Raw genomic sequence first — 461373 nt, forward strand, 5'->3', positions numbered from 1 at the left:
TGCGGACGATCGCGCCGCTGGACACCGAGACGGTGCTGCGATCGCTCGCCAAGACCGGGCGGCTGGTCGTCGCGCACCAGGCGGTGGGCGAGTTCGGCGTCGGCGCGGAACTGGCCGCGGTGGCCGCCCGTGAGGGGTTCTGGACGCTGGACGCCCCGGTCATCCGGCTGGGCGCGGAGCGGACCCCGGCGCCGTACAGCCCGTCGCTGGAGCGCGTGTGGCTGCCTTCGAAGGACGCGATCGCCGCGGCGGTGCGGGAGGCTGCCGGCGCCTGAGCGGGCGTGGCCTCAGGCGGAGGAGCGGTCGCGGTAGTCCGCGAGCCGTTTCTCCAGCCCGGCCACGTCGTAGCCGCTGGTGCAGAACCCCGAGAAGAGCGTCGCGCAGTACTCGCGCGACAGGAACTCCGCGTCCCACTGGCCGCCACGATGCGCCCACTGGTAGGTGTGGTTGTGCAGGTTGAGGAACTGCAACATGGCCAGCCGGGGGTCGAGGCGGCGGAACGCGCCGGCCTCCATCGCCTCGGCCAGCAGATCCAGCACGATCTTCTCGAACTCCCGGCGCTGCCGCAGCAGGCGGGCCCGGTTGGCGCCGCGCAGGTGCCGGTAGTCGTGCTCGTAGACCCAGATGTGGTCGAGCCGGGCGAGGATGTTCCCGAGCAACGTCTCCGACAGCAGCCGCAGGCGCAGCACCGGGTCCTCGTCGAGCGCGGCGATCTGCCGGGCCGCGGTCAGCAGCGGCCCCAGGACCCGGTCCTGGATCTCGACGAGCAGGTTCTCCTTCGAGCCGATGTAGTAGTACAGCGCGCCCTTGGCGAGGCCGGCGACCTGCCCCAGCTCCGCGATGCCAGTGGCGGCGTAGCCGTGTTCGGCGAACAGTGCGGCGGCCTGGTCGATGATCTCCTGGCGCTTGATCTCGTAGCCGGGCCCGTGCCCCGGTGGTCTCGGCATCGTTCCCCTCCGTCGGTGACAGGTTGTTCACTTTAGGCGGGATCACCGAACCTCGCCTTGCCCGGTCCGTGCTGCAGGAACGATGCCATGCCCGTGTCCCGGTCGGTCGTCGCGAACAGACCGGCGATCAACGAGCGCTCCAGCGCCAGCCCGCCCGCGATGGGCAGGTCGATCCCCTGGTCGACCGCCTCCTTGATCGCCTGGATCGCGAATCGCGGCCCGGTTGCGAGCTCTCGGGCGAAGCGGAGCGCGGCCTCGTAGGGGTCCTCCGCGAGCCGGTCCACGATGCCCAGGTCCAAGGCTTCTCGCGCGGGCACCCGCCGCCCGGTCATCATCAGTTCCTTCGCCTTGCCTCGCCCGACCAGCCGGGTCAGGCGTTGCGTCCCGCCGGAGCCGGGAATGATCCCCAGCAGGACCTCGGGCAGCCCGAGGACGGCGTCTTCGGCGGCGATCCGGAAGTCGGCGGTGAGGGCGAGTTCCAGCCCGCCGCCCAGCGCGTAGCCGGTGACGGCCGCGACGACCGGCACCGGCAGGTCGGCGAACCGCGTGAACGTCCGCTGCAACCCCCGGTTCCAGCCGGTGATGTCCTCGAAGCCGAATGCCGCGAGCTGCTTGATGTCCGCGCCCGCGGCGAAGCACCGTGGACCGCCGTAGAGCACCACTGCGTGGACTCCGGGATCGGCCTCGAGCGTGGCGGCCGCATCGGCCAGCGCGCGCTGCATCGCAGTGTCGAACGCGTTCAGCGGTGGCGCGTCCAGGCGGACGGTCGCCACGCGGTCCGCGATCTCCAGCTGTACCGGTGCCGTCATCGCCGCAGCTCCTTTTCTCACCCGGTCCGGGCTTGTCAGGCCGCAGCCGGAGACCTACAGTGCTCACCATCACGGTTTCTTAGACCGATTGGTACACGAAACTCGGCAGCGGCACAACACACCGGAGTGATGGCCATGGATGCAGTCGAAACACCCGTCCCGGAGGGACTCGCGGTCACCCGGGAGGAAGTCACGGCGGACGAGCTGGCGGCGCTGGGTGTCGACCTCGAACGCGATTTCCCGGGTTCTTCAGCGGCCGACTTCCGCCGCTACCCCGTGCTGACCGAAGGCGGCTGGTTCACCGTCGTCAAGCACCAGAAGACGCTCGAATCGGTGAGCCGTGAACGCGGGCCGCTGCTCGGCCCGATCGTGCTGACCTCAGACGGCCTCGACGTCTACTGACCACCACTTGCGAAAGGCGGGTAGTTTCATGATCGGAGTAGACGTCGGAGGCACGTTCACGGACGTGGTGGCGATCGCGGACGGAGAGATCCGCACGATCAAGGTGTCCACGGACGTGCGCACGACCGAACGCGGTGTGCTGCGCGGCGCCGAGGAAATCGGGGTCGCGGATTCCGCGGTCTTCAACCACGCGAGCACGCACGGCTTGAACGCGATCATCACGCGCCGGCTGCCGAAGATCGCGTTCCTGACCACGTTGGGACACCGGGACATCCTCGACATCGGCCGCACGTGGCGACCGGTGGACGGCCTGATGAACCCGTCGTGGCGCCGCTCCTACGGCGACGCGAACCAACCTCTGGTGCCGCGTTATCTGCGTCGCGGGATCCGGGAGCGCCTCACCGCCGACGGCGGCATCCTGATCCAGCTCGACGAAGACCACGCTCGCGAGGAGCTGCGGATCCTGCGCGGCTGCAACGTCGAAGGCGTCGCGATCTGCTTGATCAACGCCTATGTCAACAACCACCACGAAGAACGCCTGCGCCAGCTCGTGCACGAAGTGCTGGGCGACATCCCGGTCTCCATCTCCAGCGAAGTTTCCCCGCTGGCCAAGGAGTTCGCCCGCGCATCGACCACCGTGGTCGACGTGTTCATGCGGCTGACCTACGACGAGTACACCCGCCGGCTCGACTCCGGTCTGCAGGATCTGGGCTTCACCGGCGACCTCAACTTCGCCGACTGCGCCGCGCAGCTGGTGCGCTCCGACGTCGCGATGGAACACCCCTTCCGCATCGTCTTCGCCGGCCCCGCGGCCGGCACCGTGTCCAGCGCCCACTTCGGCAGCCTGATCGGCGCGGGCAACCTGCTGTGCGCCGACGTCGGCGGAACCTCCTGCGACATCAGCATGGTCACCGAGGGCCGGCCGTTCGTGAACACGACGTTCGAGCTCGAGCACGACCTGATCGTGAACGCGTTGTCGAACGAGATCTCGAGCATCGGCGCCGGCGGCGGCAGTCTCGTCACGATCAACGCGGCGGGCGAGCTGAAAGTGGGCCCGGGCAGCGCCGGTGCCGACCCCGGCCCGGCCTGCTACGGACTCGGCGGGACCCAGCCCACGACCACCGACACCTGCCTGCTGATGGGCATCATCGACCCGGACGGCTTCGCCGGTGGCCGGATGAAGCTGAACCCGGACCTGTCCCGGCAGGCCTTCGACGCGCTGGACTCCAAGTTGTCGTTCGACCAGCGGGTCAGCTACGCGTTCAACATCGGTATCAACAACATCGCCGAGGGTGTCGTCAACATCGCCATCCAGCACGGCGTCGACCCGCGCGACTACAGCCTCGTCGCGTTCGGCGCGGCCGGACCGATGCTGCTGCCCGCGGTGCTCGACCTGGTGCACGCGGCCGAGGTCATCGTGCCCCCGCACCCCGGTCTGTTCTCCGCCCTCGGCCTGGTCAGCTCGGACCTGGTCTACGCCGACAGCCGCAGCGCCTACACACTGCTCACCGCCGAGGCGGCCGAACAGGTCGACAAGGTCTACCACTCGATGGAGGAGCGGCTCCGCGAAAGGCTGCAGGAGAAGGACCGCGGCAACGTCACCTTCGTCCGCAGCTTCGACGGCCGCCTCGCCGGCCAGACCTGGGAGACGCCGTTCGTCGGCGTGCCCGACGGCGAGATCGACGCCGACGCGATCGCGACGATGGTCGCCAACTTCCACGACGCCTACGCGGAACGCTCCGGCAACCGCTTCGAGGCGCTCCCCGTGCAGGGGGTCACCTACCGCGTCCAGGCGGTCGTGCAGGCCGACAAGGTCGAGTACCCGACGCTGCCCGAGCGCCCGGCCGGCGAGTCCGCCGAGCCGACCCGCACCCTGCCGATCCGCTACCTCACCGACGAGGTCCTCGACGCCGGTGAGTACCAGCGCAGCGACCTGCGGGCCGGTGACCGGGTCCCCGGCCCCGCGGTGATCCGCGAACCGCTGTCCACCACGTTCCTCGTCCCCGGTCAGGTCGCGACCGTCGGGGCCCACGGCGAGCTGCGCATCCGGAAGGCGTGAACCATGACTTCTCTCAAGGACCTCGACGACGCCCAGTTCGCCGAGCTCTACGGCTCCGACCGGTTCACCGCGTCGGTGCTGGCGAGCCGGATGCGGTACATCGTGCAGCACATGTGCACGGGCCTGCTGAACAACGCGTTCTCGCTCATCCTGCGCGACTGGTACGACTTCGCGGCCACGATCTCCGGCCCGCCGGAGCAGAACTACCCGATGTCGTCGGTGAGCAACAGCCTCGCGATGTTCCTCGGCACCATGTCCGAAGCCGTGCGCAACACCATCGAGGAGTACGGCCCGGAGAACCTCAACCCGGGTGACGTGGTGATCTGCAACGATCCGTACCGCGCGGGCAACCACGTCAACGACGTCTGCTTCATCCGCCCCGTCTTCCACGAGGACAAGCTGATCTCGTTCGTCACCCTGCGGGCCCACCAGCTCGACATGGGCGGCGTCGTGCCGGCCGGGTTCAGCGGAACGAAGCGCAATGTCTACGAGAACGGCCTCGTGATCGCGCCGACGCTGCTCTACCGCGACAACAAGCCGGTCAAGTCGGCGTTCAACCTGATCTTCGACAACGCCCGCTTCTGCGCGCTGCTGCTGCCGGACATCAAGACGATCTACCAGAACCTCCTGCTCGGCGAGCAGCTGATCCTGGAAAGCGTGGAGCGCTACGGCGTCGACGCCTACCTCGGCGCCGTCCGCTACGCCACCGACGTCTCGGCCGAGTCGATGCGGACCGCGCTGGCCGGCCTGCCCGACGGCGTCTACGAGGCCGAGGAAGGCATCGACTGCGACGGTGTCGACGACTCGATCGAGTACCGGATCCGCCTGAAGATCACCAAGGCCGCCGACCGGATGGAACTCGACTTCAGCGGCACCTCACCGCAGGCCCGCACCAGCATCAACGCGGGCATCCTCGACACCAAGACCGCGGTCGGTGTCGCGCTGAAGTTCCTCGTCGACCCGGTCACGCCGTTCACTTCCGGGGCGTACCGGCCGATCGACATCGTGCTGCCCGCCGGCACGTTCATCAGCGCCACGCCACCGGACGGCGCCGTGTTCCTGTACTGGGAGAGCACCGGCCCGGTGCTGCTGGCGGTGTTCCGCGCACTCGAGAAGGCGCTGGGCCGCAAGGCGGTCGGTGGCGACTACGGCTCGCTGAACATCCACAACGCCAACGGCGTCCTCGCCGACGGGACCCCGTGGGTCACCACCGCCCAGTGCGGCGGCGAGCACGGGCCGTGGGGCGCGACCGAGGCCGGAGACGCCGACAGCTACTCCGTCGTCTACCAGGCCAACAACCTCGACCCGGCGACGGAAGCCATCGAGTCCGAGGTGCCCGCCGTCGTGCTGCGCAAGGAGTACATGCCCGACAGCTCCGGCGCCGGGGAGAACCGTGGCGGCGCGGCCGTCCTCAAAGACACGCTGTACCTGACCGCGGCGGAGCACTGGTCGAGCCCGCTGCACACGAAGTCCGCCAGCGGCGTGGGCGTCTACGGCGGGCGGGCCGGTGCGCTCGGCGCGACGTGGGTGTTCGACCCGGACTACAAGAACGTGCCGAAGGAAAAGGACCTCATCGGCACCGATCCCGAGGTCTACGCCGGCTCGACGCCGGTGGCCGGGATGCTGGACCCGCGAACCAGGACGGTCGACCCCGATGGCGAGTACTTCTACTTCGCCAGCACCCCGGTCTGGCACACCAAGCCGAACGCGGTGTTCCGCTACCTCACCAACGGCGGCGGCGGCTGGGGCTCACCGCTGCAGCGCAGCCCCGAGCGCGTCTGCCGCGACGTGCGCGACGAGTACGTGACGATCGAAGGCGCCTACCGCGACTACGGCGTCGTCATCACCGGCGACCCGCACGGCGACCCCGAAGGCCTGAAGATCGATCACGACGCGACCGCCGAGCGCCGCGCCGAGATGGCCGTGAAGTAAGGAGGATCCGATGTCCGACAACGGAACAGATGTCGCCCGCCAGAACGCATTGCGCGACGCGTTCATCAAAGAGCGCGGCTATTGGAACCCCTTCTGGGAGGGGTTGCTGAGCCTCGATCCCGAATTCTTCGACGCCTACCGCGAGTTCTCGGCCGTGCCGTGGCGCAAGGGCGTTCTGGAACCGAAGATCAAGGAACTGATCTACACCGCGATCGACGCGTCCACGACCCACTTGTACGAGCCGGGGTTGCGCCAGCACATCCGCAACGCGCTCGGTTACGGCGCCACCAAGGAAGAGATCATGGAGGTGCTGGAACTGACGAGTGTGCTCGGCATCCACACCTGCACCCTCGGCGTGCCCGTGCTGATGGAGGAGCTGGCCGCTCACGAGCAGCAGAAGGCGACGTGACCCCCGGTGTTCTCGACCCGCGCGGCCCGGCCTCCCTGGCCGGGCAGCGCGCGGTCGTCACCGGGGCCGCGCGCGGGATCGGCAGCCGGATCGCCGTCGAACTCGCCCTCGCCGGAGCCCACGTCACGGCGCTGGACCGGCACGACCCGGCCGGCACTGTCGCCGAAATCACCGAGCTCGGTGGCAGCGCGGCCGGCCTGCGGGCCGACATCACCGATCGCGACGCCATCGCCACCGCGATGGCCGAGGCCGCCGGGCCACCGCGGCGGCTCGACGCGCTGGTGACCTGCGCCGCGGTCTACGGCGAGACCGTCGCGCTCGACGAGCTACCCGAGTCCGAAGTGGACCTCGTGCTCGGCGTGAACATCAAGGGAACACTTTGGTGCATCAGTGGTGCGCTGCCGTTCCTGCGAGGACACGACTCACGCGTGGTCTGCATCGGCTCGGTGGCGGGCAAGGCCGGGGGCGTGCTGGCCGGGCCGCACTACGTGGCCAGCAAGGGCGCCGTGCACGCGGTCGTGAAGTGGCTCGCCAAGACCGAAGCCGGCAACGGAGTCCTCGCCAACGCCGTCGCCCCCGGCGTCGTCGACACCGAGATGATCCGCGGCAAGGGGTATTCCGGCGACTACAACCCGCTGGGCAGGCTGGCCCGGCCCGAGGAGATCGCCCGGGTGGCGGCCTTCCTCGCCTCGCCGGCGGCCAGTTACATGACCGGCGCGGTCGTGGACGTCAACGGTGGCTATGCGATGGGCTGAGGCCCGAGAACAGGAGATCTGCAGTGGATACAGCGGGATGCGCGGTCGTCACCGGCGCGGGTTCCGGAATCGGCCGCGCCTGCGCCATGCGGCTCTCGGAGTCCGGACTCGCCCTCGCCCTGCTCGACGCCAACGGCGAAGCCGCGGAGAAGGCGGCGGCCGAATTGCCCGCCGCGGCCGCCTTCGGCGTCGACGTCACCGACGAAACCCAGGTCGCCGACGCGGTGCGCGAGGCCGCCCAGCGGTTCGGAGCGCCGAAGGTGCTCGTCAACGCAGCGGGGATCATCGTGCGCAAGACGCTGCTGGAGTCGAGCGTCGAGGAGTGGCGACGGGTGCTGGACGTCAACCTCACCGGCTACTTCATCCTCCTCCGGCAGGTGATCCCGCTGATGGCAGCCGGTGGTGGCGGAAGCATCGTCCAGATCGCCTCGATCGCCGGGCACACCGGCTACGGGTTCTCGTCCTACACCGCCGCGAAAGGCGGTGTGCTCGCCCTGACCCGCCAGCTCGCCGCGGAACTGGCGAAGGACGGCATCCGGATCAACTCCGTGAGCCCGGGCGTCGTCCACAGCGGACTCAACCGCGACACGCTGTCGAACAGCGCGATCCACGCGGCCACCGTGGCCAACACGCCGCTCGGCCGCATCGGCGAGCCCGACGACATCGCCCGTGCGGTCGCCTTCCTCGCGAGCCCCGACGCCGGCTACGTCACCGGCACCGACCTGGTCGCCGACGGCGGCATGATCAGCACGATCCACTGGGGGCCGGCCGGGGACGAGCTGCACAGCTTCCACACCCAGGAGCGCTGATGGCGAACTTCGCGACGATCCTCGACCACAACACCGGCCGCGACCCGGGCCGGATCGTGCTCAGGCAGGGCGAGCGCAAGCTCACCAACCGCGAGCTGCTCGACCGGGTCGACGCGGTCGCCGCCGGCCTCGCCGGACTGGGTGTCGGCCGCGGCGACGTCGTCGCCATCCTGCTCTACAACCACCTGGAGTTCCTCGAGACCGCGTTCGCGGTCAACCGGGTCGGTGCCGCGTTCCTGCCGCTGAACTATCGGCTCTCCCCGGAGGAGTGGCGCTACATCATCGACCACTCCGGCGCCGTGGCGCTGCTGACCGAGCCGGAGTTCCGGCCCGCGGTCGAGCAGCTCGCCTTGCCCGCCTTGAAGCACCGGCTGCTGCTGGACGGCGCTGCCGACGGGTGGACGGGCTACGCCGATCTGCTGGCGGCCAACGAAGGGAAGTCCGTCGCTGCCGTGCCGGTCGCCCCGGACGAGCTGCAGCGGCTGATGTACACCTCCGGGACGACGTCCCGCCCCAAGGGCGTGCGGATCACGCACGGCAATCTGGCGTGGAAGAACCTGGCGCACATCGTCGAGTTCGGCATCACCGCCGCCGACACGACGCTCGTGTGCGGGCCGCTTTACCACGTCGGCGGGTTCGATCTGCCCGGCGTCGGGACACTGCACGCCGGGGGTTCGCTCATCGTGCTCCGCAAGTTCGACGCGGAGGAGGTCGTGGCGACCATCGAACGCGAGCGCCCGACGAACATCTGGCTGGCCCCGGCGATGATGAACGCGATCCTGCAGCTGCCGGACCTGGCCGGGCGGGACACGTCCTCGATCCGGTTCATCATCGGTGGCGGTGAGAAGATGCCCGTCCCGCTGGTCGAACGGATCCTCGCCGCGTTTCCGAACGCGTGGTTCGCCGACGCCTACGGGCTCACCGAGACCGTCTCGGGCGACACGTTCAACGACTACGAGCACATGCTGGCCAAGGTCGGCTCCGTCGGGCGCCCCGTCGTCCACCTCGAAGTCCGCATCGTCGACGAGACCGGCACGCCCGTCGGACCGAACGAGCTGGGTGAGATCACTCTCCGCGGCCCCAAGGTCAGCACCGGGTACTGGCACGACGACGAGGCCACCGCCAAGGCCTTCCGCGACGGCTGGTTCCACACCGGTGACATCGGCCGCGTCGACGAGGACGGCTACCTCTACGTGGAAGACCGCAAGAAGGACATGATCGTCTCCGGCGGCGAGAACATCGCCACCCCCGAAGTCGAACGCGTCCTCTACGAGCACCCGGACGTCGTCGAGGCCGCCGTCGTCGGCATGGGACACCCGCGGTGGGGCGAAGTCCCGCAGGCGTTCGTGGTCCTGCGCCCCGGCGTCCCGGCCGATCGCACCGCGTTGATCGAGTTCTGCCGGGCCCGGCTCGCCAAGTTCAAAGTCCCCGCCGACCTGGTGTTCCTCGACGCGCTGCCCCGAACACCGTCCGGCAAGGTGCTGAAACGGAACCTGCGCTCATGACCGCGTTCGACCTCACCGGAAAAGTCGCCTGGATCACCGGCGCCGGCAAGGGCCTCGGCCGGGCCATCGCGGAAGCTCTCGCCGGGGCCGGCGCGACCCTCGCCGTCACTTCCCGCACCCGCGAGGACCTCGACCGGCTCGCCGCCGACCTCGGTTCGGCGTTGGTGCTGCCGGGGTCGGTGTCCGAGCCCGCCTTCGCCGACAGCTGTGTGGAGGCGATCGTCGGACGCTTCGGCCGGCTCGACGTCGCCGTCACCGCCGCGGGCATCAGCCCGTCGTTCCGGCGCAGCGAGGACAGCGCCGACCGCGACTGGGCCCAGGTACTCGACGTGAATCTCTCCGGCACCTACTACTGCGCGCGGGCCGCCGGACGTCGCATGCTCGAGCAAGGCTCCGGTTCCATCATCACCATCTCGTCGGTGCACGCACGAACCGGCTTCGACCGGATCGCCGCCTACGCCGCCAGCAAGGGCGGCGTCGAGGCGCTCAGCCGCGTCCTCGCCGTCGAATGGGCGCCTCGCGGCGTGCGGGTGAACGTGCTCGCCCCGGGTTACTTCCACACCGACCTGTCCGAAGGACTTGTGACGAGCAAGTGGGGCGAGCGGATCCTGGCCCACATCCCGCAGAACCGGGTCGCGAACCCGCCGGAGCTCGGCGGCGCCGCGGTCTACCTGGCCTCGGACGCCGCCGCCTACACCACCGGGAGCACTCTCACCGTCGATGGTGGCTGGACCGCCTGAGGAGTCGGCGAACGACGGCCTTCTCGGTCGCGTTGGACATCCGCCGGAAGCCGAAGTCGCCCGACGGTGCGACGACCTTCGACCACCTGGGCGCCCTGCGCTACCGGCTGGGCCGGATCCGGGAGCTCACGGACCTCGACCTGAATGACGTCGACAGCAGGTTCAACCTGCACGTGGCCACCAGGGCCGGGAAGGTGCTGGGCTCGGTGTGAACGGGGAGGGTCGGAGGCACGGGAGCTGCCTTCGACCTTGTTCTCCAGAGCCCGTTCTCGAAATAGGTTTCGCAGATCAGCCGGGGCGTAGGGCTCGGGTGTCGGCGAGGTCGCCGTGTTCGTCGACGCGGCCGAGGACGTTGGCGAATGCACTCGGCACGGGGGCGCGCCCAAGCAGGCGCGACCCCCGTGCCGCCGCAGTGCGTACCACCGGACATGCCCTGGCCGGCCCGGTTGCCCCCTGCTCCGCCGAGCCGGTCTCCTCGGCCCGGCGTGTGGGCCGACTTCGGCGGTGGCCCGGCCTTGGAGTTCATCACCGGGTTCGTCGTGGAGAAATCCCTGTCGGTGGACAACCTGTTCGTCTTCGTGCTGCTGCTCACCGCCTTCGCCGTTCCCGCGGCCGTGCAGCAGCGCGTGCTGCTGCTGGCCGCGGGCACGTGGGCGTTCCTCGTCTTCGGTGTGGTCCTTTTCGGCTCGGCGGTGAAGATCCTGCACGGCGCGGCGGCCGACGCCGATTCCGGACCGGACACCTCCCGGATGCGCTCGGTCCGCTTGCCGCGCAAGCTGATGCCGGTCACCGACGACTACCGCGGACCACGCTTGCTCGTCCGCGACCGCGGCCGGCGCGCGCTCACCCCACTGGCGGTCGTGGTGGTGGCGGTGTTCGCGACCAACGCGTTCGCGTTGCCCGGCCGGCGCGCCCGGTACTTCGTGCTGCACTCGGTAGTGGCCGAGCTGCGCCACCTCAACCACGGCCTGGCGATCATCCTGGCGTTCATCGGCGTGAAGCTGGTGCTGCACTGGGCACACGGATTCTGGCCGGGAGTACCCGCCGTGCCCACGCCGATTTCGCTCGCGGTGGTCGTCGCCGTCCTCGCCACCGTCACCCTGACCAGCCTCCGCGCCCCGCACACCGCGGCGGAACGTGGTGACGGCGCCGCCGTGGCACGGGACTGACGGCCATGCTCGCCGACCTGCTTCGCAACGCCCTCGTCGAACTGGGTCCCACCATGCTCATCGTGACCGCGCTGGGGATCACGTGCGGGGCGATGACCCCACCTCGCGGACCGAAATCCTGACAGCACAACGGAAACTCGGGCGGCACGCATCCGGGCGACGCCGTGCACCCACTCCCGGGTTCATCCCCGGGCGTCGGGATCGATCGCGTCACCGACAGCGCCAGTGGCGTCAAGCACGTCCGCCCCTTGTGCGCTCACCGCATCGACGACACCTTGCCCGGTTTCCGTGACCTCGGCGGCGGACTGGGCAACCTGGTCGGCCGCCTCGCCGATCGGCAAGTCGACACCGACCACCTCGCTGACCTTCTCGCTCGCTCCGCCCAGCAGCTCCGCGGCTTTGTCCTTGAACACGTCGAACAGGCTCATCAGGCGTCCTTCGCAGATCGACTCGAGGTACACCAAGTGATTCCTTGCTCACCGAGTGCGGCTATCCGGCCATCATACCGGCAAACCGGACCTATCGGACACGTGTGCCGACGGGCGGACGAGGTCGCGACCGTGTCCTCGCGGGGCTACTCCCCGGCTTCACCCTCCGCGCTGAGGAGCCGCGTGAGGTAGTCGAGGTCTTGCTGGAGCAGTGCGACGGCCCCGAGCGGAGTCGGCGCTTCCGGGGTGCGCCCGGCCTCCCTCATCACCATCTTCACCGCGTTGTCCGCGATCTGCTCGGCCACCGGCTCGGCCGGGTGCGCCGGGGACGGGTGGAACCACCAGGCCACCCAGTTGCACATGCCGATGATCGACAGCGCCGTGATGCGGGCGTCGACCGGGCGGAAGGACCCGGCCGTGACTCCTTCCTCGATGAGCGCGGTGATCTCGCGGAGAACGGCCCGCCGGCTCTGGAGGTGCTTCTTCGCGATCTCCGCCGGGAGTGCCTGGTCGCTGCGGTCGAGCGTGCGGAACTGCTCCGGCCGTTCGGCGCGGCGCAGGACCAGCGTGTGCACCAGCATGCGCAGCTTCTCGGCCGGTTCGAGGTCGGTGCGCTGCCGGACTTCCCGCAACGAGTTCGCCGCGCTCCGAGCTGTCGCCTCGACCATCGCGACGAGCAGCTCGTCCTTGCTCTTGACGTAGTTGTACAGGTTGGGGCGGCTCAGCCCGACCGCGTCCGCGACGTCCTGGAGGGTGGTCCCGTCGTAGCCGCGTTCGGCGAACAGCCGCATCGCCTGGTCGACGATCTCGCTCATGAGCAGCTTGCGCCGGGGCGTCGTGCCCCGGCGGGGCTCCGCGCGCCCACCGGATCGCCCCCGTGGTCCGGTGCCCTCCGCGGTCACCACGTCCACCCCTCGCCCATCACGCCGCACATCCTAGCCGCGGGCCGCGGGTACCCGGGTCGCGCACTCGGCCGCGAAGGCCAGCTGCCGCAGGTGCACCGCACGGGAGAGCCGGTGGTGGTCGAGGTTGTGACCGGCGCCCGCCTGGAGCCGGGCGTCCACCCACGGGGCGGCCTCGAAGTACCCGGCGAACGCCGCCACGCGGCTCTCGTCGACGACCCACAGGCCGTCGTGCTCGGCGAGCGTGTACTGCACCGGAACGGTCACCGCTGCGGCGAGCCGTGCCACCTCCTCCGGCCAGCCCCCGACGATTTCGAGCATCTCCGCCAGTGGAACCGCCTCCACCGACGCCTTCGCCGCCTCCACCGTGTCGGCGTCGACGGTTCCTTCCGGACCGTAGAGGAGAGCGCGTCGCTGTTCGGCCGGCAGTTCCACCGGCCCACCTGCCGGCAGGGTGTGCCACGCGTCGACGATGTGCGCGGGCGACCGGTCACCCACGCCGTGGATCGAGATGCCCAGCAACGGCCACCGCGGCCGGCGGGCGGCGACGTGCACCGCGATGGCCGAGCCGATGGAGTGACCGAACAGGACGACGCCCGGACGTCCCTCGCCGTGCTCCGTCCACAAAGCACCGATCGCGGCGTCGAGGGCTTCGGCGTGGCCGCCGAAACTCGTCGCACCACCGGGCAGCGGGTCGCTTCCCCCGTAGCCGGGACGGTCCACCGAGAACACCGGGAACCCGGTCGCCGCACCCCGGTCGAGCAGCGAGTGGCCGGGCACGTCGAAGTACCCGCGGTGGTAGCCGCCGCCGTGCAAGGCCACGACCAACGGAGCAGCTGCCACGCTGCCGCCGGCCCGGCTTCCGGCGATCTTCCGCCCGCCGACAGAGAGCTCGACGTCCGTCGTCATGTCCCCTCGCCTTCTCCGCAAAAGTCCTAACAGGAACGTCTTGATACTGACGACTCAGTAGTACTGCGTCAACTCCGCGGCACTTGTCGATACTGAAGCGTCAGAATATTGACGACTATGCCAACTCGGGCTTACGCTCGGTGCCACAGAGAGTTCGTCGCGAGAGGAGCACGGAGATGTCATCCCCGGAACGAGACCGGCCGGCGCACACGGTGCGAGGCGTCGACCACGCGGCGTTCCCCACGTTCGATCCGCAGGCCACCATCACCTTCTACCGGGACGTCCTCGGCTTCCCCGTCGTCCACGCGACCTGCGCGCTCGGCTGGGGACCCGGTGACCACCCGGACTTCATCCACTTCTTCTTCGACATCGGCAACGGCGACCGGCTGGCGTTCTTCTACTACTTCGGGGTGGCGCCCTACCGCGACGCCGGCCTCCCCGATCTGCTGCACCGCGCACGGCACCTCGCGATCCACGTGGACGGCGAGGAGGACCTCCTGGAGTACCGGCACCGGCTGGACGCGAGCGCCTGGCCGTGCGAGCTGCAGGTGCGGCACGAGACCGTCGAGTCGATCTACGTCACCGACCCCAACGGGTACCTGATGGAGATCACCCGCCCGCTGCGCGCGATCACCGCCGAAGACGACATCGACGCGAACGTGAGCGTCGACGCGCTCATGGAGGTGGCCGGCGAGCCCGAGCCGTCCCTGGAGAAGTTCTACGCGCGGAAGGCGAAGCTGATCGCCGAGCGCTACGAGGGCGAGCCGGAGCTGGTGACGTTCGGATGACCACGCTGTTCGTCCTCGACGTCGACGACTTCCGCCCGCTGGCCGAAGTCGCGGCCAAGGACCCGGACACGACGGTCCGCCGGCGTGGTCCCTACCTCGAAGTGTCCGCGCCCGGCGCGATCCGGGTCGAGCGCGACGCCACCGGGCGCCGCAACGCCCTCTGGTACAGCTCCGTCGCCGCCGTCCGGGACGGCCGGGTCAGCCGCTGGGACAAGTCGGAGCTGGTCGTCGTGCCCACCGGGACAGGCCGATGAGCCCGCCGGCGGTGGACCGGCTCGGTGCGGGCCGGGACGTGCACACCGAGCCGGCGCCGCCCGGCGTCACCGTGAGCACGCACCAGCTCACCACGTTCGACGGCGCCAAGGTCGAGGGCGTGCTGCACACCCTCGACGGCGCGACGACGGTGGTCACCCTCATGCATCCCCGTCAATCGGTGACGCACCACCCGGTGATCCCGCTCCTGCTGCGCGGCGGCGTCTCGGTGTGGACCCAGGGCACCCGCTCGCCGAACAACGACGTCGCGCTGGTCCACGAGCAGGCGCTGCTGGACGCGGCGGCCGGACACGTGTTCCTCCGGGACGCCGGGTTCGACGCGGTGCTGACGTTCGGCCACTCCGGCGGCGGAACGCTCTCGGCGTTCTACATCGAGCAAGCCTCGCTCGAGCCGGAACTGCGGTTGGACGTGACACCGGCCGGCCGGCCGATCGCGCTGGCGGGCGCGCGGATGCCGGTGCCGGACGGCGCGATCTTCCTCGCGCCGCACCCGGGGCAGGGGAAGGTGCTGCTGAACTGCATCGACCCCGCCGTCACCGACGAGTCGGACCCGATGTCGGTGGATCCCGCGCTCGACATGTACTCGCCGGGCAACGGGTTCGCGACGCCACCGGCACCCAGCCGCTACCGCCCCGACTTCCTCCGCTCCTACCGCGCGGCCCAGCGGGATCGCGTCGCCCGGATCGACGCCCGTGCCGTCGAGCTGGCCGCCGAGGCGTCGCAGGCCCGCGCCCGCTTCGCTCGCACCGGAGACCGCGACGATCGCCGGGCCGCACTGGCGCCGAGGATCATCACCACCTACCGCACCGACGCCGACCCCGCCTCCGTGGACCCGTCGATCGACCCGAACGACCGGCACTACGGCTCGTTGTTCGGCGGGCGCCCCGACCTGGTCAACTACGGTCTGGTGGGTTTCGGCCGGCTGACCACGCCCGACGCGTGGTTGTCGACCTGGTCGGCGAACCACTCCAACGCGGACTTCGCGCGATGCGCGCCCGGGGTACGGCTGCCGACGCTCTACCTGGAGTTCAGCGGTGACCAAGCCGCGCTCCCCGGTCGCAGCGCCCGGATGTTCGCGGCGCTGGCCGCCCGGGACAAGATCCGCCACGTCGTGCGGGGACAGCACTTCGGGCAACCGGTCGCCGACGGCGAGCCCACGGGGTACGCCGCCGCTGCCGTCCACGTCGAACACTGGCTGGCCGACCGGTTCGCCACCGCGGCACCACGGAAAACGAGGTGAAGGAAGTGGGCTCCATCGGAGTCGTCTACGACAGCGGCTACGGCCACACCGCCGCCCAAGCCAGGGCGGTGGGCGAAGGCGCCGCCTCGGTGCCGGGTGTCGACGTCGCGCTCTACTTCGCGGAGGAAGTCGCCGCCGACCCCCGGCAGCTCGACCCCTGCGACGCACTGGTCTTCGGCACCCCGACCTACATGGGCAGCGGCTCGGCGGTCTTCAAGACGTTCATGGAAAGCAGCGCGAAGATCTGGACCGGCCAGGGCTGGAAGGGCAAGCTCGCGGCGGGCTTCACCAACTCCAGCGGCCATTCCGGGGACAAGCTCAACACCCTCACCCAGCTCTGGCTCTTCGCCATGCAGCACGGAATGGTCTGGATCGGGCTCGGCCTGCTGGACGGCAACGGCCGCAGCACCGGCTCGGACGACGAGCTGAACCGGCTCGGCGCCTACGCCGGCGCCATGGCGCAGTCCAATGCGGACCAGGGACTGGAAGGCATGCGGGACAGCGATCTGCGCACGGCGTCGGCGTTGGGACAGCGCGTCGCCCGGCACGTCGCGCACTGGCAAGGAGGTGGGCGGTGACGTCCGGAAAGCCCGAGAAGATCCTCGTCGTGGGCGGCGGCCCGGCCGGACTGTTCTTCTCGATCATCGCCCGGCGGGCGGTCCCGTCCGCCGTGATCCACGTCCGGGAGCGGAACCCGCGAGGGGTGACCTACGGCTGGGGCGTGGCGTTCACCGAAAGCGCGGCCGACGCGCTCCGGCCGGCGGCGCCGGACGTGGTCGACGCGCTCACCACCAACACCCGCCACGACCGGATGGTCATCAGCCTGGACGGCGCCGGCGTGCCGGTCCAGGTGGGGCGCAGCCACCTGAACGCCCGCTGGGCCCTGCTGGCCACCCTGGAGAAGTTCGCGCTCGAGGCCGGGGTCACCGTCGAACACGACTGCGACACGACCGTGACCGAAGACGACCTGACCGGCTGGGACCTCGTCATCGGTGCCGACGGCGTCAACAGCACCACCCGCGAGCGCTTCGCCGAGCACTTCCGGCCCAGCGTCGAACTCGGGAGCAACTGGCTGGCCTGGTACGGCACCCCGAAGCCCTACCCGCCGTCGATCATCCTCCAGAACAGCGACCACGGGATCCTCATGGTCCACGCCTCGGGGTTCTCGCCTGAGATGAGCAACTTCACCGTCGAAGTCGGCCAGGAGACGTTCGACCGGCTCGGCTTCGCCGACATGACCGAGGACGAGTCCCGCGATCTGTGCGAGCGTCTCTTCGCCGGTTCACTGGACGGTGCGCCGCTGCACAGCGACCACTCTCCCTGGTTCCAGACGAAGTTCGTCCGCTGCGCGCACTGGACCCACCGCAATCTCGTGCTGATCGGGGACGCACTGCACACCGTCCACCCATCGATCGGGTCCGGTACCCGGTTCGCGATGCGGGACGCGGTCTACCTCACCGAAGCGCTGGTCAGCGCGGAGTGGGACGTCGAAGTGGGCCTCAGGGAGTTCGAGCGGGTGCGCAAGCCCGTCGCGGACGCCTTCCAGGCCGCCGCGAAACGCAGCATCGCCTGGTACGAGGGGCTTCCGTCGCGGACCATCACCCATCCCACGAAGTTCGCGCTCGAGTACTTGATGCGCACGGGCCGGGTCTCCTACCGGGACTTCCGGCGGGAGAACCGCGAAGTGGTCCTCGGCTACGAACGGGAGCTGCGTTGACCGCGAAGGAGAGACACGCAATGACGCTCGCTCCCGGGAGGCTCGTCCGCTATCCGGCCGAGGAGGAGGCTCGCTACGTCCGCGAAGGACTGTGGGAATCGCCCACGATCGCCGAGCACCTGCACGCCATCGCGCAGGAACACGGTGACCGGGATGCCGTGGTCTGCGGCGAAGCCCGGCTGACCTTCGCCGAGCTGGACCGCGTCACCGACCAGCGCGCGGCCGGCCTGCACCGGCTCGGGCTGGCGCCGGGCGGAGCCGTCCTGCTGCAGGTGCACAACACCGCCACCACCGTCATCGCGTGGTACGCCCTGCTCAAGGCCGGTCTGGTCCCCGTGTGCACGCTGCCGCTGCACCGCGGGCACGAGATCGGCGAGATCGCGCGGCAGACCCGCCCGGTGGCCCACCTCGTCGCCGCCCGCGATCCTCGCTTCGACCTCGTCGGCTTCGCCTTCCGGCAGGCCGAGGCGGCCGGGGTGGAGCGCACGGTCCTGGTCTCCGACGGGCGGGCGGACGACCCCCGGGCCGTCGAGCTGGACACCTTGGGGAACGACATCGACGCCGCCGAGGCCCGCGCGGTCGTCGAGGGCATCCAGGCCGGTCTCGGCCGGCAGTCGCTCGCGGTGTTCCAGCTCTCCGGCGGCACCACGGGAGTGCCCAAGGTCATCCCGTGCCTGCAAGCGCCCTACTGGCACTACGGAGCGAGCCTCGCCCGCGCCATGGGCTGGGCGCCGGGGGACCGGATCGCGTTCATGATGCCGATCGTGCACAACGCGGGCGTCATCATCGGCCTGCAGGGCCCGCACAGCGTGGGGGCGACCCTCGTACTGGGAGTTCCCGACGCCTCGGCCGCACTCGACCTCGTCGTCGGGACCGCGGCCACCGACGTGGTGCTCGGCCCGTTCGCCTTCGACCTGGCGCTCGATCCGGGCCTGGGCGCCGCCACCGCACTGCGGAGGGTGCTGTTCAGCGGGAAGAAGGTGCCCGGCAAGCACATGGAGACGCTGGCGGCGCGCGGGATCTGGGGCGGGCAGATCTTCGGCATGAGCGAAGGTCTCTGCCTCACCACCCCGCTCGACTTCCCGCCCGAGGCCCGCGCGACGAGCGTCGGCGTGCCGATCTCCCCGGCGGACGAGATCCGGCTGTACGAGCCGGGGACCGAGGTCGAGGTGGCCCCCGGCGAGGTCGGGGAGCTCTGCGCCCGCGGGCCGTACACCCTGCGCGGCTACTACGACGCCGCCGAGCACAATCGGCGCGCTTTCACGGCCGACGGGTTCTACCGGAGCGGCGACCTGATGGCGGAACGCACGATCGGCGGCGTCCGGTGCTACACCGTCGAAGGCCGGATCAAGAACATGATCAGCCGCGGCGGCGAGAAGATCAACACCGAAGAAGTCGAACTCCTCCTCGGCTGCCACGACGCGGTGGCCGAGGCGGCCCTGGTGGCGATGCCCGACCCGCGGCTGGGCGAGCGGGCGTGCGCCTTCGTCGTGACCCGGGACGGCCGGCCGCTCGACCTCGCCGAGGTCCGTGCCCACTTCGAACGCCTCGAAGTCGCGAAGTACAAGTGGCCGGAGCGGGTCGTCGTGCTGCCCGAGATGCCGCGGGTCAGCGAGGTCGGCAAGGTCGACCGCCGCCGGCTGCGGCAGATCGCGGAAACGCTCGGCGCCGAGGCACCCTGAGCACTCCCGCGCGAACGGAGGATCGCGATGCAGGCTCCGGTACCCCTGCACCGGTACACGAAGCTGCGGACCGCCGACGTCGAGGAGGCCCGGTCCGCGGCCGGGCGCGTGATGTCGTCGCACCGGCTTCGCGCAGCGCGGCCGCGGGAGTTCGGCGCCCGGCTGCACGCGGTCGACATCGGCTCGTCGACGCTGCTGTACGCCGTCTACCACGGCGAGGCCGAGGTGACCGCGCTCGCGCCGATGGAGTACTACACCCTCCAGCTGTTCCTGGCCGGGGCGGCGGACGTGGTCACGGACTTCGGCCGCCGCCGAGCCGGAGCCGGGCAGGCGTGCGTCATCTCGCCCGGCGAACGGCTCCGGCTGCGTTTCGCGCCGGGAACCGTGCAGGTCGCGGCGAAGCTGCCCCGTGACGTGGTCGATCGGGGGTGCTCCCGGCTCGGCGCCGAGCCCGCCGGTCCGCTCGAGTTCGACCTCGCCGTCCCCGACGGTGCACCGTGGCCCGCGCTGCTGAGGCTGGCCGTGGACACCGTGGACCGCTTCGACACGGGCATCCTGCCCCCGGGCACGGGTCTCGAGCTGGAGCGCGTGCTGGTCTCGGCGCTCCTGCTCGGCCACCCCCGCAACCTGCGGTTCCGCGGCGGCGGCGCCCGCGGATACCGCGCGGCGGGAGCCGCCGCCGAGGCCCTCAAGGCCGACCCCGCGACATCGGTGACGCCCGGGCAGCTGGCCCGCACGGCCGGGGTCAGCTTGCGCACGTTGCAGGAAGGGTTCCGCTCGCGGTTCGGCACGACGGTGACCGCCTACCACCGCGAGGTGCGGCTGGAGCGCGCGCACCGGCTGCTGTCCGCGGCCGGGGAACGCCGCACCGTCGCCGACATCGCCGTGGAGTGCGGGTTCCTCCACCTCGGCCGGTTCGCACGCGACTACCGGCTGCGCTACGGGATCACGCCGTCGGCCACGCTGCACGCCTCGCGCGCGGCGGACACCGCCGCGCCGACCGGATAGACCGCGGCGCCTCCGGGACGCAGACTTGGCGCAGCGTCAGCGCAGACGAAGGAGCGTTATGAGCCAAGCGATTCCCGCACTCGACCACCTCGACGGCGCACTGTCCACAGCGGACGTCCGGCGGACGCACACGGAAATGCGCGAAGCCTGCCCGGTGGTGCACAGCGACCGCCACGGCGGGTTCGACTTCCTGACCCGGTACGCCGACATCCGCGGGGCGCTGACCGACACCGCCGCGTTCTCCTCGGCCGCGGGCGTGCACATCCCGGCCGACCCGTCGCGGCCGCCGGTACCGGCCTTGGAGTTCGACGAGCCCGAGCACGCCGAGTGGCGCAAGGTCCTCGACGGCCCGCTGACCCCACGCGCCGTCCGCGCGTTCGAACCGGTCATCACCGAGGTCGCCGACCTCCTGATCGACGACTTCGCGGACGAGGGCGAGGCCGACCTGGCCAACCAGCTGACCGAACCGCTGCCGGCCATCGTGATCGGTCGGATGATCGGGCTGAGCCAACCGGAAGCGGTGCGGGCCCGCGGTCTCGCGGCGGCCTTGTTCGCCGCCACGGGTTCCGAGGACTTCCCGGCGCGGTTCGCGGAGTTCTCCGAGCACACCCGGCGCTGGCTGGCCGACCGCCGCGAGCATCCCCGTGACGACATGCTGACCGAGATGGCGAGCGGTGTCGTGCGGGGCAAGAAGATCGACGCGGCGGGGGCGACCGGGCTGCTGCTGGCCTACATCGTCGGCGGCCACCACTCGACGGGTTCGGCCCTCGGCGGGCTCATCCGGCACGTGCTGACCGTCCCCGGCCTGCGCGACGAACTCCTCACCGACCGCAGCGGGCTGCCGCGGGTGATCGAGGAAAGCCTGCGGCTGACCACCCCGCTGCAGTTGTTCGCGCGCACGCTCCGCTGCCCGGTCCGGGTCGGTGACGAGGAACTGGCCGGCGGCGGCCGGGTGCTGCTCGACCTCGCGGCCGCCAACCGGGATCCGCGGGAGTTCGACGCCCCGGAGGCGTTCGACCGCCACCGGACCCGCAACCGGCACCTCAGCTTCGGCGCGGGACCCCACGTCTGCCAAGGCCAGCACCTCGCCCGGGCGGAGCTCCGGATCACCGTCGGCCGCCTCCTGGACCGGCTGCCGGACCTGAGCCTGTCCGGGGAACCGGTCGAGAGCGGCCTGGTCGGCGGCTCCCTGATGACCCACTTCGCGTTGCCCGTGGCCTTCACGCCGGAGAAGGCCCCATGACCGGATCGCCACCGCTCCACCTCACCGTCGGACGGCGGCAGGCGATCGCGCGAGACGTGGTCGAGTTCGAGCTGCGCCCGCTCGACGGCGGCGACCTCCCGGCATGGCAGCCCGGCGCGCACATCGACGTCGTGGTCGGAGCCGGATCGGTTCGCCAGTACTCCCTGTGCGGCGACCCCGGCGATCGCACGAGCTACCGGATCGCCGTCCTGCGCCAGCCCGACGGCCGGGGCGGATCCGCATGGCTGCACGAGCGGCTCCACGAGGGTGGCCGGGTCGTGGTCCACGGTCCGCGCAACCACTTCCCGCTGGAACCGGCGCCGCACTACGTGTTCCTCGCGGGCGGGATCGGGATCACCCCGCTGCTGACCATGATCCGCCGGGTTTCCGGCGAGGGCGCCGACTGGTCGCTGCACTACGGCGGCCGCACCCTGACTTCCCTCGCCTACGCCGGCGAACTGCGGGAGATCGACGCGTGCAGGGTGCGTGTGGTGCCCTTCGACCAGTGCGGGCTGATCGACCTCGACGCCGCACTCGACGAAGCGGCGCCGGAGGCGCACGTCTACTGCTGCGGACCCGAGCCGATGATCGTCGCGGCCGAGGCGGCGTGCGCCCGTCGCGGATTGCGGCTGCGCACCGAACGCTTCGCACCGAAGGAAATCAGCTCCTCGCGAGCGGACACCCCGTTCGAGGTCCGGATCGCTTCGACCGGAGCCGAGCTGGCGGTACCCGCCGATCGATCCATTGTGGACATCCTGATCGAGGCGGGCGTGGACGTGCTCACCTCGTGCGAGGAAGGCACCTGCGGCACGTGCGAGACGGGCGTCCTCGACGGCCGCCCGGACCACCGCGACTCGGTGCTGACCGAGGAAGAACAGGCAGCGGGGGACCGCATCCTGCCGTGCGTCTCGCGGTCCCTCACCGCCAGGCTCGTGCTCGACCTGTGACCAGCCCGCCGCTCCGGCGAGGTGTAGCCGACACATCCCTTGGAGGACAACGATGTCCCGATCCGAATCCGCCCGCAGACCGGTTCCCCCTTGGCGCGTGGCCGTGGCCGGGCTCATCGGCACGACCATCGAATGGTACGACTTCTTCATCTACGCACTCGCCGCGACGCTCGTCTTCGCGCCCCAGTTCTTCCCCAGCACCTCCGCCGTGGCAAGCACTCTCGCGGCCCTCTCGACGTTCGCGATCGGTTTCGTCGCCCGGCCGATCGGCGGCGCCCTCATCGGTCACTTCGGGGACCGGGTCGGGCGCAAGCGCATGCTCGTGTTGTCCCTGCTCGTCATGGGCGTCGGCACGGCCCTCATCGGGGTACTGCCGACGTACGCCTCGATCGGTGTGGCGGCGCCGATCGCGCTCGTCCTGATTCGCGTCGCACAGGGGCTCGCCGTCGGTGGCGAGTGGGGCGGTGCGACGCTGCTCGCCCTCGAGCACGCGCGTACCCGCACCGAGCGCACCCTGCTCAGCTCCCTGCCCCAGGTCGGCCTGCCGCTGGGTGTCGTGCTGTCCAGCCTGGTCTTCCTGCTCGTCCGGCTCGGAGCCGGGAACGAGGGGTTCGCGAGCGGGGGATGGCGCATCCCGTTCCTGGCCAGCGCCGCGCTGGTCGTCGTCGGTCTCCTGATCCGGCTGAAACTGGCCGAGAGCCCGGAGTTCGAGCGCGTCCGGCGGCAGCACACGGTGCGCCGCGCGCCGATCGCGGACGTGCTCCGCGCCCCACGGATCTGGGTGCCCGCCTCCGGCATCACCATCGGCAGTTCCACACTCGGCAACCTGGTGCTGGCGTTCATGCTCGGCTACGCGGCGCAGGCGAAGCTGTTCAGCGCGTCGACGATGCTCACGGCCACGATCGTGGCGGCTCTCCTCTGGTGCGTGGTCCTTCCCGCTGCCGCCTTGCTCGCGGGACGCGTCGGCCGCAAGCGTGTCCTCATCGCCGGCACGGTGGGCACGATCGTCTGGGCACACCCGTACTTCGCGTTGGTCGAGTCCGGATCCCGTGCGGGTCTGTTCATCGGAACGATGGTCGCCGCGGCGTGCATCGCCGTGGCAACGGGACCGTACGGCGCGTACCTGACTGAAGCGTTCCCCGCCGAGATCAGGTACAGCGGCGCATCGATCGCGTACGGAATCGGCGGCGTCCTCGGCGGCGCGATCGCCCCGATCGCGGCCACGCTGCTCGTCACCTCGACCGGCGGTCTCGGCGCTGTCGCGGTGTACGTCGCAGGAGCGTCCTGCGTCAGCCTGATCGCCGTGCTCACCCTTCGCAGCCCGTACTCGTCTGCGCGCTTCGAGCTTGAAGACACGCGCGAGACGACGGACACGCGTAGCTTGCCCGGCCGCCGTACGTGAGAAGGATGAAGAGCTGCTTGCCGTTGCCACGCACGGCCAGGTCGCCGCCGTAGGCAGCGCACCACCACCGCATGCTTTCCAGGTCGTACCCGATAGCCGCGGGCTCCCGGCCCGAGCAGACCGCGACCGTCATCGGAGACGGTGATCGCGAGCTGGGCGCGGTCGCCCGTCATCCGCGCCTGCACGACCCTGGCACACGGGCCCAGCGGCAGCGTTCACACTCGCGGGGGAGCGGTCCAGGTGTAACCGGGCATGCGGACGCGGGCGGTGAGCTCGTCCGTAGCCGAGCCGGCTGCGTGCAGTGGACGGTCAACACCGCACTCGCCGGCACCGTCATCGCCTGGACCGTGACCATCGAGCACCCGCGCCAGGTGGTCGGCACGCCTCGGACAACCTGCTCGAGGTCGTCCAGCTCGCGCTGGGGTGTTCGTCGCGCCGGCGCTGCTGTGGTGGCCGCCGGTGGCGTTGCTGATGATCGTCCCGACGTTCGCGCTGCACCAGTGCGTCCAGCTCGACCAGTACAAGCTCGCCGCCCGCCCGACCAGCGCACCGGGCTGCTCAACGCCCCCACCTGGCACGAGCAGGCCCGCCATGCCCCGGGCGGGGTGGCGTCCTGATGATCGACCTGGACTGGTTCAAGTGCATCCATGACACGTACGGCCATCCCGTGGGCGACGACGTTCTCGCGCAGGTCGTCACCGTGCTCACCAAGGCGGTCCGTCAGGGTGACACCGTCGGCCGCCGAGGCCGCCGTCCCAGACGAAAGGGCCTTCACCGGGTCGCGGCCGGGCGCGAAGTACAGCTCGGGGTCGGTGATCGGGTGGTGGATCCGGCCGCCGACGACGCCGAACGGCACTGTCCACATCGCCACTTCGACCACGTCGTCGGAGTTGCCGCCGCGGGCCTTCCAGCGGCGTTGCGTCAGCCAGAGCGCGACCAGGATGCCGGCGATGATGCCCAGCGCGTAGGCCCGGATCGGGAGCGGCCCCAGGTGCCACGCGCCCTGTGACGGGCTCGGCGAAGACGCCAGGACCATCGCTGCCTCGTTCCTGCGAGACGTCGTCGACCTGGCCAAAGTACATCGGTCATCGAACTATCTGCCATCCGGACACTCACTCTGCTCCTGGCTGCGCGCCACCTGGGCCTGCAAAGTCTCGCAAAGTGGACATGGTTGCGCTGTGGCGAGCTTCATGATGCACCCCAAAGTTGTTCTGCCTTAGAATTACTTGCCGAGTGGTGAGGAGATCGGGTGGCGATGCTGGTGGAGCGGCCCCGGCCGCGGGTGGTGCGGGAGCATCCGCACGCGGGGTGGTTCGCGGTCGGCGCAGTGTGCTTCGGCGCGTTCATGGGCCAGCTCGACGCCAGCATCGTGACGTTGACCTTCCCGGCGTTGCAGCGCGAGTTCGCGCAGCCGCTGGCGGCGGTGCAGTGGGTGTCGCTGTCCTACCTGCTGACCCTGGTCGGCCTGCTCGCCGCGGTGGGCCGGGTCGCGGACGCGGTCGGGCGCAAGCTGACCTACGTCCACGGGTTCGCGGTGTTCACCGCCGCGTCGATCGCCTGCGGGCTGGCGCCCACTCTCGGGCTGCTGGTCGTGTTCCGGATCCTGCAGGCGGTGGGTGCCGCGATGTTGCAGGCCAACAGCGTCGCCCTGGTCGTCACCAGCGTGCCGAAGGCGAAGATGCGGTCGGCGCTGGGCGTGCAGGCCGCGGCCCAGGCCCTGGGGCTGGCTCTCGGCCCGGCGGTCGGGAGCGTGCTGGTGGGCACGGTCGGCTGGCGGTGGGTGTTCCTGGTCAACGTGCCCGTCGGGATCATCGGCCTGGTCGCCGGCCGGTACCTGCTGCCGCGCACCCGCGAGCGCAGTCCGCTGGGCCGCCGGTTCGACGGCGCGGGCGTGGCGTTGCTGGCCACGGCGTCCACCGCGGTGCTGCTGGCGTTGTCGGGTCTGTCCGGGTTGGGTGTCCCGGGGTGGTCGATCCCGGTGCTGGCGCTGCTCGGCGTGCTCGCGGCTGTGGGGTTCGTCGGGCGGGAACGTCGCGCGAGCAGCCCGATCGTGCGCCTGTCGGTGCTCCGCCCGCCCGCGGTGTCGCTGGGCCTGGTCGGGGCGCTGTGCGGCTACCTGGTGTTGTTCGGCCCCTTGACGCTGCTGCCGCAGGTGCTCGGCTCGCAGGGTGCGGCCGGGCTGGTGTTGACCAGCCTGCCCGCGGGGTTCGCGGTGGCCGCGGTCGCGGCCGAGCGGGTGCTCCCGGGGAGGTTCGGCACCCGGGCCCGGTCGGTGACCGGGGCGGCGGCCGGGGGGATCGGCTGCCTGGCGCTGCTCGCGGTCGGGGATTCGGTGCCGTGGACCGGTGTGTCGCTGTTCGTGGTGGGGCTGGGCCTGGGAATGTTCATCCCGGCGAACAACTCGGCCATCATGGGGGCCATCCCGGCCACGATGTCGGCGACCGGAGGAGGCCTGGTGAACATGGCCCGGGGACTGGGTACCGCGCTCGGCGTGGCGCTGGTGACGTTGTGCCTGCACGCGGGTGGCGAGGCGGGGGTGCCGCTGGCCCTGTCGGTGCTGGCGCTGGCCGGGGTCGTCGCCGCGGTGACGGGCCTGTCGGCCGGACAGGGACGGCAGGTGGGTTCCGATGGCTGAGCCGGCCGAGGTCGCGCTGGCGGAGGTCGTCGCGCGGCTGCGCCGGGCGATGCGCCGGGCGGCTCGCAACGCCGACCCGCACACCACGCTGTCGGTGGCGCAGCTGGAGTTGCTGTCGTGCCTGGCGGAGAACCCGGGTGCCCGGCCGGGCCGGCTGGCGCAGTTGCTCAAGCTCGCGCCGAACTCGGTCACCACGATGGTCAACGGCTTGCAGGCGAAGGAGCTGGTCACCCGGGCCAACAGTGGCAGTGGGGACCGGCGGGCTGTCGTGCTGGAGCTCACGGAAGCGGGCCGGGCGGCGGTGCATCGGTGGCAGGCCACCAACGCCGGCATCGTCGAGGCGGCGGTCGCGAACCTGCATCCGGCGTGGCAGCACCTGCTCACCGCCGCGTTGCCCGCGCTGCGCGAGCTCGTCGGTTCGATCGACGATCTCGCCGAGAGCAAGCCTTCCGGCTCGGCAGCGGGTTAGGCCGACGTGGACGCAGGACGCGAACAGGCAGCGGCGGTCGTGACTGAGTACTGCCGTCGCTGCGGGTCTGGTCGGCGTGCTCCTGCTCGTTCTGGCACACGGCGCGATCGCCGCCTACGTCGATGCGGCGGGCGCCCTCGAGGTCCTCGCTGCGGGCGTCCTCGCAGTCGTCGGCAGCCGCCGCGCGGCTCAGGTGCTTCGTCACCCACCCGGAGAGGTCCGGCCGACGGCGGGTTCGTTTCCCTGCTGAACCTCGTGCCGATTCTCGTCGTCGGTGCGGGCGTCGTCGCCGGTCGCCGACCCGATGTCTTAGGTCCCGTCGCATGGAGTCTCCTGGCACTGCCCGCCCCCGGGTGCCGACGGCGAGAGTGGGCTGATCGAGCAGGGCGGGGTGTGCTGCCCGGACGGAGGCGTGTCGTGCGGTTGGGTGTGGCGGGTGCTCTGGTCGGCGGCGCGTACCGGCGCGGCGATGTCGAGGTGGACCGGGACAGCGGTCTGGTGACCGCGGTCGGGGTGGCCGGTCCCGGTTCGGGGATCGCGGTTCCCGGGCTGGTCGATCTGCAGGTCAACGGATTCGGCGGCGTCGACTTCCTCAACGCCGACGTCGACGGCTACGCCCATGCGAGCGCGGCGCTGGTCCGCACGGGGGTGGTGGCCTACCAGCCCACGTTGATCACCAGCCGGCCCGAGCAGACCGTGGCCGCGATCGAGACCGCTGCCAAAGCACAGGCGGCGCCGGGCGGAGCGCGGATTCTCGGTGTGCACCTGGAGGGGCCGTTCCTGTCGCCGGTCCGGCCCGGGACCCATCCGGTCGAGCTGCTGCGGGCGCCGGACGTCGAATTGACGGAGAGGTTGCTCGCGGCCGGGCCGGTCACGCAGGTGACCTTGGCCCCGGAGCTGCCCGGCGCGCTGGAGGTGGTCCGGGCGTGCGTCCGGACCGGCGTGCTCGTGGCCTGCGGGCACAGCGACGCGACGGCGGCCGAGGCGCACGCCGCCTTCGACCTCGGGGCGCGGTCGGTGACGCACTTGTTCGACGCGATGCGCCCGTTCGCCCACCGCGATCCGGGTATCGCCGGTGCGGCGCTGACCCGCGACGACGTCTTCGTCGGGGTGATCGCCGATCCCAGTCACCTCGCCCCGGAAGCGGTCCGGCTGGCCTTCCAGGCCGCGCGGGGCCGGGTCGTGCTGGTCACCGACGCCTTGGCGGCCGGTGGCTGCCTGGATGGTCACTACCGCCTGGGTGACGTGGAGTTCGACGTGTCCGGTGGTACGGCCCGGCGTGCCGACGGCACGCTGGTCGGCACGACGATCACGTTGCTCGACGCGGTCCGCGACGCCTGCGCGGCCGGGATCTCCCTGGAAGTCGCGGTCAACGCGGCGACCCGCACCCCGGCCGAGCTGTTCCCGCGCGGTGACGTCGGGTTGCTGCGTCCGGGAAACCGCGCGGACGTCCTCGTGCTCGACGACTCGCTGGCACTGCACACGGTCCTGCAAGGGGCGCGCGAGCCGTGAGCCGCCACGTCGTCGCCGCGCGGGGGAGGGTGATGGTGAACGTGCTGCCCCCGCCCGGCTCCGAGGCCGCGGTGACGGTGCCGCCGTGGCTCGGGCTGCACACGTTCCACCGGCGACGGCTGGCCCGGGCGTTCGCCGCGTCTCCGACGTCGAAGGGGCCGGGGCCGGGGCGGAACCCTACGCGTGGGACGAGCCGACGTACCTGGGCGAGTTCGGCCGGCCCGTGCGCCACGGTGAGCCGCTGTACCCGCAGGTCATTTCCGTGCGTCCGCGCACTGGAACGATCCCGGCAAGACCCCGCCGGGCCGGTACGTGCTTCCCTTCACCTTGTCCCACGACTACGTGGGTGGTCCCGAGATCGGGTGGTGCCCCACCGACTTTCACGTGGCAGCAGGTGCGGCCACGGCTGCGCACCGACCCGACCGTGCAGACCGCGATGGCGGTGTCCGGGGCGGCGTTCGCGTCGGCGGGGGCGCCAACAGGATTCCCGCCAACCTGATCCTGGCGCTGACGAACGCTCGTCTGGGCATCTGGTTCGCCAACCCACGTCGCCTCCTCGAGGACGACGGGAGCTGGACGTACCCGCGCCCCGCCCGCCTGCGGCGGCTTCACTACCTGTTGCGGGAGATCTTCGCTCTGCACCCGTCGGAGCTTCCCCTGGTGTTCGTCAGCGACGGTGCCCACTACGAGAACCTCGGCCTGGTCGAGCTGCTGCGGCATCGCTGTGGGGAGATCTACTGCTTCGACGCCAGCAGTGACACCGAAACGTTCGCGACGTCGATCAGCAAGGCGATCATCCTCGCCTACGACGAGCTGGGCGTGCGCATCGAGCTGCACGATCCGGAGCTGGCCGATCCCCGGCCGGCGGACGCGACGTCCGGTCCCGACAAGCTCGATCTCCTGCACCGCTTGGCGAAGTCGCCGGTGATCACCGGCAAGATCACCTACCCGGGCCTCGACCCCGCCCACCGCGGACGGGAGGGGATCTTGGTCATCGGCCGCGCAGTACTCGATCCCGGTACGCCTGGGAGATCCGCCGGCATGCGGCCGCGCACCCGCTGTTCCCCTACGACGCGATCGGCGACCAGTTCTTCGACGACGAGAAGTTCGATGCCTACAGCGGTCTGGGAAGACATGCCGGGAAGCTCGCTCGCACGAGGATGGACACCATGCGCTTACGGAACCGCGCGTCTTCGGAGTGGGAACCCGGCCGCCGCTCACCCTGAGCGAGGGTGATCCCTGGCTGCGGTCCTGGCAACACGCCCCGCCGGGCGCCGGCGGGTCTTCGTGGGCAGCCGGACCAGCGGACGGCGAGTGCGGCGTATCCCGGTCGCCCAGCCGGACCAGTGCCTCCCGGCGATCGGACCTCCGGAAGTCGTCACGCCGCCGAGGTCCATCCACTGTGGAGTGTCCGAGCCGTGGCTCGCCGGACGCGATCCGCCGGGACCACCGTTCGCCCCACGTCCGAGGGACTTTGTGCCCTGTCCCGCCGGTGCGGTGCCGGTCACCATGGTGCGACAGCACGACCTGCCCGAGGCTCTTCGTCCGCTCTTGGGAGATCCGATGCGCTTGCTTCCGCTGTTCGCCGTCCCCACGGCCCTGTCGTGCGGGCTGCTGGCCTTCGCCCAGCCCACGCCCGGCGCGCCCCGCTCGCGGTCCACGACGCAGGATCAGGCCACGCTGGTGGCCGTCCGCGCTGCCCACCACGCGGATTTCGACCGCGTGGTATTCGAGTTCGACGGCCCACTTCCGGCCGAGCGGGACGTCCGCTATGTGCCGGAGGTGATCGGTGATCCGTCCGGCAACCCGGTTCCGCTGGTCGGCGACGCGTTCTTGAACGTCCGCATGGCCTTCGCCACCGGCCACGACGACAGCGGGGACACCACCTACGGCGCCCCGCGGCGCACGTATCCGCTGCCGAACGTCATCCAGGTCGTCAACGCCGGCGATTTCGAAGGGGTGCTGAACTTCGGCATCGGGGTCGCTCGCCAGTCGCCGGTCCGGCTGTCCGTGCTGACCGGTCCGAGCCGCGTCGTGATCGACATCGACACACCGTTCCGGACGGTGCCCGCCCAGGCCTTCTTCCTCGACGTCGCCAGGTTCGAAGCCGCGACCGAGCCCTACACGCGTGCCGTGTCCCGGCCGGTGATCCCGCCCGCGACCGCACATGGCGCTCTGCAACGGCTGTTCGCCGGGCCCACCGAGTCCGAGCTGGCTCAACGGCTGGCGTTCGTCGACTCCGACGCCACCGGGTTCACCGGCCTGGCGATCGTCGACTCGATCGCGCGGGTCCGGCTCACCGGAGGCTGCTCCAGCCACGGCTCGACCTTCAGCATCGCCGAGGAGATCACGCGCACGCTCAAACAGTTTCCGTCGGTGCACTGGGTCAAGATCTACGACCCCGCCGGTCACACCGAACGTCCGGACGGCGCTGTCGACTCCATCCCCGAATGCCTCGAGCCCTGAGCTCGAGTCGAGCGCGGATGTCCGTGGCTGGTGAATGTGGCCGAATCCTCCGTCAGCGTGCCGGCATCTCCCTACGCCGGGCCAAGAACCGACTGGGTGACGACTCAGTCGACCGTTCGACTCGTTTCACGCCGGCCTCGAGTGGCCGGACAGCAGCAGAGCGGGGGAGCGTCGACGTGACGAGGCCACTGACCGAATCGGCGCGCTTGGCGGCGCAGACCGCGGACTATCTAGCCGCCACCATCGTCGCCGCCCTGCATCCGGACGTCGCACTGGTAGCGGATCCGGCGCCGGCGGACTCGTTGCTGCGCGAGCATGCCCAGCGGCTCAGCGGGGTGCTGTTCGACCTGATCGTCCGGCTGGATCCCGGGTCGCACGGACTGCCCGGCGCGGCCGGCAAAGCCGCGCACATCGCCGACCAGATCACCCTGTCGCCGCAGCCGGCACTCGGCTGTGTGACCGGCACCGGGATCCACGACGCCCACGTGCCTCATGCTCCATAGCGCCTACTCGACCCGGGAGCTCCCGAAGCGGCCGGGGACGCCGCCCGTGCCATCAGCGCGTCCAACAGCCCGCTTCGTACTCCCTCGTGGGCAGTGTGGGACGGGCTGGTCTGCGGCTTCTCCGGCTTCGCGGAGACTTTTCGCGGGCGAGCAAACCCTTGCCGAGTGCGGCGAGCGTGTCGAGGAACGCCGGCACACCATGGCGGTCTACATCCGCCGCGAGGACTGGCAGACCGACTGGTACGACCTCGGCAACTACGACAGGTACGCCGGAACCATCTACTTGGGCGGCACCGAGATCCACTGCGCGTACATCTCCGGGTGGGTGAACATCGACGGAATGGTGTACGACGGCGACCTGCCTCCCGGCGGCAAAAGGGTCTGTTCCTGACCTCCCGCTCCTGGTGCGCCCGGGTCGCCGTCGACCGATGGAACGGGCCGCGGCCACCAGGAGCGACAGACTCGCCAGATGGGGCGTAGAGCAGGCAAGACGGACGGGGCGTCGTCGGAGCCGAATTGTTCGGCGGCCTTCGAGTACAGCTCGGTGGCTCGGTGTTCGATGGCATCGTGCCCGGCTGTGCGGTTGGCGTCTTCGGTAGCCCACCTGCGGGATCGGGCGTCTTCGCTCTCGCCGCGCTCGGCCTGGTCCTGGGCCTCGGAGCGCTCGGCGCGCTTCTGGCCGATGTCTATCTCTACCGACCCTGCGGCGCCGCATCGACGTGCTGCCGGTGATGATGTGGTGTACTGCGCACGCTGTGAGCGGCGAACTCCAGCGCTTCGCCCCCCCCGCCTTGTTCTTCTCGAGAACGGCGTGTTGCCGGCCGATGTCCACCCGCACTGGTCGTGGTTCGGGATGCCAGGCAGGTTGACCAGCCTGGCCGGCGCACCTTCGCCAAGTCCCGGGACACCGCTGGCCGGACGATGGCGGTCGCGTCGGCGAGCGGGGCGCAGTCGTCTTCGTCGCTGCTGGGCAGCCGCAGCATCCGCATCCGGGCAGGATCGGCCTCGCGCCCGGCGCCATTGCTCTTCTTCGAGAGGTGTCGATGGCTCCCAACTCGTCAACGAAAGCCAGGCAGGTTGTGCGAGCTGTGTTGGCCGGGCCTTCGGATCGCCGCGAGCCGTGATCAGTGGCGACTGGCGCTCTGTGTGTGACGCACCAGACTCGTATACCCCTCCAGGGTACTTGCGCGGCTGTTTCTGCGTCCCTATTCTCGGCCCATGTAATACCCCCTAGGGGTAACTTCCGAAGGGATGGTCGTCATGGTTGAGACCGACTCGAGACGATGGTGGGCCCTGGGCCTCATCGCATCGGCCCAGTTCATGGTCATCATGGACACGTCGATCATCGGGGTTGCGCTCCCCGAAATGCAGAAGGACCTCGGCTTCTCGCCCGGCGGTCTGTCGTGGGTGTTCAACGCCTACGTCATCGCGCTCGGTGGGCTCCTGCTGCTCGGCGGGCGGCTGTCCGACCTGTTCGGCGCGCGGCGGCTGTTCGCCGCGGGCTGGGTGATCACTCTTGGTGGCTCGGTGGTCGCGGCGCTGGCCGCGACCACTTGGGCAGAGCTACTGGGACGGGTGCTGCAGGGTGCGGGCGCCGCCCTCATCGCGCCGTCGGCGCTCACGCTGCTGATGGTGCTTTTCGGGTCGCGGCCGCGGGAGCTGACGAAGGCACTCGCGCTCTACGGCGCTGCCGCGCCTGCCGGTGGGACGGCCGGGGTCTTCCTCGGTGGCGTGATCACCGAGTGGCTTTCGTGGCCGTGGATCTTCTGGCTGTACGTGCCGATTTCGCTGGTCGCGATTCTGGCGACAGGCCGGGTGATGCCCACAGTGTCGGCCAGGCGGGGCTCGGTCGACGTCCTGGGTGCCGCGACCGTGACGGCGGGGCTCGCGGTGACGGTCTTCGCCGTGGTCCGCGCTCCGCAAGTGGGCTGGGGAGCGTTCGAGACGCTCGGGCCGCTGGTCGGTGGTCTGGTCCTGCTCGCGCTGTTCGTCGTACTTCAGCGCGTGCGGCAGGAGTCGCTGGTTCGGCTGGGGATCTTCCACACGCCGAACCTCGGTGGCGCGAACCTGGCGCAGTTCCTGCTCGGGGCCGCATGGATTCCGATGTGGTACTTCCTCAACCTGTACCTGCAGCAGGTGCTTGGTTACGGCGCCTTCGCGAGCGGCGCGGCCCTCCTGCCGATGACGGTGCTGATCGTTGTGCTCATGGTGGCGGTCGCACCGAAGCTGATCGCGAAGCTGGGTTCGAAGACGATGATCATCGGCGGGTTGTGGGCGCTGGCCGCCGGCCTTCTCTGGTTGTCCTTAGCCCGCCCCACCGGCACCTTCGTCGTCGACGTCCTGCCGGCTTCGCTGGTCGCCGCGCTCGGCCAAGCGCTGGCTTTCATCCCTTCGCTGGGTACGGCGATCTCCAGTGCGAGGCCCGAGGAAGGTGGCCTCGCGGCAGGGATCGTCAACACGGCCTACCAGGTCGGGTCCGCGCTGGGCTTGGCCGCGATGACTGCGGTCGGGTTGTCCTTCGGCGCCGACCGCCACGACGACCCGGTTGTCCTGACCGACGGCTTCTCGGCGGCGTTCCTGGGGGCCTCGGGCATCGCCCTGGCCGGCGGGTTCCTCGCCATGGTCACGCTGCGCGCAGACAAGCGCACAGCGGAAGCGCCGGCTGAGGCGGCAGCCACGCGATGAGTGCCCCTGTGCGAACTCGTCATCGTCACCCGGGGCGGCAGCGCGAACTCGCGCTGCCGCCCCGGGGGCCGTCGCGGTCTCCTGGCAGAGGCGACGCGCAACAACACCGGGTTCAAGACGACCGGCGGTCACGAGCCGCACGCGGCGTCAGTCACCGCCGTGTCCCTGCGGATCCGTGGGGCTCTCACGAACCGTCGGCAGTCCCGCTGCCTTGCAAGGTTGCCAGGCGGGTCCGGTATTCCGGTTCATCGATCTCGCCGCGTGCGAACCGTTCGGCCAGCAGCCGTTCGGGGGTAAGACGCGGTGTACCGGCCTTGCCGCGACGCTGCGAAGCCTGAGCGAGGTACCGGATCATCACGACGATGCCGAGTATCACCAAGCCCCAGAACAGCACCATGCTCACGGTCATGAGGACGTATCCCCACTCGTTCATCCCGTTGCCGTACCAGAACATCATCGCGAACTCCTCGTTTCCTTTGTGCACAAGGGATCAGGCATGGCCACATGTGGTTGTGTCGTTGTTCATGTCGCGCGTCATGAGCGCCATCATCACCGTGCGCGCCACCACGGCGATCAGGAAACCACCGCTGAGCACCCCGGTCGTGACCAGGACGGCCGCGAGGGCGAGCATCAAATCGCGGATCCGGTCGCGTGGTTCCTGCGCGGTCATGGGGACGTCCTCGGTTGCGCCGCTCTACTAACCACGATCGTTGGTGCGGTCCGGCGGCAGTAGGGACCTCATGCCCCGTGCGGGATGTCGAAGGTCCCTACCTCAGGAGGGTATGCGCGCGAACAGTGGACCCCTGCACCGATTGTGGAGGTGAGGAGCCGCGGGGGGCTCCATGCGGACAGGTCGCCCGCCGGTTGCCGGCCCTGGTCGTGATCGGCCGGTGCCGGTGCCGGTGCCGGTGCCGGTGCCGGTTTCGCTCGGCGCCGCGAGCGTCACACCGCTGCGGCCGCAGCAGTTCTGGACAAGCCTGATCCGAATCCCTTTCTGCAGCCGAGGAGTCGATCATGTCGGGTGTTGACGTCGTCGTCGTGGTGGGCGCCGCCGCGGCCGTCGCCGCGTTGGGGTGGTACTTCTTCGCTCCGCGGCGTGCACGCACCGCAGCAGTGAGCGGCGGGGTGCAGCGGCTCCAGGTGACCGTCCGGGGCGGCTACAGTCCGAGCGTTCTCCAGGTTCGCGCGGGCGTACCGGTAGAGATCGAGTTCGATCGGCAAGAAACAGGCGACTGCACGTCCCGCGTGGTCTTTCCCGACCTGCACCTGTCGGCCGCACTGCCCGCACGCACGCGGACGACGGTCCGATTCACCCCGCGAGACGCGGGGAAGTTCGGGTTCGCCTGCGGTATGAACATGGTCCACGGCACTCTCGTGGTCACCCCCGACGCACACAGCACCGCACCAGGTGAGCCCGAAGGCGCCACGTCTTCGGCAGGGCCCGCTCTCGCCACTGCTTCCGCCGTCGAGGCCGAAGCCACGCAAGCCGCCGAGCGGCGCGCCGAGCTCGCCGATCTCACCCGCCGGGTGGCCATCGGCGCCGTGCTGACCGCCCCGGTGCTGTTCGCGGTCATGGCCGGCGCGTTGTTCGGTGGGACCTGGGTGCCGGGCGTGCTGCTCAACCACTGGCTTCAGCTCGTGCTGATCACCCCGGTGATGGTCTACGCGGGATGGCCCATTCACCGCACCGGCTGGCTCGCGCTGGCGCACCGCAGCGCGGACATGAACAGCCTGATCACGCTCGGCACCGTCGCCGCCTACGGCTACAGCCTGCTGGTCACGCTCTTCCCGGAGCTGCTGCCCGCCGAGGTGCGCGAAGTGTACTTCGAGGCGGTCGGCGTGATCATCACCCTCATCATGCTGGGCCGGCTGCTCGAAGCCCGGGCCAAGGCCGGTACCGGTGAAGCGATCCGCGCGCTGCTCGGCCTGCAGGCGCGCACGGCCCGCGTACTGCGCGCCGGCGCGGAGACCGAAATCCCGGTCGACCAGGTCGTGGTCGGTGACGAAGTACTCATCCGGCCCGGCGAGAAGATCCCCGTGGACGCCACTGTCCTCTCCGGACAGTCCGCTGTGGACGAGTCGATGGTCACCGGCGAGCCGATGCCGGTGACCAAGCACGCCGGCGACGCGGTCATCGGCGCGACGGTCAACACGACCGGGTCCCTGCGGGTACGGGCGGCCAAGGTCGGCGCGGACACCGTGCTGGCGCAGATCGTCCGGATGGTGCAGGCAGCGCAGGCCTCGAAGGCGCCGATCCAGCGGCTGGCCGACGCGGCCTCGGCGTACTTCGTGCCGGCCGTGATCGCGGTGGCCGTCGCCACCTTCGCGGTCTGGTTCGTGGCCGGTCCGGTTCCTGCGCTGACGCAGGCGCTGGTGGCTGCCGTCGCGGTGCTGATCATCGCTTGCCCGTGCGCCCTCGGATTGGCGACTCCGCTGTCGATCATGGTCGGCACCGGGAAGGGGGCGAGGGCGGGCATCTTGATCCGCTCGGCCGAAGCGCTGGAGACCGCGCACAAGCTGGACACGATCGTGCTGGACAAGACCGGCACCATCACCGCCGGCAAGCCCGCGCTCACCGACGTCCACGTCGTCGGAGGCCTGGCCGAGACGGAACTGCTCACCTTGGTGGCCGCCGCCGAGGCTGACAGCGAACACCCGCTGGCCACCGCGATCGTAGCCGGAGCCGGCGACCGCGGGCATGCCGTCGCCGGTGCGGAAAGCTTCACCTCGATCACCGGCAAGGGGGTCCGCGCCGTCGTGGCCGGACGGACCGTCCTCGTCGGCACGGCCCGTCTGCTGACCGAGTCCGGAATCGACACCGGAGTCCTGGAACCGATCGCCACCGGACTGTCCGAGGAAGGGAAGACGCCGATCCTGGCCGCGGTCGACGGGCACCCGGCAGGGGTCCTCGCCGTCGCGGACACCCTCAAGGACGACTCGATCGCCGCGATCGCCGCGTTGCGCACGCTCGGCCTGCAGGTCGTGATGATCACCGGCGACAACGCGCGCACCGCCGAGGCCATCGCCCGCCAGGTCGGGGTGTCCAGTGTGCTGGCCGAGGTACTGCCCGAGCACAAAGCCGAGGAGATCCGCCACCTGCAGGGCGAAGGCCGCCGGGTCGGCATGGTCGGTGATGGCATCAACGACGCGCCGGCGCTGGCGCAGGCCGATGTCGGGCTCGCCATCGGCACCGGCACCGACGTCGCGATCGAAGCCGCCGACATCACGCTGATCTCCGGCTCCCTGGCCGGGGTCGTGACCGCCATCCGGCTGTCCCGGGCCACCATGCGCAACATCCGGCAGAACCTGTTCTTCGCGCTGATCTATAACGCTGTCGGCATTCCCCTCGCCGCTGGGACGCTCTACCCGCTGCTCGGGCTGCGGCTCTCGCCGATGATCGCCGCCGCTGCGATGGCCTTGTCGTCGTTGTCGGTGGTCGGCAACGCCAACCGCCTCCGCCACCGGGCTGAATCACTGCAGACGGCGGCGCCGCCCACGAGCCCAGGGCCGGTGGAGACCGGTGCCGGCGACCTCGAGCAGGCCACGCGATGACCATGTTCGACCGCCGTACCCTCCTTCGGGCCGAGCTCCTGGCGGCCGGTACGAGCGTGCTGTCCGCGTGCACCGGCGCCACCGAGACCCTGATCCAGCCCACCGACCCGCGTGTCGCCGACAGGGAAGCCCGACGCCGCGCCACGGGCCGGACGCAGACGTTCCGGCTGACCGCGACGCGGTGGAGGTCCGCGGAGCCGTAGCGGCGACGTGACGCCGTGACCTGTGCCGGCGCCAGCAGGCCCATCGACTCCCAGTGCCGCAGCACGTGCGTGGCCAGGCCGAATCACTGTGCGATCTCACCGATGCTCAGGTCCGCGTCGCTTGACTTCATGTCGACATCAAGGCGCAGCACGGTGGTCATGTCCAGCACTGTGACCGCGCGGCCCGACGATGGCACCGCGGCGCTGATCCGGTTGCTCGACGCCGTCGACACGCTGTCCGGCGCGGCCGACCTGCACGCGGCACGACTGTCGCACTCAGCGTTGCCGCGGCGTTGGCCCTTGCCACGCACCTGGTTTCGGCGGTGCAGCCCTGGCTGCCTGGCGCTGGGCGAGCGTGGGGCCGACATCCTCCTCGCACGGGTGACCTGAAGATCGTCGCCGTTACCGTGTTCGCCCGGCATCGGATTCGGGGGCGCGGCAGGGGCCTCGCCGCGCTCGCATCAGCGCGAGCTCACCGCGTAACACTGCCGGTAGGAGACCGGCGAGCGGACCCACCACGATTGACGCCGTAGCCGTGACGTAGGCCCTGTGTCGCGTCGCAACACCGGGGCGCCATCACGAGAGTGCGATGGCGCCCCGGTGTTGTCCTGCAGGTCAGGCCGTGGGGCGAGTCGCTCCGGCGTACTGGCTCTGCAGTGGGGAGATCTTGACGACGTCGCCGCTGGTCGGTGCGTGGACCATCTTGCCGTCGCCGATGTACATCCCGATGTGGGACACCGGCGAGTAGTACGCCACGAGGTCGCCGGGCTGGAGCTGGTCCCGTGGTACCGGAGTGCCGTACTGGGCTTGGGCTGCGGAGTTGCGCGGCAGGGTGATGCCGGCCTTCTTGTACGCCCACAGCAGAAGGCCCGAGCAGTCGAACGAGTCCGGCCCGGTCGCGCCCCAGACGTAAGGGCTGCCCAGCCTGCTCAGCGCCGCATCGACCGCGGTCTGCGCGGCCGCCGTCGGAGCCTTGACGTCGGGCGCCTTTCCGCCGGTGTCGCGTTGGGCGGCTTTGTCGGCAGCACTCAGGCTCTTGTCGGCGGACTTGACCTGCTCGATCTGGTCGTCGAGGGTCTTCTGCTTGGCCTTGATGTCCTCGGTCAGCTTGGCCGCGGCGTCGCGGGCGTCCTGAGCCCGCTTTGCAGCGTCCGAAGCCTTGGTGGTGGCGTCAGTGGCCTGCCGGACGGCACCGGTGAGGTTGTTCATCGCGGCGTTCTTGTCCGTGGCCAGCACCTCGAGCGCCGAGGACCGGTCGAGGAAGTCCTGAGCGGACGTGCCGGACAGCAGCGCGGAGAGCTTGTTCAGCTGGACGCCGCTGGTGAAGGATGCGCCGGCGAACTGGTCGACCTCGGCCTGGTACTTCTTCTGGTTCTCGGTGGCCGCGGCGCCTTGGTCCTTCGCGGCGTTGACGTCGGTGGTGGCCTTGTCGAGTTCGCCTTGCTTGGTCGTGAGGTCGTTCTGCGCCTCGAGCAGATCCTCGTTGAGCTTCTCGGCCTGTGCCGCGAGTTCGCGGTACTTGGCCAAGGCGTCCGAGGAACTCGGCGGAGCTTGCGGAGCGGGGACAGGGGCGGCGGTGGCCGAAGGCTGGGCGACGGTGATCACGAGGATCACCGAGGTCGCCGCAAGGATGCCTGAAACCACACGCCGGATGGGTTGCGACTGCACGGTCGCGCGGGTCTCCTTTGCTCGTCGCTCGCCGGCCGGAACCGCGGACGAGGAGGTGGGGCCTCCACTCGTCGTCCCCGCCGGGTATCAGGCCGCGCTGCTTCGGACGGCACGAGCTACGTCAGGTGAGGCGGTGCGGTGTGGTTCCGGTTTCCGGCTTTCCGAGAAAGCCGTTCCGGCGGCGATCCCGCGTCGCCGTCCGGTCGACGGCAGCTGCCGCGAGATCTCGGTCAGGCTACGAAAAGACTCCGGTGATGTCCACCTCTATCCCGAGGAAATCTTTACCTGGAGCCAAGTTACGCTGTGCTATCTCGCATAGTACTGTCTGCTATAGTGCATAGTAGCCTTGCCGGCGGACGCTGGAGCCGCCGGTCGGCCGGTCAGCGACAGGCGATGAAGCTGGTGACCAGCACCAGGAACACCGCGATCGCCGGCGGCGCGAGGAATGCGGCGAAGCCGCCGGCGACGGCCGTCAGCCGCGGTGGTGAAGACGAGTGGATGTCGAGCCGGTTCAGCCGGATGGCCGTGTCGCCGCCCGCCATCGCGAGGGCGCGTGGTGGCCCGTCCATCGCCCGGATCGCCATGAGCGCAGACCGGAGTGGTTCGCGTCCGCATTGAGCGGCCGCTGCCTGGTCGGCGGCCAGTTCCACGAGCAACCCCATCGCTCCGGGCAGCTCACGCATCAGCGGAATGAACCGCAACGTCCGGCCCAGTGTTTCCGCCCAGCCGGTGAGCAGATGGTGATGTCCGCGAACGTGGGCTCGTTCGTGCGCGAGCACGGCTCGCAGTTCGCGCTCCGTCAGTCGCGCGGCGAGCCCGTCGCTGGCGACCACCAGCGCCCGGCGGCCGCCGAGGCTGTACGCGATCGGCCGAGCCTCTGGCAACCACAACGTGGGCACCGGCCTGGTGTCGCGGGCGCCGACGAGCTGCAGCGCGGTCAAATGGCGCCGATGCAGGACGTGCCGCCGTCGCCGACGACGCAGCGAGGCCAGCACCAGCCGACCGAGCGCGGTGACCAGCACGGTGCCCGAGACAGCCCCGACGAGCGGGTCGAGGCCGGGAAGGTCGTCGTGGTTCGCCGCCGACCAGCAGTCGTGGAACAGCCGGATGACCGCGTCGGCCGGGCCATGACCCGGCAGGACGAGGAGCAGTACGCCGGCGACCGTTCCGGCGAGCACGCCGATTGCGGTCAGCAGCCAGCAGGCGATCGCCGTCCCGGGGGCGACCCTCGCGGCCAGCCTGCTCAACAGCCCCGGAGACCACCAGCCGACCACGATGGTTCCGAGCAGCAGGGCAGCCGCGAGGATCACCGCCGTCTCGGCTTCCGGCGCAGCGCCCTGCGGAGGATGTCCGACTCCTCGTCGGTCGCCGTGCTGACGAAGTGCAGCAGCACCGACTCGCGGTCGTCGACGGAGTCGAGCACCTGCCGCAGGCTCTGCGCGGTGGCTTCCTCGCGGGTGGTGACGGCGAGGTAGTGGTAGGCGCGATTCTCCAGGTCGCGGACGACCCAGCCCTTCCGGTGCAGGTTGTCCAGGACGGTCATCACCGTGGTGTACGCCAGGTCGCGATGCCGGTTGAGCTCGTCGAGCACCTGGCGGACACGCAGCGGTTCGGCCGCGTTCCAGAGCACGTCCATCACCGACGCTTCGAGCTCGCCCAGTCCCAGCATGACACCTCCACGGGCAAGGATACTTCCTGCGCTTGAGGCTGCCGATGATCGCCGGGGCGGCCGCCGCCCCGGCGATCGGTGATCAGCTCTGGGTGAGCAGCTCCTGCATCTCGGTGATCTCCGCCTCCTGGGCGTCGATGATCTTCTGAGCGAGCGCCTTCGCGTCGACGTTGCTGCCCGTGGAGAGTTCGGCCTTGGCCATGTCGACCGCACCCTGGTGGTGCCTGATCATCATGTCCAGCCACATCTTGTCGAACTCGGTGCCCTCGGCGCCCTCGAGCTTCGTCAAGTCGGTACCGGACATCATGCCGGGCATCGAGCCGTTCATGCCCGGCATACCGGGCATGTCGGCACCCCAGGCGGTCAGCCAGCTCTGCATCTGCCGGATTTCGGGGCCCTGGGCCCTTTCGATCCGGCTCGCGAGATCGATCACCTTCGGATTGGTGCTGCGCGACGGGACCAGTTTCGCCATGTCGAGGGCCTGGCTGTGGTGCGGGACCATCTGCTGGGCGAACGTGGCGTCTTCGGTGTTGTGATCGGCGGCGGCCAGCGCGGACGGAGACGGAGCAGGAGCCGGCGAACTGTGGTCCGTTCCGGGCGTCGAGTCGTTGCTACTGCATGCGCCGAGAAGCACGGCAGAGGTCAGGGCAATACCGCTGATGATGATGTTTTTGCGCACGACAAATCCTTCTCTGTGCTGTTGTACGTGAATCGACGGGACTGTGTGAGGCCGGGTCGATCACGTGCGCAGTACGCACAGAGAAGTCAGGATGCTTCGGCCGCATCCGTCGGGCGGACGTCCCCTCCGCGGCGAGCCGTGGAACTGGGGCGACCGGGGAAACCTCGTGGTGAACCACGAGAGACCCAGGAAAGCGACCAGTGCCAGGAGAAGCGCGCCGGCCGCGCACAGCACGGCCAGGCAGAGGTGCAGCATGTCCTGCATGCGGTTCGGCATGCCCGGATCGTGTTCGCCGGAGCCGCTCATCGGTGGAGCAGCCACCGCTTCCAGTCCCACTTCTGACATTGCCTGGGTCGCAGTCATCCCTGCGGCGCCGGGCCTGCCGACGGCCACGCTGAAGTGGTGCATCGCGACGACGCTCACGGCAAGCGCGCACAGCAGGATGAGCTGCTGTACCTTGCCGAGCCGGTTCACCGTCACGGCGCCACCGTATCAACCGCGCGTAGCTCCATGACGGACGTCGTTCTCCGCTCTTCCCGGTGGTCTGGGCTGGATTCGGGGACTGCTTTGCCACACGGACGCGCGTGCGGGCCGGTTCAGGACCGGAAGACCGGTACCCGACGTAGTTGTTAATCGTGCGCCGAGAAAGGTGATCGTGGTGGCAGGCGCGGATCTGTGAGATCCGCGCCTGCCGGCGCGCCGGCTCGAGGGGGAGGGGCCGGCGCGGGTGCGTGAGCGGCACCGTGCGATTGCCCTGCAGCGCGCTCCCGATACTATAGCAAATAGTAGATCGCCGCCCTTCGAGGGCGAGCAGGCCGTCGGCGGCCGTGGTGTTGGGAATTCACCGGCGTCAAGCCGGGATGTGGCGAGCATCGCCGTCGAGGTGGGGTTCCGCGGCGGCGGTCCGTGGACCATGATGTCGCGGGTCTGTGGTGGGGCCTTGGCAAAGGTGGTGAATACGCTGGTGTCGATCCGCCACGGTGACGGTCCGGCCGTCCCGGAGAACCAACCGGGGCGGAATCCCTCGGAGCCGGTGGTCATGAGCCCGTCGGCCGCGCTGGACGCCGCGCGGGGCGGTGACGACGACGCATTTCGCGTGCTGTACCGGGCCGTCCAACCGGGTTTGCTGCGGTACCTGCGAGTCCTGGTCCACGACGAAGCCGAGGACGTCGCGTCGGAGGCCTGGCTGCAGGTTGCGCGGGACCTGGGAAAGTTCCGCGGCGATCTGGACGGCTTCCGTGGCTGGGCGGCGACCATCGCCCGGCACCGGGCCCTCGATCACCTGCGAAACCAGCGCCGGCGCCCGGTGGGCGTGGAGCGGGTCGAAGAGCTTGCCGACGTGCCTGGACGCGAGGACACCGCCGGGTCGGCCGTCGACGCGATCGGCACCGACGCGGCACTCGCCTTGATCGCGAAACTGCCTCGTGATCAGGCCGAAGCGGTTCTCCTGCGGGTCGTGATGGGCCTCGACGCGCCCGCTGCGGCCAAGGTGCTGGGCAAACGTCCTGGCGCGGTGCGCACCGCGGCCTACCGGGGCCTGCGCACGCTGGCCGAGCGGTTGCCACCTCGAGAGGTGCGCCAAAGCCGCAGGTCCGAAGCCGGTGTGACAGAAACGAAGGCGTCGACGCTGAAGGAGGCGAGATGAGCATGAACCGTTCTCGACGACTCGACCGGCGGACCGCCGAGGAAATCCTCGACGGCGCACCGGGCGGGCGCGACCACGCGCTGAACGCTTTGCTCGCCGCCGCGGCCGGGGCGGCGAGTGAGGGTGGACTGCGTGGGGAACAGGCCGCGGTCGCGGCGTTCCGGGCCGCTCGTCTCGCCCCCGCCCCTCGACCCCGGAGACGTTCGATGATCAAGACCATGCTGGCGAAACTGATCGCGGCCAAGTTCGCGGTGGCGGCCGCCGCGGCCGCAGCCGTGACCGTCGGAGGTGTCGCCGCGGTCGCGGCGACCGGCAACCTGCCCGGTTCGCCGGACTCGCACTCGGCGAGTACGTCGGCAACGACTGCTGCGTCGGCCACGTCGAGTGTGTCGAGAATGGAGGCGGCCGAGTCCTCGCATGGCGGGGCGACGGGCAACGAGGCCGCGCCCAGCGGGTCCCCGACTCCCTCACTGATCGGGCTGTGTCACGCCTATACCGCCGGCGCCGGGTCGGATCACGGAAAAGCCTTGGAGAACCCCGCATTCACCGTGCTGATCACCACCGCGGGCGGCAAGGACAAGGTCGACGCCTACTGCACGAAGGTCCTTGCCGACACCGATCACGCCTCCCGGGGCGCCGTGACCACCCCGCCTCCGGCCGCGAACGACCACCCTGCGCAGCCCCATCCGACCGAGGGGCAGGGTGACACGCACAAGACCGTGCCGCCCGTCACCAAACCCACCCACCCCTGACGCGCCGAGGCCTGACCCGGTTCGCGGGCAGGCAGTCGGCGGGTGCGCGCGCCTTGTCGGGGTACGCCGCACCGTCGTGAGTGCAGAGTGCCGTGGGAGGCACACACTCCACTCACGACCTCGGTGACTCTTCCCTCCCCCGGAGAGTCACCGGCTGAGAAGCGGGTGGCGGTCTCCCGCCCCACCGGCGGGAGACCGCCACTCGCTTCCGAAGACCGTCCGGCCCCGGCTGGAAACGTCGCGACCGATTCCGACATACCGAACGACTGCCCTCGTGATCGATGTCGATCGCGAGGCGCTGGTCGTCCATTGCGGCGACATCGCCGTACCGATCCATCCTCCGGCGGTCACAGATTTCCGAGTGGATGACGAACGGTTGCCGGGAGGTAAGCAATCGGGTCGCTCGGCGGAATTCAAACGAAGTGCTCGGTGTGGTTCATTTTCGATTGCCGAAATTTCCCCGGAGAACCCTGCTTCGTTCGGTGGTTCCGGTCACGTGGCCGAGGCTTCAGGCTGGACCCGCCGTCCTGGGGGCGCATTACCCGGACCGACATGCCCGGTTGACTGCCGTCCGGCTGTTTCCTCTTCGCAGGACCGGGGTGCCGCGGCAAACCTCGGCATTATCCCGCGGATTGCTGTGTGAGGTCGGCGAAGGACCCGACGGTGCCGGGGTGTTGCTCGATGACCGCGAGGGCGTAGGTGAGCACGAGTTGAGCCGTCCGGGCCTGCTGTTTCGCGGTCTCGTCCGCTCCGTTGCAGGCAAGAGCAAGGTTCGCTTCCCGGCGCAGCCAGCGGTTTCGCTCTCGGCGGAGGGTGGCCACCTCGGGTCGTGGTGCGGCGGGTTCGGGAAAGGCCTTCGCTGACATCGGTGAGTCCCCTCGAAACGGCTTTGCGGCAATGGTAGCCGGACGAACGGTAATTCGCTGGTTCGTGACCGGAAAGAAATTTGAGATTCGTCAATACAGCGGTCATTTAGAGCGTGTCTTACGTGGTGATCGGGCGCTGGTAAGCGATGATCTTGGCTGTGGTGGATCGGTTGTCGCTGCGGTTGGTGCCGGACGAGCTGTGGGCGTTGGTGGAGCCGTTGATCCCGGTATTCGCGCCGCGTCCGCAGGGTGGTGGCACGGCGCCGGTGGACGCTCGCGCGGTGTTCACGGCGATTGTGTATGTGCTGACCAGTGGATGTGCGTGGCGGGATCTGCCGCCGTCGTTCGGGGTGCCGTTCCAAACCGCGCACCGCCGCTTCGGTCAGTGGACCAAAGCCGGGCTGTGGCGACGCTTGCATCATGCGCTATTGGACGAGCTCGGCAGCCAGGGCCTCATCGACTGGAGCCGCGCGATCGTGGACGGTGCCTGCGTGCGGGCCAAAAGGGGGGATCTCTGACCGGGCCCAGCCCAGTCGACCGCGGCAAGCCCGGCTCGAAGATCCATGCCCTGTCCGATCGCGCCGGGCTGCCGCTTGCCGTCGCCGTCTCCGCGGCCAACACCCACGACAGCCACGCCCTCAGACCGCTGGTGATGGCGATCCCGGCGATCAAGTCCCGTCGTGGTCCGCGGCGGCGCAAGCCGGCCAAGCTGCACGCCGACAAGGCCTACGACCAGCCCGGCCTGCGGCGCTGGGTCCGCGACCGCGGCATCAAGGTCCGCATCGCCCGCAAAGGCATCGAATCCAAGGACAAGCTCGGCCGGCACCGCTGGGTGATCGAACGAACGATGGCCTGGTTCACCGGATACCGGCGCCTCACGTTGCGCTACGAACGCAAAGCTGAGCACTTCCTTGCCTTCCTCATTCTCGGAGCCAGCCTCACGTGCTACAAGAGACTCCGCAAACTCACCACATGAGACAACCTCTTAGTTGCAGTGCGGCTTGAAAAAGGTGCCTGTCGGAAAATTGCAAGCCAGAACTGGTGAAGTGCCTGTGTGTTACGTCGGCGAGCGTGACCGCCGGCGGCCAGCATTATGCAGGCGGGCAGCTGGTGTGGCGCGTGCTGTGCGGCCACTCGCCAGCCGAGAACGCGCGGTGACGGGTTCGTCGAAGACGAAGAAGTGGTGCTCGTTCGGCCCTCGGCTGATGCCTGCCCGGCTCGCGCAGCCACACCGCGATCAACGAAGCCGAGCGCGCGGAGGACGGCGTCTCACGCTCGGAACTGCGTGACGAGAGCGACTGCCTCCGAGTACAGGGCGACGGATTCAGCAACCGGCCGCAGGGGCCTGATGGCATCGGTGCCGCTGTGAGGCCGTGGCGTCTTGGTTGCCACTTCGAGGGGAAGCACCCAGAACGCGTGGCGAGGCTACGGAAAGTGACACGCGTTCACGGTGAACGCGGCCCGCCCCGACGCGACGAAGTGTCCGGGTCGGTGGTCACCGGACTCGAGGACAAGCCGCACGGACGCCGCTGGGTGTGCGATCAGCTTGCGGACCCTTCGACGAGTCCGGTGGCGAGCAGAACGACGCCGAGCGAGCCGATCAGCGCGGTGATGGACGCGGCTCTGGCTGTGCCCGGCTGCCCTTTGGCCTGGGCGACGCCGTGGACGCTCGCGGCGGCCATGACCACCGCGAACAGCAGCAGCTTCGTGGCAAGCATCCGGCCGTAGCCGGGTTGCAGGAGCGAGGCCCAGGTGACGCCGTGCCGGCCGGCGAGCAGGATGCCGGTGGTGAGCTGGACTGGCAGGAACGTGGTGAACGTGATGATCGCGAACCGTTTGCCCACCGCGCGCAGCACGTCGGCCCGGTCGGCCGCGGCGAGTGCTCGGCGTACGGGCGGCAGCACGACGACGGTGATGGTCAGCTGGCCGCCGACCCAGACGATGGCGCCGAGGACGTGCAGGAACCGGAGGATGGTCCAGATGTCGATCACGGGTGCTCCGTGACGGTGATGCTGCCGTGGGCGCCGTTTTCGGCATGCCGCATGTCGTGGTCGACGAAGGGGTAGTGACCGGGTTCGGGGAAGGTGAGCTCGACGAAGCCGCCTTGCGCGGGTGCCAGGTCCAGCGCCTGGGCGCCGCCGGCGGTGTCGGTGGGGCGCAGCAGCCAGCCGCCTTCCTTGTAGAGGGTGTCGAACTGGGCGCCGACGACGTGGAACGAGGTGGTGTCACCGGGGCCCGCGTTGACCACCCAGATCCGCACCCGCTCCCGGGTGCGGGCGACGAGCGGGGCGTGGTCGTACTGGGCGGCCGTGCCGTTGAACATCCACCCGTCGGGTTGCCCGGCCCGGATCTTGGCGACCTGGGAATCGCTGCCGGGGTCGCCGAGGTAGAGCTGGGAACCGACCAGGACGTACTCGCGGTCCACGGCGGGGAGGCCGGGCGGGTCGATGATCACCGCGCCGTACATGCCGTTCGCGATGTGCTGGGACATCGGCATGGTGCTGCAGTGGTACAGCCAGGCCCCGGCCCGCTGCGCGGTGAATCGGTAGACCAGGCGTTCGCCGGGGGCGAGAGTGCGCATCGGCCCGTCCGGTGCGAGGGCGCCGGCGTGGAAGTCGATGCCGTGGCCCATGGCGGTGTCGTTGACCAGGGTGATCTCGAACCGGTCGCCCACCTTGCCGCGCAGGGTGGGGCCGGGGGTCGTGCCGCCGAAGGTCCAGCGGCGCTCCCGTCGCCCGGGCGCGACCTCCACGTCGCGTTCGCCGACGCGGAGCTCGATCCGGTGCACGGTGCCGGTCGAGGGAGCGAGCGTGGCGTCGCGGGGAACCCAGCCCGGTGAGGGGTCGGCGGCCAGATCGAGCCCGGGGACCGCGGCGGTGCCGTTCTCGCTGTCCGGGGTCGCCGGGGTGTGCTGGTGGCCGCCTTGGACGCGGATGCTCAGCTTCATCCCGGCGGCGCGGTGCCCAGCCACGTCGCACCAGGCCTGCCGGTCACCGCTCACCGGCCCGACGTCGAGCAACGCGGTTTCGCCCCGGGCGAGCCGGGGTGTGTGCTCCCCGGTGTCCAGGCGCAGGTCGTGCACCATCGCGTCCTGGTTGGTCACTCGGAGCACCAGGCGGGAGCCGGCCGGGACGTCGATGGTGCCGGGCAGGATCCGCATCCCGCCGAGCGTCACCTCGACGGTGTGCTCCGCGCCGGAGACCGTGGTGGGGGCGGGGGAGTTCCGGCCGCTGGTGGCCAGCGCCGTGGCGACCACGACGACGATCAGCCCGGCCAGGACCCCGGTGGTCGTGCCTCGAGGCGGCTGCGGGCCGGGTTCGAGGTCGAGCGCACCCCGCCGCGCGACGGGCACCGCCACGCGCAACGCCAAGGTGACGAAGGTGGCGGCGCTGAGCCCCGCGAGCGCCCAGCCGATCCGGGGCAGTGGTTCCGGCAAGCCGGCGGCGACCAGGGGGACGGCGACGTTGGCCGCGACGGTCCGCAGCTGCCAGCCGCGCGCCAGGATCCCGGCGACGGCTTTGTGTTCGGCCGGACCGCGGCCCAGCACGACCGGCAGCAGCTGGGTCAGCGCGCCGACGAGAACCTGGGCCGTGAAGCCGACGGCCAGGACCGGCATGACGGTGCCGACGATCTCGGGCAGCGCGTCGACCGATCCGGCCAGGACCAGCCGGGTCGCGTCGAGCAGCACCGCGATCGCGACCCACCCGGTCGCGGCGGCGAGCATCCACGCCGCCGGGCCGCTGATCCGGCCGGCGGGCCGCAGCGGAACGATCACGAGGACGGTTCCGGCGGCGTAGCAGGCCAACCCCGCCACGGTCACCCACACGTTCGCCGTCAGCATGCCGCCGACGGCGAGAAGCAGCCCAGCGGTCAGCGTGGGCAACGCTCGTCGCGCGGCCTTGAGGCCGCCGGCGGTGATCCGCGTGCCGGTGGTGGTCGGCCAGAGGGTGAACAGCGTGCCGAGCACGGACAACCCGATCCAGCCCAGGAGCGCGAGGTGCACGTGCGCCGCCCACAACCGGGCGTACCAGTCCGCGGCGCCGATCGCGAGTCCGGCACCGAGCACGGCGACGGCGACCAGCGCCGCGCTCGCGGCGGCGTAGAAGCCGATCAGGTAGCCGAACCGGCCCGGCAGTGAGGCTTTGCGCAGGCGCAGCAGGTGGACGGTGTGCACGGCGGCGATCGCCGCGACGCCGGTCCCGCCGACGCCGGCCAGCGCCGTGATGTCGATCGTCACCCCGACGATCGTGGTGACGACGAACAGGTTCAGCGCGGTCAGGCCGAGCGCGAGCCGCCGTGGCGGCGGGCCGGGCACCCGGCACAGCGTCACGACGAAGTGCTCCGACCAGATCACGATCGCGTTGGTCGCCGCTCCGAGCAGCAGGGCGTGCAGCGCCACCCAGCCCGGCAGGCCGAGCAGCTGGTGCGCGGCGAGCAGGCCGACGGCCACCGTCAGCCAGCCGAGCACCACGACGTTGGCCCACACGAACACCGGCCCCCGCGGACCCGGGCGACGACCGGCGCCTTCAGCCCGCGCCGGCGGCGGGGCGAGGTCGACGAACTGCGTCACCGGCCACCCCGGCTGTCGGTTACCCCGGTCTGGTTCACGCCGTTCAGGGAACCCGGCGGCCGGTGCACCCGGGTAGGGACGTTGGTCCTTTCGGGGAAAGGCCGTCGCCCCTATTTGCCTGCCGGCAGATCACCGACGCTGGGTGTGCTCGTCGCAGGAGCGGCGGCTGAATCCGACCGGGCCGACGACGAGCTGAGACGCCGATGACCTCGCCACACCGCACCCCCCGCCACGCGACGGACGCGACACCGACGCGACCGCAGGACTCCCCGCCACCCACACCGGGGGACGCACCGGTCACGACCGGGCGCCGGATGCTGATGCTGACGCTGGCCACGACCGGGTTCGCGATCAACTTCTGGGCGTGGGCGCTGCTGAGCCCCCTCGGTCCGCTGTTCAAGGACTCGCTGCAGCTGACGGCGTTCCAGCAGGCGCTGCTGGTCGCCGTGCCGGTGGTGGTCGGGTCGCTGGGCCGCATCCCGGTGGGCGCGCTGACCGACCGGTTCGGCGGGCGGGTGATGTTCCCGGCCATCTCGGCGCTGACGATCGTGCCGGTGCTGTTCCTCGGCCTGCTCGGGCACGGATCGCTGGCCGCGCTCCTGGCCGGCGGGTTCTTCCTGGGGCTGGGCGGGACCGCGTTCGCGGTCGGGGTCCCGTTCGTCAACGCGTGGTTCCCGCCGCAGCGGCGCGGGCTGGCGATCGGGATCTTCGGCGCCGGCATGGGCGGCACCGCCATCAGCGCGCTGACCACCGTGCCGTTGGTCAAGGGAAGCGGGGTGGCGACCCCGTTCGTCGTTACCGCGGCCGTCCTGGCGGTCTACGCGATCGTCGCGGCGTTGCTGCTGCGGGACGCGCCGGGCCGGGTGGTGCCCACCGAACCGCTGACCCGCCGCTTGGCCGACACCGCGCGGTTGCCGGTGACGTGGCAGGCGTCCTGGCTGTACGCGGTCGCGTTCGGCGGGTACGTCGCGTTCTCCGTCTACCTGCCCGCCTACCTCAAGACCGCGTACGGGCTCACCCAGGCCGACGCCGCGAACCGGATGGCCGGGTTCGTGCTGCTCGCGGTCCTGATGCGCCCGGCGGGCGGCTGGCTGTCCGACCGAATCGGCGCCATCCGCGTCCTGATCGCCGTGTTCGCCGTGGTGGCGGCCGGCGCCGCGGTGCAGGCGTTCGACCCGGCGCTGATGCCGCTGGGCACGATCGCGTTCCTGGCCATGGCCGCCGCGCTCGGCGCGGGCAGCGGAGCGGTGTTCGCGCTGGTCGCGCTCTTGGCGCCGGGGAACAAGGTCGGCTCGATCACCGGCGTCGTCGGCGCCGCGGGCGGGCTCGGCGGGTTCATCCCGCCGCTGGTCATGGGCGCCCTCTACGGCGCCTTCGGCTCCTACGCGCTCGGTCTGACGGCACTCGCCGTGGTCGCCGCGGCCACCCTCGCCTTCACCGCGACCATTGTGCGACGCTCGCTACGCGCCCACCAGCACGCCGAGGCAGGAGCCGACCATGTGTGAGTACTGCGGGTGCCAGTCCCTGACCGCGATCGCGGACCTGACCCGGGAACACGACGAGGTCGTGACGCTGATCAGCCACGTCCGCGCCGCGCACGCCGAGGGTGCCGTGGCGAAGATGGCGGAACTGGCCGGCCGGATCACGACGATCCTCGGCCCGCACACCGCCGTCGAGGAGCACGGGCTGTTCCCGGCGCTGGCCGCCGACTTTCCCGAGCACGTCGCCGAACTGACCAGCCAGCACCGCGTCATCGAAGCGGTGCTCGGCGAGGCGGCCGGCGGGGTGCCGGCCGACGCCACTTGGCCGGCCCGGCTGCTCGAGGCGCTGCACCTGCTGCGCGAGCACATCCTCGCCGAGCAGGACGGCGTCTTCCCCGCGGCCCTGAGTCACCTCGCCACGGCCGACTGGGAGGCGATCGACGAAGTCCGCCGCCGCGTCGGGACCGGGTTGGCCGAACACAGGCACTGACCGAAAGCAAGACCTGCGCCACCGAGCCCCGGGCCACTACGGTCGGGGAGTCCGGTTGATCGACCCGCCTCGCCCTGGCCAGGAGGTACGACACGGTGACCAGCGAAGCCGAGCCCCGCCCGCGCGAGACGGGCCTGGACTCCGAACTGACCGACGCCCTGGTCCGCACCCGCCGGTTCTTCACCCGCGCGGACGTGTCCGAGGACCTGCGGACGCTGCACAAGATCGGCGGCCGGCAGGCCGACGAGTTCTACCGGGACCGGTGGAGCCACGACAAGGTGGTGCGCTCGACCCACGGGGTGAACTGCACCGGGTCGTGTTCGTGGAAGGTCTACGTCAAGGACGGGATCATCACCTGGGAGGCCCAGCAGACCGACTACCCGTCGGTCGGCCCGGACCGGCCCGAGTACGAGCCCCGCGGGTGCCCGCGGGGAGCCGCGTTCTCCTGGTACACCTACTCGCCGACGCGGGTGCGCTACCCCTACGTCCGCGGGGTGCTGCTGGAGATGTACCGGGAGGCCAAGGCCCGTACCGGCGATCCGGTGGAAGCGTGGGCGGAGATCGTCGAGGACCCCGAGCGGGCGCGCCGGTACAAGGCGGCGCGCGGCAAGGGCGGGCTCGTGCGGGCGACCTGGGACGAGGCGACCGAGCTGGTCGCCGCCGCGCACGTGCACACGATCAAGCGCTACGGCCCGGACCGCGTCGCCGGGTTCTCGCCGATCCCGGCGATGTCGATGGTGTCCCACGCCTCCGGCGCACGGTTCGTGTCCCTGCTCGGCGGGTCGATGCTGTCCTTCTACGACTGGTACGCCGACCTGCCGGTGGCCTCGCCGCAGGTGTTCGGCGACCAGACCGACGTGCCGGAGTCCGGGGACTGGTGGGACGCCGGCTACCTGATCATGTGGGGTTCGAACCTGCCGGTGACGCGCACCCCGGACGCGCACTGGATGGCCGAAGCCCGCTACCGCGGCCAGAAGGTCGTCGCAGTCGCCCCGGACTACGCGGACAACGTCAAGTTCGCCGACGAGTGGCTGCCCGCCCGGCCCGGCACCGACGGCGCGCTGGCCATGGCGATGGGCCACGTGATCCTGCGCGAGTTCTTCGCCGAGAAGCAGGTGCCGTACTTCACCGACTACGTCCGCCGCTACACCGACCTGCCGTTCCTGGTCCGGCTGGAGGGCCGGGAAAACGGCTTCGTACCCGGCAAGTTCCTCACCGCGGCCGACCTGGACGGCCACGCCGAGGCGGAGAACGCGGCCTTCAAGACCGTACTGCTGGATTCGGCGACCGGGGAGCCGGTGGTGCCGAACGGCTCGCTGGGGCACCGCTTCGGCGAACAGGGGGCCGGCCGCTGGAACCTGGAGCTCGGCGACGTCGTCCCGGAGCTGTCCCTGCACGGCGGGGACGCGGTCGAGGTGGACCTGCCCCGGTTCGACGCGCCGGACGGCTCGGCCACGACCCTGCGCCGCGGCGTGCCGGTGCGGCGCGTCGGCGGGCACCTGGTCACCACGGTGTTCGACCTGCTGCTGGCCCAGTACGGCGTGCACCGCGACGGCCTGCCGGGCACCTGGCCGACCGGCTACGACGACGCAGAAGAGCCCTACACCCCGGCGTGGCAGGAAGCGCTGACCGGCGTCCCGGCCCAGGCCGCGGCGCGGATCGGCCGCGAGTTCGCCGCCAACGCCGAAGAATCCCGGGGCCGCTCGATGATCGTCATGGGGGCCGGGACCAACCACTGGTTCCACTCCGACACCATCTACCGGGCCTTCCTCACCCTCACCACGCTGACCGGCTGCCAGGGGGTCAACGGCGGCGGGTGGGCGCACTACGTCGGGCAGGAGAAGTGCCGGCCGGTCACCGGCTGGTCGCAGCTGGCGTTCGGGCTGGACTGGTCCCGCCCGCCCCGGCAGATGATCCAGACCGCCTACTGGTACCTGCACACCGACCAGTTCCGCTACGACGCCTTCGGCGCGGACACCCTGGCCGCGGCCACCGCCGGCGGGCAGCTGGCCGGCAAGACCACCGCCGACGTCATCGCGCAGGCAGCCCGGCTGGGCTGGATGCCGTCGTACCCGACGTTCGACCGCAACCCGCTGGACCTGGCCGACGACGCCGAGCGCGCCGGGAAACCGGCAGGCGAGCACGTGGTCGCGGAGCTGAAGGCCGGGAACCTGCGGTTCGCCTGCGAAGACCCGGACGCGCCGGAGAACTTCCCGCGCGTGCTGAGCATCTGGCGGGCGAACCTGCTCGGTTCGTCGGCCAAGGGCAACGAGTACTTCCTCAAGCACCTGCTGGGCACCGACTCCTCGGTCCGCGCGGCGGAAACCCCGCCCGGGGCCCGGCCGAAGGACGTGGTGTGGCACGAGGAGGCGCCGGCGGGGAAGCTGGACCTGCTGCTGACGCTGGACTTCCGGATGACCAGCACCACCGTCTTCTCCGACGTCGTGCTGCCCGCGGCGACCTGGTACGAGAAGCACGACCTCAACACCACCGACATGCACCCGTTCGTGCATTCGTTCAACCCGGCGATCGCGCCCCCGTGGCAGACCCGCACCGACTGGGCCGCGTTCCAGGCCATCGCCGACGTCTTCAGCCGGCTCGCCGAAACCCACCTCGGCGTGCGCAAGGACGTCGTCGCGGTGCCGCTGCTGCACGACACCCCCGACGAGCTGGCGACCCCGCACGGGCGGGTGCGCGACTGGAAGACCGGCGAGTGCGAACCGGTCCCCGGGGTCACCCTGCCGAAGCTCGTCGTGGTGGAACGCGACTACGGCGCGGTCGCGGCGAAGATGCGGGCCCTGGGACCGCTCGCGGAGGAACTCGGCGCCACCACCAAGGGGGTCACCTTCGACGTCGGCCGCGAGGTCGAGTACCTGCGGCACAAGAACGGCGCGATCCGCGGCGGCCCCGCCGACGGGCGTCCGTCGCTGGTGCGGGACGTGCACGCCTGCGAGGCGATCCTCGCGCTGTCCGGCACCACGAACGGGCACCTCGCGACGCAGGGCTTCCGCACCCTCGAACAACGCACGGGCACGCGGCTGGCGGACCTGGCCGCCGAGCACGAGGGCAAGCAGATCACCTTCGCCGACACCCAGTCCGCGCCGGTCCCGGTGATCACCTCGCCGGAGTGGTCCGGCAGCGAAACGGGCGGCCGCCGCTATTCGCCGTTCACCATCAACGTCGAACGCCGCAAACCGTGGCACACCCTCACCGGGCGGCAGCACTTCTACCTCGACCACGACTGGATGACCGAGCTGGGCGAAGGGCTGCCGGTGTTCCGGCCCCCGCTGGACATGACCGCCCTGTTCGGCGAGCCCCGCATCGGCGAACAGACCGAACTCGGCGTCACCGTCCGGTACCTCACCCCGCACAGCAAGTGGTCGATCCACTCCGAGTACCAGGACAACCTGTTCATGCTCAGCCTGTCCCGGGGCGGCCCCACGATCTGGATGTCCACCCAGGACGCCGGCAAGGCCGGGATCGCCGACAACGACTGGATCGAGGCGGTCAACCGCAACGGCGTCGTCGTCGCCCGGGCGATCGTGTCGCACCGGATGCCCGAGGGCACCGTCTACATGCACCACGCCCAGGACCGCCTGATCGACGTGCCCCGCGCGGAGACGTCCGGGAAACGCGGCGGCATCCACAACTCGCTGACCCGGCTGCTGATCAAGCCGTCGCACCTCATCGGCGGCTACGCGCAGCTGTCGTTCGCCTTCAACTACCTCGGCCCGACCGGCAACCAGCGCGACGAAGTGACGATCATCCGCCGCCGGAACCAGGAGGTGACCTACTGATGCGCGTCATGGCCCAGATGGCGATGGTGATGAACCTCGACAAGTGCATCGGCTGCCACACCTGCTCGGTCACCTGCAAACAGGCCTGGACCAACCGCTCCGGCGTCGAGTACGTCTGGTTCAACAACGTCGAAACCCGCCCCGGGCAGGGGTATCCGCGCACGTACGAGGACCAGGAACGCTGGCGCGGCGGCTGGACGCTCGGCCGCCGGGGCCGGTTGAAGCTCACGGGCGGGGGCCGGCTGCGCAAGCTGCTGACCATCTTCAGCAACCCCAAGCTGCCCTCGATCGACGACTACTACGAGCCCTGGACCTACGACTACGAGAACCTCACCACCGCACCGCGGCAGGAGCACACGCCGGTCGCCCGGCCGAAATCGCTGATCAGCGGCAAGGACATGAAGATCTCCTGGTCGGCCAACTGGGACGACGACCTCGGCGGCGCGCCCGAGCACGGCAGCAAGGACCCGCTGCTGAAGAACCTCGCCGACAAGGTGAAGTTCGAGTTCGAGCAGACGTTCATGTTCTACCTGCCGCGGATCTGCGAACACTGCCTCAACCCCTCCTGCGCCGCGTCCTGCCCCTCGGGGGCGATCTACAAGCGCAGCGAGGACGGCATCGTGCTGGTCGACCAGGACCGCTGCCGCGGCTGGCGGATGTGCGTGTCCGGCTGCCCGTACAAGAAGGTCTACTTCAACCACCGCACCGGCAAAGCCGAGAAGTGCACGTTCTGCTTTCCCCGCATCGAAGTGGGTCTGCCGACGGTCTGCGCCGAAACGTGCGTCGGCCGGCTGCGCTACATCGGCCTCGTGCTCTACGACGCCGACAAGGTTCTCGAAGCAGCGTCCACTCCGGACGAACACGACCTCTACGACGCCCAGTGCGACGTCCTGCTCGATCCGGAAGACCGGCAGGTGCAACACGAAGCCGAACGCGCGGGCATACCGCTGGACTGGATCGAGGCCGCGCGCCGGTCGCCGATCCACGCGCTCATCAACACCTACCGGGTGGCGTTGCCGCTGCACCCGGAATACCGCACCATGCCGATGGTCTGGTACATCCCGCCGCTGTCGCCAGTCGTCGACATCGTGCGCGACACCGGCCACGACGCCGAAGACCACGGCAACCTCTTCGCCGCGATCGACGCGCTGCGCATCCCGGTGGAATACCTCGCCGAGCTGTTCACCGCGGGCGACGTCGAGCCGGTCAACGCAGTGCTGCGACGGCTGGCCGCGATGCGCAGCTACATGCGCGACATCAACCTCGGCCGCGAACCCCAGGAGGCCATCGCCGAAAAGGTCGGCATGACCGGGGAACAGGTCTACGACATGTACCGGCTGCTGGCGCTGGCCAAGTACGACGAGCGCTACGTCATCCCGCCCGCGCACGCCGAGCAGGCCCACGGTCTCGAGGAACTCGCCACCGAGTGCAGCCTCGACTACGAAGGCGGTCCCGGCATGACCGGCTCCGGCCCGTTCGGCGAAAGCTCCGGCGGCCCGTCCCCGATCGCGGTGGAGAACTTCCGCATGCTGCGCGACCGCCAGACCACCGACACCCTCGCCGCGCCCGTGGACAAGGGCCGCCGGGTCAACCTCCTCAACTGGGACGGCAAGGGCCGCCCGGACGGCCTCTTCCCGCCCCGCGACCGGCCCGGCGGCGGCGATCCGGCGGGGGAGGTGGAGCCGAAACCATGACCGTCACCGACCGCCACCGCGCCACGGCCTGGCAAGTGCAGTCCGTGTTGCTGAGCTACCCCGACGAACTGCTGCTCGAACGCGTCCCGCTGCTGCGGGCCGCGACCGGGACGTTGCCGGCTTCGCTCGCCGGGCCGCTGGCGACGTTCCTCGGCCACGTGACCGCCACGCCGCTCGCCGGGCTCGCCGCCGACTACGTCGCGACGTTCGACCACCGGAAGCGGTTCAGCCCCTACCTCACGTACTTCGCCTACGGCGACACGCGCAAGCGGGGGATGGCACTGCTGCGGTTCAAGCACGCCTACCGCGCCGCCGGCCTGCGGCTCGACGACAGCGAACTGCCCGACCACCTCGCCGTCGTCCTCGAATTCGCCGCCGCCGGAAACGCCGAGACGGGCGTGCGGCTGCTCACCGAACACCGGGCCGGCCTCGAACTCATGCGGCTCGGCCTGCACGAGACCGGGTCGCCGTGGGCGGCCGTGCTGGACTCCGTCTCCGCCACCCTGCCGCCGCTGAACGGCCGTGACCACGACGCCGTCGCGCGGCTGGCCGCCGAAGGGCCGCCCGAGGAAGAAGTCGGCCTCGCCCCCTTCGCCCCGCCCGAGTACATGCCCGATCCCGAAGGAGCCCGTCGATGAGCACGCAGCTCCTCGCCGAAGCCGCCGAGACCCCGGTGAGCGCCCTGGACATCGTGCTGTGGGTCGCCGTGCCCTACATGTCCATCGCGGTCTTCGTGGTCGGGCACTACTGGCGCTACCGCTACGACAAGTTCGGCTGGACCACCCGCTCTTCCCAGCTCTACGAGAACCGGCTGCTGCGCATGGGCAGCCCGCTGTTCCACTTCGGCATCCTGCTCGTCGCGCTCGGCCACGTCGGCGGCCTGCTGATCCCGAAGTCCTGGACCGAAGCCCTTGGCATCAGCGAGACCGCCTACCACGTCATGGCCGTCACGCTCGGCGTGCTCGCCGGGTTCTGCACCCTCGCCGGCGCGGCCATCCTCGTTTACCGCCGCCGCACCGTCGGGCCCGTCTTCTCCGCCACCACCCGCAACGACAAGGTCATGTACGTCCTGCTGGTCGGCACCATCCTGCTCGGGCTCGGGACCACCGTGCTCGGCAACCTCACCGGTCACCCGCACGACTACCGCGAAACCGTCGCTCCCTGGTTCCGGTCGATCTTCGCCTTCCAGCCGCGGACGTCCCTGATGCTCGAAGCCCCCCTCGGGTTCCGGCTGCACGTCCTGGCCGCCTGGGCGCTGTTCGCGTTCTGGCCGTTCAGCCGCCTCGTGCACGTGTTCTCGATGCCGCTGGGTTACCTCACCCGGCCCTATATCGTCTACCGCAGCCGGGACATCCGGCTCGGTGCCCGCAAGCCCCGCCGCGGCTGGGAACGCGTCAACTGACGATCTCCCCCGTTCGCTGCACCGGGTGACTGGACATCCGGGCGGCGCCGGTGTCCGAATGAACTCTGGACCGAAGCAGGCGACACCGTCGATCGAGGGTGGTACGCGATGGTCGACACAACTCCGATCAGGCCCAGGCCGGTGCCGGGCTCGCTCCGCGAAGCGCGGTCCGGCCGCAAGGGCGCTCTGCTCGTCCGGGTGGCGCACACCACCGATCCGAAGCTGATCGGGATCATGTACACGGTGACGGCGTTCGCGTTCTTCCCGGCCGCGATCTCATGGCGCTGCTGATGCACGGGGAACTCGCCCGACCGGGGCTGCAGTCGCGGCGGTGAGGATCGGGAATGCCGGCAGGATGAGGATGGCGGTGAACAGGATGTTCCAGGTGAACAGCGGCATCCGCCACATCGTCATCCCGGGTGCGCGCAGGCAGACGATCGTGGTGATCATGTTGACCGCGCCGAGGATGGTGCCGAGCCCGGACACGATCAGGCCCATGATCCACAGGTCGCCGCCGACGCCTGGGGAGTGGATGGCGTTGGACAGCGGTGTGTAGGCCGTCCAGCCGAAGTCGGGCGCGCCGCCCGGGGTGAGGAACGAGCTGATCACGATCAGCCCGCCGAACAGGTAGAGCCAGTAGGCGAAGCCGTTGAGCCGCGGGAAGGCGACGTCGGGCGCGCCGATCTGCAGCGGCAGGATGTAGTTGGCGAACCCGAAGAGGTTCGGGGTGGCGTAGAGCAGCAGCATGATCGTGCCGTGCATGGTGAAAAGCTGGTTGTACTGCTCGGGCGAGAGGAACTGCAGGCCGGGGCGGGCCAGTTCGGTTGCCGCCGTCATCGATGCCTCGATTCGATGTGCGGGGGCGCGGCGGTGAGCCGATGTGACGTTTCGAGCAGCAGGGCGTGCACGAATGCCTGGGGCAGGTTGCCGCGCAGTTGTCGTTGCCGGACGTCGTACTCTTCGGCCAGCAGACCGGGTGGGCCGCAGGCGGCGCGGTTGCGTTCGAACCAGCGGAACGCCTCGACGTGGTGGCCTTGGTGCCATTCGGCCAGCGACATGACGAAGCCGCACAGGAGAAAGGCGCCTTCGGCGTCACCCAGGGGCCGGTCGTCCGGGGCGAAGCGGTAGGCGTAGCCGTCTTCGCACAGGTCGGACCGGACGGCCGCGAGGGTCGCGGTCGTGCGGGGGTCGTCGGCCGGCAGGGCTCCGCGGACCGGCGGCAGCAGGAGCGCGGCGTCGGTGCCGGGGAGGTTCGGGGTTCGCTCCCAGGCGCCGCGTCGGCCGATGCAGCGGCGGGTGGTTTCGGCGAGGAGCTTGTCGGCCAGGCCGGACAGTTCGGCGCCGCGGTGCGCGGTGTGGTGCGGGGCGATCGCGCGGAGTCCGGCGACGCAGGCGAGGCGGGAGTGGCTCCACCAGTCGTCGTGCAGCTCCCACACCCCGGCCTCGGGTTGGTCCCAGCGGCGGGTGATCAGATCGACGCAGAGGTCGATCGCGGGTTCGACGTCGGCGGTGAGGTGGTCGTGGCGGGCCGCGGCCGCGTAGAGCTGCAGCATTTCGCCGAGGGTGTCGAGCTGGAACTGGCCGTTGACGTGGTTGCCCACGACCGGGTTCCCGCCGGGGTAGCCGGGCAGGTGCAGGGTGGTTTCGTCGGGTGGCGGGGTGCCGTCGGGTCGGTAGGCGGGCAGCAGCTTGTCCCCGTGTTCGAGGACGCGGGCGGCGGTGAAGGCGACGGCGTCGTCGAGCAGCGGGTGTGCTTCGGCGATCGAGGCGGCGATTCCGGCGTAGCACTGATCGCGCAGCCACACGTAGCGGTAGTCGTAGTTGCGGCCGGCCTCGGCGCGTTCGGGCAGGCCCATCGTGGCGGCGGCGACCATGCCGCCGCCGTGGGTGGTCAGGCCGCGGAGTACGGCGTACGCGTGTCCGGCGTCTCGTGGCGCGACGGTGTCCTCGAGCCTGGGAACGGCCGTGTGCCAGGCGTGCTCGGTCGCGGCCCACAGCTTGCCGGCTTCGGGAGGGGGTGGCAGTCGCCGGTCGCTGATCTCCAGGACCAGGTCGTGCCGGGTACCGCCGGGCACGGTCAGCTCGAAGCCGAGCCGGCCCTGATCGTCGGGGCGGGCGGCCGCAGCGCCGGACCAGCGGATCCGCAGGTCACCGGTGCGGGCGGTCCAGGCGCCCTCGTCGAGGGCGAGTTCGCGCATCGATCGGCTGCCGAACGCGTCCCGCAGATCCAGCTGGACGTGCATCCGGACGTCTCGCTCGACGGCCTCGATGCGGCGGAGGAGCACAACGCGCCGGGGATCGGCGGGGTAGGCGAGCGCGTCGCGGCATTCCACCACGGTGTCCGTGCTGACCCATCGGCTGCGCCAGATCAGCGTGTCCGGCTCGTAGTAGCCACCCCAGACGCAGGTGGCCGCCGGGCTGACCGAGTAGGCGCCGCGGCCGCCGATCAAGGAGGAGAACACGGCGCTGTCGGACCAGCCGGGGGCGCAGAGCCACGCGATGTCACCGCGGGGGCCGCACAGTGCGCCGCGTTCGCCGTCGGCCAGCAACGCGTATTCGCGCAGGACGTGCGGTGGGAAGTCCTGCCAGGCACTCATGATCGGGTTCGCCGCCACAGGGCGAGTGCCGTCGCGGCGAGCGCGCTTCCGCCCGCGGCGAGCAGGCCGTGGTGCTGGCTGGCCCAAAGCTGGAGGCTGCGCGGCGAGGACTTGGCGTCGAACTCACCGTGGGCGCCGAAGTCGTGACCACGTGGACCGTCGGCGGGGTGCCACAGGTTCGCCGGCTGGTCGGCCGGCTTGGGGTGGGCGGTCTGCTGGGACCGCAGGCCGGTGTCGGCGAGGTAGCGGTCGAGGACGCCCGGGGCGACGGCGTTGGCGATCAGGGTGCCGACGGTGCTGCCACCGACCCAGTATTCGCGCCGGCGCGGGTGGTCGGCGGCGTACAGGACAGCACGGGCGGCGACCTCGGGCTGGTAGATCGGCGGGACGGGCTGGGCGTGGTGCGGCAGCCGGGAGAGCACCCAGGAGAACTGCGGGGTGTTGACCGCGGGCATCTGCACCATCGTGACGCGGACCTTGCTGCGTTCGGACAGCAGTTCGCAGCGCAGGGACTCGTGGAAGCCTTGGACCGCGTGCTTGGCACCGCAGTAGGCGGTCTGCAGCGGGATGCCGCGGTAGGCCAGCGCCGAGCCGACCTGCACGACCGTGCCGTGGTCGCGGGGTTTCATCCGGTCGAGTGCGGCCATGGTGCCGTAGACGTAGCCGAGGTAGCTGACCTCGGTGACGCGGCGGAACTCCTCGGGCCGGATGTCGGCGAAGCGGGCGAACACCGAGGTGAACGCGACGTTGACCCACACGTCGATCGGCCCGAGCTCCTCCTCGACCCGGTCGGCGGCGGCGTCGACCTGCTCGACGTCGGCGACGTCGGTGGGGAGGGCGAGCGCGGTACCGCCGGCGGCGCGGATGTCGTCGGCGGCCGCCTTCAGGCCTTTCTCGCCGCGCGCGAGGAGCGCGACGCGGGCGTGCCGGGCGCCGAACGCGCGGGCCACGGCGCGGCCGATCCCGCCGCTGGCGCCGGTCACGACGACCACTTGGTTCCGGGTGTCTGTCATAGGATTCCTCTCTACCGAGCGGTGCGGGCGGCGATCGCCCAGGTGGCGGCACCGGCGGCGCTCGTCAGGGCGAAGGTCCGCCATCGGGGTGCCGCGGCGGCCAGTCCGAGCATGCTCACGCCGTGCGCGGCGTCGATGGTCCACATCCACCGGGTGCTGTCCGGTTTCGCCAGCGTGACGGCCGCCTGGACCACGTGGCGCACGCCCAGCGCGGTCCCGACCTGTGCTTGCTCCCGTCGCTCCCGGAACACCGTCCGGGAAGCGGCCAGCAGGATGCCTCCCCACACCGCGCGCAGGGCGGCGACCTGCCGGGCCCTCATCGCGTCCTCCGCCGTGCGAGGCGACGCGCGGCGATCCCGGCGGCGGTGGCGCCGATCGCGAGGCCGGCGAGCAGCGCGCCACGCCGGGATGGCGCCGGGGGGACCGGGTCGTCGTCCAACCCGGTGGCGAGCAGTTCGGCGAGGTGGACGCCTTCGCGGTCGTTGCTGTCGAGCTGGTGGATCTGGGTGCGGCAGCTGAAGCCGTCGGCCAGGACGACCGTGTCGCCGTCGGCCTCACGCACGCGGGGGAGCAGAACGCGCTCGGCGCAGGCTTCGCTGACCTCGAGGTGGCCTTTCTCGAAGCCGAAGTTGCCGGCCAAGCCGCAGCACCCCGAGTCGAGGTGCTCGGCAACAACACCGGCGGACTTCAGCAATTGCCGGTCGGCGTCCCAGCCCATGATCGCGTGCTGGTGGCAGTGGACCTGCGCGATCGCCTTCGCGTCCAGCTGCGGCGGCCGGTAGCCGGGGGAGCGTTCGGTGAGCAGCTCGGCGAGGGTGACGGTCTGCTCGCGCAGCCGCCGGACGTCCTGGTCGCCGGGGAACAGGTCGAAGGCGTCGGAGCGGAAGACCGCGGTGCAGCTCGGTTCCAAGCCGACGATGAGCCCGCCGTCCCGCAAGTGCGGGGCCAGTTCCCGCACGGTGCGGGCGAGGATGTGCTTGGCGGTGCCGAGCTGGCCGGTGGAGATCCAGGTCAGGGCACAGCAGACCGGGTTCGCCGGCATGGTGACCCGCCACCCGGCGTCCTCCATGATCCGCACGGCCGCCTGGCCGACGTGCGGGTGGAAGGAATTGGTGAAGGTGTCCGGCCACAGCAGCACCGTGCCGCGCGCACCGGTGCCGCGGGGCGCGCGGCGGGAGAACCACTGCTGCAGCGTTTCTCCGGCGAACAGCGGGATCTCGCGATTCTCGACTCCCGCGGCCAACGTGGCGAGCCGGGCCGGCCCAGGGGTGTGCGTCAGCGCGTTGACCAGCTTCCCGGCGCGGAGCTTGCCGACGACCTGGGCGACGGCGGGCAGCCAGCCCATCGTGAAGTCCGAGCGCGGCCGTCGCCACGGACGGCCTTCGTAGTGGTGGGACAGGAACTCCGCCTTGTACGTCGCCATGTCCACATTGGCCGGACAGTCGGTCTTGCATCCCTTGCAGGACAGGCAGAGATCGAGAGCGTCGCGGACTTCGGTCGACCGCCAGCCATCGCCGACGGGGCTGTCGCCGTGCCCGTCGAGCATCTCGAACAGCAGCCGCGCCCGGCCGCGGGTGGAATGCTCTTCTTCGCCGGTGACCTGGTAGGAGGGGCACATGACCTCGCCGCCGCTGGTGGTGTGCTGCCGGCAGCGCCCGACCCCGACGCAGCGATTGGCGGCCTGGGCGAAGGAGCCTCCGTCGTCGGGGAACCGGAAGTGCAGGCCTTGCGGGTCGGCCGGCGCCCAGCTGCCGCCGAGGCGCAGGTTCTCGTCGAGGCGGTAGGGGGCGACGACCTTGCCGGGGTTCATCCGGTCGTCCGGGTCGAAGATCGCCTTCAGCCGCCCGAACGCCGTGACGATCTCGGTACCGAACATCTTCGGCAGAAGCTCGCCCCGGGACTGGCCGTCGCCGTGCTCGCCGGAGAAGGAACCGCCGAACTCGGCGACGAGGTCGGCCGCGCGTTCCATGAACCGGCGGTAGGTCGCGACGCCGTCGGCGCTGTAGAGGTCGAACGGGATGCGGGTGTGCACGCAGCCCTGTCCGAAGTGGCCGTAGAGGCTGGGCCCGGTGTCGCCGGCGTAGCCGAACTCCTCGTACAGCCGTGTGAGCCGCCGCAGGTAGTCCCCGAGCCGTTCCGGGGCGACGGCGGAATCCTCCCAGCCTTCGAAGGTGTCGCGTTTGCCGGGCAGGTGCGCGGTGGCGCCGAGCCCGGCTTCGCGGACCTGCCACAGCTCGTTCTCGCGAGCCGGGTCGTCGAGGAACTCGACGTCGGCCTCGTGCTCGGTGTCGTGCAGCGCCTCGAGCATCGTGTGTGCCTGCCGGTCGGCCTCGTCGTGCGTGGACGCGGCGAACTGGACCATCAGGAACGCGCGCCCCTGCGGCAGCTCGGAAAGCGCCTGCGGGTTCATGCCCTTGATCTGCTGGTCCCGGATCAGCTTGTGGTCGACGCCTTCGAGCGCGACCGGTTCGTGCGGGAGGATGGCCGGCACGGCGTCGGCGGCGGTCGCGATGTCCGGGTAGCCCAGCACGACGAGCGTGCGTTCGGGCAGCACCGGGACGAGCTTCAGCTCGGCGCGCAGCACGGTGACCAATGTGGATTCGGAGCCGACGAGCAGCCCGGCGACGTCGAACTGGTGTTCCGGCAGCAGGGAATCCAGGTTGTAGCCGGAGACGCGGCGCGGGATGTCGGGGAACCGGCGGCGGATCTCCTCGGCGTACTCGTCGCGCAGCCGGCGCAGCCGGCGGTAGATCGCGGCGCGCGGGTCGCCGTGGCGTTCGATCTCGGTGTACTCCTCGTCGGTGGTCTCGCCGCACCAGAACCGGGTGCCGTCGGCCAGGAGGACTTCCAGGCGGGCGATGTTGTCGACGACCTTGCCGGTGCGCTGGGCGGTGGCGCCGCAGGAGTTGTTGCCGATCATCCCGCCGAGGGTGCAGTTCATGTGCGTGGCCGGTTCCGGCCCGTAGCGCAGGCCGGTGTCGGCGAGCTGCCGGTTCAGCTCGTCGAGCACGATGCCCGGTTGCACGACGCAAGTGCGCGCTTCGGCGTCGACGGACTCCAGTGTCGTGCAGTACTTCGACCAGTCGAGCACCACGGCGGTGTTGGTGCACTGCCCGGCCAGGCTCGTCCCGCCGCCGCGGGACAGCACCGGCGCGCCGAAGTCGCGTGCGACGGCGAGCGCTTCGGCCGCGTCCTCGGGCGTGCGGGGCACGACGACGCCGAGGGGGACCTGCCGGAAGTTCGAGGCATCGGTCGAGTAGGCGGCACGGGAACCCGGATCGAACCGGACTTCACCCCGGACGCGATCCCGCAGCGCGCCGGTGAGGGCGGCGAGGTCGATGTCGGGACGTTCCGGGCGCCGGATCACCGGGGCGGGCAGCTCCACCTGGGTCACGGATTCCTCCTTCGGATCGAGTACTCGGCCGCGGCGTCGGCCCGGAAGGTGAGTCCGTGGCCGGGTGCGGACACCGAGGGGCTGACGGTGCCGCCGGTGGGGTCGAGGCAGCCGTCGAAGAACAGCCGCTCGATGCGGTCGTGGTCGGCGAACCATTCGATGTGCCGGAAGTTCTGCGTCGCGACGGCGGCGTGCGCGGAGAGGTTCGGCGCGCAGTGCGCGGAGACGTCCCGGTTGGCCGCGGCGGCGAGGGCGGTGGCGCGGCGCCATTCGGTGAACCCGCCGCAGCGGGTGACGTCGACCTGCAGGCAGTCGACGGCCGGGAGCATCCGCGCGAAGTAGGACAGGTCGTAGCCGTACTCCCCGGCGGCGACGTCGGGGCCGCCCGGGAAACGGACGGCCGCGAGCCCCGCGAGGTCGTCGCTGGAGACGGGTTCTTCGAACCAGGTGACGCCCCACTCCAGCAGGCGTTCGGCGACGCGGCGGGCCTGCCCGGCCGAATAGGCGCCGTTGGCGTCGACGAAGATCTCGACGTCGTCACCGACCTTGTCGCGGGTCAGCGCGACACGGTCGAGGTCGCGGCGCACCGTGCCGCCCCACGACTCGCCGATCTTGATCTTCACCCGCGGGATGCGCTGCCGGCGCACCCAATGATCCAGCTGGGCCACCAGCTCCCCGTCGGACATCGTGGTGAAGCCGCCGCTTCCGTAGACGTCGACGGCGTCGTGGACGCGCCCGAGCAGGCGGCACAGCGGCAGATCGAGCCACCGGGCCGCGGCGTCCCACAACGCGACGTCGACCGCGGACAGAGCGCACGACACCAGGCCGGGCCGGCCGAGGTTGCGGATGGCGCGCTGCATGGCCGCCCACGCGGCCGGCACGTCGGCCAGCGGCCGCCCGGTGATCGTGGCGGCGAGCGGGCCGGCGATCAGGGGCACGCACGAGGCGTCGGCGTAGGTCCAGCCGAGGCCGGCGACCGGTCCGGCGTCGACCCGGACGACGACGATCGTCGTGGCCTCCCACGCCAGCGTGCCGTCGCCCTCGGGTGCCGGGGTGGGCACCCGGTAGGCGTCCGCGCGGACCCGGTCGATGGCGGGGGACGGGCCGGGCATCAGTTCTTCCTGCCGGGCAGGAACTCCTGCAGCTTCGTCTTGACGCCCTGCACGACGAGGTGGAACGCGTCCGGATCGCCCTTGAGCACCGACTGGGCGGCCGACTTCATCTGCTCGAAGGTGGCGTGCGGCGGGATCGGCGGCACCTCGGGGTCGCAGCGGACGTCGAGCACGGCCGGCTTGCCCGCGGACAGCGCCGTGTCCCAGGCCGGGCCGAGCTGGTCCGGCTTGTCGACGGTGATCGCGGTGAGCCCGAGGGAGAGCGCGAAGCCGGCGTAGTCGACGTCGGGCAGGCTCTGGGACTCCTCGAACTTCGGCGCGCCGCCCATCGCGCGCAGCTCCCAGGTGACCTGGTTGAGGTCGTTGTTGTGGAAGACGCAGATCACGCAGGTCGGGTCGGTCCACAGGTGCTGGTAGCGGGCGATGGTGATCAGCTCGGCGAGGCCGTTCATCTGCATGGCGCCGTCGCCGACGAGGGCGATCACCGGCCGGTCCGGGTGGGCGAACTTCGCGCCGATGGCGTACGGTACACCCGGTCCCATGGTGGCCAGCGTCCCCGACAGCGACCCGCGGATGTCGCCGCGGATGCGCAGGTTGCGGGCGTACCAGTTGGTGGAGGATCCGGAGTCCGCGGTGACGATGGCGTTCTCCGGGATCCGGCGCGACAGTTCGGACACGATGGCCATCGGGTTCACCGGGTCGGCGTCCACCGCGGCTTCCCGCTCGACGGTGTCCCACCAGGAGGCGACGTTCTTCTCGATCGTCTCGCGCCACGAGCGGTCCGGTTTGCCCGTGAGCTTGGGCAGCAGCGCGCGCAGGGTGGCCGCGGCATCGCCGACGAGGTTGACCTCGGTCGGGTAGCGCATCCCGATGAGCCGGCCGTCCAGGTCGATCTGCACGGCGCGGGCCTGGCCGAAGTCCGGCAGGAACTGGCTGTAGGGGAAGTTCGAGCCGACGATCAGCAGGGTGTCGCAGTCGCGCATGAGCTCGTAGCTCGGCCGGGTGCCGAGCAGCCCGATCGCGCCGGTGACGTAGGGCAGCTCGTCGGACAGGACGTCCTTGCCCAGCAACGCCTTCGCCACCCCCGCGCCGGTGACCTCGGCGAGCTGCCGGACCTCTTCGGCCGCGCCGCGCGCGCCCTGCCCGACCAGGACGGCGACCTTTTCGCCGGCGTTGAGCACCGCTGCTGCGGCGTCGAGGTCGTGCTCGGGCGGCACCGGGGCCGACCAGGACGTGCCCGGCGGGCTGGAGGGCACCTGCTTGAAGGCGTGCTTCGGCGCTTCGTAGGGCTCTTCCTGCAGGTCGGCGGGGATGATCAGCGCGGTCGGGCAGCGGGACGCTTGCGCCGTGCGGATCGCCCGGTCGAGCGCGTTGGGCAGTTGCTCGGCGACGTTGACCTCGACGAGGTATTCGCTCGCGACGTCCTTGAAGAGCGCCTGCAGGTCGATCTCCTGCTGGTAGCTGCCGCCCATGGCGCTGCGGGCGGTCTGCCCGACGATCGCGACGACCGGGACGTGGTCGAGTTTCGCGTCGTAGAGCCCGTTGAGCAGGTGGATGGCGCCGGGACCGGAGGTGGCCATGCAGACGCCGACGCGTCCGCTGAACTTCGCGTACCCGACCGCTGCGAAGGCGGCCATCTCCTCGTGCCGTGCTTGGACGAAGCGTGGCTGGTTGTCCGCCTTGCCGAACGAGGCGACGAGGCCGTTGATCCCGTCGCCCGGGTAGGCGAAGACCTGCTCGACACCCCACTCGCGCAACCGCTGGAGCAGGTAGTCGCCGACCGTCTGAGTCATGGAAACTCCTCACCTGTACGTCGAAAGTGCTGGCGGATGCCCCGTGGCGGACCCGGTACTCCGCGGCCCGTCGAGCATCCCTATTCGGGGAACATGTCCGGTTCTGTTTTTCCGGTGGTCTGGCCGAGCGCGGTCAGGACCCGGCGGGCGACCACCGCCGGCTCCGGCCGTCCGAGTTCCGGCCACGCCGCGAGCACCAGGGGTGCTTCGCCACGCTCAGGCTCGAGCGCGAGGCACCACCCGGTCCCGTCGGTCCACTGGGCCATCAGCAATCTGCCCGGATGGCGAGGGCTCCGCTGGGACAGCGCGATGTAGGCGGTCGACGTGGTCCCGACCGCGCTCCACGACGCCGCCGGCTCGACCAGCAGCAGCCGGGCGACCGTTTCGACGTAGTCGCGCAGGGCTGCGGCCTCGGTGAACTCGGGATCCGGTTTCACGGTGACGCCTCCTTCCGCGGCGGCCGGCGGCTCGGGCCTGAAGTCGCTGTACCCGGTCCTGGCCCGTACTATGCTTGCGTGACGCAAATGAATGACGCGGATCACGGCGTCGATGCCGCGCTGGCGACCTTGCGGACGATGGTGGCGATCGCGGACGCGACCGTCGAGCGCGCTACCGAGTCGCTGACCTTGACGCAGTTCCACGCACTGCGGGTCGTCGGCGAGCGCACCCCGGTCACGATGAGCCGCGTCGCCGAGGAACTGGCGATGAACCCGTCGACCGTCACCCGCGCGTGTGAGCGCCTGACGAGCCTTGACCTGCTGCAGAAGGCCCAGAATCCACTCAACAGGCGGGAGACGCTCTTGGCGCCGACCGGCAAGGGGCGACAGCTGATCGAGCGGGTCGACGAGCATCGTCGACGCGCTCTGTCCGCCGTGCTCGACCGACTCGACGGCGACGTCCGAGCGAGTGTCACGACTGCTTTCGCCGACTTCGCCCGCGCCGCCGCGGTCGGGGATTCGACCCGACATTTACTTGCGTATGACAAATGAGAGTCGCTTTGCCCGGTTTCGATCAGGCCGACCGCTTCCGCCGGCAAGCCCGCCTCGCTCGACCGGTTCAAGCTTGCCGCCCGCCCGACCAGCGCACCGGGCTGCTCAACGCCCCCACCTGGCACGGGCAGGCCCGCCATGCCTCGCGCCAGGGAGGGGTGGGGTGGCGTCCTGATGATCGACCTGGACTGGTTCAAGTGCATCCATGACACGCACGGCCATCCCGTGGGCGACGACGTTCTCGCGCAGGTCGTCACCGTGCTCATCAAGGCGGTCCGTCAGGGTGACACCGTCGGCCGCGACGGCGGGGAAGAGTTCGCCGCCCTGCTGCCGGGCGTCGACGAGGGCGAAGCCCGCGCGATCGCCGAACGCTGATGGCGCGCGCGATGTCGGGGCGGAGAGCGGGAGCCGCTTCTGCCGGCTTCGCGAGCGCGAGCTGCGGAGCTGTCGGTGTCCGAGCCGGCAGTTCGGCGGTGTGGAACGTCCGGCATCGGCCATCCCGGTAGCGGAGCAGCAGGTCGTCGAGCGGATCGGGGAACCATCCGGGTGGGTGGGCGGATCGGAGTGATCGGTGGCCGGCCATGCCTCACTCGCCACCGTCGTCGGAGAGATCGCCGTCGGCGTGCAGCGCCGTGTCCGCCGGCATCGGTGCGCCGACGGGCACAGTGACCTCCCCGGCGCCTTGGCTCGGCTCGGACGCGCGCCACTCGACAGTGCAGGACCGCCGGTTCAGCGTTCGCGCGCCGCCTTGCCGGCCGCCGCCGTGCGTCTGGTGGTGGAACGTGAGACGACGGACATCGCGGTCACGGACATCACCGACGCGGCCGATGTCAGCCGCAAGCTCCTCTACCTGCACTTCACCGACCGCGAAGGGCTGCTCGCGGCGGCCGCGGCCGACCTGGTCGAGCGCGAACTGCTGCCGCGGGTCGACGAGTCGCCGGACGAACTGCGCGCACAGACACTGCTCCTGGCGCGCCACTTCGCCGAGCGGCGGGTGTTCTACCGCGCCGTGCTCACCGGCTCGTGCGCCTTCGCGATGGCCGGGACGCTCAACGCACTGTTCGGCTCCCTCAACCGCACCCTCGTGCGGGAGCTGTACCCAGACCTGGACGAGCCGACCGTCGCCGACCTCGCTGCCTTCTTCACCGGCGGGGCGAGCCTGCTGCTCGACACCTGGCTGATCGACGGCGCGGACCCGCTCCGGCCCGAAGACCTGGCGGACCGGCTCCTGCGGGTCGCCCCGGTCCTGACCCCCACCGGAGCCGACACCCCGGAAAGAGATCGTCTTCCATGAAACTCGCCAGCGTGCTCACCCAGCGCCTGCAGAAACTGCCCCCGCCGGTGACCCGCGACCTGGACATCCGGCGCGATCTGCCGGTGCCGCTCCGGGACGGCGTCACCCTGCTCGCCGACCGCTGGACCCCGAAATCGGACGAGGACAGGATATCCACCCCGGATGTCTTCCAGGTCGTGAAGAGACGCCTGCCATGGACGCGGCTGTGAAGCCGCGCAAGCCTTTTCCGGCCATCGCTTCCATGAGAATCGTTGACGCGATGAGCGGGACCTGCCGATGCCGGACGACCTTTCGCACCGTGAGGAGTTACAGCGCACGCGCTGTCAGGGCCGGCTGAAGAACGCGAGCCCGAGTGAGGTCTGCCCGGGGACGGCTATGCGGACCGGGCTGCCGATGTGGGGTTCGCCGAGGACGCGTAGTCGGCTGGTCTGCTCGATGTGGTGGGTGAGCGCGTCGTCGGTGGCGGTCAGCTTGAACGCGAATTCGGTGCCTTCCGGGGTGCGGGCCAGGCGCCACGGCTGGGCCGAGGCTGGGCCGACGACTTCGAGTTCCGTCCAGCTGCCGGGCAGGGGGCGACGGAATCGCACCGCGTCGATCATCGCCGCGACGACGCCGGATCCGGCCATGAACGCCATTGCGACGAACGGCGTTCGCCAGGGGCCGAGGGGCAGCAGGGCGATACCCGCCATCGTGACGGCGAGGGCCGCGGCGAGAAGGGCGGTTTGCCGCGCTCGGCGCGTGCGTCTCGCTGTCGCCGTGACCAGGACCGGGTCCTGGTCCGGCGGGAGGATCGGCGTTCCCGGGTCGTCGGGCAGTGGCCGGGGTGGTCGCCAGCGGTAGTGACCTCGTCGTCGGACTTCCCACAACCCGAAGGCGAGTGCGGCCGTGCATACGAACCAGCCGTAGCCGGCGAGTGTGTGGTCACCGGTGAACCAGATGATCGCGGCCACGCCGGCGCCGGCGAACGGCCAGAGGACGTTCTTCACCCACATTTCCCGCCCCCGGCCCCGGCGGCCCCCCAGTGAGAGCACGTCGTGAGCATAGCCGAAGCGGCCGATCCGCACCCCGCCGTCGGACGGCCGTGATTCCGGTGTGGGTCCGGACGTCGTTCGCGGAGACCACAGTGGATCAGGCCGGCGAGCGCGAACCGACGGGCGGCCGTTGGTGGGCTGACGCGTCGCCCGGATCTGTTTGAGCGGCGACGAAGTCCTGCTCGGTGACGAGTGCCGCGTGCGCGGGCTTGACGGACAACGCCGGCGTCGACGTCGGCTCGCTGGTCCCGGCGGTCCGACGGTTCCGGATCTGCCGACCGGTGTAGCGCGGGTTCGCCAAGATCACTGCGACGGTCCGAAGCGTCCGGGAGCCGCGGGTCCGACGGCGCTTGCGGTTCGGGTCGGCGCTGGACGGGCATGGGATGCCGCGGTATCGGCCGTGCTGGGTGGCTGTGCGTTGCTGCCAAAACCCGGTGCCGGGCGCAGAGGACCTGTCTCTGGGACTGGGCCGTCGGCAGCGGCAGAAGTGCTCGGTGGTCGCGGTTGCCGAGATCGACCAGGCCTCCTGTTTCAGGCAGCCACAACTGGATGCGTGCTGGGTGCACCAGGCGTACAGGGTGGCGAACCGGGCTCCGGTGAACGTGCGTTCGTACTCGCCGACCGCGATGGCGTCGATCGTTGACTTCGGACTGGCTACCTCGGCCATTTGTCGCTACCAATCCTGTGACGGCACGCGATCCTGATGGCATGTGGTGGAGGTGTGTCCGCAAGAGGCAAACCGCAACCCGCCACGGGCCTGCGGCGGTCATCCACTGCGCGAGCAAGTCCACCGTCTCTGTCGCTGACTCAGGAGTGGCCGAGGCCAGGGCGTCTCACGCTCCAGTCATTGGCGCTCATGGCTCGTGAACGCACCCGGTGTCTGATGTCGTCGACGGCGGTATCCGTCGGCTGGGTCAGGCGCCGAGGCGGCTGTAGATCCGGCTGGCCAGGGATGCGGCCAAGCGGTTCAACGCCCCCTGCGGGTCGTGCAGCGCGAACTGGCCGAGCAGTTCCGCCGCCGCGTAGGCCTCGGCCTCCGACAGCAACGCCACGCACCGCTCCCGCCGCCCCCTCGCCAGCAACCGTGTCAGGGCTTCGGCGTACTCGACCATGTCGCGTACTCCGGCCAGGCCGTACCGCTCGTCGAGCGGATCCTGCGTGACCTCGTCACTCACGGTTACGTCCTCTTCTCTCACTGTCGCACGGACATGCTCCAAAAAATCTATGCTGGCTGGAGTAGACATTCAACGACGGGTGTGTGTAGTGTTCTCCTCGTACCGAGAGAGACAACGTCAAGCAGGCGCGGGAGAGGACGTAACTACCCGCGAAGTGTGACAAGGCGGTCAGGCAGCACGGAGCCGATCAAGGGAACAAGGTTTCGGCTGGTGACCGGAAGCAGTACTCCAGGGCCGGGTCGTGAAGAAGGTTCGATCAGGTAGTGCCGGTCCTGGGGAGAAGTGGCAAGACGCGGGTGGAGCGTGTGTTCCCGCGAAGCTCGGCAGTACCAGTAGTGGGCAGTACCAGTAGTTGTTGTGTGCAAGTGCAGTGGCAGGACCGGTCAGGTGGCCGGGGCCGATCCATGAACGGGGCTCCGGGCAGTGACCAGCGGCGTCAGCGTGCTGGGACCGATCAGTGGAAGGGTTCCGGCAGTGACGTCCGCAGCAGGTGAAGTAGCAGTTGCGATACCGAGTAAGTGGAAAACACAGGAAAGAAGGGAACGGGAACATCATTGGATCGCCCGCAGCGGCCAGGTAGCGCCGCGCGGGTGCCGCAGTCCCATCGAGTTCGGAGGTGGTGCTCGGTCACGAGTAAGCGATCCCCGCGGAATCCGGTCTTCGGCCGGACGCGGGTGCAGGAAGCCGGCGGTCGCGCCGGTTGACAATGGTGAAGAATCCCTACCCTTGAGGACCCCGGGTGCCGCAGTGGCACCCGGGGTCCTTTGTGACGTGGAGGTGGAATGATCCCTGACCAACAAGGCCCGGCCACGCCCAGCGCGGCCGACAAGTTCGACGACGACCACTACCCCGCCTACACGATGGGCCGGGCCGCGGACATGCTCGGCACCACCCAAGGCTTCCTGCGCAGCCTGGACGAGGCCGGCCTGATCACGCCGCAACGCTCCGCCGGTGGGCACCGCCGCTACTCACGGCAGCAGTTGCGCCTGGCCGCCCGGGTGCGGGAACTGGTCGACCAGGGCACTGCGATCGATGCCGCGTGCCGCATCGTCTCCCTCGAGGACCAGCTGCACGAGGCGCAGCGCCGCAACACCGAGCTTCGCGCCGGCGACTGAATCCCGAGTCGGCACGCGGCCCGGTGCCGCGTGCCGATGTGCCGCCAAAGCCACGCCCCTTCGCGGCCATGGCAAGGACACCCAGTCACGGGCACCCTGCTGCTTCGCCGCCGCACCCGTTGATCCGCACTGCGCCGTGCCCGCCGGCAGCCGGCTCGGCCAACGGGATCGGGGAGGCTTTGTCCGTGTCGGCGGTCGACCGAACCGAGGCTCGGGCACGATGTCGGGTCGGCGACCGCCGCGGTCCGGTTGAGTCGGCAGCGGCCGGACGGGGTCCGGGTCACTCGCAAGCCCGCAGCGGCAAGCCGGCCAGTGACGCGCGACACTAGTCCTGGACTGAGTGCTTTCCGATCTTGAACTCGCCGCGGTCGGCGCGCTCGCGTACGCCGCGCCAGAATTCGAGTGCGGCGTACTCCATGCCCAGCCCGAGTTCCAGGGTGATCATGCGGCCGGCGACCTCTTCGATGTGACCGAAGCGGCGCTGCATCTCCTCGTACTCGGCGATCCGGCGCTCGTGCTGCTCGACCTGCCCCTTCGCGAGCTGCGCCACGTCGTCCGGTCCGGCCAGCTCGCTGAAGAAGAGCTTGATCTCCGCCACGTCGCGCAGCTCGAAGTGCTCGTTGACCGGCTCGGCCATCCAGTCGCGCAGCGCCTTCCGGCCGGCTTCGGTGATCGAGAACGTCTTGCGCCGGCGCCCCGAGTCCTCCTCGTCGAGTTCCAGCAGGCCGGCCTCCTCGAGCCGCTTGGGCTCCGAGTACAGCTGCGCGTGCGGGAAGTTCCAGAAGTACCCCACTGACCGGCCGATCGCGCGCTTGAGGTCGTACGACGTGGAAGGACCGCGCAGCGCGAGCATGCCGAGCACCACGTACGACGTCGTCGACAACCGAACCGTTGACATGCTCCGAATCGTATCGTAGGTTCGCAACCATCCGAAACAGATGGTCGAGATCATACCGTTCGCTACAGACGGTGAGTCGATCGCTGTCGCGATGAAGGGACGGACATGGATCTGGGAACGGTTCTGCGCTGGACGGCGGAGCGTTATCCCCGGCGCCGCGCGGTGGGCGGCGGAAGCTCCATGACCTACGCCGAGTGGGACGCGCACACCGATCGCCTGGCCCGGGCACTGACCGCGCTCGGCGTCCGGCCCGGCGAGCGCGTGGTGCTCTCGCTGGCCGGCGGGGAACCGCTGGCCAGCCTGCACCTGGCCGCGCAGAAGCTCGGTGCCGTCTCGGTGCCGCTGTCGTTCCGGTTCGCGCCACCCGAACTCGCCTACTGCGTCGCCGACGCCCAGCCCGCCCTGGTGGTCACCGACGCCTCGACCGCGGCCCTCGCGGACGAGGCGCTGGCCGGGCTGCCCCCGGTTCCCCGGATCGCCTCCGGGCCGCCGACCGAGGACACCATCGAGCGCCTGGCGCTGCGGCAGCCGAGCGGCGCCCCGGACGTCCGGGTGTCCGACCAGGACATCAGCGTGATGCTCTACACCTCCGGCACGACCGGCAAACCGAAGGGCGTGCCGCGCACGCACTCCGCCGAGCACCACGCGGCGATCGCCCATCTGATCCAAAGTGGACAGTCCCGCTTCGACGCCACGCTCGGCGTGATGCCGCTGTTCCACACCATGGGGCTGCGCACCCTGCTGGCGACCCTCGTCGGCGCGGGAACCTGGGTGCCGCAGGTGAAGTTCGACGCGGACGAGGCGCTCGAGCTGATCACCGCCGAGGGAATCGGCTCGTTGTACCTGGTGCCGACGATCTACTGGTCGCTGGTGCGCACCGGCCGGCTCGCCGAGGCGCGGACCGTGCGCAGGCTGGCCTACGCGGGCTCGTCGATGACCCCGGCGCTGGCCGAGCAGCTGGCCGGCGCGCTGGAACCGGAGTCCTTCGTCAACCACTTCGGCAGTACCGAGATCTACACCTTCACCGTCGGGCCGGACGTGCTCGCGAAGCCGGGGTCGGCAGGCCGCGCCGGCGTGTTCTCCCGCGTCCGGCTGGTGCACCCGGATCCCGCCGCGACGCCGGACGCCGAGGTGGGACCGGGGGAGCAGGGGCAGATCGCCGTCTCGATGGCCGGCCCCGAGGCGTTCGCCGGGTACTGGCACCGTCCCGACGCCGACGCCAAGTCCATCCGCGACGGCTGGTACTTCCCCGGCGACCTGGCGATCGCCGACGAGGACGGGGACCTCTGGGTCGCCGGCCGGGTCGACGACATGATCAACTCCGGTGGCGAGAACATCTACCCCGACGAGATCGAGGACGCGCTGATCCGCTGCGCGGCGGTGCGCGAGATAGCCGTGGTCGGCATGGCCGACGACCGGTGGGGCCAGGCCGCCACCGCGTTCTTCGTCCCCGCCGAAGGCATGACCCCGGAGCACGCGACGGCGGTGCTGGAGGCCTTCGCCGTCGAGCAGTCCGGACTGCCGTCGTTGAAGCGCCCCAAGCGATTCGTCGCCGTCGCGGCCATCCCGAAATCCGCGGTGGGCAAGATCCTGCGCCGCGAACTGAGCACTGGCAACTACCGCGCGCTGCCCGGCAGCGCCACCGAAGCAAGCAGGTGAGCCGAATGACCGCAGTCACCGACAAACCGGCCAGGACGACGGCGCGGATCGAGGACCCCGCGCTGCTCACCGGCCGCGGCCGGTTCCTCGACGACATGGACCCGTTGCCGGGCACGCTGACCGCGGCGGTGGTGCGCAGCCCGCACCCGCACGCCCGGATCCGCGGCGTCAACCTCGAGCGCGCCCGGCGGCATCCCGGGGTCGCCGCGGTGATCGGCCCCGAGGAAGTCAAGGCGACGCTGAGGCCGTTCCCGCTGGCGCTCAAGACCCCGATGCCGTACTACCCGACGGCGACGGACAAGGTGCGCTTCGTCGGCGAACCGGTCGCGGTCGTGGTCGCCGGCGACCGGTACCTGGCCGAGGACGCCGCGGAACTCGTCGAGATCGACTACGAGCCGCTGCCGCCGGTGGTCGACGTCGAGAAGGCGCTCCTGCCGGACGCGCCGCGGCTGCACGAGGACGCGGACGGCAACGTCGCGACCGACCGGACCTTCGCCTTCGGCGACGTGGACGAGGTGTTCGCCAAGGCGGATCACGTGGTGAAGGGCAAGTACGACTTCCCGCGCTACTCCTCCACCCCGATGGAGTGCTACTCGGTCGTCGCCGAGTGGCAGGACGAAGTGGACGGCCCGGCCATCCAGGCGTGGGCGAACTTCCACGGCCCGTTCTCGATGGTGGCGGTGCTGGCCGGCGCCTTCGGCCTGCCCGCGTCGCGGATCCGGCTGATGATCCCGGCCGACAACGGCGGCAGCTTCGGCATCAAGGCGGGGATCTATCCCTACGTCGCGCTGATGGCGCTGGCCAGCAAGCACGCGGGCCGGCCGGTGCGCTGGACCGAGGACCGCATCGAGCACATGCTGGCCAGCTCCGCCGGGTCCGACCGGGCCATGTGGTTCGAGGCCGCCGTCTCGGCCGACGGCACGGTGCAGGCGCTGCGGGCCGACCTGGTGGACAACGTGGGTGCCTACCTGCGCCCGCCGGAGCCCAGCACGCTCTACCGCTGCTTCGGCAACATCACCGGCGCCTACCGGATCGATGCCGTCCAGATCCGCTCGCGTGCCGTGGTCACGAACAAGACGCCCACCGGGCTCAACCGCGGCTTCGGCGGCCAGCAGCTGTACTTCGGCCTGGAACGGCTGATGGACAAGGTCGCCGAGACCTGCGGGCTGGACCCGGTCGAGCTGCGTATGCGGAACTTCGTGCGGCACGAGGACTTCCCGTACGCCACCCCGACCGGCGGCATCTACGACTCCGGCGACTACCACCGCGCGCTGGACATGGTCGTGAAGAACGCGAACTACCAGGCACTGCGCGAAAAGCAGCGGGAAGCGCGGGCGCGGGGCGAGTACTTCGGCCTCGGCGTGGCCACCATCGTCGACCCGTCGGCGACCAACATCGGCTACGTCGGCCTGGCCACCCCGGCCGAGCAGCGGGCGTCCGGGCGAGGGAAGTCCGGTTCCACCGAGCACGTCCGGATCAGCGTGGACCCCAGCGGGCTGGTCTCGGTGCTCCTGGGCACGGTGCCGCAGGGCCAGGGCCACGCCACCGTCGCGCAGCAGGTGGTCGCCGACCAGCTCGGGCTGCCGCGGGAACACGTGCGCCCGATCGTCGAGATGGACACCGCCACCACCCCGTGGACGATCAGCTCGGGCAGCTACTCCTCCCGCTTCGCGCCGCTGCTGACCAGCGCGCTGGTGGAGGCCGCGGAGAAGCTCGCGGAGACCGTCAAGATCGCCGGCGCCACCCTGCTCGGCGTCGCGGCCGAAACGGTGGAACTCGCCGAGGGCCAGGTCCGGCTGCGCGCCGAGCCGAGCCGGGCGGTCTCGTTCAGGCACGCGGCCGGATTGGTGCACTGGGATCCCGGCGCGCTGCCGGCCGGTACCTCCGCGCGGCTCTACGAGGAGGCCGCGTTCACGCCTCCGCAGTCGAAGGCGGCGAGCCGCTCCGACCAGATCAACTCGAGCCTGTGCTACGGCTTCGTCGCCGAACTGGCCGTCGTCCGGATCGACCCGGAGACCCGGGAGGTCAAGCTCGAGCAGGTGGTCACCGTGCACGACGCCGGCACGATCCTCAACCCGACCCTGCTCGAAGGCCAGGTGCACGGCGCGCTCGCCCACGCGCTGGGCGGCGCGCTGTTCGAGGAGATGCGCTACACCGAGGCCGGGCAGCCGACCGCCACCTTCATGGACTACCTGTGCCCGACCAGCGCCGAAGCCACCTTCGAGCTGAACAGTGACCACCTGGAAACGCCGTCCCCGCTGACCAGGCTCGGCGCGAAGGGCTGCGGGGAAGGCAGTTGCATGAGCCTGCCGGTCGCGATCGCGAACGCGGTCGCGGACGCGCTCGCCCCGGCCGGTGTGGACATCACCAGCCTGCCCCTGCACGGGAACGTGCTCCACGAGCTGCTGACCGGCAGCACCCCGGAAAACGAAAGGAACCACTGACGATGGCACTCACCGGAGGCGAGATCAGGCTCGACCGCGGCCACGACGGCCGGGTCGCCTACCTGACCCTCGATCACGGCAAGTACAACATCATCACCTGGGAGACCCGTCAGGTGATGGCCGACCGGTTCGCCGAGATCGACGCCGACGACGAGATCAAGGTCGTGGTCGTCCAGGGCGCGGGGGAGCACTTCTCCTCCGGCGGTGACATCGCCGGATTCATGGAGGTCGACCCGATCGACTTCACCGACCTGGGCCAGAACGTCACCGCCCCGGCGCGCAGCCCCAAGCCGGTGATCACCGCGGTCGACGGCTACTGCTTCGGCGTCGGGCTCGAACTCGCGCTGTCCACCGACATCCGGGTGGCCACCAAGCGCGCCGAGTTCGCGCTGCCGGAAATGCGGCTGGGCATGATCCCCGGCTCCGGTGGCACGCAGCGCCTCGCCCGGCTGATCGGCCTCTCCCGGGCGAAGTACCACGTGATGACCGCGTCCCGGATCAACGCGCAGCAGGCCGGGGACTGGGGCCTGGTGGCGAACGTGGTCGAGGACCGCGCCGCGCTGGACGCCGAGGTGGAGCGGATCGTGGGCGTGCTGCTCGGGTTCTCCCCGCTGGCCGCCCGCACCGCCAAGGAGGTGCTCGACAAGGGCGTGGACGCACCGCTGTACTCCGGGATCGAGCTGGAGCGCAAGGCGTACTCGATGCTGCGCTCCAGCAAGGACTTCGCCGAGGGCGTCGCCGCGTTCACCGGGAAGCGCGCGCCGAAGTTCCAGGGGCGGTGAGGTGAACCCATGAAGGCCGCACCGTTCGCTTACGTTCGGCCGTCGACTTTGCCCGACGCGATCGCCGAACTGGCGAGCACGGACGGCGGCGGCAAGGTCATCGCGGGTGGGCAGTCGCTGGTCCCGGTGCTGGCCATGCGGCTCGCCCGCCCCGAAACCCTGGTGGACATCAATTCCGTCGCGGAGCTCGACCGGATCGGCACCGCAGGCGGGTACTTGGAGATCGGTGCCACGGTGCGCCAGCGCCGGGTGGAGCGGGACCCGGTGAGTGCCGCGGTTCCCTTGCTGGGCATGGCACTGCCGTGGGTCGGGCACCGGGAACTGCGCAGCCGGGGAACCGTGTGCGGGAGCCTCGCCCACGCCGACCCGGCCGCCGAGCTGCCGGCCGTGGCGTGCTGCCTGAACGCGGAGCTGGTCGTGACCGGCACCGGCGGCGCCCGCCGGGTGCCGGCCCGGGAGTTCTTCTCCGGCGCGATGACCACCGCGCTCGGACCGTCGGACATCCTGACCGCGGCGCGGTTCCCGATCGCCGGGAGGGGCGAGGGTTTCGGGTTCGCCGAAATCGCGCGCAGGCACGGCGACTTCGCGCTCGCCGGGGTCGCCGCCCGGGTCCGGGTGCGCGGTGCGGAGACTGACGCGGAGCTGACCGGATTCGGCGTGTCCGACCGGCCGGTCACCTGCTCGGCCGGCGGCGAGCTCGCCACCGCGCTGAGCGAGTGCGGCGGCGACGTGAGCCGCCTGGCGAGCACCTTGTCCGGTCCGCTCACCGCGGTGGCGGAGGAGCTGGTCGACACCGACGGCGACGCCCACGCGTCGCGCGACTACCGTCGCCGGCTGTTCCGCACGCTGGCGAGCCGGGAACTGAGCAAGGCATACGAGCGCGCTCGCAGGAGCGCCGGTGAGGTGAACCCGTGACGACCGCCCCGGAAACGACCGACCCCTTGGCGCAGAAGGGAAAACCTCGTCCGATCAAGGCCGGGGTGGACGACCTCGTCGAGGTCAGGATGACCGTGAACGGCACGCCCGCCGTGCTCAGCCTGCCGGCGCGGGTCACGCTCGCCGACGCGCTGCGCGACCATCTCGGGCTCACGGGCACGCACGTGGGCTGCGAGCACGGCGTGTGCGGGATGTGCACGGTGCTCGTGGACGGGCAGGCGGCCCGGGCCTGCCTGCTGTTCGCGGTCCAGCTCGACGGGGCGGACATCGTCACCGTGGAGGGCCTCGGCCGGCCGGACGACCTGCACCCGCTGCAGGAGGCCTTCGGCCGCAATCACGCACTGCAGTGCGGTTTCTGCACACCGGGCTTCTTGATGAGCTCCTACGACCTGCTCAGCACCAAGCCCGAGGTGACCGAGGACGAACTGCCCGAGGAGCTGTCCGGGGTCATCTGCCGGTGCACCGGGTACCGCAACATCCTCACCGCGGTCCGGGAAACCCATGAGGCACACCCCGACGGCATCCCCGCCCCGGGCAACTGCGCACACCGCGCGCTCGTCGGCCGGGCCACCGGTCAGGGGGGCGGCAGCACCGACGGCCGCGAGGCCGGCGAGGACACCGCCGCCGAAGGCACCCGTCGGATCGACATCGTGCTGCCGGACGGGGATCCGACGATCGCGGTGGACATCGAGACCGAGATCGGCGTGCCGGTGGACGCGGTGTGGCGGGTGTTCGACGACGTGCACCTGCTCGCCCGCTGCCTGCCCGGCGCGGAGCTCACCGAAGACCTCGGCGAGGACCACTACGGCGGCCGCGCGCGCGTCTCGGTCGGCCCGATCAAGCTCTCGTTCAAGGGTGTCGCGCACGTCGTCGCGCACGACCGTGCCGGTCAGCGCCTGCGCGTGCTCGCGCAGGGGCAGGACACCGGTGGCGCGCAGACCCAGGCCGACATCGTGCTGCGCACCGAGGCCACGGCCACCGGTACCGCGATGCGGGCCGAGGCCAAGGTGTACCTCACCGGGCGCATCGCGCAGTTCGGCCGGGCGCTCGCCGGGGACGTGAGCCGGCGCATGTTCGAGCAGTTCGCGGACGCCCTGCGCGAAGCCGCGACCTCCGGGCAGGCGCCCAGCGGCCCGGTCAAGGCGCCGAGCGCACTGAAACTCTTGTTCGCCCCGCTGATCGACCGGATCCGGACAGCCCTGCGCCGCGGGCGCCGGACCGCCCGCTGATCCGGATTCCTGCCCTTTTCCTTGCCCTGTTTCGTCGCATGTGAGGGGAAACCTTGACAACCGATATCGCACCACGGTCAAAGTCGCCTCGTGCCGCGGTATTCGCTTCCGTCGCCGGCTGGTCCTTCGACCTGTTCGACCTGTTCCTGCTGCTCTACGTGGCCGGACCGATCAGCAAGAACATCTTCCCGAGCACCAGCCCGACCCTGGGCATCGCCGCGGTGTTCGGCTCGTTCGCGGTCACCGTCGTGATGCGCCCGGCGGGTGCCGCGATCTTCGGTGAGCTGGCGGATCGCAAGGGGCGCAAGGCGACCATGGTGCTCGTCATGGGCGGCGTCGGCGTCACCACGGCCGCGATGGGGTTGATCCCTTCCCACGCCTCGGTGGGCGTGCTCGCGCCGATCCTGTTCCTGGCGCTGCGCATCGCGCAGGGACTGTTCGTCGGCGGCGTCACCGCGACCACGCACACGCTCGGCACGGAGAGCATCGGCGCGCGCTGGCGCGGCCTGATGAGCGGGCTGATCGGGGCCGGGGGAGCGGGCCTCGGTGCGGCCCTGGCCAGCCTGGCCTACATCGTGGTCTCGGCGATCTTCCCCGGCCCGGCGTTCGACCAGTGGGGCTGGCGGGTGCTGTTCTTCTGCGGGCTGCTCAGCGCGCTGCTGAGCCTGTTCGTGCTGCGCAAGGTCGAGGAATCCCCGGAGTTCCAAGGGAAGCAGCGCGCGCCGGTGGCCTTCCGGGAGCTGGTTCGCGGCCGAGGCAAGAAGATCCTCGCGCTCAACATCGCGGTGGCCGCCGGTGGTGGTGCGCAGTACTACCTGACGTCCGGGTACCTGCCCACCCTGCTCAGCGAGGTGGTCGGGGTCCCGGCCGGCCGGCGCGGCACCATCCTGCTGGTCAGCAGCGTCTTGGTGATCGGGGCCGCGATCGGCGCGGGCCACCTGAGCGAACGGCTCGGGCGCCGCCGGACCATGCTCGGGTTCGGCCTGTGCAACCTTTTCGCGTTGCCATTGCTGACGTGGGGTATCGCCTCCGCCGGCGGTGATCGCGGCACGGTCGTGGCGTTGCTGTGCGTGGTCATGGTGATGCTGTCCAACGCCGCGTATTCGCCGCTGATGATCTTCCTCAACGAGCAGTACCCGACCGAACTGCGGGCCAGGGGCACCGCGGTGAGCTGGAACCTCGGCTTCATGCTCGGCGGGCTGATGCCGACCCTGGTGAGCCTGCTCAGCCCGGAGCTGTCGGATGTTCCCTCGCGGCTCGCGATCTTCCTGGTGGGCGCGACCCTGGTGTTCGTCATCGCGATCCTGGCCAGCCCGGAAACCCGGGGTGCGCTCGATCGCGAGCGCGGTGCCCGGACCGTCGCCGACGAAGCCACCTCCGCCTGACGGCGGCTGGGGCCGGGTGGGCCGAACGGCACGAGGGTGCAGAGAATCCTCTCTGCACCCTCGTGCGCGGACTTGCTCACGTCTTTCTCCGCGGCGATCGCGGATGTCATGCGGCGGCGAGGTGTTCACCGCGTACCGCGGGTTCCGGTTCCTCGGCAAGGACGTGCTCGGCGCGGGCGAGGTAGTCGTCGATCGCTCGCAGGCGGGCGGCGGTGCGCCGTTCGGCTGTCGTGGCGAGCCGCAGGATGCCCTCGGCGCGGGCGCGCGCGGCGGCGACGATGGTGTCGGCCTCGGCACGGGCGAGTTCGAGCATGCGCTGGACACGGTCGCCCACGGCCGCCGGGTCGGCCGGCGCGCGGACGACGCGGTCGAGGCGAGCGCGCAGGTCACCCGCCTCGGCGCGAGCGCTCTCGAGGAGCCGGGCCAGAGTTTCGGCTTCGGCGAGCGCGGCGTCGCGGTCGAGAGTCAGAAGCCGGATTTCGTCCTGCAGGTCGGCGAGGTGTTCGTCGACCTGCGCACGGTCGTATCCGCGTACGGCGAGGGCAAAACTGACCGGCAGCGGCAGAGCCGGGGAGGTCACGCCGTCCTCCTCTGGGAGAGGACGGCCTGCAGTTCGGTGAGAGTGCCGGCGGCGCGGATCGCGGGCGGGTCGAGGCGGCCGATGCGGTGATCGTCCTCGCGCAGCGCCGTCAAGAACCGGGTGATGTCCTCGGGTTCCGGGGTGACAGTGGTGCCGCCGAGATAACGAAGGACGATGAGGTCTTCGCCGGAGTGGGTCTCGATGGCGGCGGCCCAGCCGTGGACTTCGTCCCACAGCAGGGCGACGTCGCGACCCGGGTAGCCGGGCAGGTGTTCGTCGAGGGCGACGTAAGCGGAAACCGGGCTGTCGTGGTCGACGGTGCAGGACTCGAGACCGACGCCGACGGTGGTGGTCACGTCGGCGAGGTAGGCCTGCAGCGCGGTGAAGGCCGGGTGGGGGTGGCCGGTCGGGGTGTACAGCGATGCGGTCACGGGTGGAGATGCCTTTCTGGGACAGCGGGCCGACACAGGACCGGCTCGGGGTTGCCGGTCCTGCGTCGGCGGCGAGGCCGTCAGGCCTGGATTTCCTTCCGGTCGGTGGCGGCGCCGGTGATTTCGATGCGCCGGGGCTTGGCCTTCTCGGCGATCGGGATGCGCAGGGTCAGGACGCCGGCGTCGTAGTTCGCGGCGATGTGGTCGGTGTCGAGGGTGTCCCCGAGGAACAGCCGGCGGGAAAACACGCCCAGCGGCCGTTCGGAGACCTGCATCCGCACGTCGTCACCGCTCGGCGCGGGCCGTCGTTCTGCTTGGACGGTGAGGACGTTGCCTTCGACGTCGAGCTCGATGGCGTCGGGAGCGACGCCGGGCAGGTCGAAGCAGACGACGAACTCGTCACCGGCGCGGTAGGCGTCCAGGGGTATCGCGGCCGGCTTCGACCAGGTGCCGGGCGCGGGAGTGCCGAAGACCTGCTGCGCGAAGCGGTCCAGCTCGCGGAAGGGGTCAGTGCGCATCAACATCGGGTCCACCTCCGGATTTCGTTGCTCTCTGGTGTCAACACGCCCCACTGTTCTAACATGTCGTCCAAGTGATGACAAGAACGATGTCATCGAAGGGATGACACTAGAGGGTCGCCGGAGTGGTGCAGGGTGTCTACGACGTGGTGCCCGCAGCTCGATGTGGCATGCGCAGCCGTCCTCGCCGTCCTCGCCGCGTTGCGGTCGGTGCGGGATCAGCTCGCCGCATGGGAGCCGGAACTGATCGCGGCGGCCCGGGACAGTGGTACGAGCTGGCCGCGCTGGGTGTCGCGAGCCGCCAGGCTGCCGAGCGCGTGGTCGCGGACCGGGCGCGGTCGACGGCACCCTGCATCCGGCCCGCCGGCGGCGGTCTCTCCGGGACCGCCGTCCGGTTCACGGCGCAGGTCGCACCGGACGCCTGATCGACACCACGGTCCGGCGGTCGTCCTCGCCGCCCGAGCGATTTCCGTCCATCTCGATCTCGTCCTCGAGGCGCATCGGCGAGTGGTCGCGGTCGACCTCCTCGGGGTGGCGACCACGCGCCCGCGCGACCGAGTCGAGGCGGCGGCCGACGTCGCTCAGTGCGGAGCCCATCAGCCCCTGCATGCTGATCCCGAACGGTGCTCCCGGTCCGAACGGCGCCAGCATTTCGCCGATCATCTCGGTGGCGAGCGGCAGCAGTTCCTGCGTGCGTTGCAGGACGATCGCCCAGTTCTCGTCGTCGGCCGCGAGGTGGCGGCGGCACGTGAACGTGCCCCAGGCGACGTGCCGGCGCTCGTCGGCCGCGATGTGCTCGAGAATGCGGAGGAGGCCGGGGAGGATCCCGCGGTTTCGGCAGATCTGCGCCCCGGCGGTGTAGCACGTCAAGCCGAGGCAGCCTTCGAGGATGTGGTTGTGCGTCACCGCGGCCCGGATCTGGGCCGCGGGTGACTGGTCGTCGGTGAGCGCGTACAGCGACCAGGAAAGTTCTTCCAGGAAGCTACGACGGCGGACATCCCCGTTCTCGGTGAACCACGGCAGGGAGTCACTCATCCCGACCGCGTCGAACCACGTGCGGAGCGCCTGGGCGTGCTGGGCCTCCTCGAACACGAGCTGCGTCAGGTAGGTCTCGTCGTCCCGCCTGTTCTCGGTGGCCATCGCCGTCACGAACGGCTGCAGATCCTGGGGCGCCGACTCGCCGACCGCGATGAGGTTCGCCACGAACAGGCAGGTCAGGCGCCGCTCGCCGGGGGACAGCGTGGCGAAGTCGGCTTCGTCGCGGGTGAGGTCGATGTCGTCGGGGTTCCAGAACGCCGCGTTGCCGTCGCGGAGGAGCTGCCGGGGGACCGGGTCCGGCCGGTGCCCGGTGCGGGCTCCGCCGCCGAACCCGAGGTGGCGGCTGGGCTCGATATCGCGGGTGAGGGACATGGCCGCTCCAGGTGTCCGGTTGAACTGACCGCCAGGATCACCCGGCCGGCGCGGCGCGGTAATGGTCCGCGCGCGCCACGGCTGGCCCGCGCGGGCCAACTTCCGGCCCGCTCAATCCACCGGGATCTCGACCTCGGCGACCAGCCCGCCGCCGGGGCGGTTCCGGAAGCCGACCCGGCCGCCGAGGGCCTGCACGATCTGGTCGACGATCCAGAGGCCGAGGCCGGCCGTACCGCGGTTCGCCCCGGCCGCGGTGAACTTGCCGGTCAGCTTCGCGAGGTTGCCCGCGTCCACACCGGACCCGCCGTCGAGCACCCGCAGCAGGAGCCGGCCGGCGGTGACCTCGGCCTCGACGTCGACGGGCTTGCCTTCACCGTGACGGGCGGCGTTCTCGAGCAGGTTCGTGAGCACGCGGCGGAACCGCTGGGCGTCGATGGTGACCGTCAGCGTGTCGTCGAAGTGCACCCGCAGCCGCGGTGGCCGGAGCCCGGCCGCGTCCGCCGAGGCCAGCACCAAGGCCCGCAGCTCCACCGGCCGGGACCGGCCGGTGCCGAAGGCCGGGCGGCGGCTCGCCGCGACGTCGCCCAGGGCATCGAGCATGTCGGAGAGGTGGTTCGCGTGCTCGGCGATCAGCCTGCTGCCCGTTTCGCGGTCGGCCGGGGCGAGCGCGCCGTCCGCGGCGAGCCCCCGGGCCAGCGCACGGAGCGAGATCACGGGGGTGCGGAATTCGTGCAGCAGGACAGCGAGGCCGTCCTGCTGGGACTGGTACGACTCGAGGAGCCGCCGCCGCAGATCGCGTTCTTCCTCGGCCGCGGCGTGCCCGGCCATCGCCTCGACCCGGGCGGCGATCCCGGCTTCCCGCTCGCGCTCGACCAGCCGGGACAGGCTCGCGCCGAGCAGGCCGGTGAGCACCAGGTAACCCGTCCACCAGAGACCCTGGAGCCGGCGCTCCTGCCACGAGGTGAATCCCGGGTCGACCAGCAGCGCCACGGCCAGGTAGGCGACGCCGAGCCCGAGGGCGAGCGCCATGGTGGGACCGAGGGGCAGGCGGATGGCCGCGGCCGTGACGACGAGCACCAGGATCGCCACGGCCGGGCTGGTCGCCGCGCCGGTCATGGCGATCGTGAGCAGCGAGAAGGCCGAGTCGAGCGCGGTGAGCAGCCAGGCCGCCGGCGAGGCGTACAGCTCCCAGTGCGGGTTCGCCGCGACGACGACGGCGTAACCGGAGGCGAAGGAGAGGGTCACGACGACCCACGGAAGGTGCCGCCGGGCGTCGTCGCCGCCGGCGACCAGCAGCAGGACCACCGACAGCGCGACCGCGAGCCGCACGGCCACCATCACCCGGGCGACCGGCGGCGCGCCCGGCACGGTGCGCCCGTCGGCCGGCATGCCGGTCCTCCTCATGACTCGCTGTGACCGCCACGGTCGGCTTGGTGGCGGAACGTGCTGTCATACTAGGCCGGTGACTGATCGGCGCCTGGTGGTCGTGGTCGTGGACGACCACGAACTGTTCGCCAGAGGCCTGGCGCTGCTGCTGACGACCAATGCCGGCGACCGCTTCGAGGTGGGGGGCACCACCACCCACGTCGAGGAGGCACCCGCGCTGGTCGAGTCCTGCGCGGCCGATCTGGCGCTCGTCGACCTGGCCATGCCGCCGCTGGGCGGAGCGGCCGCGATCCGCCAGATCAAGCGGCGGCACCCGGCCACCCGCGTGCTCGCACTGTCCGGATCGGACGATCTGGAACTCGCCGAGCAGGCTCTGCGCGCCGGAGCGGACGGCTATCTCACCAAGTCGGCGGACCCGGAGGTCCTCGTCGCGCCGTTGCTGACCGTGGCCGCCGGCTTCCGGGTCCTCGAAGGCGAGCTGCTCGACGCGCTGCTGACCACGACCCGCAAGCCACCGGAAACGCTGCTGGACACGCTCGATTCCCAGGACCTGCGGCTGTGGGCGCTGCTCGCCCGCGGCCTCGAGACCCAGGACATCGCCGGCCGGATGCTGGTCTCCGAGCGCACGGCCAAGCGCATGGTCGCCTCGTTGCTGAACCGGATCGGCGCGGCCAACCGGGTCGAAGCCGCCGGCCTGGCCGGTGCCTACGGCCTGCTCGACCACGATCCCGCGGACCGTCCACAGTAGAGGTTCCGGCCCGGGCGTCGGTGACGCGCCGACAACGTTGACAGGCCACCGTGGACCTTGGGGCGCACCCACCCCAACGGGGCATCCTTTTGCCGCCAGGTGGTGATGCGCGCCCGGTTCCGCGCGCCGCATCATTACCGACCATCGCAGTCCCGCGACGCGGCCTGACCGGAAGCACGGTCACGCCCGGAGAAGGAGTTGGGTGGAATGGTGAGCCGATCACGAGCCGAACCGGTCGCCCGGTCCGGCACCCGGGTGACGATGTCCCGGGGAATCGACACCAAGGCGTGCGGCCGTGGTATCTGGCGTGGCTTCGTGATCCTGGTGATCGGTGCCCTGCTGCAGCCGATCGCCGCGGCCGTCGCGCCTCTGGTGGGTGCGAGTTTCCTGCTGATCACCGCCGTGGTGGCCTTCACCTTCGCCGGCTTTCGCACGGGGGACGCGCACCACCCGATCCTCCAGGGAGCCGTGACCGCGGTCGGCAGTTACGTTTTCGTGCTGCCACTGAGTTTCGTCGCCTCGGCGTCGGTCGAGCCGCAGCAGGTGCTGGCCACCGCGGCGGTCGCCGTCGCCACCGGTGGGCTGGCCGGCTTCGCTGGCCACGTCGTCCGCACTCGCGGGAAGCGAGGCGAAAAGGCGTGACCGCAACGAAACCCGCGCTCGCACGACGGTGGAGCGCCGGTGTGCAGCGGCCGCTGGTCGAAGCCGGCGAAATCGTCCACCTGCTCGGCCGGGTCCTCTGGCTCGCGATCCGCCACCCGTTCGGGTACTGGGGCGAAGTCCGCGACCTGATGTTCGAGACGTTGCGCCGGTGCTGGCTGCCGGTCATCATCTCCACGACCGCGCTCGGCTTCGCCGGCCCGGGCATGCAGGGCGGCAGCCTCTACAGCGTGCTCGGCATTCCCGACCGCCTCGGCTCCTTCCTGCTGATGGCCAGCGTCCGCGAATTCGCGCCGTGGATCGACGCGATGATCGTCGCCGGGGTGATGGGCACGGCCATCGCCGCCGACCTCGGCGCGCGGCGGATCCGCGAGGAGATCGACGCCATGCAAGTCCTCGGCGTCGATCCCGTCCGGACCCTCGTGCTGCCGAGGATCATCGCGGTCACCCTGATGACCGGCCTGCTCGAGGTGTTCGCGCTGGTGTGCGGCGTGATCGGCGGGTACATCGCCGCCGTGCCGATCTTCGGGGCCACCGGCGCCGCCTTCATCGGGAACTTCTGGTCCAACGCGACCACCACGGACATGTGGGGCAGCATCGTGAAGACCCTCGCGTTCGGACTGATCCTGTCGGTCGTCTGCTGCTACAAGGGGCTGAACGCGCAAGGCGGCCCGATCGGCGTCGGCCGCGCGGTCAACCAGGCGGTGGTCATCTCGTTCGCCTCGATCTGGATCTTCAACTACGTCTACACGTCCGCGCTCCTCGGACTGAACCCCGACATGCAGGTCTTCAAGTGAGGGATGCGGAATGACCGAAACGGCTCGGCACGAGCCCGGCGCGACACCGGCGGGCCGCACGAAGACACCTGACGTCGTCATCACGTTCGGCGGCATGGCGGGGAAGCTGCGGGACGCCGTCGCGGCCGGTGGCGACATCATGAAGTTCGCCGGCCGCACGGTGCGCAGCCTGCCGGATCTGCGCCACCACGTCACGGAAGTGTTCGCCCAGGCGGGAATCCTGATCCTGTCGAGCGGCATCATCGTCTGGCTGATGCAGTTCGTCGTCGGCACGATGTGCGCGACCGAGGCCAGCTACACCCTGAAGCAGGTCGGCGCACCGATCTATTCCGCGGTGTTCAACGACGTCTGCGGCCTGCGGGAGATGTCGGTCTACATGTGGGCCTACATCTTCGCGGCGAAGGTCGGGTGCGGGCTGGTCGCGGAAATCGGTTCGATGCGCATCGCCGAGGAGATCGACGCGCTGGAGGTGCTGGGCATCAAGTCGCGCAGCTACCTCGTCGGCACGCGGATCGCCGCCGCCTGGCTCTGCATGCCCTTCCTGTACATCGTCGGGCTCGGCCTGATGTTCATCTCGATGCACCTGGTCACGGTCTACCAGTTGGGCACCGTCTCCAGCGGCGGCTATTCCTTCGTCTTCTGGCTGTTCCAGAACCCCTACGACCTGATGGCCGCGATTTCGAAGATGATCGCGATGGGCACGATCATCATTTTCGTCGGTTGTTACTACGGGTACAACGCCTCGGGCGGCCCGGTCGGCGTCGGCAGGAACACCGCGAAATCGATGATGCTCAACATGGTGCTCATCCACGTCGTCGGGTTGCTCGGCACGTGGTTCTTCTGGGGCTCCTACCCGAACATGCCGATCGGCAACTGAACAAGGAGAACGCATGGTCACCGGGATGAACGGGACGGCCGTCGACCCGATCGGCGCACCGGAGCGGGTGCACACGATGGAGGTGCGGAACGTCCACAAGTCCTTCGGCAGCTTCGACGTGCTGAAGGGGCTCAACCTGGAATTCGCCGACAACGCGATCACCACCATCCTCGGCCCGTCCGGGACCGGCAAGAGCGTGCTCATCAAGCACCTCGTCGGCCTGCTCGAACCGGACCAGGGCGAGGTGATGATCTTCGGGCGCGACATCTGGAAGATCGACGAACGGGAACGCTACGAACTGCGCAAGCGGTTCGGCGTCCTGTTCCAGGACGGCGCGCTGTTCGGGTCGATGAACATCTTCGACAACACGGCGTTCCCGCTGCGCAAGCACACCGACATGGGCGAGGACGAGATCGAGGCGATCGTCAACCAGCGGCTCAAGGAAGTCGGCCTGGAGCGGTCGTCCTACAAGTACCCCAACGAGGTTTCCGGCGGCATGCGCAAGCGGGCCGGCTTCGCGCGGGCGCTGGTGATGAACCCCGACATCGTCCTGTTCGACGAGCCCGACTCGGGCCTCGACCCGGTCCGCACCAGCCTGCTCAACGACCTGATCCTCGACATGCACCAGGAGTACCGCGGGACCTACCTGCTGGTGACCCACGACATCCGCACCGCACGCAAGGTCAGCGACTACGTCGGGGTGATCTGGAAGGGCAAGGTCGTCCACTACGGACCGACCGAGGAGGCCTTCAACTCCCCGGACCCGTTCGTCCGCCAGTTCCTCTCCGGCGACTCCGCCGGACCGCTGGGAATGGACTGAATCGATGCGCAGAATTCCGCTCTTCGTACTGGGGGTGGCCGCGGTGGCCGCCGCCGCGCTGCTGATCGCCCCGGGCGACGACGAGTACCCGGCGAACGTGGTGCTGCCGTCGGCGACCGGCTTGATCGCCGGCAGCAAGGTCCTGGTGAACGGGTTCGACGCCGGGCAGGTCGACGACGTGTCCATCAAGGACGGACGGGCACAGGTCACCATGAGACTGACCAAGGACTTCGCGCCGCTGCACTCCGGCGCCTCGGCGGGCATCGTGTGGAAGGCCGTGCTGGGTGAGCGGCAGCTCGACGTCCGGGACGGCCCGAAGGCGAACCCGGTCATCCCGCCGGGCGGCACCCTGGACGGCAAGGTCTCCGACCCGGTCGAGATGGACAAGGTCCTGGCCGCGCTCGACCCCGCCACCCGCAGCCACCTCAGCTCCCTGGTGCAGGGACTCGACCACACCGTCGAAGGCAACGAGACCGACCTCCGGCAGACGCTGCAGAAAGCGGGGCCCACGGTGGAAGCGCTCGGCGGGGTGCTGCGCGCCGTCGGCTCGGACGGGCCGGCGATCAAGGAGCTGACCGGGCAGCTGAACGGCATGGTCACCACGCTGGTGAACCGTGACCAGCAGGTGCGCGCCATCGTTTCCGGGCTGTCCGGCGCGACCGAAGCGGCCGCGCAGCAACGTGAGCAGCTGCGCGCGGCGCTGCGGAAGCTGCCCGGCACCCTCGGGACCGCGGACCGGACGCTGGCCGACGTGCCCGGCACGGTCGACAAAGCGGTGCCGTTGCTGGACGACCTCCGCCCCGCGACCGACCGCCTGCCCGCCGTGGCCCGCACCCTGCGCCCGGTGCTCGCGGACCTCCGCCCGACCGTGGCGCAGCTGCGGCCGACCCTGGGGTCGCTCGGCACCCTGCTGCAGTTCACGCCGGGACTGCTCGACAGTGCCCACGGTGCCCTGCCCGGCACGAACTCGGCGGTGGCTTCGCTGACGCCCGCGCTGAGCTTCTTGCGGCCCTACACGCCCGAAGTGGTCGGGTGGTTGTCGAACTGGGGCTCCTCGGCCGCCAACTACGACAGCAACGGCCACTACATGCGCGTCAACATCCCGGCCGGCATCTCGAGTTTCGACAACAACCCCGGGGTCATGCCGCCCGGGATGGCCAGCGACCCGTTCCCGGCACCCGGCGCGATCGCCGGGCAGCCGTGGACCGACGCGTTCGGGGGTGGAGTCCGATGAGGACACGGCGGAAGATCCAGGCCGTGCTGGCCACGACCGCGGTCGCGGCGGCCGTGGCGGGCGCCGCGGTCACGAACACCGGCTCCGGCGAGCAGCCGGACAAGCTGACCATCGCCGCCGAGTTCGCCGACGCGAGCCCGCTGGTCGTCGGCAACGACGTGAAGGTCAAGGGCGTCACCGTCGGCGAGGTGGCCGACATGAGCGTCCACGACGCCAAGGCGATCGTCACCCTGAAGATCGACGGATCGGCGCTGCCGCTGCACAAGGACGCCCGGGCCACCGTGAAGCCGGTCAGCCTGCTGGGCGAGCGCTTTGTCGACCTCGACCGCGGCACCGCCTCCGCGCCGCTGCTGAACGACGGCGACGTGCTGCCGATCAAGCAGACCGGCCAGGCAACCGACCTCGACCAGGTGCTCAACACGATCGACGACCCGACCGGTCAGTCGCTCGCCGCGCTGGTCACGATGCTGGGCCAGGGCATGCAGGGCAACGGCGCCAACGCGCAGGCCTCGATCAAGGCGCTCGCGTCGTCCATGCAGGACACCGACGGGCTGGTGAAGCTGCTCGGTCAGCAGAACCAGCTGCTCACCGACCTCGTCGACCACGTGCAGCCGGTCGCCGGCGCACTGGCCGCCGACAACGGCAAGACCCTGGGCGGCCTGGTCGACTCCGCACGCCAGGTGCTCGGCGTCACGGCCAAGAACCAGGAGGGCCTGGCCGCCTCGTTCGCCGAACTGCCGGGAACGCTGGCCGCGGCGCGCGACACCCTCGCCGAGCTCACCGGCACGGCCAAGGCCACCACACCCGTGCTCGAGGGAATGCGGCCGACGACCGACAACCTCTCCGCCGTCAGCGACGAGCTGCGCCGGTTCAGCGAGTCGGCGGACCCGGCGCTGACGAGCGCGAAGCCCGTCCTCGAGCGCGCCGAGAAGCTGATGGACGCGGCACGCCCGGTCGTCGAAGAGCTCCGGAAGGCCGGCCCCGGCCTGCGGGGCACCGTCGCCGGGGCGAACCCGCTCACCGCGCAGCTGACCGGCAACATCGAAAACGTCCTGAACTTCTTCCGGTTCTGGGCGATGTCGACCAACGGCTGGGACGGGCTTTCGCACTACTTTCGCGGCCAGGCGATCATCCACCCCGAGGAGATCACCGGGTTGCTGCCGTCCCTGACCGGAACTCCACCGCCGCCCACGATCCCGGGCGCGGGCAAGCCGGCCACCCCGTCGCCGATCCCCGGGCTCCCCGGCGCGCTCGGTTCGTCGGGCCTGCTCGACACGAAGTCCCTCGTCGCCCCGGACGGCGGCGTGACCGGGCTCAGCGAGCGCCAGGAGAGCGGCGTTCTCCAGTTCCTGCTCGGAGGTTCCTGATGGCCAAGCGCCGGTCCCGCAAGTTCCGCTCGGTGTCCACGGGTGCCGTGGTGCTGGTGGTGTTCGCCCTCGCGCTGCAGCTCGCGCTCACGGCCGACAAGGGGTTGCCCGGGGCGACCTACACCCTCGTCGACGCCGACGTCTCGGACGTGGGCGCGCTCCGCCCCGGTGACGACGTCCGCGTCGCCAGCGTCCGGGTCGGCCGCGTCAAGGACGTCCGGCTGGTCGGCGGGGCCCCGCGGGTGACGCTCCAGCTCGACGGCACGCGGGAGATCTACCGGGACGCGGCCGCGGAGGCCAAGAGCGTCACGGTGGCCTCGCGGTCCGCGCTGGGGCAGAAGTACATCGCGCTGACCCCGGGCTCGCCCGGGACTGGGAAGCTCGGCCCGGCGGAGGTGATCCCGCCCAAGCGCACCGCGGGCTCCCAGGAACTGAGCGACCTGCTGGACGTGCTCGACGCGCCCACCCGGGACGCGCTCGGCTCGACCGTCCGGGAAGCAGGCGGCGGAGCCGGCGGGCACGCGGCGGACCTGCAGGACGCACTCAAGGCCGCGCCTCGGATGCTGCCCGACCTCGCGACCGTCTCGAAAGCCCTGTCCGCCAACGACGGTGCCGACCTGACCGCGCTGCTGACCACGGCCGACCGGCTGTCGGCCCGGTTCACCGGGCGCCAGGACCAGCTGTCGGAACTGCTCGGCCGGCTGGACACGACGATGCGAGCCGTCGCGGTGGACGACGGGAAACCGCTCGACGACGTCGTGCAGCGCGCGCCCGGCACGCTGCAGGCAGCGCGAGCCGGCCTGCAGTCGCTGCAGGCACCGCTCAAGGACCTGCACGCCGGCATGGCCCAGCTCGTGCCCGGGGCGCGGGCGCTCGGCCAGGCGACCCCCGACCTCCGGGGCGTGCTGCGGGAAGCGGTGCCGCCACTGGGAAAGGTGCCGGACGTCGGCAGGCAGGCCGAGCCCGCCCTGACCGACTTGACGAAGACCGTCGACGACGCGCGGCCGCTGGCCCCGCGGCTGACGCAGACGTTCGACAGTGCCGACCGGTTCCTGCGGGTGCTGGCGCCGTACGCGCCGGAAGTCAGCGGGTGGTTCACGAACTGGGCCGCCGCGCTCTCGCACGGGGACGCCAACGGCCACTTCCTGCGGTTGTACCTGCTGTTCAGCGAGGAGTCCGTGCTCGGGCAGGGCGGTCTGCGGGATCCGCTGGTCGCCAGGAACCCCTATCCCGCACCGGGTGAGGCGGCGCACGACGCCCGGAAGATCCCAGGAGGCAACCGGTGAAGGCGCTCGCCCTTCGTTCCCGCACCCGGCGCCGGCGGCCGGTGTCCGCGTTCAAGCTCGGCGTCGTCATCCTCGTGGTGACCTTGCTGGCCGGCTACGCGCTGCTCGAGAAGGACCGCGTCGCGACGGCGTTGCGGCCCGGTGACCTCGTCCGCGTCCAGTTCGCCCAGGACTACCACCTGCAACCGTTCGTCTCCCAGGTCAAGATCGCCGGGGTGCCGGTGGGCGTGGTGTCCGCGGTCGACCGGGCCGGCGACGGCTCGGCACTGGTCGAGCTGAAGGTCGACGACGGCGTCACCGGCAAGCTCGGCGCCGCACCGAGCGCCGCCCTGCGCCCGACCACGATCCTCGGCGGCAAGTACTACGTGGAGCTCGTCCCGGGCGGCGGCCGGAGCACCTTCGCCGGCACCATCCCGGTCGAGCGGACCAAGACCCCGGTGGAGCTGCAGCAGCTCGCGGACGCCCTGCAGCCCGACGCGGTGCAGGGCATCCGCTCCGCGACGCGGAACTTCGACGAGACCCTGCGCGCCGGCGGGAAGTCGGCGATCGAGGACCTGCTCGCCGACGCGCCGGACACGCTCGACGCGACGACGCCGGTCCTGCAGGGCCTGCAGGGCACGGACCCGCGCACCGACCTGCCGAACCTCGTGCACGGGTTCGAGTCGACCGCGCGCGTGCTGACCGAGCAGCCGGGGCAGCTCGACTCGATCGTGCGGGACCTGCAGCAGGTCACCTCGACGCTCGACAACCGGCGAGCCGACATCGCCACCGCCATCGCCGGCCTGCCCAGGACCCTGGACAACGCGGACGACGGGCTGACCCACCTCGGTGTCACGCTCGGCAAGCTGCGGGACACCGCGGACCCCGCACGTCCGGTCGCGCGCGAGCTCGACGCGTTCCTGGCGCACGCCGACCCGGTGCTCGCCAGGACCCGGCCCCTGCTGACCGACGTGCGCGGCCTGCTCACCGACGCGCAGCCGCTGGTCGAGCAGCTCGTCCCCACCGCGCAGGGCACCACGAAGGTCTTCGACGACGTCCGCGGGCCGGTGCTGGACCGCGTCAACGGCCCGATCATGACCATGGTGCTGTCGCCCTTCAAGGGCACCGGGATCTACGCCGGCGGCGGCTCCGACCAGCCGTTCTACAAAGAGGTCGGCTACATGTTCTCGACCATGGACCGCGCGTCCTCGCTCACCGACGCGAACGGCGTGGCCGTCGGCCTCCAGCCGGGGCTCGGCGGCGGCAGCATCGCCGGCACCCCGATCAACTTCGAGCAGCTGATGAACACGCTCGCCCACCTGCAGGGCGCCACCCCGGAGAACAGGAGCGGACGATGAACGCGCACCCGGGCCGGGTCCGGCGGACCTGGCAGCGGATCTCCAGCGAACCGCGGCTCAAGCGCAACGTCCTCGCCGTGGCCGCGCTCGTGACCGCGGGACTGGTGGCCGGTGGCTACATCCTGACGATGCAGCAGGTCCGCGTGCCGTGGGACGGCAAGTCCCACTTCTCGGTCACCTTCGAGTCCGCGCCGGCGATCAACCCGTCGAGCAGGCAGGAGGTGCGGATCGCGGGGGTGGCCGTCGGCGACATCCGCGGGGCGAGCGTCGACGACCGCGGGCACGCGCGGCTCGAGCTGGCGATCGACCAGGGACACAAGGTCTACGACAACGCCCGGGTCCTGCTGCGCCCGAAGAGCCCGCTGAACGAGATGTACGTCGAGCTGAACCCCGGTGGCCCACCGGGGAAGCCGCTGCCCGAGGACGGGGTGCTGCCCGTCGCCAACTCGGTGCGGCCGGTGCAGGTCGACGAAGCACTCGGGCACCTGGACACCAACACCCGGGAAGCGCTGACCACGCTGCTGTCCGAATCGGACGTCGCGCTGACCGGTGCGCCGGCCAACCTGCCGAAGGGGCTCGAGGCGACCGATCAGGTGGTGCGAGACCTGCGCCCCGTCGCGACCGCCCTGCAGACCCGCAAGGAGACGCTGCAGAAGCTCGTCACCTCGCTGGGGCAGATCGCGTCGGCGACCGGTGACGACGACCGGCGGCTCGGCGAGCTGGCCGGCTCCCTCCAGCAGACGCTGGCGACGGTGGGGCAGCGCAACGGCGACTTCGACGCCGCGCTCGCGCAGCTGCCGGACTTCACCCACCAGCTCGAGCAGGCCACCGGCAGCATCGGCGCGCTGAGCGCCCAGCTGGACCCGGTCCTGGACAAGCTGCGCGAGGCGAGCGGGAGCCTGCCCGGCTCGCTGGAGAAGTTCACCGGCACGGTCGACAAGCTCGGCCAGACGGTCGACACCGCCCGGCCGGTGGTCGACAAGGCGGTACCCGTCGTCCGCGACCTGCGTCCGTTCGTCGGCGACCTCAACGCCTCGCTCGGCGACCTGCACGACGTGACCGGCCGGCTGGGCCCGATCACCACCGCGGTGCTGCCGTACCTGAACGACCTGGCCGCGTTCGTCACGAACTCGCGGTCGATCACGAGCCTGCGCGACGGAACCGGTGGGGCGTACCGCGCCATCGCCCAGCTCTCGCCGGAGAGCGTCACGGGCCTGCTGCCGCTGCTGCCCGCCCTGCAAGCCGCCGCCGCGCGATAGGGAGTGACTGTCCGATGAGGATTCCCAGCGGGCTGGTCCCGCACATCCGGACCCTGGTGCTGGCCGTGTTCATCGCCGCCTGCGCCGGGCTGTTCGGCTACCTGTGGCTCAACTCCGGTGGCCGGCTGCCCGGGATCTCCCGGGCGGGCTACACCGCCGAGGTGCAGTTGCGCACCGCGTCGAACCTGGTCTACGACTCGGACATCACCATCGCCGGCGTCAAGGTCGGCAAGGTCGAGGCGCTGCGCACCGAAGGCGACGTCGCGCACGTCACGATGCGGCTCGACCGGAACGCGCCGCTGCACGAGGGGGCGACCGTCCAGGTCCGGAACAAGACCCTGATCGAGGAGACCTACCTCGAGATCACCGACGGCCACGGCCCGGCGCTGCCCAGCGGCACCGCGCTGCCACCGTCGGCGGGCAAGGAGGCCGTCGAACTCGACGACGTGCTCACGAGCCTCGACCGGCCGACGAAGGAGTCGCTGGGCACCCTGGTCCGCTCGCTCGGCGCCGGGACGAAAGACACCAAGCAAGGAGTTTCCGAGGCCCTGCAAGGACTCGGTGACCTCGGCCGGGAGGGACACGGCGCGCTGGCGGCCCTCGCGGCCCAGTCCGGAGACCTGCAGCAGCTGACCGGTAACACGGCGAAGCTGCTCGCGGCGCTCGACACCCGGCAGGGGCAGCTCGCCGACCTGGTGACCGACGCCGACAAGCTCACCCAGGCGACCGCGGGCAGTGACACCGAGCTCCGGGAGGTCCTGAGGCAGCTGCCCGGCCTGATGGACACCGCCAAGAACGCCAGCGGCGGGCTGAGCCGCCTTTCGCCCGCGCTGGGCCCGGTCGCCGGCGGCCTGAACGCGGCCGCCCCCGACCTCGACGCGGCGCTGCGGGAACTGCCGGCCACGTCGGCCGACCTGCGTGGCCTGCTGCCGTCGCTGAGCGGCGTGCTCGACGCGGCGCCCGGCACACTGCAGCGGGTGCCCGCGGTGTCCGCGGACGCGTCGAAGTTCCTGCCGACGCTGAACGTGGCCCTGGGCGACGTGAACCCCATGCTGTCCTACCTGGTCCCCTACGGCCGCGACGTCGCCGCGTTCTTCACCAACATCGGGCAGGTGACGGCGCGGGGTGACGCCAACGGCAACGCGATCCGGCTGTTCATGGTCTTCAACGAGCAGAGCGTGAAGGGCTTGCCGCTCAACGTCGACGTGGGTCCGCTGAAGAAGAACAACCCCTATCCCGCGCCTGGGCAGTCGGCGAACCCGGGACCGTTCACCGGGTCCTACCCGCGGGTCGAGCAGGACCCGCCGAAGTGAGGGGCGTCAAGCTGCGGCGGCCGTCCCGCAGGGTGCTGGCGATGACGGCGGCCCTCGTCGTCCTCGCCGGGTTCGTCGGCACCGGCCTGGCCAGGACCCGCATCGAGACCGGCGTCAGCTCGTTCCTGCCGGGCGACGATCCTGCGGTGGCGCGGTTCGACGAGCTGAGCCGGTCGTTCGGTGGTGACCCCGTCGTCGTGCTGCTCGAATCGGCGCGCCCCGGGCTGCTGCTCGACCAGCCGCACCTGCCGTCGCTGGTCAAGCTGGAGGGTGAATTCGCGAGGCTGCCCGACGTCGCCGCCGTTTACGGGCCCGGGACCGTCCTGAACCAGGCCGCCGGCCGGGCCCAGGACCTGATGGCCGAGCTCTCCGGCCGCCGGGACCGTCTGCGCGCGCAGGCGCAGGCCGAGGCCAAGCAGCGTGGGGCGTCCGACAAGGCGGCCGGCCAGGCCGCCGACAGCGCGGTGGCCGCGTTCGACCAGCGGTACGGCAAGCTGCTCGTCCAGGCCCTGCCGGCGGGCCTGCCGACGCTGAAGAACCAGGCGTTCGTCACCTCGGTCGTCTTCGGCGCGGACGGAAGTCCCCGGCCGCAGTGGCACTTCGTCGTGCCGTCGGCGAACGCGGTCGCGATCCTGGTCCGCCCGCGGCAGAACCTCGACCAGTCCGCCACCGAGCGGCTCGTCCGGGGCGTGCGGGGCGCGGTCGACGCGGCCGCCGTCGACGGGGCGAAGGTGACCGTGTCCGGCGTCCCCGCGATCGCGGGTGCCCTCGCCGACGAGGTCCGCGCGGAACTTCCCCTGCTCGGCGGCGCCGCGTTGGTCGCGGTGGCCCTTTGTTTCCTGCTGGTGCCGTGGCACCGCCGTCGGCACCGGCTGCTGCCGCTGGCCGGTTCGCTGGTGGCCACGGCGGTGACGGTCGCCCTGTTCGGCTGGCTCGGCCGTCCGCTGTCGCTCGGGGTGGTGGCTTTCCTGCCGGTGCTGCTCGGCGTCGGCAGCGACTTCCCGACCTACCTGGCGCGCCGGGCGGACCGGCGGGTCGTGTTCGCGGTCGCCGCCGCCACCGCGGCCGCGTTCGGCGCGCTGGCCTTCGCGCCGTTGCCGTTCGTGCGGGACCTCGGGATCGCACTCGGGATCGGGGTGCTGGTCGCCTTCGCCGTCGGCCTGCTGTTCCGGCCGGCCGTGGCGGAGCCCGCACCCGTGAAGGCTTACCGCCGACGCACGGCGAGCCTGCCCGCGCGGCTGGGAGCAGGACTGGCGGTGGCGGCGCTGGCGGCCGGCGGCTGGGCGACCCTGCCGGGGCTTTCCCTGCAGAGCGACGTCGAAAGCTTCGCGCACGGACTGCCCGCGTTCGACGACGCGAAGCACGTCGAGCAGGTCATCGGCTCCTCCGGCGAGGTCGACGCCGTCCTGCACGGCCCGGACGTCACTTCGCCGCAGGCACTGGCGTGGTTGCGCCAAGCCCAGGACGTGATCATCGCCCGGCACGGTGACCGGCTCCGTCCCGTCGTTTCGCTCCCGACGCTGCTGAACTTCCTCGGCTCCGTGCCCACGAAGGACGAGATCACCGCGGCCGTGCGCCTGTTGCCGCCCTACCTGACCGGGGCGGTGCTGCGCGCCGACGGACAGGAGTCCGTGCTCTCCTTCGGGGTCCGGCTCGACGACGTCGAGGGTTTGGTCGGCCTGCGTGACGACCTGCTGAACCAGCTCCCCCCGGCGCCGCCGGGGTACCACGCCGAGCTGACCGGGCTGCCGATCGTCGCGGCGCGCGGGTACGAGCTGGTCTCCGGCAACCGGTTCTGGACGAACGGGGTCGGCATCGCCGTGGCCGGGCTCGTGCTCGCCGTCGTGCTCGCGCGGCGGAAGGACGCGGTCCGAGCGGTCGCCACCGCCCTGGTGGCGACCGGGACGGGCCTGCTCGCCATCTGGCTGACCGGGATCTCGCTGACGCCGATCACCATGGCGCTCGGGTCCCTCATCGCCGCCGTCGGCTGCGAGTTCGCGGTGCTGCTGGCGGAAGCCGACCGCGGTCGCGATCACGCGTTGCGCAGATCCGTGCTGCTGGTCGGCGCGGTTTCGACCGTCGGCTACCTCGCACTGGCGCTTTCGCGGCTCGACGCCATCCGGCAGTTCGGCCTGCTGCTCGCCGCGGCCGTCGTGCTGTCGATGGCCGCCGCCCGGCTCGTCGTCTGGCTGGCGCCCGGCCGGCCCCGCTCCGCTCCGGAAACCAGCCCGGCCACCGACGCACTCGTGGGAGTCCCTTCATGAAGATCACCGCATGGCCCGGCAAGGTCCGGCTGCCGAGCAGCCGCCGTGGCCGGATCACGACCTTGCTCGTCCTCGTCGTGCTGCTCGGCGGAACCGGCCTCGCCTGGTGGTCGGCGCGCGCCGACGACCTGCCCGACGACGCGGTCTTCGCCTACGGCGGCCAGATCGAGACCGTCACCCAGCTGCAGGAGCGGATCCAGACCTTGAAGGCGCTCTACGGCGTGCAGCCACCGGACCAGCAGGACACCGCCAAGTCCGACGCGTTCCGCCGGGACACCGCGAAAGCGGTCGCCGTCGGGATGGTGCTCGACCACGCGGCGCACGACCGCGGCATCGTCATCGCCGACAAGGCGGCACGCGACGTGCTGACCCGGTTCATCTCCCAGCAGATCGGCGAAGGGCCGGACGCCCGGAGCAAGTTCGTCCAAGCGCTCGGCACCACCGGCACGTCCGAGGACGCGGTGCTGGACGAGATCAAGCGCCAGCTCGCGGTCTCGCAGCTGTTCGACTCGGTCACCGCGGGAAGCTCGGTCGGCGACGGCGACGGCGAGGTCGCGGACGCGTTCGCGAAGCGGAAGGCGCAGCTGGACACGCCGGAACGGCGGCAGCTCACCAACATCGTGGTGAAGACCGAGGAGGAGGCCGACCGGGTGCGCACCGACCTCGAGGCCGGGACGCCGTTCGAAACCGTGGTGGCCCAGCGGAGCCTGGACGGCGCGACGCGGGACAAGGGCGGCGACCTCGGCCAGGTGACGGCGGCGCAGCTCGAAGACGGCTACGCCAAGGCAGCGTTCGCGGCACCCACCGGCGGGCTGTTCGGTCCCGTGCAGACCGCGCACGGCTGGAACGTCGGCCGGGTCCGCCAGGTCCTGCCGCCGCAACCGGCGGTCTTCGACCAGGTCAAGGACCAGCTCAAGCAGCAGCTGACCCTGGAGAAGGCGCTCGCGACGTGGCGCGGGTGGCTCGGGACGCGGCTCGCGGAGGCGAACGTCCGGTACGCCGACGCCTACCGCCCGGCCGACCCGGCCGCGCCGCCGCAGGAGGCGCCGGGGTGGTCACCGGCTCCGGGCCAGGTGCCGGGACAGCCGGTGCCGAGTCCGGTACCCGGGCAGCCGGTGCCGAGTGAGGTGCCCGGGTCGCCGGTACCGGGCCAGGTGCCCGGGCAGCCCCGGCCGTCGCGGTGATCGCGGACTGTGCGGCGCTCGCGGTGGCGGGCGCCGCACTGCTGGCGATCGGACGGTGGGGCTGCCGCGCGGCGGCCGGGCGGGTCAGCCCGGCCCTGCCGGAACCCGAGCGCCTGCGGCGGATCGGGAAGCTGCGGGGGAGTGGACACGCGCTCCAGGTCGTGGGCGTCGTGTTCGCGCTCGCCGCGGTGTGGAGCCTCTGGTGAGGGTCAGGCGGACTCGGGGGTCGCCCGGCCCTGCTGGGTCCGCAGGAACAGCGAGACCGCTTCGGCCCGGTTCGCGGCGCCGAGCTTGCGCAGGATCTGCTTGACGTGGGACTTGGCCGTGTCCTCCGAAATCGTCAGCCGGGTGGCGATCGCGGCGTTGGTCCGGCCGTCGCCCATGAGCCGGAGCACCTCCAGCTGCCGCGGGGTCAGCGCCGACTCCACGAAGGACCGGACGGGCACGGGTCCAGGCGGAGGCACCACCGGATCGCCGACGACCGGGGCCGCCGGGTGGCCGGTGTCCAGGATCCGGTCCATGGCGTCGGCGAGGGTCATCGTGAACCGGCCGACCTCGGTCCGCAGCGAGTGCAGGCGCTCGACCAGCACGGTCCGCCGGAACGCGATGCCGAGTCCCTGGGCGAAGGCGCCGAACACCTCGCGGTCGAACTCGTCGACCTGCCGCCCCTGGACGTACCGGTCCGCGTGCACCAGCCCGAGCACGCCGTCGTCGCCGACCACGGGAGCGACCACATAGGACTCCAGCCGGGCGGCCTCGACCAGGCAGGGGAGCCCCCGCGCTTCGCGCTGCGCGTCCGTGACGAGCAAGGCGCGCCGCCGGCGGACGGCCTCGGTTTCGACGACGGTGCGGTCCAGGACCGGGGACTCGGCGCGGCCGATCCGCAGGATCTCCGCCGCCCAGGCGGGGTCACCCAGCACGGTGCACGACTGGGGCACCCACACCGACTCCCGGATCTCCGAAAACAGCGCGCGGTCGAAACCGAGCCGGCACACCGCTTCCGGCACGCACTCGGCGAGCCGGGCCACCGAGCGCGCGTCCTGCAGCCGGGTCAGCGCCTCCTGGACCTGGGTGTGGACGCGCACCCGGAGGTCGAGCCGGGCCTGGCGCAGCCGTTCGCGGACGTCGGAGACCTCGATGAACAGGTCGAGGACGGCGCCGGCGCGGCCGGCCGCGGCGAGTTCGCCGACCCGCTCGGCGAGCTCGGCCAGAGCCGCTTCCGCGGCCGGGAAGTCGTCGGGCACGTCCGGGTCCGGGTCGCCGCCGAGCACGGACCGGGCCCGGGTGGTGACCGCCCGGACCTCGCGCAGGACGACATGGGGAACGGGGTGCCCGCGGCCGTTCCGGGGCGGAGTCAACGTTGACTTCATGGTTTCCTCTCAAGCCGGGCGGAACGCGGGGCGCCGGACCCGCTCGTCGGAGGGGGTCCGGCGCTGCGCCCGGAGGATCAGGCGTCGGCGGAAACGGCGGTGGTGACGGCGAAACCCGCCACCCACTCGGGCACCGGCTCGTAGAACCGGTAGTTCATCACGTACTTCCCGCGGGCCGCCATCGCGGCGTACGCGGCGATCCAGGTCCGCACCTCGTGCGAGGAGTGGCCGGCCTGCTCGGCGAACCACTCGGTGCTCCAGGCGTCGACGAGCCGGAGTTCGCCCGCCGAAACCACATCGAGGAACTGCTGGTCCCAGTCGGGGTTGATCGGCTGCATCGACGACGTGCCCGCGGCCAGGTCGAGGCCGGACGCGATCACCCGGGCCTGGCGCCGGGCGCGCTCTTCGGGCGTCGGGTTGCGGCCGTCGATCAGCCGGGCGGCGACCTCCGCCGTGGCGGTTTCCAGCTGGGGCACCGGCGGGTCGTGGGAGAGCCCGCCGGAACCGAGGAACAGCACGCGCTGCTCGTCGAGGTGCGCGCTCGCGTGGCCGATCGCCGTGCCGAGCTGCCGGACGCGGCCGACGGGACAGAGCGGCGCGGCGACCGAGTTGATGAAGACGGGGACGACGGGAACGCGGTCCAGCCCGCCGAAGAGGAGCTGCAGGGGCTGGGAGAACCCGTGGTCGACGTACATCCGTTCGGACAGCGCGACGTCGATCCCGGCCGCCAGCACGTCCTTGGCCAGTGTCCGCGCCGATTTCGCGACCGAGAGCTCGCCGGCCGGGGTGTCGTAGTCCCCGAGCGCGGTGGCCCGCGTGCCGATGCAGAACGGCGGCATCATGTCGTAGAAGAAACCGTTGTAGTGGTCAGGCGCGAAGAGCACCACGAGGTCGGGGTCGAATCCGGCGATGAACCGCCGCGCGTGGTCGAAAGCCTTCTCGACCCGCTCTTCAACGGCTTTCGCCGGCTGGTTGAAACCGATCAATGGCGAATGGGACAGGGCGCACACGGCAACGGGCATCGACCCACCACCCTTTCTTCGTGGTCGTTCTTCCGGTAGAAAACATGCTAGAATCTTAGCATACCAGTCCTCGGTTTCGATGACGCGACGGAAAGGGACCTGGCATGACAGTGCCGATCGGGAATCGCAGCAAAGGCAGCCACCGGGCAGCACGCGGGAGGAGCGGGAAACGTCCCCGGGCCGGCACGACCGCCTACACCGCGGTCGTGCTGACGAGTGCGGTCGTCGTCGGAAGCGGGGTACTGCTGGTCGAACCCGTGGCCGACGGGCAGGCCTTTCCCGCCGCCGCGACGACCAGGTCGCCGGCGCCGGGGAGTCCGGTGTGGCCACCCGTGCCGGGAGCCGGGCTCCCGGCGACGCTGCCGGGCGTGCCGGTGCTGCCGCCGCTCGCGGCTCCGGTCGACCACCGGCTCGGTGCCGCCACCGGATCCGTTGCGGGCGCGGGCATTCCGGCCACGGTGCTCGACGCCTACCGCCGGGCCGAGGCCTCGCTCGGTCACACGAGCCCGGGGTGTCACCTGACCTGGGCATTGCTCGCGGGCATCGGCAAGATCGAGTCGAACCACGCCCGCCACGGCGACGTGGACGCGCGGGGAACGATGGTCCGGCCGGTCTACGGTCCCGCGTTGGACGGTTCGCCGGGCTTCGCCAGGATGGTCGACGCGCGGAGCGGGCAATTCGCACGTGCCGCCGGGCCGATGCAGTTCATCCCGTCGACCTGGCAGAAATGGGGCACGGACGGATCCGGTGACGGCCAGGCGGACGTGCAGAACGTCTACGATTCCGCGGAGTCGGCCGGCCGGTATCTCTGCGCCGCCGATCGCGATCTGAACACCGGGACCGGACTGCGGAGTGCCATTCTCGGTTACAACAACTCCGAGGATTACCTGAACAAGGTAATGGCGTGGATGCGAACCTATTCCGCGGGTTCGTTCGCCGTGCCGGACGAACCCGGGTACCCCGGCGAAGATCCGACCTACGACGAAAGTGTGGCGTCCGGTCCGGCCCGTCCGGCGGCGCCGCGCCCGCCGGTCACGGGGGGCGCACCGGTCGTGCCCGCACCGGGTCCCACGCCGGCCGCCCCACCCGCGCGGCCGGTGCCGGCACCGACACCGGCACCCGCACCAGCGCCTGCCCCGGTCGCCGGGCTGCCGATCAGCGTGCCCGCACCATTGGACGGCGTCGTCGCGACCGCCGGGCAGGCGGTGGGCGGGCTTCTCGGCTCGCTCGGCACACCCTGAACTCCCAGAGCGACTGATGGCGCCGCCCCGGCTGGCTGGGGCGGCGCCATCAGTTTCCCGCTGGCCCGGCCGTGCCACACACAAGCACGGTGCCGGGCGGGTCTCAGGAGTTCCGGTCACGGACTTCGCCGACGAGCCGGCGCCAGCGCCGCCCGTTCTCGCGCGCGCCCTCGGCGTAGGGGCCGGGAACGAGGTGGTACGGCGGGCGTGCGGGCCCGGCGGCGACATAACCGGCCTCGTCGAAGCGGAGCTTCTCGAGGGTGATGTTGTACTTGGAGAACTCGGGGAAGTTCGTCCTGGCGAGGAACGGTTCGTACGTCCACTCGATGCGCCGGGTGAGGTGCCGCGCCGTGCCGACGTCCCCGGCCCGGATCGCGTCACGCAGGGCGAGCACGGGCTCCGGGCCGCACAGGGCGCTGCTGCTCCAGCAGCCGAGCGCTGTTTCCGGGTGCAGCGTGTGCGCCGCGAGCCAGTCGCTTTCCAGCGGCAGCAACCGGAGCCGGCTGCCGACCGCCGCCATGTCCGCGCCGAACTTCGGCGTGATCGCGATGTACTTCGCGCCGATGATCTGGGGGACCTCGGACAGTGCGGCGTACGCGGCCGACGGGATCGGGCCCTTGAACGCCTCGGGGTTGTCGTAGAGGACGATCGCCATGTCCGGGAACAGGCCGGCGACGCCGCGGTAGAACGCGAGCAGCGTGTCGGCGCCGAGCTCGCTCCACATCGGACGGCCGAGGATGACGCCGCGCACGCCGAGGTCCCGCAGGAAGCGGATCCGGTCGACCGTGTCCCGCGTGTTGGGGGCGGTCGCGCCGACGAACAACGGGAGGTCCGGGGCCGTGTCCGAAACCGCGTCGGCGACGCACGCGGAGAAGTCCTGCCATTCGGCCAGCGTGAGAGTCGCCATCTCGCCGAGCGTCCCGTTGGTGATGATCCCGTCCACGCCGTCGGCGACGAGCGCGCGGATCATCCGATCGGATTCGCCGAGGTCCACGGTGTCCCGTGCGGTGAGCGCGGCCGCGCCGGGCAGTGCCGGGGTGGGCGTGACGGCGATGACGCCGCGCAGGTCGTCGACACCGAACTTCTGCACCGCGGGTCTCCTCGTGTTCACGGGAAATGGGCGGTCCGCCCGGCAGGTCAAGTGGGGGGCTGCCCTGCCTGCCGGGCGAACCGGCTTTCGGGGGACTTCAGGAAGCGTGGCCGAACGATTCGGGCGGCTGCAGGCCCCACGGGCTGAACGCCTTCGGGAAGTCGTCCCACACGACCGGGTCGTTGCGGCGCACCCGCGGCATCTCGGCCGACAGTTCGTAGCGGTTGCCCGCGGCCCAGAAGTAGGTGTAGACGTTGCCGCCCACGCCGTGCCGGCCCGGCCCGACCTCGATCGGGACGCCGTGCCGGCCGAGCTCGTCGGCGGCCAGCTTGAGGTGGTCGAACGACTCCATCCCGAGCGCGTAGTGGTGCAGCGACTTCCCGGCCTCGGGGGTGGAGATGATCGCGATGTCGTGGTGCAGCGTGCTGGCCCGGCACCAGGCCGCGCCGATCACCCCGGGGGCCGGGGCGAAGATGTCGGACACCTGGAAGTCCAGCAGCTCCACCAGGAAGTCGACCAGCGGCTTGGGGTCCTGGGCCTGCACGGTGATGTGGTCGAAGTCCAGCGCGCGGATCCCGCCGCGGTGAGGGGCTTTCGCCGGGTGGAGGTACTGCGGCCCGGTCGAGAGCACCGCGAGTTCCATGACGTGCCCGGACGGCGCCGCGAACTGCAGGGACCGGACGACGCCGGGGTGTTCGTCGGTGCGGGTCTCGGTCACGACACCGGCTTCGGCCAGCCGCTTCGCGTAGTGGTCGAGGTCGTCGACGTCGTCGACCCGCAGAGCGAACCTGCGGACCCCGGTCCCGCCGGCGGTCAGCACCAGGTCGCACCCGCCGTCGATGCCGACGGAAAGCCGCACCGCGCCGTCTGCGCGGCCGAGTTCCTGCATGCCCAGGACGTCGGTGTGGAAGCCGACGGCCTCAGCGAGGTCTGTGACGGCGAGTTCCGCGTGGGCCACCTGTGAAATACCCATCGGGGATCAGCTCCTGTCCATCTTGTCGTAGGGGATGTTCCCGGCGCTTTCCCGCCGGTTGATGCCGAGGGCGTCGAGCTGCCGCGAGTTCTCGACGAGGATCATGCGGACCGGCCCGGCGCCGTCGTTGTAGTGCCGGTGCCAGACCCACGGCGGGGTGTAGACGAAGTCCCCGGCCGACCACCGCAGCGTCCGCGGCCCGATCTCGGAGTAGCCGCTGCCCTCGAGCACGCAGTGCACGGACTCGTGCACGTGGCGCTGGAGGTCGGTCGCCGTCCCGGCCGGGATCTCCTGCAGGTAGAACTCCATCGACTTCGCCGGAACGTCCGCGAGGACGCCGACCCGGCTGGGGTTGCCGGTCACGTCCTCCTCGAGCCACCGGGCACTCGCCGAGCGGGTGACCAGGTCTTCCGGCACCGACCGCTCCGGGTCGTAGTCCTTCATCTCGTGGAGCTTGTGCATCCACTGGTCGAAATTCGTCACGCTTCTCCCGTCAGGTCGAGGTCATCCCGCCGTCGACGACGTGGGTCTGCCCGGTCTGGAACCCCGAGTACTCCGCACAGAGATGGGCCACGAGCTCGCCGATCTCCTCGGGGTGGCCCCACCGGCCGACGGGCAGTTCGCTCGCGAGCTGCCGTCGCTCCAGTTCCTCGGTCGGCACCCCCGCGGCGGCCGCGCGCGCCGCGGCGAGCGAACGCCGCCGGGGCGTGTCGATGTGCGCGGGGGCGATGACGTGCGTGGTGACGCCGTGCGGCGCCACCTCGGCCGCCAGCGACCGCGCGAGCGCGGCCACTCCCGCTCGCATCACGTTGGAAAGGTGCAACAGCGGCAACGGTTTCACCACGCCGACCGAGGTGACGTAGATCAGCCGGCCCCACCCGGCCGCGGACATCGCCGGCAACACCGTGCTGGTCAGCGAGATCGCGCTGTCCAGCACGAGCCGGTAGGCCGAATCCCAGTCGTGCGCCGAGAGTTCGGACGCTGTCGCCGCGCGGGTGCCGCCGGTGTTGGACACCAGGATGTCGATGTCCCCGAGCGTTTCGCGCGCGGCGGCGGCCGCCGCGGCCGCGGCGCCGGGCTGGGTGAAGTCCGCGATCGCCCAGCCCGCCGCGCCGATCTCCCGGGCCACCTCGCCGGTGTGCGGTCCGGTTCCCGTGATGAAGACTTCGGCGCCGCCGGACCGCAGCGACGTCGCGATCGCCGTGCCGAGCCCGCTCGACCCGGCGGTCACCAGCGCCCGGCGGCCATGCACCGTCATGCCGCCGCACCCTCCCCGGAACCGCCGGGCAGTACGCCGGATTCCCGGATCGAGGTGGCCAGCAGCCCGTCGATCAGGCCCAGCGGCTCGGTCCAGTCGTACTGGTTGAACTGGGTGTTGATGCGGAGGAACAGGGGATCGCCCGCGTAGAACCGCTCGTAGAGCTCGTGCCGGCCACCGAAGGCGGAGACCGCGAGATCGGCGGCGACCTTGTAGATCGCGATGCGGTCCAGGCTGTTCGTTTCCGGGCCCCGGTAGAACCGGGCGATGTCCGCGGCGATCGGCGAGTCGAACGCGCTCACGTCGGCCGGCTGGTACAGCAGGCCGCCCGCGAGGATCTGCTGCAGGATCTCGCGGACGCGCGGGTACCAGCGGTTCCCGGAGTTGCGGATCGCGTACAGCGGCCGCACGTCGGGGAACAGGATGCCTTCGTCGTTGCGCTGCGCGCCGGCTTCGGCGGCGAGGACGGCGGCCCTGGTCAGCTCGATGTAGGTGGTGATCTCGCCGAGCGCGTCGCGGACCTGGGGGAACTGGTCGGTCTTGACGATCTCGGTCGCCCGCTTGGCGATGCCCGCCACGAACTGGAGCTTCGCCAGCAGCCGGACCGAGGTCTGGACGCCGGTGAAGGCGTTGGAGTTGATCGCCCAGATGTTGTTGACGCGCTCGTAGTCCTGGTTGATGAACACGCGTTCCCACGGCACGAGCACGTCGTCGAACACGACCACGGCGTCCATCTCGTCGAACCGGCTGGAGAGCGGGTGGTCGAAGGCGTTTCCGCCGCCGAACGGTTCGCGGCAGATCAGCCGGACCCCCGGGGCGTCGGCCGGGATCGCGAACGCGATGGCGTAGGGCTTCTCCTCGGCCGCGTACTTCCGGAGCGAAAAGGGCCAGACGAGGATCTCGTCGGAGTAGGGCGCGGCCGTGGCGAGCATCTTCGCGCCGCTCACGATGATGCCGTCCGGGGTTTCCCGCTTGACGCCGAGGTAGGTGTAGGGGTCGGGCTGCTGCGACGGCGGCTTCGAACGGTCGACCGGCGGGTCCGCCAGGGCGTGGGACAGGAAGAGGTCGTTGTCCCGCACGTACTTGTAGTACGCGCGCACCCGGTCGGCGCCATCGCCGAAGAACTCGGCGTTGGCATTCCACGCCACCAGCATCGCGCTGACGAAGTCCGTGCTGCGCCCCATCATGCCGAGGCTGGAGTCCGCCCACTGCTTGTGCATGACGCGGCGGAGCTCGAGGTCCTCGGCCGTGCGCGGCATCAGGAACTGCACGCCTGCCTTGCCGTCGCCGTCTTCGGGCGAGAAGAGCATGCTGTCGTCTTTGGACTGCAGGTCGTAGAGGCGGGCGATTTCGGCCGCGGCGCCGGACGTCGCCTTGTGCCCGGCCACGTCGGTGATCTTCTCGGCCCCGACCCACAGCTCAGGGCTGTGGGTGCGCAGCCGGTCGAGGTACGCGGCGCCGTTTCGTGCGGTCATCACTTTCCTTTCAAGAACCTGATGTGGGTCTCGGTGAACTGGTCCGGCTTCTCCCACTGCGGCCAGTGGCCCGCGCCCTCGATGACTTCGAGGCGGCTTCCGGGGATCAGCTCCTTCAGCAGTGCGGCTTCTTCGACCGAAGCCGTCGGGTCGTGGTCGGTCCACAGCAGCAGGGTCGGCGCGACGATGCGGCTGCACCACTGCGACGACCAGACGTACGGACGCCGGTGTTCCCAGTCCTGCACCGCGAGGATGTTGCGCATCGCGGTCTCGAACCCCGGCTGGGTGTAGATCCGCAGCCGCAGGTCGACGAGTTCGTCGGTGACGAGGCTCTTGTCGTGGAAGAGCCACTCGACCCTGGTGCGCACGCTCTGCCGGCTCGCCTCGCGGACCGCCTTCATGCTCGATTCCTTGAGCCCGGCCATCACCTCCGGCTTGTTCGTGATGTTGCCCGGGGTGTTGAGCACCAGCCGGTCGACCCGGCCGGGGTGGTGCGCCGCGGCCCACGCCGCCACCCAGCCACCGAGCGACTCACCGGAGAGGTGCGCCTTTTCGATGTCCAGCGCGTCCAGGACGGCGATCAGGTGGTCGCTCAGGTAATCGATGGTGTAAGGCCGGTCGGGCTTGGCCGAATGCCCGTGCCCCGCCATGTCGTAGACGACGATCCGGAATTCTTTCGCCAGGTCGCGGATGTTGCGGGAATACGCCTCCAGGTGCCCGCCCGTCCCGTGCACCATGACCAGTGCCGGGCCGGTGCCCGCTTCCACCACCCGGGTGGCGATGCCGGCCGCGTCCACGGTCCGCTGGCGCAGCTCGACGCCCGCCAAATCGCCCCAGATGCTCACGTGCTGCTCCACAGCATTCCTTCCTGTCGCAACGTTGTCCCATGTTGGCATACTAGAATCTCAGGGGCAACCCGTGTTTGCGGGGAAGCTGCCGACACTCGATGCAGGAAAAGGAAAACGGGTGTCATGGCCGTCGGCATGACACCCGTTCAGGTGAATGTGGCTTACACTTCCACGAACTTCCAGAACCGCGAAACGTGCTCCTCCATGAGCCGGCCGGCCCGTTCCGCGTCCCGGCGCTCGATCGCCTCGGCGATCTCGGTGTGCTCGCTCTGCGCCTGCGCCAGGTCCGTGCTCAACCGGTTCTTCTGGAGGTAGAAGTCGTTGAGGTCCCACGTGTCCATGGCCAGTTCGGCCAGCCGCTGGTTGCCGGAGGCGGCCAGGACGGCGGAGTGGAAGTCCCGGTTGGCCCCGGCGAAGGCGAGTGCGTCGTCCCGCTTGGCCGGGCCGGTGCCGCGCACCAGCATGTCGTCGATCTCGGCCAGCTGGGCGTCGGTGGCGGTGAGTGCCGCGAGCCGCGCGCCCGCTCCCTCGAGGATGCCCGCCACGGCGAAGTGGTCGCGCACCTTGCGTTCGTCCGGGACCGCCACCTGGCAGCCGACCTGCGGAATGACCGAGATGAACCCGGCCGCGGCCAGCCGCATCACCGCGTCCATCACCGGCCTGCGGCTCACGCCGAACTCCGTCGCGAGGTCGTAGGTGCTGAGGATCTCGCCGAACTGGTGGCGCCCCTCGAGCAGCTGGGCGAGGAGCGCTTGGTAGATCTGGTCTGTTTTGGTGACTGACGCGATCATGGGCATGGACTATCCGGCCCTTCGGTGCGAGAAGGTCGGTGCTGGCGTACTGTCGATCACGCCGAGATTCTAGCGTGTCAGTGGCGGGAGGGGTGCGCCGAACCGGGATCCCGGGCGCGGTGGCCCGCATATTGGGCCGAGTGGAGCAGGGGGTTCGCGCCGTCCGGAGGCGGTGCCGAAGCCGGAGCGGATCTCCCGCTCCGGCTTCGGGTGGGCCGAGGCCGCCGCCCGCGCGTCGGTCAGTCCACCGACCAGTCGGTGTCGTCGATTTCGCCGAACATCTTCATGGCGGCTTCGAGGCCGGGCAGGTTGGCGAGCGCCACCGCCATCGAACCGCGGAACTTGACCTTCCGGGTGACCATCGCCTTGGCGGCGGGCAGTTCGCCTTCGCCGAGGCGCTGCCAGGTCTCCACCTTGGCCGTCAGCACGAAGTCCGGTTTCACGCCTTCGGCCGGCGCGCCGGCGCGCACGACTTCGCCGGCGTTGACCTCGATCTGGCCCGCGCGGCTCTCGTTCTCCGCGAGGCGGTACTCGACGACCATGCTCAGCTTCTTCAGGCCCTCGCGCGTCGCGTCCGTGGTGTTCCAGAGCTCGGCGTAGGACTTCATCCACTCCGGCGACAGGACGGGTGTTCCCATGGTGCGCTCTCCTTCGGTTCGCCTCCGCGGCGGACAACTGGGGTTTGACAACGAGGCTGAAGATACTAGTATCTTAGAAAGCCAGTCAAGCTGTAGCTGTGGTCCTGACCATTGCGGGACTGCGATTCTTCGGAGGAGACAAAGATGTCTGACGCCAAGGCGGTCACATGTTGAGGGATGAACTCCGGCAGATCCTCGAAAAGGGTTTGCGTGACGTAGAGGCCGACTGGACCGTTCCGGCGGCGATCATCAACGACCCGGAGATGCACGACGCCGAGCGCGAGCGCGTGTTCGGCCGTTCGTGGGTTTTCCTCGCCCACGAGAGCGAAATCCCGGAGCGCGGTGACTACGTCGTCCGATACATCTCGGAAGATCAATTCATCGTCTGCCGGGACGAAGACGGCGAAGTCCGCGGCCACCTGAACAGTTGCCGGCACCGCGGCATGCAGGTGTGCCGCGCCGAAATGGGAAACGCCTCCCACTTCCGCTGCCCGTACCACGGCTGGACCTACAACAACAAAGGCAGCCTCGTCGGCGTGCCGGCCGGGCGCGAGGCGTACGGCAACAAGCTGGACAAGTCCCTGTGGCAGCTCAAGCCGGTCCCGAAACTGGGCACCTACAAGGGGTTGGTCTTCGGCTGCCTCGACCCGGACGCCCCGTCCCTCGACGACTACCTCGGGGACATGAAGTTCTACCTCGACATCGTGCTGGACCGCAGTGACGCCGGCCTGCAGGTCGTCGGCGCCCCCCAGCGCTGGGTCGTCGACGCGAACTGGAAGCTCGGCGCCGACAACTTCATCGGCGACGCCTACCACACCATGATGACGCACCGGTCCATGGTGGAGCTCGGGCTCGCCCCGCCGGACCCCAAGTTCGCGCTCTACGGCGAGCACGTGCACACCGAGCACGGCCACGGGCTCGGCATCATCGGCCCGCCGCCGGGCATCCCGCTGCCCGAGTTCCTGGGTATGCCGGAGAACATCGTCGAGCAGTTGCAGCGCCGGCTTTCGCCGGAGCAGGTCGAGGTGTTCCGGCCGGTCGCCTTCATCCACGGCACCGTGTTCCCGAACCTGTCGATCGGCAACTTCCTGATGTCGAAGGACCACGTCTCGCCGCCGACGTCGTTCCTCACGCTCCGGCTGTGGCACCCGATCGGCCCGGACAAGATGGAGATCATGTCCTTCTTCCTGGTCGAGAAGGAAGCGCCGGACTGGTACAAGGAGGAGAGCTACCAGGCCTACGTGCGCACGTTCGGGATTTCCGGGGCGTTCGAGCAGGACGACGCCGAGAACTGGCGCAGCATCACCCGGGTGCTGGGCGCCCAGTACGCCAAGAAGATGGAGCTCAACTACCAGATGGGCCGGGGCGTCTACGAGCCCGACCCCGACTGGCCCGGTCCCGGCAAGGCGTTCCCGATGGACTACGCCGAGGCCAACCAGCGCAACTTCATGGAGTACTGGATGCAGCTGATGGTCACGGACCCGGCGTCGCACACCGGGAACGGCAAGGTCTCCGACGAGGCCGCGGCCGAAGCGCTGGCACGGGCGGAGGCCTGACGCGGATGACCACAGCAACGGAGATCACCGACGCCACGGTGCGAGAGGTCACCGAGTGGCTCTTCGGCGAGGCCGAACTGCTCGACACCGGCAAGTACCGCGAGTGGCTCGACCTGGTGGCCGAGGACCTGTCGTACGTCGTGCCGCTGCGGGTGACGCGCGAACGTGAGGCCGACACGGACATCGTCGAGGGGATGACCCTGATGGACGACGACTGGGACTCGATGGAAATGCGCGTCCTGCGGCTGGAAACCGAGTACGCGTGGGCGGAGGACCCGCCGTCGCGATCACGGCACTTCGTGACCAACATCCGGGTCGCCGCCGGCGAGGCGGAGGACGAGCTGGCCGTCAAGTCGAACCTGCTGCTGTACCGCACCCGCGGTGACGTCGCGACGTTCGACATCCTCTCCGGCGAGCGCCACGACGTGCTCCGCCGGGTGGCCGGCGGCTACCGGCTCGCCAAGCGGGTGGTCGTGCTCGACCAGACCACCGTCATGACGCACAACCTCGCCCTGATCATGTGACGGAGGCAGTTCGGTGACCATCATCCACAACGCGGGCCAGGACCCGATCATCCAGATCGCCAACGAGTTCACGGTGATCCAGGTCAGCTACGTCAGCACCGGCCAGCGTGAACGTCTCCTCGTCAGCTCGCCCCGGCTCGGGTTCCAGACCCTGCTCGACCCGCTGCAGCTGGAAAGCCTCACCTGGCAGCCGCCCGAAACGTATTCGAAGCTGCTCGACACCCCGTACGGCCCCGGCGCGGAGCTCAACGCGCGCCCGCTGTCGGCTCTGCTCGGAAAGGACTGATTCCCATGGGTTTCCTGGACGGGAAGGTCGCACTGGTCACAGGCGGGGGATCGGGCATCGGCCGGGCCGTGGTCGATCTTTACGTGCGAGAGGGCGCGAAGGTCGGGATCCTCGAGATCTCGCCGGAGAAAGCACGGGACCTGCGGGAGAAACTGCCTCCGCACGCCGTGGTCGTGACGGAGGGCGACGCGACTTCGATGTGGGACAACGAACGCGCCGTCGCGGACGTGACACGGGCGTTCGGCTCATTGACCACTGTGGTCTGCGCGGTCGGGGTGTTCGACTACTTCACCGAGCTCCCGCAGCTGCCGAAGGACAAGATCGGCGAGGCGTTCGACCAGCTCTTCGCCGTCAACGTGAAGAGCAACCTGCTGACCGTGAAGGCGGCGCTGGAGCAGCTGATCGAGAACCGCGGGCAGATCATCCTCACCATTTCCAACGCCGGGTTCTACCCCGGTGGCGGTGGTCCGCTCTACGTGTCGTCGAAGTTCGCCGTGCGCGGGCTGGTGACCGAGCTGGCGTACGAACTTTCGCCGCACGTAAGGGTCAACGGAGTGGCCCCCGGCGGCACGATCACGGACCTGCGGGGGATTCCCGCACTGGCCAACGAAGGTCAGTCGCTGAAGGACGTCCCGGACATCGAAGGCCTGATCAAGGGGATCAACCCCCTGGGCGTCGTCGCCCAGCCGGAGGACCATTCCTGGGCCTACGCGTTCCTCGCCGCGAAGGAACGCGCGCCCGCGGTCACCGGCACGATCATCCACAGCGACGGCGGGCTGGGCGTGCGCGGGATGACGCGCATGGCGGGGCTCGAACCCTGAGCCGGCACCGCGCAAAGCAGGGGGACGGCCTCGGAAACCCCGAGTTCCGGGGCCGTCTCCTTTCCACCCTCGAAAGGAGGCGTCGATGAAGACGCTGGTGGCTACCGAAGAAACCCAGGCCGATCCGGCCACCGCGCTCTGGATCTGTGATGTCTGCCAGGACGTGTACGACCCCCGCCTCGGCGACCCCGAAGGCGGGATCGAGCCCGGCACGTCGTTCGCCGACATCCCGGACGACTGGGTCTGCCCGGTGTGCGGGGCGCGCAAGAAGGAGTTCCGGATGCTCGCGCCGGGCGACGAGTACGACGTCGAGGACGACGCTTACGCGGGAGCGCAGGGGTGAGCACGCCGGGCCGCGTTCTCGTCTGCCTCAAGCAGGTCCCGGTGCCGGGCCGGGGCGCCTTCGACGAACGGACGAAACGGATCCGCCGCGACGACGACCAGGCCGTCACCAACCCGCCGGACCTGCACGCGCTGGCGCAGGCGCTGGACCTGCGGGCGGAGACCGGCTGGGAGGTGGTGGCCGTGACGATGGGGCCGCCCGCGGCCGCGGAGACGCTGCTCGACGCGCTGCGGCGGGGTGCCGACCGTGCCGTGCACCTGGTCGATCGCCGCTTCGCCGGTGCCGACACCTTGGCGACGGCCCGCGCGCTCACCCGGCTCGTCGAACGGGAGCGCCCGGACCTGGTGCTCACCGGCCGGTGGACGCTCGACGGCGGTACCGCCCAGGTCGGCCCGCAGGTCGCGGAGCTGGCCGGGCTCCCGCAGCTGACCCAGGCCACGAACCTGCGGATCGGCGACGGTGTGCTCGCCGCGGACGTCGAAACCGACGTCGGCCGGGAAGCCTGGACCGTCGCGTTGCCCGCGGTGGTCGCCGTCGGGCGCGGCACCGAACCGCCGTGGGTGACCGAGGCCGACCCGTCGGCCGTCGAAACGCTCACCGCCGAGGACCTCGGGGGAGGACCGCGGGACTTCGGCACCCGGGGGTCGCCGACCTTCGTGGCCGAGATCCGGCACGACGCCCGTGAACGCCGGGCCGAGTACGTCGGGGCCGGGTTCGACACCGCGAAACTGCTGGAGGCGGCGTTCGCGCCGCTCGAGCCCGAGGCCGAAGTCGTCGTGCCCACCCCGGCACGCGAGATCTGGACGGTGGCCGAGCCGCTGCCCGGCGGTGGCCTCCACCCGGCGAGTCTCGAAGCGCTGGCCTGCGCCCGCTCGGTCGCCGGCGACCTGCGGGCCACGATCGTGGCGGTGCTGCCGTGCGACCAGCCGCACGACCTCCCGCGCGTGCTCTACGCGCACGGGGCCGACCGGGTGCTGGTGCTGCGCGGCACCGAGCCGGCGGACTACCGCACGGACCTGGTCACCGACGCACTGAGCACGGCGATCGCCACCCATGCGCCGTTCGCCGTGATCGCGCCCTTCAGCGCCCGTGGCCGCGACTACGCCCCGCGCGTCGCCGCTCGGCTCGGGCTCGGCCTGACCGGGGACTTCACCGCCCTGGAAGTCCGTGACGCGGACACCGACGAGCCCGACCTGCTGTGGCTCAAACCGGCGCTGTCGGCGGACGTCGTCGCGCCGGTGATCGCGCACTCCACGCCGTCGATGGGCACGCTGCGGCCGGGTTCTTTCACGGCGCGAGCGGTTCGCGACCAGCGTGAGCCGAGCGTCGAGTTCGTCGGCGGTTCCGCGACCGGGACCGATTCGTGCACCGCGGTCGAGCGCCGGGTCGAGCGTCCGGACGGCCCACGGCTCGCCGCGGCGCGGCTGGTCATCGGGCTCGGGCCGGGCCTGGGCACCGGCGCCCGCCGCGTCGCCGAACGCGTCGCCGCGACACCGGGCATCGCGCTCGTCGCGACGTCGGCCGCGGTCGCCGCGGGCGAGATGCCCCCGCAGCTCGAGATCGGGCCGCTGGCCCGCAGCATCGCGCCCGCGGTCTACCTCGGGTTCGGGCGGCACGACCTCGGGACGCTGCAGGCGGTCAAGGCCGCCGGCCGGATCGTCGTCGTCGACCCGGGCGCCTGGCTCGATGCCTTCACCGGTCTTGCCGACACCGTCGTCACCGCGAACATCGAAGGGGTCCTGCTGGACCTGCTGCTGGCGACGGCCGGCGCGATCGCCAGTTGAAGATCTGATAACCCCAGGAGGATCATGAGTACCGCCGCGCCGGCGGCGAACGTCGACCCGCGGCGGTTTCGCGACGCCATGGGCCGGTTCGCCACCGGCATCACGATCATCAGCACGCCGACCCCGGCGGGACCGCACTGCATGACCGCCAACGGTTTCATGTCGGTGTCCCTCGTGCCCGCCCTCGTCGTGGTGTCCATCGCCCGACGCGCCAAGATGCACGACCTCCTCCTCGCCAGCGGCGTCTACGGCGTCAGCGTCCTCGCCGCGGACCAGGAACCCGTCAGCCAGCACTTCAGCGGCCGGCCGGACCCGGCCCTGCTCCCACGGTTCGACGACCACGCCGGGGTCCCCCTCGTGGCCGGGGCGCTGGCGCAGGTGGGTGCCGAGGTCGTCGACGCCCACCCCGCCGGCGACCACACGTTGTTCGTCGGCCAGGTCCGCCACCTCGCCGACGGCGCGGGCGAGCCACTGGTGTTCCACGCCGGCCGTTACCGGCACCTGCTCAGCCCCGCGGCGGACTCGGCGTACTCGGACGCCTGGTCCGGCTTCTGCCTGGACCCGTTCGGTCCCCCTGCCAGCGCCTGAACCCGGAGGTATCGCATGCCCGCCCGCCCGATCCGGTGGCTGCCGTGAGCACCGCCGTCCGCGAAGCCGCGGACCTGCTGCAGAACGCCGTCGACACCGGCAAGCCGTGTCCGCCGATCCGCGACCTGTTCACCTTCGGTGACATCGAGGCCGCCTATGCGGTGCAACGGCTGAACACCGAGCGCGCGCTGGCCGCGGGACGACGGCCGGCCGGCCGCAAGATCGGCCTGACCTCGCCGGCCGTGCAGCGCCAGCTGGCTGTCGCCCAGCCCGACTTCGGTGCCCTGTTCGCCGACATGGCCGTGCCCGACGGCGGCACCGTGCCCGCCGGCCGGCTGCTGCAGCCCAAGGTCGAGGCCGAGGTCGCGCTCGTGCTGACCGACGACCTGCCGGATCCGGACTGCACCGCGGCGGATCTGGTGCGGGCCACCGGTTTCGCGGTGCCCGCGCTGGAGATCGTGGACAGCCGGATCACCGACTGGGACATCTCCATCGTGGACACGGTCGCGGACAACGCGTCGTCCGGCCTGTTCGTGCTGGGCGGCACCCGGGTGCCGCTCGACCGAGTGGACCTGCGGACGGTTCGGATGACGTTGTCCCGCCACGGCACGGTGGTCTCGGAGGGCAGCGGTGCGGACTGCCTCGGCAGCCCGCTCGCCGCCGCGCTGTGGCTGGCGTCCACATTGGCCCGCCGGGGAGATCCTCTGCTGGCGGGGGACGTCGTGCTGACCGGCGCACTCGGGCCGATGGTCCCCGTCGCGCCGGGCGACGTCTTCCACGGCGAGATCTCCGGCCTCGGCTCGGTGCGGGCCGGCTTCGCGGCCGAAGGAGAATCGCGATGAGCAAAGCGAAAGTCGCCGTCATCGGGTCGGGCAACATCGGCACCGACCTGATGATCAAGGTGCTACGGCTGTCCGAAACCCTCGAAATCGCCGCGATGGCCGGGATCGACCCGGACTCCGACGGCCTCGCCCGGGCCCGCCGGCTGAAGGTCGCGACGACCCACGAAGGCGTCGACGGCCTCGTGCGGCTGGACGAGTTCGCCGATGTGCGCTACGTCTTCGACGCGACCTCGGCCGGCGCGCACCGCCACCACGACGAGGTGCTGCGCGCGCTCGGCCGGACCGTCATCGACCTCACCCCCGCCGCCCTGGGGCCCTACGTCGTCCCGCCGGTGAACCTCGACGCCCATCTCGACGCGCCGAACGTCAACATGGTGACCTGTGGCGGCCAGGCCACGATCCCCATCGTCGCGGCGGTCGCGGCGGTCACCCCGGTGCACTACGGCGAGATCGTCGCCTCGATCTCGTCGCGGTCCGCCGGGCCCGGCACCCGCGCCAACATCGACGAGTTCACCGAGACCACCGCCGCGGCGATCGAGCGGGTGGGTGGCGCGGCGCGCGGCAAGGCCATCATCGTGCTGAACCCCGCGGAGCCACCGCTGATCATGCGCGACACGGTGTACTGCCTGGTTTCGGACTCCGACACCGAGGCGATCACGGCGTCGGTCGAGCGGATGGTGGGCCGGGTGCAGGCCTACGTCCCCGGCTACCGCCTCAAGCAGAAGGTGCAGTTCGACGCGGTCGCGGCGGACGACCCCCTGCGTGCGCTGGTCCCCGCCGGGGGCGCTCCGGTGAAGGTTTCGGTCTTCCTCGAAGTCGAAGGCGCCGCACACTACCTGCCCGCGTACGCCGGGAACCTCGACATCATGACCTCGGCGGCGCTGGGCACCGCCGAACGCATCGCCGCCCGCCGCGCGGGCGAGGGGAGTGCCCGATGACCCGGCTGTACATCCAGGACGTGACCCTGCGGGACGGCATGCACGCCGTCCGGCACCGCTACACCGTCGAGCAGGCCAGGGCGATCGCGTCCGCATTGGACTCCGCCGGTGTCGCCGCGATCGAGGTCGCGCACGGCGACGGGCTGTCCGGCTCGAGCATCAACTACGGCGTGGGCACCCACACCGACTGGGAGTGGATCGAGGCCGTGTGCGACGTCGCGCGCCGGGCCGTGCCGACCACGTTGCTGCTGCCCGGTATCGGCACGCTGCACGACCTGCGGCAGGCCCACGCGCTGGGCGTCCGCTCGGTGCGGATCGCCACCCACTGCACCGAAGCCGACATCTCCGCCCAGCACATCGGTGCCGCCCGAGAACTGGGCATGGACGTCGCGGGCTTCCTGATGATGTCCCATCTGGCCGAACCGGCCGAGCTGGCCCGCCAGGCGAAACTGATGGAGTCCTACGGCGCGCACTGCGTGTACGTCACCGATTCCGGCGGGCGGCTGACCATGGACGGCGTGCGCGACCGCTTCCGCGCCTACCGCGACGTCCTGGACGCCGCCACGGAGCTGGGGATCCACGCCCACCACAACCTCGCGCTCGGCGTCGCGAACAGCGTGGTGGCGGTGGAGAACGGCGCGACCCGGGTGGACGCGTCCCTGGCCGGGCAGGGCGCGGGCGCCGGGAACTGTCCCCTCGAAGCCTTCATCGCGGTCGCCGATCTGCTGGGCCACGAGCACGGCTGCGACCTGTTCCCGCTGATGGACGCGGCCGACGACCTCGTGCGTCCGTTGCAGGACCGCGAGGTCCGCGTGGACCGGGAGACCCTCAGCCTGGGCTACGCCGGTGTCTACTCGAGTTTTCTTCGCCACGCGGAGGTGGCCGCGACGCGGTACGGGCTCGACACGCGGGCGATCCTCGTGGAAGTCGGCCGCCGCGGCATGGTCGGCGGCCAGGAGGACATGATCACCGACGTCGCTCTCGACCTCGCGGCCGGCCGTCGAGGGTGATCCGCCCGCCCGTCCCTCACCCGGTTTGCGTGGGGGATTCCCTTTCGGAGGACGTGCGGTCGTCCCGCCGGCGCTGGTTTCGTTCCTGCCGTTCCCGTTCGCGGCGGCTGTAGGTCGCCTTGCGGACGGTCTCCTCGTCCTCCAGGCTCGACCCGAGCGCACCGGCGACGATCCCCACCGAACTGCACAACCACACCAGGTTCAGGTACGAACCCACCCCGACCGGGTGGCCGAGGGCCTGCGCGAAATAGCCGCTGTCGATCACGACGGCCGCCGCGAGCAGCGCGACCACGTACAGGATCGCGTACATGCAGGCCACCCCGATCGCCAGCGTGGCCGCCGTGGACACGTTGTACAGCACGGCCTTGCGCCGCTCGACGGCCCCGGAAGGCCGGTCCCACAAGTGGTTGTACACCATCAACCACACCGCCATGATCACGACGGTGACCACCGTGATCCCCGTCAGCCGCAGCGGGGACAGCGCGTCCGCGAGCTTCCAGAACGAACTGGTGATCACGCCGTAGGCGGCGGTGCCGGCCGCCGCCGCGGTGGCGCCCGCCAGGTGCGGGACGAGCTGCCACGGACGGTTGTCCCGCACCATCCCGGCCAGCAGCCGCAGCCGGCCACGCAGCCCGACCAGAGCCAGGTGGGTCGCGGTCGACTGGTGTCCGCCGGACATCCGCTGCGTCGGGGCCAGCGCTTCACGCAGCCGGGCCACCGCTCCCCGCCGGCCGTGCTCCCCGTCGATCCCGAGCCGCGACATCAGCTGCCGCACCACGCGGACGAGCAACGTCCGTGCCCGGCGGCGCACCAGGACGGCGCCGAGCGCGGGCAGCGAGATCATCGCGACACCGTGCTCGACGTCGACTCCCGCGACGACGGGTTTCGTTCCCGCGCGCCGGGGCAGATCGGTGATCAGGACCACCAGGTCCCAGCCCCGGTCCTGCCGGTGCCGCTGCGACAACGCGCGCATCGGGATGTCACCGTCTTCGTCCAGCGGCAGCTGCGCCACCTCGTGCTCCACCCGCCACCGCGTCTTCCCGCTCACGCGGGCGGCGAAGATGCCGGGCAGATCGTCGGCGAGCGCCGTGATCACCTGCTCCGGTAGCCCTTCGTCCGCCAGCACCCCGACGGTCACCTGGTGCGGTGTGGTCATGTGTCACCTCGGTCGTCGGTTTCCCTGGGAGGTAACAGCCAAACCACCCGGCCGGCAGCGAGCTCGGCCACCGGGTCGGACAGCAGGTCAGAGCGGAAGAACCGGTCGTCGGGACGTCGCCACGCGGTAGGCCCGTACCGGTGGCGTGCCCCGCCGCTCCCGGCGTGCCCGCGAGACCAGCACCAGCAGCCACACCACGCCGATCGCCGCGATCAGGCCCTGGCCCACCCAGGTCAGCGTGGTGTACAGCCCGACCTGGGCGCCGGTCGGCGCGGCCGGCAGGCCGCGCACCAGCAGTTCGTACTGCCACGGCTGACCGGTCAGCAGCAGCGTGAGGTACAGGGAAATCGCGGACATCGAGTCCCACAGCGCGTGCAGGAGCGAAACGCCCAGGTAGGCCAGGGCGAGCCGGGCGGTGAGGACGAAGTGGGCGCGGGTGCTCCACGCGAACAGGAGCCCGCCGAGCACGGCGGTCCACAGCCCGTGCCCGACCGGGGCGAGGAGTCCGCGCAACAGCTCGGTCGTCACCAGGTCCGAGAGAGACAGTCCCTGCGGGGTGAACAGCGCGGTCAGCGCGTACCCGGCCGACTCGAAGGCGGCGAACCCGAACCCGACCGCGGCACCCAGGATCAGGCCGTCGCGCATGGACTTCACGGCCAGGTGCCGGGTCAGGAGGGCGAGCGCGGCCAGCTTGACCGCTTCCTCGATGAGCCCGACGCCGACGTACAGCCACGCCGACGGGTGCAGCAGGTACGTCTCCAGCACCGACGCGCCGAGCACGCCGAGGACACCGCCGACGATGAACGTGCGGAACACCAGCTCGGCGGTGATCTCGCCGGAGTCCCGGCGCTCGAACGCCCACGCCACGAAGGTCACCGGCACCAGGAAGCTGCCGAGCAGCACCAGGGTGGGGATGAGGTTGGGGTTCCCGGTCAGGTAGGTGACGACCGCGGACAGCACCCACAAGACCAGGCCGGCTCCGAACATCCGAAGCCACGCACGTCGTTTCGGTCGTTCGGTGGTGGCTCTCACCGGCGCTTCCCCCATCGCTCTCCGCGGCCGTGGGCGGCCGTGTCGATGAACGTCCGGTACCGGTCCGCGGATCCGGGCTCGGCGACGTCCTCGAGCCCTTGCGGGCAGCGCAGGGCCGACCACAGCGCGGCACGCGGTTCCGGGTCGTCGAGGACGGCCCGGTACCAGGAGAAGACCTCGCCCAGCAGCATGTCGTCCATCGCGTACAGCACGGGCGGCGCGAGCCCGGTCAGCTCGAGCAGGCCGCCCAGCGCCGTCAGCCTGTCCTCGACCCGGTGCACCAGTTCGAAGAGGCTGTCGTCCACCTGCGGGACCCGGGACAGATCGACCACCAGGTGCCGCGTGCCGGCGTGGAGCAGCCCGGCGAAGTGCGCGGCCAGCAGGCGGAGCGCCCGCGCGTCGATCGGCCCGTTGACCGTGACGACGGTGTGGTGGTCGCCGCGCAGTGTCGAGGTGACCGTGAAGTTTCCCGCGGTGCCGGCGAACGCGGCCGCGTACGCCGGCTGATCGAGGCTGAGGGAGAGTCCGTTGACCATGCCTGACGTCCTTTCAGAGGAGCAGTTCGAACATCCGGAAGACCTGGTCCCATTCGGCGGCGCCGGGATTCTTGACGCGCGGGTCGATGATCTTGAACGCCTGGGCGAGCGCCACGCTGAGACCGCCGGCGATGGCCGGGAGCCGTGCCTCGGTGTCTTCGGAGAGCGCGATCCCGAGCGGGGGACGCGTCAGGAGCTGCTCGAGCAGCGGCACCACTTCCAGGTCCTCGTCCAGCTTGAGGAACTCGTGCATGCGCTCCTGCAGCCCCTTGGTGATCGGCAGGTCTCTCGGCTCGATGACATCCCGCCCGTTGGCCTTGGCCGCGGCCTTGGCGACCACGAAGAGATCGTGGATCTTGCGGTCCAGGAACTCGTCGTACCGTTTCAGATCGCTCTTGTCGACATCCAGGCTCGCGGCCGTCCGGAAGAACCGTTCGAACCTCGCCGCACCCATGACCGGCATCAGACCTCCTGTGAGAGATGTTCGTGGACGAACCGGACGGCCATGGCGCCTTCCCCGACCGCCGAGGCCACCCGTTTGACCGAGCCGTGGCGTACGTCCCCCACCGCGAACACCCCTGGCCGGCTCGTCTCCAGCACCAGGGGCGCGCGATGCACCCCGCGCCACACGTCGGCGTCCCGGAACCCCTCGGCGTCCGCCCCGGTGAGCACGAACCCGTCCTCGTCGAGGGCGACCATCCCCGAAAGCCAGGCGGTGTGCGGGGAAGCTCCGATGAAGACGAACAACGCGCGGGCGTCGAGGACGCGGCGCTCGCCGGTGCGGTTGTTTTCGACGACCAGGGATTCGAGGCCGTCGCCCCCGAGGAGCTCACGGACTTCGGTGTGGCCGAGCACGCTGATCCGCGGATGCTGCTCGACCCGGTCGACGAGGTAGCGGGACATGTTCGCGGCGAGATCGCCGCCGCGCACCAGCAAATGGACCACCGGCGAACCTTCCGCGAGGAACACCGCCGCCTGGCCGGCCGAGTTGCCGCCACCGACCACGGCCACGGGGGTGGCCAGGCATCGACGCGCTTCGTGCAGAGTCGCGGCGTAGTAGACGCTGGTCGCTTCGAACGTCTCGATGCCGGGTACGACGAGCCGGCGGTAGCGGGCGCCGGTGGCGATCACGACGGTGCGGGAAACGATCTCGATGCCGTCGTCGAATCCGACGGCGTAGCGGCCGCCGCGTGGTTCGAGGGTGCACGCCTCGGCCGGGACGGCGACCCGGGCCCCGAACTTGGCCGCCTGGATCACCGATCGCTCGGCCAGCTCCGCCCCGGAGATCCCCGGCGGGAAGCCGAGGTAGTTCTCGATGCGGGACGTCGTCCCGGCCTGGCCGCCCGGGGCCAGGCCGTCGAACGCCGACAGCCGCAACCCGTCGGAAGCGCCGTAGACCACCGCGGCCAGACCGCCGGGCCCGGCGCCGACCACGAGCAGGTCCCGCACATCGCGTTCGGGTTCCGGCGGCCGCAGCCCGATTCTCCCGGCCAGCTCGGCGGTACTCGGGTTCCGCAGCACTTCGGTGCCGTTCAGCACGACCACCGGGGTGTCCGCGACGGCGACGCCGAAGCGCTCCAGGAGCGCTTCGGCCTGCTGGTCCTTGTCGACGTCGACCAGCCGGTACGGGAGGCGGTTGCGCGCCACGAACTCCAGCAGCCGCCTGGTGTCCGGGGAGTAGCAGGAGCCGACGATCCGCAATCCGGTGCCGGATCCGATGAGGAGTGTCCGCCGCACGAGGTAGGCACGCAGGATCAGGTCGCCGAGCACCGGATCGCCGAGCACCAGGCGCCGCACCGCGCTCACCGGGAGGGCGAGCACCTCGCCGGGTTCGGCGGCCACGGCGCCGACGAACGCGGGCTGCCCTTCGAGCAGCCCGAGTTCACCCAGGAACCGGCGAGGTCCGTGCACGCGGACGACCTTCGCGTCGCCCCCGGTTCCTTCGGTGACGGCGACCTTGCCGCTCAAGATCACGAAGAACTCGGACGGCCGCCCGCCCTGCGCGTACAGCACCTCGCCCGCCTGGACCGGACGTCGTTCGCCGCCCTCACCGAGCGTGCGGATCTGGTCGTCCGTGAGCCGGGGGAACGCGCCGCAGGAGTCCGGGGTCTCGGTCGGCGGCGCGCCGAGGTCGATCCCTGTCGAGGCGGTCATACGAATGTCTGGTCGACGTAGCACCAGCGCCAGGTCTCCCCGGGCTCGAACGAGCGCACGATCGGGTGCCTCATGGCGTGGGCGTGCTTGCTGGCGTGCTTCATCGGCGACGAGTCGCAGCAGCCGACGTGCCCGCACGTCAGGCACAGCCGTAAATGCAGCCACGGCGTGCCGGCGACCAGGCACTCCTCACAACCCTGCGGGGTTCGCGGCACCACGTCTCGGACGAGCGCGAGATGCCGGTCGACGACACTGGTCATCGCACGTCCCCTTCCTTGGTCGAGGTGTTCGCCGACCGCGCCAGCGCTTGATCGAGCCATTCGCGCAGCACGGGCACGGGCGCGGCGCCCGCTTGCCGCGCGACGACCTCGCCGCCGCGCAGCACCATGAGCGTCGGCACGGCCTTCACGTCGAACCGCTGGGACAGTCCGGGTGCCTTGTCGACGTCCACCTTCACGAGCTTGACCTTCCCGGCTCGCTCCCGCGCCAGCTGGGCCAGCGCGGGGCTGACCTGGCGGCAGGGCCCGCACCAGGTGGCCCAGAGGTCGACCAGCACCGGCATCGTGGCCCGCTCCGCGACTTCCGCGAAGTCGGGGTCGCCGGCGTCGACGATCCAGGGCAGTGGCTCGTGGCAGTGGCCGCAGGTCGGTTTGCCCGCGGCGGCCGCCGGGACGCGGTTCTTGTGCCCGCAGTGTTCGCAGACGACCGTGCCGGCGGTTCCGGTGTCGGTGCTCATGCCGCGGACCTCCCTTCGCCTCCGTTGTAGGTGACGACGAGCTCGCCGTCCTTGGCGTCGACGGTGATCACCAGTCCCTCGGTCGGGTCACCGCGCAGCAGCGTGCGGCCGATCTTGGTCTCGACCTCGTGGGAGATGTACCGGCGCAACGGCCGGGCGCCGTACACGGGGTCGAACCCGTGCCGCGCGATGAGTGTCCTCGCCTCCGCGGTCAGCTCGACCGAGATGCCCAGTTCGGCCAGCCGCCGGCGCAGCTCGTCGAACTGCAGGTCGACGATCCGCTCGATCTCGGCCGGCCCGAGCGGGGTGAACAGCACGATGTCGTCGACGCGGTTGAGGAACTCCGGCCGGAAGTGGTGCCGCAGCTCGGCCAGGACGGCGTCCCGGGCGTCCGGCTTGATTTCGCCGGTGGAGGTCACCCCGTCGAGCAGGTGCTGCGAGCCGATGTTGGAGGTCATGATGATCACCGTGTTGCGGAAGTCGACGGTCCGGCCCTGCGCGTCGGTGATCCGGCCGTCGTCGAGCACCTGGAGCAGGGTGTTGAACACGTCCGGGTGCGCCTTCTCGATCTCGTCGAACAGCACGACCGAGTAAGGCTTGCGCCGCACGGCTTCGGTGAGCTGCCCGCCCTCGTCGTAGCCGACGTAGCCCGGGGGAGCGCCCAGCAGCCTCGAGACGGTGTGCCGCTCCTGGTACTCGCTCATGTCGAGCCGGACCATGTTCTCCTCGCTGTCGAACAAGGCCGCCGCGAGGGTCTTGGCGAGTTCGGTCTTCCCGACGCCGGTCGGGCCGAGGAAGATGAACGACCCGATCGGCTTGCGCGGATCGCGGATACCCGACCGCGCCCGGATGACCGCGTCGGCGACCAGCCGGACGGCCTCGTCCTGGCCGATCACCCGCTCGTGCAGGATCTCGTCGAGCCGCAGCAGCTTTTCCCGCTCGCCTTCCTGCAGCCGGGAAACCGGGATCCCGGTCCAGGAGGCGACGATTTCGGCGATCTCGTCCTCGGTGACGACCTCGTGCAGCAGCCGCTTCCGGCCCTGCTTGCCCGCCAGCTGTTCCTCCTCCGCGGCGAGCCGGCGCTCGGCTTCGGTGATCTCGCCGTAGCGCAGCTCGGCCGCCCGGTTCAGGTCGTAGTTCCGTTCCGCTTCCTCGGCTTCGTGGCGCAGCCGTTCCAGTTCGGACCGCAGCTGCTGGACCCGCCGGATCGCCTGACGCTCGGCTTCCCACTGCGCCTTCTTCGAGTCCGCTTCGGCCCGAAGATCGGCGAGTTCCCGGTGGAGGTCCGCCAAGCGCGCCTTGCTGGCCTGGTCGGATTCCTTGGACAGCGCGGCTTCCTCGATCTCCAGGCGGGTGACGCGCCGGGTGAGCTCGTCGAGTTCGGCGGGCATGGAGTCGATTTCCGTGCGCAGCCGGGCGCACGCCTCGTCGACCAGGTCGATCGCCTTGTCCGGCAGGAAACGATCGGTGATGTAGCGGTGGGACATGGTCGCGGCGGCGACCAGCGCGCCGTCCTGGATCTTGACCCCGTGGAACACCTCGAGCCGCTCCCGCAGTCCACGCAGGATCGAGATCGTGTCCTCGACGGAGGGTTCGTCGACGACGATCGGCTGGAACCGGCGCTCCAGCGCGGCGTCCTTCTCGATGTGCTTGCGGTACTCGTCGAGCGTCGTCGCGCCGATCATGTGGAGCTCACCACGCGCCAGCATCGGCTTGAGCATGTTCCCGGCGTCCATCGCGCCTTCGGTGGCGCCGGCCCCGACGACCGTGTGGAGCTCGTCGACGAAGAGCAGGATGCGTCCCTCTTCGGCTTTGACCTCGGCCAGCACGGCCTTGAGGCGTTCCTCGAACTCGCCGCGGTACTTCGCCCCGGCGACGAGCGCGCCCATGTCGAGCGAGAAGATCGTCTTGTCCCGCAGTCCTTCCGGTACGTCGCCGCGCACGACCCGCTGGGCGAGGCCCTCGACGATCGCCGTCTTGCCGACCCCCGGGTCGCCGATCAGCACGGGGTTGTTCTTCGTCTTCCGCGACAGGATCTGGATCACCCGGCGGATCTCGGCGTCCCGGCCGATCACCGGGTCGAGCTTGCCCGACCGCGCGTCGGCGACCAGGTCCCGGCCGTACTTCTCCAACGCCTCGTATGCGCCTTCCGGGGTCGCCGAGGTGACCCGCTGGTTGCCGCGGACCTTGGTCAGCGCCGTCAAGAACGACTCGCGCGTCACGCCGTGCCGGGTCAGCAGCCGCCCCGCGGCGGACTTCGCACCCTCGTCGGCGAGGGCCAGCACGAGGTGTTCGACGGAGACGTATTCGTCCTTCAGCCGCTTGGCCTCCCGTTCGGCGGCGTCCAGCAGGCCGGCGAGGCGCCGGGTGAGGTAGACCTGCCCGGGGGTGGCGCCGGGGCCGGTCACCTTCGGTCGCCGCGCGAGCTCCCCTTCGACGGCTTCGCGGAGGTCGTCGACGTCCGCGCCCGCCTGCACGAGCAGCCGGGGCGCCAGGCCGTCGGACTGATCGAGCAGGGCGAGCAGCAGGTGCTCACCGTCGGTCTCGGTGTGGCCGTGGCGCTGCGCCACGCTCTGGGCCTCCTGCAGCGCTTCCTGCGATTTCTGGGTCAGCTTGCTCATGTCCATCGCCGGTGGCTCCTGACTTGGGCTTCGAGGACGTCGATCCGGTCCAGCAGGTCGAGCACGAGCCCGATGGCCGCGTAGTTGAGGGAAAGGCCCGCACGCAGGCGCTGGATGCGCGCGAGGGTGGCGACAGCGGACGGCGCGAGCCACACCCGCCCGCTCGAGTCGGTCGTGCCGTCCACGAGGCTCAGCGCGACGAACCGGCGGATCAGCTCCGGGTGCAGCCCGCTTCGCGCGGCTGCCGTGTCGAGGCTGAGCCGGACGGGACGGGCGAGCTGGTACTCGGCCATCAGGTCCTCCTCGGGTCGAAATCGGACACCGCGGCGAGCTCTTCGAAGAGCTCGCGCTCCCGCTTGCCGAGCTTCTTCGGCACCATCACGCGGACCTCGGCGTAGAGATCGCCCGGTTTGCCCTTGGGGTTGGGCAGGCCCTCGCCGCGCAGCCGCAGCCGCCGTCCGGTCGACGAGCCGGGCACGACCCGCACCTTCACCTCACCGCCGGGGGTCAGCACGGGAACCGTCGCGCCGAGCGCCGCCTCCCAGGGCGACACCGGCAGCTCGACCGTGAGGTCGCGCCCGGCCAGGCGGTAGCGGGGATGCGGCTTGATCCGCACCACGAGGTAGAGGTCACCGGGCGCCGCGTTCCCGGACGCCCGCCCGCCCTGACCGGCGAGCCGGATGCGCTGCCCGTCGAGCACGCCGGCCGGGATGTCGACGTCGTAACCGCGCCCGCCCGCGCCGGCGATGCTCAAGTGCCGTCGCCCGCCCTGGTAGGCCTCCTCGACCGTCAGCTCGAGCTCGGCCTCCTGGTCGGCACCCGCGATCGGCCCACCGGCACCCCGGCTCCGGAAGAAGCCGCCCAGCAGGTCCTCGATGTCGACGCCTTCGAAGCCCTCGGCCCCGCCGCCGAATCCCGGGCCTGCCCGGGTGTGGCGGACGCGGCCGCCACCCCGCCGACCGGCACCGGCGTACACCCGCTCGTCGAAGTCGTCGGGCACCCGGCGGAAATCCGCACCGAACCGGTCGTACTTCTTGCGCTGCTCCGGGTCGGACAGCACCTGGTAGGCCTCGCTGATCTCTTTGAAGCGCTCTTCGGCGCCCGGGTCCGAGTTCACGTCGGGGTGGTGCCGCCGCGCCAGTTTCCGGTACGCCCGCTGGATTTCGTCGGTGCTCGCCGTCTTGGCGACACCGAGGGACTCGTAGAAATCGGTTGCCACCGGCCATCACCCCGGTGACTTGGACACCGTGACGGCCGTCGGCCGCAACTGGTGCCGGTCGGTTCCGTAGCCGGGGCGCATCACCCGGGTCACGGTGTTCGGTTCGGCGGCCGGGTCCTCGACGACGGCGACGACCTCGTGCCGGTTCGGGTCGAAGCGGACGCCGGTTTCGTCGTCACGCGGGTACCCGAGCCCGGCGAGCAGCCGGACGGCCTGCTCCCGGATCGCGCGGACGCCCTGCACGATGGCCGACGGGTCCGCCTCGGCGTGCGCGAGCGCCAGTTCGAGGTTGTCGAGCATCGGGAGCCAAGCCGCCGCGACCCTCGCCCGCTCGGCTTCCACCTCCCGCCGCAGCTCGGTCGCGTGGCGCTTGCGCACGTTGTCGAGGTCGGCCACGGCGCGGCGCCACCGGTCCTCGAGCTCGGCGAGTTTCTCTTCCGCCCCGGTCGCCGGGGCCGGCACTTCCTGGGGGCGGGAAACCGTGCCGGCCCCGGCGACCTCCGCGGAGGAGTTCCCCTGCTCCGCGGCCCTACCTGTGGTGGCCATCGATCCGCCTCACGCCCGGTCGAAGTCGGCGTCGATCACGTCGTCCTCGTCGGCCGCCTGCTGGGGGCCGCCGCCGGAACCGTTGCCGCCGCCGCTCGCCCGGGGCGCGTTGAGCCCGGCCAGCACCTGCTGCAGCTCCGAGGTCAGCGACCGCACCCGGTCCAGGGGAGCGGCGTCCTTCACGGCCTCGCGAGCCTCTTGGACGAGCATCTCCGCGCGCGCCTTCTCGTGCGGCGGGGTGGTGTCCGTGATGGCCCGTTCGACCTGGTAGGCGGCCGAGTCGAGCAGGTTGCGCGCGTCGACCTCCTCGCGCAGCCGCTGGTCCTCGGACCGGTTGCGTTCGGCTTCGGTGACCATGCGGTCGATCTCCGCCTGGTCGAGGTTCGAGCTCTCGCTGATCGTGATGCCCTGCTGCGCGCCGGTGTCCTTGTCCTTCGCGGTGACATCGAGGATGCCGTTGGCGTCCACGTCGAAGGTGACCTCGACCTGGGGTTCGCCCCGCGGCGCCGGCCGGATGTCGGTGAGCTGGAAGCGCCCGAGCACCCGGTTGTCGGCGGCCCGTTCCCGCTCGCCTTGGAGCACCACGACGTCGACCGCGGGCTGGTTGTCCTCCGCGGTGGAGAACACCTCGGTCCGCCGCGCCGGGATCGTCGTGTTGCGCTCGACGATCTTCGTCATCACGCCGCCGCGGGTTTCGACGCCGAGGGACAGCGGGGTGACGTCGAGCAACAGGACGTCCTTGACCTCGCCCTTGAGCACCCCCGCCTGGACCGCCGCGCCGAGCGCGACGACCTCGTCCGGGTTGACGCTCATGTTCGGGTCCTTGCCCCCGGTCAGCCTGCGGACCAGGCTCTGCACGGCCGGGATCCGGGTCGATCCGCCGACCAGGATGACCTCGTCGATGTCGTTCGCGGTCACCTTCGCGTCGGCCATCGCCTGCTTGACCGGGCCGAGGCAGCGTTCGACCAGGTCCGCGGTGATCTGCTCGAACGCCGAGCGCATCAAGGTGGTCGTGAGGTGCTTCGGGCCGTCCTGGCCCGCGGTGATGAACGGCAGGCTCACGCTCGTCTGGCTGACCGAGCTGAGCTCGACCTTCGCCTTCTCCGCGGCTTCGAAGAGCCGCTGCAGCGCCTGCGGGTCCGCACGCAGGTCGATGCCGTTTTCCTGCTTGAACTGATCGGCGAGGTGGTCCACGATCCGGCGGTCGAAGTCGTCCCCGCCGAGGTGGGTGTCCCCGGCGGTCGACCGGACCTCGACCACGCCGTCGCCGACGTCGAGCAGGCTCACGTCGAAGGTGCCGCCGCCGAGGTCGAACACGAGGACCGTCTCGTGGCCCTTCGAGTCGAGCCCGTAGGCGAGCGCGGCGGCGGTCGGCTCGTTGATGATGCGCAGGACCTCGAGGCCGGCGATCTTGCCGGCGTCCTTGGTGGCCTGCCGCTGGGCGTCGTTGAAGTACGCCGGCACGGTGATGACGGCCTCGGTCACCCGCTCGCCGAGGAACTTGCCCGCGTCGTCGGCGAGCTTGCGCAGGATCTGCGCGCTGATCTCCTCCGGCGAGTGGAGCTTGTCGCGGACCTTGAACCGGACGACGCCGCCCTCACCCTCGACGACGTCGAACCCGACCGCCTTGGCCTCGTCGCCGACCTCGTCGTACTTCCGGCCGATGAACCTCTTCGCCGAGTAGATCGTGCCCTTCGGGTTGAGGATCGCCTGCCGGCGGGCGAGCTGGCCGACGAGCCGCTCCCCGCTTTCGGTGAACGCGACCACCGAGGGGGTGGTCCGGGCGCCTTCGGCGTTCGCGATGACCGTGGGTTCGCCGCCTTCCCAGGCGGCGATCACCGAGTTGGTCGTGCCCAGGTCGATGCCGACCGCCTTGGCCATCACACACCTCCGGTCATCTTGGCGAGCAGGGTCTTGGCTTCGTCGGCCACCGCATCGTCGGCGACGACCTCGTAGCGGCTGGGCGTCATCACCCGGACCGAGGCGAAGTCGCGGCGTCCGCGCTGGAGCGCGTGCACGACGAGGCCGAAGACCGCGCCGATCACCGCGCCGAACACGAGTCCGTAAACGGCGAGGGTGAAGGCCGCCAGCACCGGCGTGAACCAGTTGAAGATCCCGAACAGCCAGCCGATCAGCAGTCCGGTCATGGCCCCTGAGCCGGCTGCCCGCAGCGCGGCGCCGCCGTAGTTCAGCCGCCCGACGACCTGCTCGACCAGCTGGACGTCCGAGCCGATGATGGCGACCCGCTCGACCGGGAAGCCGTGGTCCGACAGGTAGTCGACGGCACGCTCAGCCTCGCTGTAGGTTTCGTAGGATCCGATCGCCCGGCGCTGGTCCGAAGCGTGGGGATCCGAAGAGTGACGCGGTGATGGCGCCGTGGCGCCGGGCTGTGCGGTCATCGTCCGACTCCTAAACGTTGGCGTGTTCTTCTCGGGAAGCCCTTTCGGCGATGCGAGGCTTTTTCTCGGCCGTCTCGGAACCGGTGCCGATTTCGACCTTGCGCGGCTTGCTGGCTTCGGCGACCGGGATACCGAGCATGAGCACACCGCGGTCGAACTCTGCGGACAGCCGCGTGCTGTCCAGGTTGTCGCCGAGGAAGAACTGGCGGCTGAACTCACCCTGCGGCCGTTCGTCGACCAGCAGTTCGTCACCTTCCTGGCGTAGCGGGGCGCGGCGGGTGCGCACGGTCACCACATTGCGTTCCACCGTCACGTCGACGTCGCCGGGGTCCACTCCCGGGAGGTCCAGAGCGACGACGAACCGGTCGCCGCGGCGGAAGGCCTCCATCGGCATCGCCCGCGGGCCGCGGGCGCCGGCCACGGCCTGCTCGGTCAAGCGTTCGAGATCGCGGAACGGGTCGAAACGCATCAAGGTCATGACTCTCCTCATTCCTCGTCCGGGTCCTGTCGCAAAGAGACCTATCGCGTCCAACAGACACGGTGACGCGTTTTCCCGGCGGAATCGAGTTCTCCGGATACCGGCAGAACCGAGGCCGCCGCGGTGGTCTCTCGGGGTACGACCCACACTGGCAAGGACGGTCGTGTCCGCGCGTGCGCCCGGCAGGTCGAAATTCGCCGGAACAATCGACCCGGCAGAGCAGCATCAAGCGTGTAGGGTTGCCCCATCGGCGGTGGGAGGCCCGGATGACACCCGCGGCGATGGGCGAAACGCACCAAAATCCACAAAGGCCGGACAGCTGGCGGAGTGGCCAGTTGTCGAATTTGCGCGGGCTGTTCGTCGTCTCGACGATGATGTTCGACGGCCGTGAAGCCGACGACATCGTCCGCCTGGCCGCCACCTTGGTGCCGTCGTTGAGCGGCTGCCGCACCAAAGCGGTGTACCTGATCATCGACGGCGCACTCAGCCGTCGTGATGACGCGGAGCCGGACGCGGAGCTCGACCGGCAGATCCGGCTCCTCGACGGCGGCAGTGGGTCGCTCGTCCTGCCCGACGGCGGTTGGTACTGGGGCTTCGCGCTGCGTGGCCTGAGTGGACTGAGGGGCTACCTGGTGGTGACCGCGGCCGTGGAGCCGTCGAAGGACGAGTTCTCCCTGCTCGAAGCACTCGGGCAGCAAACAGCAGGTGCGCTGGCGAACGCCTCGCTCCACCGGCGGGAACGGGCACAGGCCCTCGAGCTGCAGGAGCTCAACAGCAAGCTGTCCGCATCGGTCACCCGGCTCCAGCAGCAGACCCACGTGCACGAGGTGCTCAGCGACATCGCCGTGTCCGGTGCCGGCGAGCCCGGCATCGCCCACGCGGTGCACCAGCTGACCTCGTTGCCGGTCGCGATCGAAGACCGGTTCGGCAACCTGCGGGCCTGGGCCGGGCCGGGCAAGCCCGACCCGTACCCCAAGCCCCAAGCCCACCGGCGTGAGGAGCTGCTCAGGCGCGCCGCGGCGGTCCCCCATCCGGTCTGGGAGAAGGACAGGGTGATCTCGCTGGTCAAACCGCGGTACGAGGTGCTTGGGGTGATGTCCCTCGTGGACCCGCGCAAGACCGTGGGCAACCCCGAGATGTTCGCGCTCGAATACGGGACGACGGTGCTGGCGCTGGAGTTGTCGCACTTGCGCAGTCTCGCCGAGGTCGAGTTGCGGCTGCACCGTGACCTGGTCGACGACCTGATCACCGGCACCGACGAAGAGAGCGCCTACGCGCGCGCCGACGCGATCGGGCACGACCTGCGCGGCCCTCATCGCGTGATCGTCCTCCACTGGGACAGGAGACAGACCGGCGACGCGGTCGCCGACGCCGCCGGCCGGGCGGTCGCCTCGCTCCAGCTGAGCTCGATGACCTCGTGGCGGTCGGGAGCGGTGGTGCTCATCGTCAGCGGCCGTCCGGACGGGGACGCCCTGTACCGCACGCTTACGGAGCGCCTCGGAAGCGCCGGTGCGATCGGGATCGGGACCAATTGCGACAGCCCTGACGACTTTCCGAGATCCTACTCGGAAGCAAGGCGGGCGTTGGACATCCGCCGGAATTCAAGGTCGCCCGATGGTGTGACGGCATTCGATCAACTGGGCGTCTACCGCATTCTGGACACCGGAGAGAATCGCGGCGAAATCGCCGCATTCGTGCGGGAATGGCTGGGTCGGCTTCTCGATTACGACAAGCACAAGAACGCGGATCTGGTCCAGACGTTGTCGCAGTACCTCGAATGCGGCGGACACTACGACGAAACCGCTTCCGCACTGATGATCCACCGCAGCACCCTGCGCTACCGGCTGGGGCGGATCCGGGAGATCACCGACCTCGACCTCAATGACGTCGAAAGCAGGCTCAACCTGCACATGGCCACCAGGGCCTGGCAGGTGCTACGGGGTTCGGAGTGAGCGGCGAGGGCTCGACCAGTTCCAGGACGAGTGCATCATTGTCGGCGAAGTGCTGGTAGTCGACGAGTGCGGAGTCGCCGCAGGCGGCGCAGCGGGTCGGGTGGGTGAGCTTGACCGACCCGGCTTGACAGTGTCTGCGTCTGCGTCGTTTCGCAGTATTCAAACGAATGCTCGATGAGAGTTCGGGTTCGCTCGCGGCTTCCCCACGCGGGTGTCTCCGGTGCGTGCTCCTGGTGCCGGAGGTGTGTGATGGCGGTGCCGGAGGCGGCGGCCGGGCTCGCGGCGATCCCTGGCGTCCGCACCGCCTCCCCAGCTCGGCGAGCCAAACTTTGACGCTGCTTCGGCTCCTGCGGGGGCCCTGCCGGTGACGCCCGCGCTCGCTTCTCCCGGGTGGAGGTCTGGGTCGCGGCACCACCGTATCGGTGGCAGCCTCGATCGCCCTGGTGCTCGCGCTGCTCGCCGAGGCGACTCGGGAAGGCTCGTGGGCGTGCTGAGGTCGTCGCGGTGGTGTCGGCACTGATCGACGGCTTCGACCCTGGTGGTGCTCGGCCCCGTCGTTGCCCGCAGCATCCAGTCGCAGGTCACCCGCGGACTCGACCAGCCGCTTGGTCAGCTGCGCGAGCACCCCGCCCTCACCGGTCTCAGCGTTCTCCACCGGACATCGTGTCGGTCATCAGGTGCACTTCCGTGATCGGGACTTACGCCGCTCGTTTTGCAGTCCCAGTCGTTGTGCCTTTTGTCCTGCGAGCTGAGGGCTTTCGGTCGTAGTAGGGCAGCGCATGCCGGCGCCACTTTGGGTGAGTGGGCTGTCCCAGACCCCGGCAGAGCGCAGAGTTCCGATTACCGGAGAGACCCATGTCCTTGCAGTGGTTCTTCCTCCATGACACGCCGGGTGCCGGCGCGGGCACGGCTCAGCGTCCGGTCGCGCTCGCGGGTGCGCGGGTCATCGGTGACCGAGTGAGGCGCGGTGATCGTGCGCGGATCGGCGAGGTGGATGTGTGCGGGCGGTCTGGCGGCGTTGCGGGCCGGCTGGGTGTCCACCCGGTCGGCAGCGTCAGGACCAGCCGACGGCGCACCCACGAAACGTCGCCGTTCCGATCGGCCCGCATGAGCTCGCCATCCTCAGCCTGCCGGAGCTGCGCCGGGCGCACATCGAGGCACACAGGCAGGTGCTCCTGGAGGATTACCCGCCGTCACAAGGAAGAAGGTGCACTGTGAACGCGAAGATCCAGCAATGGAAAGCCCGCATCAAGCAAGCCGCGGGGACCCTCACCGGCAACAAGAAGCTGGAACGCGAGGGCCGCGCAGACCGGGCCACCGGCGAGGTCAAACAGCGGCTCACCCAGGCCAAGCGCAAGATCGACGAGGTGATCGACAAGGGTGCCGACGCCGTGAAAGGCACGATGGGGAGCGGCAAGGACAGCACACCGCCGAAATAGCGCGGCGGCACCGCCGGCCGATGGTCGAGTTCCTCGGCCATCGCGCCGGTGACGACGCCCAGCCGCTCGACCTGGTGCTGCGTGATGCCCAGGATGGCGCGTCGGCCGAGTTCGCGACGCCGGCCCTGGTCACGGAGGCCGGGCGGTTGGCGGTCGGCTGAACATCATCGACGACGCGGTGGCGATCGTCGAGGACGCGCTGTCCGAGATCGCCCGGGAGGCCGACGCCGCCACTGTCGAGATCCAGATCAGCACCCTGTCGGAGCTGCTCGCCCTCGATGTCGTCGACAAGCGCACGACGATGACTGCTCCGGGCCGCGCGGCCACGGCGGCGTCAAGCGGGTGCCGGAGCGGTGCGGGCACGCTCGGGCGCAGCGCCGACGCGGACGGCAGCACCCACCTGACCTGGACCGTTCCCGTACCGCGGCGCGAGGGTGAGGACCCAACCCCTCGCCGTCGGCGTGGCGGAGGCGCTGGGCAACGGTGACTTCCGGCCATAGCGGCAGCGGTGGCGCCGAAGCCGGCTCATCGGCGATCGCGTGCGGTCTCAGTTCGCGCCGGTGCCGCGCTGCACCGCGCGGACACTCAGCGGCCGCTGGTCCGGCATGTGTTTGGCGCAGGCGTGAGCGTCGGGTTCGGGCAGCAGCACGGGGACGGTGTTGCCCGGCGGGTAGACCCGCAGGCCGGTGACGGGTGTCGGGCCGCAGGGTTCGGCGTCGTAATGGCTGACGTTGACCTGGTTGACCATGGCCGAGGCGGTTTGTCCGCGCTGCAGCACCACGACCGGCGTGGCGCCGGAGTCTCGGGCCGCGGCGTCGCCCACTTGGTGGTGGTCGCCGCCGGCGTAGTAGGACACCCCGGGGTAGCCGGTGATCCGGCAGGGTGCGCCGGTGTTGGTGAAGAGGACGGGGATGTAGTAGTTGCCGGCGGCCATATCGCCTTGTCCCAGTTTGATGTTCAGAGTGGCTGTCGTGCACTGCCTGACCGGGGCCGCGGTCGCGGACGTGGGCCCTGACGTGTGGGTCGGCGCCGGTGGCGATGTGGTTGTCGGAGCCGATGACGTTGCCGGTGGTGGGGTCGACACGGGACCCGTGGTGGCGCTGGGACTGGTGGTGCCGGCTCCTGAGCCGCAGGCGGTGACGGCCAGGAGCGCGCCGGCGCTGAGGACCACTGGGCGGATGTCGAACCCGTGTCTGCTCACGGTGTTCCCTTCGTCTGCCGGTTGCGATGCCGGGGAGGTCGAGGTGGACCTGCTGCTGGGCCCACCGGATGTTCGGTCGGGTAGCGTCCTGCGGCGCAGGTGCCGCTGTCCGCGGTGCTGAGTCCACCGATCCGTGACCGGGCCGGCCGACAGCTGATATGTCCGGTGTTCCACGGTCCGGAGAGCGAAAGCTCTGCGCGGGAGAGAGCGTGCCGCAAGCGTCCTGGTCAGGAGCGGGTAGCGCGAGGCGGCGGATGAGCGTGGTGACCAGCGCGCTCGACCCGACCCAAGCGAGCGGGGCGAGGCCGTCGTCGAGCAGAGCCGGCGCTCCGGCAGAGGCTGGTGTGAACAGATCTTCGAGCCCCGGCGACACTGTTCCCCACCAGCCACGGACGAACGCCGCGATCCCGTTGGCGGGATTCGCATCGCCCATGACCAGCACGATCCGGGCGAGCAGCAGGACCGCGAACGTTCCGCGGATGATGTGCACGGTCGCGCAGGCCAACCGGACGTGCCGGATCCGGGTCCACCGCCGGTCGCTTCCCGGCGTACTCGCTTCCGGTGGGCGGCGTTGGAGCGCGCCACCGGAGGTCGGTGTGGGGATAGGGGTCCGAGTCGGTCATGGCCTTGGCCTCCGGTGCCGGAAAGGCTGACGTGTACGCCGAGCATGCCTCGGACGAGAATGGCGTCGATGCGGCCGATGGACCCTTCGGGGAAGGACTTCGGTGAGTCGACGCGGCCGGAAAAGACGACAACGAGGGGTCGGCGCCGGTGTGTTGCCACCCATCCGGACCGTCGGCTCGGCCGATTTGCGTCCGTGCCCATGCATTTCGCCGTCCTCCATGCTGGAGGTGCCTCGACGTCGGCCCTGCCGCGCTGCAGGGTCTACAGCTCGAGCGTGGTGTCGACGGGAGACACCGGCCGTTCGCCTGGTGGGGCCTGGGAGATGGGCAAGTGCGTTGGCGTGTCGATCACCATCGGCTGGTGCGGCTGCGGCGCGGGAACAGCGCTGCGGGTCGGACGCGGTTGTCCTGATCGACACCGGAACGCCCTACTCGGTCGGAAGGCATGAGGTCCTGGGCAACGGTGACTTCCGGCCATAGCTGTGCCGTGGCCTGGCCGCTTGACTTGGATCATGGTCGCCGGATGGCGGCCGTCCGCCTGGACTCCGGGACGAGCACGCCGGCCCCGCCGGCACGTCGTCACCGGGAACCGATCGGCCGAGCCAAGACCCCGAGTCCCGGTGGCCACAAGAGGTGGCGGGACGGGAATCCCGCCGGTCCGGAGGTAGTCATGATGGTGTTGATCGTCGTCCTGCTGGTGCTCTGGCTGATCACGGCCGTCATCGGGTTCGCGTTCAAGGGGTTGGTCTGGTTGGCCATCGTCGGGATCGTGTTGTTCGCCGGTACCGCGGTCATCGGGTTCGTCCGACGCCGGGCAGTGCGCCGTTGAGCGGGTGGAGGCGATGAACCGGCGGGCACCGGGGAAGAACTGCTCGTCGACTGGCAGTTGCTCGAGGCCGGTGTCGGGTGGTGCCCGGCGGCGCGTGAGACGTCGGCTTTGCCCGGGGGACTTCGGTCGTGGCGGCCGGGGACGTTCGGTCCCCCGGCCGGAGTGGTTCGCCCCGGCGGACGGCCGGCGAACACCGTCGGCCGGCGCTGCCTGTGCCACGCGCTGCTGGCCACCGCCGGTTTCGCTCAGCAGCGTCCCGGTGGCTACCGCGAGCCCGCGATCGTCCCGACGGGCGTCGATTACACGGCGGTCCGCGACCTGATCGCCCGCGTGCCCGCCGGCGAACGCACCTGCACCGCCCAGGACGTCGTCACCTACCTGCTCGGCGGCCGAGAGCCGGGTCGTACGTGGTGATCGAGGCCGCGTGAGCCACGCCCCTGTCCGACCCGGGCCGAAGGTCCTTCCCCGGAGGGACGGACGACTCTAGCCCCGCTTCGGTGCGGTTCGGAAACTCTCGTCATGCAGATCCCACGAGATCCAGCTGCGCAACCGGAACGAGCAGCCACCGCAGTCGCGGAAGCCACCTTGCCGGTTGCGCAGATCGGGCCTTGACCCGGCAGGCACCACGGCACCACCGCCGAAGCCCCGGGCGGGCGCCGACCGGGCCCTCGTTCGTGCGCTGCCACCCGGTTGTCGAGGAGCCTTCCACGTCGAAGCGGGTTCCCGGATATCGGATCATTGAGCCCCCGCCATCGATTCGTCGCTGATTGTCGTTTCTGGCCGGGGCCGGTCAGCTGTCCGAGAGGACCACGTGTGCGAGTCGGAATCCTCGATCTTCTCGGTCCACCGGCCCGGCGCCCGGTGGAAGTCGCCTACCAGCTGTTCATCACCAAGCAGTACGCCAGCATCACCCCGCAGGCCATCTCCGTGTGGTGCCGCCGGCAAGGACACGAAACCTTCTACGCCACCTACTACGGTCTCGGCCGGCCGCACCGCCTGCTGCCCGCCGACCTGGACGTGGTGTTCATCTCCTGCTACACGCAGGTCAGTCACCTCGCTTACGCGTTGGCGAAGCTCTACCACCGGGCCGGTGTCCGCACGGTGATCGGCGGTCCGCACGCCAAGGCGTTCCCGGTGGACTGCCTGCGTTTCTTCGACCTGGTCGTCCGCGAGTGCGACCCGGAGCTGGTCGCCGACATCCTGTCCGGGCAGTTCGACCCGGGCACCGTGATCTCGGCCGGCCGCCCGTTCGACGACGTGCCGGCCGTCGAGGAACGGATGCCCGAAATCCGGGCGTCGGCCTTCTTCTGGGGACGCAAGCCGCTGCTGCTGTCCGCGGTCCCCATGCTCGCGAGCATGGGCTGCCCGTACCAGTGCGACTTCTGCATCGACTGGAACAGCACCTACCGCCTGCTGCCGGCCGACCGGCTCAAGGCCGACCTGCGGTACCTCGCCCGGCACCTGCCGGGCCGGCTGATCGTGTTCCACGACCCCAACTTCGCGGTGAAGTTCGACCAGGTCTTCGAGATGCTGGAGGCCCAGCCTCCCGGCCAACGGCCGCCCTACATCATCGAAAGCTCGCTCACGGTGCTGCGCGGTGACCGGCCACGGCGGCTGAAGGAGACGAACTGCGTGATGGTGGCGCCGGGGGTCGAGTCGTGGACCGACTATTCGAACAAGGCCGGGGTCGGCCGGACCGGCGGGACCGCGAAGGTCGACCGCGTCGCCGCGCACTTCGCTCAGCTGGCCGAGAACGTGCCGTACCTGCAAGCGAACTTCATGTTCGGGCTCGACACCGACCAGGGCGACGAACCGGTCGAGCTGACGAAACGGTTCATGGACCTGGCCCCGTTCGCCTTCCCGACGATCAACATCCCGGTACCGTTCGGCGGCACCCCGCTGCACGACGAACTCACCGCCGACGGGCGGATCCTCGCCACCATGCCGTTCAACTTCTACTACGCGCCCTACCTGGTGACCACCATCAAGAACTACGACCCGATCACCTACTACGAAAAGCTCATCGAGCTCTACTCCCACGCCGCATCCCCCGCGATGCTGCGTCGACGGCTGCAGAGCACCGCCAACCGCATCATCGGCTACGTCCACCGGGCACGTACAGCGGGCTTCCGCTCCGACGTCACCAGCTTCCGGCGCATCCTGGGAATGCTGCGCTCCGACCCGCAGTTCCTGGCCTTCCACGAAGGCCGGACCACGACCCTGCCGGAGTTCTACCGCCGCATCAGCGAACGCATGCTGGGCCACTACGCCGAACTGCTCACCCCGGCCGACCGGACACCCGACCTGTCACCGGCCGGCTCCCCACCCCATCCCGGCACCGAGAAGCCGTGACGGCGGGGCGCGGTTCCTCCGGCCCCCGGGCTGTGGACCCAAGACCCCTGGCACCGCCGCGGCCGGCGTAGATGCTCGACGCAGACTCACGACCGGCAGATCGGACGACCGATGGCAGAGCAGGAACATCCCGGGCTCGCGGACGAGGCCACCTCGGACGGCCCGAGTCCGGCGCGGGGCCACGAGTTCGTCAGCCGGTTCGGCCTGCCGACCGCGACGGCGCTGGTGGTGGGGGCGGTCATCGGCACGGGTGTGTTCGCCCTGCCGTCGTCACCGGCTCCGTACGGCATGTCGAGCCTGCTGGCCTTCGCGCCGGTCACGCTCGGCGCGCTGACCTTGGCGCTGGTGTTCGGGTGGCTCACCCGACGGGCGCCGGGTTCGGGCGGCCCGTACTTGTACGCCCGGGACGCCTTCGGCGACTTCGTAGCCGCGTGGTCGCCCTGGGCGGCAACGCCCTGCTGCGCCGCGGCGAACGCCCGGACGCGGACCTGCAGCAGGTGAACGTGGTCGCCGCCGCCGAGGCGATCGCGGAACTCACCACCGAACACGAAGTCGTGCTCACCCACGGCCACGGCCCCCAGGTCGGCATGCTCGTGCCGACGGTCGTCGACCACTACGGCACCCCGCAAGCCACCCCCATCCGCGAAGCCACCCCCGCCCAACTACGAGCCCGGCAGTTCCCGGCCGGCTCGGTGGGCCCCAAGGTCGACGCGGCGCGCCGCGTCGTCGAACTCACCGGCAACGTCGCCGCCCTCACGCCGGGCGGCAAACCGTGAAAAGCGCGCAGCCGGCGACGGATCCCGCCCGCGCGGTCGCACCGCAGCTCGGGATCAGCCCGGCGGGAGCGCTCACGGCCGACGAGGTCCTGCGTGAACTCGGCGTCACGAGGGCGGCCGGCCTGTCCGGCGACGAAGTGGTGCGCCGGCGGGCCCGGTACGGCCCGAACGCGGTGTCCTCGCACCGGGCCCGGCTGTTTCCCGTGCTCTGGCACCAGCTGCGGTCCCCGTTGCTGGTGCTGCTGATGGTCGCCGCCGTCGCGTCCTACTTCGTCGGCGAGCGTAGCGACGCGGTGATCATCGGGGTGATCGTCGCGGTCTCGGTCGGGCTGGGGTTCGTCAACGAGTACCGCGCGGAAAAGGCCGCGGAAGCCCTGCACTCCCAGATCCGCCACGAGACCGTGGTGATCCGCGACGGTCACCCGCGCTCGGTGGACGTCACCGGACTCGTGCCCGGCGACGTGGTCGAGCTGAAGCTGGGCGACGTCGTCCCGGCCGATCTGCGGCTGCTGGAAGTCGCCGGGCTGGAATGCGACGAGTCGGTGCTGACCGGGGAATCACTGCCGCTGGAGAAGGACACCGCGGCCGTCCCCGCGGGCACCGCACTGGCCGAACTGTCCGGGTGCGCGCTGATGGGCACCGTCGTGCACGCGGGCAGCGCCACCGGCGTCGTGGTGTCGACCGGCGCCCGCACCGGCTTCGGGGCGATCGCGGCCGGGCTGGGCACCCACCAGCTCGACACGGAGTTCCAGGTCGGGCTGCGGAAGTTCTCGATGCTGCTGGTCTACGTCGCCGGTGCGCTGACGACGTCGATCTTCGCGATCAACGTGGTGCTGCACAAGCCGATCCTCGACGCGCTGCTGTTCTCCCTCGCGATCGCGGTCGGCATCACCCCGCAGCTGCTGCCCGCGGTGGTTTCCACGAGTCTCGCCGCCGGGTCGCGGCGGATGAGCCGGCGCAAGGTGCTGGTCAAGCGGCTGGTGTGCATCGAGGACCTGGGCAACGTCGACGTGTTGTTCACCGACAAGACCGGCACCCTGACCCTCGGCCGCATCGACTACATGCGCGCGGTGCCGGCCGGCGCGGCCACCCCGGGCGACGTGCTGCGGTGGGGGCTGCTCTGCACCGAAAGCACCGAATCCGTCAGCGGTAACCTGCTGGACCAGGCGCTGTGGCGCTCGCCGGCGTCCCTCACCGAGCGGCCGGCACTCGCCGGCCATACCCGGCTGGGGATCCTGCCGTTCGACCACGAGCGGCGCATGATCTCCGTTGCCGTCCGCGACCCGGCGGGCGGCACCCTCCTGGTGACCAAGGGCGCCCCGGAGACCGTGCTGGACCGCTGCGTGAGCGTCCCGGCCGAAGCGCGCACCGCACTGGACGCCGAGTTCGCCGCGGGCAACCGGGTCGTCGCGGTGGCCACCCGGCCGTTCCCCGCCGGGCAGCGGCCGGCACCCGAGGACGAACACGACTTGACGCTGCTCGGGTTCCTGGTGTTCCTCGACCCGCCCAAGCACGACGCCGCGCAGTCCCTGCGGCGGCTGGCCGACCTCGGCATCGCGGTCAAGGTCGTCACCGGCGACAACCCCGCTGTCGCGGCGAAGGTGTGCCACGACCTCGGGCTCGGCGACGGCGCCGCGCTCACCGGCACCGACCTCGACGGCCTCGACGACACCCAGCTCGCCGAAGCGATCACCCGCACCACCGTGTTCGCCCGGGTCAGCCCCGAACACAAGGCCCGGATCGTGCGCGTCCAGCGCCACAGCGGCGGCGGGGTGGCGTTTCTCGGCGACGGCGTCAACGACGCACTCGCCCTGCACGCGGCCGATGTCGGCATCTCGGTGGATTCGGCCACCGACGTCGCCAAGGACGCCGCCGACGTGATCCTGCTGGAGAAGGACCTCGACGTGCTCGCGGACGGCGTCACCGAAGGGCGGCGGATCTTCGCCAACACGATCAAGTACGTGCTGATGGGCACCTCCAGCAACTTCGGCAACATGTTTTCCGCCGCCGGCGCGTCGCTGTTCCTGACGTTCCTGCCGATGCTGCCCTCCCAGATCCTGCTCAACAACCTGCTCTACGACTCGAGCCAGCTCGCCATCCCCACCGACACCGTCGACGCCGACCAGCTGCGCCGCCCGTCGCATTGGGACATCGGGTTCATCCGCCGGTTCATGGTCTTTTTCGGCCCGCTGAGCTCGGTGTTCGACTTCGTCACTTTCGGCGTCATGCTGTGGGTGTTCCATTCCGGTCCGGACCAGTTCCGCTCGGGCTGGTTCGTCGAATCCCTGGCCACCCAGACGCTGGTGATCTTCGCGATCCGCACCCGCCGGATCCCGTTCTTCCGCAGCCACCCCAGCCTGCCGCTGACCCTGGGAGTCCTCGGCGTCGTCGCCGTCGGCGCACTGCTGCCCGCGACACCGCTCGCGTCCGCCCTGGGTTTTTCGCCGTTGCCGGGCGGATTCTTCGCCGCGCTGGCCGGGATGGTGCTGGGATACCTCGTCCTGATCGAAGCGGGCAAGCGCATCTTCTACCGCTCCGCGGGTGTGGGTCCGGGCGGGCTGAGGCCCTACAGCCACCACCGCCACCTGCGCCGCCGGGCGGCCTACTTCAGCACGATCGAGCGTGCTGCGGAAAGAGATCGGCTGTTCGACAGTGACCGAGCGGCGTAGGATTGCGGGTTCGGTGCCGCTGCCCCAGACCCCGGCAGGCCCGGGACGCCGTCGGGTCCGGGGCAGAGGAGCAGCTGGGCCCATTGACGTCACCCGACACGCGACCCCACGCTCCGGCGTGGGGACAGGCGAAGGAGCATGACGAACATGACCGCACCCACAGTCGGCGGCAACGACAAGACGAGGGGCGAGCTCGCCCACCGCGAGGTCACCGCGACGATCCCCGGCGAGCAGGGCCACACGACCATCGCCGACGTCGTCGTGCAGAAGATCGCCGGCCTGGCCACTCGCGAGATCAGCGGGGTCTATGCGCTCGGCGGTGGTGCCTCACGAGCGTTCGGCGCGTTGCGGGAACGCATCCCGGGCGCGAGTGCGAGCAGCGGACAGGGCGTCGACGTCGAAGTGGGCGAGCGGCAGGCCGCGGCCGACCTCACCATTGTCGTCGAGTACGGCGTGGCGATCGGCGAGCTGGCCAAGGCGGTGCGCCGCAACGTCATCATGGCCATCGAGCGGATCACCGGCCTCGAGGTCGTCGAGGTCAACATCCACGTCAACGACGTGCACATCCCGGACGAGGACGAGGCGGCCGGTCCTGCCGAGCCGGCCCGCGTGCTGTGACCGCCGTGTCGGCCACCGGTGCCGAGGTGATCGCCGACGCGGTGGCGGCCGCGGTACGGGCGTGCCCGGCCGTGGCCGGACTGCACGGCGGCCGCTACGGCGAGGTCGCGACCTACCTGCCCGGTCGTGCCGTCCTCGGCGTCCGGGTCACCGACGAGGAGGTCAGCGTGCACGTGGTGGGACGCTATCCCGCATCGATCACCGAGATCGCCGGGCAGGTGCGCACGGCCGTGCGGGCGGTGGTCGCCGACCGGCTCGTGTCGGTGACCGTCGAAGACCTGGCCGTGACGGAGTCGAGGCACCCGTGAACAACACCACGATCGGTCTCTTCGCAGGGCTGGCGCTGGGCTTTGCCTGGGCGTTCGGCGGGTTCTTCGCGTTCCTCGTCGTGCTCGTGCTGGGTGCCGTCGGCCTCGCGGTGGGGCGGCGGCTCGACGGACACCACGACATCGAGGCGCTGCGTGATTCCCGCCGGGGCCGTGGACTCCGCTGAGCGAGGGCGTTGAGACGATGACCGTTCACCTGCCGGAGGCCGCGGAGCGGGGCCGGACGACGGTCGCCCCGCTGGCGCTGGAACGCATCGCGGCGCAGGCCGCCGCCGAGATCGTCGATGTCGGCGGCAGCGCCCGTCGCATGGCCGGGGTGGCTTGGGGCACTGAGAAAGCCGAGCAGGCGGTGCGAGTCCAGGCCGTCGTCGACGGCGATCTCGTCAACCTGGTCGTGCACCTGTCCCTCGGCTACTCGGTCCCGGTCGCGGCGGCCGCCGACGCGGTGCGCGCGCATCTGCTCAGCCGGATCAGCGAGTTGACCGGGAAGACGGTCGGCCGCGTCGACATCGCCGTGACCGCCCTGCACACCGCGCACCGGAACCGTGTGCTGCGATGAAGTACCGGCCACGTCGCACGATCCCGGCGGTCGTCGTCGCGACCCTGCTGCTCGCGGCCTGCGTTCTCGTCGCGCTGTCGGCGATCCAGCTGCTGCTCGGGCACAGTCCCCTCATTCCCGTCGATCGGCTGGTCTCGGCCGGGCATCGGTTGCACTGGCACGACATCGGTGTCATCGCCGCCGGCGTCGTCGTGGCAACGGCGGGTCTGCTGCTGCTGGCGGCGGCCGTGCTCCCCGGCGCACCCATCGTCCTGCCTCTCGACGACCACCCGGGCGCCGGTGGACAGGTGGCTGCCGGCGTCACCCGGCGAAGCCTGCGCAAGACCCTCTTGCACAGCGCCGAAACGACCGACGGCGTCACCTCGGCGCGGCTCAGGTTGCACCGCCGCCGGGTCACGATCACCGTGCGCAGCCATCGCCTGGACCTGGCCGGCCTGGACGGCCGCGTGCAGGAAGCGGTCGATCAGCGCCTCGACTCGATCGAGCTCGCCGAACGGCCGACACTGCACGTTCGGGTGACAGCAGCGAGGAATCGGCGATGGACAGCCTGAACCGCCCGGCCCGCCTCAACCGCACACTGCTGGCGCTGGCCGGCGCGCTCCTGCTGGCAGGTGGCACGTTCGTGGTGCTCACCGGCCTCGCGGTGATCCCCGTGCTCGATCCCGCTTCCGCTGTCCTGCCCACGGCCGAGATCGGCTCGTCGTGGGCGCCCTATGCCGTCGTGGTCGCCGTCATCGTCGGCCTGGCCTGCCTGCTCTGGCTCGCCGTGCAGACGACACACCGGCCGCGCACCGGCATCTGGCGGCTGCCGACGGCCGACCCGGCAGCCGGCGACACGACGATCGACGCCGACGTGGCAGTCGTCCCGCTGACGCAGGACATTCTTTCCTACCCGGGTGCGCACAGCGTCGTTGCCAGCCTCGCGGGCGACGCGGCCGATCCCGTGCTGGAGCTGCGCATCGGTCTCGAACTCGACGCCGACCTGGCCGAGATCCGGCGGCGGATCGAGACACACGCCGTCCCGCGTCTGTGTGCGGCGCTGGGCCTGTCCGAGCTGCCCGCCAGGGTGCGGTTCCACCTCGACGCGACCCGCAGCCGTATTCGCGCCCGCTGAGCCGCTCGATCGCGGGCCGGTCTACGTACGGACGTACTCGTCCCGGCAGGTCCTGCCCGGGAGTGCCTGCGATTCGCCCCTGCTGCGGCTGATCAGCACTGCGCCTGGGGATTCCTGGGCCTGCCTTGGCGCTGGCCCGCTGGGCCGGGCAGCCCCTCCCGCGACGACATGAATGAGTCATTCACCTCGTCCGGCGACATGAATGACTCATTCATGTCGCCGGACCAGCCGCCGCGACCCTCGGCAGATCCCGGTCCGATGCACCCGATGCCACGTTGGCGCGCAGGGCCGGGCCGCTGTCGACGAACCTCGGACGCGCGACACCAGCAGCACGCGTCCGTGCGGTCGGCGCGGGTGGCGCCTGTGTCGGGCGAGCAACCGGGACCGTCAACCTCACCTGACGAGTGGATGCGGTTCTCCGGTGAGCGCTGCCACCGCCACTGCCCGTTCTTGTTGCCCGGGTGCACGGCACTCTGTTCGCCGACTGATCGGCCCCGGTGGCTCAGCCGGTGAATTCGTTGACGCCGAGGGCGAAGTCCCAGTGGCCGACCCCGTTGCCGGCGAGGCTCACCGTGATCAGGCCCATTCCTTCCAGCCAGTGCGCCATTTTCAGGCCGCCGACGTCCAGCGGGCGCAGCCCGAGGCTCTCGACGAATGCCGCCACGCCCGCCTTGGCCTGCGCATCGTCGCCGGCGATGAAGACGGTGGGCCGGCCCTTCTCCAAGACATCGCGGAAGATGGTGTTGAACGCCTTCACGACGCTGACGCCGGCCGGGGCCACCTTGGCGACCTCCTGCGCGATCGAGGTCTCCTCGCTGTGGGCCAGTCCGTCGAACGTGGCGTTGAAGGGGTTGCTGATGTCGACGATGACCTTGCCCGCGAGGGCGTCTCCGTACTCGGTGACGACCGGTACGACACCGTCGTACAACAGGGCCGTGATGACGATGTCCCCGGCCGGGACGGCGCCCCACTTGCCCGTCGTCGCGCCGCCGCCCAGAGCCTTGGCCAGGTCGTCGGCCTTGGCCCGGTCTCGTCCCATGACCTCGACGAGGTTGCCGCCCGCCACCGCGCGCGTGCCGATGGTGCGGGCCATGTTCCCCGTACCGATGAGGGTGATGCTGCTCATGAGGTGTGCTCACTTCCTGATTCCTGGTGTGTGGTTCAGATGGCGGTGGTGCCGCCGTCGGTGACCAGTTCCAGGCCGTTGACGTAGCTGGAGTCGTCGGAGGCGAGGAACAGGGCGACAGCGGCGATTTCTTCGGGGCGGCCCATCTTTCCGCGGGGGATGAGGGACTCGAATGCGGCCTTGGTCGCCTCGTCGAACAGTTCTTCCTGTTTCGCGGTGGCGACCTGGCCGGGGGTCAGGACGTTGACCCGGATCTTGCGGTCGCGCAGTTCGTTGAGCCAGACGCGGGCCCAGGCCTGCTGGACGGCTTTGCTTCCCGCGTAGAGGCTCCAGCCGGGGAAGGCGCCGAGGGAGGCGTTGGATCCGGTCATGAAGATCGAGCCGTTGTCGTTGATCAGCGGTAGTGCCTTCTGCACGGTGAACAGGGTGCCGCGCGCGTTGAGCCAGAAGGCGCGGTGGAACTGTTCCTCGGTGATCTCGCCGAGGACGGCGGGTTCACCCCTCCCGGCGCTGGCCCACAGCACGTCGATCGAGCCCTTTTCCCGCTTGACGGTGTCGTACAAGCGGTCCAGGTCGTCCAGCTCGGCCGCGTCACCCTGGACGGCGGTGACGTTGCGGCCGATCAGCTTCACGGCGTCGTCCAGTGCTTCCTGCCGGCGACCCTGGATGAAGACGTGCGCTCCTTCCTCGACGAACAGTTTGGCGCCGGCGAGTGCCATGCCGGTGGATCCGCCGGTGATCAGCGCTGTCTTGCCCTCGAGCTTTCCCACGATCACTCCGTTGAATTGATGGGTATCCGAAAAAGTTCGATTCTTGGTCCTTGTCATTCGCCGAACTCGGTGCGGTTCGGCTCCGTCCACGCCGTCAGCCGGCGGAGAAGTAGTGGCCGTTGTCCAAATCGGCGAGCAGGCTGGGCTGCGCGGGTTCCCAGCCGAGGGTCCGGCGGGTGATGAGGTTGGACGCCGGGTAGTTCTGGGTGACTATGTTCGCGAGGAACCCGAAGTATCCCGGCAGCATCAGTACGTCCGCGGGAACGCTCACGGCGGGCAGGCCCAGACGGCTGCCAATGGCCTCGGCGATCTCGCGGAGCGAGACGCCACCGTCCGCGATCGCGTGCCAATACCTGCCGGCCGGACCCTTCTCCAGCGCCAGGCGGAACAAGGAGGCGGCATCGCGGACGTGCACGGCGTTCCACAGGTTCGCGCCGTCTCCGGGGTAGCCGACGAAGCCCTTCTCCTTGGCGAGCGCGACCAGTTGCACGAGGAAGCCGGCACGATCGGTCGTGCTGTGCGCGATGTTGGCGATCCGCACGATCGAAGACCGCACCCCTCGCTCGGCGAGGCCGACCACGGCGGTTTCCACGACGTTGCGAACCCGCAGGGTGCCCTTGTGCTCATCGCCGCCGGGAAGGGCCGGGTCCTCCTCGGTGACCGGCCGCCCCAGGTTCCCGGGCGAGCCGATGCTCCCCGCCGCGACCAGCGGCTTTCCGGTTTCCGCGAGTGCCTCGCCGTACGCGAGCATGATCGGGAGCTCCGCGGCGGCCACGGCGTCGATCCCGCCGGACGGAAGCAGGTCTTGCCGGTGCGCGACATGGATGACGCCGTCGGAATCGGCGGCCGCCTCCTTGAGCCCGTCGAGATCCTCGAGGTCGCCGCGACGTACCTTCGCGCCGAGCGCGGACACCGCCGCCGCGGCCGTGTCCGACCGGGCCAGGCCGGTGACCTCGTGCCCGGCGGCGATGAGCTCGGGGATGATGTACGAACCGGAATGGCCGGTCCCGCCGGTGACGAAAACGCGCACGCTACTGCTCCTTGAGAATGATGGGGTGCGCTCAGCGGAGGATGCTGACGCCGAGGGAGAAATCGGTGTGCTTGACCGAGTGGGCGACGAGGCCCAATTGCAGCAGGGCGACATTCTCCAGTGTCCGCGCCATGGGCAGCTGCCCGACGTCCATCGGGCGCAGTCCCAGGCTCTCGATGAAGGCTGACACGCGTGTCTTTGCCTGCGCGTCGTCGCCGGCGATGAACACGTCCAAGGGGCGGCCCTCGGCTGGGCCGGCGGCCAGAACATGGGAGAACAGGGTGTTGAACGCCTTGACGACAGGTGCGCCGGCGGGGGCGGCCTTGGCGATCTCCTGGGCGCCGGAACTGCCGTCGGGGGTGACAAAGCCCGTGAAATCAGGGGAAATGGGGTTGGTGATGTCGATGATGACCTTGCCGTGCAGTGCGTCCCCGTACTCGCCGACCACCGCTGCCGCGCTGGCGTAGGGCACGGCGAGGACGACGATGGCCCCGGCCGGGGCGGCGCCGGCCGTCCCGACAGTGGCGCTGCCGAGCGCGGCGGCCCGTTCCTCGGCCTTGGCCTGGTCGCGGCCGATGATCTCGACGGCGTTGCCTCCGGCGAGCGCCCGCTCAGCCAGGGCGCCGGCCATGTTCCCCAGGCCGATGATGCTGATGCTGCTCATGGAATGCCTGCTTTCCGGAGCTGCGCAGGACGCCATGCCCACCCCGGCGTTGTCAACGGTGACGCCGTCGAATGACGCGATGGACGGCGCTCGATTCCTGATGCGCTCGTTCTGGACCCTGCTGTCGAGTCCGATGTCGAATTCTCGGGCCGAATTCGCTCCGGCCCATCACTTACCTATTCAGGCTGCCCGTGGCTTGGGCTGGTGTCCAAGACTTCTTTCGGTCGTGGTGATAACCTGAAGGCATCACCGGACCGGGAGGCTCCATGGATCTCGACTTGCGCAAACTGCGCTACTTCGTCGCCGTGGCCGACCGGTTGCACTTCGGCCGTGCCGCCGATGAGCTGCACATCGCACAGCCGGCGCTCAGCCGCCAGATCCGCGCGCTGGAGCAGGATCTCGGCGCCTCGCTGTTCACCAGGGATCGCCACGGCGTGGAGCTGACCGACGCGGGCCGGCAGCTGCTGGCCGACGCCGGTCCGCTGCTCGCCTCCGCGCACGCGGTCCGCCGCCGGGTGTCCGTGGCCGCCCGCGGCAGCCGGCGGCTGGTGGTCGGCTTCCGGGCCGGCATCCCGGTCATCCCGGCGACGCGGGCGTTCGAGGCCCAGCATCCGGACGTGGTCGTGGACGTGCAGCTGATGGAATGGGACGACCAGGCCCCGATGCTGCTCGACGGCCGCGTCGACGTCGGTTATGTGCGGTTGCCCGTCGACGAGACCGGCCTGCGCCTGACTCCGCTGTACACCGAGCCGCTCATGGTGGTGCTGCCCGCGGGTCACCGGTTGGCCGGCAAGGAAGAGGTCACCGAGGCCGACCTGGCCGGTGAGCCGCTGATCTGGCACGCCGACCCGAGCACGCAGCCCACCAGGCGCCCGCACCCCGACTCCGGGCTCCGGGTGCGCGGGGTGGAGGAGACGCTCGAGCACGTCGCGGCCGGCCGGGGCATCTCGTTCGTGGGGCGTTCGGCGACCGTGTTCTATTCGCGTCCGGACATCAGCTACGTACCGATCCCGGAACTTCCGGCCGACCAGGTGTGCCTCGCGGTGGCGGCATCACGCACCTCGCCGCTGGCCGACGACTTCTTCGTCGCGGCGCAGGCGACGGCCGAGATCACGGCGGAATGTGGGAACTATGATTTGCGTGCGGCTGTCGTGGAGTGATCACGCGGCCTTCGGGATGAGCCCGTCGGGGTATATCCGCCTACTGGCGTAGGGCCTCAGCTTGCGTGACATGGTTGCGTCGCGGGCGAACGACGCCGATATGCGGTTCCGGCGGGAGATCGCGGCGATGCACTCCCGCATCAACGGTTGTGGCCGGCCCCTTGGCGCCCGGGGGTAACTTGGAGGCGTGGTGGAAGTGCCGTACCAGGACCTGGTCGACGCGGGTGGCCTCGAGGCCGTACTCCGGGCTGCGTGTCCTGACTGCGAGATCGACATGAGGGATGCTCGGGGCGCCTTCGGCGGCTTCGCGGCCACGATGAGCAGGCGAGATCGCGCCGTGTATGTCATGCCCCGCAGGGGTGAACGTCTGTTCCGGGTGCGGCACATGCTGCGGGGGACGTATCTGAGCCGGCTGTCGACGGTCGAGCTGGCGGAGGTCACCGGATCTGCGGCGAGCTGGCTCGGTGGCGCCACGGCACGGGAACTGGTGGCTGCGTGGCCGTTCGCCGACTTCGTGGATGTCGCCGACGCCTTCGAGAGCGGCGATCGGACCGAGTTCATGTGGCAGGTGTACCGCGCATACAAGGTGTCCGGCCTGGGTGAGTTCATCGAGGCGGCGATGCGGGAGCCGCGGCTGCGGCGGATGTATCCGTTCACGTCGATGTTCTGGATGTCGTTCCGGCCGACCGCGGACGAGTACCGGGTGCCCGGCCCCTGGGTGCGCTCGGCCGGCGATGGGCGGGTCACGGTCGTGGGGGATCGGCGAGTGGACCCGGACGTCATCTACGTCGCCGCCGAGGCGGTCCGGGTGTGCCTGGCCGAGATGGACCGCCTAGGCGTGCCGTCGCCCGAGGAGTTCCGTGCCGGGAAGCGCCCGTCTCGCTAGGATTCCGCGAGGTCGGGTCGCAGGGAGTCGTACTCGTCGCCGTTTTCGTTGAGCAACAGGTAGAGGGGCGACAGTTCTGTCAGGCACCTGCTCAGCGACGCCAACAGCTCCTCGACGGCGACCTGGCCGAGGTCCAGCTCCGCGGTGACCTCGGAACGCAGCTGGTCGACACCATCTCCGCGCCCCACGACCTCGGTCCGTACCTGGGGCTGGTGGCCATGGATGGCGCGCTCAGCCAGGTCGGTCACCTCGGGCCGGTCACCGTCCAGACCATGGATCTGCTGGTGGGGCGCAAGAAGCCCACCTCGGCCGGCAGCGGCGGGGTGCCCGCCACGGCCGCCATGCTGGACTTCTGCGCCGAGCACGGCGTCACCGCCGATGTCGAGGTGCTCCCGTCGACGCGGGTGAACGAAGCCTTCGATCGCTTGCGGCGCAACGATGTCCGCTACCGCTTCGTGCTGGACATGGCGGACCTGGCCTGAGTCGCGACCCCATCGGGAGCCGCTGCCCAGTGCCGGGTGTGGGCGAGCGGGGGCACCGCGCTCGCCCACACCGTGGTGGTCAGGTGGTGACAGTCAGCTTGCCGAGCGTGGCCGCGTGGTCCGGGTGGTCGACCGGGACCACGGCCGAGGACAGGGCGGTCCAGCACGACGGGCAGCAGTACTGGCGGAACACCACCGGGGTGTCGACGTAGTCCGAGGCCGACGCGATGATCTGCGGCCCGGCTTCGGTCGCGGCACCGTCGTACACGGCGACGGCCAGCGGTCCCTCGCCGGTGTCGCCGAGGATCTCCGCACAATGCGCGCACGCGATGCTGGTGCCGGCTTCGACGAGGTTGTCGTCGATCCGCTTGACCGACGACAGATCGGCCTTGCCGCGCGTCTCCCCGGCCGGTCGCGAGCGGTCCCGCCGCACCCCGCGCAGCCGGTGCCGTTCGGCTGTGGTGGCTGCCGCGTCGACCTCGCCGCCGTCGAGGACCACGCCGTAGACCGCGGCTGCGGCGGCCGGGGTGATCTTCTGCTCGCCCAGGTCGCGGGCGACGGCCTCGGGGTCGCGGGCCAGCGGGTCGCCGTAACCGCCGCCGCCCTGCCACGTCATCGCGAAGACCTCGCCCGGTGCCAGGTAGCTCGACGCGTAGTTCTGTCCCGGCTCGAGCGTGTCGCTGATTTCTTCGAGTGACGACGGCATCGTCCCCGACGCCAGCAGTTCGGCGATCCGGCTCTGCCGCGCGAGGACGTCGAGACCGCTGTTACCGGGGTGCCCGCCCGACAGCCCGGCGTTCTGCGTCACGGCCTTGCCCGCCGACGCGAGCACCAGGCCCATCGGGACGCTCGTGCCGTGCGGGGTGAACGCCAGCGAGGCGCCGAGCCCGCCGCGGTGCCGGCCCGGGCCGCCGGAGTCGGGTAGCTCCCGCCGCCACAGCGTGAGGAGCGGGTACAGGAACTCGGTCATCTCGACGTCGGGCACGCGGCCCATCGGGATGCAGAACAGACCGCCGGTGTCGATGCCGTCGGCGTGCGTGCGGGCGCCGTAGCCGCCGGCCATCGGTTCCATCATGATGTTCAGGAACGGCGAGGGCTGCTCACCCCGCTCGTCGAGGCCGGCGATGACGGCGGTGTCCCAGGTGCCGCAGCAGGTCGCCTGGACGTTCTTGCCCAGCTCCAGGTCGCGGTCGAGCATCTGCGACAGGCACTCGGCGATCAGGCTGCCGGTGAGCCAGGCCGGCCCGATCGGACCGCGCCCGACGGCCGCGGGGAACGTCGCGTTGTTGAGCGTGCCCTCCTCGGTGACGAGGTCGAAGCAGCGCATCAGCCCGCCCGCCGACCACGGGATGTCGTTGGCGAGGATCGGCAGCAGCGCGAGCATGACGCCGCCGCGCATGCCGGCGTACGTGCAGTTGATGACGCCGGCCTGCTTGTCCGTGCCGGTGAAGTCGAAGGTGAGGTGGTCACCCGACTTCGTGGTGGTCACGGTGATCTTGTGCAGCCCGCGGTCGCCCTCGTGGGACTGGTCCTGGTAGCCGGTCGCGGTCCAGCTGCCGTCCGGCAACGCGGTGAGCTTGTCGCGCAGCCGGGTCTCGGCGTCGGACATCATCCGCTTCATGACGGCCTTGACCGTGTCGGGGCCGTACTGGTCGATCAGCGCGTGCAGCCGCTCGGCGCCGACGTTGTTCGCGCCGATCTTCGCCCGCAGGTCCAGCCCGATCAGCATCGGCACCCGCGAGCGGCGCACCCACAGGTCGGCGACGTCGCTCTGCACCTGGCCGCCGCGCACCACCTTCACCGGCGGGGTCGGCAGCGATTCTGAGAACACGTCCTGCGCGGCGGGGGAGAAGGAGCCGAGGCCGACCCCGCCGAGGTCGGGCTGGTGCGCGATCGCGCTCGTCCAGGCGAAGAGCTTCCCGTCGTGGAAGACCGGCTGGTAGACCATGACGTCGTTCTGGTGCAGCCCGCCGCCGACCCACGGGTCGTTGGTCAGGAACATGTCACCGGCCTCGATGCCCGGGTTGCTCGCGCGGTGGCGCAGCGTCCAGTAGATGGCGAGGTCGACCGCGCCGACGAGCATCGTGTTGTACAGCCCGACCTGCACCTCCTGGCCGAGTTCGTCGGAGATGGCGAAGTCGAAGTCGTTGGCGTCGGTGACGATCGGCGAGCCGGACATGCGCTTGAGCGCTTCGCCCATCTCGTCGGTGACCGACCACAGGCGGTGCCGGATCACCTCGTAGGTGAGCGGGTCGAGGTTGTCGATCTGCTCCTGCGTGACACTGTGGACGTCCAAAGTGGACGGCAACGACCGGGCGAGCTCGGCCGGGTCGACGGGACGGCTGGAGAAGCGCTCCGAGCCGGGGATCGGCATGGTCATGCGGCACTCCTGCGGATCGTGAGGTTGCCGAGGTGGTCGACGGTGCCGGTGGTCCCGCCGGGGACGACCACGGTGGTCGTCGGCACCTCGACGATGGCGGGGCCGGTCAGCACGTGGCCGGCGCGCAGTTCGCGGTAGTCGTAGACGGGGGTGTCGACGTAGCCGAGCCGGGCGTCGAGCTGGACCGGGCGGCGGCCGGCCTGCGCGGCGGCCGGGTCGGCCGACGGCGCGGGCGGCACGGGTGGCAGTTCGGGACTGAACGGCAGCACGCCGATGCCCCGCACGCGGAACGTGATCGCTTGGATCCCGGCTTCGCGGAACCCGGCGTCACGGCCGTAAAGCGCGGCATAACGCTCTTCGAAGCCCGTGGCCGCCTCCTCGATGGCGGCCATGTCGAGGTGGCCGCGCACCACCGGGGTGCTGACCTCGGCCAGCTGCATCGCGTACCGCATGTCGATCTCGCGGTGCAGCTCGACGGTCTCGAACCGCACCCCCTGCCGGTCGAGCCCGTCGAGGACCTGTTTCTCGAGGTCGGCGAAGTTGCGTTCGGCGCGGGCCGGGTCGAACGGCACGGTTGTCGGGTCCGAAAGTTCGGCCGCCAGCGCGATGTCGGACGAAGCCAGGCCGAACGCGGAGAACGCCGAAGCCACCGGCCCGAGCGGGACGACGACCTCGTCGACACCGACCTCGGCCGCGTAACCGGCGCAGTGGGCGGGACCCGCACCGCCGAACGCGTAGACCACGAAGTCGCGGGGGTCGTGCCCCGCTTCGACCACGGTCTTGCGCAGCAGGTCGCCGGTCTGGGCGTTCTGCACGGTGTAGATCGCCGCGGCCGCCTCCTCGACGCTCAGCCCGAGCGGTTTGGCGATCCGGACGTCGATCGCCTGCCGGGCCGGTTCCAGCGACAGCGGTTTGCGCCCGCCCAGCAGGCCGCGTTCGGGGAGGATGCCCAGCACCAGGTTCGCGTCGGTGTTGGTCGGCTCGGTGCCGCCGTTGCCGTAGCAGGCGGGGCCGGGCACGGCCTGGGCGCTGTGCGGCCCGATGCGGAGGTTGCCGCCGGCGTCGAGCCAGGCGACGGCGCCGCCGCCGGAGCCGATCGCGTCCACGCGCAGGGTCGGCACGTTGATCGGGTGGTGGTTGATCACGGTGGTGGTGTCGCGCACCGGTTCTCCGTCGACAACGAGGCCGGCCAGGAAGGTCGTGCCGCCGACGTCGGTGGAGATGATGTTGCGGTGGCCCAGCTGGCGGCCGAGCGCGACCGAGCCGATCACCCCGCCGGTGAGGACGGACCCGACGGTGCTGATCGCGGTCGCCGGTGCTTCGGCCGCCGCGACGGCGCCACCGTTGCTCTGCATGACCAGCAGCGGCCCGGCGAGATCGTTGTCCCGCAACGCGTTCTCGAGCGTGGTGAGGTAGTCCCGCAGCCCCGGCCCGATCTGGGTGCTCATGATCGTGGTGGCGTTGCGGGCGAACTCGCGGATGCGAGGACTGACTTCACTCGACAGCGCGACGAAGACGTCCGGATCCTCTTCGGCGATGAGAGCGCGCAAGCGCTGCTCGTGGACCGGGTTGCGGAAGGACCACAGCAGCGACACCGCGATCGCCTTGACGCCGTCGGCGAGCAGGGTCCGGATCGCCGCGCGCGCCTCCGCCTCGTCCAGCCCGACGACGACGGTGCCGTCCCGGTCGATCCGTTCGGTGACCTCCAGCGCGCACCGCTTGGGGAGCAGCGCGTGGTTCTTGCTCTGCCCGAGCACGTTCTGCAACTCGTGCGGTGAGCGGCCGAGGTAGCGGCCCTCGACGTTCATGATGAAGATCGAGTCGCGATGGCCCTTGGTGGTGAGGAAGCCGACCGGCGGCACGTTGCCCATGACCAGCGCGTTGAGCGACGACGTCGTCCCGTGGGCGATGTGGTGGGTCTCCGCCAGCATCTCGGACAGGCTCTTCCCGAGCTGCTCGGCCAGCAGGCCGAGCACGTCGAGCACGCCGCGGGAGTAGTCCGGCGGGGTGGAGGGCGACTTCGCGGCGAGCACGGTTCCCGCGTCGTCGTCGAGGACGGCGTCGGTGAACGTGCCGCCCACGTCCACGCCGATGACATAAGCCATCTTGAGCGCTCCTTTGCGCGAGAAACTTCCTGACGAGGGTGTAGACTATTCGACGTTGATGACAAAGGTCAATCTTGACTTTGTGACTTCGCGAGCGTCAAATAGTCGACTAGTACGTCAAACGAAGTCTTCGGAGGTGCGGTGATGCAGCCACGACGGGTTGCGGTGCTGGGTGGGGGACCGGGCGGGCTCTACACCGCCCGGCTGCTCAAGCTCGCGAATCCCGCCTGCGACGTCCGGGTGTACGAGCAGGGCGATCCGGGCTCCACCTTCGGCTTCGGGGTCGGCCTCGCCGCCGGCACCCAGCGCAAGCTCGAGGCGGCCGATCCCGACACGCTGCGCGACCTCGTCGCGGCCGGTCTCCGCCACGACATGACCATGCGGGTCGGCGCCGACTCGGTCCGGGTGCACAACGACCGGCTCATCGGCATCGCCCGCACCGAGCTGCTGGCCGTCCTGCAGCGGCACGCGGAAAAGGCGGGCGTCGAGCTGGACTTCGGCACCCGCCGGGCCGCCGGGGACCTGGACGCCGACCTGGTGGTCGCCGCCGACGGGGTCGGCAGCGCCACCCGGGAGAACGGCTCGTTCGGCGGCCGGATCGACGTCGGCAAGGGGCTGTACCTGTGGTGCGGCACCGATTTCGCGCTCGACGCCGCGATGTTCGCACCGGTCGAGACCGACTACGGGACGTTCGTGACGCACGCCTACCCCTACTCGGGCGACCGTTCGACGTTCCTCATCGAGACCGACGAGGAAACCTGGCGGCGAGCCGGTTTCGACACGACGACCGCTGCCCTCGGGTCCGCCGGAACCGAGTCCGACGAGACCTCTCTGCGGTTCCTGGAGCAGGCGTTCGCCGAGCAGCTGCGCGGGCACCCGCTGATCGGCAACCGCACCCGCTGGCTGCGCTTCCGCACCGTCCACTGTGACCGCTGGTCGAGCGGGAACACCGTGCTGCTGGGGGATGCCGCGCACACCGCGCACTTCTCCATCGGCTCCGGCACGAAGCTGGCCATGGAGGACGCGATCGCCCTCGTCGACGCACTGGGCGAGGCCGAGAACGTCGGCGCGGCCTTCGCGCGGTACGAACAGGTCCGGCGGCCGTCGGTCGAACGGCTGCAGGAGCTGGCCCGCCGCAGCCGGCTGTGGTGGGAATCGTTCCCCTCCCGGACCGGGCTGCCCGTCGAACGCCTGATGGTCGCGTACATGTCGCGGGCCGGGAACGTGCCGCTGGACCGGTTCGCCACCACGGCGCCCGACGTGGTGAGGGCCGCCCTGGAGCAGTACGGCGGCGAACCGGCGGTCGGGAACCTGGCCGGCTGGGTGCTCGGGCGCCCGCTCGTCCACGGCGGCCGGCGATTCCCCGACCGGACCTCCGTGCCCGAGCTGGAAACGCTCGCCTGCGCGCTCGACGACCCGTGGTCGCCCGAGGGAGACGAGCTCGTCGCCCGCGCGCGGGACACGGACGGCGTGCTGGTCACCGGCCCGCCCGCCCGGCCCGCCCTGCTCACCCGCCTCGACCTCGCCGAACGGGTCCGGCTCGAGACCGGTGTGCTGACTGCGGTGGAGGGGCCGGCCGAACTGCGCGACGATCTGGCCGACGGCCTGGTCAGCGGACGTACTGACCTGGTGGTGCTCACCGAGGAGACCGCATGAAGCTCGTTCCCCACCCCGAGGCCGCCGTCCGCCGCTACCGCGAGGCGGGGCTGTGGGGAACCGGCACGATCGCCACCGAGTTCCACCGCGTGGCACAGGCCCATCCGGACCGGGACGCCGTGGTCGCGCTGGACGGCCGGCTCTCCTACCGCGAGCTGGACGAGCGCACCGACCGCGTCGCCGCGGGGCTGGTCGCGCTGGGGCTGCGGCCGGGGGCCCCGGTGCTGTTCCAGGTGACCAACCGGCTGGAGAGCGTGGTCGCCTGGTACGGCGTGCTGAAGGCCGGCTTGATCCCGGTCGCCACGCTCGCCGCGCACCGGGGGCACGAGATCGGTGAGATCAGCCGGCGCGTGGGAGCGGTCGCGCACCTGGTCGAGGCGGAGCTGCGGGGCTTCGATCTCGTCGGGTTCGCGCAGGCGCACCAGCAGGACCACCCGACGCTGCGGCACGTGCTCGTGCTGGGCGACGACCCGCGCGGCCGGTCGCTCGGCGCACTCGGCAGCGACGTGGACCCGGCCGCCGCCCGCGCGCTCGTCGAGCGGATCCAGTCGGGCCTCGACCCCGACGACGTGGCCGTGTACCAGCTTTCCGGGGGCACCACCGGCGTGCCGAAGGTGATCCCCCGGCTGCACGCCGAGTACTGGTACAACGGCGCCGAGTACGCGCGTTCCTGGGGCTGGACACCGGAAACGCGGGTCGCGCACCTGATCCCGGTCATCCACAACGCCGGGATCGTGTGCGCCGTGCACGGCCCGCACAGCGTGGGCGCGTGCCTCGTCCTCGGCCGCCCCGACCTGGACGAATCCCTCCCGTTGCTGGCCCGCGAGGGCGCCACCCACGTGCTGCTCGGGCACGGGCACTACCGGGCCGCGTCCCACCCGGGCTTCGCCGACGCCGCCAAGGCACTCACCCAGGTCGTCCTCTCCGGTGCCAAGGTCCCGGCCGCGCTCTTCGAGGACCTGGAGGCCCGCGGTCTCTGGACGGGACAGCTGTTCGGCATGGGGGAGGGGCTGTTCCTCACCACGCGGCCCGGGGCGCCGCGCACGGCGCGCCTGGAAACCGTCGGGACACCGCTGTCGGCGTTCGACGAGGTGCGGATCCTGGAGCCGGGGACCGAGACCGACGTCGACGACGGCGAGGTCGGCGAGCTGTGCTGCCGCGGCCCCTACACCCTGCGTGGCTACTACGACGCCGCCGAGCACAACGCCCGCGCCTTCACCGCCGACGGTTTCTACCGCACCGGTGACCTCGCAGCCCGGCGGAAGATCGACGGCGAGTGGTACGTCTCCATCGAGGGCCGGATCAAGGACCTCATCAACCGCGGCGGCGAGAAGATCAACGCCGAAGAGGTGGAGCTGCTCCTGCTGCGCCACCCGCGGATCACCGCGGCCGCCGTCGTCGCCATGCCCGACCCGCGCCTGGGCGAGCGCACCTGCGCCTACGTCGTCGTCGACGGCACGCAGCTGGGCCTGGCCGAGGTACAAGAGCACTTCGCCGCGCTCGACGTCGCCAAGTTCAAGTGGCCCGAGCGGATCGAGCACGTCCCCGAAATCCCGCGCACGCTCGTCGGCAAGGTCGACAAGAAGCGCCTGACCGCGGAGATCTCCGACAAGATCGCCGCAGAGAAGGCAGGAACACGATGACGCACCGGATCGGGCTGGTCGTCCCCAGCTCCAACGTGACTGTCGAGACCGAAATCCCGGCTCTGCTCTCCCGTCACACCGAGCAGTTCTCCTTCCACTCCAGCCGGATGCGGATGCACCAGGTGACGCCGGAAGAGCTGAAGGCGATGAACGCCCAGCGCGAGCGGTGCGTGGGCGAGCTGGGTGATGCCGGGGTCGACGCGCTGCTCTACGCCTGCCTCGTCGCCGTCATGGCGCAGGGCGCCGGCGAGCACCGGCGCGTGGAGAAGGAGATCCGCGGGCAGCTGCCGGACACCGAGATCCTCTCCAGTGCCGGTGCGCTGGTCGAGGGGCTGACCGCCCTCGGCGCCCGGCGGATCGCACTGGTGACGCCCTACCTGCGGCCGCTCGCCGAGCAGGTCGTGGCCTATCTCGAGGCCGAAGGGTTCACCGTCGCCGACTGGGCCGCGCTGGAGGTCGGGGACAACGCCGAGGTCGGCTGCATCCCCGGTGACCGCGTGCTGGAAGCCGCCCGCGGGCTCGACCTGAGCGGCGCCGACGCGCTGGTCATCTCCGCCTGCGTTCAGATGCCTTCGCTGAACCTGCTGGTCCCGGCGGAGGAGGAGTTCGGCTTGCCGGTGCTCTCCGCGGCCACCGCCGGCGCCTACACGCTGCTCACCAGCCTCGGGCTCGATCCCGTGCTGCCCGGCGCCGGACGGCTGCTCGCGGCGACGCACTGAGCACCGATCTATCCTCTGCCCATGAGTGGGACCGAGAGCGGACGCAGTCGGGGGAGCGCGGGCACCGCCCGCCGGGAGCTGGTGGAGAACGAGCTCTACGAGCACGCCACCCGCCTGTTCGCCGAGCGGGGGTTCGCCGGCACGAGCCTGCAGGACATCGCCGACGCGATCGGCATCACCCGGCCCGCGCTCTACTACTACGTCAAGAGCAAGGAAGAGCTGCTCGCCAAGCTCGTCACCGAGGTCACCGACGGCCCGCTCGGGGAGCTCACCGCGCTCGCCGGGCGGCCCGACCTCGACCCCGTCCAGGCGCTCCGCGGTGTCGTCGACGTGCTGGTGCGCCGGCGCGCCACCCAGCCCGAGCGCTTCCGGCTGCTGATCCGCTCCGAGGCCGAGCTGCCCGAGGGGCTCACCGCGGCCTACGACAAGAGCCGCCGGGCCGTGCTCAAGACCATCGCCGGCGTGGTCGAGAAGGGCGTCCGCGCGGGCCGGTTCCGGCCGGTCGACGCCCGGGTCGCGGCACTCGGCCTGCTCGGCATGTGCAACTGGGTCGCCTGGTGGTTCCAGCCCGGTGGCCGCGACAGCGCCGACGCGGTGACCGAGCAGCTCGCGGACATGGCCGTCGGTGCGCTCGAGCGGCCCGACCGCCGGGTCCCCGACGGGGACGGCCCCGCGGCGGCGCTCAAGCTGCTCCGCCAGGACCTCGACCACCTGGAACGCGTCCTCGACCTCTGAGGCCCCGGCTTCCCGGCTGCCCGTGAAGTGACGCCCGGGCAGGCGCACGCCTCGTGAATCGTCTCAAGTGTCAAACTGTTGACTGTCCCGTCAATTCGAGCGTACGCTCGGGTCACCGAACCCGCCGAGATCGTTTTGCTGGAGGCTTTCGATGACCGAGCTGGCGCACCGGGTGCAGGGGGTCGACCACGTCGCGTTCCCGACGTTCGACCCCGCGGCGACCGTGCACTTCTACCGTGACGTACTGGGTTTCCCGGTCGTGCACTCGATCTGCGCGGCCGGCTGGGGCCCGGAGGACCACCCGGACTTCATCCACTTCTTCTTCGACATCGGCAACGAGGACCGGATCGCGTTCTTCTACTACTTCGGGGCCGAGCAGAGCGTCGGCGGCGCACCGGGGGAGAAGGGTGACGTCTACGCCCGGTTCGGCGCCGAGGTACCCGACTACTTCGTCCGCTCGCGCCACTTGGCCATCCACGTCGACGACGAGGACGACCTGCTGGAGTACCGGCGCCGCCTCGACGCGAGCGCGTGGCCGGTGGAGATGCAGATCCAGCACGAGACGATCGAGTCGATCTACACCCACGACCCGAACGGCTACATGGTCGAGCTCACCCGCGCGATGCGTCCCGTGACGCCGCAGGAGGACCTCGACGCGAACCTCACCATCGACGCGCTGCTGGACGTCGTCGGCGAACCCGAGCCGACGTTCGGAAAACTGCTGGCCCGCAAGGCCGAGCTGATCGTGGAGCGCGCCGCCGACTGGGAGCCTGCGCGATGACCACGTTCTACCTGCTCGACGTCCCCGAGAACACGTCCGTCGCCAAGGTCGCGGCCGAGGATCCGGCCGTCACCGTCGGGCAGGTCGGACCGTACTTCGAGATCCACGCCGAGAGCACGATCGTGATCGACCGCCGCGCCACCGGATGCCGGCACGCCGTCTGGTACTCCTGCGTCGCCGGAGTGGCGCGGGACAGCCGGATCACCCAGCACGACAAGAACGCGCTGCGCGTGGAGCCCGCATGACCTCCGCGCGGCTCGGGGCCGGCCGCTACCTGGCTGCCGGCGAGCGGCCGGCCGCCACCGTGACCAGCGTGCACGAACTGTCCACCGCGGACGGTGCGACCGTGCGCGGTGTCCTGGCCACGGTGCCCGGTGCCCGCACCGTCGTGTGCCTGATGCACCCGCGCCAGGACCTGACGCACCACCCGCTGGTGCCCCTGCTGCTGCGGGCGGGCGTCGCGGTCTGGACCCAGCACACGCGCTCGGTCAACAACGATCTGACGCTGGTCCACGAACAAGCCCTGCACGACGTCGCGGCCGGACAGGTCTTCCTGCGGGACAAGGGTTTCGAGTCCGTGGTCGTGGTGGGCCACTCCGGTGGCGGCACGCTCTACGCCTTCTACCTCCAGCAGGCCGCGCTCGCCCCCGCCGACCGCATCACCACCACCCCCGGCGGCCGCCCCACCAAACTCGCCGACGCCGAAATGCCGCCGGCCGACGGCGCGATCTTCCTGGCCCCGCACCCCGGTCAGGGCGCGCTGCTGCTGAACTGCATCGACCCGTCGGTCGCCGACGAAGCCGACCCGCTGTCGGTCGTCCCGGAGCTGGACCCGTTCACCCCGGACAACGGGTTCGCCGAACCCCCGCGCAGCTCGGCCTACCCGGCGGAGTTCGTGCGGCGCTACCGCGAAGCGCAACGCGCGCGGGTCGCCCGCATCGACGCCGTGGCCCGTGAACACCTCGCTCGCGCGGCCGAAGCGCGCGCGGCGTTCAAGAAGACGGGCAGCGCGACGGACCGCAGGCGCTCGCTCGCCCCGCGGATCATCACCGTGTTCCGCACCGACGCGGACCTGCGCACCGTGGACCTCACCCTCGACCCGAGCGAACGACCGTACGGCTCGCTGTTCGGCACCCGTCCCGACCTGATCAACTACGGCCGCACCGGCTTCGGCCGCCTCACCACCCCCGAGGCCTGGCTCTCCACCTGGTCCGGGCTCAGCACCAACGCGGACTTCGTCCGGTGCGCGCCCGCCGTCACGGCCCCGACCCTGTTCGTCGAAGTCACCGGCGACCAGGGAGCCTTTCCGGCCGACAGCCGCCGCATGATCGCCGCCCTCGGCGCGAGCGACCGCACCGTCGCCGTCGTGCGGGGCCTGCACTTCGGCAACGCCATCGCCGAAGGCGAACCCACCGGCAACGAGCTCGCCGCCGCCGAGATGGCCGGCTGGCTGGACAAGCGCTTCCCCCTCGCACCGCCCGGCTGAGCACCGCCCTGGTCCCCGGAAAGGCGTCCGCAACTCATTTCCTGCGGAGCCGCGCTGCCGGCCATGCGCGCCGGCGGTGTCCTGCCGTCGATCGTCGCCCCGGTCTTCGAGTATTCCGCGGCCCGGCGGGCGCAATCTCAACACCGCGCCGGCCGAGTCGGCTGCTGTTGCTTCGACATCGAGCGTCCCGTGGGGTGAGGATCGAGGTGGTCGTGGCCGTCGCTGCAGCCGGTCACCATCGTGGCCACGGCTGGTGCGGCGGCGGGGAGAACTCGTCAGAACAAGGTCGACTTCCTGGTGGGCGGGGACCGCCGGCTGCGGCTTGCCGGCCACGATCGCGGCGATGTCGTGCTTGTTCCCGAAGTGGTTGGCCACGCTGGGGCGGCGCCCGGCGGCAGATCATGATCGGGGCTGAGGAACAGTCGCCGCACTGCCGGCGGGTGCCGTCGGACCGCGGGGGGCCGCGCTGGCCACGGTCCTGCTCACGCCATGGCCGACGGGGTTGTGGACGTGCCGGGTGACCGGGTCGTGCTCGATCACCACGGCCCGCTTCGCCGCCTCGGGCGGCGGCCAGGGGCGAATGGGCCCGGACCGGGAATCGAAGCCGGCCGTCGTGCAGACCAGTGCCGGACACTCGGCCCGCGGCGTGGGGTCGATGCCGGGCGGTCGTCGTGCGTGGTGAACGGGCTGCTGGATCGGGCAGACTCGTTCGACGAACTTACGGCTTTCCTCGGTGGACGATGGCCGTGGCCCGTGTCCGGTGGCTACCTTCTCGGGAGACCTCTGGACATGACAGTGACCACAAGGACAGGGTGCGGCGCGATTCGCGGCCGCGGCACCGGCTGCCTTCGCGTAAGGGGTGTCGCGCCCATGCCGGGATACGCCGGGCACTTCCGGGGCGGAGCGGCGTGAGCGGTTTCCGGTCGAAACCGGCTGAGGGCCTTCGGCGGGGCGGCTTCGCCAGGGGGAACCGTGTCGGACTCATCACCAAGGACGCGAAACATGACAACATCCGTCAGACCGTGGACGGCTCTTTCCGTGTTGTGCCTGGGTTTCTTCATGATCCTGCTCGACACCACGATCGTCCCGATCGCGATCCCGACCATGCTGCGCGAGCTGAACGCCGGGCTGAACTCGGTCGTCTGGGTGATCAGCGTCTACCTGCTCACCTACGCCGTGCCGATGCTGTTCACCAGCCGCCTCGGTGACCGCTTCGGCCCGAAGCGCGTGTTCCTCGCCGGGCTGGTCGTGTTCACCGGCGCGTCGCTGTGGTGCGGCCTGTCCGGCAACGTCGAGATGCTGATCGCCGCGCGCGCCGTGCAGGGCCTCGGCGCCGCGCTGATGACACCGCAGACCCTCGCGTTCGTCAGCCACCTGTTCCCGCCCGCCGAACGCGGCCCCGCCATGGGCATGTGGGCCGCTGCCGCCGGGCTGGGCACGATCGCCGGGCCACTGCTCGGCGGGGTGCTGGTCCAGCACCTCGGCTGGGAGTGGATCTTCTTCGTCAACGTCCCGGTCGGCGGGCTCGCGCTCGTGCTGACCTGGCGGCTCGTCCCCGACTGGCAGCCGAAGCACGCCCATTCGTTCGACCTGGCCGGCATCCTGCTCTCCGGCGGGGGGCTGTTCTGCGTCGTCTTCGGTGTCCAAAATGGACAGCACTACGACTGGGGCGCCGTGGTCGGGCCGGTTTCGGTGTTCGAGATCATCGGGCTCGGGGTGGTACTGCTGGTCGTGTTCGTGTTCTGGCAGCGCGTCAACCGCAGGGAACCCCTGGTGCCGCTGTCGGTTTTCGGCAACCGGAACTTCTCCGCCGGCACGCTCGCGTGGGTCACCGTCGGCTTCGCGATGACCGGCATGTTCCTTCCTCTCGTCGTCTACCTCCAGACGGTGCTGGGGCTGACCCCCACGAAGGCCGGACTGCTCACCGCGCCGATGTCCCTGGTGACCGGCGTCATGGGGCCGTTCGTCGGTCGCGCCTCGGACAAGGTCAACGGCAAGCACCTGGTGGTGCTCGGCCTCACGACACTGGCGGCCGGGCTCGGCGTCATCGCGCTCCAGGCGGGCGCGGCCACCGACCCGTGGGCCCTGCTTCCCGCGCTACTGGTGTGCGGCCTCGGCTTCGGCTTCATCCTCGCGCCGATGAGCAATCTGGCCATGGGCACGGTCGAGCCGCGGCTGATGGGTACCGCGTCCGGCATCTTCAACACCGCACGCCAGGTTGGCGGTGTGCTGGGCAGCGCGGCGATCGGCGTGCTGTTCCAGACGAGGATCACCGCGGCGATCGCCGGCGAGGCGGACACCGCGGCGGCAGCGCTGCCGGAGCAGTACCGCGCCCCGTTCACCGAGAGCTTGACGAAGGCGGCCGCCTCGACCGGCCAGCTCGGCGCCGGTGGCGGGCGCGTGCCAACCCCCGGCCTGCCGGTGGACATCGCGACTCAGGCGGACCAGCTCGCCACTCAGGCTATCCACAATGGACTGACCGAGGCGGCGAGGCAGACCTTGCTGCTGCCGGTGGGAGTCCTGCTGCTGGGCGCCTTCGCCGCGGCGGCGATGCGCCGCACGGCGCCGGCGGTCGCGGAGCCCGTCGAAGCACCGTGAAACGCGCATAGCCTCAATGCAGTCCTTCGCTCCCGGAGGAAAACGGTGCGGTCCGCGCCGCCGTGCCCGAAACACCTCAGGAAATGCCGGCCCGAATGGGACGACAATGCCGATGGTCAGGTGCGGAATCACGGGCTGCCGCTCGGGTCGCGTGCCCGTTGAGGCCGGGCTGCTGGACAATCGGACAGATTCGGTTGACCGACCGCCGGTCGCGCTCACATTCTGTATGCGTTCACGTACCCAGGGGATCGGCAACTGTCTAGGAGCGTAGTGCATGGCGCCGTCCGAGCTTTCGCACACCGTCGCAGGATCCGCCAACTCCCGGCACACCGGCCGCGAGTCCGCCTCCGGCCCGGCACAGGCCGAGCCGGTCGCGATCATCGGCATCGGATGCCGCTTCCCGGGCGGCGTCGAAGATCTGCGCACTTTCTGGGAATTGATCGGATCCGGCACCGATGCGATCGGTGACATTCCGGCGGATCGGTGGCGCACGAGCGATTACTTCGACGAGGACCGCTCGACCCCCGGGCGGATGTTCGTGCGCCAAGGCGGCTTTCTGCGCACGCCGGTCGACACGTTCGACGCCGGGTTCTTCGGGATGTCACCGCGCGAGGCCGCGGCGCTGGATCCTCAGCAGCGGCTGTTGCTCGAGGTCACCTGGGAGTCACTCGAGGATGCCGGCATCCCGCCGAGTTCGACCGCGGCCGCCGACGTCGGGGTCTACATCGGCGGTTTCACCTTCGACGCGGCGACGCTGCAGCTGGGCGAGCCGAACCGGCACCTGGTCAGCTCGGCCACGCCGACCGGGGTGAGCATGACCATGCTGGCGGCCCGGCTGTCGTACGCGTTCGACTGGCGCGGCCCGGCATTCACCGTCGACACCGCTTGTTCGTCGTCGCTGGTGGCGCTCCACCAGGCCTGCAACGCCCTTGCGCTCGGCGACTGCGAGCTCGCGGTGGCCGGCGGGGTGAACGTCATGGTGAACCCGGTCACGACCATCCTGATGTCCAAAGGGCAGTTCCTGTCGCCCGACGCCCGGTGCAAGTCGTTCGACCACCGGGCCAACGGTTACGCCCGGGGCGAAGGCGCGGGCATCCTGGTGCTGAAGCCGCTGTCCGCGGCGGTACGCGACGGCGACCGCATCCACGCCGTCGTGCGCGGTACCGCGGCGAACCAGGACGGGCGTACCCCTGGCATCACCGTGCCGAGGGTGGAGTCCCAGCGAACGCTGATCGAGCGCGCGTGCCGGGTCGGCGGCGTCGAGCCGGCGTCGGTCGGCTATTTCGAAGCGCACGGAACCGGCACGGCGGCGGGAGACCCGGTCGAAGCGACCGCGATCGGCGAGGTGCTCGGCGATTCCACCGGCACGCACTGGCTGGGGTCGGTCAAGTCGAACTTCGGTCACACCGAGGCGGCAGCCGGGGTGGCCGGTGTGATCAAGGCGGCCATCTGCCTGAAGCGGGGAACCATCCCGCCGAACCTCCACTTCGAAAAGCCGAACCCCCGGATCCCCTTCGACCAGCTGCCCATCCGGGTTCCCACCGAGACGGTCCCGTTCCCGGAGCGGCCGGGACCGCGGCGGGCCGGGGTCAACTCCTTCGGGTTCGGCGGAACCAACGCCCACGCCATTCTCGAGCAATGGCCGGACCGCGAGACCGCCGGGCACGCGGAAGGCGACGACGGCAGGCCGCTGCTCCTGCCCCTGTCGGCGCGAAGCCCGGAGGCGCTGCAGTCGCTCGTGGAGTCCTACTCGGCCCTGCTGGAAGCAGAAGACGCTCCCGCACTGCGGAACCTCTCCCGCGCGGCCTCGCGGCACCGTGACCACCATCCGATGAGGACCTTCGTCGTCGCCGGAGACCGGGCAGAGGCCGCGGAGAAGCTGCGGGACCTCACCGTCGCTCCCACCCGGGTGACGCGCCCGGCGATCGCCTTCGTCTACACCGGAATGGGACCCCAGTGGTGGGGCATGGGACGGGAACTCCTCGAAGAGGAGCCGCGTTTCGCCGAAGTGGTCGCCGCCTGCGACGAGGTGCTCGCGCGCTTCGGTCTGTCGATCGGCGACGAGTTGCGCCGTGACGAAGCCGAGTCACGGCTGACGAAGACGCTGTACGCGCAGGTCGCCAACTTCGTGGTGCAGGCGGGGCTCACTGCTCTGTGGCGCGACTGGGGGATCGAACCCGCGGTGGTCGTGGGACACAGCGTGGGTGAGGTGGCCGCGGCCTACGCCGCCGGTGTGTACTCGCTCGAGGACGCGCTCACGGTGAGCTTCAACCGGGCGAACCTGCAGGCACGGCTGGCCGGGCGCGGCGCGATGGCGGCGGTCGGCCTGCCCGCCGAGGCGGTGGTTCCCCACCTCGTCGACGGCGTCGCGGTGGCGGCGATCAACAGTTCCCACGCCACGACCATCGCCGGTGATCCCGAAGCCGTGGCGGCCGTGACCGCCGAGCTGACGGCGGCCGGTGCGTCGGTGAAGCAGCTGCGGGTCGAAGTGGCCTACCACAGCCCCCAGATGGACGAGATCCGTGAACCGCTGATGGCCGCCCTGCAGGACATCCGCCCGCGCAGCGCTCAGGTTCCGCTGCTCTCGTCGGTGACCGGCGAGCGGGTGGACGGTGCCGAACTCGACGCGGACTACTGGTGGCGGAACGTCCGCCTGCCGGTGCGGTTCGCGGAGGCGTTCCGCAGCCTGCTCACCCGGGGTGGCAGCACCGGCGCCATCCTGGAGGTCGGCCCCCACCCGGTGCTGGCCCCGTCGATCGACGAAGCGCTGGCCGAGCGCGCGGACGGCGTGGTGCGCCTGGCGTCGCTGCGCCGGGACCGCCCGCAGCGCGAGCACCTCCTGGCGACCCTCGGCCGGCTGTACGAGGCCGGCGCCGACCCCGCTTGGGAACGTGTCCACCCCGGCCCTCGCGAGCACCTGGACCTGCCGCGGTACCCGTGGCATCGCGAGCGGCACTGGATCGAGTCGGCCGTGTCCCGGCAGCGGCGGCTGGGTACCGACGGCCTGAAGCTGACCGGACGGGCCGTCGCCGCCACCACGCCCATCCGGGACGTGGAGCTGTCCGCTTCCGCGTTCCCGTACCTCGGTGACCACAAGATCGGCGAGTCCGTCGTGTTCCCCGGCTCCGGATATCTCGAAGCCGCGCTGGCCGCTTTCCCGGACGACGCACCGTGCTTCCTCGAGGACGTCGTCTTCCACCGCCCGCTCGAGCTCCCGCCTTCGTCGGTCACGACGCTGCGAGTGGGTTACGACCCGTCGCGGCAGCTGGTCACCTTGCACAGCCGCATGCAGCCCGATGACGCCACCTGGACGTTGCACGCCGAACTCCGCCGCACCCACGTCGCCCAGGCACGGACCACGCTGCCCCGCACCGAGACCCTCGCCGAACTCACCGACGGGCTTCCGGAACTCGGCCACGACGACGTATACGCGCGACTGACCGGCACCGGCCTCAACTACGGGCCCGCCTTCCGGGTCGTGCGACGCCTGTGGTGGCGGACGGAGACGCGTGAGGTCTTCGGCGAACTCCGGCTCGACACCGTCGAGCAGGAAGCGCACCGCCTGCACCCGGTCCTGCTCGACGGTGCCCTGCAGGCGGCCATCACCGGAGCGCACCTGCTCGGCGACGAGGCGGAACCCGGTACGTACGTGCCGGCCCGCATCGACGCGCTCCGGTTCTTCCGGTCTCCCGGCACCCGGTTGTGGATCCACGGCCGCGGCCGGGACGCCGGCACGCCGGGGACCATCGAATGCGACCTGACCCTGGTGACGGACGACGGCGAGGTGGTCGCCGAGGTGCAGGGCCTGCGGGCCAGGCGCCTGGCGGAGGCCCAGGAGCGGCCGGCGAAGCTCGTCTACCGGCACGCGTGGCAGGAGGAACCGCTGGAGCGGGAAGCCGGCGCCGAGGGCCGCTGGATCGTCGTGGGTTCTTCGGCGACCGCGACCGACCTGGCTCGCGGGCTGTCCGAACTCGACGCTGAGGTCATCCGCGCCGACACCGCCGACGACCGCTGGCTCGAGCGCGTCCTCGCCGGGGCGGCCGGCGAGCCGCCGTGCCGCGGGGTGGTCTACGTCGAGGGCGCCCCTGCCGAAGGCACGCCCTCCTGCGGCTCGGTCGCGGCGCCGCTGCGGCTCGTCCAGGAGCTTCCGGCCGAGGCCCGGCCCCTTTTCCTCGTCACCACGGGCGCGCAGAGCGTCTCCGCCGACGACCCGACGACCGCGCCGGCGGCCGCGGCGTTGTGGGGCTTCGGCCGGGTCGTGTCCGCGGAACGGCCCGAGCTGCGCTGCCGCCTGATCGACGTCGCTCCGGCCGATTCCCAGGTCGGCACCGACGGCAAGCTGCTCGACGCGCTGCTCACCGAGCTCACCCAAGACAGTCTCGACGAGGTCGCCCTACGCGCCGAAGGCCGGTACGTGCGGCGCCTTACGCACGCCGAAGAAGGCTCCGACCTCGACCACGTCACCACGCGCACCGACCTCACCCCGGTGCGCCTGCGGCCCCTCGAGGGAGCGGGGGCCGACCTCCGCTTCGTCGCGACCACCCGCCGGCCACCGGGGTCCGGCGAGGTCGAAGTGGAGGTCTCCCACGTCGGCCTGAACTTCAAGGACGTCCTCAAGCAGACCGGGCTGATCTCGCCCCGGGCCATCGAAGGCAGCCACTCCGGGGAAACGCTCGGTCTGGAGTGCTCGGGCACCGTCGTGGGCGTCGGTGCGGGAGTGACCGGCCTTCAGGTGGGGGACGAGGTGTTCGCGCACAGCCGGGACCTGTTCGTGTCCCACGTGACGCTGGAGGCCGTCCGCGTGGTGAAGAAGCCGGCGACGCTGACCGGTGCCCAGGCCGCGTCGCTGCTGCCCGTGGTCACCGCGCACCTTTCCCTGGTACGGCTGGCCAACCTGCGGAGCGGGGAACGCGTGCTGGTCCACTCGGCCGCCGGGGGTGTCGGACTGGCGGCGGCGCGGATCGCGCAGTGGCTCGGTGCCGAGGTGTTCGTCACCGCGGGGAGCGAGCCGCGGCGGGAACTCCTGCGCCGCGAGGGCTTCACCCGGGTCGCGGACTCGAGGTCCACGTCCTTCGCCGACGACGTCCTCGGCTGGACCGGTGGCGAGGGCGTCGACGTCATCGTCAATTCGCTGCCGGCCGACATGATCCACCACAGCCTCCGGACGCTGCGCACGTTCGGGCGCTTCGTCGAGCTGGGCAAGCCCGGCGACGTCGCGGACCACGCGGTACGGCTGGCCTCCGCGCAACGAGCCCTGTCGTTCCACTCCTTCGACTACGACCAGATGATGGCCCTGCGGCCGGACGACGTCCGGGAGTGCATGCGCGCCGTCGCGGAGCTCCACGAGCAGAACGCGATCGATCCCCTGCCGTGCACGGAGTTCCCGGCCGGCGAGGTGGACGAAGCCTTCCGCGTGATGGCGCGCCCCGAGCACCACGGCAAGATCGTCGTGCGGATGGCTCGCGAAGCGGTGCGCGTCCCGGCGGCGTCACTCCCCGGATCGCCGATCCGGCCGGACGTCACGTACGTCATCACCGGTGGCCTCGGCGGCCTCGGCCGCACCGTGGCGCGCTGGCTCGCCGACCACGGCGCCCGGTACCTCGTGCTCGCCGGCCGGCACGGGGTCACGACGTCGGCCGCGGCGCAGGACGTGGCGGAGCTGACCGCGCGGGGCGTCAAGGTGCGGGTCCACAAGGTCGACGTCAGCCACCGCGACGAGGTGCGCTCGTTCCTCTCACGGGTCCGCGCCCACCTGCCGCCGATCGGCGGGATCGTGCACGGCGCGGCCGACTTCGACGACGTCGTGCTTTCGGACACCGATGCGCCGCGGCTCGTCGGGGCCACGCGCCCGAAGGCGGACGGGGGGTGGCACCTGCACCGCGAAACCTCGGCCGACGACCTCGACTTCTTCGTGCTGTTCTCGTCGGTTGCGGCGCAGCTCGGGGCGCTCGGGGCCGGCGCCTACGCGACGGCGAACGAATTCCTCAACGGCCTGGCACGCTACCGGCGCGCCCAAGGGCTGCCGGCGACCAGCGTCGGCTGGGGGATGGTCGACGAGGTCGGTGTCGCGGTCAGCCGCGAAGGCCACGTCGGCAACGTCCTGCGGCGCAACGGTCACCGCGGGATGCCGCCCGCGCGGCTCGTCGCCGAGCTGGGGACGTTGCTGCGGACCCGGCCGACCGAGGTGTCGGTCGCCGACGTCGACTGGCCGCGGTGGGCACGCGCCAACCAGCAGCTGGCGCCGCTGCCGAAGTTCCGCGGGGTGGTGCCGGAAGGCGCGGCGGGCGGCGATGGTGACTTCGGCGGGGAGGACTCGGTCGCCAAGCTGTTGCGGGACGCGAGCCCGGCCGAGCGTGCGGAGATGTTGCCCGCCCTCGTCACCCCGCTGCTCCAGCGGACGACCGGTCTCGGCGAAGACCGGCTCGGCGAGCAGGAGGCCGTGGACGTCGACTCGCTGACGGCGGTCGAGCTGCGGGTCCTGCTCCAGAAACAGCTCGGCGTCCCGGTCCCGGCGGCGAGGCTGCAGCGAAGCCTCAGCGTCGACGTGCTCGTCGACCTCCTCGCCGACGAACTCGACCGGGCCCGGCCCGACGCGGTCGCGCTGACCGAGCGCCTCACCGTTCACGAGATCGCCTCGGCCGACGGGACGGTCGTCTACGGCCACCTCAGCCTGCCGGCCGGGCTCGGACCGCATCCGGCCGTGGTGGTGTGCATGCCGGGCGACGGCGGCGTGCTCGACGCCGACGGCGACTACCGGCACATCAGCGAACACGCACCGCTGAACGCGGCGGGTTTCGCGGTCCTGTCCGTCGACCAGCGCGGCGCCCCGGGGCACGGCCCCGAGTTCAGGGCGCTGGCCGAAATCGGCGGCAAGGACGTCGACGACGTGGTGGCCGCCACCCGGTACCTCGCGGGGCTGCCCGAGATCGACGACACGCGGATCGACATCCTGGGCACCAGCCGCGGCGCGTATTCGGCGCTCCTGGCGCTGGAGCGCGGGCCCGGCCTGTGGCGGCACGCCGTGCTGCTCATGGGTTTCTACGACCCGGCCAGGTTCGTGACGGCCGACCAGCTGCGACCCGGCTCGCTGCTGCCGTCGCGTTCCGAGAGCGACCCGGCCGAGGTGGAAGCGTACTTCGCGGCACCGGAGCGGCAGCCGCTGAGCGCGCTCGGCGAGGTCACCGCGCCGCTGCTCATCGTCCACGGCGACAACGATCCGGTGGTGTCCTCGGCGGAGTCCGCGGAACTGGCCGCCCGGATGCGGCATGAGGGCCTGCCCGCGGAACTGATCACCGTGCCGGGGCTCGCGCACGACATCGATCACGAGGACGTGGCCTGGGCCGACCTGTGGCCGCGGATCAGCGACTTCCTCCAGGAGGGTGGTACACGATGAAGTTCAGCATCTTCCTGCCCACCGGCTTCGCCCAGGAGTTCGCGGGCTTCACCGATCCGGTCGCGGCGTACTTCCGGCTGACGGAGATCGCCAAGCTGGCCGACGACGCCGGCTACCACGCGTTGCTCGCGCCCGATCACCTCACCACGGTTCTGCCGTCGAACGAAATGGTCTTCGAAGCGTGGACGCTGATCACCGCGCTGGCGCGGGAGACCTCGAACGTGCGGATCGGTCAGCTGGTCACCGCCAACGGCTACCGCAATCCCGCTCTGCAGGCGAAGATGGCGTCCACTGTGGACGTCATCTCCGGGGGCCGGCTGGACTTCGGCATCGGCGCGGGCTGGCTGGAGCCGGACCACCTGCAGTACGGCTACGACTTCGGCACCACCGGCGAGCGGCTGCGCAAGCTCGACGAGGCGGTACAGATCATCCTGTCGCTGTGGACGGAAAAGAAGACCACGTTCGAAGGCCGGTACCACCAGGTTCGCGACGCGGTCAACGAGCCCAAGGGAGTGCAGCGCCCGCACATCCCGCTGATGATCGCGGGCGGGGGCGAAAAGGTGACGCTGCGGCTCGCCGCCCGGTACGGCGACGCCTGCAACATCATGGATTCCCCCGAAGTGGCCAAACGCAAGTTCGCCGTCCTGCGGGACCACTGCCAGGACGTCGGACGGGACTACGGGGCGATCAACCGGACGGTCACGACGCTGTGCGTCATCCGGGACACCGACGCGGAGGCGCGGTCGCTGATCCCCCTGTCGTCGAAGTTCGTCTTCCCCGGCGATCTGGGCTCGTACGGGCTGGTCGGCACCCTGGACACGGTGAAGAAGCGCATCGCCGCGTACGAGGAAGCCGGAGTCCAGGAACTGATCGTCTATTTCGAGGATCCGACCAGCGTGCGGCAGGTCGCCGAATTCGCTCAGCTTTTCGTCCGGTAGCCGGTGGGAGACATGATGGAAAAAGAGGCCGGCCGGGTACTGGTCGTCGGGACGGGTGTCAGCGGGATCGCCACGGCGGCGCGGCTGCGGAGATCCGGCTGGCGGCCCGTGCTCGTCGAAAAGGCGCCGGCCAGGCGCTCCGACGGGTACTTCATCGTCCTGTTCGGGGCCGGCCAGGCGGCCGCGGACCGGCTGGGCATGCTCGACGCCGTGCACGACCGGGCGACGACGACGCAGAAGCTCGACATCGAACGCGACGGCTCCGGCCGGCCGGGGATGTCCTTCTCCGACCTGCCCGGCAAGCCGTGGACGATGCTGCGGGGCGACATCGAGAAGGCCGCGTTCTCGGTCCTGCCGGACGATGTGGAGATCCGCTACTCGACGGTGCCCACCGCGATCGACCAGGACGCGGACGGGGTCGACGTCACGTTGCTCGACACCGTGACCGGTACGTCGGTCACCGAGCGATTCGACTTGGTGGTGGGCGCGGACGGGCTGCGCTCGACGGTCCGGTCCCTCGTGTTCGGCCCCCACGAGAAGCATCTCCGGCGACTGGACTACATGGTCGCCGCGTTCCAGTTCGACGGCACGCCGGCCGGTCTCGTGCCCGGGCAGGCCGTGACCCTGCTCGAACCGGGCCGCTCGATGTGGGTTTTCGCGTACCGGGACCACGACCCGACGGTCATGATGACCTATCGCACCGACGACGTCGATGCCGAGTTCCGCCGGCCGCCGGTGGAACGGCTCCGGGCCGTTTTCGGCCCGCGGCCGCTGGGGGAGACGCTCGGCGATGTCATCGGCGCACTCGATCGCGCCGACCGGATCCTGTTCGACTCCGCCGAGCAGGTACGGATGGACGCCTGGCACAAGGGACGCGTGGTCCTCGTCGGCGACGCCGCCTGGTGCGTCACCCTCTACGCGGGCATGGGGGTGTCGTCGGGACTCACCGGGGCCGAACTGCTCGGCGTGATGCTCGACCGGCACGGAGCCGACGTCGGTGCCGCCCTCGACGCCTGGGAACAGGCTCTGCGTCCCTATGTCGACCACTACCTGGACGGCGCGTTCGCCGACCGCAAGGTGTTCGTCGTGAACACCCGCCTGGAGATCCTGTTCCGGCGGATGGTGCCCCGCCTGCGCCGGTTCCGGCTCGGCAGGCGGCTCGTCGACCGGATGGTGCGGATCGACGAGATCGCGAAGTACAAGAACGTGGACATCGTCGGCGCGGTGCTGGCCGACCGGGCGGAGCGGAGCGACGTCGGCGGCGTTGTCCGGACCCGGTGAGCCGGCCGCGGCGTGCTCGTCCCACCTCGATGTCCCGTCCGCACCGCTCAGCGTCACGATGCCCGACACCGCGGCACCACGCCGACGACGAGGTCGCGCCGACGCGACCAGGCCGCCTCGGAGGCGACGTGCCCGTGGGTTCGTGCAGCCACCTTGGTCTCCATCGACGGTTCACCGGGAAACCTTCCGCTGCGAGCAGGGAAGCAAACGGGGGTCCGCGGTCACGGGACTGCCACGTACTCTTCGACCGCGCCTGCCGGTCGGTGAGGGAAGTCCTCCCTTTTCGGATGGCCGGCGGAATGGCCGCCCCGCCACGCGGCGGCCGGTGTACAAAGACGCGGGTTGCACCTCTCTCCCACGGTGCGACTTCCGGGCTTCCGATCCTCGGCGAGAGGATAGCGGTTTCCCGGTGACGGAGGCCGGGATGCGTGCTCCGAGGCAGCGATCCACAAGATCGTGAGCACGCTCCCGGCCTCCGTTCTGCTGCGCCACTTCCGCCTGGATCAGCCGATTTCGGTACCGGTGAAGAGTAAATGGCCATTCTTCTGTGGTCTCTGCCCGAAAGCGCCGTCCGAGAGCTGCTTTGAACCGCGCTGCGCCGGACATCCGTGTCGGTGGTGAAGGGGATCCACAATGGATCCCGGGGTGCAGGGAGAACGACATGTTCAGCAAACGGATCGGCTCGGCCGCTGTCCTTGCCGTCGCCGGAGCGGTGGCACTGACGGCTTGTGGAGCGCGTACCTCGCCGCCCGCGCAGACGCGGGCTCAGGTCGAGCGAAGCGACACAGCGGCAGACACGAGCCTCGCGTTCCTTTCCGGAACAGCCAAGGCCGGCAATGCGCAGCCGAAGACGGGCGACTGGGCGACCGGTGCGGACGGAACGCCCAATTCCGCGAACCAGCAGGTCGCGCGGCGGTGGGTGCAGCTGAAGGCGGCTCCGGCCGGCGGGCTCGACCCGGTCGTCGTGAACGGAGCCGGATTGACCCTCTATCGCTTCGACAAGGACACGGCCCAGCCGTCGAAATCCGCGTGCTCCGGCGAATGTGCCAAGACCTGGCCGCCTGTGCTCGTGACGCCGGCGAGCAAGATCTTCCTCGCCGGCGTCCGGAAGTCCGCGGTCGGCACGGTCGAGCGTGCCGACGGTTCGCTCCAGGTGACGATCGGCGGGTGGCCCGTCTACCGGTTCGCCAAGGACACCAAGCCCGGTGACACCAACGGTCAGGGCGTCGGCGGGACGTGGTTCGCCGTCTCGCCGAAGGGACAGAAGGCGGTGGAGCAGGGCGAGCCGTCGGAACCGGGAACGGTCGCGACCGGCCCGGCCGCGACCAGTGGGATCTTCTTCGACGGCAAGAACTTCGCCGACGACGAGGCCTCGCAGGGAACTTCGGGATCCGGATGCCGGAACCTCGCGCGGCCGGGCGTGACGTCGTCGATCAGCGCGTCCGGCCACCTGAAGCTCTGGAGCGAGAAGGACTGCCGGGGCAGGTCCGTGGTCATCGACGGCGATGTCGCCGACCTCGGCACGGTCGGGTTCGACAACACGGCCGCGTCCGTCTTCTTCGGCTGAGCGACGCACCACGCGAGCCCAGGTGGCGCGTTCGGACCGTGCCCGGTTCACCCGGGTGCGGTCCGTTCCGGCGCAGGTACCGGTCCCGGATATTCGGGCGGTCGGCGGGGCCGGTCGCGGTCGTCGGCCCGTCAAGTTCGTCCGCGAGTGGCACTTCCTGGCGTCTCCCGCGCATTCGGCCTCCTGCGCCGGGACTCCCCGAAGCCGCGGTGGAGCGCGGGAAGAGCGCCGCTCCAGTACTCCTGTGCTGCCTGTCGGCCAAGACGCCGAGACGGTGTGCAGGAGTCCCGAGGTGCTCGAGAGCGCCAAGTCACTGCACGAGGCCTGGGCGGAGCCGGACGTCAAGCTGGCCCCGCGGGCAAAGGAAGAAGCTTGGTACATCCAGGGTTTCGACCTCGAGGCCGGACCGTCCCCGGCTCGCCGCCCTCCGGGAACGAAAGCCAGCGAAAAGTGTCCCTTCGGGCACGTACCACCCGGTAAGCGCCCGTCGCGGCGGCTGGAGCGGCCAGAATGGGCCGGTAGGCCGGCCGACCGCAGGGAGCATTGGATGAGCCACCCCTTCACTTCCGAGCTGCACGAGATCCTCCTCCGTGTCGCCGGCTGGCTGCCCGATGACGTGCTCACCCGGGCTCGCAGCACACTCGCGGACGATCGCTGCGCCGACGTCGCCCGGCTCCTGGCGTTCGCCGGGAGGCGGAATGTGCTGCCGCTCGACGAGGACGATCTCGACGCGCTGGCCGAACTGCTGGAGTCCGAGGGGCTCGACCCCGCCGTGCTCGACGCGATGGAGCTCATTCCCGAGAGCTCGCCCCTGCTGTGGCAGTTCTCGCCGGAGTGGAGCAGTGCGGGTGACGGCGAGGGCGACGAAGGCGCCGACGGCGCGATGCTGATCTCCGCGCTCGCGGAGCAGGACCTCCTTGCCGAGATCATCGAGGAGCCCGGTGTCCGTGGCCTGTGGAGTGCGGTGCGGCGACCTGCCAGTGGGGTGCCCTACCCGGAACCGCGGGTGGTCTACGTCGCCGAGGTCGACGACGACGCCGACGACGTCGGCGAGCCGGCCGAGCTGAGCGCGCGGTTCCAGGACACGCTGAGCGCCGCGGGCGAACGGGACCCGCAGGTCGAGGTCGTGTCCATGCACGGGGCGCGGCCCCGCTACCAGCGGGCCGCCCAGCTGGGCGGCAAACTGCTCTGGTCGCCCCACGAAGACGTCGAGGTCAGGGTCGCGAGGGTCTTCGACGAGGTCGATCCCGACGAAGGGCCCCGGTTCGCGCCGGACCACGCGAAGATCCCCGACGAGGACGAGCGTGCCCGGCTCGTCGAGTACCTGGAGACGGGCACCGAACTGCTCGTCACCACCGGCACGATGGCCGACATCGTCGACCCGGCACAGGCTTCGGTCGTGCCGATGAACTTCCGGACGGACGGCACGTGGGTCTGGACGGACACGGTCACCTACTACCTCCGGACCCACCACCTCGCGCCCGACCCCGAACTGCTCGAGCACATCCGCGAAGTCGGCGGACCGCCGTCGCCGCTGGACACGGTGACCCTCGGCCGCGCCATGGCGGCCCTGGAGCCGTCCCAGGACAACGAGCCGGTGTGGACGAGTTCGCCGGCTTGAGACGACTGATCCGCCTGGCCCGGCCACCTCAGCGTCCCGTCGCCGACCTTTGCCTAAGCATCAACCGGTCCGCCCGATAGCAGGTGCGGACGTACACCGGGGTCTCCGCCGGAGGCAGCCGTCGTACACGTTCGACGACGAGCAGCGGCTGGGCGACGGGGATCCGGAGGACGCGGGAAAACTCACCGGCGGCCAGTTCGCACGAGATGGTGGAACTGCTGATCGTCCGCCCCCGATCGAGCAGGTCGAAGAAGGCGGCGCCGGTCGTGTCCGGAATCGTCGACTGCGCAAGGATCGCGCTCTCGATGGCCACCGGAGCGGAATCGTGGACGAGCAGCCGCCGGAACTCGGTGGTGTGTTCGCCGGCCGCGACCCGGATCGCGCCCGCGAGTTCTGCCCCCGCGGTGCCCTCCCTGGTGTCCAGGACCAGGTACCCGAACGGCCGGCGCCCGGTGTCGTCGGCCGGCCCACCCGCCGGCTCGTCGAGATAGGTGATCGCCTTCGGCGCGGCGACGAACATCCCGCTGCCGTGCCGGGGCGTCAAGAGCCCGGCCGCCACCAGGTGCTGAACGCTCGTGCGCACCGTGGTGCGGGCGATACCCAGCCGCTGGGCCAGCTCTCGCTCGGAAGGTACGCGAGTGCCGGGAGCCTGTCCGCTCATCAGCTCGAGCAGGTAGCTCATGACGTCGTCGACGGCGCCCACGGATCCGGTCACGTCCCTTCGGCTTGTCGAAATCGGCACGATGCGTGGCGTGGCCGGCGAAGACCGGAGAACGCTCCGGGCAAGAGTGCCCCATCAGGCCCTGATCGCCGAAACCCCGCGGTGACGGTCGTGTCCTTCGGGCACATCTGCTAGCGGAATACCCCGTCGGCGCGCTGCCAGCGGCGTGATCACCCGTGCCGGCGGTGAATGTGCCCGATGATGGGCTGGTGTAGCCCGCTCGGCCATGGTCGTCCCGGCCGGCCGCTGGCACGATCGAGAAATGACGGGAGTCACCATGGAACCCGTCCGAAGCACCCGGAGGAAGCACATGTACCAGGTTGAAGGGACTCACGAGGCCGGAAGGGAATTGTCCTCGCCCACGGAGTACTTGGACTTGATGGCCTTCAAGCGCACGAGTTTTCGCTTCCAGCTGCTTCAGGCGTACGGCATCCACAGTGAGCGGGCGGCGTTCGAGGAGTTCAAGGCGAAGGGAAGCTACCGCGTCCCGTCGGACGATCCGCGGCTGATCCGGCAGCGGCAGCAACTCTCCGGGGGCCGGGTGCTCCAGCGGGTGCAGGTGGTCATCCCGCCCGTCTCGGACTACCTTCGGTTTTCCTTCGGCTACTTCCGGCACTTCGCCGCGGCAGGTGAAGACATCCGGATTCTCGACACTGCGCGGGTCTCGGCCGACTGGCTGCCCGACCACGACTTCGTCCTCCTCGACGACGAGGTCGTGATCAAGCTTCGCCACGCACCCGGGGACGGACGTGCCACCGGCCGCGAGCCCCTGGTGAACGTCGACATCGCGGAATTCCGCGCCTACCGGGACCGTGCGCTGGAAGCGGCGATCCCGTTCGCCGAATACGAAGCCCGGATCCGGAGCTGATCCATGGCGCCGACACCGTCGCGCTCAGCACCGTTTCCCGCGGCGTCGAGCGCGACCGTGTGGCTTGATCCGGCCCGCCGGGACCGAGTGCGGATCCCGCGGCGCCGGCGGAACCGCGCCGTTGCCCCGTCGCGGAGTTCCTCGAGACCGGTGGCCCCGGATATCGGCTCGCCGGTGCTGGGCGGCCTGCTCTCCGTCGCGGGAATTCCTGCCGTGACAGGTGTTGTCCCGACCACCGTCGACGGGCGGTGGCCGGCGTCCAGGGGATTCGGCCGGAACATGCGACGTCGCCGGACCCGCTTCGGCGGCTGGTTCTCGCCATCGGCGATGGTGGTCACGACGACGGCAGAGCCGATCGGGTACTGCTGCGCGTATTTCGCGGCAGATCGGCGCTGTTTCCGACCGGCGCCGAACGGCCGCCGCCGCATCATCCGGCCCAGTGCGGCGTCGATTTCGATTTCGTGATCGTGATCGGGGCACGAGCCGCGCCAAACGCATCCGTTGATCGGGCACCGGCGAAGGCGTACGGGCGAGATGTCGGAGTCCGCGACCATGCCTCACGCTACGACGGTGGCGGCCGAGGGGTCTCGACAAATGCGCGAACTTCATGCTGCGGTGCCTCTTCGACCGGCCGCTACCGGCCGAATTGTTCGGTCACACAGGCGATACGGGCGCCCGCCTTCCCCGCCATCCCCGGCTCGGTGTGAGTCTTGGCGGCGTGCAGGACGAGCGAATTCGCCTCGCCCTTCCGGAAGAACCAGGCTGTCGTCACCGTCGCGGTGCCGCGGCCGTCCCCGTCCGTCACCAGATCGAGCCACACTTCGTTGGCCGGGTTTGCGAACGCGGGATCGACGGACGGCTGGTGGCTGTCCTTCTCTTCCTGGTAGTGCGGACCGGATCCGCTCGGATCGGCACCACAGGCCCCGGTGTGGACGTGGGCGGTGTAAAGGCGGTTCGGGATGACGCCCGCCAGGGTGACGGTGAGACTGGCGCCGGCCCCCGAACGTTTCGTCACCAGCGTGATTTCCGCGCCTACCGGGACGAGCTCCGGCTGGTAGGTGCGCAGATCCGGAAGCGGAAGGGCCGCGGTCGGCGCGGCAAACCTGCCGTGGGTCGTCCAGGCGGTGGTACCGGCTGCCACGCCGGCAGGGACGACTGTCCGTGCGGAGCCCGCTGAACAAGCGGCGAGCGCGGACATGATCACGGCGCCCAGGACTGCACTGGAGGTCTTCATGATGCCCCTTCGGTAGTGGGTCTCCTTGCGGCTGTCGGAAAACCACCTGGCGGATCGGCCGGGTGCGAGCCCTAGCCGGGAATGAGCCGGGACAGCTCGAGGTCGAAGTCGACCCGGGAGAGTTCCTCTCCCGGCGGGACGACGTCGTAGGTGCAGTACAGGAAGCCGGCCAGGTCCGCGGTGTCGGCGGTGAACGTCGCGCGACCGGCCGGCGAGCTCAGTTCGATCAGGACGAAGACCGGGTCGCCCGGGCACGGGCGGACTCTGACGTCGCCTTCTCCGGCTGGGGTGAACAGGCCGTCAGCCAGCAGTTCACGGGAGAAGAGCCAAGCGATCTCGTGCGGTGCCCCGACTTCGAAGACGGCCTTGACCGCGAACGGATCGCCGGAATCGTAGTGCAGAGCCACTTCGATCGGAACGTGCCGGCCGTTCGGCAGCCGGTGCCGGAAAACGGCGAAGTGGCGGTAGGCCGCGGCTTCCGATGGCGGGTCTTTTCGGGCGTGGAAGTGTGCGTCGTCGTTCATGAACCGACTGTCGACGACCAGACTTCGTTTTCGCTCTACGGACCCCCGCCGACGCCGGCCGGGTACTTTCGGGCAGACTCGTTGACTGCCGGGGCAGTCCGGTGTTGCCGGGTTCGCCGGGCTCGTAGTCTACGCTGGGTTTTCAACGCGTCCCGCGCCGGTTCCGGTAGGGCGAAGCGCAGCACGCCGAGCAAGCGGGACTGGGGGAACCGGTGGAGAGACGACTTCCTGGCCGACGCCGGTGCGTCAGTGCCCTCGACCGGCCCGCTGCCCGCGTATGAGTGGACTGTGGCGATGAGGGACGAGAACGGGTGGCTGCCGGCCACCATGCAGGCGGTCCGATTCGACTCGGTGGCCGGAACGCTGACCCTCGACGAGGTGCCGACGCCGACGCCGGACATCGACGAGGTCGTGGTCAAGATCGTGGCTTGCGGTATCTGCAAGTCGGACGTGAACCGGATCGACGGGGTCGTCCGGCCCCGGATGCCGGTCTACACGCCGGGACACGAGGCGGCCGGGGTGGTCGCGGCCGTCGGGGAACGGGTGGTGCGCTGGGCTCCCGGCGATCGCGTGGTCATGGCCGCCGGGCGGCCGTGCGGCGAGTGCGCCACCTGCCGGGGGGGCGCCGGTTCGGATGGCTGCACCGATCTCCGGATGATGGCGATCCACTACGACGGCGCGTGGGCGGAGTACGCGGTCACGTCCGCGACCTCGCTGGTCGCCGTGCCGGATTCCCTCCCGATGGAGCAGGCCACGGTTCTCTCGGGCGCGGTTTCGACACCCTATGGCGCGATCGACACCGCGCGGCTGCGCCCGGCGGAAGCCGTCGGGGTGTGGGGCCTGGGTGGGCTCGGCACGCACCTCGTCCAGCTGGCCCGGGTCTGCGGCGCGTCACCGATCATCGCGCTCGACACCCGGCCGGCGGCCCGTGAGCTGGCGCTGATGCGAGGGGCGGACATCGCTCTCGACCCCGCCAACACCCGCCTGGAGTCCTACATCAAGGCGATCACCAAGGGGCGGGGCCTGGACGTGGCCTTCGATTTCGTCGGCAGGGCGCGGTCGTTCAGCCAAGCGCGCACCGTCCTCGGCGACCGGGGCCGGCTGGTCGTGGTGGGCACCTCGCTGGACGTGGACGAAGCCGGGCCGGAGTTCGCCCTCACGCGCAACAACCAGACTGTCGTCGCTCACACGGGTTACCGGGTCAAGCACCTCGAGGACCTGGTCGAGCTCGTGGAGCGCGGCCGCCTCGACGTGTCGGCGTCGATCAGTGCGGTCCTGCCGCTGTCGCGGGTCGCCGAGGGACTGCAGCGGATGCGGGAATACGACGGCAACCTGCTTCGCCTGCTGCTCCGGCCCTGAACCGGGCCGGCTTCAGGCCGACTGCCGGCGCGGGATTCCGAGCGCTTCGGCCGCGCCCTCGGTGAGCCGGGCGGGAACCCGCTCCCCGGCGACCGCCGGGCGCGCCGGACGGATCCAGCCCTCCGAGACGAGCCGGGTGACGGCCGTGTGATCGCACCACCCCCCGTCGATCAGCAGGTCCGGCGCGCAGCTGATGAGCAGCTCGGCGCGGCCCGCGGCGACGGCCCGCAGAATGGCGTGCTCACGGCGGTTGAGCGTGCCGGCGTCCATGGTGTCCTCCTCCAGCTCGTGCAGCTCCCCTTGATGGCGGAGCCGGCACATCCATGGTTCGCCGTCGCGTGGTCATCGGCCCCGAACCGGGGGCTTCCGGGCAGCTCCTGAGCCTCAAGAGGCAAACCGGCGTTCCACGCCGATCGCCGGCCGGCGCTCCCGGCCGGAGCCGACGGACTGCTTCGGCCCGGCTGGCGCGCGGGCGCTTCCTTCCCACTGCCGGTCACCGCACCGGTTCTGCCGGCTGCCGCGCCCTCTCCGCGGGCGGACCCAGATCGCTTTCCCCGCGGCGCAGGACGTCCTCGACACCGCGGGGCAGCACCTCGACGTCCACTGTCGCCTTCGCCGATTGGTGGGGGAACATTCCGGGCCGGCCACCAGGCGTCAGCGGGCTCCACCGTGGTGAGCGTCTACGCCGGCGAAGGTCCCGCTGGTCCGGGGAAGACTGTCGCGTACCGCAGAATCCCGGAACGGGCCTGGGCTGTCCCTGATCGCTTCGGGGTCACCGGCTTACCGCCACTCCGCCTGTGAAGGATTTCCCCCTCCGCACGAGCCGGCGCCGCCGCCGATCCCAACGTGACGCTGCGGACGGTAGTTGTGGGGGCGAGGAGTACAGACACGGGAGGAACGATGGCCAGGGAACAACTGGTGCGGATGTCCGAAGAAGGCGTCGCGCCGATGGAAGCTCGGCCGAGCTTCACAATTGCCGAGGGGCTGGCCGATATCCGGCGGAGGCAGGACTCCAGGACGGTCAAGTACCGGAACGCCAAGTTCCTTTCGGTCACGGTGCCGGTGGACCGGGACCGGTGCGACCGGCTGCTGCCGGCGGGCGTGCGGATGGCGGAGGACTCGACCGCGCTTCTGTTCGTCGCCGATTACCCTTGGACGAATTTCAACAGCGTCTACCGCGAGGCGGCGATCTTCCTCAACGTCAAGCACGGGCCGTTCCGCGCGGCGCACTGCCCGTGGATCGTGGTCGACGACGACACCGCCATGATCGGTGGGCGCGAAACGCTCGGTTTTCCGAAGAAGATCGCCGAGATCGACTGGGAAGAGGCCGGTGACAGCGTCCACGCCACGGTGCGCCGGCGCGGCGTGGAACTTCTGCGCCTGCACGGGACCAAGGGTGGTCCGAGGTCCTCACTGCCGCCGATCTTCAACCAGCCGTTCCGCAACGTGCTCGGCACGCTTGGGCTGTCCGTGCCCCGCCTCGTCACGTTCAAGACGACGGACGAGCCCCGGGAACTGCGCGCGGCCGAGGTGGAACTGGCGGTCGGCGGCTCCTTCACCGACCCCCTTGACACGATCGTTTCCGGCCCGCCGCTGGAGGGGCATTTCCGCCGCGTCGACATGCGGGTCGGCCGGCTGCCGCTGCCGGTGGGGCTCGTCTCACCGACCTACCTGCTGCGCACCCACCCGATGCGCGCCAGCTGAACTTCCTCGCGGCTTCGGACGGTCGGCTCGGTGTGCCGCCGTTCCGCGGCCGGTACCCCGGCCGGCCAGGGCGTTTAGAGATCGTGAAGTCCGCTGCACAATGCTTCGCCCAGGGGTACGAGGCAGGAGGAACCACAGTGGAACCTGTACATGTCGCGGTGTGGACGGCCGACCCGATCATGCACGCGGGACTCACGAGCTTCCTGCGGACCCGCACCGAACTGGTGGTCGTCGAGCCGGGTGAGCTGGCCGGCCAGGGCGTGCTGGTCGCCCACATCGATCGGATGACCCCGCAGGTGGTTGCGGAACTGCGCGGCGACGGTGCCCAGGCACGCGTTCCCAAGGTACTGCTGGCCGGCGAACTGGGGGAGAACGACATCCTGACTGCCGTCGAATGCCGGGTGGTGGCCGTGCTGCCGCGGGCTCGGACGTCGGGTGACAGCCTCGTCGAAGCCGTGCTGTCCGTGGTGCCCGGACGGGGCCTGCTGCCCGCCGAACTGCTCGGACAGCTGCTCGACAGCGTGCGGCAGCTGCAGTCCGAACCACCCGCCTCGTGCGGTCCGGGCTCCGCCGGGCTGACCCCGCGCGAAGTGGACGTGCTCCGGTTGATGGCGGAGGGGTGCGACACCGCCGAGATCGCGGACAAGCTGTGTTACTCCGAGCGCACGGTCAAAAACACCGTCTACGGGCTGACCAACCGCCTGAACCTGCGGAACCGGCCCCACGCGGTCGCCTACGCCATGCGCGCGGGCGTGATCTAGTGTCGCGCGTCGCGAGTTGTTTGACGGTCGAGGGCAGTAGGAGCTCGCCCGCCAAAGCTCCGGCGACGGTTCCGCCCCAAGGTGGCCTTCCGTGCGTCAGACGCAACCAACGCCGCCTTGGCGCACAGGGCTGGGCCGCTGTCAGCAGATCCCGGACGCGCGACGCTCGAGCGGTGCCGCGTACCGACCACGAATTTTCCAGCCCGTTGAGAGATGCGGCGTCTCTTGGCGGGCAATTCACGGCCGGCGAGAACCGGCAGACGCGCTGCCGTCCGCCATCACCGTGATCGCGGCGACGCCGGCTCCGCGAGGCCACTGCGCGACGACAGGCCCAGTTTGGCGAGCACCCGGGTGACGTGCGCCTGCACCGTGCGGCGGGGAATGGCCAGCGCGGCGGCGATCTCCGGGTTGGAGCGGCCCTGACCGACCAAGGCGGCGATCTCCCGTTCCATCGGCGACAACGACGACCAGCCGCTCGTCGAATGCCGCGCTTCGGCTTCACCGGACGCGATGCCGAACTTCCGCATCCGGATGCCGAGGTGCCGCACATCCCAGGCCGCGCCCAGTCCGTTCAGGTGCGCGACCGCGTCGTCCACCGCGGTCTGCGCGTCTTCGCGGCGCCCCGCTTCGGCCAGGAGGAGGGCGACGTCGGCCAGGGCCGACGCCATTTCCACGACGCGCCCCACCTTGCCGTAGTGCGCGATCGCCTGCAGCAGGGGTTCCGGATCCCCGGAGACGAGCGCCTCGCACCACTGCGCGGCGGCGGTCGCCCGCGCCGGTACGATCTCCTTGCCGGCTTCCTCGCGGCAGACGTCCAGGGCCTGGGCCGCGATGTCCGCCCGCCCGTGCTCCCGCGCCAGGCGGCCCAGTCTCGGCAGCCATTGGTGGCGAAGCATCATCCGCGCGTAGGCCGGATCCATGATCGGCGCCAGCACGTCGATGGCCTGTTCCGGCTTGCCTTGCTGCTCGGCCCGCAGAGAACGGGCGACGAGCAGGAAGTCGCAGTTCTCCCGCTCGGCGTCGGTGACGGCGAGGCGCTCTTCGGCGGCGAGGAGGTGCGCGGCCGCTTGCTCGGCCTCCCCACGACGGCCGTGGATCAGCCCGGCGAGCCCGTGGAGCAACAGGGCGGCCGGGCCGGGCTCCCGGAGTCCGTGGAACGTGATCGCCGGACCGTCCTCGGTCACGCTGTCCAGCTCCACCAGCGCGTCGTCCCAGCTGCCGGTCCAGTAGTCGTGGACGGCCGAGGAGACCTGGAGCCCGTGTGGCCGCGAATACGCCGAGGCCGCCCGCCAGGCGGTGCGGAGCGTCTCCTGCGCTTCCTCCATGCGGTCGAGGTTCTGGAGGGTGAACATCTTGTTGTCGAGGAGGTCGAAGTACAGGCCCGCCTGGTCGGCGCGACCCTCGACGGCTTCGACCGCGTGGTCGATGTGGCGCAACGCGGCGCCGTGGTCCCGTTCGATCGACTTGATGAGCCAGAGGGTCTGGAGGGCGTGGGCGATCGGATACGGCTCTCCGGCCGCCACCGCGGCGCGATAGGTGCGCCGGGCCCTCCGCGCGGCGCGGCCGAGATCGTCGAGGCTGCCCCGGCTGAAGTTCGCCAGGAGCGAGCGCCGCCGTTCGCGCCACAGAGGCGGGGTTTCCGGCGAATCGTTGCCCGCCAGCAGGGCGATCGCCCCCTCGGTGTCGCCGCGGCGGTGCGTGATCGCCGCCGCGATGTGCCGCATTTCGGCAGCCCGGGCGGGGTCCCGGCTGAGGACCATGGCTTCTTTCGCGGATTCGAGCGGTTCCTGGCCGAGCCCGAACACCACGAGGACGTTCGCGGCCAGCAGCACTTCCCGGCGCGGGTCGCCGGTGCCGCACACGTCCAGCACCCGCCGCAACAGCACGGCGGCGATAGAGGGGGCGCGGGTCGACAGGGACACGTGATGATCGGCCAGCCAGTCGATCACCCAGTCGTCCACCACCGCGGGGACGGCGACGAGCTGCTGGGCGACGTGCTCGACCCCCGCCCCGGTGTCCGCCAGAGCCTCGGCGGCACGCCGGTGCCACGCGGCCCGCACGGTCCCGGCGATCTCGTTGTACAGCGTCCACCGGAGCAGGGGGTGGCGGAACGCGAGGTGCGTCCCTGCGTCGACGACGATCCCCATCGCCATCACCTCGTCGAACGCGCCGAGCAACGCCGACGGCATCACGCCCATCGTGGCCGCCACCTGCGTCAGCCCGAACTCCATGCCCAGCACCGCGGCCCGGCGCACCGCTTCCCGGGTGAGCTCGTCCAGCTGAGCCAGCGTCCGGGCCACCGCACCGAACAGAGACTCGGGCACGGCCAGTTCCGCGCCTTCACGCACCTTCGCGATGCCGTCGACGATCTCGACGGAGTCCTCGCGCACCAGCGCCGCTGTCACCTCGCGGAGGTAGAGGGGATTGCCCGCGGTCTTGTCGACCAGTGACCGCAATTCCTCGTCCGGACGTCCCCCGACGACGTCTTCGATCAGGGCCTCGGCATCGGCGGGGAGCAGGGGGCCCAGCGTGATCAGCTCCAGACCGCGCAGCTCCGCCGCGCGGCGCACCCGGGCGAGGTCCTGCCGGCGGTGGGCCGGCCGGGACGTCGCGATCAGCAGCAGCGGGAGCTGACGCGCGGCGGCGGAAAGCCGGTTCCAGATCAGCACGCTGGCCTCGTCCGCCCACTGGAGGTCGTCGACGACCACCACGAGAGGTGCAGACCCGCAGAGCCGATCGACGTACGCGAGCACTCGATCCGCGGTCGCGGCCACCGGGTCGACGTCGGCGGCCACCGCCGACGGCTCGTCGGTACCGAGTCCGAGGCACTCGGTGATCACCTGCAGCGGGAACGACTGTCCCAGCTCGCCGGCGGCGCCCCAGGCGACGTGGCACCCGCCGCCGACGACGTCCGCCAGTGCGGAGGTGAGCAGCTCCGACTTCCCGATACCGGGCTCACCTTCGATCCAGACCGTCCGGCCGGACCCCTTCAGGACTGCGTCGGCCAGCTGCCGGAGCCGGCCGATCTCGTGTTCGCGCCCGCGGCAGGCGGACGGCCGGTCCCGGTGGCCGGCGATGGCGTGGGCGACCTGCCCGGGCAGTACGTGCAGGAGCGGGTCGGCGTGTTCGGGAGCCGGCGGGGCGACGGCCGGGTCGTTCGTCAGGATCTGCTGGTGCACTCGGGTGAGTTCCGGGCCGGGGGCGACGCCCAGTTCGTTGCGCAGGACTTCGCGGGCGCTGCGGAAGGTGTCCAGGGCCTCGGTGGTCCGGCCGCTGCGGTGCAGGGCGGTCATCAGCAGCCGCCACAACGGTTCGCGCAGCGGGTGCTCCCGCACCAGCACGGTCAGTTCCGGGACGAGATCTTCGTGGGAACCCCGGTCCAGCAGGGCGTCCGCGCGCAGCTCGAGGGCGAGGACCCGCTGTTCGGCCAGGTTCGCCCGGAGGGATCCGGCGTACGGCCCGGGAACGCCCGACAGGGCTTCTCCGCGCCACAGGTCCAGCGCGCGGTCCAGCGTTTCGACCGTGCCGGCGGCGTCGCCGTTCTGCCAGAGCGACTGGGCCGTTTCGCGCAGCCGGGTGAACACCTGCAGATCGAGAGCTTCGCCGTCGAGCCGGAGGCGGTAGCCCGCCGCGTCCGACAGGAGGAGGCCGCCGGTCGACCAGCGGGCCCGGTCCGGCTCCAGGATCCGCCGCAGCCCGGAGATGTAGGTGTGGACGCTGCCCTTCGCACTCGCGGGGGCGGCCTCGCCCCACACGCCGCGGATCAGCTCGGCCCGGCTGATCGGCCGCGTCACGGCCCCGGTCGCCAGCGCGGCGAAGACCGCTCGCTGGCGGGCGGGCCCGAGCGCGAGTTCGTCGTCACCGAGCCAGGCACGCAGGGAGCCGAGCACTTCGACCCGCAGCCGTTGCTCGGTCATCGGCGCGTCCGGTGGTGCTCTGGCCGGATCCGCCGTTCGGCCCGCTCGGCGTCCAGCACGGCGCCCAGCTCGGCGTAGGCGTTCAGCGCCGCGTGCAGGGCCGCCTCGGCCTTGACCGGCTTGCCGTCGTCGGCGAAGAGCTTGGCGGCGTCCTCCATCGCCTGTGCCTCCCCGAACCGGTTGCCCGACTCGCGCGCCCGGGCTGCGGCGGTGAGCGCCGCGACGGGGTCGGCATCGAGCAGTGCCCGGCACCGGAGGGCGGCGGTTTCCTGATCGGGGGTGCGCTCACACAGCAGCGTCGCCAGTTTGGCCCGGTCGTGCTCGCCCAGGTCGATCGCGAGGCGGACGAGGTCGGGCATCCACGGGCAGACCACCGGATCCTCGACCTCCAGCATGCTCGAAAGCAGGCTCAAGGCGAGCTCCGGCTGCCCCTGCAGCTCGGCGAGCAAGGCGTTGGCGGCGAGGATGAAGTCCGTTCCGTCCGCGCCGAACTCCCCGGCGGGCGCCAAGGACCAGACGGACATCAGGTGCGCCCGGGCGTCGTCCGCCCGGCCCCGGTGGGCCGCGATCACCGCGGCGACGCCGCTGAGCCGCCGCAGGGCCGTCGGGCGGCCGAGAGTGTGCTTCACGAGCGTCGGACCGCCGTGCAGCCGCTGGGTCAGCTCGGTCAGGCAGGCTTCCCAGCGGCCCAGCCAGAACGCGTCGACCGTGCTGAGGCCGGGAGTGGTCCGTTGGGCCGGGATCGGTGCGACCGGTTGGTCCGGAGCGGACGTGCAGACGGGCCACCAGCCGACTCGCGTCCGGGACAGCAGAGCCTCGTGCATGCCGCGCCAGTTCGCCGGGATCGCCGGATCGCGCAGGGCCTCCTTGATGCCTTTCGCCGCCAGGTCCACGTCGCCGCACACCAGGCGCGCGTAGGCGAGGAGCCAGCGCATCTCGGCGACCACGGCGGCGTCCTTCGTCCGGGTCGCGAGCATGCCGGCCCCGGCGGCGAGGTCGCGCTCGAGCCAGAGCGTGGTCCGCGCCGTGGCGATCGCGAAGCCCTCGCGGAGGGCGGCCGGGACGGTGGTGGCGGTGTTCACCCGCCGGAGCAGCCGCATCGCCGACAGGGGCGAACGCGCCGCCAGGGGGTAGATCTCCCGCGTCAGCCACTCGCACTGCCACCTGTCCACCGGGAGGGGGGCAGCGAGCAGGTGGAAAGCCACGCTTTCCACGGGGGCGTCCGCCTCGGCGAGTGCTTCGGCGAGCTGCCGGTGCAGCGCGAGGCGGATCGCCGCAGGAGTCCGGGCGTAGAGCGCCTCGCGGACTGCGGGGTGCCGCATGGTGAGCTTGCCCCGCGCGCGGACCACGAGGCCGAGAGCCACGACTTCGCTCAGGACGTCGTCGAGCTCGTCGGCCGGGCGGCCCAGCGCCGCGGCGAGCTCGCCGCGGGTGAAGTACCGGTCCAGCAAGGCTGCCCAGCGGAGCACTTCCGCCGCGGCGGCGGAGAGGATGCCGAGCCAGCGGCCGATGACCTCGAGCACCGCCGGGGGGATGGCCGGCCGGGCTCCCGGGGCCGCGGGCTCCGGCGCTTCGTTCCCGGCGAGGGCACGGATGATCTCGCGGACGAGGAGGGGGTTCCCGGCCGCGGTCCGCGTGAGTTCGAGGAGCGCGGGCCCCGGCTCGGCACCGGTGAGCGCGGCAACGAGGTCCCGGACCTCCGCGTCGGGAAGCGGCTTCAGGACGTGGACGAGCGTGCCGCCGGCCGCGAGCTCGCGGCGCAGATCGTTGAGCCGGTGCCGCCCGGGCACCGGCCGGCACACCCCGATCAGCACCAGTGGGGACCCGGCGCAGTCGGCCGCGAGCCGGCGCCAGAGCTCGAGGCCGGCGTCGTCCGCCCACTGCAGGTCGTCGAGCACGAGGACGAGCGGACGTTCGCGGCACAGTGTCCCGACGAGCCCGACGACCAGGTCCACCGCGGCGGCGATGCCCGGCGGCTCGTCGAGGGAAAGCCGCCGGATCTCCCTCGCCACCGCGCTCCGGCGCGGGTCGGCCGAGTTCGTCGTGACGTCCAGGCGGTCCAGCAGCACTTGCAGCGGAACGTGCCGGGTCAGCTCGTCCGCGCCGGCGACGGCGACGGTGCACCCGGTCGCGGTGGCGAGCCCGGCGGAGATCAGAGCCGACTTGCCGATGCCGGGTTCGCCTTCGAGCAACACGGAGGTCCCGCGGCCGGTGGCGAGCCCGCTGAGCGCCGACCGGAGCGACCGCAGTTCGCAGCTGCGGCCGACGAACGACCCGGCGTCGTCGGCCGCCGAGGGCGGCTGCACGGCGGCCGACGTACGCGAAGCATTGGCCAACCCTCGCCAGAGGGCCGGATCGTCGGCCTTGATCTGTTCGTAGCGCAGGGTGAGTTCGCTCCCCGGCTCGATGCCGAGTTCGTCGACGGTGTCGGCACGCAGCCGCTCGAACAGCTGCACCCCTTCGTCGCGGTACCCGCATCGGTACAGCGCGAGCAGGTGGAGGCTCTGCAGTCCGTCCCGCATCCGGTGTTCCGCGGCGAACGGGCGCAGCTCGGCCAGCACCTGCTGGTGCTCTCCCATGTCGAGCATGATCTTGGCTCGTCGCTCGACGAGCTCGAGGCGCAGTTCCCGCAGGCGCTCACGCTGAGCCGCGGCGTAGGGACCGGGCAGACCGGCCAGCGGCTCGTCCTCGCCGAGGCTCAGGGCGCTCTCCAGCGCCGCGAGGGCTCCCGGGAAATCATTCGCGCGCTGGCACAACCGAGCCCGTTCGCGAAGGCGTTCGAACCGGACGACGTCGATCGATTCCGCGTCCACCCGGAGGCAGTAACCGGGCCCGCTGGAGGTCAGCACCTCGGCGGCCCCACCGTGGGTTCGCTCCGGGTCGAGTGCCGAGCGGAGGGAAGAGACGTACGTGTAGATGCTGCCGCTGGCACTGGCCGGCGCCTTTTCACCCCAAACGGCGTCGATCAATTCCGAACGAGTGATGACCTGGTTCGCCTTGAGGGCCAGGATGGCGAGCAGAGCCCTGCGCTGCGCCGAACCGAGCGCCATCTCCTGGCCTCCACGCCAGGCGCGGACCGGGCCGAAGAGTTCGAGCTTCAACCGCATCATCGCCTCCGCGGTACAGCGGTAAAATTACCGAGCGTAGTCATCGGTGGGGATTCTGTCTCGGGTGTAGTGGGTAAGTGGTTCACCCGAAGCGGCTAGTAATGGGTGTTTTCCATGATCGGTCGACTACGCGGGGTACGGGGCATCCCTGGCGAGATACTGTGGTTTGTCCCCAGGAGTGGCGGTGGAGGGGCGGAAATCCATGTCGTCCTCCAGGTGAGCGTGCCGCCGGGGGTGTCCACGAGTGGTCGGCGAAAGTCCAACAGGGTGGTGGCCGCTCTGGCGATTTCACTTTCTGTCCATAAGTCATCACTCAAAGTATCGATGTCACCGAGGGGACGGTCTTGCTCGGTGCTCCGTTCGGTGCGGGGGGTCGGCGGGCGGCGTGCGCGGGGCCTGCCGGGTCCGGCGGCAAGCCTCGCGGCGTGGTCCGACGGTGCGGGCCCGTCGCCGTGGTGGTCGTGAATACCGTGCGCCACGCGTCTTCAGAGATTCTCAATCCTGCGCATCCGGGTGATTCGTGTCGCAAAGCGACTACTTGTCGTGGTCATTTTGATGGAGTCTGTCACTCGATCGATACCTCTGGCGTGGGAATTGCTTCGTTACCGGTGGTTGTACGGTGGCCTGAAGTGGGCGATGCCCCCGTAGGTGCCAAAACCTTGCGAGGGGTGGTGCAGTGTGGAGAACGGCCGCGTGTTGCCGGAACTTGTGACGACCTGGCCGGGGCTGCCCGAGCCGCACGAGGGCTCGTGTCCGGCGGAAGAGGCGCTCACCCTGCTGGCGCGCGGAACCGACCGGTCGACGGCCGTCCGGTTGGCCGATTTCGCGCTCGACGCGGACGCCTGCCTGGCCCACGCGCGGTGCCTGTGGCGTGCGGTGACCGTATTGCTGTGTGCCGGAGAGCTGGTCAGCGCGGATGCCCGGCTGCGCAGGCTGGAGGGCACCTGCGACGGTCGTGCCGCCGAGCTGGTGGCAGTGCTGCGGGCGCAGCACGCGAGGCTCGTCGGAGACCTGGCCGGTGCGCGGAAGGCGCTGGCTCCGCTCGCTTCGGCCGAGGCGTCCCCGTTCGCGCGCCGGCTCGCGGTGCCCTTTCTCGCCGAAGCGCTCGTCGCGGCCGGTGAGGTTGCGGACGCCGAGGCGGTGCTCGCCGGGGACGACTCCGACCGGGCGCCGGCCGCTCGGTTCACCCGTCCGCTGCTGCTCGCCGCCCGTGGCGCGGTCCACCTGGAAGCCGGGCGGCCCCGGGAAGCCCTCGAGGACTTCCTGGCGTGCCTGAGGTTCCCGGCCGCCGAGCTGTCAGCCCACTTCGCGGTGATGCACTGCCGGGGGCTGGCCGCCCTCGCCGCGCGGGCCGGTGGTCGCGCCGAGCGCGCCGTCGACCTGGCGGCGCGGGAACAGGAAGCCGCGCTGGCGTGGGGGTCCCCGGCCTACGTCGGCTGGGCGCTGTACGTGCGCGCGATCGCCGGAGGGCCCGATGGTGCCACCGGGCTGCTCGTCGACGCGATCGACCTGCTGGAGGTCGCGCAAGCGCGCGTCGTCCTGGCCGCGGCGGCGCACGAACTGGGGCGGCGGCTCGCCCGCGCCGGCGACGTCACCGCGGCGAGGCGCGAACTCGAGCGAGCCGGGCGATGGGCGGGGCAGATCGGCCACGGACGTCTCGCGGCGAAGGTCCAGGCCGCGTCGCAGGACGTGGCGCACGTCGTCCCACGGAGTTCGCTGACCACGCAGGAGGCCAAGATCGCCGAGCTCGCGCGCGCCGGCTACAGCAACAAGCAGATCGCCGAGAAGCTGTACCTCACCGTTCGCACGATCGAATTCCACTTGTCCAATGTGTACCGGAAGTTGCGGATTTCCAGCAGGCGCGAGCTGATGGACGGCACATCGAGATCGCAGTGACCGCGTCGGCCGGGGGTCCGTCGCGGCGTCGGTGTGATCGGTGGCGGTAAGTTCACGTCGCGTGGCCGGCGTATCACCGTATCGGGCGCGTGCTGCCACTGAATGGCGGTGTACGAAATCTTGGCGCCGGGCAACATAGTATGTTGCCCGGAACTCCGGGCCTTGTCGGCGGACATCGCAAGCGATCCAGCGGGTAAGGGGCATGGTGGAAGCAGAAGGCGCGGAAGTGGGCTACCGGACTTCCCTTGACGGAGACGGCACGGGACTCGCCACGGCGCTCGAGGTTTCGGGGAGAATCGTTCCCGTTTTGGTGCTCGCGGATTGGCTCGAGCGATATGTCGACACTTTGCTGCGGAACGGGCTGCGGTCCGGCTTTCCGAGATGCTGTCAGCGGTGCGTCGATCTCATGGACGGCTTGTCCGGCGCCGCGGAGGCACTTCGTTCGTCGGGCCGGTGCGATGACGAACGGGCCGAACAGCAGTTGCGGCTCGCTGTTTCCCTGCTCCGGAGTGTGGACCAGGGAGAAATCGTTGCCGTCCATCGGTGACGAACGATTGGCCCGTCCACTTCGGCGCGACCGCAATTCCTGACTTCATCGGGGACCGCTGCCGGACGCGCCGGCTCGCATGCCTCCTCTGGTGTTCCTGCGGACGATCGGCCGGTGGTGCGTGGTGTCTTTCGGGCAGAAGGGTATGACGGAAGTCTCCCGTTCGCGAGCGGAGGGGGGAACGGTGCGGAATTCCGGTAAAAACAGTTTCCATGTCTGCCAGTGAAAGCGCGGCGACCTACCCCGGTCGCGTGGAGTTTGACCTCGATGCCGAGTACCCGTATTTCTACATCAGCGAGAACACCTCGCTGATCAATCATCGCGTGTCGACCTGGTCGGGCATGGTGACGGCTTCGGCGGGCAAGCTGAAACTGCAGCTGCCATCGTGTGCGAGCGTGGCGAGCGTCGCGGTGGAGATGCACCACGCCGAGCCCGCCGACTTCCTCGACTGCTTCGAAGACGTGGTCGAATTCGGGTATCCGTCCGCGACCGGCTGTCCGGCGATGCTGGACTGGTCGCGCGCGCTGGTGTGCGAGCTCAGGCCGTTGCCCGGGGGGCCGGGGGACTACCGCATCCGCTACCACGTGAAAGGACCCGCCGGTTCGGCCGGCCGGTCCGACTTCCGGTCGTCCGAAAAGGCGGAGGCGCTGGTGCAGATCTGGCCCGGATCGCCCGGGCAGCTGAAAGAACTCAAGATCACCGGCGTGCTGGGGAGTTTCTGGCATCCAGGTGACCGGTTGCGCCGCGCCCTGGAGTTCTGAGATACCGGGCACCGGAAGGATCTCCCACACGGCACGAGACGCCGGGATCGCGCGGGACCGGTGCGAGCGCCCGGTGGAGTACCTCGGCGCCGAGCGGCCGCCTCTGCCCCGGCGCACCCCAGCTGTTCGCAGTTCGGACATAGATCCCGGGCAATGCTGGGCATCTCACGTTCCCGCCCCGCAGACTGCGGATGTCCGCTGGACTGCTCCCGGAGGTGAAGGCGATGCGACTGGTCGTTCCCGTGGTGCTGCTCGCCGTTCTCGGCTGCGCCGGGTGCGCCGTCGGAGCTCCCGCGCCTCGGGGCGCGGGAGAACAGCCCACATCGCAACGACCGGTGGGAACCACGACCCGGGTGCCCGTCGCGACAGTGGGACCCCGGACACCGGCGCGGTCCGGCTCGTCGTCCGTTGCGCCGCTTTCGCCGGAGACCTCGCCTCGACGCGGTGCGGACGCGGTTTTCGCAACGCCCTCGGCCGTGGGTGCCGAGTGGTTGCGTGAATGGTGCGCCCTCGACTGGCACGAGCCGATGAATGCGAACCTCGATCGTGCTTCGCGTTACCAGACATCCGCCGCGGCCGAAGAGGATCGCCGGAAGGGCGACGACGACAACACCTACCGGACCGCACAGGCCCAGCGGTTGAGCAGCGGCTGTGACGAGATCACCGCGGCTCCGAGTCCGGAAGCACCGCGCAGCGCGGACGTCGCATTCCTGGTGCTCTCGGCCCGGCGCGTCAACTCGGCGTCGGGTGTGGCGTTCGAAAGCGAGCAGGTGCAGTCGGTGCGGCGGGTCGTCCGGCAAGCGGACGGCCGCTGGCTCGTCGATGAACAGGTGGAGGCGGGCTGATGCGCTTGCGGACCTTGCTCGTCGTCGTGGCGACCGCCGTGGCGGCCCTGCTTCTGCTGCTCCCGCGAACGGACCGTGCGGACGCGCTCGACTGTGCCGGTACCGTCGCGTCCCCGACGACCGGGGAAGCCGATTCCCTGAATCTCGCCTTGCCGCAGCTCGACGTCGCGAAGCGCATCGTCGCCACGGCGAAAGGCATGGCGATCACCAAGCGGGGTGCGGTCATCGCCCTCCAGGTGGCGAGACAGGAGTCCACTTTCGATCCGGCAGCCACCGTCGGCCGGGCGACCGGTGCTTTCCAGCAGATCGCCCCGGGCCCGGCCGATGCCTACGTCGGGTACGACCGGACGGATCCCGGCATGGCGGCCAAAGGATTCTTCACCGTGCTCCTGGCCAGGGTGCCGGGATACGACTCGGATCCACGGTCCAATGCGGACATCGGGCAGGTGGTGCAGGCCAGCGGCGCGGGGGCGGGCAAGTACGCGCCGTGGCAGCCGCTGGCCGAATCGCTGGCCGACGTCCTGTACGACGGCACGGCCGCGATGACCTGTGCGGCCGGAACGAGCGGGCCGACCGCGATCCGCACCGACGGGACCGACGTGGAACTGCCGCCGGCGGCGGGGGTCACCGGGTCCGTCAAGGCGCCGACGCCCGAAGCTGCGCGCGCACTCGCCGCGGCGCTCTCCTGGCTAGGCACTCCCTATGCCTGGGGCGGCGGCACCACGGCCGGTCCGTCCCGCGGCATCCGCGACGGCGGTGTGGCCGATGCGCATGGTGACTTCGCCAAGGTGGGTTTCGACTGCAGCGGCCTGATGGTGTATGCGTACGGACAGGTCGGGGTCTCCTTACCGCGTACTTCCCAGGCACAACGCGCGGGTGGGGGGACGGTGGTTCCGTGGTCCGCGGCGCTACCCGGTGATCTCGTGTTCTACGGCTCCGTCGTGCACCACGTCGCGATGTTCCTCGGTGTCGTCGGCGGTGTCCCCTACATGGTCGAAGCTCCGCAAAGCGGTGACGTGGTCAAGGTTTCCCCAGTCCGAACGGGTGGTGACTTCCGGTCGGAAGCCGTCCGGCCGATTCCAGGAGAAGGGCCCGATCAGCATGCATGAGAACCCGCCGGGCTACGAGGTCGAGCAGCCCATCGATCTGAGCAAGCCAGTCGCCCTGGCCGCGCAGGTGGGCACGGATTCGCCGCGCGCGGAACGACGCGCGGCGGCGCGCAGGCCGAAGAGGGCCCAGGAAGCACCACCGCAGCCGGAGCCGGCCGTCCCACCCGAACCCGCGGCCGTCGCGAAGCCCGCGCTCTCCGGCCTCGTCGCCGTGGTCAACCCGCAATCCCGGGCCGGCAAGAGCCTGGTGGCGCGGATGCTCCACAGTGTCATCGAAACCACTCAGGCGAACGTGCAGCTGTGGAACGGCATCGGCGAAACCCGGCCGGAGGGCCTGGTCATCGCGGACATGCCCTCCGATCCGAGCGGTGCCGACTGGCGGCGGCAGACCGCGATGGCCGATCAGCTGGTGATCCCGGTGCCCGACGACGTCCAGGCGGCGTGTGCCGCCCAGTGGCTCCTGGACCGCTTGACCGCCGAAGGCCGATCCGGGCTGGCCGCGTCGGCGGTCGTCGCGGCCATCCGGACCGGTCGCGACCGGAAGCTCGCCCGCAAGATCGTCCGGTACTTCGAGACGCGGACGGCGCAGGTCGTCCGCATCAAGCTGCCCGGGGACACTCCGCCGGCCGATGACCACGGGCCTTGGCAGCCGCTCGCCAAGGTGGCCCTGCGGGCGTTGGAGCGCCCCGGGCCGTCCGAACGCGCCGCCCGGCCCGCGGCCGGACGGCAGCGGATCGTCCCCCTCGATGTCCGTGACTACGGGAAGGCCGTGAGCTGATGATCGTCCACCTGCTCAGCCAGTCGCCGAATCCGTTCGACGGCGTGGTCCCCAACTTCGATGTCTTCGGCGTCGAATTCAACTCCGCTTGGAAGAAGCTGCTGGGTGGGGTCTGGGGCCTGGCGTTCGTCGTGTTCGCCTTCGGCACCATCCGGGCGACGCTGGAGCTGCAGTCGGCGAAACGCCACGGCTACCACACGTCGGTCGCGGACCATTCGGCGTCGCTCAAGCGATCGGTGATCGGGCTCGGGGTGCTGACCAGCCTCGGCTTGATCTTCGGTGCCGTCCTGGCTGTGTTCTGAGGTCACGGCATGCCCGGCATCGGTGACCGCTTCCACTCGGCCGACTTCGTCGCCGACCCGTCGACCCCCCTCGACGAGCTGGCCAACTCGGTCCACTCCTCGGCGTTCGACCTGGTCAAACAGGTCTTGAACGGGCTCGGCGGGCAGGGCGACGTCGACCCGGCGTCGCCCGGATTCCTGACCCAGTACGCCGCGGCGGCCGGCATCGGCCTGGTGATCATGGCGTTTTCCGCGGTTTTCGCGGTCGTGCACAGCATGCGGCGCGGCGGACGGGACGACCTGCGGGAGTCGCTGTTCAAGTACCTGCCCTCGGCCGTCTTCCTGATCACCTTCTCCCCGGCGATCGGGGTTCTGGTGATCAACGCCGCGAACGCGGCCACCCAGGGGATCGCCGACTGGGGTGCGGCCACGATCGGGAAGACCGGCTCCCGGGTGGACACCCTCGCCGGGATCACCGCGGACAAGCTGCCCGGCGGCACCTTCGTCGGGCTGATCGTCTCCGTCCTGATCGTCGCCGGCGCGCTGGGTGTGTTCATCGTGCTCGCCGTCGAGAAGATCGGGCTGCCGGTCGCGGGGATCATCGCCGGCGTCGGCTGGGGCATGCTCGTGCACCCGCTGTGGCGGCTGAAGGCACTGCGGGCACCGGCTCTCTGGCTCGGCCTGGTGTTCGCCAAGCCGGCGCTCTTCCTGCTGCTGGCCGCGGCCTTCGGCGCGTTCGGGGCGGCAGGTGCGGAGCCGGACGGTGTCGCCGGCCTCATCCAGCTGTGCCTGCTGGTGGTCGCGCTGGCTCTCGCCGGCGCCGGGCCGCTCCTCCTCGTGCGCAAGTTCCCGGTGCTGGGCAGGGGGACCGGGGAACGCCCCGAGACGGCGGGCTCCGCACCGGTCGGCGTCCGCGGCCCCGCGGCCGCCTCGCTGGACCGGGTGACGGTGGTCGCCTCGCCGCTCGTCGAGCGGGATCCGGCGCAGCCGGGTATGGCGCGCACGATCGAGCAGACCTACGAACGCGGACAGCGGGATCGCGGCCGGCCGAAGGAACGGCCGGGGCCGCCCGAGCGGAGCCACCTGGACGAGGCCGGGCGCACCGAGGTGATGGCCCCACCGGTCAGGGGGACGGCCTGATGCGCACGTCGGTACTGGGCGGGGAGATCGCCGGCCGCGGCCTGCTGGGCAAAGTGGACAGTCGCACCGGCGTCGCGCTCGGCGCGACCGCGTTGGTCGCCGTCTGGCTGTGGCTGGGGATCGGCGGCGCCGCGGGGACCATCGCGGGTGCCGGAGTCTTCGCGCTCGGCGTGGCCGTGCTGTACCCGTGGAACGGGCAGCGCTCGCCGGCGGCGGGCTGGGTGCGCGGCTGGCGGTTCCTCTTGCGCCGGCGGCGGGGCGTCACGGCGTACACCGCCGATCCCGCGGGGGGAGAGCCGGTGCTGCCTCCGCCGGTCGGCCGGGTGGTCCCGCTGGACCTCGCCGGCACGCCGCACGCGGACATGTTCGTGCTCCGCCACGCCAATCCCGGTGAGCCGCCCTATCTTTCGGTGGTCATGGAGGTCGAGGGGCAACCGCAGCGCCTGCGGACCGTCGCCGAGTTCGAAGCGGCTTCGGCACGGTACGGGGTGATGCTGTCGCAGCTGGCCCGGGACGGCTCCTTCATCCGGGGTCTCCAGCAGATCAACCGCATCCTGCCGCACGACCCCGCGCGTCACCGCGCATTCGTCGCGGCCAGGGTCGCCGGCCGGCCGGGGATCGAAACACTCGTCAGCTCCTACGAGGATCTGATCGACCTCACCACGCACACCGCGGAGCAGCACCGGAACTACCTGGTGGCCCGGTTCCCGCTGACCGGCGAGTTCGCGGCCGCCGCGCGCCGCTACGGCCAGGGCGACGTGGGCTGGGCCGGGCTGGTGCGGGAAGAACTGGCCCGGCTGGCCGAGCTGGTGAGCCGGGCCGATCTGGTCCGGCCGCGAGTGCTGGGGGAGCAGCGGACCTGTGCCGTCCTGCGCTCGATGCAGGACCCGGGCTACCCGGTGGATCAGCACGAGGGCGTCCGCTGGAGCAACTGCTGGCAGGACTATCAAGCGGAGCGGGGCCACGTGACGGTCAACGGCCGCTGGCTGCACCGGGTGGCGACGGTGCCGCCGGACGCGATCGCCGCGGTGCCCCTCGGGCCGCACTGGCTCGCGCCGCTGCTGGTGGAGGTCAACCCCGCGGTGATCCGCACGCTGAGCGTGCGGCTGGAGTTCGTCCCGGCGCGGATCGCCCGGGCGCGAGCGGTCCGGGACGTCGCGGTGGACGGCGCGAGCCGGCACAACGCGGCCGCCAAGGGGCAGGTCGGCGACGGGACGGACGAAATGCTGCTGTCGGCGTCGCGGCGGCGCCTCACCGACCTGACGCCCGGCAGCGGCCACCACGGTGTCAACTGGACGATGGCGCTTTCGGTCACCGCCGCGGACCCCGCCGAACTCGCCCGGGCGTCCACGCGGGTGGCGAACGCGGCCGCGAACTGCGCGATCGGCCGGCTGGAGTGGCAGGACACCTGGCACGACGCCGCCGCGATCGCCACCTATCCGCTGGCGCGGGGAATGGCGGTGACCGGATGACGGTACGAGCGTCGGAAGCTTCGGCCGAGTCCCCGCTCGACCCGGCGGCCCGGCCGCCGGAACCCGAGGCGGCCAAGAAGGGCCGCCGGGAGCCCCGGCGCGCTCACTGGCTGGACCGGGCCGGGTGGTACGAGCCACGGGAAGCCGGGGCGAGGTCGACCACCCGGCAGGCCGAAGCCCTGAACCTGGCGTTGTCGTCGCCACCGACGACGCACCGAGGCCTCATCCTGGGCACCGACCGGCTGTCCGGCCAGCTGGTGTGCCACGACCCCTTCATCGCCTATGCCGACAAGCTCGTTTCGGCGCCGAACGTCGCGGTGGTCGGCGACGTCGGCAAAGGCAAGAGCTCCCTGCTGAAGACATGGGGCACCCTTCGCCAGCTCCTGCTCGCCGGACGCCGCGTGGTCGTGCTCGACAAGAAGACGCAAGCGGGCCAAGGGGAATACACCCCACTCGCGCGGGCGGTCGGAGCGCCGTCGATCCGCTTCACCGTCGACGGCACCGGCAGCAGGCTCAACGTGCTCGACCCGGTCATCGCGCTGGGCGAGCCGGGCCGGCCGACCGGGGCGGCGGGCCGGCCGACCGGTCAGATGATGCTGCTCCGCGCCGTGCTCGCGGAGGCGCTCGGGCGAGGGGTGACCGAACGCGAGGGCAAGGCGCTGCGGATCGCCTTGCTCGCTGCCACCGCGGACGCGCGGGAGCGGGGCCGGATCCCGGTCATCGGCGACGTCGTCCACCACCTGGTGCATCCCGCCGAAGACGCGGCGGACGGCATCGGTGTTCCCCGCACCGAGCTGCGGGAATGGGGTTTCGACCCGGCCTTCGCCCTGGAGCGGATGATCGAAGAGGACCTTGCCGGCCTGGTCGACGAGGAGACGTCGCCCGACGTGCAGCTCGACCACCCCAGCGGGCTCGTCCACTTCGACATCTCGAGCCTGCCGGTGGAGGGGCCCGCGCTGCGGATCGTGATGACCGTGATCAACACGTGGCAGACCAACATGCTCGCGCGGCGGTCGGAGCAGCTGATGCAGACCGTCAACGTCGTCGAGGAGGGCTGGCACGTGGCACAGGGGGCGCTCGGCCGGGTCTTCCAGCGCAACACCAAGCTCGCGCGCGGCCTCGGCCTGGCGACGCTGGCGGGGTTCCACCACGTGTCGGACCTGCCCGCCGGTTCGGCCGCACGCGCGCTGCTGCAGGAAGCCGAGACGGTGTTCGTCTTCGGGCAGTCCCTGCGCAGTGACGCCCTCGCGTGTGCCGAGCTCTACGATCTCCCGCCGGGGACGGAAGAGACGATCATGGGGCTGGGCCGGGGCACGTTCCTGGCCAAGATCGGTTCGGAAGCCCCGCTGCTGGTGCAGCACGTCCGCTCACCCACCGAGGTCCGGCTGACCGAGACCGACGCCGCGCTGACCGGGCGTCCCTGACCCGCGGACGCCCGTCCCCAACGGATCATCGTGCCCTGCGCGTGTGGTGTGGCTGATCGCTTCCCCGCGGGGGCACAACCGGTGTCACCGTCCACGTGCGGCCGCTCCGCGCCCGCTTCCGGGCCGGTACCCCGTCGCCGAGTGAAACCGTTGGCCGGCACCGAAGCTCGGGCCGCTCGGCGCCCTCGACCCGGGCGGCCGGGCCTCGTGCCCTTGAGGGCATACCGCTTGAACGAACTAGCCAACCGTGCACCAGCCCACTTCCACCAAGCTTGCAGACGGTGCGTAATTGGGTGCACCAAGTTCGTGGCCTGCACGACTTGAGCCACTGGCACACCGGAAGGGAGTGCGGAGCCATGAACAGCCGCCACAGTTCAGATGCCGGTGCCGGTGCGGAACGAGCGTGCGAACCGGCCCCCGGCGGGAGCACCGCGTGTTCCCGTTCGGAGTGGACGTGCTGACCCGTGGTGCCGCCGGTCGGCGGACGCGGGTCTGCCGGCTGCTTGCCGTGCTCACCTTGATGGGCGCGCTCTCCTCCTGCGGTATCTCGGTGACGTCCGGCTACAACGGACAGGTTCCCGGCAGGGAAGAACAGAAGCGCACCAATATGGACGCTCCGTACGGACCCCTGTACCCGTCCGACGTCGCGGTGCTCGTGGCGGTGGCCCAGGCGGGGTACTGGGAGGCGCCGACCAGCGAGCTGGTGGCGAAGGAGAGCAAGAACCCCCGGGTCAAGGCGGTGGCTGCGCAGCTGGCCCGGGAGCACCACGCGCTCAACATGTACAACGAGCAAGCCGCCACCCGCCTCAACGTCCAGCTCCCTGAAGCCGCGACGCCCCAGCAGCAGAGCTGGCGGGAGCAGATCGAGGCGGCGAGCGGTGACGAACGCGACCGGCTGTACGTCACTCTCACCAGAGCCGCGCACGGCTCGGTCTACATGAAGGTCGCCACGGTCCGGGCCACCACCCAGAACGATGTGGTCCGCTCACTCGCCCAGGTCGCCACCGAGTACGTCGCCCGGCACATGGCCTTGCTGGAGAGCACCGGGCTGGCGAACTCCGACTCGGTCGCCGTGCACGCCGGAACCGATGCGCCGTACCAGCCCACGCCGACGATCGCGGAAATCGTGATGGGGATCGGCCTGGCGCTGGTCGCGGCGTTCGGGACGTTGGTGCTCGTCCGGCTCGCCGCCCGGCAGGCCCTGGAGACGGCGGAAGAGGGAGTGGCAGTCGAATGACCGGAGTCCTCTCGAGCGTGCCGGACACGTTCCTGGCCGCCGGATACACGTCCAACGACGCCGGTGTGCGTTCCGTGGTCGCCCTTTCCGCACGGCTCGCTTATCTGACCATGTGCCTGACGCTGTGCTGGGGCATCCTCACCGCCACCGGGTGGATCCAGCGCATGACCGGTCATCAGGCATTGCGCACCGGCCACGTGATGCTGGCATCGTTCGCCATCGCAACGGCGACGGTGCACGGGTTCGGCATGCTCTTCCTCGACGAGCAGATCATCGTCGGGACCCAGGTGGTCATCCCGTTCCTGAACGGCTACGTGCGGCACGGCCTCGGCATTCTCTCCTTCGACATGATGGTCGCCATCGTCATCACGGCGGGAATGCACCGATTCATCCGGTATCGCAACTGGTTGCGCTTTCATCAGACGGCGTACATCGCGATCGCCCTCGGTGTCGTGCATTCCTGGTGGGGCGCGTGGTCGAACGGCAATTTCCAGGTGATGTGGCTCGCCGGGATCACGGTCCTCGCCCCGGTGATCGCACTGACCACGGTCCGGTTCCTGCCGGTGTCGCTGCTGGTGAAGCTCGGCCTCGTCGGGGACAAGGCTGCCGCCGTCGCGCAGAAGCAGGTCGCCAAGACTGCGCCCCTGAAGGTCAGCGTCGACAACCAGCGTTGCCACCGTTACGGCTTCTGCCAGGCGGAAGCGCCGGACGTGTTCCAACTGCGCGAGGACGGCCGACTCGCGTACCGGCAGACCCCCGAGCTGACGCGGAACCTGGACGTCATCTCCGCGGCCCGGGCCTGCCCGATGCGAGCGATCCAACTGGAAGGGACGAACCACCATGGGTGAGCTGCCGCGAATCGTGATCGTCGGAGCCGGGTTGGCCGGCATGTGCGCCGCCGAACGATTGCGCGAACTGGGGTTCGACGGGGAAATCGTCATCATCGGCTCGGAATCGACCATGCCGGTGTACCGGCCGGCGCTGACCAAGCAGTTCTTGACGGGGGAACTCGGCCTCAAGGAGATCATCACCGCGCCGACACACGACCTCGACGTCCTGTGGCGGTTGAACACCGTGGCGTCGCAGCTGGACGCCAAGCGGCGCGTAGTCCACCTGCCCGGCGGTGAAGAGCTCGAATACGACGGTCTGATCATCGCCAGCGGGGTCGAAGCCCGCAGGCTCCCCGGCGCGATGCGGGCGGGTTCGCGCGTCGCCGTGCTCCGCACCATCGCCGACAGCAAACGCCTGCGGCAAGCCCTTACCGGTGCGCGGGATCCGATCGCGGTGATCGGCACCGGCTTCATCGGCTGCGAGGCGGCCTCCAGCATCCGGTCCCTCGGCCAGAACGTCGTCCTCATCGGGAATTCGAAACTGCTGATGAGCAATCTGCTCGACGCCGGGCACGCGCAGCGGCTGACCGAGCTGCACCGCCGGCACCGCGTCCAGCTGCAACTCGGCACGCGGGTCGAGCGGTGGGCCTCCAGCGGGTCATGCGTCCACCTGCGGCTGTCCAACGGAAGGCAGCTGGACGCAGCCTTCGTGGTCGCCGCGGCGGGCTCGGTCCCCGCGGTCTCGTGGCTACGTGATTCGGGCGCCCAGCTGGACAACGGCGTGGTGTGCGAAGCCACCTGCCACGTGGCCGGGCTGGACGACGTCGTCGCGGCCGGGGACGTCGCCAGCTGGCCGAACCTGAGGTTCGACACCAAGCCGCGCCGCGTCGAGCACTGGACGAACGCGATCGAGATGGGACGCGCGGCGGCGGAGAACCTCCTGACCGGGCGAGGCTCGGCCGCGCCGTTCATGCCAGTGCCGCGATTCTGGTCCGAGCAGCACGGGCTGCGTATCCAGGCGGCGGGCATGCCCGCTGTCGGCACGAAGCGCGACCCGATCGATCCCGCCACCCCGGGCGGGCATTCCCTGACCGGGTACTACCGGGACGACACTCTGGTCGGAGTCATCGGCTTCGACAACTCGACGGCGGTCCTGAACTACGCCAAGACCTTCGTGGACAAGGCTCCGCTGGCCCAAGCGGACCGGCAGGCACCGGCCGGGCGCGCTCCGGAGTCCGGCGAGGTCGTGCCGGCCAGGACACCGAGACGGGATCCGCGGCCCGAGTTTCTCCGGGTCTGACTCGAACGCCGACGAATTCGAAAGGACGATTGCATGCGACCGAACGTAGTGGCGATCTTCTCCGTCGTCGCGCTGGCTGCCGCCGCTGCCCTCGCCGTCCAGCAGTCACCGAACTTCACTTCGCAGACGACCGGGTTCACCATTCTCACCGCGGACGCGGCGGACTATCACTCGGTGGTCGTCCCCCTGCCCTACCGCGAGCAACCGCGGACCATCCGCGCCCCGGTGCCGGAGACGGAGATCGCCACGGCGTGGTCGACCTCGGCACAACCTGCCGGGCATCCCGAGTCCATGAGCGGCATGACCATGGAGCCGTCTGCCGGACAGCAGGCGGAGCCGCCCGCAGTGAGCCGACCGACCTCCACATCGGCCGACGCGGCGCCGGAGCGGCCCGCGGACACCACGCCGGCACAGACGACTTCCGCCCAGCCACCGGGGGGCCGACGATGAGTCACGACCGGCCGGTTACGGCCGTGACGGCCGGACGACCGCACGCTGCGCCCGGACGGCCCCCGGCGGGAGCGGGGGAGCCGGTCCGCTTCGGCGGCTGGTCCGACTACGGCGAGTGGGCCGATCACGACTTCCGGGAACGGAGTCCTGCGGAAGAAACGGTGTTCAAGGGCAACCAGCCCGTGGTGGTGGAGGTCATGACCGCGGTGGCGCCGATCAGGCTGCCCGACGAGCCGGAAGACGACTCCCAGCTCAGAGGAGCCTGCCGGATCGTGCCTCCCGACGAGTACGACAATGTCGAGGGAATCGACTTCGTGCTCGAGATCGATCATCCGTCCGCCTTGGTCCGGCCGTACCTCGGGACCGGCCAGTCGGCTGAGATCAGGGACGACCTCGAACTCGAGACCATGATCGAGACCGTCCAGCCGTACGCCACACTGCCGCTCAATTCGCTCAGTGCCGAGCAGCGGCTGGTGTACCGGACCTGCTCGATGCCGCAGTCGGTCGCGGAAATCGCGGTGGCGATCGAGGCGCCGATCGGACTGGCGCAGATGATCATCACCGACGGTATCGACCGGGGCTTTCTTCGCGTGCACAGCATCGCGACCCCCACCGTGGACGGCCTCCCCTCGATCGAGCTGCTCCGGCGGGTCCACCGGGGAATCTCGCGGCTCGCCTGACACGCTTTCCGACGGAGGAACGATGACCATCGACGCGGTACGAGGACGCGGCACCGAGCCGCTGTTGACGAAGTTCATCGTATTCTGCGCTCTTCAAACCACTTCGGCAGGCCTGATCGCGGTCAGTCTGCTGTGGACGCCCTCGTGGCCGCGCCTCGCCGCCCTGCCGGTGCTTGCGGGTGCGATCGGTGCCGGCGTGCTGATGTTCTCGGAGGCCCGGCGGCAGCGGCGATCGCTCGAAAAGCTGCACCGGGGACTCGAGCTGCTCGGGCGGCAGCGGTTGCCGGACATCGTGGACAACGTAGTGGCGAGCCGGAATGCGAACCACGTCCGGCTCCAGCTGCCGACCGTGTCGGACGAGAAGCTGGCCCACCTTGTCGGCGACGTCGAGCAGGTGTGCACCAACGCGGTCCGGCTGGCGCAGGAGCAGGACGAGATCCGTTCCGGCTACGCGGAAGTGTTCTTGAACATGTTCCGCCGGACCCAGACCTTGCTGCTACGGCAGCTGAAGATCATCGAAGGGCTCGAGCAGGAGAACCGGTCCGCCTCGGACCTGAATCGCTTCTACCAGCTCGACCACCTCGTCATGCGTATGCGCCGGAACAACGAGAACATCCTCGTGCTCTCCGGCACCGAACTCGTGCGCAAGACGAAGGATCCGGTGCCGATCGACGACCTGCTGCGCGCGTCGATCTCCGAGATCGACAGCTACCAGCGGGTCCGGCTGATCAACACGCCGTCGGTCCGGATCGCGAACACTGCGGCCGGCGACCTCATCCGCATCGTCGCCGAGCTGCTCGACAACGCCACGTCGTTCTCGCCGCCGGACAAGCCGGTCACCGTGAAGGCCGAGCTGGCCCGACACCGCGGATTGTCGATCGGGGTGATCGACAACGGGATCGGAATGTCCGATGCCGACATCAGCAGCGCGAACGAGCAGTTGCGCAAACTGAGTTCCGTGGAGATCGCCCGCTCCCGCCGTCTCGGCCTGCTCGTGGCCGGCCGGCTGGCCGGTCGGCACGGTTTCCGGGTCGAATTGTTCGGCGGCGACGACGTCGAAGGGGTCTCGGCTCTCGTTTCCGTGCCGAGCTCCGTGTTGCTGAATGAGGACGCTGTGCGTGCCGCATTGCCGGGCGATGCGAGCCGCGGCTCGACCATGGGGGCCACGGGTGGCATCACGAATCGTGCCGGACGTGGCGGCTCGGCGGTTCCCGTGACCATCACGGTGCGGCGCCAGGAAACGCAAGCGTCCGACGGCGCGACCGAGCGGCGGCCGTCCTCGTGGCACAACCGGACGAAGGTGCAGGCGACCCGCAAGCAGGCCACGGGACTGTCTTCGTCCGACCTGGTGGCGCAAGCTCATTCCGATGTTCCCGGTGAGCTGCCCACCCGGATCCCGAACAAGCGGATCGCGGCTGCCGAGACCGCGAAGCCGTCCGTTCCCCGGAGAACTTCGCGGTGGTTCCAGGCACCGAGCAAGATCCGGCAGAAGGGACTGCCTTCGGCCGGCAGCGCCGGGGACCTCTCCGCGAACTCCGGGGGCGATGCGGCGGACAACCGGCGCTCGAAAGTGGACCAGACGTGGCAGATGGCGGAGAAGTCCCAGCACCAGCAAGACTACACCTACACCGACGACGGCTTGCCGCTGCGAAAGAAGGGGGCGCACCTGTTCGTCGGGAGTGCGGACGGTGGCCTGGCGGCAGATCCGGTGCAGAATCCGAAACCAATCGAACGCGACCCGAAGCACACGCAGCGTCGGCTGTCCAGCTACCAGCAGGGAGTGCAGAAGGCCAAGGAGCAGGAAGCTCGCCTTCGCGGTACCCGGCACACCGGCGGATGGACTGTTCTCGAGGTCGGGCAAAAGTAACCCTGTGAATGGAGATGTGTTGTGATGGTTGAAAAAGACGATTCCATGAACGAGTACGCGTGGCTCATCAACGATTTCGTGGACCGCGTGCCCGGGGTCGCACACGGTGTCGCCGTGTCCTCCGACGGTCTGCTCATCGCGGCGTCGAGCACGCTGCCGCAGGATCCGGCCGACCAGCTGGCGGCGGTCGCGTGCGGGCTGGTGAGCCTGACCGAAGGGGCGGCTCGCTGCTTCGACGCCGGCAACGTCAACGAGACCATCGTCGAGATGGACGCGGGAACGATGCTGCTGATGTCGATCAGCGACGGTTCGTGCCTGTCGATCCTCGCCGACCCGGGGTACGACATCGGCCAGATCGCGTACGAAATGGCGTTGCTCGTCGACCGGTTCGGGCACATGCTGACCCCGGAGCTCCGGGCGAAGGAAGAGGAAACCGCAGCCGCCTCCGGCACCCCGGCGAACTAGTTTCCTGCATCGGAAAGGAACTCAGATGATAAACCACAGGGTCGGTGCGGCCGCTGACTCTTCGGAGAAGTCCGTGATTACTTCGAAGATCGTCGTGGCCGGAGGGTTTGGTGTGGGAAAGTCGACGTTCGTCGGTTCGATTTCCGATATCAAGCCGCTGACCACCGAAGCGATGATGACCGTCGCGAGCGGGAAGCTGGACGACACCGAACGCCTCCCGTACAAAGGGTCGACCACGGTGGCGATGGACTTCGGCCGGGTCGCCCTCGACGACGAACTGCTGCTGTACATTTTCGGAACCCCGGGACAGGAGCGCTTCTGGTTCATGTGGGACAGCTTGGTGCGCGGCTCGATCGGTGCCGTTGTCCTGGCTGACACCCGGCGGCTCGCCGACTCCTTCTCGTCGGTCGACTTCTTCGAAAACCGCAACATTCCTTACGTCATCGGAGTGAACACGTTCGACGGGATCCTCCACCACCCGCTCGAACACGTCCGCCGGGCCATGGCGCTCGATCCGTCGGTCCCGGTCTTCCGTTGTGACGCGCGGGAGCGGGAAGAAGTCAAGGAGACCGTGCTGGGCCTCATCGAGCACGTCATGAGGCGGGTCGAACAGGTCGCCGAACCCTCGATGACCTAGAAGTCGGGGTGGCGAAGAAAGTCCCTGGGTTGCCGAGAAACAGGATGGTTGATGGGTGATGGCTGACGAGGTGTCCGGTATCGTCGCTCTTGACGTGGCCAAGTTCAATGAGATCACGAAGTCCGAAGATGTGATCGTGATCCATCTTTCGGCGGACTGGTGCAGTCCGTGCAAGGCGTTCAAGGCTGTCTTCCGCGCGACGGCGGAAAGTCACGACGACGACGTCGTCTTCGCATCGCTCGACACCGACTCTCAGCCGGAGCTGGGTGCGGCGTTCAACGTGAAGTCGATCCCGACCATTGCAGTGATGCGCGGTGGTGCCTTGATTTTCACGCACGAGGGCTCCCTTAGTGAGAACGCGCTCAACGATGTGATCCGGCAGGCGCGCGAGATCGACATTGATGCCGTCCGCAAGTCGGTGGCCGCCCGTGCGGCGAAGTGAGCTCTAGGGTGTATACGGAAAGGAAACGCTGGTGAGTGTCAAGATCGGTTCTCGAGCTCCGGATTTCACGCTCGACAGTAATCAGCTTGAGCCAATCACCTTGTCCTCCTTCGTGGGAGACAAGAACGTCCTGCTTGTGTACTATCCGCGCGCTTTCACGCCGATTTGCCGGGGTGAGCTGTGCCAGTTGCGCGATGAAGTCGAGATCTACCACAATTACGATGTCCAGGTGATCGGGGTATCGGTGGACTCCCCGTTCTGCCTCAAGGCGTGGGCAGACGTGCAGGGCTATCCGTTCCCGCTGCTGTCCGATTTCTGGCCGCACGGTGAGGTGGCGACGACCTACGGGTCGTTCGACGACGCGGCCGGCGTCGCCCGTCGGGGTACGTTCCTGATCGACACCGAGGGAATCATCCGCTTCGCCAAGGTCCAGGAAGAGGACGTGGCTCGCGACCAGAGTGAGTGGAAGAACCAGGTGGCGAGCATCTTGGGGCCGCACGGCCGGGATCTCTCGGATATCGCGATTCCCTCGGCGCCCGGCAACTGGATCACCGTCCGCGACGACGCCTGAGGGCGAGCCGCCGTGGCGCGGCCGCGCTCCGGGGAGACGCTGTACGGCGGCTGCCGCCGGGTGGCGCCTTTGCCGACGGTTGAATTGTACCGATCGATTCACGACAGTGCGGACGGTGTGGCTCGGTCGGTGCTCCCGTGTTCCTGAGCTGCGCGAACTGTGGCAGGCGAGGTGGCCGGGCGAGGCCGGGATCGGCAATAGAGGGTTTATGAAGCAGCACGCGCCACGCTCGGTACCGGGTTCGAGACAGTGCGGAGGGAGCGGTGGCGTGGATGTCGTGAAGGTGCTGGTGCACGCGGCCGACGAGATCAGCGAGGCCGGGGTCAAGGCAATGCTGAGCGGGCGTGAGCAGTTCCGCGTCGTACCGGACGACCCGGGCTGCCGCCCGGACGTTCTCGTCGTCGTCGTGGACGGAGTTGTCGGAACGAGTACGTTCGCCCTGCTCAGGCGGTTGCAGGACGGCGGTTCGGCAGACAGCCCTCGCGCCGTGCTCGTGGCGGACCGGTTCAAGTCCGAGGACCTCCTGCTGGCTGTCGAATGCGGGGTGGCGGCATTGCTGGCCCGCAACGAACTCAAAGATGGAACCCTGGCCTCCGCGGTCGGAGCGGTCGGCCGGGGTGCCGCGCTCCTGCCGTATCGATTGCAGGGCATCCTCCTGGACCAGATAAGCCAGTTGCGTTCGCAGGTGCTGGCGCCGGCGGGTTTGACCCTTTCCGGAATCGAGACGCGCGAGCGAGACGTGCTGCAGCTGATCGCGGAGGGCTACCAGACCGACGAAATCGCGAACCGGCTCACTTACTCCGAGGGCACGGTCAAGAACGTCCTCTACGGTCTCATGGCCCGGCTGCGGCTCAATTCACGGTCCCACGCGGTCGCCTATGCGATGCGCGCCGGCGTGATCTGAAAAGACGGCTTCGGCAAGAAGCCGGGTTTGTTCCGACCGACGGCTCGCCCGGGCCGTCGCCGATGGTGGAGGACCGAGATGGAACCGGTGCGAGTGGGTGTCCAGGCCGCCGATTCGATCACCGAGGTCGGGCTGGCCAGCTTTCTGCGGACCAGCCGGCGGCTCGAGGTCGTCGACCCCGGCACGGTGACCGAGCGGGACGTGCAGGTGGTGCAGGCGGACCGGTTGACACCGCAGGTCGCCGCCGACCTCAGGGCCGAGCACTGCGCGGCGGTGCCCAAGGTGCTGCTGATCGACGACCTCAGGGACAGCGACGTGCTCAGCGCGGTCGAGTGCGGGGTCGTCGTGGTGCTCCCACGGAGCCGGACCTCGGGCGACGGCCTGGTCGAAGCCGTGGTCGCCGCCGCTTCGGGCCGCGGCCTCCTGCCGCCGGACCTACTGGGCCGGCTGCTCGACGGCATCCGGCGGCTGCAGCACGACGTGCTCACTCCTCGCGGGCTGGGTGCCGCGGGGCTGACCGCGCGCGAGGTCGACGTGCTCAGGCTCATGGCGGAGGGGCTGGACACCAGTGAGATAGCGGGCGAGCTGTGCTATTCCGAGCGCACGGTCAAGAACGTGATCTACGAGATGACCAGCAGGCTCAACCTGCGCAATCGTCCGCACGCGGTGGCGTACGCCATGCAGGCCGGCGTCATCTGACGTTCGCGCCCGGATTTTCCTGCTCGGACCCGGCGACGGTGGCGACCAACTCGTCGTAGATCGGTGTTGCCTCCACGCGGAATAGCTCTCCGCGTGGACGCTTTTCGTCTTCATCCGGCTCGGGGATCACCCGTCCATTGTATCGATTGCCGACGCCGGCAAAGTGAAAACACCGGATATCGGTATCCCTGTCCAGTGAAAATGCCCTCCTGGAGTGCGCCGGCGGGCGGATAGAGGATTCGTTGAGTCGTCTCTGGTGATCTCGGTGAGAACCGCGGGAGGAGCGGTCGGCCCGGGTGAGGCCCGGCAGGTCGAGATTGGAAGGACGGGTGATGGCGCGTCAGCGTGGTGGGCTCGTGGGGCGGCGAACGGAACTCGACGCCCTCGTCGAGGAGGAGGCCGTCGGCTCGACTCTGGTCCGCGGCCTTCCCGGCAGCGGGAAGACTGCTCTGCTGCGCGAGGCGCGCCGTGTCCTGGCCGGCCGGGCGGCACCGGTTCTCGATGTGCCGTTTCCCGCGGACGGGCCGGCGTGGGATCTGTTCGGCTTCCGGGCCGTGCTCAGGGCGGTGCGCGAGCAGTACGAACTCTTCGACGCCGACCCCCGGCTGCCGGATTCCCTCGACGACGTGAGCCGAACGTGCACCGAGGAAGGCTACGCCGACCCGTGGGCGAGGTTCTGCTTGCTGCACACGATGAGCACGCTGTTCACCCGGCTGAGCACGACCGCTCCGGTGACGGTCCTGCTCGACGATCTCGACCGGCTCCCCGAGCCGGTGCTGGCAGCGGCGCCGATGCACCGGGCCGGGCACGCTGTGATCGCCTCGTGCCGCCTGCCGCCGGCGGACACAGTGGACTCACTCGGCGGCGCGTTCCCGCGGACGATCGAGCTCGGCCCCCTGCCCCCGGACAAGACCGCGGACCTCCTCCGGCGGGTGGCGAAGGTGCCGGTCACGCCGGCTGCCGAGCAATCCGTCCGGGAATCCCTTGGCCCGTGGTGGGGCAACCCGGGTGCGGTGATCGCGACGGTGATCGACCTGCGCGACCGCGGCAGGCTCGAGACGGCGGACGGTCTCGCCCGCCTGCGTGATCCGGAGCTGCCCGTCGCCCTGCCGGCCGGGCACCCCGCGCTGGCGGAACTCGCCAGGTTCGGGGACGTCGGCAAGCAGGTCGTGCTCCTCGCCTCAGGGCCGGACGGCTTGTCCGTCGACGACGTTCCGTTCGTGGCCGGTGGTGGGCACCGTGCTGAGGCCGCCGGCCGAGCGGTCGACGCGCTGGTCCGGGACGGCGTCCTCGAGTGCGGGCCGGCCGGGACGCTCCGGTGCCGAGTACCCGGGATCGGCGCCGCGGTGGCCCAGGAGGCCGGGGATCAGGCACGGGCGAGGCTGCACCGCGGGATCGCCGAGCGCCTCCTGGAAGACGGCGACGCGCGCGGGTCTCATGGGGACACCTTGGCCAGACACGTTGCCTCGGCCGGACGGGAACTGCCTCGCCGGGCGGAGTTCGCCCGCGTGCTCCGGGACGCCGAGTGCGTGCTCGCCGCCGATTCGCCCGCGCGGGCTCGCCACCTGTACGCCGCGTGGTGGCACGCCGGGCCGGGGGCCGACCGCGCCGCCCGGCAGACCGAGATGGTCCGCCACCTGGTCCGCGTCGCCGACTACCCGGCCATGGCCGCCTTCGTGGCCGAAGCGTCGGACGACGTGGAGGGCGCGACCATGACGGAACTCGCCGCCGGAGCCGTTCTGGCGGCCGTCCACCTCGGCCGCCCGGTGCCGGGCGATGTCCGCGAAGAACTGGGCCGAGGCGACGCGGCCCGCGTGCTGCTGGACCTGGCTGATCGCTGGTTCGCCGGCGACCGGGTCGAGCCGGCCGACGTCAGTGCCTGCTTCGTCCCGGTGTGGCAGCAAGACGGCTTCGTCGCGCCCGAGCCGGGCCCGCGTACCTGGCGCGGACGGCGGTCCGGCACCCTGCTCGCCGACGCCTGTGCCGTGCGGGACCTCGCTCCGGTGCTCGGGGTGGTACTGGGCGGGGACTACCGGGTACCTGCGTCCGGGCCGCTGTCGGCGTACCACCGGGCCCGTACCGGGTACGCCGAGGGACGCTGGGCCGAAGCACTCGCCGCGGTGGCGGAGCTGGAGGCCCTGGACACCGTGGACGGGCTCGTCCGCGAGCACGCCCGCTTGCTCGCGGCGGAAATGTGTGGCTGGCAGGGCGACGGGCAGCGGGCGGCCGGCTGGCTGGCAACGGTGCCGGAAGCCGGGTACTTCCCGCTCCTGAGGGCCTGGGTGGAAGCCGGCTTGCACCACCACGCGAGAGAAGACGAAGAGGCGTTCGAAGCCGGCCGGCGCGCTTTCCTCGCCCACCCGTTCTCGCGCGACGAAATCGGTGCTTCGCGGCTGCTGTGCCGGCTGGCCTGGCTCGCCGGCCGCATCGAGGACACCGGCGGGCGCCGCACCGTCGTCGACGTGGCCGAGACCTACCACGAGGTCCGGAATTCCCCGCGTTCGTTCGGGGTGCTCGCCCTGGTGCGCGGCCTGGCCGGCGGCGACGAGACGCAGATCCACACGGCCGAACGGCTGGTCCGCAGGCGCGGCGGCCACGAGCTCGTCCTGCTCGGCGAGTCGGCCGCCCGGTTGTCCGAGTCGCCGCGGGGTTGGTTGCGGGAGGCGGCCGAGCACACCCGTCCCGGTTGTGCCGCCCGGCCGGCCGGGAACGCCCGGGAAGTCGTGAACTCCGGCGTCCGGGTGGCGGTCGGGCGGCCGGAGTCCGACGTGCTGTCCGCCACCGAACACGAAATCCTCGAGCTCATCCGGACAGGACAGACCAATCGGCAGATCGCCCGGGTGATCCGGATGAGCGAGAAGACGGTCGAGAAGCACCTCTCCCGGCTCTTCGTGAAGGCGGGCTGCCGGACCAGATATGGCTTGGCGACGTCGGGCCTGGGCCGCCACCACGACGCGATCGGCGCGTAGCCCGGGTCTGACGGCGATGCAGCGGTTGCGGCTGCGCGAAGTTCGCGTGGACGAGAAGGAATCATGAGAGAGGTTGTCATGCCGACGCCCGGTTTCCCGCCGGATGTCCTCGACGAGGACGGCGAACCCAGCTGGATCAGTGCGCTGGCCTGTTCCGGCCCGCACCACGCCGTGCACGTCGTCCGGGACCTCGAACCGGCGACCGCGCTCGAACGGCTGGGCGCGAAGGCGGCGGGGATCCGGCCGGGGGCGCTGCCCGCCGCCCGGCCGGATGAGCTGACTTCCCTGCCGGCCGCTTCCCTCGGTGCCGACGCGGGTGGTGCCGCGACGCTCACGGCCGGCCGGATCGGATCCTGGACGTTCGTCTACGACGACTCCGCGATCACGGCCGATCGTGGGCCGCTGTTGTCCGTCGGCGGGCGGATCGCGGCGACGGGCCGGTACACCATCAACGCCGATGCCGGCCTGACCTACGCCGCCGACGGCGAGACAGTTGCCTGGATCACCGTCGACGACCTCGATCTCGAAGCAGACCTTCCCGGCCTGCCCGCCGAGCTGCGCGCGGCCTTCGAATCCGCCGGCACCTTCGATGACGGCGAACTCGACCCCGGCGAACCCGACCCCCAGATCTGCATGCGGGCCGTCTGCGCACTCGCCGGGCTGCACTGCACGATCGAGGATCTGCGCGAGATCCCGCTGCTGATCGCGGTTTTCCCGTGAACTCCGCTTCTGCGCTCCGGGCCGGCGAGTCGAGGTGGAATGAAGCCCCAGTCCGGAGACCGGCGGCATGAATGAGTTCTCGCGAGAGCGGGCGGGTGGCGGGCCTCGACGCGCTCACGCCGTTCACCAGCACACCACGGTCTTCACCCTGCTTTCCTCCGAATGGCGGGCGGTTCCGGTGGACGTCGACCTTCGTTACGACACGACCGATCCCTTCGCCGTCACCCTTTCCTTCTGCCACGGCGGTACCGAGTGGATCGATTGGACTTTCTCCCGGGAGCTGCTTCGCGACGGCGCGACCGCTCCCGCGGGTGAAGCCGACGTCCGCGTCCGTCCGTCGGCGCTCGAACCCGATCTCGTCCTGCTCCACCTGGAATCACCCGCCGGGCACGCGGACTTCAGCGCCGGCCGGGCGGCAGCTGAGCGAGTTCCTCGACTGCAGCGCCGGTCTGGTGCCCTTCGGGCACGAGCCGGCGTGGCTGGAGATCGACTCGTCGATCGCACAGGTGCTCACCGGAAAACCTTGACCGGCGTCGTTCGTGAGGGATCTCCGCCGGAAACCCCGTGCGCGGGCGTTCCGCGGTCCGGCCGCCACACCGGCGCGTCACAGTGGAACTCCGGACGGGCAGTGCTCCGCCGGAGGTCGATCCGGATCCCCGTTGGTCCTCCGCCGATATCGGAAGGCGAAATCGATGTCGCTCCTCAAGATGCCGCGCCTCGGCAGGCGCAAAGCGAGTGAGTCCTGCCGAAGGGTCGGCGAGGCACTGGTCGTCCACGGACCCGACGGGATGACGGCGCAAGCCGGCCAGTTGGCGTCGTCGTTGCAGGGTGAGCCGGACTGCGTCCTCGTCGTCGTGGACTTCCCGGCCGCCGGCTCGTCGCTGCGAGGCTGGGAAGCCGTCGCGGCCGCCGTCGCGGAAGACGAGCGAGCGCTCCGGCTGTTCCCCGCCGAGTCGGCCGGTGAAATCACGCTCCCGGCCGCGCAGTGGCTCGCCGATCGGATCAGTCGTCCCGTGTGCTACCCAGATGGCGTGATGCCGGCCGGCTCGAGCGGCCTGGTCTTCCTGCCCCCCGCCGGGAGCAAGGGATGGGCCGTGTGTGTGCCTGGCCAGGCACCGAACTGGCGTGGGCGGCGCTTCCCGGTCCCGGAGTGGGAGGAGCCGGCCAACTCGAGCCCGCATCGAGTGGGGCGGTCTGCGACCGCCGAACCGTTGCCGGCCGGGCTCTGGATCCGCTCCGACGGTTCCGACTCCTGGCTGGAAGCCGGCCGCGCGAAGCTGACGCGCTGGCTCAGCGTCTCGCCCCGAGAGCTGACGGTCGTGCTCGGAGCCCACGGCGTGCCACCCCTGTCGCTGGCGGATGTCGCGCGGTGGTGGGTTTCTCTCCCACCCGGTACCCGGGCGAAGGTCCGGTTCTTCTGCTTCGGCGAGTTCCTGAACGCGGGCAAGGTCTCGCCCGGGCAAGCATTGGCGGATGCCCTCGGCGAAGAAGTCGTGTGCCACGGCGGGTTCCCGGCCGGAAGACCGGACGCGCCGATGGTGTTCGCGCTGCGCCAGGACGGATCGCACGGCGTCCGCATGTTCGCCGAGCAGCTCGCCTTCCGCCCTCGGCGGGACCCGGCAGCCGGAGCCGAACCTCCCGCACCACGGGTCCGGCGCTCCCAGCCGCCCGGTGGGGGCCTGACGGAGAGTGAACCCGGGGTCTACCGGCACGCCTCGGGAGCGGTTGTCGAGGTAGTGCAGGCCGGTCTGTGGCTACGAGCTGCAGACGTACCCGCTCACGCGACCGCGATCAGGACCACCCCGCCCGAGCCGACGGCACTTCTCGTGTTCCACGATCCGGCGGACGACCGGCTCATGGCAGGGGTGCTCGATCAGCTCGACGACAAGGTTCGCGCCGTGGCCAAGCCGGTGCCGGTCACCGCACCGGCCGAACCGCCGCGGACGCCCTTCGGCTCCGGGGCCGACCTCACGATGCCCCTGACGCCGCTTCCCCGGCTGTCCCGGCTCTTGCAGCGGGCACCGGTGTCGGTGGCCGCGCCCGCGGCGGACCAGGCGAGGTCCGGCCTCTCCGCGCGCTTGGAGCCCCAGGAGGACATCACCCTGGAAGACGACGCGGTGCGCGTCACCACGAAGATCCGCCATCCGGCCGTGAAGCCACGCCGTCGGGGGAGCGGAGCGGCCCCGAGAGCCGCGCGAGCCGAGGCGGCGGACGAGCGGCCGGGGCGGCAACAGGCGCCGGACCCGCAGCTGCGGGTCTGGCCCGCACCCGCCGGGTTCACCGCCGAACCGGCCATGGTCCGCACCGGGCGGGAGACGGCCTTCGACGCCCTGTCGGACCGGGTCGGTGCTGTCATGCGCCGGTTCTCCCCGCACCGGCCGGTGCCCGAGAGCGGTCTCACGGCGGCCGTGGCCGCCGGCCTCTATCTGGCCGGGGAGGATCCGGACGTCGACGCCGGCCTGCGCACCGGGACCGCGGGTCCCCATGTCGACTTCGGCCGGTGCGTGGCCGGCGGTCTGCAGAAGCTGCCTCCGCACCGCAAAGCCACGGCAACGGTGCTCGCACCCGGTCCGGGCTTGTGGGAACTGCTCGAGACCGGGACGGTGCTGCGTGAGTGGGGCTTCTTCCACGCGCGTACGGTGCTCGGTCCGGTCGAAAGCGGTTCGACCGACCTGATCGTCTGGTCGCTCACCGGGCGGCTGACGACCTCCATCGAGCCGGCGGAGGGCGGCGTCGCCGACCGGGTGGTCTTCCCGCCCGGAACCGCCTTCAAGGTTCTCGAGGCCAGGGAGCCCGACGACGTGCGGCGGGGCCGGATCCTGCTCCGCGAGCTGACGGCTGCCGAAGCCGGCGAGAACGGGGAGGCCGCCGACCGTGACGACCTCGTCCGGGCTGCCCTGCAGACGTTCGCCGACCGGGGGACCAGGGCCGTCGACCCGGTGCCAGCCGCTCAGGCGGGCAGGCTCGGCCGGCTGCCCGGCGTCGTCGACGCCCTGACCGGTGAGGAGTGACGGTGATCGGAGTGCCCGAGGCCGGCGAAGCCGCCGGAAACCGGTTGCTGCTCCTGCTCGATCCGGCGTTCGTCCCGGGCGACGATCAGCCGGACGTTCCGGCGCATGCCATCCTGGGCGCGTGGCTCGCCGACGAAGCGGGCAAGCCGAGCCGGTTCCACCCCAACCCGGCCTACCGGCCCAGTGCGCCGGACTCCCCGCTCGATCCCGTGGACGCGGTGTTGCGCGCGCTCGCCGACGGCAAGGACATCGCGGACCAATTGTCCATTGTGCTGCGTGACACCGTCCTCGGGATCGCCACGGAGAAGGACGGGACCGCGGTGGTCCGGCCCGCGCCGGACGGCGTGCCGTCGGTTCAGGTGACCACCGCCTACGGCCACCGCGCCGGTGTCGGCGAGGAGGTCCACTGGCTGAACGTCACCGTCGAGGAATTGGCCGAGGCGTTGCCCCCGCAGGGCGTGGACGTGCTGCTGAACCCCGGCTCGCCGGCGTCGATGCGGGTGCTGGCGGAGACGATCCGCGCGGTGGCGAACGACGCCGGCGAAGCCTGAACGGCACTTCAGAGACTCAGCTCGCCGTTCACGATCGCCGCGGACAGTTCGATGCGGGAGCGGTACCCGCTCCGGGTGAACAGCCGGCTCAGCCGCCCTTCGACGCTCTTTTCGCTCGTGTTCAGCGCCGCGGCGATCTGCTTGTTGCTCAGGCCTTCGGCCGCCAGCGTCGCCAGCAGCCGCTCGTTCTCTTCCACTGTGTTCCGGCGGCCGGGGACGACAACGCCGTGTTCTCGCATCAGGGTCCTGGCATGCGCTCGGTGGAGGAGGGCGCCGATCCGGCCCATCAGCTCGTAGGCCTGGCCGAGCAGGACAGGCTCCGCCATCCCGTGCCGCACCAGGCGCACGATGGTGCGCGAAAGCTCGAACGGCTGGTCGCGTTCCCGAGCCGACCGCAGGCACGCGGCAGCCGCGGCCGGGTCCCGCGCGACCACCGCGCGGATCAACTGCGCGAGCAGTGCGGCGCGGCCCGTTGCCAAGGTCCCGGCCAATCGCTCGGCGGCCGCCAGACAGTTTTCCGCCGTCTCCCGGTCGTCCAGAGCGAGAGCCAGATCCGTCAGTTCCGCGTAGGCGACATCGCAGCCGACCACCAAGCCGCGTTCGCCGGCCGCGTCCAGGGCGGCGCCGAGCCGGTCGGCCGCCCGCCGGTCGTCGCCCAGGGCGCGGTCGACCCATGCCTCGGTGAAGTCCAGCAGGTGAGCGAGCGCCGGGGTGGTCTCCCGGGCCGCGGTCACCACTTCCCGCGCGGTCGTGAGGCGTCCCTGGGCAACCAGCGCGGAGACCGTCGCGTGGAACATCCCGGTCGTCGCGGGAGCGAAGCCGGGAGCCGCTCGGCACGCCACGCTCCGGCAGGCCAGTCCGGTCGCGAACCAGAAGTCGCCGCGCAGGACCGCGGCCATCGTCCGGTTGGCGGGTCCGGCGCTGTCCCACGACAGGCCTTCTTCTTCCAGCAGCTCCTCGGCGCGGCCGAGTTCCCCGTTCACAAGCAAGCCGGTCAGATGCGTGTTGACCTGCTCGACGTGGTGGCGCGGGACCTCGCGCAGCGGCCACTGTGCCCGGTCGAGGAGGCTGTGCTCGAAGAACTCGGGCCGGCCCTGCCACAGGACGCCGAGCGCCTTGACGAGACGCGCGAGCACGGCCTGCGACTGTCCGTCGTGGACCGCCGGGTCGCCGGCGTCCGCCCACCGCTCGGCTTCCGCCCAGCGGTCGAGCAGCCCGCAGGCGAGAGCGCGCAGCACCGTCGGGGAGCCGGGATCGCCGGGCAGCCGCCGCTTCCCGTCCGCGATGTCGCGCAACGAAGCAGTGTCACCGAGGCCGGCGAGGCCGCGGACGAGCAGCGACTGGGCCTCGAGGACGGCATCCGGGCCCAACCGGTCCCCGAACTCGCTCAAGACCAGCCGTGCGGTGTGCAGGCTTCGCTCGTAGTCCCCGCGGTGGTGATGGGCGGCGGCGAGCATCAGGAGCACTTGCGCCCGGTCGCGGCCGAGTCCGGCCGCGGCGTCGAGCCACCGGACAGCTGATTCGGGGTCGGTCTCCCTGGCTTCGGTGGCGCGGCCGAGCAGCTCGTTCGCTGCCCGCGTCGGATCGACCAGCCGGCCGGCGTCGGCCACGAGGTTCGTCCGGTGGTCCGGGTCGGGGCACACCGCGGCGTTCGACCACAGGGCACCGACGGCGGCCGCCGCCAGCGTCCGGCGCTCGTAGGGCCCGCAGGACTCGGCCAGCGCGGTGGCGAGGAAGGGGACGGTGAAGCGCCACGTCGCACCGCCGCGCCCGCGGTGGAGCACGCCTGCCGCGCGCAAGGCTTCCCAGCGCTCCAGTACCTCTTGCCCGGTGATGCCGAGCACCTCGGCGGCCGGACCGGCCGCGGCCGCACCGAGCGGAAACAGCAACGCCATCGCTTTCGCCGCTTCCCACGCCGCCGGACCCAGATCCCGGACCGCCTTGACGCACTCGCCGGGTGGGGGCGGCTCCGCTGCGGCTGTTCCGGGAGCGAGGTACGCGGACCGGTCCAAAACCCGGATGGCGCCGCGCCGGCGCAGGGCCTCCGTCGCTTCGCCCACCGCGACCGGCACGCCGCGGCTCAGCGCGTGCAGGTGGTCGACGAGCGCGGGTTCGGGAGCGGCCTGGAGCGTCGCCCTCAGCCGGCCCGCCAGCTGCTGCTTGGTCAGCGGCCGCAGGCGCAGCGTGTGCACCAGGTTCTCCTTGCGGAGCCGGGCGAGCACCTCGGGACCGTACCGGGCGGCGACCCCGTTGGCCGGGACCCGCAGCGTGCCGACACACGTCAGCCGCCGACCGTCGGACATCCGGATCAGCGCTTCCAGCACCGCGAGGGAATCCCGGTCGATCCAGTGCAGGTCGTCGAGCAACAGGACCGTGCCGTCGCCGGCGCGCCGCAGGGCCGCGGCCGCGGCGTGAGCCGCCCGCACCGCCACCGCCGGCTCGTCGGCGGCGCCGGCGACCGGGCCGATCGTCGCCCACGCGGGTTCGCCGCGGACCGGCCCCCGCAGCCCGGCGGCCGCGCCGTCACGCCTGCCCTCCGGCACGAGGGTGAACCGGGTGGGAACGACGTCCCCGGCCGGAGTGAACCGCAACGCCGAAACGTGCCTGCCTTCGGCTTCGTAACGCTCGCAGAGCTGGGCGAGCACGGTCGTGCGCCCGGTGCCGGGGAGCCCGGTGAGCAAGACCAATGGTGTGTCCGCCGCCTGGACGGCGCCGAGGATGTCCGCCATTTCGCCATCATCGACGCGCTCCGGTGCGGAAACGGGACGGGGAGGGGACGTTCGTCCGAGATCCTGCCCGAAGTTCTCCATTCCGCTCCCGCTTGCGGGCTCCAGGGCCGGTGGTGCGTCTATCGCGTGGATAGAGATTTCCTTGAGTCCCAAGTGGTCGTCTGGTGCTCGGACCGACCGCAGGTGAGCGTGACCGACAAAGGAGAGCCGCAGCGTGAGCCAGAACGTCATCATGGTCACCCCGACGCCGGGACGCGGGTACCGGCGCATCGGTGACGCGGTGGCCGGAGCACCTGAGGGCGCCCTGATCGTCGTGGCACCAGGGCGCTACACCGAGAACCTGACGGTTTCCAAGCCGGTGACCATCACCGCGGAAGACGGCGCCGGGACGGTGACGATCCTCGCCAAGACCGGGGTCGCGGTGACCCTGACCGCCGCGTCCGCCGCGCTGTCCGGCATCTCGGCAGTGTCCACGGACGCCGACAACCCGGCGGTCTTCGTGGCGCAGGGACAGCTCAGCCTCACGGAATGCTCCTTGCAGGGCGCCGGCTGGTCCACGGTCTTCGCCTCGGGGGAAGGCACCATCCTGATGCGCGGTTGTGCGGTGCGCAACGACACGGGGGCGGGTGTCGTGGTCACCTCACCCCACGGAGGTGTCCTCGAGTCCTGCCGGTTCGACGAGATGGGGACGTCCGCGGTCGTCGTCGCCGACGACGGCACGCTGCTGATGCGCGCCTGCACGGTCGGCAAAGCGGCCGGCAACGGCATCTGCCTGAACGGCCGTGGCCGCCTGACCGTCGAGGACACCACGATCTCCGGCACGGCCAAGCCCGCCGTGGCGGTGGAACAGCAGGCGATGATCGCCGCGAAACGGCTGACGGCGTCCGATGTGGAGGGAATCGGGTTCTACCTCGCCAGCGGCGGCGAGGTCGCGCTCGAAGACTGTCTCGCGGAGCGCGTGGGAGCCGAGGGCGTGTTCGTCGCCGAAGGCTGCAAACCGGTTTTGCGCGGATGCCGGGTACGCGGAGCCGGTTTGCATGGCGTGCACTTTTCCGCGCGCTCGGGCGGCATCGTCACCGACTGCGAGATTTCGGAGGTGACCGGGATCGGGGTGAACGTGACCGAACGTTCCGCGCCGGAGTTCGATCAGCTCCTGGTCTCCGGGTGCACCGCTGCCGGGCTGCGGGTGTCCGACGCCGCCGATCCGTTCTTCCGCAGGCTGCGAGTGCTCGGCTCGGACGGGGCGGGCATCGAGGTCGAGGACGGCGGCCGCGGCACGATGGAGAACGTCGAAATCGACGGCGGCGCCGTGGGGCTGCGGGTCACGGGCGGTTCGCGGCTGTCGGCGAGCGGCTTCAGCGTGCGGAACACCGCGGGCGCCGCGGTGGAAGTCTCCGAAGCCACGTTGTCGCTGGTCGACAGTGCGATCGACGGCGCCGGCGGGGACGGCGTCCACGCGGGTCCCGGAGCCACCCTGTCGATCCTGCGCTGCCGCGTGCACAGCAGCGCGGGCGCGGGCTGCCGATTCGTCGAAGGCGCGTCGGGAACCGCGACCGAGTCCGAGTTCTCGAGCGGTAAGTCGGACGGGATCGTCCTCGACACGGAGGAAGCCGTGCGGGTGACGTCCTGCACCGTGCGGGACAACCACGGCAGCGGCGTGCGCCAGGTCCGGCCGGGCACGGCGATCGAGGTGCTCGGCCTGATCACCAGCGGGAACTTCAAACCGGACGCCTACGGGACGTCCGCGTCCGCGGGGGCCGCGGAACCCGTGCCGGCGGCGGCCGAGCGCCCCAAGCCCGCCGATGACCCGCTCGAGGAACTGCAGAAACTGGTGGGACTGGCCGGGGTGAAGCGCGAAGTGACTTCGCTGATCAACCTCAACAAGATGGCCAAGCGACGGCGGGACGCCGGGCTGTCGGCGCCGCCGATGGCTCGTCACCTGGTGTTCGCCGGTGCGCCCGGCACCGGCAAGACCACGGTCGCGCGCCTCTACGGCCAGGTTCTCGCGCAGCTCGGGGTACTGCGCGAAGGTCACCTCGTCGAGGTGGCCCGAGCCGATCTGGTCGCGCAGATCATCGGCGGTACCGCGATCAAGACGACGGAGGCGTTCACCACCGCGCTCGGCGGCGTCTTGTTCATCGACGAGGCCTACACGCTGAGTTCCGGCCAAGGCGGCAGCGGACCGGACTTCGGCCGGGAGGCGATCGACACCCTGGTCAAGCTGATGGAGGACCATCGGGAGGACGTCGTGGTCATCGCCGCCGGCTACAGCACCGAGATGCAGGAGTTCCTCTCGGCGAACCCCGGCATGGAGTCCCGGTTCAGCCGGACGATCGAATTCGCCAACTACACCGCGGACGAACTCGTCACGATCGTCCGGTCGCAGTGCGGGAAACACGACTACCACCTCGAAGGCGACGCGGCCGAAGCGTTGCGGGAGTACTTCGAGGCGATCCCGAAGGACGGCACGTTCGGCAACGGCCGGACCGCGCGGCGGGTGTTCGAGCGGATGACCGACCGGCAGGCTTCGCGTCTCGCCGAGGCGCCGTCGGCGAGCCCGGCCGATCTGACGCTCCTGACAGCCGACGACCTCGATACCGGTGCCTGAGACGACGACGTTGCCCGTGCGCGGGTGTTCGCCTCCGCCAGGAGGACGCACTGCCGGGGCAGGAGGCAAGATGAACAGCTCCGTTCACCAGCAGGCCGGTGGCCTCGTCGCCGAACGACGAGGCCCGCACCTGCTGATTCGCCGGCACGACGAGGCTGAGTCGCCTGGGAGTGCGATCGGCTGGCCGGCGCCCGCGCCGGGGCACGCTTTCGTGCTGGTGTCCGCCGGTGCGGCGGGAGAGTCTTCGCTCGTCACGCTCCTGCCTTCGTTGCTGCATCGGACTCTCGTGGCGGACGGTGACATCAGTTCCGTGCGGATCGGCCTGCCGGGTCTGGGAGCCGACTCGCTGGTCTCGCAGGCCCTGGCCGACGCGCTCGGCGTGGAGATCTTCGCCCCGGACGGAGATTTCGCCGGGCATCCCGGGGCCGCGCTCTACGCCGCCCACGGCTGGCTGCACTTCCGTCCCGGCTCGGCGTCCGCGCCGGCGGGGCGCCGGCACCCGGTGCCGCACTGGGAGGCATCGATGCCCGCTGGGCCGGTGGCCGTGGGCGGTGCGGCGATCGAGCCGGTGCCGGCGGGCGTGCTGGTGCGGGGCGTCGACGACCGGCCGGCGGCGCCCGGCGATGCCGCCTTCGCAGTGCCGGTCGACCCGGGCGTGGCGAGGATCGTCGTGGGCGCCGACGGCCGGGTGCCGGAGCCCGCCGTGGTCGCCGCGGCGGTCGCCCGGTTGCCGCGCGTTCCGACGCAGCTCGTCGTGCTGCCCTCGCGGGCCCGCACGCACTCCTGGCTGTACGAGTTCGCGAGGGTGCTCGCGCGGGACGTCGTCGTGGCGGCCGTGCCTGCCGCGGGAAGCGGCAAAGCCTGCTTCCCGCCGTTCGCCTCGTTGATCCGGCAGCGCGTGGACGGCTCCCAGGAGGTGCTCGAGGCGGTTTCGCCGCCGCGGGGCTGGGAGCGTCGTGACCGCACCGGCTACCGGTTCCGGAACGTCGTGGCCGATGTCGTGCCGTCCGGTCTGGCCCTGCGGACCGGGGCGGCCGATCCCGCCGTGGCCCGGGCGCCGTTCGACCCCGGCGGCTGGACGGTGCACCTCGGAACTGCGGGCGAGCCGGTCGGGCCCGAACTGCTCACCGCGGCGGAGGCGCTCCTCGGGGAACTCCACCCCGTGGTCCGGGACGCGGCTTGCCTGCGGCTGGCCGGGGTGCTGGACGACCGGGCGCGCGAGCTGCTCGGCGAACCGCCGGCGCCGCCGGTGGCCGGGGTGCCCGCGCCGGTGCGCCGGCCCGAGTCCCCGACGACACCCGGCCACGAACGCCCGCGGTCGCCGGCCGCGGGCGAAGAGCGGCCTCCGGCAGCGGAGATCGCCCGTGGCCCGGTGATGCCCCCTTCGCTCCTGGTCTCCGGGCCTCCGGTCCCGACGGTGTCGGGTGCGCCGGGTGTTCCGGGGCCCGCCCCGGCGCTGCCGCAGGCGGACGCCATTCCGTCCGTTCCGCAGGACGAACCGGCCGAACGCGGTGCCGGCACCCCGGCGAGCGCGGCGGGCGTGGCGGGCGAACGCCCACCGAAACCCGCGCGACCGGCGGAGCCGACCCCGGAAACCGCTGCCGATCCGGTCGGCACCGAACTCGCGCGCACGCCCGGTGCCGAGCCCATTCCGGAGGTGCCCGCCCTCGCCGAGCCGCCCGAGGCCGATGCCTCACCGGTGGCCGAGCGCACGATTTCCACGGGCAGGGAGCTCGTGGTCACGGACCGGCCGAGCACTGCCGCGGAGCAAGCCCGGTTCACCACGGCGGCCGGCGAGGCCTACAGCGAAGCGCTCGCCACGGTGAACGCGGCGCTCGCGACCTGGCCGTCGATGCGCCAGGCGGAAGCCGGCGCCAAAGCGGACTTCGTGGCAGTATGCCTCTACCTGGGACGCGGCGCGGGCAACTCCGCCGAGCTGGATGCCGCCGTGCGAAGCGGGACCGGCGGCGAGCTCGACGGGCAGGTCCCCTGTCTCGTCTCGGGACTGCGGCGGCTGCCCATCCACCGGCGGGCGGTGCTCCGGCAGAGCAGAACCGGGCAGCCGCCGGAAAGCGCGGTACAACCGGGTGCTGTCCTGACCGAGCCGGGCTTCCTGGTCGGGAGCACGGACCTCGACGTGACTGTGCCGGACGCGGACCTCGACGTCCTCATCTGGCCCGCTTCGGCCAGGCGGACCTCGGAGCTGCGGATCGGCCAAGCGGTGAGCGAGGTGGTCTTCTTCGCCGGCGCGCGCTTCAAGGCGCTGGCCGTCCGGACCACCGATCCGGCCGAAGACCCGGCGGACGGCAGCACCGCCACGCCGAGAACGGCGGCGCTGTTCCGTGAACTCGACCCGGGTGAGCAAGTGTCGGCCACCGGGGAGCTCGACGAACACGACCTCGCCGCGCTGGCCAAGCTCGACCAAGCGCTGGATCGCAGGCGCCGCTGCACCCTGCGGGTCGTCGACGAGCCCGAGGTGCTGGCCCGGATGACTACCTCCCTGCTCGAGTGGCGCGAGGAAACGGCTTCCCGGGCCTCGGCGAACCACACCATCACGCTGGCTTCGTGAGCAGCCGGTCGGAAGGACATCGGGCGATGAGCGAGAAACCTGGCCGGGGGTACCGACGACGCTCGGCGGTACCGGCCTGTCTGCTGGTCGCGGGAATGGTCTGGACCACCCTGCTCGCGGGGGTGGCGACGGCCCAGCAGGCCCCGGCCCCGTTGCCGACCGAGCAGAAGGGCTGCCTGCAGCCGCCAACCAGCACGGAGACCGGTGTCCCGTGGGCGCAGCAGCAGCTCACGCCCGAGCGCGTCTGGCCGCTGACCAAGGGAGCAGGGGTGACGGTCGGCGTGGTCGACACCGGCGTCGATGCCAAGACCCCCCAGCTGTCGGGCGGCCGGGTGCAGCGCGGGCTGGACGTCGCCAGCCCGGGCGGGAAGCCCGCGGACGACGACTGCTTCGGGCACGGCACGTTCGTCGCCGGGATCATCGCCGCGGGCCCGCGGCCGGGCACCGGGTTCTCCGGGATCGCGCCCGAGGCGAAGATCCTGCCGATCCGGTGCGCCACCGTCACCCAGGACGGTGCCCCGCCGGCACTGACTGCGGTGGAGATGGCGAACGGCATCCGGGCCGCGGTCGACGGCGGTGCGCGCGTGATCAATATCTCGGCCAGCACTGATGCGCCCGACCAGGATCTCGCCGACGCCGTCCGGTACGCCGCCGGCCGGGACGTCCTCGTTGTGGCGTCCGCGGCGAACAGCGCCCAGCAGGGCGACCCGGTCACGTACCCGGCGTCGTACCCCTCGGTGATCGCCGTCGGTGCCGTCGACAGCACCGGCAAGAAGGCGGACTTCTCCCAGACCGGCAAGTTCCTGTCCCTGGTCGCTCCCGGCGTGGGCGTGACGAGCGTGGGTCCGCGGGGCGCCGGGCACTGGCTGGGCAGCGGCACCAGCTACGCGGCGCCGTTCGTGGCAGGTGTTGCCGCGTTGGTGCGTGCCTACCACCCCGAGTTGACCGCCGAGCAGGTCAAGCGCCGGCTCGAGCTGACCGCCGACCACCCGGCGGCGACACTCCCGGATCCGGGATTCGGCTGGGGCACCGTGAACGCGATGGCGGCAGTGACGACCGTGCTACCGGCGGAGTCCGGTGTGACGCTGCCCGTCGTCACCGCCGAACCCGCGCCGCTTCCACCTGGAAAACCGGCGCCGGGTAACGGATCCCTCGTCGCGCTGAGTGCGGCGCTTTCCGTGCCGGTCCTCGCCTTGCTGGGATTGCTGTTGTACAAGCTCTTTCGCGGCGCTCGCACGCGTCGCTGGACGCCGGCCCGGGTGGCCGAAGTCACCCGCCGGAGCGAGGTCGGCTAGGAACCAGGTGCGCGGGGGCAGGATGCCTCGACGAAACACTGTCTCGGGCGCGATTCGCTTGGGGGTGGACGCCGAGCTTTGAGAGCCTGGCGAAGGATTCGGAAGGAGTGGCCAGTGATGTTTCCGGAGGGTGTGTTCGACGGGGACGCCGGCGTCGAAGAGGCGCTCGCGACTTTGGAGCGCGAGCGAGCGAAAATCGGCAAGCTGAGCGAATTGTGGCGCGAGGGCCGGACCACGGTCCGGGCGAAGGACCAATCGCTGTCGATGACGTTCGACGGGCGGGGCGAAGTGGTCGACCTGGTCTTCAACGAGTCGAAGTACCGGCTGCTCGCACCGGCACAGCTGGCCAATGTCGTGGTGGAGACCTTGCAGCGGGGCAAGGCGGAGTGCATGGCGAAGATGTCGGAAGTGATGGGCGCCGGCAGTGCGTCGGGCATCGACTACGGCGAGGTGGCGTCGGGCAAGGTCGATCCGCAGCAGGTGCTGGAATCCCTGATCGGGCCGATGCTGGGCAGCGTCGGCCTGGAGCGCCGGGACGGGGGGCGGTCGTGATGACCGGCGAGTTCCGGCTGGACCCCGCGGGAATGCGGGAAATGCTCAACAAATTGGGCGCGAAGGGTGGCGACTTGAGCGCGGCGCTGACGCAGCTGAATATCGCGCTGGATCGGTATGACGGGTGCTGGGGAGAGGACAAGGCGGGGAAGAAGTTCGCGGAGGGCTATGTGGACAACGGGAACGGGACCCGGGACGCGCTGAAGGAGGTACCCACGAGCGTGAGCGACGCGACCGAGGGGATCAAATCCGCGATCGCCCAGTTCCAGGGGTTGGACGAAGACAACGCGAAACTGTTCGACCAGCAGCTGGCCGATTCGATGCAGCAGCAGGAGGGCGACGGACAGGGCAATTAGCGCGGTGCTCGGGGTTCGGTCGTGAGGTGACATTTTTCCGGAGGGAGGTGGGCGGTGTTCGAGTCGGGGGACGGGCCGGTGCATCCGCCCGCCGATCTGCAGAAGTTCCTCAAGGTCACGCTGGGGATGGAGTGGCCGGAGGGCAACGTGCGCAGTATGCGCGCGATGTCGCAGGCGTGGGCCGACATGGTTCCGGTGCTGACGGCCTTCGCGGCGGACGTGCGGGGGCGGGCCGGTGATCTGGACCGGGCGATGGACGGTGAGTACGCGGAGGAAATGGGGAAGTGGCTGACCGGGACGCTGGCGCCGTCCCTGGAGCAGTTGCAGACGTCGGCCGATCAGCTGTCGGCGATGCTGCGCAACGCCGCGGCGAACGTGGAGAAGGCGCAGATCCTCATCATCGTGGCGGGGACGTTCGCGCTGGCCCAGGTGATCGCCCTGCTCGCTTCGCTGATCTTCGCGTGGATGGCGCCGGCGGTCGAGGCCGCGGCGCAGCTGACGATGCGCATGATCATGCAGCAGCTGATCAGCAAGCTGGCTTCGTTCGCGATCGAGAAGGCCAGCTGGGAAGCGGTGAAGCAGGCGCTGAAGAGCGCGGTCCTGCGGATCATGCCGTGGGTCCAGCAGACGGCCATCGAGGTCGGGGTGTCTTCGGCGATCGGCGCCGGGGTGATGTCGTCGGCGGACTACTTCACCCAGCTGGGACAGCACAAGAATCACCAGCGCGACCACATCGACGGGACATCGGTGTGGCAGGCGGCCGTCGGGGGCGCGATCGGAGGTGCGGCGTCGGGGTTCGCGTCCGCCGGAGCCCGGATCGTGGTGTACGGGGCGAAGTCGGCGGCCGCCGAGTTCGGCAAGAAGATCCCGGGCGGGCTGCTCGCGCTGGGGCATATCGGCTACGCGGCGGGGCAGGCGGTCTCGGTCGCGGTGAGCAACCCGATCGTGAACGCGGTGCTCCACAACCCGGACGCGTTCTGGGGCGGCATCCTGGGCGCGTTGTCGGGGCATGGCCGTCCTCACCTGCCTGACCGCTCCGGCGGCGAGGGCTGGATGAAGCTCGACCCTGGGAACGTCGACCTGTCGTTTCCGGGCGGCTCGGAGAAGCGGCCGAGGTATGAGGAGACGGCGTCGCCGAGCGAAAAGCCGCCCGGTCACGAGGAAGCGCCGGCGGAGAAGATCACCGAGAAGCCGCGGCTGGTCATCCCCCAGCAGACCACTGAGACGGTGGATGGCCAGCGCCCGGCGTCCCAGACGGCGAACGGGAAGGCCGGCGCGACCGAGGGGCAGAGCCCGGTGTCCTCGGCGTCGAACGGGCAGGCGGCCGGTGCTGGGGCGGCTCATGGGGAGGTTCCGGGTACTGAAACGGCTGGTGCGCAGGCTCCGGCGGCTCCTGGGGCGCTTGGTGGGCAGGCGGCCGGTGCTGGGGCGGCTCATGGGGAGGTTCCGGGTACTGAAACGGCTGGTGCGCAGGCTCCGGCGGCTCCTGGGGCGCTTGGTGGGCAGGCGGCCGGTGCTGGGGCGGCTCATGGGGAGGTTCCGGGTACTGAAACGGCTGGTGCGCAGGCTCCGGCGGCTCCTGGGGCGCTTGGTGGGCAGGCGGCCGGTGCTGGGGCGGCTCATGGGGAGGTTCCGGGTACTGAAACGGCTGGTGCGCAGGCTCCGGCGGCTCCTGCGGCCCTCGGTGGGCAGCCCGCCGTGACGCGGCAACCGGTCACCAGCGGGGGGACGCAGCTGGGGCAGTTGTTCACCTCCGCCGATGCCCAGCCGTCCGCGGGCGCGGTGCACCCGGGGACAGGTGGGCTCTCCTCGAACTCGTCCGGGCAGCCTTCTGCGCAGCCCGGTGGCGACGGTCGTCCGGTCGCGGGCGCCGGTGGGCAGTCGCCGGAGTCGGCGGCGCGGCCGGTCACCAGCACGGCGGGGCAGCCGTCCACGCACGTGGGTGGACCGGCCCAGCCGAGCGTGACCGAGCCCGGGCACGTAAAGCCGGCGACGGGCCAGTCCGTCACGTCCACGGAGGGCGGACCGCCCTCCATGGGGGTGAGTGCGGGGCAGCCCGGGGGGAATGATGTCGTGCGGCCGGGACAGTCGGCGCCGGGCGGTGGGCGTCCGGAGGCCGGTGTGGGTCAGCCGGGTGGGAATGATGTCCTGCGGCCCGGGCCGTCTGCCGCAAACCAGGGTGGGCGTCCGGAGGCCGGTGTGGGTCAGCCGGGTGGGAACGATGTCGTGCGGCCCGGGCCGTCCTCGCAGGGCAATGGGGGTAGCGCAGGTGGCCGGCCGGGGGCCGACACTTCCGGGACCGGTGCGTCGGCCGCGCAGCAATTCCTGCGCGGGGAGGGCTCCCCGGCGACGCCCGCGGCCGGGGGGCGTGACGGTGCCGGAGCGCAGCCTGTCCGGACCGAGGGGGGCCGGCCCGGTGACTCGCCCGCGGCACCGCCGCCGAAGGGTGGGGGCGACGGGCCGCCGGTCACGTCTTCTTCCGTGGGGGCGGCCGGGAAGCCGCCCGGCGCCGACGGCCGGGCGCACCTCGAGCCGGCGCACGCGGCGGAAAGCCGGGCCGCGGACAAGGCCGGCCGCGCGCAGGCCAAGCCGGGTGAAAGTACCGATTCCCGGGATGGTGCCGACGCGCAGGCGGCGGCGGTGGCGGCTCAGCTGGCGTTGAGCCGGCCGGACGCCCAGCCCGGGCCCGCGCACGACGGCCGCCCGGCGGCGCCGGGGACGGGCCCGGTGTCCGCCGTGGAGTGGAACGCGGTGCGCGATTCGGTGCCGCCGACGCGGCACCGCGGCGAACGGCTCGATCCTGGTGGGCTCACGCAAACCCGCTTCGACGTCCGGCGAGCCGAGGTGGCCGAGGGCCGGTGGGTGCGCGAACTGTCGGTGCCGGTGGACCTGGTGTCGACCTCCGGCCGGGTCGACGCGAAGACGCGCCGGGCGTGGGCGCAGGATCTGCAGCGGACGCTGGATGAGCGCGTCAACGGGCGGCACCGGTTCCATAACGGCGACCAGTTGCACGTCGTACTCGACGCCGGGACGCCCAACGGACCGCCGCGGCCGGGCTGGGAGCGGGACGGCTCCCGGCGCGTGCCGGTCGACGTGGCCGAGGAACAGGGGCGAAGCGGCCAGCTGAGGTGGCGGCTGGGGGACACCGACGCAGCCGTGGGCCGGCTTCTGCAGTTCGTCGGGGTCGACGGGGTGCCGCGGGAGCCGGTGTCCGGACGAGCCGAAAGCGGGCCGGGCGGTCGGCTGGGTGATGCGGACATCGCAGCGATCGAGACGACGATCCGCGACACGCCCGCCGAGGCGCCCGAGGCGCGTCCGCACGAGGAGGCGAAACACCCGGCGGTCGTGGCGGGTCCGTCGGGTGAGGTCGCGTGGCCGCAACGGTGGGCGGGGCTGGGAACGTCGTGGGTGCGGGGTGCGGACGGGTGGTACGTGGCGGAGGGGCCCGGGGTGCTGGACCGGGTCGGCGACGAGCCGGTTGCCGTGTCCCAGGGGGCGCGTGCGGTGTTCGACGCGGCGGGCGGACTGCGGCACGTCGTGCTGGACAGCGGGGTGAGTTTCGAACGCGGCCTGGACGGTGCTTGGTCGCCGCCGCGGACGCGGGCAGGAGATGTCCGGGCGCGGAAGACGGACGCCCAGCAGCGGCTGGCTCGCGCGGACGGCTCGTCGCTGGTGGATCTGCCGCCGGAGAGCGAGGTGGTGGTCGACCGCCACGGTGACGGGGAAAAGGTGGTGGCGTACCGGCAGCTGAAGGACGAGCAAGGCAAGTGGCTGCCGAAGCCGCGGGTGTTCGTACCCGAAGAAGGCGGCGGCTGGGTGGAGCACGCGACCGACGCGGTGGCCTACGAGGGGTGGCTCGCGAGTGCGAACAAGGCGCACGACGCGGCACTGACGTTGTGGGACATCGCGGCGCGTTCGGGCCTGGATGTCCCGGCGGAACGCCGGCTGACCGCCCTGAGCGACGCGAAGCTGAAGGAACTGTATTCGCGGGGGCCGGAAGCGGACGCCTTCGCGGCGGTGTTCGAGCTGATCCGCCGGAAGAAGGGGATCGCGCTGCGCTGGACGCAGGTGTCGGCGGTGCACGCGTTCGGCAAGGGCCAAGTGGTCAACATGGCGGCGGGGGAGGGGAAGTCGTGGCTCTTCTTCGCACACGCAGCCGTCAACGCGATGCGGTCCGATGTGGACGGTGTGCAGGTGACCACGACCCGGGGGAACCTGGCGGACCGGGAGCTGACGCATTACCAGGATCTGCTGGGGGAGCTGGGCGTGGACGTGCACCGGCTGAACCCGGACAAGCCGCCGGCGGCTCCGCAGGCGGGCCGGCCGACGGTGTACCTGGGCACGGCGGAGGACGTCGGATTCACGTACCTGCGGCACGAGACATTGCCGGGACAGCAGCGCAAGGAAGATCCGATGGTGCTCTCGGTGAGCATCGACGAGATCGACGAAGCACTGGTCTATTCGAACTCGCAGTACATCCTGAGCGAGGGGGTGCAGTCCGCGGCTTCGCCGGAGGCGATCGCCCAGGTCGGCTGGGCGCACGACCTGGTGCGGGACGGCATGGACAGTGGCTGGCTGCAGGAGCCGGACTTCGGGCGCCGGCCGGGGCAGGCGGGCGGTCCGGCCCGGCTGACCGGACCGGGCCGGGAGAAGGTGGAACTGCTGCTGGGCCGGCCGCTGACCGAGGAGGAGGTCACGCGGGTGAACATGGCCGCCGCCGCGCAGTGGGAATACCGCGAGAACGTGCACTACGTCGAGCACGAAGGCAAGATCTACATCATCGACCAGACCACCCACAACGTCCTGTTCAACCCGGAGACCAGCTCGGAAAGCCGGTGGAACGGCGGACTGGCGCAGGCGGTCGAGTTCAAGCACGGCCTGCAGGTCCGCAGCGACTCGGCGAGCAGCAAGAGCGTGACCGCGCACGAGCTGCTGTCCATGAAGGAGTACGGGCAGAAGACCGGGGCGTCGGGGACGGCGAACGGCCACGGCGCGAAGTTCGCCGAAAAGGGTATGTCGGCGGCAGTGGAGGACATGCCGCGCTACTACGAATCCCGGCTGAAGAAGTCCGCCGACGTGGTGGCGGCCGACCGGGACGCGAAACTGGCCAAGATCGCCCAGGACGTGCGGGCCATGCAGTCCCCCGGTGGTTCGCAGCAGCCGCAACTGATCCTGGCCACCGCCAACGACGAAGTGCGCGTGCTGTCGGACATGCTGGAGGAGATGGGCGTCCCGCACGAGGCGATCGACGCGAAATGGCAGGTCCGGCAAGGCAAGAACGTCGACCAGGAGTTCAAGCGGATCATCGACGCGGCCGGGGCGCCGGGCAGAGTCCTGGTGATCAACATGCAGGGCGCGCGCGGGGTCGACATCGGCACCACCAAGGAAGCCAAAGAACGCGGGGACCTGTTCGTGCGGATCACCGCGCACTCCGAGATCTCGGCCGACATCGACGTGCAGGCCGAAAACCGGGCCGGCCGCAGCGGTGGCGGCGGTGAGGTCGTCTACTACTCCTCGCCGGAGGACCAGATCTACCGGCTTTCCGAAAACCCGGACGTGCAGCTGGCGGTCATCAAGTACACCGACGCGGTCGAGACCGGGGACGCCAGGGCGCTGGCCGCGGCCGAACAGGACCTGCGCGATCTGGTCATGCCGCTGCAGCCCAACTCAGGGCACCCCACCGTCGACACCACCACGTCCCGGCCCAACGCGCCCCCCGCCGGTCCCGCCCCCGGCACCCGTGCCCCCGACGAGCAGGGCCGGACCCGGCCGCCCGACCGGCCGGCGCCGGCCGCGCAGCCCACCGGACGTCCGGCCGCGCCGGAACAGCGCGACTCCCGGCCCGATGACGGTGACCGGGAGCGGGGCGCGATCCAGCTGACCTATCACGAAGCCCTCGCCGGTGCGCTCAACACCGCCGAGCGCGACTTCGCCGAGCGCCTCACCCGCTGGAAGGCGGCGAACCCGGAAGCCGTGCTGACCGAGCAGCACGTCCAGCGGATCCACGACGAATTCCTCGCCGGCCGCGACGCCGAATTCGAAGACCGCTTCGGCGCACTGCGCACCCAGTCCGTCCCCGGCCACGACATTCGCGCGGCCTGGCAGGCCTGGCTGAACCACCCCACCGGCGCACCGGAGGACCTGGACGAGGAATTCACCCACGCAGCGAAGGCGCCGGTGCGCGACAGCGTGCCCACGGCGGCGCCGGAATCGAGCGGGCCGGACGTGGCTGCGCGGGACCTGGCCGGGGACGGGGTGGTGCTGGCCGGGGACGGGGCGGTCGCGGGCGCCGACGGGGTGAGTACGGGCCGGCTGCTTCCCGAGGTGGCCGAGTCGCTGCCGGCGGACGTCGTGCGGCAGTGGCAGCGGGCGCGGGAGGTGCTGGGGTCGTCGAAACTGCCCGCGGCCGTGGTGGACGCTCTGGCCGTCCGTGCCGGGCAGATGCTGTCGGATGTGTACCAGACTCAGACGTTCATCGCGCCGGTGAGCGAAGCGCAACGCGACCTGATCGCCCGCGACCGCGTATTCGCGACGATCGTGGCTGCGCAGCGGGTGACCGATCACACGAAGGGCTTCGATACCGACTCGGCCGAGCAGCGTGTGGTGAGCCTGGCCCGTGAGCTGGCCGCGCGCGCACAGGCACCACGGACTCGCGGGGCACGAGGAGCCCGTGGCGAGGCGGGCGAAAGCTCTCGCAGCGGCGCCGCGGGCGGCGTGGTCCCCGGCGATGAGCCGGCCGCGGCCGCGGAGCCCGGTCCGGCTCCGGCGGCGGTGAACCCGGTGGTGGAGCAGCTGCGCACCTGGCGGCCGGCAGTCTGGGACGGGTCGCAGACGTGGCGTGGCCGGCTGGAGCAGGCCCTGCCTTCGCTGCCGCCGGAGTACGCGATGCCGGCGGACCAGGGCAGGCGGTCCGGACCGGCCTGGGAGCTGCTGAAGTCCTGGGCGCGGGGCATGGAGGGGACGACGAACCCGCGCTTGGGGCGCGTCGTCACGGGAGCGGAAGTAGAGCAGCTGGCTGGGTTCCAGCACCCCCGCAAGTGGGTGTACGACGTGTGGCGCGCCACCAAGCGGCAGGCCGCCGCGGCGGCGGCCCGGACCGGCGCAGCACCGGCTACGGGAGACGCGAGCGCGGCGCAGAGCCCGCAGAAACTGTGGGAGGGCCACTTCGCGGGCCGGTCCGGCGTGATGGTTCCGGACGACCTGGACCTGCTGGCCGGGCAGGTCGAAGCGGTGCTCGCGGAGCAGCGGACCCGGAAGGAGAGCGGGCGGATGCCCGTGGACCTGCGGTTGGTCATGTTCAGCGCGGAGAAGGGCGGGAAGAACCTGCAGACCATCCTGCCGCGGCTGATCCGTGCCCACGCGCAGGTGCTGGAGAAACTGGCTTCGGCGGGGGCACCTGGCATCAAGGTCACCAAGGTGCTGTTGACCGCGCAGCCCGGCAAGGCGCGGCTCGAACTGGTCCGTCACCCGGACGGAGATGGCTTGCCGTTGGCGCACTACCGCGACCTGACTTCGGTGAACCTGACGCTGTTCAGCAACACGAACGAGATGCCGGAAGTGCACGCGGAGCAACTGCGGCTGGTGGCGGCGGGCGCCGCCCGGCGCGCACAGGCCGGTGCGTTGCCGACTTTCGTGTTCGAGCTCGGCCTGGTGAAGGGTGACACCGAGCAGGCGCAGTCCGAGCGCGATGCCTATTTCCGGCGCCTGGTCGGCGAGGGCCTGAACGACGGCCGTCCGTCGCCCGACCTCGTTCCCGAGGTGAAGATCAGTTACCTGGGCGCGGCCCGGTACGGGGAGATCCCCGTTAGCCTTTCCCTCGGGGAGGAGGCCAGGTCGGACGGCGAAGAAGTGTGGACGACCAGCCTGCAGAGCGCGAAGGCGGGAATCTACCCCCACGACCTGGCGCGGCTCGACGCGTGGCTGGCCAAGGCGGCGGAGCTGTCCGTCGAACGGTACGAAGCCGACCGGCCGCCGCTCGAGCTGCGCATCACCGCCCATCACCACCCGGCGAAGACACCGGCCGAGAAGGACGTCGTCCAGACCGGTTCGGACCAGGTCTTCCGGTATCTGAGCCGCCGTTTCGCCGAGGTGCTGGCCGGTCGCTGGCCCGAGACCGGACCGGCCGCGGTGGGGCTGACCTTCCCAGTGGGCGACCGGCCGGTGACCAAGGCGGAAACGGAGGCGGGGAACTATCGCACCGGGATAGTGCTGACGGTCCATCCCGACGCGCACCCCGGCTGGACGAAGGCCGACTACCGGGAGGCCCACGAGCTGACCGGGCTCGCCTTCGTGGAGGGGGCCGCCAAGCTGGTGGACGCCGCGGTGTGGCAGGTGCGGCAGGTGGTGTCCGGGGCGGTCGCGCGGGCGATTGAGCGCGCGGCCGCGGCCGATGACCGCACCGGCGCGGTGGAGTCGATCACGATGGTTCCCGTGCGGGTCGCGCGCGAGCCCGCCGACTTGGGCGAGGAACGGCGGAAGTACCTGTCCGCTCTGGTCAAGGACCTCGTCCAGGAGGCGGTGGCCGAGGCCGCAGCCGACCGGGACGGCCTCACCCTCCGGCCGCCCGCGGTGGCTGTCGAGGCGGTCGAGGTGCGGCCGAAGGGAGTGCCCTTGCTTCAGGTTGTCGTCGGAAGGCCGGCGCTTGCGGCCGAGCCGGGTGACCGGAAGCGGAAGCACGTGGAGTACCACGCCCGGAAGAAGAAGCTCGTCCAGGGCGACGTGCTGGGCAACTGGTGGCAGGAACCCGGGAAGATCGGCCTGCAATGGCGCGGCGCGGCGACCCTGCCCGAGGCGGATCTGCAGTCCCTGACGAAATGGACTGAGGAAGTCTTTCCGCTGTTGCGCGCTCGTGAGGACGCCGATCTCGAGCCGCTCTACATCGAGGTCGTCCGTTACGCGCAGCGCACCGGAGATGCGGCGGAACGGCGCCGGATGGCGAACGCCGACCGGGAGCGTGTCGGGAACCTGCTGGCCATGTCCGCACAACGGGCCGGTTATCCGGATCTGTTCGGCGGGCATCCGGCCCGGTTCGTGTCGGCGGTGGTGCGCGGTCACCTGAACCACCGGTCCGGCATGGAAGTGTGGTTGCGGCCCGATCCCGGAGGATCGGTCGCGGGATATCGCGCGGCCCGAGTGCTGGACCTGGTGTTCGGGCCGGACGAGGCCGAGCTGGCGCCGGTGGTGGAGTGGCGGCTCCGGTGGATGCTCGGAAGCGTCGCCGAGCGGGTGCGGGCCGGGGGCGAGCGGCCGAACCCGGTGGCTGTGTCGGTCGAGCTGGTGTCCGGCCCCGGCGTGGAAGCGGTGAACGCTCGGCTGGCGGCGTTGAACCGGTTGCTGGGGGACATTTTCGGCGACGCGCTGGGCGATCGAGTGGTCGTGGATCTGCAGGTGCAGGAGGCCGCCGAGTGGCCGCGGAAGTTGACGGCCGGGTCGGTGACGGTGGACGACGAGCGGGCGCCCGCGGCGCCGGCCGGCGTGGTGGTGCCCGGGCCGTCGCACCTGGTGCTGCCGCCCTGGCGCGGTGAGCTGAGTGTCGTTCCGCGGCGGAAGCGGCCGCGGGAAAGGCTGAAGGACGCCCGCCGGCTCGATTCGCGCTCACCGGCGGAGGTGTCGTTGCTCGGGCGGGAGGAACTTGCGGAACTGAAGGCGTTCACGAAGCGGTTTGCGAGGCAGTGGCGGGCAGTGCGGGGCGAGGTGGGAATGCCGGACATCCGAATCCGGCTGACCATGCCGCAGTTCCAGGCCAAGTACGAAGACGACACGCTCGACTTCGTGGTCGAGGAGCTGCGGAATCGGCTGCGCGAGTCCGGCGTGGATCCGTCCGGCTGGAAGTTCAACGAGTTCATCCACCTCTCTCAGTCCATTCTGGTCCCGCATGTTTCGGTGACGGTCATGCCGTCGGCGCTGGTGACCGAGGAGCAGGTCGGCGCTGTGCCCCGCTGGGCGGGGAACTTCCTCGGCAAGTCGGCCGTGGTGGACACCACGGCGATGCGTCCGGAGATGAACGAGTTGTCGCCGGCAATGCAGTGGCAGGTGCGGTCGTGGCTGAAGGCGGCCCTCGGCACCGCGGTGAGTGCCCGGGAAAAACCACTGCTGCTGGTCGAAATGGTCGCCAAGGGCGCGAACCAGTTTCAGCAGCGGGTCGGATCGGTGCGTTTCGTGGCCTTGGCGGTCCTGCGGTCGATACCGGACGGGCCGCGGGATCCGGACGGGTTCATCAACGACCACTTCCGGTTCCGGGTCGGCGCCGACTGGGATGCGCCGGGCGTGGACCTGCGGCTGTCGGCAATCCCGGCCAACCTCGTCGCGACGGTGGAGGCGGCGCTCGCGGCCGATCCCCTGGCGCGGCCCGAGGAGCCGGGCGAGCCGGAAGCGTTCGTGCTGGACGATGTCGCCGACGGGCGGGCCGCCACGGGCGCGCGGCCGGAAGGCCCCGGCACCACTCCTACCGGTGACGCGGGGTCGGTGGAGCCGCAGGAACCGGGTGCTGTCCATCCCGATCCGGAGCAGCGGGCGCCGGACGCCGGCGGTTACGACCTCGACGCGCTCATGGCCGACTTCGATCCCTCCTGGGTTCACGGCGGGTTCGAATTTCCCTTCGGCGAAACGACGTCGTTCGAGATGGACACGAGCGCGTTCGCCGCCGGGGATGCGGTCTTGGGTGACCAGGGCGGGTTCGAATTCGAGCCGGGGGGCGGCCTCGTCGGTGATCTGCTGACCGGTCGGGAGATGTCGGTCGACACTGGAGATGACGGATTCGGGTTGGGCTTTGCTGCGGATGGTGTGCCTGCGTTGTCCGAGGACGACGAGTTCGCCCGGAATTTGGATCTGTTGGCGGAGAACCCGGACGGCTTCGAGTTCGGTATCTATGACGACTTTGGTGCGGCGTGGGGGGCCGAGCACGGCGATGGTGCGGCTGGGGTGGTGGATTTTGATGATCCGGTCACTCCGGTGGCTGTCACTGGTGGGCGGGGGGTTTCGCCGGGGCGTGCGGGTAGTGCGGCGCGGGCGAGGGCGCGTGCTCGGGCGTCGGCGCGGGCGGAGTCGGTGGGGGCGGGTTTCGACGAGGTGCGGGTGGGGGTGGTGATCGGGGATGTGGAGTCGCCGGTGGGGCGGGCGGCTCGGTGGTTGCCGGTGGAGCGGGGTGTGTTCGGGGTGGTGTTGGTCGATCACGGCATGCGTGATGCGCGTCAGGTGATTGATGCGTTGTCGGCTCAGGGGTGGAATGGGGCGGATCCGGTTCGGTTGTATGCGTGCAATGTCGATGGTTTGGAGGTTTTGGCGGGGGAGATCGCTCGGGTGGCGGGGGTGGCGGTGGCGCGGCCGGTTGATTTGTTGTGGTTGGGTTTTGCCGATTCCGGTCCGGCTGTTCGGGTGGGTGGGTTCGGTGTGGATGGTCGTCCTCGGCTGGTTGAAGGGACTTCGGGCGGTGGGTGGGTGTGGCATCATCCGCCGAAGGCGTTCGATCCGGCGGGGTGGATCGAGCCTGGTGGGTATGAGTTGCCGGTGCCGCTTGATGCGCCGCCTCGGCTTGGGCTGGACCGGCCGGAGCACCTGGCCCCGCCGGTGCGCCGGCACGGGCGGTCGGCGTCGGAGGCGACTGCGCTGCGTCCGGGTACGGAAACCGGCTTGCGGCGGGCGCGCGTGTTGTCGGACGCGGCAACGGGTGTGGCGGTGCAGGACGCGGCGCTCGGCGGTGCGGCGGACGCCGCGGTGCTGGCGGGGCTGGAGCGCGCGGAGCGGGCGCGGCTGGATCGTCCTGGCGTGCTGGGGGAGCCGGACTTCTCGGGGGTCCGGGAGGCCGTGCTGGTGCAGCTGGTTGAGGCCGGGGAGAAGCGGGGGGACTGGCAGACCTGGGTGGAGGCGGCGTACCCGGACGAGGTGCTGCGGCAGCTGGATCGCACGCTCGAGACGATCCACGACGCGGACCGGGGAGTGGAGGTGGAGGTTCAGGCGGTACGGATCGGCGCGCCGATGGACGAGGTCCAGGCCGTGGGGGAGATCAGCCACGAGCAGGAAAGCCGACGGCGGGCGAGCGAGGTCACGGCGGAGGCGAGCCGGACGCCGGTCAACCCGACGAGCCAGAGCATTCCGGCGGGGCCGGTGACGGTCGGGGTGGCGATGAAGGACCCCGGGACGTCCTCGGTCGGCCGGATGCGGGCCACCAGCGAAGTGCACGAGATGACCGAGGTACGCGAGCGAGGCGAGGTGTCACGTTCGGACCACGTGGTGGTCCACCGGGTCCTGGTGCGCCCGCGGCCGGGCCGGCTGCGGCACCGGAACCGTCCGGGCGAGGTACGGGAAGTGCCGGTGCCGATGCGGCTGGAGTGGCCGCGGCACAACGAGGGAACGGGGCCCAGCGGTCGGATGGTGCCACTGGCGTACCCGCAGGCACCCGCCGACGCGACCCCGGAGCAGCTGACGGCGATGTTCGAGGCGTTCCGGCAGGCCCGCAAGGCGATCAAGTCGGTGCGGTTCACCGGTTTGGCGGGGTTGTTCGACCGGATCGTCGACGAGCTGAAGCTGGACCGGGCCGGCGAGGTGGCCACGGAACTGGACCGGTGGCTGGACCGGATCGGCCCGGAACACGGCGTCGACCTGTTCACCGGCGGGGTGGTGCGGCGGACGTTCGCGGTACCCGGCGCCAAGCGGCCGGTGGAGATCATGCTGGCCCGGCAGCTGGATCCGGCCGCGGTGGCGAAGTTCGTGGGCCGGGTTCAGCAGAGCGTCGGGCACCGGCGGCACGCCAGCGACAGCCACGGCGTGGAGCACCGCGACACCCAGGGGTGGGGCGGCGACGTGTCGGTCGGGCTGGGCGAAGACCTGCTCGGCCTGGCCGGGGGAAAGCTCACGGTCGGGGTTTCCTACGGGCGCCAGGCCGAGCACGCCGAGCAGCACGTCGCGGGGGTGGCGTCCGAGGCGACCGAGCAGACCAGCGGGGACGTGGAGAAGTACGGGGTTCCGTTCGCGTTCGTGGTGTCGGCGGCCGAGACCGACCAGTCCGCGCGCCGCGAGGAAGAAGGCGGCCGCCGGCTGCGGAAGCTGTGGCACCGGCACGAATCCCCGCGGATCGCGTTCCCGTTCCCGGCCCGGGCCCGGTTGGTCATGGCCGAGGAGAACGATCCCGACAGCGACCGGTCCAGCGGCTCGGGCAGCCGGTCGGGTTCCGGCTCCCGCGGACCGGCGGGGCTGCCCCGCAACCAGGTGCCCGACTACGTGCGTGGCGCGTGGCAGCTGACCGAAACCACGATGGCCGACCTGACCGGTCGGATCGTGCGGCGGCTGGTGCTCGACGGGGTGATCCCGGAGACCGGCGCCCACCGGACCCGGGATCGGCTGGTCGAGTTCCTCGACGACAAGAACACCCGCGCCATGCTCGACGGCGGGGACGGCGTCCGGTTCCCGCTCGAGGGGGCCGAGCAGGACCTGTTCCTCGACGGCGACCTGGACCGCGACCACGGCGGGTACCTCGGGCCGGTGCCGCGCAAGGACCTCGCCGGGGTGATCACCACCAGCGACCAGGAACGGGTGGAACAGCGACGCCGGCGGGAAAAGAAGGTCGGTGTGTCGGTCGAGGGCGAGGCCGGACCGGTCTCCCTGTCCGGCGCACTGGCGCTGGCGGAGAAGAAGGACCGCGGCGGGCTCATCTCCCACACCGTCGGCCGCCGGCAGTCCTGGACCGGTGACGGCGACATCCACCAGTACCGCTACGCCGTCCGCATCCAGGCCAGGCTGGGTACCGACCGGGATCACCTCGACCCGCCCCTGCAGTGGCGCGACGAGAAACCCGCCGCCGCGGCTTCCGCCGAACCCGAGTACCGGTCCGGGCTGACCGGCCGGGTCGGAATCAAGGTCGCCGCCCGGACCGGGCTGGGCGCCGAACTCGATCCGGCGCCGGTGGCCGAGGAGACCGACTGGCTGGACGCGGACTCGGTGGGAACGGCGCTGCTGCCGCCGATGCGGCCCGGCGCGCTGCCGGCCGACTACGACCTCGACGCGGCCGCGCCGGTGCGGGGCCTGGCGTCCACGGTCACGGAGATGCTGCTGCGGCCGCCGGCCGAAGGCGCCAAGGGCAAGGTGTCGTCGGCGGCGAAGCGGATGGTGCTCGGTCCGCGGTCCGGGCCGCTTGGCCACCGCACCGAGGGCGAGGAGGTCGCGTCGGCCTCGCAGGAGGCGTTGGAGACGTGGGCGAGCTGGACCAGTCGCCAGGGGCGGCTCGGGCTCGCGGCCGGGCCGTCGGACGTGCTGACGCTGGAGAGCTACAACCCCGGCAGCGACCTCGGCCTGGGCGGGCGGGACCTGATCGGTACCGCGGCCCTGACCAGCCTCTACGGCAATCCGCGGATCGTCGACCGGGATCTGCGGCACACGTTCACCGGCACCGAGACCACCCAGACGGTCATCGGCAACGACAGTCGGAAGCAGATCGGGGTGCCGGCGTCCTTCGGGGTGTCGGCGTCGGCCGGCGAGGCGTTCACCGGGGGCGGCGAGGTGTCGGCCGGGTACCACCGCGGCCCGGCCGCGAACGAGCTCGACGTCGTGGCCACCCAGGACGAGCGCGAGCGGGTCGAACGTGGCTACCTGGTGGAGTTCGATGCACGGCACCTGCTGGACACCTCGGTGCGGGAGAGCCTCACCGGCCCGCTGGGCGGCAAGCACGACCGTCCGGCCGTCACGGATCAGAAGGTGAAGTTCGTCCCCCGTGCGGTCCGGGTGTGGGTCCCGGCCGGTGAGCTGCCGTCGATCGGCGAGCTGTCCGCGCACGACGTGCAGCGCAACCTGTTCCCCGAGGACCGGCTGGCCCATGCCGCGGCCCGGGCGGCCGCCGCGCAGCCGCCGGCCCCGACGCCGGCCCCGACGCCGGGCAGCGGGTTCGAGCCGGGCACCTACGAACCCGCGCGGGCGGATCTGGTGGCCGACCTGGTCGACGGGCTGCGGGCGCGGCTGCGGGACTGGGAGAAGACCATCACCGACGCCAAGGTCGCCGCGGACTACGCGGTGCTGCACGACGCGATGGTGCGCGCGTTCGGCAACCGCCTCGTGCTGGGCGGCTTCGACGTCACGATGCGCAACATGCTCAACGGCGGCGATGAACTGTTCGCCGCGCGGATCGGCAAGTCCGGCAAGCTGGAACAACTGGTCCTGGTGAAGGCGGAGCGAACGGCGACGCGGCCCCACGGCGGCGACGTGCAGCACACGCACCGCTCGACGGTCACCACGAACCGGCTGGTGCGGGAAGGCGTCGTTTCGACGGTCGGTTACGGCTTCACCGGCAAGGGCACCCCCGCCATCCCGGCTCCGCAGGTGTGGGGCGCGGCGTTCGTCCTGGGCGGCGCGGTCGAACCCAAGGTCACCGCCGAAGGCAGCCGCACGAAGCGCGCCGGCAAGGTCCGCACGGAGAAGCACACCACGGTCTACACGCACACCGGCCGGTCCGACCGGCGCGAGCACGGCCTGAAGGTCGAGATCCTGCTGCGTCCCTGGGCTCGCTCCGGGGTGTACCGGCGGCAGATCCCCCTGGTACGCAGGACGCCCGTGCGGAACCTCGAGACTCTGCCCGGTCTCGAGCTGGCGGCGGCTTTCCGCTCGACGGTTCCGAAGTTGTCCGCCGGCCGCGACCGCCTGGACGAGAGGCCCGGTTCGCTGCGGGAGCACTGGCGCCGGGACGGCAGCCCCTCCGGCATCCCCGCCGAGGCCACCGTCCTGCCCTGGCCGTTCGCCGCGCCCAAGCTGCAGGACCAGCTGATGTCGCTGGTGAAGGAGCTGAATGCCCGCCGCGGGCACGGATTGCTGGCCGGTACCCGCGCCGACCAGCTGAGTTACCACTTCTCCACCGCGCTGACCGAGGCCGGTTACGTCGTGACGGTGGACAGTCAGACGGTCGCGAGCGTCGCGATCACGTTCGACCTCACCGACCGGGAGCTGTTCGGCGCCATCCCGGGCGGCACGGTGAGCAGCCACCACGACTCCGGCGAGGACGCCGGCGACGCCGTCGCGAAGTCCGGCAAGTTCACCGCGACCCCACTCGGCGGCTTGCCGGCCGCGCTCGCCGGCGACCTGGCCGTCTACACCAAGGAAAAGACGCAGGAGCTGTCGAAAGACGAACCCGACGCCACCCACGGCGGGACCGGACAGGAGCGGGCGGCCTACTTCGTCAAGGCCACGCTCAACCCCACGATCACCCTGCGCTACCACAACGGCAAGACGTCCGCCCCCATCCACCTCGGTCCCGACGGGGAAGTCGGCTTGCGCGCCGACGAAGCCGGAGTCACCGCCCTCGGCCTCGATCCTGCGGCGGCACGCCCCGCGACCGCGACCGGCCCGGGCCCGGCGTCCGCGACCGGGCAGCCCCGGCGCAGCTCGGCCCCGCCCACGGCCACCGGTCTCACCCGGCACGGCTCGGCGCCGGCCACACGCGACCATGCGACCGCCCTGACCCGCCCACTGGCCATCGGCACCCCTGCTGTCCGGGCCCGGGTCGGCGCGATCGTCGGTGACTCCGGCTCGAAACCGGGGCGGGCGGCGGCCTGGCTGCCGACGGAGCAGGGGGTGTTCGGTCTCGTCCTGCTCGACCACGCGCTGCGGGATGTCCCCACCACGGTGGCGGCGCTGCGGGCCGGGAACTGGAACGGGACCGACCGCATCCGCCTCTACTCGTGCAACGTCAATGACCTCGCCGGCTTGGCCACGGCACTGCACCAGGCGGTGAACGTCGACCTCGCGTGGCCCAAGGGACTGCTCTGGCTGGGCGTGGGCGCGCCCGGGACTGCCGTGCGGGTCGGTGACGGCACGTTCGACGGCCATGGCCGTCCGCGGTTCCGGAAGCTCGATGACGGCTGGAACGGCGCGGTGAAGAACCGCAAACTCGTCAAGCGGACCCGCTTCCCGCACTACAACGAGCCGGCTCCGGCCGACGCGCCGCCGAACCTGGGCCTCACCAGGCCCGAACACCTCGGCCCCGATGACCCGGTGCACCCGGTGCACCCGGGGGTCGCCGAGCTGGAGAGCTGGCGGCCGTCGGGGGTGGCGGGGGAGCCGCGGACGTGGCGGGAGCAGTGGGCGTGGTTGCACGCGAACGGCCGGTTGCCGGTGGATTTCCCGGTTCCGGTGGTGGGGGAGAAGCCGACCGGGGCGGCGTGGCCGGCGTTGCGGCAGTGGGCGCGGGGGATGCTCGCGGAGACCGGCGTGGACGGGAAGCCGCTGCACGGCCAGCCCGCGATCCGGGCCGCGGCCGGGCCGGACACCCTCGAAGGCGCGTTGGCCAACTGGGCGAAGGAACGGCCCAGCCGGCAGCCGCGGGCACGGCGCGCTGGCTCCGGCGCCACGGTGCACCCGGGGGTCGCCGAGCTGGAGAGCTGGCGGCCGTCGGGGGTGGCGGGGGAGCCGCGGACGTGGCGGGAGCAGTGGGCGTGGTTGCACGCGAACGGCCGGTTGCCGGTGGATTTCCCGGTTCCGGTGGTGGGGGAGAAGCCGACCGGGGCGGCGTGGCCGGCGTTGCGGCAGTGGGCGCGGGGGATGCTCGCGGAGACCGATGCCGAGGGCAAGTCGCTGCACACCCAGCCGGAGATCAAGAAGGCGGCGGGTGAGAGCACCCTCGAAGGCGCGTTGGCCAACTGGGCGAAGGAACGGCCCAGCCGGCAACAGCCACAGCCGGCGGCGGCCGGGCCGTCGAGGGCGGAGCCGGATCGGACCGGTGCCGAGGAGCCGGCGGCCTCGGTCCCGCCGTTCGCCGGGGCCCATTGGGATCCCTTCGCCGGCGGCGCCGAAGCCCTGTGGGCCGGCAACTTCGCCGGGAAAGGGGCTGCGCAGAAGTTCGACTCGCTGGTGCAGGCCGACCTCGATGCCCTGCGGCAGGTGGTGCAGGCGCTGGTGCCCGAGCTGCTGCGCCGGGCCGAACTCGGGCTGGAGCCACCGGATCTGCGCGTGGTGTACAGCCTGGCCCGGCAAGACACGACGAAGCTGCTGCGCCCGGGGATGCAGCGGCACCGCGCGGAAATCGTGCGCATCCTGCTCGAGCTGATCGACGAAGAGCTCGCCGCCCGCACCGGTGGCAATCCGGCGATGACGTCCGCCCGTCTCGGGCTCACGGTCGACTCGTTCTACTGGCGGAAGAAGGACGAAGACAATTCGCCCGGCAAATACTCCCTGCTTCGTTTCCCTGACCCCGGATTGCTCGCGGACGAGTACCGGAACCTGACGTCCCTGCAGCTGGAATTCCCGCTCGGTGTGGCGGAGCTGCCGGCGGCTCACCTGAACCGGCTCCGTTCGCTGCTTCGCGGGGTGGCGGCGAAGTGGTTGCCGGTCGGCACCGGCAAACTGCCGCCGATCCGCCTGGAGTTCGTACGGCCGGCCCGGGAGAAGATGCAGGCCGGGGAAGACCGGCTGGTCTACCTGGACGCGCAGCTGCGGTCCGTCGTCGGCGAAGAGCTCGTCCGCCACGACCCCGAGCGGCAGTTGGACGAGGTCCTGCCCGAGCTCGAGATCGTGCCCCCGGAGGTCGGGCAAACCCCGACGAACGGCGCTTGGCTGACGGTGACGGTGGGCGACGCGCCGCTGCCGAGTCGCGCGACCGGCGACGACCAGACGGCGGAGATGTCCGAGCCGGAGCAGGACACGGCGGGACGGACGCCGTTGCTCGCCCGTGCCGAGTGGGATCCGGCCGTCGGTGGTGCGGAGAAACTGTGGTCCGGGAACTTCGCCGGCACCGGCCGCGGGCAAAGCACCGAGGAACTGGCCCCGGCCGACGAGGCCGCCCTGCGGCAGGTGGTGCGTCAGCTGGCGTCCGACCTGGCAGCGGGCCACGGCCGGGATCTGCGCCTCATCTACGGCTGGCCCGAACAGAGCGCCGCGAGGCTGCAACGCCCCACCGTGCAGGCGCGTCTGCGGGCGATCCCGCGGATCCTCCGCCGGCTGATCGACGAGGAAATCGTCCGCCAGTCCGGCGATGGCTTGCTGACTGCCACCGCTCTGGGCCTGCGGATTTCGGCTCTGTACCAGTGGAGGAAGAATGACGCGAAGTGGGCGTTGTGGCGGTTCCCCGACGCCGTCGGCCGGGCGGACGAGTTCCACGGGATGTTTACGCTGCACCTGGAATTCCCGCCCGCTCTGGTGGAACTGCCGGCGGCGCACGCGCACTGGCTGCGTGAGGAGATCCGCGACGTCGTGGCGACGGCGCTGGCGTCCGGGGCACCCGCGATGCCGCCGATCCGCCTGGAGATTGTGCGAGCCGCGCACGAAACGGCGCAGCTCCACGAGAACCGGGAAGCCTATCTGCGCGAACTGGTCCGCGGCGTCGCCGCAGTGGAGCTCGCGAGCCGTCACGCCGACCGGCAGCTTGCGGAGTTCTTGCCCGACCTGAAGTTCCCGGAGCTCGGTACCGCCATGACGCCGAAGGGCAGCGGGGCGCGGCTGACGGTGAGCGTGAGCGACGTGCTTGCGGAGCTCGGGTCGTGGCGGCCGTGGTCGTCGGATTCGGCGACGTGGCGGCAGGCGTGGGAGCAGGCCCACGCGCGAGGTTTGTTGCCCTACGACCCGCCGGTGCCGGGTAAGCGGCCGACGGGAGCGATCCGGCCGGTGTTCCGGAAGTGGGCGCTGGGCATGCTGGGGGAGAGGGTGGCCGGCCAGCGTGCCTTCACCCAGCGGGAGATTGCGGCGCTGGCCGGCCCGGTGATGGTTTCCGCCGACACGCTGGGTGAGTGGGCGAAGCTCCTGCCCGGGCAGGACGGCTCGGCGGTTTCGGATGGGGAGGTGCTGGGTGGTTTGGTGTCGTGGCGGCCCTGGGCGTCGGATTCTCCGTCGTGGTTGGCGGAGTTGGGGTTGTTGCGGGAGCGGGGGGTGTTGCCGGCGGCGTATGCGGTGCCGGGTGTGGGGGAGGTCGCGTCGGGGCATACGGCGAAGCTGCTGAAGGCCTGGTTGTTGGGCATGAAGGACGTGATAGATCCGGGTAGTGGGTTGCGCGTCACCGGACCGGATGTGGCGCGGTGGGCCGGCGGTGGCTTGCTCGAGCTCACGAAGCTGCGGCAGCTGCGGCGGGAAGCCGACATACGCGAACGCCGGGCGGCCGGTGCAGAACCGGGTGCCGACGCCACCGATCACCTTGACGTCGTTGCGGAGCTCGGGTCGTGGCGGCCGTGGTCGTCGGATTCGGCGACGTGGCGGCAGGCGTGGGAGCAGGCCCACGCGCGAGGTTTGTTGCCCTACGACCCGCCGGTGCCGGGTAAGCGGCCGACGGGAGCGATCCGGTCGGTGTTCCGGAAGTGGGCGCTGGGCATGCTGGGGGAGAGGGTGGCCGGCCAGCGTGCCTTCACCCCGCGCGAGATTGCGGCGCTGGCCGGCCCGGCGATGGTTTCCTTCGAGGCGCTGTATCTCTGGGCGAAGGCCCAGCCGACGGAGAACGTCGAAGTCGCCGACGATGCGGACGGCGAAGTGCTGGGTGGTTTGGTGTCGTGGCGGCCCTGGGCGTCGGATTCTCCGTCGTGGTTGGCGGAGTTGGGGTTGTTGCGGGAGCGGGGGGTGTTGCCGGCGGCGTATGCGGTGCCGGGTGTGGGGGAGGTCGCGTCGGGGCATACGGCGAAGCTGCTGAAGGCCTGGTTGTTGGGCATGAAGGACGTGATACGTCCAGGCGGTAGCCGGAGCGTCACCGAAGCGGAGGTCCTGCGGTGGGCCGGAGTTCCGCTTGGAACGGGGCAGCTGCGCGAACGGTGGCAGGCCGCAAGGCTACGCGAAGGTCGCGCATCGGCTTCGGAGGCCGAAGTCGCCCAGCTGCCCGGTGTGTTCGCGGAACTCGAGTCGTGGCGGCCGTGGACGTCGGAGTCGGCGACGTGGCGTGAGCAGTGGGAGAGGGCGTACGCCGAAGGGAAACTGCCCGGGACGGTCCGGCCGCTACCGGGGAGGTGGCCGACCGGGTCGATCCGGATCGTGTTCCGGAAGTGGGCGCTGGGCATGCTGGGGGAGACGGTGGCCGGCCGGCGTGCCTTCATCGCGCGGGAGATCGTGAAGCTGGCCGGCCCGGCAATGATCACGGAGCACACCCTGTTCCGGTGGAGGAAGCTGCTGCCCGTGGACGACGCGGGCTCCGGCGGTGCGGATCGTCGGGTGCTGGACGGCTTGCTGTCGTGGCGACCGTGGGCGTCCGAATCTCCGTCGTGGTTGGCGGAGGTGGAGTCGTTGCGGAATCGGGGGCTGTTGTCGGCGGCGTATGCGGTGCCAGGTGCGGGAGAGAAGGCTTCGGGGCACACGGCGACGCTACTGGGGATGTGGCTACTGGAGATGAAGGGTGTGACACGTCTGGACGGTTCCCCCGTCACCGCGGCGGACGTCGTGCGCTGGTCCGGGGAAGCGTCGATCGAGCCGTCGAAGCTGCGCCACGTGTGGTACGCCGCGGGACGGCGCGGGCGTGTGGCTCCGGTGCCGTCCGCGGCTGCGGTGCCGGCGGAGGACCCCGATCCCGCCGCCACGGCGGAGGAGGTGCTGGACGACGACATCCTTGGCCTCGATGCCCTGGCAGGCCGCCCCGGGGACGAGCACGCGGATGCCGACGACCAACTGGCCGAGCTGCTGAACGCCTTCCTCCACGGCGAGGAGCCCGGCGGGCAGCAGGTCACCGACGAACCGTTCGACCCGTGGGTGGGTTTCGACGAAGAGGACTTCGACTCGTGGCTGGGCGTGGAGCAGGGAAACACCGGCTTCCGTGATCTACTGGATGACTTGGGCTTCCCCGCGGAATCAGCGCACGACTGGCACGATCCGCACGGCCTCGCGGCCGTCCCGGGACCGTCCGGCGTGCCGGCCGACCGGAGCCGGGAGGCCGAAGCTGCCCGCGCCCACCGGCGGCGTCACTCGCGCGCGGACCAGACCGCCTCCCCAGGGGAAGACTTCGTTCCGATGCCGTCCCCGGCGCCGCGGCCCGAGGAACCGGAAACCGGCACCGCGGCCGAGACCGGGACTCCCGTGGCGCCTTCGCGAGGTGCGGATCCGCTGGACGACGAGACGTGGCGGCACAACGACTCCCGGTCGGCCGGCTGGTTCGCCTCGCCGGCCGACCCGCTGCGGCCGGCGGAGTGGGCGCAACTGCGCTCCGGCGCGGAAGTGCGTACGGTCGACACGGAGCTGGCGGATCCGAAGGTACGCGCGGACCTGACCGACGAGCGCCGGTTGCGGCTTGACCGCTACCGCCACTTGGTCCGTTACGACGTGCGCCGGATGGAGGTGCGGCCCGGCCGCTTCGTGCAGGAGTACACGGTGCGCCTGCGGCTGAACGCGTCTTCGGTGCCGGACGAGCAGCGGCGCGCCGTGGCGGAGCAGGTGCGGGCCGGGCTGAGCGACCTGGGAGTCAACCGCGGAATCCGGGTGCCGGGCGGGGACCAGCTGCACGTGCGCGTGGAGTTCGTGGGTCCGGGCGAACCCGCGCACGCCGACATCGTCCTGCGGGCAGCCGACGATCCGCGGGGCAGCGACCAGCTGCGGTGGAACGTGCGGGACGGGCGGAAGCTGGCGCACGAAGTACTGCACTTCCTGGGCATCGTGGACGAAGGGCCGGACCGGGACCGGATCTTCCTGCGCGATCCGGGGCGCAGCCGGGTGGTCCTGGACGACGGGCCGATGGGGGCCGCCATCCACACGGGCGCGGTGTTCAAGCCGAGGCACGCGTGGCTGGTCGAGCGGACGATGGTGGGCCAGCTGGGCCCTGTCGCCGGGTGGAATCCGGTGCCTCCGACATCGGCGCTGCCGGACCTGACCGGGGCGGACGGACGGGAAATCGGCAAGCACCCCATGGTGCCCGTGGCGGACGGGCCGTATGCGCAGCGGCTGCGCGACCAGCTGGACGGTCCGGATCCGGTGGATTTCCGGGAGGTGCTGAACATCCTGCGGCAGGCCAACGTGCGACGCGACGGCGCGGCGTTCGAAGCGGCGTTCGCCCAGGCCTCCGGAACGGACCTCGCCACCGCGCTGGACCAGGCCCACCAGGGTGGCCGGCTCAGTGCCGGGCAGCTGCGCCGGATACAGGACCGGTTCCCCTCCGCCGCCGGGGGTCGTTCCCTCCCGGACGACGCCCCGCCGGTCCCGCGGATCTGGACCGACACCGGGGAAGACCTGTCGGACCTGCCGGACGTGCAGCGTTTTGCCGCTGTCCTCGCCGGTTGGGTCGCCTCGGGGGGCGAAAGCGACGCGCTGGCGTTGGTGGAACGCCTGGACCGGAACCCGCGGGCACTGTGGGCGGTGGCGGGCGCTTACCGACAGCTGACCGGGCGGAACGGCGGCGACCCGCGTGATCTGGAGGAAGATCTGCGGACCGCGCTGCCCGCGGAATCGGACTATCTCGACCACGTGTTCGCCCAGCCTGCGCCGGACGTGGCGGCCTGGCGGGACTGGGCGACGCCGACCGTCGTGGAGTGGGATGCCGCGGTGGAGTGGATGCGCGAACTCCGCGCCATGACGCTTGAGCTGCGCGACCGGTCCCTGCCGGTTCCCCACGAGTACACGGAGGACGGTTGCCACCTCCGAGCGCACCTCGGCACGTTGAAGCTGAAACAGCTGGGCGCCGACAGCCGCGCGATCTTCGTCGCCGACGACAAGGGGATCAAGGCCCCGAACAACGACTTCGGCGATCCCGGCGAGGAGATCCTCTGGGGCTACCACGTGGCTCGGCTGGTCTACGTCCGCCGGTCCGGCGAGCCGGAGTGGATGGTCTTCGACCCGTCTTTGGCGGAGTACCCGCTGACGCAGGCCGAATGGTTTTCACGCCTGGGGATGCGGATTGCGCAACCCTTGATCGAAGGCCCGCTCGAGATCGTCTCCGGGATAATGGATGTCTTCCGCGGGCAACCCGGCCTCTGGGGCCCCAACGGCTACCTGAATGAGCCGTACGCCGTCATCACCGACTCGCACGCGCCGGGATCGCTGATGAGCAACGTCTGGATCCCGACGCCGGAGTCGTTGCGCGAATGGGACTCCTTCCTCCGCACCGGGGAAGAAAGCAGCCTGGTCCGGCACGCGGAGATCGTCGCCCGGCGGAAGCTGGCGGGGCGGATCAAGGACCACGTCGCCGATCTCCACGGGCGCGGGGTCGAAACCGGGATCCATCCGAGCGAGGACCAGGTTTTCGAAGCGGTGCGTTCGATTCTCGTCGGTAGTCCACTTCGGACGGGTCTGCTGGAAGACGTGCCGCGGTTGCCGGACTACCTGCGGCAGACCCTGCCGAACCGGTACGCCGAACTCGAGCGTCTCCTCGCCGACCCGGAAGACGGGGCCGGCGAGGACTTCGTGCCGATGCCCGCGGCGCCGGCGGCGAGCCGCCCGGACGTGGCACCGGAGCGCGTCACCGTGGTGTTCCCCGAGGGGCTGGAGCCGGCTGATCGGCCGGCGATCGAGGACCTCGGCCGAACCGTCTTCGCCGAACGGCTCGACCAGCACCGGCAGGGCCGTCCCCTCACCGCCATCCGGCTGACCGGCTACGGCAATTCTTTCACTGCGGCGAAGGCGACGGGACTCCAGCGCGCGGACACGGTGCGGGCACTCTTGCTGAGCGGCATGGTGGCCGAGCACCGGGAGCGGACGGCCACCGGGGAGAGCTTGCCGGCGCTGGACGAGCTGACCGCGGCGATGGAAACCACGTCGAAGGGCCGCGGCAGTGAATGGTTCACGAGCAGGGCGGCACGGCGCCGGGTGGAGGTGGAGCTGCTCCACGCCCCCACCGACCGGCAGGTCTACGAAACCGCGATGAGCGCGGCCAGGGCGGGCGGCAATCCGATCGACCACCACCCGGACGGGATCCCCGGCGGCGTCAGCTCGGCTCCCGGCGCCCGGGTGGGCTTCGAGATCGAAGCCCAGCTTCCCGGCGAGAACTTCCGGCAGCGGGTCCACCGGATCGGTGCTGCCGTGCGCCGGAAGGGGCTGATCAGCGAGGACGACTCCAGTTCGCTGCTGTCCCCGGACGATCTGCCCACCACCGGTCTGTGGCATTTCGTGGGTGAAGAGGCGCACGAAAACGGCGTCGAGTTCGTTTCGCCGGTGCTCGAAGCGCGGCTGGATCCCTGGCGGCAGGTCGCCGAGGTGACGGGCGCCCTTCAGGCGGAAGGCGCCACCGCGGAAGCCACCGGTGGGCACGTCAACATCAGCTTCGCCGGGCACACGCCGCCGGCCGCCTATGCGAGGGTGGCCCAGATCGTCAAGGCCTTCGAAGCGACGTTGTTCCGCCTCGGGAATCCGGTGCTGTCGAACCGGCAGCGGAACCTCTGGGCCGTGGGGCCGAACCCGTGGCCGCTCGACCCCGAGCAGGTGCGCACGCCGGCGGACGTCCGGCTGCTGAGCCTCGGCAAGTTCGACGCCGTCAACTTCCAGCACGTGCACGGTGACGACGCGACCGACCGGCTGGAGCTGCGGTTCTGGAGCGGCAGCGTGGATCCGGCGGTGTGGCAGGTCCGCGCGGAGCTGAGCCTGGCGATCCTGCGCGCCGCCGCCGACCCGGCGAAGGCCGCCCGGATCGCCGACGCCCTGCGGCGTCCGGACCTGTTGTGGGACAAGGACGCTGCCCCGCTGAGTGAACGCGGGCGGTGGGCTCGGCTGCGGGAGCTGCTGGACCTGCTCGAGCTCAGTCCGGCGGCGCGCGACCAGGTCATCCAGCTCTACGCCGCTACGCAACCTTGGCGGCCGACCGGCTACACCGACGATCGCAAGCGGCTGGCCACCGTCGGGGCGGCGGGCAACGGCCTCGTCTTCCCCGCTCCCGGCGACAGCACGGAGTCCGCGATCCGGGTCGCTGAGTTGCTTCCGCGGTACCCCGGCGTCCAGATCGTCAAGGTCACGACGACCCCGGACCGCAGGCACGTGCGGCTGTGGGACGGGAGCACCCGCACCTTCCGCGAGTTCGCGCAACTGCTGCACCTGCGGTACCAGGGTCTGCGCGACGACCTGAAGTTCGTGATCCTGGCCGACGGAGCGGCCGTCCTGCCCGACGCCCCGGAACCCGGGGAACGAACCCTCGCCGGAACGGTTTCCGAGCACAGCAGGGCCGCGGTGCTCGTCGCGACCGGCTCAGTGTTGACGTCCGCGCAGGGGCAGGTGCGGTCCGGCGCCGTCCGTGCCGAGGCACGGGGCGGCTCCGGCCCGATCTCACCGGCGGGCCGGGATGGGTGCTCTACCGGGACGGCAGGGAACAGGGCAGGCTGGCGATCACGGATCTCACCGAGGCGGTCACCGCCGCCGGGCTGGCCGATCCCGGGCCGATGCGGCGTGGAGTGCGGCGCTCGCCCGCCGCCACCGCCACGTCCGCCGCCGGTCACGACCAGCCGGCGGTCCGGTTCACCGGCGGTGGCCGGCCGGTCGCGGCGGCCGGGGTGGTGCTGGGGCCGGAGCCCGTCGCAACGACGCCGGGAGCCGCCGGCACGCTGGAAGATCCGCTGTCACCGGCGGAACTGCTCGGGCCCGGTGCGCCCCTCGACTTGTCCGATGTGGACCTGGTGCCCCTGTTCGGCGAGCCGGGCCGGGTCGTCGGCGTCTTCTTCCCGAAGCCGGGCGGCGAAGAGGCCGCGATCGTGCGGACGGCGTTCGAACGAGGCGCCGGCGACCCGGCCGCCTACACACCGGTCATCCACCACGGCCAGGACGGTTTCTCCGTCTGGCGGAAGTCCGACCGTACGCGGATCCGGCTGGACGAATACGGTGTCCTGCGGCTGCTCGCCGGCACCGGGCTGCCGGGTGGACAGGCCTGGCGTGCGCGGCCGAAGCTGGTCTTCCTCAGCTGTGACGTGAGCAATCCCGCTTTGGGTGACCGGCTGGGCACCTTGCGGAAACTGTTGCGGAACGACGACTTCCACGGCGACGTGCGCGGTCCCGCCTCCCGGGTGGAGATCATCGAGGACGGCCGGATCCTGCCTGCCGGAAGCCGGAACGACGGTCCGCCGGCGCGGTCGGTGCCGCTGGCCGGCCCCGCCGGCAGGCCGGTCTACCCGGGTGATCAGCCGAAGCAGGAGTGGACCGGCAGGTTCGGCGAGGACCGGCAGCTGCGCGCCGGCTCCGGCACCGGACTGGCGGAGCGTGCCCGCGCGCTCGCCGCGGTTCTGCTGCCTCTCGCGCGCGAAGGCCGGGAAGGGCTCGATCTCCGGATGACCGGTTACGTCGCGGTCACCGGGGAGCGCGCGGCCGTGCTGCACCTCGCGGCCGAACTGCGCCGGATGATCGACACCGAGCTGGTGGCTCTGCAGGGTGGCAACCCGCTGCACACCGCCGAAAGCATGGGTCTGCACGTCACCGTCGCGATTCTCACGGCCGCCGCCGATCGCCGCGTCGAGCTGTGGGCCCACCCCGTCCCCGGACACCGCGTAGCGGACTACCGGACGATGGAGACCCTGGACGTCGACTTCGCCTACCGTTCGGCGGATCTGCCGGTCGCGCACGCGAACCGGGTGCGGTGGACGGTGCAGGGCGTGGCCGTGCGGGCGATCCGGACCGGGCTCCGGCGGCTGCCCCCGGTCCAGGTGGCCATCCGGGGCCAGGTCAACCAGGTGGCGGACGCGCACGCCGAGCGGGTGACGACGTTCACCGCCCTGGTACGGCGGGCGATCATCGAGACCCTGACGGAGGCCCGGGCGCTGAACTTGCCCGACCTGCCGGCCGTCGAAGAGCTGATGCCCGAGGTGCGCGTCACCTCGGAGGGCGACTACTCCTTCCGGGCGGGGCAGGCTTCGGCCACGCTGACCCTGCCCTCGATCCCCGATCCCGGAGGCGAGCCGTCGCCCCCCGAGGTCCCGCCGGGCCCCTCCGGACCATCCCTGCGCGAGCGGCCGCACACCGAAGCGCGGCAGCTCCCCGACGCGGAGAACTCCGACACGGACACGGCCGACGCGCGTTCCGCACCGGATGCCGGTCTGGTCCGGTTGCCGGTGGCCACCGCGGGTGCGTTGCACGCGGCCGGGGGGCTCGCGGCGCAGCCGGAGCCGGAGGTGCGCCGGTGGGCGGTCGCACTTTCCCGGGACGGCTCACTGCGGTTGTCGCCGGACGAGCAGGCCTCGCTCGGCGAGCTGGTCGATCGATTGGCCCGGAACGTGGCCTTCCTGGTGGAGCACGACCGGGAGCTGCCGGAGGTCCGGTTCCACCTCTTCGACACCGCGGCGCGGCGGCGGGAGCACGGGCCTGGGTTGTTCGGCGCGCTGGAGGACGAGGTCCGGTCGGGGATCGAAGACCGGGGGGTGGACGCGCACGCGCCGGGGCTGGTCTTCGACCACGTCGAAGGCGGCCTGGACCGAAACTTCGGCCCCCGTCTCGTGGTCACCGTCCACCGGTCGGAACACGGTTCCCTGCGAAGCCTCCGCGCCGCGCGTACCTTCGAGGCCGCCTATCCGGCCGGGCAGGCGGTTCTGCCGTATGCCGTGCGGCGCCGTCTGGGGCTGCTCATCGAGGGGCTGGTGCAGCGGATCCGGGACAACACGGATCCGGGCGGCCGGCCGCGGTTGCTGCTGGATCTGCGGTCGACGGCGGGCGAGGTGCTGCGGGCGCGGATCGAGGCGCTCACGGCCGAGGTCAACGTGCTGGTGCGGGTGGCCCTGGGTGCGGATTCCGGTCTGACACCGGTGCAGGTGATTCGCGGCCACATCGAGGTGCGCCACGAGCCGACCTCCCGGCGCGCGGGACTGTTCGCGGACCTGACCGGTCCCGAGCACGAACTGGACCGCACGCCGCCGGAGGAGCCGGTGCACGTCTCGTGGACCGGTGACGCGAGTCCCCCCACGGTGGCTTCCGGGCCGGGCGCCCCCCGGTGGCGGGTGAGCGGGTCGCGGCGACCGGCCCGGGCCGGCGAAGCGGGTGCTTCCGCCGAGCCGCCGGCGACCGGCCCGGTGACGAGGAGGCGGGCGGCTCGCGCGGTGCGACCCGACGACCCCCGGCTCGCGGCCGGCGGAGCCATGCCGCACAGCAGTCCCGAGCGCGAGCCGGACCGCACGTCGCCGCAGGACGAAGGGCACACCCCGGAGACGCGCGACGCGCGATCCGCCGGGGCGGCTTCCCAGCCGGACGTCGCGTTCGCCGAGTCGCCCGCGATCGACAAGTTGCCGGGCAGGTACTTCGCCCGGGTGAAACGGCGCGACGATCCCGCGGTCAGTCTGTGGGACGGCCAGGTGCTGAGGACCGAAAACGGGGAATTCTTCCTCTCCGCTGCGGCGCAGGCCGACCTGGACCGGGCCGTGGCGAGTTTCGCGCAGGAGGTGCACGACCGGGCGTCGCGGAATGAACAGCTGCGCGACACCCGGCTGGTCGTGCGGGCGGGCGGCACCTCCGGGCATGGGACGGCGAGGAATGAGCACCGCCGGCTGCGTGACGCGCTCGTGGCCGCGGTCGCGGACCGGGGCGCGGTGCCGCCAGACCTGCACTTCACGCTCATCACGCAGCAGGCCCGCCCCTGGGAGCCGGTCAGCCTGCGGATCACCGCGCACGAGACGCCGAGGCGGACGAAGGCGGAATACCGGGCGGCGGGGGAGCTCACCGAGTTCTTCATGCCGCTGTTGCCCGCCCTGTCGGAGGCGGGCCGCTGGCGGTTCAGGTCGGTGGTGCAGGGCTACGTCGGACGGCTGCTGGCCGATCCGGACAGCGGGGAGGAGCTGCGGATCGCGGTGGTCCACCCCTCGATGATCAACCACGAGCCCCGGGTGGGCGAGATCCGGAGCCTCGTCGGCGAGGCCGTCCGGGAGGAGCTCGCCGGGCACCCGGACCCGGCGACCGCGCGCCGGGTCGCGGAGCTCCTCCGCGGTTCCCTGCACCTCGGCCAGTACGTCCGCCACGGCGTGCCCGCCGCCGTCGTCGTGGACGCCGTGCCCGAAGCGGGAGTGATCCCGCTGCCGGCGGCGACCGCCGCCGACGCGCCGAATCGGGCCAAGGCGATCGAGGTGCGCACGGATCCGGAACTGCTCCGGTGGACGGTCGCACTCGCCGACGACGGTTCGCTGCGGCCGTCGCCGGAAGAAGAAGCTTCGCTCGGTGAGCTCGTCGACGGGGTCGCCCGGAACGTGGCCTACCTCGTGGAGCACGACCGGGAATTGACGGACGTCCGGTTCCACCTCTTCGACACCGCGGACCGGCGGGCACAGCACGGACCGGGGTTGTTCGAAGCCCTGGAAGACCGGTTCCGGTCGGCGATCGAAAACCGGGGGGTGGATCCGAACACGACCGGGCTGGTCTTCGAGCGCGTCGAAGACCACCAGCGGCAGGACCAGGGTCCCCGGCTCGAGATCACCGTCCACCGGTCGCCGTACCGGTCCCTGCGGAGTTACCGGGCCGGACGCACGCTCACCGCCTCCTACGACACCCGTGCGACGTCACTGCCGTATGCCGCGCGCCGCCGGCTCGCCTTGCTGATCGAAGGCCTGGTCGTCCGGGTCCGGGACAACACCGATCCGGACGACCGGCCGCGGTTGCTGCTCGGCCTGCGGTCGCCGGCGGGCACGATGCCGACGCGGACCGCGGCGATCACGGCCGAGGTGAACGCGTCGGTGCGGGCGGCGCTGGGCGCGGATTCGGGTCTGACGGCGGAGCGGGTGCTCCGGGACCACATCCGGTTCCGCCGTCAAGAGCTGCCTCAGCTGCGCGGGGAACTCTCGGCCGACATCACCGGTCCCGAGCACGAACTGGACCGCACGCCGCCGGAGGAGCCGGCGCCCGTCCCGTGGGCGGGCGAGGTGAGTCGCGCCACGGTGGCCTCCTGGCCCGGCGTCCTCGTCGCCGGATCGCTCGCTGCGGGCCCGCTACCGAGCGGCCAGGCCGCCCGGGTGTTGCGGCGCAAGGACGTCGAGATCGACCAGTGGGAGGGCGAGCTCCCGGAGGCCGGCGACGGGGCGGTTCCGCCGGTCAGCGCGGCGCAGGAGCGGCTGGACCGGTTCGTGGAGCGGCTCGCACGCGACGTGCACGAACGCGCGTCGCGGGATGAACAGTTGCTCGACATCCGCCTGCACCTGCGTGCGGGCCGCTTTTCCGCGCACGGCACGCTGGCGGATGAACACCGCCGGCTGCGGGACGCGCTGCTGGCCGCGGTCGCCGCCCGGGGTGAGGTCCCGCCGGACCTGCACTTCACGCTGATCACCCAGCAGAGCCGGGCCGGGGCGCGGGACGGCCTGCGGATCACCGCGCACGAGACGCCGAGGCGGACGAAAGCGGAATACCGGGCGACGGGGGAGCTCACCGAATTCTTCCTGCCGAACTTCCCCGTCCTGCCGGAGGCGGGCCGCTGGCGGTTCAGGTCGGTGGTGCGGGGCTACGTCGGACGGCTGCTGGCCGATCCCGACAGCGGGGAGGCTTTGCGGATCGCGGTGGTCCACCCGTCGGCGACGAACCACGGCGGCCGGCTGGGCGAGATCCGTGATCTCGTCGACGAGGCCGTCCGGGAAGAGCTCGCCGGGCACCCGGACCCGATGACGGCGCGCCGGGTCGCGGAGGTCCTCCGCAGTTCCCTGCACCTCGACGAGTATGTCCGCGCCCGCGTGCCCACCGCGGTCCTGGTGGACGCGATCCCCGGGCGGGGCTGGTCCCCGTCTCCGGTGGCCACCGGAGACGGGCTGCACGGGGCCGGGGGTGTGGCGGTGCAGCCGGATCCGGAGGTGCGGCGGTGGGCGGTCCCGGTTCCCGGGGATGGTGCGCGGCGGCTGCCGGCGGAGGAGCGGGCTTCGCTGGGCGAGCCGGATCGATCGGAACTCGTCGACAGGGTGGTGGGGCACTTCCACACGATCAGCCCGCGCGGCACCCGGCTCTTCGAGCAGGATCGGGAGGCCATCACCGCGCTCGGACAGCGGGTGGGCCGGGAAATCACCGCGCACCCCGAGCTGGAGCCGCTCGACGTGCGGATCTCGGTGCGGTCGAACCTCATCAGCAGTGACGTCGCACTGCAGGGCACCGTGGGCTCGTACGTCCTCCGGTTCCTGCACGCGGGGATGCGGGACGCCGGCGTCGACGCAGCCGGTCTGGCGCACTTCCCCGTCACCTGGTCCTGGTACGGCGGAGGCGCCGGTTACGCCGGTGAAGTCGTGATCAGATCGAACGCCGCGGCCCGTCGGACTCCCGACTGGTACCGGACCGCACGGCAGGTGGCGGACAACTTCCTCCACAACCTCGGTGCCCACTTGCCGGTCGTGGTCGAACAGCGCCTTTCCTGGGCCGTGGCGGGCTTCTGCACCCGCCTCGCCGACAGCGCGCCGGGCCAGGCCCCCACGCTCCGGATCCATTACGTGGGCACCGGGCAGCTGGGCAGCCGGCGCTACGCACAGCTCGTGCGGGTCGTGCGGGACGCGCTGACCGCCGCTCGCGCCCACCGGATGTCCGGATTGCCGTCGGTCGACGACATTCTGCGTGACCACGTGCACATCTCGCCGGTCGAACGAGCTCAGCTCGGCGACCACGCTGCCCTGCGGCTGGTGGAGACCACTCCGGCCGAGGAGGAAGCGGAAGCCGGCAGCCCGGGCGCGCCTGCCGCCGTTCCGCCCGGGGCCGACTCGGCGATGCCGGACGCGTCCCCGGCCGGATCGCGCGACGGAGCCAGGTCCGGCAGCGAGGCGGCGCTCGATTTCGCCGAGGACCCGGACACCCGCTTCGTCCCGGGCGCGCCGGCCGGGTTGCCGGACGCCGGCCACGTGCCGGGCGTCTCGATCTTCGAGGACCTGGAGCGGTGGCTCGACGCGGGGCCGCCGGAGGGTCCGTTCCGGATGGAGCCCGACGGACCCGCACGCGTGAACCCGGAGTCACCGGGCTTCGGGAGCCCGCAAGCGCCCGGGTCCGCCGCGGTTGACGCGGTCGACTGGGACAGCTACCTGAGTGGGTACTTCGCCTCGGCGTCCGATCCACTGGGCCTGGACGACTTGTTTTCCGGGATGGACCGGCCCGCGGAGTTCGGGACCCAGGAGCTGCCGGACCTGAACTACGCCGGCGATCCGGCGGACGAAACGCAGGCGATGGACGTCGACATCCAGCGCGCCACCTCCCCGCAGGGCGGGGCCCCGGCCACGGAAGGGCCCGGAACGCCTACGGCGGCAGAGCGGCCGGCCGTCGGCGAACCGGTGGTCAGTGGTGAGTTCACGGAAGAGGGCGGCCCCGTGCTGTCCCCGGCGGAACGTGCGGCGATCGGCCGGGCCGCGGAGTGGCTGACCGGGAGGGTCTCCGAGGGGCACACGTCGTTCGAGCTGCTGCTGGACCTCAATGGTCCGGCCGCGCAGTGGGAAGCCGTGCACGACCGGATGGGCAGCGCGATCGGCGGTGCGCTCCAGGAGGCGGTGAACCACATCCTGGGGCGCGGCGGGTTCCCGGTGCGTTCGGCGGGAGAACTGGCTGTGCGGCTCCGTCGCGAAGTGGATGCCGACGCGCCACGCAGTGACTTCGGCAAATGGGAACTGCGGCTGCGGCCGGTCGCCCCGGCCGAGGGGGCGCGGCGGCCGGACGTCATGCCGGAGCGCCCGGACGACTGGGACAGCCTTTACGACGTCACGCCCGAGCCGGAAGCGCAGCCGGAATCCGCGGCAACGCCGCGGCCCCGGGAAAGCACGAACCCGGCGGGCGAGGGCCGGCCCGCGCCCGCCGAACGCCGGGAGCCGGCGCAGCCGGCCGAGTCCGACCTCGCTCGCTACCTTCGGGTGGCCAGCAGCCCGGTGCTGGTGCACGGGCGGTTCGAAGCGCGACGAGGTCCCGGGCTCACGCCGGAGGAGATCGCCCACCTCGAAACAACCGCGCGGCGGGCGGCCGACTTCGCCGGACGCGGGCACGGCTCCGCCGAGGTGCTGCTCACCCTGCACGGACCGGGGGCAATGCGTGAGCAGCAGCAGCGGCTGTCTGCCCTGATCGGTGACGTCCTCCGTGGTTCGGCCGACAGTGTGACCTTCACCGTGCGGCACCAGCTCGTCACCCGGTCGCCGCGGTCCGACCACGGCAGGTGGGAACTGCGGATGCAGCCGACGATCCCGGAGGCCACCCGTCCGGCAGCCGCCGAGCAACAACCAGCGGCCCCGCAGGAGGACGTGCGCCGGCTCACCGAACGGGCCGGGGAGCTCGCACGGGTCGAGGCCGAGCGGCACCACCGGCTGCTGGTCGAGCGGGAGGCCGAACGCCGGCGAGCCGAGCAGCCGGGCATGGCCGAGCGGGAAGCCATGCGCCCCAGCGGGTTCGCGAGGAACGAGGCCGGGAACACCGGTGTTCCCGGAGCCTCGCGGGTGCCGGGTCAGCCGGCCTCGGCAACGCCCCGGCAGGCTGTCGTGCCGCTGTCGGATCTGGTCGGGGCCCGGCACGTCGCATTGTCCGAAGTGGACTTCGTGCCGCTGCGCGACCGCGCCGGCACCGTGCGCGGCGTCGGCTTCCCGCGCACCGACCGCGAACGGGCCGTGCTGCGGGAGGCGTTCGAGAACGGCGCCGGTGCGCCGGGCCAGTTCGACGTCGCGATCCACCACGACGCGAACGGATTCCAGGTTCGCACCCGAAGCGGTCAGGTCGTGCCGCTCGACGAGCGCGGCGTGGCGCGGCTGCTGACGAGCATCGAACTGCCCGGGAACGCGAGCCGGCCGCGGTCGATCGTGTTCCTCAGCTGCCGGGTGCGCAGCCCACAGCTGGGCAACCGGTTGGGGACACTGCGGGATCTCCTGCGCGAAGCCGGTTTCGAGGGCGACGTCCGGGGCTACGAAACCCGAGTCGAGGTGCGCCCGGACGGCTCCGTGCGGTCGTTGCCGGACGGAGCGTCGCCGGCCGGCGACGCCGTCGTCTTCGGAACGCCCGGGCACGAGGGCGAAGTGGTGTCCGGGGTGGGGATCTTCGCCGACGGCCGGATCCGGCCCGCGGTGGACGGCCGCCCGCTGTTCGTGATGAACAACGGGATGTACTCCTACCCGGCGTTGCTGGCCCCGGAGGAGTTCGCCGCGTGGGCGGGCTCCCGGGGAGCGAGGGCGAGCGCGAAGTACTTCCCTCACCTCGGTGACGATACGAGCGCGGCGCCGGACGAGCCCGATGCCGGATCCGGCCGTCGTTCCGGCGCGGGTGGCGGAAACCTCCGATCGGCTCCGGTCCAGGGCTTCCCGGGTACGTCCTGGCCGGGCGGTGCCGGCGGCCCCGTCCCGAGCGGGGCGGGCCTCGGGCCGGGCGGCACCTCCGGCCCCGGGACCGGCCCGGTGCCCACCTCGAACCCCGCTCCCTCGCCCGCCTCGTCCGGCGGCAACGCGGTCAGCCTGGCCCAGCTGCGGCGGGACGCGACGAACGCCGAGCTCGGCAAGCAGCGCACCTACACCGTCGACCCCGCTCGGTCACGCCTCGCCGATCCGGTCGAACTGATGGACCTGCAGCGGCTGGCGAACGCCCTGAAGTCGTCGGCGCGGTTCCAGCGGGCCGACGGCCTGCCGGTATCGCACGTCGAGATCTCGGGTACCTCGCGGGATACGCAGATCGTCGCCACGATGCTGCGGAGAGAGCTGGGCAACCACCCCTGGCGGCCGCTGCCGGTCATCGTGACCGGTCCGGGACCCGCGGGCGCGGTCGTCGTCGACGTGTCGGTGCCCGACGTGCCACGGGGCACCGAGCACGCCCCGACCGCGAACACGGCCGGCGGGATCAGTTTCGACTCGGGTACCGCGTCGGAGCGGGTCCGGTGGGGGCGCCTGCACAACGCACTGCCCCCGAAGACCGGGCGGGCAGACCCCTTCTTCGTCTACGTCACCGGCCGCGATGGCAAGTTCCTCGTCGGCGGCACGCTGATCGACGGCGCCACCCTGGCGCGGCACGTCCGGAACTCGCCGGCGTTCCGGCGGCACGCTGCCGATCCCTCGGTGCCGGTCCGGCTGGTCGGTGCGGATCCCGCGCATCCGGACGAGACGATCGACGCGGCGAAGGAGTTCGCGGCGGCCCTGCGGGGCGACGGACGGTACCGTTCGGTGACCGCGGCGACCGAGCGGCTGGAACTGGACGCCGCCGGCCGGGCGGTGCCGGAGAACGGCGGCGGCTACGAAGCGGTCGCGAAGATCCAGCCGGACGACGTGCAGTGGATACGGCTGCGCGGCACGAACAGCCGGCAGTTCGGCATGGGCTTCGCTTCTCCGGATCGCCTCGGCTCCACATTCGCCGCCCTGCTGAAGCTGACGAGCGACCACAGCCTGCGGGCCGTGCGCGAGACCCACACCGACGCCGACGGCAAGGAGCGTTCGGAAACCTCCACGCAAGCTTGGGCCGCGCAGACCGACGGCGCCCGGAAACGCCCGGTCGCGCTCTTCCCGGACGTCGTGGGAGACGACTTCGTCGTTCCGTTGTCCGATGGCACCACCCGGCGCCTCGACCCGGAAAAGACTGCCGAGCTGATCGCGAAGTCCACCGCGTTCCGGCGGCTGACCGCGGGTGCGACCCGGCCGTCGTTGCTCTTGTTCAGCAAGACCAAGCTGTCGGCGGCCGCCGCGACGAGCGACGCCAACCGGAGGCTGCTGGCGCAGCTGCGCGCGCTGACCGGCCCTTGGCAGACCTACGACTACACCGGCCCCTACTCCTTCACCGGCGAAGCCATCCTGTCCGTCCCGCGGGGCAGCGAGTTCGTCGAAGGGCCGCCGCCGTCGCTGGCGGACGTCGTGCACGTGGCGTCGGACGACATATTCGGTTTCCCCGTGCCCGGCGGTACGCGTGAGCCGGCGGCGGAGACCACGGTGCTGAGGGACTTCATCGACGCGGTCCGGAACGGCATTGCCGATCTGGACGGGCTCTGGGCCCCGAAGAAGCCGCTGATTGTTTCGGTCGACTCCCCGGACGGGACGTTCGCGCGCATCGCCACCCGGTCCCACGGCGTGCTCGAACTCGATGGCCGTCAGCTCGGGAAGATGCTGCTCGCCGATCCGGGCTTCCGGCAGCAGCCGGCGGCCGACCCGGAGCGGCCGGTGCTGCTGGTGGCGCGCGACGGCAGCACCCGGGCGAACTTCGGCGGCCTGGGCTTCGACTTCGCCGGGGCGCTGCGGACGGCCGGGATCTTCACCGACGTCTACGCGCCGAACGGGGCGGCGAGAATCGAGTGGGACCGGATCAGCACGAACGGGTACACCGAGTTCTTGCTGGTGGCGGACCTGCGGGCCGGGGACGTGCGAACCGACGTGCTGAAGAACAAGGACGGTGCGGCGGTCGCGTTGTTCGTGCGGTACCCCGGAGACGGCCCGGCCTTCCGGAGAGCCGAGGAATGGGCCCACAACGCGACGGTGGATCTCCTGCGGACCTACCAGGTCGACGGCGGGCTCGCCGCGCACCCGGCGGAGTCGCCCTGGCGGGGCCAGATCCCGGTGTTCCTGTTCACCGGCGTCGGTGATCGGGGCTACGAGGTCATCCGGCAGGACGGGGTGACGAAACAGCTCACCCCGGCGAAGCTGGCCCAGATCGTGCGCGGCGATCCCGACCTGCGGAAGATGCTGGGCCGGGGTCGGGGCAATGCCTCGGACCGCACGCTCGTGCTGGCCGCGTTGAAGGGAACGGCCGGCGGGGTTCGTGAGTTCACGCAGTCGCTGCTGCCCGGTGGCTACTCGCGCGCAGTGCATCACACCCAGGGCGGCGTCCGGCTGTCCAAGCGCGGTCGCATCGCCACCGGGAAGGCCTTCGAGACCGAGGCGGCGCCGCTGCCCGGCGCGGACGACATCGTCACCTACGCCCTGGCCAACGAAACCCTCGGCACCCACGGTCAGTTCTTCCCGCTGTCGGAGGTGGACGTCCAGGACATGTTCATGCCCGCGCGGTACGACTCCGCCGCACGACAGCAGTACTACCTCCGCGCGGTGGCAGAGCAGGCGGCGGACGGCAGCGAGGTCACGCGCTACGTCCCGGTCGCCGCGCCGTGGGCCGGCAGCACGCTTCCACCGTGGTTCCTCGATGGGCACGCGGACCGGGGCGGGTGGATGTCGTTCGGGCTGAAGACCGACCAGCCCTTGCACATCGGCGACACCGTGGATCTCGACGGCGCTGCCGGGGCGCGGATCGTCGCCGGCACCGAGGTGTACCGCCGGGCCGGCGCCGACCCCGGCGCCCCGGTCGCCCTGGGACAGTGCTCGTCGATGGCAGCCACGGCCGACGCGGCCGCCGCCGCCGTGCTGTTCGAGTTCGCGTGGCGCCGGATCGTGGGGCCCGCCCCGGTCTTCGGGGCTACCGAGCCCGTCGACGTGACGAACACCACGGCCACCCGCACGGTCCGGCGGGGTGGGGTGTTCGCCGAGGCCCGGCCGGACGGGCCCGCTGTCCCGGACGTCCCGCTGGCCGACCTCGCGGCGAACCGGATCGAGGCGGTCGAGGTCGGGTTCCGGCCGAAGAGCAAGACCCTGCCGGGGCCGGCGGTCGCGGCGCTGCGCCAGACCGCCCGGCAGGTCGCCCGGGCCGCGGCCTGGCGCCGGCGGAACGACGTGGACCTGCCGGAAGTCACGATCGAGGGCTTCGGCCACACCAGTCTGCTGGGCGGCGTCAAGAGTGCCGAGAAGGCGGGCCAGAAGCGGGCGGACGCGGTGGCCGCGGTCTTCGAGGACGAACTGACCGCGGAGGCGCTGCGGTTGAGCAGGCTGGGCCTGGACGTCCGGCCGGAGCACATCGCCGTCCGCGTGGTCGGTGCCCAAGCGCCGGAGGACGTGGGGCGGGTCGCGCGAATTGACGTCCGGCTCGTGAAGCACGAACTCGGCGAGAAGGCGATCCGCCGGGTCGCCGACGGCGACCGGTCGGCCCCGGCCATCCGGGCGCTCAACCAGGCGTTCGCGGCGCTGGTGCCCGGTCGTCCCGGGAACGCCGCCGTGCCACCGGGCGGGGCCGGTCAGGTGACGGTCCACCGCACGCGGGCACCGCGCGACAGCGGCACGGAGAGCTCCGAGTCCGATGTGGACATGAGCTCGCCGGGGGTGCTTCAGAACGACGGGTCGATCGTCGACCTCCCGCAGACGCCGAGGGCGGCGGGCGGATTGCTCCTGCTTGCGGACCGCGCGGACGCTGCGGTGTGGCAGCAGGTCTACGCTTCCCTGCCGGAGGAGCGGGGTGCCCGGGCGCAGCCGTTCTACATCTTCATGACCGCCGACCAGGATGGATTCCGCGTCGGTGGCGAAACGCTCGACCACGAAGAGCTGGCCACACGGGTCCGGGAGTCCGAAAGCTACCAGGACATGCTCGGCTCGAACCCGGACGCCGAAGTCGTCCTCGTCGTCGCCGGCGCCGCGCACGCACCGAACCTCACGGCGGACGCCGGGAAGTTCGCCGAGCAGCTGATCCGGGAGGAGCCGGAGTACCGGCTCGTTTCGCTCCTGCCCCGCGAAGCCGTCGCCGACGAGGATGGCCACCCGCACGTGCGGGAACCGGGCGGCCGCCGGATCGTCTCACCGGTGCGCACCCGGCCGCGGACCGTAAAGCTGGTCAACGCGCGCGGTCGCGAGAGCGGGGCCGGATTCCTGGCTACCGGCACCCTTGTGACCGACGTGTCCGAGACGGTCCGCAAGGCCACCGATGTCAGCGAACGCATCGTGGCCAGGCCGGTGTTCGACAACGACCTGAACCAATGGGACTGGGCCCCCGAGGTGCAGGAGTGGGCGGCCGCGACCGAGGGGAGCCGGGCCAGGCCCCGGTTCCTGTTCCTGGAAAGCGACGGGAGGCCGTATCCGGCCTACCTGACCAGGGACGAGGACGGCACCGCGTATGCGCTGGGGCACCTCGAAATGGCGCACTCGGTGGTGGCCACCGGCTTCTTCAGGCAGGCGACGGGCGCGGTGCGGGCACCGCTGGTGCTGATCACCTCGGCGGCGGCCTCGGCCGCCGACGAGCTCAACCGGAGATTCCTGGCGAGTGTGCGCGACCTGGCCGGCCCGATGCCTGCTTTCGCCTATTCCGGTCCCCTCGTGCCGCGGAAGCCCGGCGGCCACTTCGGCTTCCGAGGGGGCGGCTTCATCGAACACCCCCTGCACGCAGGGGACGTGCGCATCGAACACTACGGTCCGGTGTTCGGGTTGCCGAACGACGCGAATCCGGGGCACGCCGAGGCGTTGCGCGGGTTCGCGACGGCCGTGCAGGACGGCACGGCTTCGGTGACCGGCCCGTGGGGCGACCGGAAGCCATTGTTCGTGTCGCCCGATGCCTTCGCCAAGTACGCGCGTCTGGACATGACCGACGGCGCGCTGACCGAAGCCGGTGGTGGGGCGGTGGCGCGGATCCTGCTGGAGTACCCCGAGTTCCTGGCTCTGCTGCGGGATCCGACGCGCCCGGTCGTGCTGCTCGGGGACGCCACCGGCAGCCGGGCCAACCACGGTGGTTTCGGTTACGACTTCGCCGGTGCGTTGCGCGCGAAGAAGTTCTTCAACGACGTCTTCGCCCCGGTCTCCCGCCTCACCGTGACGGCGAACGGCGTGCACCTGCCGGACGGTGGCGCATTCGCCCTGGTCTCCACGATGCGCGCGGGTGACGTCAAGGTCGCCTCATTGCCCGGTGCCGATGGCCGGATGCTCGTCCGTGCCGTTCGCTGGCCTGGCGACGACCAGTTCCTGGCACACATCCAAGCGTGGGCCGGGGGCATGACCGGGCAAACCCTGCGCCTGGTGCGTCCCGACGGCAGCCCGGTGCGGGCGCCGTGGTCGCCCGGCGAACCACCGGTGATCATCACTGCTTTCCGTCACCCGAACGGTGGTTACCTGTCCGTTCGTGCCGATGACCAACCGGGGATGCTCGACCCGGGCAGGCTCGCCCGGACCCAGCGAGACGATTCGGAACTCCGGGCCCGGCTGGGCCGCCGGATGCGGAAACACACCCCGTTGCTGTTGATCGATCAGGGAGGTGACTACGCGGATCTGCAGGCGTTCGCCGACGGGCTGGTGCCGGGCGGCTACCGGCGAGCCGTGCACAGGATCGCCGGGCCGGTGTCGTTCCTGCCCACCGGGGAAATCGTCGTCACCGGGGTGATCCAGAGCTACCAGCCGCAGGCCGACCTGAGCCAGATCGTCAGCCTGCCGCTGACAAACCCCCGATTGGGCACCTACGGACAGCACTTCCCGTCGTCGCTGTTCGACGCCGCGGAATTCGACTCCTTCGGCGCACGCCTCCCGGCTCCCCACGAGTACTACGTCCGCGTGTCTCCCGTGCTCGCCCCCGATGGCAGCGTGCACGGAGAGGACCGCAGGCTGTTCCCGGTGCCCTGGGCCGGGCGACGGTCGATCTGGATGTTCCTGGAACACGGCAGCACCCACGGCATGAGTGTGTCGCTCAGCGCCGACCGCGAGTTCTCGCTGGGGGACATGCTGGTGCTTGACGGCGCGAAGACGGCGATGGCGGCCTATCTCAGTGCGGTGTATCGCGCCGGCAATCCGGCACCGCCGTCGAACCTGGTGCTGCTGTCCTGTGGGCTGGCCCCCGAGGAGAAGCTCACCGACGGCACGTCGCAGGCTTACCTCTTCCAGCTCGGCTGGCAATCGGCCAACGGGCCGGTCTCGGTATTCGCGGCCACCCAGCGCGTCAGGCCGTCGTCCGACGCTTCGGAGCTCCGGGTTGTTTCCGGCGACTTCGTCGAAGTGCTGCCGCCGGGGCAGGGGAGCGAGCTGTCCGGCCGGGGCCGGGCCGAGGATCTGAGGGACGACCCCGCGTCCGCACCGGATACGGACTCCGAGGAGGAGTTGCCGTCCATTGTGGAGGATTCCGGGCCGCCGGCGAAGCGGTTCAAGCACAGCCCGCCGGTGGCCACCTTCGAAGCCGCGCCGCAGGCACTCGGCGCGGTGGCGTTTTCCGACGACATCGCCGAGCTGACCGAGTGGCGCAGGATCTACGACCAGCTGCCACCACGGCCGCTCGACGGCGCGCGCAATCCGTTTTACGTCTTCGTCACCGCGGCGGACGGCGGGTTCGCCGTCGGCGGCCGGATCGTCGACGGGACCGAGCTGGCCACGCACGTGACCGGGACCGATGCGTACCGGGCCGCGCTCGCGGCGCAGCCGGGCCTGCCGGTCAGCGTGATCAGTACCGGGGCGGCCGCCTCGGCGCTGCGCGAGTTCAGCGATGCCTTGCGCGGTGACGGTCCCTATCGGGAGATGTACGCGGCCGACCTGCCCGTGTCGCACCAGCCGCAGTTCGGCGGTTTCCACCGCATCTCGCGCCCGCGCCTCGAAGACCTGAACTGGGTGCGGCTGGCCGATGCGCACGGGCGGGCCTACGGGGTGGGCTTCCCGGCCGGCACCAGCGCGGGCCGCGACATGGTGGCGAACGCCGGTGTCGCCACCGACCACGCCCAGCGCCTCATCGCCCAGCGTCACGATGGCGCCGGGACCGACGACGAGGAGCAGCGGACGGAGACGGTCGCGGCCTGGGCCGGGGCTACCGAGGAAGACCGCGCGCGTCCACTGCATCTGATGTCGGCGAGTGCCGATGGCGCGCTCGTCGTGCAGTTCGAGAACGGCTACGAACTCGAGCTCCTCGAGGACGAGTACGCGGAGCTGGTCGCGGCGACCGATGTCTTCGCGCAGGCGAGCGCCGACGCCGTGCGGCGTCCCCTGATCGTGGCCACCAGGGAGTCGACCGGGGATCCCGGCGCCCCGGACCCCAACCCGGGCCTGCTGGCCGCGTTGAAGAAGCTGTCGGGGCCGTGGCAGAGCCACTCGTTCACCGGGGACGTGACGACCGACGACACCGCGGGTTTCCTGGTCCTGCCGAAGGGTGCGGAGTTCACCCGGACCCCGCTGACGCTCGGCGACGTGGACCACGTTTCCCTCGGCCCGGTCTTCGGTTTCCCCACCGGCGCGGACCGGGCCGTGGTCGCCGACCGGCTCCGGCAGTTCGCCGAAGCGGTCGCCGCCGGAACGGCGGACACCCGCGGCGAATGGGACGACCGCGAGCCGGTCTTCGTTTCCCTCGACGGCGCGGTGAGCCATGCGAAGGTGGGCCTGCCGGACGGGATCGCGGCGGAGATCGACGGCCGGGACCTCGGTGAGCAGGTGCTCTCGGACCCGGACTTCGTCAGCCTGCTGCGCGGCGAACCCGCCCGGCCGATCGTGCTGGTCTCCCGGGACGGCGCGGTCCGGAAGAACTTCGGCGGGCTGGGCTTCGACTTCGCCGGCGCCCTGCGCGCGGCCGGGTACTTCCCGGACGTCTACGCGCCCACCGGGGACGCGCGGATCGAACCCCACGGCATCGTCCGGGAGGCGGGTACCCGATTCGAACTCGTCTCGGGCTGGCGGGCCGGCGACCTCAGGACGACCACGCTGAGCAGCGACGACGGCTCGGTCGTGGTCATGATCGTGCGTTCGCGCGGCGACAGCGGACTGGTCCAGCAGGTGCGGAACTGGCTCGGCGGGGCCCGCCGCGAAGCGCTCGGGTCCGTCCTCGACCAGCATGGCTTGCGGCACGACACGCCGTGGGACCCGGCCGTGCCCCCGGTGCTCGTCGTCGGTCGTCGCGGTCCGGACGGCGTGTACTCGGTCATCCGCCACGACGGTGCCGAGGACACGGTCTCGCAGAAGGCGCTCGGCGAGGTGCTGCGCGACGACGAGGGGCTGCGCGCCGAACTGGGCCACGACGGGGAAATCCCGCTCCTCGTGCTCGGAATGGGCGGTGAGACGCCGCCGCTCGGGGAGTTCGCCGCCGAGCTGGTGCACGGCGGGTACTCGCGCACGATGTACCGCCCGCTGGGTGCGGTCTCGTTCGCGGCGCCGGGCGAGCTCATCGTCGAGGGCGGGGGGTTCGAGAAGCTCGACGCGATCCGGCCCGAGCCGGGGAACCTGGTGAGCTACCCGCACGTGCGGCTCGACGGTGTCGTACACGGCCAGTTCTTCCCCAGCCGGCCCTTCGACGCTCCTCAGGACGCCTTGGACGGGCTGCACTACGTCGGCGAGAAGCAGCGGACCTACTTCCGGCAGGTGCGGGGGAAGGGCCTGAACACGCTGGTCGTCGACCGGGAGGTGCAAGCACCCTGGGCGGGGAAGAGCCCTTGGCTGGCCGACGGGCACGGCTCCTTCCCGGAGGGGCTGGACTTCGCGATGGCCACCGGCCGCCCCCACGCGCGCGGCGATGTGCTGTCTTTGACGGAGGCGGCAGCGGCGCGAGCGATCTACGGCAGCGAAATCTTCGTGAAGGCGGGTGTCGAACCGGACCGGCCGGTGCTGCTGGGCCACTGTCAGAGCGATGCCACCTCCCCGGAGCACCCCGTCTCGGTGGCCTTCCTGATCAAGCAGGCGTGGGAACGGGACTTCCGGCCGGTGACGCTGTACGGCGCCGACAACGACGTGCGCGTGAACCTCCTGGGCCGGCGGTGGGTGGCCGACGGCGGCCACTTCACCGAGATCGGCGTGGTCTCGGCGCCTGAGCCGGGCACCTTCGCAGGACCGACCCAGGCCGGAGAAGGCCACGTCAAGAGCGGCCACTTCGCCGGAACCACGGTGGAGCGAAGCCGGACCGGAACTCCCGGGTACGACTCCGAGCTGGACGCTGAGGGCGACACGGACCCGGACGTCCCGATGGCGGACGCGTCCACGGACGACCCCCACGAATCGGAGCCGGACGCGGAAGGGGAAATCGATCCGGGCTACGCGGCACCGGCCTCCGCCGACGTCGCGGACCTCGTCGGTCAGCTGTCCGACGAGATCTCGCAGATGGACCGGCACCTGGCGGTGTTTCCCGCCGGCTTCGCCCCCGAGCTGCGCGAGCGGATGGAGGTGTGGTCCGCGGACGCGGAGCGTCTCGCGGCAGCGGGGCTGTCGCACCGGGCCGCGGCAGAGCTGGCGAATCGGCTGGCGGGCGCCCGGAGACTGACCGGCCACCTGCGGGACCTGCGGCAGCAGCACATGGTCCGGGGCTACGAGGGCGTGGTGGCCGTGGTCGAGGACGAAGAAAATCCTTTGACCTTCCATCCCGCCGGTATTCCGGGCGGCTTGACCGCCAGGCCCGACGCGCGGTTCGGTTTCGAGATCGAATTCCAGCTGCTCGACGAAGAATTCGAGAATGTGGAGAGGGCGCTACGCCCGAGGCTGGACGAAGCGGGCTTCGGCGCATGGATGCTGGAGGCGGAATCGTCCGACGAAGGCGGCGTGGAGGTGGTCTCCCCGATTCTCAACGGCGTGGCGAAGAGCTGGGCCGATCTGACGAAAGTGCTCGAGATCATCCGGTCGCACCGCGGTGCCGGCGGCGAATCGCCTGACGCCGGTTACATGGGCGGGCACGTGAACTTCAGCTTCGAGGAGCAACCCGAGCTACCCGTGTACGGGCGGCTGGCGCAGCTCAACAAAGCGTTCGAGAGCGTCCTCTACCGCCTGGGCAACCACTACGGCACGACCCCGCGCCAGCGCATGCTGTGGGCGATCGGTCCCAACCCGCTCCCTGCGGACCCCGCCGAGGTCACCTCGATCGATGAGGTCCGGACCTTGAGCTCCGGCAAGTACGACGCGCTCAACTTCCGGCACGTGTCTGGCGATCCGGATGACCGGCTGGAGTTCCGGTTCTGGTCGAGCAGCCTGGACCCCGCGGTGTGGCAGGTGCGCGCCGAGATCTCGGCGGCCATGGTCCTGGCCGCGGGGGACCGGTCGATTTATCGCCGCCTGGACGAGCTGATGGCCGCCCCGAGACTGCTGGGCCACTACCAGGAGGCGCCGACGCGGGAAGCGGAACTCGGTCTCCTGCTCGACTTCCTGGAGCTGCTGCCGTTGAGCCCGGCGGCGCAGAAGCTGGCGGTTGAGCTGTACGCCTGGACCCCGCCGTGGACGCAGCTGGGCGACAACGACCACCAACTCCGGGCCCAGGTCATCGTCGGCCCCGGTGCCCGCGGGTGGCTGTATCCGACCCGGGGCGACAGCGTGCGTGAAGCGGTGCGTGCGGTCAGCGAGCTGCCGGAGTATCCGCGCGTGCGGGTCGTTGCCGCAACGCTGACTCCCGGCCGGCACACCGTCGAATTGTGGCGGGCCGATCCCGTTCCGTTCGCGGGCTTCGCCAAGGTCTTGTCGCTACGCGACAGGGCGGCCAACGCCGCCGACGCGGTGGCGGAGGGTGCCGGTCTCGAACGGCGCCTCGTGCTGGCGGTGGCGGGCGGCGCATCGCGGCTCGGGCCCGCGGTCGTGAACGAGTTCAAGGTGCCTGTCGTGGCGACCGACGGCCAGGTGCGGGTCACGGGGGACGGCGGTCTCGAGTCAGACCTGGAATGGGTCGAATTGCGCGCTGGAAAGCCACCCCAGCGCACCGGTTTCACCGACCTCGGGCAGGCACTGGAGGTGATGGCCCGGACGCAGGCCGCCGGGGACCGGGAGCAGGAGACCCCGGCCTTCACCGCGCCGCCGGCGTGGTCCGGGTTCGGCGGTACGCCGTTTCTCACGCTCGGCGACTCGGCACCCGCGTCGCCCGGGACGACGGTCGCGCAGCCGGCCACGCCGGCCCAGGCACCCGTGCCCGCACACGAGGTCTCCGCGGATGATGTGCGCTGGCTGGTGGCGAAGAACGCGCACGGCCAGGAGACCGTGCTGACCGTGACCGACGGCGACGAGCAGGCCGACTACCTGATCCAGACGATCGGCTGGACCACCGGGCAGAGCGACCGCGTGCTCGGGATGACCCGCACCGACTCCACCGGCGAGACCGCCACCGTCGAGGTGACCGCGGACTGGGCCGACGGCGCGAATCCGCTGCGCCTGCTCCTCAGCGCCGTGAACGGCCGGTACTTCGCGCCGCTGAAGGGCAGCCGCCACGCAATGCTCACGCCCGCGGAGATGGCGGAGCGGGTCGCCGCGAGTGCGGAGTTCCGGCGGCTGACCGCCGGCCCGGTGCGCCCGTCGCTGGCCGTGATCACCTACCAGAACGACGCACAGCCGGGTGATCACTCACTCAACGAGGCTTTCCTGGCGAAGCTCACCGAACTGACCGGCCCGTGGCAGTCCTGGCACTACGCCGGAACCATGAGCCTCCGCGAGGAAGGCGTCCTCGTCGTCGCCCACCCGTTCACGGCCGGACCGCCGGTGAAGCCGGCCGACGTCCGGTACCCGGCGAACGGCAACGCTTTCGCCTTCCACGCCGCCATCCCGGCCTACACCGACGAGCGGGATCCGCTGGTCATCGGTTTGACCGCCGGCGAGACCTCGGCCCGGATCGAGCTGTCGAACGGTGCGTTCACCGACTTGGGCGGCAGCGCGCTGGGCGAGCTGCTGCTCGGTGATCCGGAATTCCGGCGGCGGCTCGAGGAGAACCGGCCCGTGGTTCTCGACACCGATGCCGACGGCGTCCGGGTCGGCCACGGCGGGCTCGGTTTCGATTTCGCCGGTGCCCTGCGCGCGCAGGGATTCTTCAACGACGTCTACGTGCGCGCCGCGGACGGCACGCTGACGCTGGTGTCGGTGCCGCGGGCCGGCGACCTGCAGACCACGGTGATCACCGGTCCGAACGGGGAACCGATCGGCGAGTTCGTCCGCTTCCCCGGGGATGCCGCCACGCTCGCGCGGGTCCAGCGCTGGGCCGCGAAGGACTCCGGCACGCTCTCGGCTTTCCTCACCGCGGACGGGACGTGGGCGGTTTCCCCCTGGCAGCGGCGTCCGGTGCTGCTGTTCGCGCAGCGGAGCGAAACCGGGTACCGAGCCCTCCGCACGGACGGCAAGGAACTGGACCTGGCCTCGGGGGAGCTGGCGCGCTCCTTGCGTGACGGCCGGGAGCTGCGCGAAATGCTGGGCACCGAGGGCGCGACGGCGGGTCACGAGGGACAGGAAGCCGGAGTCGTGCTGGCGAGCCTCGGTGGGCCGTCGGCCGGCCTCCATGAGTTCGCCGACACGTTCGTTCCCGCCGGCTACTCGCGAAGCTTCTACGGTCCGCTCGGCGAGCTGAAGTTCGGCCAGGACGGTGTCCTGAGCCTGGACGGACCCGGGTTCGAGCGGATCGCCCCGATCGCGCCGGGACCGCGGCACCTGGCGAGCTACGAGCGGGCGAACGCGAAGCTGGGCACGCGCGGCCAGTACTTCCCGGCACGGGACTTCGACCGCGCCATGATGTCGGCCGGTGGGACGAACGACACCACCGCCCAAAGCCGGTTCTACTACTCCGGCAGGTCCGAGCCGGACGACCAGGGCGGTCAGCGTATCGTGTGGACGCCTTATCTCATGCCGGCCGAACCCTCGGTTTCCCGCTCGTGGAACACGGTGGTGCACGGCACGGCCGGCCGGGGCTTCCACTTCAAGATGCTCGCCGGCTCTCCGCACCAGCTGGGGGACCACGTCACGTTGGCCGCGGCGCCGAGCGCGGCCGCCATCCTCGGCAGCGAGATCTTCCGGCGCGCCGGCCCGGGCAGGGACGTCGAGCTGACTCTGATCAGCTGCCTGGCCGACGTCACCCCCGGGCCGGGCGAAGCCAGCTCGGCCCTCCTGATGAAGGAGGCGTGGGACCAGGGCGTGCCGTTGCGGAAGGTCCTGGCAGCGGACAACTTCGTCGCGATGGAAGCCGACGGCGCGCGGTACGTCGAGGATGGCGGGCACTTCCGCGAAGTCGCCGGCCCGGGTACCCGGCACCCCGAACCGATCCCGCTGAGCGATCTGGCCGCGAGCCGGATCGAGCCGGCGAGTGTGGTCGGCCTGGGCGCCGAGACCCCCGAGGTGCAACGGGTCGCTCGTCAGGCGGCCAGAGCGGCGGCGTGGCGCGCGCGCAACGGTGCCCCACCGCCCGCCGTGGAGATCGTCGGCTACGGCTACGCGACCGGGCCGGGCAGAGAGCGGGCGGAGGAGATCGCCGGAGTCTTCCGCGCCGAGTTCGCGGCGGAGGCCACGCGGCTGGCCGGGCTGGGCCTTCCGGTGCCGGAACAGGACCTGGTGCGGATCACCGCCGGCGTGCCGGGCGGCTGGGTGCCGGCCGACGTCGTGGTGCACATCGACTTGCCCGCGCGCGAGCTGGGTGAGCAGGCGCTGGCTTCGGAGATCCCGGCCGAGATCCTCCGCGCGTTCGCGGCCCTCGACCCGGCTTTCCCGCCCGGGAACCCGGTACCGGGGACAAGCGCCGGCCACGCCCCCGCCGTCACTCTCGGCCCGGTCGGCGTGTGGGTGCGCGACGGTGTGGGGAGCAGATCCGATGAAGAAGGAGAATCATGGCCACCATGACCGAAACGACCGACGGCCCGCTGGAGAACTGGTTCCTGTTGATGGATCCGGCCTGGAGCCCGTCCTCCGAGAACGACGCGCCCCCGATCGAGGCCGTCGTCGGTCTCTGGCCCGTGGAAGACGAGGGGAAGGTCGGCAAGTTCCGGGCGAACCCGGAGTACGTGCCGGCCGACGAGAACTCGCCGTCGGACCCGCTGGACGCGGTGCTGCGGCTGGTCCTGCAAGGCCGGGCCGAGCCCGAGCACATTCAGCTGCTGCTGCGCGATTCACTGTTCGACATCGCGATGAACGGCGACGGCCGTCCGCTGATCACGAACTCGCCGGACGACGTCCGGTGTGTCGTCGTGGCGACCGGTGAGCCGCACCGGCGGCGGATCGCGTCGCCGGACTGGCGGCGCATCGACCTCGGCGAGCTGACCGAGCTGCTCGCCGACGAGGTGGACGTGCTGTTCAACCCCGCCGGCCCGGCGGCGGTGCGGCTGAGCGGTGACTTCATGCGCGAGTCGCTGGCGCTGGACGACGAGCGGGTCGCCGAGCTCTACGCGAACAGCAACCAGGGCACGTCGGGCCTGCGGGTGGTCCCGTGGGAGCCCGGAGCAACGCCGGAGTCCGGCGCGGAGGTGCACCAGTCCGAGTAGGACATCGCGCCGCCGGACCGGCCGCGAGGAGGTTTGGACAGCATCGGTTGCCCCTTTGCGCCGGTTGCTGGTCGGGTGCGTCACATCGTGATTACGATCGGCCGACGGTCGTTTGTGGCGGCCGTGGTGGCAGTGTTTCGACGAGTGAGGTGGCGGAATGTCTCCCGTGCTCACGGGCAAGGTGCTTCGATTCGACGACGTTCGCGGCTACGGTTTCGTCGCACCGGACGAGGGAAATGAAGATGTTTTCATTCACGTCAACGACCTCGAGTGCGACAAGCGGCTGATCGTGCCGGGCGTGCGCGTCCGGTTCGCCGCCGAGGAAGGCGACCGGGGCTTGAAGGCATCGCGGGTGAGCCTGGTCGAGCACCGGGCGGACCAGCCGCCCACCGACGGACAGCCCACCGTGGCCGCGTACGACGACATGGCGTGCGACGTCCTCACCGCGCGGGAACTGCGTGACGAACTCACCGAGGCCATGCTGGCCGGCGCGCCGTCCCTCACCGGACAGCAGATCCTCGCGGTGCGGCAGAGCGTCCTCGAGCTGGCGCGCAAGCACTGCTGGATCGACGAATAGGGGACCGCGCCCATGGGCTCCGGCCGGGACGAGATCAGGGGGAGTGGCGTGAAGACGGTGCGGGCGACTCCTGACGAAGCCTGGGAACTGCGGAGCCTGGAATCGGAGATCACCGACGTCCGGCGGTACATCCTCCGCCACCGATCGTCTTCGGATTCCGAGAAACTGTGGATGCAGCTGGTCTGGAGTGACCTCCTGCTGGACCGGTGGTCGGTCGTCGACAGGAGGATCCGGGACCTCGTCTCGCTCGGCCAGGACGAACCGGGGGCGGTTGCGCCGGGGTCCGGCCGCTCGGTCCGGGCCCTTCCGAACGCGGTCGAGCCCCTCTCGCTGGCCGGGCTGGACGCCTGTCTGCAGGGAGTTCCCGACCTGGTCGTGGTGCCGGCCTCGGGGAAGCCGCCTGCGCGGGTCGACGTGTGCGTGCACGCGACCGAGCAGGTGGACGCCGATTTCGTGCAGGCGCTGCGGGTTTCGGCCGGGCGGTTCGACGCGCCGGCCGTCCTGGTGACCAATAGGATCGGAAAGGCCGATCTCGACGTCCTTTCCAGTTGCCGCGTCCTCGCGGTGCTCCCCCGGGTGGCGGCGTCGAGCGGCAGGCTGGTCGACACCGTCCGCGCCGTCGGGGCGGATCGCCGCGTCCCCGGGCCGGACCTGCTGGCCGGGCTGCGCGAGCACCGCTGAGACCACGGAAACGTCACGAACTCGGCGAAGCGGCTTCGACCGGCTTTCGCGTCAGGGTGGGTAACGGTCGACCGCGTTGTTGGCGCGGGTCGTGGGCCGGCGGTGTCGGTGGCGGACGGCATTCAGTACTTCGGGCAGCAAGTCGCCACACTCGGGCAAGGATCACGGTGAAAGCGCGGACCGGGAGTTATCAAGGTTTCCAGGTCTGCCGCACCGGCTGGCACCGCGAAGTGGATCGGAGAGCGATGCGAACCCACCAAAATGATCGCCTGCTACGCCGTGCGGACATCTCGACGTCCGTTTCCGCCGTTGTTCTTGCCCTGGTGCCGGAGGCGGTGACACCCGCGGCGGCACACGCGGCGCCCGCCGCGTCGTCGGGGTGAAGACGAATGAGACGAAAGACCGGCAAGAGCTAGGGGCTCTTGTGAGGGCTGAGTGGAGGTTGGTTGGTGTGGGTGGTGCTGGTTCGGGTTTGCGGGTTGATTTGCTGGGTGAGGTGCGGGTCCGGGTGGGGGGTGCGGAGGTCGTGGTGGGGCCGCCTCGGCAGCGGGCGGTGTTGGCGATTTTGGCGCTGCGGGCGAACGAGACGGTGTCGCGTGCCGTGTTGATTGATGGGGTATGGGGTGATGCGGCTCCGGCGTCGGTGGAGGGGAGTGTGCATACGTACGTTCATGGGTTGCGGCGGGTGTTGTCGGTGGTGGGTGGTGAGGTGTTGGTGCGGTCGGGTGGGGGGTACCGGTTGGTGGTGGATCCGGACGCGGTGGATGTGGTGGTGGCGGAGTCGGGGGTGCGGCGGGCGCGGGAGTTGGCTGCGGCGGGGGACAGGTCGGCTGCGGCGGACGTGCTGCGGGAATGTCTCGGGTTGTGGCGTGGGGTGCCGTTGTTCGGTTTGCCGGGGCCGTTGGCGGAGGCGGAGCGGGTGCGGTTGACGGAGTTGCGGGTTGAGGTGGTGGAGGAGCGGGCGGAGTGGTTGCTGGGGTTGGGGCGGCATCGTGAGGTGGTGGGTGAGCTGAGCGAGGCGGTGGGAGCGGAGCCGTTTCGGGAGCGGTTGCGGGGGTTGTTGATGGTGGCGTTGTATCGGTGTGGGCGGCGGGCGGATGCGTTGGCGGAGTTCGAGTCGGCGCGCCGGTTGTTCGTGGCGGAGTTGGGTTTGGATCCGGGTGCGGAGTTGGCGGAGTTGCAGGTGCGGATGCTGCGTTCGGATCCGGGGCTCGATGTGGTCGTGGAACCGGCAGCGGGGTCGGCGGGCGCGGTGGGGGTGCCGGCGCAGTTGCCGCATGAGGTGCCCGGCTTCGTGGGACGGGCGGGGGAGCTGGAGCAGCTGGCGCAGTGGCGGTTGTCGGTGGGGCAGGGTGGTCGGGCGTTGGTGATTTCGGCCGTGGATGGGGTAGGGGGCGTGGGGAAGACGTCGTTGGCGGTGCGGTTTGCTCGTGAGGTCGCGGGGGAGTATCCGGATGGGCAGTTGTATGTGAATTTGCGGGGGTTCGATCCGCATCGTGGGCCGTTGTCGGTGGGGGAGGCGTTGGGGCAGTTGCTGTGGTCGTTGGGGGCGGGGGGTCGGCGGCGGGGTGTCGATGCGCAGGTGGTGTTGTATCGGACGTTGTTGTCGGGCAAGCGAATGTTGATTCTGCTGGACAACGCGGTGTCGGCGGAGCAGGTGCGGGAGCTGTTGCCGGGACCGTCGCGGAGTTTGGTGTTGGTGACGAGCCGGAATCGGTTGACGGGCTTGGTGGTGCGGGACGGGGCGCGGCGGTTGACGTTGGGGGTGTTGCCGGAGGAGGAAGCGGTCGAGCTCTTGCGGGTCGCGGCGGGCCGGGCTCGGGTTGATGCGGAGCCGGGTGCTGCGGTGGCGTTGGTGCGACTGTGTGGGTGTTTGCCGTTGGCGGTGCGGATTGCGGCGGAGCGGGTGTCGTCGGATCGGGGGGTGGGGTTGGGGGAGTTGGTGGGGGCGTTGGCCGCTGAGCGGGATCGGCTGGACACCTTGGATGCCGGGGATGACGAAATGTCGTCGGTGCGGGGGGTGTTTTCGTGGTCGTATCGCTCGTTGGATGTGGGGGTGGCGCGGTTGTTCCGGTTGCTGGGGGTGGTGCCCGGGGTGGATGTGGGTGTGGTGGCGGTGGCGGCGTTGGTCGATCGGCCGGTGGAGGAGACTGGTGGGTTGCTGGCGGTGCTGGTTGAGCAAAATCTGTTGGAGCAGCGGGATGGCCGGTATGGGCTTCATGATCTTGTGCGGGTGTATGCGGCCGAATTGGCGGAGCGGGAAGACCCCGAGGAGGATCGGGTTGCGGCTCTGCGCGGTCTGATGATCTGGTACCTGCACAGCGTGCGGCGAAGCTTCAGCTGCTTCATGCCGGATCATCCCCTCTTCCCGGCAGGGGTACCGGATGCCCGGCACGAGCTCCCGGCGTTCGAAACGCGTGAATCGGTGTACGCCTGGTACAACACCGAAGTGGCGAACATCCTGGCCCTCACGCAGTGTGCCGCGGAACTCGGGGAACACGACATAGCGTGGCAGCTGGCCTGGTGCATGTACAACTACTACTACTCGACCGGATTGCTCAGCGAGTGGATCGAGCTGCTGGACATCGGGCTTGTCTCGGCCGAAAAAACCGGCCGTCCCGAGCCACAGTCACGAATACTGACGACGCTCGGTGTCGCCCACTCCCGCATCGGCCAGAACGAGATCGCTGTTCACCACCTCGAACGCGGGCTCTCGCTGGCCCGTGGGATGGGGAACCAAGACCTGCAGATCGCGTTGCTGGCGAACCTCGCGTCGACGCTGAGGGAGATGAAGCGATATGACGAAGGGGTCCGCCGTGCGCAGGAGGCTGTCGAGCTGGCGATGGCGCACGGAACGGACTTCCGCAAGGCTTCGTGCCTGGATTCCTTGTGTGAGCTGTATGTCGAGTCCGGACAGCCGGAGGAAGCGCTCAAGTGCGGGGAAACCGGTCTTCAGGCGGCCAGGACGAGCGACACCAGGCTGACCGAGGTCAACATCCTGGTCAACATGGCCCACGCACGCCGCGATCTCGGCGACGCGGCGACGGCGATGCGCGACTACCAGGCGGTCCTGGAGCTTTGCTCGACGCTCGGCGACCGCTATCACGAAGCTCTGGCATTGCTGGGCATCGCCGAGCTCGACCGTCGGGCCTCGCGTGTGGACAGCGCTCGGGAGCACGCGCAATGCGCCTTGAACATCCTCGTCCAGCTCAACGGTGAAGAGGCCGGCGTGGCACAGGCGTTTCTGGCGATGCTGGACGAAGTGGCGTAGGCAGGACGCTCGACCAGATTGTCGCCGGCTTCGTCGCGATTCCGCTCCTCGCCGGCTCGGCGGGGAAGTGATCCGGCGCTACCGCAGGTGCACCAGCACCACCCCGTCGTTGCCGGGGGCCACCTCCACGCGCCGGTAGAGCTTCTTCAGATGTGCCTGCCGCAGCATCGCGAGCACCCGGTTCTTGAGCTGCCCGGACCCCTTGCCGGGGATGATCTCGACGAGCGGCACCTTCGCACCGGCGGCGCGGAAGAGCGCGTTGCGCACCGCCTTGTCGATGTCGCGGTCACTGCGGAAGACCGGGTGCAGGTCCACGGTCAGCTTCTCCGGCATGGCGTTCTCCTCGTGGTTTCGGCTGGTCCGGCGCCGGGGAGGCGACCTCGGTGAAGCAAGGTCACCTCCCCGGCGATCCGGTCGTCTTTCAGCCCGCGGGCTGGGCTCCATCGTCGACCAACGGGGTCTGCACCAGCCGGACCGCCCTGCGCCGGTTGATGAACTGGGCGCGCCCGGGGGGCAGCACCCGCGGCTTCAGGTTCCCGAGGAAGGCGCCTTCGCTCTTCGGACACGACAGCAGCAGAGCCGGTGTGCCGAGTTCCCACATGCGGCGGATCGCCGGATTGCCCATCGACCGGCTGGCCCCCGCGGTGCTGCGCGCCAGGATGACGTGCACCCCGACGTCGGCCGCTTGGGCGAGTACCGGCATCAGCGACTGCAACGGGCCGGCGCTCCCGCTCGACTCGGTCAGCTCGAAGTCGTCGATGACTATGTAGAGCCGTCCCCCCTGCCACCAGTCCCGCAGCGGCAGCCTGCCTGGACTGATCTCGGGACCGGGGATGCGCTTTTCGATGACGGAGGCGGCGCCGGCGATCGACTTGGCGAGGGCTTCGGCCCCGACCGCGTACTCGAGCTGGTACTCGGCCGGGATCGAGTCCCGCAGTTCCCGGCGGAAGTCACCGAACATGATGCGGGCTTCGTCGGCGGTGTGGTGTGCCACGATCGAGCGCGCGATGTGCCTGAGCAGGTTGGTCTTCCCCGTCTCGGCGTCACCGTAGATCAGCAGGTGGGGACTCACGTCGAAATCCTGCCATTCGGGCGCCAGGTGCTGGTCTTCCAGACCGAGCGCCATGCGCATCTCGGCCGCGGGCGACGGCGCGTGCGGTTCCGGCAGCTCCTGGACGGACAGCGTTTGCGGCAGCAGCCGGACCTGCGGGGCGCGCGGCGCGCCTGCGGGTGCCAGGGCTTCCGCGAGCTCGACCGTCGCCTCGGCGAGGTCGTCGGTCCGGGATTCGCCGTCGATGCGGGGCAGCGCGGCGAGGAAGTGCAGCCGGTCGGGCGTGATGCCCCGGCCGGGGATGGCGGGCACAGTGGCGGCGAACCGGCTGTTGATCTCCGAGTCGACCGGGTCGCCGAGCTTGAGCTCGAACCGGGTGCCGACCACGTCCCGCAGCCACGGCCGCATTTCCGACCACCGGTTGGCCGCGACGACGAGGTGGATGCCGAAGCTCAGTCCGCGGGCGGCCAGCTCGGTGAACTTCTCCTCCACGTCCTCGAAGTCCTGGCGGATCGTGTACCAGCCGTCGACCACGAGGAACACGTCACCGTAGGGGTCGATGTCCCGGTACTGCCCGCGGGCGCGGGCGCGGCGGTAGCTGGCCATCGAGTCGATGTTGTGCTCGGCGAAGATGGCTTCGCGGCGCGCCATCAGGTTGGTGACTTCCAGCACCGTGCGCGTGACGCGGTCGCGGTCGAGCCGGTTGGCGATGCTGCCGATGTGTGGCATCGCCGCGAGCGCCGACAGCGTGCCGCCGAAGTCGAGGCAGTAGAACTGCACCTGTTCGGCGGTGTGGGTGAGGGCCAGTGCGCAGATCAACGAGCGCAGGAGCGTGCTCTTGCCGCTCTGAGGGCCACCGACCACCGCGGCGTTGCCCTGACTGCCCGACAGATCGGCGACCAGCAGCTCACGCCGCTGCTGCGCGGGCAGGTCGATCAGCCCCACCGGGACGGCCAGGTTCGCCGTGTTCAGGTCGCCGACCGGGCGCGGGCCGTAGGTCGGGTGGTCCACGAGCGGCGGCAGGAGCTGATCCAGGGTCGCCGACGTCTTGAGCGGCGGCAGCCAGACCTGGTGCGCCCGCGGACCGATGCCGCGCAACCGGTTGATCAGCACGTCGATCACGGTCACGGTGGCTTCGTCGGTGGGGGCCTCCTCGACGACGGATTCGGGTTCCGGCGTGGCCGGCGGTTCGACGTACCGGGTGCTGAACGGGACGATGTGCTGTTCCACGGCGACGCCGACCGGCTTCTGCTTGGCTTGGTAGGGCCCCGAGGAGTACGCGCCCTTGAACCGCACCAGGGTCTGCGTGTCGGGCCGGAGGTAGCCGTTGCCGGGGCTGTTCGGCAGCTCGTAGGCGTCCGGCACGCCGATGACGCTGCGGCTTTCCATCGCGGAGAAGGTCCGGAGCCCGATCCGGTACGAGAGGTGCGTTTCGACCTTGTGGATCCGCCCTTCGTCGAGTCGCTGGGACGCGAGCAACAGGTGCACGCCGAGGCTGCGGCCCAGCCGGCCGATCATGGCGAACACGTCGATGAATTCCGGTTTGCTCGACAGCATTTCGCTGAACTCGTCCACCACGATGAAGAGCGCGGGCATCGGTTCGAGCGGTACCCCTTGGGCGCGCGCTGCTTCGTAGTCCCGCCGCGACGCGTAGTTGCCGGCCGCCCGCAGGTGTTCCTGACGCCGGTTCATCTCGCCGGTCAGGGCGTCCTGCATGCGGTCGACCAGTTCGAGCTCCTCGGCCAGGTTGGTGATCACGGCCGACGTGTGCGGCAGTTGGTCGAAGCCGAGGAAGGCCGCGCCACCCTTGAAGTCCACCAGCACGAAGTTCAGGTCTTCCGACGTGTGCGTGGTCGCCAGCGCGATGACCAGGGTGCGCAGCAGCTCGCTCTTGCCGGAACCCGTCGCGCCGACGCACAGCCCGTGCGGCCCCATGCCGTCTTCGGCCGCCTCCTTGATGTCGAGTTCGAGCGGTGCACCGGCGCCCGCGATGCCGATCGGCACCCGCAGCCGCCGCTTGCCGGTCATCCGGTCGCGGCGGTAGCGCACGGGGTCGAAGGTCGCCACGTCGCCGATGCCGAGCAGGGACGCCAGGTCGTAGTCGCCGGCCAGGGGTTCGTCCTCTTCGACGGCTTCGCCGATGCGGAACCGCGCCATGATCCGGGCCAGGGCGTTCGCCGAGATCTCGCTGAGCCGGTCGGGGCGGCCCAGCGACGCGGTGTCCTGCTTCCCCACCCGGTCGAAGGACACGGTGCGGAGGTCGTCCGCGTCGACCTCCAGGAACAGCACTCCCGGGCGTTGCAGCCACGGCAGGGAACCGGAAACGTCCAGGACGACCGCGTTGCGGTAGCCCTCGTCGGCGATCCGGTGGTCGGCGGGTACGGGTACGCCGTCGAGCACGAGGACCACGAACGGTTCCGACGCGGTGACCGGCGTGTCCGCCTCGAACCGTGGCCGCCCGGTGAAGGCGGGACCGCCGAGCAGGAGTTCGGCCTGGGTGATGTCGTCGGCCGCGAGCCGTCGTGCGCCGGCCGCGTCCCGGCTGTCCGTGTCCTGGTTGTGGGGGAGCCACTTCAGCCAGTCCCACCGGTGCATCCGGTCGCCGTCGGCGCAGACGGCGATGCGCAGATCGCCGGGGGCGTGCGCGGTCGAGAGCTGGGCGAGGATCGCCCGGGTGAGACCCAGCACCGCCTCGTCGTCGCCGCTGAACTGGATCTGGCCGAAGCCCCGCAGGTAGACCGCGATCGGCGCGTCCGGCAGCGTGCTGTACGCGCGCATGAAGCGGCGCAGAGCATGCGCGGTGAGGGGCTCGAGGTCTTCGATCGGCTTGCTGTCCGGCGGGACCAGCTGGAAGGTCGAGCGCTGGGTGCCCAGCCCCAGCCGGACCTCGCCGAAGTCGTCGTGGGCGGGGCGTCGCTCCCACAGCCGGTAGCCGAGGGCCATCGACCACAGCGCGTGCGGATCCGGGTGGATCCAGCGCGCCGCCTTCTGCTGAGCCCCCAGCGCGCTCCGCGCCTGCTTCCGGAGCTGGGCGAGATAGCGGATGTAGTCACGCCGGTGGCCGTTCAGCTTCTGCTTGTGGGTCACCGAGCTGCGCAACATCTGGGTGATGAGCATGCCGACCGCCGACACCACCATGAGGCCGCCGCCGACGTAGGCGAAGGCACCGGCGCCGGGGCGGACGAACATCATGACCATGGCGAGCGAGCCGAGACCCATGGGGGCGTACATCAGCACTGAGCTGATCCCACCGCCCGTGTTCTCGGGGACGCCGGGTGGCGGCTGGAGCTCGATCTGGGTGTCGGGCGCGGGAGGTTTCGGTCGTCGCGGCCGCCGGGCGAACAAGGTGGTGCTCACAGGCTCTCCCCTTGGTGAGTGGTCTTCCCCTATTTCGGACCGGCGGTGGCGAGGGAGCGCCGCGTGGGCGGACGCGTCACTACCGTCGGAGCCGGTCTCGGGGCTGGACCTGGCAGGAAGGGCCTGATGCTTGATGGAAGAGCAAACACAGCATCGCACAACAAGCTCGGCGAGGCTACGGTTCGTTCTGGGCGACCGCGCAAGGGATCTCGCACTGCCGGCGGAAGTGTCGCTGGCCGAGCTGCTGCCGGCGATCCTCTCCCAGTTCGGGGCGGAGACGATCGAGCAGGGAGCGGAGCACGAAGGCTGGGTGGTGCAGCGGATCGGCGAGCCCGCATTCGACGAAGACCGCACATTGGTCGAGCTGAGCGTGGTTGACGGAGAGAGTCTCCACCTGCTTCCCCGCGCGGAGCAGCTCGCCGCGATCGATTACGACGACCTGGTCGACGGCGTCGCCGAACAGGTGCGTGAGCACCCCGGTGCGTTGACCCCCGCCCGGGTCCGGTGGATGTTCCGATCCGGTGCCGTGGCGGCCTTGCTGCTCGGCTGCTGGGTGCTGCTGGCCGGCGGTGCCGCCGGCACACAGGTGCTGCTCTCGGCCGGATTGGCGTTCGCGCTGCTGGTCGCCGGGGCGTTGGCGGCGAGGGGTGCGGCGAAGCCCGCGTCGGCCGTGGTGCTGGCCGGGGGCGGGGCCGGCTATGCCGCGCTCGCGGGCCTGTTCGTGGTGTTCGTGCTCGATCCGGCGGCCGGCCCGATGATGGGGCTGACCGGTGCGGCGGCGGGTGCCTTGCTCGCGCTGCTGGCCGGCGTCATCGTCGTCGCGGATGCCGCGCTGCTGTTCGCCGGTGCGGTCGTGTTCGCCGTAGTGCTGCTGATCACCGGGCTGATCGGATCCGTTGGCCCCGCCACCCCGGCCGAGGCCACTGCCATCGGGTTGGTGCTTTCCCTGATCCTCGGGCTGTTCATCCCGCCGGCGGCGTTCCGGTTGTCCGGGCTCAGCTTGCCGATGCTGCCGACCGGCGCCGAGGAGCTGCACGAGGACATCGACTCCGTGCCGCACAAGGTGGTCGTGGACCGTGGCGCGGCGACCTTCGGGTACTCGACGGCATTGCACGCCGGACTGGGTGCGGCGCAGGCGGTGCTGCTGCCGGTGCTGATCGTCGGCGGCGACGTGTGGCACGTGGTGCTCGCACTGGTCATCGCATTGCTCCTGGTGCTGCGCTCCCGCCACCCGAACGGGGTGGCACAGCGGTGGGCGGTCCTGACCCCCGCCGGCGTGGTGGTGCTGATGGTCGTCGCCTACCTGGGACTGGCCCAGCCGAGAGACGCGCGCTTCTCCGTCGTGGTCTCCCTCGCGCTGGCCGCAGGTCTCCTGTTGCTCGGCGGCGAACGGTTGCCGGGCCGGAGATTCCGGCCCTACTGGGGGCGGGCGGTGGAGATCTTCGAGCTGATCACCGCCATCGCGGTCCTGCCGATTCTCCTGCAGGTTCTGCACGTGTACACCTTCATGCGGAACCTGGCCGGCTGATGAAATCACGCAAAGACCAGGTCCAGGCGTACTTCTTCGTGGTTGGGCGGCTCGCTGCAGCCGTGACGCACGGCAAGCCGGACGTACTGGAAGCACCGACCAAGCGGATGACCACCGGTACCGTCCTCGGGTTCGTCCTCGCCGCGGTGATCATGGGTGTCTTCGGCATCTTCGGCATGTTCGTGCCTCCCAACGGAGATTCGTCCTGGCGGCAGGACGGCGCGATCGTGATGGACAAGACCAGCGGTGCGCGTTACGTCTACCTCGGCGGCCAGCTGCGCCCGGTGCTCAACTACTCCTCCGCCCGGTTGGTGTCCGGCCAGTCCGGGGGCAAGCTGACGCCGGTCTCTCCCCAGGCGCTCGCCGGGACGCCGGTCGGCCAGCCGATCGGGATCGCCGGCGCACCGGACTCGCTGCCCGCGGCCGACAAGGTGAGCACCGTTCGGTGGACGGTGTGCGCGCGTTCCGCCGGCACCGCAGTGCCGTCCGAGGGTTCGGCGGTGACCCTGCTGCTGGGACAGCCGGACGGCGCCGTTCTCACCGACGGCCAGGCGTTCCTCGTGTCCGCCCCGGGCGGGCGGCTCTACCTGGTGTCGCGCGGGAAGCGGTTCCGGGTACCGAGCCGTTCGGTCGCCGCCGCTCTCGGGTACGGCGCCACGCGTTCGGTCGACGTGCCCTCCGCCTGGCTGAACACGATCCCGCAGGGACCGGACCTCGCCGCGCCGGACATCCCCGGCATCGGCGGCCCCGGACCGGTGGTCGGCGGAAAGCAGAGCTTGATCGGCCAGATCTACCAGGTGCGGAACTCCGCGCTCGAGACCGAACAGAACTACCTCGTGCGGCGGGACGGGTTGGCCGTCCTGAGCCGGACCGGGGCCGCACTGCTGCTGGCCGCGCCCAGCACCCGCCAAGCGTACCCGGACGGGCCGATCGAGCCGGTCCGGGTAGGGCCGGACGCGCTGACCGGACTGTCCATCACCGCCTACGCCGGCCTGTCGAGCGACCTGCCACCGGTCCCGCCGGAGGTCGTCTCGCCCCCGTCGGGCACCCAACCCTGCGTGAGACAGGACGTGCGACTCGACGGGGGGCAGGCCCCGGTGGCCGAACTGCTTCCCGACAACCAGGTCTTGCAGGCATCGGTGCCGTTGGGCACGCACCAGACCGGCACGACGGCTGATCGCGTCGCGATACCGGCGGGCGGCGGTGTGCTCGCCCGGGACCTGCCGGCTCCGGGTGCGTCCGGAGGCGTGCTGTACCTGGTGACCGAAGTCGGGAAAAAGTATCCGCTGGCCGACGCCGAAACCGTCTCCGCGCTCGGGTACACCGGGTCCACGGCGGTCCCGGTCTCCTCGCAGTTGCTCAACCTGCTGCCGACCGGGCCGGTGCTCAGCGTGAACGCCGCGAGGCAGACCCAAGCGGTGCGGTCGTGACGCCCGCTCCGGTCGCTCGTAAGGGGAATCCCTACCTTGGGTTCACGGGGCAGCGCAAGGCCTTTCCGGGGGCCTTTCGGTATCTAATCTCGAATTGTGGCCGCGCTACTAACCAAAGGTAGGGCTCGCCCGAGTCTCAGCACCCCTGCACAGGAGGACTTGAAGTGTCGCATTCCACTCAGCTCAATACCGAGACGATCAATCAGCAGGCCGCCCGGCACGATGAAACCGCGGACAACATCAGCCAGCAGCTCGACCAGCTGAAGTCCCAGGTCGAGGCGACTCTCGCCGCGAGCACCAGCTCGGCCACCCGGGCGCTGAGCACGACGACCGACCGCTGGGTGGAGTCGGTCCGCAAGTCGGTTCTCGACCACTTGCACGCGATGGCGGAGAACATGCGCCGTGAGGCCAAGAACCAGGACGCGATGGACTCCGACAGCATGCAGTCGATTCTCAACGTGCCCATGGAGACCGGGAACTTCCTCGGCGTCTGATCCTGATACGCCAACCATTGAACCTCGAAGGAGTCTTGCATGTCCGACGGTACGATCACATACGACTACGGTGTCATCGAGGAGTGCGTCTCGATGATGCTCAACAAGGCCAACGAAATCGAGAACCAGTCCGGTGAGCTCGAATCCGACGTGAAGCGGATCATGGTCGACTGGAAGGGATCCACGGCCGACGCGTACAACCAGCTCGCCAACGACCTCCGCTCTGACATCGAAGCGAACAAGAGCAACCTGGACAACCTTCGGAAGTCGTTGGAGGAGGCGGCCGAGCGGATGCAGCACGCCGACGCCAGTGGAGCCAAGGGCATGCATTAACTCGCACGGTGTGCCGGGCTGTGCGTCCGGCACACCGTGGGTCAACCGGCCGCCTCGGCGGTCATCTTCGTGAAGTGCGGGAGTTGTCATGGGAACGAAATTCGACGCCGAGGCAATCAAGAAGTCCGCTGAGAACATCGGCAAGATCATGGATGACATGAGTGCTTTCGAGGCGCTGAAGAACCACTGGCCCAATGCCGGTAAGTTCGAGCTCGCCGTGTGGCTCGAGCGCGTTGCCGATGATCGGCGGAACGCGATCGTCGCACACGCGGAACATCTGAAGCTCGCCTTTGAGGAAATGGAAAAGAAGCTGACCTCCATTGCCACCGAATTCGAGAACGCCGACGGCGACAATGCCGACAAGATCAAGTCGAGCATGTCCGAGCTTGAAGGCGACGTGATCGAGGCGGTCAACTCGTTCGACACCACGACCGAGAACGAGCAGCACAACTACTCGCAGGACAAGGAGCACAACACCAACGACCCGCACGACGGTGACGGCTACAACGACAATCTGAACGACGAAGTCACGGCCTGAGCCGACTCGCCGGGGTAGGAACAGGTCGGTTCATGTACGAATTCTGCGTCTGTCGGCCTCGGTGCTGGCTGTCAAGATAAGGATCTATCCTCATGTCCGATTCTGAAGGTACGCCGACACTGGTCGGGCAGTACTCGGCGCCCGCGCCTTCGTTTGACCCGTCCTCCTACTCCACGTTCGAAACGCTCGATGCCGTCGTCAGCGACCTGGTCTACAACTCGGACGGTTCGAAGGCGACCCTGTCCAAGGACACCACTGCCGAGGCGTGGTACCGACTCGAAACCGACCTCAAGGCAGCGGAGACCGCACTCGCCGGCGTCAATGACAAGTTCGCGAAAGAGATCAAGGCGGTGAAGGATGCCTTGGAGGGCGATGCCGGCGACGCCTTCAGCAAATACGCCACGGCTATCCTGAATATCAGTGAAGAAGTCTACTCGACGCTGATGAAGAAACAGTTCGGTACGAATTCGGGAAATATCGGTCACTCGGAGCAGGCCTTCGCGGACAGTTGGTGGCAGATTCATCAGACGGCGGACGACGCGCTGGCCAATATGGTATCTGCGCTCGAAGACTCGGCTAATTCCCAGATTCAAGCCGCTACTGACGTCAACCAGCTCATCCAGATCAGTACGCAATTGAGCACCGAAATATCCAATGCGCGGACCGGTGTCAACAATGCACTCCTGAAGGACCTGCAGAACGCGCTGAGCAAGCTCGGGCAGAACTACTACGATCGCGGAGCGGATTTCGTCCCGCTCTACATCTCCGACGGCAACACGGCGACCGGGGCCCCCGCGGGGAGCTTCCAGCAGCAGGTCAACCAGCCCAAGCAGATCCACGCTGCTGACCCGGCGCCAACGGGGATCCAGAACGCCGAGCTCAACACCAACAAACCCCAGCAGAACACGCTGGCTTCGGCCCAGCCGCTCGCCCCGGGGGAAACGACGCCGGGGCAGCCGACCGAGCTGCCGGCGGCCCAGACCGCGATGCCGAAGCCTGCCTTGACCGGCGCTCCGGCCGAAGGGACACCTGCTTCGCAGGGCGGCGTGAACCCGGCGGAGCAACAGGCGCTGAACGACGCAAAGAACGCTGCGGGTGAGGCGATCGACGGCCTGACCGCCCAGACGAACGATCCGAAGCGGAAGCAGGCGCTGGAGGCCGCGAAGCAGGCCGCGCAGGGAGCCATCGACGGCCTCACGAACCCGGCGGCGCAGGGTCTCGCGGGTGGTCCCGGCAGCCCGGGAGACGTGCAGCAGCCGGTGACGGGCGGGGGAGCCGATCCCGCCGCGCAGCAGGCACTGGCGAACGCGAAGAACGCGGCCGGCCAGGCGATCGACGGGCTGATCGGACAGTCGAAGGATCCGAAGCGGAAGCAGGCGCTGGAGGACGCGAAGCAGGCCGCGGAGGACGCCATCGACGGCCTCACGAACCCGGCCGGGCTCGCGGGACACCAACTCGCCGGCGGTCCGGCCGAGGGGAACCTGGAGGCGGCCAAGAACGCCGCGGGCAAGGCGATCGACGATCTGGCCAAGCCCGGCGACTCCGAGGCCCGGCAGCAGGCGCTCGACGACGCCAAGCAAGCGGCCATGAAGGCGGTCGGCGACCTCGGCGACCAGCCCGGCGGAGCCGACGACAACGCCCCCGCCGGTCAGCAGGATCGCGGGCCCCTGATGGATGCCAAGCACGCGGCGGAAAAGGCGATCGACGACCTCATCGGCAAGACCGACGATCCCGATCGCAAGCACGCGCTCGAAGACGCGAAGCACGCCATGTCCGACGCGATCGACAAGACCGCCGCCCCGGAGCACTTCAAGCAGGTGGAGGACGCGAAGCACGCCGCGGACAAGGCGATCGACGGGCTCGGCGAGCCGGGCGACGACCCGCAGCGGCAACACGCGCTGGATGCGGCCAAGGCCGCGGCCGAGAAGGCGATCGGTCGGATCAACGACGCGCCCGAGCTCAGCGGTCCCGGGCACGAACAGGCGCTCGAGCACGCGAAGGAAGAGGCCGACAAAGCGATCGACGCCCTGTGCAAGCCCGACGACACCCCCGCCGAACGGCAGGCGCTTGCGGATGCCAAGGAAGCGGTCAACAAGGCCATCGACGGGATCGGGGAGGAGAAGGGCAACGCCATGCACCAGTTCCTGACCTCGTCCGGGCCAAAGGAATTCGTGCCTCCGCGCGGCGGCTTGGACGGCGTCGGCGGGCACGGCCCGGTCGCGCACGAGGCCGCGGGCGGTCCGGTCGGCGGCGGTCCCGGCCCGGGCGGGAACCCGGCTACCGCGGGCGGGCCGCCGGCCGGCAAGTTCGACACCCAGCCGTACCAGGGCGGCCAGCCGGCGAACGCCCAGGGCGCCCCGGTGGCGGCCGCGCCCGGCCAGTCCGGCGCGGCCTCGGCCGGTGCGCCGATGGGGCCCATGGGTGGTGGCATGGGCGGCGGGGCCGGCAACCAGGGCGAGAAGGAGCGGGAACCGCAGATCTGGATGCAGGCCGAACACGGCGCTTGGGGCAACGAGGAGGACTGCGACGAACCGCGGAGCCACGTACTGGGCAGGGGCTGATCGGTGAGTGCGCTGGAACCGCCGCCGGTCGTCGATCCGGAGCTGCAGAACCTGACCTTCGACCAGCTCACGCAGCTGGTCGACGAGGTGAGCCCGGACGTGTTCTACGAGCGCGCGCACGCTTTCGAGGTCGCCGCGGGCAGGTTCGAGCAGGTGCAGGACGACCTCGAGCGCGAAACCCGGAACATGGGGGAAGCGTGGTCGGGACGGATCGCGGAGTCGTTCGACGACCTGGTACGGCAGGTCTCCGGTCTCACGACCGCCGTGGTGCAGGCCATGCTGAACCCCGGCTACGGCGTGGCGATGCGCCGGGCGGGCGACGCACTGGCGCAAGCCCAGCAGCGGATGCGTGAACTCCAGGCGCAGAACCGGCGAGGCGATCTCGAGGCCGCCCGGCAGGTGCTGTCCGACCTCGGGACCGCTTACCGGGACATCGGAGCCGCCATGGCTCCGATGCCCGACGCGGTGACCGGCCTGCCGGCCGCGGCGGCCCCCCGGTTCCCTCTGGGGCACGGTCCGGTGGCCGGGCAACCGGTCATCGCGAGCGGGCAGCACGAGGGTGCGGAGGGGCCCGGGGGGCGGATCGGCGGCATCGCGCCGGCTTCCTCGGGCGCGCACCACCGAACCGGATCAGTGGCGCACGCGTGGCCGGCGGTCTCCCCGGGAGATATCCACCACGAGACCGATTGCGTGGTGCCGGCGGTGCTGGGGCGGGGCGTACCGGAAGCGTTGCCGAAAGCGAGCGAACAGCACGGCGAGCGGCGGCGCGCCGAGACCGCCGTCGTGCTGGGGCGGTCGTCGCGGACGACGAAGCCGGAGGTTCGCGTGGCCCCGCCGAGGAACCGCAAGCGCCCCACCGAACACCCGGCGACGAGTGCCGGGGAGCAGCACAGCAAGCCGGAGGTGGCCGCCGAAGAGACGGTGGTGACCTCCGCCGGCCCTTCGCACCACGAAGCGCGCGCGCAGGCAGCACCACGAGTGACGAGCGCCTCGGCGCCGGCGCACGCGGCTGCCGCCTTGGCGCCGCAGGCATCGGCGCACGTGGCCGCCGCTCCGGCGACGCAGTCACCGGTGGAGCCGCCGGCACGGAATATCCCCGCGGCGCACATTCCGGCCTCCGGCCACGTCGCGCCGGCACCCCACGCGGGGCCGGCGTCGTTTCCGGGCGTCGCGGCGCCCGGAACCGTCACCCCGCCGGGGACGCCGTCCGCTGCGGGAGCGTTGCCGGCTTCCCCGGCGTTCCAGCCGGTGGCCGGTGGGCGGGAGGCCGAGCTCGCAGGAGCGCCGCCGGTGCTGCCGGCCGCGGCCGCGACCCCGCGGCTCGCCGGCGACCACGCGGCGACCGGGGGGTTCATGGGGGCGATGTTCCGGGGCACGCACGGGCAGGACGAGCACGCGCGGGAGCGCGATCCGGCGGGCTTCCTGGGAGGTGAGCCCGGAGCGTGGAATTCCGGCGGCAACGGGGCGCCGGCGCTCGGGCGGCCCGTGCACCCACCGCAGCCGAGTGGCGAAAGCGAGTCGGTGGCCACCGAGGAACTGGAAAAGATCAAGGAAGCCGAGCTACGGCGGCTCGAGTCGGGTCGCTTCAGGCGACGGCGGGAAGAGAGAGATTCCTGAGAGAACTGATTAGGACTTGCGGGTTCGTGCTGTCGACGGCGGGTTTCCCGTTGCGTTCGACGTCCACCCGGCCGGCGCCCCCCGGCGCCCCCCGGCGGACGCTGACGGCCTCGGCGCCGATTTCGCCGGTTCGGGCTCCTGACCGGCCCGAAGCGCCGGTACAGCGTGAGCGTGCCGAATTCCCCGCTTGGGTGAACCTACCGTTTTCGCGGCGGCCGAGCTGGCCGGGTGGCGCGGCGCACCGGTTAGGGTGGGTGTTCGTTTGCTCGGTCCGCCGGTGCCGGGATGGTGATGCATGAAGCCTCGTGGACTCGATGACGGGTCTCACCAGGGCCGTGATCGGTGCCGTCGGGCGGGTGAGCGGCGGCGCACCGTCGCGCCGTGAGCAGGGTGGACGACAGCGGCGACGGTGCGGGCCGTCTTGCCCTGGAACGGACGTCAGATCGGGTGGATGGCGGAGCGATGCGGGAATCAGAGGCTTCCGAAGATGTCGCCAAGGTCCTGCACACCTTGGAAGAAGCGCGCTCGGAACGGGCGCGGCTGGGCCGCCTCGGGCGGTGGAGCGAGGCCGACGAAGCGGTGCTGGTGACGCTGCGCGATGTGCTCTCGGCTGCTTCGCCCGAGATCACCGGGCCCGACCTGGGCGGCCTCGTCTACGTCGCGGGGAGCCCTCGGCCGGGACGTCGCCGGGTGACCGGGAACTGGGGGCCGGTTCCGCCGGAGCGGCTGACCGCGACGTGCGCGATGCTGCTGGTCAACCGAGGCAGTGAACCACAGGTCGTGGCCGAGATGGCGCGGCGGGCGCTCGAATCGTACGGCTGGCGTGATCTGGGTACGTTCTGGTACGCGGTGCTTTCGCTCGCGTATGCGGGAGAAAGCGATGCCGCGCAACACGAGCTCGGGCGGGCGTTGAAGCGCTCGGGCTGGGTCGGTTCGCATCCGCACACCCCGGCCCTGACGGTGCTCCGAGCGCGGGTCGCGGGGCTGAACGGCGAGCCGCGGACGGCTTGGCAGCTGCTCGACGGTGCCTTGGCACGAGGGGTGGTCGAACAGTTCAAAGAAGTCGCGGTGGCCTGGGCGATCGCCGCGCTGGTGGACCTCGGCGAGCTCGAACGCGCGGACGATCTCCTGCTCGCCTACGGGTTCGGCCACACCCTCGACGGTGTTGTCGACCGCGCCGAAGTGCTCGCGGCCAGGGGTGCCCTGCGCGAAGTCACGGGACGTCCGCAGCTCGCCTACGAGGACTTGACCGGCTGCGGGCGCGAACTGGCCGCCTGGGGGGTCACGAACCCCGCGGTGATCGCGTGGCGGTCGCAGGCGGCGTTGTGCGCCGCCGCGACCGACCGGCGCAGCCTCGCGTCGTCCTTGGCGGACGAAGAGCTGTTCCAGGCGCGGCGCTGGGGAACGCCTCAATCGATCGGCACCGCGCTCCGGGCGGTCGCGCTGGTGTCCGAAGAAGGCCGGGACATCAAGCTGCTCGAGGAGGCCGTCGGCCTGCTGGCGCGCGGCAACGTGCTGGGCACCCTGGTGCGGGCCCAGTACGAACTGGGGGTCAAGCTGAGCCTTCGCACCCGCGACGAGGACGGGAGGCCGGCGCTCGAGGCCGCCCGGAACACGGCGATGTCGATGAACAGCGATATCTGGGTGAGCCGAGTGGACGAAGCGCTGCGTCGATGGGGGACGGCCGACGCCGAAGGCAAACTGACCGCCCGGGAAATCAAGGTCCTCAACCTCGCGCGGGCCGGGTTGGGCAACAAGGGGATCGCCGGCCGGCTGCACCTGACCGGCAGTACCGTGGAGTTCCACCTCTCCAACATCTACCGCAAGCTGGGGATCTCCGGCCGGGCTGAACTGCATTCGATCATGCTTCCCGTTTTGTGAGCCGGCAGCGCCACCGTGACGGCCGCGCAATCGGCCGAGGCGAAGGAACGGTGCTCGGTGGAAGGCCGCCACTGTTCTCGTCCGCACGACGGTGCTCCGATCCGGAGCTCGGGCTCGAGGTCACGGCGCTCGATCATCGGGTCCGAATCCGGTTTCGGCGTCCAATGCGGACAGGAACTCCCGCGCGGTTTCCGCTTCTTCGCCGTCGAGGCTGACGAGAATGTCCAGCGCACGCTGAGCTTGCTCCCTGCTCTCGGGGTAACGGGACTTCCGCCGTTGCAGTTCGGCGAGGCCCAGCAGGGCCAGGGCTTCGTGATAGCGGTCACGGAGTTTCGTGCACAGCTTCAGAGCTTTTTCGTATTCGCGTGCCGCCGTCGTCACGTCACCGAGGTCGCGGTGGGCGTGGGCCACGTTCACGAGGAGGTTGGCCTCGATCAGGCCGATCTGGCCGGCTCGAGCCGCTTCCAGGCCGACCGCACCGCACTCGAGCGCTTGCGCCGGCCGCTTCGACTCGACATACAGTTCACAAAGAGTGTCGAGGGTTCCGGAAATCTCGTAGTGACCACCTATGTCGACCGCCAGTAGCCAGGCCTCCTGCGCGTGTGCGATCCCTTGTTCGTAGTTCTTCATCTCCCGCAGCGTCGAGGCGAGGTTTGTCAGCAGCCTCAGCAACTGACCGGAGTGGCCCCGCTTCCGCGCGATGTCGATGCCGCGCTGGAGGTGCCGCACGGCGACGTCGTTGCGGCCGATCCGGGAATGCGCGATGCCGAGGCCGTTCAGCACCCGCGCCTGCGGCTCGGGATCCTCCAGCTTTTCGGCGGCCGAAAGCCCGATGCCCAGCAGCTCGAGCCACTCGGTGAGCTGCCCGGTCGAGTAGTAGTGGTCGTGCATGTACCAGGGGAGTTGCCATGCGATTTCGTATTCACCGAGCTCCGCCGCGCGGCGGGTCAGGGCCGCGATGTTCGGGGCTTCGGCTTCGTACCAGGCGTAAGCCGACTCGCGGGTGTCGAACTTCTGCCAACCGCGGCGAGGTTCCGGCACGCCGGCCGGGAAGAGCGGGTAATTCGGGATGGCGCACAGGAATGCCGATCGCACGCTGTACACGTACCAGGTCAGTAGCCGGTGGATCGCCGCGGCGCGCTCCTCCGGACCTTCCTCCCTGATGGCCAGTTCGCCGGCGTGCAGCCTGACCAGGTCGTGGAAGCGGAAGCGGTGGTCCGCCGCGCCGTCGAGCAAGTGGCGGTCGCACAGCGTGTTCAGCATCTCCTCCGTCTCGCGGACCGGCCGGTCGAGCAGCGCGGCCGCGGCGGGAACGCCGATGTTCGTGGTGTTCAGCAAGCCGAGGTAGCGGAACGTGCGGGCGACGGGGCCGGGAAGTGACGTGTACGACCAGGAGAAGACCGTTCGGACCGAGGACATCTCGTCGTCGTCGATGTGGAGTGCGTCGAGGCGGTCTTGTTCCGCGGTCAGGTTCCGGACGAGCTCGCGGAGGCTCGACTCCGGCCCGGACGAGGCTTTTTCGGCGGCGATCCGCAGGGCGAGCGGAAGGTGGCCGCAAAGCCGGGCGAGCTCGGCCGCCTCCTGCGGCTCGGCGTCCACGCGCGGCCCGCCGACGACCCTGCGCAGCAGGTCCAGAGCTTCGGCCTCGGTCAGCAGGCCCAGGGACAGCCGGTGGGCCCCATCCCGCGCGCCCAGCCCGGTCAGCCGGTTCCGGCTCGTGACGAGCAGCAGGCTGTCCGAGGTACCGGGAAGCAGCTCGCGCACCTGCTGCGGCGAAACCGCGTTGTCCAGCAGGATGAGTACCCGCTTGTCGGACAGCAGCGCGCGGTAGGTCGCTTTCTGCGCGTCCGGATCCGGGTGGTGCCGGGTGCATCCAAGTGACCACAGCAGCTGGCCGAGAGCTTCGGCTGTGCTCAGCGGCGGGCGTTTGGGGTCGTACCCGCGCAGATCCAGGTAGAGCTGGCCGTCGGGGAAGCTGTCCGCGAGCCGCCGGGCGAACCGCACGGCCAGAGAGGTCTTGCCGATGCCGCCCGCGCCTTCGATCGCGAAGATGACCGGTGGCCGGCCACCCGCCGCCGTGTGCCAAGTGCAAAGCTGCTCGAGTTCCTTGACCCGGCCCACGAAATCGGACACCGCGTGGGGCAGCTGGGCGGGAATCGGCGCGGGTACCCCGGGCCGGGGTGCGGCCGCCGGGTCGAGTCCGGGGTCCGAGCGCAGCATCCGCCGGTGGAGCTCGGCGAGCTCGGCGCCGGGGTCGAGTCCGAGCTCGCCGGTGAACCGACGGCGGGCCGCGTCGAACTCGGCCAAGGCCTCCGATCGCTGTCCGCTGCGGTACAACGCCAGCATGAGCTGCGCGCGCAGCCGTTCCCGGAACGGTTCCGCCTGCACCGCCTCTCCCAGGTCGGGGATCACCTCCCGGTGCCGGCCGGCCTCGAGCATCAGGTCGGCCCGCTCCTCGACGAGCTGGAACCGCCACTCGGTGAGGCGTCTCCGCTCGGCCGCCGCGAACGGACCCGGGAGCTCGCCCAGCGGACTGCCACGCCACAAGGCCAGGCACTCGGCGAGGAGGTCGGCGGCGGCTGACCGGTCACCCGAAGCGGCCACTCGCCGTGCTTCCTCGACCCGCGACTCGGCCACCGCCAGGTCGACCTCGCCGGGAGCGAGTACGAGTCGATAGCCCGCTCCCGTGCGGACCAGCACGTCCCCTCCCGCCGCCGACAGCGCCCGCCGCAGCCCATGGATGTAGGTGTGCACACTGCCCTCGACCGAAGCCGGGGCCGAGTCTCCCCACACTCCGTCGATCAGCTCGGCACGCGCTACCGTCTGGCCGGCCCGGATCGCCAGCATGGCCAGCACCGCCCGCTGTCGCGGAGCGCCCAAAGCCAGCTCCCGCCCCCCGGCGCGAGCCTGCACCTCGCCGAGCAGCGCGATCCACAACTTCCGGCCGGTACCGGACATGCCGTTCACCCTTCTCCATGCTCGTATTCGTTCTATCCGCACACAACCCGAGGGTGGGGATGTTCGCCGGGCTCGACCGTGGTGCCGGCCGCCAGACCGGTTCGCGAGGTGCGGCGCAATGATGTCCGCACGACCGCCGCTTCCGGGGCGCGGTGGGGAGACGACCATGATCCGCCTCCGCTCATGCCGGGGCTTCGGAGCCGAGCACGAAGCCGGCGTCGCAGTCCGGCCGGTCGATCCTAGTTCCTGGCCTGCCTCCCGCTCGACCGCGAGCGTAGCGCCTTCATCGTGCTCGAACGCGGACGTGGCTGCGCACGTGCGCCGGCGGGAACGGCCGACATCTCGTTGCGCTCGCCCCAGGTGACCAGCTCCGGCAAGCCGGCCGGTTCGGTGTGCCGGTTCACCGCACGAGCGCTGTGACCGGCAAGGACCACGTCATTTCGGCGCGAGGCAGAGCTGGTCTGATCGGGCGAACTTCGCGGAGCCGGCCCCGGGCGGCGGGTGTTGAACTACTCGATCGCCACATCGCTTTCGAGAGATCGGCCGACCGCTCGGTGACGACCGGCTCTCGCCGTAGGGCGCGGCGCAGCTGCGGCCGTCGGGACAGGCCGCGGGGCAGCCGATGGCGGTCATCGCGTCCTTCGGAAAGCGCCCGGCGATTCTTTAGTGCGTCGAGGGGACCTTTCATCGCGTACGGCGTGTGGCCGGCGTTGTGGGCGAGCGCGCCTTGGGTGGACGTTGCGGGCCGTGCCGGTGAGCTTGCTCCAGCAGGCGGCGGATCAGGCGGACGGCGGCGAGTCTGCGCGTCGACGGTGATCCGGTGTTCAACCTGGCCGCACGCCGGTGGAGTGACCAGCAGCCGGCCGCCGCGTGCCACCCCACCGAGCTGCCCCCTGAGCCGAGGGTCCACCTGCACACCGACCACGCCGTCCAGGACATCGGCACCGGCGCCGCGAGGCCCGGCGTGCTGCCACAGCATCGCCTCGAGGTGCGCCCGGCCGAGTTCGCCCTGACGCTGACGCCGGTCTCAGGCCGGTTGGCCGGCAGGTTGCCAGGCCGAGCACGGACCTCCGGCCGCCGGTGAGCGACCAAGGGGCGCCGGTCAACGACGCCTCGGCGTCCACAGTGGCCCGAAGACGACATTCGCCCAGGTCAGCGTGATGCGTACTTGACTGGCCGGACAGCCGGCGGTGACGCTGCTCTCGCGTTCACCTCACCTCACCTCAGCAGGGCGGGCTCGGCGAAGCCGAGGTGGTTGCCTGTGACTCGGTGCGTCCGGGCGCTGTCGCCGGCGGTAGCCGGGGCGGGCAGGACATCGTCATCGCTTGATGCCGACACCGCCGAGGGCGAGCCGGTGTGCGGGCGGCGGCGTGCGCAGCAGCGGGCCGTCGGGCCACCAGTCCGTCAGCGGCACCAGGCCGGGATCGAGCAGGTCGTAGCCGGCGAACAGGCGCCGGACGTCGGTTTCGGTGCGGCAGCGAACGGCTCGGTGGCAGCGGTGTTTCCACATCCGCTCGATGGCGCCGGTCAGTGAACTCGTCTCGGCGGGCTTGTCCAGGGATGACCAGCAGCTGAGGGCGAGCACCGATCCGGGCGCCATCAAGGCGCGGTAGGAGTCCAGCGCCGCGGTCAGCCGGTCGTCGTCGGGTTCGTGCTGCACGCCGGTGGTCAGCAGCAGTGCGACCGGCCGGGTGAGGTCGAGGGCCGAGCAGACGGTCTCGTGGCTGAGCAGTCCCCCCGGATCGAGGTGGTCGGCACGCACCACCTCGGTGTAGTCGTTCTCGTCGAGCAGCGCGCGGCCGTAGCTGAGGACGAGGTCGTCGGTCTCGGCGTAGATGACTTTCGCTTCGGGATTCCGGCGCTGGGCGGTCTGGTGCGTGTTGTCCTCGGCGGTGGGCAGTCCGGCGGCCAGGTCCAGGAACTGGTCGATGCCGCGGGCGGCGAGGTGACGGACGACGCGGACGTGCCACGCCCGGACGGCGCGCAGGAGGTCGGTGAATCCAGGCGCCGCGTCGTCGAGGTCGCGCAGAGCGGCGCGGTCGATGGCGTAGTTGTCGTGGCCGTTCAGCGCCGCGTCGCGGATCCGGGCCGGCGAGGCGACGTCGTGATCCCACGAGTAATCCCACAGCGTCCCGGGGTCGGCTGCGAGTGTCACGCCACCTCCGGACTGGTCGAAAACGAGTGGGGCCGTTCGTGTGGGGCAGCTTAATCGCTGTGGTAACGCCGGTGACCAGACCGAGTGTTACACGAAAGCATGGTTTTTGATCCGGGTGATCTACCGGCAGTGGTTCTGGGCGGTCAAGCTTGGTAGGCGAGCAGGGCAGGATGCCGGCGTGGTGTCGCGCAATCGGCCCATGACCGTGATCTCTCCGCCGAGCCGGAGTCCGGACAAGCCGGTGTGTGCCAGGTCGAGGCGGCCGGTGAGCAGGCCCACCGGATCGGCGCGGTCGACGGCGGTCAGCCGGTCGAGGGTGAAACCGGTGTCCCCGGTGACGTGGGGGATCATCGCGTCGGCGAAGGTGCGGTCGGTCATGCGGGCCGGACGTGGAGCGGTCAGCTGGTGGGGCCCTGGTAGTCCATTCAGAAGTCGATGGCCTCCTTGCGCGGCCTGGGGATCATCCGGCTGTCCGCGTTGAGAGTTCGAACACGCTGCCGGGGTCGTTCGTCTTGACGAAGTGCGAGGCTCAGCCGACGACCACGCGATCGAGTCCGCGAATGCCCCGCGCCGCGAGCGCCGCGGGGGAGCCGGCCGTCGTGCTCGTGACGACCGTGACGTCGACGCCCCGCTCGCGCAACTCGTGCCAGCGCTCGAAAACCGCGCCGCCCGGGCCGAGTGCGGCGCGCGAAAGCGGCAGATCGTTTTCGTCGACGTCGGCGACCACGCCGACCGTGCGCGGCTGAGGCACGGGGTGGCGGGACTCCGCGATCAGCTCGGCGAAGCGGCGGCCGAGGGGTTTCACCCGGTTCTCGGTGTCGAGGAGGCCGAGCGAGTACTCGAGGTCCTTGTAGTCCGCGAGGGACCTGGAGACGTCGTGCGAGCACCACCAGGTGATCGCGAAGAGGTCGGTGGTGGTGAGCGCGGCCTCGATCGTGCGCGCGCAGAACTCGGGCATCTCCGCTTCGGCGAGGTTCATCGACGGGGCACCGACTTCCTGCAGCCAGACCTTCCTCGCCGGGTCCGCCGCAAACGCTTTCGACAGCTCGATCATCCACTCCGCGTGCCGCACCGACTGCGGCGAGAGCGCGCCGTAGCGCGCGGCCGTGCCGTTGAAGATCCACGAGTGTACGGTCGTCAGGTCCCCGAGCCGGGAGGCGTGTGCGGGCAGGAACGGGTGCTCGTCGCGGTACCAGAGGTGGTCGTTCTCGCTGTGGGTCACGACGTGCCGGGGGTCGCGGTCGCGGGGCGCGCCGAGCAGGGTGGTCAGCCAGTGCCGCACCTGGTCGCTCGACGCCGGCATCGCCGCGGGGTTGGGGAGCTGGAACTGGTTCAGCTCGTTGCCCAGGGTCAGCCCGAGGAAGTTCGGCCGGTCCCGGACCGCTTCGTAGACCGCCGCGACGAGCGCGGCCTGGGCCTCGACGGCGAGCGGGTCGGTGAACATGTTGCCGTCGTGCCAGTTGACGAGCCACGCGGGCACGAAGTCGAACCCGGACATGTGGCCCTGGATGACGTCGACGGCGATGTCGAGCTCGAACTCGGCGGCGATGTCGGCCACGAGGGCGATGTCGTCGAGGGCGCGCCGCCGGATGAGGGTGCGGTTCGGCTGCAGCACGGGCCACAGGGGAAAGACGCGGACGTGGTCGACGCCGAGTGCGGCGATCGCGGCGAAGTCCGCGCGCACGACGTCGGGGTCGATCGCCATCCACTGGAACATCCAGTCCTGCGACGGGGTGTAGTTCACGCCAAACCTGGTGGTCAAGAGCTTCCTTCGCGGTTGTGCGGCGCGGCCGCCGTGGATTCGCGCACGATCAGGCGGCGGCCGGTGACGGTCCGGGATGCGACGTCTTCGCCGCGGACGAGCTGTTCGAGCAGGGTGACGGCGGTGCGGGCGCTTTCCTCGACCGGCGCGTCGAACGCGGTGAGGCGGGGGCGCACGATCGACGACACCCACGAGTCTTCCCACGCGATCACCGACAGCTGCTCGGGCACCCGCACACCGACCTCGGGGGCGTGGGCGACGATCTCGGCGGCGATCGTCTCGCTGTCGACGATGATCGCCGTCGCGCCCTTCAGCCGCCCGAGCAGATCGGCGACGGGGTCTTCGGCGTCCGGTTCCCAGGCAGCCACCCCGGCCACGACCCCGCGGTCCCGTGCGGCAGCGCGGAAGCGCTTGTCGCGGGCGCGGGTGTGCGCGAGGCCGGGGGCGTCGGTGACGCGCGTGATGCTGCGGTGGCCGAGTCCGGTCAGGTGCTCGATCGCCTCGGCGAACGCGGTGCCGTCGCGTACGGTGACCGCGGCGACCCGGCCGGGTACGGGGGCGCCGAGCAGGGCCGCCGGCGCGCCGAGCTGCTCGACCAGCGCCAGCCGCGGGTCGTCGTCGCGCACGTCGACGAGCAGGAACGCGTCGACGCGCTGCTCGCCCCACCACTGCCGGTAGACCTGTTCCTCCTCCTCGGCCCGCACGAGGGTCAGCGAGAGCGACCACCCGATCTCGGCGAGTGGCTCGGTCAGCCCGGCGAGCAGGCGCATGAAGAAGGGATCACGGCCGAACGTGCCCCGCGACCGGGCGACGACCAGCCCGAGGCTGCGGCCGCCCTGGCCGGAGACCTTGCGGCTGGCGAAGTTCGGCCGCCAGTGGAGCTCGTCGGCGGCGGCGCGGATCCGGGCCGCCGTCGCTTCGGAGACGTTCGGCCGCCCGTTGAACACGTGCGACACCGCGGAGGGCGAGACACCGGCGAGCCGGGCGACCGCGGCGATCGTCACGCGCTTGGTGGTGGGTTCAGTCATGACACCGTCGAGATTAGGGAATTGACCGTTCGATGTAAAGCGGTATACCTTGCTCGCCACTTGATGTGTACCGCTTTACAAGCGGCGCACCCGGACGCACCCGAGCTTCCCGAGGAGGACTCGTGTCCCACACCGTCAGCAGGCGCGCCGTGCTGCGTGCCGCGATCGGGGGCGGGGTCGCCGCACCGCTGCTCGCGGGGTGCGGCGCGCTGATGCCCGCCTCGGCCAGGCCCGGCGCTCTCTCGGTGCACACCCAGCTCAGCGGCGCGGTCGCCGGCGCCCAGGTCTTCGCCGGCGCCGTCACCACCTACGAACGCCGCACCGGGCGGACGGTGGCGCTGCTGAAGAACGGCTCCGATCTGCCCATCGTGTTCGAGACCAGCTCACTCGCCGGCGAGGAGGCCGACGTCGCCCTGGTCAACCTGCAGGGCCGCACACTGTCGTGGACCGGTCTCGGGGCCACGATCCCGGTCACGCGGCTGCTCGACGAGTGGGGTCTGCGGGACCGGATCATCCCCGACGCCGTCGCGGAGTGGACCGATGAGAGCGGCCGCCTGCGCGCGTTCCCCTTCACCCGCACGAACTGGCCCGTCTCGTTCAACACGAGGTTGCTGGAGCAGGCCGGCGTCGGGATCCCGACGACGTCGGACGAGCTCATCGCCGCCGCCGACGCGTTGCGCGCCAAGGGCATCGGCCCGGTGACCGTCGGCGGGTCGGACTGGAGCGGCCAGAAGCTGTTCCTGCAGATCGTCCAGGGCTTCCTCACCGCCGAAGAGGCGAAAAAGGTCTTCAGGAGCGGCAAGCTCTCCGAAAGCCCCGCCGCGATCGCCGGGGTGCGGCACTTCGTCGAACTGCGGGACGCCGGCGTCTTCATCGACAACGTCCAGGGCTACACCTCCGACTCCGAGCTGACCCAGTTCAACACCGGCAAGGCCGCGATCGTGCCGGCGATGTCCTCGGCGTTGGCGAAGGTGCCTGCCGGGCGGGCGAAGGAGGTCACCGTCGGGGGCTGGCCCAAGCCGTCCCGCGGCGGCGCGCTGGAACACCCGAGCGTGATCCGCAGCTTCAACGGCCACGGCATCTGGATCAGCGAGAACGGTGCGAAGAAGCTCGACCTGATCAAGCCGTTCGTGCAGTACCTCTACAGCGACGAGGTCACCGACGCGATGATCCTCGGCTCCGGCCGGGACATGAGCCGGATCACCGGCACGCTCAGCACGAACTTCCCGCTCGTGGCGCAGGCATCGCGGCTCACGCCGCAGCAGGTCTCGCCCGTCATGCTGCCCGACCTGGTCATTCCGCAGTCCGCGTTCGAGCCGCTGGTCCAGGCCACCGCGACGGCCTACGGCCCGATCTCCGCCGAACGCATCATCGACGTCTTCGAAAAGGCCTACGCCGCGGCCTGAGGAAGGACCCACCCGTGACAGCTCTGACCGATGTGGCCGCCGGCGCCACGACCACCCCCGAAACGCCGGCCCCACCCGGCCGCGGCTCGCGCAAGTCCTTGCGAGAGCGCTTTCCCGGACTCGCCCTGCCCGCGCTGATCTGGTACGCGGTGTTCATGATCGGGCCGGTCGTGGCGATGATCGTCATCGGCTTCCTGTCCTGGCCGGGCATGCTCGTCAAGCCCGGCTTCGCGGGCCTGAAGAACTTCGGCCGGGTGTTCGCCGACGAGAACTTCTGGTCCGCGATCGGCAACTCCGCGATCCAGATCGTCGTCGGCCTGCCGGTCATGATGGTGCTCGCGTTCCTGCTCGCGTTCTACGTCGTGCAGAAACCCCGCGGCCACAAGGTGTTGCGCTACCTGCTGTTCATCCCCGCGCTGATCTCCGCGCCGGCGACCGCGATGGTCTTCTACGCGATGCTCAACCCCGACGGCCTGCTCAACGGCGTGCTGCGCCCGCTCGGGTTCGACGGCACCGCCTGGCTCGCCGACCCCTCGACCGCGCTCGGCGCGGTCATCGCCGTCGAGCTGTGGAGCGGGATCGGCTACTCGGCGGTGCTCATCGCCTCCCGGCTCGACAGCGTCGACGCCGAGATCGTCCAGGCCGCGCGCATCGACGGCGCGGGGGACTGGCGCATCGCGTGGGGCATGTACTGGCCCATCGCCCGCGACTTCATCGGTGTCGTGACGATGCTGCAGTTCCTGTCGATGCTGTTCAACTCGGCCCAGACGGTGCTGCTGCTGACCCAGGGCGGCCCCGGCACGTCGACGACCACGCTGTCCTACCTCGTCTACCGCAAGGCCTTCGTCGAGACCGACCTCGGCTACAGCCAGGCGGTCGGCGTCATCCTCTTCCTGCTCGGCCTGCTGGGCATGGGCGCGATCCGCCGGGTGCTCCGCGCGACCCACTGACCCGTCCCAAGGAGTCCACCATGCCCCGGACCGCCCTCCGCCCGCTGCGCGACCGCGTCGGCTCGATCACCAGCGGCACGCTCGCCTGGATCTACGCCGCCCTGCTGATCGTGCCCTTCTACTACTTCATCGTCTCCTCGTTCAAGTCGAACGACGAGATCTTCGAGTCGCCGCTGGCGCTGCCGGGGACGTGGGACTTCGGCAACTTCGCCACCGCGATCAGCCAGGCCGACCTGATCCTCGCGGTGGCGAACTCGGCGCTGACGACGGTCGGCGCGCTCGTTCTCACGCTGCTGCTCGCCCTGCCCGCGTCGTTCGCGCTCGCCCGCTCGACCGGCCGGCTGGGGAAGATCGTCGAGAGCGTCTTCGCGCTGGGTTTCCTCATCCCGTCGTTCGCCGCGTTGTTCCCGACCTTCCTGCTCGCGGCCGCGCTCGGGCTCTTCCACAGCCGCACGTTCGTCGTGTTCCTGTTGCCGGCCACCGCGTTGCCGCTGTCGATCGTGATCCTCACGTCGTTCATGCGCACGATCCCGCGCGAGCTGGAAGAAGCGGCCTCGATGGACGGCGCGTCGACGCTGCAGGTGCTGCGGCAGGTCTACCTGCCCATCTGCGTGCCCGGCATCGCGACCGTGCTGCTGCTGAACTTCCTGTCGTTCTGGAACGCCTACCTCTACCCGCTCATCCTCACCGGACCGGACACCGCGCAGCGCACGATCCAGGTCGCGCTGCCGACCCTCAAGGTCGACGCGGGCACCGACTACGGCGTCCTGATGGCGGGCACGCTGTTCACGTTGCTGCCGGTGTACCTCGTCTACACGATCCTGCAGAAGCAGATGCAGCGCGCGCTGGTTTCCGGAGCGCTCAAAGGATGAAGCTCTCCCTGCGAAGCCGGATCGGCCAGGTCAACCAGCGCCTCAAGGGCTGGGAGGCGCTGCGCTGGACCGACGGTGCCCCGCGCGTCACCGACGTCCTCCGACGCGAAGTCGACCGCTTCGGCGGCATCGGCGCGATCTACGGGGTACTGCGAGCCGATCCGTGGTCGGCCGTCCACTGGCACAACGGGATCCCGCCCGAGCGCAGCGCGGAAGCCTACGCGGCCGTGCAGGACTACGTCACGCGCAACGGCGACGGCATCCCCGTGCTGTTCGTCGAGGAGGCTCCGCACGGGCTCCAGGCGCTCGGCGGGACGACCTTGCCGGTCAACCTCGCGCTCGGCGCGGGGATGGACGCCGACCTCACCGAGGAGCTCGCGGCCGCGGTTGCCGCCGAAGCGCGCGCCCGGGGAACGCACGTCGCGCTCGTGTCGGGTCTCGACGTGCTACGCGACCCGCGCTGGGGCCGCGCGGAGGAGTGCTTCGGCGAAGACCCAGCGCTCGCCGCGCTGCTCGTGGCCGCGACCGTGCGCGGGATGCAGGGCGGTTCGACCGGCGCGGAGCCGATCGACGCGGGGCACGTCGCCGTCGTCGCCAAGCACTTCGCGGCCCAAGGCGCGGGGATCGGCGGCCGCAACGGCTCGGGCGCGCCGATCGGCTCCCGCGAGCTCGGCGAAATCCACTTGCGGCCCGCCTTCGCCGCGGCCCGCCTCGGCGTCGCCGGGTTCATGGCCGCGTATAACGACATAGACGGCGTGCCGTGCAGTGCGAACCGGGCGCTGCTGACGGGCAAGCTCCGCGGGGAGTGGGGCTGGGACGGTGTCGTCATGGCCGACGGCACCGCGATCGACCGCCTCCGCGACAGCGCGCCCGACCCGGCCGCCGCGGCTGCGCTGGCCCTGCGGGCGGGCGTCGACCTGAGCTTGTGGGACGAGGCGTTCACCCACCTCGAAGCGGCCCTCGACCGCGGGCTCGCCGACGAACGCGACCTCGATCGCGCCGTCGACCGGGTGCTCGCCCTCAAGCGCCGGGTGGGGTTGTTCGGCGAGCAGGCGCCGCCCTCGCCGCCCGCCCGGGACATCGCCACGCTCGTCGACCGGGCGGCGCGGCAGGCCGTGGTGCTCGTGCACGACCGCGGGGTGCTGCCGCTCGACCCCGATGTCACCATCGCGCTCATCGGCCCCAACGCCGACGACCTGGCTGCCCAGCTCGGTGACTACACCCCGCCGCGGCACGCCGACGACCCCGGCGCGTCGACCGTGCGTTCGGCGCTCGGTGACCGCGCCCGGTACACGCCCGGCTCACGCGTGCGCACCGCCCTCGGCCAGGAGGCGCTCGCGGCGGTCGATGAGGTCATCGCGCGGGCCGGCGTCTGCGTGCTCGTGCTCGGCGGCACCAGCCGCCGGGGCTACGACGACGAGTTCGCCGACAACGGCGCGGTCGACGGCCCCGCGCCCGACACGACCAACGGCGAAGGCGTCGACCTCGCGTCGATCGCCTTGCCCGAACCGCAGCTCGACCTCGCGCGACGGGCCCGGGCGAGTGGCAAGCCGATCGTCACCGTCGTCATCGACGGGCGGCCGCGAGCGCTCACGGAACTGGCCGAGCTGTCGGATGCGCTGCTCGTCGTGCCGTTTCCCGGGCCGAGCGGTGGTGCGGCCATCGTGAGCGCGCTGTTCGACGGCACGGGTTCGGGGCGGCTGCCCGCGTCGTTCCCGGTAGCCGATGGCGTGTTCCCCGTCGCCCACGACGAGCGGATGGAGACCGCGCGCGGCTACCTCGATCACCCGCGACCGGTGGGAATTCCCTTCGGCAGCGGCGCATCGCTCCCGGCCGTGGTGCGCGCGGCTCCGGGCACCGTTCCGGCCGCCGATCTCGGCCGCGGGAGCGCGGTCCGCCTCACGGTGGACATCACCAACCCCGGCGCTGCTCCGGTCTCGGTCGCCGTGCCGCTCTACGGCCGCCGTCACGAACTCGGCGTACGGCCGCGCCGCCGGAGCCTGCTGACCGTGCGGCGCGTGACGTGCCCGCCGGGCGAGACGACGATCGAATTCGAGTTGGGGCTCGACGAACTGGGTTCGTGGGCGACCGGGCGACCGGTCGCCGTCCCGGTGGAGGTCGACGTCTGGAGCACCGGCGAGACCGGGCACGCCGTGCGCGTGCGCGTCACCGACGAGGACGGAACGACGCCGTGGCAACGGTGAGCGAGACGATGGCTGCCGCCGCGGACCGCGTGCGGGCGGTGGCCGGCGAGCGGATCGGTGACCTCGTCGAGGCCGCGTTGCTGCGCACGCTGCGCGACACCGTCACGATCGGCGACGACGGCAGCGCGTTCGTCATCACCGGTGACATCCCGGCGATGTGGCTGCGCGACTCCACCACGCAGCTCACGCCCTACCTGCGGTTCCTCGGCGAATGCCCGCCGCTGGCCGAGCTCGTCGCCGCCGTCGTGCGCCGCCAGTTCGCCTGCCTGGAGCACGACCCCTACGCCAACGCGTTCAACGACGGGCCGACCGGCGCTCACTACGAGCCCGGTGACCTGTGCGACGACCCGCACGTCTGGGAGCAGAAGTACGAGGTCGACAGCCTCGCCCACCCGGTCACCCTCGCGCACGCGCTGTGGCGGAAGACCGGCTCGGCCGGGGTGTTCGACGCTCGCGCCCACCGCGTGCTGCGGACGATCGTCGCACAACTGCGCCTGGAACAACGGCACGACGACTCCCCGTACCGCTTCGAGCGCCCCGGCGCGATCCCGACCGAGACGCTGGCCCGCGGCGGCCGCGGCACGCCCGTCGCCGTCACGGGCATGACGTGGAGCGGGTTCCGGCCTTCGGACGACGCCTGCACCTACGGGTACCACATCCCGGCCAACCTGTTCGCCGCGCAGGCGCTGCTGGCGATCGGCGAGATCGCGGACGAGGTCTACCGCGACGCCGCGCTCGCCACCGGCGCCCGCACCCTCTCCCGCGAACTCGTCGAGGGCGTCGAGTCACACGGAATCGTCGATGGCACCTACGCGTACGAGGTCGACGGCCTCGGCGGTGTGCTGCGCATGGACGACGCCAACACCCCGTCGCTGCTTTCGCTGCCCCTGATCGCGCCCGACGTGGTCGACGCCGACGTGTGGCGGGCGACCCGCGCGTTCGTCTTGAGCGACGCCAACCCGTACTACTTCCGCGGCCGGGTGGCGAGCGGGATCGGCAGCCCGCACACGAAACCTGGCCGCGTGTGGCCGATCGCCCTGGCCGTCGAAGGCCTGACGGGCACCCCTGCCGACCGGCGCCGGCTGCTGCACCTCATCGCCGGCACCGATGCGGGCACCGGGCGCGTGCACGAGAGCTTCGACGCCTCGGACCCGGCGACGTTTTCGCGGCCGTGGTTCTCGTGGGCGGACTCGATGTTCTGCGAGCTCGCCCTGGCGGTCGCCGACGACCGGTGAACGCACGACCCGGTCATGGGCGCGGGAGCGTCGTCCGGTAACCGATCGCGACCGCTGGGGACTGTGGTCTTGACGGCGTCTACTCGGTCGACGGCCTTGGCCGGCGTGAGCGCGTTGAGTTCCTCGCCTCGGGCCGCGTGGTCAAAATGTCGCGGTCAGGCCGCCGTCGACCGCGATCGTCTGACCGGTGATGAAGGACGCGCCGGGGCCGGCCAGAAACGCCACCACTCCAGCGATCTCTTCGGGGCGTCCCCAACGACCCAGTGCGGTGCGGCTGCGCAGCCACTCCGTCCACTCAGGATCATCGGCGAGATGCTGGTTGACTTCGGTGGCGAAAGTCCCGGGGGCGACCGAGTTGACGGTGATACCGCGCGCTCCGAGATCGGCCGCCAGTCCGCGAGCGAGGCCGTCCAGAGCCGCTTTCGCCGCGGCATAACCGATGTCGCCGCGGCGGCCGAGACTTCCGATCACCGAGGACACGTTGATCACCCGGCCACCTGGGCGCATCACGCTGGTCACTTCGCGAGTGAGGGCGAATGCCGCGGTGACGTGGACGTCGAGCAACCGCGTGAAGTCGTCCGGTGGCAGTTCGTCCACGCCGCGCCGATCGCGGGAGCCGACGTTGTTGACCAGAATGTCCAGTGGGCCGATCGCGCTCAGCGCTGCACGGACAGCGCACCGATCGGTGACGTAGGCGACCTGGTGCCCGGCTGCGCGGGCGACCGTGGCCGGCTGGTCCACCACGACCAGCAGTGGTCCGTGCTGGGGGAGCCTGTCGAACAGCGCCCGCAGCTTGGGTTCGGTGTTGGGAAGCGGCCGATCGTGCAACCACTTGCCGTCCGGGTCGAGGCCGACTGCGTGATGGGCTTCCTTGCCGACGCCCAGGCCGAGGAACACGTTGAGAGTGCTGCTCGTCCACCATGCCGTGCCCGGCCGTCGCACAGCCGTTCTCGGGACTTCGCCGATCTGGTCCGCAGCCACCCGGCTCTGAGGCTTCTCGTCCCGGTCAGCTGCGCATCGTGGCCGCGCTTTCGATGAGGGCCCGTACCACCGGCAGATTCGCGTCTTTCGTCCGCCAGGTGACCACATCGGACAAGGTGAGGTCGAGGTCGACGATCGGGCGCCACAGCACCGAACTCAGCGGAGCCACCACCTCCGCCGTTCTCTTCGGCAGGAACGTGACCGCGTCGCCGATCGCCACCAGCGCCAGCAGCGCCTCCAGATCGGCCGCTTCCGCAAGTCCGCCCAGCGCGATCTCCTGTGCGTGCACCGCGGAAACGATGTCCGCGTGCAGCTCGGGCTGCGACTCGCCGGACTCGAGGATCACCCGTTCTCCTTCGAGGTCCGCCAGCCGGACTTCCGGGCGCGCCGCGAGCCGGTGGTCGAGCGCGAGCAGCAGCCCGAGCCGGTCGGTGGTCATCTCCATCGACGTCAGGGTGTCGTCGGTGGGGCGACGCGCACCGTAGCCGAAGGAGATCGTCCCGTCGTGCAGGGCGGTCCACTGCGCGGTGCTGGTCATCGCGATGAGCTGGAGACCGATGCGCGGAGCTCGCCTCCGGAACGCCGCCATGAGGGAGGCCAGCGCGCCGGTGAACGTGGCCCCTTGCTCGAACCCGATGACCACCGTGCCCAGCCGGCCTTCGGCGATGCCCCTGGCTTCCTCGACGGCGGCGTCGACGTCCGCCAGGACACCCCGGGCCTTCTCCGCGAAGACCTTTCCGGCGGCGGTGAGCCTGATCCCGCGGCCGTCGGGCTCGAAGAGCTCGACATGCATCTCCTCTTCGAGGTCCTTCATCTGCCGGCTCAGCGGGGACTGCGAAACGTGGAGCCGACGGGCAGCTCGCCGGAAGTTCTGCTCTTCGGCGATCGTCACGAAGTAGCGCAGGTGTCGAAGTTCCACGGTTCACCACCGTTGCCTTGGAGGCATCATAAGTCGTCATTCTATGTCTTGGACAACTCGGTAGTGAGTTCCTACCGTGAATCTCATGAACTCTGCAAGGCGGGCCCTCGTTTCCGGCGCCAGCGTTTCCGGCCTCACGACCGCGTATTGGCTCACGCGCTACGGCTTTGACGTCACCGTGGTGGAAGTCTCGTCACAGCTGCGTCCGGGTGGTCATGCGCTCGACGTGCGCGGGCCGGGCTTGGAGGTCGCGGAGCGGATGGGCATCGCCGAAACGCTTCGCGATCGAGCCACGAACCTGGCGGGGATCGCGATGGTCGACGCCTCCGGCCGGGAGACCTTCCGGAGCACGCAGAGCACCTTGACCGGCGGGCAGCTCGACAGCCCCGACATCGAGATCATGCGTGACGACCTCTGCCGAGCGCTCCACGAAGCGGCGGGCGACTCGGTGGAATACATCTTCGGGGATCGCATCACCTCCCTGGTTCAGGACGAGTCGGGGGTGGACGTCACGTTCACCGAGGCCGGGTCTCGCCGCTTCGAGCTGGTGATCGGGGCCGATGGCGTGGGCTCGGGGGTGCGGCGGATCGCCTTCGGTCCTGACGAGCGGTTCCTGCGCGTTTTCGGCGACATGCACATCGCGGTGTTCAGCACGCCGAACTTCCTCGGTCTCGACCGCTGGGAAGTGATCTACCACCAGGACGAACCGTATCTGGGCGCGTTGGTGATGGGACTGCGCGAGGACGCCCCTGCGAAGGTATACCTCGGCTTCAGCGATCCGGCGGGCACGGACTACGACCTGGGTGACGTCGACGGGCAGAAACGGCTGATGGCCGAGCGCGTGGCGGACGGCGGCTGGGTGATCCCGCAGCTCGTGAACCACATGATGGACGCCGGCGATTTCCACTTCTACCGGCTGAGCCAGGTCCGCATGGACAGCTGGTCACGGGGGCGGGTCGTGCTGGTCGGCGACGCCGGCTACGCCGTTTCCGCGGGCACGGGGCAAGCCACCAGCGTCGCGATGCTCGGCGCGTACGTCCTGGCCGGCGAGCTCGCGACACATCGGGACGACGTGGTCGGAGGGATGAACGTCTACGAGAACGAACTGCGCGACTACGTGACCCGCAACCAGGACATCGCGCTGGAATACGATTCGAAGCCGAGAACGCCGTCCGGCCGCGAATCGTCGGAAACCGATCCGGGCGGCCTGCCGGATTACGGCAGCCTCACTTTGCCGTTCAGCCTCAAGGACTACCCGGCCTTGGTCCGGCCGTGACGGCCTCGGCACCTTCGAACCGGCCCGATGCGCAGCGACCTGGCCGCCTGGTGTCGGTGCTGCTGGACGTCGCCACCCACCAGGCCGAGGTCCGCCACATCGAGGAGGTCGGTGCACGGTTCCGCCTGGTCTCGCTCACGGCCGAGGGGTTCCGCAACGCGTCGTGGACGCCGGGAGACATAGTGCAGATCATCGTGTCGGGGGTGGCGCTGCTCGGTACCTGGGAGATTCGCTCGTACACGCCACTTGCGTTCGATCCCGGCACCGGAACGGCCGACATCCTCTGGTATGTCCACGGCAACGGTCCCGGCTCCGGCTGGGGCGACTCGGCAGAAGTGGGCACGCCCTGCCGCCTGCTTGGGCCCCGTCGCGCGCTCTCGCTGCGAAAGCCACAACGGCCCTTGGTCTTCTTCGGCGACGAGACGTCGTTCAGCACCGCTGTCGCGCTTCGCGAGACGTCATCGGGCCATCGGGATGTGCGCTTCGTCTTCGAGGTGGATTCCGTCGAAGGGGCGCGAACTGTGGTCGAGCGATTCGGCATTGGCGACTCCGCCGAACTCATCCCACGAGAAGAAGATGATCGTCACCTCGACGAGGTCGAACGTGAAGTACTGGACGCCTACCGCTCCACAGCGGCAGCCAACGGCGTGCTGACCGGCAAAGCTTCGTCGATCCAACGCCTCTACCGGGCGCTCCGCGTGGCCGGAGTACCGGGCCGCCAGGTCACCAACGTCCCCTACTGGGCTCCGGGGAAGAAGGGGCTCAAAGGGCATTGACCCCACCGCCCTGGCCGTCGAAGGCCTGACGGGCACCCCTGCCGACCGGCGCCGGCTGGTGCACCTCGCCGCCGGCACCGATGCGGGCACCGGGCGCGTGCACGAGAGCTTCGACGCCTCGGACCCGGCGATGTTCTCGCGGGCGTGGTTCTCGTGGGCGGACTCGATGTTCTGCGAGCTCGCCCTGGCGGTCGCCGACGACCGGTGAACGGGAAGTGGGCGTCGGCGGATCCGCTCACGGACGGGCTTCGAGGTCGCGGATGAAGGCCTGAGCGTGCGCGACTACCGAGAGGCGGCCGAGCAAGCCGAGAAGCTGGCGGACAAGTTCGCCGACATCCGTGCTCTGACGCTGTTCCGCTGGAAGGTGACCGGCGTGGTGCTGGGTGCGACCTCGATAGCGCTCGCTGTTCTCGATCTGCTTTACGGTGCTCTCGTCCTTTGGTCGGCCGGTGGTCTGGCCGCTGTGGTCCTCGCGCTTTTCGGGCGTCGGAAGGAGGGAAGTCCGGGCCGTGAAGCGGTGTTGTCCGGTTCGCGGACGGCGATCTGGACGATGGACCCGGACGTGATGGTGGAAGCGTTCCGCGGGGCGAAGCTGATCGGCAAGGACGAGACGTTGCGCCTGGTCGAGCGTGCGACGCGGGTGAGTGGTGGGTGGGCTCTGACGGTCGACCTGCCGGGGACGCGCAAAGCCTCGGACGTGATCAAGAACCGGGACGCGCTGGCGTCGGCCCTCGCCGTCGACGAGATTCAGCTGATCGTGGACCGAGTTCGTGGCGAAGGCGGACACGCGGGTCGCGTCTCCCTCTGGATCGCGGACCGCGATCCGTACTCGACGCCCGCTGTCCGGACGCCGTTGTTGAACGTCTCCCGGTGGGACGCCTGGCAGCCGCTGCCGTTCGGCCGGGACGCTCGTGGCCGGCGGGTCGATCTTCCACTCGTGGAGATGTCTCTGCTGGTGGCCGCCATTCCCCGACAGGGAAAGACGTTCGCCGCGCGGCTGGCCGCAGCGGGCTTGATCCTCGACCCGCACGTGCGGTTGTACGTCGCGGATTTCAAGGCGGGAAAGGACTGGGCTGCGGCCGCGCAGGTCGCGCACAGGTTCGTGGCCGGTGACGAACCGGAGCACGTGCTCGCGCTGCTGGAGTGGCTGCGGGAGCTGATCGCCGAGGTCCGGGGACGGTACCGGCGGATGCGCGACCTGGACGACGTCGTGTGCCCGGAATCCAAGGTGACACCGGCGATCTCGCGGGATCCGTCGTTGGGAATGCCGATCACGGCGGTGTTCATCGACGAGGTCCAGGTCCCGCTGGAGGACCACTCACCGGTCAAGGACGGCGACCGGCGGCTGCCGGCGGGGGAGTGCATCGGGGAGGCGTTGACCTGGCTGGCGAAGAAGGGCCCGGCGGCGGGGATCGTGCTGGCGCTGGCGACTCAGCGACCGGATTCTCAGACGATCCCATCCGGACTGCGGGCGGTGCTGGGCTCGCGGTTCGCGTTGAGGGTGATGGATCTGCAGGTCGCCCTCGATGCGGGCGCCTGCGGCATGCTGGTGCGCCCGGTTGATCGTGGAATCCACGCTCACCTCCCAGGTGATCAGCCCAGCGGCGTCGGCCCGGGTCTGCAACGCCGCCAAGATCAGCGCCCACACACCAGCGCGCTGCCAGCGCCGGAACAAGCCATAGACGGTTTGCCAGCAGCCATACACAGGCGGGACGTCACGCCACGGCGAACCGACACGAACCCGCCAGCGGATGCCGTCCAGGAGCCGGCGTTTACTCCACAGTGGCGGGCGGCCGGGCTTCTTGCCGACGGGCAACAGCGGTTCCAGGATTGCCCACTGCGCGTCGGTCAGATCGGCTCGCCCCGTCGCCGCTAGGCTAGGCACGAGGTCTCCGGTGTTCTTGATCAGCTTGGTCGTTGATCGGTCTACCGGAGACCTCGTCCATTTGATCCAAGACACGCCGCACCCACAACGCCGGCCAGAAGCTCCGCTGGTCAGCACATCGAAACAGGCTCTAGGCCCCCGGCGGCTGCTGCCGGCCGGTGAGTTGTGGTGACGACTGGAATTCACTGAGTCGAGGAGGAAATTCCGGGGGCCGTCCCCACATCGTCCATAGCGGACGCCGTCCCGAACTTGGGAGGCCCATGACCGACCACGAGCAGCTGCCGAAACCGGGTTTCGTTCTGGACACGAAGCTGGTCAAGAGGTTCGTCGCCGACGAGTCGGACGAGGACGGCCAGGCCGAGCTGGCCGACCAGGTGGCCATCATCGCCATGTTCCACGCGGAGCTGCCCAACGCGCTCGCCGCGCAGATGACCCGGATCGTGCAGCACCTTGGCGGCGAGGCCGAGCTGGTGCGGTGGCTGGACCGCTTCCCCGGCCGACCGAAGATCGTGGCCAGGCTGTTCGCGTTGATCGACCTGCTGGACACGTTCAGCGCCGAGCCCTCGGTGGTGACCGCGCTGTCCGAACTGCGCGCCGGCACCCGGGACCCGCCGGGACTGTCCGGCTACCTGTCCCCGGACACCGACGACGAGACGCTCGGCGGGCTGGCCTGGCACATCGAACAGCTGGCCGCGGACGACCGGATGGCCGGCGCGGTGCGGCTGGCACAGAACTCGGCGGCGCTGGTGGAGCGGCTCGCCGCCAGGGCCAGGGAGCTGAACCCGGACCTGCCCGACCTGGCCGACCTGGCCGCCAAAGCGGGCAAGGCAGTCGACGACGCTGCCAATGAGGCGGCGGGCCTGGCAGAGTGAAGGTTCTCCATCCGGGCATCGACCGCGGTAGGGGCGTCAACTGTGGATGCTGCGCTTTCACCCCAGGAGAAGGCAGCCGTCGAAGTGGCGGGACGGGTGCTCGACGCGACGGCACAGCAGGACGAGGACCTGGAAGGAATCTCCCTGGTCCGTTCCGACGGCCGCAGGGTGGCTCTTGTCGAGTCGACAGTCGGGGAGCAGCGGGAGCTCGGACTTCCCCACCTGCGGCGTGAGTCGGATATGCGGTGGACGGCACCGGCCCGCTGGTGGTGGCTCGTGACTGTCAGCGACTTCCGGTGCCTGTCCCGGGTACGGGACGTGCTTCCTGTGGCGGCTAGGGCGTGCGAAGCGCACGGCGTGACCACTCCCGCCGAACTCCCGGTGCCGGTGACGGCCGCGGTACCCGACCTGCACTGGCTGGTGCACATGGCGCCGGTCCATCTGGCGGGGCACCCGGAGAAGCTGGACGAGCCGGCGACGGTCAGCGTGAAGCCCGGCCACAGCCGGGCGCCCGCGGACATGGCCACCGTGGTGCCCGCGCTGGAACAGTGGGTGGTGACCGGGCAAGCCGCCCGTGCCCTGGCGAAACTGGCACGGCGCCGAGCCGACGAACGGCATCTGTACCTGACTGTGGACTACACCGGGCTGGCGCCCGACGCGTTCGATGCGCTCGTGCGAGCCGACGGCGTTCCGGAGGAGCCGCTGCGAGATCGCGGCGACATCTCGCATTTGTGGGTCGCCCCGGTGTTCGGCCGCCGAGTGCTGCTGTGGTCGCACCAGGACGGGTGGAGCCGGCACGAGCCGTATCCGACGGCAGTGGCGCTCGGCCGGCAGCAGTATCAGCTCGGTCAGCTCCAGAGGGGAATGCTGTAGTTCAGGCCGTCACCGTGATCATGGGTGTTGCCGTCGGCCTTGCCTTCCTGTTCGGCTTCGGCAACGTTCTCAATCCGGCGCTCCGGCTGAATGTTCCCGGTCTGGGTTGCGCCACGCGTCGCGCCTGCTGTCGGTCTGTCGTTCTGCTCGGCACGCGGCACCTGGCCCTCACAGGCGCGTCCAGCACGTGCGGTGGCGTGCTTGACTGCTGATCTTCGCGAGCGTGGTCACGCTCGCGCTGAACGTGGCAGAGCCTCTCGTCGCGTGGGCGAGTTCGGGTTTGGCTCCAGTCGAGCAGGGCCGAGCCGCTTGTGGGGTTCCTGAAGTCGGTCCACGCATCTGACCTGCGGCGCCGGGTTCGTCGACGGGCAGGGCATGATCGGCAGCCATGGCGCTGCGTCTGCTCTACCTGATCTTCCTCCGGCTGGTGGGCCTGCTGGTGTTGCTGGTGGCTCAAGTCATGGAACGTGGAGACGTAAGCCCCTGGGGCCGGAGCCGTGCCGCATGCCACCGTGGCCGGGTCAGTGTCCGAGGAGGTGGTGATGGGAGCCGACAAGGTACGGGGTGGGGCTTGTCCTGATCCAACTTCGCCCGCCGGGACCACTGCGCGCAGGACCGTCGATCTCACCGACGGACGGCGCGTTTCGGTCGACCTGCTCACCGCGGCCGACGCCCCCGAGCTGGGAGCGGCTATCGAGCACGCCGACCCGGAGACCCTGTACCGCCGCTTTTGCGGGCCACCACCTCGCGTCACCCCGAAACTCCTTCGGCGCCTCACCGAACTGGACTACGAACGTCGCTACGCCCTCGTCGCCCGCGCGGCGGACGGACACGGGGTCGCCGTCGCGCGCTACGAAGCCACCGGTGAACCGGGGGTGGCGGATGTCGCTGTGGTCGTGGACCCCGCGTGGCGGCGCGCCGGTCTGGCCACCGCCCTCGTCCGCATGCTCGCCGAAGCTGCGGTGGCGCACGGTTTCACCCGGTTCACCGCCACGTACTTCGCCGACAACGTTCCCGTCAGTGAGTTGCTCGACGAAGCCGGTGGCAAGCGAGTGATCGCCCACGGAATCGCCGAAGCGGTCGTCCCGCTGGGCACATGACGGTGCGGCCGCGACGTGATGCCCGGGGTACGGACTGCGAACGCAGTCGAAGCGCTGATCAATGGCGGGATCGGCGACGGCTTCGCCAAAGGCCCCCTCCCAAGTGTGGGACCACGGGCCGAACCGAGCCGCCGCTTCGTGCGAACCACGGCGCCGGCTGCCCGCTCCCGTGATGGTTTCAGCGGACGATCATCGTCTTCCTGCGGAGGGTGATGTTCCTCAGCAGCACGGACCGGGAGAGCCGTCGTGTGCCGCATTCGCACCAGGCCGGGACCAGGTCGTCGCCGTTGCCGGCGAGTGCGTCGATGTATTCCTCCCCGCGGGTATGAGCACCGTGCGGGACGTCGACGAAGTCGCGCGAGCCGTGCGCGTGCGGTCCGGTCAGCGCCACATAGACGGGACCGCGTTCGGTGTCGTACACGGCGGCGACGTGGTGACTGGCCGAACAGCGCACTCGCAAGAGCAAGTGGTCGTCGCGGCGCGCGCCGAGTGCGGCGACGTCCCGCTCGGCCTGCTTCCGGCGATCCGCGGGCGCACGATCCATGTTGCTCATCGGTTCCTCCGCATCACGCCACGCGGTGGAGGTTCTGGGCCTTCTCGAGGGTCCGGGCCTCATCGGTGTGCTTTCGGGACAGGCTTTCGAGGAACAACAGGACTTCACGCCAGAAATAACCCGCGCCGGCGACGGCGATACCGGTGAACACGATGCCGAGCGCATGGCTGCGTACGGCCAACGTCCAGGCTGAGAACAGGTCGAAATCCGCGATCCACGCGGTGGCGACGCCGAGTACCACCAGGGCGACCGCCCAGAACTCTCTGACCAGGGTCAGCCACCGCGCGGCGATGCCGGACACCGCCACGATTCCCAGACCGAGCAGGACGAGCATTCCGAACGCGTGCATGGCACGCCTCCCATCTGCCGGATCATTCCGGAGAACCAGTGTCAGGCGTGGCTTCCGGGCGGACCAGGGGCCAGAATCGATTCGCCGAGACGCTCTTGCGGCGGTGAGGCATCTTCGCTCCGGAGCCGTCGGGTGCCGCCACCCCGGGCGGGTCACGGGTTGCCCCGGCCCTCTTCAGGGTTGCCTCGCCGACCTGATCTTCGGCAGGGCCAAAAGACCTCCGCGGAAGGGACGTTCGTCGGTCGGGCGCGAGTCGGCCGTACGCGGCACGCATGGCCGGCCACCAGTTCGGGTTGATCCGGTTCACAGACGCCGCCGGGCGGTAGGTCGTAGGCGTTCATGCGCGCCGGTGAGCGCCGCCAGCACGTCGCGCAACGTCACCATGCCGACCACCAATCCCTCTTCCACCACGGGTAACGAGCGTGTTCCCAGCTCGGCCATGCGGTTCGCCAGGTCGTGCACGCGGGTGCTCGCCGCGACGGCCGGCCCCGGCCCCATCGCCGAACCGGCTGTCCGGGTCCAGCCTTCGAGTGCCGAGCCGGAGTCGGGGGCGCCGGCCCGGCACAGTTCCCGGAGAACGTCTACATCGGACAGTACGCCCAGTAGCCTGCCGTCCGGATCGATCACCGGCAGGCTGGTGAACCCGCGGGCAAACATGACCGTGGCCGCTTCGCGGAGCGTCGCGGCGGGGGTGACGGCGATCGTCGGCGTGGACATGATCTCGCGTGCGCGCATGGCTCCTGCTCCTTCCTTGCCGGCGTCACACGAACCTCTCTTCCGGCTCGGCGAGAACGAAGGGCACTAAGTCCTCGAGCCGCTGTCGAAGTGCCATGAGGATGTGGTGACCAACAAGCGTCCAAGGCCTCCTTGATGCGCGCGTCACTGCCGCGATCCTTGAAGGTGGGCCCGCTTGCCGCATCGTGGCCACGGTAGGAGGCGAAGCGTCATGGAAACGCCAGGACGTGACGACATCATCGTTGGTGTGGACCGTTCGACCACCGGCGAGGCGGCGCTTCACTGGGCAGTCGCCGAGGCCGCCGCGAGCGGGCGCCGGGTCGTCGCACTGCGGGCCTGGACGTGCGAGCCGGAGTATGACCTCGGCGCCGGCGTCACCGGCTGGCCGGAAACCGCCGAGTTGCGGCAACGGCGTGAACTCGACGAAATCATCGAGCGGGTCCAGGCGGCCCATCCCGGCGTGCAGATCCGGCCCGAGGTGATCGGGCATTCACCCGCGGTCGCGCTCGTCGAAGCTTCCCGGACGGCGGCGATGATGGTCCTCGGCGTCCACCGGCACGGCGCGTCGCCGCCGGTGGCTGTCGGCTCGGTCGCAGACCAGTGCTTGCAGGAGGCGACGTGCCCGGTGGTGATCATCCCCTGCGGCATCGACGCCGATGACCGGGCTGGTCCGTGGCGGCCGCAGGATCCCTCGAAGTCCAAGGAGTTCCACGGACCCTGACCGCGCGTCGGCAACGAGGACCCGCCCGAGGAAGATCCGACGTTCAAAGGCCGCCGAATGTCCGCCCTGCGGGCGGGTCCCGGTCCCTCCCGCCGAAGAGGTTCGCGCATCCGATGCCCCTTTCGAAGGGGCGAAGGACTCGTGCCGGAGGGACTTTCGTTTCCCCTCAAAAGGGGTGGTCGCTGTCCTGCCACGCGACAATCGGTTGCGTAGTTCGGTGAAGGCGGGGAACGTCGTGGTCAACGAGCATGCTGTGACCACCCTGAAGGGAGGAGAGATGAACCCGGTTACCGTGTTTTTGTGCGGTGACGTGATGCCGGCCCGCGGGGTCGATCAGATTCTCCCCTGTTCCGGAGATCCCGCGTTGCGGGAGCCCGTCGTCGACGATGCACGCACGTATGTCGCGCTGGCCGAGAAGGTGAGCGGACCCATCCCGCGCCCGGTCGATTTTTCCTGGCCGTGGGGCGTGGCCCTCCCGGTGCTCGAAGCGGAGGCGCCGGACGTCCGGCTGATCAACCTGGAGACCAGTGTCACCGCCGGCGGCGAGTTCGCGCTGGACAAGCAACTGCACTACCGGATGAGTCCCGGCAACCTGCCGGTGCTGACCGCGGTCCGTCCGGACGCCTGTGCGCTGGCGAACAACCACGTCCTGGACTTCGGCGTGGCCGGGCTCACCGACACCCTCGGCGTCCTGAACCAAGCAGGGCTTCGCGGGCTCGGCGCCGGGTACGACGTCATCGAGGCAACGGAGCCGGTCATCGTCCCCGTCGACGGGACCCGGCGTGTCGTGATCTTCGCGGCGGGCATGGCGAGCAGCGGTGTTCCCCGGCGCTGGGCCGCGACAGGGACTCAGCCCGGTGTCTCGTTCGTCCGCGACCTGTCCGGCCGCAGCGCCGCCGAGGTGAGCCGGCGGGTGCTGGAGCACAAGAGGCCCGGCGACGTCGGGATCGTGTCGCTGCACTGGGGTACGAACTGGGGGTATCGGGTGGATCCGAGCCAGGTGCGTTTCGCGCATCGGCTGATCGATGCCGGTGTCGACGTCGTCTACGGGCACTCCTCGCACCACCCCCGGCCGATCGAGGTGTACCGCAACAGGCTGATCCTCTACGGCTGTGGCGACGCCATCAACGACTACGAGGGAATACCCGGACACAGCAACTACCGGGATGACCTTCGGCTGCTGTACTTCGCTTCGTTCAAATCAGGCAGCGGGGAACTGGCCTCGCTGCGCATGCTGCCTCTGCAGGCGCGGAAGATGCGGCTCGAGCACCCCGCAGACCGGGACGTCGAATGGCTGCGCTCGCGGCTCGACAGCGTGTGCCGCCCGTTCGGCGTCCGAGTCGGCCGAGAACCGTCCGGCATGCTGCAGATCGGTCAGGCCCAGCTGCCGCATTGAGGCCCTTGGTCCCTTTACCGTGCTCGGAAGAAGAGCGAGCCTGATGGTTCCCCACGATCAGGAGGTGTGTCATGAGCCCTCATCGTGATCCGCTTGCCCATGCGCAGCAGCGAGCGCACGAGTGGCTGACCGCCGTCGCCGCGCAGCTGGGCACCGAGGACCGTCATTTCGCCTATCGTGCGGTGCGTGCCTGGCTGCACCTGGTCCGCGATCGGCTGACCGTGGACAGCGCGGTGCACCTCGGCGCGCAGCTGCCGCAGTTCCTGCGCGGCGTCTACTACGAAGGATGGGCGCCGGCGAAGGTCCCGGTTCGCTACGACGCCGACCGGTTCAGCGCCTTGTTCGCCGGCGAGGCGCAGGTCGGCATCGCCGAGGTGCCTGCCATCGCCGGTGCGGTGTCCGCCGCGATGAACGGATTGTTCTCACCCGGCCAGCTCGACCACGTCTTCACGGTGCTGCCCGCCGGGCTCCGGAGTGAGCTCGAAGGCCGGCCTCCGGTCGCATCCGCGCAACCGGCGAGCCACGGAACCGAACATTTGCGGCTCAACGCCCTGGAGGACACGGTGCTGCTGTTGACCGATGCAGTCTCGGCGTTGGTGCGCGGCCTGGAGGAACTCCCCACCGGCGAACCTGGCGGCGGCCGTGCCGCGAAAGCGGCGCAAGAGGCACACCGCATCCTGATGTCACGCGACGCCGTGCAGACGTAGCGGATGCGTCGGCTCCCGGTTGTCCCCGGGCAAGCCGAGGACTTTCGGCTCTTCTCGCTGCCGGAGCACCGGCGAGATCCTTCACGGGATCAGCGGGTCGCCACGACGTGGTGGCCTCTCGGGACGAGGAGAGGAGCAGTGGGTCATGGCTGAATGCGAAGTCTGCGGCAACGACTACGACAAGGCGTTCCAGGTCATGACGTCGGACGGTACCGGTACGCACGTGTTCGACAGCTTTGAGTGCGCCATCCACCAGCTGGCGCCGGTGTGCGTGCGGTGCCACTGCCGGATCATCGGCCACGGCGTCGAAGCCGTCGACGCGATGTACTGCAGCGCCAGCTGCGCGGCGGCAGCGGGTGTCGTGGGCGTGCGGGACCGGATCTGACGAGCCGGTGTCCTCGCCGATCGGGCGCGACTCGGCGAAGACGACAAGGCCCGCCCGAGGATCGAGCGGCTTTCGTCGGACGACGTGGGAATCCGAGCTCCGGAGTTCTCGAACTTCCGGCCATCTCCTCGAGCGGGTCACCGGGTTACCCCGGCTGCACCACGATCGCGCGGGCGGGCTGCGCACAGACAGGGCCGGAAGTCCCACGCCGGAGAGCTGTTCGTCATGGCCGTAGCATGCGTAGCAGCTCGGAGCGAGGAGAGCTGGACCCGGCTCGCCCAGGGCAAGCCTGCGCACAACCGATCAGCACCTCGCTGCCGATCATCCCGCGGGAGCGAGTGAACGTCGGTGCTCGCCCAGCTCGCGCAGCCGGACCAGCACCTGTTGTTCCAGCCTGCGGACGCGCTCGCGGGGAAGCCCGAGCCGGCCGGCCGTTTCCTGCACTGTGTGCGGACGCCCGTCGTGCAGCCCGTATCGCATCGTGACGACCTGACGCTCGAGTGGCCGGAGCACCTCGAGGAGTTCGTGTGTGCGAGCGGTGTCGACGTCGTCGTCCGTCGGTGCTTCCGAGCTTTGCGCGATGAGGTCGCCGAGCACGGTCTTCCCGTCGTCGCTCACCGGCGCGTCCAGGCTCGCGGTGGTCCGGGCGACGGTGCACAACTCCACCGCCCGTTTCGCCGTGATCCCGGCTTCTTCGGCGATTTCCCTCGTGGTGGGCTCACGCTGAAGGGTTGCGCGCAACCGGCCGCGGATTCGGTCGAGTTCGGCGAGCTGTTCGGTGGCGTGCACGGGTACCCTGATCGTACGGCCGGTGAGGTCGGCGCCGCGGTGCATCGCCTGCCGGATCCACCACATCGCGTAAGTGGAGAACTTGTATCCCTTGGTGTAGTCGAACTTCTCGACCGCGTGGATCAGCCCCAGGTTGCCTTCCTGGATCGCGTCCAGCAGCGGTAGTTCCGGGGGGCGGAACCGCTTGGCGGCGGAGACGACGAGCCGCAGGTTCGCCCGGATCATGTGGTCCTTGGCGCGCTTGCCGTCTTCGGCAATCGCCTGGAGGTCGCCTACGGCTGCTGAAAGTTCCTGCTGACCGGTCTCGGTCCGGTGCAGGAGCTTCGCGGCGTAGACGCCTGCTTCGATGCGTTTCGCGAGGGCCACCTCGTCTGCCGCCGTGAGCAGCGGGGTGGAGCTGATTTCCGCGTAGTACCGGCCGACCGCGTCCACGTCGGTCTGGGGCCTGGTCACCTTGGTCGTGTTGTCAGTCAATTCTTGGTCACCTCCTGACCGGTCTACGGCTCAAAACGAGCCGAATCACCATTGAATTCCCCAAAAGGGTCGAAGCTCGTGGTTTGTCCATGCCGGTGACCAATGGCCCTTGTCACGCCGACCGGAGTGCGCCGACCATCGGTTCATGCCGTTCGTCGATCGAACCGAAGCGGGACGGCGGCTCGCCGAGGCGCTCGAAGAGTTCCGCGGTCCGGATGTCGTGGTGCTCGGGCTTCCCCGTGGGGGCGTGCCGGTCGCGTTCGAAGTCGCCCGGGCGCTGGACGCTCCGCTGGACGTCCTCGTCGTGCGCAAGATCGGCATCCCGTTCCAGCCGGAATTGGCGATGGGTGCCATCGGTGAGGGCGGAGTCCGCGTGACGGATCCCGAGATGATGCAGGCGTGCGAGGTGACCGAGGCCGAACTGAACTGTGCCGAGCGAGCCGAGCGCGCCGAACTCGGCCGCCGGGTCCGCCGGTTCCGCGGCGGCCGGGCACGGGAGCCGATCGACGGCCGCGTCGCCTTGATCGTCGACGACGGCGTCGCCACCGGTTCCACGGCACGTGCCGCCTGCCGTGTCGCCCGGGCCGAAGGGGCGGCTCGGGTGGTCTTGGCGGTTCCCGTGGGTGCCCCGGATTCGGTTGCCGCGTTGGAGGCCGATGCCGACCACGTCGTCTGCCTGGAGGCTCCGGCCTGGTTCGCCGCGGTCGGCCAGTGGTACGACCATTTCTCCCAGGTCCGCGACGAGGAGGTGCTCGACCTGCTGCATCGCGGCGCCAGGGAGGGACTGGAGCCGCAGCCGATCGCCGTCGATGTGGACGATCCGCCGGCACGCGACGAACAGGTCGAGGTGTTCGCCGGGCCGACGCCGCTGGCCGGCCGGATCGTTCTGCCCGAAAAGCCCGGTGGGCTGGTGATCCAGGCGTACAGCAGTGCGAGTGGCCGGTACAGCCCCCGCCACCGCCGGATCGCCGACGTCTTCGGGGCGGCCGGGCTCGGGACGCTGATGATCGACCTGCTCACCCGTGTGGAAGAGGCCGACCGGCAGCTGGTCTTCGACGGCGATCTGCTCGCCGAGCGGCTTGCCGGCGTGACGTCGTGGCTGCTTGCCGAGCCCGGGTGTGAAGGCCTTCCTGTCGGCTACCACGGCACAGGTCCCGGTGCGGAGGCGGTGTTGCTGGCGGCCGCCGATCCCGGCAGCCGGGCCGCGGCTGTGGTGTCGCACGGCGGTAGGCCGGATCGGATTGCCGATCGCTTGGGCCGGGTGCGCGCGCCGACATTGCTGATCGTCGGTGCCGCCGACTACACCGGAATCGATCTCGGCTGGCGCGCCAGGAGTCACCTCACCTGTGTGAACGAGCTGGCTTTGGTTGCCGCCACCGGCACGCTTTTCGAGGAACCCGGGGCCCTCGACAAGGCGGCAGGCCTGGCCCGGAACTGGTATCTCACCCATTTGACGGGCCACGCTTGATCCTGCGTCACCGACCGGTGCCGGGGAACTCATTCCGCGGGGGTGAGGAGGGCGAGTCGGAAGCCGGTGGGCCCGGCGCGGCAGTGGACTTTCGGCCCTCCGCTCGTCCGTTCCGGGCCGCCGGCATCGAAACCGGACGCACCGGAAGGCGACGATGGAGGTCGGTCGTGCCACCGGTACGCCCGACGCGGCAGGGAGGTCGAACCATGACGATCTCGTTGCCGGCCGGGATCCTCGTGCTGGTCGTGCTCCTTTCCCGTTTCTCGCCCGGTCCGCGCCGTGGGTGGTGGCGGCGCTCCGGAGAAGCGCACGGCTCGGGCACGCACGTCGACAGCGGCGACGACGTCGCCATGCTGTTGTGGCGGGCTCGGGTGGGCCGGCCGCATCCAGGCCCGCACCGTGATCGACGCGGTGACCACCCCCTGATGAGGGAGCCTCGCCGGGAACGCTTGGAGTCTGAGGACTTTCGGCCCTTCTGAAGGTCCTCGGAGCGGGAGCACTCTGCGGGTGCGTTCGTCTGCGAAGTCGAGGAGGTTGTGATGACCACTGCTCGGGACATCATGCACGCCGGCGCTTCGTGCATCGGGGAGAACGAAACCCTGGAAGCGGCCGCCCGGCGCATGCGGGAACTCGATGTCGGTTCGCTGCCGATCTGCGGGGAGGACGACCGGCTGCACGGCATCCTCACCGACCGGGACATCGTGATCAAGTGTATCGCCGCCGGCGCGGATCCGCGGATGATGCGGGCACGGGAGCTGGCCACCGGTGTCCCGCACATCGTGCGCGCGGACGCCGGCGTCGACACGGTGCTCGCGGTGATGGAGGAGCACCAGGTGCGCCGGCTGCCGGTGCTCGACCAGAACCGGCTGGTCGGCATGATCAGCGAGGCCGACCTGGCCCGGCACCTCCCGGAGCAGGCCGTCGGCCGGTTCGTCGAAGCGATCTGCGCCGCGAGCTGACGACGGCCGCCGAGGCGAGGCCGAAGTGTCCCGGTCGAACGACGCCGTCGCGGGCATGCTGCGGGAATACTCCGAGCTGCTCGCGATTGCCGGCGGGCCGGCGTTCAAGGTGCGGGCCTACGAAAAGGCCGCCCGGGCGGTGGCCGGGCACCCGGACGACGTGACGGGGCTGTCCGGCAAGGAACTGCGGGGGATCCCGAACGTGGGTGATCACCTCGCCCGCAAGATCCTCGAGTTCCTGGACACCGGATCGGTGACCGAGCTGGTGGAACTCCGGTCGCGGGTGCCGGAGGGGTTGCGCACGCTCCTCACGGTGCCCGGGCTGGGACCGAAGCGGGCGCACCAGGTCTACGAGCAGCTCGGCATCACGTCGATCGACGGCCTGCTGCAGGCGCTGCACGAGCACCGCTTGCAGGATCTCCGCGGCTGGGGCGCGAAGACCGAGGACAACCTCGCCGCGTCCCTCGGTGAGGCTCATTCGGCGGGCGAGCGCGTGCAGCTCGGTTTCGCGCTCGACCTCGCCGAGGAGCTGCTGACGCGGATTTCGGCCTGGCCGCAGGTGCGCAGAGCCGCGTACGCCGGTTCGCTGCGGCGGATGCGGGACACCATCGGGGACATCGACCTGCTGGTGGCAGCCGGCGAAGCCGAGCCTGTCATGTCCGGCGTGGTGGAGCTGCCGCACGTGGCCCGGGTGCTGGCCCACGGCCCGACGAAGACGTCAGTGGTGACGAGCACCGGGGTCCAGGTGGACGTCCGGGTGGTGCAGCCGGACGTGTGGGGCGCTGCCCTGTTGTACTTCACCGGTTCCAAGCAGCACAACATCGAGGTCCGCGAACTCGCCGTGCGGGCCGGGCTGAAGCTGTCGGAGTACGGGCTGTTCGACGTCGAGACCGGGGTGCTGGTGGCGGCCGAGACCGAGGAGGAGGTCTACGCGCGGCTCGGTCTGCCGTGGATCCCGCCCACCCTGCGGGAGGGTGCCGGTGAGGTCGCGGCCGCGCTCGGCGGGCGGCTTCCGCAGCTGGTACGGATCGGGGACGTCCGCGGTGATCTGCACACTCACACCGACCTGACCGACGGGGTCGCCACCCTGGAGCAGATGGTGGCCGCGGCGAAGGCCCGCGGGTACGAGTACTACGCCGTCACCGACCACGCGCCGCTGTTGTACATGCAGCGGATGACCCGGGAAAAGGCGCTGGCGCAACGGAAGCGGATCCGGGAGCTGGAGCGGACGTCGGGGATGTCGCTGTTGCACGGTACCGAGCTGAACGTCCAGCCGGACGGCTCGCTCGACTGGGACGAGGAGTTCCTGTCGACCTTCGACATCGTGGTGGCCTCGGTGCATTCGCAGTTCCGGCAGCCGCGTGCGGAGATGACGGCCCGGGTGCTGCGCGCGATCGAGCATCCGTGCGTCCACGTCATCGGGCACCCCACCGCCCGGGTGATCGGTACCCGCCGGCCCGTGGACCTGGATTTCGACGCGGTGTTCCGGGCGGCCGCCCGGACCGGGACCGCGCTGGAGATCAATGCGTTCCCCGAACGCCTCGACCTCGACGGCGACCTGGTGAGGCGCGCCCGCCACCTCGGCGTCCGGTTCGCCGTGTCCACCGACGCGCACGCCGTACCGCATCTGGACTTCATGCGGTACGGCGTGGCGACAGCGCAACGCGGCTGGGCCGCGCCCGGCGACGTCGTCAACACCTACCCGCTGGACGAGCTGCGCCGGTTCCTCGCGAAACCTCTGGTGACGGCCGGGGAGAGGACCTTCACCCCTTGACCACCCCGACGGGGACCAGGCGGGCGACCTTGCGGCACAGGCCCGCGCCTTCGGCAGCGTCGATGACGGCGTCGACGTCCTTGTAGGCCGCCGGCGCTTCTTCGGCGAGGCCTCGCCACGACGTTCCCCGCACCGCGATACCCCGGGATTCGAGGTCATCGCGGAGCCGGTGGCCGTCGACCTCTCGGGCCGCGGCGTGGCGGCTGCGAACGCGCCCGGCACCGTGGCAGGTGGAGTGGAACGCGGGCGAGCCGGTCACCCCGGCGAGGACGTAGGAGGAGGTGCCCATCGTGCCGGGGATGAGCGTGGGCTGGCCGGTCGCGGCGAGGTCGGCGGGCAGGTCCGGGTGGTGCGGAGGCAGGGCCCGCGTCGCGCCCTTGCGGTGCACGCACAACCGCCGCCACCGGCCGTCGACCTCGTGGCTCTCGATCATGGCGAGGTTGTGGGAGACGTCGTAGACCAGCTCGAGCCCGGCGCCGGTGTGCCGCTCGAACGCGCGCCGGGCGGTCTCGGCGAGCAGCTGGCGGTTGGCGCGGGCGAAGTTCGTCGCGGCGGCCATGGCACCCAGATAGGCGTGTCCCTGGGCGGAATTCACCGGGACGCACGCGAGCTGCCGATCGGGCACCCGGATTCCGTAGCGGCTCATCGCTTCGTCCATCGTGCGGACGTAGTCGGTGCAGACCTGGTGCCCGAGTCCGCGGGAGCCGGTGTGGATCATCACGCAGACCTGGTGCCGGTGGAGGCCGAACACCGCGGCCGTGGCCTCGTCGAAGACCTCGTCGACCACCTGGACCTCGAGGAAGTGGTTGCCGGACCCCAGACTGCCGAGCTGGCCGAGACCCCGCTCGATCGCTCGGGCGCTGAGCCGGCCCGGGGCCGCGTCCGGGACCTGGCCGGCGTCCTCGCAGCGGGCCAGATCGCGGGGCACCCCGTGCCCGGCTTCGACGGCGTACCGGGCGCCGCCGAGCAGCACGTCGTACAGTTGTGCCCGGTCGGCGAGCTGCCAAGTACCGCCCCGGCGCAGACCGCGGGGGACCGTGTGGCCGAGGGTGTCCATCAGCGGGCCGAGCGCGGTCGCGAGCTGGTCCTGGTCCAGCTGGGCGGCGAGCAGCCGGACGCCGCAGGAGATGTCGAACCCGACACCGCCGGGGGAGACCACGCCGCCGGCACTGACGTCGGTCGCGGCGACGCCGCCGATGGGGAAGCCGTAGCCCCAGTGGACGTCCGGCATGGCGTAGGAGGCGGTGACGATGCCGGGCAGGGTGGCGACGTTGGCGACCTGCTCCAGCGACTTGTCCCCGGTCGCTTCGGGCAGGAGCTCCCGGGTCGAGTAGACGATGCCCGGCACCCGCATGGGGCCGTGCCGGGGGATGCGGAAGCGATACCGGGTCTCGGGGATGACGTCCATCGTGTCCTCACACGTCGATGGTGACCGAGCACGACCAACCGTCCGGGCCGGGTGCGCAGCGCAGTTCGTGCAGCGACACCGCCTTCGGGACGGAACCGACGGGGGTCGCGGCCGCGGCGTCGATCATGGTGAACCGGGCGCGCAGCCTGCCGGGGGCCGCCTGGATGTCGGTGTGGACCGGGATCTCGCCGGCGGTGTCGAGCCGGTAGATGACGTCGTCGAGCACGGCGGCGAGGAGATCCGCGTCGCCGTCCGCGCGCACGTCTTGTTCGACGACACGGTGCGGCTCGGTGCCGGACGGTTCCGCGAAGCTTGCCACCATGCCGGCGACGGCCTCGGCGATGCAGCGCTCGCGGGTCGTTGCCCACGCCTCGACGCGCAAGTCGGCCGTGTGGGCCACGGCCCGGTGGCCGGACGGGCGTCTTTCGGTCATCTGGTTCTCCAGCCGTGCCCGGCGGTGAGCCGCGGGTGTCCGCCGGTGGCCAGTATTCGCGCGTGCGTGATGATCGGATAGGGGCCAAAGTCGATTCCCCGGGCACAAGTGTTGCCACCGAAGACTTCGTGCTCTCGTGGGGATCCCGGTGCCGCCCGGTGCGGGCTCCGGGGCCGTGGGGCTTCCGGAGCAGGATCGAGGAGATCGCTCACCTCGGCGACACCGGCGGCGGTCGAGCGGAACCGTCGGTCCGGCTCACGAGGCCGCCCGCGAGAGACGGTATCCGGGCACGAGGACCGGCCGGCCGGCCTCGAAGCGAACCCACACCGAGCCCGGTCGCAGGTCGGGATCCTGCACGATGACGACGCCACGAGCGCCGTGGTACCGACCGCCGGTCACCTTCACGCGAGCACCGTCCGGGAAGGCTTCCTCGCCGAGCGGACCGTCGGGAATCGGAAGCGGATGGCTCACCATCGGCTGCGGCCCCCTTGTTCTCACCTGCGCCTGTGCTGGTATCGACACCAGTAGACCCGCATCGGTGCTCGCGGGCAGCGCGAGTGCCGTCAGGACACTCCGGAACCACCCGCCCAAGGGATGCCCGAGCGCGGGTCGGTGCTTCGGGCCTCTGGACCGGGGGCGAAAGCCACTGGCCCGGCCGGACGCCGGAGCCGCACAGTGCCGGCATGGCGGAGTCGTCCGGGTCGAACGACGCCGGGTTCCGGCGGCGGCCGGAGCCTCGGTGGGCGTTCCCGCGGCCCGGACGAGGGCGCCTGCCCGGGCCGTCGGCGCGCGAGCCGGCTGTCGATCTCTACCGGGTCGTCGCGGTGGTCGTGGTGGTGCTCGGGCACTGGCTGGCGGCGTCGGTGACCTACACCGGCGGGCGGTTCGCCGACGAGAACGTGCTCGCCGCGCTGCCCTGGACGCGGTGGCTGACGTGGGTGTTCCAGGTGATCCCGGTGTTCTTCCTGGTCGCCGGGTACGGCGGTGCCGCGTCCTGGACGAGGTGGCCCGGCGGCTGGGCGGACTGGTTGCGGCACCGCCTGACCGGCGTGGCCGGGCCGGTGACCGCGTACGTCGTGGCGATGCTCGTGGCGGCCGAGATCCTTCGCTGGTGCGGAGCGAGCGGCGCGCAGCTGGCCTACGGTGCCTGGGCGGTCGCGTTGCACCTGTGGTTCCTGCCGGTGTACCTGGTGCTCGTGCTGCTCACGCCGGCGGCGGCGGCGCTGCAGCGACGCTGGGCAGCCGCGCCCGTCCTGCCCGCCGTGGCGGTGGTACTCGTCGACGCGCTTTCGCTGACCGGCCTGGTTCCCGTGCTCGGCTGGGCGAACTACCTCCTGGGCTGGGGCGCGGTGTTCCAGCTCGGCATCGCCTGGCACGCCGGGGTCTTCTCCGGCAGGCGGCCGCTCGTGCTGGCCGGGGGTGCACTGGGTGTCCTGGCGGTCCTGGTGTGGCTGGGTCCGTATCCGGTCAGCATGGTCGGGGTGCCGGGGGAGGCGGTGCGGAACACGTCGCCGCCGAATGCGGCTTTGCTGGCTTTTGCCGCGGTACAGGCCGGGTTGCTGGTGAGCGCCGCTCCGGCGGTGACCGCGCGGATCCGCCGTCGCTCGGCGCGGGCGAACGCGTCCGTACTGGCGGTGTACCTGTGGCACATGGTGCCGGTGGTCGTCGTCGCGCTCGTCGGCTACCCCCCAGGCCTGTTCCCGCAACCGCACGCCGGCTCGCCCGGCTGGTGGGCGTTCCGGGTGCCGTGGCTGCTGCTGCTCGCGGTCGTCATGGCCGCCGGCCTGGCGTTGCTCGCCGCCGCCCGGAGAGTGACCGCGCGGTGGTGGCCGGTTGTCGGCGTCCGGCGGTGGGCGGGGCCGGTTCTCCTCGTCGGCGTCGGCGTGATGGCGTTCGCGTTGTTCCGGTTCGCCGTGCACGGCTTCGCACCCGACGGCCGGTTCCCGGCAGGCACGGCCCTGCTCTACCTCGCCGGCGTCGGCCTGGTCGGAATCGGCTCGTTGCCGGCGCGGGGTGGAACGGCGGCAGAAAGGCCTTTGGTCACTTCGATCGGGGCAGAACGGCTGCGGCGGCTCCGGACGAGCGGCGGTTTCGTGGAGCGGAGCAGCGATCGAGGGAAGGAGAACGAGGTGGCCTCACTCATTCCACGGACCAAGGTGAAGCTCCCCGCCGTGAGCGACTGGTTCGACCTGGCCTGGCCGTTCGGCGAGCGCTACCCGGTCCGGATCGAGGAAACCGCGGCGGACGGGAAGTACACGGTCCGGGCGGAGTTGCCCGGGTTCGACCCGGAGAAGGGCGTCCACGTGTCGGCCGGGGCCGGGTCGTTGACCATTTCGGCCGAGCGGGAGGCGACGTCCGAGCGGAAGGGCCGCAGCGAGTTCCGCTACGGCTCGTTCAGCCGCACCGTGTCGCTGCCCGAAGGCGCGGAGACCGCGAAGATCGCCGCCACCTATGCCAACGGGATCCTCGAAGTGACGGTGCCGTACGAGGAGCGCGAGACGGGCGAGCAGGTCGAGGTCCCGATCACGAAGAACTGAGCGGAGCAGGGCGCGATTCCGCCGCCGCTGCCGCGCCGGTTTCTCAGGTGATGGGGTGATGGTGGTACTTCGGCGGTGCTTCGAGCGGTTGCAGGACGTCACCCAGCCTGCGCCGCGGAGGTGCGGCCAGGGGCTCGGCGTTGGCGGCCGCCCATCCGATGCGCAGGACGACCTGGGGGACGGAACCGCCCGTGACGAGCTTCTTGACGGTCTGGCGGACGCCGGGGAGCTGCAGCGGTTCGGTGAGCGGGCAGGAGGACAGCCCGAACGCGGTCGCTTTCAGCAGTACTACGCTCGTCGCTTCGCCCGCGCGCAGGCGGGACAAGCGGTCGTCGCCGGCGGTGCTCAGCACCAGCAGCACCGTTTCCGTGTTTTCCCGGCGGTTACCGGGCCTCGCCGTGAGGTGGCCCATGGTCGCCGATCGGGTTCGCGCCGAGCCGCCGGCGCGAGCGGTGTCGCCCTTGGGGCGGAGCCGATATGCGGTTCTGAGGGCCGGCCCGGTGTAGACGGCGTGCGTACCGGGATGCCGCCGGGCGGCCTCGGCGATCGCAGCCGTGAGGTAGTGCCGGGCCGAGCCGGTGACCACGTGCAGCTCGGCGCCCTCCCTCACCGCTGCCCGCGCGAGCGATTGGACGTACTCGCCGGGAACGGGCCAAGCGCTGTGGCGTCGTCGGTCGGCGCGTCGGTGCGGGATCGCAGCCGCCAGGACGATGTCCACCTCGGACGGTTCGTTCCGGTGCAGGCTCACGACCGCGAGGTGATCGGGGTTTCCGGCCTCGGGTAGCCGGTCCACCTCGGCGGCCCATCCGAGCGTCGCGAAGCCCAGCCGTAGGTGGTGCAGCGCCGTCCCACAGCCCAATACCAGGTCACGCCCGTCGGGATCGACGCGCGGCAGCCAACGGTCCGGATCGGCGAAAAGGTGCAGCCGACTGTACCCGGTCCGCCAGCGCCAGGGCTGCGCATTGTGGGCCGAGGGAGCGCGGAGTGCGACGGTCACCGCCGTGTTGATCGTCGCGGCGTCAGGGATTTCCAGCATGGCACACCTGGCTTCCCGTTTTCTACAGTCAACAACCGACGCGGGCAAACTCGGAAGAGCCGGAAGGCCCCGGCTGCGAGGACTTCCGCCGCTGCCGAGCGAGCCGACGTATCCCGCCCCACCGATCACGTGCGTCTTCGGGTCTGAAAGAGGCCCGGGTAGGGACTTCTTCCTCTATCCGGTGCACGCGCCCGTGAGAACGACGGTGGGCCAGGTCCATGATCGAAAGCAGTCGTTCCGGACGTGGCTGTCAGGGCGCGGCGAGGAAATGTGCGTCCGACCGAACAACGGGTTGTCAAAATTCTCACCTTGCCGAGTTGCAGCCGCGGTGGTCGGGTTACCGATGCATCGCCGGACTCCTGGGCTGGCAGGACGACAGATTGCCGCACAGTGATGTGCTCCCGTGTCCGGCGCGTCGTGCTTGAACTGGGGAGGACCTGAGGCCCGGGCGGCGTCCAAGGCGCGCTGGTAGCGGATTCGTCCGCGATCGAGCCGGTGGCCCCTCGCTGAACGGCCGGAGCATCGCCGCAACCCCCTTGAGCTCGTTCGGAACCCGCTCAGCACACCGGGTGCTGCCACCGCTCGTCCACTGACAGATCGTCAACCTCGGGAAGTCCTGCGCGGCCACCTGCGCTGCTACGGTCTGTGACGCAACGTGTCAGTCGGGCAGGGGAGCTGGTGCTGGTGGCGGAGTCCGCGTATCCCGTGTCGATCAAGGGCGTGCTGATCCGGGAAGACCGGGTGTTGCTGGTGCACAACGAGCGCGACGAATGGGAGCTGCCGGGCGGCCGGATCGAGGTTGGCGAGACTCCCGAACAGTGCGTCGCGCGGGAAATCGCCGAGGAAACCGGCTTGCCGGTCGAGGTGGCCGAGATCCTCGACGCCTGGGTGTACCACATCGTCGTGGCCCGCAAGGACGTGTTCATCGTGACGTACGGCTGCACCACCACCTCGACCGCGGTTCCGGTCCTCAGCCACGAGCACAGCCGGGTCGCCGAGTTCGCCGAGCACGAGATCCCCGGGCTGCGCATGCCGGACGGGTACAAGCGCTCGATCGCCACCTGGTTCGACCGGCTCCGTGCTTCGGTGACGGCGGGGTAATGGCCACGGCCGGGCGCGAGCGCTGCGGAGCAGTGCTGAGCCGCTTCGACTTCACGCCGGTCTGCCCGACCTGCCAGGCCGGTGCCAGTGCGCTCGTAGCGCGGCGCCCCGGCTCGCGCCCGGAGTGTGGATGTGGTCCGACCCGGCCGCCGTGGCCGCCCTGACCTCCCGCGACCTCGCGACCCTTCTGCGTGCCTACCGGGCGGCGAACGGCCTCAGCCAGGAAGCGCTGGCCGCGCTGCTCGGCTACGACAAGTCCTGCGTCGCGATGACGAAACCCGCAAACGCACCCCCGGCGACATCGCCGGGCGCCGGCACATCGCCCGCGCCCTCGGGCTGCCGTTCCACCTGCTCGGCGTCACCGACCCCGACGACGCCGACTTCGTCGCGCTGGTGCAGTTCGGCGACAGTGTCGTCCGGCTGGCCGAGATCGCCCGCCAGTCCGGCCGGGGCGTCGAAGCCGTCGACGAGCTGTGGCCGCTGGTCATCCGGCTCGAAGTTACTGTTGCGACAAGATTTCCGCATTCAAGGTCGATCCCGTTCAGTGCATCCTGTCGATCGTCGAAGCGATTTGAGTGGTCTAGTGGCGGAAGTCGACGATCGAGATGCCGCTCGGCTTCTTGTGTTGCCGTCGAATAGAAGTCGAGAAGCCTGATCAGCGCGGGTTCGCGATCCGGGTCGTCGTCGACTTTGCCGGTGGCGTAGAGGCGCAGGGGGTCGTGCATGCGCCACCTGTGCCGTCGGGTACCCGGCATGAGCAGGTGGGCGCGACGCAATTGTCCCGGCAAACGCCGCCCGTTACCGATGCTCACTCCGGCAAGAGCCACTGCGGCGTCAGTGTCAATCTCGGTGCCAGGGTTCAGTGTCAATAGGCGGAACATTCTCGCCTGGTCGTTTGTCAAGTGGTGGTACGACAAGTCGAAAGCACTTCGGATTGCCAGGCTGGCGTCATGGTCCGGTTCTTCCAATCTGCGCTTCTCGTCCGCCAAGAACTTGGCCAATTCGGCAAATGGCTGTGCTGCCAGTTTCCTGACCGCGTCAGGAGCGGATCCGATGCGCTCATCGTCAGGGCTGGTATCAGTGCGGTGGGCCGCATGGGGCGTTGTGCAGTCGAGGTGGCGCCGTCAGGCGACGGGATCCCGCAGGATGGTTCGGAAGTTCTCCTGTGACGTGCTCCGGTCGAAGTAGTCGAAGTAGATCTCGTGGTGCGGCCCGTTGCGGCGCAGGCCCTGGGAGTCGGCGAAGGCACCGAGCCGGGCCATCGTCTCGTCTTCGCCGGCGAACGGGCCGTGGTGGGTGACCTGGACGACTTTGCCTTCGGCGTAAGGGAAGAGGGACAGTCCCGGCGCAGCGAGGTCGGCGGGAAGCTCGGTGTCGTCAGGTACGCGGACGATCAGCCGCCAGCGCAGGTGCTCCAGCGGCACGGTCCAGTAGAACCCGGCGATGCCGACGTCGCCGTGTCCGGGGTCGAACCAGTAGAGGCCTTCGACCAGGCCGTCGTGGCCGAGCCGCTCGGCCGCCGCGACGAGTGTCGCTTTGCGGGCGTAGAACTCGTCGGTGCCGGGCAGCCCGGCACCGGTCACCGACAGGAAGGTCGCGGCGCCGATGGTCGCGATCTCGGGCTCGGCGGGGAAGGTCATCAGGTTCTCCTCGGGCGGGTCAGAGGTCGGTGAAGGTGGTGCCGGCGATGGCGGTTGCCAGCTCGGGCCCGTAGGCCGACGCCGGGGTCTGGTAGCCGGCGGTGAACCGGCCGTCGAGGACCCGGCGGGCGATTTCGACCGAGCTGTGCTGGGTGAACGTGTAGCCGGTGGGGGTGGTGACCAGCGAGCGGGCGACGCGGCCGTCGTGGCCGGTCACTTCGGCCAGTGCGAAGTAGCGGCCCTGTGCGCGCTCCTCGGCGGTGGGTCCGTCGCCGGTGGTGGCGGGAAATCCGTCGTCGGTGCCGAGGTAGACCTCGACGTCGCCGAGACCGGTGGAGTGCGGGGCGGTGATCAGGTCGCCCATCGGCACCGGAACGCACTTCTCCGGGCCGTTGCCGAAGTCGAAGGTCCGGGGTGCGGTCGTCTCGAGGCGGACGAGCTCGCCGGAGCGGCGGACGAGGATGCCGAGGTCCTCGATGCCGGCCGAGCTGGCGAGCGAACCGCGGGAGAAGCCGCCGGTCACGCGCAGCGCGATCGTGAGCTTCTCGGGCTCAGCAGTCCTGCGGGCGGTGTGCAGGGCGAGGCAGTCGCTGGGCACCACGTCCCAGCCGGTGCCGGACATCAGCATGACCCCGGCCTGAGTGGCCCGGGAGTCCAGCGACTCGGCGAGGGTGAAGGTGTCGAACTCCGCGGTGGTGTCGAGGTAGTGGGCGCCGGCCGCGAGGCAGGCTTCCAGCAGCGGGCGGGCGGTGTGCCGGAACGGGCCGGCGACGTTCAGGACGCAGTCGATGTCCTCGAGCGCGTCACGGGCGTCGCTGGCCTCGAACGTGCGGGCTTCGACGCCGAGTTCGGCCGCGAGTTCGGTGACGCGGCGCGGATCGCGGCCGGCCACGACGACGTCGAGGCCGGTTTCGACGGCTCGCCGGGCGACGAGCTGTCCGGTGTAGCCGGTGGCGCCGTAGACGAGAAGACGTCCGTGCACGGGATTTCCTTTCACTGGGCGGGTTCGATGACGACGCTAGGGCGGTACCCGGACAGGTCGGGTCCGGGAAGGCCGCCCGATCGTGTGATCCGGCGGACACCGTTTCCCGGACCCGGCCTGTCCGGGTTCTCGGTTACCGTCGCGCCTCACCATCGACGACAGGGAGAGCCATGAGTCTCGAAGAAGCCGACGCACGCGCGCTGCAGGTGCGCGCGCTGTACGAACAGCTCGAGAACCGGCTGCTGGGCCGCACCTGGACCCTGCCCGAGCTGGCGCTCGGGTTCACCAACGACGCCGCCTACGTCGGCCGCCTGGTGCTCGCGGCCGAGCGCACGTGGGACATCGACGGCGACGTCGACGCCGAGCTGCGGCACAAGCTCGCCGAATGCCTGTGGTGGGTGTTCGTCCTCGGCGACCGCCTCGGCGTGGACGTCCCGGCGGCCTATGAGTCCACGATGGACAAAATCGGCGGCGGCCTCGAACGCGCGGTGCGTGGCAAGTCGTCCTAGGAGCGCCACACCCCGGAAGCCGTGACCTTCCGGTTTCCGGGCCGCCGAGTGATGCTCGAGGAACGACTTCCGCCACGATCCGAGGGACCACGATGCTCGCATCCACGCACCTGCCCGGCAGCTCGATGCTCCGCGTCACGACTCGTGCCGTCAGGCCCGAAAGGCGGCCGGGCGGTAGCCTCGACGCCATGGCCGCTGCCTCCTCCACACCGCTGGGCGAGTTCCTGCGCGCCGGCCGAGCCCGGCTCGACCCCGCCGACGCGGGGCTGGCCGGCGCGGGCGGCAACCGGCGGGTGGCCGGGTTGCGCCGGGAAGAGGTCGCGGTGCTGGCCGGGGTCAGCGCCGACTACTACGCCCGCCTGGAACAAGGCCGCGAACGCAACCCCTCGGCCCAGGTCCTCGCCGCGATCGGCCGGGCGCTGCGGCTGACCGCGGACGGCAAGGAGCACCTCTACCGCCTGGCCGGGCTCAACCCGCGCCTCGGCGGCGCGAGCGACCGGGACGCCGTGCACCCGTCGCTGCTGCAGCTGCTCGAGGCCTTCCCGGCGTCGGCGGCCTACGTGCTGAGCCCGAGCTTCGACATCCTGGCCACCAACACCCTCGCCTCGGCGCTGCTGGCGCCGTTCGAGGGCATGCGCAACATGGTCCGCGTCCAGTTCACCCACCCCGCGGCGAAAACGGTGTTCGTCCAGTGGCCGACCGTCGTCCGCGACACCGTGTACGCGCTGCGGCTCAACGCCGGGCGCTTCCCGGACGACCCGGAGATCGCCGGCCTGGTCGAGGAGATGCTGGAGATCTCCGAGGACTTCCGGAAGCTGTGGTCCGACCAGCTCGTCGGCGCGCTCACGCGGGCGTTCAAGGTGTTCGTGCACCCGGAGGCGGGCCGGGTCGAGCTGACCTACCAGACCTTCGACGTCCACGACGCGCCCGGCCAGCAGCTGCTGGCCGGCACGGCCGAGCCGGGCAGCCGCAGCGCCGAGGCCTTGGCCTTCCTCGCCTCCCTCCACGCCGGGCACTGACCCCGGAGCCATGCGCTTCGCCGACGAGCTGGTCGGCCCGGCCGTCGTGTCCGCGCTCGTCGCCGCGGTCCGCCCAGCCGCGCCCCAGCCGCACGCCCTCCTCGCCGCGGCCGACGCCCTACCGCCGCTCACCCTGCGCCGGCGGGGACGGCTGGTCCGCGACGCCCTGCTGACCGACCTGCCCGGCTCTTACGCTTCCTTCGCCGCCACCATGCGGACGGCGCGCGAGCGGTCGCCGTCCTTCCGCGGGTGGCTGATCTGGCCGGTCACCAGCGCGGTCGCGGTCAAGGCGATCGAGGACGGCACGACCGCGGCCTTCGACGACGCCCTGGCCCTGCTGGCCGAGTTCACCCCGCTGCTGACCTCGGAGTTCGCGCTGCGCGCACTGCTGCGCCACGACCTCGAGCGCGCCCTCGCCGTCGCGAGGACGTGGACCACGCACGACAGCGAGGACATCCGTCACCTCGCTGCCGAGGGGACCCGCCCGCTGCTGCCGTGGGCCGACCGGGTCCCGGGATTGCGCGCGGAGCCCCGGCGCACCCGGCCGATCCTCGACGCGCTGCACCGGGACCCGAGCGAATACGTGCGGCGTTCGGTCGCCGCGCATCTGCGGGACGTGAGCCGGCTCGACCCCGACCTGGCCGTGGCGACCGCGACGGTGTGGAGCGTCCAGCCGACCGAGGACGTCGCCCGGCTTGTGGCGCACGGCCTGCACGGCCTGGTCCGGCGGGGGCATCCCGGCGCTGCCGGGCTGCTCGGCGGCTGAGCCCGGTTCAGCTGTTGTGCTCCGCCAGTGCGAGGGCGCGGCGGCGGACCGCGTCCCGGACTTCGGCGGGAGAGACGACGGTCAGCGGCAGGCCCAGCCGGACCAGGCGATCGGCGAGGGACTCGACGTCGGTGCCGCCGAGCTCCACGATCGTGGCGTCCGGGCCGTCGGGCCGGTGGACGCCCTGGGGCGGCGGGACCGCGCGCATCGCCTGATCCAGGGGGACGTGCAGGCGCACGACAGCGTAGAGCGGGTAGCCACTGGTGAGGGTTTCGGCGACGAACTTCGCGGCGTCCGGTGGGTCGTCGACGCGCACGACCTGACCGGTCGGTTCGGCGCGGACGACGCGGTCGGCCCGGAAGGTGCGCCACGCGCCGCGGTCGGCGTCGCGCGCCACCAGGTACCAGCGGTTCCCGGTGAACACCAGCCGGTGCGGGTCCACCATGCGCGTGCTGCCGGTTCCGTGCGCGTCCCGGTAGGACAGTCGCAAGCGCTCGCTGCGGCGGCACGCCGTGGCCAGGCCGGCGAGCAGGCCGGGCGACAGCGGCAGCCCGCCGGCGCGGGTGGTGTGTTCGAACACGTCGTCCATCGCCCCGAGCTGGGTGGCCACCCGGGCGGGCAGCAGCTGCCGCAGCTTGAGCAAGGCCGACAGCACGGCCTGGTCGTCACCGAGCAAGCCGGTCTGGGCCGCTTCCCGCAGGGCGACGGTGACGGCGAGCGACTCCTCGTCGTCGAGCACGAGCGGGATCTGGTGGTGCCCGGGCCGCATCCGGTAGCCACCCCACCGGCCCGGGTCGGACTCGACGTCGTAGCCGAGTTCGCGCAGGCGCGCGATGTCGCGGCGCACGGTGCGGTCGGTGACCTCCATCCGCCGGGCGAGCTCGTCGGCGGTCCAGCTCGGCCGGGACGAGAGCAGCGACAGCAGGCGCAACAGGCGTGAGGAGGTACCGATCACACGGTTCGACGCTACCGGACCACAGTGGACGTTCACTCCTCGGCGGCGTTGTTCCACATCCGGAAGGTGCCGACGCGGCCGTTCGACGCGAAGGTCAGCGTCCAGAGGTTGTCGAACGCGCCGAACTCGGCGTAGGTGCCGCGCCCGCGCACCGCGGCGGTGTCGCCGGTGATCATCAGGATCTCCCAGTCGAAGGTCCAGCCGTTCTTCTGCCATTCGTCGCGGCCTTGCCAGCCTTCGACGATCTCGTCGCGACCGATCCAGTCGGTTTCGTACGGCCGTTCGTGGTACTCGGCTGTTTTGGTGAAGAGCGCTTCGATGTCTTTGCGCGCGCTGGTGGTCCAGGCGTGCACGTACTTCTCGATCCACTTCTCGACCACGTCCCGGTTCGGCATGGTGCTCCCTTCGCTCACCCTCGATCTTCGGACCGGAACGTCCGCCCGGGAAGGCACGGGCTTCCTGGGTGTGGCACACCCAGGAGCACGCGGCCTTCCCGCCGGGCTCGCGGCCGGGCATCGTCGGCCGGGTACCCACCACATCGGACACGGAGAACCGGATGCCTCTCACCGACTACCGCACCCTCGGCCGTTCGGGGTTGCGCGTCAGCCCGCTCGCGCTGGGCGCCATGAACTTCGACGACGGAAGCTGGGGCTCGGCCCCGGAGACGTCGTTCGAGATCCTCGACCGCTACCTCGACACCGGCGGGAACTTCGTCGACACCGCCAACATGTACAACGCCGGGGCCTCGGAAGAAACCCTCGGCCGGTACTTCGCCGCCCGGCCAGGCCGCCGGGACCGGATCGTGCTGGCGACCAAGTTCACCGGCAGCATGGACGCGAGCGACCCCAACTCCGGCGGCGCGGGCCGGAAGGCGATCCGCGCGCAGCTCGACGCCTCCTGCGCCGGCTGAACACCGACCACGTCGACCTCTACTGGATGCACCAGTGGGACCGGCACACCCCGATCGAAGAAACGCTGTCCACACTGGACGACCTCGTCCGCGCGGGCAAGGTGCACGCCATCGGCCTGTCCAACACCCCGGCCTGGTGGGTCGCCGAAGCGGCCACGATCGCCCGCCTCCGCGGCTCGGTGCCGGTCGCCGCACTGCAGGTGGAGTACTCGCTGCTCGCCCGCACCGTCGAAGGCGAGACGTTCGGCGCCGCCCGGCACTTCGGCCTCGGCGTCACCCCGTGGAGCCCGCTGGCCAGCGGGGCCCTGTCCGGCAAGTACTCCCGGGCCAAGACCACGGCCGAAGGGTCCGGCCGCTCCGCCTACGCGGGCACGCACCTCACCGAATCGACCTTCGTGCTGCTGGACGCGCTGGAGAAGATCGCCGCCGAGCTCGGCACGACCGTCGCCGCGACCGCGCTCGCGTGGGTCCGGCAGCGGTCCGAGGTCACCGCGACGCTGATCGGCGCCCGCACCGTGGCCCAGCTCGAGAGCAACCTCGCCTCGATCGACGTCACCCTCACCGCCGAGCACCTCGCCGAGCTCGACGGTCTCACCACGCCGTCCCTGAACTACCCGCACGCCGTGAGCGAGTCCATGGTCGGGTTCCAGCAGGGCGACACCACCATCAACGGCCTGTCCGCGCAGGCTTTCGTCCGCTGAAAGGCTTTTCCGTGACCATCACCTTCATCACCGGCGCCAACCGCGGCATCGGCTACGAAGCCGTCCGGCGGTTGGCCGGCCTCGGCCACCAGGTCCTGCTGGGCGTCCGTGACCCCGAACGCGGCGCGAAGGCCGCAGCCGAGCTGGGGGCCCGGTTCGTCGCCATCGACGTCACCGACCAGGCTTCGGTCGAGGCCGCGGCCGCCGACGTCCTCGCGCACGAAGGCCGGATCGACGTCCTGGTCAACAACGCCGGTATCGCCGGCCCGGTCATCACCGACATCCACGACCTCACGGCCGCGGACGCCGAGCGCGTCATGCGGACCAACTACCTCGGCACCCTCCGCACCACCCGCGCCTTTCTCCCGTTGCTGGAAAAGTCGGCCGCGCCGCGCATCGTCAACGTGTCCAGCAGCATGGGGTCGTTCGCCCGGTCGCTGGACCCGGCCACGCTGGAGCACGCGAACCCGCTGCCCTTCTACCAGCCGAGCAAGTCGGCGATCAACATGCTCACGCTGAAGTACGCCGAGGCGCTCCCGCGGTTCCGGGTCAACATCGCCGACCCGGGCCCGACCGCCACCGAGATCAACGGGTACCTGGGCACCCAGACCGTCACCGAAGGCTCCGACGCGATCATCGAGCTCGCCACGGTCGCCCCGGACGGACCGACCGGCAGCTACCGCGACCGCGACGGCGTCGTCCCGTGGTGACCGCCGAGGACCGCGCGGAGATCACCGAGCTGATCCGCGCCCGCGCCCGCGCGGTCGACGGCGGCGATCGCGCGGCCTTCACCGGACTGCTGGGAGGAGCCACGGTGGTCGTCGCGGGCCGCGAGACCACCGGCCCCGCTCTCGGCGACCTCATCGCCGAGGGCACGCAGCCCACCCGGCACCTGGTGACCGACGTCCGCTCAGCCCGGCCGGAACCGGTGCGCACGCCGAGAGCTGCTTCACGCTCGTCGGGTCGCTCCGGCTGGTCGCCTCCGGTCGTCATCGCGATCAGCCGGCCCGGCGCGACGGCCGGTGGACGTTCACCCGGCACGAGGTGCTGGTGGACCGGAGCCTTGCCTAGATGCCGGCCAGGACGCGGGGGTCACCCTCGGTCCAGGCGTTGTCGACCGTGACGCGCTGGATGACCCACACCTCGCCACGGCGGACCAGGTCGACGTCGTAGCGGTTGGTCATGAGGACGTGGCGGGAGTGGTCTTCGCGGGGAAGGTGCTGGCAGGCCATGATGCCTTCGAGGTGTGCCTGGTCGCCGTCGAGGCTCACCCGGGGGTTGCTCAGGGAGTGCGTGGTGTCCAGGTGGCTCAACGACGCCGACAGGGCCGCGGCGATCGTCTCCCGGCCTTCCACCGGCGGGTACTCCTGGCCGGCTTTCTTCGTGGCCGGACCGAAATCGGCCACCGCGTCCTCGGCGAACGCCGAGGCGAGCAGGTCCTGGTCCCGCAGGTCGAGGCCTGCGGCGTAGCGGTAGAGGGTCTCGACGACGGCGAGCTTGTCCGCGGTGGCCGTGGGGTGCGACATGGGCGTCCTCAAGTGGTGGGATGGGGCTCTTCCGACCGTAGACCTCTAATCGACACCTGTCGAATAGTGGTACTGTCCGAAGCATGCCCGAAGTGGATCCGCGGTTCACCCGCTCGCGTCGCGCGATCGCGGACGCACTGGCCGGACTCATGGAGCGGACGCAGTCCTGCCCGTCGGTCTCGGCCCTCGCCGAAGCCGCGGGCATCCACCGGGCCACCTTCTACAACCACTTCGACTCGGTCGAAGAGGCCGCGGTGTACGTGATCGCGGACGAGTTCCGCGTTCTCCACGACCTGAACATCAGCGACCGGCGGAGGGGCGCGGACCCCGCGACGGTGGCCGTGGCGACGCTGAACGCCATGCTCGACGCCCTCCGCCGGCGCAAAAGCCTCTTCCTGGTGGCATCGACGTGGCGGTCGCCGAGCGGGCTGATGGGAATCGGCGATCTGCTCCTGGACCGGCTCCGCGCTCTCCGGCACGACCTGGGTGCCGAGGGCCGGCAGTCCGGCCCGCACAATGCGATCGAGGACGTCTACGCGGCCTCCGGCGTACACGGAGTTTTCTCGGCCGCAATCGGGGGAACCGCCGACTGCGACCAGGGGGAGATCGCCGTCCGGTTGTACGCCCTGCTGCCCGAGTGGGTTCGTCAGCCGCCGCAGCCCGGGCCTGCGCCACCACTTGAAGGGCCTTGAGTGCCTGCGCCTGCTTTCTGGGGCCGACCTGGGCGAAGTCTCGGGCTGTGTGCCCGGATCTCGGCTGAGCTGCGCGCTCTCATCGGCTACTTGTTGAATAGCGGTACGACCGATGCCGGGCCAGGCTTGGTCGAGGTGTTCGACGGGTGGCTCTCTCATCGGCTGCCCACCACGCTGTCGGGTGTGGCTCTCACATGGCGTGCCGCCTGTCGAGCACCGTGGCGGGGTGTGGCTCAAGAGGGGTCTGCTGAGCTCGAAGTAGCGCTGCCCACCTCGCCTGATACCCATGAGGGACGGCGAGGAGAACAGCGTGACACCAATGATCATCGGCGTGGATCCGCACAAGCGGTCCGCCACCGTCGAGGTCATCGACGAGCGCGAGCACGTGCTGCACACCGGACTACTCCACAGGACGCGGGGGACCTCTGGCAGCTGGCGGAAACCGCCGCCGCAGGTATCCAGGTGTTCGTGACCTGGGACGAGGGGCTGCGCAACGTCATCGCTCCGATCCTGCTGCAACTGGAGGACGTGCCTGAAGCCGCGCAGCTGCGTGTGCTCGACCCGAACCGGCTGTATGTCCTGCTGGACGAGTTGGCGCACGCGGCCGCTTACCGACCCGACAGCCTCGAGGGCACGGAGTTCCGCTCAGGCCGAGCCGGTGCAGGCGAGGAAACAGTCCTCATGGCGTTTCTCGATATCGAGCGAGGTGAACGCCGCACCGACTTGCGCGACCGGCTCGGGGAGTTCGCCCGTACGAGGAAACATCACCTGATCGTGCGGGCACCCGATGGGACTCCCGTTGCGTGCTATGCGACCGAGTTGGACGGTGGTGTTCTTCGAGTTCCGCTGCTCCGTCTGGCAGATCACGCGACGGCCGGTACGGTTGGTCGCCAGCTTCTCTGGCTGCTGCGCAAGCAGGCTCGGACGTCCGGGGCGCAGGTGGTCGAGATCGGAGATCCTTACCTGTGCGTGTCCTTCGAACGGATTATCGGGTACGAGTCCTACCAGCGTGTCGGCCAGAACTGGTACTCCTGCGTCGTCGATGTGCTCGGTACTGCGGCGCAGGTCGGGCGGCCCGAGCTGCTGCTGTCGCGTCGCGCGGACATCGCGCTCGGTCGCGAGCAGGTCCACTACCGCAGCGGCCGCGGCAGCGCGCTGCGAGAACCAAGCCGCGTGGTCTGGTACGTGAGCCAAAGTTCGACGACCGGCTCCGGTCGGTTCATCGGCACATCTCTGCTCGACGGCATCGACAAGGGTCGCGCGGAAACACTGTTCGCGACTTGCAGCCACTACGGCGTCTTCCGGCTCTCCGACATCCGCGCCGCGGCGAAGGACGGGTACGCGCAGGCCCTTCGCCTTTCCGACACCGAGCTGTTCGCATCGGACGTTCCTCGTCATGCCGATGACCGGCTGCGGAAGCCGCTCGGTGGTCCACAAGTGCCGCTGTCACCGACCCGCATCGCCAACCAGCTGTTTGCCGAGCTGTATGCGCTGGGACAGCGGCGGGAGGATGGGAAGTGATCCGACGTAGACCCGTCCGCCTAGCACAGAGTCATGTTCCAACACGGACGGCGTTGACGTCGTTTTGTCGGTGCACTCGGATAGTCTCCGCCTGTGAGCGAACGCAGGACGACTCCGACGACGGCTTCGGAAGACTGCGAACCGCGGCCATTGGTTGTCGTTACGACCGCGATTCGCTGAAGCCATTCTGGACGGCTCGAAGACAGTCGAGCTTCGCCGCACGCGACTGCAGGCACCCGCCGGAACCCGTCTGGTGCTTTACGCTGCATCTCCGGTCATGGCGGTCGTCGGAGTGGCAACGTTGGAGGCGGTGGAGTCGGCATCGCCGAGTCGGATCTGGCGGCGGCATCGTCTTGTGGTCGGTCTTGACCGGCGCGAGTTCGACGCGTACTTCGCGGACGCGCGGCGCGCAACGGCGCTGATCATCAGCTCGCCCCAGCGGCTTGCCGAACCCCCGGACCTCGCCACCAGGCGAGCTGAAACCGGTTTTCGGCCGCCGCAGAGCTCGCGGTACTTGACTGCGGTTGATCCTCAGGTGCTGCACCTGGTCGCCGCGGGCTGAACGTCAAGCAGTCGACGGCAGGCATAAGGGTTCGTCTGCTCGCCTCAGCAGCGCTTGTTTCGCTCTTCGTCCGACAACGCCGCGGGCCGGTCCGCGAGCGGGCCGCCTTCGCGAAGCAGGGAACCGAGGGATCCGAGAGGCTCGGGGACCAGGCTGTACCAGCTCCAGGTGCCGCGGCGCTCACGCGTGAGGATGCCGGCGGTGACGAGGACCCGCAGGTGGTGGCTCAGGGACGGCTGGGGCATGTCGAAGTCCTCGGCCAGGTCGCAGAAGCACGCTTCGCCGCCGGGTGAGTGCCGAATGAGGGAGACGAGCCGGATCCGGACCGGGTCGGACAGCGCCTTGAACAGCTTCGCGGCCGTCTCGGCCTCGGTGTCGGTGACGACGGCTGCGGGCTCGGCCAGCAGGAGGGTCACCGCGACCGGCTTCTGCCGGACGTGACCGTTGGGCGCGGCCATGGCTCCTCCTCGGCGGCTCGGTGACCTCGGCGTTGTCGATCGTACCTCAGCTGGATTGACAAGAGTCGATCCAAGCGTCTTCAATTGAATCGGCAGACTTCGATCCAGGCCGGTTCGCTCGAGGAGAGCTCATGACGCACGCCACGGACGGCTTGCCCGCACGCGCGGTCGGGCTGCAGCTGGACCGCATCGCCGACGAGCTGGCCGACCGCTTCCACGGCGTGTTCGGTCGCGAAACCGTCGAGCTGTTCGTCCGCGAGACCTACGACTTGTTGGCCGAGCACGCGACGGTCACCGTCCACCTGCCTGCGCTGACCGCCCGGTTCGCCCGCGAGCGGCTGCTCGACCTCGGCCGGGCCGAAGGGCTGACGCAGGTGACCGTGCCGCAGGTGTTGTTCCTCTGCGTCCACAACGTCGGCCGCTCGCAGATGGCCGCGGCCCTGCTGGACCACCACGCCTTCGGCCGGGTCACCGTGCGCTCGGCCGGCTCGCAACCGCAGGGCGAGATCCCGGAGATCATCACCGCTGCGCTGCGGGAGCTGCACGTCCCGCTGGAGGCTGCCTACCCGAAGCCGCTGACCGACGAGGTGCTGCGCGCTTCCGACGTGGTAGTCACGATGGGCTGCGGCGACGCCTGCGCGATCTACCCGGGCAAACGCTACTTGGACTGGGACATTCCCGACCCGGCCGGCGAGCCGCTGCACGTCGTGCGTCGCATCCGCGACGAGATCGACCGCCACGTGCGTGGGCTGCTCGACGAGCTCAGCAACCAGCCATGACCACGCCGAAAGGAACTCCGATGGCCCGCACTCCCGAGGTGCTGTTCGTCTGCGTGCACAACGCCGGCCGCTCGCAGATGGCCGCCGCGCTGCTGCAGCACTACGCGCTCGGTCGGATCGCCGTGCGCTCGGCCGGGTCCGAGCCGGCCGACAAGGTCAACCCCGCGGCCGCCGAGGCACTGGCCGAGTGGGGCTTGGACATCGCCGCCGAGGTCCCGACCAAGCTGTCCACCGAGGACGTCGAGGCCTCCGACGTCGTGATCACCATGGGCTGCGGCGACACCTGCCCGATCTTCCCCGGCAAGCGGTACCTGGACTGGCCGCTGGACGATCCCGCCGGCCAGGGCGTGGACGCCGTCCGCCCGATCCGCGACGAGATCGACCGCCGCGTCCGCGGCCTGCTCGTCGAGCTCCTCGACGCTTGACCACCCCACGACCACCTTTGGAGGCACGGTCCGTGACCGCCGACAAGACCGCCACCCCGGCCGACGCCGACGTCCTGCACAGGCTGTCCTTCCTGGACCGCTTCCTCCCGGTGTGGATCATCGCCGCGATGGCCGTCGGGCTCGGTCTCGGCAGCGTCATCCCCGGCCTGCAAGGCGTGCTGGAGGCCGTGAAGATCGGGCAGGTGTCGCTGCCGATCGCGCTCGGCCTGCTGCTGATGATGTACCCGGTGCTGGCGAAGGTCCGTTACGACAAGCTGGACACCGTCACCCGCGACAAACGCACGATGGTCTTGTCGCTGGTCCTGAACTGGATCCTGGGTCCGGCGCTGATGTTCGCGCTCGCGTGGCTGCTGCTGCCGGACCTGCCGGAGTACCGGACCGGGCTGATCATCGTCGGGCTGGCCCGCTGCATCGCCATGGTGATCATCTGGAACGACCTCGCCTGCGGCGACCGTGAAGCCGCCGCCGTGCTGGTCGCCCTCAACTCCGTGTTCCAGGTGATCATGTTCGGGGTGCTCGGCTGGTTCTACCTCGACCTGCTGCCCGGCTGGCTCGGCCTCGACACGACCAGCGTCTCCTTCTCGCCCTGGGAGATCGCACTGTCCGTGGTCATCTTCCTCGGCATCCCGCTCGCCGCCGGCTACCTGTCGCGGCGGATCGGGGAGCGCAGCAAGGGCCGCGAGTGGTACGAGGGGAAGTTCCTGCCGAAGATCGGCCCGATCGCGCTGTACGGGCTGCTGTTCACGATCGTCGTGCTGTTCGCGCTGCAGGGCGAGACGATCACCTCGCGGCCGCTGGACGTCGCCCGGATCGCGCTGCCACTGCTGGCGTACTTCGCGATCATGTGGGGCGGCGGCTACCTGCTCGGCAAGGCCTCTGGCCTGTCCTACGCGCGCACGACGACGCTGGCGTTCACCGCGGCGGGCAACAACTTCGAGCTGGCGATCGCGGTGGCGATCGGCGTGTTCGGTGTGACCTCCGGCCAGGCTTTGGCCGGGGTGGTCGGCCCGCTGATCGAGGTCCCCGTCCTTGTCGGGTTGGTCTACGTCAGCTTGTGGCTGCGCAAGCGGTGGGTCGAGAAGACCCCGCAACCGAAGTGACGTCCTCGACGCAGGTGGTCGTGGTCGGCGGCGGCCAGGCAGGTCTGGCCGCCGGCTACTACCTCCGCCGCGCGGGTCTCGACTTCGTCATCCTCGACGCCCAGACCCAGCCCGGCGGCGCCTGGCTGCACGGCTGGGAGTCGCTGAGGCTGTTCTCCCCGGCCCGGTTCAGTTCGCTGCCCGGCTGGCTGATGCCGCCCTATCGCGACGAGTGGTACCCGCCGGCCGGCCACGTCGTCGACTACCTCACCGCCTACGAGAAACGCTACGAGCTGCCCGTGCACCGCGGCGTCACCGTCACCGCGGTCGAAACCGACGCCGCCGGCTTCACGGTCACCGCCGACACCGGCACCTGGACGGCGAAGGCCGTCATCAGCGCCGCCGGGACGTGGCGGCGGCCGTTCCTGCCGGTGGTGCCGGGCAGCTTCGCCGGCCGCCAGCTGCACACCGTCGACTACCGCGGCCCGGCCGGGTTCGCCGGCCGGCGCGTGGTCGTGGTCGGCGGCGGCAACTCCGGCGCGCAGATCGCCGCGGACCTCACCGGCTCGGCCGAGGTCACCTGGGCGACCCGCCGAACGCCCCGCTTCCTGCCCGACGAGGTCGACGGGCACGCCCTGTTCGACATCGCCACCCGCCGCCGCCGAGCCCTCGACCGCGGTGCCGCCGACCCCGGCGGGGTCGCCGGGCTCGGTGACATCGTCGCGGTGCCGCCGGTGCGCCGTGCCCGCGACGCCGGAGCGCTCAACGCCCGCCCGATGTTCACCCGGCTCACGCCCGCAGGGCCGCAGTGGCCGGACGGCACCACGACCGAGGCGGACGTTGTCATCTGGTGCACCGGGTTCCGGCCCGAGCTCGGCCACCTTGCGCCGCTGAAGCTGCGCAGCACCGGCGGCCACGTCCGGACCGAGGGCACCCGCGCGCTCGACGTGCCCGGGCTGCATCTGGTCGGCTACGGCGACTGGACCGGCCCTGCCTCGGCCACCCTGATCGGTGTCGGCCGGACCGCTCGTGCCGCGGTCGCCGACATCTCTGCGCGCCGCCTGAGCTGACGGCACCGGTTCAGCGAAGGCTGGCGACGAATTGCTTGAGCTCTTCAGCCAGTACCGGCGAGGCATAGGTCTTCACCACGTCTTGCCGGGCCGGGCAGACGTCCAAGTTCGGGCACACCAGTGGAATTATGACCCGCAGCGTCTTGTACAGCTGAGCATGCGGCAACGTGCCGAGGATCTGCTTGATGCCGAAGGCGGACGCCGCGCTGAGGACTTCGGCGAGGAACTTTGGGCAGCCGACCAAAACCAGTCCCGCCCGCAACGGCATCTGCGCGTATTTGGCGTAGGTACCCGGATCGAGTCCTTTCGCCACGTTGTTGAGGCAGACGCACAGTCCGTGCTTGCGGTAGTGGACGGGGGAAGTCCACGGGACCTTGTCGATGGCACGGTTGGCCAGCCGGGCATAGAAGCCGTTCTCGTCGAAGACATAGGCGACGACGTCGCCGGCGATGTTCGAGGGGTCCCGGCTCAATGACTCCTTGGCGTGCTGGCGGCGGGTGGTCCTGCGGTCGAGCTGCGGCGCGACGGTGCGAGTCGGTGGCGCCACCGGTGGAGGTGCCGCCGATGATCGCGGTCGCGTGCTTCGCGGTACCGCCGGCGACGGGATCCACGTCGGCCGGTGGACTGGTGTTCGGGCTGTGGTGCGGCGGGCGCGTGTCCGCTGGGCTCGGCGTGCGCATTCCCGTCCGGCTTCCGAATCCTTGAAGTGTCGCCGGTTGCAGTACTGGCATTCGTACTGACTTGCGGGGAGTTTTCGATGCCGCGCCATCCCATCCACGCTAGGAACCGCGACCTCGACGGTCACTCGGCTATTCCGGTCCCTGATAAGGCGTCTACATCACACCCCGCGTTGTAATTCCTCCTTGTGAGTCAATGCAGATCATCCTCGTGAGTGGTAGGCCAACCCCATAACTGTGGCGACGACGAGCCGGACCGCCGAGATCAGGGTGTCAGTCTCCACGCGATCGGCGGTCTCGGCCGGGGTCTGATAGCCGGGCATCCCCATGCCGATTCCGACCGCGGCCAGCCCGGCCGCGGCGTAGCGGCGGTTGTCCGACGCCATCGCCCCGGCTCGCAGCGGCACGCCGGTCTCCCGGCCGGCCTGGTCGAGCGCGGCGAGCAATCCGTGCGCCGGCCCTCCTGCTTCCACAGCCGCCGCTTCGCCGAGCTGGGCGGCGCCGTCGATGTTGAGCACGACCGTGCCGGCCGGGACGGTCGGTGCGTGATGGGCCGAGCCGCGAGCGCCGGCTTCCTCGGCGTCGAGGAACGTGACCCCCAAGCCGACGCCCTCCGGGAGCGCGTCGGCGAGCAAGTGGGCGGCTTCCAGCACGACGGCGACGCCGGACGCGTTGTCCGCGGCGGCAGGCAGCCGCTGCCCGGGGTCGTCGCCGACGCCGTCGAAATGCGCGGTCAGCAGGAAGTCCGGGCCTCCGCTCGCGGAGGTACGCAGCCGCCCGTGCACGTTGGACCCGGCCACCCCGACGGTGCGCAGCGGCACCGACGCGCTGATCACCTGGCCGGCGGCCAGGCGCTCGTGCAACTCGGTGCGGACCGCGATGACCGGCAGCGCGCCGGGCTCGGGTCCGGCGATCATCTTCGGCATCCACCCGGCCTCGTCCGTCCCGCGCGGCACCAGCAGCCCGGCTGCGCCGTCGCGGGTAGCTCGCGCCGAAACCCCCAGGTCCGGCGCGAGCACCCAACGATCGGTGAGCCGGCCCGCGTCGGCGGCCACCAGCTCGGCGGTGCGTGGTTCGGGCAGGTCCGCCGACACGAGGTGTTCGCCGAATTCCCGGCGGTGCACCAGCTGCCGGTCGCCGTCGTGAAGCTCGGGTGTCCGATACAGCTCGCGCACGGCGACGGGGAACTCGTCGGCCGTGACCGTCGCTCCGAGCACCTGCAACTGCCCGGCGAGCCACGCGGCGGCCGCGCGGCCGCCCGGGGTGCCGACCCGGCGGCCGGTGAAGCGGTCCTCGGCCAGCGTGGTGACGGTGGATCGCAGGCGGCTGCCGGACACCTCGGTCGCCGCCGTGGTGGTCATCCGCAGCAGCCGGCGCCATCGGCGACAGCGTCGGCTTTCGCGCCCGGATCGCAGCAGGCCCCGGCTGCGGCGGCCGCCTCCGCGGTGCCGCAGCACGTCGTCGTGGTCGAGGTGACCGTTGCGGGCGCGGTGCCGCAACAGCCGGTCGAGGCGGGCGGGGTGAAGGCTTCGGCGGGGTCGCCGGCGAAACCGCCGGTCGTCCGGGTGCTCATCACGGATCTCCTTGCGAGGTCGAGGGGTTCAGAAGCGGGAAGGCAGCTGCAGGGCGCGGGTGCGGGCCTGGTCGAGCAGGGCGTTGGCGCGGCACTGGCTCGTGCACACCTGCGCGCACGACTCGCAGAACTCGGTGGTCGACGAGGCCGTGAGCAGCCGGCGGAGAAGCTTGATCATGGGAGCTGCCTATCTAGATGGATGTCGAATCAGTGGCTCAAGTTTGCCCATGGATTAGATGGATGTCAATATAGATGAGTGGCTAAACAGCAAGAGGGGTTGACGTTGCTCCCGGTGATCAGTGAGGGCTGCTGCGCTCCCTTGGCCGCGGAGGCCTTGTCGGCCGACCAGGCGGTGGACCTGGCGAAGGCGTTCAAGGCGCTCGGCGACCCGGCGCGGCTGCGTCTGCTGTCGCTGATCACCTCAGCGGAAGGCGAAAGCTGCGTCTGCGATCTGACAGCGGCGTTCGACCTGAGCGGCCCGACGATCTCCCACCACCTGAAGGTGCTGCGCGAAGCTGGCCTGGTCGCCGGCGAACGCCGCGGCACCTGGGTGTACTACCGGCCACGGCCGGAGACGCTCGCCCAGCTGTCCGGCCTGCTGGCCGCGCCGGGGCTCGCCTCGGTGTCCTGACCGGCTCGGCGATCAGATCGCGCTGTCGGCGATGATGGCTCGCAGTTCCTCGATGAACTCGGGCGGCTGATTTTGGTCGCCCCAGAGTGTCGTCGTGCTGGTGTTCCACAGCCTGTCGGGCACGGCTGTGGGCGTCAGCATGACGCCGAGGGTGCAGTGTTCCCAGTCGCCGATGGCGGTGCTGTAGTCGTGGTGCAACACCTGCATCCGAAAAGCCAACGCATGTTTGGCTTCTTCGGAGAGCTTTGATGCGACGATGAACAACAAGGGGTCGAATTCGCCCGGGTTGGGGATCACCGTACGGCTGTGAGTGAGCGTTCCGTCGCCTTCGTGCTGGGCGGCGGATTTCATGAACTTCACCAGTGTGCGGCCGAGCTCACTGCGGTTGCCGATCGGTAGCCCGTCCAGCGCGGCGAGCATGAGCAGCCGATCCTTCTCCCTGTCCTCGGGGATCGGGGTGTTCGCCACGTCTTCCATGATCATTCGATATAGGACGTGTGCGGCGCGGTCCTCGCGGCCGACTGGTTCGAGCGGGGCCCGGGCGGTCGAGGCGATCGTTGTCGGCTTCGCATTGACGAGGGGAGCCACCGCCGGGTCCACGGGATCAGGTGTGGCGGCTACATCGGCCAGGGCGTATTCGTGGTACCGGCGGGGTTCGCCGCCGAGCTCGACAATGTCACCGGCTCGGGCTGCGCGCAGGAGGTAGGCGAGCACGAATCGCGTTGAGCGCAGGTGGTCGAACAGGAACTCCCAGTCCCGGCGGAGCAGCACGATCGCCGGAACCTCGGTCGGGGCCGGAGGGGGCCGGAATCCGCGTGGCGGATCGGCGTGGTCGACGATCACCACGGTCAGCCAGGTGTAGTCCTTGCCGTCGACGGGCACTGTGCGGCCGCGGGCGTTGGTCATGTTCGCGCTGGTGAGCTTCAGCTGGCGTACGGTGCCGCTTCCCTGCTTGAGCGCCTTCGTGACGTTGCGGGTGAGCCAGGAGAGTTCGCGTTCGGTCTTGTCGGTGGGATCGGTGCGGCTCTTGGATTGGATCACGGCCGCGTGGTCGCCCACGAGCAGCAGCCCGTCGCCGAGTTCGCGCACGCCGGGGCCGACGCGCTGCTGTTCAGGCAGGAACACGAAGTCCGGCAGGCCCCAGGTTGCGGCCGCGTCGTGGATGGCGTCCTCTGCCGCGTAGCCCTGCGTCTCGCTATCAGGCAACGGGGAGGCGTCCGGGATACGGCGAGGTCGGCCTGGCCGCCGAGATGACGATCGCGTCGTACTCGCTCATGGAGTTCTCCCAACGGGTGTTCGTGGGTTGCCGGCCATGGCCAGCGCAGCGGCCGCCGCGTTGACCGCGGCGAGGACGAGGAAGGCATGGGCGTAGCCGCCGAGTACGCCGGCGAAGGCGGCGCCCGCGAACGGGGCGAGCGCCATGGTGATGGTCATCGGCGCGGACATGAGCCCGTTGAGCCGTCCATAGTGGACCGCGCCCCAGCGGTCGGTGATCGCGGTGGCCTGCAGCAGCGTGAACACCCCGCGCGCCATCCCGGCCACGACGGCCGCGGTGATCAGCGCGACCACCGACGTCAGGACTGACATCAGCGCGGTGGTGGCGGAGGTGGCGAGCAGGATGATCGCGGTGCGGGCGCGGACGCTGGTGGTGCGCGACAGCGTGGCGTAGCCGAGACGGCCGAGGACCTGTCCGGCGCCGCCGAGGCCGAGCGCTACTGCGGCAATCCCGGGGCTGACGCCGCGTTCGGTCAGCAGCGGCACCAGGTTCACCACGACGGCGAACGCCGAGAACGTCGCCATGCTCATCGCCACGACCAGCACCAGGAACGCTCCGCTGCGGGCGATTCTGCGTGGATCGTTGTGCTCGACATGCTCCGCCAGGGGCGGCTCGGCTTCGGGCCAACGCCCTTTCAAGCCCCACCAGTGCGCGGGGATCGTGATCGCCGCCAGGACCACGGCCAGCACCAGGTAGGTGTGGCGCCAGTCCAGGTGCGCGGCCAGCAGTGCCGTCACCGGAGCGAACACCGTGCTCGCCAGTCCACCGGCCAGGGTGAGGACGGTCAGAGCCGACACGCGCCGCGGCCCGTACCAGCGGGTCAACGCGGCGAATGCCGGCGGATACAGCACCCCGCTCATCGCCGCGCCGGCCACCGCCCACGCGATCACGAACCACGCGAGATTCTGCGCAGTCGCCACCGCGAGCACGGCCAGGACGCCGAGCACCGAGCCGGTGGTCATCACCGTTCGAGGTCCGCGCCGGTCCAGCCGCCGCCCGACCGGGATCCCGGCCAGTGCGGTGACCAGTTGCGCTCCGGACAGCGCGGCGACCACCGCAGTCGTCGGCCACCCCGTCGCGCGGGCGATGTCCGGGGCGAGCACTGGGAAGGCGTAGTAGAGGATCCCCCAGCTGGTGATCTGGGTGACGCACAAGATCGCGAGCACCCGGCGCAGCCCCGACCTGCTCAAGGACTGCGCCGCAGTGCTCGTGCTCGCCGGCACCAGGTCAGTTCGACGCGGCCGGCGGCGCCGACAGCGTCAGCACTTCCGGCTCGGCCGAGCCGCAACAGCCGGACGCGCGGCTGTCGGGCTCGTCGAACAGGCCTGCCCCGCCGCAGACCCCGGTCTCGGCCATGAACAGCTCGACACGGGCAGCGGCCTCGTGGTCCCCGGCCAGCTCGGCGGCGATGCTGCGAACCTGCTCGTACCCGGTCTGGGCGAGGAAGGTCGGCGCACGCCCGTAGCTCTTCATCCCCGCGAGGTAGAAGTTCTGCTCCGGGTGCGACAGCTCCTTCGCACCGTGCGGGTAGACGGTGCCGCAGGAGTGCACGTTCGGGTCGACCAACGGTGCCAGCGCGACCGGCGCCTGCAGCGTCCGGTCCAGCTCCAGCCGGATCTCCGACAGCCACCCCAGCTCCGGCCGGAACCCGGTCAGCGCGATCACCTCGTCAACCGCCTCGATGCGTGCGCCGTCCGCCGACACCAGCGCCACCCGGCCGTCGGCGACCGGCTCGACCGCTTCGGTGCGGAACCCGGTCACGATCGTGATCAGCCCCGCGTCCACGGCCTCCTTGGCGCGCAAGCCGAGCGCGCCGCGTGCGGGCAGTTGGTCGGCCTCGCCGCCGCCGAAGGTGTTGCCGATCCCGCCGCGGCGCAGCACCCAGCTGATCCGCGTCCCCGCCGCGCCCAGCCCTGCCAGCGCGACCAGCGCGGTCAGCGCCGAATGCCCGCTGCCCGCCACGACCACGTGCTTGCCTGCGTACCGGTTCTTCTCGGCGTTGAGGTCCGGCACCCGGTAGGCGATCCGGTCGGCCGCGGCGCGCTCGCCGATCGCCGGCAAGCCCTCGCCGCCGAGCGGGTTCGGCGTCGACCACGTCCCCGACGCGTCGATCAACGCCTGCGCCAAGACCCGCTCCTCGCCCCCGGCGGTGCGGACGTGCACGGAGAACGGCTCGCCATCGCGGCCACTGTCGACGATCCGGTCCCGGCCCCGCCGCGCGACGCCAATCACCTCGGCACCGAAGCGCACCTGGTCGCCGAGCACCGAGGCCAGCGGCCGCAGGTAGCGCTCCGTCCACTCCTGCCCGGTCGGGTAGTTGCCCTCGTCCGGCCCTGCCCAGCCCGTCGGCTCGAGCAAGCGCTCGGCGGCGGGATCGACCAGCTCCGACCACGGCGAGAACAGGCGGACGTGGTTCCACTCCGCCACGGCCGCACCGGCCCGCTCACCGCGTTCCAGCACCAGCGGCTGCAGGCCGCGTTCCCGCAGCTGCGCGGCCGCGGCCAGTCCCACCGGCCCGGCTCCGACCACCACGACAGGCAACTCGCTCATCCCCAGCACCCTTTCATCGAAGACGCTCTATCAAAGGCTCGCCGAGCAATGTATAGACCGACGTCGATTGACGCAACCATCGATGGCGGTCAATACTTGCGGCATGACGACGACGCTCCCGGTCACGGCGCCGGTGCTTCCGGACGCCGAGGCGGCGACCTACGCGGAGTGGTTCTCCTGCCTGGCCGAGCCGATGCGCGTGAAGATCCTGCACGCCGTCGCGACCGCAGGCCGGGAGCTGACCATCGGCGGGCTGACGGAGATCATGGGCCTCAGTCAGCCCACCGTCTCCCATCACGTCCGCAAGCTGGCCGATGTCGGCTTCCTGCATTTGCGCAAGCAGGGCACCTCGACCTTCATCACGGTCAACGAAGCGTGCTGCACCGGACTGCCGCACGCCGCCGACGCCGTCATGGGGTTGCTGGCGCCTCGCCCGTGCTGCCCGGACAACGTTCCCAAAGACGTCACCGTGCGGGCGCTGCGCCGAGGCGACTGGGGCGCGGTCCGCCGGATCTACGCCCAAGGCATCGCGACCGGCATCGCGACGTTCGAAACGGAGGCCCCCGCCCGGGACGAACTGCACGCCAAGTGGCTGCCCGGGCACCGCTGGGTCGCCGAGATCGACGGCGAGGTCGTCGGCTGGACCGCTGCCGCGCCGGTGTCCAGCCGGGAGTGCTACGCCGGGGTCGTCGAGACCTGCATTTACGTCGCGGAGGATCACCGCGGCCGAGGAATCGGCAGGGCCCTCATCCACAAGCAGGTCACCGAAGCCGACGCTGCCGGCCTATGGACCCTGCAGACGTCCGTCTTCAGTGAAAACCGTGCCGGCATCGCTCTGCACCGCACTGCCGGTTACCGCACTCTCGGAGTCCGTGAACGCATCGCCCAGCGCGACGGCGTCTGGCACGACACGGTTTTCCTGGAACGTCGGAGCCCGGTCAGCTGACTGGCCAGGTTCGGAGGACCCACGAGTTCGCCGACCTCGCCGGCGTCCTGGCCCCGCCCTCTACGACAAGCTCAAGCCCTACAGCCACCGCTACCGGCTGCACGGCACGCTGTGCGAGGTCTGTCGCGCGCAGGAAGGCTGCGAGCCCGCGCCCGCCGCCTCGCCGGGTGAGCGCCAGAAGGGTGGGCGGGAAGCGATCGTCGAGGATTGCCTGCAGAAAGTCGGGCAGCTCCGCGGACAGGAGTTTGTCGCGGCAGGTCGAGACCGCGGCGGCCGATCACCAGCGGCGCTCGATGAGGCCGGCGCGTTCGTTGGCGGTGTGGCAGTCGCGCGGCTCGAGGTGACCGCGGTGTTCGGCCGCTCTCGCCACCGAGAGCGCCGTCGGAACCGAGCAGTTTCGGGGTGACGACTCCCGCGCACGGGTCCTGCCGGGCTTCAAGCCTGGGCGGCCTCGTCGAAGCCCCGTGCGATCCAGGCCGCTTCGATCATCGGGAAGACTTCGCCGAGTGCGGTCTCGGGGTCGGCCGCGTCGCGGGCGATGGCGTAGGCGTCGATGACGAACCTCGCGACGGCTCGGCACACGGTCGGCGTGCGGTCGAGGTCGGGGTCGGCGGCGATGGCCGTGGCCAATGACTCGGCGTACCGCAGCAGCATGGAGTCCTCGTAGTCCCGCAAGGCGGGCGAGGAGTCGATCATGTGCCGGATGGGTGCCCTGTCGGGTGCCGCGCAGTGGCGGACCATCGCGTGGATTTCGCGGTGCAGCGCGGGGATGAGTGGTTCACCCGCGCGGTCGGTGACGGCCTGGGTGAGGCGGTGTTCGAAGTTCTCGTCCTGTTCGAACACCAGGGCCTCTTTCGAGGCGAAGTGGGAGAAGACGGTGGTGACGGCGACGTCTGCCGCGGCGGCCACGTCGCGGATGCCCACCGGGTCGTAGCCGCGGTCGAGGAACAGCCGCAGGGCGGTGTCGGCGATCTTCTGGCGGGTCGCGGCTTTCTTGCGCTCGCGACGCCCGGGTGGCGCGGTCACCGTCGGAGACTACCAGGTACGTAAAGCTAACTGTTCCAAAAGGCTAACCGTTAGTGCTATGGTCGCGGCATGAAGATGATCAGCTTCGCCGAGTTCGGCGGTCCCGAGGTCCTGCGTCTGGTCGACGCCGAGGAACCCCACGCCGGTCCCGGACAGGTGCGGGTCGCGGTGCGGGCGGCGGGGGTGAATCCCGTCGACTGGCGGCTGCGGGAGGGTCAGGTTCTCGGAGCGCACCCGATCGAGTTGCCTGCCGGGGTCGGGTTGGACGCCGCCGGGGTGGTGGACGAGGTCGGCGAAGGGGTCGGGGGAGTCGAGGTCGGTGACTTCGTGTTCGGGGAGGGTGCGAGCACGTACGCGGAGTTCGCGGTCTTGTCGGCGTGGGCGCGGATGCCTGCGGGGCTGACGTTCGAGGAGGCGGCCGGGTACCCGTCGGTGGTGGAGACCGCGGTGCGTGTCCTGCGCGAAGTCGGTGTGGAGGCCGGGCAGACGCTGCTGGTCAGCGGAGCGTCCGGGGGTGTCGGAACGGCGGTGCTGCAGATCGCCCGGGTCCGCGGGATCAGGGTGATCGGCACGGCCGGGGTGGTGAACCAGGACTATCTGCGCAGTCTGGGGGCGGTGGCCACGACCTACGGCGAGGGCTGGGTCGAGCGGGTGCGGGACCTCGGCCGGGTGGACGCCGCTTTGGATTTGGCGGGCTCGGGTGTGCTCGGCGAACTCGTGGAGCTGACCGGGGATCCGGCGAAGGTGATCTCGATCGCCGACCTGGACGCCCCGGAGTTCGGTGTTCGGTTCTCCGGTGTGGCCGGCAGTGTGCCGGAAGCGCTCGCCGAGGCCGTCGACCTGATCTCCCGGGGAACGCTCCGCATCCCGGTCGAGAAGTCGTACCCGCTCGCCGACGCGGCGGCCGCGCACGTCGACAGCCAGGCCGGGCACACCCGAGGCCGTCGCGTCGTGGTCGTCTGACCGCGGCAGGTTTTCGCTGGTGCGACACATGCGCCTGCTGCGTCTGTCACGCCGCCGGGCGGGGGCCGCGCGCCCGCCGAGACCGGCGCTCCCAGGCCGGTTTCGGCTGCGGCACGCCAGGGACGACCCGCCGACTTCACTGCCGGAATTCACGACAGGAATTGCCTTCGACCTGCTCACCGTCACGATCACGCGAGGGCAGGACTGCGTCTGCCTGCGACAGTGATGTCCGGGTGGACCTCACTCCCGCGGTTCTGGTGAAGCAAGGTTGTTCAGGTAGTGAATTTCGTAGTCGGCCTTGGTGTCTCGGTTTCCGACGCACTTGGGACTGTGGGGCCAGGCAAGAGTGACCGGAACCGGGCGCGGGAGCTATTCGGGAACCACCGGGATGCTCCTCTCGCCCGGGCGGATACCCCGAAGCGGGGCTGGTTCGCGGTATCCGCGCTCAGCTCGACACCGGCGGCCAGGAACAGGTGGGGCTCAACGCGCGTGCTGGGTTCAGGTTCGTTCGCCGGGCACGGGGCCGAGAGTGGACCACGCCGTGATGACTTCCCCGGGGCTAGGTCGAGCCGAACGTCCTGACCCGGTGAGCGGTGGTACTTCGGCGGCCTTTCGAGTCGCTGCACAACCTCGTCGAGGCTTCGTCGCGGGAGCTGGGGCAAGGGAGGCGCGTTGACGGCTGCCCAGCCGACTCGGGACAAGGACCTGGTGGCGGCGCGGTCGGCTTCAGTGCTGGGCGGCGAGCGCGTCGCCCAGCGCGGTCCGCTGGTAGAGGACGGAACGGCCTGAGCGAACCCGGTCGAGCAGCCCGGCCCGCCGCAACACCGTGAGGTGGTCGCCGACGGCGCCGACAGCCAGGCCGAGGCTCCTGGCCAGTTGGGTCGTGCTCGCCGGTGTGTCGATGGCCAGCAGCAGCCGCGCCCGTGACCGGCCCAACAGATTCCCGAGCGCGCCGGGCTCGGCAGGCCGGTTTTCCCACAGGGCGGCGACGCCGCGGGCAGGGTAGATCAGAGCCTTGGGCCAAGGGGCCTCGTGCTGCACGGCGACGCCCGGCCAGACGAACACCGACGGGACCAGGAGCAGGCCCTGGCCGCCCAAGCCGACCGTGCGGGCGGCCTTGGTCCGCAGCACTTCGATGCCGTGGTCGCGCCAGCGCACCCGAGCGTGCAGGCCGTCGAGCGCGGCCAGCCACCCGCCCCGGCCCAGCAGCCCGGCCCGGTGCACCACGTCGCGCTCGCAGATGGCCCGGAGCTGCGGCCAGTCCCGGGCGAGCAGGTCCTGCCAGGCTTCCGCCAAGGCGTCGGCCAGCCGCGCCACGACATCCGGGCCGTCGAGGACTCGGCGCACCTCCTCGTCGGTCACCGGGCGCAGCCGCAGGCACCCGGCGATCTGCTGCCGGGCCTGCTCGACAGCGGTGGCCCGGACGGTGGCGAGGTCGTCCTCGACGGTTTGCGCCAGGCTCCGGGGTGGCGGCGCGACGAACGTGGCCCCTTGCCATGGCGCGTGCAAGGCCAGCACCGCGCGGAACGCGGCGTTCCGGCGCAACCGGCAGTACGCCGATGTCAGCCGGGCCAGCCAGGAGCTCGGCAGCCGGTGGTCGGACCGCCCGTCGAGCCGCCGGAGCAGCCCGTCCAGCTCGAACAGCGGCGAGAGCGCGAACCGGCTGCGCAGCAAGTCATCGCTGCCGACCTCGAAGCGGAGCACGACCCGACCTTACGCTCCTGGGCGTAACTTTCGCCGCGGTCCTCGACCCGTTCCAGGCTCGGGCCATGACTTACGCAGCGGTCCTGGCCGACACCACTTTCCGGGCCTTGTTCGCCACCCGCACCTTCGCGATCGCCGCCGACACGGTGCGCATGGTGGCCCTGTCGGCACTGGTGTTCTCCAGTACCGGATCGACGCTGCTGGCCGCCGTGGCGTACGGGATCGGGTTCCTCCCGCAGCTGCTCGGCGGCAGCCTGCTCGGCGCGGTCGCGGACCTGCTGCCACCGCGGCGACTGCTCACCCTCGGGTACGCCGTTCAGTTCGGCAGCGGGCTCACGCTGGCGCTGGCGCACCTGCCGGTGTGGCCGAGCCTTGCGCTTGTCGCCGCCGTCTCGATGGTGACGCCCTTGCTCAACGGCGCTGTCGGCCGGGTGGTGGCGGACGTGCTCAGCGGCGAAAGCTATGTGCTCGGCCGATCGCTGCTCAGCCTGGCCTTGTCGGTGGCGCAGCTGGCCGGCATGGCCGGCGCCGGCGCGGCCATCGCCGCACTCGGCGCGCGCCACGCCTTGCTGATCACCGCTGCCCTGCACCTCATCGCGGCCGCCTGGGTGCGGCTTCGGCTCCCTGCCCTGCCGGTTCCGGCCGGGGAACCCGGGGCGCCGAGCATCGTGCGACGCAGCTGGGCGGGGAACGGGCAGCTGCTGCGCGGCCGCACGACGAGAACGCTGTTCCTCGCCCAGTGGATTCCGCCGGCCTGCGTCACCGCGGCCGAAAGCCTGCTGGTGCCTTACGTTGCCGTGCGCGGCTTGCCCGCCGAAACGGGTGGCCTGCTGCTGGCGTGTTTGCCGGTCGGGATGCTGCTCGGCAGCCTGCTGCTCGGCCGAACCGCCGGGCCGGCGCTGCGCCGCAGGCTGCTGGTGCCGACCATGGCGGTCGTGGGCCTGCCGTTGCTCGGGTTCGCGGTGCCCGGCCTGCCGGTCTGGGGGTGCGGGGCACTGCTGGTCCTCGCCGGCGGCGGGTTCTCCTACGAGCTGGGGATCCAGCAGCGGTTTCGCGACGTCGTCCCGGTGAGTGCCCGAGGTCAGGCGTTCAGCCTGCTGACCACAGGACTGATGGCCGCACAGGGCATCAGCCCGGCTATCGCCGGCGCCCTGGCCGGCTTCGTCCCGGTGGTGGACGTGATTGCACTGTGCGGCGCCGTATCGGTGCTGGCGGCCGTGCGGTTCCGGTTGCGTGCCGCGGAGGTGATGGGCCGGCTCACGCCGCCATGACGGACGTCTCGGCGCCGTGAAGTTCGGCTAGGGCGTCTCCCGTGAATAGTTGAGCTGGCCTCTGGTAGGCGTGCCGGGATCACTGTGGACCAAAAGGACGGCACCCACCAGCATGCCGCCGGGGCCGGAAAAGGGGGATGCAGCGACGACGTCGGAGGACTCGACCGGTCCTGCGGCGGCTGAGCACCGAAATCCACCTCGCCGTCGACGGACGAGGCCAGTCGATGTCGTTCCTGATCACCCAGGGCCAGGTGGGCGACGACCCACAGCTGGTTCCGCTGGTTGATGGCATCAAGGCCCAGCTGCTGAGCCGGTTCAGGCAGGGTGACTGCCGCGCTTCCCCAGGGCGGCCAGGTCCAGGCCGGAAATCCGTTCGAGCAGCTCGCTCTCGTTCTCGGCGAGGTGTGCGCCGACCGCGGCTCGGGTGCGTCCTGCGTCCTGCGCGCGGACGGCGTCGAGGATGGTGGTGTGGATGCGCTCGCGGCGGTCGCGTTCGCTGGAGGCGATGGCGGCGAAGTCGTAGACGAGTCGTGTGTACCGTTCGGCGGCGGCCCAGAGCTGTTCGAGGGTGCGCAGGTCCCACGCCGAGGCGGCGGGTTCGATCAGCGTGCGGTGGAACCGCTGGTGAGCCTGCCAGACTTCCTCGGGGTCGTCGTCTTCGAACCGGGCGATCAGCTCGGCGAGGCCGCGGACGTGGCCAGGCGGATTGAGTGTCGCCGAACGGGCGGCGAGTTCGGGTTCGATCATCTTGCGCAGCCCGTAGATCCCGGAGACGTCGGCAACGGACAGGGGCACGACCACGGCGCTGCGAGCGTGCTGAAGCTCGATGAGTCCCTGGCCTTCCAGCCGCCGCAGCGCTTCCCGGACCGGGATGTGGCTGAGGCCCATCTGGCGGGCCAGTTCGGCCACCGAGAAGCGCGCTCCGGGAGCGAGGACGCCGCGCAAGATCGAGGACCGGACCTCGACGGTGACCAGGTCGACCGCCGAAACCTGGTGTCCGGTCACCGGCTTGAACGCTTGGTCGGCCACGTGATCCTCCTGTTCGAAGTACGGTCGGCACCCCTCCGCCGCCTGCGCTATATCGTAGCGTCCTTACTTTCTGTGATCGATCTGCCTCCATCGGTCGATTTGCCCTGATTGAAGGCCTTCCTTTCGCTGGAAGCTTGTGTCTTCGCTCACCGTATGTCAGGCTGCCGCAACAAGCTATCGTATATCGTAGCGAGATGTTGGCTCGCAGGAAGCAGGCAACGATGCCGCAGCGCCGAGTGTTGATTCGAGGCGGTTCCCTCGTCTCGATGGACCCCGCGGTCGGAGACCTGACTGGTGACGTGCTGATCGAAGATGACGTGATCGCGGCGATCGGCCCCGAGCTGACGGTGGCCGAAGCAGCGGCAGAAGTCATCGACGCCAGCGGCTACATCGTGATCCCGGGGATGATCGACACCCACCGGCACCTCTACCAGAACCTGTTGCGAGGCTTGGGATCGGACTGGTCGCTGTTCCAGTACTGCGTGGCCATGTTCGGCACGCTGGGCCCGAACTTCACCGCCGAGGACATGCACCTCGGCAACCGCCTCGGCTCACTCGACGCGCTGGACTCGGGGGTGACGGGGGTCTTCGACTGGTCGCACAACCAGCTCACCCCGGCCCACACCGACGCGCTCGTCGAGGGGATCGAGTCCGCCGGCATCCGGGCGCAGTTCGGCTACGGCGGTTCGATGAAGCAATACGTGGAGTGCCTCGCCCCACCCTTCCGCAGCACCGCCCACACCGACGCGGCCGAGGTGCGGCGGCTGCGTGACCGCTTCCCGTCGGACACCGGCCTGATCACGCTGGGACTGGCTGCCCGCGGTCCCGACCTGTCGGTCATGGACGTGGTCAAGGCGGACTGGGCGCTGGCGCGAGAGCTCGGCATCCGGATCAACATCCACCTCGGGCAGGGCATCTTCCCCGGCCGGCCCGCCGTCGCGCCCCTGCTCGACGCCGGTCTGCTGGGCAACGACCTGACGTTCGGTCACTGCAACCTGCTCACCGACGAGGAGATGAAGGTGATGGCCGACCACGGCGTCACCGCGACCGTCACGCCCGAAGACGAGGCGAACATGGGCCACGGCTTCCCCCGATCACCCGGCTGATGAAGGCCGGAGTGGTGCCGAACATCGGGGTGGACACGTGCATCGCGGTCGGCGGCGACCAGTTCACCGCGATGCGATTCGCCCTGGGCGTGCCGCGATCCCAGCACAACGGTGCTCAGCTCGAAGCGGGGGAGAACCCGTGGGACCTGCAACTGTCGGCACGGGACGTGCTGGGCATGGCCACGATCGAGGGCGCCCGCGCACTGGGCCAGGCCGACCGGCTCGGCAGCCTCACGCCGGGAAAACAGGCCGATCTGGTGCTGATCAACACGGCCGACGTGTCGATGACCCCGGTTCTCGATCCCGTTGCCGCCGTCGTGCACCACGCCGGCCGCAGCACCGTGAGCGACGTCTTCGTCGCCGGCAACCGGGTGAAGAAGGACGGCCGCCTGGTCGGGGTGGACGTCGCCGAGCTGCACCGCTCTGCCTCCGCCGCGGCGCAGGGCATTCTCGCCCGTTCGGGCGTCCAGGCCGGCTGGAAGCCGCCGGCCGCCTGACCCCCCGAGCCGATTCCAGGAGGACTCTCGTGAGCAACGCAGCTCTTACCGCGGTCAAGGCCTGGTACAGCGCCATCTCCGAGCGCGACTGGACGACGTTGCGGAGCCTCGTCGATCCGGAGATGGAATTCGTCGTCGCCGACGGCTTCCCCGCCGGCGGCCGTTACGTCGGCCCCGAGCAGATCTTCGACACCTTCTTCCCCGCCTCGTTCGCCTCGTGGAGCGCCATCCTCCCCGAGGTCGACGAGATCTTCGCGGTAGCCGGGGAGAACGTCGTCGTGCGCGGCCGCTACGTCGGCCGCACCAAGGTCACTGATACCCCGTTCGACGTGCCGTTCGCCCACCTGTGGCGAGCCCGGGACGGCAAACTCGTCGGGCTCCGGCAGTACATCGACACCGCGGTGCTGCGCGACGCGATCGAGGGCCGCGCCGCCGTCATGCCGACGAAAACCGTCCCCTGAGGACAGTCAACCCGTAACCGCAGTACCCCTGCACGAAGGAAACAATCATGTCCCAGACCGACGAACTGACGCGCGAGCAGATCATCGCGCGCAACCTCGCCGCCGTGGAAGTGCACTTCCACAACGAAAATCCCGAGGGAATCGACCAGGCAGTCGGCGTCTACACCGACGACATCGTATGGGAGGTACCGGCCCGCGGCCTGGTCCTGCGCGACCGGGAAACGGTGAAGAGCGAGTACCTGCAGATCTTCGAAGCCATGAAGGTCCACAAGATCACCAACTTGCACCGCTTCGCGAACGAGGAGTGGGTGTTCGACGACAGCATCTTCGAAGTCACGCTGCTGACCGACGGCTTCCGCAACTGCCCGTTCCCCGCCGGAACTCGGTGCAGCATCCGGCTCGTGCACGCGTTCCAGTGCCGTGACGGCAAGATCTGCCGGGAGAACGGGTACGAGATCTGGCGCCGCGCCGACGACACCCTTCGCGTCCGCGACGACATCCCCGCGACCGCGACCGTCGAGGAGTTCCACTGATGACTGTGCTGCTCCTGGGGGCCACGGGCACCATCGGCCCGTACGTGGTCGCCGGCCTGCAAAGCCGTAACGCCGACATCCGGGTCCTGTCGCGCGACGTCACCAGGGCGCACAGCGTCCTGGGCCCGGACGTCGACATCCGGGAGGGCGATTCGGGTGACGACGACACCATCGCCGCCGCCGCGAAGGGAGTCGACTCGGTTTTCCTGCTGAGCGAGCACTCCCACGACATGACCGACCTGCAGCTGCGGGTGATCCGCGCGCTGCGGCGCCTGGGGCCGAGGATCGTGAAGCTGTCCGGAACCAGCTCCGCGATCAACCCCGACGGTCCCTACACCTGCCGCCAGCACTGGGAGATCGAACAGGTCCTCGCCGCGAGTGGTCAGCCCTGGTCGGTGATCCGGCCCAACGCGTTCATGCAGACCTTGATCGACGGCATCATGCTGCCCGCGGTCCGGGCGAGCGGGGCCATCCCCAATGCGATCGGCAACGCGGGGATCAGCCTGATCGACGGCCGCGACATCGGCGAGGTGTGTGCCGAAGTGCTGCTCGACTCCGCCTGGCACCACCAGACGCTGGTGCTGACCGGACCCCGCGCGGTGACCTTCGCCGAGATCGCCGCCCTGGTGAGCAAGGAGAGCGGCCGCGAGGTCGGCACCACCGAAATCACTCCTGCGGACGTACGCGAGAACCTGCTCTCCCGCGGGATGGCGCGCTGGGAGGCCGAGCACTTCGAGGAGATGTACCAGATTTTCCGCAACGGTGAATCCGAATTCGTCACCGGCGACGTCGAGCGCGTGCTCGGCCGGCCCCCGCGGACCGTCGAGGACTACCTGCACGAGCATCGCGACACACTGCTTCCCGCGGCGGCGGCGGGCGGCCGATGAGGCTGGCCAGCGCCGGCGGGCGCCTGCAGCTGCAGGAGGGAACCGAACTGGTCGACGTCGCCACGGCAAGCGGCGACCGGTTCCCGGCGGACCCGCAAGCGATCTACCCGCGGTGGGACGAGTTCCGCGACTGGGCCGCCGGTCGCGCACCCGCTCGTGGGCCGATCGCGCCGCCGGCCCAGGCCGGCGCGCCGGCTCCCCGGCCGGGACAGAGCGTCGGGATCGGGGTCAACTACGCCGACCACGCTGCTGAAGCGGCGATCGACCTTCCGACGGTACCGGTGGTGTTCCCCAAGTTCAGCTCCTGCATCGCCGACCCGTCGGCGCCGCTCGCGCTCTCCGGCGACAGCGTCGACTGGGAGGTCGAACTGGTCGTCGTGATCGGCCGCACCGCACGCCGCGTGGACGAGACCGATGCGTGGAGCCACGTCGCCGGGCTGACGATCGGGCAGGACATCAGCGACCGCGTCCTGCAGTTCACCGGCCCGGCGCCGCAGCAGTTCGGAATCGGGAAGTCGCTGCCGGGCTTCGGCCCCATCGGGCCCTGGCTGGTGACCCCCGATGAGCTAGCCGATCCGGACGACCTGGAGATCACCTGTCGGCTCAACGGGGAGATCGTGCAGCAATCGCGCACCAAGCACCTGATCTTCGGCGTCCCGGACCTCGTCGCGTACCTGTCCCGGCAGCTCACCCTCAATCCCGGCGACGTGATCTTCACCGGGACTCCGGCCGGGGTCGGATATGGCCGTAACCCCGCCGTTTACCTGCGACCCGGCGACGAACTGGTCAGCTGCATCGAGGGCTTGGGCGAGCTCGTGACGCAGGTCGGGCCGATCCGGAAAGGACTTCCCAATGGGGATTGTCAAGTCACGCAGCCGCCGGGATCGGAGGTGAAGCGTGGTAGCGGCAGTCGTCGCGGAGCATGGCCCACAAGACGTTGAGGCGTCGGCGGGCGAGGCAGAGCAGCGCCTGCTCGTGTCGTTTGCCCTCAGCTCGTTTGCGCTGGTAGTAGGCCTTCGAGGCGGGACAGGCCGGCAGGCTGGCCATGGCGGCAAGGTAACAGGATCGCAGCAGGCCGCGGTGGTAGCGGCGAGGCCGTCGCAGGTTGCCGCGGATGCGGCCGGAGTCGCGGGGCACGGGCGCGAGACCGGCGTAGCCGGCGAGACGGTCGACCGAGCCGAACGCGCTCATGTCGCCGCCGGTGGCGGCGAGGAACTCCGCAGCAAGAGTCGGCCCGAAGCCGGGCAGGGTGAGCATCACCTCGGCGTGGCGGTGCCGGCGAAACCGCTCTTCGATCATCGCGTCGATCTCGGCGATTTCGGTGTTGAGCGCGATCACCCCCTTGGCCAGCCGTTCGACCATCGCCGCGGCCAGTTTCTGTCCGGGCAACGTGGTCTGCTGCGCGGCGGCGGCCTCGATCGCCAGATGCGCGACGATGTCGGCGTTGCGGGCCTTGCGGTGGCGCAGCCAGTGGGCCAAGCGCTGCTCGCCCAGCCTGCGGATCGCGTCGGGGGTCTGGTAGCCGGTGAGCAGCAGCAGATGTCCTTTGCGGGACAGGTCAAGGCTGCGTTCCAGCGCGGGGAAGTATTCCAGCAACTGGTGCCGGATCCGGTTGATCTGGCGGGTGCGGTCGCAGATCAGGTCGGTGCGCCGGTTGGTCAGGGTCCGCAAGTCGACGGCGATCTCGTCCCCGGCCCGCAGTGGCCCGAGATCGCGGCGGATCCGGGCCTGGTCGGCAATGACGAACGCATCCTTGGCGTCGGTTTTGCCTTCGCCCCGGTAGGTTCCGGCGGCGCGGTGGACTTTCAGCCCGGTGATGTAGACCAGCGGCTGGTCGTGGTTGACCAGCAACCCGATCAGCAGCGCCGCACCGCCGCAGTTCAGATCGATCGCCCACAGCGCATCGGCGTCGATCGCGAGAACGTCAGCGATCAAGGCCAGCAGGTCGGTTTCGTCATTGCGGACCCGCCGCGACAGCAGCCGCACACCGCTGTCGTCGATCACCACGCAGTGGTGGTGTTCCTTGCCGATGTCCACGCCGGCCCAGATCCGGGGCACGACCACCTCCATCACTTGAGCTCCGCAGTTCACCCACAGACGACCACGCCGACGCTGTCCTACACAGCGATCCCATCGCATATCCCAATCAGCGGTCGTGCCGTCACGGGAGCCCAGGCGGCCAAGTCCTTTCAGCCTTAACACCGGCGTGAGCATGAAAGCCATACCTGAGCCCCAGGGCCCACCGATCCTACGAATGACCAGTTCAGACCCAACAAAGAAGGTAGGACAGTTGCAATGAGCGGGTCTTCCTGCCTGCCCTGCGAAATGGAGCACGCGGAAGAAGCGGCGGTCGTGTTCCGCGACGACCTGTGGGCGTGCGAAGTCGTGCCCGGGTTCGACGTCCCGGGCTGGTTCGTCCTGCGGGTCCGCCGGCACGCGCTGCGGATCGGCGGCCTCACCGAACGCGAGCTGGCGACCTACGGCCGCCGCCTGCGCGACCTCGTCGATTCCGTCACCGAGGTGACCTGCGCGCCGGCCACCTACACGCTGGTCTTCGGTGAAGCCAACCCGCACTTCCACGCCCTGATCGCCGCCCGCGGCGACGACGTTCCCGAAGACCGCAGGATGGCCGGAATCCTGCGCCAGCGCGAGGACCGGCGCGACCGCGAACGGGCGCTGGCGCTGGTGCCCGCGGTCGCACGCGCCTACCACCGCCGGGCCCTCGTGGAGTCGAAGTGAACATCGGCACCTTCCTGGAAAGGGGAGCGAAGCGAAACAGCGGCGCTCCCGCGATCGTTTTCGGCGACCGAGTCCTCGGTTACCCATCGTTGATCGACCGGGTAGGACGGCTGGCCGCCGGGCTCCGCGAACTGGGGTTGGCACGCGGCGACCGTGTGCTTCTGCTGATGCCGAACTGCCCGGAACTCGTCGAGTGCCTGTGGGCGTGTTTCCGGGGCGGCTTCGTGGCCGTCCCGGTGAACTGGCACCTGCACCCCGACGAGGTGGGCTACATCGTCGACGACAGCGTGGCCTCGGCAGTAGTCCTGTCCGAAGCCACCGCGCACGTCGCCGGCACCCTCGGAGGCGGCGTCCGCGTCATCCAGGTGGGCGCGGTGGGTGCCACCGCCAAGGTGTGCGAGTACGAGTCGGTCTTCGCCGACCATCCGGCACCGGTCGCGGACACGCAGGCCGACGACGCCGCCTGGCTGTTCTACACCTCCGGCACGACCGGCAAGCCCAAGGGCGCGGTGCTCACCCACCGCAACCTCACCGCCATGAGCCGCGCCTACCAGCACGATCTGGACGCTGTTCCGGACGGCAGCGTGCACCTGCACGCCGCCCCGCTCACCCACGGCAGCGGTCTGTACCTCGTGCCGACCACGGACCGCGGGGCCACGCACGTGATCGCGCCGGGTACCAGCTTCTCCCCGTCGGGGTACCTCGACCTGATCGAGCGACACCACGTCACCCACGCCACGTTCCTGGCGCCGACGATGCTCAACCGCCTCGTCGCCCAAGCCGCCGCCCGCGACCTGACGAGCCTGCGCAGCATCGTCGTCGGCGGAGCACCGCTGTACCAGGAGGACCTGCACCGCGCGACCGCGGCGTTCGGCCCGATCATCACCCAGATGTACGGCCAAGGCGAAGCCCCGATGACCATCACCGTCATGCCGGCTGACGAGGCCCTGTCCCGGCCGGGCTCCTGCGGACGCCCGTTCAGCACCGTGGACGTGCGCATCCGCGACGTCGACGGGCGGCCGGTGGCCCCGGGTGCGGACGGCGAAGTGCAAGTCAAGGGCGACGTCGTCATGCGTGAGTACTGGCACAACCCCGACGCGACCCGGCGCACGCTCGAGGACGGCTGGCTGCGCACCGGCGACATCGGCCACTTCGAGGACGGCTACCTCTACCTCACCGACCGCGCCAAGGACGTCATCATCACCGGCGGCTCCAACGTGTACCCGCGCGAGGTGGAAGAGGTCCTGCTCCGCCACCCCGCCGTGCGGGAAGCGGCCGTGATCGGTGTCCCGGATCCCGACTGGGGCGAGTCGGTCCGCGCGTTCGTCGTCGCCTCGGGCGTCACCGCAAGCGAGCTCATCGAGTACTGCGCGACGCGAATCGCGTCGTTCAAGAAGCCGCGGTCGGTGTACTTCGTCGACGAGCTCCCCAAGAACGCCACCGGCAAGATCCTCAAACGCGAACTCCGGCACACGAGCACCAGGTGAACAACACCATGACGAGCACCCTGCCCGCCACGACCGCGCCCGATTCGCGCCGCGCCGCGGCGTTGCGCGAGATCGAGCAGCGCATCCTGTGGCTGTCCACGGCGACCACCTGTTCACGAGCCTCGAAGAAGCGGTGACGCACGCCCGGGCACACGTGCGGCGCATCCGAAGCACCGCGGCCGACGCCCACTCCGGGGCCGCCGGCTGATCCACATGGTTCCCGACCCGATGGGCTCGTCTCCGGCGAGGTGCCGGCCGCCGCCGACCGGAAGCCGGAGGTCTATCCGCAGCTCCAGCGGGACGCGACGTATCACCCCGCACATCGACAAGACGCCCTTGGCGAGCCCGCCGAAGGCCGGCGTGCTGATCGTGGTGCCGACCGGCGGTGAGCACCGTCCGGACGATGTTGCCTCCGAACCACCGCGAACTGCTCCCACGCCCGCGCCGCGTCCGCCACGATGCGCAGACCGAGCTCTTGTTGTCCGCTGCCGGTTCGTTCCGGATCTATTGCTGCAGAAGCGTCGCCGATGTCCCGATACATGACATCCACGTACAGGCTTTGCGATGCATAGGACATCGGCGACAGTTATGCGTCAAGTGGGCAAGGTGCTCTGCGCCCAGCGCATTTGGCCGATTCGGTGAAGCCCGAGTGAGACGTGTGTGCTCCTGAGCTCGCGCGTTGGCGTCAGGAACGAAGGGTGCGCAGGCCGGTGCGGATTTCGCTGACCAGGATCTCGGGCTGTTCCAAGGCTGCGAAGTGCCCGCCTTTGTCGGCCTCGCCGTAGTGGATCAAATTGCTGTAGGTGTCTTCGATCCAGCTTCGTGGCAGGCGTGGGATGTCCTTCGGGAAGACGGTCACCGCGACCGGAAGCGTCAGCTTCGGGCCGGCGAGAGTGCCCGATTTGTTCTCCCAGTAGATGCGGGCGGACGACGCCGCGCTGTTGGTGAACCAGTAGAGGGATATCGCGTCGAGCATGTCGTCCATGCCGAGGGCGTCCTCGGCGAGCCCGTGGTTGTCGGTCTTGGACTGGAACTTCTCGTAGATCCAGGCGGCCTGACCGGCGGGAGAGTCCGCCAGGGCGAATCCGACAGTCTCCGGCTTCGTGCGCTGAAGGTGGTTCGACCCACCGAGATCGCCGTTGTAGAGGGCGAGGGTCTCCACGGCGTGGCGTTGTTCGGGCGACAAGGTGTCGGGTATCTGTGCGGGAAAGGCGTACTGGGTGTTCAGATGGATTCCGAGAAGCCCCTCGGGGTGCATGGCCCCGAGGGCGGTGGTGACGACGGCACCCCAATCACCGCCCTGTGCGGCCCATCTCGGGTAGCCGAGACGCCTCATCAGCTCCACCCACGCGCCTGCGATGCGCGATACAGTCCACCCGGTCTCCGTGGGCTTCTGGGAGAACCCGAACCCGGGGAGTGACGGGACGACGACGTCGAATGAATCGGCGGCGTCTCCTCCGAACGAAACCGGATCGGTCAGCGGGCCGATCAGCTTCAGGAACTCGACGATCGAGCCCGGCCATCCGTGCGTGAGGATCAGCGGCATCGCGTCGGGATTCTTGGACCTGACGTGGATGAAGTGGATGTCCAGTCCGTCGATCTCGGTCAGGAACTGGGGGAAACGATTGAGCTCGGACTCGAAGCGCCGCCAGTCGTAGCCGCGCTCCCAGTAGTCGACCAGGGATCTGGCGTTCTCCACGCGAACCCCTTGCGACCAGTCGCCCACCGTTTCCGGGTCCGGCCATCGGGTTCTGGCCAGTCGCTGCTTCACGTCGTCGATCTCCGAGTCCGGGATCGAGACGGTGAACGGGCGGACGAGGGTCGAGGTCGGCGGCGTCGGTGCGGTCATGGCCTTCTCCTGAGCTTCGAAGCGCGGCACAACTGTTCGTTGCACACTGGTGTGCAACCTACTTCATTGCACGCTGGTGTGCAATGATGCGTGTCGTGCCCACCGAGTCCTCCCGTGTGCGCTCGATGAACGAGACGCGCGATCGCATCCTCGACGTCGCCCTCGACGTGCTGGGGGAGAACCCCGACGCCGGAATGGGCGACATCGCCTCCGCTGCCGGCGTCGTCCGTCGCACGGTCTACGGCCATTTCCCCTCGCGCCTCGACCTGGTTCGGACGCTGATGGAACGGGCCGTCACCGAGATGACAGCCGTGCTCACCGAAGTCAACGCCTCCGGCGCGGAAGCGGACGCGATGTGGGTCGACTTCATCGCCCGCCTCTGGCCGGTGGCGCACCGGTACCGAGTGCTGTTGGCGCTGCGCCGTGGCGAGTACGGCGAGGCGATCCACGGCCTGCTCGGGCCGGTCGACGAGCTCCTCGCCGACCTCGTGAAACGGGGCCAGGACAGCGACGTGTTCGCGCGGCACCTGCCGGCGGGCATGCTGAGCCAGGTTGCCTACGGCGTCGTGTTCGCCATCGCGGACAGCGACCTGCCGAACGGGACCCTCGGCGCCCGAGCGGCGACGATCACGAGCCTGCTGATGCTGGGAGTTCCCGAGCCGCGCGCGATCGCTCTCGTGGGCGACCAGCCCTGACCCGTTTTCGCGACGACGACGCCAGGCCACGACGTCGAGCCGGCACGGTGTCCTGGCGACTCGCTCGCGTGGTCGATGCCTGCTGGTCGTGACTGTCAGGCAAGGTGCACTGGTTCTCCGCTGGGCATGCCCTGAGCCCGCGCCGCTTCCACGACGCGGGTCAGGGTCCGCGTCAGAAGGCGGTCACCACTGATTGCGTGGCCGTCGTCTGCGGTGCCGGAGTGTCGGCGGTGCGGCGGGCGCCGCCGGTCAGGGGCAGGCCACCGGTGGGGGCGAACATGCCCATGGTGAACGTCGAGCCGCTCGGTGCCGAGGCGATCGGGACGATCGGGAAGGCGTTGCCCCCGGCCCGGACCGACGTGGAGATGTAGTCGCCGAACATGCGGCCCTGCGAGGTGTTCGGGATCCACGACAGGCTCATCGGCCCGGCGACCTGGGTGGCGGTGCTCCAGCTGGTGCCGCCGTCGGTCGAGGAGATGAACCCGACGTCGAGCTGGCACGTCGCCGCCGTGCAGTTGGCGGTGGGGTAGAAGTAGTAGGTCAGGCCGATCCGGGCACTCGTGCCCGAGGTGGAGGCGTCGACGCCGACGCCGGGGACGAAGTGGTCGACCGTGCTGGTGGTGGCGTCGATCGGGACGCGCGTCGGCGCCGACCACGTGGTGCCGTTGGCGGACTTGCTCAGCACGATGTCGTTGCTGGGGCAGCCGGAGCGGAACCGGCAGTCCGACCACGCGACGTAGACGATGCCCGCACTGTCGATTTCGGCGGTGGGCAGGGCTTCTTCGCGCAGGCCGCCGGCGGCGTCGTGGTGGCTGATCGTGGCGACGGCGACGGTCGAGGTCCAGCTCGCGCCGCCGTTGGTGGAGCGGAAGCTGCGGATCTGGTCGTTGAGCGACAGGTAGGGGACCACGACGGTGCCGTTCGGCTGCACGACGGGCTGGCCGCCGAGACCGGTGTGGGCACCGGCGGGTGCGCGCGCCGGACCCCACGTGAGGCCGCCGTCGCTGCTGGTCTTCATCCGGATCGAGTCGCCGGAGCTGGTGATGTCGTACTGGGTGTAGCAGTTGCCGAAGAACGGGCTGGCCGCGGTGTTGTCGCAGACGATCCAATTCTTGTCCAACGATCCGGTCGCCGTGGTGATCGGATTCCCGAACGTTTTGCCGCCGTCGGTCGAGCGGCTGGTGAACACCGGCGTGCCGCTCGGGCAGTTCACACCGAGGGACGAGATCAGCCAGACGTTGTGCTTGGCGTCGAAGGCGACCGCGGCGTCGCTGATCTGGCCGCACGGGCCGCCGGTGTTGGCCGTCGTGCCGGGCAGGAAGCCGGAGGTCCAAGTGGCGCCGCCGTCGGCGGAGGTGGCGAAGCCGATGTCGGAGGAGCCGCCGCCGGAGACGCGGCCGACCTGGAAGGCGGAGACGATGGTGGTGCCGAACGCGAAGGTGCCGGGTTCGACCTCGGTTCTGTGCTGGGCTTGGGCGTCGGTGAACGGATCGGAGCTGACCTGGGTCACGGCGACGTTCGCGGACGCGGACGACGCGGAGACCAGGAGCCCGCCGATCACGACGGCCGGCAGAAGTGCGGCGACGAGTTTTCGGGACAGCGGCATGGCGCGTTCACCTTCTCCGTCGAGGTGAGGCAGCGAGGCGGGCAGCGGGTTCGCCGCTGCGGGCCATGACGAGTTCCGATCCAGCCACTCGATTCCACCGCGGTAAATCCGCCATGTGGAGGACCCGCCTGATCATCTGTCCCAAATAGATGGCTATGGGCGAATTCACGCAATTGCTGACGCGTGCCAAATATTTCGGCGACGTCGAGAGCTCGAACGATCCAGAACATTCGATGGCGGCTGAACGGGGGACGAGTTGGCCGTGCGTTTACCTGGTCCCGAATGGACAGTCGACAAGTCGGTAACGGTTCGACGTGGTACGGCGACGATCCGAGCGGCGGCCAAGGCGCGGGGTGTTCCGCGTGGCTGGCCGCGCACCGGACACCCGGTCAAGCAAGGGAGTACGCCGTGTCGCGTCCCCGCACCATTTCCGCGATCAGTGTGACGATTCTGAGTACGGCTGCACTCGGCGTGTTCGCCGTGGCCCCGGCCACCGCGCAGCCGTTCGGCTACCACCAGCTCACTCCGGTGCAGCAGCGCCACGTCTCAGGGCTGCTGTCCACGGTCCTCAACGGCGAAGACCCGGCGAACGCTGCCAGAGCGCTGGTTCCGAACGGGGTCTCGCCGTCGGCCGTCGCGCCGTGTGCGAACCGGTTCGGCGCGAACGTCAAGGTCAACCAGAACTGCCTGAACCTCGCCGACCCCGATCTGCAGGGCCGGTCCCAGGCGCAGAACGAAACCTGGGCCGCTGCCGATCCGAACGACCCCGACCACGTCATCGCCACCTACAACGACTACCGCCGCGGCGACGGCACGTGCGGCGTCAGCTATTCCCTTGACGGCGCCCGGACGTGGGCCGACGCGACCACGCCGAACGGCTTCAGCCGCGGCACCGACTTCGGCGGCGCGCCCCGGGAGTACTGGCAGTCCGGCGGCGACACCTCGGTGGCCTGGGATTCCCGCGGCAACGCCTACCTGTCGTGCCAGGTGTTCAACCGCGGCAACACCGTTTCCCCGAACCCGGACCAGTCCAGCGCGTTCCTGGTCTTCCGCGCGACCGGCACGAACGGCGCGTCCTGGAACTTCACCGGACGTCCCGTCGCCACGCACGACGACACGGCCGGGGCCGGGAACTTCCTGCTGGACAAGCAACTGCTGACCGTCGACAGCAATCCTCGGAGCCCCTTCCGTGACCGCGTGTACGTCTCCTGGACGACCTTCGCCGACGACGGCACCGGCTACATCTACGAAGCCTATTCCGCCGACTACGGCGAGACCTTCTCGGCGCCGGTCCTGGTCAGCGCCGACACCGCGCTGTGCGCCAACGCCCTCGGCTTCCCGACGCCACGCGGCCGGTGCAACCAGAACCAGGACTCGCAGCCGTTCGTCGGCCCGGACGGCGCGCTCTACGTGGTGTTCAACAACTTCAACAACGCCACCGCGAACCCGGCGGACAACCACAACCAGGTGCTGCTGGCCCGCTCGGCCGACGGCGGGCAGAGCTTCAGCTCACCGGCGCTGGTCGGCAACTACCACGAGCTACCGGACTGCGCGACCTACCAGAACGGCCAGGACCCCGGACGTGCCTGCGTCCCCGAGAAGGGGCCGTCGGCCAACTCGGTGTTCCGCGCGAGCAACTACCCGATCGGCGCCGTCGACCCGCGGAACCCGCGCCGGATCCTCGTCACCTACGGCTCGTACATCAGCCGGAACTCCCACGAGACCACCGGCTGCACGCCGACCGGGTTCAACCCCGCCACCGGCATCAACACCTACGACGGCGTGAAGAACGGCACCTGCAACAACGACATCGTCCTGTCGGCCTCGACGAACTCCGGTGCTTCGTTCGCCGGTGGCACCACCGACGTCCGGCAGTTGCCGGTGGTCACCACCGCGCCCGGCCAGGCTCGGACCGACCAGTTCTGGCAAGGCGCCGCGTTCAGCCCGGACGGCACCTTCGCGGTCAGCTACTACGACCGCCAGTACGGCGGCGACGAGACCACCGGTTTCTCCGACATCACGGTCTCCACCGGGTTCTCCCACGCCCGGGCGACGTCGAGCAGCATGCCGCCGCCGACGCAGTTCAGCGGCACCTTCTACGGTGACTACGCCGGAATCGCCGTCACCGCTCGCACCGCGTACCCGGTCTGGTCGGACACCCGCCCGCCGGACCTGTTCCTCTGCCCCGGCACCGGCACGCCCGGCAGCCCGCCGCGCACCTGCCGGGCCGGGGCACCGAACGCGTCGATCGCCAACGACCAGGACGCCTACACCGCCGGCGTCGGCATCCGCTGACGTCATCTTCGACGGGCCACCCGCGAGATCGCGGGTGGCCCGTTCCCACGGGCGAATCCGGGTCGGGGTTGTGGCGAGACCACTCGCTCCTCTGCTGGCGGCAGGGCCCGCTCAGCTCCGGCGGCCGCGCGCCCCGACGGTCATCCAGGAGTAGTCCACAAAGGATGAGTTCTCGTACACCGCGTACGCCTCGTCGAGCAGCTCCCGGGTGACCAGGCCGGTGGCGAGCGCGTGCTCCTCGACGAGCTTCGTCGTGTTCTTGAGCCAGCCCGCCAGCGGCTGCCCGCCCCGCGCCGGCATGACCACGCCCTCCGCGGCGCAGTCGACCAGGCCGGCCGCCTCCAGCGGGACCGGCAGGGTGCGGGCCCACTCCGGGGCGGTGCCGACCCGGTCCGCCATGACGCGCGCGAGCGCCGCCATGGTCTCCCGGGTCGCCGGGTGCGAGGACAGCTCGGGCAGCGTGGTGCCGATCTCGATGAGCAGCCAGCCGCCGGGCTTGAGCCACGACGACAACCGCTCGATCACGGCGTCGCGCCCGGGCAGGTGTTCCAGCACGAACCGGGTGTGGATGACGTCGAACTCGCCGGGCGCGTCGTCCGTGGTGACGTCGTGGTGCAGCACGGTCACCCCGAGGTCGGCGAGCGGTCCGAGGAACGCGAGGCTGAGGTCCGTCGCCACCACGTTCTCCGGGCCGGCCAGCTCGGCCATCCTGGCTGCCACCGAGCCCGCTCCGGCGCCGACCTCCAGGCACTGCCACCCCGTCCGCACCCCGAGGTTTTCGAGCTGCCGGAAGCTGAACGGATCGAAGCTCTCCTCCAGCAGGCGAAGCCGGCGGTGCTCGGCCTGCGCCTGGGTGTCGACGAAGTTGTTCCAGCCGATGGTCTGCGACATCCGGTGTTTCCTCATTCGATCAGATCGGGCGACGACGCATCGTACGGCTAGTCGCGCCGCTTCCGACAGGGTCAAAACCCTTTTTTTCGCGTTGTGCTCGAATAAGATCCGGTTGCCTAGCCGAACGTGACGGGCGTCACCGGACGGCCGGTCACTACACCATCCACATCGGACGGGGGAAGGGAAGAACACGGTCGAGCCACGGGTATTCGCAGACTTACGCTGATCGGCTTATCCCACTCTGCCACGAACGGTCGCACACCGGAGTCGATCACCTGGGCGCAGTATTGCCTCGGACGCGATCGCACCGTAGCTTCTCCAGCGATCATCAGCCCTTTTCATTGTCGCGTCCGGAAGAATGGATTCCAGCACGATGACGGATCTCGCGTTGCCGGTGAACGCCGCCCGAAGCAGGGGCATCGGATTGCTGGAGGCCGTGGTCGAACGGTGGGCGGCCGAGCGGCCCACCGTCACGGCGTGCTCCGCGCCGGACGGCGTGCTCGACTTCGCCGGCCTGGCCGAGCGGACGACGGCGATCGCCGGTGCGTTGGCGGCCGCCGGAGCGGGGCCGGGCACCACGGTCGCGCTGACCACCGGACGATCCCGGCTTGCCGTGGCGAGCCTGCTCGCCGTGTGGCGCCTCGGCGCGACGGCGGCACCGCTGGACGAGCGGCACCCGGCCGCCCGGACCGCCGAGGTGCTCGACGGCGCCGGCGTGTCACTGATCCTCGGGCAGCGGCCTCCGGGCGCGCCGGCCGACCTGTCCGTGCTCGACCCGGAGAGCGCCCGGGGCGGGCTTTTCGCCGCGGCCGGGGGTGAGATCGCCTATCTCATCCACACCTCGGGCAGCGCGGGGCAGCCGAAGGGCGTCGAGGTCACCTACGAAGGCCTGGAAACGGTGCTGGGTGCGATGAGCACCATCCGCATCGGGCCGGGTGGCCTGGGGGTCAACCCCCTCTCGCCCGCGTTCGACGGCTGGCTCTGGTGCGTGCTGTTGCACCTGTTGAACGGTATCGGCACGGCGATCCTCGACCTCGCCGACGACGGCGAGCACGTCGACCTCGCCGACCGGATCGCCGCGATCGCGCCGCGCACGGCCAGCCTCACGCCCTCCCTGCTGGCCTCCTGCGCCGACGCGCTCGCCGGTGCCGAGGTCGTCGTGGTCGCCGGGGAACACTGCCCGCGCGGACTGCTCGAGGTGCTGCTGGCCCGGCACCGGGTGCTGAACGTCTACGGCCCCACCGAGGCCACGATCGCCGCGACCTGCGCCGACAGCGCCCGCGGCGACGACGTCACGACCATCGGGCGCCCGCTGCCCGGATACCTGGCCCGGGTGCTCGACGACGACCTGCGGCCGGTGCCCGCGGGCACCCGCGGCGAGCTGTGCCTCGGCGGGACCGCGCTCGCCAGGGGCTACCGCGGCGACCCGGACCTCACCGCGCGCCGGTTCGTCACGGTGGACGGGGAACGGCTGTTCCGCACCGGCGACGAGGTGCTCGCCCGCCCGGACGGGCACCTCGAGTTCCTCGGCCGGCTCGACACCCAGGTCAAGGTGCGCGGGTTCCGGATCGAGCTCGGCGAGGTCGAGCGGGTCGTGGAGCAGCTGCCGGCCGTGCTCGCGGCCACGGCGTTCGTCCGGACCGGGGGCGGCACCCTCGGCGTCGCCGCCGTGCTCGCCGACGGGCACGACCCGGATGCCGGCGCCCTGCTCGTGCGGGAGCACTGCCGGACCTTCCTGCCCGAGCACATGCTCCCGTCCACAGTGGACTTCCTGCCCGTGCTGCCCTGCACCGACCGCGGCAAAGTCGACCGGGAGGCGCTCGCGCTGGCCGCCGACGCGGCGCGGCCCGCGGGCCGCGCGCCGGCCACCGTCCGCGAACACGAGGTCTGCGCCGTCTTCGCCGAGGTGCTGGACCAGCCGGTGACCGACGTGGCCGCCGATTTCTTCGAGCTCGGCGGGCACTCGCTGCTCGCCGCGCGGATGGTCGCCGCGCTGCGCAAGCGAACCGGGCTGCGGGCGTCGATCCCGTTGCTGCTGGGCAACCCCAACCCGGCCGCGCTGGCCGCGGAGCTGGACCGGCTCGCGGAGGTGTCCGCTTGAGCGGCTGGGTGGTGCCGTGGCACCCGTCTCCCGCCGGCCGCCCGACCCTGGTCTGCGCGCCGCCCGGTGGCGCCGGCTGCAGCCGCTTCCGCGGCTGGCAGGCCCGGCTCGGGCTGGCCGTTTCGGTGGTCGGCGTGCAGCTGCCCGGGCGGGAGAACCGATTCGCCGAGGAGCATCCGGCGACCTTCGCCGAGGCCGTCGCCGCCGTCGCCGCGGACCTTGCGGAACTCCGGGCAGGCGCGCCGCTCGTCATCGTCGGCGAGAGTTTCGGCGGTCTGCTCGCCTACGAGCTCGCGCGGGCGGCCGGTCCGGACGCGCTGGTGCTCGCCGCGACCGAACCGCCGGGCAATCGGTCGGCCGCCGAGCACCTGGTCATCGACGAGCAGATCCTGCGCGACCTGTTCGTCTCCGGCCCGCCCGAACTCCGCGACCTCGACGAGGACAGCCAGGAGTTCCTGCTCGACGTGCTGCGCCGGGACGACAAGCTCGCCGACACCCACGTGCTCGCCGAACGGTTCCAGGTGGACTGCCCGATCCACGCCTGGTCCGGCGACCTGGACGCGGTGGTGCCCGGGCACCTGCTCGACGGCTGGGCCGGCTACAGCACCGCCGGCACCACGCGGCGGTCCTTCGCCGGAACCCACACCTTCCTGACCGACCTCGCGGACGAGACCGTGCCCGCACTGGGGAGCCTGCTGTGCTGATGGACCTGACCGACGACCTGAGCTTCGCCGGCACCGAGTTCTGGCCGCACTTCGCGTGGCTGCGCGAGCACGATCCGGTGAGCCGGCACCCCGACTCCCGTGGCGGCTTCTGGGTGGTCACCCGGTATGCCGACGTGCTGTCGGTCTACCGCGACGCGGCCGGGTTCAGCTCCCGGCACGGGATGCGGCTGGGCACCAACCCGACCGCGGTGGACGCCGTGACCGGGCAGATGCTGATCGTCTCCGACCAGCCGGACCACGCGCAGCTGAAAACGGTGCTGGCCAAGGGTTTCTCGCCCGCCGCGATCCCGCACGCGGAGGACCTGGTGCGCACCGTCGTGCGCGGCCTGCTCGACGACGCACTCGCCGCGGGCGAGGTGGACCTCGTGGAGACCGCGCGCCGGCTGCCGACTCGCGTGGTGTGCGCGCTGATGGGCGTGCCGCGGGAGGAGTGGGACTGGCTCGGCGGCACGATGAACGACGCCTTCGAGGGCGCGGACGAGCAGAGCAGGCTCGCCGCGCACGCGGAGATCTTCCTGTACTTCTCGGAACTGGTGCTCGACCGCCGGGACAACCCGGGCGACGACTTCGTCAGCCGGATCGCCGCCGACCGGCGGTCCACAGCGGACGGTACGAAGCGGCCGCTGACCGACACCGAGATCGTGGTGAACTGCAACGGCGTCCTCGCGGGCGGCAACGAGACCACTCGCTACTCCGCGGCCGGCGCCGTGCTCGCCCTGATCGAGCACCCGGACCAGTGGGCCGCGCTGCGCACCGACCGCGCGCTGCTGCCGAGCGCGGTCGAGGAGGTCCTGCGCTGGACCACCCCCGGCGTGCACGTGCTGCGCACCGCGACCGCGCCCACCACGATCGGCGGCGTCGACATCGCCGCGGGCGACCGGGTGACCCTGTGGAACGTCTCGGCCAACCGGGACGACGCCGAGTTCGGCGACGCCGGCCGCTTCCGGGTGGACCGCACACCCAACCGCCACCTCGCCTTCGGCGGCGGCCGCCACCAGTGCCTGGGGGCGCGCCTCGCCCGCCTGGAACTGACGGTGTTCCTGGAGGAACTGCTGAACCGCGTGGCCACCGTGGACATCGTGGGCGAACCCCGCTACACGGCGTCGAACTTCACCTGGGGTGTGCGCGAACTGCCGGTGCGCCTGCACTCCGCTTGACCATGTGGCCGATTGGCCGCGTGCGGGTAGAGCTGCGTTGACGAGGACAGGAGACCGTTGCGCCGGATCTCGATCCCCGGCCTGGTGAGGCCACTCTTGCTGCGCCGGGGACGATGCCGGCGGCGCGCGAGCACCGTCAACCGACCCGGAAACGTTTCGCGCCTCCCCGAAACATGAGGTCGTTTCGCTGATCGGGCGACCTCCCGTCCGGAAGGATTCGTGGCGGATTCCGTGACCGTCGTCGGTTCCGGGACGGTGCGGAACGAGTCACCACCACGTGGTCCGGTGGGCGACCACGCCCGGGTCGAGATCGGGATGCGCCGGCGTCGACGACGTTCGGCCAGGTCACCAGGCGCAGCAGCTCGCCACGAGCAGTCCTCTTCGGATCGCCGGACCTGCCTGGTGGCCCCGTCTTCGGCGGAGCCACCAAGGGAACCGCGACCCGGCCGACCGCTCCGGCGACCGTGCCCGTCGCCGCGAATCGCGGCCACCATGGCGGGATGGCGTTCACCGATCCACCTGATCCCGGCCACGCGCGCACGCTGGACGAGCTGATCGCGCAGCTGCGGCTGCTCAAGACGTGGGCGGGTGGCCCGTCGTACGCGCAGATCGCCGAGCGGGTGAACCGGCTCTGGACGGCGGCCGGGCGCCCGCCCGGCGAGCGCACCGCCCGCACGACGGTCGCCGACTGCTTCAAGGCCGGCCGCGCCCGGCCCAACACCGATCTGGTGCTGGCCGTTGTCGAAGTGCTGCACCCCGACCCGGGCTACGTCGCCGGCTGGCAGGACATGCTGCGGGTGGTCCGCAGCCGTGCGGAGGCGGCGACCTTCGTGCAGGCTCAGCTCGGCCTGCCCGGCGCGATCCCGCACTTCACCGGGCGCCGGGCGTACCTCGCGCGGCTGTCTGCGGTGCTCGGCGACGCCACGGGCGGACAGGTGACGGCGATCGCGGGCATGGCCGGTGTCGGCAAGACCGCGCTGGCCGTGCACGTCGCGCACGAGCTGCTGCGCACGGGCCCGTTCGACAACGCGCTTTTCGTGAACCTGCGCGGTTTCCACCCCGACCCCGGCCGGCCGCCCGTGGATCCGGCCGCGGTGCTCGACTCCTTCCTGCGCTTGCTCGGCGTGCCCGGGCACGCCGTACCCGCCGACCTGCCGGGCAAGAGGCGGCTGTACCGGGAGCGCTCGGCCGGGCGGCGCCTGCTCGTCGTGCTCGACAACGCGCGCAGCGAGGATGAGGTCCGGCCGCTGCTGCCCGACGAACGGGGTGGGCCGGTGCTCGTCACCAGCCGCACGGCGCTGCCCGGGCTGACCGGTGCGGCGCACGTGCGGCTGGACGTGCTGGATCCGGACGAGGCGCTGGCCTACCTGCGGCTCACCGTCGGCGCGGAGCGGGTCGACCGGGAGCCCGGCGTGGCCCGGCGGATCACCGCCGAGCTGGGCAACCTGCCGCTCGCGCTGACCCTCGCCGCGTTGCGGATGACCGCGCCGGCACACCGGTCGTGGCTGCTGGCCGACCACCTGGAGCGGCTCGAGCAGCGGCGCGCGCACCTGCGCCTGGACAACGCCGTGGACGCGTCGATCGGCCTGTCCTACGACCAGCTCGGCGAGCCGGAACGGCGGGCCCTGCGGTTGTTCGCCCTGCACCCCGGCGCGGACCTGGACGCCTACGGCATCGCCGCGCTCGCCGGTACCGGCCTGGACGAGGCGACCCTGACCTCCGACCGGCTCGTCGCCGCGAGCCTGGTGCGGCGCAGCGAGGCGAACCGATTCGAGCTGCACGACCTCGTCCGCGCGTTCGGGATGGCGCGGACCCAGGACGAGGACGTCTCCGCCGGCCGGAAGGCCGCGCTGTCAGGCTTGCTCGACTACTACACGTTCGCCGCCGCCACCGCGATGGACCAGTACGCGCCGCGCGTGCGTGACCACCTGCCGCGCGTCCCCGACCCCGGCTTGCCGATCCCGCCGCTGACCGGCCGCGGGCCGGCGGCCGCGTGGCTGGACGCCGAACGAGCCAACCTGGTCAGTGCCGGCATCCACGGGGTGCCGTCGGGCCACGCGGGACTGCTGTCGCGGATCCTGTTCCGGTACCTGCAGACCGGTGGCTACATCAGGGAGGCGCTGGTCCTGCACAGGAGCGCGGCGGAGTCGGCGGACCCGGTCGCCCGCGGGCACGCCCTGGTGAGCCTCGCGGCCACCCACGGCCAGGTCGGCCGCTACGAGGTGGCGACGCAGTGCGCCGAACAGGCGCTGGACCGCTTCCGCGGTGCGGAAGACCGCTGGGGCGAGTGCCGGGCGCTCGGGACGCTGGGCGCGATCGCCTCCTGGAATGCCGACTTCGCGCGTTCGGCGGGGTTCCTGCGGGAGGCGCTGACCCTGGCCCGCGAGGTCCGCGACCGGTCGGGCGAACGCACCGCGCTGACCAACCTCGGCTATGTCTACGGCCGGCTGGGCTGGTACGCCGAGGCGCTGGATTTCCACGTGCAGGCACTCGCCATCGACCAGCAGGTCGGCGACCCGAGCGACACGGGCCGCACCCTGCTCAACATCGGCGACGCGCACCTGCGCTCCGGCAGGCACGCGGACGCCTGCGGCTACTTCCGCCGCGCGACGGCCATCGCCGAGCAGGTGGGCGACCGGGACCTCCACGTGGAAGCGCTGCTGTGCCTCGCGGACGCGTCACTGGAACTCGGCCGCGCCGACCACGCCCGGACGACCCACGAGTGCGCGCTCGCGATAGCGGTGGACCTCGGCAGCCTGCACCAGGCGGCCCGCGCACACACCGGCCTCGCCCGGGCCCTGACCGCGATGGGCGACCCGGTGCGGGCCCGGCACCACTGGCTCGCTGCCCGCGACCACCACCGCGAACTGGGCCTGCCGGAACCGGCCGAGATCACCGCGGGTGCCGGCCGGCCGGTCACTGCCGGTGGGTGACGGCGTCCGCGCGTGACGAGTCGGTCCGGTCCCGAACGCCCCAATGTGGCGTTGGTTGCGTCCAACGCACCCAATGTGGCGTTCGGTGCGTCAGACGCACCGAACGCCACATTGGGGCGTGTCGCCCTGCCGCTGTCGACGGACCTCGGACGCACGAGCGGGCGCTGGGTCCGGCGTCCGGGTTCGTCCGGGATTGCTGCCCGGAGACGCGGGTGACCGCGATGCTCGCAGCCGGCGCGGGACTGGGGAAACGCATCCCGCACCGTGGACACACCCACCGTCGAAGGGAGAAACCATGGGGCGCCTGATCGACCGCGTGCTCACCCGGATCGTGCCCACCGCCAAGGCTTCCGCCTGCAGTGGCACGTACTTCTGCGACGCCGCGGGCCACCCCGGCTACTGGTACCGGTTCTGCTGCCCGCAGACCGGCTGCGAGTGGTCCAAGGTCCGCAGCAGCTGCTGAACCGGTCCGAGCGTGCTCGGGCGGTGTCCGCCGCCTTCCCCGCGGACACCGCCCGAGCATGGATGGAGTGACATGGAGTACCTCCGCGCGGCCTGCGCGGCGCTGATCGCCGTGGTGTTCGCCGTCTCGTCGGTGTCGAAGCTGCGGGACTTCCGCGGGTTCGCGCGGTCGGTGCCCGTGCTGGTGCCGATGCCCGCGAGGTGGGTCCTGCCGGTGTCGGTGGCCGTCGTGGCCGCCGAGGGGAGTACCGCGGTCCTCGTGGTCGTGCCGGCCACCGCGACGGCGGGGTTCGTCCTCGCCTCGGGGTTGCTGCCGGCCTTCACCGCCGCCATCGCCGCTTCGCTACGCCGCGGGCAGCGGGTCCCGTGCCGCTGCTTCGGCGCGGCCGACACCCCGGTCGGCCCGCGCCACCTGGCCCGCAACATCGTGCTGGCCTGCCTGGCCGTCCTCGGCGCGCTCGCGCCGGAGCACCTGCCGCCCGTCGCCGGGGCCGCCGTCGCGGTCGCGGTGGGTGTGGTCGTGGCCGTGCTCGTCACCGCGATGGATGACATCGCCGTCGTGTTCGCAAGGAGTTCCTGATGCCCCTCGTCGTCGCCACCTTGGTGCTGCTCGGCCTGTTCTGCCTGCTGAACCTGCTCCTGACCGTCGGGATCCTGCGCCGGATGCGGGCTCAGGCCGCCACGGAGTCCGGGGCCCTCTTCGCGCTGCGCCCCGGTTCGGCCATCGGCGAGTTCGCCGCCACCACGACCGACGGCGAGCCGGTCACCACCGCAACGCTGAACGGCACGGTGGCGTTCTTCTCCGCCGATTGCGCTGCCTGCCACGACACCCTGCCGGACTTCCTCGCCTACGCCCGCGATCGGGGCAGGGACAACGTCTTCGCCGTCTTCGGCGGCGATGAGCCGGACACCGTGCGCGCGCTCGCCGAGGTCGCGCGGGTGGTACCGGCCGACCTCGACGGCGGCCAGGTGGCCACCGCGTTCCGCAACACCTGGACACCCGCGCTGTACGTGGTGTCCGACGGGCGGGTGGTCGCGACCGCGGGCCGGGTGCACGAGCTGCCCGTGCCCGCCGGGCGCTGACCGGTGCGCGAACCGGACCGGCGGATCGGCGCGGACCAGGTGCGGGCGGCGGCCACGGCCGCCGCCGTGCTGCTGTGGCGGTCCGGGCCGGCGCGGCTGGCCGGGCTCCTGGTCATGACGGCGGCCGCGGCGACCGCGCCGATCGCCACCGCCTGGCTGACCAAGCTCGTCCTCGACCGCCTCGTCGGGCGCACCGGCGCGGTCGGCGGCCTCGCCGCGGCACTGGCGTTCGCCGGGCTGGCCGTCGCCGCGTTGCCGGTGGTGGTCCACTACGTCCGGGCACAGATCGGCCGCGCGGCGAGCATGGTCGCCACCGACCGGCTGTTCGACGCGCTGGGCCGTCAGGTCGGGTTGCGCACCTTCGAGGACCCGGCCTACCAGGACCGGTTGCGGCTGGCTCAGGAGAGCTGCGGCCGGGTGCCGGAGATCGTCGACGGCGTCGGCGGCACGCTCAGCGGGACGCTCTCGCTGGCCGGGTTCCTCGGCTCACTGCTCGTGCTGAGCCCGGCGATGACCGGCGTCGTGCTGGCCGCCGCGATCCCCGCGTTGCTCGCCGAACTGCTGCTGGCCCGGCGCCGCGCCGCGGTGGAATGGCGCATCGAGCGGTTCGCCCGGCGCGAGTTCTTCTACAGCCAGCTGCTCACCGGTGTCGCCGCCGCGACCGAGATCCGGCTGTTCGGCATCGGGGCGTTCCTGCGTGCCCGGATGATGGACGAGCGCAGGAGCGCCAACGACGCCCAGCGCCGCATGGACGAGCGGGAGCTGTGGACCATGGGCGGGCTGACCGCGCTGAGCGCGGCGGTCGCCGGTGCCGGGCTCTGGTGGGCGATCACGTCGGCGCGCGACGGGTCGCTCAGCGCCGGCGACGTGTCGATGTTCGTGGCCGCCGTCGCCGGGGTGCAGGCCGCGCTGGGCACGCTGGCGTCGGCGATCGCCAACGGCCAGGCCCGGCTGCTGTCGTTCGCGCACTACGTCGCCGTGGTCCGCGCGGAACCCGATCTGCCGAGCGGATCCGGGGACGCGGCACCCGCGTTGCGGCAGGGGCTCGAGCTGCGTGACGTGTGGTTCCGGTACAGCGACGAACACCCGTGGGTGCTGCGTGGGGTGGACCTCACCATCCCGCACGGCGCGGCCGTCGCCCTCGTCGGCCTCAACGGCGCGGGCAAGAGCACGCTCGTGAAGTTGTTGTGCCGCATGTACGACCCGACGCGCGGGCAGATCCTCTGGGACGGGGTGGACCTGCGCGACATCCCGCCCGCGTTGCTGCGCTGGCGGATCAGCGCCGTGTTCCAGGACCACATGAACTACGACATGACCGCGGCCGAGAACATCGGGCTCGGTGAGCTGTCCGCACTGGGCGACCGGGCCCGGCTGGTGGACGCCGCGTCCCGCGCGGGCGCGCACGACCGGATCGCCGCCCTGCCACGCGGTTACGACACGCCGCTTACCCGGATCTTCGAAATCGGCAGCGAGGACACGTCGACCGGCGTGGTGCTCTCCGGCGGGCAGTGGCAGCGCCTGGCGCTGGCTCGTTCACTCGTCCGGGAGGGCCGGGACCTGATGATCCTGGACGAGCCGAGCTCCGGTCTCGACCCGGAGGCCGAACACGAGGTCCACGCGCGCATCCGCGAGCACCGGCTGGGCCGCACGAGCCTGCTCATCTCGCACCGGCTGAGTGCGGTGCGCGACGCCGACCGCATCGCCGTGCTCGAGGACGGCCGGATCAGCGAGCTGGGCACGCACGACACCCTGCTCGCCGACGGCCGTGGCTACGCGCGCCTGTTCCGCCTGCAGGCCGACGGCTACCAGGCCGTGCCGTGAGAGTCCTGGTCCTCGCCGGACTGCTGGCCGCCTTCGTCGCCCGCCGGATGCTGATCCTGACCACAGTGGACGGTTCGAGCATGGCACCGGCCCTGCGGTCCGGCGACCGGGTCCTGGTACGCCGGACCCGCCGCCCACGGCGCGGTCAGGTGGCCCTGCTGCGCTACCCACCCTTGCCGAGCGGAGCGCCGGCGGGGGAGCAGTTGCTGCTCAAACGCGTGGTGGCGGTGGCAGGAGACCGCTTACCGCCCGGGTGGGCCGACCCGGACGTGCACGGCCTCGGCGGTGCGGTGGTACCCGGCGGCTGCGCCGTCGTCCTGGGCGACAACCGGCCGGCCAGCTGGGACTCCCGGCACTACGGGTTCGTGCCGCGAGAGAGGATGATCGGCGTGGTGGCGCGGCACGTCTCCCGGGAGTGACTCGCTGGGTCGACGATGACCGCACACAGGCTCGGCTCTTCCCGCGCTCGCGCGATCATGCTCGCTTCGTCGTCATCTGCTCCTTGCGCGAAGCGGTGAGTGGGTTCCCGAATCGCTTGGCGAAATGACTCGTACCGGACCTGGGGGTGGGGGCTTCCCCGACCTCGTGATCGTGGGCGGGCACATCGGCTTCCCCCGGCTCGACGAGATCGCGACCTCGACCGTCGAGTGGCCGAACTTCTCCATCGACACCTCGGCATCAGGGCGGGCCGTACCCCGGACCTCGAGCGCCCCAATGCGGCCTTCGGTGCGTTCAACGCACCGAAGGCCGCATTGGGTGCGTGAGCGAGTATCCGATGGATCTTCTGCTGCCGGACAGCTCGCGCATTCCGAGGGGCCCGAACGGGCGGTGAGTCGTGGCGCGGTCGTCGCGGTGACCGCGCCACGACCAGATCAGCCGACGAGTGTCTGGCTGGTCGCGCGGCGGTGCCCGGCGAGGGCGGTGTGCGGCTGCGGCCGCAGCGCCGGCATGAGGTAGCCGCTGCCGAGGCCGCGGGCCACACCTCGGCTGACGGTGCGTTCCGGATGGTCGCGCCAACTGTGGTCCCAGCGGCGGACGAACCGGTCCACCGGCGGCACCAGCGCTGTGACGTCGTAGAACAGCGGGTCCTCCGGCTGGAGGCCGGCCTGCCACAGTTCGTGCCGGAATCGTCGTGCGCTCAGCGCCTTGATCCCCGTGCGGCGCGCACCGTGGCGGTGCTCGGGAGCCACGCCGACTGCGCGCTCGAGGCTGCCGAGGGCGCGCCGGGCCGGCCAGAACACGCCCCATTCCACCAAGCGGTAAGGGCTTTGCGGGTTGAGCATCGTGGCCACGAGCAGACCGCCGGGCCGCAGGACCCGCGCGATCTCTCGCAGCGCCGAGGCGACGTCGGTGTACTCGAGGACCCCCATCGCGAGCGCGACGTCGAAGGTGCCGGCCGGGAAGGGCATGTTCTCGATGTCCCCGACGGCCGGCGTGACCTCAGCCCGGCCGGCTCGGGCCACGACCGCGTCGATCATCGCCGCCGAGCGGTCGCAGGCGGTGATCCGGAAGTCGCCGGGACGGGTGTCGAGCAGGTGCCGCACCATCATCCCGGGACCGCAGCCGATGTCGAGCAGGTCGCCGCCGGCGCGGCTGCGAAGGACCTCGTCGACGGCGTGCAGCCGTGAGTGGTGGTAGCGGGCGGTGGGGCCCCACCCCGTGTAGGCGTCCGCGTAGTCCGCCACCAGTTCGGCGTCGGCGTACTGGGCCCGCACCAGATCGTCACGGGTTGGCCTGGTCCTGGGTTCGAGCGGTACAGAAATAGACATGGGCACCTCCACGAGCGACTCTTGGCAGCCTGGGAAATTTCGGGTGGACCGTGTGCGTCGTCGGTTCTCCCGGGATTCTCGTTACCGATCCGGTGAAGGAATGGAAAATAAGGGGCAAAGGGATGAACGGCCCTGCACCTGTCCTGCTCAGTCGGGGGGTCCGAATCGCGGGTTGACTGGTCATCGGCAACTTCTGGAGAAGGGTGCGTACAAATAGTGCATAGCCGACGATGGCTTCTATACCTCCGATACGGGTCGGTAGCGGCAAAGGTATGCGATACGTGATAACCGAAGTTTGACCGATCGCTGCGAATCATCGAAGATTTCGTCGATTGCGCTTTCGTGAGCTCGCGGAGTCGACCTGCTCCGACGCCGCAACGGAGTGCCGGTCGAGGAAACGGAAATCCGCGGGCACTGGCTCGCCGCCGAAATCATGCGCAGTGGGATCAGCCGCGGACTCCAGCGGCCCCGGCACTCTCGAGCGCAGTCGGCTCCACCTATTGATCACGACTTCGACCCACGGGTGTGGTCACAACCGAAGAACATCTGCGGACAACTCCCGCCGCCACGGCCCAGCCGCGGTGCTGCCGGCAGCGGCGTGGTGCCGTGGAGATGTCCGGTCCGAGCAGCCCGCGCGGCGACGGCCGCCGCGTCGGCGAGCCGGGCGTATTCACGGGCTGCCCTGGTGGACGTCGAGGTCGTCACGACGTCGGCGCGGTGATCGATCGATTCGTCACCAACAGCCCGTTGATGTTCCTGCAGATCGAGTTCCGGCAGTCCTGCGTCGTGAGGCGGTTCGACCGGGCTCTGCGTGCTCGGCCCGCCGAAGAGTCTGTGCTCGCCGTGACTGAACCATCCCTTTTGAGGCCGATCGAGAAGTATTCGCCGGGCTGTTGAACGTGGCTGGAAAGGCTTGTCGCCGTCGTCGCGTGCGGGTTACCTCTTGCCCCGTCTGTCATGCGGACCGCACCGGGTGGTCCGCCGAATAGTGGGGGTCAACCGGTGAAGTACCGAAGACTTCGTCCTGCGCACTCGAGTGTCCTCAGGCTCTTCATGGTCCTGGCCCTGGTCGCCGTCGTGGTGACGCCGGTGCCGGCACCACCGCGCGCGGGACTGCCGGCCGGCGCGTCGGCGGCCGGGCCGGTCCAGCAGTCCGGATCCGCCTCGGACGTCGTGGCGGGCGGGGATTCCCACGCGAAGCTCGCGGCGGGCAAACGCGACCAGCCTCGGCCGCCGGGCGCGGTCCCGGACGCCACTGCCGTGCTGCCCGTGCAGGTGCGCCCCACCGGGCCGCAGCACGAGAAACCCGTCGTGCGCCAGCAGTTCACCGGACCGGCGATCGACCCGAAGGCCACCGAGCGCCCGCAGGACCGCAGCGCCACCACCCAGACCTTCCAGAACCCGGACGGCAGCCGCACGCTGCGCGTCTTCCCCGATCAGCGCTTCGCCCACCGGCCCGACGGCAGCTGGCAGCCGATCGACGTGACACTCTCGCCCCAGCAGGGCAGGATCCGCCCGAAGACGCCCGGTGCCGACGTCGGCTTCGCGACCACGGCGAACGACCCGGCCCTCGCCCGGCTCGCCTTCGACGCGACCCACGTCCTCGCCTACGGCCTCGACGGCGCCGCCCCGGTGGCGGGCAAGGCCGAGGGCGCCCAGGTGACCTACGCGGGGACCCTGCCCGGCGTCGACGTCCGCCTCGCCGCCACCCCGGCCGGGCTGACCGAACAGCTCGTACTGGCCGGTCGCGACGCATCCGCGTCGTACACCTACACGCTCGCCCTCGCCGGGCTGCAGCCGCGGCTCACCGCTGCCGGGGACGTCGAGCTCGTCGCCGGGGACCAGATCTTCGGCGTGCTGCCCGCCGGGCAGATGTGGGACTCCGCCACCCCGGCCGTCCGCTCCTCGGCCGTCCACTACGGACTGAAGCAGGTCGGTCCCGGCAGCTGGAAGCTGAGCCTGGACATCGATCCGGTGTGGCTGCACGACCCGGCCCGCGTGTTCCCCGTGACGGTCGACCCCTCCATGGGCCAGTTCAACGCGGACGGCGACGACACCTACGTCCGCTCCGACAACGGCGCACGCAACAACCAGCTGCTCGCCGCCGGGCACGCGTCCGGCGCGCTCAACCGCAGCTACCTCCACCTCGGCAGCGCGCTCAACCAGCTGCGCAACGACTTCATCGTCGGCGGCACGCTCGACCTCAAGGCGGTCGACGCGACCAACGCGGGCGGCCTGCAGCTCAGCGCGTTCGAAGTGACCCAGCCGTGGAGCGGGAGCCCGGCGTGGCCCGGCCCGGCGGTGGGCAGGCTGCTGGGTCAGTCCGGGCCGGTCGCCTCCACCACGAGCCCGTCCTGGGTCGGCGTCCCGCTCGATCCGAACGTGCTGACCGACTGGTCGCACGGCGCGGCGATGGGCAACGGCGTGAGCGTCCGGGCCGCCAACGAGGCCGCGGCGAACGGGATCCTGTTCGAATCGGCGGACAACGGCGGCACCCAGGTTCCGTACCTCGACGTCCGCTACGCCCCCGACGGGGCCAGCTACCAGGTCACGGACGTGCTGCAGCCGACGAACACCACCGCGGGCTGGATGACCGTCCAGGTCACCAACCGCGGCGCGACCACCTGGAACGGCGGCTACCACTTCGGCTACTGGATCCAGGAGACCAACACCCTCTACCAGGGCACCGCGCTGCCGGCGGTCGGCCCCGGGGGCGTGACCACGCTGTCCCAGGTGCCGATCGGCCCGCTGCCGCCCGGCAAGTACCACGTCGTCCTGTCCATGTGGGACCCCGCGGGGCACGACTTCGCGAGCGCGGACGGCGTGCCCAACGCGGTACTCGACCTCAACGTCGACGACGTCGCGCCCACCAGCAACTACCAGCAGCCGGCCGTCGGTGAGGTCGTCGAAACGCTCACGCCGACGCTGTACGCGCAAGGCGTCGACCCGGACAACTGGCCCGCCAAGGGGCTGACGTACAAGTTCCGGCTCTGCAGCGACTCGGCGTTCACCCAGGACTGCCGGGAATCGGGCTGGGGCGGGCCGTCCTGGTCCCCGGCCGCGGACTCGCTCTACTGGGGCCGGACGTACTACTGGGGTGTCCTGGTCGACGACACCGCCAAGCAGACGCCGTGCTGGGTCGGGCCGGCCTACGACCCGAACCAGGCGGGTTGCGTCGTCGTCGCGAACTCGCCGAGCAGCCTGCGGTTCACCACGCGCGTCGCACAGCCCGAAATCACTTCGCACCTGGCGGGCAGTCCCGGCACGGTCGAAGGGCCCGGCCTCGATCCGCAGATCGGCAACTACTCGCTCGCGAACACCGACTCCGCGGTCAAGGCCGTCGGCCCGGCGCTGGGCATCGACCGCACCTACAACAGCCTCGACCCGCGCCGCGACACCGCGTTCGGGCTCGGCTGGGCGTCCCGGCTGGACATGAAGCTGGCCGCCGACGGCGACGGCTCCGGCAACGTCGTGCTCACCTATCCCGACGGCCGCCAGCTGCGGTTCGGCCACAACCCGGACGACTCCTACACCTCGCCGATGGGCGACAGCACCGTACTGGACCACAAGAACAGCGGATCGGCCTCCTTCACGCTGCGCGACGCGTCCGGCGGAGAATGGCTCTTCGACGCCTCGTTGCGGCTCAGCGCGATCATCGACCCGGCCGGGCTGCGGCAGAACCTGCACTACGCCACCGGCACCGACCAGATCGACACGATCACCAACGCGATCGCGAACGGCCCCACCGACCGCACGCTGAGCCTGACCTGGAGCGGCAACCACGTCACCTCGGTGGCCGAGCCGGCGCCGTCGGTCGGCGCCCCGGCGCCGACCTGGACCTACACGTACAACGGCGACCAGCTGACCAGTGCCTGCGCCCCCGGCGCCGCGCCGAACTGCACGACCTACGGCTACACCCCGGGATCGCACTACCGCAGCTCGGTTTCCGACGACAAGCCACAGGCCTACTACCGGTTCGACGAGCAGCCGGACGCGACGACCACCTTGGCCAGCGCGGTGGCGCTGCACCCGGGCGGCGAGAACGCGACCGCGCACGGTGTGCTCACCGACTCGGCGCCCGGACCGCTGGCCGGGACCTCGGACGGTGCCGCCACCTTCGCCGGCAACGGTTACGTCGTCCTGCCCCAGGGGCTGACGACGGAGACGATGTCGCCCTCCGTCGAGATGTGGTTCAAGACGACCGGCAGCGGCACGCTCTTCGCCCTGCAGGACAAGGACTTCGCGCCGGGCGCGGGCGCGGGCACGGCGACGCCGGTGCTCTACGTCGGCACCGACGGCCTGCTCTACGGCGGGTTCCCGACGCAGCCGGGTAGCGGGCCGACGCAGGTCGTCAGCCACGCCACGGTGAACGACGGCGCGTGGCACCACGCGGCGCTCTCGGCGGCCATCGGTTCGCAGACGCTGTACCTCGACGGTGTCGCCGTCGGCTCGGTCGACGGGCTGATCGACCAGAAGCAGATGCACTCGGCCGTGCTCGGCGCCGGGTACGCCAAGGGGTACCCCGCGACGAACGACGGTGACTTCTACCTCAACGGCGGGAGCATCGACGAGGCCGCGATCTACCGGCGCACCCTCGGCGCGCTCGCGGTGGCCGACCACTTCGCCGCGGCCAAGGCCGCGAGTGAGCTGACCTCGGTCAAGCTGCCGCAGGACAACCGCGGCTACGCCACGCTCACCTACGACGACCTCACCGACCGGGTGGCCACCCTCGTCGACCACCGGGGTCTCAAGTGGACGATGGACCCGACGACCGTCGACGAGACGCAGGACAACTCGCTGGGTTACCTCCGGTGGATCAACCCGGTCCGCACAGCGGTGGTGCACGGCCCGGCGGGCTACGGCGACTGGACGTACACCTTCGACGCCGCGGCGGCCGGCCGGATCATGAAGAGCACCCACAACGGCGCCACCCGCAGCTACGAGTACAACACCTCGGGCTTCCTGTCGGCGACCGTGGACGAGGACGGCGACCGGTTCGAGCAGACCACCGACGACCGCGGGAACGTGCTGAGCCGGAAGTCCTGCCGGGCCGCGGGTTCCTGCAACACCAGCTACTCCACCTACCTCACGCCGTCGAACCCGCTCGACCCGCGCGGGAACAAGCTCGCCACGTCTTCGGACGCGCGCTCGTCCGGGCCGTCCGACACGACGTACCGGACGACGTACTCCTACGACAGCGCCGGACGGCCCACCGGGACCACCTCGCCGGTCCCGAACGGGCAGACCCAGCGCCCGGCCACGTCGATCGTGTACTCCGACGGTTCACCGGCCTCCGTCGACGGCGGCAAGGTGCCCGCCGGGCTGCCGATCAAGAGCACCGGCGCACGCGGCCAGGTGACCACCTACCAGTACTACCGCAACGGCGACCTGGCCGAGACCGACGACCCGGCAGGCCTGCGCACGCAGCACACCTACGACGCGCTCGGCCGCGTGCTCACCACGACGACGCTCAACGGCGGCGGTGTCGCCTTCGGCGTCACCAGCTACACCTACACACCGCGCTCCCAGGTGGCCACGGCGACCGGCCCGCAGGTGACGAACCCGATCACCGGTGCGGTCCACGCCAAGGTGACCAGCTACAGCTACGACGGCGACGGCAACATCACCGGCGTCACCGAGTCGGACACGCTGCCGCAGAGTCAGGGCGGCGACCAGCCTCGCGTCACGACCAGCACCTACGACGCGCACGACCGTCCACTGCAGACCACCCACCCGGACTCCGGGGTGGAGAAGTACAGCTACTCCGCCGACGCGCTGTCGACGTACACCACCGACGTCCGCGGATTCGTCTGGACCCGCACGAACGACGAGCTGGGCCGGCTGCGCAACACCGCGGTCAGCGGCACCGGCGTCGACGCGCAGGACCCGGACCAGACGTCGATGGGCGTCGAAACCCGCTCGTACACCCCGGCGGGACGGCTCCAGTTCGACACCGACGCGATGGGCCGCACCACCGCCTACACCTACTGGAGCGACGGGCTGCGGGCGAGCACGGTCGCCAAGAACTACCGGGGTCCGGACGGCACCACCCGGGACATCGTCACCGACCAGCTCACCTACGACGCCGCCGGGCACGTCGGCACGGAGGTCACCGCGGGCGGCGTCACCACGGCGACCACCTACGACAACGCCGGGCTGCCGGTCACGACCACCTTCGACCCGGCGACCCTCAAGCGCACCACCACCTACACCCGTGACCTCGACGGCAACCCGCTGACCGTCCGGACCGGCGGCACCGCCGACCCGGACCGGGTCGAAACGACGTCCTACAGCTACGACCCGGCCGGCCGGGTCGGCCAGGAAACCGACCAGCTGAGCGCCACCGCGGCCTACACGGTCGGCTACCTCCGCGACGAGCGCGGCCTGCCGACGACGGTCACCGACCGGCGCGGCCTCGCGACCACCTACACCTACGACGGCACCGGCGCGCTGGTCACCACCACGCACCCGGCCGCCGACGTGTGGCAGGCGGGACAGCGGACCGCGAGCGTCCAGGGCAAGGAAACGCTGGGGCGCAACGCCTTCGGCGAAGTCACACAGGCGAAGGACGCGGCGGGCGGGGTCACCCTCACCGGCCGGGACGTGATGGGGCGCGCGGTCTCGGGGACGCTGCCCGCCTACTCGCCGCCGGATTCGTCGTCGCCGATCACCGCGACCACCACGACGGCCTACGACTTGGCGGGCAACGTGACCAGCCAGACGGACCCGCTGGGGCGCAAGACGGTCCAGACGTACGACCCGTACAACCGGGTCAGCACGATCACCACCCCACAGGTCGGGGACACGCCGAGCGTCACCAGCTTCGGCTACGACCGGATGGGCGAGCAGACCAGCGTCACCAAGCCGTCCGGGGCGCGGCAGCAGTTCACCTACGACCAGCTGGGCCGGCCGATCACCGCGACCCGGGTCGACCGCTCGTCCGGCACGACCGCGTACTACACGACGACCACCGCCTACGACGACGCCGGCAACGCCACCTCGGTCACCACGCCGATGGGGGAGAAGACGATCACGTCCTACGACGCGGCCGGTTCCCCGTCGCTGGTGACCGATCCGACCGGCCGGGTCACCGGCTACGGCTACGACAACGCCGGACGGCGGACGTCGGTCACCGCGCCGAGCGGGCTCACCACGTCGACCGGGTTCGACCTGCTCGGCCGCGCGACCACGGTCAGCCAGGCCTCGGCCGGGAAGACGGTGCGCACGACCACGATCGGCTACGACGCCAACGGCAACGCCATCTCGACGCTGAGCCCGGAGGGCAGGCTGACCACGGTCGGCTACGACGCGCTCGACCGGCCGGTCAGCCAGGTGGAGAAGGTCGACTCGGCGCACTCGATCACGACGTCGACCGGCTACGACGCGCTGGGCAACCGCTCGCACGCGGTCGACGGCAACGGGCACGCCACCGACTACACCAGCACCCCGTGGGGCCTGCACGAGTCGACGATCGAGCCGGCCACCGCCGCCTACCCGAACGCCGCCGACCGCACCTGGACGACGAGCTACGACGCGGCGGGGCAGGCCGTCCGGCAGACCGAGCCCGGCGGGATCGTCCGCACCAGGACGTTCGACGCGCAAGGGAGGCTCGCACTCGAGACCGGCGCCGGGGCCGAAGCGTCCACTTCGGACCGCAAGCTCGGGTACGACCTGGACGGCAACATCGCCTCCCAGACCGGTCCGGCGGGTACCACGACGTACCACTACGACGACCGCGGCAACATGCTCAGCTCCACCGGCCCGGTCACCGCGGGCACCTACGCCTACGACGGCGACAACCGGCTCACCGGACGGACGGACGCCGCCGGCGCCGCCACCTTCGGCTACGACCCGGCCGGACGGCTCGCGAGCACCGTCGACCCGGTCACCAACCGGACGATGAGCTACGGCTACGACCCCGCCGGGCGGCTCGCGTCGGTCACCGACAACCAGACCAGCAAGACCACCGCTCGCACGATCGGGTACGACAGCCTCGACCGGGTCGCGTCGGACCAGCTCACGCAGGTCCCCGAAGCCGGCGTGCCGCCGGTGACGAAACTCGGCGTGACCTACGGCTACGACCTCGACGACAACGTCACGACCAAGACGGACCTGGGAACGGGCACGTCGGCGACCAACGGCTACGGGTACGACGGCGCCGGACGGCTGAGCTCGTGGACGGATCCGAACAACGTCACGACGACCTACGGCTGGGACGACGCGGGCAACCGCACGAGCGCGGGCGGTCAGACGTTCAGCTACGACGAGCGCAACCAGCTGACCTCCGGCGGCGGCGCGACGTACACCTACACGGCCCGTGGCACGCAGGCGTCGTTCACCCAGAACGGCCGGAGCACCCAGTCGGGGTTCGACGCGTTCGACCGGCAGGTCACGCACGGGCAGGCGCAGTACGGCTACGACAGCCTCGACCGGGCGTCGACGCGCAACGGCAGTGACATCGGCTACGACGGCCTGACGAACAACCAGGTTTCGGCCGACGGCCGCGTGATCGAGCGCCTGCCGGGCGGAGCTCCGTTGTCCGACAAGGCATCCGGCAGTTCCCTGCCGGGACGGACGCTGTTCCAGAACCAGCACGGCGACGTCGTCGGCCGGTACCTGGGCGGGATCGCCGACAGCCAGAAGACCTACGACCCGTTCGGCACAGTCACTTCGTCCAACGGCGAGGCGTCGTCGCTCGGGTTCCAGGGCAGCTACACCGACCCGGACACCGGGCAGGTCGACATGGCCGCGCGCTGGTACACCCCGGCGACGGGGCGGTTCGCCAGCCGCGACAGTGTCGACGTTCCGCCGAGCCCGTCGTGGGCGAGCAACAAGTACGCCTACGGCAACGCGAACCCGGTCACGGACAACGACCCCAGCGGCCACTTCGTCGGCCCGGAGGTCGTGGAGGAGTGCGGCATCGAGGGCAGGGGAGTGGCGGCGGTCGCCGGTGGGATCGGCACCGCGGCGGATCCCCTGGGCGGCGAAGCACTGGCCGGGGCGGGCGCGATCGACTTCGTCGGCTGCGTAGCCGCCGCCGAGATCATCGAAGGCCTGGGCGGCGTGGTCATCGTGCCCGGCGGGGTCACCACCGGGTTCGTGAGCGGCGGCATCGGCCGGGCGTTGCGCAATCCCCGTGGCGACGAGACTCCCGGTGGGTGCCGGGTGGTCATCCGCGGCTGCTACCAGCCCAAGCCGGGTGGTGGCGGGGACGGCGGTGGCGGTGACCTGCCGCCGACCGGCCCGCCGGGGCCGCCGGCTCCGCCCGTGCCGCCGCCTCCTCCGCCGCTGTGGCTGGAGAACATCCTCCGGCACCTGCCGCGGCTCCTCGCGGGTGCCACGGCGACCTTGACCCGGCCGAGCACCACCGACGCGAGCACTCCGCAGACGAAGGTCACCAACCCGGGCCCCGGCATGACCCAGGGCGCCACCACCGTGACCATCGACCCGGCGCTGCTGCAGGCGACGATGGAGGAGATGGCGGCGTTCCAGGCGCAGATCGGGATCAGCATGAACGCCAACAAGGACGACGAGGACTGCGACCAGATCGAGAAGAACGGGCCCCTCGACGCGGCGTCCCGGGCCACCGGCGCCTTCGCCCACCTCTGCACGGCCAAGACGAAGGCCGCGACGCGCAAGAGCTGGGGAGGGTGGACACCGCCCGGTTGGCCGGCCGACAACCGGGGTCCCAACGGCTGGATCTACCACCGCGGTCACCTGCTGGGCAACCAGTTCGGCGGAACCCAGAACCCGGACAACGTCGTGACCATGTACGCGCGGGCGAACACCCCGGTGATGCGTGACTTCGAGAGCCTGGTGGCCACGGACCTCAAGTCGGACAACCTCTACTACGTGGTCGTCCCCATCTACGGACCCGGCAACCCCAAGGGCAAGCCGATCGCGATCGACATCCTCGAGCGGACGGACCGCGGCGGCTGCCGATCGGATCTCATCGAGAACACCTCGCAGGCAACCGAGTACCGCGATCTCTTCTGTCCATAGTGGACATGAGCGCACCGAGTGGAATGGAAAGCGCATGAAAATGCTCAGACGCGCGGCGGTGGCCGCCGCCGCGATCGCGATGGGGACGGCGGGCTTGACCGTCCCGGCCCAGGCCGCGGCACCGCCGCCGGCGCCGGTGGCGCCCGGCCTCACCAGCCCGGCGCCGCACCAGGTCATCCCGAAGACCGAGTCCGGTGACGTGGTGCTCTACGTGGACGGTCAGCAGGCCGCCTTGACGAGCGCAGCCACGAAAGCGGGCGGCAAGGTCGTCGCGTCGCGGGCGGATCGTGCCGAGATCACCCTGCCCGCGGACAAGGTCGCCGCGCTGGCGCAGCAGCCGGGGGTCACCGACGTCCGGCACCCCGACCGCGCGATCCCCATGGGGACCATCGATTCCGAGGGCCTCGCCGCCTCCGGGGCGAACGCGTGGAAGGCGGCCAACGGCAAGCAGGGCGACGGCGTCAAGATCGGCATCATCGACCCCGGCTACGGCGGGCTCGCCGATTCCCAGGCCGTGGGCGCGCTGCCGGGCCAGGTGGCGACCAACCTCGGCACCTGCGCCGACGGCGGGCAGAGCACCACGCACGGCACCTCGATCGCCGAGATCGTGCACGCGATGGCGCCGAACGCGACGCTCTACCTCGCCTGCGCGGGCACGTCGATGGAGTTCGGCCCGGCGGCGACCTGGCTGCAGCAGCAGGGCGTGCAGGTCATCACCGCCGCGCTCGGCTTCCTCACCTCCGGCCGGGGTGACGGCACCGGCGTCGCGGGCAGCCCGGCCGACGTCGTGCGCTCGCTGGGCCAGGCGGGCATCCTGTGGTCGGTCGCCGCCGGGAACCTCGCGCTGGAGCACTACACCGGCACCGCGACCACCGCAGCCGACGGGTTCGTCACCTACGCCGGGCAGAGCAACGAAGCCAACGGCTTCACGCTCAACGCCGGCGGCACCGCGACCGTCGGCCTGCGCTGGGACGCCTGGCCGAAGACGACCCAGGAGTTCGACCTCTACGTGTCCACCAGCCCCACCCCGCCGAAGTCCGCCACCGATCCCGGAGTGGTGTTCGCGAGCAACGGCCAGGCGAACGTCGGCGGCGGTGCCGAACCGACGGTCGAGGCGACCGTGAGCAACCCGAGCTCGACCGCCGCGCAGTCGTACTACGTCTACATCAAGAACGTCAACGCGCAGCAGACCGACCGGCTGGACCTGTTCGTCAACGGGACGTCCAACAGCCTGAACTTCCACAGCGCCGCCGGGAGCGTGACCGAGCCGGCGACCTCGCCGTACGCGACGGCGGTGGGCGCTTCCGCGGCGAATTCGGGCTCCGTGGAGCCGTTCAGCGGCCAGGGCCCGACCATCGACGGCCGGATGAAGCCGGACCTCACCGGCTACGACAACGTCTCGACGTCGCAGTGGGGCAACGGCGCCTTCGGCGGCACCTCGGCCGCCGCGGCCCACGTCGCCGGCGCCGCGGCGCTGCTGAAGTCGCAGTTCCCGGCGCTGGACGCGGTGCGGCTGCAGAACGAGCTGTTCGCGCGGGCCAATCCGGCCAAGTCCGACAACGTGTGGGGCCACGGTGGCCTTTACCTCGGCTTGCCCAGCACCCCGCCCGCGACCGTGGGCTCGGGCTACACCCCGCTCGACCCGACAGTGCGCGTCGACGGGCACTTCCAGGCACCGAACACCACGACGTCGACGACCTTCACCGACGCCGGCGTGCCGGCGGACGCTACCGCGGTCGAGGTCACCGTCACCGCGCGCAGCGCGCCGGACCAGAACAACGGCGTCGACGTGCCGAGCGAGGTCGACGTCTTCCCGACCGACCCGGCGTCCTCCGGCAGCCGGGCCACGGCCGTGCCGGTCTCCGTCGGCGGCGACGGCAACTTCACCTCCGTGAACATGATCGTCACGCTCGGGCCGGACCACGGGGTGCGGATCCGCACCGGTGGCGGCTGGGTGTGGACCGCGCTGGACCTGCGCGGGTACTTCAGCCCGTCCGGCGGCTCGACGTACGTCCCGCTCGCGTCGCCGGCCCGGGTCCTCGACACCCGCGGCCTGGGCGGCTCGCCGAAGACCGGGGCACTGAAGGGCGGCGACGTCTACGCGCTTCCCGTGCGTGGCGTGAACGGCGTCCCCTCGAACGCGACGGCGGTGGCGGTGAACGTCACCACGCTGCAGTCGACCCAGCAGCAGGCGATCGACGCCTACGGGCAGACCGCCTCGGGGACCACGCTGATCACCGCGCACACGGCCAAGCGCCGCAGCGCCTCGGCGATCGTGCCGGTCGGCCAGGACGGCGCGATCCACCTGAAGGACCAGAACGCCGGGCAGACCCAGGTGGTCGTGGACGTCCTCGGGGCGTTCGCGTCGGGTGCGGGCGCGCGCTACGTGCCGCTGCCGCAGCCGGTCCGGGTCGCGGACACCGCCACCGGAACCGGTGGCCGGAGCACGCCGCTGGGCGATGGCGAGTCGGCCGGTTTCGTGGTGGCCGGGCAGGCGGGCATCCCGGCCGACGCGACCGGCGCGGTACTGACCGCCACGGCGCGGGACGACAACGTCGACACCGAGCTTTCGGCTTACCCGGAGGAATCGGCGTTCAGCCCGGTGACTTCGTTCGCGGCCAAGCAGGGCGAGCCGGCCGCGACCACGCTCCTGCCGGGCCTCGGCGCGAGCGGCAAGGTCGACGTGCGCGCCGAGCACGGCCCGGCCGCGGTCGCGCTCGATGCGTGGGGCTACTTCACCGGCGGCTCGCAGGTCGCGGCGAACACGACCGACTGCGCGGTGCCGAGCGGTGGGGCGGGCTACACCGCGGCGTTCGACGGCCGTGCCGAGTCCGGCCTGGACGGATGGCAGTCCACCGGGACGAAGGCGACCGCACAGGGCTGCGTGCTGCAGACCGGTACCGGAAACAGCGACGTCACCTGGTATTCGCAGCACAGCCTGGAAAACGACTACACGCTGAAGCTGGACTGGAAGACCGACACCGCGAGCGCCCTGTCGAACGTCTTGGTGGGCTTCGCGAACCCGGGAAGCGACTCGGCAGCGCCGGGCAGCATCGCCGTCCGGATCGCCCCGAACGGCACCGGGGCGCAGGGCACCGGAGCCGTCAACGGCCAGGCGCCGGGCGGCACCGGCGCGGTGAAACCGCTGGGGCAGTGGAACACCTTCGAGATCACCGTCTCGTGGAACACCGTCCTGGTGTCGCTCAACGGCACCCGGATCAACGGGTTCACCACGGCTTCGCCGTCGGCGCTGGCCGCCAACACCTACATCGGCGTCAGCAACAGCGGCGCCGGGGATCCGGTGAAGTTCCGCGACATCCGCATCAAGCGGAACGAGCCGGTGGCCTCCGGTGCGGTCACCAGCGGCGGTGGCAGCTGCCTCGACCTGCAGAACTACGACATCACCGCGCTGACGCTCTGGACCTACACCTGCAACGGCAGCCCGGCCCAGACGTTCACCCGCGCCGGGGACGGCACGCTCGCGGTCGCCGGCCGGTGCGTCGACGCGAGCGGCGGCACCACCGGCGGCACCCCCGTCGGGCTGCGAGCCTGCGACGGCTCGCTCGCCCAGCAGTGGGTCGCCCGGGACGACGGCTCGCTCATCGGCGCGGCGTCGGGACTGTGCTTGACCGCGTCGGGCCCGTCCCCGCGGGCGAGCCTCTCGCTGAAGGACTGCACCGCCGGCAGCGGGTCGACGCAGGGTTGGCAGCTGCCGGCCCAGCACGGCCTGGTGGGGGAGGTGACCGGCCCGGGCGGGCGGTGCCTCGACGTGCCGGACAACGACCCGACGCAGAACTCGGTCTTCCTGTACGACTGCAACCGTTCGCCGGCCCAGCAGTGGGTTTCCGTCGGCGACGGCACCCTGCGCGTCGACGGGAAGTGCCTCGACAGCGGCGGCAACCCGCAGACCGGCGCCGACGCGCCGGGTATCGGTGTCCCGCAGCTGCCGTGCTCCGGCGCTTCGACCCAGCAGTGGGTGGCCCAGCCGGGCGGCGCGATCGTGAACCCGGTGTCCGGCCTCTGCCTCGCCGCGCTCTCCGGTGACCTCCACGCCGGCGTGGTGGTCGACACCTGCTCCGGCAGCGCGATGCAGCAGTGGCACCTGGCCGCCCAGACGCAGGTGCGCGGCCAGCTCGTCGGGATCGGCGGCAAGTGCGTCGACAGCGACGTGGCGGACAACGCGACGGTGCACCTGTGGGACTGCGACCGGACGGCCCCGCAGTTCTTCAACACCAACGGGGACGGCACGTTCCAGGCGCAGGGCAAGTGCCTGGACACGGGCGCCACCGGTCCGGGCAGCGGGGTGATCAAGAACCCGTGCTCGGGCTCGTCGACCCAGCAGTGGGACGTCCAGCCGGACGGGTACCTGGTCAACGTGGGCACCGGCACCGTCCTCGACGACCAGTTCGGCAGCACCGCCAACGGCAACGCCCTGCAGATCTGGACCGCCAACGGCGGGCCGCAGCAGAAGTGGTCCACCCCGCTCCGCGCCAACCTCGCGGGGGCGTAGGGCCGCAGCGGCGATGGGGGCCCTCCCACCGGGAAGGCCCCCATCGCCGTCGAACCCGCGCCGGCACCCACCCGCGGCCGCTCAGCGGAGCCGAGAACACCCTGCGAGGCAGGCGACGGGTGCCGAAGAGGGCTCCCGGGGACGGCGGAGGACGCGGTGGTGCACCGCCTGCCGTCTCCGCCGGCCGGGACCACAGCCGGGTGCCCTCGCCCGCCACATCCCCGGCGAGCGCGCCGGCGGCGACCTGCAGCGACGACTTCGAGAACGTGCTGCGGTGCCGCACCGGCGGCACTCCGCCGTCGCGGGTGGTTGGACCAGGATCGAAAGGCTTGTGGCGGGGTGGCCTCCTCCCGCAGTCTCGGGAGGTGACCAGGGAGGGTCCGGGGCCGACCGGGTGCCAGTGATCGGGGCAGCCGGGGCGTGGGGCTTCAGTACTGGGGGGAGGAGCCCCACGCCCGGTCCGCCGGCGCGCCCGTCACACCCGGGCCTCGCGACCGCCGAGGAGATCGGCACCGAGCACCGTCAGCTGGTGGATGACGGCCGTTCCGTTCCGCTCGGTGGTGACCAGCCCGGATGACCGGAGGATCGAGGCGTGGTAGCTCGCCGCCGAGGTGGTGATGCCGGCCCGGTGCCCCAGCTCGGTCGTCGTGCAGCCCTCGGCGAGCACGCGCAGGGCCGTGGCCCGGGTGGCGCCCAGCAGGTTCGCCAGCGCGGCCGGGTCGCCCGGCGCCCCGGAAGGCGTGGCGGTTTCCGGCGGCCGGGCTTCGGCCGGGTAGACGAGAACGGGCGGGAGGCCCGGATCGGCCAGGAGCGTCGGGGCCTGGCGGCAGAAGTACGCCGGCACGAGCCGCAGTCCCCGGCCGCCCAGCTCCAGCTCACCGGTGACGTGGTCGCCGTCGACTTCGAGGACCCGGTCGCGCCAGGTGAGCGCGGGGTGCAGCGAGTTCAGCATCGTGTCGGCGCCCTGGGCGGCGAGGACCCGGGTGCGGGCGCTGAGCTCGTCGTCGACGACCTTCTCGATCCGGGCCCAGTGCGGGTTCAGCGTGCGCCGGTGGTACTCGGCCAGGCCGCGCCCGAGGTCTGCCAGCTCGCGCCGGTCACCGCACGCCAGCCGGGCGCCCCACCGCGGGGGTGCCGGACGGTGGGTGAGCAGCGCCAGCTCCGCCGCGATCCGCCGCGCCGGCGTGCGGAGCACCGCGTCGAGGCCGGCGGCGAGGCCTGTCGACGCTTCGCCCGGGGTGAGGAAGTCGGGGGAGTAGCCGCGCGGAGGTGCCAGGCGCAGCAGCGACCGTGTCGCGCTGTCGAGCGTCACGCCGGCGCGCCAGCGGTCCAGGCGTGTGTCCGTGGCGTGGGCCTGCAGGGCGTGCAGGCTGAGCAGGAGCTCCCACAGCGGGTCGGGCCGGGTGGCGAAGGTGAGCCGGGTCAGGTCCGCCGTCGAGAAGCGGATGCGAAGCGGCATGGCAGGGTGCACCTTTCCGGGGAGGGTGGGATGGCCGGTCCGATAGCCTGGGCGGCGGCGCGTTCGATCATGGACGGCTACGGGACCGGCGGAGAAGAGCTCGGCTGTTGCCTCTTCGCCGGCGACGTCGGGAAACCTCGTCCGACCAGGGAAAAGGCATGGACGCAGCTCCGTCGTTCGGAGCCGAGCTCCGTCGGCTCAGGACCGAGCGGGGTACCTCGCTCGCCGGCCTGTCCGAGCGGACGCACTACAGCAAGGGCTACCTCAGCAAGCTCGAGACCGGCGCCAAGCGTGCGTCGGTGGAGCTGGCGGCAAGGCTCGACGAGGCGCTCGGGGCCGGGGGCCGGCTGGTCGAGCTGATCGCCGCCGAGCACCGGCCGGTCTGCCCGTACCGGGGGCTCGAGCCCTACGGCGCGGCCGACGCCGGGTGGTTCTTCGGCCGCGAGGAGACGACGGCCGACCTGCTCGACGCGGCGGCGGAGGCGCTGGCCGGCCGGCGGCCCGTCGTGGTCGTCGGGCCGTCGGGGGTCGGGAAGTCGTCGCTGGTCCGCGCCGGGCTCCAGCCGGTCCTGGCCGCGGGCGGCCTGCCCGGGGTGGCCGGGCGGCCGGTCGTGACGATGACGCCGACGGCGAACCCGATGGCCGAGTGGCGCCGTTCTTCGCCGGGGGACGGCCCCCGCGTGCTGGTCGTCGACCAGTTCGAGGAGCTGTTCACCCTGTGCGAGGACGAATCCGGACGACGGTTGTTCGTCGAGTCGCTCGCCGGCTTGGCGGCGAGCGGCGAGGGGCTGGTCGTCCTCAGCCTGCGCGCCGACTTCTACGACCGCTGCCTGGCCTACCCGCAGCTGGTGGAGGCCCTGCGGCACCACCAGGTCACCGTCGGCCCGATGACCCACGCGCAGCTGGAGGCGGCGATCGTCGGCCCGGCGGACGCCGCTGGTCTGACCCTCGAGCCCGGGCTCGTCGAGGTCCTGCTGGCCGACGTCGGCGACAGCGCGGCGGGCGCCCTGCCGCTGCTGTCGCACGCGATGCTCGCGACCTGGCAGGAGCGCGAAGGTTCGACGCTGACCGTGGCCGGGTACCGGCGGGCCGGCGGCATCGCCGGTGCGGTCACCTCGACGGCCGAGGAGGCGTTCGGCTCGCTGGATCCCGCGGAACAGGACGCGGCGCGGCGACTGCTGCTCCGCCTGGTGCGGCCGGGCGTGCACGAACAGGACACCCGCCGGCCGGTGCGCCGCGAGCTGCTGCTGCGCCAGCTGCCCGATCAGGCCAAGACGGCGTTGCAGGAGCTCACGGCCGCGCGGCTGCTGACCGTGGACGCGGACGTCGTCAGCATCACCCACGAGGCTTTGCTGCACGCCTGGCCCCGCCTGCGCGAGTGGATCGCCGCGGACCGCGAGGGACTGCGGGTGCACCACCGGCTCAGCGAAGCCACCGAAGCCTGGGAGGCCGAGCAGCAGCACCCCAGCCTGCTCTACCGCGGTCCGCGCCTGGCCCTGGCCGCGGACTGGGCCGCCGACCACGACGACCGGCTCAGCACGGCCGAGCGCGCCTTCCTGACCACGAGCCGGGAGGCGGCCGAAGCCGAGGCGCGGCGCGAACGGCGGCAGACCCGCCGGCTGCGCTCACTGGTCACCGGCCTGGCGGTGCTCAGCGTGCTGGTGGCCGTCGCCGCGACGGTCGCCGTGAGCAAGAGCCGGGCCGCGGACACCGAGCGGGACCTCGCCGTATCGCGCGAACTCGCGTCGGAGGCCAATCAACTGCGGCTGACCGACCCGGAACTGGCCACCCAGCTGAGCCTCGCCGCCTACCGCGTCGCCGACACCCCGCAGGCCCGCGGGAGCCTGCTCGGCGCGTCGGGTTCGACCTCCGTCACCCGCATCAAGGCCCACCCGGGCAGCATCACCGGCATCGCGTTCACCGGTGGAACCGGCTTCGTCACCGCCGGGCTCGACGGCACCACCCGGTTCTTCGAGCTGTCCGGCTCGGGAGACCCGGTCCCGCACGCGGTGGTGCGGGCCGGAGCGGAAACCGTGACCGCACTCGCCGTGGCGCCCGGCCGCGGCTTGCTCGCGACCGCCGACGAGGCCGACGCCACCCGGCTCTGGTCGACCGCCGACGCGGACCGGCCCGCGCTCCTCGGCGCCGTGCCGGGCCAGGGGCAGCCGTCGGCGCTGGCCGTGAACCGCACGGGCACCCTCCTCGCGGCCGGCCGGGAGGACGGCGGCGTCGACGTGTGGGACATCCGCGAGCCCGCCCGGCCGGTGCGCGCCGGCACGTTGCCGCCCACGGGGAAGGCCGTCCGGGCCGTGGCGTTCTCGCCGACCTCGGCGGAGCTGCTGATCGGCGGCGACGACTTCACCGCCCGCCTGTGGGACGTCACGGGGTCGCCGGCCCCGGCCGCGGCGTTCGACACGCACACGGCGACGATCCGCAGCGTGGCGTTCAGCCCGGACGGCACCATGGCCGCCGTGGGCAGCGACGACCGCACGGTCGACCTGTTCACCGTCACCGACCCACGTCACCCGGCGATGCTGCGGCAGCTCACCGGCCACACCAACGCCGTCCGGGGGCTCGCCTTCAGCCCGGACCAGCGGACCGTCGCGACCGCGAGCGACGACCAGACGGTCCGGCTGTGGAACACCGCGGACGCCACGACGCTGACCTCGCTGTCCCAGCCCGCTCCCGCGCGGATCGCGGCGTTCGCCCCGGACGGCGCCACCCTCGTGACCGGCGACGACCTCGGCGGCCTCTGGTTGTGGCACCTGCCGCCGCCGACCTTCGCCAACCGCGGTGGCACGGTGACGGCCGTCTACGACCCGCACCGCCCGCAGCTGGCCTTCGGCGCCGAGGACGGCGAGGTGCACCTGCGTGCGCTGGCCGACCACCGCGAGCTCGGGACGATCGCGGACGGTCCGGGCAAGGTGTGGGCGCTGGCCTACGCGCCGAAGGAGCCGCTGCTGGTGGTCGCCGGGGAGGACCGGGTCACGCGGCTGTGGGACGTCTCGGATCCCGCGCGGCCGCGGGCGGTCGCGTCGCTCGGCGACGCCGCGACCGTCTACACGGCACGGTTCCGGCCCGACGGCCGGCTGCTCGCGCTGACCGGGCTGGACCACGACGTCGTGCTGTGGGACGTCGCCGATCCGGCGCACCCGGTGCGGCTGCCGGACCTGACCGGGCACACCAACGCCGTCAACGGGCTGGCGTTCAGCCCGGACGGCCGCCTGCTGGCCACCGGAAGCGACGACTACTCGGGCCGGATCTGGGACGTGTCGGATCCGCGCCGCCCGCGGTTCCTGGTCCGGCTGACCGACCACAGCAACGCCGTGGCGTCGGTGGACTTCAGCCCGGACGGCACGACGCTCGCCACCGCGTCGGAGGACCACACCGTGCACCTGCTGGACGTCCGGAACCCGGCGCGGCCGGTGCAGGTGGCCGAGCTGACCGGGCCGGCAGACGCGATCTCCCTGGTGACGTTCAGCCCGGACGGGCGGCTGCTCGCGACGTCTTCGGACGACGCGACGGCCCGCGTCTGGGACGTCTCCGACCGGACCCGGCCGCAAGCGCTGGCCGTGCTGACCGGGCATTCCGGGCCGGTGAGCTCGGTGGCGTTCAGCCCGGACACCCGGCAGATCGCCACGACCGGCGACGACCACACCCTCCGGCTGTGGACCATCGGAGCCGACGACGTCGCCGCCCGGATCTGCGCCTTGTCCGGGCCGCCGCTGACGGCCGAGCAGTGGGGGCACTACGTGCCCGACCTGCCGTTCCGGCCGCTGTGCCCGAAGTGAGGGTTTCGAGCACCGTCGAAACCCTGGTGGTCACCGGCGGCGGCCGCCAGGCTGGCGCCATGACGCGTTCCGGACTGGTGCTGTCCGCTGTGCTGCTGCTGTGCTCGGTGCTGACGGCGGCCCCCGCGCAGGCCCTCGACGGGCACGGCGGCTCGAACTACGCCTTTTACCAGATCGACCACGATCCGGGCGGGTGCGACCGCGAGCCCTACGGCGTCGTCAACAGCTACGACAAGGCACCCGCGACGATCGGTGCGCAGCTGCGCCAGATGTACGCGGCGGGGCAGCGCCGCCTGCGGATCCCGTTGTTCCACCAGCACGGCCCCGACTCGGGCACGGTGATGAACTCGACGGGCGGTCACCTGTCGGCGAAGAACCGCAAGAACCTGGCCGACCTGCTGGCCGCGGTGAAGGCGACCGGCTACCAGGAGATCGAGCTCGGCTTCTTCCCGATCGGCGCGGCGGACCCGCACGGCTGGACCCAGTGGAACGAGACCCAGTACCAGGAGAACCGCTCGATCGTCGAGGACGTCCGCTCGGTGGTGCGCGCGGCCGGCCTGCCCTACCAGCTGGACCTGCTCAACGAAGGCATGCCGATGAGCGGGCAGGCAACGCTGCGCGACTACGCGAAGCGGCTGTGGCAGGACTACACCGCCGCACACGGCAAGGCCGACACCGTCGGGTTCTCGATGACCGTCTGGATCGCCGACCGGGCGCGGCAGATCCCGGACGTCTACGGCGGCGACGTCCCGAACGTCTTCGACGTGCACCTGTACGGCGACGACTGGAACGGCGACGAGTACAAGCAGTTCGTCGACGCCCACGACGAACTGGCGGGCCAGGGCTACCACCAGGGCTGGATCATCGGCGAGGCCTACTACGACGACGCGGCGGCCGCGGACGGCATCGCCCGTGCGATCCGGGACACCGGGCAGGTGGTGTTCTACCTGACGCAGTGGCAGCTGAGCCGCGCCGACGGTTGTGCGGACAAGACGGTCGACGTCGCACCGCCGGTGAGCTACGCCCACTACCTGGCCGACGGCTTCTGAGCCGGCCGCAGACGACCCGGACCACTCGTCACCGTGGTACCCCCTGGAGTTCCACCGCGACCGCCGAATCGATCCGCCGGCCGGCCGCGCTCGGGCGGAGCGTGAACAGCACGGATCGGCAGGCTCCTCTCCACGTCGTGACTTGAACCGGCGGATCCTGTCGGTCCCTCCCGTTACGGTCGTGGTGTGGCGTTGCTGGAGGCGTACGAAGACGACGAGTACCTGCCCGAGTACGGGACGCTGGTGGTCCGCGACCGCTACGACCCCGAAGGGCTGGAGCCGCTGGGGAACGAGCTGCTCGCGGAGTTCGCGACCGACGCGCTGTCCGGGACGGTGGCGACGGCCGGGGACGGCTGGGTGCACGGTCACGCAGGCGACCCGTTCCAGGCGGTGCGGCTCGAGGCGCACGATGCGCCACCGTCCTTTGTGCTCGACGAGTGGGAGGACGTCGTCGAGACGCCGTTCCACAGCCGCAGCGGCCGGATCGCCTTGGGTTACCTCACCGGCGGGGAGGACGACGCGGGTCTGGAGCTCGGCCGGCGGGGGTTGTTCCGGGCTCGGGTGGCCCGCCGTGCGGCCGTCGACGGCGAAGAGGGCGATGTCTGGCTCATGCAGTTCTGGCCGTCCGCCGATCCGGGGTTGCCCCGGTGGGTGCGGCGGACCCGCCCGGCCATGTCCGCGCCGGGCTCCGGATGGCACGAGGTGCTCGGTTACGCGGTGATGGATGTCGCGTGGCGCGCCGCCGGGTACGGGCCACCTCGCCCCGATGGCTGGCTCGACGAATCCCTGCAGGGTGACCCGCCGGACGCCGCGATCTGCGCGCAGCTGGGCGTCGAGCGGCCCGAGTCGCAGCGGGACGCGGTGGCGCTGCTGGTCGCGGCCGGGGTGCTCGTGTCCGAAGGGGACGGCTACCGGCTGGCCGAGCCTCAGCCGCGCGCGGCCGAGCGTCTCGACCTGCCCGACCTGCTCGCCGCGCGGGTCGGCCAGGCCGCCGACCGGACGCGCTTCACGTGGGCGGCCGCGGACCTCGCCAGCGTCGCCGCGTGGGGCGGCCCTGCACTGTCCGGCGACCTCGCCGAACGGCTGCTGGTCGCGCCGGGCGACCTGCCCGCCTTGCTCGCCCACGCCACCGCTACCGGGCTGGTCCAGCAGGTCGAGGGTGGGATCGCAGTGCTGCCGCGGCGTGTACCGGAGCCGGTCGTGGTGCCCGCCGCGGTGGTCCGGCCGCCCCGCGCGGCGAATCCGGTGACGTTCGCGGGAGCGCCGCCGCGAGCCGGGGTCGTCGGTGGCAACGGCGACGTCGTGGTGTGGCACCCGGACGGCCCGGTCGTGCTCGGCCACGTCCCCCACCGGTACCGCTATCACGCCTGCGAGACCGTCGCCGGCATCGCGGTCACCACCTCGGGCGGCCCGGGCACGCTGGTGCGCCTGGACGGCACCGCCGAGCCGTTGCCCGCCGATCTCGGGATCCGTCCGGTCCGCAGTGCCGACGGGCGGTTCCTCGCCGGTGTCGAGCACCACGTCGGGCGCCGGTCGTGGGACCGGCCGCACCTGCTGGACGTCACGACCGGCGAGGTGGCGAGCCTGCCGGAGTCGGACGGGCTGACCCGGCGGGCGATCGCGGTTCTCGACGGCGCGCTGTACTACTCGGAAGGTACCCACGCCGGCAGCCGCACGTACCGCTGGCGGCCCGGCTCCGAGCCCGAGCCACTGGGCCCCGACGTCCGGCAGATCGATCCGCTCTCCGGTGCGGCCCTGGAACGCGGCGCCGGGGGAGGGTTCCTGCACACCCCGGCCGGTGACCGGATCGCGATCCCGCTCGATCGGCAGTACGAACTCGCACCCGGTGGTGAGGTGCTTTTCGCGTTCGACTATCCGGCGCATTCGGCTTGGTTGCTCGACGTCGGCACGGACGCACCGCAGGAGCACCCGTTGCCCGAAGGCTGCGACCTGAGCACCGCGGTCCCCGCCGCCCCGTTCTGGGAGACGCCGTCGACAGTGGTGTTCCAGCAGGAGCGGGGCGGCCGGACCCGCCTGGTGCGCTGGCACGTGCGAGCCGGCCGCTTCGACCACCACGACCTGCCGGACCTCGTTGGCTACCGGCCCTTCGCCGTCCGGCCCATCCTTCGCGAGTGAGCCACTTCGGGTGAGTCGTTCGCCGGTCAGGCTTACGGCTGCTTCGGGTACCGGCCGGTCACGGTCACGCCGAAGCCGGTCCCCGGCCGCGTTGTTTTCGTCGGGCTCTCCGAACGTGCGCTTGCCTGTCCATCGCGCGGTCAGAGCTGGACGAAGACCGCCGCGGTTCGAGCGGGGACGGTCACTCTTCTCGTGACGGAGTCGAAGGCCGACTGGTGCATCACGGGGTCGACCGAGCCGGCGATGACCGGGTGCAGGGTGATCCGGGCACCGGGGGGTGCGTCGATGGCCGGTGACGAGGAGGCGGGGGTGGCGTTGAAGACGACGATCACCGCGCGCCAGCGTGGGTCGAGCTCGGTCGTGTCGATCCGCATCGTGATGACGCCGGGTATGTCCCTGGCCGGGAAGGTGATCCGGCGCCGGATCTCGGCGGCGGTGCCGATGGCGAAGGCGGGCGAGGACCGCCGGATGCGGAGGAACTCCCGGAAGCGCTCGTGCGCGGCGGTGATCGCCGTGCGGTCCGGCCGCAGCGCCGGGTCGGACAGCAGTGGCCGGGCGTAGTCCCAGTAGGCACGGTTGTCGGCTGCCGGCGGCAGGCCGGCGCCGAAACCGTTGCCGTCCTCGCAGTTCCACAGTAGACGGTTGAACCAGCCGCCGGAGTTGTAGGAGTTGCGGTCCAGGGACTTGGACCGCAGCCGGTCGCTGCCCGCGAGGACGAAGGCAGCGCCCTGGCCGAGGAGCACGACGGCCAGGGACAGGACCTGCATGCGCACCCGGTCGGCGAGGGTCGTGTCCTGGGGAAGCCGGTGGGCCAGCGCGTCGAACAGGGTCTGGTTGTCGTGGCAGTCGACGTAGGTGATCGCCTCGCCGGGCTCGGCGTTGTATCCGGCGTCGGCCGCCGTGTCGCTCACCAGGTTCCCGGTCAGGCCGATGCTGATCAGCTCCTGGTACCGCAGGAGCCGGGCGCGTTGCTCGGCTCGGCTGCCGTTGACCGCCGCTCCGTTGGGCGCGGTGAACAGGCCTGAGCCGAACCCTTGGGCGCGCGGGTCGGCGTCCAGGGGGCCGCCGCCCCGGACCGCGTCCCGGAGACGATCGTTGAACGTGCCGATCCCGGTGCCGGCCATGTTGTGCTGAGTGGCCTGCACGAACCGGGCATCGCCGGCGACCTCGCCGAACTCCCACCCCTCTCCGTACAGCAGGACGGCCGCGCCGTCGACCGAGGACAGCTTGTCCAGCTCGGCACGCAGGGCCAGCATGTCCGCCTTGGGGTGGAAGCCCATGAGGTCGAACCGGAAGCCGTCGATCTTGTACTGCTCGGCCCAGGTGAGCACGGAGTCGGTGACGAGCTTGGCCATCATCTGGTGCTCGGGCGCGGTGTCGAGGCAGCCTGTCGCCGTGCAGACGGCGCCGTCCTCCCGCAGGCGCTGGTAGTAGCCGGGCACGACTCGGTCGAGGACGGAGCCGGGCTCCTGCCCGCTGGCGTGGGTGTGGTTGTAGACGACGTCCATGACGACGCGAAGGCCGGCTTCGTTCAGTGCGGCGACGGCCGCGCGGAGCTGCTTGATCCGGGCGTGCCCGTCGGGGTCGGTGGCGTAGGAGCCCTCGGGCGCGGTGTAGTGCAGTGGGTCGTAGCCCCAGTCGTACTCGTCTCGGCCCTGGGTGGCGCTGATCCATTCCTGCTGCCGTTCGGAGTCGGGCGGCAGTGTGGTCAGCTCGACCGGCGGTACCGGCGAACCGGTCCGTCGTTCGCGGGTGGCGGCGAAGTCGGAGACCGGCATCAGCTGGACGTGGGTGAGGCCGTCGGCGGCGAGTTCGCGCAGGGCCCGCATCCCCGCGGAGTCGGGCACGGTGAACGCGGAGTACGTGCCGCGCAGGGGCGGTGGGACCGTCGCGTCACACGCGGAGAAGTCGCGGACGTGCAGCTCGTAGATCGACGCCTGGTCCGGCCGCACGACCGGTGGCTTGCCCAGGGTCGCCCAGCCGGGCGGCATCAGCGCCGGATCGGCCAGGTCCACGAGCTGGCTGCGCACCGAGTCCGCGGAAAGCGAAAGGCTGTAGGGATCGGTGACCTCGTTCGTCACCACGGCACGGATGCTCGGCGCGTAGACCGTCACCAGGTAGGTGTAGTAGCACCCCCGCCAGTCCGGCCTGCCGGTCACCGACCAGACCCCGGTCCGGTCGTCGCGCCGCATCCGCACCAAGCGCACGTCAGTGCCCGACGAACTCGCGTAGAGCTTCAGCGTGACCGACCTGGCGGTCGGCGCCCAGACCGCCAGCCGGGGTGTGCCCTCGTGCCAGGTGGGGCCCAGCCGTTCGGCGGTGGCCGCGGCGAACAGGTCGTCCAGCACGCCGGGCAGCTGGACCCCGGTCGTGTCGAGCAGCCGGCCCGAGTCGTCCCGCCGGGTGGCGACCAGCGGTGACCGCAGAGCGTCGCCGAGCCGGCCGAGATCGTCCGCCGGCACCTCGAACGCCCGGAAGGTCGCGAGATGCGGGTATCGGAGCCGCAGCCGGCGCGGCAGCCCGCCGCGCACCGGCCCGAGCGGGAGCACCTCCCGCGCGGCGGCCGGATCGGGGGTGTACTCGAGGGCGCATCGCCCGGAATCCGGCGTGTTCCACACGACCGTGCTCCGGTCGAGCCACTGCGCGAACGCCGTCGCCGGGCTCAGGGGGGTCTCCTGCATGCCCGGTCCTCAGTCCCGCTGGTTGATCAGCTGGCCGATGCCGGCCACGATGCCGACGCAGGCCAGCCAGCCCGCCACCACGGCCACCCACACGTAGGCGAACAGGAGCTTGCCCCAGCCGCTGGTGGCGTCCGGCAACCAGTAGTTCACCTGCCGCAGGTTGACCACGGGGAGAACGAGCTCGTAGGAGTAGGTCCACGGGGCGAAGCACGGGTAATTCGCCACGCAGGTGTTCGCGTCGATCGTCGAGCCTGGGCCGGCGGCCACCGGGATCATCAGGTTGCCGGTCTGGGCGAGCCAGAACATCACCGTGCCGGCGGCGCCGGCGATCAGCAGGGCGATCAGCGGGCGGTGCATCCGGTATCCGTAGCCGACCGACCAATCGAGGAACCAGCTCCACAGTCGTGCCGACCTCGGCAGTCCGCCGTCCTTCCGCCGTCGCCTCTGGTTGGCGATCGCGACGCTGTAGGAGTCATCGACTTTTCCGCACTGCCGGTAGAAGCGGACGAGCTGGTGATACACCTCCGGCGCGTATTCTCCCGCCTTCTCGAGCCAGGTAATCCGCTCTTCGGCGGACATGTTCCCGCCGTCGAACGACTTGACCGTCAAGCCGGCCAGCCGGGTGTCCGGCGGCCAGCTGGGAGGCCGGTCACGCAACAGCCCGAGGGTCGCGAACGAGACATCGGCCTTACCGGGCGTTTCGTGCGGTTGCCAGTCGAACGTGCCACCCACGGTGAGCCGTTGGGCGTCGAGCGTGTCGAACGATCCGTTCTTGCAGTTCAGATCGCACTTCACCGCGGCGTCCTGGAACCCGACCGTCCCCCTGGCCGCGAAGCCCTCGTTGAGGTAGACGTTGCCGTCACACCTGAGCCCACCCGCTTTGACACCGATGTGGCCGCCGTTGTGGAACGTGCCCTTCGTGCAGTTCAGTTCCGTCGCTATCCGGGCGTTGCAGAGGCTGACTTCACCGATCGCGCGGAATCCGTCGTCGAGGAACACCTTGCCGGCGACGAGGCCGTCCATCTTCAGGGCGTCCCGGCCCACACCGTTCTCGACGGTCCCGTGGGAGCAGTTGAGCTCGACGGTGACGGTCGCGCCGACCAGATCCACCATCCCGTCGGCGACGAAGCCGTCGTTGAGCCACATGCTCCGGCAACTGATGCCTTCGGCTCGCAAGGCGGTGCCGCCCCGGTTGGTGAACACGCCGCCGGTGCAGCTCACCTTGCCGGTGATGATGCCGCCGTCCAGGCACACCTCGCCCGTGGCGCGGAGCCCGGTCATGAGCAGCTCCGCACCGGTCCGGATGCCGTTCGCCGTGACCGCGCGCCCGGTCGCGCCGGACAGCGTGGCCCCGGTCAGGTCCACGGTGCCCTCGACCCGCGCGGTCTCCAGCACGAGTTCGCCGAGCAGGGCGCAGCCGTCCTCGAAGAGAACGGAGCCGCCGACGACCACGCCCTTGGCGTCGAACGCCTTCTCTCCGGACCGCAGGAACGAACTGCCCGTACAGCGCAGGTCGCCGCGGACGAGGGCGCCGCGGAAGGAGACTTCCGCGGCGACGCGCACCGTTTCGAACAGCAGATCCCCGCCGACGTGCAGCCGGTCCGCCAGCACCGAGCGCAGTTCACATCCCTTCCAGTGGATTCCCGACGCGGCACGGGCGCCCCTGAGGTCGATCACGTCGGTGAACTCGCAGCCGACGAACCACAGCTCGCGATCGAGCGCCGCCTCGGCCAGCTGCAGCGCGCCGACGATCTTCGCCCCGGTCAGCACATACCGCTTCCCGCCGGACGCCGTCTTGAGGCATTCGTTCTCGACGTCACGCGCCGCGATCTCTCTCAGCCCCGTGCGCGTTCGCCCGTCGCTGCCGTCCACGCGGCCGGCTGTCATGAGGCACCTCTCTCCCGTGGTGGTACGTCACCGTCGCTCGCTCCGCCACCGGCGCGGAGAGGCGAACGGCCCCGTTCGCCACGCCGAACGACCCCACGACGACGAGGCCAAAGTCCCGCCCGGGTTTCCCGATTGGTCCTGCTCGCCGGTCGAGGACGATCAATCGGGACTCGCCGCAATTCTTTCGGTCCTGCGAAATCCGTAGGACGTCAGTGTCGGTGCTGCCGATTTTTCACTCGGCATCCCGCTTGGTCCTGCGTCCTGTGCAAATGTTCCGAGCCGAGCGCTCGGATACGTGAAATGGCTCTGCTGTGGTGATCTTGCGCCACCTGGGTGAGGTCGGGTGAATTCGCCGCGGCGGCGTGACATCCGGTTCCCGGCCGCAACGTCGGTCGTGTACGGTTTCACGGGTCCGCAGATGTGATCACCATGAAAAGGTGCCGGCGTCCCTCCGTGCGTGCATTCGGGGGATCGTATGACTGCCATCGGCGAAATGGGGAGGGATTGCGCTGACCGGTCGATTCGAGGGGTTTCCACTGGCCACCGCGAGCTCGGAAGGTCGTCGTCCGGTGCAACGGACCTTGTTCGCGCCGCTGCGTGACGTGCAACCCGAGAGCCTGTACCACGCGGTCGAACGAGGTGCCGCCGTCGCCGGCCGGACACGTGCCGTGCTGGAGCCGCACACCACGGTGACCACGAACACCTACTTCGGCAGGTTTCCCGCCAGCCACTGGCAGCGCTGGACGCACGTCGACCGGGTCACCGTCCAGGCCGAGGTGCGGGGCGCGGGGCGGATACGCCTGGTCGCGTCGGACAGCGCGGGAGAGGAACGCACTGTCGGCAGCGTCCGGATCTCGGCTGACGAGGGGCAACCGATCGAGCTGGACGCCGCATTGGATCGCTTCGTCGACGGCGGGGCGTTGTGGCTCGAACTCGCCACCGAAGCAGACCGGTTGACCGTCGCCGACGTGCGCTGGCGCGTCGGCGTTCCCGGCACCGGGCGGCCCGTGCAGCTGGTGATCTGCACGTTCAACCGGGTCGACGACTGCCTGGAGACCTTGGCCGCCGTCGCGGCGGACGAAGAGTGCCTGGCCACCCTGGACTCGGTCCACGTCATCGACCAGGGTGACGATCCCGTCGATTCCCGGTCGGGCTTCACGCCGGTGCGCGCCGCGCTCGGTGCCAAACTTCGCTATCTTCGCCAGCCCAACCTCGGTGGGGCCGGCGGGTTCACCCGAGGGCTGTACGAGACCGGCATCGCGCGCACCGGTTCGGTCGATGACCGGCCGCACGTGGTGCTGATGGACGACGACATCGTGCTGGAGCCGGACACCGTGTGCCGCATGACCGGGTTCGCCGACCTCACTGCCAGACCGGTCATCGTCGGTGGCCAGATGTTGCACCTGTTTCATCCGGAAACACTGCACGTGTCGGCGGAACACGCCGACCTGGCCCGGCTCAGGGCCGGCCGGCCCGCGCCGGGCTCAGTGCACGACGCCGACGTGACGACCACCCACCAGGACCTCCGCGTGGACGCCGGGTACAACGCGTGGTGGTCGTGCTTGATACCGCCGCAGGTGACGGCCGACATCGGCTATCCGCTGCCGGTGTTCTTCCAGTGGGACGACATCGAATACGGGTTGCGCGCCCGCGCGGCCGGCTACCCCACCGTGACCCTGCCGGGCGCCGGTGTGTGGCATGCGGACTTCGCCTGGAAGGACTGGGACGACTGGCCCCGCTACTTCAGCTTCCGCAACGCCTTGATCGTGAGCGCGCTGCACGGTGACTTCCCCTCGTGGGGCACCGGATTCCGGTTGTTCACCGAACTGTGCCACGCCCTCACCGCGATGCGCTACGGCTTGGCCTTCACCCTGATCATGGCGGTGGAGGACTTCCTGCGAGGCCCCGGCTGCCTCGCGGATGGCGGGGTCGAGGCCGCCGCGACGATCCGGAAAGCGCGCGCCCAGTACGCCGAGACCGTCCTCCATCCGGCGTACGGCGCACCCGACGTGGAGATCGCGGTGCCCGAGCCGGCTCCGTCCCGGCCCGGCCTGGTGCTGGTCAAGCGGCTGGTCTGGCACCTCGTGGGCCGGTCGCGGGGGCCGGCCGCGATCAGCGCCACCGACGACCACTGGTGGCACGCGTCGCTCTTCGACATGGTGGTGGCCACCGATCCCTCCCAAACCGGGGTCAAGGTCCGCAACCGCGATCGGGCGGCCATGCGCCAGCTGACCCGCAGCGGCCTGCGGGTTCTGTGGCGGCTGGTCCGCCACCGGCGTCGCGTGCGGCACATGTACCGCTCCGCGATGCCCGAACTCACCGGTCGCGCGAATTGGGCCAGGTTGTTCGGCATCGCCGACTGAGCCGGCCCCGTCCACACCTCGCCTCACCCGACTCGCAGGAGGAATGCCGTGGTCATCCGGATCCGCCGAGCACTGCGCGGCCGGCTCTCGAGGAGGATCGACGAGATCGCGGAGCGAATCGCCGAGCGGGTCGGTCGCGAGATCCGCGTCGACGTCGAAAGTGCCGTCCGCCGCGAGACGGCACGGCTCGAGCAGCTGGTGCGCGACGTCGAGTTCCGGGCGCGCCGGGACATCGACGCGGCGGGGGAGCGGCACGCCGTCGCGACCACCGAACAGTTCGTCCGTGCCCACCTGCCGACGGTCACCACGTTCCCGCATCCGCAGGAAACCTTGCACCACGCTCTCGGCCTCGTCCCGGCCGGTGGCATGGTCCTGGAATTCGGGGTGTACAGCGGCAGCACCCTGAAGATGATCGCCAGTGCCTGTGCCGGGCACGAGGTCTACGGGTTCGACTCGTTCCAGGGGCTGCCGGAGGACTGGCGGCCCAATATTCCGGCCGGCGCGTTCACCGCCGACCGGCCGCCCGAGGTCGACGGAGCGGAACTCGTGATCGGCTGGTTCGCCGACACCCTCGGCGGCTTTCTCGACGACCATCCGGGCGAGGTCGCCTTCCTCCACCTCGACGCCGATCTCTACTCCTCGACCAAGACCGTGCTCGACCACGTCGGTCCCCGGCTCCGGCCTGGCAGCGTCGTCGTGTTCGACGAGTACTTCAACTACCCGGGGTGGGAACAGCACGAGCACCGCGCTTGGCAGGAGTACGTCGAACGCAGCGGCACCGAATTCGAGTACGTCTGCTACACCTCGAACAACGAACAGCTCGCGGTCCGGATCACCGGCTGCTGAGCCGGGAGCACACGACGATGTCGCACACGCTGAACGAGGAGAGCGCCGAGGCGCCGACGGCGGACCACGACGCACCTGCGCCGGAGGAGAAGACCCCGCGTCACCGGGAATGGCTGATCGTCGTCGGCGTCGGACTCGCCGCGGTCGTCATGTTCTCCATTCCCTGGTGGCTGCACCCGCTGTTCTACTACGTCGGGGACAACCCGGAATCCTTCACGCCGCTGTGGCACCAGCTGGGCGAGCAGCTCCGGTCCGGTCACTGGCCGGTCATGGATCCGGCCGGCTGGTATGGGGGAAACCACGCCGCCGAAGGCGAGTACTCCGTGGTGAACCCGGTCCAGTTGCTGAACTACGTCGTCGTGTCGTGGTTCGACAACCTGGCCGCCGCGTCGGCGGTGGTGATGGTCGAGTTCCTCGCCCTGCTGGCGATGGGCGTCTACCTGCTGTGCCGGGAGTACGAAGCCGGCCGGGTACCGGCGGTGCTCCTCGGCCTCGCCATGCCCGCGGGTGGCTTCACCCTGTACTACGCGGCGGCCGGCTGGCCGCTCGAACTGATGGCGCTGGTGTGGGTGACGTGGTTCTGGTGGGCGGCGCGAAGGTACGCGCGGAGGCGGCTCAACCCTTTCGTCCCCTTCGTGCTCGGGGCGCTCGCGATGACGACCGGCAATCCGTACGCGGCGTTGGGCGTGCTGGTCGTGTTGCTCGGCCTCACCGTCGAACTGCTGGCCCACCGGGACTTCCGGCGGCTGGCCGGGCTGGCGGTGCTCGGCGTGCTGGTCGGCGCATCCGGGGCGGTGGTGTTCCTGCCGCTGGCCGATGTCCTGGTCGTGACCAGCAGGCAGCACCTCGCGATGATCTCCAACGACGCGTTCCAGGTGCCGCACCTGGGCGACATCCTCGCCTCGAGCGCGCCCACCTACCTACCCGCCGTCGTCAACTGGAACGGCGCGGTGCGGGAGATCCTGCCGTCGACGTACTTCGCGTGGTTCGCCATCCCTTTGCTGCCTTGGCTGCGCTTCGGCGCGTTGCGGCATCCGACACCAGCACTGCGCGGTCTGCTGGCGATCAGCCTGATCTTCCTCGCGCTGGTCGTCGGACCGTCCAACGTGTGGCTGTTCCGCTGGCCGATCCGGCTGATCGAGTTCCTCTACCTCGGCCTCGCGGTGCTGATCGCGACGCTGCTCTCGGCCGGCCTGGCCACGACCCGGGTACGCGCGCGGGCCGCCACGACCGTCGTGCTGGTCGCGGCGGGCGGCTACCTGTCCGTGGCGATCAGCCCGGAGATCCACTGGACCCACGCCGGTGCCACGGCGGTCGTCCTCGTCCTCGTGGGTGGGGCGCTCCTGGTGCACCGGCGGTTCGGATGGCGGCCGTTCGGCGCCGTGCTGGTCGCGGGCACGGCGATCGTGCTGGCGTACCAGACCGCCACCGTGCCGGTGACCGGGCCGAGCGGTCCGACGCGACCGCCGGTTTCGGTGTCGCAGGTCCGGCAGCACACGACCTTCGCCACCGGCACCGTGCTGCAGCTGGCCGAGCAGCAATCCGTTCGGACGCAGGACTACGCCGACGGAGATCTGCTGTTCGGCAACGAGAGCATCCTGCGCGGGCACGAGACGGTCAACCGCTACAGCGGCATCGGGTTCGACGCGCTCAATTCGGCCCTCTGCATGAACTACAAGGGCGTCACCTGCGCCGACGCGTTCGGCCGGCTGTGGCAACCGGTGGCCGGGACCACCGTGCCGCTGGTCGACGCACTGCGCGTGCAGACCCTCATCCTGCAGCGGAGCCTGCTCCCCGCGGTGGTCGATCAGCGCCCGCCGGCCGGCTGGCACGTGGCGGCCAGCGACGAGGTGCGCACCGTCTGGGTCCGTTCCGCACCACCGCCGTACCCCGGGCGAGTGTCCTGGGCTTCGCCGGGCGTGTCGGTTCAGGCGGCCGAGGCGAACCCGGACGAGGAGACCGTCACTTACCAGGCTCCCGCCGACGGCGGCCAACTGCTGTTCGCCCGCCTGAACTGGCCGGGTTACACGGTCGCCGTCGACGGAGGGGATGGCCCGGCAGCGACCGTCCGCGAGAGCGGCGCCGGTCTCGTCGTCGTAGACGTGCCCCCGGGTCGGCACGTCGTGCGCCTCGAATTCCAGGAACCCGGGTTGCGCATCGGTCTCTGGATCCTGCTGGTGGTCACGGTGCTCGCGTCGGCCCAGGCGATCATGACCGGAATGTCTCGTAAGCTGATTCGTCGCCGTCCGACAATGGGAAAAGCACGTGGTGGATCGGCTGCGGACCGAGTTGGACAATCCGGAGTTTCTTGACACGGTGACTGGTGCCACGGACGCGCCCACCTGGCGAAGATCGAGGCCGGATGGGAGCTGGGCCGCCAGAGTGGCGCGTTGGCCTCGGAGGTGGGCACAGCCGGGCGGTTTGACGGACACGGAGTGGGAGGACGCCCGACAGGGAGTCGTCGAGAGCAGGGGAAGCCTTCGGATCCGATTCCCGTAAGGCGCCATCAATGTACGAGCCAGGATCCGCCTGCAGAAATACCATTCTCGGACGAATTCGTGGCTTCGCAGGAGACTGAGCCCTGGGACGGTCGGCGCCGAGGCTTTCCGGCGGGGCGAGCCGGCTGCTGCACACCGTCCGCGGTGTCGGGTTCGTGCTGCGGGTGCCGTGAAGCGCCGCGGAGAGCGCCGGATGCTGCTGCGCAGCCGCGTCGCGCTGATCACCGCGTCGATCGTCGCGCTCGCGATCGCGTCGATCAGCACGGCGACCTACGTGGCCACGCAGCACAACCTGCGCGCGCAGCTGGACGAGATGCTGCTCAGCGGCTGGCCGCCACCCGGTGCGCAGGACCCCGCCCTGCCGAAGCCGGACTGGGCCGACCTGTGCCGGGCGGTGAACCAGGGCCGTCCGCTGCAGCGGTTCCTCGAAGGCGTCCAGCTGCTCAAGGCCGACGGGACGACGTGCTCGCCCGCCGGGGTGGACTCGGTCGTCCTCGAGTCGTCGGACCGGACGACGCGGACGGTGACCCTGCGGGACGGCTCCACGCAGTCCGGCACGCCGGTGCGGGTCCTGCTCGGACCGGTCGGCGACGGGAACGTCCTGGCCATCTCGCGCAGCCTCGCCGAGGTGGAAAGCACGCTGGCCGGGCTGCGCACCGTCCTGGTCGTGGTGTCGGTGCTGGGTGCGGCGCTCGCGGCCGCGGCGGGCCTGCTGCTCACCCGCCGGACGCTCGAGCCGATGGCGCGGCTGACCGGCGCCGCCGAGGAGATCGCCCGCACCCAGGACCTCGAGCTCCCGGTCGCCGTGTCCGGCCGCGACGAGGTCGGCCGGATGGGCCGCGCGTTCGCCGCGATGACCGGCGCGCTCGCCGAGTCCCGCCGTCGCCAGCGGGCGCTGGTGGCCGACGCGGCCCACGAGCTGCGCACCCCGCTGACCAGCTTGCGCACCAACATCGACCTGCTGGCCCGCAGCGAGCGCACCGCCCGCCCGCTGGCGGAGGGGCAGCGCGCCCGGACGCTGGACCGGCTGCAGGTGCAGGCGGAGGAGCTCGGCGACCTCGTCACCGAGCTCGTCGTGCTCGCCCGCGACGAGCACGAGCTGGAGCACGCGGACGTCGCCATGGCCACCGTCGTCCGGCAGGCGGTCCGGCGGGCTTCGAGCCGCGCGCGGGACCACACGTTCGACGTCGAGAACGTCGAGTGGTCGGTCCGCGGCGACGCGGGCGCGCTGGAGCGGATGGTCCTCAACCTGCTCGACAACGCGATCAAGTTCTCACCGGCCGGGTCGGTGGTCACGGTCCGCTCGGCGCCGGGCCGGATCTCCGTCGCCGACGACGGCCCCGGGGTCGCCCCGGCGGACCGCGAACCCGCGTTCGACCGGTTCTGGCGCGCCCCGGCGGCACGGGCGCTGCCGGGATCGGGGCTGGCGATCGTCGCGGAAACCGCCGCCGCCCACAGCGGACGCGCCCGGTTCGAGGACCCGCCGGACGGCCGGGGCGCGCTCGTGGTCGTCGAACTGCCGGCCTGACCAGGTCGTCTCGAACGCTGAACCGGTCCTTGCCACGCTCGCTAACTAGCATTATGTTACTAACAACTCGCTAGTTAGGAGCCAATGTGGGCTGCAACGAGCACCGGCACCCCCGGTGGGTCCGGCCGGGACCGCACCAGGTCCGCACTCGCGAAACCGCCGAGCTGACGACGGCGGACGGGCAGCGGGTCGCCGTCTTCACCCAAGAACCGGAAACCGCCGAGCCGAAGCCGGTCGTCGTCCTGTGCCACGGGCTGGGCGGGAGCCACCGCGGGTACGCCGGTCTCGGCCGGCACCTCGCCTCGCACGGCTACGCGGTGCTGCACCCCCAGTTCCTCGACGCCTTCGAACTCGCCGGACCCCGGCTCGGCTTGTCCGAAGTGGACGAACGAACCTGGGCCGCGGATCCCGTGGCCAAACAGAAGATGCACGCGTTGCTGTTCGACCCGCGGCATTGGCAGTCCCGGGTGGCGCGGGTGCACGCGGTGCTCGACTCGCTCGGGCCGCGAAGCGCCGGCGTCCTCGTCGCCGGGCACTCGTACGGCGCCTACACCGCCCAGCTCCTGCTGGGCACGCGGCTCACCGGGTTCGGGCTCGACGGCACGGATTTCGGTCACCCGGCCGTCGCCGGCGGGATCCTCCTGTCGCCGCAGGGCAGTGGGGACCGCGGGCTGACCGGAAGTTCCTGGGCGGGTGTCGAGCGGCCGCTGCTCGTCGTCACCGGCACGCGGGACTTCGGCGCCCGCGGCGAGGGCGTCGCCTGGCGCCGCGAGCCGTTCGACCGGGCCCGCTCCGCGGTCAAGCACCTCGCCGTCGTCCGCGACGGCGACCACCAGCTCGGCGGGATCCCGGCGCACGACGACCGGACCGGGCCGGTCGCCGCCGCGATCTCCGCCGTGGCGGCGGCTTTCGCCGACCACGTCCACGGCGACCGCGCCGCGGGTGCGTGGCTCGCGGCCGGGCCGTTCCCGACGCTCTTCGAGCACACCCACCAGGAGGAGACCGCATGTCCGACGTCGTGATCAGCGCGACGGGCGTCGAGCGGACGTTCGTCGCGCGGGGCCACGCGGTCCACGCGCTCGGGCCCGTCGACCTCATCGTCGAAAGAGGACAGTTCGTCGCGATCGTCGGCCCGTCCGGCTGTGGCAAGTCGACCTTGCTGCGCATCGTCGCCGGGCTCGCCGCGCCGTCGGCGGGGGAGATCGTGATCGACCGCGCCGACGGCGATTCGCCGCTGTGCTCGATGGTCTTCCAGGACTACGGGATCTTCCCCTGGAAGACGGTGCTCGCCAACGTCCGCCTCCCGCTGGACATCGCGGGTGTCGCCCGGCCCCGGGCGAACGAAGTCGCCCGCGACTGGCTCGAACGGGCCGGCGTGGCGGGCTTCGAATCCGCTTACCCCGCCACGCTTTCCGGCGGCATGCGGCAGCGCGTCGCGCTCGCCAGGGCGTTCGTCGCGAACCCGGAGATCCTGCTGATGGACGAGCCGTTCGCGGCGCTCGACGCGCAGCTGCGCCTGGTCCTGCAGCAGGAGCTGCTGCGGGTGTGGGAGGCGCACCGGCGCACGATCCTGTTCGTCACCCACGCCATCGACGAGGCGCTGCTGCTGGCCGACCGCGTGGTCGTCATGTCCTCGCGACCGGGCCGGATCCTCGATGACATCGAGGTCCCGTTCGCCCGCCCGCGCACCCGGGCCGCGCGCGCCACGGCGGAGTTCGGTGCCCTCGAAGACCACATCTGGCGGCTCCTGAAAGGTGAGGTGGAAGAACGTGAGCACGCTCATGACGTCGCATGACCGGCTGGGTGGCCGCGAGCTCGTGCGGCGGACCCCCGGTGCCGCCGAGCTCGCGCCCCAGCGCCACGCCCGGCGCCGCCGCGCGATCACGCTCACCCTCGCCTGGGCGACGCCGATCGTGCTGCTCGTGGCTTGGGAGCTCTCCGCGAGGTTCGGCACGCTCGACACCCGGTTCTTCCCGGCGCCGAGCACGATCTGGCAGGCCGGCGTCCGATCCGTCCAGGACGGCGTGATGACCGGCGCGATGCTCGACACCCTCCGCAAGCTGCTGATCGGCTACGGCACCGGCGTCGTCGCCGGCGTCGCGCTGGGTGTGCTGCTCGGCCTGTCGTGGATCGCCCGCGCCGCGCTCGAGCACACGCTGGTCGCGCTCTACACGCTGCCGAAGCTCGCCCTGTTCCCGGTGTTCCTGCTCGTCTTCGGCCTCGGCGGCCTGCCGCAGATCGTGCTCGTCGCGGTGTCGGTGTTCTTCATCGTGGTGCTCGCCTCGACGACGGCGGTGCTCTCGGTCGAACAGGGCTACCGCGACGCCGCGGAAGTGCTCGGCGCGAAGCGGACGCAGCTGCTCCGGCACGTCATCCTGCCCGCCGCGCTGCCCGCCATCGCGACCTCGATCCGCCTCACCGCGGGCATCGCGATCCTGGTGATCGTCGGGATCGAGATGGTGTCCGGCGACAGCGGCCTCGGCTACCTGATCTTCCAGCGGTCCCAGGTCTTCGACCCCGGCACGATGTACGCCGGCGTGATCGTCGCCGGGATCATCGGCGTGGCCTTCACCGGCCTCGTCAGCCTCGCGCTCAAGTTCGCCGTCCCGCAGCAACGGCCGCGTCTGCGCCGCTCCTGATCCACTCGGTCCCTTCGCCGGCAGGAGAGCCATGTCCGGAAACCACCCCCTTCGCCTGCTCTGCGCCGCCGTCGCCGCGGCCGGGCTCGTCGCCACCAGTGCGTGCGCACCCTCGTCGCAGCAGGACCAGGCGAGCGCCGCCAAGCAGGTGTCCGTCCTCCCGGCCGGCCTGAGCCTGGCGGGCAAGCCCGGCGCACCCGCACCGAAGCCGCTCGGGCAGCGCGCGTCGCTGAAGGTCGGCATCCCGTCCAAGCTGGAGCTCGAAGCGCCGGCGCTGCTCGCGCAGACCTACGGCGAGTTCTCGAAGGAGAACCTCGACGTCACGTTCGTCACCGACACGGTCCCCAACCTGCTCACCCTGCTGGGCCAGAACAAGATCGACCTCGTCTACGCCGGCGCCCAGGCCCTGGTCTTCAACGCACTGCGCCACGGCGTGCCGATCCGCTGGGTCTCGGGCGTCGCTTCGGCCGCTCCGGACAGCGGTGTGTACATGAGCACCAAGTACGGCACCAAGGCGGCGGACTTCGACCCGGCCACGCTGAAGGGCAAGAACATCGGCGTCAACCCGGGCGGACTGGCCGCGCCTTCGGAGTACGGGCTCTACGAGCTCATCACCAAGGGCGGTCTGAAGCCCAGCGACGTGCGGATGACGCCGTTCAGCGACCCCGCCGCGATGGTGCAGGCGTTCAACAACGGCTCGCTCGACGGCGCGACCCTCGGTCCGCCCTTCACCGCGAGCGTCAAGCCGGGCGTCGCCTTCCAGGCCGACGGCGGCTACCCCGACACCATGCAGATCGCCGGCTACTTCGCGACGACCGAACTGCTCGGCGCGCATCGCGACGCGGGGGTGGCGTTCTTCCGTGCGGTGGAGCGGACGGTGAACACGCACCTGTCCGGCGACTACCACCAGGACACCGAGGTGATGACCAAGATGGCACAGCAGCTCGGCACCACCGTCGAGACGCTGCGGATCGCGCCGTCCGTGCCGTTCGACTTCAACGTGCCCGCCCAGTCGGTCGCGAGCCTGCAGAAGATGTACCAGTCCGTGCCGGGCACGCTGCAGGTCGACCCTCCGGTGAAGCCCGAAGAGCTGATCGACCTGTCGCTGGTGATCGATGCGGCGCAAGGCAAGTGACCGTGGGCAAGGAGGACACCACACGATGAGCGACGCGTTGGCCGGCATCCGGGTGCTCGACGCCGCGACCGTGCTCGCCGGCCCGGTCTCGGCGACCATCCTCGGCGACTTCGGCGCCGACGTGGTCAAGATCGAAGACCCGGAGGTCGGCGACTTCACCCGCGGCGGCGGGCGTTCCCCCGGCTGGCTGCAGGAGGGGCGCAACAAGAAGTCCGTCGCGCTCAACCTCCGCACCCGGGAGGGCCAGGACCTGCTGCACCGGCTCGTACCGCACTTCGACGTCGTGGTCACGAACTTCCGCCCGCCCACGCTCGAGCGCTACCGCATGCTGCCCGAGCACCTGCGGCCGCTCAACCCGCGTGCGGTGCTGCTCTACCTGACCGGGTTCGGCCTGACCGGGCCGTACCGCGACCGCGGCGCGTTCGACCGGATCGCCAGCGCCTACAGCGGACTGACGTACGTGACCGGGGAACCGGAGCGTCCCCCGGTGCGCAGCGGGTACAGCGTGATCGACTACATGAGCGCCTACCTCGCGGCGTTCTCGGTCGTGTCCGCGCTGTACCACCGCGATCTCGGCGGCGGCTCGGGCCAGGTGATCGACTTGGCGCTGTACGAGGCGGCGCTGCGCTCCAGCGAGGATTCCGTCACGGCGTACGGGCTCGACCGCCGGGTGCGTGAACGGCTGGGCAACAAGAACCCGGCCATCGTGCCGGCGTCGGACTTCGTGACCTCCGACGAGCGGCGGGTGTCGCTGCACGCCGGCACGGACTCGTTGTTCCACCGCCTGGCCGCGGTGATGAACCGGCCCGGGCTGGCCGAGGACCCGCGGTTCGCCGACCGCGCCGCGCGGATCCGCCACCAGGACGAGCTGTACCCGGTCATCGGGGCGTGGGTGTCGCGGCTGACGGCCGACGAGGTGGTGAAACTGCTCAGCGACGCCGACATCCCGGCGTCGCCGATCATGAGCGTCGCGGACCTGATGAACGATCCGCACTGCCGGTCCCGCGGCTCGGTCGTCACGGTGCCCGACGAGGAGTTCGGCGAGATCCCGATGGTCGCGCCGCTGCCGCACCTGAGCGCCACGCCGGGCACCGTGCGCTGGGCCGGCACCACGCTCGGCGCGCACACCGACGAGGTGCTCGGGGCGCTGCTGGGCCTGTCCGGCGGGGACATCGCCGCCCTGCGCGACCGGGGTGTGGTGTGAGCGATCACTAGGATTGGATCCGATTGGCACCGCCAGGTACAGGGGAGATGACGTGAACGACACCGCCGGGCAAGCGGCGCCGGGCCGGCGCTCGCGCGACCGGGCTCGTACCGAGGCCGATCTGCTGCAGGCGACTTTCGACCTGCTCCAGCGCGACGGCATCTTCGCGGGGTTGAACCTGCAGGAAGTCGCCGAACGCTCGGGCGTGAACCGCGGCCAGATCTACCAGTACTTCGGGGATCGCCGGTCGTTGCTGCGCGCCGCCGTGGCACACCGCGCGAAGGAGTGGGCGGCGGGGGCGAAGCGGCACTGGGAAGCGTCGTTCTTCAACCGGCGCAAGGCGATGTTCCGCAGCGCGCTGGAGAACCCCGCACCCGTCCTCGTCGAAGCGCTGCTGGCGATCGACGGCGACCCCGACTACCACGCGCTGCCGGAGATCGAGAAGACGAGAGCCGCGCTGGACCGGGACCAGCGCGACGGCGACCTGCCCGCGGACGGCGACGCGATCGCCATGCACGTGTTCATGGTCGCGGCCTACAAGGGCTACCTGATCTTCCGCGAGGCGCTCGCGCGGGACGTCGGGCTGCCGGTCGGCGAGCTGGACGCCCGCGTGCTGGCGGTGCACGACCAGGTGGCGGCAACGCTGGCGAAACCGGCCGAACCGGGTGGCGTGCGGTAGGAGATCCGGTTCCGGGAGCCGGCTGACGGCGTGAGCCTGCTGTCGCGGGTCGAGGCCGGCGGTGCCTGCCGTCCGCGGGGGAGAGGAGAACGCCCTTGCCCCTGGCAACCGGATCGACGGCCGGGGAGCGCAGCGCCCGGCGCGGGTGAACTTGCTCCGGCGACTGCGGTCGAGTACCGCGCGGAAGTGGACTTTCGGCCCTCCACTCGCGCGGCCGAGGCTGCCAGCATCGGAGGGACAGGGACGCGAACCGGACACCCGCGGGGAGGGCAGCCATGGTGATCGCACTGGTGCTCGGATTGCTCGTGCTGGTCCCGCTCGCCGGCTGGGCCGTGTCCCGCCGGTGGCGATCCGGGGCAGCGCGGGCGGCCCGGCCGCACTTCGACACAACAGGGTGGCCCGCGGCCGAAGAGGAACGAGCGCTGACCGCCCGGGTACTCGCCGGCGAACTCACCCGGAGCAGCTACCGCGACGCGATGGCCCGCTTGGCGGAAGCGGACGGTCACCACGACGAAGACGTGGCCATGCTGCTCTGGCGGGCCCGGCTCGGCCCGGCCGGTGACGACGGCCCGCGGGACCTGCTCGACCGGCTCGGTACGACGCTGCCCGGCGTTCTTCCCGGTATCCTGTGCTCCGCCGCGGTGCTGGCTTCGACCGGAGCCGGCGTGGACGACCTGATGCGCACGTTCCCCCTGACGCGCGTGCAGGCGCGGACGGTCATCGACGCGGTCACGACTCCGTGAGCGGGCAGGCGGGGACCATCGGCCCGCCGCGGCGGGACAGAGGACCCTACGGACTGACCCGGGTCCCCGCCGAGACTGGCGGAGTGCACACCTACGAGGTCGAGGTGCGGAACCGGATCGAGCAGCCGCCCGTCGTGGCCGAGGCGACTCAGGGCTTCTCGGAACCGGTCGCAGGCTGGGTCGGCCCTTCGGCGCGATCGCCGGCGTCCCGTCCGCGCATGCGCCGGCGGATCCGCTTTGCACGCGCTACCGCCCCGTGCCCAAAGGACGCTTCCCCGTAGCAGCGGGATTCGCGGCCATCGAGGCCGCCTGCGGTGTCCGGCCCCCGCGGCGGTGAGCTCGCCGGCGCGGCCTGGGGGATCCGGCTGACAGGACCCGGCGTGCCACCCGATCCCGGCACCCGGCGGACCCAAGCCGTCCAGCCGCACCGGATCCACCGATCGGCATCGGCCCGTCGTCCGGCCGTGCCGTCTTCCCGCGCGCACCCCAGCGCGCGGCGCGATGCCGCACGAGATCCAGCCGAGTGGGAAATCGATTCCTGGAGATGCCGTGGAAACCGCCGCACAGGGCGAGGATCGGTTCGGTGACCGGCGCGTTCCCCGCCCGGACGCGCGGCTCGTCAAGCTCGCCCTCGACGGCGATCCGGCGGCGGGCAAGGCCCTGTTCCGCCTGCTGCAGCCGATCGTGCTCGGCTACTGCCGCAAGCGCCTCCGTGACTTGGCCGTCACCGAAGCCGAAGACTGTGCCCAGGACGTCATGGTCGCCGTGCTCACCGCGTTGCCGGACTACCGCTACGGCCACGAAAAGTTCCTTTCCTGGGTTTTCGGCATAGCGGCGCACAAGGTCGTGGATCGGCTCCGCGACCGGCGCCGCAGCCGCGAGCAGCTCGTGCCGTCGACCGAGCCGGGTCCGGCCGGCCGGGCCCGGCTCGCTCCGGCGGCGGGGGAGGAGTTCGCGCGGCTCGAGCAGGACCGGCAGGTGGGGCGGTTGCTGCGCCGGCTGCCCGAGCCGCACCGGAAGGTGCTCGTGCTGAGACTGGCTTTCGGCTACTCCGCCGAAGAGACCGCGCGCTTGCTGCAAATGCCCAGTGCCGGCGCCGTACGCGTGGCGCAGCACCGCGCGCTGCGGCTCGTCCGGAAGCTGACCGGGCGCGGTTCCTGAACCGCCCCGTGCGCGCATCCGCCCGAGTGGGGCGCAAGACCTGCCGGATCGGACCGGCCCGCGGACGGCCGGCCGTGATCCGGCAGGTCCTGCCGGACGGGTTGCCGCCTTGGCGCGCCGGCCGCCGTCAAGCGCCGAGATCGTCAGCGAGGGTGCGTCGCGGTACTCGGTCCGGATTGCGGCGCACGGCCGTCGCCAGCCGAGCTGATCGGCGGCCAAGGTGTTCGGGAGGCCCGTCAGCGGCGCTCACCAGGCGATGAGTGGGATGCCTCCCGTTGGGGTGGCGGGGCACCGTCGGCTCCGGGTCGCCGGTGCCGGGCGTTGACCGCCTCGGTGAAGATTTCGTGCCTTCCTGCGGGATCGCCGATGATGGCCCAGGCGAGATCGCTGAGCTTGACGCGATGATCGCGCGCGTAGTGGCGCAGAGCGGCGAAAGCGCCTCTCTGGTCGACGCCGAGTCTTACGGAGACGATCCCTTTGGCCTGTTCGACGACCACCCGGCTGTCGAGTGCGTTCCGCAGTTGTCCGGCAAGGATCTCGTTGTGGCGGACGGACCGCTCTTGGAGCAGCCCGATCGTGGCGATGTCCACGAGGGTTCGCGCGGCGTGCAGACTTTCGGGTGGAAGAGCGGTGCCGGTGGTCCGGAAGAGGTCGAGGACACCGATCACGTCGCGGCGAAGCTTCATCGGCAAGGCGTCCACGGCGGAGAAACCGGCCTCGGTTGCCGCGGCGGCGAACCTGGGCCACGTCTTCTTCGCGTCGGCCAGCCGGGAGCGGCTGACCGGGGTGCCGGTGCGGTATGCGTCGAGACCGGGGCCGTCGTTGTCCCGCAACTGGACCAGCGCCAGCCGCCGGCTCTGCTCGTCGGACGAGGCGATCAGCCGGAGCCGGCCGTGGGAGTCTGCCAGCAGCAGGCTCGCGGCGTCGACCTCGAGCAGTTCGACACACCAGTCGACCAGTGCCTGCAAGTAGTCGAGCACGTCGAAGTCGTCGGTCAAGGTGTCGGCGAGCTCGACGAACGCCTCGAGGAGACGGCTCCTGGGAAGATGCGCGGCGGCGATCGCCGGCGGGTTCATTGCGTGCCCTCCTGGTCGTCGAGGTGCATGGTGCGCGTCGGCACTGACGTCGCTCGGTCAACGCTCATGGGCGGGCCAGGGCCCCGCCGGGTGGACGTGCGCATCGTGCAGCGGGAGATCCACGTCCACTCGAGCATTGGGCACGTCGGCTCGCTCGTCAATCCCCGCTGGGCGACGAGACCGGCGAAGGCCGTCGCCTGGCGGGCGCCCGGTTCGATGGCGTGGAACCTAGGCGACGACCCGAAACGATGGTGACGGCTCAGCGTGGCCGCTGCCGGCGCGGATCATCGTCCGGGGTCGTGCGGGTGGTAACGAGCAGCTGCCCGCCGGGCAGGGAGTCGAGAGGGGCATGGTGGTGGGAGTTCCAGGCCAGCACCCGGCCGAGCTGCTCCGGCGTGAGTGAGGCGCGGCGTCCGACGGCGGCGAGGTCGGCGTGCCGCATCTCCCGCTGACTGCTGGTCCGGATCAGCCGTCCCAGCCAGAGTTCTTCGTCGACCCACTCTCGCCGGCCTCGATCGATCAGCTGGTGCAGGTGGTCGGTGGAGCACACGGTCACCAAGCGTTGTCCGTCGTAGCGCGCGTCGAACTCGTCCGTGACCGAGGAGTCCGGCACCAGTGCCTGGAACAGGCGCTGGGGTGGGGTCGCTTTCCCGCACGCATCACACGTCCGTACGCCGCGTCGTCCCGGGGACGAGTCGCGCGCGTGTCCCGTATGGGTTTCCTTTTGCCCGGTGTGCACCGCCGCCTCCACGCATGCTTGAACGTGGCTCGAGCCGAGGCGGGGTCCGGGGCTTTGAGCTCGAGTTCCTGATCGCCACACATGATAGCCGCATTTCGCGCCTCTCCGGCTGTTGCGTGTTCGTCACAACTCGAGTGGTGGGCTTTATGACGTACTGGATCGAAAAAGCACGGGTTCCCTTGCTGGCAAAGGATCACCAAGCAAGGGGGAGGTGTGGCGGAGAGACCACCCCCTGCCGCCGGACGTCGTACGGGCGGAATCTCCGCCAGGACCTGGGTCACCGATGCCCGGAGTGGATCGGACCGGGCTCCCAGCGGAACGTCAGGGCAATGATCACGATGGCGGCCAGGCTCCAGGCGCCCACGGTCAGCATCGCCGAGGTCGGCATGGGCCACGACTGCGCCGTGGGCAGGAAGGCGGCTTCCATGGCCCGGGTGACCGGAGCCACGGGTAGGGCCGAGGCGACATCGTGGAGCCACTGCGGGGCGTGGGCCGAGGAAAAGAACACGTCGGAGATGAACGCGAGGGGGAGCATCGTGCCGTACGCGACCGGCAACGCGGTCTCACTCTTGGGCACCACCGCGACCACGGCCAGTCCGAGCAGGAAGAAACTGACCGCGCCGAGGCATCCGACACCGGCCAGGTAGCCGATCGTCCGGGCCGTGACGGTCACGTGGAAAGCGGTGACCGCCAGCGTCACGATCACCGCCACCGCCACGGCGGACGTCACGAACGTGCTGCCCAGCCGCCCGGCCAGATAGCACCACGTGGGCAGCGGCGTGCCGCGCAGCCGTTTGAGCACGCCTTCCTCACGTGCCAGGACCACCCCGGTGACGGTGTTGACGTAGCAGGTGTTGAGCAGGCTGAACGCGGCCACGGCGGGTGCGAGGAACTGTGCGTAGTGCAGGCCCGCCGGCATCGCGGTCGCCGCGTCCGGGGTGAGCAGGTTCAGGCAGACCAGCAACAGCAGCGGGATGACGAGGGCGATGAAGAACCCCATCGGGTTTCGCACCAGGAGCAGCAGCTGGTACCGGATCTGACCGAGCGCCAGCAGGACGGACGCCCTGGGCCGGGCGTGTTCGTCAACGCGCATCGCTGCCTCCGGACGGGGTGGTCGCGTCGTCGGTGAGCTGGAGGTACGCGTCCTCGAGGGACGGCTGCGTGACGGTGAGGCCGCTCAGGTCCCGATGCTGGCCCACCGCCCAGGAGGTGAGGGTGAGCAGGGCTTCGGTGGGCCGGTCCGTGCGCAGCAGGAGCCGGTCGTCGTGCCGCTCGGGTGGGTGCCACGGCCCGTCCGGCAACCGTGCCGCGTCCCAGGGCTGGAAGCTGATCACGGTGTCGGCGATGTCACGCCGGCCCAGGGCGCTGGGCGTGGATTCGGCGATGAGCCGTCCGCTGCTCACCACGCCGACCCGGTCGGCGAGGCGTTGCACCTCGTCGAGGTAGTGCGAGGTCAGCAGAACCGTCGTGCCCTCGCCGCGCAGTTCGTCGATCATCTCCCACGCGCTGCGCCGGGCCGTGGGGTCGAATCCGGTGGTCGGTTCGTCGAGGAAGACCAGCTCGGGGTCGCCGATCAGGGCGAGGGCCAGGTCCAGGCGGCGCAGCTGGCCGCCCGACAGCGTCCGGGCCCGGGCCTTGCGCTTGTCCGCCAGCCCGACGCGGTCGATCGTGTCCCCGACGTCCTTCGGGTGGGCGTAGAGGTCGCTGTAGAACTTGACGAGCTCGCCGACGGTCAGCTCGCCGTCCAGCCCGCCGGACTGAAGCACGATCCCGACCCGTCCGCGCCACCGGCGACCGCCGTGCGCCGGGTCGACGCCCAGCACCCGGACCGATCCCGCGGTGCGGCGGCGATGTCCTTCCAGGATCTCGACCGTGGTGGTCTTGCCGGCCCCGTTCGGCCCGAGCAGTGCGTAGATCTCGCCGCGTCGCACGTGGAAGCTCAGGTCGTCCACCGCACGCTGGTGGCCGTAGTCCATGCGCAGGTGTCCGACCACGATCGCCGGCTCGGTCTGTTGTCGTGTGGTGTTCACCGTGTCGACCATCGTCTCCTCGCAGGTCATGTCCGGCGCTTCGAAGCCGACGCTAGGGCGGGCGTTCGCGGCGAGGTAGAGCCATTGGCCACCACAATGCGGTCCATAGATCCCTTGGCCATCCACAGCGGAAGGAGTTCGGCCGGGAGCGAGAGCGGGTGTTCACCGGGTTCCGGCGTCCCGGGGGTCGTCGCGTTGTGCCGCGACGAGCAGCGTCGACGTCCTGGCGCGCGGGTCGGCGGTGAGTACCTCGGGGTCGTCCGGCGGAGACGGGGATTCCGATCGCGAGGCCGACGTGGGAGTGCTACGTCCAGAGGGCGCGCATCTCCCGCACGAACCGGCCACGGTCGCCCGCGGCCAGCGCCGCGGCCCGGCTCGGATACACGTCGAGGACCGCCCGCAGCTTCGTCGCGTCCAGCACACTGGCCGGCCTCGAGTTCTCCCGCACCACCAGGCGGAACCCGATGCCTTTGCCCGTGGCATGAGCATGAGCGGCGTGCAGTGCCCGGAGCCCGCTCGCCGACACCGACCTGACCGCGGTCAGGTCGACGACCACCGTCTCCGGCGCCGATTCACGGTCCAGTACCAACGCGACCTCACGCGCGAGGAGCAGAACGGTCCCGTCATCCAGTTCACCCACCAGGTCCAAAACCACGACCTGCGGATTTCCGCGCGATCGGGCGACGGTCAACCGCCTTGATTCCTGTTCGCCTGGCCACACCACGATGCTCTCCTCATCGCTGCAGGTATCGGGTCAGCGGCTGGTGATCGAACCAGTCCGCCAGCCTAGAAGTTCGCAGTCCGCCACCGCAATGACGCGACCAGCTCAATCGGAGGACTACCCCGACCCGGAGATCTCCGATCTCGACGGCCGCGACCGCCGGAATCAAAAGTTCTTCACGTTCCCCGTCGAATTTCCACGGGTCCTGCGGCGGTCACGGCCATTTCTTTCGGGGGAGCGGGTCCGCGGCTCGATCATTGCACGTGTGATCTCTCGTATTCACGGCTCAGCGTGGCCGGGGGCCCGCAATGCGCCGACGCCGCGGCCGAACTGGGCCACCTCCGCCGTGCCGACCGGCTGCCCGGCGACGCGTTCACCGATTGAGGGGCCCGGGGCGACGATCCGGTGTCCGTTGCGGGATGCTGGAATCAAAGGAGGCGGCGCGCGAAAGTAGGGATCGGTGGACGGTCAACGCCGTGACCGGCTGTGGCGGCTCGTCACGAGCCGAGCCGACGGGCAGCACAGGTTCTCCGGCTGGGCCGGCGCGGTGTGCGATGCTGCCCTCGCCGAGGTCGACGTCGACGCTGCCGCCATCACCGTGCACCCCCGTCCGCAACGACCGGAGCTCGTGGCCGCTACCGGCCGCTGGGCCGAGCGACTGGAGGAAGCCCAGTACACCGTCGGCGAAGGCCCGGGAGCCGAAGCGTTCGGCACCGGCGGCCCGGTCCTGGTGGCCGACGTCACCCGCGAAACAGCCCGCTGGCCGGGCTTCGCCGATGCCGCCGCGGAGGCCGGGGTGACCGCGGTGTTCGCGTTCCCCCTGCAGGTCGGCGCGGTCCGGCTCGGCACCTTGACCCTGTACCGCCGTACTCCCGGCGAGCTGTCACCCGACGAACTGGCGAACCTCGCGGTCCTCGCCGAACTGGCCGTCACCGCCGCGCTGACCGACAGCATCATCGGCACGGACATGTGGGCCGGCGAAGCCTCCGCGGGGCACTACGACGACGTGCACGTCGCCGCGGGCATGCTCGCTGCCCGGCTCAACATCAGCATCGACGACGCCTATCTGCGCCTGCGGGCCCACTCGTTCAGCCACCACCAGTCGCTGATCGAGGTGGCACGCGAAGTTCTGGCCCGCCGGCTCCGCCTGGACTCCGCCGACTGACCCGGGGATCACCGGTCGGGCGCGCCCCGAATCCCGGTCGTATGCTGACTCGGTGACGACCGCGCAGGATGAGTTCAGCTACATCGTCGCCGCGCTCACCTCGCGGCTGGCGGCACACCACGACGGGCTGACGATCGTCCATGCGGTCATCGAGGCGTGCGGCACGGTGCTGTCGTCGAGCGAGGTCGGCCTGCTGATGGTCGATCCCCGAGGCGGCTACGAGGTGATCGCCGCGTCGGACGAGCGCGCCCGGTTCATCGAGCTCGTCCAAATCCAGGCCGAGCAAGGGCCCTGCCTCGACGCCGTCAGCACCAATGCCGTGGTCGCGGCGCCGGACCTCACCGCCGAGGTCGGTCGTTGGCCGGCCTTCACGGCCGCTGTCATCGGAGCCGGATTCGTCGCGGCCTACGCGTTTCCCTTGCGGCTGCACGACCGTGCAGTCGGCGCCCTCAACGTGTTCTACCGGGGGCCGGCCGAGCTTTCCCCGGTGCTTCAGCGCCGCGGCCAGGCCCTGGCCGATCTGGCTGTTCTGGGACTCACCCAGGAACGGGAAGAGCGCCGCATCGAACGCCTGGTCGAGCAGACGCTGACCACGCTCAACGACCGCGTGCACGTGAGCCAGGCCGTCGGGATCGTGGCCGGCGCGCTCGACGTGGAACCGGACGTCGCCCGCGAGTGGCTGGTCGCCCACAGCGCCCGCACCGGGCGCCCTTTGCGTGCGCTGGCCGAGGATCTCACCAACGGGACACTGGCGCCTGCCGCCGTCAGGGCGGCGTGCACGTCCTGACGGCGGCGGCTTCGCCTGCCTCGACCGGTGGACGACGTGCGAGGCGCGTAGCGTGACTTGTGCTGTACGCCGCTCACCGCCAAGGAGCGCCCATGAACAGCGCCGCACTCCCCTCAGACGGGCGAGAAGGCCGGGAGGCTGCCGCACACCGCCTTTTGAAGCGGTTGAATCAGCGCGCCCGCCTCAATATCGGGGTGGGCATACTGCAGGTTCGATACGCCTGCGACAGACAGGAAGCCACCGACAGGCTCTGCCGCGGCCACGACCTCGCCGGCCAGAACACCTTGGCCGACCTGGCGATCGCGGCCACTGACGCCGACGCTGACCACCGCGCCGACCCGGACGCCGAATGGGATTGACCCGTCCGGCCGAATCAGGGGTCACCCGTTCCGGCACCGGACCGATGCCGACCTCAGGAATGTTCGCCCGGCTGCCGCGGTAAGCAGTTCGGATGCATCGTAAACTGCTGAGTCCGACGACCGTTGCCGCGCGATAGTGGAACCGGCGGAACCGCGCGTTCGATCGGCTGGGCGAGCACGGAGGTGCGGCCAATGGACCGAAAACGCCGTGATCGGCTGTGGCGATCGGTCACCGACCTGGTCGATCTGCATCGGTGTTTTTCCGGCTGGGCCGGTGTGGTGTGTCGGGTCGCCGTGGCCGAGACCGGCGTCGATGCCGCCGCGATCTCGATCCGCACCCGCGCGCGGGAGTTCGCCACGGCCAGCGATGCCTGGGCCGAGTCGCTGGAGGCCGCGCAACACTCGGCCGGCGACGGCCCGGGGACGGAAGCGCACAATGCGGGTAGCCCCGTGCTGGTCAGTGATTTCGCGGGTGAGGGGTACCGGTGGCCCGGCTTCGCCGATGCCGTGGCCGGACACGGCCTCGGCGCCGTCTTCGCCTTTCCTTTGCGGGCCGGCGGAGCGCGGCTCGGCGCTCTCGGCCTGTACCGACGCAGCCCGGGCGGGCTGGCTGCGGCCGAGCTGGCGGATGCGGCCGTCTTGACGGAACTGGCCACCGCGGCGTCGCTGACCGACAGCCACGATGGCGCGCCCAATTGGGCCACCGAAGACTTGGACAGCCACAACGACGACGTCCATGTCGCCACCGGCGTGCTGGCCGCCCGACTGAAGATCAGCGTCGAAGCCGCCCTCACGCGGCTACGCGCCCACGCGTTCAGCCACCGCCGCCCACTGCCGGACGTCGCGCACGACATCGTCGAGCACCGGCTGCACCCGGATTCTGTCCGCGAGTGACCCTACGTCGGGATTTCCTCCCCCGCCGCCACACTTCGAGGAAGCGCCGCGATCACGTCGGCCGGGAACCGGTCAGCCGCTCCGGCTGTCTTTTCGGGTGCGACGTCAGCTGACGATCATCGTCTTGTCGGGTGTGCCGCGGACAAGCGACCGAGGAAAGAACGACGACATGGCCTCCCTGCCCGGCTCCGCCCCGGAGAAGGGTGTCCACGTGTCGGTCCGGGGCCGGGGTGCTTCCTGACGGTCTCGGTGGCTGTTCGGGACAGCGCCACGACGGCGCCGAAGCTTTCAGCTCGGAGACGCAGACGGCTACCGGGTGTCGGGAGGGGAGAAGGGGGAAGTGAGCCGGAAGCGGGGGTGGCGGGCCGCCGAGCCGTGGAGGCTTTCTCGGCGGCCTCGCCGGGAACGCCGCCGAGCGGCGCGGTCTGACGGGCTTTGCCGTGCCGGCGCGGGTTGCGGCCGGCGACAGGAGACCGGTGCATGTCATCGCCGGGCCATCTCGGCCTCGCGCCTGGTCAGCAACCCGGGCACTTGAGATTCGTCCACCTCACTGAAATCGGTGTACCAGGCGCCGAGGGATGTCATCTCGACCAGTGGCAGGGTGCAGATGGTTTGGTCGACGCCCCGGGAGAGCGAACGCAGGACCTCCAGCGGCGCGACCGGTACGGCGAGGATGATCCGGCCTGCCTGCCGGGCCCGCAGCACCCGGACGGCGGCTCGTGCGGTGGCGCCGGTCACGATGCCGTCGTCCACCAGGACCACGGGCCGGCCGGCGACCGGGAGCGGGCGGTGGCCGGGGTGATAGCGCGCCGCGCGCTGGACGAGGTCGGCCTTGGCCGACCTCGCCGCCTGGCGGAACGCGGCCGGTGTGATCCGCAGAGCCCGGATGATCCGCTGGTTCCGCACCACGACGTCCTGTTCTCCGATGGCGCCGATGGCCGCTCCCGGGAAGCCGGGGGCGCGGATCTTGTGCACCAGCAGCACGTCCAAGGGAGCAACCAGGGCGTCGGCGATCTGGCGGGCGACAATCACACCGCCGGGGGAGAGGCCGACCACGATCGGGTCGTGCCCGCACAGGTAGTGCAGCCGCGATGCGAGAATTCGGCCGGCTTCCCGTCTGTCGCGGAACCGCATGGCTTGTCTCCCAAAGTAGATCGCCCTGTCAACCTGCCCGAGGCGGTTGATGCTCGCGAGGGCTGGAGGTCACCGTCCTCGGTGGCACAAGCCCCTTCCGGCCCCCGGGGGAGCAGCCCACGGGAAACCGGACGAACGCCCGGATGTGGTGGCGCACCAAGCACGTGGCCGCGCGGGCCGCGCGCTACGGGGTGGGCGGGGACGGCCCGCCGGTGTTGTTCCTACCGTGTCGCAGTGGTGGCCTCGGCGCGGTGCCGGCGGCAAGTGGTGCACACCCTGGTCTGGCCGATCGTGGTGCCGTCGTCTGTGACCAGCCGGGCGACGTACCGGGTCGGTGTGCCGCATGCTTCGCAGGGGATCGGTTCGGTGTCCTGGCTGATGAGTACGCGGTTCGGCATGGCGTCTCCTGGCAATTCGGTGGTCTCGCCCGCTGGGTGCTACCGGCTTGCGTGCGGAATGGCGAAGGTCGGGCGGGTGTGGATGGGTGACTGCGTCGGTGTCGGTCACCTGTGATCGGGCGTTGGCCGTCTGCGGGCCGTCAGCGATGTCGGGTGGCTGCGCGAAACGTCTTCGCCGATTCGACGGTTCCGTCCCGGGCGTGGTGACGTGGTTGGCTTCGCGTCAGCTGCCGTGCGGACGGTCCCACGCTCGTCGACCACACTGCTACCGAGTCGTGCCGGGCGGCAAACCGACACGGAGCTCTCTGGTCGATCGCCGGGGTCTCGGGCGATTTGCGCCGGACGAGTGATCCGTCGTCTGCCTCCGTGGACACCGGCAGTCGCGGTCGACACGCGCCCGATGGCGTCAAGCTCCTCGGGGCGCGCCCCTCTCCCCTCGGGTCGAGACGGCGCTTCGGGTGGCATCGCCGGGCGAGTCGCTGCCTTTCCGCTGCCGGTGGGGCTCGGGTAGCACGTCGTGCAGGGTGCCGTGGACGCTGAGCAGCTGGTCCGCGCCGGTCAGGTGGAGGGGACGCCAGGTGGCTCGCGATGACGCGACGACGAGCAGGCGCGTCGCGTCTCCCGTCAGGGCTTGGGCGGCGAGGAGGACCAAGATTCCGGCGCCCGACAGAAAACTGGTCGAGGTGAGGTCCACGATCAGCAACGGCGGCTCTTGCCGGATCGCTTCGGCGAGCGCTGTGCTGAGCATGTCGGTGCTCAGCAGGTCGATGTCGCCGGTGGCGGTGAGCACCGTGGCGGCGGGTAGGTGTTCCGTCCGGAGCCGGAGCGGCGAGGTGTCTCCGGGCAGGGTGTTCGCCGGATGGTGAGCGCGGTTTCCGGGCTGGTTCACGATCAACTCCTGAGCAGACTGAATCCGCGATGGGGAACGTGGTCAGCGGTCGATGGTGATCGTCGCGAGTGCGGGGTCCGGGCCCTCTCGGCGTGGGTGGTTTCACCGTGACGTTCTTCAGCAGCGCCCGCGTTCGACGCCGTGTCCGAGGCGGGGTGCAGCAGGGTGCGCAGCACACCGTCGGTGGCGGACTTGCCGGCCACGGTCGGGCCGGGAAACCGGAGGCTCTGGCCGAGGCACCCGAGAAGGTGACCACCGGCGCGGTCGCGTTCCGCGGCGCGTCGGAGGTGACTTTCCGGCTGGTGGACACGCGGTTTCCCCTCCCTCGGTGGCAATCTTCGCCGTTGCTGTGATCCCGGCGTTGCGGCCGGGCCCGAGGTCATCGATCACGGGACTTCGGGGTCGCTCGACGCGGAACAGGTTCGGTCTTGATCGACTTTCCCGGGGGCCTTCGGTCCTGGGGAGCGGACATGGTCAGCGGTGACATCGCAACGTGGGCCGACGACATGGTCGGCGCGCTGAAGGTCACGAGGGCGCGGGTTCGCACCATCACGGCCGCGGTGAAGGGCTGAGGCCTGGTACCCCGGCTTGCGAAGAGAACGTGATCTCGTGGTGTGGCGCGCGCTGATGTGGAATCTGCGCGGAGTCGGTGATTTCGTGCGCGGTGAGGCGGGCGATGACGATTCGCACGCCATGGTCGAAGCTGTCTGCGAATCTCCGTTGCGCGCGGGGCAGCCGGTGCGGCTGGTCCGCCGGGGTCAGGGGGCGTGCCAATCCGTTCGCGGCCATCATCCAGGTTCCGTGGCCGGCGGTCTCGTAGGTGGCGGTGATCGCGACCGGTTTTCCGGCGGCGAGCTCGGCCAGTGCGCGCTCGCGGCCCGATGGCGCGAGCAGGTCACCGTCGTCGAGCACGAGGCACGCAAGGAGAATGGGCTCGGCCCCGTCGATGGACGCTCGAATACACCGGTAGCGCGTCGACGACCTGACCAGTTCCACGCATTCACGGTGCGAAAGTCTCCCTCTCGACATGGTTCCCTCCTTCGCCCGGCTGGTTCCCGCACGTTAGGAAGGACTTTTGCCGCGGGACTAGAGGCTAAGGTCATCGCTGACTCCGACGCCCTGCTGATCTCCGGCACCGGAGGCATCGAGCTGTGTCTGCCGGACAGCGCGACGGCGATCGCCAACGACACGCTCTACGGCCTGGGCGCGGGCGTGTGGACCCGCGACGGCAACCGCGCCTACCGGATGGGGCGGCGGATCAAGGCCGGTCGCGTGTGGACGAACTGCTACCACCGGTACCCGGCGGGTGCGGCGTTCGGCGGCTACAGAACTCCGGGATCGGGCGGGAGAACCACCGGATGATGCTTGACCGTTGCAGCCAGACCAGGAGCCTGCTGGTCAGCTACCGCAGCGCACCGCTCGGCCTGCTCCAGTGTCGCGCGTCCGGGGTTCGTCGACCGGGGGTCGTGAGTGAGAAACCGTGTTCTAACCCTGTTTCACACTCACGACAAGCCGCGGAGCCGGATTCGAGGTTCGCTACGTCACCGCCGGTGCGCTGGTCAACGAGATCGTCGCGATCGTGCTGGCACTGAACCAGTTCCTGCAGCTGCACCGCGACCGGCAGGCGCCGGCCCCCGCGCGCCAGGCGCCGGAACGAGTGCTGTTGCGGCCTCAGGCCAGGCTCGCTGAAAGGTCGGTCCGCCCTGCGGAACTTCGCCGTGCCAAGGAATGACCGTACCGGCGGAATCGGTCTTGGTGAACAGCAAAGGCAGCCCCGGCCAGGTGTGCGGGCTCGCGCAGGCCACTTCAGGACCGCTCTCGCAGGTGGCCGGTTCTTCGGTTTCGGGCAGCAGCTGTGGGTCGTCCGCGGTACGAGCGGGCACGACGTCTCTTGCCGGTCGCCGGCAGCGCGTGCGATGCGCCGCCGGCGACCGGCAACCCGGAACGCCGCGTCGTGAACCGCAGGTCAGGTGGTCAGCGTGATGGCGGCGTCGGGCTCGACGACCCGGAAGCTGAAGCTCTCTTCGAGGTAGAGCGTCACGGTCTCGGCGTCGTGGTGGCTGTAGCCGACCGCGAGATCCTGGCCCAGCTCGAGCGCGAAGTCCCCGCCGTCGAGGCTGACCACGAGGGCGCTGTCCAGCCCGGGCGCGCGCACCACCCGGCCGCCGCCCAGGACCCGGCGCAGGTGGTCGAACAGCAGCTGGCCGCCGTGCTCGGTGCTTTCCACGATGCGCGTGTACCCGGCCGGAGCGATGGCGAGCCCGTACGGGCCCTTGATGCCGGCCTGGCGGAGTGTGTCCACCGCCCGGGCGACGACGCCGGGGTAGGCCTCGGGATCGTCGCCGAGCGACGCGGCGGGGTACGGGCTGGCCTCGGCGATGCCCGTGATGCCGGCCGCGGCCCAGCCGTGGAACACGGCGCGGTTTTCGATCATCGCGATCTGTTTCGCCGCCCGGTCGAGGTCGTCGAACTCGAGGTCGTCCGCGCCGCGCTCGGCGTCGTCCAGCTCGCCGCGCGACACCGTGAACGGCACCCGCACCTCGGCGAGCGGCAGGACCCGGCGCTGCCGGACCACGACGCCTTCGTCCACCTCGGCCAGCGAAGCGGAGGCGAGGGTGGTGGTGCGGCCCAGGTCGGTGGCCGAGTGGCGCCATCCGTGCGGGCCGGCGACGTCGACGACGCGGCGGGCCGCGAGGTGGGTCTGCAGCCGCTCCCGCGCTTCGGCGTCGATTTCCTTCCAGCCCGCGTCGGTGATCGGCGCCAGGGGGCGCATCAGGTGGTTCATCTTCAGTCCTGTCCTTTCAAGCCGCCGATGCCGAGCGACCCGTCCGCCGGGCGGTGGCCGGAGATCTCCGCCTCGATCTCCTCGACGTACTGCTGCGGGTCGAGATCGCTGACGTCGAGGTCGCGGGCGCCTTCGTGCTGTCTTTTGAACTCCAGGAACCGGCGGCCGAGCTGCTCGCGCAGGCCGGGGTCGGCGTTCCGCCGGAAGTCGGCCAGGCCTTCGTCCTCCTCCTCGGCCATGTGCTCGCTGTTGGCCAGCCGGGCCTTGCGCACCGCCGCGTGCCACGCCGTGCTGCCGACCGGGTGCAGGGCCGCTTCGTGGACACCGTCGCGGATGTCGTTGTGGTCTCCGATGGCGTCGAGCGTCTCGTCTTCGGCGTCTTCGCCGCGGCGCAGCAGGTGGGGGTAGAAGATCTCCTCCTCTGCGCGCGCGTGCACGTCGAGCAGGTCGGCCAGGGGCTGCCAGACCTCCGCCAGATCGGCGGGGTCGATGAGGTCGTCAAGCCGGGCGAACTGGCGCCGGAACCAGTCGTGGTCGTCGAGGATGAGGCTGGTGATGTCGGCCATACGCCATTCCTACCCCGCTCACGGGACACGGCAAACCCGGAACGCCGTCCGGCCTGGCGCGACGGCGACACGAAGTTCACCGGTTCGGGTGAGAGCTGCCCGGCGCCCACGGCCGATGATCCGCGGCGGTGGTGGTCACGACGCCGCGGGGAGGTGCCGGTGGCGAAGTCGGCGGTCACCCCACCGAGGCGCGGGCCTCCACCACGAGATGGGCCGCGGCGAGTGCGCCACTCGGGCAACCATGCGCCGTTCAGGGCCGGAGCGCTGTACGTGCTCGCGCAGGCCGACCGGCTGCCCTCCGACGCCGACGCGCTGCCCGAACGCTGGTGGAGGCGAACCCGCCGCCTGCCCAGCGCATGGCTTCGCCGACCGTCAGCCTCTGAGGAACCTGAAGGAGAACGCTCCGCACACCAGGACGATTCCGACGTTCACCGTCAGCCGCTCCCAGAAGTGGTCCCTGAAGAACAGGACGTCCACGCCGACCACGACGGCTACCATCGCTCCGGGTTGTCCGGGACCGCGATCCGGACGGATCCGCCGAGACGGGGTTCGCCCATCACGCGGAGGCGGCCCGTTCGCTCGATGGGGCCGGTCAGGACATCGTCGGTCGAGGTCGGCTCGAACGCCGGCTCATGGCCGTCAGGGGTACGGGCCGGCCGCCACGGCCGGCCCGGCAGGTCGTGCCGATCAACGGGTGATGCCGGTGTGTCCCAGGGAGTATCGGCCGGGCTGCGGCCAGACGCACAGCCCGTGGGGTTCGTTGCCGACCGGGATCTTCCGGATCAGTGAGCCGTCCTTTGTGGATAGCACGTAGACCGCTTTGTCGTAGCGTCCGGACAGCCACAGCTGGGCGCCGTCCGCGGTGACGTTGCCCATGTCCGGGCTGCCGCCGCCCGGCAGGTGCCACACCGTGACCGGCGCGCCGGTGTAGGCGTCCAGGACGCTGACGCTGCCCTCGTGCCTGTTGGTGACGTAGAGCCGTTTCGCGTCCCGGGACAGGTACAGGCCGTGGGCCCCGCGGCCGGTCGGGATGAAGCGGAGTACGTGCGTCGCGGCGCCGTCGAGCACCCAGAGGCCGTTCGCGTCGGAATCGGCGATGTAGAAGACCGAACCGTCCGGTGCGAGCTTGATGTCCTGCGGGCCCATGCGGGTGTTGCGGTGCGGCATGTCGATCATCCGCAGCAGCCGGTGCGAGACCACGTCGACGACGGCGACCCGGCCGGCGAACTCGCAGGTGAAGACCGCGGTGCGGCCGTCGGGGGAGAAGTCCGCGTGGTCGATGCCCCCGCAGTCGGGGGCGGCGGTCTCGTCGTGGACCTGCCACGTGTGCGGGTCGTACCAGACCAGCTTGCGCAGCCGCTCCGCCACCGAGATCGCGTACTTGCCGTCCGGGGTGAAGTACATGTTGTACGGATCCACGACCGGGACCGCCTTGCCCGGCTGCCCGGTGCGCGGGTCGAACGGCAGCACGTGGTCCCCGCGGTCGTCGGTGGCGTACAGCGTGCGCAGGTCCCACGACGGCACGACGTGCTGCAGTTCCTTGCCCGCCGGGTACTTGGCGATCACCTGGTAGGTGGCGGGGTCGATCACCCACACGTCACCGGATCCGCTGTGCGGCACGTAGACCAGTGGCTTGTCCGCGGCAACCGCGGGCAAGAGCATGCCGGCCCCGGCTGCGGCGTCCACGTCGTGCGGGTCGGTGACGGCGGGCATGCCGGGCAGCGGGTCGAGCGCCGGCGGTGGCGGGGTGGGCAAGTGCGGCAGTCCGGTCATCGGAGTGCCCGGCCCGGTCATGCCCGGCATCGTGTCACCGGGATTCGGCGAGCCCCCCGACGAGCAGCCGGCGGCGAGGACGGCAGCGAGCGCCACACTGGTGAGCCGGAGTCGCGTCATCACGCCAGCAATTCGGACGCGGTGACCGGGCTGAGACCGCGCTTCGCGAGGTCGGCCAGGACGCCGGGCAGCGCGGAGACCGTCCCCGGGTGCCCGAGGTGCATGCTCACCACGCTGCCCGCCCGGGCCTTCGCCACCGCCGCCCGGATCGCGGCCGGCCCGGGATCCTTCCAGTCCAGGGAATCCACGTCGTAGGACAGCACCTTCGCGTAGCCGGCCTTCCCGGCTTCCACGAGTTCCTGCTCGGTGGCGTGCTGTCCCTGGGACTGCCGGAAGAACCCGCCCGGCGAACCGGTCAGTTCGACGAGCTTGTCCCGGCACCGCTGGATTTCCGCGTACATCGGCTCCGCCGCGTATCCGGACAGCGCCGGGTGGCTCCAGGTGTGGTTGCCCAGCTCGTGCCCGCCGTCGCGCACCATGCGGGCGGCGTCCGGGTGCTCGGCGAGCCAGGTCCCCACCGCCAGCACGGTGATCCGCGCGCCGTGCTGGTGCACGAGGTCCAGGACCTGGCGGGTCACCTGCAGATCACCCGCGCCGTGGAAGGTCAGCGCGACCTGCGGGCGACCGGCCGTGGAGCGGCTCAGTTCGGTGGCCGGCCCCAGGGGGCGCGGGGAGGACGGCGAGGCGCTCGGGGACGGCGTCGTGCCGGACGACGTGGTCGCCGGGGCGGAGCCGGCCGCGGGGGCCGGGTTCTGCCCGGGCGCGGAGCACGCGGTCAGGGCCGCGGCGCCGAGCGTCATGCCGAGCAGGCGGCGTCTGGTCAGGGGATCGTTCACAGCCAGTCCCGTTTCTCGAAGGAGGCGTACAGCCCGGCGGACAGCACGATGATCACCAGAGGGGATGTCCGGCAGCCGGATCGGGAACGCTCCGGCCGGAGAACCCGGTGACTTTCGGAGCCGAGCGGGTGCGGGCCCGGTTCTTCGCGGATCGCGGCGAGGTGGCCGGAGACGTCGGCGACGGGCTTCGAGCAGTCCCTCGCGGTACCACCGGGTACGTGCCATGAACTGGTGCCGATCAGCTCCCCGCCGCCGCTCGCCGGTGGAGCCGGTCCGTCGACGGCTTCGCCGTCCCTGCGGGGATCGGGCAGCCGGTCGGGGCGAACAGCACTCCATCAACTCCTGATACGACGGCGATTCGCCGTCCACGCCGGACGGGCACGCGCCCACCCTTCAGGAAAGCCGCTGTGAGGACGCTGAGAGAGGCCGGCCCGACGAGCCGTCCCGTCGGCGAATCCGCTGCCGGCCGGGAAAGCCCGTGACGCCGAACGGTTCGGGGGCTTGTGACCCTCGGTGTCCGCACTCGCCCGTTTCGCCGGGAATAAGAGAACGTCACGATGTTGGTTAGCGGACGGTAATTCACTGACAATTCCCTACGGAGGTAGGTGGTGGGCGGGCAGCGGCGCGGGGAGTCTTTCGACGTCCCCGTTCCGGTTCACCCCGGGAGTGCTCGATGACCACGTCCCCGCTCAGAATCCCGTTCCCCGGCCGGATCGTCGCCGCGCCGGTGGGTGACCACCTGCCCGGCTTCCCGGACCCCGCTTGACGGTGCGAACCGGCCCGCACCGGGTTGCTCGATCTTCCCGGCGCCGGCCGCGCCACTGACGCTCGCCCCCGGTCGCGGCGTCGCCTTCCCTCTCCGTCCCCACGGCTTCCGAAGGATTTCCCATGTCTGTCACCATTCTGCGGTTCGCCGCGCCCGTCGTCGCCCTCGCGCTGGCCTGCGTGGCCGTGCCGGCGGCGCACGCGAGCACGGTCACCTCGACGTGTTCGCAGGCCGACCTGCCCTTGCCGGATCCGGTCTGCACGCCCGGCGCGCGGAACCCGGACGTCACCCAGGCCACGATCGGCTCGACGATCTGCGTGTCGGGTTGGACCGCCACGATCCGGCCGTCGACCAGCTACACGAACGCCCTGAAGCAGCAGGGCATCATCGACTACGGCTACAGCGACACGAACATGTCCGACTACGAGGAAGACCACTTCCTCCCGCTCGAACTCGGCGGAGCGCCCAAGGATCCGAAGAACCTCTGGCCGGAACCGCACGCCGGCGACGAGAACGCCTACAGCAAGGATTCGGTCGAGAACGCGGTGAAGAAGGCGGTCTGCGCGGGCCAGGCCACCCTCGCCGACGCCCAGGACGCGATGCTCGCGGACTGGACGACGGCGAAGTCCGTGCTCGGCATCGGCTGAGGCCGGCACTACCGCAATCGGCGCCCGGTGAAAGCCGGGCGGTGTTTTCGAGTTCGTTTCCTGTTTCCAGTCATTTGTTCCGCAGTCGAACACGAGTACGGAGGAAGGTCATGTCCTTGCTTTCCGGATCACGTTTCACCCGTTTCGGTGCGGTGGTCTGCGCGACTGCCGCGGGGATCGCCGTGGCGATGTCGGGCACGGCGCACGCCGCCGGGGCCGACATCGCCGCCACGCGCCCGCCGACCGCCCCGCACAAGATCGTCATGCACCAGAGGGGCGCGCACGCGGCACCCCGCACGCCGCTGTCCGACCTCGCCTGGGGCGGTGGCCCGGTCCAGCACAACACGAAGGTCTACCTGGTCTTCTGGGGATCCCAGTGGAACAGCGACGCCAACGGTGTCCGGTCCTACCTCACGAACTTCTTCTCCGGTCTCGGCAACGGTTCCGAACGCTGGTCGAACGTGATGGACCAGTACACCGACAGCAGCGGGAACGCCTCCAGCGGGAATCCCGTACTGGGCGGCACCTGGGTCGACAACGCTTCCGCCGCGCCGTCCAGATCGACGGCGTCGCAGATCTCGTCGGAGGCCAACCGCGGTGCGAGTCACTTCGGGGTGTCCGGCGTGAACGCGGACGTGTTCGTGGTCAGCCCGTCGGGCACCCGGCCCGACAACTTCCCCAATGCGGGTTTCTGCGCCTGGCACGACTGGAACGGCAGGGTCGCCTACACGAACATGCCCTACGTCCTGGACGCGGGCTCGAGCTGCGGCGCGAACTCCGTGCAGAACGCGCTCGACGGGTTCAGCATCGTGGGCGGGCACGAGCACGCCGAGGCGGAGACGGACCCGCAGGCCGGCAACGGCTGGCTCGATGCCAATGGTGAGGAGAACGGCGATCTGTGTGCCTGGCAGGGCCTGACGGCGCTGTCCACCTCGACCGGCCGCTTCGCTGTGCAGCCGACGTGGAGCAATGCCGCGGGTGGCTGCGCCACTTCCGCGTGACTGATGGCGAAAGTGCCGGTGCCGCCGTCGCCGCGGCACCGGCACTTTCGCCGTGCGCGCTCTTGGAGAGAGGCACGGCAAAGTCGGCCGCGCTGATCGGCTTCGGGCCTCGGCGAGACCTACAGACCCAGGTCGCGGCCGACGATCTCCTTCATGATCTCCGTGGTTCCGCCGTAGATGGTGGAGATGCGCGAGTCGAGGTAGTCGTGCGCGATGCGGTATTCGAGCATGTAGCCGTAGCCGCCGTGCAACTGCAGGCACCGCCC

369 protein-coding genes and 14 pseudogenes (2 of these 383 running past the window's edge) are annotated in these 461373 nt (G+C 70.8%); 248 read left to right on the forward strand and 135 right to left on the reverse strand.

Going from position 1 to position 461373, the window contains the following annotated elements; translation table 11 throughout:
* Positions 1-275 carry the final stretch of an alpha-ketoacid dehydrogenase subunit alpha/beta gene (locus QRX60_RS28410; protein ID WP_285994485.1) on the forward strand. It extends 1714 nt beyond the left edge of the window, so only the last 275 of its 1989 coding nucleotides appear in the window; its start codon lies off the left edge, out of view; its stop codon occupies positions 273-275.
* A gap of 12 nt (positions 276-287) precedes the next feature.
* On the opposite strand, the gene QRX60_RS28415 is transcribed toward QRX60_RS28410, so the two are convergent.
* Together QRX60_RS28415 and QRX60_RS28420 are read right to left on the reverse strand one after the other, a co-directional pair.
* Positions 288-947, reverse strand: a complete 660-nt coding sequence (locus QRX60_RS28415) for a TetR/AcrR family transcriptional regulator (RefSeq protein WP_285994486.1) — start codon at positions 945-947, stop codon at positions 288-290.
* 32 nt (positions 948-979) lie between these two features.
* Positions 980-1756 (reverse strand): enoyl-CoA hydratase/isomerase family protein, encoded by a 777-nt coding sequence (locus QRX60_RS28420; protein WP_285994487.1) that lies wholly within the window; start codon positions 1754-1756, stop codon positions 980-982.
* A gap of 135 nt (positions 1757-1891) precedes the next feature.
* Between QRX60_RS28420 and QRX60_RS28425 the strand changes: the two genes are divergently transcribed.
* From QRX60_RS28425 to QRX60_RS28470, 10 genes and pseudogenes are all read left to right on the forward strand, one after another.
* Complete coding sequence (locus QRX60_RS28425; protein WP_101438456.1) at positions 1892-2158, forward strand: hypothetical protein; 267 nt, start codon at positions 1892-1894, stop codon at positions 2156-2158.
* A 28-nt stretch (positions 2159-2186) separates the two neighbouring features.
* Positions 2187-4217: a hydantoinase/oxoprolinase family protein gene (locus QRX60_RS28430; protein ID WP_285994488.1), complete on the forward strand. Its 2031-nt coding sequence runs from the start codon at positions 2187-2189 to the stop codon at positions 4215-4217.
* Positions 4218-4220: 3 nt separating this feature from the next.
* Positions 4221-6149 carry a hydantoinase B/oxoprolinase family protein gene (locus tag QRX60_RS28435; protein ID WP_285994489.1) on the forward strand — a complete coding sequence of 643 codons (1929 nt, stop codon included), beginning with the start codon at positions 4221-4223 and terminating at the stop codon, positions 6147-6149.
* Between the two features lie 10 nt (positions 6150-6159).
* The gene (locus QRX60_RS28440; protein WP_285994490.1) at positions 6160-6558 is read left to right on the forward strand and encodes a carboxymuconolactone decarboxylase family protein; all 399 of its coding nucleotides are present in this window, start codon (positions 6160-6162) and stop codon (positions 6556-6558) included.
* Positions 6555-7313, forward strand: coding sequence for an SDR family NAD(P)-dependent oxidoreductase (locus tag QRX60_RS28445; protein WP_285994491.1), 759 nt, complete (start codon positions 6555-6557; stop codon positions 7311-7313). The genes QRX60_RS28440 and QRX60_RS28445 overlap by 4 nt, the downstream gene beginning before the upstream one ends.
* Positions 7314-7336: 23 nt before the next feature.
* A complete protein-coding gene (locus tag QRX60_RS28450; RefSeq protein WP_285994492.1) occupies positions 7337-8122 on the forward strand; it encodes an SDR family NAD(P)-dependent oxidoreductase in 786 nt (261 codons plus the stop codon).
* Positions 8122-9627, forward strand: coding sequence for an acyl-CoA synthetase (locus QRX60_RS28455; RefSeq protein ID WP_285994493.1), 1506 nt, complete (start codon positions 8122-8124; stop codon positions 9625-9627). The genes QRX60_RS28450 and QRX60_RS28455 overlap by 1 nt, the downstream gene beginning before the upstream one ends.
* Complete coding sequence (locus QRX60_RS28460; RefSeq protein ID WP_285994494.1) at positions 9624-10367, forward strand: SDR family NAD(P)-dependent oxidoreductase; 744 nt, start codon at positions 9624-9626, stop codon at positions 10365-10367. The genes QRX60_RS28455 and QRX60_RS28460 overlap by 4 nt, the downstream gene beginning before the upstream one ends.
* A gap of 32 nt (positions 10368-10399) precedes the next feature.
* Positions 10400-10579 carry a helix-turn-helix domain-containing protein gene (locus QRX60_RS28465; protein WP_285994495.1) on the forward strand — a complete coding sequence of 60 codons (180 nt, stop codon included), beginning with the start codon at positions 10400-10402 and terminating at the stop codon, positions 10577-10579.
* Between the two features lie 273 nt (positions 10580-10852).
* Positions 10853-11536: pseudogene (locus QRX60_RS28470) on the forward strand (TerC family protein); the annotation flags it as partial.
* Positions 11537-11718: 182 nt separating this feature from the next.
* Here QRX60_RS28470 and QRX60_RS28475 read toward each other — a convergent pair.
* The 3 genes from QRX60_RS28475 to QRX60_RS28485 form a co-directional block, all read right to left on the reverse strand.
* A complete protein-coding gene (locus QRX60_RS28475; protein WP_285994496.1) occupies positions 11719-11964 on the reverse strand; it encodes a hypothetical protein in 246 nt (81 codons plus the stop codon).
* A gap of 146 nt (positions 11965-12110) precedes the next feature.
* Positions 12111-12779: a TetR/AcrR family transcriptional regulator gene (locus QRX60_RS28480; protein ID WP_285994497.1), complete on the reverse strand. Its 669-nt coding sequence runs from the start codon at positions 12777-12779 to the stop codon at positions 12111-12113.
* 120 nt (positions 12780-12899) lie between these two features.
* Entirely contained in the window at positions 12900-13775 is an 876-nt protein-coding gene (locus tag QRX60_RS28485; RefSeq protein WP_285994498.1) for an alpha/beta hydrolase, read from the reverse strand.
* Between the two features lie 176 nt (positions 13776-13951).
* Here QRX60_RS28485 and QRX60_RS28490 point away from each other — a divergent pair, with 176 nt between their 5' ends.
* The 11 genes and pseudogenes from QRX60_RS28490 to QRX60_RS28540 form a co-directional block, all read left to right on the forward strand.
* Positions 13952-14563 (forward strand): VOC family protein, encoded by a 612-nt coding sequence (locus QRX60_RS28490; protein ID WP_285994499.1) that lies wholly within the window; start codon positions 13952-13954, stop codon positions 14561-14563.
* Entirely contained in the window at positions 14560-14817 is a 258-nt protein-coding gene (locus tag QRX60_RS28495) for a hypothetical protein (protein WP_285994500.1), read from the forward strand. Before QRX60_RS28490 ends, QRX60_RS28495 begins: the two co-directional genes overlap by 4 nt.
* On the forward strand, positions 14814-16076 hold the full coding sequence (locus QRX60_RS28500; RefSeq protein WP_285994501.1) for an alpha/beta hydrolase: 1263 nt from the start codon (positions 14814-14816) through the stop codon (positions 16074-16076). Before QRX60_RS28495 ends, QRX60_RS28500 begins: the two co-directional genes overlap by 4 nt.
* Before the next feature lie 5 nt (positions 16077-16081).
* Complete coding sequence (locus QRX60_RS28505) at positions 16082-16654, forward strand: flavodoxin family protein (protein WP_285994502.1); 573 nt, start codon at positions 16082-16084, stop codon at positions 16652-16654.
* The gene (locus tag QRX60_RS28510; protein WP_285994503.1) at positions 16651-17793 is read left to right on the forward strand and encodes an FAD-dependent monooxygenase; all 1143 of its coding nucleotides are present in this window, start codon (positions 16651-16653) and stop codon (positions 17791-17793) included. Before QRX60_RS28505 ends, QRX60_RS28510 begins: the two co-directional genes overlap by 4 nt.
* Before the next feature lie 20 nt (positions 17794-17813).
* On the forward strand, positions 17814-19475 hold the full coding sequence (locus QRX60_RS28515) for an AMP-binding protein (RefSeq protein WP_285994504.1): 1662 nt from the start codon (positions 17814-17816) through the stop codon (positions 19473-19475).
* A 27-nt stretch (positions 19476-19502) separates the two neighbouring features.
* Positions 19503-20483: an AraC family transcriptional regulator gene (locus QRX60_RS28520; RefSeq protein ID WP_285994505.1), complete on the forward strand. Its 981-nt coding sequence runs from the start codon at positions 19503-19505 to the stop codon at positions 20481-20483.
* Positions 20484-20541: 58 nt separating this feature from the next.
* On the forward strand, positions 20542-21726 hold the full coding sequence (locus QRX60_RS28525; protein ID WP_285994506.1) for a cytochrome P450: 1185 nt from the start codon (positions 20542-20544) through the stop codon (positions 21724-21726).
* On the forward strand, positions 21723-22673 hold the full coding sequence (locus tag QRX60_RS28530) for a PDR/VanB family oxidoreductase (RefSeq protein ID WP_285994507.1): 951 nt from the start codon (positions 21723-21725) through the stop codon (positions 22671-22673). The genes QRX60_RS28525 and QRX60_RS28530 overlap by 4 nt, the downstream gene beginning before the upstream one ends.
* Positions 22674-22725: 52 nt before the next feature.
* The gene (locus tag QRX60_RS28535) at positions 22726-24075 is read left to right on the forward strand and encodes an MFS transporter (protein ID WP_285994508.1); all 1350 of its coding nucleotides are present in this window, start codon (positions 22726-22728) and stop codon (positions 24073-24075) included.
* Between the two features lie 616 nt (positions 24076-24691).
* Positions 24692-24763: pseudogene (locus QRX60_RS28540) on the forward strand (diguanylate cyclase domain-containing protein); the annotation flags it as partial.
* Positions 24764-24928: 165 nt separating this feature from the next.
* Here the strand turns inward: QRX60_RS28540 and QRX60_RS28545 are convergent.
* A pseudogene (locus QRX60_RS28545) lies at positions 24929-25111 on the reverse strand (prolipoprotein diacylglyceryl transferase family protein); the annotation flags it as partial.
* Positions 25112-25330: 219 nt separating this feature from the next.
* Here QRX60_RS28545 and QRX60_RS28550 point away from each other — a divergent pair.
* The 9 genes from QRX60_RS28550 to QRX60_RS28590 all read left to right on the forward strand — a co-directional run bounded on the left by QRX60_RS28550 (position 25331) and on the right by QRX60_RS28590 (position 34345).
* Positions 25331-26710: an MFS transporter gene (locus QRX60_RS28550; RefSeq protein ID WP_286003719.1), complete on the forward strand. Its 1380-nt coding sequence runs from the start codon at positions 25331-25333 to the stop codon at positions 26708-26710.
* Entirely contained in the window at positions 26703-27179 is a 477-nt protein-coding gene (locus QRX60_RS28555) for a MarR family winged helix-turn-helix transcriptional regulator (RefSeq protein WP_285994509.1), read from the forward strand. Before QRX60_RS28550 ends, QRX60_RS28555 begins: the two co-directional genes overlap by 8 nt.
* 417 nt (positions 27180-27596) lie before the next feature.
* Complete coding sequence (gene nagA, locus QRX60_RS28560; protein ID WP_285994510.1) at positions 27597-28691, forward strand: N-acetylglucosamine-6-phosphate deacetylase; 1095 nt, start codon at positions 27597-27599, stop codon at positions 28689-28691.
* A gap of 384 nt (positions 28692-29075) precedes the next feature.
* The gene (locus QRX60_RS28565) at positions 29076-29927 is read left to right on the forward strand and encodes a hypothetical protein (protein ID WP_285994511.1); all 852 of its coding nucleotides are present in this window, start codon (positions 29076-29078) and stop codon (positions 29925-29927) included.
* Positions 29928-30254: 327 nt separating this feature from the next.
* On the forward strand, positions 30255-31157 hold the full coding sequence (locus QRX60_RS28570; protein WP_285994512.1) for an AMIN-like domain-containing (lipo)protein: 903 nt from the start codon (positions 30255-30257) through the stop codon (positions 31155-31157).
* Between the two features lie 176 nt (positions 31158-31333).
* Complete coding sequence (locus QRX60_RS28575) at positions 31334-31660, forward strand: hypothetical protein (RefSeq protein WP_285994513.1); 327 nt, start codon at positions 31334-31336, stop codon at positions 31658-31660.
* Positions 31661-31859: 199 nt separating this feature from the next.
* Complete coding sequence (locus QRX60_RS28580) at positions 31860-32051, forward strand: hypothetical protein (RefSeq protein ID WP_285994514.1); 192 nt, start codon at positions 31860-31862, stop codon at positions 32049-32051.
* Positions 32052-32212: 161 nt separating this feature from the next.
* The gene (locus tag QRX60_RS28585; RefSeq protein ID WP_285994515.1) at positions 32213-32392 is read left to right on the forward strand and encodes a hypothetical protein; all 180 of its coding nucleotides are present in this window, start codon (positions 32213-32215) and stop codon (positions 32390-32392) included.
* A 528-nt stretch (positions 32393-32920) separates the two neighbouring features.
* Positions 32921-34345, forward strand: coding sequence for an MFS transporter (locus QRX60_RS28590; protein ID WP_285994516.1), 1425 nt, complete (start codon positions 32921-32923; stop codon positions 34343-34345).
* A gap of 184 nt (positions 34346-34529) precedes the next feature.
* Here QRX60_RS28590 and QRX60_RS28595 read toward each other — a convergent pair whose 3' ends face one another.
* A complete protein-coding gene (locus QRX60_RS28595) occupies positions 34530-34802 on the reverse strand; it encodes an SHOCT domain-containing protein (protein ID WP_285994517.1) in 273 nt (90 codons plus the stop codon).
* 33 nt (positions 34803-34835) lie between these two features.
* Positions 34836-35015 carry a hypothetical protein gene (locus QRX60_RS28600; RefSeq protein ID WP_285994518.1) on the reverse strand — a complete coding sequence of 60 codons (180 nt, stop codon included), beginning with the start codon at positions 35013-35015 and terminating at the stop codon, positions 34836-34838.
* Between the two features lie 344 nt (positions 35016-35359).
* Between QRX60_RS28600 and QRX60_RS28605 the strand changes: the two genes are divergently transcribed.
* The 3 genes from QRX60_RS28605 to QRX60_RS28620 all read left to right on the forward strand — a co-directional run bounded on the left by QRX60_RS28605 (position 35360) and on the right by QRX60_RS28620 (position 38490).
* Entirely contained in the window at positions 35360-37897 is a 2538-nt protein-coding gene (locus QRX60_RS28605; protein WP_285994519.1) for a heavy metal translocating P-type ATPase, read from the forward strand.
* Positions 37894-38100: a hypothetical protein gene (locus QRX60_RS28610; RefSeq protein WP_285994520.1), complete on the forward strand. Its 207-nt coding sequence runs from the start codon at positions 37894-37896 to the stop codon at positions 38098-38100. Before QRX60_RS28605 ends, QRX60_RS28610 begins: the two co-directional genes overlap by 4 nt.
* A gap of 159 nt (positions 38101-38259) precedes the next feature.
* A complete protein-coding gene (locus QRX60_RS28620) occupies positions 38260-38490 on the forward strand; it encodes a hypothetical protein (RefSeq protein WP_285994521.1) in 231 nt (76 codons plus the stop codon).
* A gap of 225 nt (positions 38491-38715) precedes the next feature.
* Here QRX60_RS28620 and QRX60_RS28625 read toward each other — a convergent pair whose 3' ends face one another.
* Positions 38716-39768 carry a C40 family peptidase gene (locus QRX60_RS28625; RefSeq protein WP_285994522.1) on the reverse strand — a complete coding sequence of 351 codons (1053 nt, stop codon included), beginning with the start codon at positions 39766-39768 and terminating at the stop codon, positions 38716-38718.
* Between QRX60_RS28625 and QRX60_RS28630 the strand changes: the two genes are divergently transcribed.
* A complete protein-coding gene (locus tag QRX60_RS28630; RefSeq protein ID WP_286003881.1) occupies positions 39698-40087 on the forward strand; it encodes a hypothetical protein in 390 nt (129 codons plus the stop codon). The genes QRX60_RS28625 and QRX60_RS28630 overlap by 71 nt on opposite strands.
* A gap of 61 nt (positions 40088-40148) precedes the next feature.
* Here the strand turns inward: QRX60_RS28630 and QRX60_RS28635 are convergent, their stop codons facing one another.
* From QRX60_RS28635 to QRX60_RS28650, 4 genes are all read right to left on the reverse strand, one after another.
* On the reverse strand, positions 40149-41078 hold the full coding sequence (locus QRX60_RS28635) for a M56 family metallopeptidase (RefSeq protein WP_285994523.1): 930 nt from the start codon (positions 41076-41078) through the stop codon (positions 40149-40151).
* Positions 41075-41437, reverse strand: a complete 363-nt coding sequence (locus QRX60_RS28640) for a BlaI/MecI/CopY family transcriptional regulator (protein ID WP_285994524.1) — start codon at positions 41435-41437, stop codon at positions 41075-41077. The genes QRX60_RS28635 and QRX60_RS28640 overlap by 4 nt, the downstream gene beginning before the upstream one ends.
* 82 nt (positions 41438-41519) lie before the next feature.
* Positions 41520-42116: a DUF305 domain-containing protein gene (locus tag QRX60_RS28645; RefSeq protein ID WP_285994525.1), complete on the reverse strand. Its 597-nt coding sequence runs from the start codon at positions 42114-42116 to the stop codon at positions 41520-41522.
* 60 nt (positions 42117-42176) lie between these two features.
* The gene (locus tag QRX60_RS28650; protein ID WP_285994526.1) at positions 42177-42596 is read right to left on the reverse strand and encodes a hypothetical protein; all 420 of its coding nucleotides are present in this window, start codon (positions 42594-42596) and stop codon (positions 42177-42179) included.
* Positions 42597-42843: 247 nt separating this feature from the next.
* Here QRX60_RS28650 and QRX60_RS28655 point away from each other — a divergent pair, with 247 nt between their 5' ends.
* Both QRX60_RS28655 and QRX60_RS28660 read left to right on the forward strand, forming a co-directional pair.
* Positions 42844-43761, forward strand: a complete 918-nt coding sequence (locus QRX60_RS28655; protein ID WP_285994527.1) for an RNA polymerase sigma factor — start codon at positions 42844-42846, stop codon at positions 43759-43761.
* A complete protein-coding gene (locus QRX60_RS28660; RefSeq protein ID WP_285994528.1) occupies positions 43758-44513 on the forward strand; it encodes a hypothetical protein in 756 nt (251 codons plus the stop codon). The genes QRX60_RS28655 and QRX60_RS28660 overlap by 4 nt, the downstream gene beginning before the upstream one ends.
* Before the next feature lie 620 nt (positions 44514-45133).
* Here the strand turns inward: QRX60_RS28660 and QRX60_RS28665 are convergent.
* A complete protein-coding gene (locus QRX60_RS28665; RefSeq protein WP_285994529.1) occupies positions 45134-45379 on the reverse strand; it encodes a hypothetical protein in 246 nt (81 codons plus the stop codon).
* A gap of 146 nt (positions 45380-45525) precedes the next feature.
* On the opposite strand from QRX60_RS28665, the gene QRX60_RS28670 reads away from it, so the two are divergent.
* A protein-coding gene (locus QRX60_RS28670; RefSeq protein ID WP_408630145.1) for an IS5 family transposase occupies positions 45526-46355 on the forward strand; the annotation gives its coding sequence in 2 pieces (ribosomal slippage) (positions 45526-45880 and positions 45880-46355; 831 coding nt in all).
* Positions 46356-46920: 565 nt separating this feature from the next.
* Here the strand turns inward: QRX60_RS28670 and QRX60_RS28675 are convergent.
* A complete protein-coding gene (locus QRX60_RS28675; RefSeq protein ID WP_285994531.1) occupies positions 46921-47370 on the reverse strand; it encodes a hypothetical protein in 450 nt (149 codons plus the stop codon).
* Positions 47367-49949 carry a multicopper oxidase domain-containing protein gene (locus tag QRX60_RS28680; protein ID WP_285994532.1) on the reverse strand — a complete coding sequence of 861 codons (2583 nt, stop codon included), beginning with the start codon at positions 49947-49949 and terminating at the stop codon, positions 47367-47369. The genes QRX60_RS28675 and QRX60_RS28680 overlap by 4 nt, the downstream gene beginning before the upstream one ends.
* Positions 49950-50263: 314 nt before the next feature.
* Between QRX60_RS28680 and QRX60_RS28685 the strand changes: the two genes are divergently transcribed.
* The 7 genes from QRX60_RS28685 (at position 50264) to QRX60_RS28715 (ending at position 59104) form a co-directional block, all read left to right on the forward strand.
* The gene (locus tag QRX60_RS28685; protein ID WP_286003720.1) at positions 50264-51454 is read left to right on the forward strand and encodes an MFS transporter; all 1191 of its coding nucleotides are present in this window, start codon (positions 50264-50266) and stop codon (positions 51452-51454) included.
* Entirely contained in the window at positions 51447-51920 is a 474-nt protein-coding gene (locus QRX60_RS28690; protein ID WP_285994533.1) for a hemerythrin domain-containing protein, read from the forward strand. Before QRX60_RS28685 ends, QRX60_RS28690 begins: the two co-directional genes overlap by 8 nt.
* Positions 51921-52054: 134 nt before the next feature.
* Positions 52055-55717: a nitrate reductase subunit alpha gene (locus tag QRX60_RS28695; RefSeq protein WP_286003721.1), complete on the forward strand. Its 3663-nt coding sequence runs from the start codon at positions 52055-52057 to the stop codon at positions 55715-55717.
* Positions 55717-57411 carry a nitrate reductase subunit beta gene (gene narH, locus QRX60_RS28700; RefSeq protein ID WP_285994534.1) on the forward strand — a complete coding sequence of 565 codons (1695 nt, stop codon included), beginning with the start codon at positions 55717-55719 and terminating at the stop codon, positions 57409-57411. The genes QRX60_RS28695 and narH overlap by 1 nt, the downstream gene beginning before the upstream one ends.
* Positions 57408-58049 carry a nitrate reductase molybdenum cofactor assembly chaperone gene (narJ, locus tag QRX60_RS28705; protein ID WP_285994535.1) on the forward strand — a complete coding sequence of 214 codons (642 nt, stop codon included), beginning with the start codon at positions 57408-57410 and terminating at the stop codon, positions 58047-58049. Before narH ends, narJ begins: the two co-directional genes overlap by 4 nt.
* Positions 58046-58813: a respiratory nitrate reductase subunit gamma gene (gene narI / locus QRX60_RS28710; protein WP_285994536.1), complete on the forward strand. Its 768-nt coding sequence runs from the start codon at positions 58046-58048 to the stop codon at positions 58811-58813. Before narJ ends, narI begins: the two co-directional genes overlap by 4 nt.
* Positions 58814-58921: 108 nt before the next feature.
* The gene (locus QRX60_RS28715; RefSeq protein ID WP_285994537.1) at positions 58922-59104 is read left to right on the forward strand and encodes a hypothetical protein; all 183 of its coding nucleotides are present in this window, start codon (positions 58922-58924) and stop codon (positions 59102-59104) included.
* Between the two features lie 33 nt (positions 59105-59137).
* On the opposite strand, the pseudogene QRX60_RS28720 reads toward QRX60_RS28715, so the two are convergent.
* The 8 genes and pseudogenes from QRX60_RS28720 to QRX60_RS28755 all read right to left on the reverse strand — a co-directional run.
* Positions 59138-59641, reverse strand: a pseudogene (locus tag QRX60_RS28720) (cbb3-type cytochrome c oxidase subunit I); the annotation flags it as partial.
* A gap of 5 nt (positions 59642-59646) precedes the next feature.
* Positions 59647-61410: a glycoside hydrolase family 15 protein gene (locus QRX60_RS28725; RefSeq protein WP_285994538.1), complete on the reverse strand. Its 1764-nt coding sequence runs from the start codon at positions 61408-61410 to the stop codon at positions 59647-59649.
* Positions 61407-62423 carry an SDR family oxidoreductase gene (locus QRX60_RS28730; RefSeq protein WP_285994539.1) on the reverse strand — a complete coding sequence of 339 codons (1017 nt, stop codon included), beginning with the start codon at positions 62421-62423 and terminating at the stop codon, positions 61407-61409. Before QRX60_RS28730 ends, QRX60_RS28725 begins: the two co-directional genes overlap by 4 nt.
* An 11-nt stretch (positions 62424-62434) precedes the next feature.
* A complete protein-coding gene (locus QRX60_RS28735; RefSeq protein WP_285994540.1) occupies positions 62435-62743 on the reverse strand; it encodes a hypothetical protein in 309 nt (102 codons plus the stop codon).
* Complete coding sequence (locus tag QRX60_RS28740) at positions 62740-65817, reverse strand: FAD-binding and (Fe-S)-binding domain-containing protein (RefSeq protein ID WP_285994541.1); 3078 nt, start codon at positions 65815-65817, stop codon at positions 62740-62742. Before QRX60_RS28740 ends, QRX60_RS28735 begins: the two co-directional genes overlap by 4 nt.
* Entirely contained in the window at positions 65814-66929 is a 1116-nt protein-coding gene (locus QRX60_RS28745; RefSeq protein ID WP_285994542.1) for an enolase C-terminal domain-like protein, read from the reverse strand. Before QRX60_RS28745 ends, QRX60_RS28740 begins: the two co-directional genes overlap by 4 nt.
* The gene (locus QRX60_RS28750) at positions 66929-68722 is read right to left on the reverse strand and encodes a thiamine pyrophosphate-requiring protein (RefSeq protein ID WP_285994543.1); all 1794 of its coding nucleotides are present in this window, start codon (positions 68720-68722) and stop codon (positions 66929-66931) included. Before QRX60_RS28750 ends, QRX60_RS28745 begins: the two co-directional genes overlap by 1 nt.
* An 80-nt stretch (positions 68723-68802) precedes the next feature.
* Complete coding sequence (locus QRX60_RS28755; RefSeq protein WP_285994544.1) at positions 68803-69159, reverse strand: DUF6292 family protein; 357 nt, start codon at positions 69157-69159, stop codon at positions 68803-68805.
* Positions 69160-69246: 87 nt separating this feature from the next.
* On the opposite strand from QRX60_RS28755, the gene QRX60_RS28760 reads away from it, so the two are divergent.
* On the forward strand, positions 69247-69711 hold the full coding sequence (locus QRX60_RS28760; RefSeq protein ID WP_286003722.1) for a MarR family transcriptional regulator: 465 nt from the start codon (positions 69247-69249) through the stop codon (positions 69709-69711).
* A 174-nt stretch (positions 69712-69885) separates the two neighbouring features.
* On the forward strand, positions 69886-70086 hold the full coding sequence (locus QRX60_RS51465) for a GGDEF domain-containing protein (RefSeq protein WP_332845783.1): 201 nt from the start codon (positions 69886-69888) through the stop codon (positions 70084-70086).
* Positions 70087-70171: 85 nt separating this feature from the next.
* Here QRX60_RS51465 and QRX60_RS51620 read toward each other — a convergent pair.
* Positions 70172-70294: pseudogene (locus tag QRX60_RS51620) on the reverse strand (DUF2510 domain-containing protein); the annotation flags it as partial.
* Between the two features lie 180 nt (positions 70295-70474).
* On the opposite strand from QRX60_RS51620, the gene QRX60_RS28770 reads away from it, so the two are divergent.
* Complete coding sequence (locus QRX60_RS28770; protein ID WP_332845784.1) at positions 70475-71005, forward strand: TetR/AcrR family transcriptional regulator; 531 nt, start codon at positions 70475-70477, stop codon at positions 71003-71005.
* The gene (locus QRX60_RS28775) at positions 71002-71214 is read left to right on the forward strand and encodes a hypothetical protein (RefSeq protein ID WP_285994545.1); all 213 of its coding nucleotides are present in this window, start codon (positions 71002-71004) and stop codon (positions 71212-71214) included. Before QRX60_RS28770 ends, QRX60_RS28775 begins: the two co-directional genes overlap by 4 nt.
* A gap of 114 nt (positions 71215-71328) precedes the next feature.
* Here the strand turns inward: QRX60_RS28775 and QRX60_RS28780 are convergent, their stop codons facing one another.
* The 3 genes from QRX60_RS28780 to QRX60_RS28790 form a co-directional block, all read right to left on the reverse strand.
* The gene (locus QRX60_RS28780; RefSeq protein ID WP_285994546.1) at positions 71329-72036 is read right to left on the reverse strand and encodes a hypothetical protein; all 708 of its coding nucleotides are present in this window, start codon (positions 72034-72036) and stop codon (positions 71329-71331) included.
* Positions 72037-72133: 97 nt separating this feature from the next.
* Positions 72134-72703: a recombinase family protein gene (locus QRX60_RS28785; RefSeq protein WP_285994547.1), complete on the reverse strand. Its 570-nt coding sequence runs from the start codon at positions 72701-72703 to the stop codon at positions 72134-72136.
* Between the two features lie 247 nt (positions 72704-72950).
* The gene (locus tag QRX60_RS28790) at positions 72951-73211 is read right to left on the reverse strand and encodes a hypothetical protein (protein ID WP_285994548.1); all 261 of its coding nucleotides are present in this window, start codon (positions 73209-73211) and stop codon (positions 72951-72953) included.
* Between the two features lie 782 nt (positions 73212-73993).
* On the opposite strand from QRX60_RS28790, the gene QRX60_RS28795 reads away from it, so the two are divergent.
* Positions 73994-74326: a helix-turn-helix domain-containing protein gene (locus QRX60_RS28795; protein ID WP_285994549.1), complete on the forward strand. Its 333-nt coding sequence runs from the start codon at positions 73994-73996 to the stop codon at positions 74324-74326.
* A gap of 325 nt (positions 74327-74651) precedes the next feature.
* Here QRX60_RS28795 and QRX60_RS28800 read toward each other — a convergent pair whose 3' ends face one another.
* The gene (locus QRX60_RS28800; protein WP_285994550.1) at positions 74652-75224 is read right to left on the reverse strand and encodes a PadR family transcriptional regulator; all 573 of its coding nucleotides are present in this window, start codon (positions 75222-75224) and stop codon (positions 74652-74654) included.
* Between the two features lie 105 nt (positions 75225-75329).
* On the opposite strand from QRX60_RS28800, the gene QRX60_RS28805 reads away from it, so the two are divergent.
* Genes QRX60_RS28805 through QRX60_RS28835 form a run of 6 tightly spaced genes read left to right on the forward strand, consistent with a single transcriptional unit; the run spans position 75330 to position 83659 of the window.
* A complete protein-coding gene (locus QRX60_RS28805) occupies positions 75330-76883 on the forward strand; it encodes a class I adenylate-forming enzyme family protein (RefSeq protein WP_285994551.1) in 1554 nt (517 codons plus the stop codon).
* A 5-nt stretch (positions 76884-76888) separates the two neighbouring features.
* Entirely contained in the window at positions 76889-79327 is a 2439-nt protein-coding gene (locus tag QRX60_RS28810; protein WP_285994552.1) for a xanthine dehydrogenase family protein molybdopterin-binding subunit, read from the forward strand.
* Between the two features lie 2 nt (positions 79328-79329).
* Positions 79330-80109 (forward strand): enoyl-CoA hydratase/isomerase family protein, encoded by a 780-nt coding sequence (locus QRX60_RS28815; RefSeq protein ID WP_285994553.1) that lies wholly within the window; start codon positions 79330-79332, stop codon positions 80107-80109.
* Positions 80110-80118: 9 nt separating this feature from the next.
* On the forward strand, positions 80119-81024 hold the full coding sequence (locus QRX60_RS28820) for an FAD binding domain-containing protein (protein ID WP_285994554.1): 906 nt from the start codon (positions 80119-80121) through the stop codon (positions 81022-81024).
* The gene (locus QRX60_RS51470; RefSeq protein ID WP_332845785.1) at positions 81021-82274 is read left to right on the forward strand and encodes a xanthine dehydrogenase family Fe-S subunit; all 1254 of its coding nucleotides are present in this window, start codon (positions 81021-81023) and stop codon (positions 82272-82274) included. The genes QRX60_RS28820 and QRX60_RS51470 overlap by 4 nt, the downstream gene beginning before the upstream one ends.
* 53 nt (positions 82275-82327) lie before the next feature.
* The gene (locus tag QRX60_RS28835; RefSeq protein ID WP_285994555.1) at positions 82328-83659 is read left to right on the forward strand and encodes an MFS transporter; all 1332 of its coding nucleotides are present in this window, start codon (positions 82328-82330) and stop codon (positions 83657-83659) included.
* Between the two features lie 106 nt (positions 83660-83765).
* Here QRX60_RS28835 and QRX60_RS28840 read toward each other — a convergent pair whose 3' ends face one another.
* The 3 genes from QRX60_RS28840 to QRX60_RS28850 all read right to left on the reverse strand — a co-directional run bounded on the left by QRX60_RS28840 (position 83766) and on the right by QRX60_RS28850 (position 85194).
* Positions 83766-84239, reverse strand: a complete 474-nt coding sequence (locus QRX60_RS28840; RefSeq protein WP_285994556.1) for a DivIVA domain-containing protein — start codon at positions 84237-84239, stop codon at positions 83766-83768.
* Positions 84236-84670: a DUF6292 family protein gene (locus QRX60_RS28845; protein ID WP_285994557.1), complete on the reverse strand. Its 435-nt coding sequence runs from the start codon at positions 84668-84670 to the stop codon at positions 84236-84238. The genes QRX60_RS28840 and QRX60_RS28845 overlap by 4 nt, the downstream gene beginning before the upstream one ends.
* Positions 84671-84750: 80 nt before the next feature.
* Positions 84751-85194 carry an Hsp20/alpha crystallin family protein gene (locus tag QRX60_RS28850; protein ID WP_285994558.1) on the reverse strand — a complete coding sequence of 148 codons (444 nt, stop codon included), beginning with the start codon at positions 85192-85194 and terminating at the stop codon, positions 84751-84753.
* 119 nt (positions 85195-85313) lie between these two features.
* Between QRX60_RS28850 and QRX60_RS51625 the strand changes: the two are divergent.
* Positions 85314-85505 (forward strand): annotated as a pseudogene (locus QRX60_RS51625) (HSP18 transcriptional regulator); the annotation flags it as partial.
* 79 nt (positions 85506-85584) lie between these two features.
* Here the strand turns inward: QRX60_RS51625 and QRX60_RS28860 are convergent.
* A complete protein-coding gene (locus QRX60_RS28860) occupies positions 85585-86598 on the reverse strand; it encodes a R2-like ligand-binding oxidase (protein WP_285994560.1) in 1014 nt (337 codons plus the stop codon).
* A gap of 111 nt (positions 86599-86709) precedes the next feature.
* Positions 86710-87987, reverse strand: a complete 1278-nt coding sequence (locus QRX60_RS28865; RefSeq protein WP_285994561.1) for a sensor histidine kinase — start codon at positions 87985-87987, stop codon at positions 86710-86712.
* Positions 87988-88060: 73 nt separating this feature from the next.
* Here QRX60_RS28865 and QRX60_RS28870 point away from each other — a divergent pair, with 73 nt between their 5' ends.
* The 14 genes from QRX60_RS28870 (at position 88061) to QRX60_RS28935 (ending at position 103336) form a co-directional block, all read left to right on the forward strand.
* Positions 88061-88732, forward strand: coding sequence for a response regulator transcription factor (locus tag QRX60_RS28870; protein WP_285994562.1), 672 nt, complete (start codon positions 88061-88063; stop codon positions 88730-88732).
* A 261-nt stretch (positions 88733-88993) separates the two neighbouring features.
* Positions 88994-89374: a hypothetical protein gene (locus tag QRX60_RS28875; RefSeq protein ID WP_285994563.1), complete on the forward strand. Its 381-nt coding sequence runs from the start codon at positions 88994-88996 to the stop codon at positions 89372-89374.
* The gene (locus tag QRX60_RS28880) at positions 89371-90189 is read left to right on the forward strand and encodes an MlaE family ABC transporter permease (protein ID WP_285994564.1); all 819 of its coding nucleotides are present in this window, start codon (positions 89371-89373) and stop codon (positions 90187-90189) included. Before QRX60_RS28875 ends, QRX60_RS28880 begins: the two co-directional genes overlap by 4 nt.
* Positions 90190-90199: 10 nt before the next feature.
* On the forward strand, positions 90200-91066 hold the full coding sequence (locus QRX60_RS28885; RefSeq protein WP_285994565.1) for an ABC transporter permease: 867 nt from the start codon (positions 90200-90202) through the stop codon (positions 91064-91066).
* Between the two features lie 13 nt (positions 91067-91079).
* On the forward strand, positions 91080-91886 hold the full coding sequence (locus QRX60_RS28890) for an ABC transporter ATP-binding protein (RefSeq protein ID WP_285994566.1): 807 nt from the start codon (positions 91080-91082) through the stop codon (positions 91884-91886).
* A gap of 4 nt (positions 91887-91890) precedes the next feature.
* Entirely contained in the window at positions 91891-93120 is a 1230-nt protein-coding gene (locus QRX60_RS28895; protein ID WP_285994567.1) for an MlaD family protein, read from the forward strand.
* Positions 93117-94487 carry an MlaD family protein gene (locus QRX60_RS28900; RefSeq protein WP_285994568.1) on the forward strand — a complete coding sequence of 457 codons (1371 nt, stop codon included), beginning with the start codon at positions 93117-93119 and terminating at the stop codon, positions 94485-94487. Before QRX60_RS28895 ends, QRX60_RS28900 begins: the two co-directional genes overlap by 4 nt.
* Entirely contained in the window at positions 94487-95773 is a 1287-nt protein-coding gene (locus QRX60_RS28905; protein ID WP_285994569.1) for an MlaD family protein, read from the forward strand. The genes QRX60_RS28900 and QRX60_RS28905 overlap by 1 nt, the downstream gene beginning before the upstream one ends.
* Positions 95770-97110, forward strand: coding sequence for an MlaD family protein (locus QRX60_RS28910; RefSeq protein ID WP_285994570.1), 1341 nt, complete (start codon positions 95770-95772; stop codon positions 97108-97110). Before QRX60_RS28905 ends, QRX60_RS28910 begins: the two co-directional genes overlap by 4 nt.
* On the forward strand, positions 97107-98369 hold the full coding sequence (locus QRX60_RS28915) for an MlaD family protein (protein WP_285994571.1): 1263 nt from the start codon (positions 97107-97109) through the stop codon (positions 98367-98369). The genes QRX60_RS28910 and QRX60_RS28915 overlap by 4 nt, the downstream gene beginning before the upstream one ends.
* Positions 98370-98383: 14 nt before the next feature.
* Positions 98384-99682 (forward strand): MlaD family protein, encoded by a 1299-nt coding sequence (locus tag QRX60_RS28920; RefSeq protein WP_285994572.1) that lies wholly within the window; start codon positions 98384-98386, stop codon positions 99680-99682.
* Between the two features lie 41 nt (positions 99683-99723).
* Positions 99724-101946, forward strand: coding sequence for an MMPL family transporter (locus tag QRX60_RS28925; protein WP_285994573.1), 2223 nt, complete (start codon positions 99724-99726; stop codon positions 101944-101946).
* On the forward strand, positions 101943-103130 hold the full coding sequence (locus tag QRX60_RS28930; protein ID WP_285994574.1) for a peptidylprolyl isomerase: 1188 nt from the start codon (positions 101943-101945) through the stop codon (positions 103128-103130). The genes QRX60_RS28925 and QRX60_RS28930 overlap by 4 nt, the downstream gene beginning before the upstream one ends.
* Positions 103127-103336 (forward strand): hypothetical protein, encoded by a 210-nt coding sequence (locus QRX60_RS28935; RefSeq protein WP_285994575.1) that lies wholly within the window; start codon positions 103127-103129, stop codon positions 103334-103336. The genes QRX60_RS28930 and QRX60_RS28935 overlap by 4 nt, the downstream gene beginning before the upstream one ends.
* A gap of 3 nt (positions 103337-103339) precedes the next feature.
* Here QRX60_RS28935 and QRX60_RS28940 read toward each other — a convergent pair whose 3' ends face one another.
* Both QRX60_RS28940 and QRX60_RS28945 read right to left on the reverse strand, forming a co-directional pair.
* The gene (locus QRX60_RS28940) at positions 103340-104488 is read right to left on the reverse strand and encodes a LuxR C-terminal-related transcriptional regulator (protein ID WP_285994576.1); all 1149 of its coding nucleotides are present in this window, start codon (positions 104486-104488) and stop codon (positions 103340-103342) included.
* Between the two features lie 89 nt (positions 104489-104577).
* Positions 104578-105522, reverse strand: coding sequence for a 3-carboxyethylcatechol 2,3-dioxygenase (locus QRX60_RS28945; RefSeq protein WP_285994577.1), 945 nt, complete (start codon positions 105520-105522; stop codon positions 104578-104580).
* Between the two features lie 368 nt (positions 105523-105890).
* On the opposite strand from QRX60_RS28945, the gene QRX60_RS28950 reads away from it, so the two are divergent.
* Positions 105891-106763, forward strand: coding sequence for a lytic transglycosylase domain-containing protein (locus QRX60_RS28950; protein ID WP_285994578.1), 873 nt, complete (start codon positions 105891-105893; stop codon positions 106761-106763).
* Between the two features lie 103 nt (positions 106764-106866).
* On the opposite strand, the gene QRX60_RS28955 is transcribed toward QRX60_RS28950, so the two are convergent.
* The 8 genes from QRX60_RS28955 to QRX60_RS28990 form a co-directional block, all read right to left on the reverse strand.
* Positions 106867-107853: a dihydrodipicolinate synthase family protein gene (locus tag QRX60_RS28955; RefSeq protein WP_285994579.1), complete on the reverse strand. Its 987-nt coding sequence runs from the start codon at positions 107851-107853 to the stop codon at positions 106867-106869.
* Between the two features lie 97 nt (positions 107854-107950).
* Positions 107951-108826, reverse strand: a complete 876-nt coding sequence (locus tag QRX60_RS28960) for a VOC family protein (protein WP_285994580.1) — start codon at positions 108824-108826, stop codon at positions 107951-107953.
* Between the two features lie 6 nt (positions 108827-108832).
* Positions 108833-109309, reverse strand: coding sequence for a cupin domain-containing protein (locus tag QRX60_RS28965; RefSeq protein WP_285994581.1), 477 nt, complete (start codon positions 109307-109309; stop codon positions 108833-108835).
* A gap of 10 nt (positions 109310-109319) precedes the next feature.
* Positions 109320-110084, reverse strand: a complete 765-nt coding sequence (locus QRX60_RS28970; protein WP_285994582.1) for an SDR family oxidoreductase — start codon at positions 110082-110084, stop codon at positions 109320-109322.
* A complete protein-coding gene (locus QRX60_RS28975; protein WP_285994583.1) occupies positions 110081-111559 on the reverse strand; it encodes a 4-hydroxyphenylacetate 3-hydroxylase family protein in 1479 nt (492 codons plus the stop codon). The genes QRX60_RS28970 and QRX60_RS28975 overlap by 4 nt, the downstream gene beginning before the upstream one ends.
* Positions 111559-112416 (reverse strand): alpha/beta fold hydrolase, encoded by an 858-nt coding sequence (locus QRX60_RS28980; protein WP_285994584.1) that lies wholly within the window; start codon positions 112414-112416, stop codon positions 111559-111561. Before QRX60_RS28980 ends, QRX60_RS28975 begins: the two co-directional genes overlap by 1 nt.
* 152 nt (positions 112417-112568) lie before the next feature.
* The gene (locus QRX60_RS28985; protein ID WP_285994585.1) at positions 112569-113198 is read right to left on the reverse strand and encodes a GntR family transcriptional regulator; all 630 of its coding nucleotides are present in this window, start codon (positions 113196-113198) and stop codon (positions 112569-112571) included.
* A gap of 239 nt (positions 113199-113437) precedes the next feature.
* Entirely contained in the window at positions 113438-113836 is a 399-nt protein-coding gene (locus QRX60_RS28990) for an SCP2 sterol-binding domain-containing protein (RefSeq protein WP_285994586.1), read from the reverse strand.
* Between the two features lie 167 nt (positions 113837-114003).
* On the opposite strand from QRX60_RS28990, the gene QRX60_RS28995 reads away from it, so the two are divergent.
* The 10 genes from QRX60_RS28995 (at position 114004) to dmpG (ending at position 122528) form a co-directional block, all read left to right on the forward strand.
* Positions 114004-115392: a Rieske 2Fe-2S domain-containing protein gene (locus tag QRX60_RS28995; RefSeq protein WP_285994587.1), complete on the forward strand. Its 1389-nt coding sequence runs from the start codon at positions 114004-114006 to the stop codon at positions 115390-115392.
* Between the two features lie 5 nt (positions 115393-115397).
* On the forward strand, positions 115398-115916 hold the full coding sequence (locus tag QRX60_RS29000) for an aromatic-ring-hydroxylating dioxygenase subunit beta (RefSeq protein WP_285994588.1): 519 nt from the start codon (positions 115398-115400) through the stop codon (positions 115914-115916).
* A gap of 13 nt (positions 115917-115929) precedes the next feature.
* A complete protein-coding gene (locus QRX60_RS29005; RefSeq protein ID WP_285994589.1) occupies positions 115930-116202 on the forward strand; it encodes a dihydrodiol dehydrogenase in 273 nt (90 codons plus the stop codon).
* Positions 116203-116207: 5 nt separating this feature from the next.
* The gene (gene hcaB / locus QRX60_RS29010) at positions 116208-117023 is read left to right on the forward strand and encodes a 3-(cis-5,6-dihydroxycyclohexa-1,3-dien-1-yl)propanoate dehydrogenase (protein WP_285994590.1); all 816 of its coding nucleotides are present in this window, start codon (positions 116208-116210) and stop codon (positions 117021-117023) included.
* An 85-nt stretch (positions 117024-117108) separates the two neighbouring features.
* Positions 117109-117366, forward strand: coding sequence for a rubredoxin (locus tag QRX60_RS29015; RefSeq protein ID WP_285994591.1), 258 nt, complete (start codon positions 117109-117111; stop codon positions 117364-117366).
* Entirely contained in the window at positions 117363-119150 is a 1788-nt protein-coding gene (locus QRX60_RS29020) for an electron transfer flavoprotein (RefSeq protein WP_285994592.1), read from the forward strand. The genes QRX60_RS29015 and QRX60_RS29020 overlap by 4 nt, the downstream gene beginning before the upstream one ends.
* Positions 119151-119174: 24 nt before the next feature.
* Entirely contained in the window at positions 119175-119738 is a 564-nt protein-coding gene (locus QRX60_RS29025; protein WP_285994593.1) for a flavin reductase family protein, read from the forward strand.
* Positions 119739-119782: 44 nt separating this feature from the next.
* Positions 119783-120580 carry a 2-keto-4-pentenoate hydratase gene (locus QRX60_RS29030; protein ID WP_285994594.1) on the forward strand — a complete coding sequence of 266 codons (798 nt, stop codon included), beginning with the start codon at positions 119783-119785 and terminating at the stop codon, positions 120578-120580.
* Positions 120577-121518: an acetaldehyde dehydrogenase (acetylating) gene (locus QRX60_RS29035; protein ID WP_285994595.1), complete on the forward strand. Its 942-nt coding sequence runs from the start codon at positions 120577-120579 to the stop codon at positions 121516-121518. The genes QRX60_RS29030 and QRX60_RS29035 overlap by 4 nt, the downstream gene beginning before the upstream one ends.
* On the forward strand, positions 121515-122528 hold the full coding sequence (dmpG, locus tag QRX60_RS29040; protein WP_285994596.1) for a 4-hydroxy-2-oxovalerate aldolase: 1014 nt from the start codon (positions 121515-121517) through the stop codon (positions 122526-122528). Before QRX60_RS29035 ends, dmpG begins: the two co-directional genes overlap by 4 nt.
* A 16-nt stretch (positions 122529-122544) precedes the next feature.
* Here dmpG and QRX60_RS29045 read toward each other — a convergent pair whose 3' ends face one another.
* The 14 genes from QRX60_RS29045 to QRX60_RS29110 form a co-directional block, all read right to left on the reverse strand.
* Entirely contained in the window at positions 122545-123684 is a 1140-nt protein-coding gene (locus QRX60_RS29045) for a hypothetical protein (protein ID WP_285994597.1), read from the reverse strand.
* 87 nt (positions 123685-123771) lie between these two features.
* Positions 123772-124671 carry a PrsW family intramembrane metalloprotease gene (locus QRX60_RS29050; protein WP_285994598.1) on the reverse strand — a complete coding sequence of 300 codons (900 nt, stop codon included), beginning with the start codon at positions 124669-124671 and terminating at the stop codon, positions 123772-123774.
* Positions 124672-124712: 41 nt separating this feature from the next.
* Entirely contained in the window at positions 124713-125252 is a 540-nt protein-coding gene (locus QRX60_RS29055) for an STAS domain-containing protein (protein ID WP_285994599.1), read from the reverse strand.
* 13 nt (positions 125253-125265) lie between these two features.
* A complete protein-coding gene (locus QRX60_RS29060) occupies positions 125266-125715 on the reverse strand; it encodes a DUF1931 family protein (protein WP_285994600.1) in 450 nt (149 codons plus the stop codon).
* A complete protein-coding gene (locus QRX60_RS29065; protein ID WP_285994601.1) occupies positions 125715-127406 on the reverse strand; it encodes an FAD-dependent oxidoreductase in 1692 nt (563 codons plus the stop codon). Before QRX60_RS29065 ends, QRX60_RS29060 begins: the two co-directional genes overlap by 1 nt.
* Entirely contained in the window at positions 127403-127666 is a 264-nt protein-coding gene (locus QRX60_RS29070) for a ubiquitin carboxyl-terminal hydrolase 14 (RefSeq protein ID WP_285994602.1), read from the reverse strand. Before QRX60_RS29070 ends, QRX60_RS29065 begins: the two co-directional genes overlap by 4 nt.
* A complete protein-coding gene (gene trxA / locus QRX60_RS29075) occupies positions 127663-128142 on the reverse strand; it encodes a thioredoxin (protein WP_285994603.1) in 480 nt (159 codons plus the stop codon). The genes QRX60_RS29070 and trxA overlap by 4 nt, the downstream gene beginning before the upstream one ends.
* Positions 128139-130769, reverse strand: coding sequence for an ATP-dependent chaperone ClpB (gene clpB / locus QRX60_RS29080; RefSeq protein ID WP_285994604.1), 2631 nt, complete (start codon positions 130767-130769; stop codon positions 128139-128141). The genes trxA and clpB overlap by 4 nt, the downstream gene beginning before the upstream one ends.
* Positions 130760-131056: a chaperone modulator CbpM gene (locus QRX60_RS29085; protein ID WP_285994605.1), complete on the reverse strand. Its 297-nt coding sequence runs from the start codon at positions 131054-131056 to the stop codon at positions 130760-130762. Before QRX60_RS29085 ends, clpB begins: the two co-directional genes overlap by 10 nt.
* On the reverse strand, positions 131056-131982 hold the full coding sequence (locus QRX60_RS29090) for a DnaJ C-terminal domain-containing protein (protein WP_285994606.1): 927 nt from the start codon (positions 131980-131982) through the stop codon (positions 131056-131058). The genes QRX60_RS29085 and QRX60_RS29090 overlap by 1 nt, the downstream gene beginning before the upstream one ends.
* 6 nt (positions 131983-131988) lie before the next feature.
* Positions 131989-132528, reverse strand: coding sequence for a nucleotide exchange factor GrpE (locus QRX60_RS29095; protein WP_285994607.1), 540 nt, complete (start codon positions 132526-132528; stop codon positions 131989-131991).
* 9 nt (positions 132529-132537) lie between these two features.
* Positions 132538-134409: a molecular chaperone DnaK gene (gene dnaK, locus QRX60_RS29100; protein WP_285994608.1), complete on the reverse strand. Its 1872-nt coding sequence runs from the start codon at positions 134407-134409 to the stop codon at positions 132538-132540.
* Entirely contained in the window at positions 134409-134927 is a 519-nt protein-coding gene (locus QRX60_RS29105) for a general stress protein (protein ID WP_285994609.1), read from the reverse strand. The genes dnaK and QRX60_RS29105 overlap by 1 nt, the downstream gene beginning before the upstream one ends.
* Positions 134928-134937: 10 nt before the next feature.
* Positions 134938-135405, reverse strand: a complete 468-nt coding sequence (locus tag QRX60_RS29110; protein WP_285994610.1) for an Hsp20/alpha crystallin family protein — start codon at positions 135403-135405, stop codon at positions 134938-134940.
* 266 nt (positions 135406-135671) lie between these two features.
* Here QRX60_RS29110 and QRX60_RS29115 point away from each other — a divergent pair, with 266 nt between their 5' ends.
* The 4 genes from QRX60_RS29115 to QRX60_RS29130 all read left to right on the forward strand — a co-directional run bounded on the left by QRX60_RS29115 (position 135672) and on the right by QRX60_RS29130 (position 139283).
* Positions 135672-137357 carry a PucR family transcriptional regulator gene (locus tag QRX60_RS29115; RefSeq protein ID WP_285994611.1) on the forward strand — a complete coding sequence of 562 codons (1686 nt, stop codon included), beginning with the start codon at positions 135672-135674 and terminating at the stop codon, positions 137355-137357.
* A gap of 1214 nt (positions 137358-138571) precedes the next feature.
* The gene (locus QRX60_RS29120) at positions 138572-138796 is read left to right on the forward strand and encodes a CsbD family protein (protein WP_285994612.1); all 225 of its coding nucleotides are present in this window, start codon (positions 138572-138574) and stop codon (positions 138794-138796) included.
* Positions 138797-138816: 20 nt separating this feature from the next.
* Positions 138817-138957, forward strand: coding sequence for a hypothetical protein (locus QRX60_RS29125; RefSeq protein WP_285994613.1), 141 nt, complete (start codon positions 138817-138819; stop codon positions 138955-138957).
* A gap of 17 nt (positions 138958-138974) precedes the next feature.
* Positions 138975-139283, forward strand: coding sequence for a hypothetical protein (locus QRX60_RS29130; protein WP_285994614.1), 309 nt, complete (start codon positions 138975-138977; stop codon positions 139281-139283).
* Positions 139284-139343: 60 nt separating this feature from the next.
* Here the strand turns inward: QRX60_RS29130 and QRX60_RS29135 are convergent, their stop codons facing one another.
* The gene (locus tag QRX60_RS29135) at positions 139344-140822 is read right to left on the reverse strand and encodes a DUF4232 domain-containing protein (RefSeq protein WP_332845786.1); all 1479 of its coding nucleotides are present in this window, start codon (positions 140820-140822) and stop codon (positions 139344-139346) included.
* Positions 140823-141290: 468 nt separating this feature from the next.
* Between QRX60_RS29135 and QRX60_RS29140 the strand changes: the two genes are divergently transcribed.
* From QRX60_RS29140 to QRX60_RS29195, 12 genes are all read left to right on the forward strand, one after another.
* Positions 141291-141449 carry a hypothetical protein gene (locus tag QRX60_RS29140; protein WP_286003882.1) on the forward strand — a complete coding sequence of 53 codons (159 nt, stop codon included), beginning with the start codon at positions 141291-141293 and terminating at the stop codon, positions 141447-141449.
* A 162-nt stretch (positions 141450-141611) separates the two neighbouring features.
* Positions 141612-141863, forward strand: a complete 252-nt coding sequence (locus tag QRX60_RS29145; RefSeq protein WP_285994616.1) for a hypothetical protein — start codon at positions 141612-141614, stop codon at positions 141861-141863.
* Between the two features lie 399 nt (positions 141864-142262).
* Entirely contained in the window at positions 142263-143801 is a 1539-nt protein-coding gene (locus tag QRX60_RS29150) for a B12-binding domain-containing radical SAM protein (RefSeq protein ID WP_285994617.1), read from the forward strand.
* A gap of 111 nt (positions 143802-143912) precedes the next feature.
* The gene (locus tag QRX60_RS29155; RefSeq protein ID WP_285994618.1) at positions 143913-144302 is read left to right on the forward strand and encodes an amino acid permease; all 390 of its coding nucleotides are present in this window, start codon (positions 143913-143915) and stop codon (positions 144300-144302) included.
* Positions 144233-144577: a hypothetical protein gene (locus tag QRX60_RS29160; RefSeq protein ID WP_285994619.1), complete on the forward strand. Its 345-nt coding sequence runs from the start codon at positions 144233-144235 to the stop codon at positions 144575-144577. The genes QRX60_RS29155 and QRX60_RS29160 overlap by 70 nt, the downstream gene beginning before the upstream one ends.
* Entirely contained in the window at positions 144574-147246 is a 2673-nt protein-coding gene (gene mgtA / locus QRX60_RS29165; protein WP_285994620.1) for a magnesium-translocating P-type ATPase, read from the forward strand. Before QRX60_RS29160 ends, mgtA begins: the two co-directional genes overlap by 4 nt.
* A gap of 138 nt (positions 147247-147384) precedes the next feature.
* Positions 147385-147864 (forward strand): Asp23/Gls24 family envelope stress response protein, encoded by a 480-nt coding sequence (locus QRX60_RS29170; RefSeq protein ID WP_408630146.1) that lies wholly within the window; start codon positions 147385-147387, stop codon positions 147862-147864.
* A 5-nt stretch (positions 147865-147869) separates the two neighbouring features.
* On the forward strand, positions 147870-148172 hold the full coding sequence (locus QRX60_RS29175) for a hypothetical protein (RefSeq protein WP_285994622.1): 303 nt from the start codon (positions 147870-147872) through the stop codon (positions 148170-148172).
* The gene (locus QRX60_RS29180; RefSeq protein WP_285994623.1) at positions 148169-148357 is read left to right on the forward strand and encodes a DUF2273 domain-containing protein; all 189 of its coding nucleotides are present in this window, start codon (positions 148169-148171) and stop codon (positions 148355-148357) included. The genes QRX60_RS29175 and QRX60_RS29180 overlap by 4 nt, the downstream gene beginning before the upstream one ends.
* Positions 148358-148374: 17 nt before the next feature.
* Positions 148375-148749: an Asp23/Gls24 family envelope stress response protein gene (locus QRX60_RS29185; RefSeq protein ID WP_285994624.1), complete on the forward strand. Its 375-nt coding sequence runs from the start codon at positions 148375-148377 to the stop codon at positions 148747-148749.
* Positions 148746-149300 (forward strand): DUF6286 domain-containing protein, encoded by a 555-nt coding sequence (locus tag QRX60_RS29190; protein WP_285994625.1) that lies wholly within the window; start codon positions 148746-148748, stop codon positions 149298-149300. The genes QRX60_RS29185 and QRX60_RS29190 overlap by 4 nt, the downstream gene beginning before the upstream one ends.
* Positions 149288-149863, forward strand: a complete 576-nt coding sequence (locus tag QRX60_RS29195) for an alkaline shock response membrane anchor protein AmaP (protein WP_285994626.1) — start codon at positions 149288-149290, stop codon at positions 149861-149863. Before QRX60_RS29190 ends, QRX60_RS29195 begins: the two co-directional genes overlap by 13 nt.
* A 502-nt stretch (positions 149864-150365) precedes the next feature.
* Here the strand turns inward: QRX60_RS29195 and QRX60_RS29200 are convergent.
* From QRX60_RS29200 to QRX60_RS29215, 4 genes are all read right to left on the reverse strand, one after another.
* The gene (locus tag QRX60_RS29200) at positions 150366-150989 is read right to left on the reverse strand and encodes an NADPH-dependent F420 reductase (RefSeq protein WP_285994627.1); all 624 of its coding nucleotides are present in this window, start codon (positions 150987-150989) and stop codon (positions 150366-150368) included.
* A 35-nt stretch (positions 150990-151024) separates the two neighbouring features.
* On the reverse strand, positions 151025-151759 hold the full coding sequence (locus QRX60_RS29205; RefSeq protein ID WP_285994628.1) for an SDR family NAD(P)-dependent oxidoreductase: 735 nt from the start codon (positions 151757-151759) through the stop codon (positions 151025-151027).
* A gap of 94 nt (positions 151760-151853) precedes the next feature.
* Entirely contained in the window at positions 151854-152789 is a 936-nt protein-coding gene (locus tag QRX60_RS29210; protein WP_285994629.1) for an SDR family oxidoreductase, read from the reverse strand.
* A 31-nt stretch (positions 152790-152820) separates the two neighbouring features.
* Entirely contained in the window at positions 152821-153453 is a 633-nt protein-coding gene (locus QRX60_RS29215; RefSeq protein ID WP_285994630.1) for an NADPH-dependent F420 reductase, read from the reverse strand.
* Between QRX60_RS29215 and QRX60_RS29220 the strand changes: the two genes are divergently transcribed.
* The 3 genes from QRX60_RS29220 (at position 153434) to QRX60_RS29230 (ending at position 155499) form a co-directional block, all read left to right on the forward strand.
* Positions 153434-153694, forward strand: coding sequence for a hypothetical protein (locus QRX60_RS29220; RefSeq protein WP_285994631.1), 261 nt, complete (start codon positions 153434-153436; stop codon positions 153692-153694). The genes QRX60_RS29215 and QRX60_RS29220 overlap by 20 nt on opposite strands.
* Before the next feature lie 25 nt (positions 153695-153719).
* Positions 153720-154613, forward strand: coding sequence for a LysR family transcriptional regulator (locus tag QRX60_RS29225; protein WP_285994632.1), 894 nt, complete (start codon positions 153720-153722; stop codon positions 154611-154613).
* Between the two features lie 187 nt (positions 154614-154800).
* A complete protein-coding gene (locus QRX60_RS29230; protein ID WP_285994633.1) occupies positions 154801-155499 on the forward strand; it encodes a DUF6193 family natural product biosynthesis protein in 699 nt (232 codons plus the stop codon).
* Here QRX60_RS29230 and QRX60_RS29235 read toward each other — a convergent pair.
* Positions 155496-155747, reverse strand: a complete 252-nt coding sequence (locus QRX60_RS29235) for a hypothetical protein (RefSeq protein ID WP_285994634.1) — start codon at positions 155745-155747, stop codon at positions 155496-155498. The genes QRX60_RS29230 and QRX60_RS29235 overlap by 4 nt on opposite strands.
* A gap of 24 nt (positions 155748-155771) precedes the next feature.
* Here QRX60_RS29235 and QRX60_RS29240 point away from each other — a divergent pair, with 24 nt between their 5' ends.
* Complete coding sequence (locus tag QRX60_RS29240; protein WP_285994635.1) at positions 155772-155981, forward strand: hypothetical protein; 210 nt, start codon at positions 155772-155774, stop codon at positions 155979-155981.
* A gap of 79 nt (positions 155982-156060) precedes the next feature.
* Here the strand turns inward: QRX60_RS29240 and QRX60_RS29245 are convergent, their stop codons facing one another.
* Both QRX60_RS29245 and QRX60_RS29250 read right to left on the reverse strand, forming a co-directional pair.
* Positions 156061-158361 (reverse strand): hydantoinase B/oxoprolinase family protein, encoded by a 2301-nt coding sequence (locus QRX60_RS29245; protein WP_285994636.1) that lies wholly within the window; start codon positions 158359-158361, stop codon positions 156061-156063.
* Entirely contained in the window at positions 158358-160466 is a 2109-nt protein-coding gene (locus QRX60_RS29250; RefSeq protein WP_285994637.1) for a hydantoinase/oxoprolinase family protein, read from the reverse strand. The genes QRX60_RS29245 and QRX60_RS29250 overlap by 4 nt, the downstream gene beginning before the upstream one ends.
* A gap of 144 nt (positions 160467-160610) precedes the next feature.
* Between QRX60_RS29250 and QRX60_RS29255 the strand changes: the two genes are divergently transcribed.
* The 13 genes from QRX60_RS29255 (at position 160611) to QRX60_RS29315 (ending at position 182884) form a co-directional block, all read left to right on the forward strand.
* Positions 160611-162122 (forward strand): FAD-dependent monooxygenase, encoded by a 1512-nt coding sequence (locus tag QRX60_RS29255; protein ID WP_285994638.1) that lies wholly within the window; start codon positions 160611-160613, stop codon positions 162120-162122.
* Positions 162119-163765 (forward strand): (2,3-dihydroxybenzoyl)adenylate synthase, encoded by a 1647-nt coding sequence (locus QRX60_RS29260; RefSeq protein WP_285994639.1) that lies wholly within the window; start codon positions 162119-162121, stop codon positions 163763-163765. Before QRX60_RS29255 ends, QRX60_RS29260 begins: the two co-directional genes overlap by 4 nt.
* A complete protein-coding gene (locus QRX60_RS29265) occupies positions 163762-164484 on the forward strand; it encodes a maleate cis-trans isomerase family protein (protein ID WP_285994640.1) in 723 nt (240 codons plus the stop codon). The genes QRX60_RS29260 and QRX60_RS29265 overlap by 4 nt, the downstream gene beginning before the upstream one ends.
* A 21-nt stretch (positions 164485-164505) precedes the next feature.
* Positions 164506-165219 carry a TetR/AcrR family transcriptional regulator gene (locus tag QRX60_RS29270; RefSeq protein ID WP_285994641.1) on the forward strand — a complete coding sequence of 238 codons (714 nt, stop codon included), beginning with the start codon at positions 164506-164508 and terminating at the stop codon, positions 165217-165219.
* Between the two features lie 151 nt (positions 165220-165370).
* The gene (locus QRX60_RS29275; RefSeq protein WP_285994642.1) at positions 165371-166000 is read left to right on the forward strand and encodes a VOC family protein; all 630 of its coding nucleotides are present in this window, start codon (positions 165371-165373) and stop codon (positions 165998-166000) included.
* Positions 165997-166245, forward strand: coding sequence for a hypothetical protein (locus QRX60_RS29280; RefSeq protein WP_285994643.1), 249 nt, complete (start codon positions 165997-165999; stop codon positions 166243-166245). The genes QRX60_RS29275 and QRX60_RS29280 overlap by 4 nt, the downstream gene beginning before the upstream one ends.
* Positions 166242-167486, forward strand: coding sequence for an alpha/beta hydrolase (locus QRX60_RS29285; protein WP_285994644.1), 1245 nt, complete (start codon positions 166242-166244; stop codon positions 167484-167486). Before QRX60_RS29280 ends, QRX60_RS29285 begins: the two co-directional genes overlap by 4 nt.
* Before the next feature lie 1002 nt (positions 167487-168488).
* On the forward strand, positions 168489-170084 hold the full coding sequence (locus tag QRX60_RS29290; protein WP_285994645.1) for an MFS transporter: 1596 nt from the start codon (positions 168489-168491) through the stop codon (positions 170082-170084).
* Positions 170085-170358: 274 nt separating this feature from the next.
* Entirely contained in the window at positions 170359-177477 is a 7119-nt protein-coding gene (locus QRX60_RS29295; protein ID WP_285994646.1) for a type I polyketide synthase, read from the forward strand.
* Positions 177474-178415: an LLM class F420-dependent oxidoreductase gene (locus QRX60_RS29300; RefSeq protein ID WP_285994647.1), complete on the forward strand. Its 942-nt coding sequence runs from the start codon at positions 177474-177476 to the stop codon at positions 178413-178415. Before QRX60_RS29295 ends, QRX60_RS29300 begins: the two co-directional genes overlap by 4 nt.
* Before the next feature lie 12 nt (positions 178416-178427).
* Positions 178428-179696 (forward strand): FAD-dependent monooxygenase, encoded by a 1269-nt coding sequence (locus QRX60_RS29305; protein ID WP_285994648.1) that lies wholly within the window; start codon positions 178428-178430, stop codon positions 179694-179696.
* A 661-nt stretch (positions 179697-180357) separates the two neighbouring features.
* A complete protein-coding gene (locus QRX60_RS29310) occupies positions 180358-181263 on the forward strand; it encodes a hypothetical protein (protein WP_285994649.1) in 906 nt (301 codons plus the stop codon).
* Positions 181264-181810: 547 nt separating this feature from the next.
* Positions 181811-182884 (forward strand): hypothetical protein, encoded by a 1074-nt coding sequence (locus QRX60_RS29315; protein ID WP_285994650.1) that lies wholly within the window; start codon positions 181811-181813, stop codon positions 182882-182884.
* Between the two features lie 28 nt (positions 182885-182912).
* On the opposite strand, the gene QRX60_RS29320 is transcribed toward QRX60_RS29315, so the two are convergent.
* Positions 182913-183587: a GntR family transcriptional regulator gene (locus tag QRX60_RS29320; RefSeq protein ID WP_285994651.1), complete on the reverse strand. Its 675-nt coding sequence runs from the start codon at positions 183585-183587 to the stop codon at positions 182913-182915.
* A gap of 244 nt (positions 183588-183831) precedes the next feature.
* Between QRX60_RS29320 and QRX60_RS29325 the strand changes: the two genes are divergently transcribed.
* Together QRX60_RS29325 and QRX60_RS29330 are read left to right on the forward strand one after the other, a co-directional pair.
* Positions 183832-184473, forward strand: coding sequence for a DUF6879 family protein (locus QRX60_RS29325; protein WP_285994652.1), 642 nt, complete (start codon positions 183832-183834; stop codon positions 184471-184473).
* 150 nt (positions 184474-184623) lie between these two features.
* Positions 184624-184938, forward strand: coding sequence for a hypothetical protein (locus tag QRX60_RS29330; protein WP_285994653.1), 315 nt, complete (start codon positions 184624-184626; stop codon positions 184936-184938).
* 169 nt (positions 184939-185107) lie between these two features.
* On the opposite strand, the gene QRX60_RS29335 is transcribed toward QRX60_RS29330, so the two are convergent.
* Both QRX60_RS29335 and QRX60_RS29340 read right to left on the reverse strand, forming a co-directional pair.
* Positions 185108-185707: a superoxide dismutase family protein gene (locus QRX60_RS29335; RefSeq protein ID WP_285994654.1), complete on the reverse strand. Its 600-nt coding sequence runs from the start codon at positions 185705-185707 to the stop codon at positions 185108-185110.
* A gap of 71 nt (positions 185708-185778) precedes the next feature.
* Positions 185779-186231 carry an SsgA family sporulation/cell division regulator gene (locus tag QRX60_RS29340; RefSeq protein WP_285994655.1) on the reverse strand — a complete coding sequence of 151 codons (453 nt, stop codon included), beginning with the start codon at positions 186229-186231 and terminating at the stop codon, positions 185779-185781.
* 294 nt (positions 186232-186525) lie between these two features.
* Here QRX60_RS29340 and QRX60_RS29345 point away from each other — a divergent pair, with 294 nt between their 5' ends.
* Positions 186526-187590 carry an alcohol dehydrogenase catalytic domain-containing protein gene (locus tag QRX60_RS29345; protein WP_285994656.1) on the forward strand — a complete coding sequence of 355 codons (1065 nt, stop codon included), beginning with the start codon at positions 186526-186528 and terminating at the stop codon, positions 187588-187590.
* Positions 187591-187602: 12 nt separating this feature from the next.
* On the opposite strand, the gene QRX60_RS29350 is transcribed toward QRX60_RS29345, so the two are convergent.
* Both QRX60_RS29350 and QRX60_RS29355 read right to left on the reverse strand, forming a co-directional pair.
* Positions 187603-187860 (reverse strand): hypothetical protein, encoded by a 258-nt coding sequence (locus QRX60_RS29350; protein WP_285994657.1) that lies wholly within the window; start codon positions 187858-187860, stop codon positions 187603-187605.
* Between the two features lie 223 nt (positions 187861-188083).
* Positions 188084-188224: a hypothetical protein gene (locus tag QRX60_RS29355; protein WP_285994658.1), complete on the reverse strand. Its 141-nt coding sequence runs from the start codon at positions 188222-188224 to the stop codon at positions 188084-188086.
* Between the two features lie 266 nt (positions 188225-188490).
* Here QRX60_RS29355 and QRX60_RS29360 point away from each other — a divergent pair, with 266 nt between their 5' ends.
* Both QRX60_RS29360 and QRX60_RS29365 read left to right on the forward strand, forming a co-directional pair.
* Entirely contained in the window at positions 188491-189294 is an 804-nt protein-coding gene (locus QRX60_RS29360) for an acetoacetate decarboxylase family protein (protein WP_285994659.1), read from the forward strand.
* Positions 189295-189431: 137 nt separating this feature from the next.
* On the forward strand, positions 189432-190055 hold the full coding sequence (locus QRX60_RS29365; protein WP_285994660.1) for a helix-turn-helix transcriptional regulator: 624 nt from the start codon (positions 189432-189434) through the stop codon (positions 190053-190055).
* 278 nt (positions 190056-190333) lie between these two features.
* Here the strand turns inward: QRX60_RS29365 and QRX60_RS29370 are convergent, their stop codons facing one another.
* Together QRX60_RS29370 and QRX60_RS29375 are read right to left on the reverse strand one after the other, a co-directional pair.
* Positions 190334-193972 (reverse strand): BTAD domain-containing putative transcriptional regulator, encoded by a 3639-nt coding sequence (locus QRX60_RS29370; RefSeq protein ID WP_285994661.1) that lies wholly within the window; start codon positions 193970-193972, stop codon positions 190334-190336.
* Positions 193969-197082 (reverse strand): BTAD domain-containing putative transcriptional regulator, encoded by a 3114-nt coding sequence (locus QRX60_RS29375; protein ID WP_285994662.1) that lies wholly within the window; start codon positions 197080-197082, stop codon positions 193969-193971. Before QRX60_RS29375 ends, QRX60_RS29370 begins: the two co-directional genes overlap by 4 nt.
* Positions 197083-197772: 690 nt before the next feature.
* Here QRX60_RS29375 and QRX60_RS29380 point away from each other — a divergent pair.
* The 22 genes and pseudogenes from QRX60_RS29380 (at position 197773) to QRX60_RS29485 (ending at position 217414) form a co-directional block, all read left to right on the forward strand.
* Positions 197773-198975, forward strand: a complete 1203-nt coding sequence (locus QRX60_RS29380; RefSeq protein ID WP_285994663.1) for a LuxR family transcriptional regulator — start codon at positions 197773-197775, stop codon at positions 198973-198975.
* A gap of 202 nt (positions 198976-199177) precedes the next feature.
* Positions 199178-199522, forward strand: a complete 345-nt coding sequence (locus tag QRX60_RS29385) for a hypothetical protein (RefSeq protein ID WP_285994664.1) — start codon at positions 199178-199180, stop codon at positions 199520-199522.
* A 212-nt stretch (positions 199523-199734) separates the two neighbouring features.
* A complete protein-coding gene (locus QRX60_RS29390) occupies positions 199735-200283 on the forward strand; it encodes a hypothetical protein (RefSeq protein WP_285994665.1) in 549 nt (182 codons plus the stop codon).
* Positions 200284-200759: 476 nt separating this feature from the next.
* Positions 200760-201128 (forward strand): hypothetical protein, encoded by a 369-nt coding sequence (locus tag QRX60_RS29395; protein WP_285994666.1) that lies wholly within the window; start codon positions 200760-200762, stop codon positions 201126-201128.
* Positions 201128-202237 carry a C40 family peptidase gene (locus QRX60_RS29400; RefSeq protein ID WP_285994667.1) on the forward strand — a complete coding sequence of 370 codons (1110 nt, stop codon included), beginning with the start codon at positions 201128-201130 and terminating at the stop codon, positions 202235-202237. The genes QRX60_RS29395 and QRX60_RS29400 overlap by 1 nt, the downstream gene beginning before the upstream one ends.
* A complete protein-coding gene (locus QRX60_RS29405; protein WP_285994668.1) occupies positions 202230-203015 on the forward strand; it encodes a hypothetical protein in 786 nt (261 codons plus the stop codon). The genes QRX60_RS29400 and QRX60_RS29405 overlap by 8 nt, the downstream gene beginning before the upstream one ends.
* On the forward strand, positions 203015-203317 hold the full coding sequence (locus tag QRX60_RS29410) for a hypothetical protein (RefSeq protein ID WP_285994669.1): 303 nt from the start codon (positions 203015-203017) through the stop codon (positions 203315-203317). The genes QRX60_RS29405 and QRX60_RS29410 overlap by 1 nt, the downstream gene beginning before the upstream one ends.
* Before the next feature lie 9 nt (positions 203318-203326).
* A complete protein-coding gene (locus tag QRX60_RS29415; RefSeq protein WP_285994670.1) occupies positions 203327-204436 on the forward strand; it encodes a hypothetical protein in 1110 nt (369 codons plus the stop codon).
* On the forward strand, positions 204436-205908 hold the full coding sequence (locus QRX60_RS29420; RefSeq protein ID WP_285994671.1) for an SCO6880 family protein: 1473 nt from the start codon (positions 204436-204438) through the stop codon (positions 205906-205908). Before QRX60_RS29415 ends, QRX60_RS29420 begins: the two co-directional genes overlap by 1 nt.
* On the forward strand, positions 205905-207332 hold the full coding sequence (locus QRX60_RS29425; protein WP_285994672.1) for an ATP/GTP-binding protein: 1428 nt from the start codon (positions 205905-205907) through the stop codon (positions 207330-207332). Before QRX60_RS29420 ends, QRX60_RS29425 begins: the two co-directional genes overlap by 4 nt.
* 433 nt (positions 207333-207765) lie before the next feature.
* The gene (locus QRX60_RS29430; protein ID WP_285994673.1) at positions 207766-208569 is read left to right on the forward strand and encodes a DUF4142 domain-containing protein; all 804 of its coding nucleotides are present in this window, start codon (positions 207766-207768) and stop codon (positions 208567-208569) included.
* Complete coding sequence (locus QRX60_RS29435; protein ID WP_285994674.1) at positions 208566-209417, forward strand: ferredoxin; 852 nt, start codon at positions 208566-208568, stop codon at positions 209415-209417. The genes QRX60_RS29430 and QRX60_RS29435 overlap by 4 nt, the downstream gene beginning before the upstream one ends.
* Positions 209410-210699 (forward strand): NAD(P)/FAD-dependent oxidoreductase, encoded by a 1290-nt coding sequence (locus tag QRX60_RS29440; protein WP_285994675.1) that lies wholly within the window; start codon positions 209410-209412, stop codon positions 210697-210699. Before QRX60_RS29435 ends, QRX60_RS29440 begins: the two co-directional genes overlap by 8 nt.
* Positions 210700-210732: 33 nt before the next feature.
* The gene (locus tag QRX60_RS29445) at positions 210733-211149 is read left to right on the forward strand and encodes a hypothetical protein (RefSeq protein ID WP_285994676.1); all 417 of its coding nucleotides are present in this window, start codon (positions 210733-210735) and stop codon (positions 211147-211149) included.
* A 161-nt stretch (positions 211150-211310) separates the two neighbouring features.
* Positions 211311-211829: a DUF742 domain-containing protein gene (locus QRX60_RS29450; RefSeq protein WP_285994677.1), complete on the forward strand. Its 519-nt coding sequence runs from the start codon at positions 211311-211313 to the stop codon at positions 211827-211829.
* A 22-nt stretch (positions 211830-211851) separates the two neighbouring features.
* The gene (locus tag QRX60_RS29455; RefSeq protein WP_285994678.1) at positions 211852-213696 is read left to right on the forward strand and encodes a sensor histidine kinase; all 1845 of its coding nucleotides are present in this window, start codon (positions 211852-211854) and stop codon (positions 213694-213696) included.
* Positions 213697-213741: 45 nt separating this feature from the next.
* Complete coding sequence (locus tag QRX60_RS29460; RefSeq protein ID WP_285994679.1) at positions 213742-214161, forward strand: roadblock/LC7 domain-containing protein; 420 nt, start codon at positions 213742-213744, stop codon at positions 214159-214161.
* A gap of 25 nt (positions 214162-214186) precedes the next feature.
* On the forward strand, positions 214187-214798 hold the full coding sequence (locus QRX60_RS29465) for a GTP-binding protein (protein ID WP_285994680.1): 612 nt from the start codon (positions 214187-214189) through the stop codon (positions 214796-214798).
* Between the two features lie 58 nt (positions 214799-214856).
* Positions 214857-215240 (forward strand): thioredoxin family protein, encoded by a 384-nt coding sequence (locus QRX60_RS29470; RefSeq protein WP_285994681.1) that lies wholly within the window; start codon positions 214857-214859, stop codon positions 215238-215240.
* A 31-nt stretch (positions 215241-215271) separates the two neighbouring features.
* Positions 215272-215727, forward strand: a pseudogene (locus QRX60_RS29475) (peroxiredoxin); the annotation flags it as partial.
* A gap of 352 nt (positions 215728-216079) precedes the next feature.
* The gene (locus QRX60_RS29480; RefSeq protein WP_285994682.1) at positions 216080-216715 is read left to right on the forward strand and encodes a helix-turn-helix transcriptional regulator; all 636 of its coding nucleotides are present in this window, start codon (positions 216080-216082) and stop codon (positions 216713-216715) included.
* A 78-nt stretch (positions 216716-216793) separates the two neighbouring features.
* Positions 216794-217414, forward strand: a complete 621-nt coding sequence (locus QRX60_RS29485; protein ID WP_285994683.1) for a helix-turn-helix transcriptional regulator — start codon at positions 216794-216796, stop codon at positions 217412-217414.
* On the opposite strand, the gene QRX60_RS29490 is transcribed toward QRX60_RS29485, so the two are convergent.
* Positions 217407-217544: a hypothetical protein gene (locus tag QRX60_RS29490; protein ID WP_285994684.1), complete on the reverse strand. Its 138-nt coding sequence runs from the start codon at positions 217542-217544 to the stop codon at positions 217407-217409. The genes QRX60_RS29485 and QRX60_RS29490 overlap by 8 nt on opposite strands.
* A 226-nt stretch (positions 217545-217770) precedes the next feature.
* On the opposite strand from QRX60_RS29490, the gene QRX60_RS29495 reads away from it, so the two are divergent.
* The 3 genes and pseudogenes from QRX60_RS29495 to QRX60_RS51630 form a co-directional block, all read left to right on the forward strand.
* Positions 217771-220383, forward strand: coding sequence for a helix-turn-helix transcriptional regulator (locus QRX60_RS29495; RefSeq protein WP_285994685.1), 2613 nt, complete (start codon positions 217771-217773; stop codon positions 220381-220383).
* A 63-nt stretch (positions 220384-220446) separates the two neighbouring features.
* Positions 220447-221103, forward strand: coding sequence for a hypothetical protein (locus QRX60_RS29500; protein ID WP_285994686.1), 657 nt, complete (start codon positions 220447-220449; stop codon positions 221101-221103).
* A gap of 67 nt (positions 221104-221170) precedes the next feature.
* Positions 221171-221461: pseudogene (locus QRX60_RS51630) on the forward strand (SsgA family sporulation/cell division regulator); the annotation flags it as partial.
* Between the two features lie 18 nt (positions 221462-221479).
* Here the strand turns inward: QRX60_RS51630 and QRX60_RS29505 are convergent.
* Positions 221480-221617: a hypothetical protein gene (locus QRX60_RS29505; RefSeq protein ID WP_285994687.1), complete on the reverse strand. Its 138-nt coding sequence runs from the start codon at positions 221615-221617 to the stop codon at positions 221480-221482.
* A 274-nt stretch (positions 221618-221891) separates the two neighbouring features.
* On the opposite strand from QRX60_RS29505, the gene QRX60_RS29510 reads away from it, so the two are divergent.
* Positions 221892-224114: a hypothetical protein gene (locus tag QRX60_RS29510; protein WP_285994688.1), complete on the forward strand. Its 2223-nt coding sequence runs from the start codon at positions 221892-221894 to the stop codon at positions 224112-224114.
* Between the two features lie 2 nt (positions 224115-224116).
* Positions 224117-224665: a type VII secretion system-associated protein gene (locus QRX60_RS29515; RefSeq protein WP_285994689.1), complete on the forward strand. Its 549-nt coding sequence runs from the start codon at positions 224117-224119 to the stop codon at positions 224663-224665.
* A gap of 8 nt (positions 224666-224673) precedes the next feature.
* Here QRX60_RS29515 and QRX60_RS29520 read toward each other — a convergent pair whose 3' ends face one another.
* Positions 224674-227394, reverse strand: a complete 2721-nt coding sequence (locus QRX60_RS29520; protein WP_285994690.1) for an ATP-binding protein — start codon at positions 227392-227394, stop codon at positions 224674-224676.
* A gap of 214 nt (positions 227395-227608) precedes the next feature.
* Here QRX60_RS29520 and QRX60_RS29525 point away from each other — a divergent pair, with 214 nt between their 5' ends.
* From QRX60_RS29525 to QRX60_RS29570, 10 genes are all read left to right on the forward strand, one after another.
* Positions 227609-230002, forward strand: coding sequence for a right-handed parallel beta-helix repeat-containing protein (locus tag QRX60_RS29525; protein ID WP_285994691.1), 2394 nt, complete (start codon positions 227609-227611; stop codon positions 230000-230002).
* A gap of 70 nt (positions 230003-230072) precedes the next feature.
* Entirely contained in the window at positions 230073-232571 is a 2499-nt protein-coding gene (locus QRX60_RS29530) for a hypothetical protein (RefSeq protein WP_285994692.1), read from the forward strand.
* 26 nt (positions 232572-232597) lie between these two features.
* Positions 232598-233866 (forward strand): type VII secretion-associated serine protease mycosin, encoded by a 1269-nt coding sequence (gene mycP, locus QRX60_RS29535; RefSeq protein WP_285994693.1) that lies wholly within the window; start codon positions 232598-232600, stop codon positions 233864-233866.
* Positions 233867-233998: 132 nt separating this feature from the next.
* Positions 233999-234418 (forward strand): YbaB/EbfC family nucleoid-associated protein, encoded by a 420-nt coding sequence (locus QRX60_RS29540; protein ID WP_285994694.1) that lies wholly within the window; start codon positions 233999-234001, stop codon positions 234416-234418.
* On the forward strand, positions 234418-234774 hold the full coding sequence (locus QRX60_RS29545; protein ID WP_285994695.1) for a WXG100 family type VII secretion target: 357 nt from the start codon (positions 234418-234420) through the stop codon (positions 234772-234774). The genes QRX60_RS29540 and QRX60_RS29545 overlap by 1 nt, the downstream gene beginning before the upstream one ends.
* Before the next feature lie 54 nt (positions 234775-234828).
* Positions 234829-261522 (forward strand): protein-glutamine glutaminase family protein, encoded by a 26694-nt coding sequence (locus QRX60_RS29550; RefSeq protein ID WP_285994696.1) that lies wholly within the window; start codon positions 234829-234831, stop codon positions 261520-261522.
* 22252 nt (positions 261523-283774) lie between these two features.
* The gene (locus QRX60_RS29555) at positions 283775-284416 is read left to right on the forward strand and encodes a type VII secretion system-associated protein (protein WP_285994697.1); all 642 of its coding nucleotides are present in this window, start codon (positions 283775-283777) and stop codon (positions 284414-284416) included.
* A gap of 157 nt (positions 284417-284573) precedes the next feature.
* Entirely contained in the window at positions 284574-284993 is a 420-nt protein-coding gene (locus QRX60_RS29560; protein WP_332845787.1) for a cold-shock protein, read from the forward strand.
* A gap of 48 nt (positions 284994-285041) precedes the next feature.
* Positions 285042-285674, forward strand: a complete 633-nt coding sequence (locus tag QRX60_RS29565) for a hypothetical protein (RefSeq protein ID WP_285994699.1) — start codon at positions 285042-285044, stop codon at positions 285672-285674.
* Between the two features lie 508 nt (positions 285675-286182).
* On the forward strand, positions 286183-288945 hold the full coding sequence (locus QRX60_RS29570; protein WP_286003725.1) for an AfsR/SARP family transcriptional regulator: 2763 nt from the start codon (positions 286183-286185) through the stop codon (positions 288943-288945).
* A gap of 78 nt (positions 288946-289023) precedes the next feature.
* Here the strand turns inward: QRX60_RS29570 and QRX60_RS29575 are convergent, their stop codons facing one another.
* The gene (locus QRX60_RS29575) at positions 289024-289278 is read right to left on the reverse strand and encodes a Smr/MutS family protein (RefSeq protein WP_285994700.1); all 255 of its coding nucleotides are present in this window, start codon (positions 289276-289278) and stop codon (positions 289024-289026) included.
* 88 nt (positions 289279-289366) lie between these two features.
* Positions 289367-293353, reverse strand: coding sequence for a type VII secretion protein EccCa (eccCa, locus tag QRX60_RS29580; protein ID WP_285994701.1), 3987 nt, complete (start codon positions 293351-293353; stop codon positions 289367-289369).
* A gap of 133 nt (positions 293354-293486) precedes the next feature.
* On the opposite strand from eccCa, the gene eccD reads away from it, so the two are divergent.
* The 8 genes from eccD to QRX60_RS29620 all read left to right on the forward strand — a co-directional run bounded on the left by eccD (position 293487) and on the right by QRX60_RS29620 (position 303735).
* On the forward strand, positions 293487-294881 hold the full coding sequence (gene eccD / locus QRX60_RS29585) for a type VII secretion integral membrane protein EccD (protein ID WP_286003726.1): 1395 nt from the start codon (positions 293487-293489) through the stop codon (positions 294879-294881).
* Positions 294881-296311 (forward strand): type VII secretion protein EccB, encoded by a 1431-nt coding sequence (eccB, locus tag QRX60_RS29590; RefSeq protein WP_285994702.1) that lies wholly within the window; start codon positions 294881-294883, stop codon positions 296309-296311. The genes eccD and eccB overlap by 1 nt, the downstream gene beginning before the upstream one ends.
* A gap of 164 nt (positions 296312-296475) precedes the next feature.
* Complete coding sequence (locus tag QRX60_RS29595) at positions 296476-296805, forward strand: hypothetical protein (protein ID WP_285994703.1); 330 nt, start codon at positions 296476-296478, stop codon at positions 296803-296805.
* Positions 296806-296844: 39 nt separating this feature from the next.
* Entirely contained in the window at positions 296845-297138 is a 294-nt protein-coding gene (locus QRX60_RS29600) for a WXG100 family type VII secretion target (RefSeq protein ID WP_285994704.1), read from the forward strand.
* Positions 297139-297226: 88 nt separating this feature from the next.
* On the forward strand, positions 297227-297676 hold the full coding sequence (locus QRX60_RS29605) for a hypothetical protein (RefSeq protein WP_285994705.1): 450 nt from the start codon (positions 297227-297229) through the stop codon (positions 297674-297676).
* Positions 297677-297768: 92 nt separating this feature from the next.
* Positions 297769-300237 carry a large repetitive protein gene (locus QRX60_RS29610; RefSeq protein ID WP_285994706.1) on the forward strand — a complete coding sequence of 823 codons (2469 nt, stop codon included), beginning with the start codon at positions 297769-297771 and terminating at the stop codon, positions 300235-300237.
* 3 nt (positions 300238-300240) lie between these two features.
* Positions 300241-301854, forward strand: coding sequence for a hypothetical protein (locus tag QRX60_RS29615; protein ID WP_285994707.1), 1614 nt, complete (start codon positions 300241-300243; stop codon positions 301852-301854).
* A gap of 390 nt (positions 301855-302244) precedes the next feature.
* On the forward strand, positions 302245-303735 hold the full coding sequence (locus tag QRX60_RS29620; RefSeq protein WP_285994708.1) for a helix-turn-helix transcriptional regulator: 1491 nt from the start codon (positions 302245-302247) through the stop codon (positions 303733-303735).
* A 120-nt stretch (positions 303736-303855) separates the two neighbouring features.
* Here QRX60_RS29620 and QRX60_RS29625 read toward each other — a convergent pair whose 3' ends face one another.
* Positions 303856-306861, reverse strand: a complete 3006-nt coding sequence (locus tag QRX60_RS29625) for an AfsR/SARP family transcriptional regulator (RefSeq protein WP_285994709.1) — start codon at positions 306859-306861, stop codon at positions 303856-303858.
* A gap of 652 nt (positions 306862-307513) precedes the next feature.
* Here QRX60_RS29625 and QRX60_RS29630 point away from each other — a divergent pair.
* Positions 307514-307777, forward strand: coding sequence for a beta-galactosidase small subunit-related protein (locus QRX60_RS29630; RefSeq protein ID WP_285994710.1), 264 nt, complete (start codon positions 307514-307516; stop codon positions 307775-307777).
* Between the two features lie 234 nt (positions 307778-308011).
* Here QRX60_RS29630 and QRX60_RS29635 read toward each other — a convergent pair whose 3' ends face one another.
* The 4 genes from QRX60_RS29635 to QRX60_RS29650 form a co-directional block, all read right to left on the reverse strand.
* Positions 308012-308848, reverse strand: coding sequence for an SAM-dependent methyltransferase (locus QRX60_RS29635; RefSeq protein WP_285994711.1), 837 nt, complete (start codon positions 308846-308848; stop codon positions 308012-308014).
* A 120-nt stretch (positions 308849-308968) separates the two neighbouring features.
* Complete coding sequence (locus QRX60_RS29640; protein WP_285994712.1) at positions 308969-309226, reverse strand: hypothetical protein; 258 nt, start codon at positions 309224-309226, stop codon at positions 308969-308971.
* Positions 309227-309377: 151 nt separating this feature from the next.
* Positions 309378-310610, reverse strand: a complete 1233-nt coding sequence (locus tag QRX60_RS29645; protein WP_285994713.1) for a glycoside hydrolase 5 family protein — start codon at positions 310608-310610, stop codon at positions 309378-309380.
* Positions 310607-311638, reverse strand: a complete 1032-nt coding sequence (locus QRX60_RS29650; RefSeq protein WP_285994714.1) for a LacI family DNA-binding transcriptional regulator — start codon at positions 311636-311638, stop codon at positions 310607-310609. The genes QRX60_RS29645 and QRX60_RS29650 overlap by 4 nt, the downstream gene beginning before the upstream one ends.
* 122 nt (positions 311639-311760) lie before the next feature.
* Here QRX60_RS29650 and QRX60_RS29655 point away from each other — a divergent pair, with 122 nt between their 5' ends.
* Genes QRX60_RS29655 through QRX60_RS29675 form a run of 5 tightly spaced genes read left to right on the forward strand, consistent with a single transcriptional unit; the run spans position 311761 to position 318305 of the window.
* Complete coding sequence (locus QRX60_RS29655; protein WP_285994715.1) at positions 311761-313044, forward strand: ABC transporter substrate-binding protein; 1284 nt, start codon at positions 311761-311763, stop codon at positions 313042-313044.
* A 14-nt stretch (positions 313045-313058) separates the two neighbouring features.
* Positions 313059-313994 carry a carbohydrate ABC transporter permease gene (locus tag QRX60_RS29660; protein ID WP_285994716.1) on the forward strand — a complete coding sequence of 312 codons (936 nt, stop codon included), beginning with the start codon at positions 313059-313061 and terminating at the stop codon, positions 313992-313994.
* Between the two features lie 20 nt (positions 313995-314014).
* A complete protein-coding gene (locus tag QRX60_RS29665; RefSeq protein ID WP_285994717.1) occupies positions 314015-314866 on the forward strand; it encodes a carbohydrate ABC transporter permease in 852 nt (283 codons plus the stop codon).
* The gene (locus tag QRX60_RS29670; RefSeq protein WP_285994718.1) at positions 314863-317070 is read left to right on the forward strand and encodes a glycoside hydrolase family 3 protein; all 2208 of its coding nucleotides are present in this window, start codon (positions 314863-314865) and stop codon (positions 317068-317070) included. Before QRX60_RS29665 ends, QRX60_RS29670 begins: the two co-directional genes overlap by 4 nt.
* The gene (locus tag QRX60_RS29675) at positions 317067-318305 is read left to right on the forward strand and encodes a glycoside hydrolase family 125 protein (protein ID WP_285994719.1); all 1239 of its coding nucleotides are present in this window, start codon (positions 317067-317069) and stop codon (positions 318303-318305) included. Before QRX60_RS29670 ends, QRX60_RS29675 begins: the two co-directional genes overlap by 4 nt.
* A 141-nt stretch (positions 318306-318446) precedes the next feature.
* Here QRX60_RS29675 and QRX60_RS29680 read toward each other — a convergent pair.
* From QRX60_RS29680 to QRX60_RS29690, 3 genes and pseudogenes are all read right to left on the reverse strand, one after another.
* Positions 318447-318983: pseudogene (locus QRX60_RS29680) on the reverse strand (SDR family oxidoreductase); the annotation flags it as partial.
* Positions 318984-318992: 9 nt separating this feature from the next.
* Positions 318993-319247: pseudogene (locus QRX60_RS29685) on the reverse strand (IS110 family transposase); the annotation flags it as partial.
* A gap of 64 nt (positions 319248-319311) precedes the next feature.
* The gene (locus QRX60_RS29690) at positions 319312-320205 is read right to left on the reverse strand and encodes a LysR family transcriptional regulator (protein WP_285994720.1); all 894 of its coding nucleotides are present in this window, start codon (positions 320203-320205) and stop codon (positions 319312-319314) included.
* A gap of 85 nt (positions 320206-320290) precedes the next feature.
* Here QRX60_RS29690 and QRX60_RS29695 point away from each other — a divergent pair, with 85 nt between their 5' ends.
* From QRX60_RS29695 to QRX60_RS29710, 4 genes and pseudogenes are all read left to right on the forward strand, one after another.
* Positions 320291-321481 (forward strand): FAD-dependent monooxygenase, encoded by a 1191-nt coding sequence (locus QRX60_RS29695; protein ID WP_286003727.1) that lies wholly within the window; start codon positions 320291-320293, stop codon positions 321479-321481.
* 50 nt (positions 321482-321531) lie between these two features.
* The gene (locus QRX60_RS29700; protein WP_285994721.1) at positions 321532-322257 is read left to right on the forward strand and encodes a siderophore-interacting protein; all 726 of its coding nucleotides are present in this window, start codon (positions 321532-321534) and stop codon (positions 322255-322257) included.
* 55 nt (positions 322258-322312) lie between these two features.
* Positions 322313-322465, forward strand: a complete 153-nt coding sequence (locus QRX60_RS29705) for a glycoside hydrolase family 125 protein (RefSeq protein ID WP_286003728.1) — start codon at positions 322313-322315, stop codon at positions 322463-322465.
* Between the two features lie 60 nt (positions 322466-322525).
* Positions 322526-323770: pseudogene (locus QRX60_RS29710) on the forward strand (FtsK/SpoIIIE domain-containing protein); the annotation flags it as partial.
* A 180-nt stretch (positions 323771-323950) separates the two neighbouring features.
* Here QRX60_RS29710 and QRX60_RS51475 read toward each other — a convergent pair.
* Positions 323951-324328, reverse strand: a pseudogene (locus QRX60_RS51475) (transposase); the annotation flags it as partial.
* Positions 324329-324402: 74 nt separating this feature from the next.
* Here QRX60_RS51475 and QRX60_RS29720 point away from each other — a divergent pair.
* Both QRX60_RS29720 and QRX60_RS29725 read left to right on the forward strand, forming a co-directional pair.
* Entirely contained in the window at positions 324403-325014 is a 612-nt protein-coding gene (locus QRX60_RS29720) for a hypothetical protein (protein WP_285994722.1), read from the forward strand.
* 42 nt (positions 325015-325056) lie between these two features.
* Positions 325057-325887 carry a hypothetical protein gene (locus QRX60_RS29725; RefSeq protein WP_285994723.1) on the forward strand — a complete coding sequence of 277 codons (831 nt, stop codon included), beginning with the start codon at positions 325057-325059 and terminating at the stop codon, positions 325885-325887.
* Here the strand turns inward: QRX60_RS29725 and QRX60_RS29730 are convergent.
* Positions 325863-326048 carry a hypothetical protein gene (locus QRX60_RS29730; RefSeq protein ID WP_285994724.1) on the reverse strand — a complete coding sequence of 62 codons (186 nt, stop codon included), beginning with the start codon at positions 326046-326048 and terminating at the stop codon, positions 325863-325865. The two genes, QRX60_RS29725 and QRX60_RS29730, sit on opposite strands and share 25 nt — an antisense overlap.
* A gap of 363 nt (positions 326049-326411) precedes the next feature.
* On the opposite strand from QRX60_RS29730, the gene QRX60_RS29735 reads away from it, so the two are divergent.
* Complete coding sequence (locus QRX60_RS29735; RefSeq protein ID WP_285994725.1) at positions 326412-326987, forward strand: GNAT family N-acetyltransferase; 576 nt, start codon at positions 326412-326414, stop codon at positions 326985-326987.
* A gap of 178 nt (positions 326988-327165) precedes the next feature.
* Here QRX60_RS29735 and QRX60_RS29740 read toward each other — a convergent pair whose 3' ends face one another.
* The 3 genes from QRX60_RS29740 to QRX60_RS29750 all read right to left on the reverse strand — a co-directional run bounded on the left by QRX60_RS29740 (position 327166) and on the right by QRX60_RS29750 (position 328624).
* Entirely contained in the window at positions 327166-327540 is a 375-nt protein-coding gene (locus QRX60_RS29740) for a hypothetical protein (RefSeq protein ID WP_285994726.1), read from the reverse strand.
* A 13-nt stretch (positions 327541-327553) separates the two neighbouring features.
* A complete protein-coding gene (locus QRX60_RS29745) occupies positions 327554-327889 on the reverse strand; it encodes a hypothetical protein (RefSeq protein WP_285994727.1) in 336 nt (111 codons plus the stop codon).
* Between the two features lie 303 nt (positions 327890-328192).
* Positions 328193-328624: a CBS domain-containing protein gene (locus tag QRX60_RS29750; protein ID WP_285994728.1), complete on the reverse strand. Its 432-nt coding sequence runs from the start codon at positions 328622-328624 to the stop codon at positions 328193-328195.
* A 211-nt stretch (positions 328625-328835) separates the two neighbouring features.
* Between QRX60_RS29750 and QRX60_RS29755 the strand changes: the two genes are divergently transcribed.
* The 4 genes from QRX60_RS29755 (at position 328836) to QRX60_RS29770 (ending at position 331833) form a co-directional block, all read left to right on the forward strand.
* Entirely contained in the window at positions 328836-329345 is a 510-nt protein-coding gene (locus QRX60_RS29755; RefSeq protein WP_286003729.1) for a universal stress protein, read from the forward strand.
* A gap of 253 nt (positions 329346-329598) precedes the next feature.
* Complete coding sequence (locus QRX60_RS29760; protein ID WP_285994729.1) at positions 329599-330741, forward strand: CapA family protein; 1143 nt, start codon at positions 329599-329601, stop codon at positions 330739-330741.
* 71 nt (positions 330742-330812) lie between these two features.
* Positions 330813-331448 carry a DUF2267 domain-containing protein gene (locus QRX60_RS29765; RefSeq protein ID WP_285994730.1) on the forward strand — a complete coding sequence of 212 codons (636 nt, stop codon included), beginning with the start codon at positions 330813-330815 and terminating at the stop codon, positions 331446-331448.
* Between the two features lie 145 nt (positions 331449-331593).
* Entirely contained in the window at positions 331594-331833 is a 240-nt protein-coding gene (locus tag QRX60_RS29770; RefSeq protein ID WP_285994731.1) for a Prokaryotic metallothionein, read from the forward strand.
* Between the two features lie 321 nt (positions 331834-332154).
* Here the strand turns inward: QRX60_RS29770 and QRX60_RS29775 are convergent, their stop codons facing one another.
* Positions 332155-333096: a sigma-70 family RNA polymerase sigma factor gene (locus QRX60_RS29775; RefSeq protein WP_285994732.1), complete on the reverse strand. Its 942-nt coding sequence runs from the start codon at positions 333094-333096 to the stop codon at positions 332155-332157.
* 145 nt (positions 333097-333241) lie between these two features.
* On the opposite strand from QRX60_RS29775, the gene QRX60_RS29780 reads away from it, so the two are divergent.
* The 3 genes from QRX60_RS29780 (at position 333242) to polX (ending at position 337297) form a co-directional block, all read left to right on the forward strand.
* Positions 333242-334564, forward strand: a complete 1323-nt coding sequence (locus QRX60_RS29780) for a phosphoribosyltransferase family protein (RefSeq protein ID WP_285994733.1) — start codon at positions 333242-333244, stop codon at positions 334562-334564.
* A gap of 539 nt (positions 334565-335103) precedes the next feature.
* Positions 335104-335523, forward strand: coding sequence for a CBS domain-containing protein (locus tag QRX60_RS29785; RefSeq protein ID WP_285994734.1), 420 nt, complete (start codon positions 335104-335106; stop codon positions 335521-335523).
* Between the two features lie 25 nt (positions 335524-335548).
* The gene (gene polX / locus QRX60_RS29790; RefSeq protein WP_285994735.1) at positions 335549-337297 is read left to right on the forward strand and encodes a DNA polymerase/3'-5' exonuclease PolX; all 1749 of its coding nucleotides are present in this window, start codon (positions 335549-335551) and stop codon (positions 337295-337297) included.
* On the opposite strand, the gene QRX60_RS29795 is transcribed toward polX, so the two are convergent.
* The 3 genes from QRX60_RS29795 to QRX60_RS29805 all read right to left on the reverse strand — a co-directional run bounded on the left by QRX60_RS29795 (position 337287) and on the right by QRX60_RS29805 (position 339612).
* The gene (locus QRX60_RS29795) at positions 337287-338705 is read right to left on the reverse strand and encodes an RtcB family protein (protein ID WP_285994736.1); all 1419 of its coding nucleotides are present in this window, start codon (positions 338703-338705) and stop codon (positions 337287-337289) included. The genes polX and QRX60_RS29795 overlap by 11 nt on opposite strands.
* Before the next feature lie 7 nt (positions 338706-338712).
* Positions 338713-339138 (reverse strand): archease, encoded by a 426-nt coding sequence (locus QRX60_RS29800; RefSeq protein ID WP_285994737.1) that lies wholly within the window; start codon positions 339136-339138, stop codon positions 338713-338715.
* A 255-nt stretch (positions 339139-339393) separates the two neighbouring features.
* On the reverse strand, positions 339394-339612 hold the full coding sequence (locus tag QRX60_RS29805) for a hypothetical protein (RefSeq protein WP_285994738.1): 219 nt from the start codon (positions 339610-339612) through the stop codon (positions 339394-339396).
* Positions 339613-339821: 209 nt separating this feature from the next.
* Between QRX60_RS29805 and QRX60_RS29810 the strand changes: the two genes are divergently transcribed.
* A complete protein-coding gene (locus QRX60_RS29810; protein ID WP_285994739.1) occupies positions 339822-341675 on the forward strand; it encodes an Hsp20/alpha crystallin family protein in 1854 nt (617 codons plus the stop codon).
* 43 nt (positions 341676-341718) lie between these two features.
* Here QRX60_RS29810 and QRX60_RS29815 read toward each other — a convergent pair whose 3' ends face one another.
* Positions 341719-342711: an Acg family FMN-binding oxidoreductase gene (locus tag QRX60_RS29815; RefSeq protein ID WP_285994740.1), complete on the reverse strand. Its 993-nt coding sequence runs from the start codon at positions 342709-342711 to the stop codon at positions 341719-341721.
* Between the two features lie 684 nt (positions 342712-343395).
* Between QRX60_RS29815 and QRX60_RS29820 the strand changes: the two genes are divergently transcribed.
* On the forward strand, positions 343396-343812 hold the full coding sequence (locus QRX60_RS29820; protein WP_285994741.1) for an NUDIX hydrolase: 417 nt from the start codon (positions 343396-343398) through the stop codon (positions 343810-343812).
* 246 nt (positions 343813-344058) lie between these two features.
* Here QRX60_RS29820 and QRX60_RS29825 read toward each other — a convergent pair whose 3' ends face one another.
* The 3 genes from QRX60_RS29825 to QRX60_RS29835 form a co-directional block, all read right to left on the reverse strand.
* Entirely contained in the window at positions 344059-344337 is a 279-nt protein-coding gene (locus QRX60_RS29825) for a hypothetical protein (protein ID WP_285994742.1), read from the reverse strand.
* Positions 344338-344936: 599 nt separating this feature from the next.
* The gene (locus QRX60_RS29830) at positions 344937-345452 is read right to left on the reverse strand and encodes a GyrI-like domain-containing protein (RefSeq protein WP_285994743.1); all 516 of its coding nucleotides are present in this window, start codon (positions 345450-345452) and stop codon (positions 344937-344939) included.
* 19 nt (positions 345453-345471) lie between these two features.
* Complete coding sequence (locus tag QRX60_RS29835; protein ID WP_285994744.1) at positions 345472-346434, reverse strand: saccharopine dehydrogenase family protein; 963 nt, start codon at positions 346432-346434, stop codon at positions 345472-345474.
* Between the two features lie 170 nt (positions 346435-346604).
* Between QRX60_RS29835 and QRX60_RS29840 the strand changes: the two genes are divergently transcribed.
* From QRX60_RS29840 to QRX60_RS29850, 3 genes are all read left to right on the forward strand, one after another.
* Entirely contained in the window at positions 346605-346943 is a 339-nt protein-coding gene (locus QRX60_RS29840; RefSeq protein ID WP_285994745.1) for a nucleoside triphosphate pyrophosphohydrolase family protein, read from the forward strand.
* A 188-nt stretch (positions 346944-347131) separates the two neighbouring features.
* Positions 347132-347962, forward strand: a complete 831-nt coding sequence (locus QRX60_RS29845; RefSeq protein ID WP_285994746.1) for a helix-turn-helix domain-containing protein — start codon at positions 347132-347134, stop codon at positions 347960-347962.
* Positions 347963-347972: 10 nt separating this feature from the next.
* A complete protein-coding gene (locus QRX60_RS29850; RefSeq protein ID WP_285994747.1) occupies positions 347973-348728 on the forward strand; it encodes a hypothetical protein in 756 nt (251 codons plus the stop codon).
* Between the two features lie 7 nt (positions 348729-348735).
* Here the strand turns inward: QRX60_RS29850 and QRX60_RS29855 are convergent, their stop codons facing one another.
* Positions 348736-349683, reverse strand: coding sequence for a helix-turn-helix transcriptional regulator (locus tag QRX60_RS29855; RefSeq protein WP_285994748.1), 948 nt, complete (start codon positions 349681-349683; stop codon positions 348736-348738).
* A gap of 32 nt (positions 349684-349715) precedes the next feature.
* A complete protein-coding gene (locus QRX60_RS29860; protein ID WP_285994749.1) occupies positions 349716-350078 on the reverse strand; it encodes a nuclear transport factor 2 family protein in 363 nt (120 codons plus the stop codon).
* Positions 350079-350308: 230 nt separating this feature from the next.
* Here QRX60_RS29860 and QRX60_RS29865 point away from each other — a divergent pair.
* Together QRX60_RS29865 and QRX60_RS29870 are read left to right on the forward strand one after the other, a co-directional pair.
* A pseudogene (locus tag QRX60_RS29865) lies at positions 350309-351294 on the forward strand (aldo/keto reductase).
* Positions 351295-351305: 11 nt separating this feature from the next.
* A complete protein-coding gene (locus QRX60_RS29870; protein ID WP_285994750.1) occupies positions 351306-352004 on the forward strand; it encodes an SDR family NAD(P)-dependent oxidoreductase in 699 nt (232 codons plus the stop codon).
* Here QRX60_RS29870 and QRX60_RS29875 read toward each other — a convergent pair.
* Complete coding sequence (locus QRX60_RS29875) at positions 351971-352186, reverse strand: hypothetical protein (RefSeq protein WP_285994751.1); 216 nt, start codon at positions 352184-352186, stop codon at positions 351971-351973. The genes QRX60_RS29870 and QRX60_RS29875 overlap by 34 nt on opposite strands.
* Before the next feature lie 175 nt (positions 352187-352361).
* Positions 352362-352820: a nuclear transport factor 2 family protein gene (locus QRX60_RS29880; protein WP_285994752.1), complete on the reverse strand. Its 459-nt coding sequence runs from the start codon at positions 352818-352820 to the stop codon at positions 352362-352364.
* Positions 352821-352903: 83 nt separating this feature from the next.
* On the opposite strand from QRX60_RS29880, the gene QRX60_RS29885 reads away from it, so the two are divergent.
* From QRX60_RS29885 to QRX60_RS29895, 3 genes are all read left to right on the forward strand, one after another.
* Positions 352904-353512 carry a hypothetical protein gene (locus QRX60_RS29885; protein WP_285994753.1) on the forward strand — a complete coding sequence of 203 codons (609 nt, stop codon included), beginning with the start codon at positions 352904-352906 and terminating at the stop codon, positions 353510-353512.
* Positions 353513-353980: 468 nt separating this feature from the next.
* Entirely contained in the window at positions 353981-355033 is a 1053-nt protein-coding gene (locus QRX60_RS29890; RefSeq protein ID WP_285994754.1) for a hypothetical protein, read from the forward strand.
* 154 nt (positions 355034-355187) lie between these two features.
* Entirely contained in the window at positions 355188-355595 is a 408-nt protein-coding gene (locus tag QRX60_RS29895) for an ASCH domain-containing protein (protein ID WP_285994755.1), read from the forward strand.
* Between the two features lie 44 nt (positions 355596-355639).
* Here QRX60_RS29895 and QRX60_RS29900 read toward each other — a convergent pair whose 3' ends face one another.
* Positions 355640-356053 (reverse strand): ArsR/SmtB family transcription factor, encoded by a 414-nt coding sequence (locus tag QRX60_RS29900; protein ID WP_285994756.1) that lies wholly within the window; start codon positions 356051-356053, stop codon positions 355640-355642.
* A gap of 131 nt (positions 356054-356184) precedes the next feature.
* Between QRX60_RS29900 and QRX60_RS29905 the strand changes: the two genes are divergently transcribed.
* Genes QRX60_RS29905 through QRX60_RS29920 form a run of 4 tightly spaced genes read left to right on the forward strand, consistent with a single transcriptional unit; the run spans position 356185 to position 359427 of the window.
* A complete protein-coding gene (locus QRX60_RS29905) occupies positions 356185-356832 on the forward strand; it encodes an arsenate reductase ArsC (RefSeq protein ID WP_285994757.1) in 648 nt (215 codons plus the stop codon).
* A gap of 20 nt (positions 356833-356852) precedes the next feature.
* Positions 356853-357257 carry an arsenate reductase ArsC gene (locus tag QRX60_RS29910; protein WP_285994758.1) on the forward strand — a complete coding sequence of 135 codons (405 nt, stop codon included), beginning with the start codon at positions 356853-356855 and terminating at the stop codon, positions 357255-357257.
* Positions 357258-357289: 32 nt separating this feature from the next.
* Positions 357290-358378: an ACR3 family arsenite efflux transporter gene (gene arsB / locus QRX60_RS29915; RefSeq protein ID WP_285994759.1), complete on the forward strand. Its 1089-nt coding sequence runs from the start codon at positions 357290-357292 to the stop codon at positions 358376-358378.
* A complete protein-coding gene (locus QRX60_RS29920) occupies positions 358375-359427 on the forward strand; it encodes an ArsO family NAD(P)H-dependent flavin-containing monooxygenase (RefSeq protein WP_285994760.1) in 1053 nt (350 codons plus the stop codon). Before arsB ends, QRX60_RS29920 begins: the two co-directional genes overlap by 4 nt.
* A gap of 10 nt (positions 359428-359437) precedes the next feature.
* Here the strand turns inward: QRX60_RS29920 and QRX60_RS29925 are convergent, their stop codons facing one another.
* From QRX60_RS29925 to QRX60_RS29940, 4 genes are all read right to left on the reverse strand, one after another.
* Positions 359438-359974 (reverse strand): hypothetical protein, encoded by a 537-nt coding sequence (locus QRX60_RS29925; RefSeq protein WP_285994761.1) that lies wholly within the window; start codon positions 359972-359974, stop codon positions 359438-359440.
* 333 nt (positions 359975-360307) lie between these two features.
* Complete coding sequence (locus tag QRX60_RS29930) at positions 360308-361465, reverse strand: M28 family metallopeptidase (RefSeq protein ID WP_285994762.1); 1158 nt, start codon at positions 361463-361465, stop codon at positions 360308-360310.
* Positions 361462-361677 (reverse strand): hypothetical protein, encoded by a 216-nt coding sequence (locus tag QRX60_RS29935; RefSeq protein ID WP_285994763.1) that lies wholly within the window; start codon positions 361675-361677, stop codon positions 361462-361464. The genes QRX60_RS29930 and QRX60_RS29935 overlap by 4 nt, the downstream gene beginning before the upstream one ends.
* Positions 361678-361705: 28 nt before the next feature.
* A complete protein-coding gene (locus tag QRX60_RS29940) occupies positions 361706-361855 on the reverse strand; it encodes a hypothetical protein (protein ID WP_285994764.1) in 150 nt (49 codons plus the stop codon).
* Between the two features lie 78 nt (positions 361856-361933).
* Between QRX60_RS29940 and QRX60_RS29945 the strand changes: the two genes are divergently transcribed.
* Entirely contained in the window at positions 361934-362308 is a 375-nt protein-coding gene (locus tag QRX60_RS29945; protein WP_285994765.1) for an ArsR/SmtB family transcription factor, read from the forward strand.
* 12 nt (positions 362309-362320) lie between these two features.
* Here QRX60_RS29945 and QRX60_RS29950 read toward each other — a convergent pair whose 3' ends face one another.
* From QRX60_RS29950 to QRX60_RS29960, 3 genes are all read right to left on the reverse strand, one after another.
* The gene (locus QRX60_RS29950) at positions 362321-363514 is read right to left on the reverse strand and encodes a hypothetical protein (protein ID WP_285994766.1); all 1194 of its coding nucleotides are present in this window, start codon (positions 363512-363514) and stop codon (positions 362321-362323) included.
* 66 nt (positions 363515-363580) lie between these two features.
* Positions 363581-364774: an MFS transporter gene (locus QRX60_RS29955; RefSeq protein ID WP_285994767.1), complete on the reverse strand. Its 1194-nt coding sequence runs from the start codon at positions 364772-364774 to the stop codon at positions 363581-363583.
* A 37-nt stretch (positions 364775-364811) separates the two neighbouring features.
* A complete protein-coding gene (locus tag QRX60_RS29960) occupies positions 364812-366134 on the reverse strand; it encodes an FAD-dependent oxidoreductase (RefSeq protein ID WP_285994768.1) in 1323 nt (440 codons plus the stop codon).
* A 103-nt stretch (positions 366135-366237) separates the two neighbouring features.
* On the opposite strand from QRX60_RS29960, the gene QRX60_RS29965 reads away from it, so the two are divergent.
* Entirely contained in the window at positions 366238-367080 is an 843-nt protein-coding gene (locus QRX60_RS29965; RefSeq protein WP_285994769.1) for a helix-turn-helix domain-containing GNAT family N-acetyltransferase, read from the forward strand.
* A 435-nt stretch (positions 367081-367515) separates the two neighbouring features.
* On the opposite strand, the gene QRX60_RS29970 is transcribed toward QRX60_RS29965, so the two are convergent.
* On the reverse strand, positions 367516-368106 hold the full coding sequence (locus QRX60_RS29970; RefSeq protein ID WP_285994770.1) for a TetR/AcrR family transcriptional regulator: 591 nt from the start codon (positions 368104-368106) through the stop codon (positions 367516-367518).
* 69 nt (positions 368107-368175) lie between these two features.
* Between QRX60_RS29970 and QRX60_RS29975 the strand changes: the two genes are divergently transcribed.
* Positions 368176-369069, forward strand: a complete 894-nt coding sequence (locus QRX60_RS29975; protein WP_285994771.1) for an NADP-dependent oxidoreductase — start codon at positions 368176-368178, stop codon at positions 369067-369069.
* A gap of 726 nt (positions 369070-369795) precedes the next feature.
* Here the strand turns inward: QRX60_RS29975 and QRX60_RS29980 are convergent.
* Complete coding sequence (locus QRX60_RS29980; RefSeq protein ID WP_285994772.1) at positions 369796-370773, reverse strand: DUF5937 family protein; 978 nt, start codon at positions 370771-370773, stop codon at positions 369796-369798.
* A 65-nt stretch (positions 370774-370838) separates the two neighbouring features.
* On the opposite strand from QRX60_RS29980, the gene QRX60_RS29985 reads away from it, so the two are divergent.
* Entirely contained in the window at positions 370839-372044 is a 1206-nt protein-coding gene (locus QRX60_RS29985; RefSeq protein ID WP_285994773.1) for an MFS transporter, read from the forward strand.
* Positions 372045-372359: 315 nt separating this feature from the next.
* Here QRX60_RS29985 and QRX60_RS29990 read toward each other — a convergent pair whose 3' ends face one another.
* Positions 372360-373073, reverse strand: a complete 714-nt coding sequence (locus QRX60_RS29990) for a GntR family transcriptional regulator (protein WP_285994774.1) — start codon at positions 373071-373073, stop codon at positions 372360-372362.
* A 299-nt stretch (positions 373074-373372) separates the two neighbouring features.
* Between QRX60_RS29990 and QRX60_RS29995 the strand changes: the two genes are divergently transcribed.
* The 6 genes from QRX60_RS29995 to QRX60_RS30020 are packed head-to-tail and all read left to right on the forward strand — an operon-like array spanning position 373373 to position 377498.
* Entirely contained in the window at positions 373373-374179 is an 807-nt protein-coding gene (locus QRX60_RS29995; protein WP_285994775.1) for an amidohydrolase family protein, read from the forward strand.
* Positions 374179-374676: an amidohydrolase family protein gene (locus QRX60_RS30000; protein WP_285994776.1), complete on the forward strand. Its 498-nt coding sequence runs from the start codon at positions 374179-374181 to the stop codon at positions 374674-374676. Before QRX60_RS29995 ends, QRX60_RS30000 begins: the two co-directional genes overlap by 1 nt.
* A gap of 29 nt (positions 374677-374705) precedes the next feature.
* Positions 374706-375137, forward strand: coding sequence for a nuclear transport factor 2 family protein (locus QRX60_RS30005; RefSeq protein WP_285994777.1), 432 nt, complete (start codon positions 374706-374708; stop codon positions 375135-375137).
* Positions 375138-375184: 47 nt separating this feature from the next.
* Positions 375185-375670 carry a nuclear transport factor 2 family protein gene (locus QRX60_RS30010; RefSeq protein WP_285994778.1) on the forward strand — a complete coding sequence of 162 codons (486 nt, stop codon included), beginning with the start codon at positions 375185-375187 and terminating at the stop codon, positions 375668-375670.
* Positions 375670-376557, forward strand: a complete 888-nt coding sequence (locus QRX60_RS30015) for an NmrA family NAD(P)-binding protein (protein WP_285994779.1) — start codon at positions 375670-375672, stop codon at positions 376555-376557. The genes QRX60_RS30010 and QRX60_RS30015 overlap by 1 nt, the downstream gene beginning before the upstream one ends.
* Positions 376554-377498, forward strand: coding sequence for a fumarylacetoacetate hydrolase family protein (locus QRX60_RS30020; RefSeq protein WP_285994780.1), 945 nt, complete (start codon positions 376554-376556; stop codon positions 377496-377498). The genes QRX60_RS30015 and QRX60_RS30020 overlap by 4 nt, the downstream gene beginning before the upstream one ends.
* Here the strand turns inward: QRX60_RS30020 and QRX60_RS30025 are convergent.
* The gene (locus QRX60_RS30025; RefSeq protein WP_286003603.1) at positions 377425-378627 is read right to left on the reverse strand and encodes an IS110 family RNA-guided transposase; all 1203 of its coding nucleotides are present in this window, start codon (positions 378625-378627) and stop codon (positions 377425-377427) included. The genes QRX60_RS30020 and QRX60_RS30025 overlap by 74 nt on opposite strands.
* 225 nt (positions 378628-378852) lie before the next feature.
* Between QRX60_RS30025 and QRX60_RS30030 the strand changes: the two genes are divergently transcribed.
* From QRX60_RS30030 to QRX60_RS30040, 3 genes are read left to right on the forward strand one after another with little or no spacing between them, the layout of a single operon-like run.
* Positions 378853-379296 (forward strand): DUF2746 domain-containing protein, encoded by a 444-nt coding sequence (locus tag QRX60_RS30030; RefSeq protein ID WP_285994781.1) that lies wholly within the window; start codon positions 378853-378855, stop codon positions 379294-379296.
* Complete coding sequence (locus QRX60_RS30035) at positions 379293-380783, forward strand: class I adenylate-forming enzyme family protein (RefSeq protein ID WP_285994782.1); 1491 nt, start codon at positions 379293-379295, stop codon at positions 380781-380783. Before QRX60_RS30030 ends, QRX60_RS30035 begins: the two co-directional genes overlap by 4 nt.
* Before the next feature lie 8 nt (positions 380784-380791).
* Complete coding sequence (locus QRX60_RS30040; RefSeq protein WP_285994783.1) at positions 380792-380920, forward strand: hypothetical protein; 129 nt, start codon at positions 380792-380794, stop codon at positions 380918-380920.
* A gap of 548 nt (positions 380921-381468) precedes the next feature.
* Here QRX60_RS30040 and QRX60_RS30045 read toward each other — a convergent pair.
* Entirely contained in the window at positions 381469-382632 is a 1164-nt protein-coding gene (locus QRX60_RS30045; protein WP_285994784.1) for an epoxide hydrolase family protein, read from the reverse strand.
* 95 nt (positions 382633-382727) lie between these two features.
* On the opposite strand from QRX60_RS30045, the gene QRX60_RS30050 reads away from it, so the two are divergent.
* Complete coding sequence (locus QRX60_RS30050) at positions 382728-383327, forward strand: TetR/AcrR family transcriptional regulator (RefSeq protein ID WP_285994785.1); 600 nt, start codon at positions 382728-382730, stop codon at positions 383325-383327.
* A 172-nt stretch (positions 383328-383499) separates the two neighbouring features.
* Here QRX60_RS30050 and QRX60_RS30055 read toward each other — a convergent pair whose 3' ends face one another.
* Complete coding sequence (locus tag QRX60_RS30055) at positions 383500-384933, reverse strand: sialidase family protein (RefSeq protein WP_285994786.1); 1434 nt, start codon at positions 384931-384933, stop codon at positions 383500-383502.
* Positions 384934-385374: 441 nt separating this feature from the next.
* On the opposite strand from QRX60_RS30055, the gene QRX60_RS30060 reads away from it, so the two are divergent.
* Positions 385375-387228: an exo-alpha-sialidase gene (locus QRX60_RS30060; RefSeq protein ID WP_285994787.1), complete on the forward strand. Its 1854-nt coding sequence runs from the start codon at positions 385375-385377 to the stop codon at positions 387226-387228.
* 111 nt (positions 387229-387339) lie between these two features.
* On the opposite strand, the gene QRX60_RS30065 is transcribed toward QRX60_RS30060, so the two are convergent.
* Positions 387340-388119 carry a class I SAM-dependent methyltransferase gene (locus QRX60_RS30065; RefSeq protein ID WP_285994788.1) on the reverse strand — a complete coding sequence of 260 codons (780 nt, stop codon included), beginning with the start codon at positions 388117-388119 and terminating at the stop codon, positions 387340-387342.
* Positions 388120-388492: 373 nt separating this feature from the next.
* On the opposite strand from QRX60_RS30065, the gene QRX60_RS30070 reads away from it, so the two are divergent.
* From QRX60_RS30070 to QRX60_RS30110, 9 genes are all read left to right on the forward strand, one after another.
* Positions 388493-390220: a non-ribosomal peptide synthetase gene (locus QRX60_RS30070; RefSeq protein ID WP_285994789.1), complete on the forward strand. Its 1728-nt coding sequence runs from the start codon at positions 388493-388495 to the stop codon at positions 390218-390220.
* Complete coding sequence (locus tag QRX60_RS30075; protein WP_285994790.1) at positions 390217-390924, forward strand: thioesterase II family protein; 708 nt, start codon at positions 390217-390219, stop codon at positions 390922-390924. Before QRX60_RS30070 ends, QRX60_RS30075 begins: the two co-directional genes overlap by 4 nt.
* Complete coding sequence (locus QRX60_RS30080; protein WP_286003730.1) at positions 390924-392102, forward strand: cytochrome P450; 1179 nt, start codon at positions 390924-390926, stop codon at positions 392100-392102. The genes QRX60_RS30075 and QRX60_RS30080 overlap by 1 nt, the downstream gene beginning before the upstream one ends.
* Positions 392103-392602: 500 nt before the next feature.
* Complete coding sequence (locus tag QRX60_RS30085; protein ID WP_285994791.1) at positions 392603-395035, forward strand: tetratricopeptide repeat protein; 2433 nt, start codon at positions 392603-392605, stop codon at positions 395033-395035.
* A gap of 295 nt (positions 395036-395330) precedes the next feature.
* Positions 395331-395498: a hypothetical protein gene (locus tag QRX60_RS30090; protein WP_285994792.1), complete on the forward strand. Its 168-nt coding sequence runs from the start codon at positions 395331-395333 to the stop codon at positions 395496-395498.
* Between the two features lie 72 nt (positions 395499-395570).
* Positions 395571-396077 carry a MauE/DoxX family redox-associated membrane protein gene (locus QRX60_RS30095; protein ID WP_285994793.1) on the forward strand — a complete coding sequence of 169 codons (507 nt, stop codon included), beginning with the start codon at positions 395571-395573 and terminating at the stop codon, positions 396075-396077.
* Positions 396077-396580: a TlpA disulfide reductase family protein gene (locus QRX60_RS30100; RefSeq protein WP_285994794.1), complete on the forward strand. Its 504-nt coding sequence runs from the start codon at positions 396077-396079 to the stop codon at positions 396578-396580. The genes QRX60_RS30095 and QRX60_RS30100 overlap by 1 nt, the downstream gene beginning before the upstream one ends.
* A 3-nt stretch (positions 396581-396583) precedes the next feature.
* Complete coding sequence (locus tag QRX60_RS30105) at positions 396584-398401, forward strand: ABC transporter ATP-binding protein (protein ID WP_285994795.1); 1818 nt, start codon at positions 396584-396586, stop codon at positions 398399-398401.
* A complete protein-coding gene (locus tag QRX60_RS30110; protein WP_285994796.1) occupies positions 398398-398820 on the forward strand; it encodes a S26 family signal peptidase in 423 nt (140 codons plus the stop codon). The genes QRX60_RS30105 and QRX60_RS30110 overlap by 4 nt, the downstream gene beginning before the upstream one ends.
* A 453-nt stretch (positions 398821-399273) precedes the next feature.
* On the opposite strand, the gene QRX60_RS30115 is transcribed toward QRX60_RS30110, so the two are convergent.
* Positions 399274-400170: a class I SAM-dependent methyltransferase gene (locus tag QRX60_RS30115; RefSeq protein WP_285994797.1), complete on the reverse strand. Its 897-nt coding sequence runs from the start codon at positions 400168-400170 to the stop codon at positions 399274-399276.
* A gap of 612 nt (positions 400171-400782) precedes the next feature.
* Here QRX60_RS30115 and QRX60_RS30120 point away from each other — a divergent pair.
* From QRX60_RS30120 to QRX60_RS30130, 3 genes are all read left to right on the forward strand, one after another.
* Positions 400783-401067 (forward strand): hypothetical protein, encoded by a 285-nt coding sequence (locus QRX60_RS30120; protein ID WP_285994798.1) that lies wholly within the window; start codon positions 400783-400785, stop codon positions 401065-401067.
* Positions 401068-401223: 156 nt separating this feature from the next.
* On the forward strand, positions 401224-410172 hold the full coding sequence (locus QRX60_RS30125; protein ID WP_285994799.1) for an RHS repeat-associated core domain-containing protein: 8949 nt from the start codon (positions 401224-401226) through the stop codon (positions 410170-410172).
* Between the two features lie 34 nt (positions 410173-410206).
* Positions 410207-414682: a ricin-type beta-trefoil lectin domain protein gene (locus QRX60_RS30130; protein ID WP_285994800.1), complete on the forward strand. Its 4476-nt coding sequence runs from the start codon at positions 410207-410209 to the stop codon at positions 414680-414682.
* 475 nt (positions 414683-415157) lie between these two features.
* On the opposite strand, the gene QRX60_RS30135 is transcribed toward QRX60_RS30130, so the two are convergent.
* Positions 415158-416141, reverse strand: coding sequence for an ArsR/SmtB family transcription factor (locus QRX60_RS30135; protein ID WP_285994801.1), 984 nt, complete (start codon positions 416139-416141; stop codon positions 415158-415160).
* 158 nt (positions 416142-416299) lie between these two features.
* On the opposite strand from QRX60_RS30135, the gene QRX60_RS30140 reads away from it, so the two are divergent.
* From QRX60_RS30140 to QRX60_RS30150, 3 genes are all read left to right on the forward strand, one after another.
* Positions 416300-419932 (forward strand): nSTAND1 domain-containing NTPase, encoded by a 3633-nt coding sequence (locus QRX60_RS30140; RefSeq protein ID WP_285994802.1) that lies wholly within the window; start codon positions 416300-416302, stop codon positions 419930-419932.
* Between the two features lie 59 nt (positions 419933-419991).
* Positions 419992-420981 (forward strand): hypothetical protein, encoded by a 990-nt coding sequence (locus QRX60_RS30145; RefSeq protein ID WP_285994803.1) that lies wholly within the window; start codon positions 419992-419994, stop codon positions 420979-420981.
* Positions 420982-421167: 186 nt separating this feature from the next.
* Positions 421168-423117 carry a hypothetical protein gene (locus QRX60_RS30150; RefSeq protein WP_285994804.1) on the forward strand — a complete coding sequence of 650 codons (1950 nt, stop codon included), beginning with the start codon at positions 421168-421170 and terminating at the stop codon, positions 423115-423117.
* Positions 423118-423257: 140 nt separating this feature from the next.
* Here the strand turns inward: QRX60_RS30150 and pulA are convergent, their stop codons facing one another.
* On the reverse strand, positions 423258-425798 hold the full coding sequence (pulA, locus tag QRX60_RS30155; RefSeq protein ID WP_285994805.1) for a pullulanase-type alpha-1,6-glucosidase: 2541 nt from the start codon (positions 425796-425798) through the stop codon (positions 423258-423260).
* Between the two features lie 9 nt (positions 425799-425807).
* Positions 425808-427685: a hypothetical protein gene (locus QRX60_RS30160; RefSeq protein ID WP_285994806.1), complete on the reverse strand. Its 1878-nt coding sequence runs from the start codon at positions 427683-427685 to the stop codon at positions 425808-425810.
* Positions 427686-428254: 569 nt separating this feature from the next.
* Between QRX60_RS30160 and QRX60_RS30165 the strand changes: the two genes are divergently transcribed.
* The 12 genes from QRX60_RS30165 to QRX60_RS30220 all read left to right on the forward strand — a co-directional run bounded on the left by QRX60_RS30165 (position 428255) and on the right by QRX60_RS30220 (position 442481).
* The gene (locus QRX60_RS30165; RefSeq protein ID WP_285994807.1) at positions 428255-430048 is read left to right on the forward strand and encodes a glycosyltransferase; all 1794 of its coding nucleotides are present in this window, start codon (positions 428255-428257) and stop codon (positions 430046-430048) included.
* 48 nt (positions 430049-430096) lie between these two features.
* On the forward strand, positions 430097-430894 hold the full coding sequence (locus QRX60_RS30170; protein ID WP_285994808.1) for a class I SAM-dependent methyltransferase: 798 nt from the start codon (positions 430097-430099) through the stop codon (positions 430892-430894).
* 17 nt (positions 430895-430911) lie between these two features.
* The gene (locus QRX60_RS30175) at positions 430912-433206 is read left to right on the forward strand and encodes a glycosyltransferase family protein (RefSeq protein WP_285994809.1); all 2295 of its coding nucleotides are present in this window, start codon (positions 430912-430914) and stop codon (positions 433204-433206) included.
* 355 nt (positions 433207-433561) lie between these two features.
* Complete coding sequence (locus QRX60_RS30180; RefSeq protein ID WP_285994810.1) at positions 433562-434920, forward strand: HAMP domain-containing sensor histidine kinase; 1359 nt, start codon at positions 433562-433564, stop codon at positions 434918-434920.
* An 86-nt stretch (positions 434921-435006) separates the two neighbouring features.
* Entirely contained in the window at positions 435007-435942 is a 936-nt protein-coding gene (locus tag QRX60_RS30185; RefSeq protein ID WP_285994811.1) for an alpha/beta hydrolase family protein, read from the forward strand.
* On the forward strand, positions 435927-436715 hold the full coding sequence (locus QRX60_RS30190; RefSeq protein WP_285994812.1) for an ABC transporter ATP-binding protein: 789 nt from the start codon (positions 435927-435929) through the stop codon (positions 436713-436715). Before QRX60_RS30185 ends, QRX60_RS30190 begins: the two co-directional genes overlap by 16 nt.
* Positions 436690-437559, forward strand: a complete 870-nt coding sequence (locus tag QRX60_RS30195) for an ABC transporter permease (RefSeq protein WP_285994813.1) — start codon at positions 436690-436692, stop codon at positions 437557-437559. Before QRX60_RS30190 ends, QRX60_RS30195 begins: the two co-directional genes overlap by 26 nt.
* Before the next feature lie 31 nt (positions 437560-437590).
* Positions 437591-438694, forward strand: coding sequence for an ABC transporter substrate-binding protein (locus tag QRX60_RS30200; RefSeq protein ID WP_285994814.1), 1104 nt, complete (start codon positions 437591-437593; stop codon positions 438692-438694).
* A 25-nt stretch (positions 438695-438719) separates the two neighbouring features.
* Positions 438720-439898, forward strand: coding sequence for a CaiB/BaiF CoA transferase family protein (locus tag QRX60_RS30205; protein WP_285994815.1), 1179 nt, complete (start codon positions 438720-438722; stop codon positions 439896-439898).
* Positions 439899-439950: 52 nt separating this feature from the next.
* Complete coding sequence (locus QRX60_RS30210; RefSeq protein WP_285994816.1) at positions 439951-440577, forward strand: TetR/AcrR family transcriptional regulator; 627 nt, start codon at positions 439951-439953, stop codon at positions 440575-440577.
* A gap of 275 nt (positions 440578-440852) precedes the next feature.
* Positions 440853-441320, forward strand: a complete 468-nt coding sequence (locus QRX60_RS30215; RefSeq protein WP_285994817.1) for a hypothetical protein — start codon at positions 440853-440855, stop codon at positions 441318-441320.
* Positions 441321-441869: 549 nt separating this feature from the next.
* Positions 441870-442481 (forward strand): sigma-70 family RNA polymerase sigma factor, encoded by a 612-nt coding sequence (locus QRX60_RS30220; protein ID WP_285994818.1) that lies wholly within the window; start codon positions 441870-441872, stop codon positions 442479-442481.
* A 236-nt stretch (positions 442482-442717) separates the two neighbouring features.
* Here the strand turns inward: QRX60_RS30220 and QRX60_RS30225 are convergent, their stop codons facing one another.
* The 5 genes from QRX60_RS30225 to QRX60_RS30245 form a co-directional block, all read right to left on the reverse strand.
* Positions 442718-443557, reverse strand: coding sequence for a GAF and ANTAR domain-containing protein (locus QRX60_RS30225; protein ID WP_285994819.1), 840 nt, complete (start codon positions 443555-443557; stop codon positions 442718-442720).
* Between the two features lie 259 nt (positions 443558-443816).
* Complete coding sequence (locus tag QRX60_RS30230) at positions 443817-444170, reverse strand: hypothetical protein (RefSeq protein ID WP_285994820.1); 354 nt, start codon at positions 444168-444170, stop codon at positions 443817-443819.
* 403 nt (positions 444171-444573) lie between these two features.
* The gene (locus QRX60_RS30235; RefSeq protein ID WP_285994821.1) at positions 444574-445389 is read right to left on the reverse strand and encodes an ABC transporter permease; all 816 of its coding nucleotides are present in this window, start codon (positions 445387-445389) and stop codon (positions 444574-444576) included.
* The gene (locus QRX60_RS30240) at positions 445379-446356 is read right to left on the reverse strand and encodes an ABC transporter ATP-binding protein (RefSeq protein WP_285994822.1); all 978 of its coding nucleotides are present in this window, start codon (positions 446354-446356) and stop codon (positions 445379-445381) included. Before QRX60_RS30240 ends, QRX60_RS30235 begins: the two co-directional genes overlap by 11 nt.
* A gap of 274 nt (positions 446357-446630) precedes the next feature.
* Positions 446631-447050 (reverse strand): STAS domain-containing protein, encoded by a 420-nt coding sequence (locus QRX60_RS30245; RefSeq protein WP_332845788.1) that lies wholly within the window; start codon positions 447048-447050, stop codon positions 446631-446633.
* A gap of 457 nt (positions 447051-447507) precedes the next feature.
* On the opposite strand from QRX60_RS30245, the gene QRX60_RS30250 reads away from it, so the two are divergent.
* From QRX60_RS30250 to QRX60_RS30265, 4 genes are all read left to right on the forward strand, one after another.
* A complete protein-coding gene (locus QRX60_RS30250; RefSeq protein ID WP_285994823.1) occupies positions 447508-448212 on the forward strand; it encodes a GAF and ANTAR domain-containing protein in 705 nt (234 codons plus the stop codon).
* 52 nt (positions 448213-448264) lie between these two features.
* Complete coding sequence (locus tag QRX60_RS30255) at positions 448265-448999, forward strand: GAF and ANTAR domain-containing protein (RefSeq protein WP_285994824.1); 735 nt, start codon at positions 448265-448267, stop codon at positions 448997-448999.
* 92 nt (positions 449000-449091) lie between these two features.
* A complete protein-coding gene (locus QRX60_RS30260) occupies positions 449092-449358 on the forward strand; it encodes a hypothetical protein (RefSeq protein WP_285994825.1) in 267 nt (88 codons plus the stop codon).
* 192 nt (positions 449359-449550) lie between these two features.
* Positions 449551-450252 carry a GAF and ANTAR domain-containing protein gene (locus QRX60_RS30265; protein WP_285994826.1) on the forward strand — a complete coding sequence of 234 codons (702 nt, stop codon included), beginning with the start codon at positions 449551-449553 and terminating at the stop codon, positions 450250-450252.
* Between the two features lie 483 nt (positions 450253-450735).
* On the opposite strand, the gene QRX60_RS30270 is transcribed toward QRX60_RS30265, so the two are convergent.
* The 3 genes from QRX60_RS30270 to QRX60_RS30280 all read right to left on the reverse strand — a co-directional run bounded on the left by QRX60_RS30270 (position 450736) and on the right by QRX60_RS30280 (position 453669).
* Positions 450736-451386, reverse strand: a complete 651-nt coding sequence (locus QRX60_RS30270; protein ID WP_285994827.1) for a phosphoribosyltransferase — start codon at positions 451384-451386, stop codon at positions 450736-450738.
* 804 nt (positions 451387-452190) lie between these two features.
* On the reverse strand, positions 452191-452673 hold the full coding sequence (locus QRX60_RS30275; RefSeq protein ID WP_332845869.1) for an STAS domain-containing protein: 483 nt from the start codon (positions 452671-452673) through the stop codon (positions 452191-452193).
* Positions 452674-453222: 549 nt separating this feature from the next.
* The gene (locus QRX60_RS30280; protein ID WP_286003883.1) at positions 453223-453669 is read right to left on the reverse strand and encodes a hypothetical protein; all 447 of its coding nucleotides are present in this window, start codon (positions 453667-453669) and stop codon (positions 453223-453225) included.
* 165 nt (positions 453670-453834) lie between these two features.
* Here QRX60_RS30280 and QRX60_RS30285 point away from each other — a divergent pair.
* Positions 453835-454103: pseudogene (locus QRX60_RS30285) on the forward strand (aldehyde dehydrogenase family protein); the annotation flags it as partial.
* A gap of 536 nt (positions 454104-454639) precedes the next feature.
* Here the strand turns inward: QRX60_RS30285 and QRX60_RS30290 are convergent.
* The 4 genes from QRX60_RS30290 to QRX60_RS30305 all read right to left on the reverse strand — a co-directional run bounded on the left by QRX60_RS30290 (position 454640) and on the right by QRX60_RS30305 (position 458693).
* The gene (locus tag QRX60_RS30290; protein ID WP_285994829.1) at positions 454640-455458 is read right to left on the reverse strand and encodes a family 1 encapsulin nanocompartment shell protein; all 819 of its coding nucleotides are present in this window, start codon (positions 455456-455458) and stop codon (positions 454640-454642) included.
* Positions 455459-455460: 2 nt separating this feature from the next.
* A complete protein-coding gene (locus QRX60_RS30295; protein WP_285994830.1) occupies positions 455461-456024 on the reverse strand; it encodes a hemerythrin domain-containing protein in 564 nt (187 codons plus the stop codon).
* Positions 456025-456711: 687 nt separating this feature from the next.
* Entirely contained in the window at positions 456712-457917 is a 1206-nt protein-coding gene (locus QRX60_RS30300) for a YVTN family beta-propeller repeat protein (RefSeq protein ID WP_285994831.1), read from the reverse strand.
* Positions 457917-458693 carry a polysaccharide deacetylase family protein gene (locus tag QRX60_RS30305; protein ID WP_285994832.1) on the reverse strand — a complete coding sequence of 259 codons (777 nt, stop codon included), beginning with the start codon at positions 458691-458693 and terminating at the stop codon, positions 457917-457919. The genes QRX60_RS30300 and QRX60_RS30305 overlap by 1 nt, the downstream gene beginning before the upstream one ends.
* 888 nt (positions 458694-459581) lie before the next feature.
* On the opposite strand from QRX60_RS30305, the gene QRX60_RS30310 reads away from it, so the two are divergent.
* Both QRX60_RS30310 and QRX60_RS30315 read left to right on the forward strand, forming a co-directional pair.
* Positions 459582-460106 carry a hypothetical protein gene (locus tag QRX60_RS30310; protein WP_285994833.1) on the forward strand — a complete coding sequence of 175 codons (525 nt, stop codon included), beginning with the start codon at positions 459582-459584 and terminating at the stop codon, positions 460104-460106.
* A 110-nt stretch (positions 460107-460216) separates the two neighbouring features.
* Positions 460217-461107 (forward strand): hypothetical protein, encoded by an 891-nt coding sequence (locus tag QRX60_RS30315; RefSeq protein ID WP_285994834.1) that lies wholly within the window; start codon positions 460217-460219, stop codon positions 461105-461107.
* 119 nt (positions 461108-461226) lie between these two features.
* On the opposite strand, the gene QRX60_RS30320 is transcribed toward QRX60_RS30315, so the two are convergent.
* Positions 461227-461373 carry the final stretch of an acyl-CoA dehydrogenase family protein gene (locus QRX60_RS30320; RefSeq protein ID WP_285994835.1) on the reverse strand. It continues 1017 nt past the right edge of the window, so the window shows 147 of its 1164 coding nt (coding positions 1018-1164); its start codon lies beyond the right edge, outside the window; the stop codon is at positions 461227-461229.

It is taken from the genome of Amycolatopsis mongoliensis, from assembly GCF_030285665.1.
In the GTDB taxonomy this organism is placed as follows: domain Bacteria; phylum Actinomycetota; class Actinomycetes; order Mycobacteriales; family Pseudonocardiaceae; genus Amycolatopsis; species Amycolatopsis mongoliensis.

What these genes read in the sequence shown, in the direction of transcription:
- QRX60_RS28415 (WP_285994486.1), bottom strand. Translation starts at nt 947, where the DNA reads ATGCCGAGACCACCGGGGCACGGGCCCGGCTACGAGATCAAGCGCCAG.
- QRX60_RS28420 (WP_285994487.1), bottom strand. Translation starts at nt 1,756, where the DNA reads ATGACGGCACCGGTACAGCTGGAGATCGCGGACCGCGTGGCGACCGTC.
- QRX60_RS28425 (WP_101438456.1), top strand. Translation starts at nt 1,892, where the DNA reads ATGGATGCAGTCGAAACACCCGTCCCGGAGGGACTCGCGGTCACCCGG.
- QRX60_RS28430 (WP_285994488.1), top strand. Translation starts at nt 2,187, where the DNA reads ATGATCGGAGTAGACGTCGGAGGCACGTTCACGGACGTGGTGGCGATC.
- QRX60_RS28435 (WP_285994489.1), top strand. Translation starts at nt 4,221, where the DNA reads ATGACTTCTCTCAAGGACCTCGACGACGCCCAGTTCGCCGAGCTCTAC.
- QRX60_RS28440 (WP_285994490.1), top strand. Translation starts at nt 6,160, where the DNA reads ATGTCCGACAACGGAACAGATGTCGCCCGCCAGAACGCATTGCGCGAC.
- QRX60_RS28455 (WP_285994493.1), top strand. Translation starts at nt 8,122, where the DNA reads ATGGCGAACTTCGCGACGATCCTCGACCACAACACCGGCCGCGACCCG.
- QRX60_RS28460 (WP_285994494.1), top strand. Translation starts at nt 9,624, where the DNA reads ATGACCGCGTTCGACCTCACCGGAAAAGTCGCCTGGATCACCGGCGCC.
- QRX60_RS28475 (WP_285994496.1), bottom strand. Translation starts at nt 11,964, where the DNA reads ATGAGCCTGTTCGACGTGTTCAAGGACAAAGCCGCGGAGCTGCTGGGC.
- QRX60_RS28480 (WP_285994497.1), bottom strand. Translation starts at nt 12,779, where the DNA reads ATGAGCGAGATCGTCGACCAGGCGATGCGGCTGTTCGCCGAACGCGGC.
- QRX60_RS28485 (WP_285994498.1), bottom strand. Translation starts at nt 13,775, where the DNA reads ATGACGACGGACGTCGAGCTCTCTGTCGGCGGGCGGAAGATCGCCGGA.
- QRX60_RS28490 (WP_285994499.1), top strand. Translation starts at nt 13,952, where the DNA reads ATGTCATCCCCGGAACGAGACCGGCCGGCGCACACGGTGCGAGGCGTC.
- QRX60_RS28495 (WP_285994500.1), top strand. Translation starts at nt 14,560, where the DNA reads ATGACCACGCTGTTCGTCCTCGACGTCGACGACTTCCGCCCGCTGGCC.
- QRX60_RS28500 (WP_285994501.1), top strand. Translation starts at nt 14,814, where the DNA reads ATGAGCCCGCCGGCGGTGGACCGGCTCGGTGCGGGCCGGGACGTGCAC.
- QRX60_RS28515 (WP_285994504.1), top strand. Translation starts at nt 17,814, where the DNA reads ATGACGCTCGCTCCCGGGAGGCTCGTCCGCTATCCGGCCGAGGAGGAG.
- QRX60_RS28520 (WP_285994505.1), top strand. Translation starts at nt 19,503, where the DNA reads ATGCAGGCTCCGGTACCCCTGCACCGGTACACGAAGCTGCGGACCGCC.
- QRX60_RS28525 (WP_285994506.1), top strand. Translation starts at nt 20,542, where the DNA reads ATGAGCCAAGCGATTCCCGCACTCGACCACCTCGACGGCGCACTGTCC.
- QRX60_RS28530 (WP_285994507.1), top strand. Translation starts at nt 21,723, where the DNA reads ATGACCGGATCGCCACCGCTCCACCTCACCGTCGGACGGCGGCAGGCG.
- QRX60_RS28535 (WP_285994508.1), top strand. Translation starts at nt 22,726, where the DNA reads ATGTCCCGATCCGAATCCGCCCGCAGACCGGTTCCCCCTTGGCGCGTG.
- QRX60_RS28550 (WP_286003719.1), top strand. Translation starts at nt 25,331, where the DNA reads ATGCTGGTGGAGCGGCCCCGGCCGCGGGTGGTGCGGGAGCATCCGCAC.
- QRX60_RS28555 (WP_285994509.1), top strand. Translation starts at nt 26,703, where the DNA reads ATGGCTGAGCCGGCCGAGGTCGCGCTGGCGGAGGTCGTCGCGCGGCTG.
- QRX60_RS28570 (WP_285994512.1), top strand. Translation starts at nt 30,255, where the DNA reads ATGCGCTTGCTTCCGCTGTTCGCCGTCCCCACGGCCCTGTCGTGCGGG.
- QRX60_RS28580 (WP_285994514.1), top strand. Translation starts at nt 31,860, where the DNA reads ATGGCGGTCTACATCCGCCGCGAGGACTGGCAGACCGACTGGTACGAC.
- QRX60_RS28590 (WP_285994516.1), top strand. Translation starts at nt 32,921, where the DNA reads ATGGTTGAGACCGACTCGAGACGATGGTGGGCCCTGGGCCTCATCGCA.
- QRX60_RS28595 (WP_285994517.1), bottom strand. Translation starts at nt 34,802, where the DNA reads ATGATGTTCTGGTACGGCAACGGGATGAACGAGTGGGGATACGTCCTC.
- QRX60_RS28600 (WP_285994518.1), bottom strand. Translation starts at nt 35,015, where the DNA reads ATGACCGCGCAGGAACCACGCGACCGGATCCGCGATTTGATGCTCGCC.
- QRX60_RS28605 (WP_285994519.1), top strand. Translation starts at nt 35,360, where the DNA reads ATGTCGGGTGTTGACGTCGTCGTCGTGGTGGGCGCCGCCGCGGCCGTC.
- QRX60_RS28610 (WP_285994520.1), top strand. Translation starts at nt 37,894, where the DNA reads ATGACCATGTTCGACCGCCGTACCCTCCTTCGGGCCGAGCTCCTGGCG.
- QRX60_RS28620 (WP_285994521.1), top strand. Translation starts at nt 38,260, where the DNA reads ATGTCCAGCACTGTGACCGCGCGGCCCGACGATGGCACCGCGGCGCTG.
- QRX60_RS28640 (WP_285994524.1), bottom strand. Translation starts at nt 41,437, where the DNA reads ATGCTGGGACTGGGCGAGCTCGAAGCGTCGGTGATGGACGTGCTCTGG.
- QRX60_RS28660 (WP_285994528.1), top strand. Translation starts at nt 43,758, where the DNA reads ATGAGCATGAACCGTTCTCGACGACTCGACCGGCGGACCGCCGAGGAA.
- QRX60_RS28665 (WP_285994529.1), bottom strand. Translation starts at nt 45,379, where the DNA reads ATGTCAGCGAAGGCCTTTCCCGAACCCGCCGCACCACGACCCGAGGTG.
- QRX60_RS28685 (WP_286003720.1), top strand. Translation starts at nt 50,264, where the DNA reads ATGCTGATGCTGACGCTGGCCACGACCGGGTTCGCGATCAACTTCTGG.
- QRX60_RS28690 (WP_285994533.1), top strand. Translation starts at nt 51,447, where the DNA reads ATGTGTGAGTACTGCGGGTGCCAGTCCCTGACCGCGATCGCGGACCTG.
- narH (WP_285994534.1), top strand. Translation starts at nt 55,717, where the DNA reads ATGCGCGTCATGGCCCAGATGGCGATGGTGATGAACCTCGACAAGTGC.
- narJ (WP_285994535.1), top strand. Translation starts at nt 57,408, where the DNA reads ATGACCGTCACCGACCGCCACCGCGCCACGGCCTGGCAAGTGCAGTCC.
- narI (WP_285994536.1), top strand. Translation starts at nt 58,046, where the DNA reads ATGAGCACGCAGCTCCTCGCCGAAGCCGCCGAGACCCCGGTGAGCGCC.
- QRX60_RS28715 (WP_285994537.1), top strand. Translation starts at nt 58,922, where the DNA reads ATGGTCGACACAACTCCGATCAGGCCCAGGCCGGTGCCGGGCTCGCTC.
- QRX60_RS28725 (WP_285994538.1), bottom strand. Translation starts at nt 61,410, where the DNA reads ATGAGTGCCTGGCAGGACTTCCCACCGCACGTCCTGCGCGAATACGCG.
- QRX60_RS28730 (WP_285994539.1), bottom strand. Translation starts at nt 62,423, where the DNA reads ATGACAGACACCCGGAACCAAGTGGTCGTCGTGACCGGCGCCAGCGGC.
- QRX60_RS28735 (WP_285994540.1), bottom strand. Translation starts at nt 62,743, where the DNA reads ATGAGGGCCCGGCAGGTCGCCGCCCTGCGCGCGGTGTGGGGAGGCATC.
- QRX60_RS28745 (WP_285994542.1), bottom strand. Translation starts at nt 66,929, where the DNA reads ATGCCCGGCCCGTCCCCCGCCATCGACCGGGTCCGCGCGGACGCCTAC.
- QRX60_RS28750 (WP_285994543.1), bottom strand. Translation starts at nt 68,722, where the DNA reads ATGACTCAGACGGTCGGCGACTACCTGCTCCAGCGGTTGCGCGAGTGG.
- QRX60_RS28760 (WP_286003722.1), top strand. Translation starts at nt 69,247, where the DNA reads ATGAATGACGCGGATCACGGCGTCGATGCCGCGCTGGCGACCTTGCGG.
- QRX60_RS51465 (WP_332845783.1), top strand. Translation starts at nt 69,886, where the DNA reads ATGATCGACCTGGACTGGTTCAAGTGCATCCATGACACGCACGGCCAT.
- QRX60_RS28775 (WP_285994545.1), top strand. Translation starts at nt 71,002, where the DNA reads ATGAAACTCGCCAGCGTGCTCACCCAGCGCCTGCAGAAACTGCCCCCG.
- QRX60_RS28785 (WP_285994547.1), bottom strand. Translation starts at nt 72,703, where the DNA reads ATGGCCGAGGTAGCCAGTCCGAAGTCAACGATCGACGCCATCGCGGTC.
- QRX60_RS28795 (WP_285994549.1), top strand. Translation starts at nt 73,994, where the DNA reads ATGATCCCTGACCAACAAGGCCCGGCCACGCCCAGCGCGGCCGACAAG.
- QRX60_RS28800 (WP_285994550.1), bottom strand. Translation starts at nt 75,224, where the DNA reads ATGTCAACGGTTCGGTTGTCGACGACGTCGTACGTGGTGCTCGGCATG.
- QRX60_RS28805 (WP_285994551.1), top strand. Translation starts at nt 75,330, where the DNA reads ATGGATCTGGGAACGGTTCTGCGCTGGACGGCGGAGCGTTATCCCCGG.
- QRX60_RS28810 (WP_285994552.1), top strand. Translation starts at nt 76,889, where the DNA reads ATGACCGCAGTCACCGACAAACCGGCCAGGACGACGGCGCGGATCGAG.
- QRX60_RS28815 (WP_285994553.1), top strand. Translation starts at nt 79,330, where the DNA reads ATGGCACTCACCGGAGGCGAGATCAGGCTCGACCGCGGCCACGACGGC.
- QRX60_RS28820 (WP_285994554.1), top strand. Translation starts at nt 80,119, where the DNA reads ATGAAGGCCGCACCGTTCGCTTACGTTCGGCCGTCGACTTTGCCCGAC.
- QRX60_RS28850 (WP_285994558.1), bottom strand. Translation starts at nt 85,194, where the DNA reads ATGTTGATGCGCACTGACCCCTTCCGCGAGCTGGACCGCTTCGCGCAG.
- QRX60_RS28860 (WP_285994560.1), bottom strand. Translation starts at nt 86,598, where the DNA reads ATGTCCCTCACCCGCGATATCGAGCCCAGCCGCCACCTCGGGTTCGGC.
- QRX60_RS28865 (WP_285994561.1), bottom strand. Translation starts at nt 87,987, where the DNA reads ATGCCGGCCGACGGGCGCACCGTGCCGGGCGCGCCGCCGGTCGCCCGG.
- QRX60_RS28875 (WP_285994563.1), top strand. Translation starts at nt 88,994, where the DNA reads ATGTCCCGGGGAATCGACACCAAGGCGTGCGGCCGTGGTATCTGGCGT.
- QRX60_RS28885 (WP_285994565.1), top strand. Translation starts at nt 90,200, where the DNA reads ATGACCGAAACGGCTCGGCACGAGCCCGGCGCGACACCGGCGGGCCGC.
- QRX60_RS28890 (WP_285994566.1), top strand. Translation starts at nt 91,080, where the DNA reads ATGGTCACCGGGATGAACGGGACGGCCGTCGACCCGATCGGCGCACCG.
- QRX60_RS28895 (WP_285994567.1), top strand. Translation starts at nt 91,891, where the DNA reads ATGCGCAGAATTCCGCTCTTCGTACTGGGGGTGGCCGCGGTGGCCGCC.
- QRX60_RS28900 (WP_285994568.1), top strand. Translation starts at nt 93,117, where the DNA reads ATGAGGACACGGCGGAAGATCCAGGCCGTGCTGGCCACGACCGCGGTC.
- QRX60_RS28905 (WP_285994569.1), top strand. Translation starts at nt 94,487, where the DNA reads ATGGCCAAGCGCCGGTCCCGCAAGTTCCGCTCGGTGTCCACGGGTGCC.
- QRX60_RS28915 (WP_285994571.1), top strand. Translation starts at nt 97,107, where the DNA reads ATGAACGCGCACCCGGGCCGGGTCCGGCGGACCTGGCAGCGGATCTCC.
- QRX60_RS28920 (WP_285994572.1), top strand. Translation starts at nt 98,384, where the DNA reads ATGAGGATTCCCAGCGGGCTGGTCCCGCACATCCGGACCCTGGTGCTG.
- QRX60_RS28925 (WP_285994573.1), top strand. Translation starts at nt 99,724, where the DNA reads ATGACGGCGGCCCTCGTCGTCCTCGCCGGGTTCGTCGGCACCGGCCTG.
- QRX60_RS28930 (WP_285994574.1), top strand. Translation starts at nt 101,943, where the DNA reads ATGAAGATCACCGCATGGCCCGGCAAGGTCCGGCTGCCGAGCAGCCGC.
- QRX60_RS28945 (WP_285994577.1), bottom strand. Translation starts at nt 105,522, where the DNA reads ATGCCCGTTGCCGTGTGCGCCCTGTCCCATTCGCCATTGATCGGTTTC.
- QRX60_RS28960 (WP_285994580.1), bottom strand. Translation starts at nt 108,826, where the DNA reads ATGGGTATTTCACAGGTGGCCCACGCGGAACTCGCCGTCACAGACCTC.
- QRX60_RS28970 (WP_285994582.1), bottom strand. Translation starts at nt 110,084, where the DNA reads ATGACGGTGCATGGCCGCCGGGCGCTGGTGACCGCCGGGTCGAGCGGG.
- QRX60_RS28975 (WP_285994583.1), bottom strand. Translation starts at nt 111,559, where the DNA reads ATGACCGCACGAAACGGCGCCGCGTACCTCGACCGGCTGCGCACCCAC.
- QRX60_RS28985 (WP_285994585.1), bottom strand. Translation starts at nt 113,198, where the DNA reads ATGATCGCGTCAGTCACCAAAACAGACCAGATCTACCAAGCGCTCCTC.
- QRX60_RS28990 (WP_285994586.1), bottom strand. Translation starts at nt 113,836, where the DNA reads ATGGGAACACCCGTCCTGTCGCCGGAGTGGATGAAGTCCTACGCCGAG.
- QRX60_RS28995 (WP_285994587.1), top strand. Translation starts at nt 114,004, where the DNA reads ATGTTGAGGGATGAACTCCGGCAGATCCTCGAAAAGGGTTTGCGTGAC.
- QRX60_RS29000 (WP_285994588.1), top strand. Translation starts at nt 115,398, where the DNA reads ATGACCACAGCAACGGAGATCACCGACGCCACGGTGCGAGAGGTCACC.
- hcaB (WP_285994590.1), top strand. Translation starts at nt 116,208, where the DNA reads ATGGGTTTCCTGGACGGGAAGGTCGCACTGGTCACAGGCGGGGGATCG.
- QRX60_RS29015 (WP_285994591.1), top strand. Translation starts at nt 117,109, where the DNA reads ATGAAGACGCTGGTGGCTACCGAAGAAACCCAGGCCGATCCGGCCACC.
- QRX60_RS29025 (WP_285994593.1), top strand. Translation starts at nt 119,175, where the DNA reads ATGAGTACCGCCGCGCCGGCGGCGAACGTCGACCCGCGGCGGTTTCGC.
- QRX60_RS29035 (WP_285994595.1), top strand. Translation starts at nt 120,577, where the DNA reads ATGAGCAAAGCGAAAGTCGCCGTCATCGGGTCGGGCAACATCGGCACC.
- dmpG (WP_285994596.1), top strand. Translation starts at nt 121,515, where the DNA reads ATGACCCGGCTGTACATCCAGGACGTGACCCTGCGGGACGGCATGCAC.
- QRX60_RS29045 (WP_285994597.1), bottom strand. Translation starts at nt 123,684, where the DNA reads ATGACCACACCGCACCAGGTGACCGTCGGGGTGCTGGCGGACGAAGGG.
- QRX60_RS29050 (WP_285994598.1), bottom strand. Translation starts at nt 124,671, where the DNA reads ATGTTCGGAGCCGGCCTGGTCTTGTGGGTGCTGTCCGCGGTCGTCACC.
- QRX60_RS29055 (WP_285994599.1), bottom strand. Translation starts at nt 125,252, where the DNA reads ATGGTCAACGGACTCTCCCTCAGCCTCGATCAGCCGGCGTACGCGGCC.
- QRX60_RS29060 (WP_285994600.1), bottom strand. Translation starts at nt 125,715, where the DNA reads ATGCCGGTCATGGGTGCGGCGAGGTTCGAACGGTTCTTCCGGACGGCC.
- QRX60_RS29065 (WP_285994601.1), bottom strand. Translation starts at nt 127,406, where the DNA reads ATGACCGCCTCGACAGGGATCGACCTCGGCGCGCCGCCGACCGAGACC.
- QRX60_RS29070 (WP_285994602.1), bottom strand. Translation starts at nt 127,666, where the DNA reads ATGACCAGTGTCGTCGACCGGCATCTCGCGCTCGTCCGAGACGTGGTG.
- trxA (WP_285994603.1), bottom strand. Translation starts at nt 128,142, where the DNA reads ATGAGCACCGACACCGGAACCGCCGGCACGGTCGTCTGCGAACACTGC.
- clpB (WP_285994604.1), bottom strand. Translation starts at nt 130,769, where the DNA reads ATGGACATGAGCAAGCTGACCCAGAAATCGCAGGAAGCGCTGCAGGAG.
- QRX60_RS29085 (WP_285994605.1), bottom strand. Translation starts at nt 131,056, where the DNA reads ATGGCCGAGTACCAGCTCGCCCGTCCCGTCCGGCTCAGCCTCGACACG.
- QRX60_RS29095 (WP_285994607.1), bottom strand. Translation starts at nt 132,528, where the DNA reads ATGGCCACCACAGGTAGGGCCGCGGAGCAGGGGAACTCCTCCGCGGAG.
- dnaK (WP_285994608.1), bottom strand. Translation starts at nt 134,409, where the DNA reads ATGGCCAAGGCGGTCGGCATCGACCTGGGCACGACCAACTCGGTGATC.
- QRX60_RS29105 (WP_285994609.1), bottom strand. Translation starts at nt 134,927, where the DNA reads ATGACCGCACAGCCCGGCGCCACGGCGCCATCACCGCGTCACTCTTCG.
- QRX60_RS29110 (WP_285994610.1), bottom strand. Translation starts at nt 135,405, where the DNA reads ATGACCTTGATGCGTTTCGACCCGTTCCGCGATCTCGAACGCTTGACC.
- QRX60_RS29115 (WP_285994611.1), top strand. Translation starts at nt 135,672, where the DNA reads ATGACACCCGCGGCGATGGGCGAAACGCACCAAAATCCACAAAGGCCG.
- QRX60_RS29125 (WP_285994613.1), top strand. Translation starts at nt 138,817, where the DNA reads ATGGTCGAGTTCCTCGGCCATCGCGCCGGTGACGACGCCCAGCCGCTC.
- QRX60_RS29135 (WP_332845786.1), bottom strand. Translation starts at nt 140,822, where the DNA reads ATGGGCACGGACGCAAATCGGCCGAGCCGACGGTCCGGATGGGTGGCA.
- QRX60_RS29140 (WP_286003882.1), top strand. Translation starts at nt 141,291, where the DNA reads ATGATGGTGTTGATCGTCGTCCTGCTGGTGCTCTGGCTGATCACGGCC.
- QRX60_RS29155 (WP_285994618.1), top strand. Translation starts at nt 143,913, where the DNA reads ATGGCAGAGCAGGAACATCCCGGGCTCGCGGACGAGGCCACCTCGGAC.
- QRX60_RS29170 (WP_408630146.1), top strand. Translation starts at nt 147,385, where the DNA reads ATGACGAACATGACCGCACCCACAGTCGGCGGCAACGACAAGACGAGG.
- QRX60_RS29185 (WP_285994624.1), top strand. Translation starts at nt 148,375, where the DNA reads ATGACCGTTCACCTGCCGGAGGCCGCGGAGCGGGGCCGGACGACGGTC.
- QRX60_RS29190 (WP_285994625.1), top strand. Translation starts at nt 148,746, where the DNA reads ATGAAGTACCGGCCACGTCGCACGATCCCGGCGGTCGTCGTCGCGACC.
- QRX60_RS29195 (WP_285994626.1), top strand. Translation starts at nt 149,288, where the DNA reads ATGGACAGCCTGAACCGCCCGGCCCGCCTCAACCGCACACTGCTGGCG.
- QRX60_RS29200 (WP_285994627.1), bottom strand. Translation starts at nt 150,989, where the DNA reads ATGAGCAGCATCACCCTCATCGGTACGGGGAACATGGCCCGCACCATC.
- QRX60_RS29220 (WP_285994631.1), top strand. Translation starts at nt 153,434, where the DNA reads ATGATGCTGATGCTGCTCATGGAATGCCTGCTTTCCGGAGCTGCGCAG.
- QRX60_RS29215 (WP_285994630.1), bottom strand. Translation starts at nt 153,453, where the DNA reads ATGAGCAGCATCAGCATCATCGGCCTGGGGAACATGGCCGGCGCCCTG.
- QRX60_RS29225 (WP_285994632.1), top strand. Translation starts at nt 153,720, where the DNA reads ATGGATCTCGACTTGCGCAAACTGCGCTACTTCGTCGCCGTGGCCGAC.
- QRX60_RS29240 (WP_285994635.1), top strand. Translation starts at nt 155,772, where the DNA reads ATGGATCTGCTGGTGGGGCGCAAGAAGCCCACCTCGGCCGGCAGCGGC.
- QRX60_RS29245 (WP_285994636.1), bottom strand. Translation starts at nt 158,361, where the DNA reads ATGACCATGCCGATCCCCGGCTCGGAGCGCTTCTCCAGCCGTCCCGTC.
- QRX60_RS29250 (WP_285994637.1), bottom strand. Translation starts at nt 160,466, where the DNA reads ATGGCTTATGTCATCGGCGTGGACGTGGGCGGCACGTTCACCGACGCC.
- QRX60_RS29255 (WP_285994638.1), top strand. Translation starts at nt 160,611, where the DNA reads ATGCAGCCACGACGGGTTGCGGTGCTGGGTGGGGGACCGGGCGGGCTC.
- QRX60_RS29260 (WP_285994639.1), top strand. Translation starts at nt 162,119, where the DNA reads ATGAAGCTCGTTCCCCACCCCGAGGCCGCCGTCCGCCGCTACCGCGAG.
- QRX60_RS29265 (WP_285994640.1), top strand. Translation starts at nt 163,762, where the DNA reads ATGACGCACCGGATCGGGCTGGTCGTCCCCAGCTCCAACGTGACTGTC.
- QRX60_RS29270 (WP_285994641.1), top strand. Translation starts at nt 164,506, where the DNA reads ATGAGTGGGACCGAGAGCGGACGCAGTCGGGGGAGCGCGGGCACCGCC.
- QRX60_RS29275 (WP_285994642.1), top strand. Translation starts at nt 165,371, where the DNA reads ATGACCGAGCTGGCGCACCGGGTGCAGGGGGTCGACCACGTCGCGTTC.
- QRX60_RS29280 (WP_285994643.1), top strand. Translation starts at nt 165,997, where the DNA reads ATGACCACGTTCTACCTGCTCGACGTCCCCGAGAACACGTCCGTCGCC.
- QRX60_RS29285 (WP_285994644.1), top strand. Translation starts at nt 166,242, where the DNA reads ATGACCTCCGCGCGGCTCGGGGCCGGCCGCTACCTGGCTGCCGGCGAG.
- QRX60_RS29290 (WP_285994645.1), top strand. Translation starts at nt 168,489, where the DNA reads ATGACAACATCCGTCAGACCGTGGACGGCTCTTTCCGTGTTGTGCCTG.
- QRX60_RS29295 (WP_285994646.1), top strand. Translation starts at nt 170,359, where the DNA reads ATGGCGCCGTCCGAGCTTTCGCACACCGTCGCAGGATCCGCCAACTCC.
- QRX60_RS29300 (WP_285994647.1), top strand. Translation starts at nt 177,474, where the DNA reads ATGAAGTTCAGCATCTTCCTGCCCACCGGCTTCGCCCAGGAGTTCGCG.
- QRX60_RS29305 (WP_285994648.1), top strand. Translation starts at nt 178,428, where the DNA reads ATGATGGAAAAAGAGGCCGGCCGGGTACTGGTCGTCGGGACGGGTGTC.
- QRX60_RS29310 (WP_285994649.1), top strand. Translation starts at nt 180,358, where the DNA reads ATGTTCAGCAAACGGATCGGCTCGGCCGCTGTCCTTGCCGTCGCCGGA.
- QRX60_RS29315 (WP_285994650.1), top strand. Translation starts at nt 181,811, where the DNA reads ATGAGCCACCCCTTCACTTCCGAGCTGCACGAGATCCTCCTCCGTGTC.
- QRX60_RS29325 (WP_285994652.1), top strand. Translation starts at nt 183,832, where the DNA reads ATGGTCGTCCCGGCCGGCCGCTGGCACGATCGAGAAATGACGGGAGTC.
- QRX60_RS29335 (WP_285994654.1), bottom strand. Translation starts at nt 185,707, where the DNA reads ATGAAGACCTCCAGTGCAGTCCTGGGCGCCGTGATCATGTCCGCGCTC.
- QRX60_RS29340 (WP_285994655.1), bottom strand. Translation starts at nt 186,231, where the DNA reads ATGAACGACGACGCACACTTCCACGCCCGAAAAGACCCGCCATCGGAA.
- QRX60_RS29345 (WP_285994656.1), top strand. Translation starts at nt 186,526, where the DNA reads ATGAGGGACGAGAACGGGTGGCTGCCGGCCACCATGCAGGCGGTCCGA.
- QRX60_RS29350 (WP_285994657.1), bottom strand. Translation starts at nt 187,860, where the DNA reads ATGGACGCCGGCACGCTCAACCGCCGTGAGCACGCCATTCTGCGGGCC.
- QRX60_RS29355 (WP_285994658.1), bottom strand. Translation starts at nt 188,224, where the DNA reads ATGTTCCCCCACCAATCGGCGAAGGCGACAGTGGACGTCGAGGTGCTG.
- QRX60_RS29360 (WP_285994659.1), top strand. Translation starts at nt 188,491, where the DNA reads ATGGCCAGGGAACAACTGGTGCGGATGTCCGAAGAAGGCGTCGCGCCG.
- QRX60_RS29370 (WP_285994661.1), bottom strand. Translation starts at nt 193,972, where the DNA reads ATGACCGAGCAACGGCTGCGGGTCGAAGTGCTCGGCTCCCTGCGTGCC.
- QRX60_RS29375 (WP_285994662.1), bottom strand. Translation starts at nt 197,082, where the DNA reads ATGATGCGGTTGAAGCTCGAACTCTTCGGCCCGGTCCGCGCCTGGCGT.
- QRX60_RS29385 (WP_285994664.1), top strand. Translation starts at nt 199,178, where the DNA reads ATGGTGGAAGCAGAAGGCGCGGAAGTGGGCTACCGGACTTCCCTTGAC.
- QRX60_RS29390 (WP_285994665.1), top strand. Translation starts at nt 199,735, where the DNA reads ATGTCTGCCAGTGAAAGCGCGGCGACCTACCCCGGTCGCGTGGAGTTT.
- QRX60_RS29400 (WP_285994667.1), top strand. Translation starts at nt 201,128, where the DNA reads ATGCGCTTGCGGACCTTGCTCGTCGTCGTGGCGACCGCCGTGGCGGCC.
- QRX60_RS29405 (WP_285994668.1), top strand. Translation starts at nt 202,230, where the DNA reads ATGCATGAGAACCCGCCGGGCTACGAGGTCGAGCAGCCCATCGATCTG.
- QRX60_RS29410 (WP_285994669.1), top strand. Translation starts at nt 203,015, where the DNA reads ATGATCGTCCACCTGCTCAGCCAGTCGCCGAATCCGTTCGACGGCGTG.
- QRX60_RS29415 (WP_285994670.1), top strand. Translation starts at nt 203,327, where the DNA reads ATGCCCGGCATCGGTGACCGCTTCCACTCGGCCGACTTCGTCGCCGAC.
- QRX60_RS29420 (WP_285994671.1), top strand. Translation starts at nt 204,436, where the DNA reads ATGCGCACGTCGGTACTGGGCGGGGAGATCGCCGGCCGCGGCCTGCTG.
- QRX60_RS29425 (WP_285994672.1), top strand. Translation starts at nt 205,905, where the DNA reads ATGACGGTACGAGCGTCGGAAGCTTCGGCCGAGTCCCCGCTCGACCCG.
- QRX60_RS29435 (WP_285994674.1), top strand. Translation starts at nt 208,566, where the DNA reads ATGACCGGAGTCCTCTCGAGCGTGCCGGACACGTTCCTGGCCGCCGGA.
- QRX60_RS29440 (WP_285994675.1), top strand. Translation starts at nt 209,410, where the DNA reads ATGGGTGAGCTGCCGCGAATCGTGATCGTCGGAGCCGGGTTGGCCGGC.
- QRX60_RS29445 (WP_285994676.1), top strand. Translation starts at nt 210,733, where the DNA reads ATGCGACCGAACGTAGTGGCGATCTTCTCCGTCGTCGCGCTGGCTGCC.
- QRX60_RS29455 (WP_285994678.1), top strand. Translation starts at nt 211,852, where the DNA reads ATGACCATCGACGCGGTACGAGGACGCGGCACCGAGCCGCTGTTGACG.
- QRX60_RS29460 (WP_285994679.1), top strand. Translation starts at nt 213,742, where the DNA reads ATGAACGAGTACGCGTGGCTCATCAACGATTTCGTGGACCGCGTGCCC.
- QRX60_RS29465 (WP_285994680.1), top strand. Translation starts at nt 214,187, where the DNA reads ATGATAAACCACAGGGTCGGTGCGGCCGCTGACTCTTCGGAGAAGTCC.
- QRX60_RS29470 (WP_285994681.1), top strand. Translation starts at nt 214,857, where the DNA reads ATGGCTGACGAGGTGTCCGGTATCGTCGCTCTTGACGTGGCCAAGTTC.
- QRX60_RS29485 (WP_285994683.1), top strand. Translation starts at nt 216,794, where the DNA reads ATGGAACCGGTGCGAGTGGGTGTCCAGGCCGCCGATTCGATCACCGAG.
- QRX60_RS29500 (WP_285994686.1), top strand. Translation starts at nt 220,447, where the DNA reads ATGAGAGAGGTTGTCATGCCGACGCCCGGTTTCCCGCCGGATGTCCTC.
- QRX60_RS29510 (WP_285994688.1), top strand. Translation starts at nt 221,892, where the DNA reads ATGACGGCGCAAGCCGGCCAGTTGGCGTCGTCGTTGCAGGGTGAGCCG.
- QRX60_RS29520 (WP_285994690.1), bottom strand. Translation starts at nt 227,394, where the DNA reads ATGGCGGACATCCTCGGCGCCGTCCAGGCGGCGGACACACCATTGGTC.
- QRX60_RS29530 (WP_285994692.1), top strand. Translation starts at nt 230,073, where the DNA reads ATGAACAGCTCCGTTCACCAGCAGGCCGGTGGCCTCGTCGCCGAACGA.
- mycP (WP_285994693.1), top strand. Translation starts at nt 232,598, where the DNA reads ATGAGCGAGAAACCTGGCCGGGGGTACCGACGACGCTCGGCGGTACCG.
- QRX60_RS29545 (WP_285994695.1), top strand. Translation starts at nt 234,418, where the DNA reads ATGACCGGCGAGTTCCGGCTGGACCCCGCGGGAATGCGGGAAATGCTC.
- QRX60_RS29555 (WP_285994697.1), top strand. Translation starts at nt 283,775, where the DNA reads ATGACCGAAACGACCGACGGCCCGCTGGAGAACTGGTTCCTGTTGATG.
- QRX60_RS29560 (WP_332845787.1), top strand. Translation starts at nt 284,574, where the DNA reads ATGTCTCCCGTGCTCACGGGCAAGGTGCTTCGATTCGACGACGTTCGC.
- QRX60_RS29575 (WP_285994700.1), bottom strand. Translation starts at nt 289,278, where the DNA reads ATGCCGGAGAAGCTGACCGTGGACCTGCACCCGGTCTTCCGCAGTGAC.
- eccD (WP_286003726.1), top strand. Translation starts at nt 293,487, where the DNA reads ATGGAAGAGCAAACACAGCATCGCACAACAAGCTCGGCGAGGCTACGG.
- eccB (WP_285994702.1), top strand. Translation starts at nt 294,881, where the DNA reads ATGAAATCACGCAAAGACCAGGTCCAGGCGTACTTCTTCGTGGTTGGG.
- QRX60_RS29600 (WP_285994704.1), top strand. Translation starts at nt 296,845, where the DNA reads ATGTCCGACGGTACGATCACATACGACTACGGTGTCATCGAGGAGTGC.
- QRX60_RS29605 (WP_285994705.1), top strand. Translation starts at nt 297,227, where the DNA reads ATGGGAACGAAATTCGACGCCGAGGCAATCAAGAAGTCCGCTGAGAAC.
- QRX60_RS29610 (WP_285994706.1), top strand. Translation starts at nt 297,769, where the DNA reads ATGTCCGATTCTGAAGGTACGCCGACACTGGTCGGGCAGTACTCGGCG.
- QRX60_RS29625 (WP_285994709.1), bottom strand. Translation starts at nt 306,861, where the DNA reads ATGGTCGTCTCCCCACCGCGCCCCGGAAGCGGCGGTCGTGCGGACATC.
- QRX60_RS29640 (WP_285994712.1), bottom strand. Translation starts at nt 309,226, where the DNA reads ATGACCGACCGCACCTTCGCCGACGCGATGATCCCCCACGTCACCGGG.
- QRX60_RS29650 (WP_285994714.1), bottom strand. Translation starts at nt 311,638, where the DNA reads ATGACTGAACCCACCACCAAGCGCGTGACGATCGCCGCGGTCGCCCGG.
- QRX60_RS29665 (WP_285994717.1), top strand. Translation starts at nt 314,015, where the DNA reads ATGCCCCGGACCGCCCTCCGCCCGCTGCGCGACCGCGTCGGCTCGATC.
- QRX60_RS29670 (WP_285994718.1), top strand. Translation starts at nt 314,863, where the DNA reads ATGAAGCTCTCCCTGCGAAGCCGGATCGGCCAGGTCAACCAGCGCCTC.
- QRX60_RS29695 (WP_286003727.1), top strand. Translation starts at nt 320,291, where the DNA reads ATGAACTCTGCAAGGCGGGCCCTCGTTTCCGGCGCCAGCGTTTCCGGC.
- QRX60_RS29720 (WP_285994722.1), top strand. Translation starts at nt 324,403, where the DNA reads ATGACCGACCACGAGCAGCTGCCGAAACCGGGTTTCGTTCTGGACACG.
- QRX60_RS29740 (WP_285994726.1), bottom strand. Translation starts at nt 327,540, where the DNA reads ATGAGCAACATGGATCGTGCGCCCGCGGATCGCCGGAAGCAGGCCGAG.
- QRX60_RS29745 (WP_285994727.1), bottom strand. Translation starts at nt 327,889, where the DNA reads ATGCACGCGTTCGGAATGCTCGTCCTGCTCGGTCTGGGAATCGTGGCG.
- QRX60_RS29750 (WP_285994728.1), bottom strand. Translation starts at nt 328,624, where the DNA reads ATGCGCGCACGCGAGATCATGTCCACGCCGACGATCGCCGTCACCCCC.
- QRX60_RS29755 (WP_286003729.1), top strand. Translation starts at nt 328,836, where the DNA reads ATGGAAACGCCAGGACGTGACGACATCATCGTTGGTGTGGACCGTTCG.
- QRX60_RS29765 (WP_285994730.1), top strand. Translation starts at nt 330,813, where the DNA reads ATGAGCCCTCATCGTGATCCGCTTGCCCATGCGCAGCAGCGAGCGCAC.
- QRX60_RS29770 (WP_285994731.1), top strand. Translation starts at nt 331,594, where the DNA reads ATGGCTGAATGCGAAGTCTGCGGCAACGACTACGACAAGGCGTTCCAG.
- QRX60_RS29780 (WP_285994733.1), top strand. Translation starts at nt 333,242, where the DNA reads ATGCCGTTCGTCGATCGAACCGAAGCGGGACGGCGGCTCGCCGAGGCG.
- QRX60_RS29785 (WP_285994734.1), top strand. Translation starts at nt 335,104, where the DNA reads ATGACCACTGCTCGGGACATCATGCACGCCGGCGCTTCGTGCATCGGG.
- QRX60_RS29795 (WP_285994736.1), bottom strand. Translation starts at nt 338,705, where the DNA reads ATGGACGTCATCCCCGAGACCCGGTATCGCTTCCGCATCCCCCGGCAC.
- QRX60_RS29800 (WP_285994737.1), bottom strand. Translation starts at nt 339,138, where the DNA reads ATGACCGAAAGACGCCCGTCCGGCCACCGGGCCGTGGCCCACACGGCC.
- QRX60_RS29805 (WP_285994738.1), bottom strand. Translation starts at nt 339,612, where the DNA reads ATGGTGAGCCATCCGCTTCCGATTCCCGACGGTCCGCTCGGCGAGGAA.
- QRX60_RS29810 (WP_285994739.1), top strand. Translation starts at nt 339,822, where the DNA reads ATGGCGGAGTCGTCCGGGTCGAACGACGCCGGGTTCCGGCGGCGGCCG.
- QRX60_RS29815 (WP_285994740.1), bottom strand. Translation starts at nt 342,711, where the DNA reads ATGCTGGAAATCCCTGACGCCGCGACGATCAACACGGCGGTGACCGTC.
- QRX60_RS29825 (WP_285994742.1), bottom strand. Translation starts at nt 344,337, where the DNA reads ATGCGGAAATCTTGTCGCAACAGTAACTTCGAGCCGGATGACCAGCGG.
- QRX60_RS29830 (WP_285994743.1), bottom strand. Translation starts at nt 345,452, where the DNA reads ATGACCTTCCCCGCCGAGCCCGAGATCGCGACCATCGGCGCCGCGACC.
- QRX60_RS29840 (WP_285994745.1), top strand. Translation starts at nt 346,605, where the DNA reads ATGAGTCTCGAAGAAGCCGACGCACGCGCGCTGCAGGTGCGCGCGCTG.
- QRX60_RS29845 (WP_285994746.1), top strand. Translation starts at nt 347,132, where the DNA reads ATGGCCGCTGCCTCCTCCACACCGCTGGGCGAGTTCCTGCGCGCCGGC.
- QRX60_RS29850 (WP_285994747.1), top strand. Translation starts at nt 347,973, where the DNA reads ATGCGCTTCGCCGACGAGCTGGTCGGCCCGGCCGTCGTGTCCGCGCTC.
- QRX60_RS29860 (WP_285994749.1), bottom strand. Translation starts at nt 350,078, where the DNA reads ATGCCGAACCGGGACGTGGTCGAGAAGTGGATCGAGAAGTACGTGCAC.
- QRX60_RS29880 (WP_285994752.1), bottom strand. Translation starts at nt 352,820, where the DNA reads ATGTCGCACCCCACGGCCACCGCGGACAAGCTCGCCGTCGTCGAGACC.
- QRX60_RS29885 (WP_285994753.1), top strand. Translation starts at nt 352,904, where the DNA reads ATGCCCGAAGTGGATCCGCGGTTCACCCGCTCGCGTCGCGCGATCGCG.
- QRX60_RS29900 (WP_285994756.1), bottom strand. Translation starts at nt 356,053, where the DNA reads ATGGCCGCGCCCAACGGTCACGTCCGGCAGAAGCCGGTCGCGGTGACC.
- QRX60_RS29905 (WP_285994757.1), top strand. Translation starts at nt 356,185, where the DNA reads ATGACGCACGCCACGGACGGCTTGCCCGCACGCGCGGTCGGGCTGCAG.
- QRX60_RS29910 (WP_285994758.1), top strand. Translation starts at nt 356,853, where the DNA reads ATGGCCCGCACTCCCGAGGTGCTGTTCGTCTGCGTGCACAACGCCGGC.
- QRX60_RS29930 (WP_285994762.1), bottom strand. Translation starts at nt 361,465, where the DNA reads ATGACCACCACGGCGGCGACCGAGGTGTCCGGCAGCCGCCTGCGATCC.
- QRX60_RS29935 (WP_285994763.1), bottom strand. Translation starts at nt 361,677, where the DNA reads ATGAGCACCCGGACGACCGGCGGTTTCGCCGGCGACCCCGCCGAAGCC.
- QRX60_RS29940 (WP_285994764.1), bottom strand. Translation starts at nt 361,855, where the DNA reads ATGATCAAGCTTCTCCGCCGGCTGCTCACGGCCTCGTCGACCACCGAG.
- QRX60_RS29960 (WP_285994768.1), bottom strand. Translation starts at nt 366,134, where the DNA reads ATGAGCGAGTTGCCTGTCGTGGTGGTCGGAGCCGGGCCGGTGGGACTG.
- QRX60_RS29965 (WP_285994769.1), top strand. Translation starts at nt 366,238, where the DNA reads ATGACGACGACGCTCCCGGTCACGGCGCCGGTGCTTCCGGACGCCGAG.
- QRX60_RS29975 (WP_285994771.1), top strand. Translation starts at nt 368,176, where the DNA reads ATGAAGATGATCAGCTTCGCCGAGTTCGGCGGTCCCGAGGTCCTGCGT.
- QRX60_RS29985 (WP_285994773.1), top strand. Translation starts at nt 370,839, where the DNA reads ATGACTTACGCAGCGGTCCTGGCCGACACCACTTTCCGGGCCTTGTTC.
- QRX60_RS30000 (WP_285994776.1), top strand. Translation starts at nt 374,179, where the DNA reads ATGAAGGCCGGAGTGGTGCCGAACATCGGGGTGGACACGTGCATCGCG.
- QRX60_RS30010 (WP_285994778.1), top strand. Translation starts at nt 375,185, where the DNA reads ATGTCCCAGACCGACGAACTGACGCGCGAGCAGATCATCGCGCGCAAC.
- QRX60_RS30015 (WP_285994779.1), top strand. Translation starts at nt 375,670, where the DNA reads ATGACTGTGCTGCTCCTGGGGGCCACGGGCACCATCGGCCCGTACGTG.
- QRX60_RS30020 (WP_285994780.1), top strand. Translation starts at nt 376,554, where the DNA reads ATGAGGCTGGCCAGCGCCGGCGGGCGCCTGCAGCTGCAGGAGGGAACC.
- QRX60_RS30025 (WP_286003603.1), bottom strand. Translation starts at nt 378,627, where the DNA reads ATGGAGGTGGTCGTGCCCCGGATCTGGGCCGGCGTGGACATCGGCAAG.
- QRX60_RS30030 (WP_285994781.1), top strand. Translation starts at nt 378,853, where the DNA reads ATGAGCGGGTCTTCCTGCCTGCCCTGCGAAATGGAGCACGCGGAAGAA.
- QRX60_RS30040 (WP_285994783.1), top strand. Translation starts at nt 380,792, where the DNA reads ATGACGAGCACCCTGCCCGCCACGACCGCGCCCGATTCGCGCCGCGCC.
- QRX60_RS30045 (WP_285994784.1), bottom strand. Translation starts at nt 382,632, where the DNA reads ATGACCGCACCGACGCCGCCGACCTCGACCCTCGTCCGCCCGTTCACC.
- QRX60_RS30055 (WP_285994786.1), bottom strand. Translation starts at nt 384,933, where the DNA reads ATGCCGCTGTCCCGAAAACTCGTCGCCGCACTTCTGCCGGCCGTCGTG.
- QRX60_RS30065 (WP_285994788.1), bottom strand. Translation starts at nt 388,119, where the DNA reads ATGTCGCAGACCATCGGCTGGAACAACTTCGTCGACACCCAGGCGCAG.
- QRX60_RS30070 (WP_285994789.1), top strand. Translation starts at nt 388,493, where the DNA reads ATGACGGATCTCGCGTTGCCGGTGAACGCCGCCCGAAGCAGGGGCATC.
- QRX60_RS30080 (WP_286003730.1), top strand. Translation starts at nt 390,924, where the DNA reads ATGGACCTGACCGACGACCTGAGCTTCGCCGGCACCGAGTTCTGGCCG.
- QRX60_RS30085 (WP_285994791.1), top strand. Translation starts at nt 392,603, where the DNA reads ATGGCGTTCACCGATCCACCTGATCCCGGCCACGCGCGCACGCTGGAC.
- QRX60_RS30090 (WP_285994792.1), top strand. Translation starts at nt 395,331, where the DNA reads ATGGGGCGCCTGATCGACCGCGTGCTCACCCGGATCGTGCCCACCGCC.
- QRX60_RS30095 (WP_285994793.1), top strand. Translation starts at nt 395,571, where the DNA reads ATGGAGTACCTCCGCGCGGCCTGCGCGGCGCTGATCGCCGTGGTGTTC.
- QRX60_RS30100 (WP_285994794.1), top strand. Translation starts at nt 396,077, where the DNA reads ATGCCCCTCGTCGTCGCCACCTTGGTGCTGCTCGGCCTGTTCTGCCTG.
- QRX60_RS30115 (WP_285994797.1), bottom strand. Translation starts at nt 400,170, where the DNA reads ATGTCTATTTCTGTACCGCTCGAACCCAGGACCAGGCCAACCCGTGAC.
- QRX60_RS30120 (WP_285994798.1), top strand. Translation starts at nt 400,783, where the DNA reads ATGTCCGGTCCGAGCAGCCCGCGCGGCGACGGCCGCCGCGTCGGCGAG.
- QRX60_RS30125 (WP_285994799.1), top strand. Translation starts at nt 401,224, where the DNA reads ATGGTCCTGGCCCTGGTCGCCGTCGTGGTGACGCCGGTGCCGGCACCA.
- QRX60_RS30130 (WP_285994800.1), top strand. Translation starts at nt 410,207, where the DNA reads ATGAAAATGCTCAGACGCGCGGCGGTGGCCGCCGCCGCGATCGCGATG.
- QRX60_RS30135 (WP_285994801.1), bottom strand. Translation starts at nt 416,141, where the DNA reads ATGCCGCTTCGCATCCGCTTCTCGACGGCGGACCTGACCCGGCTCACC.
- QRX60_RS30140 (WP_285994802.1), top strand. Translation starts at nt 416,300, where the DNA reads ATGGACGCAGCTCCGTCGTTCGGAGCCGAGCTCCGTCGGCTCAGGACC.
- QRX60_RS30145 (WP_285994803.1), top strand. Translation starts at nt 419,992, where the DNA reads ATGACGCGTTCCGGACTGGTGCTGTCCGCTGTGCTGCTGCTGTGCTCG.
- pulA (WP_285994805.1), bottom strand. Translation starts at nt 425,798, where the DNA reads ATGCAGGAGACCCCCCTGAGCCCGGCGACGGCGTTCGCGCAGTGGCTC.
- QRX60_RS30160 (WP_285994806.1), bottom strand. Translation starts at nt 427,685, where the DNA reads ATGACAGCCGGCCGCGTGGACGGCAGCGACGGGCGAACGCGCACGGGG.
- QRX60_RS30175 (WP_285994809.1), top strand. Translation starts at nt 430,912, where the DNA reads ATGTCGCACACGCTGAACGAGGAGAGCGCCGAGGCGCCGACGGCGGAC.
- QRX60_RS30190 (WP_285994812.1), top strand. Translation starts at nt 435,927, where the DNA reads ATGTCCGACGTCGTGATCAGCGCGACGGGCGTCGAGCGGACGTTCGTC.
- QRX60_RS30200 (WP_285994814.1), top strand. Translation starts at nt 437,591, where the DNA reads ATGTCCGGAAACCACCCCCTTCGCCTGCTCTGCGCCGCCGTCGCCGCG.
- QRX60_RS30205 (WP_285994815.1), top strand. Translation starts at nt 438,720, where the DNA reads ATGAGCGACGCGTTGGCCGGCATCCGGGTGCTCGACGCCGCGACCGTG.
- QRX60_RS30215 (WP_285994817.1), top strand. Translation starts at nt 440,853, where the DNA reads ATGGTGATCGCACTGGTGCTCGGATTGCTCGTGCTGGTCCCGCTCGCC.
- QRX60_RS30225 (WP_285994819.1), bottom strand. Translation starts at nt 443,557, where the DNA reads ATGAACCCGCCGGCGATCGCCGCCGCGCATCTTCCCAGGAGCCGTCTC.
- QRX60_RS30235 (WP_285994821.1), bottom strand. Translation starts at nt 445,389, where the DNA reads ATGCGCGTTGACGAACACGCCCGGCCCAGGGCGTCCGTCCTGCTGGCG.
- QRX60_RS30240 (WP_285994822.1), bottom strand. Translation starts at nt 446,356, where the DNA reads ATGACCTGCGAGGAGACGATGGTCGACACGGTGAACACCACACGACAA.
- QRX60_RS30260 (WP_285994825.1), top strand. Translation starts at nt 449,092, where the DNA reads ATGAACAGCGCCGCACTCCCCTCAGACGGGCGAGAAGGCCGGGAGGCT.
- QRX60_RS30265 (WP_285994826.1), top strand. Translation starts at nt 449,551, where the DNA reads ATGGACCGAAAACGCCGTGATCGGCTGTGGCGATCGGTCACCGACCTG.
- QRX60_RS30270 (WP_285994827.1), bottom strand. Translation starts at nt 451,386, where the DNA reads ATGCGGTTCCGCGACAGACGGGAAGCCGGCCGAATTCTCGCATCGCGG.
- QRX60_RS30290 (WP_285994829.1), bottom strand. Translation starts at nt 455,458, where the DNA reads ATGAACCACCTGATGCGCCCCCTGGCGCCGATCACCGACGCGGGCTGG.
- QRX60_RS30295 (WP_285994830.1), bottom strand. Translation starts at nt 456,024, where the DNA reads ATGGCCGACATCACCAGCCTCATCCTCGACGACCACGACTGGTTCCGG.
- QRX60_RS30300 (WP_285994831.1), bottom strand. Translation starts at nt 457,917, where the DNA reads ATGACGCGACTCCGGCTCACCAGTGTGGCGCTCGCTGCCGTCCTCGCC.
- QRX60_RS30310 (WP_285994833.1), top strand. Translation starts at nt 459,582, where the DNA reads ATGTCTGTCACCATTCTGCGGTTCGCCGCGCCCGTCGTCGCCCTCGCG.
- QRX60_RS30315 (WP_285994834.1), top strand. Translation starts at nt 460,217, where the DNA reads ATGTCCTTGCTTTCCGGATCACGTTTCACCCGTTTCGGTGCGGTGGTC.